The organism is Sphingobacterium sp. R2 (assembly GCF_040760075.1).
GTDB lineage: Bacteria > Bacteroidota > Bacteroidia > Sphingobacteriales > Sphingobacteriaceae > Sphingobacterium.
This window is the reverse complement of sequence record NZ_CP142884.1, coordinates 2,768,230-3,229,602: the sequence shown is the minus strand read 5'-3', so window position 1 is coordinate 3,229,602 and position 461,373 is coordinate 2,768,230. Positions and strand designations below refer to the sequence as shown.

Genomic DNA, 461,373 nt, shown 5'->3' with positions numbered 1-461,373 from the left:
GCCCCTTCTTCCTTAAACGCTTTAAGCCCCTGCAAATTGTCCCAGGCATTGTAATGTTTAAAAGTAACGGGAACAGAATTTTTCAACTCGACAAGATATTCTTCAATCGCGGCAGCAGAGCGCTCATCGACAACAAAAGTGATGGGAATGGACAATTCCTGAGCAAGCTTGACAACCTTTTCCAGCCAGTACTCAAAACCAAATTCGGCCTCACACATCGGCGGGGCAAAAACGATAATAGACTTGTTGGAGATAAAGGGTTTTTTAAAATGACATAACATTACATTCGCTGAAGTTCGATTTAAAATACTTTCCGTTTTCTCCCCGACAAACTTATCCATAAAATTGGCCGCACTCGGCCAGCCCAAAACAATACAGTTGGCAGAAACTTCCTTTGCAGACCTCGCCACGCCGCTGGCAATATTCAAGTCTATTGTTGCACTGATAGTAACACTTGTCTCACTTCCAGAGGCATAACGCACCATGTTATCCAGATTTTTCCGTGCCTTTGACATGTTCAATTGTGCCTGTTCGTTATCCTTCACAACCGAAACAATACTAACGGGATACGAACACTTCTTACTCTTAATGTAGGTTGAAAAATCAAGAATAGGCTCCATATTATCCATATTAGCGATCGATATGAGAATGTTTTCGTCTTTTTCCTTCACTATATCGGTATGTTCTTCATCCTGTTCTCCGTCCATCACCACTTTACGTGAAGCATTCCCCGTAACCACTGTTGCGACAATGCAGGTAACCAAAATCAACAAGATCGTTCCATTGAGTACGTTTTCATCAATAATTCCATTCTTATGGCCAACCATGATAACAGCCAATGTTGCCGCAGCATGTGCACTACTCAACCCAAATATTAGATTGCGCTGACCACGGCTATATTTAAAAACAATCTGTGTCAACCAGGCCGCCACATATTTCCCGACGATCGCCACAACCGTGAGCGTCCCCGCGATTATAAGCGCTTGTGGACCTTTCAGAATCACACTCACATCGACAATCATCCCTACCGATATCAAGAAAAAGGGAATGAAAATTGCATTTCCAATAAACTCAATCCGATTCATCAAAGCGGAAGAATGAGGAATCAGTTTGTTCAGTGCCAAACCTGCCACGAATGCTCCAATAATAGGTTCGAGGCCCGCAATTTCAGCTAAAAAAGCAGCAAAAAATACCACGGAAAGAACAAAAATATAATTGGAGGTCTTTTCACTCCCCAGACGTTCAAAAAACCATTTTGCAATGCGTGGAATAACACCAAACATGATAAACAGGAAGATAGCGAAGGAAATTGCCAGCGTTATCCAAAACTCATTTCCAATATTCCCCTGAGACACTCCCGTAATGACAGCGAGTATAATTAACACAGCCGTATCCGTCAGGATTGTTCCACCGATCGTAATGGCAACAGCTTCCATTTTCGAAATACCATAACTGTTTACAATGGGATAGGAAACCAATGTGTGGGTAGCGAACATACTCGAAATCAACAAACTTGGCAATACACCGTATCCGAGTAATAAGTGACAGACCGGATAACCAATGCTGATCGGAACAATGAATGTGAGGAAGCCAAAAAGCAGACTTTTGTTCTTGGTCTTTTTAAATTCATTCATATCTAACTCGAGCCCGGCGATAAACATGATATAGAGAAGACCTATTGTTGAAAATAATGTAATAGCCGAATTTTTTTCCAGCCAATTTAGTCCATGCGGGCCAATAATCACACCCGATATAATCAATCCTATAATACCCGGAACCTTAATCGGGCGTAGTACAATAGGTGATAATAGTATAATAAAAAGTACCAGAGAAAATATAAGTACAGGATTTTGTAAAGGCGCTTCGAAAGCGTGGGAAATATGCTCAAAAGTTTTATTCATAAGTGCTTGTATACTAACCGTAAAACATAACTACTTATTTTTCTATACAGCTCGAAAAATAGTTAACAACACTAAAAATACGATTTTTTTTAGAATGCGGTGTCTAAAAATAGTGCTACTTAAAAGAAATTGCCTTAATTGGATTAATCTTGGTAATTAACATAGAGGGAATGAACAATGAAATCATCCCAATAAATACAACGGCCAAATTGACTAAAATTACATCAGACCACTGCAGCTTAACAGCGACATAGGAGATGTAATAGGTTTTCTCGTCCAGCTTAAAAAAGTGGGTAAAGTCTTGTAAAAAGTAGAAGCCCAAACCGATCAGGTTACCAATTAACAATCCAAGACCGATCAGGTACAGCGCGCTATACATGAAGACCCGACGAATTCCAGCATTGTGATACCCTAGTGCCTTTAAAATACCGATCATCGATGTGCGCTCCAGAATGGTGATCAACAGCGCTGAAATCATATTAATGATAGCGACGACAGTCATCAATATAAAAATGATCTTGGTATTCATATCCAACAATTCCAGCCACTGAAAAATATCCGGCACCTGATCCTTAATATTGATGGCCTGCATATCAATGGGCAACAGTTCTTCCACCTTATTGGTTGTCTGTGCAAGCTGACTAAAATCTTTAATTCTAATCTCATAACCGCCCACTTCATGATCGTCGAGGTTACTTAGTTTGCGAATCACATGCAGCGATCCGATTACATAAACCTTATCTAACTCTTCAGAACCCGTATTAAAAATTCCTTTTATGACAAATTTACGTTTACGGATTGGATCCTGAACGAAATACATGATAAAGTCATCACCAACTTTCAGCAATAATCGATCTGCAAGATATTTGGATACCAAAATCTGATTATCGGCATCGTCTGATTTAAAGTCTATCATATTCCCTTCAATCAGCATACGCTGAAAGGGCTGTTGATTATACAATGAATCGATACCTTTAAGCACTACGCCTTCAACCTCATTATTTACATTAATAATCCCTGCCTTAGTCGCAAAAGAACTGATCGAACTCACTTCTGGAATAGCCAGTATTGACTTTTGAAGCTTTGGCGTAAGCGAAATGGCGGCATTCTCATATGACTTATTGAGGTCGTAACGTAGCACCAGTACATCTGCAAAAAAGCTTCTTTGCTTACTTATAATTTCGTCTTTGAATCCACGCAATACTGCAATAGAGATAATTATTGCTGCAATTGCAAGAGCAATAGCACCAATAGTTACCCGAACGATCAATTTTGAAAACGTTCTCTTGCCAGAAAATGCAATCCGATTTGCTAAAAAATAAGGAAAATTCAAGCTTTAAATATATTTATGTAACTTCGCAAAGTTATAAAAATTTGTTAGTCTCAAAACTGAAATGACAAATAATTAGGTGTTTTGTAGCAGGTCATTCCAGGACCCGTTAGGACACGTGCTTAAAGAGTTTAAAAAAAATATGATGCGTATTATTTTCATGGGTACTCCCGATTTTGCTGTCGCTTCACTGGAGGCACTTATTCAATCTGGCGAACAAGTCGTAGCTGTAGTAACGGTTCCGGACAAACCTGCTGGGCGGGGACAAAAAATACACGAGTCGGCCGTAAAAATATTTGCTAAGCAACATAACATTCCTGTTCTCCAGCCGGTCAAGCTGCGCGACGAATCTTTTTTAAACGAACTGAAGAGTTACCAAGCGGACCTACAGGTTGTAGTTGCTTTTCGCATGCTTCCTGAAGTTGTGTGGAATATGCCTAAATTTGGAACAATCAATGTTCATGCCTCTCTTCTACCACAATATAGAGGGGCAGCACCTATTAATCATGCGATTATAAATGGAGAGAAAGAATCCGGAGTAACCACCTTCTTACTGCAACACGAAATCGACACCGGCAATATTTTATTGGCAAAAAAAGTAACGATCAAAGACACCGATAATGCGGGCGATCTTCATGACAACCTCATGGTTGCTGGAGCAGAAACGCTTCTTCAAACTATCCAACAATTAAAAACAGGAACTTTACAGCCTAAGCCGCAAGAAGTCCTCGCAACGGACGAGCCTTTAAAACATGCGCCAAAAATTTTTAAAGAAGACTGTAAAATAAATTGGGATCAACCAACAGAAAAGGTCTACAACTTCATTCGTGGATTAAGCCCCTACCCCGCTGCGTTTACGCTGTTAAATGAAAAGGTATTGAAAATCTATGAGGCGAAAAAAGAAACGGTCAATACCCCAACTGTGCCAGGCACACTGGCCACCGATAAAAAAAGTTTCTTAAAGATTGCGACTCAAGATGGATACCTTATTATCTCTGACCTTCAGCTGGAAGGCAAAAAAAGAATGCATATCGTGGATTTTCTAAAAGGCTATCGATTTTAGCCTTTCTAGTCTCCACCATCATCGTATTGCAGCAGATCACCGGGCTGGCAGTCTAATGCTTTGCATATCGCTTCAAGGGTGTCTAATCGCAATGCCTTTGCTTTTTGGTTCTTAATGATTGAAAGATTAGACAATGTAATTCCGACTTTGTCACTCAATTGATTGAGTGACATCTTTTTCTCTTTCATTATTCTATCCAAGTGAATTAAGATTGGCATAATATAATTTTTATTCTTTAAAATTTATTAATGTCATTGGTAAAACAAAAACACGCACAGTTTTGTTTTATCATAAAATTATCATTTTAAAATAAATTTCGAAAAATTAGAATGGCAACATGAATCAACTATTGGACCGTTACATTGTAAATAACAAGAAAAAATTAAACCCTTTAGCACTTTAGCAGTCAAATAGTTGAATACGATTAGTGGTAAATATAAGAAAAAAAACATTAAAATGGAATAGTTTTTGATAGCTTTAAATTCCATTTCAAAAAACCTTAACTCATTAAATATGAGTGGTTAGTTAATCAATTTTCCATTAATAATTCAAAAAATTTTCGTATTTTCGCAAACATTTCTTAGAGAGGAGAATTAATAAAAATTAATGAGACAGCTCAAAATTACACAATCTATTACCAATCGTGAGTCACAGTCTTTGGACAAATACTTACACGAAATTGGTAAAGTAGACTTAATTACAGCAGAAGAAGAAGTTGAATTAGCACAACGCATCCGTGAAGGTGACCAAGTTGCCTTGGAAAAATTGACTAAAACCAACCTTCGTTTCGTCGTATCAGTAGCAAAACAATATCAAAATCAAGGTTTAACCTTAGGTGATTTAATCAACGAAGGTAACTTGGGCTTAATTAAAGCAGCTAAACGTTTTGACGAAACAAAGGGGTTTAAATTTATTTCTTATGCGGTTTGGTGGATTCGCCAATCTATTCTTCAGGCAATTGCTGAACAATCACGTATCGTACGTCTGCCATTGAATCAAGTAGGTTCACTGAGCAAAATCAGTAAGGCTTTCTCAAAACTAGAACAAGAATACGAACGAGAGCCGTCTCCAGAAGAATTAGCAGATATTCTTGAAACTACGGTAGACAAAGTTTCGGATACCCTAAGTAACTCTGGGCGTCACGTATCTATGGATGCTCCCTTTGTTCAAGGTGAAGAAAACACACTTTTGGACGTACTGGAAAACCATGATCCAGACACAGACAGTTCTTTGATCGATGAATCACTATCCGAAGAAATCAAACGATCATTGGCTACATTAACAGAAAGAGAACGTGAAATTATCGTACTTTTCTTTGGATTAGGTTCCAACCACCAACTGTCGCTTGAGGAAATCGGAGAGAAATTCAGTTTGACACGTGAACGCGTTCGTCAGATCAAAGACAAAGCCCTTCAACGTTTGAGACACACTTCAAGAAGCAAAATCTTAAAATCCTACTTGGGTTAATAAGAGATACTTATTAAAAATTTTGGCAATCCCAATCAGAAATGATTGGGATTTTTTATGTACCTCCTATTTTGAATCCGGCATCAAAATAAATTCAAAAAGTCGATCCTTTTTCAAATATTTTACTGCAACGTCCTGTACGGACTTTGGTGTCACCTTTTTCAAATTATCCAACCTGCGCGTATAACGCATAAGATCAAGATCATTTTGGTAAGAGCTGGATATGTAGTTCAACCAATAGCTATTTTCACGAAGATTTAACTCATTTTGTCGCTGTTGCTCTGCCAGAAATTTATCCAGATCACCTTTTTCGGGCCCTTGATCCTGAATCTTTTTGACCTCGTCCAATGCCGAGGCGATTAAGGCATCTGTCTTATCAACTGCCGAACCAAAGCCAATAGAAAAAGCATAGCGGGGTTTCGGTAGCTTACTGAAACTTGCCTGAGCCCCAACACCATAAACTCCACCTTCTTTTTCACGAAGTCGTTCAAGTAATTTGATCGTCAACACACTTTCTAGCGCTTCCATATTGACATTTTCAGTTTCTCCATAACTATAGTCTCCATAATACGCCAGTTGTGTGCTCGCCTTTTCTTCTTTGCCCTTATGGACAATTACGCGTTCGCCTTTGCTTGGCTCCACAATATTCAGATCTTTGTAACTTTCGCCTCTTTTTTGAATCGGTAGAGAAGCGAGATAAGTTTCTAAATAAGGCTTAATCTGATTCTCGTCAAACGAACCTACGATGGTAAACACAAAATCAGAGGCATCGGCAAAGCGTTCTTTATAGATCGCCAACGCACGGTCCCTATCGATTTTACTGATCATTTCGACCGTCGGATTTTGACGGCGGACATTATTACCGTACAATACTTCTTTCACTTTGTCGGAAAACACATTATTGGGGTTGCTTAATCTATTTTCCAAAGATCCTTTCGCTCTGGTCATTGTACTCTGGAAAATATCCTGATCTAAACGAGGTTCGGTAAAATAGCCATAAATCAATTCAAAAGCGTTTTTTAAACCTTCTTTATCTGTACGGCCTGAAATACCCTCATAACGTTCGGAGATGTATGGAGAGATGGAAACATCCTTTCCTGAAAGGTACTTTGTGAGCTCAATGTTGCTCATTTGTCCTACACCACTGGCATCAATTAAAGAGGATGCGTTGGAGGCCGAAAAATAATCCGCATCGCTGTAGAGTGAAGTTCCGCCCGGACTATACGCCATAATCTGGATCTCATCGTTTTTAAAATCCGTAGGCTTAAGGATCACTTTTACGCCATTACTTAGTGTCAATTCTTTTGCTTGAACGGCATCAATACTTTTAGACGATACCACCTCACCTTTTACAGGTTCTTTTGAGAGCAACGGAAGATCAGACATTTTATCATCATACGCTGCGACGGGGCTCTCTTCAACTGCTTTTACCCAGCCCATTACCGCAGCTTCAGTAGGTAAGGTTGCTTTATCTTTTTCGGGTGCCATCACCAATACATCGCGGTTCAGATCGGTATAATATTTTTTTACTAAGCCATTGACCTCAGACAATTTTAAGGTCGGTAGCAGCTGCTTCGTGAGGCGGTAGGCATCTTCATTGCTTAAAGCAGGTTCGCCATCGATAAAATAATTGAGATAACGATTGACATAGCTATCCGATTTCTTTTTATCACGTTCGATAAAAGACATCTCATTCCCTTTTTTCATATCTGCAATGGCACGGTTCAGCTCCGTCTGCGTGAAACCATACTTTTGGATGCGCTCAAATTCGGTTAACATAGCTTTAAATCCCGACTCGAGCTCTCCGGGCTTAGGCACAACCAACAATGAAAAGGTATTGAGGTTAGCGATAAAATCACTAATACTTCCACCGGCTTGCATAAATGGAGGATTTGGCTGTTGCATCAATTCGGAAAAACGACCAGCGATCATCTTGTTGAAAACACTTTTCAAAAGTTCGTTTCGGTAATCCCCTACCGTTTCAACTTTATCCTTTTCGCTTTTGATGAGAATCTGCGCCACGGTATACGGTAACTCTGGATCTGAAATTGCTAAGAACTGATTTTTGTTTAACAGGTCTACCCGGTATTTTTTACGCTCCAATGCTTTCTTGGGCATTTTCATATCGGCAAACAACACCTTCACCCGTTCTTCCATTTCTTTGGGATCAATGTCTCCGACGATAATTAAGGCTTGTAAATCGGGACGGTACCAGTCTTGGTGAAATTTGCGTATTTCCGAATACGGGAATGTTTTAAGTATTTCCTCGGTACCTATTGGTAAGCGTTTGGAGTAAAGTGAACCATTCAGCAACATTGGAAAATACTGATCTTGGAGCCGTTGTTGCACTCCTCTCCCTCCACGCTTCTCTTCCAAGATAACTCCGCGTTCTTTATCGATCTCCTCGCCATCCAATAATGCATCTTGGGCCCAGTCGCGCATGACTTGCAAACCATTTTTCAAAAGTTCAGGGTCATCAGAAGGAATCGGTAATTGGTAAACGGTCTGATCGAAGCTGGTGTAGGCATTCAGATCCGACCCAAAGCGAACCCCGGCCTTTTGCAGATAATTAACCAATTCATTTTTCGGAAAATGCTTGAGACCATTGAAATTCATGTGCTCCAAAAAATGGGCTAAGCCCAGCTGCTTTTCATTTTCCAGAATAGAGCCTGCTTTCATGCCCAAATACATCGTAACACGACCTTTTGGCTCGCCATTTTTACGAATAAAGTATGTAAATCCATTTTTGAGTTTACCTGTAACAACTTCATTGTCGAAGGGTAATTTCTGATTCAAAGTCAAACTATCTTGCGATAGAATCGCGCGCGCTTCCGCAGTTAACGTGGTTGGCATTGTTGCTTCCGCTACATAGAAGGTAGCTGGTAAGAGAAAAGCTAATGCTAATGGTTTAATGAATTTCATAGAAAAAATTTCTTTTTTTTCAGTTATTTTTATCAATTGTTTGCTATTAGGGTAAAACGGAACTGGAGATCAATGTTCCGATAAATCATAAAATATAGCTTACTACGATTGTTCTCCAACACCTTATTGCACAGTATGCCGCTGCCGCTTTTAGTGGATGTGGTTCACGCTGTAGAAACCGTTTTAAAAATACTGAATATCTTTCAAAAAGAACGACAGTTAATTGTAATTTTGCTGCAAATGGATTTTAAAAACTGGAACGTCATCAAAAAGGAATTCGAACAATTCTTAAAGTTCGAAAGAGGCTTAAGTGCAAATTCTATTGACGCTTACTTAAATGATGTATCCAAATTTCAGATTTATTGCGAAGACAATCAACTGGTTTTAAATACCATAGCAAGAAAAAATATTCAGGAATTTTTGGTTTGGCTGCAGCAATTCAATATTTCACCTTTCACGCAGTCGAGATTGATATCTGGACTCAAAACCTTTTTTAGCTTTTTGATGATTGAGCATGAATTCAGCAACAATCCGACAGACCTTATTCAAGCACCGCGATTGGCGCGCAAGCTGCCCAGTGTTTTGAGTATACAGGAGGTCGATCAGATGATTTCTGCAATTGATCTCTCTTCATCCGAAGGCCAACGAAATAAAACAATCATCGAAATCTTATACGGATGTGGCCTTCGTGTTTCGGAACTTACCACACTCAAACTATCCAATCTATTTTTAGATGTAGAATTTATAAAAGTCGAAGGGAAGGGAAACAAAGAGCGTCTCATACCAATTGGTCAACATGCCATTAAATACCTTCGCATCTACCTGGAAACCATCAGGCCGCATATCAAGATTAAACCGGGAAATGAAGATATTGTATTTCTCAATAGACGAGGAGCTGCATTATCCCGGGTCATGGTTTTTTTGATCATCAAAGAACTTGCCTTAAAAATAGGGTTACAGAAAAACATTAGCCCACATACCTTCCGCCATAGCTTTGCCTCTCATTTAGTGGAAGGCGGGGCCGATCTGCGGGCTGTACAGGACATGCTCGGACATGAAAGTATCACCACTACCGAAATATATACGCATATAGACAAGGAATACCTGCATTCTGTAATCACGCAATACCACCCGCGGTCATAACCAACCTGCTGTCAACTAGCATCATTTTTTGATCCGAAGTATGCACAAATGAATCATTAGCACTGAGTTAAAAAAAAACGAGGAGCGGGTGAAATTTATATGCAAAAAAACGGCGCTAATTATCGCTAAAAATTGCCTGCTAAAAGTTACAATTTTATCGTAAAGATATTTGTTAGATCTAGAAAATAATATATCTTTGCGGGACGTTCCCGTAGTTCAATGGATAGAATTTCAGATTCCGGTTCTGACGATGTGGGTTCGACCCCCGCCGGGAACACAAAAGGAGACATTTCAATGAGATGATCTCCTTTTTTTTACGCTACGAACTCCAGCTCCGTGTTGACGTGGGCACGCGAATATTTTTCAGCAATGTATACGAATCGGTTGGCCATTTCATGGCGAAAAAATAGCTAATATACCAATTAGATAGCAGATATCCAAATACCAATTTACCCCTAGGCACAGCCTTAGAACAATTGTTACCCAGTACTCGTTCAGTGCTTGTTCACTCGTCACTGAATCATCACTGAACAAGCACTGAACAAGCACTGAGCAATCACTGTAAAAACGGGCAAGTTGGTTACTAGCGGTTCTTCTTTTGGCACACCAAAAATTAGCAGCGGAAAATCTGTAGATAACGCAGCATTTGTAACAAAAAATTTTTAAAACAAAGCTATTGTCTATATACTCTTCTGCAACAACTTATGCTGTGAAGCAGTAAAAATATTTCGGAAGATGATATTGATCTCTTGGTCCACGGCAGCCCCCAAAATCCCTGCCTGAGGATAGAGTTTAACGGTATTCGTTAAAATGGAAGAGACAAAATCACGGCTTTGCGTGGCTATTTGCGCATAAATTGTGGCATTATCGATACCATTACTGAGGTTATCCCAAGAATGGTCAGCCAAATGCAAGATAGCATCCTTTCGTATGGTGTAATCCTGTTGAAGCTCATCGAGCATGCCGAAAGCAGCTTTACTCGCTGCCTGTTCCCAATTGGACGCTTTACTTTTTAACACAAACAGTTTTTCAATCAAATCCAGAAATCGCTTATACATCCCGATAAAATTGGCCAGCAAGGTCAACTCAGCAAAAGGCATAAAGGGATATTGATAGCGTAGATCACTGCGTGTGCTTTTCGCCGCATTGATTTCAAAACACTGTTTACCATCAACTAGGACGTCCTGCAGCGAAAAAGAGTGCGAGGCAGTCACCTCTAATCCGAACGTATCCCAGTCATAATGAACCAGCGCATGTTCTCTATCGACAAAAAATGATTTTACAAGTGGATTCCCTTTGTCATCCATTACGGGTTTCCCCCCTTCCTGAATCGTTGCATTCAACGTAAAATGGGTTAAATGTGGAGCCCCAGTAGCGTACTTCCAAAACCCTGTGAGTCGATAATGTTCACCATCGCGCGTTGCTGTGCCCGATGCCTGCCCGCTACCACCGAAACAAACCCGTTCCATTTTAAAGATTTGATCGCCTAGAACGCGATCAATAAAACCGACAAAAAGATTTGCTCCCGAACATAATGTCACTGTCCAGGCCAGTCCGCCGTCCCAATACGCTAAATCAGCCAATACATTCAGACCTTCTGGTACCGTTAAACCTAATCCACCCAGTTCAACGGGAATCCAGATTTTAAACCATTTTCTGCGATAGATTAGTTCCAACTGTTCATCCGACAAAGATTTCTGCTGAATACCTTTTGCCTGACTGTCTTTCAGAATGGCAATATCCGCACTATTGAGTTGCATATCTCTCTTCACGTATTATTTTCCTCCAATTTAAATATCCACTAAATGCCATCACAAATAAAAACAAAGTCAGTCCGGAATAGAGAAACAATCCTTTATGGATCAATAATGGAATGGCCATTAGATTGCTAATATTCAACAGTATCCAATTTTCTATTTTGCGTTTTGCCAACAACCACATTCCTGCCCAAGCGGTGCAGGAAACGGCGGAATCCCATAGTGGAACATCGGAGTCTGTTAAATGCACCAATCCAAAATAGAACAACAAAAAACCAGCGGTGCAGATAAAGCATACTATCCACCAATCTTTCTTTTCACAACGTGTGATCGGCGTAGCAGCGTCACTGCTATATTTCCAATACATCCAGCCGTAAATGCTCATGACTAAATAATACAGGTGCAGCAATATTTCAGCATACAGTTTTGCGTGAAATAATACATATACGGATATCAGTATACCTATAATGCCAAAAATATAATGGATTGATTTATTTTGCCGTGAAAACCAGACTTGCAAAATGCCGAAAGAAACACCTAGCCATTCTGCCACTGTGGCTTGTTGCATCTGTTTTATCAAAGCTTCGATCATGGATTCGGGAGTCATTCGAATTGTTTATTAGTGCGTGCGATCTTATAATAAACCTTCGGGGAGAAAACAGCTGTTTTTATTGAAATTAAATCCCTACGCCAGCATTACCTGGATCAGGTATATAAAAGCGATTGTACAAAGAGGAACAATCGCTTTTATTGGGTATAATCTCAGCCTAGAACGGCAGAAGCCGTTCGAAGCACCCCTCAAGTATATTGTTGGTCGGGCCTGATTAATCGATAGCGATTAATTTCAACGCTTTGTGTGTGCGTATACGTGTTTCTTTACAAAGCTGTGCGTCGTCGTTCAATGATTTCCCGTGTGATGGTATCATCTCACGTAACTTCTTCCTGTATTCATCTGATTTAGCACGTTCAGGGAAACATTTCTTCAGCAAGCTGATCATGATCGCGACAGAGGTAGAAGCGCCAGGAGAAGCACCCAATAACGCGGCAATAGAACCATCTGAACTAGAGACGACCTCTGTTCCAAATTCCAAAATCCCACCTCTCTTTTCATCTTTCTTGATCACCTGAACCCGTTGTCCCGCCTTCTCAATAACCCAGTCCTCCAATTTTGCTGTGGGCATAAATTGTTTCAATGACTCCAGTTTATCTTTCGGAGATTTCATGACTTCTGTGATCAAATACTTGGTCAAGGGCAAATTATCAAGTCCGGCAGATAGCATCGGACGGATATTCGACAACTTGATCGAAGCAGGTAGATCGAAATAAGAACCCTGTTTGAGGAATTTTGTGGAAAAACCCGCATAAGGACCAAATAACAAAGCTTGTTTGCCATCAATATAACGCGTATCTAAGTGCGGTACAGACATCGGTGGAGCGCCCACAGAAGCTTTGCCGTACACTTTGGCGTGATGTGCTTTAATAATCTCATCATTCACACAACGTAGCCATTGGCCTCCTACCGGAAAGCCACCATAGCCTTTTGCTTCTGGTATTCCGGATTTTTCCAACAACAGCAAGGAGTGTCCACCAGCACCAATAAATACAAATTTCGCTTTGATTTCTCTCTTTACTCCTGTTTTTAAATCTTTGACCTCCACTTCCCAACGACCATCATCTTCACGTTCAATGTCAATGACTTCATGGTTTAGCGAAATGGATATATTTTCTTTATTTGCAAGATTAGTGATCAAATCACGTGTCAATGAGCCAAAATTGACATCTGTACCAAGATCCATTTTCGTTGCAGCAATCTTTTCATTTTTATCACGCCCCTCCATCATCAATGGAATCCATGATTTCAGCAACTCAGCATCTTCAGTATACTCCATTCCCTTAAACAAGTTTTGGGTGGTTAACGTTTCCCATCTTGTTTTTAGAAATTTAGCATCTTTTTCACCAAAAACTGCACTTAGGTGTGGAATACTACGGATAAAATTTTCAGGTTGGGTAATGACGCCTTTATCAACGAGGTAGGACCAAAACTGCTTAGATACCTCAAATTGCTCAGCAATTTTCACTGCTTTATCAATCTTTACAGAACCATCTTTCTGTTCGGGTGTATAATTTAGCTCGCATAAGGCAGAGTGACCCGTGCCAGCATTATTCCAAGCGTCTGAACTTTCAGCAGCCACAACATCCAAACGCTCAAGAATTTCAATATTAACGTCTGGGCTTAATTCATTGATTAGAGTACCCAAAGTAGCACTCATAATACCGGCGCCGATTAGAACAACGTCAACTTCTTTATTTGATTTTTTGCTCATGTTTTTGTGATTGATGCAAATTTAATATAGTTTTTGATAAACGTCCAAGTCTTTTGTCAAAAAACTGTACTTTTTAGAGGCACTTATTCAAAAATACCATGGATTTATTAAAATTATATAAAGTGAGTAAACGCTTACTGCTAAACACGAAATCCGTTTGCTAGAAAAATAAAAAGCAACGCCTTTGTAAACATCCGCAGCTGGCATCATGTTCTGCTAATTTAAAACCTTATTTATCGAAAGATTTTGTGTTATAATATAGTTTTAACATTTTTGCAAAATGTCTATAGACGACAGCGATAAAAAATAAAAAAAAGAATCGTTGTGGCATAGCTAGATGGCGGCCGAAGGAATTGAGCACGTTTGGTATTGATCTCCATAATGAGTGAGATGAGCAACGCAGCAGGAAGTCGGGACGATGGCTCTATGTCGTATCGTAAATAATTAAAGATAAATAACTTATACAGATGAAAATACTCGAAGGAAAAATCGCTTTAATAACAGGAGCATCGAAAGGAATCGGAAGGAAAATTGCAGAAGTTTTTGCACAACATGGTGCTAACGTCGCTTTCACCTATCTTTCTTCTGTCGAAAAAGGACAGGCGTTAGAACAGGAGCTTCAGGCTTTCGGTACGAAAGTAATCGGCTATCGTTCTGATGCTTCAAAATTTGAAGAAGCAGAACAATTAGTCAACTCCATTGTTGCCGATTTCGGCGGACTGGATATTGTCGTAAACAATGCCGGTATCACAAAAGACGGCTTATTGATGCGTATGACTGAAGAAAATTGGGACGATGTCTTAAATGTCAATCTAAAATCGGTCTTTAACGTGACCAAGGCAGCTTCAAAAATTATGATGAAAAACCGCAAAGGTTCATTTATTAATATGTCTTCCGTAGTGGGTGTTCAGGGAAATGCTGGTCAGGCGAATTACGCTGCATCAAAAGCAGGTATTATCGGATTTACAAAATCTGTCGCAAAAGAATTAGGTTCGCGAAATATCCGTGCGAACGTGGTTGCTCCAGGTTTTATACGGACGGAAATGACGGATGTATTGGATCCGAAAGTTGTTGCCGGATGGGAAGCAGGAATTCCGTTGAAACGTGCTGGACAGCCGGAAGATGTTGCTAATGCCTGTCTTTACTTAGCATCAGATTTATCGGCATACGTAACCGGTCAGGTCCTTCCTGTTGACGGCGGTATGCTATAAAATTGAACAAGCTCAGATGCTTTTTTTAAAATTGGATCTGAGCTTGTTAGACGATTTGTAGGACATGCGTTTTCCTATAGTACACAATTGAATAAGTGCACTGCAGCTTAGTCCGAAGAATAATTACCTACACTGCTCATCGGCTATGCTATCATTCAATATCACTACGCTTTCGATAAAACTGAAACAATAAGACCTGTTAATGTTTCTAAATTTTAATTAATTTTGTCTATCAAATTTTTAAATGCTATGACGAATTGGAAGGATTTTTTTGAGATTAAAACCGAGGACGATTTTAATCAGCAGTGTTTAGAGATCTACCAATTCCAAAGCCAGCATTGTAAAATTTATCGGGACTATATCCGCATCCTGGGAAAGGATAAGGCCCCCATTGAACACTATACGCAGATTCCTTTCCTGCCCATTGAATTTTTCAAAACCCAGCAGGTTATCACCGAAGGAATGGAGGCTGAAATAGTCTTTTCCAGCTCCGGTACAACGGGAATGATTACTTCAAAACATTATGTAGCCGACCTCAATATCTATGAGCGTACCTTTCGTGGGATCTTCGAAGATTTCTACGGCCCTTTGAGCAATATTGCCGTACTCGCGCTTCTCCCATCCTACTTGGAGAGAAGTGGATCTTCTTTGATATATATGGTTGACGATCTTATGGAACAAAGTGACCAACCTGAAAGCAATTACTTTCTGTATAACCATCAAGAGCTATACAAAACCCTTGTACAGCTCAAAAATAAGGGGACGAAGACGATTCTCTTTGGAGTAACGTATGCGCTTCTCGATTTTATCGAACAATATGCCTTCGATTTTCCAGAATTAATCATTATGGAAACAGGAGGAATGAAAGGAAAGCGCAAGGAAATGGTCAAAGAAGAAATCCATCAGCTTCTTGAAAAAGCGTTTGGTGTGGTCGGAATTCACTCTGAATATGGAATGACGGAACTGCTATCTCAGGGCTATTCCTCTGGTCAAGGAATTTTTCAGCTACCAAAATGGATGAAAATACTGATCCGGGATACGAATGATCCACTGAGTTTGATTGATTCAAATAAATCTGGAGGAATTAATGTTATCGATCTAGCGAATCGTTATTCCTGTTCGTTTATCGCAACACAGGATCTAGGGAAAGTACATGCGAATGGATCCTTTGAAATATTGGGCCGCTTTGACCAAAGTGATATACGGGGTTGCAACTTGCTGGTTCAATAAGGATTTAAAAAAGAGTATAAGATAGCATTGTACCCGATTGCCGGTACTTAAATAAAAAAAATACTTGATCACGTTGTGCTCAAGTGTTTTTTTATTGCATTAAAATCAACCTTATTTCAGGCTTGGGTCCTCAAAAGTGTTACCCGATCGCATATCCCCAGAATCATATCCTTTTTTAAACCAGGCCATTCGCTGTGCAGATGTTCCATGGGTGAATGATTCGGGTACAGCATAACCCTGTGCTTCTGTTTGCAGCTTATCATCGCCGACCGCCTCAGCCGCTTTCATGCCATCCATAATATCGTTATAATCAATTTTTATATCGGTATACTCGTTGAGATAATGTGCCCATACGCCTGCATAAAAGTCCGCCTGTAGTTCGGTCATGACAGAGATTTTATTATTTTCCCGCTCACTAAGCTTAGCGCGTGCTGCATTGGTTTGGGGTAACAGTCCAACCAACTGCTGAATATGATGTCCAACCTCATGTGCTATCACATAAGCCATCGCGAATTCTCCTTTTGCGCCAAATTTATCTGACAACTCTTTACTAAAGCTTAAATCGAGGTAAATTTTTTGATCACCAGGACAATAGAATGGGCCATAAGACGCTTGTCCCATACCACAACCGTCTGTTTGCGTGCCACCATCGTAAAATACGAGTGTTGTTGGTGTATAGTTTTTCTGCATTTGTTCTTTAAATAGCTTTGTCCAGACATCTTCGGTGCTTTGGAGCACAGTCAATGAAAACTCTGTTAGCCTTTTTTCTTCAGGATTTAACTCACGCGGCTGCCCCGACTGTTCGGTCTGCGCCCCCATATTTTGGGCTTGTTGTAAGAGTTGCGTCGGATCTCCTCCCATCAGAAATCCTATGACTAAAACAATAATTCCCCCTATTCCTCCTAATGCTATTTTTCCACCCCCCGACATCCCCCTGCGGTCTTCAAAATTACCACTTTGTTTTCCACCTTGCCATTTCATAGTATTGCCAAATTATAGTTAATATTCGTTTCCAAAGCTGGACTAATACAAAATCAATACCAACATTCTAGATACAGAGGTTTTATTTTAAGAAAAAAATTGTAACGCATTTTGCAGGCCAACATTTTTTAGGTCCATAAATTCACCGCTATCGAAAGATGTTCATCATCCAAAGTAATGCATTAAAATAGCACTAGAGGCGGCAAAATTAGTAAAGTTGTGATATTGGTCATTGTGTGTCAGAACAAATTTGGCTAAGTTTGGACTTTCAAAAAATAGATATGAAGTTAGAAGAACAATTACAGGCGAGAGCTGGTGGAAAATGTGAATTAACGGGCAATGAATTGACATTAGTTGCCTATACACTACCTCCAGAAATAACGGCAAATTTGGACAATACCTTACTGATTTCAGAAAAATTAGTCAACCAGCTCAATAAAACAGAACAATTAAATCCCGAAGACTGGAAATTTCTTCCAAATGCGATGTGGTCTGAAAATGCGGCTGTACAAATTGTATGTTGGCGGATGTTAAGCCGTTTAAAAAATGAAGGCTGGGCATCGGAAGCATTGGATATTTTATATTTGGATGACGAAACGTTAGCTGAAGCTAAAAAAACCGGCGACCACGAAAATGACGGCTATGTTTCCTTTCATGAAGATAGCATTGGTCAAAGACTCTTTGAAGGTGACACGGTTGTATTAACAAAAACACTCGACGTAAAGGGCTCTTCTCTCAAAGCCACGTTAGGTACAGTTGTGAAGAATATCAGACTGGTAGCCAACAATATCGAGCAGATTGAAGGAAAGATTGAAGGTCAGACGATCGTTATTTTAACCAAATATCTCCGTAAGCAAAACTAAGTATCGCCACTTTCAAAAGCGAAAGGCTTAAAAAGAGTGGAGTAACCCGCTCTTTTTAAGCCTTCTTATTTTTTAACTATTTTCATCATCTGGGATAATTCCGCACAAACTCAAAGTGATAGTTTGGATGTTGTTTTAGGCTATCGATTAAATCTGATAAAAGTCGCTGCCCTTTTTTAGTCTGGTACATATTATCATGTGTCAACAGTACCACATTGTTTTTCGTATACGACGTTCCTTTACGAAGTAGATTCTTCATTTGGGTATATAATTGATTTACGGACAGGTCTGGCTTTCCCGTCACACCATTAATTTTCCATTCACAATCCCAACCAATGACCTTATAACCATTCTGATGTAGTAATTCGGCTGTCGACCCCCCTGTTTTTAAATCAACTTTCTTACGGTCTCCGATATACCAGATATTCCTTCCTGGCAATCGCACGATTTTATGCTCGAGCCCCAAGGATTGCTCAGCAAGTTCAAAATCCTCAAAAGCAGCCTGCGGATTGGAATAAAATACAGTATACTTGTCATGTGCGTGCCAAAAGCTATGGTTATAACAATCAACTAAAGGATTACGCTTGTAACGTTCGGTATAGCTGTGCAACTTCTTACTCATTTTATCATGATGACCGATCAGAAAAGTATTGATTTTAATACCTTTTGCAGTTGCAATGGAATCAAGATACTGACTTCCATTCAGAGGCCCATCGTCAAAAGTAAGATATATATAACGCGGAGAAACAGTATCGGTCAATAATACAGTTGTATCCTTGGCGCTTTTAAAGCGCTGACCTTCCTCTATTTTATTCAGGGTGTCTTTTTGTAAAGAATCTACGCTACTGACCGAGTCCTGCACTGTAACTAAACTATCTTTTACGGCCGGGATGGAATCATCCGGAGTACCACCATTTTTAACCTTGCTTTCCCCACCTTGATTACAGGCATATAACCCTAAACTAACAATCCCTACCCATACCGCACCGAAACGAATCCCTTTTCTCATTACAAAAATTAACTTACACATTGCTATTGTTTCACAAACCTATGGTAGACACGACATGCAGCTCCGATAGATTTATTGTAGCGCAAAAATAAGATAATTTTTACGAATCAAGGTATTCTGTTTTTTAATTTATTTAGGAGTAAAAAAAAGAAGAATCTATGGCCTTATAGATTCTTCTTTATACTTCAATTGAACGACGTACTCAATTAAACGATCGTATTTCAATGTAACGAATTAGTGCCTGTGCTTTCCAGGTCCATGCCCAATACCGCGTCCATGATGACCATGTCCTCTATCTTGTCGACGACCTTCGTTCCATGAATGTCCACGGCTTACCTTGCGGCGCTCGCTGGCAAATGAATACCCACCGCCGTGACGGCTGTCGCGAATTGCCACCTGTCTTCCGCGGTATCCCCCGTAACGACTTCTATACCGGTCGTGATGATGCCACGGTGTACGGTCATTAATAACCACCTTGTGCACTCGGTAAAAATCATAATGTCTATATCTTCTTGGAAGGTTAGCTCTCCTTACCCAGCCGCCATGGTCGTAATAAACATAACATCTCGCGGGCACATCGTAATACATATTATACTCTGGAATATAATAATATCTGGCATAATCATAACCAACTGGGCCCCAACTAGGCTGACTTCCGATGTTGACGCGAATACTGACTTGCGCCTGTGCAGCATTCACCATAAAAAGGCCTGCAATGACAGCAGCTGCATAAAGCAATTTTTTCATAAGTAACTCCTCCCTTAGTTTGTAATTTCTTCTTTACAATACGACAACAAACTGCATGCAAAAGATTAATATCAAAATGTTAATTTTTGTTAACTAATTGATAAAAAACTCATTATTAACACCTTGACTAACCTGATTATTCACAATAAAGTGAAAACATTATTGGATACTATGTTGTTCAAATAATAGATAATAGTTAATAGAAACTTTAACAACAGATATGATGAGCACATATAACGTAGGTATATTAGTTGGTAGCTTAAGAAAAAACTCTTTTAATAAAAAGATTGCGGAGTACATCGTTGATCAGGAGGAATCTAAATTTCGCTATAGCCTGATCGATATTAGCGATCTTCCTGTGTATAATCAGGATTTCGATGATGAAGGCACTCCGCCGGCTAGCTATACAAGATTTCGTCAAGAGGTTAATGCATTGGACGCTGTACTCTTTATCACGGCAGAATATAACCGTTCAGTTCCTGCTGTATTGAAAAATGCACTCGATGTGGGGTCAAGACCGTATGGTAAGAACAGTTGGGATGGCAAACCTGCTGCAATAATATCTTCTTCCATTGGTGCATTAGGCGGTTTTGGTGCCAATCATCATCTGCGGCAGTCGCTTGTATTCGTCAATCTTTTGACAATGCAACAACCCGAAGCATATATCGGTAATATTGAGTCCAGTATCGGATCTGACGGAAAAATTGAATCTGAAGAAACGAAGGATTTTCTAAATAGCTTCAAGGATGCATTTGAGCAATGGGCTGAGCAATCTATAACTACAAAAGGGCAGGATTAATTCCCGCCCTTTCTAAATTCTTGCCTCTCTTGGCACTATGACTCTACCGTGCTAGTCTTGCTCATCACTGATATTATAGTTCCAAGTGAGTAGTTTTTCCTGCAGAATACGGGATATTTTATTAAAGTAGCGCTTTTGCTTATACCCCATCACCCATTGCACACCTTGTACAGCATTGGTACAAAAAATCTCATCGGCCCTTTTCATAATCTCGGGGCTTATTTGGGCTTCAACGACTTCAATACCTTCATCTTGAGCCATGTCCATGACTACCCTACGCATAACTCCCTCGATACATCCTTCGGACAGTGCAGGGGTATAAAGTACTTTCTCATAAAAGACAAAAATATTGGATGTCAGTGATTCACATAAATAGCCCTCCTGATTTAGGATCAATACATCGTCAAACGCCATTTTCTTTTTATAAATACCGGCCAGAACATAAATCTGCGCATTTAAAGACTTGATTTTTGACAGATCGCTATATGGTTTCTTAAATTCATTGTACAAGCCGACGATCAGCCCCACCTTCTTATCCCGAAGATTGGGTTCTAGCCGTTGTACCTGCAAAACAAAACCGGGCTTATTAGTTGTCGGACTATACAGACCGCCACCTGATCGAAATACGATCAATCGGATACGAACCTGCTGCCCCAACATATTATTTTTACGGATTAATTCTTCAGACCGCGAACGAATAAAAAATTCGTCAAATAGATTTGCATCGTCCAGATGAATCAATTCCATGCCTTTCTGTAAACGTTCGACATGAAAATTTAGAAAACGGATATCACCATCCTTATAGAGCATGGTTTCGAACAACCCATCCCCGTAACGAAAACCTCTATTCTCAATGCTAAATATTTCCTGATTTTCCGGCACTACATTGCCATTGAAATTAATATAGTTTGTTGGCATCTTAATTTTGTTCTAAATTTTAACCATTTTCTACAGCCATTGAATTTGCTGCGTATCCGCGCCATTTTTCTAAAGCTAAACGAAAATCTTCAGGGTATGGTACTTCAAAGTACATTTTTTCTTTTGTGGTAGGATGAATGAATCCCAGTACTTGCGCATGCAGTGCTTGACGAGGCAGCAAAGAAAAACAGTTATCAACAAACTGCTTATACTTTGAAAACACGGTACCTTTTAAAATCTTGTCTCCGCCATACATAGCATCGTTAAATAGCGGATGCCCGATAGACTGCATATGCGTACGGATCTGATGTGTTCTTCCCGTTTCTAGCTGGCATTCGATTAAAGTGACATAACCTAAGCGCTCCAAAACTTTATAGTGTGTTACCGACCAACGCCCCTTCTCTTCACTATCATACATCGCCATGATGCGTCTGTCCTTAAGATGACGTCCAATATAACCTGTTATCGTTCCGTCTTCTTTTAAATCACCCCATACCATGGCGATATACTTGCGTGTAATGCTGTGGTCGAAAAACTGTTTCGCCAAAAAGGCCATGGACTTTTCATTTTTGGCGATAACCAATAACCCAGATGTATCTTTATCAATTCGGTGTACTAATCCCGGACGATCAGAATTTCCCGGTAGCTGTGGCAGCTGCTGAATATGATAGGTGAGCGCATTCACCAAAGTTCCTGTATAATTATTATATCCTGGATGTACAACCATTCCAGCCTCTTTGTTCACAATCAGAACGTCATCATCTTCATATTTGATATCCAAAGGAATATTTTCTGGATAGACTTCATTATCACGCGGGGGATCAGGCAACACCAATGTAATTACATCACTAGGTCTGACTTTATAGCTCGCCTTAATTTCCTTACCGTTGACCATGACAGAACCTGCTTCTATCGCATGCTGAATTTTACTCCGCGTAGCATTTTCCACTCTGTTCATCAGATATTTATCAATGCGGAGTAATGCCTGCCCCTTGTCCACCTCTATCCGTAGATGTTCAAATAATTCTTGTTCTTCCTGATCTTGCAATCCAATTTGTTCTGTCATCCTACAAAAATAAACCAAATGAAACAATTTTCGTTAAATTTGTTTTCATTTAATGTTATGTTGCCGTTCAAAATCCACAGTCCCGAAACTGAATTGCATCTCCCTGCTTGGGAGAAGAAGCATGTAAAAGTAACGCTTAAGCGGGATGACTTCATACATCCTTTTATTTCAGGGAATAAATGGCGTAAATTAAAATACAATCTAGCGGAAGCAATACGGCTTCAGAAGAATCATCTTGTTACATTTGGAGGTGCCTGGAGCAATCATCTTTTAGCTACAGCCTGCGCCGGAGCAAGCTTTAAGTTTAGAACAACCGCATTTGTCAGAGGGGAAGAAGGCGTCAACAACCCAGTTTTAGCCATGTGCCGACTGTTTGGCATGCAGCTTATTTACGTCGACCGCGAATCATACCGAAATAAAGAAAATTTATACGAGCGTTATTTTGGTCAGGATCCAACGACATTCTATATACATGAAGGCGGTTACGGTACGCTCGGAGCTAAAGGTTGCGCCGAACTGGTCGATGAACTCCAACAAGAATACCAGCATATTTTTACCGCTTGTGGTACCGGCACAACATTGGCGGGAATAGCCAACGCCATAGATAAACGGGATGCATTGACGCGTGTGCATGGTATACCTGTTTTAAAGAATGGAGGCTTTATTCAAGCGGAAGTCGATCAACTTTACCCCAACATAACTGCTCCTATTTTACATCTTAATTACCATTTTGGAGGCTATGCAAAAGCAACTGCCGACTTATTGTCTTTTGTTCAAAATTTTGTAACAACTACTGGGATACTGATTGAGCCTACATATACCGGCAAATTGCTCTATGCCGTGGATGATCTGATAAAAAATGATTACTTCACTCCAGCAGACAAAATACTTGTGGTGCATACCGGCGGATTAACAGGCATTCTTGGTATGTATGAACGTTTCAATTTTATTGATGTACATCAATAAATACACTTCCGTATCCCACAAAGACATTTGATTGACTTTTTTTTAACGATTATATTGTATGTTTGACCATCTTTTAAAGTAAGAAAGACTGTAAATAAAAGGAATAAAGATTAAATTAATAATATAACGATGAAAATATTAGCATTTGCAGGCACAAGCAATAAAAATTCTATCAATAAAATGTTCGTCACAAGTACGTCGAAATACTACAAAGAAGCAGAAGATACCATCGAATTGCTCGACCTAAACCATTTTGAAATGCCTATCTATTCTTACGATAGAGAAGCGGAGCTAGGCATTCCGCAATTGGCTTATGACTTTGCCGCAAAAATGGATGCGGCAGATTTTCTTTTGATTTCTTTGGCTGAACATAATGGTTCGTATACTTCAGCCTACAAAAATATTGTTGACTGGGTTTCGCGTATTCCCAATCGTAAATTATTCAACGGCAAACCTGTTTTCTTGTTAGCTACGGCACCAGGTCCAATGGGTGGTGCAACTGTATTGAACACTGCTGTCAACCGAATTACCTGGGATGGTGCGGATATATTAGATTCATTCTCTCTTCCTGAATTTCACAAAAATTTTGAAGAAGGTAAAGGGATTATAGATCCGACCTTAAGAAGTCAATTAGAGGCTAAAGTAAGAAAGACAAAACGTATTCTTGCGGAAAAATTAGCGATACAAGGTTGACAAAAGATTAACAAATAATCATTGTGAAAACCTCTTTTAATATGTAAATTGAAAACCTATTAAAAGAGGTTTTTTGATATGGCAAAAAAAATATTATTACTAGTAGGAGACTTTGTAGAAGATTACGAAGCGATGGTTCCATTTCAGGCAATGGGTTCCATAGGAATAACTGTAGATGCAATTGCACCAGACCGAAAAAGCGGTGATGTAGTGCCAACAGCAGTCCATGATTTTACGGGCGACCAGACCTATAAAGAATTGCGCGGACATAATTTCGCTATCAATACGGATTTCGATCAGGTAAATGTTGAAGATTATGATGGTTTATATATTGCTGGTGGCCGATCGGCAGAATATATACGCCTTAACAAACGTGTTTTGGAGATTACAAGACACTTCTTTGAACATAATAAACCTGTCGCGGCAATATGTCATGGTATTCAAGTGCTGACGGCAGCAAAGGTTCTTGAAGGACGTACGCTCACCGCCTATGTTGCTGTAGGTCCGGATATCGAATTGGCTGGTGGTACGTGGAAAAATATCCCTGCAGATCAAGCAGTCGTGGATGGAAATTTGGTCACTTCTCCCGCTTGGCCAGGACATCAGGCAATTTTGAAAGAGTTTTACAAATTATTAGGCATAACAATTACAATTTAAGTGTATTTTAATGAAGAAGAATAAAAGGTTATGGCTGCTGGCCATACCAATTTTGGTGCTGTTGGGATTTATTTTAAAAGATAGCTTCAATCAAAAAAGTATTGAAGATTTACCAGGGGGGTTTAAGGAAGTTGCGTTTGTCAGAAATGAACAAAATAAAGGTGGTATCATCCGTATCTATGCTGTGACCGTGGGTGACATTTTAAATGCAGATTATACAGGCTGTCTTGAGCTCATGCCTGTTAATGACTATGGAAGTATAACAACCGTGTACTTCTTCGATCGAACGGCTCCTTATCCAACAAGTCTATCGATCGATACACCGCATTTCGACACCACAAAATTCAAAGCAATTCAAATCTCAAAGAAATACGGAAAAAAGGACTAGACCTTGCCAAACGGAAAGAAATATCCCCGAAGTTTTTATAAACCTTCGGGGATATTTTTTGGAATAACTTAATAATTCGTTAACACAAAAAAGTTCGATTATACCCGATAGAGCTATAGTTTTGCTTTTTAAATTTACGTATATTTAGTTATGGCGAAGAAATTTATTCCTAGAGATGTTAGTTGGTTGAGCTTTAATGGAAGAGTGCTCCAGGAAGCTGCGGACGAAACGGTTCCTTTACCCCTAAGAATCAAATTTTTAGGTATATTTTCAAATAACCTTGATGAATTTTTCCGTGTACGTGTTGCAGGACTAAAGCGAGCTATAGACCTAAAAGACAAAAGTGCCAACCAGTCATTTTATGAAGACCCACAGCTCATTCTCGAAGAACTCAATATCAGGGTGATCAAACAGCAAAAGAAATTTGACAGTACCTGGAACCGTATCCAAAAAGATATGGCCAAACAACATGTCTATATTAAAACCAGCGAAGAACTGAATGTCGAACAGCAAAAATTTGTCAGTGACTATTATCAGGATGACGTCGAATCGAACGTTATCCCCTTAATATTAGATGACGTACGACCAATGCCCTATATTCGCGACAAGAGTCTTTATTTGGGTATTGCTATGGGGAAAAGGGAATGGCAATATGAAACGAAATTTGCTCTCATTGAGATTCCTACAAGTTCAAATGGGCGCTTCGTACAGTTACCGTCACCAAAGGATGAAAAGCACATTATACTTTTGGAGGATGTGATCAAGTTTAATCTGCCATTGATATTTTCCTATTTTGGTTTCGATGTATTCCATGCTCATGTCTTTAAAGTAACGAAAGACGCCGAATTTGACATTGATAACGACATCAATACAAGCCTTGTTGAGAAAATTAGCAAAGGGGTAAAAAATAGAAGAAAAGGCAAACCGACACGCTTTGTATTCGACCAAGAAATGAACACGAAGTTGGTGGAATTCTTGATCAAAAAACTTAACTTATCCAAAAAAGATAGTATTATTCCAGGGCAGAAAATACACAACTTTAAACACTTTATGGACTTTCCAAATGTATTTAAGTCCTACAATCAACCATTGGAGAGAACGTCTTTTCCGCATCCTAGTTTTCAAAATTACGAGCGTGTAACGGATACTGTACTAAAAAGGGATGTGCTACTCTCCTTTCCTTATCATGAGTTTAGACCGATTATTGATCTTCTCCGCGAGGCAGCGATGGATCCGGATGTGAAGACCATACAGATTACAGCATACCGCTTAGCTTCAAGTTCAAAAATTGCAAATGCCTTGATCAATGCCGCTCGCAATGGAAAAGAAGTCACGGTGATGCTCGAACTCCGTGCAAGATTTGATGAGGAAAATAACCTGGACTGGAAGGAAAAGCTCGAATTGGAGGGCATTAAAGTATTGACTGGTATCCCAAATAAAAAAGTACATGCAAAACTATGTGTTATAAAAAAACGTGCTGGCATGAAAACAATCCAATATGGTTTTGTCAGTACAGGAAATATCAATGAAAAAACAGCAAAATTATATGGAGACTATTGCCTGTTAACGAGTAACAGAGATGTGATTGCCGATATCAATAAGATTTTCAATTACCTTCGACGTCCTAAATCAAACCCCGCTGAAATTATCAAAAATTGTAAAAGCCTTTTGGTATGCCCAACGGATATGCGCAAAGAGCTGCTTCATTATATCGATCAAGAAATTGCAGAAGCCAAAGCTGGGCGAAAAGCTTACCTTATTGTGAAGGTAAATTCACTGAGCGACAAGGAAATGATTAAAAAGCTCTACGATGCGGCAACGGCTGGTGTTAAAATCGACCTTATTATTAGGGGAATCTACTGCGCAACAAACCAGAAGAATTTTAAACTGCAGATGAATGCCATTTCAATAGTAGACGAATATTTAGAACATGCACGTGTGATGTATTTTTATAACGCTGGCCGAGAGCAGCTATTTATTTCGTCAGCGGACTGGATGACACGAAACCTCGATCATCGTATTGAAGCAGCCGTAAAAATAACAAACAAAAAAATAAAGGAGGATTTAAAAGAAATGCTTCAAATTCAGCTTAATGATAATGTCAAGGCACGGATATTAAACAATTCGCTGAGCAATCATTATGTAGAGAATACCAAGGCGCCATGCCGGTCACAAATTGAAATATACAATTACCTGAGAAAGAAATTAGCTGATCATTAGGTGCATTTTCTATTTAAAAGACAATAGACGGAAATTGGCGGATGATTTAAATACGGACGAGAATCAACGTTTTATTATATTAATTCAAGCGCAAGTTGTATCTTCATTCCATGAAAATCAACTTGTGTCTTGCACTTGGTTTAAGCTTTTTAAGTTCATTTATCTGTGCACAGGAAAAAAGCATACCATCGGATTTTGTATATGTCACGGACATCATTCCTAAGATTAGCTTGGAAATGCGTTATTTCGGCAGTCACAACTTTACAGGAAGACCAATACGGGGTTATGCAAAGCCTGTTGCGATTTTAACTAAGCGGGCAGCCATCGCACTGCAGCAGGTGGAAAACCATTTAAATAAAAAAGGTTTGGGCTTGAAAATATTTGATGCCTACCGTCCGCAGCGCGCTGTTGACAACTTCAAGTCTTGGTCATTAAAAACTGACGACACCATTGCAAAAAAAGAGTTTTATCCACATCTCGATAAGAAGAATTTGTTCAGCCTAGGGTTTATCGCTTCCAAATCAGGCCATAGCCGTGGCAGTACAGTAGATCTTACGATCATTAGCCTGAAAGACAACAAAGAAATTGACATGGGCGGGCCGTTCGATTTTTTCGGAGCTGTGTCACACCATCAATATGCAAATCTGACGGCAACACAAAAAGAAAATAGAAAAATTCTAAAAGAAGCGATGGCTAAATTTGGGTTTAAAGCTTACGATAAAGAATGGTGGCACTATACGTTGCAAAATGAACCTTATCGTAAAACTTATTTTGATTTTATCGTGAAGTAAACATGACTGTAAAGGAAATACCATTCGAAAATAAGGGCTTTTATGTTTTTCATTTTAAAGGCAATAAATCAAAACCTGTCTTCAGTTCCGAGCAGCAGCACATCCTAAAAAAGGGTGAACTCTATTCGCTCTGTTTAATAAAAAGGGGCGAAACGTCTTTTATCATCAATAATGAGCGCATACAGGTAGCACAAAATCACTTATTGTTAACCAGTCCATCATCGAGAGTCAATAGCTCTTCTGTAGCCAAATCGTGGGACTGCGAAGTGTATTTGCTTTTCTTCACATTGGATTTCACCTTCAAATTGGACTTTCAGCAGGATTTTTTTGATGTAACCAAAAAATCGCTGGCTATCAACGATAGTTACATCTGGTCGCTATCCAGTCAAGATGCGACTAACCTGTCTAATTTATTTAAGCAGTTTATTCACTACGATCGGCAAGCGTCGAACTACCTATTCAAAAGTCAGATTGTAAAGTCTTTAACAGAAATATTATTTTGTGAAATTGCGCGATTAGGAAGTCAAAACCTACGAAATACATCTGCTATCCCTTCACGGAAACGAGAAATACTGGCAAATTTTTACTTGCTGCTCAAAAAGTCATTTCATAAAGAACACATGGTAAAATTTTATGCCGTGCAACTCGGTATCACGGCGAAGCAACTCTCGGTAATTACAAAGGAGCTTACAGGAAAATCAGCAATGGAACTTATTCAGAATGTCTTGGTGGAAGAAGCAAAGTCTTTACTCTGCCAAGGGCTTACGATGCGTGAAATTGCAATGAAATTACACTTCTCGGATCCGTCTTTTTTCGGCAAATTCTTTAAGCGAAATGTGGGTATCTCGCCTAAAGAATTTCGTCAGAACCTCTATTTAAACAAAGTCCATTAAATCAAAGATACTTGTAAACTGCTGATCTGCAGCCGAAGTATCCTGCAATTTGTCTTCGCCCCACGTCTGCCCCTTCAGCCATAAGGTTTGGCATCCAACAGCTTTAGCAGGGACCATATCCTTACTATACGAGTCGCCTACGACAACGATTTCTTGTGCAGGAAGTCCTAATTTGTCGACACCTAATGCATAAATTGCAGGATCAGGTTTGCGTACACCGACAACGGCAGATTCCACAACCGACTGAAAATAAGGTAAAATACCAAAATCGGCAAGCACAGATTTCAGATTGCCATAAAAGTTGGAAACCATCACAATCGGATATTTTTCATGCAGTGAATTTAGAAGCGGCTTCACCTGATCAACTGTATTCTTCGCGAGGGAATAGCCATCAAATGCTATTTTATCAGCTAATGTTTTATCTAGTTCGTACCCTGCAGCAATAAGGTATTCAAATTGTACATTGAGCTTTGCCTTCAATACCGCTAAAAAATCAAAGTCAGGCTTAATAATCGGTTGTAAAGCCATTTGACGTTCTGCGTAACTATAGGCTTCCTGAAAAGCGTTCAAATTTACAGGAACCTCGTATTTTTCATAACCCGACCAGATAACGGCTCCCCAATGACCACCATTTGTATCCAAGGTTCCACCATAATCAAAAATAATCCCCTTCATGTTAAACTTATTCATTTATTTCTTTTTTACTAAACTCATCCAGCCCAAGCCGATCATAATCCATACAATTTCTCTAATTCTCGTTACAACGCCCATAAAAATGCCGACTTTAGCAGGTAATCCTATACTCATGACAGCCATGGCTAAACCTCCCTCCCGAGTCCCCAATTGCATGGGAAAGAAAAACACAAGATTAGCAAATAATGATGAACCTGAGCTGATGATCATGGCATCAACAAAATCAATATTGATATCTAAGGCTAAACCGATGAAATAAATCTCAAAACAGCCCACTACCCGAGCTACAAACTCCCAGAAAAGAGCTTTGTAGAAACGGTCGCGCCGATTTTGAAAAAGATTTTTCACCTGCTGATCCACATCATTTAAGGTTTCATACTTCGTTTCTAACAAATGATTGACTTTTTTACCTACCAAAGGTAATTTAGACAATGCTTTCAAAAGCGAAACTGTAATTCCCTTCTTATAAAATTTTGTAAATAGCCAAGTACAAATAATTGCCATTACAAAAATCGCAGCACAGGCCGCGTTTACCATCGTACTGGCCGGTACAAACCAAAGGATAAGGAAAACAGAAGCTACCCAAAATAAAATATGGGACAAGATATGCATGACACCGTACAACAGTACCGAAGAACCAGCCTTCGAGCCTCCAACATATTTTTTGAGTTCAATAATACGATAGGGTTCTCCTCCTAAAGCAACAAATGGCGTAATATAATTTATTGCATAACCCGATATCGTCAGTTGTAACACTTTCCAAAAAGGCACATCCGTCTGAGGTAATTCGGGCTCTTCAATAATTGCCTTGAATGCCATGGCATTCATCCAGTAGAGTACTGCCCAACTGCCAAGTACAGGCAAAAACCACCATCCGATTTTTTCAAGGTTGTTCCAAATCTCATCAATGCCCATTGCCTGAATCATATAGGCAAGTGTACCTATACCAATCAGCATAAAGAGTACTTTATAGATCTTACTCCCCATAGGTTGGATCATTTGTTAATTTATCCACAAAATAACCACTTACTTTCTCCTGTCGGTTACACATATAGATTAATATTGGATTTAAGACAAACATATCAAAGAAAAAATAAATCCAAGGCTGACCAATAAACAACCAAACAAATAGGAAGATCACTCTGGTGTTGAACTGAACAATATTGGTATATTTCATCAATGGCTTATTCTGCGCTCTAAAATCTAACATCAACTGCTGTGGCAGTTCATCTTTATAGCGACTCTTCACAATACGCAATAGTTTTTGCAACTTCGGAGAAAGCTTTTCTTGGTTTCGCGTATAGCCCATATAGCCATTCAAGACAAATTTGCTAAAGAAATTCTTACGCCAAGACAAGGCTTCATAGTCCGCTTTTAAATCACGGGTATTGTCCAGCTCACTTCCGGCTTTACCTTTTATAAAATACAGGTGAACATTGCGGTAATAATCGGCCATTGCTGACTGAATCATATGCGATACACCGGCAAGCACACAAAAGACCCATAACCATTGTGACCATCCCTCATTGATACTGCGCAAGCAGATTGCTATATGAATGGAAGCAAACCAAAAATCGCCGGCAAAACCATCCAAGATGCGGCCAAAACGACTTTTGTTATCTGTCATTCTTGCCAGCTGCCCATCGGCACTGTCTAAAGAATTGGCAAAAACCAATAAAAGCATACCAATTACATTGATCCACAGTGCTGGGTAATAGAATAAAATACCCGCAGCAACGCCAAAGAAAATACTGATAATCGTCACTGCATTCGGCGTAACACCTATTTTAGCACATACTTTTGCGATGCGATAACCAATAGGTCGATAAAACCAGATGTCAATTCGCTCTTCTGTATCATTAGATTTTAAAGATTGTTCGAATGCACTCAAATTTGCGTCTTCGATTACATTAACTTGTTCTTTCTGCATTGTGGTTCTTTTCAGTAAATTTATGGTAAACCATTTGAGCAATAGCCTCAGCCGCCTCGGCCCGGCATGGTGCAAAACTTGGCCAGTCATTTAAATCTATAATATGGAAATCTCCATTGGCATCAATAATCACATCGCCGCCGTAGATATGTACATCAAGGACTTCAGCAGCACGATTAGCGACTTGTTTTAAATTGTCTAGGTCAAAAGGAAAATGTACCACCTCATCATTAATTTGCTCGTACAAATCATATTTATGATGATTGTGTTCATAGGGGTAGAAATAATAAAAGAACGCCGTTCCCCGTACAGCATAAAACTTCAATAAGTCTCCGGCAAGATGTTCAGAAATTACAGCTTCTTTAATTCCACGTAGCGCATATTCATTCAAGATATGTTGCGCTTCCTTGAGACTTGCGGCAAACGTAACGTCTTCTTTATGAATAGCATGAAAATCGCCACGCTTAATCCATACTCCCTTCCCTTTCAATTTCTCAAAAATAGATTGAATGTCTGCTACAGTAGATATCACAATGCTTTTGGGATAAGGAACTCCGCCTTCCAAAAGTTTAAGTGTCATATTCTTACGATAGCAATTTTCAATCCCAAAACCCGAATTCAAAACAGAGGTACCGTTGCTTTGAAGCGATTGCAACTTTTTGACTAAAGTCTTTGTTCTGCCCATCGTTAAGATATTGTCTTGCTTTATGGTTGACAAAGACAAAAATTCATCTTCATTACAAATTTCGACCGAAGTACCTTTTTCGTTCAGTTTTAAAATTACTTCATTGAATATAGCGGCGTCATTTCCCACATGATTGGGTGAAAAGCGATTTTTTCGAGTTACGCCTAAAATTGAAATCATATCGCTCATTTTTCTAACTAACTTCCTCACTCAAAAATTGTTCAGCGACTTCTCGATCTCTTAGATGATCAATGTCGACGACTTTTTCAAACACAAATGCTTCAACTTTCAAACTATTTTCCAGTAAAGCACGCTGAAAATTACGCATTCTCGAATTTCCAGCAGCAACGGAACTTAATGCACAATCCATGGCGGCCTTACGGAAACAATAAATTCCACCAGAAACATACCTCGTTTCGGGTGTTGACCTATCTAAGAAAGCTTCCACTTCAAGTTGTTGATTGGTATTGACATACAAAGGGCTCTCATCATCAATAAAAGGGGTAACAGCCATAAAAGCATCTGCATTTTTATGTTGATGAAAATCATCTAAGTAAGCATGAAATTCATGTGGCTTAAAAACCGTATCGGTTGTTGTAAGACAACAGGAAGCCCAATTAGGATTGTTTTTAACAAGCAAAGCAAAACTGTGTAAGGAACTTTCAGTATCTTCCTCGAGCAGCACAATAGGTAATGCAAAAGTCGTTTTTTCCAAAAACAATTTCAATTCCGGAGATTGTTTATTGATGATGACATGAACTTTTTGTGCTCCTTCTTTGGCAAATATGCGAATCAATCGTTCAATTAATGGAACTCCATGTAATGGTAGCAAGGGTTTCGGTAAATTGAATCCCTCCTTTCGCAATCGAGAACCTTCTCCCGCTGCTATAATAGCAAATTCCATCTCTTCTAATTGCAAAATAAAATCATTTATTAAAAAAAGCAAAACCCCCGTCATTCGCTCTGCGTTGATAAACACAAAAGCCTACAGAGGGTTATATCAAGTCTCCAACCGCATCAATGGTGTTGAAGAAAAAGGGGAAAAACTGTCTTTAACAATTGTTTCCCCCATCTTATTAAGGTCGCTTATTGAATGCTATCTACTAGCTCTTGGTAATAATCCAATCCCAAATGCGTGATTAAATCTTCACCCATAATGTGACGCAATGTATTTTGCAATTTCATTAATTGTTTGAAGATATCATGTTCTGGAGGTAAACCTGGGGCCGTTTGAGGCGATTTCAAGTAGAAGGACAACCACTCTTGAATACCTGACATACCTGCACGTTGAGCCAGATCGATAAAAAGTGCTAAATCCAACGCAACTGGAGCTGCTAAAATTGAATCACGGCACAAGAAATTGATCTTAATCTGCATTTTGTAACCCAACCAACCGAAGATATCGATGTTATCCCAAGATTCTTTATTATCACCATGCGGAGGATAATAATTGATGCGTACTTTGTGATAAAGGTCACCGTACAGTTCCGGATTCTTTTTTGCATCTAAAATTTCTTCCAATACCGATAATTTAGAGACCTCTTTTGTTTTGAAATTTTCCGGATCATCTAATACCAATCCATCACGGTTACCCAAGATATTGGTCGAAAACCAACCTTCAACACCTAAAGCTCTTGCTTGAAGCCCCGGTGCTACGATCGTTTTCATTAATGTTTGACCTGTCTTAAAATCTTTACCTGCAATAGCTACCCCGTTTTCGTGTGCTAGCTCAATGATTGCTGGCACATCACACGTTAAATTTGGTGCACCATTGACATAAGGAGCACCTTCTTTTAAAGCCGCATAACAGTAAATCATGCTTGGCGGAATGCGCTGATCGTCATTATCCAAAGCCTCTTCCAGTTTAGCTAAAGTTGAAAAAGCTTCGTTAGTTTCTATATAACGTTCTGTAGAGCCACACCATACCAATACGACGCGGTCCAATCCATTTTTCTCTTTAAATTCACGAATATCACGTTGTACGGCATCTGCCAATTCACGACGTGTTTTTTCAGATTTGATGTGTGTTCCATCTAAATTTTTAACAAAATTACGATCAAACACAGCCTTCATTGGTTGGATAGCCTCCAATTCAGCTTTAACAGCATCCAATTGACCTTGCTCCAATACCTGTGCTTTTGACGCAGCCTCGTATACGTTATCTTCATATACGTCCCATCCGCCAAAAACTACATCTTCCAATTTTGCTAAAGGGACGAAATCTTTGATTAATGGATTTCTGTTCTCAGTGCGTTTACCCAGACGAATTCTGCTCAGTTGAGAAACAGATCCGATTGGTTTTGAAAAACCTTTGTTTATAGATGCCACACCAGCGATCAATGTTGTAGCCACAGCACCTAATCCCGGAATAAGAATACCCAATTTCCCATTGGCATCTTTCACTTGTTGTCCCATATTAATTCTATATACTTAAATTGTTATTTAATTGATGTATTATGATAAAATAATTCTTAAAATTAGCTTAAAAAAACATAATTCATACCACTTGGCATTATATTTATAAAAATCGCGAAAAGTATCGATAATAATGCGACTTGAGACCTAAATAAATAACCTGAAAAACAATTACTATTCGTATTAAACTACACCATCTCACTGAGATTTAATGATTTTGGCTAAACCTGTCAATCGAAAAATAACCTCCTACTAATCCTACTCAATATATCAACATTCGAAAACTAATCCAAATTCAAAACAAAAAAAGTTTTTATTTCTAAAAAACTGGTCAATTTTTCCTTTTCTATTTCTCACAAATATGACAATAAAATTGGAAAATGGCGTTACTAGCACTACCTTTAGTTTTAAAATCTAATACCCGCAATAATTCTACAGCATTATTAGTAAACAATCTAGTGTAAAATAAGGTTACACCGAGTAAGTACCGAACAAATAATTATCTAAATGAAAAATACGATTTCGTACCTCACCTTAACGTTTTTATGTGCCAGCCACTTATATGCGCAAACAGCTGCCGACTCTGCTTACGTTAGAGATTTTTATGAAAAGACTGAAGTGACAATACCAATGAGAGATGGTAAAAAATTGTTTACTGCGATCTATAGTCCAAAAGATAAGTCGAAGAAATATCCAGTTTTGCTCAACAGAACGCCTTACACTGTTTCTCCCTATGGGCGAAATGAATATAAGAAAAGTCTAGGAAACTTTCCGGCAATGATGCGTGACGGCTATATTTTCGTCTATCAAGATGTGCGCGGTAAGTGGATGAGTGAAGGTGATTTTGAGGATATACGTCCGACTACATACAGCAAAGATAAAAAAGCAATCGATGAAAGTACAGACACCTACGATGCACTGGAATGGTTGCGCAAGAATCTTAAAAACTACAATGGTAACGCGGGGCTTTACGGGATCTCCTACCCGGGCTTCTATTCTACTGTAGGGCTTGTCAAAACACATCCAAGCTTAAAAGCAGTCTCCCCCCAGGCTCCGGTAACAGATTGGTATATCGGCGATGACTTCCATCATAACGGGGTTTTGTTTCTGCAGGATGCGTTTAGCTTTATGTCAACCTTTGGCGTCCCGCGCCCCAAGCCCATCACGCCAGATCAATTTAAAAGCAAAATCCAGATTGAAGAAGCGGATAAATACAACTTCTTTTTAGAAGCTGGAACAGCACGAGAACTTAAAGAAAAATATTTTGGGGATTCTGTTCAATTCTGGAATAACCTATTTAAACATCCCGATTATGACGATTTTTGGAAATCGCGTGTAATTACCAATGCTTTACAGGAAGTGAAACCAGCAGTGATGGTCGTCGGGGGCTTTTTCGATGCTGAAGATGCCTATGGAACATTTAAGACCTATCAATCGATTGAAGATAAAAGTAAAAAAAACAATTCGATTTTGGTTGCCGGGCCTTGGTATCATGGCGGTTGGGTACGATCAGAGGGAAACTTTCTGGGAGATATTCAATTTGATAAAAAAACCAGCATAACGTATCAGGACCAATTTGAGCAACCATTTTTCAAATTTTACCTGAAAGGTGAAGGGAATTTCACTCCTTCAGAAGCTACTATTTTTGTATCGGGCACCAACGAATGGAAACACTTTGAACAATGGCCTCCTAAAAATGTGGAGACAAAAAAACTCTACTTCCATCCTCAGGGAAAACTGGCATTTGACAAAGTGCAGCGTACAGATTCCTGGGATGAATATGTAACTGACCCCAATAAGCCCGTCCCACATCAGGGTGGATTAATTCAAAACCGAACGCGGGAATATATGGTCGACGACCAGCGCTTTGCAGCCAGCCGTCCTGACGTAATGGTATATCAAACAGAGCCATTGACTGAGGATATTACGATTGTTGGTCCCGTCAAAAACCATCTTAAAGTTTCCTCAACGGGTACCGATGCAGACTATGTCGTTAAACTGATTGATGTTTATCCGAATGATGCGCCGAGCTATCAAGGAAAAACAATGGCCGGATACCAAATGATGGTTCGCGGAGAAATTATGGCCGGAAAATATCGAAATGGTTTTGAAAAAGCAGAGGCACTAACGCCAGGAATGGTCGAAAAGGTGAATTTTGAAATGCCAGATGTGGCACATACGTTCAAAAAAGGACATCGAATAATGGTTCAGGTACAAAACTCCTGGTTTCCGCTAGCAGAACGAAATCCACAGGTATTCTTAGCGCCATATACCGCTACCAAAGCTGATTTTCAGAAAGCTACCCAACGGATCTTTCATGATGTGAATAATGCAACATATATTGAATTTGATATGCTTAAGGATTGATAGCTCTAAGTTAGACGACCTATCCGTAGCTCTTTAGCTACAAATATCAAAGGCAATTAAAAAAAAAATGAAATAAGATTTGCAGAGGTGTAACATTTACACTATCTTTGTATCATCATAATTTAGGTTTATAATTGGTTATTTAAGGTTTTCATTCTCCCCGTTTGAAAACCTTTTTTTATTACCTTTAAGGTCCATCAACCGTTTTTCAACAACGCTCATTACAAAACAAATTTACTGATTGCCTGTTCTCGAAGAATAGTGCTTAAATTAATTCTCAAAAAATGAGAGAAGTTCTTCAACAATACTGTATTTTTAGCGGATATATTGGGACTAAAGTACTCAGATGTATAAATAACAAATTTAAATAGTGGAAATATAATCGAAATATATGGCAGAACATGGGGATTTGCAAATCGCAATACTAATTGATGCGGACAATGTATCTTATCGAAAGATCGAAGAGATTTTGAATGAAGTCAAAAGATATGGAATTCCAACCATCAAACGCATCTACGGAGACTGGACCAATCCTTACGTTGAAAAATGGAAGGACAAACTTCTTACCCATGCTATTACTCCAATCCAACAATACAGTTATACACAAGGCAAAAATTCGACCGATTCGGCATTAATTATTGACGCGATGGATATTCTGCATTCGGACAGAGTGGACGGATTTTGTATCGTTTCAAGCGATAGTGATTTCACCCGTTTAGCCACACGTTTACGGGAGTCGGGTAAGCTTGTTATTGGTATTGGTGAAAAAAAGACTCCTAAGCCTTTCATCGCCTCTTGTGATAAATTCATTTACGTCGAAATATTTGAAAAAAATCAAAAGAAAGAAACGGTAGTAAAGAAAAAGCAGCAAACTCAGCCTAAACCAAATCCTGTTGAAAATGTAACGAGCATAGCAGTACTGGATGAGGAAACCCTAGAACTTTTGAAAGACACTGTGGATGATACAGCGGATGAAAATGGCTGGGCATTCCTGGGAGAGATTGGAAGTCTTTTTAATAAAAGGAAGCCTGACTTTGATGCGCGCAATTACGGATACGATAAGATGTCCCACCTTTTCAAAGCGTATAAAGAAGATTTTGAAATTGAGGAAAGGAACACGGACAAATCGCGTATCAAACACTATTATATCCGCAACATCATTAAGCGTCCTTTGTCCGCTGTAATCCCTACACCGCCGCTAGATAGTGAACCAAAAATAGTTTCGAACAGTACAACTACAACGGAACATACAGACAAACCAGCAAATCAAAACGGTAGAAAAAAAGGAAGGCCCGGGAGACGGCAGGATAAAGTACTTGCTGAAATAACGCCAAAAGAGATTGTGCAAAGCCCTGCGGCGCCGGAACAGAAAATAGAAGAGACTGCTCCAACATCAGGGGATTTGCCTAGCAGTATGCTATTCCCTTCGGAAGGCAATAAGATCACTGCGGATGATGTTAAAAAGACACAGATCCGGATCACAAAGGAATTTAAACCTTTGTTTCCAACCAAATCTCAAAAATTAAGGATTATGATCAATGCTGGTGAGTATGAATGTAATTTTACCTATCGGGGCAGAGGCTTTCACATACTTAAATTAGGAAAGGAAGCGGCAACCCAACTTGCACTCGCTGAGGGAATCCAAATACAAATTGTTAGACTGAACGAAGTGAGCTTTAGCCTTCAAAATAAATCTGTATAGGATTGCTGTTACTCCATCTGATTTTTTAGTCGATAAAACATAAGGTTTGTTTTATCGACTAATTAAAGTTTAGCGGTATTCTGCAAATGCAATATGATTTTCGACTGCTTTCGAATTGTTACCGCACTGGTATTAAACGGCTCAATTTTGGCTACTCTCAAAATAACTGATTAACGTCCGCCTGCAAATTCCATGGTAAAGTGGTAGTTCTCGTCAATAGCCACAGACTTACGGTCTACTTTTCGAAAGTCCCGCACTTCGTCCGTCCATAGAAACGGGTAAAACGAAAATACCTGATTACCATTTAGGGATTTCACATCGTCATTCCAGCCTTTCCATTTGAACGTTTCATAAAACTTTGCGACATCCCCTTTTAATGCCCAAAAGATAAAATCCGAATAGCCACATTCCAAGCTCTCCCATTCTAAAGTATCTTGCGCAAAATAGTAAACCTGTCCAATAGCATCGCCTAGAGCCCCTGCATTGATCGCAAAGTAGCCACCCAAAACGTCATCAGCAATGAGTAGAAAACCACCCTTTTCACCTTCCTTAACAAAACTTTTCCCTTTATTCCACTCCATAATTCCGCGGTTGAGCTTTGGCGAACCTGAACCTAAAATTCGTAGCCAGCCTCCATCGATTAAAATGCCACCAGTCTGGTGGATAATGGCTCCCATGGGAGATTTCGTGGTGATCTGTGCCCGCAAAAGTTCTTCATCAGCTCTCTTTGGATCGCGGGTAAGCACTTCATATGAATTTGTCGCTTCCTTCATCCAACGCTGCACGAGCTTCCATCCAGTATTACCTGTATCTATCAATTCTTTTAGACTTTTCATTTTTTGCTTTTTATTGCATGGTCAATCGCCCACCAACCGAATGGAACTTCCATGTCCTGATCAATTTTGCCGAAATTACCACAATTCTTTATCGCATCCAAATTGCACGAGCATAAGTACAAATACCAGAAAATATTTACTAAACCATCGCTATAAGTATTAGGAATCTTGCGTTTATTTTAATTAATTTTAGACTATGCAACATGAATTAGAAAAACTTAGATATCCTATCGGTCGCTTCGCCATACCAGATGCTATCGACAACACACTATTGAATGACTGGATTAAAACAATTACAGATTTTCCAACTAGATTAAAGTCCGAGGTCGGGGATCTAACGGACGATATGCTGGAGAAACGCTACCGCCCCGATGGGTGGACCATTCGTCAGGTTGTTCATCACTGTGCTGACAGCCATATGAACAGCTTCATCCGATTCAAATTGGCCTTGACAGAAGAAGACCCTACCATCAAATTATATGAAGAAAAATTGTGGGCCGACCTTCCAGATGCCAAGATAATTCCCATCGAAAGTTCGGTAAAATTGCTTGAAGGCCTACATGAACGTTGGGGGATTCTGCTCAAAAGCCTAACCAATGAACAGCTAGAAAGAGGATTTATTCATCCAGCCACCAAAAGGTTGATCTCTTTAAAGGTAAACATTGGTTTATATGCCTGGCATTGCAACCATCACCTCATGCACATTGCCAATGCCAAAAACTATTAATAGCGTTGGCTTTGTCGCAATGATCATTTCACTGATAAAAGATTATTGCAATAAAGCCAACGACAACATCACGCTTTATTAAAGTGACAATACCCATAAAAAGGCCATTAATCCTGCAATAGCAACCCCAATAAGGCCTGAAAGTAGAAACGACAGCAAATAATACCCTACGGTTCGTGTTTTCTTCTTCACAATATGAATAATACCCACCCCTAGCGTATAAACTGTTCCAAATCCACAAAAAACAATCGTGATCAAATCGATTAGAATGCCGCTGAAATCTATATTTGCTGATGATAACATGATGTTACTTATTATGTTTAACTAATTTATTAAATACGTTTTTCTTCCCTGTATGATAGCGATATTTGTCATTATTCCTTATCGAAATACTGTTCATATCCATCCCCCCTTACGTTTCATCCAGGCTTGATGAAACTGTACAAAATAGCTTTGATCGCGTCCCTGTAGCTGATAGCGCTCAGTATATAAATATTCGAATGCCGTCTCAGGTATTTCTATCACATTTCGGCTTAAGTCAAGATAAAACAGCCTCTCTCCCTTAAAAAGCAACAGGAGTTCGCCTGAGATAGCCATAGGCGCTGGATAGTGAAAAGGCGAACAGATATAATCATAAAGCTCACTACAAAACTTAAGCTTCGTATCGAAATAGCACATTCCCTGAGGGCAGTGTATGCGCATAAAATCCAAAAAGCAATGTTCGATTTTCTGATAGACATCGGCAGGTTCAAGTAACCACTCTCCGCGATGCGCATCATAAATCCCCTGTGTGTGGGAGCAGCGTACGACAAAAATATCTTTACGGTACTGCTGTATAGTATCTACTGCGACATTTTCTATCAGACTATCCTCCAGTCGGAATATCTCTTGTTCAAGCGAATAAATCTGCCATTTCTTCGTCTTGAGATAGGCGATACTTCGGTAGCCTTCTAACACCATAATCCGGTCGATTCCTTCATCCAAGGTATTACCATTGGGTTGAATGACAGTGATTTTTTGTTGTAGCTTATTGGGTTTAATCCAAAAATATCGATTTGCTAACGGCTGGAGGCTACCTTCCAAAAAAGTCCCCAAGTACTGACCGTCCATGAGATAATATTTCCTTTTTATCGTTCCTTTTTGTCGACTATAGAACAGCTTGTTATAGTCATACATAAAAGGTTCGGCCGCAGGATCTGAAATAATGAATTCTCCTTCAAGCGAAAGGAGAATGTTGCCCTCCCCTTCCCTCGCATTTAAAAAACCATATGCGATCCAGTCAAGCTCATCGTATAAGGCAGGTACACTCAGCTGTCTGCTATCAATATGTAGTACTCCGCGTTTTCCTGCCACTTCCACTTCTGCGTAGTTATTTCCGTTGATATACCTGGCATCAAAAGCATCGCTATATTGACAAGATATCAATTCTGCGCCGCTTGAATCGATATAGCCGAATCGTCCATTTGCTTCAACTACAGCGATACCCTCTTCATTGAATTCGAATATTTCATCATATATTGCCGGAATCAGGAGATTACCATTCGCATTTTTTAATCCTTTCTTTCCACCTGCTTCGAAAACCTCAGCTCCTTTGTCCCGCAAGAGCTCTTCCGACCATAATCCCAATCCGTAATCAATCCAATCGGTTTGAAGAGCATCCAAAAAAGAAGAATAGCCAGAAGTTTCCACCAGCGCGCCCAACGGATCTAAGGATTGTTCATCGACAGCTTGTTCATACAATAAGGCTTGCATGCTGATTTCATCGGCCCATGCTTTGGCCTGCAGGGTATCTTTCTCCGCGTTCATGCTAAATACATCCCGTCCATCGATCTGAAATGTATCGAAAGGCAATGCTTCCAAAAATTCAAACATTCGGTTCACAGGCTCATAATATTTTTTTTTATAATGCAATTGGTACCTATCGGCCAACAACGCATAAAAATAGCGAAGCTTCGCGATCCCATCTTTCTTATTTGCAAAAAGCTGGCTACCTTTGGACCGGATATTGGCCGATAATAAAGGCCGCATGAGGATGGGAATTTCGTAATTCCATTCGGCCAGATAAAAAGGGTATGTTTCTTTGGTCTTGAGATTTACATTATAAATATAAATGCGATGTGCCATGTGTTAATTTTTCTTTTTTTCGTCTCTGTCGCATTGATCTAAATCATCCTATGACTCGTGCAACTGTGGTAAAAATACTGCATTTATCAGTTTTTTCGATTAGCGGAAAACAGGGATTTTTTTTCGGTCTCTAAAAAAAATGTATCGAGATCGAATAATGAAAACTACATGTCAATCCATATGTTTATCATCAACGACAATCATTACTAAAAGAAACGACAATGAAATTAATACTAAAGATTATTGTTCTGCCCTGCGTGGCATTGCTTTTTAAAGACCAAACCTCCCTATCCACTGATGACCTTACGGTTTTCAAGCAACTCTATCCCATTACCGTTCTTCAGCCGGAAAGCAAAAATAGTTTTAAAAAATATGGGATCGAATTCTCCGGAGTATGTTATGCCTGTGATCTTGCAGAAATCAAAATCAGTAAAGAACAGTTTCATCTCGTCAACGTCTGTGATTCCAATGAAATCCACCAGATCAAGAATTTCACCTATACCAGCAGCGAGGGGGTCTTAATCCTAAAAACTCAGCACAATGAATTTATCTTCAAGCGAGTAGAGAAAGAACCTATTTTCGAATTGAAAATAAAGGGGGATGCTCTTTTGCTAAAGAACAAACGTATCGCAAAATACTACACACAGAAAGCGCTGATCGATCAGTTCGAAGTCCACGATTGCGGTGATTTTCAGGGCTAGCTAAACGTCACGCTACCTAACAGACGCTACCTTAAAATAACGTACTACAATAAATATGTCCCAAATCTTTGCATAAGATCTTGAAAGAACCCAACAGAAATAAAAGCAGGCAGTAGCTAATTTCTTTACCGCCTGCTCCGCTCGTTAAAACCTATACTTCAAAATAAAAACCCGATTCAGTAAGTTCTTTATATTTTATTCTGTCAAAACTGTAGATTTTCGCGGCCCTTGCACGCCGATCTTTTTGCTTATCGCTGTGGTCGATTAATAACCCCATGCTGAGTATTTTTTTTCGAAAATTCCCGCGGTCGATTGAGCGCTGCAGAACAGTTTCATACAAATTGTGCAAATCGGGCAAAGTAAACTGTTCGGGCAAAAGTTCAAAACCAATCGGCTGGTAACGTATTTTCCCCTTGAGTCTTTCGATGGCGGTATTCAATATCTGCATATGATCAAAGGCGAGATCTATATTTTCATCAATACCAAACCACTTGACCGCTTCAATATCTACACCTGCTTTCAACATATACGCTTCAGGCTTTACAAGTGCATAATAAGCAATGCTGATCACTCTTCCGCGCGGATCACGTGCTAAGTCTGAAAACGTATATAGCTGTTCAAGGAAAATATCTTGGAGACCGGCCTCCTCCCACAGCTTACGAAGGGCACAGTCTTCGGCTGTTTCTTCTTCCTGGATAAAACCGCCAGGAAATGCCCATTTTCCCAAGAAAGGTTCTATTGCCCGTTTGGTCAATAATACCTTGAGCTGATTTTTATCAAAGCCAAAGATGACACAATCCACCGTGACGGCCGGTCTGGCATATGCGTAGGTATATTGTTTTGTTGAACTTGCCATGTGCTACAAATTTACTTCTGTTGACAGTTTGAGCTGTATCCCGTATTTTTCTTTAAGTGAATCAAACTGCAGTAGCGTTTGCTCTTCGAATCCGGCAATCGGCGACATGCAGTCTATCAATAAAGTAATACGGGAGGTAATTGACCGATCATGTTCAAAATATTCCAAAATCTGCAGTGCCGAAGCCAATACGCAGTGGCTTGATGCCTCCCCTGCAATATAAATGGCATCGTATGCGCATATTGCTTCAAGAACAGCATGGTTTACGAATTTATTGTCATCGTATTCGGCTTTAATAATACCATACATCTCCGTGTACGGATCCTGTCCTTTGTAAACCAAGATCGGTTTTACCTTGCGCACCGCACTATGGAAATAGAGCATATTCGTAAATTGACTCTCAAGCTGCGCACCCCAGGTTCCCTCCAAACAGTGGTATGGCCAGATGCACAATTGTTTTTTACCTGCAGATTCCAGCTGCTGGAGATAATCGAGTGCTAAGGCTTTATGGCCATTGGCAAGGCGCCAGAGACCATCGCGGACATCCGCATAGCGAATGATGGTAAATGGCTCCGGATGATTTCCCGCCGCATCCACCCACCAGTCGGCATGGAAAATCTGCATCATCGAATGACAATCAAGACTGCACATCACTTGTGTAAGGGAACCCAAATTGCGGTACATCCAGTGTGTTAGGCGCTGAACATCTCCTTTAGACCCCTTGACGGCAAGGCTCCCAATAGATTCCATAAAGTCGTTCTGAACATCTATTGCCAAAAGCAGGGATCGTTTCGCGTCCAGGGCTGCCGGCTCGACCTTTTCCTCTTTTGCCAAGGCCAGCATTGCCGGTATTTTATCACTTTTGCCGCTGGCAATATCTTGCACATCGACAATCTGATCAAATGATGTTTTCATGCTATTCATTTTCTTTAAATCAATATTTATTGCGTTAAAACACTAGTCTTCTTCGCAATCTGCGCCAGTTGAGCGCATGCGCTAGTTTATTTAAGCAGTTAAAACTACCCCTTAAAAGTAGGTATGGCAGCAAATTTATGTGCAGATTGCGCAATACGCTTACGAATAACTTCGTCTATTACAAGGTCACCCGATGTACCTTTCAAAATAAACTCATCGATTTGCGCATAAGTCATTCCCAGTTCATCTTCATCCGTCTGTCCTTCCCAAAGGCCGGCAGACGGACTTTTATACTGAATAGATTCGGGTACGCCCAGGTATTTTGCCAAGGTATACACTTCCTGTTTGGTAACCATCGCCAAGGGATTCAGATCGTAGGCGCCGTCGCCCCATTTTGTAAAATAACCTACGGTAGCTTCGGCCATATTACCTGTGCCGATGACAAATCTGCTACCCAGCTGCGCAAATTGATACAAATAGGTCATTCGCACACGTGGACGGATATTGGCCAGACTCAAGGCTCTGTTTGCTGCTGTGGCTTCCGTTATAAACTCCTCGTGCTGGATCATCAGGGCGTCAACCGCGGGTTGAATATCATACACATGATAGGGAAAATCAAACTTCTGAATAAGCTCCATCGCATGCTGATGACTTTTACTAGTATTCATATCGCTGCCATACGGCATCATAACCAAGTGTACATCTACTTGTGCAATGCGGCATAAACAAGCCACAACACTGCAGTCGATACCACCGCTCATTCCCAATACAAGTCCTTTACGGCCGGCCGACTTCACTTGCTGAGCAATCCAAGATGCCATTAATTGTGCATACTTTGCTACGTTTTCATCCTGGATGAAAAACGGTTTTTTTACGCTATTTTCCATATACTCGAATTGTTTCGGTTTTTAATCTATTTCTTATTTCATCAAAGCTAGACGTGTGAATAAATTCACCATTTAAATAGAAGTCTTGCAGCATGTTTCTATTTTCTAATTCAGCTACAGTTTGTGGATTCAGGTCGTCTATTAAACGATACTCATCATTTTCGAACACGACAGCCACCATACCTTTTTGCGATTTTTTAAAGTTTCCAGTATCTGTAGCGGGGCGCTTCTGAATTGCTTTAAATTCTCCATTGACAATTTCGGCAGTTCCTTTTAAGGCAAAACCAAAAGTATCGCGTGTGACATATTGATAGGTGTAAGAGCCTATTCCCAATATGGCATTGGTGGAAGCAAACCCCTTATCAAGCAGACCTTGACAGATTTTATTGGCCCTATCCACCGTAATGGAATCGCCATACACCACGCCGATATGTGAATCCAGCTCCTTAAATCCCTTGCTGTTGGTCGTGCCCCCAAAAAGTTCATATAGACGTTCGACAATACCTTTCCGAACAGTACTGCTATCAGATTCTGCATCCCCACAGATAATTTTAACCGGATCGCCACTATCGGGACGGATGACGACTTTACCTTCTCTTGCCATAATAAGATTCTTCAACTGAGGCAAAACATGATCGACTACATGCCACAGGTCATAAGTGTCCGATACAATGGAGACATTTCCACTTGGGTATACATTCGTGATGAGATGCCGGAAAGCTTCCACTTCATTTGCGCCATAGGAACACATTACACTGTGCTCCGTAGATGGGGTATACATCATCACATCACTTTTTGCATGGTAGTAGGATTTCAGATACTCCCTGACAGAGAGTGTTGCCGAAACACCAAAGCTTAACAAATGCCCACCTGCTGTACGATAAGCTGTTTCGGGAGAACCCATACCGCGCATGGAAAAATCTCCGGCTTGCGTGAAAACTTTATTGACGTCGCCCGTTTTCTCCGCAAAGCCCATTAATACTCTTTTATATTGATCCGCTATGGTCGCCGCAGTCATCGGTGACCAGATATAAGCAGATAGCTGTGTCTCCAGATATCCTGGCAGCCAGAAAAAATCCGGATGCGTATTTTCAATCGTAAACATCGGCACACCGATAGGCACTAGACTACCTTCGGGCAAAGCTTTTACTTTGATTGGGAGATAACCCAATCGATGCAGATCGCGGACATGCTTTGATTCATGCATCGATGCGAACTTTGCGTTTGTATTTTCAAAAACAGCTGCTATTGCTTCCTCATACACAGCAACAACTTCTTCTTCCGGCTGTGCAAAAAAGTTCTCGTCAAATGAATTGGTGATTTCGGCTAGCGCCCCTTGAAGTCCAAAGAAAACAACATGATTGATACCATCTAGGCGTGACATGCGTGGAGTCCAGGTTTCGTATACCCATTGTGTATGATCCGGATATTGATCCCTATGACATAATTTGTAACCATCTGTCCAAAGGATTGGGTTTTTGTTCATCGATTTAAACATGGTGCTCATTTGTTAAGTTGATATAATTTATTTTAGGATGGACCGTATCCATCATTGAGTTGGTGGTAAAGACACAGGCTATCGGTGAATCATCATCCAGCAATGCGCCTTTAAAAATGCGAGGTTCACAATGTGTGACCAAAAGATAGACTGCACTGGCTCCCATTTCTTTCAAAATTTTCCCTGCCCAAAGAAAGGTTCCACCTGCAGAACACAAGTCATCGACAATAATGCATTTTGCGCCTGGAGGAATATCCCCAGCCTTGAGCTCCATCCCTTCAATTCGGCCTGTTTGAGGGTTTCGCTTCTTCTCAAAAATGCAGCTATTTTCATAGCCACTGTTGATATATCGTGCCGCGGCTCCCTTATCCGGAAAAACAATCCGATCTTGATCTGAAAAATCAAGTTTTTCCATTAATTGTGGCAACCAGTCCAGTGCCGGATAAATTCCCACACTGTTCGCCAGTAACTCCAACGTCACATTGGAATGTGGCTCGACAACAGATACCGTATCAAATTGTAAACTATTTATAAAGTCTGCCACATACTGTAAGGTAAACAAATCGCCTTCAATCTTACGATCCATACGGCTATAAGGCATATAACGAATCAGTAGACGGCAAGATTCGCAGGGAACCTCGTCCAATCGCTTTTTGACAAAAAGCAAGCGGATCAAATCGCCATCCCCTTGATAAGTAAATTCGATGAGATTGTTCTTTAAGATCAACTGATCAAAATCTTTCACTTTTGTCTCCCCATTTGGAAATTGCTCTGTGACTATCTGATGCTTATTTAATACAATCATAACTTCTAATTTTTCTGTATACTATTGAGTATTTTTTACTCAACAAATATGAAGATTAAATTTAACGCTTCAAAATATATTGAGTACTTTTTACTCATAAAAGCAAAAATAAAATGTATAATACTTTAAATCAGACAGATAATTTAAAAAAATCTATGTAACGATCATGTTCATCTAGTTTTCATAGAAATTAGCGGATTATAGGGATTGAAATTTTACGATAAAATAGGATCTTTGTCTATACCATATTCACGAAATTCTTTTCCAGCACGTTTGTAGGCTGAGGGAGACTTTGATTTATTTAAGCATAAAGCATGGAATTAGCCAATCTTATTAAACAAGATATTGAGTCAATTTTACAAATTGAATCTCAGGACATCAACCAATTGGTCGAAAACTATCGCGAAGACTTAATGGATGCGGATACCTATGACGCCATCGATGCGTACAATATGCTCTATTCGAATATTTATGAAATGTCAGAGGAAGAATACCTCGATGCTTTTCGTACATTGGGTGAAACCTATCCGAACTTTGGCAAGGCGGATGAAAATGACTGTGAAAAATCAATTGCTGAACTGGAACGTTTAAAACATGCGTTCAACGAACTGAAACTCCATACGAACGAAGGGAAGCATCTATTAGCCCTGCAATTAGCTGTTTTGGAACTGGACATTCAGGTGTACCAAAAGCTAACCTTATCACCAACGACCACCGAAATAGAGGCTGAAATCAATTTATTGGAAACAGAATCTTTCGGTCTGACGAATCAGATCAATCAGTTTTTAGAACAGTATCACGATTAATTAGGCGATCATTTTATCCTATTAGTCTGAGTGGTCAATAGCTGAAAGTGTGACTTCGTTTAACCTTTTTCCTATCATTTCTACCCATGGTACTTTTTTCTTTTCAAAACAGGATCTTGGTAGGGCAACAGACGTTGCCTCTCTCGTTGCGATCTTCAATAGCGCGCTTTTGATCACGGTACTCAGCTTATGATCACGGTACTCTTTTATCCATATTTCGGATCGGCGCTGCTTATTTTTGAAGCTGAATGGTACTTCCGCCATTTAATTTACTTTCTTCGGCTGCATCTATAAATGCGCATATTGCCAGGGTTTCCTTTTCGTCAACCGGACTTACACCCGTTTCGAAAAATGGAAGGATCTTATCCAACAATGGGCCGTATCCCATAAATTGTCCCAAATGGACAATCTGATCTTTCAAAAAAACCGTTCCCCCAAAATCATCCTTTCCCTCGCGAATGCCCCGAAGTGAGGCAATTCTTCCATCCGCCCACTCCCCAACATAAAACGAGGTACCTTGTTCCTGAATCGTTTTTACCGAGCGGCATCCCGGTCCCATCAATGCAAATAACATTTCGACCCCATGGATTCCATACCAATACAGATCCTTATGCGAAGGCTCCGTTACTGCCGGACAATAGACATCTGCGCCTATTACCTTAGTCCTATCTAATTCCTGAAGTCCGGTAATAAAACGCAAGGAGCTTGATGAAAAAACAGGGCAACCGTAGTTTTTTGCCGCTTGAAAAATTTGGAAAGCGTCCCTATAGGAATTCGCTATTGGTTTATCGATAAATAAAGGTTTTTTAGCTTTGATTACTTGAAGTGCCTGCTCCAGATGAAGATTTCCATCATTTGTCTCCAAAAACACATAGTCTACTTTTTTCAATAGTTCGGCAATACTTGATATAATCGAAACACCGAGCTGCTGCACTTCCGCTGTAATTTTCGGAATACGCTCGATACTTAATGGGATTGTTTTGCTTCCATAGGGATAAGCTGCAACAACCCTGTATTTTCCGTAGGGATGATTGCTAGCAGCCGTATTAATCGCTCTTGTAAAAGCAACAGCGTGTGTAATGTCTAACCCAATAATCCCTATCTTTTTTACGTTATCATGCCCAGAGAACACCTTATTATTCGCATTAACGACATAGGATAATCCAAATGCAAAGGAGGACATCAAGAATTTTTTTCTATTCATTTGATTCATTCAAAAGGGAAATAGCTGCATTGACTAAAACAGCTATTGATGTTTCGAAAGCCTTTTCATCCAGATTGAACTGTGGATTATGAAGACCATATTGTGTGGCAGAATCGTCATTATTTGTGCCTATCAACATAAACACGGCGGGATAACGATAAGAATAATAAGCAAAATCCTCGGCTGCCATCCAGATTTCGAGATCTTGTGGCACACTATTCCCCATCGTCTCCGCAATAATTGTTTTGACTTTTTGTGTTAACGCGGGATCATTATAAAGCGCGGGATAACCATGCCGGACTTCAACTTCTACCTTTGCACCAAGCGATACAGGAAGCGTTGCCGCTATTTCAGCAACCATTTCCAGCGCCTCCTTGCGCCACACCTCATCCATTGTACGAAATGTTCCGGCTAATTTAACTTCCTCGGGAATAACATTGGCAGCACCATCTCCAATAAAACGACCAAAGGTCAATACAGACGGTACATCAGGGTTGGCTTTCCGACTGACAACTTGCTGTAATGTGGTGAGTAACTGCGCGCCGATCATAATGGGATCAACAGCCCGATGTGGCTCCGCAGCATGGCCACCACGTCCCTTAATGGTGAAATAGAACTCGTCGCTCGAGGCCATAAATCGCCCGGAACGTAAACCGACTTTTCCTACAGAAACACGGGGACTTACATGTAAACCCAGCACAGCTTTAATCGTTCCACCAAAAGATTCCAGAATCCCGGATTCCAAAACCTGAATCGCTCCGCCAGGAATCTTTTCCTCAGCAGGCTGAAATAGCAAAACAATTTTACCGGAAAATTCCGTTTTATAATCATTTAATATGGACGCCGCCCCCAATAGATTAGCCGTATGAAAATCATGGCCACAAGCATGCATGACACCACTATTCTTCGATTTATATCCCACATCATTTTGCTCGTCTATCGGTAAAGCATCAATATCTGCTCGTAATACCACAATATCGTCACTCGCCGATTTTTGACCGGTCAGCACAGCCACAACTCCTGTTTGAGCGACAATCTCAAATGGTATACCCAATTCCCCGAGTTGTTGCTGAATATAGGCGCTTGTCTCGTATTCTTGAAAGGACAATTCAGGATGCTGATGGATATGTCGGCGTATTGCAACGATTTTCGGAAAAATGGTCTCTATCTTGGTATTTAATTCTTTCCGTATTGGCTCGATCATCTGGATAAGTTTTAAAAGTTTAACACTTCAACAAGTTAAGCTAAAAATAACGTACATAAAAATAGAGCACCAATACCGTTATAATTATCCACCATACCGTCGGATTTCGAAATCCACGGTAAGCGGCTTTATCCTGAACCGGTACCTGAAAAGAATCGCCGGTCAACACAAGATTTTTTAACCTTGCTTCTGAGACCGCAGGTGTCAACAAACTGACTACTGCGCAAGCAATCATACAAGTCCAGAATACAATACCTGTTCTATTAAAAAACGGCATTTCAGGTAAGGCGTATTCCAAAAGTAAAGAAAGGGGAATTGTCAGTAAACCTGCTGTCAAAGCACCCTGCGATGTCGTTCTTTTCCAAAAAACCCCCATTAAAAACATTGTTGCAATGCCTGGCGTGAAAAGACCGTATAGATTCATCAAATAAAGGAAAACTGGTTTATCCGAATAACTGATCAGTACAACCGCACTCATGATTCCGAGCACGATAATAGCGACTCCGGCGCGCTTACCAAAACGGACTGCTTCGTAGTCACTTGCATTTTTATTAATATACTGGCTATAGATATCAACGGTCAGAATGGTTGTACAGGAATTGATCGCTCCTGAAATATGGGACATGATGGCCGAAATTAACCCCGCCATCACCAAGCCAACCAAACCTTTGGGCAATAAGGTTTCCACGAGTGTCGCAAACAGTAAATCGGGCTGATCGAGATGCGGCAGGAATTTTGGCGCCACCAATGCCGGAATAGTAATAATCAAGGGAACCAAAAATTTAAGATAGTCACCAAAGATGACCCCCATGCGCCCATGCCATTCATTTTTTGCAGCCAATACGCGCTGCACAATAAATTGGTTCGTAGCGCAATAAAACACGCTGATACACAACAGTCCGCCTAAATACATCGTCCAGGGAAAGTCAGGATCAGATGCGGGATAAAACATTTTCCAATCCTTGGAGGATTCTACCACAGACTGAAACCCTCCTGCCGCATCAATGGTGGCAAAAGTTAATACTATTCCGCCCAGCACCAAAATGACAAGCTGTACCATCTCCGTCCATATCACCGCTTTTAAACCGCCTAAAACGGTATATAAACCGGTCAAAATTGCCATTCCAAAAATACTGTATAAAATAGGAATGTCGAATAAAGCGTGCAGCGACAGACCGCCCAAATAAAGAACGGCGCCAATCTCCACAAAAACATAGGTAAACAGGATCAAAATAGCGTACAACACGCGGGTAGCGTTGCCGTATCTTTTTTCGAGGTACTCAGGAATCGTATAGAAACCGTTTCGGATATAAAAAGGGAGAAATATCCATAACAATGCATTAAAACCGATTAGAATCGCTCCCCATTCCAGGGTGATCGCCACAAAACCGCGACTATAAGCAGCCCCCATAGCGCCAACGAGATGATGGCTGCTGATATTTGCGGCGATGATACTTCCGCCAATCATCCACCAGGGCAGCTTATCACCCGCAAGAAAATAATCCCGCTTCGAGGCGGAGTTTTTTTTCGAAGCGTATAAGCCCAATACCACTATACCAATAATATATACGGCAAAAATAACGACATCAATCCAATCCAGTTTCATCGGTCAATAATGTTTGAATTCCTAATTTAGTTTGTTCAATAAGTATTTCAAGACCGCCGCTGGCATAGGGGCTTTGCCACACAGCATAAATATCCTTATCATAAAGCTCCTTCGGTGCGAGATACCCCACATAGCCATTCGCGATATTGATAAAAACGATCGTATGATCTGGAAATTGGGCTCTCACTTCGATTTGATAACAGGAATAGGCTTCGTTGGCCTGCGCCACCAACACGGCATCCCCCATTTTCCAGATCCACACCGGAATAATAGCTTCCTGTTGATCGCCAATGGATTTACGGGTATTATATTTCCGCCAAAGGCGATCTTTCATAACACGATCCGTACAGCGTTCGTATTCATTCAAAATTGCTTCGGGACTAGGCAGTTTTTTGTAAGGCACTTTAACAGATAATACCCTTTGCTTAAAATCGATTGGAGCGGTCTGTTCCCGAAATCCCCAACAGGCCAGTGGAGCCCCCGAAATCAAGGATTCCTTAAAAACCCAGTTTTTATGACTATGCTGTTCCTGGGCCAGCGTCGCGAGAACAGCATAACCCAACTGCTTTCCGTTGGCTTCGACCAGTGCTGGATCCTTTACATACTGTCTCCGTGGAGCTAAATCACCTGATGCGCCCTGTAAAAAAAGACAAGGCACGGATAACGAACGCTCTACGGTATTTCGCATTTCGCCCACAAAATCAGGCGAGAGCAGATCATTCTCGTAAGCAAAGCTGGTTGGGTGGCATGCATAATTACAAATAACCGCTTTCAAGCTTTCAGTTTCATCATACAGCCGTCCGACCAACAAGGTTGTATCTGCTGCTTTCAATGGATTGTAACCAATCAAATAATGAGAATCTACTTCCAGATCGCGGTTGCTGGCCAAATCGCATACACCATAGTTCCAGGTTAAACTTCCCTTAAATAGCCCATTTTGTGCCATTTCAACACAAGATATCGCCTGTTGTTTGAGGAATTCAAGGTACGGCAAAATCAGTTCACCTCCAGGTTGCGCTGCATCTGTCGAACAGATACTAGGCCCCGCATGGGTATGCGATAGCGCAAAAATCAGCTGCGATTCAGCCAGATTGAAATGACTGAGCAATGCTAATCGTAAATTTTGTTCATCAGCTGCATTTTTCCACCAGCCTAAATCAGCGGTTAACAGAATTGCAGGCAAGCCATCGCAGGATTGCATATATAGACAATGCATCATCAAAGGCTGATGAACAGCCGTTGCCCGGTCAAATGCAGCCGCCCCCCAATTACGGGAATAGATGCCGATCGGTGGAGTAATATCACATTGGCTAAGTCCAAATCGTCCGTACAAACTACCCGTCGTTTCTTTCAAGAGGTCTTTCTGTTTCATACATTAAGGTCTAATCAAAGACAGTCCACCATCCATCACAATTGCGGCACCAGTCATATGTTTACAATTGTCCGAACAGATCCATAGCACCTGTTTAGCAACCTCTTCGGCTTCTATAATCTGACCAAGTGGCACCACAGCCTTTGCTTTCATTTGAAGTTCGGCGTTTGATGACCAGACCACTTTGCTCAACCCCGCATTGACATAACCTGGTGCAATCTCGTTGACACGAATTCCGTATGCTGCATATTCAAGAGCCATGGCTTGGCAAAGCATCCGCAGGCCCGCCTTAGAGACACTATAGGCCGGTAAATTTTGATGTACGGCATGTGCAGCCCAGCTACCCATAAAAATGATCGAGCCTGCGATCTCATTCTCCACAAATGACTTTGCACAAGCATTCGCCAGGAAGAATGAACCGTCGAGATTAACGGCCATTTCATTCTTCCATTCCTCGTTGCTTAACGTGCTGAAATCTTTAATAGTGACGCATGCGGCATTCGCGATACAGATGGATATTGCGCCCAACTCCTGCCTTATGCGTTTCACCCAGGCGTCCACCTGCCTGGCATCTGCAACATCGACCTGATCATAAAACAAACGTGCTCCAGCATCTTCCAACAAGGGCCACTGCGCTCTCGCCGCCTGTGGTTCAAACCGATCCGAGATGCATACAATTGCCTGCTGGGTCAAAAATGCTTCAGCCATAGCCCTTCCGATATCACCAAGTCCCCCACTGATCAATACGACTTTATTCTTATATTCCTCCATTATCGCTATTTTTAGACTACCAATCCCCTACACTACCGTCTTTATAGAAGGTTCGCTGCAATATTTCCTGTTGAAAAGGATGCTTCTTTACCTCTTCTTCATTGATTTCAATACCCAAACCGGCGCGCTTATTCGGCAGAACAATCCGCCCTTTCTCTTGAACTGTAAACCCTTCGGTAACCACGTCCTGGCGCCATTCAACGTCCTTATGCACACTTTCGCAAATAATATAGGATGGTGTTGCAAATCCCAGCTCAATGGAGGCGGCCGTACTCACAGGTCCCTGAGGGTTATGTGGCGCCATAGATACACGGTAAGCATCAGCCAAAGCTGCGATCTTACGCGCTTCAGAGAGACCGCCACAATGGGTAATATCAGGTTGGATCACACTCACTGCCCGCTTCTCGAGCATATCCCGAAATGCATGCAATCCGATCAAACGTTCGCCTGAAGCAATAGGTGTCGTCACTGCCCGTTGAATCAAGGCAATATCTTCCATGGTTTCTGGCCAACATGGCTCTTCAAAGAAATACAGGCCATAAGGCTCCAATGCTTTCGCAAATTGCATCCCCATACGTGGGCTTGGCCGAGCATGGCAATCCACCATAATATCAATATCGTCGCCAACAGCGTCACGCATGGCCTTCACGCAAGCTTCAGCATATTTAATTGGACGGAGACCTTCCAACGACATGGTCTCTGGGACAGCCATCGATTTAAAAGCGGTAAAACCCTCATCAACAGCTTTCAGCGCAAGATCACCAAACCGCTTGGCATCATCCGGAGCAGTCTCATAAAAATCCTCCATGCGACCTCCACCTAAATGACAATACAAACGGATATAATCACGCACACGGCCTCCCCACAACTCGTGACAAGGGACATTGTGAATTTTACCTAGGATATCCCATAAGGCGATGTCGATACCACTGATGGCCGTACCACGAACGATCCCGTTTCCATGCCAGAAGTGTTGTCTATACATCATCTGCCACAGGTATTCAATACGACGCGGATCTTCACCGATCAACAATTGAGAAATATCTTTGATTGCTCCCACCACACTTTGCGTATGCCATTCCAAGGTGGCTTCGCCCCAGCCCCAAAGTCCGGGCTGATCGGTAATAATTTTGACAAAAATCCAATTTCGCATGCGCGCATGGCACACAAAGGTTTCAATAGCGGTTATTTTCATAGTTAGGGTTTACAAACTTTTTATTACGCGTTCAGTTGCTTCTAAAGTCCGATCAATATCATCCTCCGTATGCGCAAAGGAGATACTGCCTTGTTTAATTGGTGCCGGGAAATTGAAAATCCCTTCTTTAATAAGCTTTTTACGATATTGGGTATCCAGTTCAAAGTTGTGGTTATCCAAAATATCATGAAAATTGACTGGCGCATGGTCCATAAAATATGTACAGAAGGCAGATCCTTGACGTGCGACATAAAATGGTACGCCTAATTTAGGAAATATTTCGTTATATCCCTGTTCCAAACGCGCACCAAGTGCTTCTACGTGCTCATAAACTCGATGTTCCGAGCTGCCTAATTTTTTCAATGTTGCAATTGCCGCCGCAGTCGTTAAAGGAAAAGCATTAAAAGTACCGGCAATCATCACCCGCTTTGACTTATCAGGATCTACAAAGTAATCCATATATTTTTTCTTGCCTGCAATAACACCCAATGGGTAGCCGTTTGCAACCGCCTTTCCGAAAGTTGAAAGATCCGGCTGAATACCACAGATCGACTGATAGCCCCCCAGCGCATGCCTAAATCCAGTTTTCACTTCATCAAAGATCAACAGAAATCCATGCTCGTCCGCCATCTTGCGTAAGCCTTCCAGGTAACCTTCCTTTGGCTTTACAATACCGATATTCTGAAGAATAGGCTCCAACAAAATACAGGCAACATCATATTTTTGAACCACATACAGCACACTTTCCAAATCGTTGTAGTTGACAATGTGTACTAAATCGCTGTGATTTTTGGGAACGCCAGCACTTAATGAATCGAATGGATATTCCCCCGGACTTTGATATGAGCCAACATCTGCACGTTGACTGATCACATTGCAGGCCACATCGTTATGCCAGCCATTGTAGCCCCCCTGCATAACAATCACATGATCACGCCCTGTTACCGCACGGGCAATACGGATCGCATGGTAAGTCGCTTCCGACCCTGTAGTTGTAATCTGAACGCTCTCCACCGAAGGAACAGACTGACAAAAAAGCTCCGCAAACTCACCTTCCAGTAACGTTGGCCCAGCCCCCATCAATACCTGCTGCTCCTGCAATGTCTGTAACACTGCGGCGTTCACATCAGGATCATTATGCCCCAAAAAGGATGCAGCAAATCCAGCCTGATAATCGATGTAGCTGTTCCCATCAATATCTTCGACCAAACTACCATTCCCTTTGACGAAGCAGATATTCGGATCTGACTTCCGATTTAACGATACCACTCCACCAGGTATCCATCTTGCATTCTCCCGCAGTATCGCGGCTGATTTTTCATTTTCTTGCATGCCTATTAAAAGTTTTGCTATTTGTTATTGTTATAATTGGACGATCACCGCCACACATGTTGCAGTCATCAATAATTTGTATTTAAATACACCTTACTTTATGTATACCAAATTACAATATTTTTGTATACATTTAAAATAAATTTTAAAATTTTTAAAAATGAACATTCTCATTGAAGGACTTCTTTTTCCAGAAGGCCCCGCTTTCGACCGGGAGGGTGGCCTATGGCTTGTGGAGAAAGAAGCAGGAAACTTGATCTATTACAAAGACAATCAGTACAGCAGAATAGCTGTGAATGGACATCCCAACGGAATTGTAATCGATAAAAACGGCATAATATGGTTTTGCGACTCACAACAAAACAGCATCCGTTGCTATGATCCCTTCGACAAAACCACGACGACAATAGTCACGGAAATCGCAGGAAAGCCATTAAAAATGCCCAACGACTTATGTTTTGATACCGAAGGGAACCTACTATTCTCCTGCCCGGGAAATGACCTGGAAGATGGCACAGGCTACATCTGCTGTCTACATAAACATGGTGCGCTTACGAAGATCCACACAGGCCTTTTTTACCCAAACGGATTGGCCTTTGCAGCAGACAACCGTACGCTTTTTGTCGCTGAAACAGGCACAAAATGGATCTGGAAAATGCACTGGAACAGCTTGACACAACAGGTAGAAAACATCGAAAAATTCATAGAAACAGGCGGCAGTATCGGCCCGGACGGCATAGCCCTCACGCAGGACAATTATCTTTTTGCAGCGATTTATGGATCGCAACATATCCTATCCATTGATACCAAAAACAAAACGACCGAGAAAATACCTACGCCGGGGAAGAATCCAACAAATTGCGCTTTAGACCCAAAAGGCATTCAGGGACTTATGATTACAGAAGCTGAAAAAGGACAATTGTTGCAGTGGGACAGCACAAAAAAGGGTCTATTGTAAACAATAGACCCATTATAAAAATCCAAAAAAATATTAAACCAGTTCCAAGGCTTCTTGCTCGCCCCGATCCAAATGATGAACCAAGGTGGTATAAGCTTTATTCCAGTCATCCGCTTTCAGCGCATCAACAATAGCTCGATGCTCCTTCTCCGTATCCAGATAATCTTCCATCTGCCCCATAATAGCCCCAAGCTTCATATGGAATAAGGGGATGTTACTATTCTTGTAAATAGCAATCAACCTTGAATTGCAAGTTCCCTCAATAATCCGCTCATGAAAACGAACATCCGCCTCGCAAGCCCCCCCATAATAACCTTTACTGACCATGTCAGAAAAATCGTTGCAGATCAGTTCCAAATCTTCGATAAGCTCTTTACTTTTCTTTGAAAACAGAATCTTTAATGCACCTATCTCCAACAGCTCACGCAGCTCACGAATATCCTTCACATCTTCGACCGTCATTTTCTTCACAAAACAGCCACCTTTTTCACCAAACTCAACCAGACTCTCCCCTGCTAAACGCATAAAAGCCTCACGAACAGCAACTCTACTCACCGCCATCTTATCCGCCCAAGCACTCTCCACCAATCTTGCCCCGCCAGCCAGCTGACTGGACAAAATTTTCTTACGTACTTCTAAATAAACTTTATAGGCAAGCGAATCCTCTTTCATATTGTATACAATTTTATGCAAAAATAAGAATACAAAATCATTAAAAAAATTTAAACAATGTATTCTTTAATTAATCTTTCCCTCTTGGGCTTCATACGGCCTTCCCGGCGACAAATAAATAGTTTCGGCTTTAGATTTCCAACTGGTGGTATGATTTCCTTTCAGGACATTTATATTAAAGCTACTATTTTTTAATGAACTTTTCATATTCCAGAAACCATCTTTCAAACCAACCACAACAACTTCATACTGTTGATCTCCCGGCACCACAAATTCAATGGGCTCATCAAGATATTGATTTGGTTTGGCCACCACCAGTAGACGATCAGCCACTCTTATGAGGTAATAATTCGCTTTTTCCTCCGAATACACCGGTAATTTTGAAGAGCCACTCTCTGTCATCTGAAAAACCGAAGCGTAACTGGCCTGATCACTTTCCTGCTTGGGTGAAACCATAATCCGTGTTCCTCTAGCCTCCGGCCAAGGAGACTTGACCTGATAAAGATCCCCAAAAACAAAAGCAGTCGAATCACCCGAATACAATTTCACTGCACACGCTTTTAACTGTGGCTTCAGCAAATCAACATAAGTAGAACCGGCTGCGTTTTTAAATTTACTAGTTAACACAAAACCTGTTTCACTTCGTACCGGCTTTTCAAGCGTATTGATCTGCCAATAGGGTTCGAATTTCTTATCATTGGTCTTAAGCTCATCCAATAAGACAATGACAGCAGGCACATCCTTTCTCTTCAAATTCAAAAACAGGAAACTTTTTGCATAGGATTTTACTTTAGCCGTATATGCCGCCGTTAGATCCATATTGAAATAGCTATAGCTCGGCCGAATGGGATCGTTACCAAATGCGGATGCCCTGATCTCTCCCGTATGGTACCAGGAATCATGTAACACCTCGTCAACCGTGCGCGGAAAACGCTGACTAAACCGAGTCCCACCATCATTTGTTTTGGTCCTGAATAAAAGCGGTTCCGCAGGATCACGCACCAACAGCATGCTGTGTGCAACCGAACGCTTATTAAAGTTAAAATCATAAGGGGAACCATACGAAAGATACAAACCAAGATCACCAACCTGAATACCATGATGATAAATCTGCAGTGCACCTGCATCGGCATGCTGATGATTGCCAAAATGATAACCGCCACCTTTAATTTCTGCAACCACATCGGAACTTCCGTTCTCTTCGCTCCAGCCTGTCCGGGCAACCATAGACCCTAAAATAGGTCCAAAATCTTTCGTCAACGGCATTTTCTCGCGATCAAAATCAGGCTTCAATTTTGGATCATCCAAGAGGAGAAACAAGATTGGATTGTCGGGCAAACCGCCCTGTTTGACAAACTCAGCCTTAATTACCGGATTGCCTGAATAGGCATAACAAAGCAGCATGGTCTGTGGATTTTTCCAATAAAAATCAGCACTGCTGTTGTACTTTACATTGAACATATCGCCGTCGCGTAACATTTTTCCATCAGGCGTGCGCATATACAGCCAATAATAGGGCATATTCTTGATATTATCGTCAAAAACCGGATAACCGAGCATGCGATAATACAACCAGGCTCCATGCATTTCCCACCCAAAACGATAGCCACCGTAATCAACACCTTGATTATGGCGCGGAGACTGATACTCAAATTTGCGCATGGGCACCAACTCTTCCAAAATAGAATACGAAGTATACTTGTAAGGTACCGGATCCTCGTCATATAAAGCAATACTCATTGCCAGCAGATCGCGCGACACCTGCGCCTCATTCCCATGCCCATTGATAATACTTTCGATACCAAAAAAGGGAGGCCAGCCAATTTCCATATCTTGCGCCAGACGCATCATATTTTTATGCAGACTGGTCTTAAGGTGCACATCCAATAATGCGTAGCACCAGTCATACACCAGTGCACCCGTATAAATTGCACGTCCCAACTCGCGTGTAATATCACCATAGGAAACATTCCCGAACTCCAACATCGTCAAGTATTGATCGGCCAGCCTGACCGCTTCCCTGCCTATTTTTTCGTCACCGGACATGAGGTAATAAAACGCTTTTGATTCAATAGCACGTTCGAGCTTTTCATCGTAAAACATTTCCTTATTCGAATCAAAAACAAATTGAACAGGTTGTTGCGCAAGTGTTTTCACTTTCCCCCAAGCTTCCAGATGCTCCGCTTCTTCCAACCGCCCTTTAACGACCGGCAAAGACTCGTTGTTAACCCATAGTCTCGGGTGACCTGCGGGCGGAACAATCTTTGGTTTATAGTTTTCTGCTGTAGCTGGTGCAACCGGAGGCACAAAGGCATTAATCGAAACAGCTTTCATCTTAAAATAAGCGGGCAATCGCATGCCCACCGTCTGCTTCCCTTTCTCAAAATAAAATTTACCAAGATCTTGCTTCGCACCTTTAAAACTATCAAATACAATCCTTTTGGTCGATCGTGCAGCGCGAACATCAATACTCGCATACAGCGTCATCATACCTGTTTTATCTGCAGCCTTAATTTTATCCAAATCGGTAACCTCACCTTCAGAAACCAAGGTATAGACACCTGCTGTCGGAACATCCACCTGCACCCGTAGGCGCTGTCCATTTCCTTTTATTGAAGTAACCTTTGCCTGTTGTCCATAGGAGGTTCCAAGGATCGCTATAAAAGCGACCCCCAGCATAGTACCTTTAACTTTTAGCCATATCCTTACACCCATATCCTTATTTTACTTGCAGCCTTTTTACACTGATCTTCATTTCTTTCGTGGTATTATTGACGCTATTTACATATACATAAGCATTGTATTTGCCATCAGCCGTTTGTACCCATATCCCGGATTCAGCTTTTAGATTAATCGCAAAATCTGGCGCATCAACAAACGATTTATCTTTCAAATCCACATCGTCCACAAATACACTGTATTGCAATCGTGCCAGTTGCTGGTCGCGCACCGTCCAAGCCTTCACAATTTTCGTTTTATTTGTCAACCCTACAGGTAAGGTGAAGCTCGGCAAATAGCCAGCATCCGTCGTGGGAGCAACCAAAGAATGTGCATAAGTCACCGTTGGCAATGCCCGGTACAAATAGACCAAATCAATCTTATCCGGGTTTGCTGCCGCTTCGGTAGCAGTATACCATTTTAGGTCGGCCACAGAAAAAAAGCAGGCCGCGCAGTCTTTTCCGATCAAGTCCAAAGCCATATCCATATTACGAATCGCATAAGCTTCGGTCTTCAACGCAATTTCCTGCCCATTACTGGACCTCGCCCTGAACGTAAAAGTGACCGATTTACCTTTTGCTGCTGCCGGTATTTTGTAGCTATAACGCAGCGTTGAAGCGGAGGTATCTTTTGTAAATTTCACCTCCATGCTATTCCCATTTACTGTAGCAGGGTCGCCAACAACAACACCCACATCTGCCCCCGTACTACTGGTGTAATACGATTTGTTTTCAAGTACAGTACCTTCATCGCCCGCAATACTGGCTTCTACAGAAATTGATGTAAGTTTCCCCTGATCCGGCAAAATCGCCGCAGCATAAGCAAAGTCCATGGTAGCCCCAACCACATTTGGTCCTAAAGAGCGCTTAATAATATCGTTTTGCAAACCATCTTTTGCTGTTGGAATTTCATAAGCCTCTTCTTTACAGGAACCGAACAACAAGAGCCCAAATCCGATGGACAACAGCCCTATTTTTAAATAATTTGTTTTCATCAGCTTACTTATTTTTGTACTGTCAAATAAACTTTATACGTCTTACGAACCTTTCTATTTCCAGACACGACAGTCCATTCACGTGGCGTATCCAAATTGGAAAAATCTTGTTTTCCTAAAATCTTAGGATCTAACACCGCATCGGTGACCAATGAAAATTGTGGGTATAGATTTTTCAAATCCGTACCAAAGAGCACCTCCACTTTTATGGTTTGCTCAACGGTATCCACCAACGCAGCTTTTGTACGTACCGTCTGAAAATCGGCGCCCAACAGTTCAAAACTACTGACATAACATTCCGACCTGGTCGTGATCAACAAACCATCCTCATCCATTGGATAATCATCCTTACAACCGGACAAGCTAACGAACAGCATACCGATTAAAAATAATGTATATTTCATTTTATTACAGTCAAGTGTTACCATATTATTTCCAAGGTATATTTTGTGTTAAATTCGGATTCCGCGAACGTTCTGTTTCCGGAATTTGATAGATATAACACTTTTGATAAGTCAATTCAGACTCATTGAAGAAAAAGCGTTCCCAATTATTTCCAAAACTATCCTGGAACCATTTTCCATCACCATAAGGTTTGCCAAACACTGTTTCCAGTTTACGCCATCTCCTCAAGTCAAATGCGCGCTGCCCTTCGCCAAACAACTCAACAATTCTTTCCTGCTCTATGGCATCGAAAAATGCATCACGAGACGAGGTTTTAGCTCCAGCAAGCGCAGGTAGGTTACCACGACGCCTAACCTTATTAACCAAATCAATTGCATCCGCCTGTGGACCACCAATCTCATTGGTTGCTTCAGCATACATCAGGTATACGTCAGCAATGCGCATCAAAGGCCAATTGTAATTTCCATCACTACGTGCCACACCACCATAATTGCGCACAAATTTACGCGATTGCAATCCCGAGAGATTTGTGGTATTATCGGTAAAGGAAGTTTTGTAGGAGACACCGTTAACCGTCACCGCAGCTCCCCAAGTTTTGTAGATAAAGGGAATATAACCTGTGGTCTCCGTAGGGCTCATACTCATAATCAATTCGTAATCCCACAACAAAGTCGCTTTCATGCGATAATCGCGGTTACGGTACGACTCAGGGTTCACCGCTGAATTTGCCGTAGTACGTGCTGCAGGATTTTTCACCGGATCTAGCTGAACCATCTTTGGCAAGAAATCTCCTGTAATGGTAGATTGGTAACGATCGGCCAATTCATAGCGCGGAATCGCCTGATTCTGTCCTAAAGACACCAATGGCCCCGTCCATACCCGCTGATATTCCTCACTTTGTTTTGTTCCCACACCGCCATGGGTAAGCACCATGACCATTTCCTCATCTTGGCTCAAGTTGCCGGTAGAAGGTATAAACATGTAGTAATAATTTGGGAGCACATCAGCCTTCCCCAATTCACCCCATTGACCTGGATCACCATTTCTAAACATTTTGATGCCAAAATCATTGATTACACGTTTAAAATCAGCAGCGGCCGCAGTATATGCCGTTTTAGCCTCTGTAGCAGATTGTACAAATCCATCCAATTCAGGCCATCCATTTTTCTTCCACGAACCCCAATACAATTGAAACTTACCACGAAAGGCCAATGCAGCAGGCTTACCGGCACGACCAATTGCAGACCCCTTGTTGGGCAATTTGTCCACCGCATAGTTCAAATCAGCCATAATAGAATCTTTCAGCTGTGCAATAGGCATTCTCCGCACCGTATCAGCCTCTGCGGGAGCTGGTGCCGATTTATAAAAATAAGGCACATCACCCCATAGGGAAATCAATCTAAAGTATGCAATGGCGCGCAACAACTTGGCCTCCGCCACGATAGTTTCCAGGGTTTGTTTTACAGCATCAGTTTTTGCTACGGGCAACAAACGCGCATTGGTATTTTCGATCACAAAGTTAGAACTGAATATAGATCCATACAATGCTCTATACATTGCCGATGCACCGGAGCCATAATTCATCGGACTATTGACCGTTAATGAAATAGGCGCCGCACCAGTATTGTACATTTTAAGGAAATCTCCATGTCCATCGAAATGATAGTCGCGATCAAAACAAGGCCTAAATATGGAATAGTTCGCCATTAACGCAGCAAGCGCGTCATTTTCGTCCACCCAGAACGTTTCGGAGCTTGGCGTTGTTGTTGGATTCTGATTCAACAAATCTTTGCGACATGCGGACAAACCAAGAAGCAGCAAAGAAGAAATAAACAATATGTTATATATCGATTTCATAAGTTCAAATATTATAAGTCAACATTCAGTCCAACCACAAAACTCTTCGTCATCGGATAAGCATCATTGGTATAGGTACTTTTCTCCGGATCTAAGCCTTTAAAGCTCGTCAATACCGCTAAATTATCGACCGAACCAAATACGCGTAACTTCTGGATGCCCAGCTTCATCAGTAATTCTTTCTTAAAAGTATAGCCAAGCTGCAGATTTTTCACCCTTAAATAAGACATGTTTTGCAGCCAAAATGTGCTCAAATACGCATTTGGACTCGTTGATCCTAATGTACTTGGAAGCAACTTAGGATAATCAGCATCGCGATTGTCCAGGCTCCACATATTATTCCACTGGTCCTCAGTAATAGCCTGATTTGCCGTTCCTAAAAAGTTCGAATTCGCTTTGTTCATCCAAAATTCCTTTCTTCCTGTGGCAGCCTGCAACAGGAAAGAAAAATCAAAACCTTTGTAGTCCACCGAACCTCTAAATCCGTAATTCACCTTTGGTCTACCCAGTTGATAAGCTGGATATGCCACACGGTCATTCGCATCCAATTTGCCATCACCATTGACATCTTTCAACAAAATATCTCCCGGGGAAGCGCCCTGAGGAACAGCATTATAGACATCCTGCCAAGACTGAGCAATGCCCAACGATTCGAAAGCATAGATAAAATTATAAGGCATATCAATAAATACCGAACCTCTTTGCAACTGCTCATTCCAGGACAGCAGCTTGTTCTTGTTATACCCAACATTAAAGTTCAGCATGTAACCCACATCGCCCTTTCGGTCATTCCAGGTAACATTTGCTTCCAGCCCTTTATTCATCATATCACCAATATTACGTCGGGGGGCAGTGAATAAACCCGTCAGATGCATGGATACATCCGAAGGCCTGTTCATACCGATCGTCTTTCTTTCGTAATAATCCAGCTCCGCAGTCAGTTTATTTTTAAAGAATCCAAGATCCAAACCCAAATTAAACACACGTGTCTTTTCCCAGGTAAGATCATAGTTGATCAGTTTCTTATTGATCAACCCTTTGACAACAGACCCTGTTCCTGTACTATTGTCAATCAAATAATAAGGACTAGAGACCAAAGATTGCTTCTGCTCATACAATCCGACACCACTATTATTCCCCAAAGAACCATAAGAAGCTCTAAATTTGGCCGAACTCATCCTGATCTTTTCCTTGAATGCCGACATAAATACCTCGTCTGAAATCCGCCAGCCCACTGCCGCTGATGGAAAAAAGCCATATTGATCACCCGGCAAGAAACGTGATGAACCATCTACCCGGAAGTTCCCTTCAAACATATACTTTCCGAAGGCCGTATAATTTAATCGTCCAATATAAGAACGCAAACCTTCTGCCGATGATGATCCCGACACATTTTGCACGTCTTCAGAAGCGCCATCAATTTCATGTAAACTAGGATGCAAACGATCTAAGCGACTACCTGCCAAAACACGATTGTTCCAATATTCTTCTGAATACACGGCCAAAGCAGAGAAATCATGGTTAGCGCCAAACTTATGATCGTAACTCAATTTGAAGTTCAGCTGGGTTTTGTAATTGTTTCGGTCTGTATTATATATCCCATCATTTGTCGGCACAAGATCCCGGATAGACAATCCCGTCCGGATGTTATATAATTTTGTCGGCATATCTGCCTTCCATTGAAAACGCGTATCATAATTTAGGGCATAATCCACTTTAGCCTCAAATCCTTTAAATGGCTTCCAGTTTAAATAACCATTCACCAAAGCCTGCTTTTGATTCAGGTGGTTTTGGTTGCGCGTCATGTAATCGGCATAAATATTATTGGCCTGCGGACTTTCATTGTAAGACATTGCACCGCCATAAAAACCGGTAATAGGATCATAAGGCAATATACCTGCTGGTGAGGTAAACAGATCCATCCCACTTGTCGAGTTGGCAGTCATACCGTCTTCGTAGTTATAACGGTAATCGGACCAGTTTCCGGAGAACCGCACTCCAGCACCGATGGTGTTGGTTACTTTGGTTTCGAAGTTAAATGCAGCATTATAACGTTTAAAATCATTATTGATCTGTATCCCCTTCTCATCCAGCATACCGACAGACAAATAGTAATTATTATTTTCAGTCCCCCCATTAATGGAAACATTATAATTCCCACTTTGACCATTGCGGAGAATAACATCCCACCAATCGATACTTGGATATAATCTCGGGTCGATCATACTTAAAGCCAACCATTCGTCGATGGTTCCATTCTTAAAATTGAATGCAGATGCGGCCGTATTATAGGCCTGTGCCCTTTGAGTAGCCGTCATTGCTTTTGCATAATTATTGACAAAATCAAAAGAGCGGGTAGGTTTCACCAGCGATTTGTTGGCACTAAAGGAAATAGCCGTCCTACTGTTTCTTTTACCAGACTTTGTCGTGATCAATACAACCCCATTAGCCGCTCTGGAACCGTATACAGCAGCGGAAGAAGCATCTTTCAGTACGGTCACACTTTCAATATCATTCACATTCACACGATTCATATTGACATCGGGCATTCCATCAACCACGATCAGCGGTCCAGCACTGTTGACCGTCCCCAATCCCCGAATCAAAAGATCCGCTGCATTATTTCCGGCCATTCCGGAGTTTTGACTTACGGCCAAACCAGGAATAACACCTTGCAATGCCTGCGAGGCATTGGAAAGACCCCGACTCGAGGTCGATTGATCAAAATTGACACTGGCCACAGCACCAGTCAAGTTGCCTTTTTTCTGCTTACCATACCCCACCACAACAACCTCATCCAATGCATTTTCGCTCGCATCAAGCACCAAAGCCTGCACATCTTTCCCCGACACCACTTTTGTATTAAAACCGATTAACCGAAATTGAATCTGATCGGAAACGGACCCCGTTAATTTAAAACGGCCTTCTTGATCCGTAACGGTAACAGTTGCATTTTTAAGGTTACGCACTTCTACACCGGACAGTGGCTGCCCTTTGGCGTCCAGCACCTGCCCGACAAGCTGCTGCTGAAATTTAGCTAAACCCGACGAAGGGTTTAAAACATCCGAGATCGGAATCTTTCCATTGTTAAGGGAAGAAGGTACATTTGCCAATGCAGCCATCGAAATAAAAGGTAGCCCCACCAAAAGGCAACTCCTGTTTATTACATCCCGGATTTTAATCTGCTTTAGTATCATGAATACTCAGGTTAAAGTGGTTAAATAAATGATTTATAAGCTCTTTAGTTTATTGGTATTTTTTCAGGAAACATAACGCTCGCCCCTAATATGGTCTAAATTGTATTTCCATCGCTATCATAGTGAATACAATAATATATATTTTTTGTATACAATTCAATATTTTTTTTACTTTTTTACAAAAATAGGCTGGCGAACAAGTTCGTGACAATTCCACAACACCGCTCTTTTAGCTGTGTAATTATAAACTAAATCGTATTTAGCCTAGGCTGATAAAATATTTTTGTATACAATTTTACTTATTTTTTGTATATTTATTTTTATTCAACTACATTTGACTAACCAAATAAATCAAAGGAATAACCGTAGATCCTATATGAAAAAACAAACCTATATTTGGCTTGTATCGCTGATCCCGCTACTATCCTCCTGTTCTTCCGAGACGGAAAGAGAAAGTAAGCCAATAAATAACATCCAACTGGAGCACAGCATACTATCGCTATCAAAAGAAGCTACAAAACTCCATGTGCCATGGGATTTACAATATGACCGGATCAACGATGCCATTCTGTTTTCTGAAATTGGAGGAAGTATACGAAAACTGGATACTAGAACAAAAGCTGTTACTTTAGTGGACAGCCTCACCGACGTTTACCACCAGCGCACGTTGGGACTATTGGGAATGGCACTGTATCAACCCGAACAGCAACAGGCCTATCTTTACCTTTCTTACACCAGCAAAAAGGACAGTCTCATTTTCTCCAACTTATACCGCTACGATTATAGTCCGGTAGGCAAGTTGTCAAACCCAAAATTGCTTTTACAGATTCCTGGAAACACCGGACACAACGGTTCGAGGGTTATTGTTTCGACAGACAAAAAAGTATATTGGGCTACAGGAGATGCCGCGAGTGATACCTTTGCGCAAGACAGCACCTCATTAAATGGCAAAATCTTACGCCTCAATCTCGACGGGAGCATCCCAAAAGACAATCCAATTGCAAACAGCTATGTCTATGCATGGGGATTTCGGAACATGCAGGGACTTACCCATGATGCAAAAGGCTTAATTTACACGTCCGAACATGGCGATGCCATCGAGGATGAAATCAACCTGATCCAACCCCTAAAAAATTATGGCTGGCCGCAGATCGAAGGTATGATTGATACGGAAAAGGAAAAAACTATTGCCAAAAACTCCCCAAGACAGGAGCCTATTAAATCGTGGACTCCGGTCGTTGCACCATCCGGTATGGCGTATTACAGTTCCAATGTTATCCCTGAATGGCAACATAGTCTATTGCTCGCGACTTTAAAAAATCAGTCTTTACGTATTCTAAAATTATCCGCCGATGGTCAACAGATCATCGATGAGAAGATCCTATTCAAAGATCAACTTGGCCGGCTAAGATCCGTATTGACCTTACCCAATGGAGACATTTACTTCTGTTCAAGCAATCGTGACTGGAATCCGCAAAAGGGATTTCCAAAACCCGATGACGATGTGATCTATCGTCTCCGTATTACCGATAAAGCCTCTGCACCAATGATTAAACCCCTTGCAGCCAACACGGCCAACTCCCCTGCCAAAAGTGGTCAGGCATTATACGAAGCCTATTGCGCATCTTGTCATAAAGCAGATGGAAAGGGACTTACAAATACCTTTCCCCCATTAGCCAATTCATCTCTTGTCAAAGGCGCCCCAGCACCGCTATTGCAGGTTATCCTCCATGGACTGAAAGACAAAACAATAAACAACGTCAAATACGAAAGTGCAATGCCATCTTTTTCATTCCTGAAAAATGAAGAGGTCATTGAAATCACCAATTATATCCGCACACACTTTGGCAATTCTGCCCCTAAAATCAACCAACAGCATTTAACCTCATTACGATAAATTTCATGGAAAATAACCTCGAGCCAAAACCCTCTTTATTGAAAAGTTGGCTATCCATCTTAGGTCCCGGCATCATTACCGCCGCCCTGGTTTTCGGGCCCAGCAAAATGACCATCACATCAAAAATGGGTGCAGACTATGGCTTCTCTCTATTATGGGTTGTCGTCGTCGCCATCTTTTTTATGATGGTTTTCACCAATATGGCGGCACGTATCGGTATCGCGAGAGACGAATCTTTACTTGTTTTAATTCGCCAGAAATTTGGTAAAACAACATCCATCATCATTGGCCTTGGAATCTTCCTCGTTGCAACCTGCTTTCAATCGGGAAATGCCACAGGTGTCTCTATTTCCGTTTCGGAAGCCACGGGGACAAACCCCAAAATATGGATCATCGTTTTTAATGTCATCGGTATCCTACTGTTGTTCTTCAAGTCTTTCTACGCGCTATTGGAAAAGCTTATGCTTGGACTTATCATCCTGATGTTATTTGCTTTTCTTTCTACAGCCATTATGATAAAGACACCCGCACAGGACTTTTTCTTAGGTTTTATTCCCAGCATACCACCTTCATCAGTAGGTTTGATCATCGCTTTTACGGCTTCTTGCTTTTCGATTGTGGGCGCATTTTATCAAAGTTATCTTGTTCAATCAAGAAGAAAATTATCGGCCAACAAACAGCGTACTGAACGACAGATAATCGGTAGCCGAATAGGTATTATTATTCTTGGCATCATGAGTGCAGCCGTTATGGTCTGTGCGGCAAATACGCTTCATCCCCAAGGGATCAAGTTAAATTCTGCCGCTGAGATGGGCCGTGCACTGGAACCGCTTTTGGGAACCTATGCTTCACACCTCTTTTTTATCGGTCTATTCGGTGCCTCCTTTTCCTCCTTGATCGGCAATGCCGTCTTAGGCGGATCCTTACTGGGCGACACCTTTGGCTTCGGCAACGATCTCAATCACCCTAAAGTGAAACTCTTTATTTCTTTGGTCATGATTTTTGGGTCTGCCATCGCGCTTATCTTCGGAAATCTTCCCTTGGAGCTTATTGTTTTTGCGCAAAGCATCACCATTTTTTTAGTCCCCTTTATTGGTATTATCCTCTTTCTGATCGCGAACGACAAAGAAATTATGGGCGCGCTCAGAAACAGCCCCTTAACGCGATTATGGGCTATCCTCGGACTTATATTACTCGTTTTTCTTGCTTTTAGTAATCTCTATAATTTAATCAAATAATTCAGACATGGACCATAACAATTTAGCGGAATTGGAACAGCAGCTGCTTGCACCATCATTAGATCTAATTGAAGATATAAAAAAGATACAAGGTGATATCCTTTTCCTAGGTATTGGCGGAAAAATGGGGCCAAGCATGGCAAAACTAGCCATGCGGGCCATTCAAGCTGCAGGAATAGACAAAAAGGTCATTGGTGTTTCGCGTTTTTCAACCAAGGAACTTCAACAGGAACTGGAGGATCTAGGCATAAAGACAATCGCCTGTGACCTATTGAATGAGAAAGAACTCAAAAAGATCCCGCAGGTTCCGAATGTCATTTACCTCGCAGGACATAAATTCGGCACCACGGGAAATGAAGATTTTACCTGGGCGATGAATACCTATCTTCCCGGAATGGTGGCTTCTCATTTTCAAGATTCCAACATTGTTGCTTTTTCTTCGGGTAACGTACTTCCATTTGTACCGATAAGCAATGGCGGCGTTTCTGAGGAAAAAACTCCGGAGCCTGTCGGCGAATACGCACAATCCTGTTTGGGGAGAGAGCGGATATTCGAGTATTTTTCGAAGAAAAACGGTACACCTACCCTGATCTACCGATTGAATTATGCGGTGGATTTTCGCTACGGTGTGCTCGTAGAAATTGCCAAATCGGTCAAAGGGCAGCTCCCAATAGATTTGACAACCGAAAACGTCAACGTCATCTGGCAGGGAGATGCCAACGAAATTGCCTTAAGATCATTACTGCACTGTCAGTCTCCAGCCAAAATACTGAATGTCACGGGACCTGAAATCCTTTCTACACGATGGATCGCAGAGCGGTTTGCCGAGCATTTCAACACCAGGCCGATATTTGTAAATGAACCCGCCGGAACCGCTTTACTCAACAATGCGTCCGAATGCCATCGTTTATTTGGCTATCCGAAAACAACCATACGCGAAGCGATAGACATTACTGCCAAATGGTTGACCCAAGGCGGCGAACTATGGAATAAGGACACGCATTTTCAAGAACGAAAAGGAAAATTCTAATGAAAACTTTAGACAACAAATTACAACAGTTGCTTTGGGAAGGAACGGTTATTCCGGCACATCCCCTTGCCTTAAATGAGGACCGCAGCATTGACGAGAAGCATCAACGGCTCCTGACGCAATATTACATAGCCAGTGGAGCCGGTGGAATCGCCGTAGCTGTACATTCAACCCAATTTGAAATCCGTGACCCCGAGATCAACCTTTTTGAAACCGTATTGAGATGGGCTAGCGAAGAAGTCGAGAAAGCGGCACTCCAACGACCATTTATCAAAATTGCGGGCATCTGCGGTGCCACAGAACAAGCGGTACAGGAGGCAACGACTGCACTTAAATACGGTTATGATATTGGACTTTTGAGTATGGGCGGCCTGCAGAGCTGGACTGAAAATGCCATATTAGATCGAGTCAGAGCAATAGCAGCCATTATTCCTGTCTTTGGATTCTATCTTCAACCCGCCGTTGGTGGCCGTATTTTCTCCTATTCCTTTTGGCAGCAGTTTGCCGAAATCGACAACGTTGTCGCTATCAAATGTGCGTCGTTCAACCGCTACCAAACATTAGACGTTATGCGTGCTATAGCCAACTCCTGCCGACGAGATCAAATTGCCATGTACACGGGCAATGATGACAATATTGTCAACGATCTGATGAGCGTGTATAATTTCCCCGTAGCGGGAGAAAACGTCGCCATAGAATTTAAAGGTGGACTATTAGGCCACTGGGCTGTTTGGACCGCAAAAGCTGTTGAACTCCTTCAGGAAATAAAAACATACAAACAGGACCCCAATAACCTCCATGCAAGTCATCTCCTGAGCAAAGCGATTGCTGTAACAGACAGCAATGCAGCTTTTTTTGACCCAGCAAATGCATTCCATGGCTGTATACCAGGCTTACATGAGGTGCTCCGCAGACAAGGCCTGATGAAAGGGACCTGGTGCCTAAACCCCAACGAAAATCTATCCATCGGACAGCAAGAAGAAATAGACCGTGTATATAAAGACTACCCAGACTTAAACGACGATGAATTTGTCAAGGAATTTTTAAAATCGAGATCCTAATAGGTTAATCTCTTCAAAAGGTCCCATTGCCCCAGGCTCGTCACGATTGCCAGAGCAATGGGCCTTTTCTTTTACCTGCTATTCTTATTTGACGAATCAATGACCAAGCAAGGAAAATAGTGGATAGAACGAAAGGTTTGCTTTTTATAACTTTGCGTCATGAAATTTTTGAAAATAGCATTAACCTCCAGCCTTCCGTGACAAGCCTGCTATTCAAGGCAGCGTGAACGTCCACAGCGACGGAAAATAAATAAAAATTTTATAAAGGATGGAAAAAAACACTACCCCACAACAGTCGCTTATACCGACGATACTTGCATTTGCACTTGTTCCGATTACTGGGCTTGCCACAGATATTTATCTTCCTTCAATGCCACAAATGGCGCAGGAACTTGGCTTAAATGAAAGCAAGATCCAATTGACGCTTTCGCTTTTTCTAATTAGTTATGGTGTCGCTCAATTCTTCACAGGAGCTTTGGTGGATGCCTGGGGAAGGTATCGCATAAACCTCATTTCACTTTTTCTTTTTATTATCAGTTTTTGGGTCACGGCACACACGCAGGATATCTGGGTTATCTACCTAATGCGGATTTTACAGGGAATTTTATCGGCATTTGTTGTCATCTCCAAAAGAGCCTATTTTGTGGATGTCTACGACGGTGAGCAGCGTAAGCACTACCTGAGTATCATGACCATCGTCTGGTCGATCGGACCGATTGTGGCACCATTTATCGGTGGTTATCTCCAAACACAATTTGGCTGGCGTTCTAACTTTATGGTCCTGGCCGCCTATAGTGCTGTACTCTTTGTACTTGAACTGATCTTTTCCAGCGAAACAATCAGACAGAAAAAGCCCCTTCACATCGATTATTTGATTAGCGAGTTTAAAATGATGCTAAAAAGCACCGATTTTACCTTCGGCATATTCATGTGCGGCATATCCTATGGCCTGGTCATGTTCTACAATCTCAGTGGCCCCTTCTTTATTGAGCATCAACTGGGATATAGCGCGATTACCACTGGCTACACCTCCCTTATTATGGGTTTAGCCTGGATGTGTGGTGGATTTATTGGAAAAGCATTGATCAAAAAGGCATTGATACCCAAACTGAGAATTGCAAACTTTATTCAAATATTGCTTATCATAGGCATGCTGATCGTTTCACTTTATAAAGCGAATTTATACACGCTGACGTTCTTTGCATTTGCGGTACACTGTACTGCCGGATTCGTTTTTAACAATTATTTCAGCTATTGTTTGGGAAGATTTCCATTGTCGGCCGGTATTGCCGGAGGGTTAGTAGGCGGAATAACCTACCTGCTCACATCTTCACTCAGTTACATCACGGTAAGCTTGGTAAACCCTTCTTCGCAGTTTCAGATTGGATTAGGTTATGGCATATTTTCCATATTGGGTTTGATCACTTTATATGTGATTAGTAAGCTCGTCAAGAGCAGCTAGTTGTTGATTGAGTCTTGCACACAAAAAACACAGCTCACCTGTAGTCGTTTGTCCACAAAAACGCACATACAAGATAAATTGTTTTTAACTTAGTATCAAAAACAACTATATTTGTATCATCATAATTTAGGTTTATAATTGGTTATTTAAGGTTTTCATTCTCCCCGTTTGAAAACCTTTTTTTTATCCTATTTTTTTAGTCTACCGGATAGCACTTGTTCTGGTCTTTTGTGCCGCACCCTAGCTATCAAAAATCAAAGTATCGAATGAAATACGTAGAATCAACCAAATGATGTTTTTGCTCCAATAAAATGGATGCCGTAAGGACCTTTCAACGTGCTATACAAGCTCGGAGATTACCAATTTTCCAATAAAATCGATATATTGTACCCCAAATCAATTTTAAGTGAGGGAGTCGATGACAATAAAAAAATATAGGAGCGTCTATATCTTTTGGTTTTGCACCATTTTATTTATTTTTCCAAACTGCAGCTATTGCCAGACCATCATACCTACAGGTACACCTTTTGTAAAACAATTCAAAAAAGACCAATACAAGGCTGGAAATCAAAACTGGTCCTTGGCAGTAGATAAAGATGGTCGTATCTATAGTGCAAATACTGAAGGTCTATTACAATTTGACGGACAGTATTGGCGTATCTTTCCGCTTCCAAATCATTCCACCGTCCGAAGTGTTTCGATCGGTAAAGATGGGAAGATTTATACCGGTGGCAGAGGAGAATTTGGTTATTGGACTGCTAAGCCTTTTGGAAACTTGACTTATCATAGTCTTTCGAAGCTTGTACGTGACAAGACCTATTTTCCAAACGAAGAAATCTGGAAAATCATTGTAGAAGACCAACGCGTATTTTTCCATACCTTTTCCAAATCATATATTTGGGAAAAAAATACGATAAGACAGTTAACGGCAGAAGGAGAACCTTTTTTATTTCCGCATCAGCTTAATGACCAGTTGTTTTTCGAACAACTACCAAGTGGTCTGCATGAATATAGACAGGGTAAATTGATTCCAATCAAAGGAAAAGACGTCTTAAGAGATAAAAATGTACTCGCCCTATTGCCTTTCGACACAAATACTTCGCTCATTGCCACCGCAAGAAATGGCCTTTATCTGATGAAAGCGGACGGAAGTATCGAACCTTGGTCTGTTCCTGCAAATCAGCTATTGAGCCAATCACAGGTAAATAATGGCATCTACCTCTATGATGGACAATATGCTTTTGGAACCATCCAGAACGGCGTTATCATCATCAACAAAAATGGCAAAGTCATTCAACACATCAATAAAAACAATGGTCTGCAAAACAATACGGTGCTCAGTATCGTAAAAGACAACCAAAAGAACATCTGGGTAGGGCTGGATAATGGTATCGATCGTATTGAAATCAATTCCCCTATTTCATTTTATACAGATTTTATTGGAAAAATTGGAACGGTCTATACATCTATTATCTATCAGGGAAAAATCTACCTGGGCACCAATAAAGGATTATTTTCCAGTGAATGGAAGGGATTGAACAATTACAATGCATTAAACTTTTCTCAGGTTCCAAATTCAAATGGCCAGGTTTGGACGTTAGCATTATTCGGTGATGAACTCATCTGTGGCCACAACGATGGGACCTTTAAGCTACTAGACGGCCGTCTGGAAAAGATTTCACAGATCACTGGCGGGTGGATTTTCAAACCTATATTTGGCACGAGAAATATCCTCCAAGGAAATTATACTGGTCTCTCAAAATTTACCTTCGATGGTATGCACTTACAATTTGTGCAGCAATTTGAGGGTATTAAGGAGCCCATTCGATTTTTAGCCCAAAAAGATACTCATTCCTTTTGGATTGGAGACTGGGGACAACTACAACTTATCGGATTTGACCCAAGTTTTCAACAGGCAAATATATTATTCTCATCCAAACAAGACAGTGTTGCCTCGAAGAGACAATTTAAAGGAGTTTATACGTTAGAAAATAATCTTGTATTCGCCACCGACAGCGGATTCCTCCAATTCGACAATATCGTAAAGCGATTCAGTTATGCAAATGAATTGAACGCCGCATTAGGTACCTATAGAAACTCCAATAAGATCATACCGATCAACACAAACAGTTATTGGTTGATTCAGAAGACTAAAATTGCTAAAGTAGATTTTGATAGCAAGGGTAAGTTACGCATTGACTCCAACCTATTAAGTCCACTACAGGACCGAATGATGAATAATTATGAAAACATCCTTCCTATTGAAAATCAATATTACCTCATCGGTCTAGATGATGGGTTTGCGATCTATCGACATACAGATAAATCACAAAAACATAGGTTGCCACTTCCGCAAATAGCGCAGCTCTTCAACTTGACCACCGGACAAGCTATCTTTCCAGATTCAACGTTTAAATTATCGTCTTCAGACAATAACCTGAGAATTAGCTTTTCGAGCCCCTATTACTCATCTTCACCACTCCAATATCAATATTATCTGGAGGGATACTCAGACAATTGGTCTGAATGGAGTGAGACGGCCTACCAGGATTTCACAAACCTGCCCTATGGAAAATTCCAAATTAAAATAAGAGCAAAAAATAATATGGGGATGGTTTCTGAAATCCAATCATACTCCTTTACCATTCAGCACCCTTGGTATCTATCCTGGTGGGCAAAGGCTTTGTACACGCTTGCCATTTTAATACTGCTATATTTTGCCTATATCTTTAATGTTCAACGTGAGCGTAGGCGTCAGTTTCAAATACGGCGAAAATGGCTCGAAGAAAAAAAGATTGCTTTGGAACGCGAAGCTGAAAAAAAGGAAAAGGACTGGATCAAACTGAAAAACCAGCAATTGGAAGACCAGCTTCAATTAAAAAACAAAGAATTGGCGAATGCAGCCCTCAATATCGTCTACAAAAATGAGATGTTGAACAACTTGCATGACGAACTTAAACAGCTTAAAGATGCGGATGGAAACAAATTGAGTTCGGATGAGCTGAAAAAAATCAATAAGCTCATAGATGATGCCCATAATGACGACCGTGACTGGCATATATTTGAAAGAAGTTTTAATGAATCGCATGAAAACTTCTTCAAGAAATTGAAGCAAGAATTTCCTGATCTAGTCCCCAATGATCTTAAGCTATGCGCCTATTTACGGCTCAATATGTCCAGTAAGGAAATCGCTTCGCTGCTCAACATTAGTACGCGCGGGGTCGAGATCAGACGCTATAGATTACGCAAAAAACTAGGACTTCCAACAGACAAGAACCTATCTGAATTCCTGTTAGAACGTTAAATTCCCCTTGCAAACACTACATCATTACCACACACACTCTTTAGTGTACAAAACACACTAAAGAGCGCATTATCTGCTCAAAAAAATTGATTTAAATAACTGACTATCAAAAATATAAGATACACATGAAATACATTTGAGCAGGCGGAATTTTCGTGTAGTAGTGATGTGCAAATGTTAAATTTTGGGAAAGTTGTACTACATCAACATATTTGCCTCAGGGAAATAACCAACTGTATTTTAAACAAACACCAAAAATTTACGATATGAGGAATCTATCCGCATTATTTTTGACTTCCATGGTCGTCTCTGTTGCCTATGGACAAACTTCTATACAAGGAGTGGTCAAAGATGGCTCAAGCATGATATCCATGCCTGGCGTAACCATTAGTATTAAAGGGAAAGCTGTATCTACGAAAACCGACGCAACGGGGAAATTTCAGATTAATGCCGCTCCTACCGATTCATTAGTCTTTAACTTTATTGGTTATCGCAAACAAACTGTATACATTGGCAATCAAACGCAACTCAATGTATTTTTAGAAAATGAGAATCAAGCATTGGAAGAGGTTGTGGTTATCGGTTACGGTACACAAAAGAAAGCCGATCTAACCGGATCGATCAGTTCATTGAAATCGTCGGATATCACCAAGCAACCGGCCATGTCTGCTATGCAATCCATACAAGGTAAAGCTGCCGGGATCAATATCATTGCCAACGAAGCTCCGGGATCGTCACCCAATGTAATTATCAGGGGCTTAGGAACGGCATTATCAGGACGGAATCCACTCTATATTGTCGACGGAATTGCACAAACAGATATTAACAATATCAACCCATCGGATATTGAATCTATGGATGTTTTGAAGGATGCATCCTCTGCATCTATTTACGGTCTTCGGGCTGCAAATGGTGTTATTATCGTGACCACGAAGAAAGGTAAAACGGGGACGACAAACATTAATTATGAAAGCTTTGCAGGCATAAAAAATGTCCTCAATCGTGTGAAAATGGCAAACGCTGATCAGTTTAGAACATTTGCCAATGAATACCTAACCTCGACCAATGGATCCTACCGTTTAGCAGAGAATCAAAAATATAATACAGATTGGTATGACGAATTATTACGTACAGGTTCTGTATTTAATAATGCCGTTAATATTTCTGGCGGAACTGAGAAAGTTGATTACTTCGTATCAGCAAACAATTATACCGAAAATGGTATTCTTGATGGCTCCAAATTTGTAAGAAATACCATACGCAATAACAACGTATATAAATTTTTAAACAATCGCCTAAAGTTCAGCCAAAATTTAAATCTTACATTAACAAACGCAACCCCCAAGCCCTATAGTGCTTTCACCACGGCTTATCGTCAGTCACCACTGGCTCCCGTGATGTTTGATAATGGCCGTTACGGTTTAGGTCGTGTAAATACAACAACTGGTGTTGCCGGTATTGAGGCAGCTCCTGGGCAAGCCATCGGAAACTTAAATTCCATTGGAAATCCAGTGTATGAGGTTTTACGTCAAAATGAAAGAACAAATACGCTCCGCCTACAGGGAAGTTTTGAGGGAGAATTCAAAATAACCGATTATCTGAAAATCAATTCGCGTATTGGCGGGAATAAATTTTATTCGAAACAACGGATTTTTAATAATGTAAAAGATCAATGGTTAAATGCAAATACGTTATTGAATGAATCTGATTTCATCAAATTAAAGGAAAACAATCCAAAAGCCCTTGACTACGTAGACAATAGTCTGAAATATGAAAACCTGGAACAATTCCGTTGGTCTATCGAGAATTTCTTGACCTTTAACAAGAGTTTTGACAAGCATCATATTGAGGCGGTTGTGGGGATGTCACGTGAGAAATACGACATTAACAGTATGAGCAGCCAAACGGGTTATAATGTGCCTGAACAAGAGCAATACTGGAATATTAATCTTGCAAAAGGAACAACCAATTATGGTATTGTTGCGCTGCAAACGTATTATACTCCAAGGGCCTTAGCTTCTTATTTCGGACGATTACAGTACAATTACGATAGCAAATATTATTTAACGGCAACATTGCGTAGAGATGGATCAAGTGTTTTCCGTAATACAGGAAAATACTGGGGTACCTTCCCATCAGTAGGCTTGGGCTGGACGGTAACCAACGAAAGCTTTATGAAAGATGCCAGCTGGATTAATTTATTGAAAGTGCGCGGAAACTGGGGTAAATTAGGTAACCAAGATATCCCGTTAAATGTATCCACAATTTTAACAAGCCCAGAAAGTTCAAATTACAACTATGTTTTCGGTCCTGAACAGAATATGGTCTATGGTAGTGCTTATGGTACTCCTGCCGTGAATCTAACATGGGAAGTAACTAGAGAAACAGGCGCTGGCGTAGACTTTGCGTTTCTAAACAATCAGCTTTCAGGATCCATTGACTACTATCATAAGCTGAATACCAATACTATTCTTGATGTAACACCAACTTACACCTCTCCTTCAGAGAAAAATTTCTATGCGCATGGTGCCAAAGTGTTAAATCAAGGAGTTGAAGTAGCTTTAAATTGGAACAAAAGCATTAATCCTGAATTCAGTTATACCGTCGGCGTCAATTATGCCTACAACAAAAACAAAGTAACAGAAGTGGTTCCTGCCTATGACCGTGCTACTGGAGGTAGTTTAAATAACGGGGAGATTACCAAACAGCTTCGCGTTGGACAACCGATCTATGGCTGGTGGATGTTTGAGGCAAATGGTGTCTTCCAAGACGCTGAAGATGTAAAAAATTACCCATCGTTTGGTGCTGCAAAACCTGGCTATCTGAAGTACAAGGATCAAAATGAAGATGGTGTCATTGATTCACGCGACAAGGTTTTCTTTGGATCATTTTTACCGACTTCAACATATGGTATCAATGTTGGTGTTAATTACAAAGCTATTGATTTTAATGTCTCCGGATATGGTGTTGCAGGCAATAAGGTTTACAATGGTTTAAATAGTGTTCGTTCCAATGCGGGTGAGAATATCGCGTTGTCAACTTTTGAAAATCGCTGGACTGGCGCAGGTTCAACCAATGAGCATCCTGGTGCAGAAAGAGCATATTGGGCTTCGAGTTATTTCCTTGAATCGGGCGCTTATTTCCGTATCAATAATATCACCGTAGGATACACTTTCAACAACTTATATAGCTCGAGATCTAAACTAAGATTATATGTTACTGCACAGAATCCATTTATGTTTACGAATTATAGTGGTTTCTCTCCTGAACTTGCGGGCGACGGTAGTCCAAATTTAACTTCTGGTATTGAGCTTTCGGCTTATCCAACGACACGTAATTTCTTATTTGGACTTAACATGCAATTTTAATCACCTTAGTTTTGAAGACAATGAAAATTAACAAACTTTATATAGCAATTCTTCTTAGTGGGGGCATTGCATTGCAAAGCTGCAAAGACAACAACTTCTTAGATGTACCTTCTAAAGAATATGTTGAAGCCGAAGACAGTGAAGAAATCTACACACCCGAGCAATTTGTCAATGGTGTATATGGAATGTTTACTGACTGGGATTATTCTTTCTCTTACATCGGTATCACGGACATGCTTTCCGATAATGCGGATAAAGGTAGTTCAGCTACAGATGCCGGTGGTGATAAACTAAGTTTAGACGAGTTGACTTATACTTCAACAACCGGTTCCTTTCTTTCCATGTGGACACGTTGGTATAAATCCATTGGGCGGGCTACGCAAGCTATTGCATACACAGAAAAATTTGGATTGACAGACGAAGCTTATAAAAACAGATTGATTGCCGAAGCCCGTTTTCTGCGTGCATTGAACTACTTCTATCTCGTGCGTGGATGGGGCGATGTTCCTATTCAAGAACGTGATTTAATAAAAAGAGAACCTGCAGCTGAAGTTTACGCTTATATTGAAGCTGATTTACAATTTGCTATCGACAATCTTCCACTCAAATCTGCTTATGCTGCAAAAGATTTAGGTAGAGCAACCAAAGGGGCTGCACAAGGATTAATGTCAAAAGTCTATTTGTATCAAAGCAAATGGCAACAAGCTGCTGATATGGCGAAAACTGTCATCACATCTGGAGGATACAGTCTCGAACCGGATTACGCAACAATTTGGCGTCTAGCTGGGGAAAATGGTCCCGAATCATTATTTGAATTTCAAGCAAGGGGTACCTCTATCGCACATGGTATCCAACAATATAGTCAAGTACAGGCACCTCGTGGAGGAGCCGTCAATTTAGGCTGGGGTTTTAATATCCCAAGCCAAAACTTATTGGATGCCTTCAATGCCGAAAAAGACAATATCCGTCGCGATGCAACGATTATTTTCAGGGGCGAAACCCTGTACGATGGCCGTCTAATTGACAATGGTGTAGAAAACCCCATGTATAATGAAAAAGCGTATTCGTCTGCAAATGGAGGTGCCGCTGATGGTGATAAGAACGTACGTTACCTCCGTCTAGGTGAAATTTATCTTATCCTGGCCGAAGCAGCTAATGAGGTTGGCAATAGCAGCGAAGCACTGAATGCATTGAATATGGTACGTACACGCGTAAAATTAGCCAATGTAACGACAACGGATCAAGCACAGCTCCGTCAGTTGATCTGGAAAGAAAGACGTCTTGAATTAGCTTTTGAGCATGACCGTTGGTTTGATTTAATTCGTACAAAACAGGGAAAAACTGCTATGGCAGCCAATGGAAAAACTTTCCAAGATAAAATGATGCTTTTCCCAATTCCGGAAAATCAACGTATCCAAACACCAGAAATGCCGCAAAATACCGGTTGGTAACTATATAAGTAAAATAACTCCGTTCAAACGACCTATGGTCGTTTGAACATTTTTTCAAGAATTAAACAACATATCCATGAGAAAACGAATAGCATATCCAGCACTTAGCGGTATAGCTTTGGCGCTTATTCTCAGCAGTTCGTGCCAAAATGCTACTAATAGCAGTCCAGACAGTCCCTCAAAGATTGATTCAACCGATGGAAGCAAAATCAATGAAGATTCGCTATTAACAACTATTCAGCAACATACATTTCAATATTTTTGGGAAGGTGCCGAACCTACTTCCGGTCTCGCCAGGGAACGCATCCATATGGATGGTGTTTACCCTCAAAATGACCGTAATGTCGTGACCATAGGTGGTAGTGGCTTCGGACTCATGGGTATGATTGTCGCGATGGAACGCGGGTTTATCAGCCAGGATCAAGGCGTTCAAAAGCTGGATCACATCATGGATTATCTAGGCAAAATCGAACGGTTTAAAGGAGCCTGGGCACACTGGTACGATGGAGAACTGGGGACAGCGAAACCCTTCAGTGAAAAAGATAATGGCGGTGACATTGTTGAAACTGCATTCTTAGCCCAAGGCCTAATCGCCATTCGGGAATATCTAAAAGATAAAGATGATTCTGCCCAACTAGTTGCCCAAAAAGCAGATAAACTATGGAAAGAAATCAATTGGAATCATTATACAAATGGGCAAAATGTTATCTATTGGCATTGGAGTCCTAAATTTAACTTTCAACAAAATCACCCTGTCAGAGGATACGACGAATGTCTTATTACTTATATTTTAGCAGCCTCCTCTCCCACTTACCCTATTGCACCCCAAGTGTATCATGAGGGTTGGGCAAGATCTGGTGCAATTAAAAGCTCCGCTAAAAAATATGACATTCCACTCGTACTGAAGCACAATGCCAAAGAAGGTGAAGTGGGGCCGCTATTCTGGGAACATTACTCCTATTTAGGATTGAGTCCCAAAGGATTAAAAGACCAATATGCAGATTATTGGGAAGCGACAAGCAACCATGCTAAGATAAATTTGGCTTATGCAGATCTAAACCCAAAAGGCTATAAAGGTTACGGTTCGGATAAAGGCTGGGGCTGGACGGCCAGCTATTCCATCAACGGCTACGATGCACATCACCCAGACAACGACCCTGGCGTGATCTCGCCGACAGCAGCTTTGTCATCCATGCCTTACACCCCACACGAAAGCATTCAGTTTGCACAATACCTAGACAAACAACTCGGCAATAAAGTCTGGGGTAAATATGGCTACTATGATGCCTACAGTGAAACGGCAAATTGGTACCCACAACGTTATCTAGCCATCGATCAGGGGCCTATTATTGTCATGATCGAAAACTATAGAACAGGTAAAATCTGGGAGCTATTTATGCAGGCCCCAGAAATTCAACAAGGACTAAAAAAACTCGGTTTTACAAGTCCTTATTTAAAATAGTGGTCTGTGGAATCATTTTCAATCCGTCACACGTTGAGAATGGTTCCTTCCACGAAAACAACAGGACATCCCATAAAAGAGGTTCAAGAGTCATCTTGAGCGCTTTACATAAACTTACCATGTAGCGAGGGAAGCAAAATCCATGCGCACAAAAAAATAATACGATGAAAAAAGTAGTAGGTACTTTCCTTCTTGCATTGCTCGCCTGGCATACCAGTCCAGCGCAATCCAATCAGAAAATGGACACGTTCATTGATCAGCTTATGGCTAAGATGACTGTCGACGAAAAGATTGGACAACTTAACTTGGTAACCGGTGGTGAAGCGACCACTGGAACCACAGTATCCACGGGTGTAGAAGCGAAAATTAAAAATGGTCAAATCGGCGGGATTTTCAGCATGAGTACACCAGCGAAAATCCGCAAAACACAGGAAATAGCTATCAAACAATCCCGGTTAAAAATACCCATCATTTTTGGGATGGATGTTATTCACGGGTATCGTACGGTGTTCCCAATTCCTTTAGGTCTTGCCGCCACCTGGGACATGAACTTGATTCAACAATCTGCACGTATAGCAGCCGAAGAAGCGACCGCCGATGGGATTAATTGGGCATTTTCGCCCATGGTAGATATCTCGCGCGATCCACGCTGGGGCCGTATTTCCGAAGGTGCGGGTGAAGATACCTATCTAAGCTCTCGGGTTGCTGAAGCCATCGTCCATGGCTTCCAAGGGGATAACCTGGCAGCACATAACACCATGATGGCCTGCGTCAAACATTTTGCCCTATATGGTGCAGCCGAAGGTGGTCGTGATTACAACAGCACGGATATGAGCCTCCACCGGATGTACAATGAATACTTGCCTCCTTACAAAGCAGCAATAGACGCCGGAGCTGGAAGTATCATGACGTCTTTTAACGATATCAATGGTGTCCCTGCTTCGGCAAACAAATGGTTAATGACAGATGTTTTACGCCAACAATGGGGCTTTAAAGGATTGGTTGTAACCGATTATACAGCGGTAAATGAATTAACTGCACATGGCCTAGGAGACCTCCAGCAGGTTTCTGCTTTAAGTCTTAATGCAGGTGTTGATATGGATATGGTGGGTGAAGGGTTTCTTACGACGCTAAAGAAATCTTTAGACGCTGGAAAAGTCAAAATCGTAGATATTGACAGGGCCTGCCGCTATGTTTTGGAAGCCAAGTATAAATTAGGATTATTTGATGATCCATACCGCTATTGTGATGAAAAACGGGCAAAAACAGTGATTGGATCTGAAGCCAATCATGCGAAAGCCAGAGAAATTGCGGCAAAATCATTTGTCTTATTGAAAAATGAAAACCAAGCGCTTCCATTGAAAAAAACAGGCACAGTCGCTGTTATTGGACCTTTAGCCAATTCAGGACCAAACATGCCGGGAACCTGGAGTGTCAGTGCTGAACTAGACAAAACAGCCTCGTTAGTTGAGGGCATGAAAGCTGTATTGGGCAACAAAGTAAATATCCTGACACACCTAGGCAGCAATCTGTTGGAAGACCCGAACTACCAAAAACATGCAACTATGTTCGGCCGTACAATCGCACGGGATTCCCGCAAAGAAGAGGAGATCATTGCAGAAGCCGTGCAAGTTGCCCAGCAGTCCGATGTAGTCGTCGCTGCGCTCGGCGAATCTTCGGAAATGTCTGGAGAAAGCTCCAGTCGCTCAGAACTCGATATTCCAAAAAATCAACAAAATCTGTTAAAAGCATTGTTGGCCACAGGTAAGCCAGTTGTCCTTGTGCTATTCACTGGCCGACCACTGACGCTCACGTGGGAAGATGCTCATGTTCCCGCGATATTAAATGTTTGGTTTGGTGGAACGGAAACAGGAAAAGCAGTAGCCGATGTTTTATTTGGGGATGTCGTTCCTTCAGGAAAAATTACGGCCACTTTCCCACGCAATGTTGGTCAGATTCCGATCTATTATGCACACAAAAATACCGGCAGACCTTATGGAAACTCGGGCGATTTTGAAAAATTCAAATCTAATTATCTCGATGTAAGTAATTCGCCACTTTACCCTTTTGGATATGGTCTAAGTTATACGACCTTTTCGTATAGTGACATTCGTCTTGACCGAAACACAATCGACGAAAAAGGTACGTTACAGGCGAGTATCGACATCACTAATACCGGAAACTATGATGCTGAGGAAACTGTACAGCTGTATATACAAGACGTCGTTGCATCAGTTACACGTCCCGTAAAAGAACTAAAAGGGTTTCAGAAGATATTCCTTAAAAAAGGCGAACAAAAAACGGTAAACTTTAAAATTAACGTAGATGATCTGAAATTTTTTGACAACAGCCTGAAATATATCGCAGAGCCAGGAAATTTCAAAGTGTACATTGGGCCCAACAGTCGCGATGTCAAAGAAAAAGAATTTGAACTGCTTTAAACTATTTTTCTAAATAAAAACAAAGCGGCACTTAATTAAATAAGTGCCGCTTTATTTTTCCGTGGCGATGGTCATTGGGTGCTAACAACTTCATCTTTAAAAGATCTTTTATTTTAAAGATCTCAAATAGGTTTTAATCAACGATATTCCATCATCATGCAGTATTGTGGTTCCCTTTTGAGGCATATGCATCTCTCCTAATGTAGACATTCTTCCAATCATCTTGGCCTGTTTCAACAAAATTCCAGTTTCATTCAAGGGGCTTTCGTAACGGAGATCCAGCATCGTCATATAAGCGGTACCTTTAGGATTATGACAATGGGCGCAATTAAGATCTAAATAAGCACGTGCCCGCATAGTTGTCGACCGAGTCACATCATCATAACTTGGCAGAGTTGTATAATCACCCAACGATGTCAAATCAAGCATACCTCTATCGCTCAAATATACCAATTGCTGGACGGGTTCTTTATTTACATGGACAATACGGTTCATATTTCTTATTTTTGGACCTATTGGAAGCACATGATTCCCTTGACGGTGGCATGCAAAACAATCCTCCCGGGAAGGAATGATATAATTTGTCTGTCTTTCAACACCTTTGCTGTCTAGAAACGAAACATGAACGGAAGCGCTGTCCATTAGTAGAAAAGCTTCATCTTGAGCCGCATTCCATTGATAGGTAGCCGCATTCCATTGCCCATCTTTATTGATGAGAAGCCTAGTCTCAAGCAGCAGTACTTTAGTCCCTTTAAGCACACTTGCTGCCGAATAGAAAAAAGTTTTGGCTATGATAGTACCATTGGGGAATTCAGGTAATCCATCGTCCGATGCAGTCATTTTTTTCCCTTTGGGAAGAAAGATTGCACGCTTTTTATCAGTATAGTCTGTGAATAAAGCAGATGCTAATTCATAGGAAATCCCTTGGTCGTTTGGCGTAAGATCAGCCAATTTACCTTTGAACAAATTGTAATCCGATAATTTGCTCCTAAATACAGTATTATCTTTAGCAGGTCTTCCCCGACCGATATTATTTACGACAATCAAAAGTACGGGTATTAATAAAACGCCCATCAAAATGATTATTTTCTTCATTTCGCTATATATTCTTCTCTCCCCCTCTAGTCCATCATTAAATCGGACGAAGATAAGATAAATAAGGGATTATGGTGAGTCATGAGGGATTATCGTTTTGATTTTTACAATCAGCTCAGAAAACGATAAAAATGCGCCATTTTTTAGCAAAAATAAATTGTCTCCACGCTAAATTGGGAAATAAAATGGCTATATTTAGCTGTCTTTTAACCAAAACTTCGAATCCATGGAAGATATGATTCTCTACAATCGGCTTCAGTTCGCATTTACTATTACATTTCATTATCTTTTCCCCCAATTGACCATGGGTTTATCGCTGATGATCGTATACTTTAAATGGAAATTTCTTCAGACTCAAAACGAAGATTACAACCATGCTTCAAAATTTTGGATGAAAATCTTTGCCCTTAATTTTACCATGGGCGTTGTCACCGGCATCCCGATGGAGTTTCAGTTTGGCACAAACTGGGCGAAGTTTTCGGAACTTACTGGTGGAATTATTGGACAGACCCTAGCTATGGAGGGCATGTTTTCCTTTTTCCTAGAATCTTCGTTTCTAGGAATGTTCCTTTTTGGAGAAAAGTTGCTCGGCCATAAGCTGCACTTTTTAGCTGGACTGATGGTCTTTATTGGATCTTGGGCCAGTGGTTTCCTGATTATCGCCACGCATTCCTGGATGCAGCATCCTGTTGGGTATGAGATTCTCGAAAATGGCAAATTTGTACTGAACAATTTTAGTGCATTATTCAGTAATCCATGGTTATGGCCATCTTATCTACATAATCAAGCCGCTTCATTGGTGACTAGCTCGTTTTTCGTTGCCTCTATTGGCGCATTTTATCTGCTCAGTGACAGGCATAGCAAATTTGGTAAGATATTCATTAAAAGTGGGGTCATCTTTGGTGCAATATCGTCGGTGATGCTTGCCTTTCCTACAGGAGATCTGGCCGCAAAAAATGTGGTAAAATACCAACCCGCTGCCTTTGCTGGCATGGAGGGAATTTTCAAAACAGAAAAAGGCGGTTCAGAGATTGTTCTGATCGGTCAACCGGACATGGAAAACAAAAAATTGGACAATAAGATAGCCGTACCGAATGTATTGAGCTTCCTGACCTACCAGCGTTGGGATGCAGAAATTAAAGGATTAAATGAATTTGACCAATCGTTACACCCAACGAACGTGCCTGGGCTTTATTATAGTTATCACATCATGGTAGGTTTGGGTACCATATTCATTGGCATTATGGTCCTAGGAGCGCTACTGCTTTGGCGGAACAGGTTGTATCAAACGAAATGGTTGTTGTGGATCATTATGTTTATGATTCCTTTCCCCTACATCGCGAATACTGCAGGCTGGTATACGGCGGAACTGGGACGACAACCTTGGCTAGTTTATAATCTCATGCGCATGGTAGACGGTGTATCCCCTACCGTATCTTCTGGAAATACATTATTTACCTTTCTCGGCTTCGTTGGTTTATACATTCTTTTGGGTTTGTTATTTCTGATGTTAGTCTTGAAGATCATTAGAAAAGGTCCTGAAACGACAGTTGCATCAACCTAATTAGCTATGGAAATATTCTGGTTTATCGTATTAACTTTTATGTTGGGAATTTATATCGTACTCGATGGGTACGATTTTGGGGCGGGAATTGTCCATCTATTCTTTGCTAAAACCGAACAGGAGAAAAAAGCTGTGACTAACGCGATTGGGCCGTTTTGGGATGCCAATGAAGTCTGGCTCATCGCTTCCGGCGGTGTCCTATTCTTTGCTTTCCCAACGCTTTATGCCTCCTCTTTCAGTGGATTTTACTTACCGCTCATGCTTGTATTATGGTTACTTATTTTTAGAGCGATAAGTCTTGAACTCAGGGGGCAGGTTCACCATCGGCTTTGGGAGGCTTTATGGGATAAAGCTTTTGGTCTAGCAAGCCTGTTGCTGGCACTTTTCTTTGGCGCTGCCCTAGGCAATGTCGTTCGCGGAGTAAACCTAGGTATGGTAGAAAATGGTGTATCGACCCAAGAGCCACATTATTTCTTCTTAGCACTTTGGAACCCGACATTTGACCCATTAGCCCAACATCAAGGCATTATAGACTGGTTCACCATCATATTAGGTTTAGTTGCCGTCGTTACATTAACAATCCACGGTGCAGGCTGGGTCATTCTGAAAACATCCAGCACACTAAATACTAGATTAAAGAATATTGTTTTTAAACTCAACTTTGTCTTGCTTATTCTTGTCCTACTATCGGCCTATGTATGGCATTATGTGAAACCCATCTCCTTAAACAATCTCCAAAATCATTATTGGCTGTGGATATTTCCTTTGATTGCTGCTGTTGGATTACTTGGACAATTTTGGATCAAGACCTTTAAGAAAGATGGTATTGGCTTCCTATTTTCATCCCTGTTTATACTGGGGAGCTTTGCCACGACCGTTGCTTCCATGTTCCCTATATTATTGCCTTCAACGAATGACGTAAATCCTTCCTTGACGATTCAAAATGCTGCAGCACATGAATATGGTCTTTCAGTTGGTTTAGGCTGGTTTATGTTTGCAGCAATTCTGGTGGTTGCTTATTTTATTATCCAATTTAGGGTCTTCAAAGGTAAGCTTGATGACGTCGGTTACGGTGACCACTAAGAGCGGCCTCTATTCGAGTCCCAACAACTTATGTTTCATCGCAAGCTGTACAAGTTCAATCATATTTTTAACTTTAAATTTAGTCAGGAGATTGCGCCGATGCGTTTCCACAGTAACTGGACTTAAAAATAACTGCTCGGCGATTTGGTTCGTGGTAAGTCCATTGGAGATCAACGTCAAAATCTCTTTTTCGCGCTGTGTAAGCCTAGGGAGACTGCTGATCGTAGAAATTGCACCACGATAAAGTTCTTTTGCCCGATCACAAATTGCTTCTTTGCCGTCCAGGCCGAGCTGTACACAGCCCAGAAATTCTTCGTTGCTAACATCCTTTAAGATATAGCCATTTCCGCCAGCCTGCATAAACTGAAAAATAAGATTACCATCGGCCAAATTGCTCAATGCAACAATAGGAATCATAGGAAACAGCTTCCTCACCTGAGTACAGACATCTACTCCATTTGTCTGCAACAGTTGCATATCCATAAGTAGGAGATCCGCCTTCGTGACCTTTAAAAATTCAATTAACGAAATTTCTTCCAAAAAGGGATATACAAGATACCCATCCTGATTATTGAGAAAAGAGGCAACACCTTCCAACAATAAAGGATGATCGTCTAACACTGCAATTATCTTCATGACTCAGCCTATTTAAACAGTTACACCAATTTCGATTTGAGTTCCAGATCCGAGCTTACTCTGAATATCAATTGATCCATTGATCCATTTCACTCTATTGACCATATTATTTAAACCCAATCCATAATTTAACACAGCGGAATCAAAGCCTTTGCCATTATCCTCAACGAGGATATGCAGTACTTCGTCCGATTTACTTACCTGAACGATAATTGCATCTGCGTTTGCATACTTTAATGCATTTGAAATGGCCTCTTGAACAATTCGATATATGGCCAATCCTTTTTGAAAATCCACATTCAATTCAGGTTCATAGTTTTCAAATTGGATCGAAACATGACTATTTTTCATTGCTATACACAATTGCTCCAATGCTGCTATCAATCCAAACTGACGCAACGATTCGGGCATTAGATTATGGGATATACGCCTTACTTCGCCTAAGATGTCGTTCAACTTCTGCGGCACTTCATCAGTCAAGAGTGTACCCTTTCCTACATCGCCGGCAATCTTAAATTTTAGACCTGTTAACATACCACCTATGCTGTCATGCAGATCTTGGGCTATACGCTGACGCTCCTGCTGCTCCCCCTTGAGCATAGATTCCGAAATTTGCAGCTGTTTTTCCTTTTCCAATTTGTCCAACACGATTTCGTGGTTGAGCTGAATCTGTGTATTGAGCTTCCGTTGTTTTCGATAGAAAAAAGCAACAAAAAGCACAATACAAAAAAGCAAAACGGCAATACCCAAAACGAGAAAAATCCGAAATTGGTTACGGTCCTTTTCTGCGCGTAAATTCAAAATTTCTTTTTCTTTTTCAACGGTCTTATATTTCGTCTCCATCTCATTCATTTTTTCCAGCAATTGGACCTGCTGTATGCTATCGGATAGTTTATTTGCCATATTGGACATCTTCAACGCATCCTGATAATTACCCATCAGCTCATTCACACCCGCCAGTTGACTGTACACAATTTTACTGTTGTAGAGATCTCGCGTTAATAATCCATTTTTCACGATTTCCTCCAACTGCAGTTTAGCATCAGCATACTTTTTCTGCAAGAGATACACATTAAATTTTCTGAACCGCATCATCTGAAATAATTTCCAATTGTTCATCTTCACCGACCAATCCAAGCCGATATCCAATAACCGTAACGCCTCATCCGTTTGCTGCTTTGTTGTAGCGTAAAGAGCCTCGTTGTAGTAGTAATTGGGCAGCTGAGTGGAATTTGGATACTTGTTTAATAGTTGTTTGACTTTATCCAACAGTACTCTTGCTTCTTTGGATTTCACCTGATAACAATAATTACTGACTGTATTGAGATAAGCCACCACAAGTGCAGCACTCGGCGGTTGCTGCTCGAGCTGTTTTATAGCCAATTGATGGTATTCGTCCGCTTTTGCAAGCTGGTTGGACGACATAAATGCCATGCCGATCATCGTATTTATACTACCTTCCATAATAGGATCGTGTGCTTTGGCGTATGGCAAACACTTCCCATTGAGGATATCCAGAAAATCAGCAAATCCTTTTTTAGGAAATCGAATTAAGCCCAGATTATACCAAGCTTTGGCCAAAAGCCCCTGCTGAAAAGGCTTTTGTGCATTTCCAAGGAGGTCTACACATCGTTGGGCTTCAACTCCTGCATTTTTACTATCTAGAAATTGCCCATAATAATAGCTTTTATAAAGTGCCCCCATCGCCTGTAAGCTCCGGAACGGTTTGGCTAACCGCTCCCCCTGTTGCATATGATCCCAAAATTCGGTCGTATCTCTAAATCTATAGTAATCTGCCAAATAAAAATGCTGCATTGCTTTCACACTGTCCCCCGAGCTCGATAGCAATAATTTTTCCGCATCAGATCGATATTTATTTTCATCCAATGGCAAAAAACTCTGTGCAGCTACAGCATGTACAGTAAAGTATACTATAAAAAATGCAATTATCTTCGTTAACTCTTTCAACTGAAACATCATTAATCCAATATCTTAATCATTTAAACAATTAAACTAAATGGGGCCTTTTCAGCCAATGGTTTCATAATATGTAATAAGAAAGTCTTATGGTGGTTAAAGACTTCTCTCTACCTCTAAATTTGCCGTCGATGAGGCTTCTTCAAAGTCGACAATAGAAAATATAGATCGGAAAACCGCGTAATCAAATGGCGGGTCCAAAAAACAAAGATATATCTCCGCGATGAATTGCTAAAGACATTCTTTTACTTTTTTGAAATTAATTTTCCAGATAGGGCTTGGCTAATCTATTTAAATATAGGCTAAAACATTTCTCGTTAATAAAAAAGCCTCTCGATAATTCGAGAGGCTTTTTTATTAACGATATTCGCTACTCTTTTTCGTAGCAATATCGATCAGCAAGTCCAGCTTACACTGGTAAGCCGAAGACAGCACATTTGGATTGTCGGACTCAAAAAGCGCAGATTTCATGATGGGCACACTAAAGGGCAATGTCCAGGCGCGGAGCGACTTCGCGATAGCATCCATTGCATTAATGCCCTGTAGTGCATGTACACCATCGGCCCAACAAACCAGTCCGATATGTTTATCCGTCAGGTAAGCCGGTTTATTTTTAGCACTGACTTCAAGCCAATCCAAACAGTTTTTCATGACACCGGGAATACTTCCATGATAAAGCGGAGACAACCAAAAATGTATATCTGCCTCAAGAAATAAGTTATTCATAATCTTGACCGCATTGGGTACCCGATTGAGGCTCAAATCAAATAAGGGTATTCCGCTATCAGCCAAATTAAAAATAGTATTTTCAACACCCCTTTGGTTCAGTTGGTCGGAAAAATAGTGTGACAATTTTCCCGATGTAGATTCTTGCCTTCTTTCCAAGGCGCCATTGAATAGTAATGCTTTCATTATACTTTCCCTTTTTTAAAAATAACTTTTGGCATACCAACCTCACCATACATCAACGTCTGGACAATAGGAATCAAACGTTCTGTCGCCAACATATAAAGTGACGCCGGAATATTAGGGCGGGCCCTTATGACAACTTTTTGCTGCTGAAAATGCGACAAATCCATCGCTTGCAAAGCCTGCATCCACAGGTCTATTTCCAAATCCTCCATCGCCTTAAAATCGTAATACGCTGCAACAGGATGAAGTTTTTCCGCCAGGGCCATATAGACCCAAGGCGGGATAATTGCGTCCACAGAACAGCTAATGGCAACCGCCTTATTTCGAAAAGCAGACCAGTCCACCGCCGCCAAAGCTTCTCTGAATTCTTTTTCTTTAACGATTGCTTCCTGATACAACAATGTTTTGATATCAAAACTTAGGATAGCAAGATTGGTCTTAAAATCAATTAGATCTAAAGCCAATATACCCGTGTTTTCAACTTTATTGATAAACATATCAAACCAAGCCTGCAATCACAGTATCGTATTTTTGTTCAACAACAGACCAATCCAAAAGCGACCAAAATGCATCCAAATAATCGGCTCTTTTATTTTGATATTTCAAATAATACGCATGCTCCCAAACATCGACCCCCAAAATAGGGAAACCTCTGCCGATCGATTGTGTATCCATCAGCGGATTATCCTGATTGGGAGTAGCTACGATAGCTAAGGCGCCGGAATGCTTTACATACAGCCAAGACCAGCCCGAACCAAACTGCCCAAGTCCAGCATTTTTGATCTGGGCTTTGAGCTCTTCCAAAGAACCAAAGGCAGCGTTTATCTCATCGGCTAACTTCCCTGTGGGTACCGTTTTTGGATTGGGCGATAAAATTTCCCAAAATAGCGTATGGTTAAAGTGACCGCCGCCGTTATTGCGTACTGCTGGGCTATATTTACTTACGCTTGTTAATATATCCAATAGATCGTCAGCTTCGCCTGCTGTTCCTTCCAATGCCTTATTTAGATTGTCAACATAAGCTTGATGATGCTTTTGATGATGAATCGTCATGGTCTCGCGATCAAAATATGGTTCAAGCGCCGTATAGGCATATTCTAACTGGGGTAATTGAAATTTGTGCATAGTTTTATTGTTTTTATGATAAGTCAAAACTAGAGAATCAAACTTAATAAAACAACCAAATAGTTGTTTTATTAAAGTCATAAAAATAAATCAAAAAGGATAAACCTATTTTTGAAACACATTTTAGGACAAAAAATAAAAACACTATCTTTGCTGATGTTATATAAAACAACTTTTTTATTGTCAAATGCAGAAGAATCCAGCTGATCGAATATTAATGTTATTAAAAATGCGCCGAGAAGGCACTGCAGCTTTGATTGCAACAGAGTTGGCTATAACAAAAGAAGGGGCCCGTAAACATTTATTGAATCTCGCGAATCAAAACCTGATTGTCTCCAATGCCCGGAGCGAAGGTATAGGCCGCCCTTCGACTTATTACAGTTTGTCACCACAGGGCATGGCAAGATTTCCAGATAGTCACGCCGACATTACAGTACAACTGTTGCAGTCGATTAAACAAGTGCTTGGCGAGAATGCTTTGGATCTACTTATTAGTGATCGGGAGTCCAAAGTATATCAAAAATATACTGAAGCGCTATCGGATATTGAATCCATCGAAAAAAAACTTGAAGTTATTGCCGCAAAAAGAACGGCGGAAGGTTATATGGCAGAATGGAAAAAAGAGGCTGACGATTATCTTCTCATTGAAAATCATTGTCCCATATGTGCAGCAGCAACCGAATGTCAGGGATTCTGCCGCTCCGAACTGAATAATTTTCAGCAACTCATCGGTCCGGCTTATCGTATCTGTAGAACAGAATACATCATCGAAAACGCCCCCCGCTGTACCTATCGTATTTCAAAAGCGAAATAAATCCAATTTCTAAGGCATTTCAGCATAAATTATTAATATACCAAAAAGTATTTTTTATATTTGCATTAAAAGAACAGGAATTACATGTCAAAAGCAGAACAGACACGGCAATTTATCATTGAGAAAACCGCGCCCATCTTTAATAAAAAAGGTTACTTTGCAACTTCACTCTCGGACATTACGACAGCGACAGGTTTAACAAAAGGAAGTATCTACGGTAATTTCAAGGACAAGGATGACCTAGCTACCCATGTCTATACCTATCAGAGCAGAAAAATTTCAGAAGCTGTTAATCAGCAGATTATGCAGCAAAAAACATCCTTAAAGAAGCTATTGTCTTTTTTTGATTTTTACAAAGATAATTTCAAAAACATCGCAGCTTCAGGAGGTTGTCCCATGATGAATGCGGCCGTGGAAGCCGATGATTCGCTATCTTTTTTAACCCCCAAAGTCAGACGTTCCTTTGACCTTTGGAGACAGCGGCTAATTCTAATTCTTGAAGAAGGAATTGCCAGCGGTGAATTTAAACAGCATATTTCTGCTGAAAATTATGCCATCACCTTTATGGCGATGGTCGAAGGCGGAATCTTGCTTTCCAAGATTTCCGGCCGAGGAAAAGATCTTGCCATTGTATTGGATAAAATGAAGGAAATGGTGGATCGGGAGATCAAGGCTTAATTTTTTTACAAAAACAAATACCAATTGGTATATTTATAAGTTTATATTAAAATAAAAAAGATGAAAAGAGTTGTAATAACTGGCATGGGAACAATTAACCCGCTGGGCGAAAACATAGACATATTTTGGGATAACATTTTGCGAGGCGAAAACCACACAACACTTATTAGCCGTTTTGATGCTTCGTTGTTTCGAACACAGATTGCAAGTGAAATTAAACACTTTCAACCTGAAAAATACTTAGATAGAAATGAGATTAAACGGAGTGATCTCTTTACGCAATATGCTTTATACAGTGCAGCGCAGGCAATGGAAGATTCGGGACTAGATCTCGATGCCATAGATCCATTTGATATCGGTGTCATCTGGGGTGTTGGTCAGGGCGGCATGGAAACTTTCGAGAAAGAAGTAGAAGGCTACGTGACAGGAGATTACAAACCACGATTCAGCCCTTTCTTTGTTCCTAGACTTATCGTCAATATGGCTTCAGGCATGATTTCAATGAAGTATGGTTTAAAAGGAATCAATTACACTACCGTATCGGCTTGCGCCACATCCAATACGGCCTTTATGGATGCTTTTAATTACATTAGGCTCGGCAAAGCCAAAGTCTTTATAAGCGGCGGTTCCGAAGCCCCCATTACCCCGGCTTCCGTTGGCGGTTTTTCTGCCATGAAAGCCATGTCGAGCCGGCATGATAGCCCCCAGACCGCAAGCAGACCATTTGACCGTGATCGCGACGGCTTTGTGATGGGAGAAGGTGCAGGTGCGCTTATCCTCGAAGAATACGAACATGCCAAGCAAAGAGGTGCAAAAATTTACGCAGAGCTTGTCGGAGCTTCAATGACCGCAGATGCTTACCATATGACCTCGCCCCATCCCGAAGGGGTAGCCGCAGCAAAAGCCATGACTCTGGCTTTGGAGGAGGCTAGAATTAATACCAGTGAGCTCGACTATTTAAATCTCCACGCGACTTCTACGCCAGTGGGAGATATCGCCGAACTTAAAGCCGTACAACGAGCTTTTGGAAATCTAAATAATCTATGGGTCAGTTCTACCAAATCAATGACAGGACATTTACTTGGTGCTGCGGGAGCTATTGAAGCAATCATTGCCATAAAATCTATCAACAATAATGTAATTCCGGCAACAATTAATATCGAAAATATCGATCCCGAGATTCCAGATGGGGTAAATATTGTGATCAATCAGCCTCTGGAAAAAACCGTAAATACAGCAATGAGCAATGCATTTGGGTTTGGAGGACACAATTCGAGTGTAGTTTTCAAAAAGATTTAATTTTTTTGAAATAATTCTTGACAAAGTGTATTAAACACACTATCTTTGTTCTATCATAATTTAGGTTTATAATTGGTTATTTAAGGTTTTCATTCTCCCCGTTTGAAAACCTTTTTTTATGCCTGTTCAATTTTTGTTATCAGCAAACTAGAATTTTTATTTTTAACCGATACGACAAAACTATTTGGCCCATTTATCCATTTACCAGATATAAATCCGTTGAGAAGCTTCAATAGTGTCTACTATTTACCCCCTTCTTCGAAGATCATTCGACGAATCTTCGGGTCTTATTCGTACTTAAGAGCAGATAAGAGCGTTTTCTGACAGCCATGCTACTGTCTTATCTCCGAGTATAACTCGGACTCACCACGGACTCATGTCGCTCTTACCACGGATACACCCAGACTCTGATACGATGAAGTATCGGAGGAGACACGAAACGATAGCGAAGCAGAGGTCTTGCGTCCATGCCATAATCAGAACATTCAAAATCCCGCCCCTATCATTGATGACTAAATGAAGCTTGTAGCCATCCCATTGTAGATTTTCCAACTTCGGCTATTCCTTTAAATACCCTCTGTTCGCCTTAATCCGCTTATTCTTGCAACTCCTGAACGGTGTCGAATCAAAAGAAATCATAAAAAAACAGCGGGATAACCGAAGTTACCCCGCTGCGTAAAAATAAACATGTGAAACTATTTTTTGCCATTATCTTTAGCCCACCATAACCGCTTACCCCAATTGTAATCGACTGTTCCAGCCGCTGCAGCTTTAACATTTTCTGCATTATACAAATATTCATTATTTGGATACGGTAAACGGAACGGCTGATCGGTGTGAGGTTCTTTAAACTTCTGAATTAGCGAAGGATAGTTTGTATTTGGAATACCCGTACGGCGATATAAGCTCCAAGCTTCATAATTCTCTTTAAATAAAGCCACCCACATATCCCAATAAACACGTTCTTTGGTATTGTTAAACTTACCCTCACCAGCCAAGTAATTTGCTACATCACTTGCTGCTACGTTATTATCTTCCATCGAAAGTGTAACGGCTTTTTCATACGCATCCTTCGCTGTGAGCGACCCTACATTATATCCTAATAAAGCTGCTTCCGCTAAAATATAGTAGGTTTCACAGGCTTTAAAGAAGGGTACTGCTCCGGCAGGATCATTAATATAATGTAGACCAATCCAAGAGATTGAGGTTGCTGGCGACGGATTGTCTTTTGAACCATTTATAAATCCTATATACTTACCTGCGTTATTCTTTTGTGCAATGGCTGCTATACGTGGATCTTTGGTCTCTAATAAATGATTGATAAAAATATCAAACATTCCCCAATTGTTAATACGACTACCGTAAATGCCGGATTCATACCAGGGTTCCATATAAGGTAAGGTGCCAGGGAAAAACATTTGGCAACTTTCTGCATTTGTTTCAATAACAGGATATTTCTCTTTATTACCGGCAATTTCCTCAATAGTCGATTTAGCTAATGCTGGCGCAACAGAAGAAATACGCATGGCCATCCGTAAGCGCAACGCGTTACAGAATTTTTGCCACCTTAGCATTTGCTCCTTTATATCCGCACTTCCACTATTGGTTTTTCCATAGATCACATCATAATCCCCCATTTCATCCGTCCCTATCCCTGCCGCCATTTCATCCGCAATTGATTTAAGGTCGGCCAATACTGCAGGGAAGATATCTTCCTGTTTATCATATTTGGCTTTCAAGATCGAGCCATCCTCGGGACGTCCTTGAAATGCTTCTGAGTATGGAATATCTCCCCAACCGTCCAATAAATACGACCACATATAATTATTCCATATTCTGGCAATGAGGCGGGTATTTTTATACCCTTCAGCATTTTTTTCCGTTTTTTTCAACAAATCAAGCATTTGGGTAATATTATAATAACAGGCTGCCCAACGATTTCCATACGTATTATTCGAAGGTGTTAACCCGCTTAAATCGTCCGGATATTGAATTTTAACAATATAGCCGGCAAAGGTACCATAGCCATCTACATCGCCACCGAATTGGTCTCCGGCATAGCGCATCACATTCACCAACATATTTTGAGGAGGAACATCGTGTAAAGCGTCCGGATCTGTATTTATTTTTTCAAAATTCTTGGTACATCCAGATACTAAAAGAGCGACTAGGATAGGTGTATATTTTAGTTTTTTTATTAAAGCATTCATATTCATATTTTTTTTTGGTTTTCGATTTTCAAGTTTCAAAATATCTTTAAAAATTAAAATGTAAAACCCAGTTTAAGACCTATACTTCTTGAATTTGGCACGCCTGCTTGTTCAAAACCAACTCCTCTTGAATCACTTGATACACCACCTCCTTCCGGATCCAAGCGCATCGTATTGCTTTTGTGCACCCATAAAAGCGCTAAATTTGTCCCGGTAACTGAAACACTTGCGCGTTTTATCCCTTTTATTCTGCTGTATAAAGTTTTTGGTAAATTATAGGATATATAAGCTTCTCTCAACTTTAAGAATGAACCATCAAAAACAAATGTTTCTGCAATGCTATTATTTTCATACCAGTCTTGTGCATTAGTTTCAATGGTGTTTTCTATCCATCCATTATTTCCGTCCGACATAGCAAAGCGTTCATTTTTCATTACATCTCTACCTGCCAAAATAGCACGTTCACGAATTCCATCTGCTGCGGTAATTGATGCTATCCCTGTATTATACCCATGCGCCATTGTTTGAGACCAAATATCGCCACCTTTTCGAAAATCAAGCATAAAGCCAAATCTAAAATCCTTGATGGTAAAATCATTTCGCATAGAAGCCAAGAAATCAGGTACCACGTTACCGATATCTTGAGCATCTAAAGAATTAGCAATTGTTCCTTCTTTTCCAATTTTAATTGCTCCTTTCATTGGTCCGTCTTCAACACGATCAAAACCAGATCCGACTAAAGTGCCCCATGGCTTTCCAACAGATGCCATATTGGAGATCCCCCAAGTCCAGCCAAGCCTATAATCTTTTAAATCCAATTGTGGATATAGTTCAACAACTAAATTATTGTCTTTAGAAAAATTAACTGTTGTTGTCCAATTCAAACCGTCACCACCTTTGAGGATATCGCCTCTTAATTGCAATTCAACGCCTTTGCTTTTAATTTCACCAGCGTTTAGGAATATCGAACTAAAACCCACCACATTGGATGTGGATACTTGAAGTAGTTGGTTTTTATTTGTTTTATTATAATAAGTAAAATCAAGATGTAAGCGATCTTTGAATAAGCCCAGCTCCGTTCCGATTTCGTATGAAGTAATTGCTTCGGGTTCTAAGCCCTCAATTGCATACGTCATGCTCTTATACATCTGCGCTAAATTATTATAGGAATCGGTCTGCGCATAGTAGTAATTTCCGTTTTGATACGGACGCGTTGCATTACCAACCTTAACTACATTTAAGCGCAATTTCCAGAAATTTAAATAATCACTTTTTAGCCCTTCAAAACTTGCTGTTGGCAGCCAGCTTAAACTCGCCGAAGGGTAAAAGAAGGATTTCGTCAAGGTTGAAGACCAATCATTCCGCGCTGTCAAATCCAGATATAATTCGTCACGCCAGCCTAAACTAGCCTGTGCATAAACAGAATTTGACCGGCCTTTCGAATGGTCCATAACGGTATAAGCATCTCCAATTTTATTGGTAATGGTATAAACCCCTAACACATTTAGCCCCTTAGCACCCAAGGTGTTGGTTTCATATTGATAATCCCGATAGTTGGCGCCTAAAATTCCCGTCAAACTTAAATCGCCAAATTGTTTATTAAAGTTTGCAATAAAATCGGCATTAAATTCAGAATTACTATTTTTTATTTGATTGAATTTACCGTTTTTATTGTCATAGTTAAAATAGGTGGTTTCAAATATATTCGTATTATAATAATCTAAGCCGACTCGACCTTCAAATTTTAAGAAATCAAAAGGTTGATAGTATAAAGATGTCTTTCCAAATACACGATTTATCTTCAAGGCATTTTGCGATTTATTCATCGTGAAGTAAGGATTCATATGGTACACGGAATTCCAATTGTAATAGGTATAGTTACCCTGCTCATCTACCTGATCCCAATTATTCTTCAGGTCTTGCATATCTACCTGGCGGCCGAACCAAATCAAGCCATTCATTGGATTGGCACCGTCGTAACCTTGCGTGACTAAGTTATTACTTTCAGTACGTGTGAAATTACTCATAATATCATATGAAACTTTATCACTGATTTTATAATTATTATTTATTTGTGCCGTATATTTCTTTTGATCGGTATTGGGCACTGTTCCGCGTTGATCACGAAAAGAAATGGAAGCTCTCGTGGATGAACGATCTGTTTTTGAAAGTAAAGAAACGTTGTGATTTTGGGAAAAACCTGTCTGAAAAAAATCCTTAACGTTATTTTTATGGGAAATCCAATCAGTAGCTTCGCGCACCCCATTATTGACAGGACTATTAAATTGAGGAACCTTTAATCCGATATCCAATCTTGCTCCCCAGGATTCATCTATATTGTCATTTGTACCAAAACTTCCTGTCCCATCAACATAACTAAATGATTTCTTCAATACATAATCCTGATACGACATGCCAGCGCCATTAATTTTATAACTGTATTCATCCCCTCTGGAACCTTGGCCATATAAATTTTGATATTTGGGTAAATTAGCTGCTCGATCAATGGAAAAATTTCCATCATAGGATATTTGTACTCCATTCTCCGCCCGCTTTCCCGATTTCGTTGTAATCATAATAACGCCTGTACCGGCACGCATACCATAAAGTGCAGCAGCTCCACCTTTCAGAATATTGATACTTTCGATATCATCCGGATTAATATCATTTAATCCCGAACCATAATCCACCCCAGAGTAGGTATTATCACCCGAACGTTGCGCATTATTTGTAATTGGCACTCCATCGACAACAATTAACGGCTGTTGATCTGCCTGCAGAGAAGAGTTTCCCCGAATGGAAATACGAGCTGAGGATCCTATTGCTCCACCAAATTGGTTTACTTGGACACCAGCAGCCTTACCCGCCAAAGCTCCTGTTAAACTGTTTGCTCCTGCGTCAGTCAAAACTGCAGCTTTCAATTCCTGAGTCGCATATCCTAACGATTTTTTTTCCCGGGTAATGCCCATCGCAGTTACCACAACTTCGTCCAAACTGCGCTCATCGGTCGTTAATGTAACCTGAATTGTACTCTGATTGGTTAAATTCACTTCTTTACGACCATAACCGATAGCCGAAACGCTTAAAGTCCCTGCCTGCTTGTAGTTAATCGTAAACTCGCCGTTTTGTCCTGTTTGTGTCGCTGTTCCGTCCTTGAGTGTCAGTGTAACTCCGGGTATTGGCTTTCCGTCTTGGTCGACCACCTTCCCCTTTAAAACTGTTTGCGCATATACCGCCGAGCTTACCAAAACGGTAGCGGCTAGCATAGCAATGCTTCTTCTGTTCATAAGTTTAGTTTCAGATGTTAGTTTTTAGTGTTTTTATAAAAACTAAGTTAGGGGTACTTAGTCTGCATTGATAACCGAATATTGATCATTATTACCCGATTTTTAACCCAAAGTGTTAAATAACTAACATGTTCGCAACAAAAAAAGCTCCGTACCACTTACATATCCCAAAAAAGACACTCCAAAAGGCATTAAATAGCTTTTTCCTTATATAAAACAACTAATAAAAGCACAGATTTACTAGAGCACATTAAAACACATTAATCTCACAAGCTATTTTTCAAAGAAAACAACAAAAAAAAATAAAAACTTTACTTCTTTGAAGATTTTTAAGAAAGAAAATAATATTTTTTTTTAAAAAACAATAGGTAGAGACGACTAATTGCTACCATCAAATTTGTAAACTACATGCGTTCCTTACGAAATAGATAGATCAATAAGAAGCTGAAAATCCCATTAAATAGAACTTTAGCATTTCAATTTAATGAGATTTTAGTACCGTTGGATTTTAATAGCTATCTAATCAAAGCGAGCAAATAGAAGAATATTTAATAGCTTAAATATCCTTCATCCTGTCTTTTCGACTAACATTAGATCATAGCATATAGCGTTTGTTTGTACTGCTGGACATACTCTTTTGGATTGCAGCCGACGATTTGTTTAAATACGCGATTAAAGTTGGTAATGCTATTGAAGCCACAGTTGTAGGCAATAAACGAAACACTGTCCAAGTGGTCTTCATTTAACTGGTTACACACTTCTTTGACCCTTATGCGATTAAGATAAGTGACAAATGTAACCCCACAATGCTTTTTAAAATAGCGACAAAAAGCTTGTGGCGTAAGATTGGCGTGATCAGCAACTTCTTCCAACGTCAGTTCATCTCTATAATGTTCTCTGATATAGTTGCAGATAAAATGAATGCGATTTGATCCATGCACTGTTTCAAAGCCTGCTTCCACACGCTCGTTACAAAGCGCATCGGCGCCCCTTGAAATATTTGCTAACGTTCTCAATAGATAAAAAAAATGCATCAACATGTCCATTTGATCCGCAGATTTCAACTGACAAACTCGTTGTGATATCTGGTCAAAATAAGGTTCGGGGACTTTAAATCCTCTGGAGTTACTACAGATAAATTGATGCAGCGATTCAAATTCGTCCAGGGAAAACAGGGATTTAAGCTTTCCGTTTGGATCGAAAAAAATGGAAACAGAGCGAGATTCATTTGAAAAACCTTCCTGAGAGACCGATTTAAACACATGCGGTTGGTTTGCACCCAAAAAGAAAATATCATTTTCCTTAAAGGGGTGTAAGGTATCTTCAACAATCAAAACTCCTTTGCCTTTTTTTATCCACATTAATTGAGCTTCTTGATGTCGATGAAAATGAGGGTAGAAATTTTCCAAAACATCTTCTTGAATAGTAAGGCTTTGGCCTCGCATGGTAGGAACATTAAATTGGAGCGTTTTCATAGGTATGTTTAGTTTATGTTACTGTTTAGTTAACATAAATATAGCAACTGCAAAGCAACAACAATCTATTTAGTTTGTTCTTAAAATTACAATACTAAAATATGTTTAGAATCCGACAATATTTAATAATCCTTAACAAATCTTCTAAAGAAAAGTATAATTGTTATTAAAAACGTTTTAATATTAAAAAAATGGGTTAAAATACAATTAGACTTTGATAAATTGTGATAATTAGAATTCCACAGAAACATAGAACTTTATTAAATTTCATTTTTGATTCTTTAAAGTGTATAAAAATGAATCTTATTCGTTTGTAACAATAGCAAAAATTGCACTATCAAAGATAAACCTCTTAAATAAATCGTTTTGAAGCGCTTAAATTTTACGATATTCGTATTCGACAATTTACATCTAAGGGGCAAGCCAATTGCAAATCACAAGTATTTCAAAAATCTATGGCTTTAACAAAATAAAAAGCATTACATTCTAAAATTTCCAAAATTTATGTTCAAAAAAGAAATATATCTTCACCGCCGAAATAAACTGTTATCATCCGTCAGTTCTGGCAAAATTCTTTTGTTAGGCAACATTGAAAACCCGATTAATTTTGAGCACAACACCTATCCTTTTCGTCAGGACAGCAGCTTTTTATATTATATAGGAATAAAAAGTCCAGGTTTGGCTGCTGTATTGGATATTGAAAAAAATGAGACTATCCTATTTGGGGACGAAATGACGATCGACGATATTGTGTGGATGGGCCAGCAGCAAACTTTAGCGGAAAAAGCAGAACTGTCGGGTATTCGTACAGTCCTCCCATTCAATCAACTCTTCGACTATCTTAACAAGAAAACGCCAGCAGGAATTCACTACCTTCCTCCTTATCAATCGCACAACAAATTATTACTTCAACAAATAACTGGCCGATCTGTCAGTCAGTTAGAACCTTCGGTCGCTTTAATTAAAGCCGTGGTTGCTCAACGTAGCATCAAATCGGAAGAAGAGATCGCTGAACTAGAAAAGGCGGTAGATATCGCTGTCGATATGCATCGCATAGCTATGCGAATGACAAAACCTGGTTGTTATGAATATCAGATCAGCAATGCTATGCAACATTTTGCGCAAGATCAAGGAGCCCCATTTTCCTATCCTCCGATAGTTACAAAACGAGGTGAAATTCTGCACAATCATATGCAATTTCACCAACTTGATGAAGGTAATATTCTCCTCAATGATTCCGGCGTTGAAACTGCTATGGGATATGCTTCTGATCTAACCAGAACCTTTCCTGTAGGAAAACGATTTACAGGTTTGCAAGAAGAAATTTATCAGATTGTTTTACATTCTTTTAAATCTGCTGAACAGCTGCTGACATCCGGAATACGTTTTAAAGAAATACATCTAAAAGCCTGTGAAGCACTTGTAGACGGACTTATCCAAACCGGATTTATGAAAGGCAACGCGCAAGATGCGGTCATGAATCACGCGCATGCGCTTTTCTTTCAATGTGGACTTGGCCATATGCTCGGTCTTGATGTGCATGATATGGAGGATCTTGGTGAACAATATGTAGGTTATACCGAAGCTGAGCCAAAAGAGACCAAGACTTTTGGAATCAAATCACTGCGGCTAGGTAAGAAATTGGAGGCTGGCAATGTGCTAACCGTTGAACCCGGCATCTATATTATCCCGGAATTAACGCAGCTTTGGGAACAGCAAAATTTACACAAAGACTTTATCAATTATGATTTCTTAAAAAAACATCTCGATTTCGGCGGGGTTCGTATTGAAGATAATTATCTTATTGAAACAGATGGATATCGCCGTTTGGGAAAATACCTTGAACGTGAATTACAGGAAATATATCAGCTTAAAGACAATCCAATTAATTAAAAAACAGATAACGGACATAGCAATGAACCCGAAAAGTGAACTTAGATCACTTTAGGGACAACGCTCAAATAGATAAACAAATGAACAGCATTAAACAGTCGATTTTTATTATTTTATTACTGATTTTTCAGGTTCCAGCTTCCATTTTTGCGCAGCGACTCTGGACAGATCAGGGTGATCAGTATTATGAATTTTCTGACAAGGGAATAGAAATGGTCAACCCTAAAAATGGGATGAGATCCATCTTTCTTTCACAGCAATCGCTTATTCCAAAAGGGGTAACTACAGCGCTTAAAGTTGAGAATTTTTCGATTTCCAAAAACAAGGAACTTATTTTACTGTATACCAATAGCAAGAGAGTCTGGCGCGAGAATACAAGAGGCGATTATTGGGTCTATAATAAAAAGTCCAGTCAATTACAGCAGCTCGGCATGCAATTCCCGGCTTCGCAACTGATGTTTGCGAAATTTAACCCACAAGCAGATAAAGTAGCTTACGTCAATAAAGCCGACCATAATATTTACGTGGAAGATCTTACGAATGGCCGCATCGTTTCCGTTACCAAAGATGGAACAGACCGTTTAATCAATGGTACTTTCGACTGGGTATACGAGGAAGAATTTGGCTGTAAAGATGGTTTCCGCTGGTCGCCGGACGGTGCTTCCATTGCTTATTGGAAGCTTGATGCCCGTAACATCCGTAATTTTCTGATGATCAACAATACGGATAGCCTCTACTCCTATACCATTCCAGTGGAGTATCCTAAAGTTGGACAATCGCCGAGTGCCTGTTCGATATGGACCTATGAAATTGCCACTGGAAAAAATACCATGCTGAATATCCCGGGAGATCCCAACCAGCACTATATCCCTCGCATGGAATGGTGTCTTGATAGCAAGCAGGTTATCCTAGAGCAGCTCAACAGAAAACAAAATGAGAGTAAAATCTATACCGTCGCTCTCTCCGATAATAAAGCGCAAAACATACACCAGGAGCAAAGCGACTCGTGGATTGATATCAAAGCTCGGTGGAACAACAACGATCCTTCGGGATGGGACTGGGTTCAAGGCGGCAAGGCCTTCATCTGGGTATCTGAAAAGGACGGCTGGCGCAAAATCTATCAGATTGATTTATCGGGCAACGAGAAGCTGGTGATGAAAGCGGACTATGATATGATCAATCTTGACTTTTTCGATCCGAAAAATGAAACGATTTATTTTACGGCCTCTCCAAGCAATGCGACACAAAAATATCTATATAGTGTTTCTACTAAGGGCGGCGTTCCAAAAAGACTGACACCAGCATCATTCGAAGGAACCTGCGAGTATGATATTTCAAAAAACGGTAAAATTGCCATCTTTAACTTTAGCAACCGGGCAACATTAAAACACAATGCCGTTATTGAGTTACCGACACATAAAGTGCTCGTAGATTTTGATTTTAAACGTGAAAAGAAAGTCAGCGATGGTATTGCCGAGTTTTTTAAAGTTAAAACAACCGACGGTATTGAGTTAGACGGCTGGATGGTAAAACCACTTGATTTCGATCCCAATAAAAAGTATCCTGTCGTCTTTATGGTGTACGGCGAACCAGCATCACAAACTGTATTAGACAATTTTGGTGCAGGTTATAACAGTCTTTATAAAGGAAACATGGCGCAGGATGGCTACATTTATATTTCTCTGGATAATCGCGGAACTCCCGCTCCTAAAGGCAGCTTGTGGCGAAAAAGCATCTACCGCAATATCGGACAGCTCAATATCCGCGACCAGGCTTTAGCAACACAAGAAATACTGAAATGGCCGTTTGTCGACAATTCACGTGTGGCCGTCTGGGGCTGGAGCGGTGGCGGATCAAGCACGCTTAACCTACTTGGCCAATATCCGCAAATCTATAAAACAGGCATAGCCATTGCAGCTGTAGCAAATCAGTTACTTTACGATAACGTATACCAAGAACGCTACATGGGCCTACCCCAGGAAAATCTTGCCGACTTTGAAAATGGCTCCCCGCTGAGATATGCAAAAAACATCAAAGGTAATTTACTCTATATTCATGGAACCGGAGATGACAATGTGCATTATCAAAATGCAGAAGTCCTGATCAATGAACTGATCAAAAATAACGTGCAGTTCCAGTTGATGTCTTACCCCAACCGCAGCCATTCGATCAGCGAGGGACAAGGTACACATGAGCATTTAAAAACATTATTTACAAACTATCTAAAATTGCATTGCCCTCCCGGAGGAAGATAGACTGAATAGCTAATATTTACAGATGAAAAGAATACTAGTATATGCATTGGGAACCTGCGGTCTACTGACCGCAGGTATACAGCAATCAGCGGCGCAGCTGATGAAAGAAAAAAATGAATTTACAAGAGCGGATTCACTGCGCGGATATCTGTCACCGCTGCGAACCTGCTACGATATCCAATATTATCATTTGGATGTGAAGGTAGATATAGACAATAAATTTATTTCGGGTTCAAACCTTTTCCGCTTCAAGGCCACGACTGATTTTAATCGCCTGCAATTTGATCTTTTTGCCAATCTCAACGTAGACAAAGTCGTATATAAGGGAAAAGAACTTCCCTTTACCAGAGAACACAATGCTGTCTTTGTCGAATTTCCAACGGCTATCAAAAAAGGAACACAGGAAGAATTTACAGTCTATTACGAAGGCCATCCTACAGAAGCTGTCAAAGCTCCCTGGGACGGCGGCTTCGACTGGAAAGAAGATAGCAATGGAAAGCCATGGGTGGCCACGGCCTGCCAGGGTATGGGCGCGAGTGTCTGGTGGCCAAACAAAGACCATCAATCCGATGAAGTGGATAGCATGCTGATTTCCATCGCTGTCCCAAAAGAGGTGATGAATGTATCCAATGGACGTTTGGTCAAGGTAGAAAAGATGAAGGATGGTTACACCAAATACCACTGGAAAGTTGCCAATCCCATCAACAACTATAATGTCGCCATCAACATCGGTGACTACGTTCATTTTAAGGAAAAATACAAAGGTGAAAAAGGGCCATTGGATATAGACTACTATATTTTGCGCGAAAACGATACGGCAGAAAAAAAAGCCCATCTTCAAAAAAACGCCAAACAGACCTTAGAAGCCTTTGAACATTGGTTTGGTCCATATCCATTCTATGAAGATGGCTATAAACTGGTGGAAACATACCATACTGGCATGGAACACCAAAGTGCCGTCGCCTACGGAAACCATTATCAGAATGGCTATCGTGGCAGAGATGCTTCAGAAACCGGTTGGGGAAATAAATGGGATTTTATTGTGGTTCACGAATCTGGTCATGAATGGTTTGGCAACAATATTACGTCTGCCGACTTGGCCGATATGTGGATCCATGAAAGCTTCACTAATTATTCCGAAGGCTTATTCATCGACTATTTCTATGGTAAGGAAGCCAGCCAAGCTTACGCCCATGGTATCCGGAGCGGGATCCAAAATGATAGCCCCATCCAGGGCCCTTACCATGTCAATAAAGAGGGATCTGGGGATATGTATCCCAAAGGCGGAGTTATGCTCAACATGATCCGTACGATGATCGACAATGATGAAAAGTGGCGGGATATCCTCCGGGGATTAAACAGCAAGTTTTATCACCAACAAGTCGATTATCATGATATTGTCAACTACGTGACCCAGCAGTCTGGATTAGACTTGTTAAAAGTATTTGAACAATATGTACAGCACACCGCCATCCCTATACTGGAAATCAAGCAAGATCCTTCAGGCAGAATATTAGGCCGCTGGATCAGCGAAGTCAAAGGCTTCCATATGCCCATACATATTGGCGTAAAAGGTCAAAAAAGAGAACTTATCCAGTTGGACCAACATTTCAGACCGATTAAAGTAGCCGGTTTAACGAAAGAGAATATCGATATTGATACGTTTAACTATTATGTAGGCGTATTGGTCGAATAAAAACAACTTCAACGTTACTAACATGAAATAAACACAGCGCCCCAGAAAGTTAGTTACTTTCCGGGGCGCTATATTTCTGAGCCACTCTTATCGCTTCATACCTCTTCCAAATTCGAATAAAACCTTTATGATTTCGCAGACATCTATAGCAATAAAAGCAAATTGAAGGTTCTTTCTGAACAATAAGATCAGACTCGTTCAGAAAAAACAGGAAATAGACCTGCATTAGCGGATTATTGTCCTGATGAAAGATCAATACTGATTCCAGGCAGGTGGATCTACGCCAAGAAGATGTTTTACAAAATAGTCCCTTCTTTTTCGTTCACCATAATCTCCCCCGGAAGAATGCCCCATTCCAGGAACCATGATAAAATCATGATTCTTACGCGCTTTGATCAACGCATCAACCAATTGGAAAGTGGATGAAGGATCCACATTATCATCAAGTTCTCCAACAATCAGCAAAAGATTTCCTTCCAGCTTAGCGGCATTTTCAATATTAGAGCTAGCCGCATATTCAGGACCTACAGGCCAGCCCATCCATTGTTCGTTCCACCATATTTTATCCATTCGGTTATCGTGACAACCACAGGAGGAAACGCCAACTTTGTAAAACTCGGGATGGAATAACAGCGCGCCAGTTGAACTTTGCCCCCCAGCAGATGTACCATAGATCCCTACCCTGCCGATATCCATGTATTTATATTGTTTTGACGCAGCCTGCATCCAGGCAATTCGATCCGGAAAGCCCGCATCTTTCAGATTTTTCCAACAGACATCATGGAAAGCCTTCGAACGATTTGAGGTCCCCATCCCGTCGATCTGCACCACAATAAAGCCCAATTCAGCGAGTTCGTACATCCCGCTCGGATTGCTGTAAAATGATTTTGGCACGAAAGAACTATGCGGTCCCGCATAAATGTATTCGATGACAGGATAGCTTTTAGCAGGATCAAAATTCGTCGGCCGAATAATAATCCCCCAGATATCCGTTGCGCCATCACGTCCCTTGGCTTTAAAAACTTCCGGTGCACGCCATCCTGCAGCTTCGAGCAGACTACTGTTTGTTTTCTCTAGTTCCATGATAAGACGGCCATTTTTGTCGCGCAATACTGAAATTGGTGGCTGATCGACCCGGGAATACGTATCCACAAACTGCGAATAGTCTTTATTGAAAAAAGCTTGATGATTTGCATTTTCTTCGGTCAGCAGTTTTAAGCCCTTTCCGTCTAAACCGATAGCATAATAGTGGACCAAATAGGGATCTTCTGCAGCATTCACTCCGCTGCCTTCGAAAATAACCGTTCGTCTTTCAGCATCAACATGCACAACTTTCCGAACAACCCAGTTTCCTTTCGTTATCTGGTTCTTTATTTTCCCAGTAATTCCATCATAGAGATACAGGTGGTTCCAACCATCACGTTCGGAGCTCCATACAATCTCCTTTCCATCGGCCAGATCCTCCCGGTATTTCTTACCGCTATAATCAATAAAGGTCTTATTCTGCTCCTGAATCAGAAAACTCGAGGTACCGCTATTTGCATCCATCTGCATAACGCCATAGACTTGATGCCCCCGTTTGTTATACTCGAAGGTAAATGCTCTGCTGTCATCGCGCCAGGAAAGATCCGAAAGGTAAAATTGATTTGGTATGAGCGCGGCATCAAACACCGACAGCCGATCTTTTTCAAGATCATATAAGATGGGTAGCTTTTGCGCCAGCTCATCTCCGGGCTTCACGTAATCGCGTGTCTGAATTTTAGGCTGCAGCTGATCTTTCGGAGAAGATTCAATAAGCGTCAGTTGCCTGATCTCTATTTTTTGAGTTTTTACTGTAGCCAGCTTACGGCTATCTGGTGCCCATTGAATATCATTGCTATAATAATTTGCCGTGTTGCCATCAAAGGTAATTTGTCGCGCCTCGTTTGTGTTTCCTTTTTTTGCCAGGAATACATTATTATTGCGGATAAATGCCACATGTTTTTTATCTGGAGATTCGACTTCCCTATAGGCATTTCCCTGCTCACGCTGCCCCCAATATCGCGTATTTCGATCTTTGTTTCCACTTGCAGCGCCTTGGCTCAATTGCGAGGAACGGCGGTTCCAGATCCACAGGTAGCCCGCGATATCGAGCGACACTTGATCCTCGTCCAGCAATTTTATCTGATCATTGGAAATAACACGATTTTCGATTTTCTTTCCCAATTTTTCATCCACTAACGAAAATACTTTCGTCAGATCAAACAGCTGTTCTTTTGTTTTTGCCTGGGGATTGACCAAAATATACTCTTTTCCCTGCAACGTATTTCGATCGTACCAAAAGAGATCCCCCTTATCATTCCAATAAAATTGGCCGGGCTGATTTTCAATTTTGTTGGTCAATTGTTTTTTTAGGTTTTGTGCACGTGTATAATCTGCCAAAGTTCCTTGACCAAACAGAAACTGTGCCGACAACAACAAAACCGCTGTACTAAGAAACTTCATGCTTTCTTCGCTTAGGATTGATTAAATAATAGATCGGGATACCCAATAGTGCAATGATAATGCCGGGCCAGGTATAGTTGGGTTTAAAAATAACCATCAACCCAATAAAGGCAAGTCCCATCAGAATGTAAAGAATGGGAAGAAAAGGATAGCCAAATGCTTTATAGGGTCTGTTCAAATCTGGACGTGTGATACGGAGACGAATAATACCCGCAATCGCGAGTACATAAAATATAACGACCACACAGGTAATCATGTCCAATAAATCACCATATTTTCCGCTTAAACACCATATTGACGCAGCAACACATTGTATCCAGAGTGCCCAGGCAGGTACCGCATGCGCATTGAGCTTACCCGCCCTTTTAAAAAACAAACCATCTTTGGCCATAGAATAATACACCCTCGCTCCTGCCAGGATAATCCCATTATTGCAACCAAATGTGCTGATCATGATCATAATGGCTATAATAGTAATCCCAAAAGGGCCAAAAACTTCTTGTGCGACACTCATGGCTACACGATCTTTTGGTGCATTGACCATAGCTTCCAAAGGCAAAATGCCGGTGTACATCAAATTAGTCAGGAGATAGATTACGGTAACCAGTAAAGTCCCTAATGCTAGACTCAACCCGATATTACGTTGTGGATTTTTAATTTCGCCAGCTACAGCGGAAGATGAGTGCCAGGAATCGCTGCTGAAGAGTGCACCGACCATAGCCGCAGAAAAAGCGCCCATTGCTGAAAATCCATCATAAGATGTGTACGTTCCATCCGTATTTAAACGGCGCATTGACCAAAGTGATATATTGTCCCAGTTCAAAGTCCAAACTTCATGTTTCAAAGCCAGGAATCCAAAGAGCAACAAGAGCAGCAGACTCCCGATCTTGATCAATGTGATGGATGTCTGTACGCGCTTTCCGCTATTTACGCCTCTTGAATTAATATAGGTTAATACAATAATGACGGCAATTGCCAGCAGTTGCGCTGCCGATACCCGATAATCTGACCATTCTAGCAGGTAAACATCTTCATCCATAGAAGGGAAGAGATAGGCTGTAAATTTAGCAAAAGCCACCCCCACAGCCGCTATAGTCGCAGTTTGTATAACGGCAAAAAATGTCCAGCCAAATACAAAACTCAACACTGGCCCATAAGCCTCCCGTAGGTAAATGTATTGTCCTCCTGCCTTTGGAAACATCGCACTCAATTCTCCATAGCTCAACGCTGCAGTCAAAGTCATAAAACCACAAATCAGCCATACGACCATCATCCAGCCTGCAGATCCCGTGTTGCGCGCAATATCCGCAGATACAATAAAAATCCCAGAACCGATCATACTTCCAACCACCAGCATAGTGGCATCCAGTAACCCGAGAGACTTTTGAAAAGTTTGTTTCGACTCACTCATAAAAACCTAGTTATTAAAATGATAAAACTTCCAGTTTGTCTCATAATCGGGGGTTAACTTCTCGCCCTTGATAATCGCTCTCAACATTTCCATCGGTAGATAATTTTCTTTGATCACACGGTCGTGGAATGCAGCAAATGACATTTTCCCTTGATCTACGACCTCCTCTTTGATACGCATCAATTGCAAGCCGCCTACGAGATAGGCCAGCTGATATAGAGGATCATAGGAACCTTCAAACGATCTCTTTACTTCACCGTGCGCATTAGCCGACTCAAATCCCACGCGGTTTACCAGATAATCGATGCATTGCTGCGGCGTCCACTCCCCTAAATGAAATTTAATACTAAAGGTTATTCTTGCACAGCGATGCATGCGCCAAAATAACATTCCGATTCGCTCCTCCGGAGTTTTTGCAAATCCCTTGCTATACAGCAGCAATTCCCAGTACAATGTCCATCCTTCCGTCCAAAATGGCGTGTTAAATGCCTCTTCGCGGTAAGGCTTGTAACGCCTATTCATAAAATATTGAAGATGATGACCAGGAATCAATTCATGTTGGACTGTGCCACGGGAGAAATAAGGATTATTGCCACGCATACTCATCAGTTTCGCCTGCTGATCCATCGTGTTTGTCGGATAGGATATGCTAATTTCCCGTCCGCCTGTAAAAAAGGGATTGACCCGCTGCCGTTCAGGTGTCATCATGATCATGCCCCAAGTCTCATCTGCCAGCTCAGGAATAGTCATGAGTTTATTTTGTTCAATAAATTGCTGTGCATCGTTATACAATCTCATGATGAGCTCCGGCTGTTGTCCAATGGGTACGTAGGAGTTTTTAACTTTTTCCTGTGCAGCCCGCCAGTCATTGCCAAACCCCATTTCACGGCTCGCTTTCAATAACTCGGCCTCACACCATTTAAACTCTTGATCAGCCAGTTTTAAAAGATCGGCAGCGGTGTAACTGATCATTTCTGCTTTGAGCCTTCGGTTTATCTCTTTTTCCCCAATAGGCCAACCAGCAATCTGACTACCGTCATCAAACACTTTCCAATCACTTTTTGCTGCCAATTTCTCCTTATAATCCGAGAGCTTGCTTTTCACTTGCTGATATATGGCGGGTACCCACCATGTAAATTCAGGGTCGTATCCATTATAAAAATCGAAGGTGCTGGTGATCCTTAAGTCCAGTGAATTTAATAAGGCAACCAGAAAGTTAACATCTGAATAAGGAATGTTGGTCTTTTCCTGAAGCGCAGCTATTGACCGATCGATTTCACCGGCAACCAGCGTCAGCTCTTTCGCGACATCTTCTCCTGCCAGACGCTTCCCCCTACGGCGTTCCTTTTCAAGTGCAAAAATTCGCTGTGCGAAAGGTAAATACACAGATAACCGGTTGTAATTCGACTCATCTTCTTTCAATGAAAGGAGATCACTTTTTAGTTTGCGCTTCAGTAAGATAAAATCGACCTGCCCCGATGTTTCGAGTTCTTCATAAGGGAACTTGTCCAGCTTGTTCAAATATTCGTTATCCAAACGCTGAAGACGTGCTAACTGTTCGGGCGAAGCGGCAGCCTGCTGATTACCCCAGCCTTTGGGCATAGGGCCATAAAAATAGTTTATCGCCTCAACATCATGCTTATATTGCACAATAAAAGGTTCTATAGGGGTTGTATGCTCGTATAATTTCATCTTCTGTGCATGCATGGAGATGGGAAATAGAAAGAGTAGTCCATAAAACAAAGTTTTGGAAGCTTTAAAAGAAAAAGAACGATTCATAATTCGGGCGTCGGTTTTATATCTCTATTTTATCGGTCAAAACGATCCGGCCTAAAACCAGCGATTTCAGCCTCTATTTTCTGTCCTGCCAATAAATCTGCAACAACTTTCCCATAGGCAGGGCCCAAGCTCAACCCCATCATACCACCCCCGCCGGCAACAAAGACATTATCAAGTTTTTTCAATCTTCCCAGATAGGGCAATCCATCAGGCGAGCAGGGTCTGTAACCATACCATATTTTTTCGCTTGGATAATCGACCTTCAATTCTGGATAATATTTTGGAATGGATTCTACAATTCCGCGGACACGATTTTCATAAATTTTGTCATTTGCTGGTCCCAATTCCATCGTACCGCTGAATCGGATCTGGCCATTCATGGGGGTTACAGCAACACGAGCCTCTAGTAGTAATGCCGCATGATTCAGTATATTATCTTTCTCGGGCTGATACATAAATGAGTACCCTTTTCCTGGCATAAGCGGTGTATTTAACTGCAATTTTGAAGTCAGTTGTGGCAAATAAGCACCACCAGTCAATACAAAAGCATCTGCTTGAAAACTTCCCTTATCACTGATTGCCTCTTTCACCTTACTTCCGGACGTAATAAATTTATGGACTTCAGTTTTTTCAAAAAAAGCTACGCCAGCCGCTTTCAAATATTCAATCAATTGCCGCATTAACTTTTGCGGATATAATTTTCCGTCACAACGATACAGTATAGCACCTAAAACATCCAGCTTCATATTTGGTTCTAAATCCTGGACAGCGTTCCCTTCCAGAATATCGACATCCAGTCCAAGATCCTGGGCACGATGGGCCAGTTCAATCTCTTCATGTTGCATTTCCTTGGATTTATACATCATCAGGATACCGTTCTGTTTCAATTCAAAATCAAACCCTTCTTCCTGTGCTAATTCATCATATAATCTGCTACTGTAGAGATTCAAATCACGTATTGCTGCCGCGTGCTGTTCTACGTGTGAGCGATTAGCATGTTTTAAAAACTTTAATCCCCAGTTTACCAACCGTGGATTTAGCGAAGGCCGTACATAAAAAGGGCTTTTACTATTAAACATCCACTTTATCCCTTGCGCTACAATACCGGGGGCAGCCAAAGGCGTGAAATGACTGGGGACAATCATGCCGGCATTGCCATAAGAACAGTTATCATCCAAGGTATTTTTTTCCAGGATTTTCACATCCCATCCGTCTCTCACCAGGTAATAGGCCGAAGCAAGTCCTGCAATTCCAGCGCCAATGACGACAACTGTACCTCTATTGTTTTCTTTCACGTTGCTATTGTCTTATTAATTTCTAAATCACCTCAACTATATTAAATCACCTGAAAACCGCCAAAATAAGGATCTTCATCATCCAAAAAAATGGTATTATAGCCCGTTATGCGTGCCCATCCTTCGATCGATGGGACAATAGCCGGCCGACCATCCACGGATGTCTCCGCTTCAATTTTACCGGTAAATTGCGAACCTATATAGCTTTCATGTATAAATTCGGTTCCTTTTTTGAGTTTTCCCTTTGCATACCACTGTGCCATACGGGCTGATGTGCCTGTACCACATGGTGAACGGTCCAATGCATTGTCGCCAACCAGTACCGCATTGCGTCCGGATGAATTTGAAAGCTTTGGATTGCCCGTCCATTGGATGTGTGTCAACCCATGGATATTGGCATCTTCGGGATGAATAAAAGAATATTTTTCGTTCAGCAGCTGCCGGATTATTTTTCCATAATGAATGAGCTGGCTGGCCGAATAAAAACTGATATCTTGAAAATTAGTCTGCGGATCAATAATACCGTAGAAGTTTCCACCGTAGGCCACATCGACGCTGATGTTGCCTAGATCCGGGCAATCGACCGTTAAGGCTTCAGCATATAAAAAGGATTTGACGTTCGTAAGCTTTACACTTTTCACCTTAGGTCCCTCTTGAACATAATCGATATGTACAAGTCCAGCCGGAGTTTCCAGCCTTAATTTTCCGGGAACTTTAGGTTGAACGAGCCCCTCCTCAATGGCAATCGTCACGGTGCCGATCGTTCCATGTCCACACATCGGCAGACAGCCGCTGGTCTCAATGTAAAGGACACCGATATCATTTTGCGGATCAAAGGGGGGATAAAGCATACTTCCGCTCATCATGTCGTGCCCTCTTGGCTCAAACATCAATCCCATACGGATCCAATCGTAGTCACGTATAAAATGTAATCTGCGCTCCATCATGGAATTTCCCGCTAATAACGGGGCTCCCCCGGCTACCAATCGCACGGGACAACCACAGGTATGCGAATCAATACAAAAAAAAGTTTTCTTCATTTCTGATTCCTTGTTGTTGATATGCTCATTCGTTTAAATTATGCTTTTGTCCATTGCTGATTGACCAAACGGTCAATTTGTAATGGATTTCCATCTTGCAATTCTTTAGGTAAAAATTCATTTGGCCAATTCTGAAAGCTAAAAGGTCGGAGGAAACGCTTTACGGCATCGGGTCCGACAGAAGTGAAACGCGCATCTGTGGTTGCTGGAAAAGGGCCACCATGCTGCATCGCATATTGTACTTCCACGCCCGTTGGCATACCCTGGAATAAAAGCCTTCCGCATCTATCCTGTGCCAACGCAAAAAGATGCTGACATTCGCCAATATCATGCGTCGATGCCGCGAAAGTGATGGTTATCTGCCCTGCAAGCTGCTCCATTACCTGTCTCATTTCGTTGAGATCCGCACAGGATATAATTAGCCCAAAAGGTCCAAAGACTTCATCCAATAACTTAGGATTAGCCAAAACTTCACTTGCGTCCGTTTCTAGAAGGATTGCCTGCGCAAATTCTTGCGCTGTATTATCCTGCCCTTCTTCCAATATACGAACACCATCGTATTGAATCATTTGCTCTTTTAAACGGTTGTAGCTATCCAAAATTCCTGCGTGCAGCATTTTACCAGTGGCGGTAGCTTGAAGTTCTTTTTTCAGCTCTGCTTTAAGTCGATTCAGCTGTTGGCTTGCGACACTTACCAAAACACCTGGATTGGTACAAAATTGACCAACACCTAAAAGTAATGAGGCAATATATTGCTTTGCAAATGCTTCAAGATTGTTAGCAAGGTAATCCGGTAAAAGAAAAACCGGATTTACGCTCCCCATTTCAGCAAATACCGGAATAGGATCGGTTCTTGACTGTCCAAGATCAAACAAGGCTTTACCGCCATGAAAAGAGCCTGTAAATGCGACCGCTTTCACACAGCTATGGCGAACCAACTGCTGCCCAGTATCAAAAGAATCCGACACCACATGATTAAAAACACCAGTTGGAACGCCCTGTTTTGAAACCGCACGATCAATAGCGTCAGCCATTAATTGCGAGGTTTTAAGATGAGCGGGATGCGCTTTTATGATAACCGAACAGCCTGCACCAATGGCACTTGCTGTATCCCCACCTGCCGTTGAAAAAGCAAAAGGAAAGTTGCTTGCGCCAAAGACGACAACGGGACCGAGTCCTTTGTTATATTTCCTTAAATCAAATTGGCCATTTGGATCCCGATCTATCCGAGCTTCACTGTATAAACCTGTGCGGACGGCATCGGCATACCTACGCCACTGATTGACAGTTCTCGCCTTTTCCCCTTGCAGCCTTGCCAAAGGAAGTGCCGTTTCCAGATGAGCTGTTTCAATCAATATTTCGCCCAATCCCTCAATCTCAGCGGCAATAGCATACATTAATTCCGCTCTTTCAGTGACATCAGTTTTCTGAAGAAACTGATATCCAGCCTCCGCCTGTTTTACGACGTAATCAATATCATTTTCCGTTCTATCCATTCCTTTTGTTGTTATTGTTAGTAGTATCTTCAAAAATCAATAAAAACCTTCCCTATATTTTCATCCTTATGACTTGAATATAAATAAGAAGGTTCTTTGTGTCTATTATTAACCGACCTAAAAAGGAAACTTTCTAAACCTTCTTCCAGAAAGTTCAGAAAAGCCCCTATAGTTGTGGTCTAGTTGCGATTGAATCTGCAATAATTTTCTTCACCCGTTGTTCTTCCTCACCGATCAATGGTAATCGAGGAGCGCGTGTATAGGGTGTTGAAATTCCTTCTGCCGTCGCCGCCAATTTAATATATTGGACCAATTTAGGATGGATATCCAATTCCAATAAAGGCATAAACCACCGGTATATTTCTACAGCTTTACTGTACTCGCCAGCTTTTACAAGATCGTACATGACGACGGTTTCTCTTGGAAATGCGTCGACCAGTCCAGCAACTAAACCATCAGCCCCTAACATCAAAGACTCGAGCCCTAATGTATCTACACCAGCCATAATCTTTAATCGATCTCCAAAACGATTTTTCAAACGCGTGATATTGGTCAAATCGCGTGTAGACTCTTTCACCGCCTGAATATTTGGTTCTAATAAGAGTTCTTCAAACATATCCAATGACACATAAGTACTATAGTCAACAGGGTTATTATAGATTAGAATTGGAAGTTTGGTGCTTTGTGCAACAGCACGGAAATAAGCAACGGCCTCTCTGTCATCTGCTCTATAGCGCATCGGTGGCAATAACATCAAGCCATCTGCGCCCAACTCTTCACTGGTCTGAGCTACTTTGATCGCAGCAGCGGTTGTATTTTCTGCAATATTTAGCAACACAGGTACACGTCCATCGACAAGTTTCAACGCATATGTCAATAAATCATATTTTTCTTCCGTACTTAAAACACTTGCCTCTCCCAACGATCCAGCGATAATTAGACCGTGAACACCTCCATCCAATTGTGCTTCAATGTTTTTACCAAACATATCAAAATCCAAATTTCCATTTTCATCAAATGGAGATAACATTGCAGGGTAAATTCCTTCCCATTTAAATTGTGCCATAGCGTATATTTTATTATTTCTTTATCACAAATCTATCTGAAATAAGATATACAGTCTTCTTATGAATTAATCAACACTGACCTAATATTGACCTTTTCCAGTAAAAATTATCCCTGACAAAGCTGAAGAAGGGCTTTTTAACTTAAATGGCGACATGGAATTCTTTTTAGCAGGAGATGTAACTATTTTAAGATACAATTCGGCATGAAAAACTCAAATGTAAGTTCAACATTTATAATAAAATTTACAAAAAATGGGCTATAAAAAGTATATTTTCAATTCATGGGGGACGCGATGGCTTTAACCAACAAAGGTTGCACTGTCTAACAGGCAACCTTTGTATCGTATATAATAATTAAAAATGGGTAACTAATCGCTGCTCTCCTTCTTATATGCGTAATAAAAAACTATTGGTAATATTGAAAAGGACAGTATCATACACATAATTAATCCGCCCACAATCATGATCGCTAGTGGCTTTTGAATTTCGGATCCCATTCCATTGGAAAGCGCCGCTGGCAATAATCCCATTGCACCCATTAAAGCGATCATTAAAATGGGTCGTATACGGCTCTTTACAGCTTCATAAATAGCAGGCTTTAAACTCATTTTATACAACAGATTTTCTTTCATAACTCCAATTAAAACAATACCGTCAATCGTCGCTACACCAAAAAGAATAATAAATCCAATGCCTGCCGAAATCCCAAAAGTTGTTCCGGTGCCCCACAAGGAAATAAATCCGCCAATAAATGCAAAGGCGAGGGTCAGCGATGATATCAGTGTATCTTTTACATTGCCGAAATTGGCATAAAGTAATAACAAAATTAAAATCAAAGAAATAGGAACGACATTCATCAACTGTTTGGTTGCCCGTTCTTTGCTTTCAAATTCACCAGCCCATATCACTTTATAGGATTTAGGCAACTGAATATCCTTATCTATCTGCTTTTTTGCATCGGCAATAGTACTTCCCAAGTCTCGTCCTTCAATGTTAAAACCAACGCCAATATAACGGGAATTACCTTCTCTATAAATAAAAGCCGGGCCGGTATGATAATCTATTGTTGCGATCTCGCGTAGTGGGACTTTCTGATCATTCATTGTCGGAATGATGATATTTCCGATCTTTTCTGGATTATCACGATATGATTTTTGGAAGCGTAGGCGAACATCAAAAATCCGCTCATTTTCGTAGAAATGTGTAACAGATTGCCCACCAATAGTCATTTCAATAACAGACTGTACATCTTTGGTTGAAACACCATATTTTGCCATCTTTGAATCATGCAATTGGATACGCAACTCAGGAAGGCCTATATTTTTAAAAACATTGACATCTGTGATGCCATCCACCTTTTTAAGTGACTCTGCAAATTTATTAGCTTTATTTTCTAAATCTTGTAAGTTTTCACCAAAAATTTTGATCACTAGTGGACTTTTTACTCCTGCTACATACTCCTCTACATTATCTTGAATCGGCTGGCTAAAACCAAAGTTGATTCCAGGAAAAGTCTGTAGGCTATCCCGCATTTGACCGATCAATTTCTCTTTTGACAGTTTACGTTTCCACTCACCCTGAGGTTTTAATTCAATATTGAATTCTATATTAAAAAAACCTGTTGGATCTGTTCCATCATTGGGGCGACCTGTCTGCGTCATAATAAACTCAATCTCATCAAACTGCTTCATCAATTTTGTTTTCATGGTTTTGGTTAATTTGACCGATTCTTCCAGATTGACACTGTTGGGTAGAGTTGCACGAACATAAATTGCTCCCTCATTCAATTTAGGAAGAAACTCAGAACCATAGTGGCTAAATCGAACAATACAAACTAACAACACACAGACAAAAATAGATAACGTCCATTTTGGATGATCAAAAGCTCTCTTAAAACCTTTAAAAATGGCATTACGACTAACTTTAGTGATCTTATTTTCATCCTCTTTGATATTTTTTTTCAGCAAGTATTTACACATGGCGGGTACATAGGTCAAACTCAGGATCAATGAACCCAACAAAGCATAACCGAGTGTAAAAGCCAATGGTGAGAACATCTTTCCTTCCACCTTTTGAAAAGAGAAGATGGGAGTCAACGCAACGATTAAAATCAACAGGGCAAAAAAGATATATCCGGCTACTGAACCTGCACTTTTTTTGATAATTCCTAACTTTGATATCTTATTAAAACGTGCTGTCCCAAGCCGATGTGCCTCTTTTTCCAGAGACACGAAAACAGTTTCTACAATGACCAGCGTACCTTCGAGCAGCAGTCCAAAGTCTAGGGCTCCCATGGAGATCAAATTTGCAGGCAGCCCCTGTATTTTCAATAAAATAATCGCAAATAGGAAGGCCAATGGAATAACAGATGCTACGATAAAAGTTGTCTTCCAGTTGTTTAAAAAGATAAAGACGATGATCGAAACGAGCAGGACCCCCTCTATCAGATTTTTAGAGACTGTATGTACGGTATTGTTCACCAATTTCGTACGATCTATGACGGGTTCAATCTTGACATTTTCGGGTAAAATACGTTCATTCAGTTCCGTTATTTTTTCTTTTAACTTTGTCACGACTGCAGATGGATTTTCTCCCCTAAGCATAATGACAATTCCTTGGACAAGATCATCTTCTTGATTGAGACCTACCTGACCGAGCCTAGGCTTGGCCCCTAATTCTACTTCTGCGACATGCTTCACTAGTATCGGTGTATTACCCACCACTTTAATTAAGATATTGCCTATATCATCGATTTTATCTAACAAACCGACACCTCGTACCACATAGGCCTGATTACCTTTTTGGATAACATCTCCGCCCACGTTGATATTTGACCGCGATACGGCCTCATATACATCCAACGGCGAAAGGTTATAATTGGCCAGCTCTGTTGGATTGATTTTTATTTCATAAATCTTTTCCTCGCCCCCAAAACTAACTACGTCTGCCACTCCAGGCACACCAACGAGTTCGCGTTCAATCACCCAATCCTGAATGGCAGAGACCTCTTTAATCGGAAGATTACTCTTCACCACATAGCGAAAAATTTCTCCTGTTGCGCCAGAGGGTGGTTCAATCGAACTTTCAGCACCTTCTGGCAATTCAATAGAACGCATTTTATTACCTGCATACTGCTGTGCGTAAAAGTCTGCTACACCATCTTCAAATTGAATTGTTACAACAGATAAACCAAATAGTGATATTGAGCGAACATCCGTTTTCTTTGGAATCGTATTCATTTCTTTGGTCACTGGCAGTGTGACGAACTTTTCTATTTCCTCAGCACTGCGTCCCGGCCATTGCGTGATAATCCTAACCCTTGTATTGGTCACATCGGGAAAAGCTTCAATGGGTGTATGTAAATAGGCATATATACCGCCAAATAACAATGCCATCGTAAAAAAAAGGACGACCAAGGAGTGTTTCAATGAGAATGAAACAATATTTTGTACAACTTTCTTCATCCTATTTATTTATCAATTCATCAAATACAATTAGCTCATTTTCAGTCACCACCTGATCCCCCTCAGCCATTCCTGTTTTGATGAAAGCATAGGTTTCATTCTCAGCAACAATGTCTACTGGCTTTACAGCTAAATCACAATCATTCTTGTAGAGAACTACAAAATTCTGATTGTTGTGAAGGATAATTGCATCTTTGGGTATTGCCAACATGTGCTCTTCTTGTCCAGACACGGCTTTTTCTACCAATACGTCTACACTCATCCCGGGCTTTAATCTCAAGTCTTTGTTCAACAATTTTATACGCGCTTTAACAACACGTTCATCGGGATCAAAAAAATTCGCTACTTGATCAATGTAACCTTCAAAAGATTCTCCTTTATAAGCTAATGTTGTGACCTTGACAGAAGCACCATTTTTTACAAAAGGCAGGTTATTTGCATAAATATTGACCGAAACCCATACTTCATTCAGTTTACTAACCGACAGTAACTCCGTATCATCACCAACTGTCATACCGGGGCTCACCTTTTTATCTACAATATAACCAGCTTTAGGCGCACGGATGTAAAACATACCGTTTTCTAATGACCCATTGAGCAGATTCATATTGGCCTTTACATTGCGAATTCCGATCTCTATGGCTTTCAGTTCACTTTCCATCTCTTCCAGTTCGCGTTGAGAAGCCATACCATCTTTCAGCAGGCTGTGCAGACTTTCCAATTTACGCTCCGTCAGGCGCTTACTATTTTCGAGTTCACGCAGCTCCTTTCCTAAATCATTGACTGATGTGCCTTTGAGCGACACGAGAACCTGTCCTTTCTCCACGTAATCACCCATTTTGAACGAGACAGACTGTACGATACCAGGTATCGGACTCTTCAGCGCTGCAAGTTCATCCTGATCGTATTGGATCACACCATTCAAAGCAATCTGTTCAGATACCGCCCTCTTCTTTATAGAATCAATTTTGATTTGGTTTTTGAAATCAGCACTAAGGCAGAAACCTTTGGTTGACAGGATAGCCTGCTCTTCATTCTTTGTTGACTGACATCCCCAAATTACACAGATGGACATCAAGGTCAATGGCATCAATAAGTTTCTTTTCATTAGACAATATCCTTTCCGATTAAATACATCAACTCTTCTTTATACTGTAGGTATTTGACCCTACGCTCCAATATCGATTCCTTATTTTCCATATAATTATTGATAAAGTCTATAAATTCAACAATGGTCAATCTTCGCTCTTGAAAATTTCGTACATAGCGCTCCAGCGCTACATCCAGATTATGATCAAACCCTGTGTTCATCGTTTTCAAACTCGCTTCAAGATTGGTCAAGCGCGCCGAAAGGAAATCAATTTCGCGTTCGATGTCGATACGAAATTGCTCGATTTCTACTTTATTTTTCTCAAGTTCCAGTTTAGCGATTTTGATATTGCCCTGATTTCGATTAAATAAAGGAAGATCCATAGCCACCCCCAACCCTACGAAATCACGCATAATATTTCCACCGCGGTCATAATTGATTGATACCTTCAAATCCGGAATACGTTCTGCCTTTTCTATTTTCAGCTGAGCATCGCTTTTCTTGAATTCGTTTTGGACGATTTTATAGTCGCTTCGATTATCAAGGGCCATCATTTTCCACTCCTGTTTTTTTCCCTGCAAAAAATGTGGCACGTCAATCGTATCTGCTATTGTGAGTGCAGCTCCCTTATTCCCGAGGTATTGTGCAACTGCATTCATTTTTTCAATTTTCTCCTGTTGAATTTCATTCAATTTGTTCCCAAACGCGATAGATTCACTTTGAATCCTGAGGTAGTCCATCTCACTTACATTACCTTCTCTCCATTGATTTTGATAGGATTGAGCCAATGTCTGAAAGATATTGACTTGATTACCATATAACTTTTCTTTCTCCTGCAAGATCTGTAATTCGAGACACTGACTCCGAAGATCATATTTCAGGTTCCGCAACAATTCTTGGAACTGAAGCTGCGCATTCTCTTTTTCAAGCAGCTGCAGTTGCACCCTTTTCTTTCGTTTACCAGCCATTTCAATGGTCTGTTCCAATTCGACCGACACCTGTTGATATTTACCGTAATTACCGACCAACGCTGGAAGCGATTCGCTGGAGGAATTTTTCCAAAGATTGAACTCAGAAATTGAGATCGTTGGATTGGGCCACAACTTTTGCTGAAGCACAGCTGCCTCGGCTTGTTGCATATGAAAACGTTGAGCCATTAAGTTCAGGTTATGGGCCAGGAAAATTTGTTCTATCTCCGATTTTTGTAAACGGTTTTCTCCGGCTTCCTGTGAAAATAGCTTACTATTCAGGCCTAGTAGTAGCAATAATGTAATCTGTAGTTTTCTCACCTAATTTTGAATTTCTACAAAACTAACTGGCGAGGATTACAGGTAACTTTAGGGGAAATTAAAGTTTGATTAGAAGAGATTAGAAAACGGTTAGAATTTAGGGAATAGTAGCGATACCGTTGTACCCAAATCGGTTGAATGGATATCAAAGTCAACCCCTTGATCCTTAAACACAATTTGCGCAAAAGAAAGACCTATACCGCTGCCCTTGACGTTACCTACATTAGAGCCACGATAAAAAGTCTGCTTTACAGACTCCAGTTCGGCTGCTGGAATGCCAATGCCGTGGTCTATAATCTGCAAAGACAATCTGCCATTTGCATTTGTCATTTGGACAAGTACTTCTTGCCCATTTGCATATTTGAGTGCATTCTCTATTAAATTGGAGATAGAAAGTGTGACAAGCATCTTATTTCCCCAAAAATTAAAATATTGCGGTTCATCGACCTTTACATCAATCTTTAAAGGCGCAGTGAACGATCGGGAAAGCTTAGGTACAAGATCCCAAACCACCTCATCGATCCGAAAAAGTTCTTGGGAACGTTTCACGGCCTGATCATCTGTGAGTAAAAGAAAATTACCTATAAGCTGATTAAGAAAATTGACATGGTCGGTAATAGTTTCAGCCAATTCACGATATTCTTCTTCGCTTCTCACTTTTGCCCCGAAAACCTCCATTGACCCTAGTATACCTGCCAGAGGCGTTCGAAATTCATGTGAAACATAACTTACAAAGTTCTTTCTAATAATCATGTTTTCACTAATCCGCCGCAGAAGAGCATTATAACTTTCAATAAGATCTTGCAGCTCATCCTTGGTGTTTATACCTGTCAAGGGCTCTTGGATAGTACTTAAATCCTTGTGCTGAATTTCCTGGATCACTTTACGAATGGGCAGATAGGCATACTTACTTAACCAAACTGACAACAGGGCAATACTGATCAATGCTACAAGAAATACAAGGACAAGTGTCATGAGCAAACGATTTAATTGATGATCAAAGTCAGCACTTGATTCTTTTACAAACACAAAGAAATCGCCTTGATTATCGGGATAATACAACCCAAAATAAAAGCTATCTTCTGTTTTTAAATAGATTGTTTTATCTTTTTTCAGCTGGCTTAATAAATCCTTAGTAATCAGACTATCGAACCGCATACCACCGTAACTTACTTTTCCTGCGGCATTGTAAACTGCTACCATAGCACGTTTGACCAAACTTTCATATTGATTTTTAGATTCCAAATGCTTTAATGGACTCTGTTCATCCGCTTCTAGGTAATAAATACCCGCAATCTTAGCATTTTTTTCCAGCGAGCTTACTAGATGTCGTTCAGATGAATTATAAAACATCCAGTAAATAACTACGGTTGCAAGTGCGAAAATGATGGTGAATACCAACGTCGAAAAAAGTGTAAGCCGAATCTTTAAATTCATAATCAGTCCGTTGTAAGCATGTACCCCACACCTTTCACTGTTTTGATAATGGAAGCCACATGACCAGTGTCGACCTTACCTCTTAGATAAGAAACATACACATCTACTACATTGGTATTATTATCAAAATCAATGCCCCAAACAGCCTGTAATATTGCTGTTCGCGAAAGAGTTTTATTGCGATTTTCAATCAGATACTTCAATAGCTTAAATTCTTTGGGAGATAGATCAACATTTTTACCATTCTTGAATACTTCGTAGCGTTCAAGATCGACCTTTAAGTCGCGGATCTCTATACGACTATCATTTTGTACATTTTTATAATTGTCCCTCCGTACCAACGCTTTAATACGGCTTACCAATTCCTTAAAAGAAAAGGGCTTAACAAGATAGTCGTCAGCTCCACTTTCTAAGGCCTCGACTTTATCTTCAATTTCTCCTAAAGCACTTAAAATCAATATAGGAATATGATTTTTTCGATACCTGATTGTCTTTGTAAACTGTATGCCATCTATTCCAGGCAACATAATATCAAGTACAATAATATCCAATGAATCGACATTGATCCATTCACGTGCCGCTTCCGCAGATTCAACCAAGATAACCTGGTTTCCCATTTCTTCTAAGCCTTTAACGACGAAGCTGCTAATGCGACGATCGTCTTCTACTAAAAGTATCTGCATAGTATACGCTGTTTAGTTTTATGTGGGATGATAAAAATCATGAATTCCTCTTAGAATCTTACAAGTATACAAATTTACAATTTAATCGTCCGATAATCCATAGCGCCCCTACTTCTTCAATCCTGTCCACTAAGTTTTAGGAGCATTCCCAATCAAAATTTGATCTATTCTGATATAAAATACTTCGCATCACCTAAATTGATTATACTTTAACAATATGTTGCTACCCATCAATGGAAGTTCCCACTATACTGGGATCAGAGGATGTTTACCCAATATTAACGGAGGCATGATGCCCCCACAGCTGCGGAAACTGAAAGAACGTGGAGTGGTAAAGCGTCACGTATATACAGAGGTACCAGGACGGGTTATGTATGAACTGACCGAACTTGATTATCAGCTCAGACCGATCATCGAGGAACGCGGGAAATGGGGGGAAGACAACGTGCCGTCACCAGCAATTGGCCAACGTGACGCTGGGCATGTTCTGCAGCATGAAACAACAGTCCTATCAATGTGGTGGGGATGCGCTTTCTTCCCAAAAAACGTTGCTCGGTCAATGTATTCGAATCGATTAAAGCTAGCATTTGTAAGGCTATTTTGACCTGTTCATGTAAGTTTTCGACAAGAGATGCGGGACTTGCATCGACATTTTCTTTGCCTTCTCTATGGAGGTAATCCAATTGTTCGTCCGTTAGGGGTTTGTTTTTAGCATAAGTAAACATGCGATCGATCACTCCAGTGATATGCTGTAAGTGAAAACCTATACTGGCATTCCCACAGGGCTTTATCCAAAGTTGTTGTGCAGACAGCTGACCAGTATAGGTTGAAACATCCTCTGCAACCTGCAAAAGTGTATGTGCAACAGGCTGCAACAGAGCGGGAATTCCAGCAATAGGTCCACGCATCCAAACTTCTAAATTTTCCATATAAATATCTAGATGTTGTTTTCAACTATTCATGTACCACCATGTATAAGTCGTGAAAATTTGTAAAAAAACAAAGCTTTGATAATGTAAAAATAATGACTTCTTCCAATTCGTTTAAAGAACATCAAATTATTTTAAAATAAATTTGCATAGTGTAGAAAATACACTTACATTTGTATCATCATAATTTAGGTTTATAATTGGTTATTTAAGGTTTTCATTCTCCCCGTTTGAAAACCTTTTTTTTGGGGGCTGAAGTATCGTAACAGTTCCTAATTCACCAGCACGTCAAAATAGGTCTAATTCTTCTCTCTACATCCAGACTTCCCACTTATTATTATTTTCACTCATTTAAATGTATTGATGACAGGTAAATCATAGGATAAGAACAAAGCTTTTATTAACGTAAAAGGGCAACGTTTAACATTGCCCTTCATTTCTATGTTCAATCTTCGATTCTTTACATCTTATAATACTGTTCCCAGCCTCTTGCAGGTGGAGGTCCAGCTAAGAGTGCATTGGCAAACTTATCATTGACAATTTCCTTTGTCTGTGTATTCAGTATCAATTTACTGTTTAATCGCTGTGCAATGACACCTAAACAGAACACTTGGCTCAAAGGACCTGCAATTTCAAAAGCCGAACGCGTCTTCTCTTCACCTTTACAACCCTTTAAGAAATTAGCAAAGTGGTTGGATGGTGATGTTGGCACTTCCGGTAAACGAGCCTGCATTTCTTTGCCTTTCGCTTCTGGAATAATCTGAAGCGTACTGCCGTGCGAACCACCTTTAAATATCAGATCTTTTCCGTAAATAATCTTTCCTGGATTTAATTTAGCGGGCTCTAATTTCCCTGTACTTGGCGGAGGAATATTAGGATCCAGTCCGGATACCCCATATCCTTCGGGTATAGGGGGCAAATTATCTAATCCATCATACCAATTAATATCTACTGCAGGCATTTTTTTCCTTTTTGGAAAATGAAATTTTAAGGTGGAAGACATCGGAAAAAAATACGAATTATACCCCTCTAGCTTTACCGCTGAGACTTCGGTTGGGAGTCCCAAATCTAAAAATTCATGTGCTGTATCCAATATATGAGCCCCCCAATCGCCCAAAGCGCCCATTCCGAAATCGTACCAACAACGCCATTGTCCATTGACAAAATCTTTATTATAATTGTGACCAATAGTCTGCATCTGCCAAAGATCCCAGTCTAGCGTTTCGGGTATCATCTCCGCGGCAGGAAAGCCCTTCATATTCACGTCCCAGCCATGCCATCTGCGCGGCATATTCATGTGCGCATCTATGCGCGTAACATCTCTAATAATGCCCGCATCTTTCCAAGCCTTAAACTGAAAATAATTTGCTTCGGAGTGTCCTTGGTTTCCCATTTGGGTAGCAAGTTTCGGATTTCTCCGAGCTTTATCTGCCATCAGCTCAACTTCAAGGAATGTTCTTGCCATTGGTTTTTCCACGTAAACGTGTTTACCCAAATCCAATGCAAGCATCGTTATCGCAAAATGAGAGAAATCAGGAGTTCCTATACTTACAGCATCGATCTGATTTCCCATTTTGTCAAACATCAGCCTAAAATCCTTAAATCGGGGCGCGTCAGGAAACATACCCAATATCTCCTGTGTATGTTTAGCGCCAAGATCCACGTCACATAATGCTACGATATTACAGAGTCCAGTTTTATAGAGTTCTTTAATGATTTCTGCTGCCCTATTGCCTAATCCAACGCAGGCAAGATTAACACGTTCATTCGGTTTGGCCAGATTGACTTTTCCTAAGACACTGTCGGACAACATAACAGCTCCTGCAGCAATAACGGAATGCTTAACAAAGCTTCTGCGCGATAAATAATGATTCATAAAGAGTAGTTAGTCTTAATTGGGTGTATTGATTTTTATACTGCGAAAGGAGACCCGATCTCCATGGTCCTGCAAAAGAATAAAGCCTTCCTGAGCTTCGCCAAAGTTCTCCCAGTCTTTATACTTGCTGATTTGAACCAAATCTTTAAACGCTTTGGAGCCCCGTTCATAAGATAGCATTTTGATGCCATTTAAATAATGTTCCACTTTATTATCTGCTGTAACAACAACTCTACCCCTATTCCATTCACCGATCGGTCTGCGTGCACGCTCATCACGATTGGATGTAATGAGGTCATATAGGGAGGCCAACGTCCGGTTTCCATCCCTACCCAATTTCGCATCAGGGTGCAAAGCATCATCAAGCACTTGGTATTCCAAGCCAATAGCCGATCCTTTTGATTTTTCTTTCAAGGTGACAAAATATTTCACACCACTATTTGCACCTGGACTAAGCTTAAATTCAAATGAAAGATCAAACACAGCATATTTATCTTTTGTGACAATATCTCCACCATTCGTTGATTCTCCACCGTCAGATTTTAGTACAGTCATTTGTCCGTCCTTGACTTCCCAGCCCCGTTCTGGAAACTTATCGCTATGTATGCTACGCCAACCTTTATTGGTTTTACCGTCAAATAAGAGTTTAACACCCTTTTTCTTTTCAGCATCCACCACTTCATTGGGCTTCAGATTGACGATATATACATCTTTAGGAAAACCTTTTGGTTTAAGATCAGTTGTTTTTATTTTTACATTCTTAAAATAAACTTTCTTTCCATCCAATTGCGCCGGAATACTATGCACCTGAAGTCCGATAAACCCCGTTCTATCAATAGTATCAACAACGTACGACACTGGTATATCATTGACCCAAGTACGCAGCTCATCGCCGATGGCCTCTATTCGGATATGATTAAATTGTTCTGCTTTATATGCTTTTTTTGCATTCTCATTTAAATCTAAAGGATAAATCCATCCGCGACGTGCTTCATCATATATTCCACCCGTCCACGCGCGCCCGGATGGGTCAATCTCCACTTGTCGTCCATATACACGCCCTCGTCCATCGTTGGCTTTTGGATCGAGATGGCTTCTAGTCTGGATACCTGAATTAGTTTCCTTCCCTTCAAGTTTAATATCAAGCTCCAATATGAAATCACCGTATTCTTTTTCAGTAATTAAAAAAGAATTGGGGGTACCCTTTGTCATTCGCCCAACAATAGCATCTCCCTCAATAGAATAGGGTGCTTTTCCTCCAACAGTTTTCCAGCCATTTAGCGTCTTTCCATCAAAAAGGTTTGTCCAACCTTTGTCATTACTCTTACCTGCCTGGGCATAGGCCAATACAACATTGCTGACCATAGCTGCCACTAAAACAGATTTAAATAGTGTGTTTCTTCTCATTTTATCATTTAATCTAGAGTCTATCGACCCGGTTTATTTATTCATCATTGGTTTGTAAATCATAACAAGTTTACCCCACATTTATCCTAATTTAGATATGGGCTATTCGTTTCAATTGAATTGAATTGGCAAAACAAGATATTAATTAATATAAGTGAAATGAACCAAATGATATGATTTATTTACGAAAACGTTTGAATCTATATAAAGAAAGCTTGTTCCATGCAAAAGTAAAAGTGTATAGGCTATATCTTTAGGTTAAAAGATGAAGTGTAAAAAAGCTTCTTAAATCGCACTTTTAGATTGTTCCTTTTGAGAGCTGATAACGAGTTTATTTAAAACGTTGACGTGTTCCTTTTGTGTCAATATGCAAAAATGAAGCTGATCAGCAAGCTGCGTTCGATATCGATTTCGTGTGCTGGAGGGCGAATTTGGTGATATGATAATCTTTAATATGCGTAAATGAAAACAATCGGTAAAATATTTGGATAATACGAAAATTATACACAACTTTAAAGCACAAGCACCTGATCTAAAACAGGCTACAAATTAGTAGAGGAAATTTTTTATTTTAAAACGATGATTTTATCTTACAATCGATGATGGATAAAATTCTAAATTAGTTTTTTTTGCAGAAAAACTTACTTAATGTACAAAAAGTAGCATACGAAATATGACAACCAACCTCATTAAGGTATATACAGTAGTTTCAAAAGAAGTAAGGGAAGATCCAGATTTGTTCACTAATCTCGAAGGTGTCTTCTCAACATATGAAAAAGCACAGGAATATATTGATCAGTTTTTTGGTAATGCTAAATATGGTTATCGCTCTATCATTACGACATATTTAGATCCTTTTCAAGAAGAAATCCAAAATAAAAATTCTTATTATAGCATTTCATCACAATTAATAGGTACGCATCTAGATGTTGAGATTTGTAAAACTTCTTTCGCGGTTGTTCTCTCGGAAGTTGAACGACTGCGCATCGATCCAGCAACCTCAGAAAAACCGCTTGAACTAAACCTGCATTGTTTTGCTGCTTCCGAAGGGAGTGCTATGGAAAAATTCGAAAAATTAGTGCATGACTATGCAAAAGAGCACAACCTTCAATTCAGAATTAATCCCTTCCGTGTTGCTGACTCGGAACAATGTTACTAGTCTTTAGTTGCCGCTAATTTTAACGGCGCATTCAGCGGATTTATTGTTTATCGGATCACTTAGATATTCGAGTGTAAAGCTTAGAAATGATGCAATTGAATGTGGCGGAATACGCTGCAAAATGAGGTGCGTTTTTGTCCTAAAATAACCCATTATTTCGGCTAATTGGATCAGATCTACATCGATAAGTTTCTTTAAATGTTGCTTGAGATTTACCAACATTATGTCAATTTATTCTTCAAGCAAAACTACTATTCATTAGACTAAAAAAGATATATTCAAATCTATTTCAATGCCATTTAATTTAGAAGTACTGACAACATAAATTGATATATTGCGGATAATCACTCAACAGCTGCGAATAATAATTGCCAAGAGATTCGACCGGTTTTACTGCTTATATTTATAAAAGGTATCTCAAAATGGGCACAGAACATAAAGAGCCGTTTTGCAGCAGATAGTCTTCGCCTATTTTTAACAGAGTTTATATGCTTATAAAAAAATAATGATCAAAATTCATTTTAACAGAGGGAAAATTATCATAAGTATGGCGCTTTGTTTTTTCGCTATAGTCGTTACGCTTTATGCATGGTTACATAAAGATTTAATGTTAAAATTGGCTTCGACGGTGTGGGCACTAGCAGCAGCAAGCGTATTTCACCTCAGAATACAACAAATGAACCGCTATCGAAAAGGGATAGCAGCACTCACGATAGGTCAAGACATGCTCGTAAACAACAGCGCATTAGTACCCCAACCAATTCCGTGGACGGACATCGATTGTTTTGTAACTGGTTTATATCGAACATCCTCTATATTTATAAAATTAAAAGAATCTTCCTTGCTACGAAAACAAAAAACAAACCGTGTTATAAATCTCTTAAGCTTTATCGATCGTAATCTTATTACAAAGCCAGCTCATCTATGGATCGACATGGATGTGATCAATATCCGGATTGAGGAACTTGTTCCACTGTTAAATCAAAAATTGAAACAGTAAATAGGAATTGTTCATATCTTAACAAAGGATAATTTCAAGATACCCTTTGTTAAGATGCTATTTACTGTATGACATACTGAACTTCGTGAGCTTCTGTGAGCTGAGGAACATCCAAACTACCGAGCATTTTATCTAAGACTGCATCAGGTAATGGATATTCTCGATCTCTATTCTGTGTTCGCCATACCTGATAGGGTTTTTCGATATACAATAATTTAACATAGGCTTTGTAGCCAACAAAAAGATCGATCAGCTGCTGACGCATTTGGGCAGTTATATTCGTGGCATTCCAGATAAAATCTTGTCCACAGCGCAAATATTTTTTTGCCTGTTCTTTTGCTTCTTGTATGACCCATCCATTTCTCCTTTTATCAGTGGGATCAATTCGATATTTGCGTCTGATATCATCCAGGCTAATAACGGGGATATCTGCATTCATTTTTTGAATATGATAGTCTTTACCCATCCCTGGCAGCCCTGAAAGCACGATTACTGTAGATTTAAACATATCAAAAGGAACATAATCGACGTAGTTGCCATTTCCATTAAAATAAGTAAATCGAGCATTGTCTGTTAAAAAGGGCCGAGGCCCATTCCAGCAGCCAACCTCCTTGCTATACAGTTCAAACATATCCAACGCATAAAGCAGTGTATCCAGATCGCGACAATATCTACCTTTGGCATCTGCTTCAGCCAATAGTTTGAGCTGACTCATATCTACAGCGAGCGAAGCCTCTAGGGCACTTTTCATTGGATCAACTTTTTCCATAAGCCATAATGGCAAACCATGGTAGCGTACCAAAGACACAATTTGCTCCCGTATGACGAAAGGAGTCTCCACATCACGAAACAAAATCTCCCGTGTGGTTTTCGCCCCTTTTTTAGCGTGATTTGGCGAACTGATACGGCCATCTGATCCGATGATGGTGGTGGATCTTTTTTCGACATCATGCAACAAGGCCGAAGCCCAGATCAACTCCTGTTTTTGCCGGTCCAGCTTTTGGTATTCAGGTAGCTCTTGAAGCTGCTGAAGAACCATTTGTGTATGAATTGCTACATTTCCTTCTGCATGATGCCAAGGATCCTGCTGTACCTTTCCCATATCCTTCACCCAAGAGAATGTATTCTCTAAGGTCGACCAGTCCTTATCTACTGCTATCGTCCATTCCATTATCATCCCTCCTTTCCCAAATCATTTTTGTTCTGCGCCATGATTTTGTCCAATGCTCATCAGTCTGCACATGTCCTTTTCTCACATATTTAAAGACGTTGTGGTGAAATTTCCCAACAGGATATGCGTCGACATTCCTACATACCACCCCTTCCATCGTACACATATGTCCCGTTTTAGCATCAACAGATCCGAACGCCGAGGGCTGTATGGCCAAGTTTTCGACTGAACGTTGAAGTTGCTGTTCTGACAGATCCTTTACATTTTCGAGTTTTAAAACAGGTACCATGGGCAAATCAAATAAACTAGCGTAAAATGTAACTTCTTCCCAAGAAAGCCATCGATCTTTAATTCGAGCAGCGAAAATATAGTAATAGTGCTCTAGTTTCCGATATTCGATTGAATGTACAGCATAAAGATTTTCACCAAAAAACTCCAAATCATCCAGATCATTTTTTAATCTGGCCCAATGTTCCCTTAGCTGAGCCGTCCATGGCGAAGTAGTTGGGGCTGCATGAGATCGCGCAAATACCCCCCTTTGTGAAAGACAGTTGTTTTCACCATCTAATTTTTCTGTATATAACAGTTGATGGAAGGATTGTATATCCGTCCAATAATGCTGATTAAAACGATCGTCGCTGCTTGTTCCCGGAGAAAAGGGAAAATGGTAGGTACGACCATATTTTGTTGAATCCATTTTTAAAATTTAAGTCCATACTAAAAAATTGAAGACGTAGGTATAGGGTAGTCAAATCGGATAAATCCTATTGATTACTTCCACCCTAAATATCGACAATGCATTACATGGCTTTACGTTTTAAAAATTGATAACATAAATGATCTACAGCTGCAAAATTATAAAATTTATTTTAAAAATATATGCGCAATGCTATCGATTCTAGAAATAAGCGTGTATATGCATACCAAAGAGAAATGTTATTCACCTGAAATTTATGAAAATTATTACATTTGCCACCACTTACATCACTCGCAATTTCGTTTAAACTGAATTGAGGACTTAATCAAATGAAAGATTTCCCACAACTAGAAACAGAACGACTTATTCTCAATGCAATTACTGCTTCTGATATTCCGCAGATTGTCGACTATCTTCAAGATAAAGTATATTCGGACTTTACATCAAATATTCCTTATCCATACCGAAAAGAAGATGCTGAATATTGGCTTAAATTAGCAGAAGAAGCATATATCACTCGTAAAGGTTTTACATTTGCTATCAGAAATAAAGACAAAAAACTGATTGGCGCGATCGGATTACACGATGAAGGCTCGGATAAGGCTGAACTGGGATACTGGATTGCTATTCCTTATTGGAATAAGGGTTATGTCACGGAAGCAGCAAAAGCAATCATTGACTTTGGATTTAATGAACTGCATTTTAACAAGATTTTTGCGACCTACTTTCCACATAACCCCGCTTCGGGAAAGGTCATGGAAAAAATAGGCATGGAAAAAGAAGCGCTATTGAAACAGCATCTAAAAAAAGATGGAAAATATTATGATATTCCATTATACTCTATTTTCAATACCGAAAAATAAAACAAGTATAAGTGAATAAAAAAATCAAGTTTCGCTCGGATTATATTTGATCAATCTGAATCACTATGACATGCCAGTTTTTTCCGTCAATCTGGAAAAAGATGGATTCCCAGGGGAAGGATGCTTAATAGGCCAAGTTACATACATACACCTCCGCATAGGGGTAATTCTATGCTATCCATCAGGCAGGAATTAAGACAAACTCGGTACAAAAACAGTAATTCGCTATTTACTTTTTACGCGCTACCTACGCTATTAATTCTGGTAATTCTGGTTCTTCGTAAAAGGATTCGTTCCATTTAGCCAATTGGCACATAATAGGAATTAAGGCTTTACCTTTCTCAGTTAAAGAATATTCGACGCGTGGTGGCAGTTCCTTATATTCTTCTCTAAGAATAACACCATCCTCTTCCAATTCTTTTAATGAGCTGGTCAGAACCTTGCGGGAAATGTTTTCTATCAACGCATCGAGCTGACCAAATCGGGCTTTCCGATCACGCAGTGTATAAATAATGACAGGTTTCCACCTCGTACCTAAAATTGCCATCGAGCGCTGCATCGCACAGGAACAGCTTTTAAATTCAGTCCTTTTCATTTGATGTTTTGAGAATAGTTACACAAAGGTAACTAGTTTATACTAATAATAGTTACAAATATACACTATTTAAAATATCTTTGTGGAGATTTACAATTTAAACAAGAAAAATGAGCATACAAACACTTTTTAATCCCTTTGAATATAAGAATTTAAAATTGAAAAACCGCTTTGTCATGGCACCAATGACGAGAGCATTCTCTTTGGACGGAATTCCCGATAGCGCCGTAGCTGGTTATTATGAGCGGCGTGCTGCTGGTGATGTCGGCTTAATCTTAACAGAGGGTACAGTAATTGAAAGACCTTCTTCAAAAAATTTAAAAGACATTCCCAATTTTTATGGTGATCAAGCTTTAAATGGCTGGAAGAATATTGTTGATGCTGTGCATAGCAAAGGCGGAAAAATAGCCCCTCAAATATGGCATGTCGGTTATACCCCAATGCAATGGACGCCGCCGGCAGCATTTGAGAGTCCGGATACGATGACATTGGCTGACATAGAAGCCACCATACAGGCATACGCTGCCGCAGCCAAGTCTGCGAAAGATCTCGGCTTTGATGCTTTTGAAATCCATGGTGCCCACGGTTATTTGATCGATCAGTTTTTTTGGGAAGGAATGAATCATCGAACTGACGAATTTGGAGGAAAAACGATTAAGGAGCGTTCTAAATTTGCTGTGGAAGTTGTTAAAGCCATGCGAAAAGCTGTAGGACCGGATTTTGTGATTATCCTGAGATTATCACAATGGAAACAACAGGACTATACGGCCAAGCTTGCTCCTACCCCTGGAGCAATGGAAGATTGGATCCTACCATTGACGGATGCCGGTGTCGACATTTTCCATGGAAGCCAACGCCGTTATTGGGAAGCAGAATTTGAAGGCAGTGATTTGAATTTCGCCGGCTGGCTTAAAAAGATCTCCGGACAACCCACAATCACAGTTGGATCTGTAGGCCTTGATAAAGACTTTGGCGACGTATTTAAAGACTCCGAATTCGAATCTTCACCTGCGTCGCTAGACGAATTGGTCCGTCGGTATGAACGGGGCGACTTTGACCTTGTCGCCGTGGGAAGGGCTCTCTTACAAGATCCAAATTGGGTAAAGAAAGTACAGGCCGAAAAATACAACGAACTGTCCACTTTTGAAGCGAAAAGTTTAGCGAGCCTGTCGTAAAATAGGAGCAATAACCGCTGCACTAAAATTATGTTACTCCGTTATATAAAACAGGGGCGAAAATTGATTTTTAATCATTATTTTGCCCCTATTTATTTAAAGTGATCATCCAGCAGCTGTCTCCATAAATGTATCCAAACACTTGATTCAATGAAAACAACTGATACCAAAATATATATCATAAGCGGATTAGGTGTAGACCAACGGGTATTTAGCAAGATAAACTTTGGTTCGCTTGACATCGAATATCTAGATTGGATTACGCCAAGCCCCCATGAATCACTGACCATTTATGCAAAAAGATTATCGTCAAAAATCACCGTAAGACTATCAAGAATGTAAAGTCCAACTTTATGATTAAGGGTGCGGGACATTTTATGACGGTCACGCATGCCAAGGAAATTGAAAAGCTTTTATGTGGAATGCTATTGTAGATCTCTACTTAGTGGTTATTTATTGAGATCACCTTATCTAAAAATTTGGGCATCTAAAATTCAAGTGGATTCAAATCGGAATCATTCATTCCATATACGGATAGCTATAAAGAAATATACTTGAAAGCAAGACAGTACAGCTATAAAAACTTGATAAAGCTTTTCCTTATTAAAACAATACTAGCCGAAAGACAGTTATTTTATAAAGGCATCGGCCCGCTATGAAGCTTATAACATACCGCTTTGTAACGCTAAGGGAAACGAGATCTGGAGGGGAAAGTTGAAGACAAAGGACAAGTAAGTATCACACATGGCTTACTATCAGATATGAACGGAAATATTTACCTAACTTCATCCATCGATTATAGCATAAAATATTTAAGTCCTGATGGAAAATTGCATAACTTAGTCCAGGACCGACGCATATTATGGCCTGATTCTATGGGGATCGGCGAAGATGGATATCTTTATTTTTCTTGCGCACAGCTTTTTAAAGATCCACAATGGAATAAGGGAATCGACGAGGTGGAATTGCCTTATTATATTTTTAAAATAAAACTACCTAACTCAAAAAATGAGTTTAATAACAGATAAAACAATTAAATACAACACGTTATAGAGTACTGCTGTTTACAGAACTGATATGCCATGCACCGTTAAATATAACGGTGCACGTGTTGCAGCTATCCATATTCTTACGAACTCTTCTCCCCATGAAGTTCAACGCCTCAAGCCCCATTATTGGTCATCAAAACGCTAGAATAGGCAAAAGCTACATCCCCAAAATTCAACCAGCTGCTAACAATAAAAATAACATGTAGCGAAAAACCGCTCAAAGGATATGTTCCGCCTAACAGAATCAACGAGCGCCTACTAAAAGAATAAAATTTTTAGTAATAATTTTTAAATACTAACATTATTAGTATATTTGATTATCAGTTTTAGACGACACTTTTATGGAACAAATCACAGGTTATGACAATAAGGAGTTGCACGTTGGTGACATCGTTCGCTTTCATACCCCCTATCCCGATGAAGATCCGAATACGATTTTCATTGTACTGTGGTCATACTATGATCCAGAAGGAAAATCATCGAGAGCTGAAGTCGTTAAATTCGAACAGCGTTCCAAACAGCATCCAGTCATTCAGAAATGGTTTATAAGGGATCTCGAGAGGGTACCCGAAGTAAGCCTGGAATTATTGAAACAGATTGAGCTATTTATGAAAAGTAAACTTGGCAACGCTATTATCAGCAAGCTAATTATCTAATAGATTTTACAAATCAGATTTAAAGAAATACATGGTAAACAAATTCAAAGAGAAAAGAACAGCAATATCGAACTCCATTTGGTCCGACTGGCGCGAGCAGCTTAGAGAAAGTGAATTAGTGGGCTTACAGCAAAGGCTTGAAAAACTTGAAAAAGAAATGCTGCTTGATTGGCTACAATGGAATAATCCAAAAGGAAACTATACCGATCGCAAATGCATTGAAAATGGAGTACAGCAGATCTCTAAAATGAAGGCTGTAGAATATATATACAAAGAAATCTTGCGTATCCATATGAAAAGAAAATATAAAGCTTTTTCGAACACCCATGCACAACTTATGTTCAACAACTAAAATTTGAAATTATGGAATCTTTTATCAAACAGATCATCGATCATCAGCTGCCAAAAATTCTAGCAATGGAATCGCATCGAAATGATTGGCGTTATCAGCTTTTAGGCTTAAAAGATAAGATGCTTTTCGATCAATTAAAGCTAATGACTCGACAAGAATTACTCGGTTGGCTTCAATGGTACGATAAGGCTGGAACTTTCTCCGATCATGACTGCATCCGGAGAGGTATACCTTTATTGACGAAGGTTCAGGCATTGACAGCAGCATACCAGCGAATTATGCGTGAACATGAGGGCTGGGATGGTTGTATGGGAACTGAATATATCCGTAATCGGATCCTTTAAAGAGAAAATAGTTTTAAAGAGATGATGCTTTGCTCGCTGTGATATATTCCGTCAATGTATTCAAGTTAGCAAGTGCCGATCCAATGGTATTATTAAAATAAACATACACCTCTTTTGCCTCTGCGATCCAACTATTGATATAGGTACTGTATTCCCTCAGTACACTGTCTGAATAGTTTCCCCGATAGTCACCATCCGGCCCATGGAGACGCATATAGATAATTTTAGTATCGGTATATTGAAGACGCATGCCACGAGTATCCTTATCATGGATAACAACATGCATTCCATATGATTTTAACAGAGTCAGAGTTTCTTCCCTATACCAAGAATCGTTTCTAAATTCTATGCATACCTTCCAGGCCTCACTTCTCTGATCCTGACTGATACAGTCCAATAGCACAGTAAGCTTTCCAATGGAAGTAAATTTACATGAGGGCGGTAATTGTATAAGCAGACATCCTTTCTTTTGACCGACACCATCAATAACGGATAGAAATCTAACTACATCCTGTGGATCAAACCTGAGTTCCTTTTCATGCGTAATTCCTTTCCATAATTTAAAAGTAAATCGAAAGCAGTCTGCTGTTTCTTCGGACCATCTTCTAACAGTTTCTTCAAGGGGAATTTTATAGAAAGAACTGTTCACCTCCAAAGAATTAAATAATAAGCTGTATACGGCAAGGCGGCTCTTTCCCTCTAAATGCTTGGGATAAAAACTTCTATTTTTATATGGCAAAAGGATACCACTTGTTCCAGAAAAATAAGATTGTTCCATATTGTTATAACAATCGAACTGTATACAATGGTTCATTTTTTTCCTCAAAAAAGATTCCCTTTTTTTAATAAAAAGTAATTGAATTGCATATAAAAAACAATTTAGTTAATTTTGAGTAACGAGATATATAACAGCCGCTCTTTTCAGGCATCTCTTTTTCCTGCTTATTACAAGATGATAAAACAAGCATACCATCTCAATGAAGAAAAAATCTTATCTAATTAGTTTCATGATTATGGCCGTTTTGAGCGGCTGTAATGAAAATAATCACAATAACACCAGTAGGACTTCAAATTCCCAATCTGGACAGCCCGAAGAAAGTCCAACATTTACCTTTGACAGTATCAAACAGCGCTATGCACTGGGAGAAGATTTGGTTTTAAAAATAAATCGTGAGAAGAAGCAGAAATTAGATACTGTGGTCTATTACATCAATAATAAACAGATTGGACAAGTAAGGGGCAATGCGTCATTCAAATATTCATTAAAACATGAAAAATTTGGGAAACAGATTATTAAAGCAGTAGTGTTTAGTGATGGAAAACAAGAAGAAAATACAATAAGCATAGATTTATTCGCTTCTGCTCCTCCTCGCTTGCTCCAGTATAGCATTGTAAATATTTATCCACATGATATTAAAGCTTATACGCAAGGCTTAGAGTTTTATGGTAATAACCTAATCGAAAGCACGGGAAATGGTATTGGACCAAGTGGAAATAAAGGTAAATCGAGTATTCGCATTACAAATCCTAAAACTGGTGCACCCATCAAGAAAATTGAATTGGATGATTCAATTTTTGGCGAAGGCGCCACTGTCCTGAATGGAAAATTATATCAATTGACCTATAAAAATAATACAGCCTATGTATACGATATAAACACCCTAGCCCTTGTTAGTAAACTGCCTTACTTTCAGCCAATGGAAGGTTGGGGCCTGACTTCTGACGGCAAAAACCTATACATGTCCAATGGTTCGGATTACATCTATATACTCAATCCACATGACTTATCAAAATCGGACTATATTCGTGCCGCGACGAACACAGCTATGGTCGATCAGATCAATGAAATGGAATGGGTAAATGGAAAAATATATGCAAATTTCTATATGGAAGATGTCATTGGACGGATCGACCCTAAAACAGGCACCGTAGAGGCATTGGTGGATCTTTCCAAATTACGTGAAAAAGTAACGCAACATGTCGATTTGGATGTACTCAATGGGATCGCCTACAATCGAAAATCGAATACCTTTTTCGTGACTGGCAAAAACTGGGATAAAATGTTTGAGGTTAAGCTGATCGAATAGCTTTATCTTAAATGAGAAAAAAAAAACATCACTATTGAATCATTTAACCTATAACTTCTCGCGCTAGGGCAACTCTTTCATTTTATTAAATCCTTCAGTTACCATCGGAACGAGTTGTGGGGCGAATAGCTGAGATAAAATGGGTGTTTCGCGGTTATCTTTAGGGCTAGTCCATTGTGCATATACATTAGCTAAAAAATCCAATCGCTGTACAGAGGATAATCCAGGCAACGTGTAGTAGATACTTTTTTCACCTTCTTTCCCTTCCATTTGCACATATCTCCCTCTTGTAATGTTCAGGTAATGCCGTCTTTCAAAATCACGTAAGAAAGATTCAGCTTCATGAGCAGTATCCCACTTCGGATCACGTGGACAACAGACGGATCCATAACTTTCCTTCCTATAAACTGTTAGCATATTTTTTGTAGATACGGGTTTAAAGAAATCAAATACCGGATTATCATCACCTGAACGACGAATACTATCAACCCTAACCACACCGTCCTGTCTATTAATATAATAATAAAAATTGGTCGTCGTTGGTTCTATACACATACCTTGTTTTGACGCCTGTTCAGCAATCCGATCATAAAATGCCCGATCTGGTACAATCAACACAAATTTTTGAAGATCGGGATAAAATTCATTTGCTTTTTTAAATAACTCCACTGGAATTCTAGCGTTCAAAAAGAAAATATAGGTAGAATCTGGAAGGATCTGCAAAGGAAGGTCTATTAAATAACTGTCGTTTTTTTTAACCACTAAATCATCGTCAATCATAACAACCTGACCATAGTTTTCACGATACCAATCTGGCTTTACGGTATCCACCAATGCAATAGGCGTTGATGGCTGCTGTGCTGTTATTTTACTCTTACAGGATGATGCCATCATTGATAAAATGATGAGCAAATACCACATATTTCTTTGTTTTATCATCGCAACATTAAGTTAAACATTTTACACTATTTCCCCCCTAATCGCTATCCAAATGCACCGCTACTTGTGTCTAGGGATCATGGTTCAAAGCGCGTGCCGTATTCAATTATTGGTTATTTATTGACATCATGATTGCCATCCAGCATGACCGGCTACTTTACTGAACAATAATTTAGCGTATCAATCTCATTTGGCAAATAACATATTTTTGAAATTAAACTTTCTTGACATTTTATATTCGCCGTGATTATTTTAAGATTCGTAGCCGTTTAAATAATCCTTACGAGTTATATGGCGATATCATGTTTTTTGTACAACTTTGAAACAGATAGATCTATCATTTCTCCTTAAAATGATCAAATTCCCAAAATCTATTTAACATTTTCATCAAAAATATTGAATCTATTAATATTTATACGAAATTTAACATAAAACACTTTGTTTCTTAGATAGAATTATAGAAATTAGAGGTATAAACCGAAGAAATTATGAATAATAGACCTTTAAACGGAATGACTATAGAAGAGCTGCATAACAATAGGAAAAACACCCTCGTCGTCACTTGGATGCTAACCATTATGCTATTTATCTTGTTGGGCACGGGGATATATACATCAATCACTAAAGGATTTAGTGCACTAATGGCTATTCCCTTTGCTTTATCCCCAATTGCAATACTCAATTTCAAAAGAATAAAAGAGATCAATGAAGAACTCAAAGTAAGAAAAGCACACTAAAATATTAAAAACAGTTTAGGTTATTTATCCTGTTTATATTCGCTTCGGGTACAGTTTATGGTCAGGAGATCAGTAAATAAAAGACACAGACAATAACGCAATCAGGAATACGCCCTAGCCGTCATCACTTCTTGGGACCGTTCTAGATCAATTCTTTTGGCTTTAAGTCGCGGAATACTTGACTGGCTATATGTCGTCCATTTTGCTTTTACCCGAAGGGAAAAAAGATATACAATCAAACATGCCTTTCCATGCTTACTTCCACTATAGAATATGTCATTGAAGAAATCAAAGAATCCAGTGACATCTTAATTACTCAACTCGTACACTTGACTTTTAACGTTGTCCAAGGAGGTGCCTCTATAGGTTTTATGGACGATTTGACGGTTGAACAGGCGAGCAGGTTCTGGTCCGAAGTCCTGGATAAGGTCAAACAGCAGAAAACTGTATTAATTGTGGCCAAAAATAGCGTGACAAATCAGCTCTTCGGAACAGTTCAATTGCAGATTGATCTTCCTACCAATCAGGCACATCGTGCAGATGTTGCCAAAATGCTGGTTCATTCTGATTTTCGGAGAATGGGTATTGCACAGAAATTGCTTCAGCGAATTGAAAAGATAGCCATTGCTCTAAATAAGACACTCATGGTGCTCGACACGGTAACTGATAGCGCCGCATATTTCATGTACCAAAAATGTGGCTGGACTATTGTCGGTGATATTCCAAATTACGCTCTTCTTCCCAATGGCTTGCCGTGTAGCACAACCTACTTTTACAAAAGCCTTAATAGTCCAGCAGAGAAAACAAGCAGCCCCCAAATTCATTGAATATTCATTTGGAGGCTGCGTTTAAAAAGATCTATCTAAATAGAAATGAGGCTACTCATTTTTGTACCACACCGGTCCTGGTTTCTCGCCCATTTCAAACACTAATGTCGCACCTGACATAATCTGTTCATGTGTAATATAACTTGTTTCAAGAGGTTTACCGTCAAGGGTAACAGCTTGTATATAAATTTTGGATTTGCTCACCTGATTAGCTTTTACAGTAAATTTCTTTCCATTGGACAGTTTTAATTCGGCTTTTTCAAACAAAGGTGTGCCGATCTCATATTTCCCACTGATAGGATCAACGGGGTAAAAACCCAACGAGCTGAATACATACCAAGCTGACATCTGTCCACAATCATCATTTCCACTCAATCCAGCAGGAGTATTTAAATAAAGTTTATTCATAACCTCTGCTGCATATTGCTGTGTTTTCCAAGGTCGTCCAACAGCATTAAATAAATAGAGTGCATGGTGACTTGGCTCGTTGCCATGTGCATATTGACCAATCATACCTGTACTAAAAATTGGTAGTTTGCTGGTATCCGAAGGATGAAATGTGAACATGCTGTCCAACTTCTGAGCGAAGCGTTCTTGCCCACCAACAAGCTTAATCAATCCAGGGATATCATGCTGCACCGACCAGAAATATTGCCAAGCATTACTCTCACAGATATGCGCACTATACTCTTCGGGATCAAATGGGGTGATAAATTTACCTCTACTATCCCGGGGCTGCATAAATGAAGTCGACGGATTATAAACATTTTTGTAGTTCTGCGCTCTAGAAAAAAATGTTCCCGCAATTTCTTTCTCTCCCATCTTATCTGCCATCATGGCGATACAATGATCATCGTATGCATATTCAAGTGTTCTCGATAGCGACCAGTTTTCAGCATTATATTCATCCTTTACATCATAGGGAACATAGCCCAATTTTTTATACAGACCTATTCCTCTATAATTGTCGATATTAGCTGTCGCAACACAGGCTTCTAATGCTTTTGCAGCATCAAAATCACCGATTCCTTTTAAATATGCATCTACAATGACAGGAATTGCATGATTCCCGATCATCATATCTGTTTCACTCCCGTAAATATTCCATACTGGCAATCGGCCATGTTGTTCATAAAAAGCGATGAACGATTTAATCATATCGTTTACACGATTAGGATCAATATAAGTAAATAAGGGATGTGAAGCTCTATAGGTATCCCAAAGGGAAAATGTACTGTAGTTGGTCCAGCCTTCAGTCTGATGTATTTTTCGGTCAGCACCCATATAAGCACCATCAACGTCACTAAAAATTGTCGGTGCAAGCATGGAATGATACAATGCTGTATAGAACTTAACCTGCTCCTCTTTGTCTTTGGTTTCGATGGCAACCCTACCCAATTCATTGTTCCAATTTTGCTCTGCCTCTTTCAAATAATAGTCAAAATCATCTTTAGGAACTTCCGCTTTCAAATTTTTGGAAGCACCTTCCATGCTTACGCCCGAAAGTGCAGTGCTAAGCGTTACCTGTTCACCTTCGGCAGTTTTAAAATCAAATCGGGCTTTATAGGCTGTACCGATTCGCGTTGCATTCTTCGCTGTGGTATCAGTACTTGATAATATGACCGTGCTATCAATATGAACAGCTGTAAAAGGTTTGGAAAAACGAGTTTCAAAATAGACACGTTGCCCTCTGGCCCAGCCTTCAGAAAATCGATAGCCACGAATAGTCACAGAATCTACCACTTCGATGCGCGAATCTGTAGTCGCATCCCAGTTCATTGCTTTCTTTAAATCTAAAAATACGGCAGATTCTGCCTTTGGAAAAGTATAGCGCTGAATACCACAACGTGCTGTTGCCGTCAGTTCTACATTGATATCATAATCAACCAGTTTTACCTGATAATATCCTGCATGTGCCTTTTCGTCTTTGTGGGAAAACTTCGAATGTATACCAAGCGGAGCTTCCGCTTCATGATAAGGCAATGTCACCGGCATGAAAGATATATCGTATAAGTCACCTGCCCCGGTACCACTTAAATGGGTATGGCTAAAGCCAGAAATTGTACTGTCGGGATAAAAGTATCCGGAAATACGGTCCCAGCCGGGCAGTCCATTATCCGGACTTAGCTGCACCATCCCAAAGGGGGATTGTGCGCCTGGATATGTATTTCCGGTAAAGTCCGTTCCGATAAAAGGATTTACATACGTTGCATAAGAACTTTCACTGGAGCTCTTTAGCGAAGCACAACCAATCAAAGATAATAGGCCTGCGCAGACCGCATAATTAATATAGTTCATTGTGTAGATCAGTTTTCAATTTAGTTTGCTTATTTATCTATCTCCAGTCACAATTAGAATATCCTTGCTATTGACTAAAGTCTGGTGACTGATTTTAAATCCACTGAATGGTTTTCCGTCGATCACAATCTTTTTGATATATTCACCAGTCCCCTCTTTTTGGCGTCTTATGGTTACTTTATTGGCATTTGGATAGTATTTTTTATCGAGCTGAATAGTTACTTTATCAAATACCGGGGTTACAACGGTATAATCTGGTCTACCCGGACAAAAAGGATAAATCCCGATCATGTTCATGAGTGCCCATGTGGACATCGTCCCCGTGTCATCATTACCTGGTATACCACCGGGGCTGTTGGTAAAATGTTTTTCCAGTATTTCTTTCACCAACTTTTGGGTGCGCCATTCTTCGCCTTTAATTTCTGAAAACACATGTGGATATAGCATATCCGGTTCATTTGTCACATCAAAATAACCCTTATCAAACGTTGCTTGAAGCCGATCTACAAATTTTTCCTTTCCACCCATCAATTTTACCAAACCAGGAATATCAAATGGAATTGCAAAACTGTAATTCCAGGCATTACCTTCATGGAACCCATGGTTGGGTTCAAAATTAGCACCCATCAATGGATTAAACGGACTTAAAAACTTGCCGGTGGGGAGGATAGGTCTGAAAGTCCCATACTCGGAAGAATAGTAATGTTTATACCCCTGCGCCCGCTTACCAAAAAGCTGCGCATCGTCGGTTTTCCCTAAAGAGGCAGCCAACTGCGCTAAATTCCAGTCCGCAACATAATATTCTATCGCATGCGATACGGAATTATCAAACGAATCGCGCAACGGTACATACCCATACTTCACATAATCCGCATTGTCAGGCCTAATTCTATTGGTTGAATCAGTTGTAGTGGCAGATTTCAAAAAGGCTTCATAAGCTGTATTGATATCAAAGTTCCGAATACCTTTCATCCATGCATCAACGATCACAGGAATTGCGGGATCGCCATCCATCGTATAGCTTTCTCGGCTATACAATTCCCATTTGGGCATCCAACCGTTTTCGTTATACATATCGATCATGGAACGTATCATACCCACCTGCTTATCGGGATAAACCAACGACATAAGCGGCTGTACATTTCTATAGGTATCCCATAGTGAAAACACTGTATAACGATTATGAGCTGCAACCAGAGTCTTCCGGCTCTCCATTGCGGGATATTCACCATTCACGTCCTGTAAAACATTGGGATGAATCATGGCATGGTATAGTGCTGTATAAAACACGGTTTTCTGATCTTCCGTTCCACCCTCTACCTGTATCTTGGACAAAGCATTATTCCATTGCAAAGAAGCCTGCTGATGTGTTTTCTCAAATCCCAAATCGGCCTGCTCGGCTTCTAGATTTTTACGGGCATTATCAACGCTCACAAACGACACGGCAAGCTGTACCTCTAAACTTTCATTTTCCTGAACATCAAAACTAAAAAATGCGCCAAGATCATCTCCAGCAAGCTGATCTGTATAGTCTGTAAAAATCTTATATTTTCCAGCATCTTTATTCCAGTCATTTTCCCATTTTTCTCCCGCACGCTGGAATTTCCAGTAACCTCTTTTTGCGGGCTTTTTATTGACACGCATGACGAAGAAAATTGGGTAAACAGCTTGATTATTACTGTAGCAGAAAGAGCCCAACAGCTTAGATCCTTCTATTTCAGTATCACTCACATAACGAACTGTCGCCCCCGTTTCATTTGTTAAACCTTCGCCCAAATTGAGCAGGATATTTGCCTGCCCTTTTGGAAAAGTAAATTTTGAAACTCCCACTCGTGCTGTGGCTGAAACTTCCGTCTTAATGTTATATTTCTTCAAAACGTTGCTGTAATATCCTGGATGGGCAACCTCTTGCGTATAGGTACTGCCATATTGATGGTAATCAACCTCCAGTTTTCCCGAGGTTGGCATCAACAACAAACTTCCCATATCTGGACATCCTACTCCACTTAAATTGACATGCGAGAAACCTGTAAAATAGCTGTTGCTATGTTCATAGGGAGTCGACCACCATCTTGCATCTTTATCAAATGCGTTAAGTGATGACCCCATTACATTAAAAGGGGAGACATTCATTAAACCGTTAGGAACCTGAGCTCCCGGATTGGTTGTTCCATAATTGCTGGTACCGATAAACGGATTGACATAGTCGGCAGGAAGCTTTTGGGCAGAAATATTCTCCCAAAGAAAGAATCCTAAAAATAAAAAATGAATAAATTTGATCATATAATCTTGATAGGCGGCTTTGCTAATCGCTTTTGTTGAAGCAAACATCATAGGCCGCGCATTTTAGCGTGTACCTACAATACTACAGATAATCAGAACGATTTACAAATCTTAATGACCGTTATATCGATGATTTTACGTTTGTTAATAGGTTTTAGCATAATTAAAAACATCAAGCCATGCTATCAATTTCAGTGAATAACAATAAAAACCTGAAGTGGGGAACTTCAGGCTTTTATCAACTAACCAATTATTAACCTAAATTATGAAACTACTAGTATAACGCTGGCTGGAGGAAGTTTGTTATAACAGTCCGGTCGGTTTAACCAAACTTTAACAAATCGGTGTCGTCATAATCTCTAATCCCCATCTGATAGGCCCCGACAGTAAACGGTATTTCATGTTGTGCAACCATAACGGGTGTTTACTTCATTCCGTCTGGTTCTTTAGCCAACCAACCATTTGCGTCATACATTTCAAGCTGCGACCGGACCCTTTTATTGGAGCACTCGGGTGTAATCAGATTCCAAAATTGATTTAAATTCCAAAAAGTATTCCAGAATGCATCATTGCTTAAAGTGCGATCCCCATTATGGGATAAAATTCGTATCACTTCGTATGAGGTTCTCCATTCTCCATTGACATCGCTGAATGTGTTTCGGCTTGCCAAAGCGAGATGCATATTGGTATATAACTTCCCTTTTTCTAGACAATCTGAGGATCGCCCTCATAACCAAAATCATGTTCCAAAAATTTCTTATTTCCGTTAAGTGCAAAAGCAACCCCATTACTTGAATCGTTTGAATTTTCCAATTGGCAAATTGCATGTCCTTGCCCTAAGGCAGACTGTCAACACATCAATATCAGACCAGTCGCAAAAGAAAGTTAACTACTTAGCAAAACGTTTAAAACCAAGAATTTAAGCATAAAATTACTGCAAAAAAACAAATATCAAATGAATAAAAATAAAATATATATACATACTATTAAAGAAATAAATTGAACTGAATTAATCAAATTCACACGAAACCTAGAAAATAAAAGATTGTAATTTACAGTTAGGGAAATAGGAAAATTTACGATTTATATAATTTCAACCCTATTGAACACCTTTCCTGATTGTGGGAGTCGGCAAGTTCCGTCAACAAAAAAGTTTCTACTGAGTCTGCGCCGGAAAACGAGGCGTCGAGGTAAGCACACAAATTAAGAAATCGCTGGACGTTATCATTTTAGGATTACACCTTTGTCAAAAACTAAGGCAAAGTAATAATAACTATTGGCTATTTGGCTCCAATAGGTTATATTTATACATTATTTGCTTTAAACCCTTAAAGATAATAGTATTATCTTTTGTATTATCATTATAAACAATATTCTACCCATTTGTGTAGAAACTTATTAGATTGTTGGATAGATATTTAATATTTTGAATAGGTTTAGATATTACTTTAACGATGGTTACAAAGTAAGAATAGGATGTAAAAAAGCCTTTTCCAGCGTATAGATTGAGAGTGTGCCCTTATTTTTGTAACTTGCACGCCAAGACAACATCGATTTTACGTGGTATTTCAAAAGCGATTACGGATCATCTTTGTAATTTACACTATGAAAATTAAGATTGAAGATTTTTTCAGGCCGATACAAGTTAAAGACGACTTTAGCAAAGATGATTATGAGATTGTCGAAGCCTTTATTAATTTCGCTAAATCCTTAAGCAGATTAACCTATCAAAGTATATATTTAATTGATTATTCAAAGAAAAGCTTTCTATTTGTTTCTGATAATCCGATCTTCTTGTGCGGAAGCACACCTACAGAAGTAATGCGGGACGGTTATTATCACTATGTAAATAATGTCCCTGAGAGCGATTTGCATTTACTTAAAAAAATCAACGATGTTGGTTTTGACTTCTTTGGAAATTTAGATGTCGAAGATCGTTTAAAATTCTCCATATCTTATGATTTCCATTTAAAGCAACCCGGTAATAAACCACTTTTAGTGAACCATAAACTAAAACCCCTACTCTTGGATAAGTTTTCCAATCCTTGGATCGCGCTATGCCTGGTTTCGATGTCCTCGCATGCAAACTCTGGAAATATTCGATTTAAATCTGATGAAGATGGGAAACAATTTGAATATGACCTCAATAAAGATGTATGGATAGAGACTCCGCGTATTAAATTGAAGCCACGTGAAAAGGATATTCTTCTCTTTTCGGCACAAGGGCTTACGATGGATCAAATAGCAGATCGGCTATATGTATCAATTGATACCGTAAAATTTCATAAAAAACAAATATTTTCAAAACTAAAAGTCAAAAGTATAACAGAAGCTACAGCATTGGCTATTGAATTATCTCTTTTTTGATGTTATTCAATATTTTTTGAACGTAACAGCATCCGGTTAGACATCTCAACAAATTTTTGGATATCCACATTATTTCCCACGCTAAGCTGGGAATACTTATTTTTCTCTATAAAAGCCTCCAGCCATTCCGATTTAATATAGATTGGTAAAGTTTCAGAATATAAGTATATAATAGGATCTCCAAGCTGATAAGATTCAATTTCCAGTTTACGAAGTGTGTTCACAACTTTCCGGTCACATTCGGCTATGACTAATCCGCTACCAAGGCAATGTGGCCCGTAAAAAGCATCAAAAAGCATCTTTTTTAAGATATTAATTCGGTTACCTACTATCTTACCAGAGATAACAAAACGACCGATATGCCAAAAATTAGTTACATGTGGAATTAATAAGCTTTCTGTTTCGATATCAAACAATTTCTGAATAGGTAAGCTTGTTTCCTTATCCCAAAATGTAATTCTAATACATGCATAAATACTGTTATGGAGCTTACTTCGAAGGACATAATAAATAGAACAATCAAAAAAAATCTGATCCTCCCCCATTAATGACTCAAAATCAAACTTATATGCCTCTTCAGAATAACTATCCAGTTTGTAATGCTCCCGGGTCGTTACTAAATAAAAATGAATAAGTTCAGGAAGTTCGCTTTTATTAAGCTTAGTAAAATAATAATTTTCAGACGTCCAGTTCATGCAAATGTTATTCGATATGCAATTATAAAAATAAATACTTTTCGTTTAAATTCCTACACCTAAAAATTTACTACAGAAAAGTCTAATGGAAAGAATATTTTCTTCAATTATAGTAAGTTCAACTCATCATTGACAAATAATAGGAATCCGGAAAGAATTTTACAGGTTTTATTGTTGCCAAGTTGAAAACGGTGTGACTAACCATCCCCGATAAGATGTACAAACCTAATGATAACTGTGGCGGGGGGGATATTAAGGCTATTTTACCATATTCTGCCAAAAACTCCTCAAACCATTTCGCATCAATATCTTTTGATCTTAAGCTATCCGCAATAAATTTACCGACATTTAATTCAAAAGTCTGATGTGCCTTTTCCAACGACTGCAGATTCAGGCCTTCGGGAGGAAGGACAGTTAAAAATCCCGCCCAACCTAAATTATAAGGATGTACTACTGGTATATTTTTCTTGGCCATATATTGGTCAAAAACAAAAGGTATATCAGAAGAAAAATCCAGCGCATTAATGGCAACCTTATGATTGAGATCGATTTCATGCAAGTTGTCCTGATTAATAAATTCAGGAAACACGGTTATATTGGCTTCTGGATTAATTGCATGTAAACGATCTCGTAAGACTATTGCTTTCTTGACACCAATATCCTTGTTTGTATAATTTTGACGGTTTAGGTTTGTCAATTCAACAACATCTCCATCGGCAATTGTCAAATTTTCGAAACCCATACGTAATAAGCATTCTGCGATATAACTTCCTATTCCACATCCCCCGATCAATACAGGAAAATCTTTGATACGTTGTTGATCCTCTTCTTTAATATGTATGTTATTCCGAATATACCTCAAATCCATAGCTAATATTTAATAATTTTGTATCACATAAAGATAGAATTATAATTTATAATATTTTTATTAAAGAAATTACTAAGTACTTTTTTAGATAGTCGCCTAGCAAATAGGTTCGATTTATTGTTATTTTCAAACTAAAATTACAGAGAATGAAAAGGAAAATACATATCTTTAATAGTATCAACCTATAAAAAATGGATAATACAAGAATATATCGCATGACATTTGCCGGCGTATATCCGCTTTATATACAAAAGGCCGAAAGAAAAGGACGCACCAAGGAGGACGTCGACGAAATTATATTTTGGCTAACCGGTTATAATCTTGTATCGATAAAGCAACTAATTGCGGATAAAACTGACTTTGAACACTTCTTTGAAAATGCACCATGTTTACACCCGAATTTATCGAAGATTAAGGGTGTCATCTGTGGCTATCGGATTGAAGAGATTGATGACCCGTTGGTCCAAAAAGTTCGCTATCTCGATAAATTAATTGATGAGTTAGCTAAAGGCAAACCCATGGAAAAAATTTTAAGAAAATAGTTTTTATCCCACTACCTTTGGAATATCATTTAGACACCACCTCTAAATGAGGCGATGAGTAATATTTAAACATCGCGTTGAGCTAAATTTTTATATAAATTGACAATGGAAAAGCAGGTAAATGCAGGTGAATTTGTAGATCGTTTTATGACAGGCAGTCTGAAGCATCTTCGCTATCAACAATCTCCGATCAAGATATTTCAGCTCAGTGAAATCGCTCCTTACATTAAGTTTCCTACCCCGCCAATTTTCTTAGGTTATAACCTCCTTGTTCATATAACTGAAGGGTATTTCAAACACCAGATCGGAGCCAAAGAATATGTCGTTCAGGCTCCGGCGATTCTTATCAGCAATTACGGAAATATTTCCACCATAAAGTCTGTCGATAAATCTGCGAAAGGACATTGCGTTTTAATAAACGACAATGCGATGACCTCCATTTTTCGGGAGCAGGAGATTTTGAATATCTTCAATATCTCACCCTTGCTTAACTTAACTTCCCAAGACAGCATTGATCTCCAAGAGCTTTTTAGATTGCTTTATAATGAACTGCTTTCGGAATTACCCTATAAAGAATTGTTTGAAAATCTATTAAAATCGGCAATTTTAAAAATCATCAAACTCTCTTCCTCCAATCAAGCGCTCAATCGGAGACAAGAAATTGCAATGATGTTCAAACAGCTTGTGCACAAAAACTTCAAAAAGCAAAAAAATATTGCATTCTACGCGGACAAGCTCGCAGTATCTACAAACTATCTTAATCGTTGCGTATTTTCGGTGTTCAAAAAATCTTCCAAAGAACTCATTCTTGAAGTGCTGATTATGCACAGTCAATTTCTATTGTTTGAATCCAACAAAAGCATTGCAGATATCTGTTATGAATTGGATTTTTCAGACCCCTCTTACTTCTCACGACTTTTCAAAAAGATCGTTGGCGTTTCTCCTACTTCTTATCGAAACAGAGCGACTTAAATTTCCAATATGCACGATTTGTCCTATCTTTTATACTGAAGTACACAAGCGAATCAAATTGATTGCAGTTAATTTTGTGTAAGTGATTGAAACAAAAGAGAAGTTTAGTTCAACAGACACTCTTTATTCTTTCTGTTTCGATCTGCATTGTTCCATCATTTAATTATATATTTTAAAGATGCTTAAGGTTCCAGCACACAACAATATAACCCAAGATTTCGATTTATTTATTGCGGATTTTAAAACTAGGCTATCAAGCTTATTCCATAAAGAATATGATTACAACTCGCTCAGTCTAACACGCGGGCTACCGCCTGATTTTTTAGCTGAGATCATGAAAATGCAACCCTTATCGGTTGCTATCCCCGAAAACCACGGTGGCCGAGGCCTTCATGTCAAAGAATGCTTGGGGGTACTTGCAGCCGCTTCTTATGAGTCACTATCTCTCTCCCTGATCTTCGGAATTAATATTGCTTTATTTTTGGAGCCTTTTGCTAAATATGGCAATACATTACTTCAGGAGAAGGTATTCCAGCAATTTCTGGAAAATCAAGCCATGGGAGGACTGATGATTACCGAACAAGCTTACGGCAGTGATGCACTCAATATGCGAACATCTTACGAACAAAAGGATGATAAGTATTTTATAAAGGGGGAAAAACATTGGCAGGGTCTTACTGGCGCGGCAGATTTTTGGCTCGTAACAGCACGTAAGAAAAATGAAAATGGAGAATTGGTGCGGGATATAGACTTTTTTGTAACGGAGAATGCTTCCGAAGAGCAAAAGATAGTAGTCACAAAAAAATACAATAGTCTTGGCCTATATGCAATCCCTTATGGGGTTAATAATATTGATATCAATGTTCCTACCGATCACAAACTAAACCCAGAGAGCACAGGTATTAAATTGATGCTGGATACCCTGCACCGCAGCAGACTTCAATTCCCTGGCATGGGCATGGGTTTTATCAAACGCATGTTGGACGAAGCGATGAGACATTGTTCAGAACGCCGTGTAGCAGGTATTAGTTTAAATGAATTAGACTCCGTTAAGTTTCAGTTGTCTCGCATACAGGCTGCATTTACATTGTGTTCCGCAATGTGTTCGTACAGCGTCTCCATTAGTTCCATCAATAATGATCTTTCCGCTCATGGTATAGATGCCAATAGTGTGAAAGCGTTTGTGACAGACTTAATGCACGAAGCCGCGCAAATATGTGTGCAATTATCAGGTGCAAATGGCTACAGATTGGATCATGTAGCAGGCCGAGGCCTCATTGACAGTAGACCTTTCCAAATCTTTGAAGGATCAAATGAGATGCTTTATTCGCAAGTGGCTGAAGCGATTGGCAAACTTATGCGTAAAACCAAAGAAAGCAACTTATTGTCTTTCTTAAAAAAATATAGCGGAACCGAGTTCGCTGCGCCATTTTTCTCATCAATCTTAAATTTTGATTTTCCGCTGCAGCCTAAGCAGCGTGAACTGGTTACCCTTGGAAAGATAATCGCCCGCGTCATTTGTTTTCAATATGTTCTACAAATTAACAATGCAGGTTTTAATGATAAGATGACAGAAATAACACGTCAGCATGTTAGCATGGACATTTATATGTTGGTAGGTCAATTATCAAATAATAATAATGCCGAACCATTGATGAACTATGACGAGAACACAGACTGGATGAAGTTCAATTCTTAATCAAGCGTTGTGTTAACAAAGTCAAACGTTTTTAGCATCGTGAAATATAATGCATAAAGCCATTTCCTAGGAAATGGCTTTATGCATTATATCGCTGAAATATCCCATTCCCATACGCTATGGTAATGCCCGATTGCTTCCGTATAGGCGATAAATTCACGATAAAAAGAATGTGAACCGATTGTGGCACTATCACCTATTACAATTAGTTTTTTCTTAGCTCTAGTCATCGCCACATTCATCCGGCGGACATCAGACAAAAAACCAATCTGCTGTTCGGCATTGCTTCGTGTCAAACTGATATAGATTATATCTTTCTCCTGGCCTTGAAAACTATCGATGGTCTGTATTTTAATCAAATCAGTAAAAGATTTCAGGCTATCCCTCCCCTCAAATATTTCCTGTAATAGCGAGACCTGTCTCCGATAAGGTGCGATCACGCCAATGCTCAAGCTCCCATCAATGCTTAACGAAGCTGTCCAAGCCCCAATATGTTCGTTCAGATGAGATGTCAGAAAATGGACTTCCCCGGAATTGAGGATTGCTCCATCGATCTCCGTTTCTTCAAATCCCGCTCCCGCTGTATCAATAAATAACACGGGCTCAGAATCTCCTGGTATGTTCCAATGTGAGACTGCACTATCCGCCCTCAATAAACCATCATACAACGCTACGGAAGGATATTGCATAATTTGTTCGTTCATTCGATACTGTATATCCAACAAAGAAACTAATTGCGGATTATGGTCTACCAATTTTTCGAACAATGTATGGCTCAGGCCATGACCAGCTATTTTACTTGATTTTACTGTGGGCGACAATTGATTGTGATCGCCAGCTAAAACAAGTCGATGTGCTTTTAATATCGGGATCCAGCAAGCAGGTTCCAGTGCTTGTGCAGCCTCATCTATAATGACTGTTTCATAGCTACGATTTCGAATAACCTCATGGTTTGATCCAACCAAAGTTGCAGTGATTACCTGCGATTTATCTAAAACATCAGCGCTGATAAAATCTTGAATCTGATCGACCTCCTTCCGGATTCGGTGAGCTTCATCAAACAATGCCTTTCTCTGCTCCCGCTCCGCCTTTCCAAAACTACGTTTATATTTTTGAGCCATCTCGGTATAGGCACGCACTTGCTTTTGAAGTATTTTAATATCCTTATTTGCAGGATGTCGATCAATTTTTGCATCGAGTGTCAGTTCCTGCAGATGCTCGGAAACTTTTACAGGGTTACCTATTCTTGTTACCGCGACTCCAACCGCATCTAATCGTTCGGTCAACAGATCAACTGCCGTGTTGCTCGGTGCAACAACCAACAGCTGCTTGCTGTCCTGTTTTAACAACGCCTTCACGGCCTGTATCAATGTTGTTGTCTTTCCAGTTCCCGGAGGGCCATGCAAAAGTGCCACTGTATTGGCTTTCAAGATTTGCTGAACAGCATTATTCTGACTGACATTCAAGTTGGGGTGGACAAAGAACTCTTCGTTGGATTCCATTGGAATTGATTCTTCTCCGATTAGCTTCCTCACGAAACCACCCTGCTTTGTATCTTTACTCAATTCCTTGCCTTTTTCAAGCGCATTGAACATCTCCCGATAAGAATACTCATCAAATAATAAATCAATACCAAGCTTCCCTCTCCTGCTCCATTCAGGCAGTTCATCCACACGGAATGAGATTCGCATCCCGTCCCTACTTACGGAGGATATCATCCCATCTATTCGGTCCCTTTCGGGATCGTGATTCGAGAATAGGGAAACTGGCATACCGAAGCGGAACTTGTGATCGACATCATAATGATTGGTTCTGTTTAAACTAACAGACAAGTAATCCCCTCTTCCCAGCTCAGTATCTATTAGCTGAATCGGAAACCAAGTAACCCCTTGCATCCGTCGTTCATTCAAGCCACTTTTCAATAACAAATTCTCATGCTGTAATCTATCAAATTGTTGTTCTTCACGTAATAAAGTGATAAGTTTGTCGAAATAATTCATACTTGGATATCCATATTGCCCCAGCGCAAAATAACTGTTTTTTCCGTTATTTGAATCATTTGTGTTTAATTCTCTGCGTCTTTGACCAAATTCTACAAAGCATATTTATATGCTCACCACAAATTCATATTTATTTGCTATAATTGAAAAACAAAGAATTTACGATCGAAACATTCACAAAAATAGCAATCAGATGAGCGCAATATTTCTACACGACAGCGAACAGCAATGGACAGACTTGGGCGAAGGCGTCATGCGCAAGATACTCGTTTTTAATGAGGAGCTCATGCTCATGAAAGTTCGATTTGAAAAAGGGGCCATCGGGGCACTTCATCAACATCCACATACGCAAATTTCTTATGTCAGTGCTGGAAAATTCAGCTATCATATTGATGGTGTTGATAGCATCTTGACGGCAGGAGATTCGTGTATCATTTATTCAAATCTGATTCATGGATGTGAATGTCTGGAGGAAGGAGAACTGATCGATTCGTTCAGTCCCTATCGTGAAGATTTTGTGCAATCGACATAACATATTCTAATCAAACGTTGAAGAAGCAATATTCATTTCGTTTCAACGTTAATGCAATAACATTAAAAAATATGATTTCACTTCTTTCAGCTAGTATCCGTGGTCTCCTTGTTAGTTTTTGCTTGGGCACTGGTTTTCTATGTCTTTCTCCAGCATTACAGGCGCAGGAGAAACCTCTTTTAATAGAGAAAATTAATCCGAAACTATATCTTTACACGACCTTTAATACCTTCGACGGCACCAAATATGCAGCTAATGCCGTGTACTTAATCACGAAAAAAGGTGTTATCCTTTTTGACACCCCATGGGATTCAACCCAATATCAGCCTTTATTGGATAGTATCAAACAGAAACATAATTTACCCGTCATTGCTGTTTATGCAACACATTGGCACGAAGACCGTGCAGGTGGTTTTGCCTATTACAATCACATTGGGATTCCCACCTACGCTACAAAAATGACGAATGATCTACTAAAGGCAAATCACAAAGCACAAGCCGCCCATCTTGTTGACCTCAATAAAACCTATAAAATCGGTGGTCAATCTTTTGTTCTGAACTTTTTCGGCCCCGGACACTCCATGGACAACGTTGTTGTCTGGTTTCCCCAATATAAGATCCTGGACGGTGGCTGTTTTATAAAAAGCGCTGAGGCTCGAGATCTAGGTTTTACGGCTGATGGAGACGTAAAATCCTGGAAACCGTCATTGGCGAGGTTGCTGACAAAATATCCCCAAATTAACATGGTGATTCCCGGACACGATGCCTGGAAAGATGAAGGTCAGATAAAACGAACAGAAGCGCTTCTAACAGCAAAAATAATATGTCTATAGGAGGAGCTTTACAAAAAGTTTTTCGCCGGGGCTAATTGGAACAGTTGATTGATAAGAAAGACCCCTTATTGGTAAAACTCACTTATTTTCAATAAGATAAAAATACGTAAAGTATTTTGTTGGACAGATTAAAATTGCTCATTAGCCTGCATTTAAGTAATCAAAAAAACGAAAGTGGATAACAGCGTAGAAAAAACAGCATAAAAGTAAAAAAAGGACTACGTTTATCTAAAAAAGTGCTATATTAGCGACACGAAATAAAAGCAGGGGCATTAGCTCATTTGGCTAGAGCGCTTCGCTGGCAGTGAAGAGGTGATCAGTTCGATCCTGATATGCTCCACAGAAAAGGGTACTTAATACAAGTACCCTTTTTTTATTCTTTATGCCACGTTTTAAGATACAGTCCTATTTGTATGAATTTACAGATTTTGAAATTTTCCAGGTTCCGTTTTCTTTAACAAGCGTAATCAGATCCGTTTTAGCGAAATCGTCGAATTGCATAGTAACTTTCGCGATTGCATAATCGGGTAATTCTTCCACGATCTGGGTTGTTGTTCTGCAGTTCAATTTGATCCCTTTTTGTTTTTTCAAAAACTCAATTATCTCAAGACGACTATGTTGCAAATCTTGTTTGCCACAAATTCTTTGGTTAAAATCAGCAGTAAAAAGATTATCCAAATTAGCTACCTGACCTTCGGTCATCGCACCAACATACTCGTCGATGGCCAAATCAGCAGTAATTAAATTGCGTTCTTCTGGTTTAACAGAAGCCATTGAGCAAGTAGAGATTGCCACCATTGCTGCTGCTACAAATGTTTTTACTAGAGTTTTCATATTTCTTTTTTAAATTTTATAATGTATTGGTATATTTTTTCCTATCGTATTGTCGCTTCCTATATAAATTTGTTGCGCACTTTTAAGTTATTTTCTGTTTCAAAGTTAAGACAACTCATCTATTGATATCATTACATTTAGATTAACCTTGTATTAAAGTGGGTGAATGATCTAATTTTCTAGGCGAGTGAAATTTTCAATCGGTTCTTTATATATCCAAAACGTGACAGAATGAATAAATTATTGGTTTGAATATTGTTATTCTGTCTTTTTCCTATTAGATTGCACGCTTTCATGACACATACTAATACACAATATCTTTTTGACTTTAGACTACCCCTGCTCTTGATTTTATTGCTGTGCAGCGAGAAATTTATATATGCTCAACGCCCTGCAAATGAAATAGAAGCCACCAAACATCTGGCTGATACAAGCAAACAACGTGACCTAATTGATATTGGCAAAGAAATATTAAATATCAGGCCGCCGCAAACGGTAAAAAGTACAGGAAAGAAAGTCTATTTTTCATTTTTGCCGTTTTCGACAAATGTTCCTGGCGGAGGGCATGCTTTAATTACAAGTACGACAGCAGGATTTTATCTGGGTGATCGTTCTAATACCTATATGTCTAAAATGACATTTACTCCATATACAAATTTTGGCAAAAGATTTGGCCTTCCAATCCGATCCTATGTTTGGTTAAAGGAGAATTCCTGGGTAATTGACGGAGATATACGTCTTTTAAAATACCCACACGAAACTTGGGGCATAGGTAAAGAGCACCAAGGTGACCAACAGATTAATTTAGATTACACCTATTTTCGCCTATACCAACACGCATTAAAAAGAATTCATGGAGGTCTTTTTATGGGAATTGGTTATGATCTGGATTATCGAATGAATATTAAGTCGACAAGCGATATCAAGCTTGAGGACTACACCTCCTACCCTTATGGAACAGATTTAAAAGATAATACCATGTCTTCAGGAGTGAGTTTCAATTTAATTTATGATACACGTGCCAATTCGATCAATACCTGGTCGGGGAACTATGCCAATTTACAGTTTCGAGTAAATCCAACATTTTTAGGTAGTGATCAAAATTGGAAATCACTATTTTTTGAAGTCAGAAGATACCATAGGCTTACCCAAAACCGAAATCGACAGAATATGATCGCGGTAAGGAGCTTTTTCTGGACTGTATTTAACAGCAAAGCTCCATATCTCGATCTTCCTAATTTAGGTTGGGATCCCTATAATAGTTCTGGAAGGGGGTTTCCTGTAAGTCGCTTTCGGGGTAAATCGCTTTACTATTTAGAGACGGAATATCGGCGTGATATTACGAGAGATGGCTTATTTGGATTTGTAGCATTTATGAATTTTACCACTTTAAACGGGCCAAAAAATACCATGTTTGAAGATTGGAATGTCGGTACCGGGGCTGGTGCGCGAATTAAGTTTAACAAAAATTCAGGCACCAACATCGGCATCGATTATGGAATTAGTAAGAACCACCGCAGCGTGAGACTTACCTTAGGAGAAGTATTCTAACCCCTAACTCAAGTGATAACTTTGGTTTTTGAACTCCATTGAAGTATAGTACTGGTATTTTTTATTGTTAAGCGGATAATCCCAACAACCCATGCGGTGATAGATTTCACCACCAAAGCCTGTTTTGAACCGATAAAGCCCATAAAGAGGATGTGAAGAATCTGCTTGTGGAGCGACGCCAAAGAAGTCATATTCTGTACACCCTTTTTCTTTCGCAAGCTGCATTGCACGCCATTGCAGAGCATATGTTGCCATATAATTACGATTCTCGGAAGCAGAGGCTCCATAAAGGTAAGTGCCACGATTTGCTGCAATCACCAAAAACATAGCTGCCAAGGACTGATTATCCACTTCTGCCACTAGAAGATACACATCAGCAGGCGATGATGTATCATTTGCCCTTGCAGAGAGAACAATCTTAAAATAATTGATATCATGTAAAAAAAAGTTATTTCGAAGTGCCGTTTGTCTATAAAGTTCATACCAAGTTTCTAGACTTTCCATTCCCAATGAACGCACGCGCACCCCTTTCCGTTCTGCTAAATTAATATTATATCTCGTCTTGGATTTCATATTTCCAAGTAGCATATCCTCTTCCTTTTTAAGATCCATAAAAATAGTATTGGAAGGAAGTATATCCGTATTTGCTTTATGAAAATTCCAGTTTTCTGTATTAAAGTTAAAACGCATCTCCTGAATACGTTTTTCGGGGACACCCAACCAGTTTCCATGAAGGTCATAACAATCATCCTCTTTAGCCCAATGAGACTCCCAAGATAGATCGTAGCGTATCATAATGCAATTTGGCGGCAGATGGGAACGCAAGCTCTCCGATAACTGTTCCAAAAAATAACCTTGATTTTCGTCCGATGGTTCAACCTCAGGCCCATAGGGTACATAGGCGATGCTATGCTCTTGATCTATGGCCTGTATAATAATCAATAAATCGCCGATAAAATACGTATCGTCGTCGACCCCAATATAGAGATCAGATTGTTTCGACTTAAAGTTAAACGCCTTCGAATGTATTCCCTGCATTTTTTTTACTGCAGACCAATAAGCAGTTTGTTGAATAATACCTGTTTTATAAAGCCCACTGATTTCTTTGTCATTAATGTCTGCTATCATGATATTTCTCCAATTTTAATAGGTGTTTTTTCAGATTCTTAAAAAAACCATCGATTTTTAAGCCCAAAAACGGCAAACATAACCAAAATTTTCGCCCAAATACTTACTCATTTGTCACTTTGTTGTTAATTTTGGGGAATACAAAGAAATAGCTATCTAAGATGGCTATTTCAAATATTTTACCGCTAGAATATCCTCATCTGAATTGTTATTTTGATCTAAAATTTAAGATATTTGTAGCTTAACAATTCAGCACACGATGGACAATAAAGCGATTTCCAAAATTTTCAAATTATGCAGCCAATTGATGGAATTGCACAATGAAAATCCTTTTCGAACAAAATCCATGGCGAGTGCATCTTTTAAGTTGGACAAGCTACCTTTCCGTATTGCTGAGGCCAATATCCAAGAATTGAGTGCGCAGCCCGGCATAGGAAAAAGCATCGCTGAAAAAGCAAAGGAAGTAGCTGCTACCGGAACATTTAAAGAGCTTCAAACCCTTATGGAAAATACGCCGTCCGGTATTGTTGACATGTTAAATATTAAAGGATTGGGTCCTAAGAAGATTCAAATAATCTGGAAGGAGCTAAAGATCGAAAGTATCGGAGAGCTACTTTATGCCTGTAACGAAAACCGTCTTGTTGAAGCGAAAGGATTTGGACTTAAAACCCAAGAAGACATCAAAAAATCCATAGAGTTTTCGATCTCCAACAAAGGATGGTTTCTATATGCAAAAGTGCTTCCGTGGGCAGAACGCTTTTTCACTGACCTTAAATCGCATTTTCCGGCTTCGCTATTGTCTTTTACGGGCGATTTCAGAAGAAAGTGCGAAATTTTAAGTACTGTAGATCTGTTGATTTCTGAGCATATCGATAGCGTAGAGAAATTTTTAGGAGCATATACCTTAATCGAAAAAACAGAAAACTCCATAGAATTAACCGACGATCTAGGATTTACTTTCAAAGTCTTCAGCAGTAATATCAATGATTTTTATCGTGATCTGATTCTTAGCACCGGATCTACCGCACACCTGGATCTCCTATATAATATACTTCCAGACCTCCCTTTACTTTCCAGTGAAGAAGCAATTTACCGCAACTTGGGTTTGGATTATATCGAGCCCCAACTACGTGAAGGATTGAATGAAATAGATCAGGCCCAAAATCACAGCCTACCAAAACTAATCGAATACAGAGACCTTAGAGGCACACTTCATAATCACTCTACGTATAGCGATGGTGTACATAGTCTCGAGCAGATGGCCCTGCATTGTAAAGGTGTGTTAGGACTCGAATATTTGGGAATCTGTGATCACTCGAAAACGGCAGTTTACGCTAACGGATTAACTATCGAAAGATTAGAAGAACAATGGAAGGAGATTGCTGCATTAAATGAAAAATTGGCACCATTCAAGATCTTCCGCGGGATTGAATCCGATATTCTAGGTGATGGTTCATTGGACTACCCTGATGAGATACTGGCAAAATTCGATTTTGTGGTTGCTTCCGTTCACTCCAATCTAAAAATGGATGAAGAAAAAGCAACCGCCAGGCTAATTAAAGCGATCGAAAATCCATACACAACAATATTAGGACATCCTACCGGAAGGCTATTGTTAAGTAGAGCGGGCTATCCATTAGATTTTAAAAAAATCATTGATGCCTGTGCTGCAAATGGAGTTGTGATTGAGATAAATGCCAATCCTTTACGCTTGGATCTTGACTGGAGATGGCACCGTTATGCCGTAGAAAAAGGAGTACTGCTATCTGTGAATCCGGATGCCCATCGTACAGAGGGGCTACAAGACATGCAGTATGGTGTTTTAGTCGCTCAAAAAGGCGGTCTTCAAGCAAACAACTGCCTGAATACGTACTCTTTAGACGACATTACAGCATATTTCTACAAGAAAAAACAGCACTAGTCTATGTCCAGTAAAACAAATGCCGTTCGCCTGCTGGACACCGCTGGAATACCTTATGAACTACGAGAATACGAAGTTGATGAGCAGGACGTCAGTGCCGAGCATGTTGCCAAAACCTTAGGTTTATCACTTGAAACATTATACAAGACTTTGGTTCTAAAAGGAAACAAAGACCCTTACATTGTGGCAGTCATCCCTGGCAATGCGCATCTTGATTTAAAAAAAATAGCAAAAGCTTCAGGCAATAAAAATTGTGAGATGCTTCTTATGAAAGATCTCTTATCGGTCACGGGCTATATTCGCGGAGGCTGCTCTCCCATTGGAATGAAAAAGCAATTTCCAACATTCATTGAAGAAGCCGCTCAACTAGAAAATCATATTTCAGTAAGCGCAGGAAAAAGAGGTCTTCAGATGGTATTAAATCCGCTGGATCTCGCTCGCATTGTTCATGCCCACTGGGCGGATCTGATTAGTTTATAATAGGCTTACTTTTTACGCCCGTATAATAGTATGCGTTTGAAAGAGTAAATAGCCGGAAATTTTGAAAAATGTTTATTGATTCGAGTTTTGAACTCATCAATAAACAGTACCTTCTTATCTTCTGCTAATCTTTCAAGATAGGGAATCAAAGCTGAGCCTGCAATGAAGCTGTAAAGCGTATCAGCGTCAGTAGCAATTAAAGGATACACACGGAGCGAAAGATCTAATTGATCCACGCCATTTTCAAACAGCAGCTTTGCGTAGGCATCAATATCCAATACTGACGATGACCTATTCCAATCATTTAGATACGTACAAAAAGGCTCCTCGTTCCCTAGTTCAAATAACATCTTATTTAAGATATTTTCTGGCTGATAAGGCATCTGCACTGCTAATTGTCCGCCAGCATTTAATTTGGAAATCAGTTGAGGGAAAAGATCCCGATGGTTTTCCAGCCATTGTAAGGCAGCATTGCTAAAAATAAGATCCCAGGTCCTTGGCTCATTAAGGAATTTTTCGACTGAACTTTGTCTAAATTTTAAACGTTCAGTTTCAAGTTGATGGCTTCCAGAAAGCATTTCTGCTGAAGAATCTATCCCAAGAAAATCTGCTTCAGCTAATTTTTCACTTAGAATAGCTGTTTGTTCGCCGGTACCGCAACCCAAATCTACGGCATGCAGTATGGTATCTCCAACGATAAGCTCGGCCAAATCATAAAATGGTTTAAAGCGAATTTCTTTAAATTGATTATAGTTGTCCGGATTCCAAGGCATATTGTTTTTTTATTATATTTATAGGGCAATACGATATTTTCTATTTAAACAAAGCGAGAATTTCAGCAACATCGACCTGACCAAAATAAGCCGTCAGATCGACGGATTGTAACAAAAGATCAATATCCTCCAATTCATGCTTTCTTCCAACCAATAAACTTTCAATTTCATGGATCGATTTCGATGCAAAAAAATCTCCAAAAATTTTAGCGCGTTCAATATATCCTTTATGTACATCCAGGTGTAATTCGATAAATCCCGCGGGAATCTTAATTGCTTTTTTAAAATTGTAATTTGGAGAAAAACCAAAATTCCAGTCCCATGTTTCGTATTTTTCTTTGATCAGCTTTTCAATATTTTCAATATCCAGAGGAGAAAACGTGCTAATTTTAGCTTGTGGGTTCTCCATTTTCATTTCCTCAATAAGCAATTCTTTAAAATGAGCAGTTGTAAAACCAGTAGGCAAATATCCAATTAAATTCGTTACGCGTGCGCGATTAGATTTTACAGCTTTATCGATAAATTTCAATGGATTGACTTTCAAAGCATCACTTAGCACCTGCATCTGTGAATCGATCAATATGGTGCCATGTTGAATCATTTTGCCATTTTTGGCCAATTTAGCATTTCCGCTAAATTTTTTCCCGTCGACCAACAGGTCATTTCTTCCTTCCAATTTTGCAGGTATATGCAATTGATTCAGTAGCGAAATAATTGGCTGGGTAAAGGTTGAAAAGTCCATAAAATCATGATTCTCCAATAAGGTGTGAAACGAAAAATTAAGATTTCCAGCATCATGATAAACAGCACCTCCACCTGACATTCGTCTAACAACCTTAATATTATTGTCATTAACGTAATCAAGATTTATTTCTGCAAGCGTATTTTGGAACTTACCTACTATAATTGAGGGAGCATTTATATAGATTAGAAAGATATCTTCTTTAGGATATTTACCCAATAAATATTCTTCGGAAGCGATGTTAAAATAAGCATCGTCAGACGGAGATTCTATAATTAGCATATTTTTCTTTTTTCAAAAATAAAAATAAATTAACCAAGGTTCTTCATCTCAAATCCATAATTATCTCAAATCTATCTAACAATACTCCCTCACGTTGCTCATACAACCAATTTATTTAAGTGATACTTTTTTGCTGATTGCCACCTTTTCCTCCAGTTTATTAATAATAAAACCTGAGAAATCCTCCTTTAATATTTCTTCCGCCTGACATAACGCACCTGGACTAAATACATTAATTTCCATAATACGATTACCAACCACATCTAGACCAACAAAACACATCCCATCCCGGATCAATTTGTCTTTTATTTTTTCGACCATCCCCAATAGTTCTGCTGAAATAACGGCACCTTGCGTCGTTGCTCCTTGATGAACATTACTCCGTATCTCATCGCCCTGTTGTACCCGATGAACAGCAGCAAATTTACCATTGATCAAAATAGGCTCTCCATTTAGCAAAAAGAATCTTATGTCGCCATGCGCAGCTTCCGGCAGGTATTCTTGACCAATTACATAACCATCTCGCGCAATAGCCTCTACGGTTTGTTTTAGATTTTGCTGATTATCTTTATTGATCAAAAACACATTTTTGCCACCCGAACCTTTTAAAGGTTTTAAAATTATTAGCCTGTTCTGTTGTTCAAAAAATCGTACCACGTCCGCATAATTTCGTGTTACAATAGTTTTAGGACGAATAGATTCATCGAACTCTTCTAAATACAACTTATTACTGGCTCTACCAAGGCTATCTGGATCGTTGATGACCAATACTCCTTTCGCTTTTAGGAAAGACGCAAATTGCAGTGCGGAAGCTGCCGCCCAAGGTCTGCTTACCATATCCAATACTGGATCAAATCTTAGCCAAACTACGTCCATCTCCTCCAACGACATTTTAGTTTTTTCCGTTTCTCGCAATACCTCCATGAAACGGTCAGCAGATGTCAGCATCTGATTAGGCATTACTTTTCGCACATGGGCAGCAATATATGCCGACTCGTAGTAGAAATCGGCCAGGCCAATATAATAAACTTCATGTCCCATTTGATGGGCCTTCAATGCCAAAAGAGTAGTCGTAAAACGCGCAGTTTCTTTGTGGGTTTGGTTGATCACGAATGCTATCTTCATATACAAAATTCGATTATTGAATCATTTGGAATATTCCGTTATTCTTTTTGAGATTTAACAAGGCATCCCTATAGGGAGCCATTAAGTATCTCGGGGTTAAGATTGGAGACTTCAAGACCCCTTTTAAAGTGAGCTCCTCGACAATTGGTATATAATCTTCACGGATTTTGCCCATAGTTAAAAGTGCAACTTCCCTTCCGCTTTTGATATAATTGGTCAATTCTATTAATCCACTCAAGTACAATGCATCTTTTGTAAGCCCACCACTTCTATAGACTCGCATTGTCATTTGGAAAGCAGTTTCGTGCAAAAATTGGTACTTGTCTACTAGAAGTGAGAACGTATCAATAAATGAATTGCCTTGCTGCATATGATGCACAGCAATAACTCTTCCAGCTAGGATACGCAATCTATTATTGGTCAGCCCTCCGACTAAATATTCGGCGAGCACAGCGAGACCTTCCTGAAGTTTTTCATAACCAGGAACTCCAAGTCTAAAAAGGCTGAAAGGTTGCTGTTTCCCATTATAGTAGGTGACAATGTGTGTTCCAACTTCATGCTGTATGAGTGCCTTTACCCTATTACGTGGTAAACTGTACTGCTTGCTTATGTTGAGCACACCTTGGTTGACCATCACACCGTAGATGTCATCGCGAAGTCTTACTGTCGTTCCAAAGTTTGGATCTTGGCTTTTCAAATAATCCAATTCCTCCTGAGCCAGCTTGGCGAATTCCTCAGCGTAAACAATGTCTTCGTCTTTTGTCCTCACTTCTCGATCAGTTGTGGTAATCGTTAGGATTGCTTGTGCTTTTTCCAATAATTTCTCATTAACTGTACCAAAAACTTGCATACTTCCGAGCAAGAACCCCTCTTTTCCACGCTCACTCAGCATTGTCATCATCTGGTCGAGCTCTTTTCGTTTATCACGAAATAAATAGGCCATGGAGGGATCAAATAAATCTTCTATATGCAAATTATAAAGATTCCTTTTAATAATATCTGGATCGATAGGCATGGGCCTATAGCGGAATACAGGTATTTTTCGATAATTCCCTTTCTTAAATTGTTGCCAAGCATCGTAAGAATTTGTCGGAGTAATCAACAGCAAAAAATCAAATCTTTGGCTCTCTCGAGCCAATTTCTGATCAATTTCCCATGCTAAAGGAAGCATCTTTTTTGGCTGGCTGATTTTAAATGCAGTAGGTTTCGATAATGTATGTATACGAATGAACTCAAAGAATGTTTTAGACAAGCTTCTAGATATGGCTTCACGGAAATGGCGCAGATCGATCGGTAAAATCTGCTGATCTACTCCTAATAGATACTTAGGTTTTACCTCAAGCCCCATGTAAAATATATTTGTGTTTAGATTATCCAATTGAATACTTGACGGTGACAGACTCTGCGTTGCATTCGTTTTTGATTCCGTCAGTATTTCTACTTTGGAAATCGACTCTTCAGTAGTCAGTTGCTTTACTAAATATTGAGCAATCGACTGCACGTTTTTACGGGCAATGTGGATTAAAATATCCTCTTCCTGCCCAGGATCTGATGCCCAGACTTCAATGATTAGACAAGCACCAAACTCCTCTACGAGTTTGTTTAGTATAGGTGCTATCCATTCAGAAACATTCATCCGCTCATCTCTTACTTTAAAATAAGCTGGTTCTGACTTGACCAACTCTGCAAGCATGGGATCTGGACTCAAAAACTGTCGGTATAAAAATAGATAAGGAACGATTTGATTGAATACCAATTTATTCTTAGACGGAATTTGTGCGTGAAAAACTTCCTTGTTTTTGATCATTTTTAAAATGCCAGCAAGTTGTTTCGCATTATCTTTCATAGGCAAAATAATTTTCCAGTGTTTCTATACTTTGCAAAAGAAGTTGCTTATATTCCTGTAGTTTTTGTGGAAAAACTTCCCCCGTCCACTCATCCATAAAATCTTTCCTAAATTCTATCGAAAAAATACAGCCTTTATCGCCAAACTTACTATTCAAGTACGCAGAAAGAAAACCACCTTTAAATTTCACATTCTCACGCACGTCGTAAACTTGCCCATCTTTTCCAGTTTGTAATACTTTTAATAACTGATCAGTCAATTCTCTCCATTTTTGGTGATTATGTTGCGTACCTAAATTGATTTGTGGATCGGTAGCAGTGTTCAAGATTGCTTCAGGTCCCTCGCGTCGCATGTTGTAGCTATGAATATCATAGATGACAAAATAACCATAACGATCAATAGTATGTTGAATATGCTGACATACATCTGCATACACACGGTCATAAATCGCATATAACTCATTTATCTGCCCCTGTGGCAATGCTGCTCGCCAAACACGCAAGCCCCAAGATTGCTCAGGTTTAACATAAATAGCATCTTCTCGCTTTCGGTTCAAGTCTAATTGAAACCTAGACGTTCCAGACACGAACCTATTGAAAGGTAACTCCGCCAAAATAGCCGTGTAAGGATCCTCCTCCCGTAATCGCTCCTCTTCAGAAATATTAAAATTGAGTAGTATATTATCGTCGACGTGATGACCATCATGTATTGCAAAAGCCCAAAATGGACTTTCGTTATTTTCAAATTGATAACGGTATGTTAGTGACATAGACTTTTTTTTGTAGTTTATGAAAACAAGGCCATATTGATTGATAGCCCCCTGTGTTAAATTAACAGCTATGGCCAAAAAAAAGTTTGAAAATAAAACGGATTACCGCTATAATCAGAAACCTTTCTCATTACTCAAGTAAGTGCATGTTAAAAATCGTTAAACGGCGGGTTCTATACAAAGTGTTGGCATCTTTCTTGAATAAAAAATAGTAGTTTCATAAAGTTAGGTTAATAATTTAGTTAGTTTATAAAAAACCTGTTAGTATCCCCACTAACAGGTTTTTTATTTCTAGAAGGAGATCTTATAGAAAATATGATTGCTTGTTGAATTCCGCTCTTAATTATTAAAAAATGTTAAAATTTGAAATAAAGGATATGAAATGGAAACATTTTTTGAAGATACTACGTTATATAAGTACTTTTCATAAATTTAGGTTAATAATTGGTTAGGAAAACTCCTGTTAGCTCCCAGCTTCAGGAGTTTCTATTTTATCCATTTATTGAAAATAATAAAAGACAGCACATATCACAGCGACCAGATTTATTAATTTACTTTCATTATGTCACATTTGAATGGCGAGTATCATCACATAAAGAAAACATTTTTTGGCACAGCCTTTGTACTGTTTTAAGCATTCATAAATTTAGGTTAATAATTGGTTAGTTAGAAACACTTGAAGTTCCCCGCTTCAAGTGTTTTTTTATAGTTGTACACTATATAATATAAAAAACCGTCGGCTTATATTCAGTTGGCCGTTTCCACCAATTGCTTCAGGGCAATTTCGTAGGCTCTTGACGAAACATGAGTCTTTTGCGGAGAAAATGCCTTGATTTTTTTGAGTGCTTCAAAAATCACTTTAGAAACATCCGAAAAAATTGCATCATCACTAATTTCGATATTGCGTTGCATTAAATAGGCAAATACTCTCGCCATGCCACAATTGGCAATAAAATCTGGTATAACTGCAACATGCTGGTCAGCAAACTCCATAACAGGTCCATAAAATATTTCCTGATCAGCAAATGGAACATTCGCACCGCAAGCAATTACCTCAAGTCCGTGATCAATCAGATGTTCAATCTGATCTTTCGAAACTAATCGCGAAGCGGCGGCGGGCACGAAAATATCTGTTTGTAAATTCCAAATCTGTTTTTGTATCTGATCAAAAGGGATCAAGTTTGCTGCATGAAGTTCATTACCTTTCCGTTCTAAAAACAAGCGAGTGATAGCTGCCTCATCAAAGCCTTCCGGATTGATCAATCCACCAGCACGATCGATTATTCCGACGACTTTAACCCCTAGTTTCGACAGATAAAATGCTGCTGCGGCAGCAACATTTCCCCAGCCCTGAATCACCGCACGTTTTCCAGCACAAAGCGATCCAAAAAGCTCGTAATAGTGGCGAATTGACTCTGACACGCCATAACCAGTGATCATATCTGCCACTTTGTACTTTCGTTTCAGATCTGGACTGTAGGAACTGTCCTCCAATACTTTGGAAACCCCATAGCGCAATTGTCCAATTTGGTGAATGCGATTGCTTTCATTCACCTTAAAGTGTCCATTCAAGATTCCTTCTTGTGGATGCCACAGTCCATATTCTTCCGTCAATGGAATGACATCATGAATTTCATCTATGTTCAGGTCCCCACCTGTCCCATAATAATTCTTCAATAGCGGTGTGACAACCTTAAACCAACGTTCTAATACTTCGTTTTTCCTTGGGTCGTGTGGGTCGAAATCAATGCCCGATTTTGCTCCACCAATTGCAGGGCCCGATACCGTAAACTTAACCTCCATTGTTTTGGCCAGAGATTCTACCTCATGCCTATCCAATCCAGCTCGCATCCTTGTTCCACCACCGGCAGCCCCCCCACGCAAAGAATTGATCACAATCCATCCTCTTGCATCCGTCTCGCTATCTTTCCATTCGAAAACAATTTCGGGGCTTTTATGCTCAAACGCCCGTAATAACTCTTTCATCTCTCCCATACTACTATAAATTTCCTCGACGTTCCTGTTCACGTTCTATCGCTTCAAAAAGGGCCTTGAAATTTCCTGCTCCAAAGCTTTGTGCCCCTTTTCGCTGGATGATCTCATAAAATAAAGTTGGCCTATCTTCTACAGGCTTCGTAAAAATCTGCAGCAAATACCCCTCTTCGTCACGATCGACCAGAATTCCAAGTTCTTGAATGATCCGTATTTCTTCATCAATTTTTCCAACTCGCTCGGGCAACATATCGTAATAGGCTTCGGGTGGGGCACCCAAAAACTCTACTCCTCTTGCTTTAAGTGCTTTCACCGTAGCAACGATATCTCTCGTTGCCAACGCAGCGTGCTGTACGCCTTCTCCCTCATAAAACTCAAGGTATTCTTCAATCTGCGACTTCTTTTTCCCTTCAGCAGGCTCGTTAATCGGGAACTTGACATAGCCATTTCCATTGCTCATCACTTTACTCATTAGCGCGGAATACTCGGTATTAATCTGCTTGTCATCGAAAGACAGGATGTTGACGAAACCCATGACATCCTGATACCATTTCACTGTTTGGTTCATCTTATTCCATCCGACATTACCAACACAATGGTCGACATAAAGCAGACCTGTCTCACTTGGATTGTAATCACTTTCCCATTTTTCATATCCCGGCATAAATGTACCGGAATAATTCCGCCGTTCGACAAATAGATGGACCGTTTCGCCATAGGTATAGATACCGGCAGTCCAAACTTCCCCATTTTCATCCTTCATAAGCTGTGGTTCCTGATATACCTTTGCTCCTCTTTTTGTTGTTTCTTCAAAAGATTTTCGGGCGTCATCTACCCAAAGCGCTAATATTTTAACGCCATCACCGTGTTTTTTAACATGCTCTGCGATGGGATGATCAGATTTCAGCGCAGTGGTGAGCACCAAACGTATTTTATTCTGTTTGAGCACATAGGATACCCGATCTCGAACTCCTGTTTCAGGTCCGGCATAAGCATCCGACTGGAAGCCAAAAGCGGTCTTGTAGTAATGCGCCGCTTGCTTCGCATTACCAACATAAAATTCAATATAATCGGTTCCATTGATAGGTAGAAAATCTTGCGCTTGGGCAATCTTTTCTGCAAATGTATTTGCCATAATTTATATAAAGGTTACTCTTCTTTTTATTAATCTAACTCATCCAAGACTTATAATAATCTGGATCTTCTATACTGAGCGCTTCTTCTGTCAGCATCAATGGTCGAAAAGGATCGATCATCACAGCCAGCTCTTCGGTTTTAACCTGTCCGATACTTTTTTCCACTGTCCCTGGATGAGGTCCATGCGGTATACCACCGGGATGCAGTGTAATCTGTCCTCTTTCAACCGACTTTCTGCTCATAAAATCACCATCGACGTAGTACAGCACTTCATCCGAATCTACATTGCTGTGATTATACGGTGCAGGAATCGAATTTGGATGATAATCATACAGCCGTGGACAAAAGCTACACAGTACAAAGTTGTCAGTCTCAAAGGTCTGGTGGACAGGTGGTGGCTGATGTAGTTTACCCGTTATCGGCATAAAATCATGGATCGAAAAGGCCCAGGGAAAATGATAGCCGTCCCAGCCAATAAAATCAAACGGATGACTTCCGTAGACATACGGATAAATCATCCCCTGTTTCTTGATTTTCACTTCGAAATCACCCAATTCATCAAAGGTTTCCAAATTTTGAGGTACCCGAATATCGCGTTCAAAAAAGGGAGCGTGCTCCATCAATTGACCAAATTCATTGCGATACCGTTTTGGTGTACGCACAGGAGAAAACGATTCAACGATAAACAACCGGTTATCTTTCTGCTCAAATTCCATTTGATAAATCGTTCCCCGGGGAATAACTAAATAATCACCATATTTAAATGGGATATTTCCATATCCAGTTTTTAATCTTCCGATCCCTTGATGAATAAAAACAATCTCATCTGCCTGACTATTTTTATAGAAGTAGTCATCCATGGACCGACGAGGAGCTGCCAAAGATATGTGCAGGTCCTGATTAACCAGCACGGGCGTTCGGCTTTCGAGATAATCATCTTTGGCCTGTACCTGAAATCCTTTTAAGCTGGTATGCTTAAGATGTTTATCCCGGGCGATCTTGGGTGATACATCGTAAGGCTCCCTGATTTGCTTGACCAATGTAGGCGGATGGCAATGATACACCAAAGAATAAAGACTGGAAAATCCATGGGTGGATACGACTTCCTCAGCATAAAGCGTATTATCGGGCTTTCTAAAAACAGTATGTCGCTGTATTGGAATTTGCCCTTGTTTTACATAAAATGGCATAATACTACGATTTAAACGGTTATAAAATTAATTGAATATCTAGGCACCAATAGAACTATTGGCAAGTGCATGAGAGAAGGTTAGTATTGTGCAAAAACGATATCAGCTATAATTGCTCTATTAAAAGCAATATAGGGCATGGAGAACGAAAAGCGATGTACGCCACGATTGATCATTTTTTTAGTTTATAATTCTTTAATAAAGTTAAGCATATTTTTCTATTTATAAGAGAAGAAATATTTTTTTCAAATCTTATACGATATATTTGTGTCAAATGCTCACAACATTAAATAACCAAATAGAACACACAATATATGAGAATTGTCACCTGCATTTGGGAAGGTAAGGAGGAATTGGGGATTGTCATAAACGACCGATGTTATCGTTGCTCAGCAATCGATCAAACCCTTCCAAAAAATATGTCTGATTTCCTAAAAGGTGAACAAAAAGCCATGGGTAAGCTACAGGAATTCGAGCGTGCTTTGGCCCGGGGAACGATCAAAAGATCTTATCATCCCTTACAGGACACACAGCTTATCGCTCCAGTACCTCATCCAGCCTCTTTTAGAGATGCCTACGCATTTCGTCAGCATGTGGAAACATCAAGAAGAAACCGCCGACTCGAAATGATCCCCGAATTTGATAAATTTCCTGTTTTCTATTTTTCGAATCATCAGGCAATCCAAGGTCCTGGGCCTATTCACTGCATGCCCTTACATTTATATCAACTTGATTTCGAACTTGAGATCGCTATCGTCATCAATAAAACAGGAATCAACATTCCTGCGGCCAAGGCAGATGAGTATATCGCCGGATTCATGATCATGAATGATTTTAGTGCAAGAAAACTACAGATGGAAGAGATGAAATTGAGTTTAGGACCAGCCAAAGGCAAAGATTTTGCGACAGCAATTGGACCTTGGTTAGTTACCAAAGATGAATTGGAGCCTTATAAAATTCAACCAGCCAAGGGGCATATTGGCAACTGTTATGATCTCGATATGACTTGTAAAGTAAACGGCCGACAGGTTTCAGCTGGTAATTTTGCGAGCATGCACTGGACTTTTGCAGAAATTATTGAGCGGGTTTCTTATGGTGTACAGATCTTCCCCGGTGATGTGATCGGTTCAGGTACTGTTGGGACAGGTTGCTTTCTCGAACTCAATGGCACTGCACGCATAGCGAATCCTAACCACGAAGATCAATGGCTTAACCTTGGCGATGAGATTGAATTGGAGATCACCGCACTCGGAAAACTTTCCAATTCTATTGCTTTACACCATTCATAAATCTAGCGAATATGAAGCCATCTTTCGAAACCATAACCTTTGAGTCTGTAGCGGACAAAGCCATCATCGATAATTTAATCAAATATGCTATTGCACCGCGTCCAATTTGTTTTGCGAGCACGATAGATCGCAATGGACAAGTCAACTTAAGTCCTTTTAGTTATTTCAACCTGATGTCGCATCAGCCGCCTATCTGCGTTTTTTCGCCACTGCGGCGGATGCGCGATGGCAGTACGAAGCATACATTGGATAATATACAGCAAGTTAAGGAAGTCGTCATCAATATTGTCAACTACGATATGGTGCAGCAGCAATCTCTTGCCAGCACCGAATATGGGAAGGAAATAAATGAATTCGATAAGTCGGGTTTTACTGCTGTCCCTTCTATGCAGGTTGCGCCACCACGGGTAGCCGAATCTCCAGTTCAGCTGGAATGTCGGGTTAGAGAAATTGTCGCTTTAAGCGATGAACCGGGGGCTGGTAATCTTGTTATTGCCGAGATCCTCTATATGCATATCCACAAACACTTATTGGGCAAAGACAATACCATTCAACAAAAAGATTTGGACCTTGTGGCAAGACTGGGTGGTGACTGGTACTGCCGCGTCACTGATGAAAATCTATTTATTGTACCAAAACCCCTCCGTAGTTTGGGAATTGGCATAGATCAACTTCCAGAAAAAATTAGATTTTCCACCGTATTGACCGGAAATCACCTGGGATTGTTGGCCAATGTTGAAACACTACCCACATTAAAAGATATACAGCCAGCAGATAAGTATTTAAACTACCTGAAGCTAAACTTTGAAGACAGCCCATCGAAATTTAGCCAGAAAGTTCATGAATATGCTGCACAGCTATTGGATGCAGGCCAGCTCGATAAAGCCTGGCAAATTTTATTAATGGGATAATTTAAGTAAGCGCAAAAAAATAGGACTTTCAAACTTTTGGATAGTCCTATTTTTTGGATCCTATTATATTGCTCCAAAGATTGAATTTAGACCTTTGGAAGAACTATTTTTCATTGATTATTTAAAAGAGCTTCCTCCTTTGCAACACGCAGTCCATCATCAATCAGTTTTTTCAAATGTGGATATAGCGTAACAAATTTTAAAAGTCTCACTTCTGCCAGATGAGCTAACTCCTCTGCATTATTCGCCCAGGCGATTTCAAATAACTCAACCAAACCTAACCAATGATCCGCATTTTCCGTTCCCAGGAGATTGAAGATATAAAGCCAAGCCTCTTGATCAAATCCTTTGTCTCGCAAATTCCTTATCGCAGCATGGAGATTCACGAGCTTTACATCTTCGGTTTCGTTAGTCATGGAAAATGAAGCCTGCCCCGGATGTTCTTCCAGGGTTTCATAGGCATCCTTATCGGCAGCACCCGCAAAGACGGAGATAATTTCAGTTCCTACAGCCATATCATATATCCCCCATTCAGGTCTAAAGTACACTTCTTTCCCATCGTTACGGTATACTTCACATGCCGTAAATGAAATCAAAACAATCTTGTCAAATTGTCGGACAATCCGTTGAACAGTTCCTACGACAGTAATCCCCGAAGCAAAGTTTAACACACACTGCTGGCCTTCAACTATACCGTATTGAATCAATGTTACTGCATCAAAATCTTCCAGATCTTGATCTGCACCTCTCAAATTTCCTACTGGAGAACCAAATCCTTCGCTATGGTAATCTTTACCGTGTCCTTCGAGTTGTTTACCCGCGAATGCCAAAGCGGTGGGTCCCTGTGTCTGAATATATGAAAGATTTTGATCTGTGTTGGCTAATTTAAACACTCCCGATACTTGCAGGCCAGAACTATATTGCACCGTACATACAGCACGGCAATCAATGGCTTTGTCAACGCTCAGTTTCCCTCCTACTCGAAATGCCATGGTATCAACAAATTTATCCAACACAATTTTTAGATGTTCAAAATCTGGTGTAACAAATAGCTGTGGCTGTGGTTTGGTAATATCATACGCATATTCAATCGCATTTAAACTATACGGCAACTTAGGCACATCTTCTTGCATGCAGCTTGCGCTTTCTCCAATGGATGACAGTAAGCCAGCTCCGTAAATTTTTGGGTTATGAAGATCTCCAATAAGTCCGTATTCCACAGTCCACCAATGCAGCCTACTCAACAACGCCATCTCCGAAGGTTCGCCCATATTATCTTGAATGATCTGCAAATTTTTCTCTGCTTCCTCCAACTCAACTTCCGTTGTTGTAGCGTGTTCCTTTAAAATAGATAGGTAACGAATAGCTTCGTAGAGTTCAAAATCTTTGCCCGAAGAAAGTGCTTTTGTCCCGACTTCTCCAAAATATTGAAGGTATGCAGCATAATCTGGCTCACCTATTATAGGTGCATGGCCAGAAGATTCGTGGATAATATCCGGCGCTGGTGTATATTCGATATGTTCCAATTGACGTATGTCTGCTGCAATAACCAGTACGCGATGCGCCTGAAATTCCATAAAAGCAGCTGGCGGAATAAAACCATCCACTGTCACAGCTCCCCAGCCAATTAACTTTAGACTATCGTTCATATCCTGCAGGTTTGGTATGGTCGCAATTGATAAACCTGCTTTCTTCAATCCAGGGATATAAGGGTAATACGCTACATCTTTCAAAAAAGAATAATTCTGACGCATGACATAACGCCACAAAGCCTGATCCAGGGCGGTATAACGTTCATATCCCTGAGCTACCACATAGCGTTTCAAATGTCTGGGTAATCGCTCCAAAACTATGTTATTGTATGTTTCCATCTATAATTGGTATGAAAATAAAGTTTGAGACTTCTATATGAAGTTAGAGATTATTTATGGTTTAAGAAAGCACTACAATGTCATTTTCTTGCTTTTCGCAAAATATTACAAAAGTATACCTTCATAAACCTTACTAAACAACTTTAAAATAAGTTCTTTTACCTAATTTAATTTTAAGCCCAGGGCTTAAATCAATCGACAATTCCGGATTGAGCAGTTTTATGGAGTCGATCTGAACTGCACCACCGATAATCAGTCTTCTGATCGCCGACTTTGTCGATCCTTTCAGGAAATGACACAGATCGACCAGTTTAGCTTTTTCACCAAGCTCCTCCCGCAATTTTTGACCCGATATCTCTTCAAAAGCTTTTTCCTCCAATTTCTTGCTCTGAAATTGCTTGACAAAAAAATCAGCTGCAGTCAAAGCCAACTCATCGCCATGGTACTGAGCAACAAGATTATGTGCTATAAGTTTCTTAATTTCCATAGGATTTTCGCCCAATTCTATACGGGTCTTTATTCCAAGTTTGGTTTCCTGATTGAAATCTGTTGTCAAGTCGATATATTCTGGAATTAAATGATCTGGAATTGACATGGTTTTACCAAACATATCATTTGGCTCATCCAAAAGACCGATCGTATTGTTTAATGATTTGCTCATTTTTTCTTTTCCGTCCAGCCCGCGCAACAGGGGCATACACAGCACTATTTGTGGATCCTGTCCAAAAGATTCCTGGAGCTGCCGGCCCATCGCGCAATTAAACAGTTGGTCCGTTCCCCCCATTTCGATATCACTATTGACATGTACAGAGTCAAAACCCTGCAATATCGGGTAAAGCAATTCATGCATGGCTATTGATTGGTTTTCATTAAAACGCTTATTAAAATCATGCCGCTGCATCAATTGAGCGACGGTAACTTTCGATACCAGCTGGATAACTTCTGTAAAATTTAGTTGATCCAACCAGTCTCCATTAAAAACAATTTTCGCTTTTGAAACATCAATAATTTTAGACAACTGCGCAATGTAAGTTGCCGCATTGTGCGCTATCGCATCCTGGCATAAAGGTTTACGAGCTTTATTTTTTCCTGTAGGATCGCCGATCCGAGCTGTAAAACTACCAACGAGGATCACGACTTCGTGTCCCAGCTGCTGAAACTGCCGTAGTTTCTTTAACACTACAGCATGCCCTAAATGAAGATCCGGCGCTGTTGGATCGAAACCAAGTTTTATGATCAAGGGTCGGTTCTTTTCTTCAGCCTCCTTCAACTTCGATGCAAGCCCCTCCTTCGGTAAAATAATTTCGATATTTTCTTCTAACTCTTTTAACATGGTGTTATATAAAATAAAAAAAGCCCGAACGTTATGTTCGGGCTTAGCTATAAATAATAATTTGAATTTCTTAATTTAATAGGCATAGGGGTCCCGAACGATTATCGGGCGATAATAATTAAAGAAAGATGGAAGACGTAATATGTTGTTCATTTTCTTCATTGCTTGACAAAGGTAGTGCTATATTTTTAAAATGCAAAAATAGTGCGACCTCCTACCCGATTCGACATACTTTTTCCAATTAGCCACCGGTATTTTTATCCATCAATTTTCCGGAGGCATTATAAACATACGTTTCGGTATTCCCTTTATCCCTTTTCTCCACTACCTTTTGCAAGAGCAATGAATTCTTAAAATACTCATGGTAAAAGCAGTTATTAAGGGTATATTTCCGCTCGACAAGATTATTATGCTGATATAAATCTATATAATCAATCTTAGCTTTCCGATAGGTATGTTTTAGTAATTGGCCTTGAGTATCAAATGACTTTGATTCCTGTATCTGCCCACTACAATTCAATTTGGCACTGTAAATTAAGCTATTGTCTAATCGATATCCAGCCCGGGTATGGTCAAAATCGTTTTCAATCGTATAATAATTATCAAAAAAGACCTTTGTTATTTTTTTTCCCTTATTTGCAACTCCGTAGAATACCGTTTTTTCCTGACTGATTTTCCCATTCTTAAAATTACGCTGCACACTAGAAGTATCCGTTATTATGTATTGGAAGTCTGGTAACGTGGCAGATTTTACATTCATTTGCTGCAATACACCGTGTCGCACCACAACGATACCTTGTTTTCCGTCCTTTTCAATCTTAAAATCACCCGCTACTATACCTTCCTGATTGATCGAAATAAATGCATTGGAAAGTCCCATGAATTGATTCTTCTGCAGAATATATTTACCTGGCTTTAACTTCGCTTCTTTACCTTTTTCAAATATCCGGATCGTATCCCTTGGATATTCTGATAAATGAAGCTGGTAACTATCTTTATCTAACCGAACATACTCTTGGGCAATTCCCAACTGAACAGCTAAACACAGGTATAATAATGTAATAAAACGTGATTTCGACATAATGTAATAAAATTGTTGCAAAAAAAGTAACACAATTATTACACCAAAATTAAAATGAGACTGTTTTTTAAAATATTTTTCTAAAGAAAATGTACTAAATGTCCCCCATTACATATCTATTAAAAGATTACGCGGACAAAAAAAGGAGAATTATCTACAGATAATTCTCCTTATAATCAAGCTCTATTAATGTTCGCACGGAAGGCGCGAACAGCATCCAGCATCTAAACAGACTCCAAATACTGGGCATAACAATAGCCCTCCTCATTATCTTTGGTTCTGACCAGCCACCATTGATCATTAGCTTTACTGATCAAAGTGATGATTTCTCCTTTAGCAGCTTTGCCTACGATAGGCTGATCTGTACCAGGACCTTTTCTAATATTCAAGTTGCTATTTTCCGTAATGACCTTCATCTGACTTCCTGGCACTTCTGTAGCCACATCTACATTCATTACCACATCTCCAGTTTGGAAATTAGGATCTATATTACCGTAGATTTCCCACAGCTTATTTTTCACATCTGCAGTAGGTGCAGTACCTCTAATCTGCAATACACCATCCATTTCGGCATAATTCAGGTCATTTACACCTGAAGATTGCGCCGTATCCAAAAGAACTTTATATTTTTCTTGCAATGACATAGTTTTGTTATTTTATTTTTTGACAACAATACCACTTAGATCCACTTTTTTGGGATTCAAGTTATCCAGTCCCTGTTTTAAAGTTATTATCTTTGGTTGCTCTAAGGTACCTGTAACAGCGATTACACCATCCTTTACACTTGCCTGCACGGTCGGAAAATCCTTCATAAACGTATTTACCGCAGCGCCCAGTACCGCGTCGTTATTGGCTACTTCAATTGGAGCTGGGGTAGATGACACCGGAGCGCTAACAATAATATTGTTTTGAATAGACTTAACGTCTTTATCTCCTGCTGTTTTAGCAATCGACTCCACCTGTTGTTTTTCTTCCTCCGAAGCGACGGTACCGCTTAAGATAACTTTTCCTTTTTCAACTTCGACGTCCACTGTTTTGCGGCCAGTAAGCGCATTTTCTATCTTTTCCTCCAGCTTATCGTCTGACAATCCCGATTTGCAGGACGTAAAAGAAAGTACAGCTGTCGTTGCCAATAGACAAAATGTTAATTTGCTAAATTTCATAAGACCAATTTTAATTTATAATTCCAACAATAATCCTAACAAACTCCCATCACAATTGTTTGTCCAATTATTTTTAAACTTAAATTCCCTTGCCGGATCGTAATTATATAATTAAATTTAGAAGCAGAGGGCTTCATGGTCATTTCATTCGGATTATTTTCTCCTCTAGGCTATAAAAACACTTTTAAAACACAGATACGAACATTGTAGATTCAATCGAACAACTATTAATTATGGGATTTTTGAATAATATTTTTGGTAGAAAAGAAAACAAAAAGGACGATGTGCAAGGTTTTTGGAACTGGTTTATAAAAAACGAACAGATATTTTTTCAAATTGTTAAAAGTGGAGAACAAATTGATCAGAATTTTTTCAGCAAGCTTTCACCGAAGATCGATGCGCTTCGCAAGGAACTGTATTTTTTGACTGGTATGTATGATGATGAAACAGCTGAACTTGTAGTCACTCCCGATGGGGTCATTAAAAATATTGCTTTCGTAGAACAGCTGATTGCTTCTGCTCCATCACTACCACGCTGGAAATTTACGGCACTAAAACCAGCTATTGCGGATATGGAAAAATTCAAAATCAAGATGTATGGATTCTCCTTTGACATCAAGGATATGTTTTTTTACCCTATTCAGCATAAATACCAGCCGGATGAAGTCGATATCGTTATCGTTCACCCCGATTATACGGAAGAAAACAAAGCTAATATTGCCCATGGAATAGAAATATTCCTTGATAATTACATTGGTGAACTCAATTCAATTATAGCTATAGACAATTTAAATGTGACCTCAACAGATCTCGCAGCTGAAGAGTTGATTCCGCTGATCAAATTAAAAGATTATTTGATCTGGCGAGAAAAAGAATTTGTGGAAAAGTACACTGATCTAAGACACAATACCGCCGATGACACCTATATTGCCTTTGAAGGTATATTAGAAAACGACCTACCTATCTTGGCTATTATTAACACAACGCTATTAGACTGGGATGGAAAAGTCTCCCACCCTTGGATCGTTACCCTCAAAATCAGCTATGATGGAACGGCAACCAATGGAATGCCAGATCAGGAAACTTATGATTTAATGGATAGGTTTGAGCGGGAATTAATGAACAACCTTGCTGCTGATATTGGCTTTCTTCATATTGGTCGGGAAACCGCTGATAATCTAAGGGAAATATACCTGGCCTGCAAAGAATTCCGAAAAACCTCCATGACCATTGATGAGTTAATCGAGCAGTATATGGAAAAACTTCAAATTGATTATAGTATCTACAAAGATAAATACTGGAAATCCTTCGAGCGATTCTATACTCAAATAGAGTAAAGTTCCTTGATCGAATCTAACAAAACCTGATAAGGGCTTCCAGAAACAACAAGAGCCTTTAACCAAGCAACAAACCCGATAACAAACAAATCCTTATTTTCTTTTTGATTCACCATGGCTTCGACTGCTGCACGAAAAGATTTCCCTTGAATGACTGCAGGATTTAAAAGATATTTTTCCACCAATTTAGCAAAATCAATAACTCTATTTTCATTGACACTCATCAAGTACTTTTTATACCTGCGGACAAAGCTCTTTAGCTTCGAAGTTGCCAAATCGATGTGATCGAATTGAATATGGATCAGAATCTCAAGCAGACTCTTCCGAATAGTCCATAACATCCCCATTTTCTTCTCATACCAGGCGTCTGTTCGAGTCAATTTTTGAAGCTCAGCTAAAGCAGTTTTATCACGGAATTGGGTTAAAAACATGACCAAACATAATTGCAGATCCGCGAGATCAAGTTCACTTGACTTTGGTGCGGCTTGTTTGACCCCTTCTCTCAACAGAGCAAGACCTTGCTCGCCATCGCCAAGGTAATGAAAATTCAATGCCTTCAACAATTGGCACCGCAGCCGAAACTGTGTTCGAAAAGCAGGACTTGCTTGCGACAAAACCACATCCATTCGTTCCAAATCACCCAGACTTTCCGTAAAAAAACCATTCCGCAAATTGAAGTTAGCGAGATAATACAAGATATGGAGATAGTAAAATAGCTGAAGGATTCCCTGCTCCTGATGCTTTAGCAGGAAATTACCTGCTGTTTTTAAGAAAGAACGCACCAGCGTATAATTTTGATGAATTGCAGCATACTCGTTTGCAATATACAAGAGTTGATAAAGTGATTTAAATGATAAAAGATCATCTAAGGAAATACTGTATTTGCTCAACGTATCCATAATCAACTTATTGAGATCAACTATTTTTGCCTTCAGATGAATTTGCTGTAATTCCGCGCGCAACAAAGCATAAGCTATCTGAAATTTCGCTTCCTGCTGTAATTTTCGTTGATTTTCAGCAAAACAATCGACAAGCAATTCCAAATTGACACTTGGATCCAAATAAGCATATTGTAATCTAGTATGCAATATCTCGTTCAACAAACTAAACTGTTCAAGAAGAAGCGCTTTATCTTCCGCTCGCTGAAGACATTTAAACCCAATCTTAATGAGCTGACTTTCCAGTAGAAAACGGCCCACAACAAGCAATCTCAATGCTTCATGCGCCTCGCTGTTGTCCCGCTCAAAAACCTTATTTGAAAGAAAAAACAACAGACTCTCATGAAGCCTCTTCCTCAAGGCATGGTAAGCATTACGATTTTTTGCAGGACCATATAATTTTTTTAATCTATTTATATCGTCAGTTTCTATAATTTCGAGCAACCTGATATTTTTCACGTCATTTCGCTTGTTTTTACGTTTCAAAAACGCCTTAAAATCCTTTTTATCGTCATCATTAAGCAGTAATAGTAAGCCTGATATTGCATCTGTCATAGCTCAAATATAGAATTAAATAAACACATAAAACAAAGTAATATCGTCAGTATTATTATAAAATTAAGTTTATAAATAATTAGATCCTATAGATATTTGAATCACAAAACAACAACAAATTAAAACTAAAACAAGAAAATTATGGAACCGCTAAAAAACATGATTGAAGAAAAAAAAGCTGAAAGAGATTCAAACAAAAGAAATCCATTTAAACCAACAGGCGCATTTATAGGTGCTTCATGGGCCGCATTATTGGTTGGAACCGTTGGCTATTGTATAGGATTATGGAATGCAACAATGGCATTGAATGAAAAAGGGTATTATTTTACCATTTTACTGTTTGCCCTGTTTGCTGTTATCTCCGTTCAAAAAAGTGTCAGAGATAATGCGGAAGGACTGGCTGTTACCGAATTATATTATGGTCTCAGCTGGTTTGCAACAATTGCTTCCGTTGTTCTATTAACTGTAGGCCTATGGAATGCAGAACTGCTTTTAAGTGAGAAAGGATTCTATGCGATGTCCTTCTCCTTGAGTATATTCTCTGCAATCGCAGTTCAAAAGAATACACGCGATGCAAAACTTATCGATGACCATGAAATAAAACTTTAGCGGGTGCCGATCCTGCGGCCTCTGCAATGCAAGTCGCAGGATCTTTCAATCCCCCTTTTGGACGAAAAAAATGGAAGAGCGTGTTATTTTAGCTTTTCCTTTTTTTTAGGCTGGTGGGTCGTAGGCTAATAGTATAGGCCGAGCAATCGGAAGGTAAACAAAAAATGTACTTCCAGTCCCAAAATCACTTTGAACATCAATTTCTCCCCCCATGCTTTCGATAAATTCTTTGCTTATGCTCAACCCCAAACCCGTTCCTTCTTTTGTACTTCCCGGGACACGGAAATAGCGATCAAAGATTTTTGTTAAATATTGCGCGGGAATACCTTGACCATGATCTTCAACAAGTAAAAGTACTCTTGCACCAATTCTTTTGGTAGAGATAGCGATCACTCCCCCCTCATGGGAATACCGAATTGCATTGGATAATAAATTCGTCAACACCCATGCGGCTTTTTCCGTATCGATAAAAACCATTGGCAACTCTTTTTCCAATTGCACGTCTATCCGAATTTGTTTTTGCTCAACCATCGACCTATTGGCTAAAAGTGCATAATCTACAATAGGTCCGATAGAGGCTGGGGCCAGCTTCATCTGAATCGTACCGCTCTCCACTTGTGCAATATCTAAAAGTTCTCCTGTAATCTTCAGGAGACGCGCTGTATCATCAGCTATCCCTTCGAGCAAGTTTTTTTGTTCTTCATTTAAATCTCCGACCCGCCTATTCGTTAACAATTGGATACCCATTCGTATTGAAGCGATAGGCGTTTTCAATTCATGGGAGACCGTTCCAATAAAATTTGTTTTTGCTACATCACGCTCCTTAAAACTGGTTACATTCTTCAACAAAATAAATTGTCCGATAAATTGGGAACTTTCCTCTCCTGTTGGAACAACATTGAGATCAATGACCTCTAACTCAAAATAGTTTTCTTTTCCAAAAGCAAATGCCTGCACCAAGCCCAGATGACCAGATTCCTGATGCAAGGAATTAATTTTGTCGAGGAGGTTTCTGATCAAATCATTAAATGATGCAATTTCCTCCAAATTCTTCCCCTCAAATTCAGCAAGCTTTAACCCCGAAATTAAACATGCAGGTTCATTTGCAAAGAGCACTCTTTTTTCCTCATCCACCCCTATAACCGCATCATGCATATTATTGATAAGTGCTTCAATTCTCTTTTTATGCTGCAAGATCTTACCCAATTTACTTTCCGTATATTCCTCGAGTTTTTGAGCCATTGTATTGAACGATTGCGCCACTTCTCCAAATTCATCCTTCCGCTTAAAATGAAGTCTCCTTTTATAGTTCCCGGCAGCAATCTGTTTAATACTATCGGTTAATTGTACAATTGGACCAGCAATGGCTAGGGGGAGATTGACAAGTAATACAAACGCAATCATAAAACAGATCGCACCTACAATGGAGATCGCCAAAAGAGCTTTTTCTGCTGTTGTATTGGCAACATTGTTTTTATATTCAATCGCCTGCATATTAAGATACATCAACTGGAATATATCTTTACGTAAATTGGCCACGATGGTTCCATTTTTCACTTCTCTTTTTAAACGCAAAAAGTGATGATTTACACGTTCAGTTACAGCCCGTTCCCCACGCTCGGTCACATTGCTTTTTTGGAGCATTAAATTATGTTCAAATAGCTGAACACTCTTCGCATTTGTACGAAAATCTTCGAAAGCCAACAGCATATTCCGGGAATAATGCAAGGTCTTATAGTTGTCGACTAAAATATTGTTTGTATCTTTTTTCAGCCGGTAAACGTAATACCCACTCACTATCGCAAGCAACAAGATCATGAAAAATAAAAAACCTACCCCAAATGTCAGCTTAGCTTTTAGTTTCATTGAATTTTATATTCTTCAATTTTTCGATATAAGGTAGCTATACCGATTTCTAACAATCGAGCAGCCTCCGCTTTATTTCCATTCGTATGTTTCAATACACGCTGTATATGCTGCCTTTCTATATTCGTCATCGAAAAGTTTGACGCCCCCCCCGCCCCTTCTCTATACTCACGTTCTCCAAAAGGAAGACTCTGAATATCCAGCACGCCGTCCTCACTTAAAATGACACTGCGCTCAATCACGTTTTTCAGTTCACGAATATTTCCCCGCCATACATTGTGTTCCAAGGCCTGCATAAATGCAGGGCTCATCTGCAAAGGTTTCAAATTGGATTTTACAGCAAAAATATCGGCGTAATATTGCGCCAGGGGCACAATATCTTGTACCCGCTCGCGAAGCGGAGGTAGTTCTATCGTAAAAACAGATAATCTGTAAAAAAGATCACTCCTAAAATGATCAGAAGCAAGTTCAGTTTCTAGATTTCTGTTGGTAGCAGCTATGATTCGTACATCCACTTTCGTTGGTTTGGAATCGCCTACTTTCAAAAACTCTCCGGTTTCCAAAACACGAAGAATTTTAGCCTGCAGCTCCAAAGCCATCTCCCCGATCTCATCCAGAAAAATTGTACCCAAATGTGCTTCTTCAAACAAGCCGCGCTGATCTTTCGTCGCTCCGGTAAAAGCACCGGATTTATGGCCAAACAATTCATTTTCCAGCAGATCTTTTGTAAATGCGGCGCAGTTAATAGCCACAAAATTACGGTCTCTCCTCGAACTGGCCTGATGAATTGCCTGTGCAAAAACCTCTTTGCCGGTACCAGTTTCTCCAGTTAGTAGAACCGTTGTATTTGTAATAGCAACTTTTTGCGCCATTCCGATGGCCGCTTGAATCACATGAGATTTTCCAATAATCTTATCGAAAGAAAGTCTATCTCCTAATCGTTTTTCTAACTGCTGTACCCTTCGAGCCAATGCAACCTTTTCGCAAGCTTTATAAAGCAATGGTATAATGCGATTGTTGTCATCCCCTTTGGTAATGTATTCAAAAGCGCCATTTTTTATTGCCATCACCCCATCAGGTATATTCCCGTAAGCCGTCAATAAGATAACTTCCACCATTGGATATCGCTCCTTAATCAATTTAGCAGTTTCCACCCCGTTACCGTCAGGCAGTTTAACATCGCAAAGCACAACATCTACATCATTGACTTCAAGTTTTTTCAATCCCGATTTAATATCCCCTGCCTCGATCACATCAAAACCTTCCAAGTTAATAATTTTGGACAGCAATTTCCGAAGTTTCTCTTCGTCGTCTATAAGGAGAATTCTATTCACAATATTCGTTTTTTCAAAATTACAATTTGTCTGAAGCAAATAGTAGAAAAATAAACAATTTGGCTATTCCTCAAAAGTTTAACGGATATCAAAATAAAAAAAACTATATTTGTACCTCCACAACAGAAATAAACTGCATGTAAGATTAAAATTCTTTAGAACGAAATACATTCCATGTATTGGCAATACCTACTTAAATGGTCTTTTTCTAACATTTAAAGAATTTCAACATGCTTTCATTACAACAACTTTCTTATATACATCCGAATAAAGATTTATTGTTTGAGAATATAAATCTTCATATAAACGCGCTAGAGAAAATTGCGTTGATCGGCCATAATGGCGTTGGCAAATCAACTTTATTGCGACTAATCGCCCGCGAACTATCCCCAGCGGATGGCAACATCCTTCTGAGTGCCAATACGTACTATGTTCCACAAGTTGTCGGACAATTTGAGGACAAGACCGTTGCCCAAGCGCTCGGAATCCACAAAAAATTAGATGCACTTCATGCCATATTAGCGGGTGATGCATCAGAAGAAAATTTCAACAGCCTTCAAGATGACTGGACGTTGGAGGAACGTTACAAAGAAGCTTTCGAACAATGGAACCTGCCCGACATCGCATTGACACAAAAAATGTCTTCTCTTAGTGGTGGACAAAAAACGAAAATTTTATTGGCCGGAATCCAGATTCATCCATCCGAAGTCATTTTGCTCGATGAACCGAGCAACCATTTGGATTTGGATAGCAAAAAGCTCTTATACAACTGGATTCAATCTACCCAAAGCACACTGATCATTGTAAGCCATGATAGAACCCTGCTTAATTTATTGGACGATATGGCCGAAATGACGCCCAAAGGTATTAAGCGATACGGAGGCAATTTCAGTTTTTACGAGGCCCAAAAAGAAAGCGAACACCATGCTCTGCAACAAGATATCCATCACAAGGAAAAGGCGATCAAAATTGCGAAGGAGAAAGAAAGAGAGACAATAGAACGTCAAAATAGATTAAATAACCGTGGTAAAAAAAAGCAGGAAAAAGCTGGTGTAGCGCGTATCATGATGAATACGCTACGCAATACTGCCGAAAAAAGCACCGCAAAAATAAAGAGTGTACATCAGGATAAAATTGGAGATATCAGATCTGATCTACAGGAACTTCGGGGCTCTCAATCGGCATTGGATGAAATTAAAATAGATCTAGGAAATAGCACTTTTCCGACAGGAAAAAGTATGGTCAAAGCAGAAAACATCAATTTTAGCTATGGCTCGCAGCAGCTTTGGGTAGATCATGTTGACTTTCAATTATTCAGTGGAGAACGCATCGCACTACAGGGCCAGAATGGGTCTGGTAAAACGACATTGGTCAAACTCATACTTAACCAACTGACACCTGAGAAAGGAAAAATTGAGCGACAATCATTTGACGCTATCTATTTAGATCAGACATATTCGATTATTTCGCCTAATTTAAGCGTTTACGAACAAGCTCAGCAATTCAATACTAATGCACTGCCTGAACATGATATCAAAATCAGGCCCAATCGCTTCCTATTTGGAAAGGAAGATTGGAATAAACCCTGTGCGCCACTTAGCGGCGGCGAAAAAATGCGCCTGATCCTATGCTGCCTCACTATTCAGCAACAGTCACCGGATTTAATTATTCTGGATGAACCGACAAACAATCTTGATCTTCAAAATATCCGTATACTGACGAGAGCCATTCAACTTTATAAGGGCACAATCCTCGTCATTTCTCATGATGAAGTTTTTCTTAACGAAATTCATGTAAATAAAGTTATCACACTCTAAGCACTGCACATACATAATCCTTCTATTTTACTGCTACAAAATAGAAGGATTATTGATGGCTAATCGCTATACGTTTCACTAAAACATTGTAGTTTTTGTAACAATCCCATATTCTTTATTTAAAATCTGCTAAATCGATAAATTAAATTAAAAAAAACAAATTTTTATCGATATATTCACGATGATTTTAAACATGAAACAATAACCATTAAATTAATTGAACCTTCTCATTTACATAGCAGCCTTAGGGCAAATGTATCGCACAGGCCTCTCAATTAATTACTTCATTTAATTATGTCAGATTATCAAATTAAAGAAAATCCCGAATTATTTGACGCCATCGTAGTTGGTTCCGGCGCAGGTGGTGGTATGGCAGGTTATATACTTGCACATGCGGGGCTTAAAGTATTGATGCTAGAAGCAGGTCCTTTTTACGATCCAGCAAAAGATTCGTTACAACTGCGTTGGCCTTGGGAATCTCCAAGAAGAGGTGCGGGCACAACAAGACCATTTGGGGATTTTGATGCAGCCTTCGGTGGCTGGCAAATCGAAGGTGAACCCTACAGCAAGGTAGCGGGAACTGAATTTGAATGGTTTAGAGCACGTATGCTGGGCGGCAGAACCAATCACTGGGGTCGAATTTCATTACGTATGGGACCCGATGATTTTAAACCCAAAGATGGAGTTACTGAAGAATGGCCTATCACTTATGAAGAAGTTAAGCCATTTTATGACCGTGTAGATCGAATGATCGGTATATATGGCACCGTGGAAGGTATTCATAATGAGCCGGACGGAATTTTCATGAAACCACCTAAGCCACGCTTAAACGAACTATATATTGCAAAAGGTGCAAAAAAAGCGGGGGTTCCAGTGATCCCGGGAAGAGGGGCTGTGCTGACTGAAGTCTCCAAAGACATCAAGGATCGGGGAGCCTGTTTCTATTGTGGTCAATGTGGTCGTGCATGTAAAGTATATGGAGACTTTTCATCATCCTCATGTCTTGTTATTCCTGCGATGAAAACGGGTAACCTAAAAGTAATAGACAATGCAATGGTAAGAGAGGTCATTACAAATGATGAAGGAATTGCCGTTGGTGTTTCTTATGTTAACACCAAGGATTTGCAGGAATATACCGTTAAGGGGAAAACCGTTATTTTGGGTGCTAGTGCTTGTGAAAGTGCGCGGATCATGTTAAACTCCAAATCAAAATCACATCCTGGCGGTGTTGGTAATAGCAGCGGTTTAGTTGGAAAATACCTCCACGATTCTACGGGAGCCAGCTTATCGGGCTTTTTACCACAACTACTTGATCGGAAGCGTTATAATGAAGATGGCGTTGGAAGTGTCCATATTTATTCACCATGGTGGGAAGATAACGCCAAATTGAACTTTCCTAGAGGTTACCACATCGAATACGGTGGTGGTTTGCATATGCCCTCTTATGGATTTTTAAATTGGGTGCCTAAAGTAAATGATATCGCCAAAAACTCGGATGGAAAAACAAAAGCCAAAGGCGGTTATGGCACTGCATTAAAAGAAGATTTCCGCAGCTATTATGGTGCAAATGTAGGCATGGCAGGACGAGGAACGGCATTAGCAAGAAAAGACAATTACTGTGAGATAGATCCCGATAAAGTTGACAAATTTGGGATTCCAGTGCTACGTTTCAACTATAAATGGGCAAATGAAGAAATAGCACAAGCGAAGCACATGCAAGAAACCTTTCAATCGATTATGCATGAAATGGGCGCTGTGATCACATCAAAAATTCCAGGAGCCGATACCTTATATGGACTGGAAGCTCCAGGAAAAATTATTCATGAAGGTGGAACCACAAGAATGGGTAACGATCCTAAAACTTCTGTATTGAACAAATGGGGCCAGGCGCACGATTGTAAAAATCTCTATGTGGTTGATGCCGGGCCATTTGTACAACAAGGGGATAAAAATCTAACCTGGACAATACTCGCTTTATCGATGCGAACAGCAGAATATATACTACAAGAAAAGAAAAAATTAAACGGTTAAAAGCATGAATAGAAGAGAATCTTTACGGGCATTAGGATTAATTGCAGCTGGATCTGGTCTTTTAACAGCAGCTTGCAATTCAAAAGATGCTAAAAATGCAGTAGCAGACAATAGCAAAAAATTACCTGGAGTCCAGGATTTTGAATACGAACGCACGGAACAATTATATGCCGAAAAGTTTTTTGACGAACATGAAATGGCTACAATCACTGTTTTGGCAGATATTATTATTCCTAAGGATAACATTTCAGGAAGTGCTTCGGAAGCGGGAGTGCCCGATTTCATCGAATTTATCGTAAAAGATTTGCCTGATAATAAAATCCCTATGCGTGGCGGACTTCGTTGGCTCGACCTCCAATCCAAAAAGCGTTACGGAACAGTATTTATCAAATGCAGTGCAAAAGATCAACTTGCATTGGTAGATGATATTGCCTACCCTGATTTGGCAAAACCGGAAATGAAACAAGGTGCCGCCTTCTTTTCATTGATGCGCAACCTGACTTCCTCAGGATTTTACACGAGTGAAATGGGTGTGAAAGATATCGGCTATGCAGGAAATAAACCTGGAGTCTGGAATGGTGTACCAGATGATGTGTTGAAAGAGCACGGTTTTGACCCGACTAAATTCTTTGGATAATAAAAAAATCCTTTCCGTTTTCGGAAAGGATTTTTTTATTTACCTCATTAAAATCTATTGTGCCGATGGTACCTCAGTAGCCTCCGGAGCCTTATCAATCAACTCCATAAATTGATCCAATTTAGGGGTGATAATAATCTGCGTTCTTCTATTCCGTTGCTTACCTAGAGCCGTTGTGTTATCTGCAATTGGATTATATTCTCCCCTACCGCCTGCAGTTAAGCGTTTAGGATCCACACCATATTTATTTTGTAAAGCCTGTACCACAGAAGAAGCCCGTAAGGTACTTAAATCCCAGTTATTCCGAATATTAGGTTTTGAAATCGGGTCGGTATCGGTATTACCTTCAATCAATACTTCGTAATCTCTATAATCCTGAATAATTTTTGCAATTTTACTCAATGTCTGATCTGCCCTATCGTTAATTTCATAACTGCCGGATTTGTAAAGCATATTATCAGCAAGTGAAATATAGACCACCCCTTTCAAGACCTGTACATCCACTTCCTGCAACTCCTCACGGCTAAGTGATCTGGTTAAATTGTTTGATAATACTAGGTTTAAAGAGTCGGATTTATTCTTCGTTTCTACGAGATGCTTAATGTATTTGTTTGAAGCGTTGATTTCGTCAACCAACTTTGAAATATTAATGTTTCCCTGTGAATTCTGATTAATACTATTATCTAACGACTTCTGCAAAGCAACGTAAGCAGATCGTAGATCAGCATTATTTTGTTTTTCGGTGGCTAGCTGATCCTCTAAACTCTTAATTCTAGTGCGACCTTCCGCTATTTGAAGCTGCCCGTCCTGATATTGCTTGTTTAACTGACTATGCTCTGTTTGTAATTTATTGTAGTCAGACTGCAAACCAGCATATTGCTTTTTGCTGACGCCGCATCCAATAACAAACAAACTGGCTGTCAATACTGACATTGGAAAAACTAAATTCTTCATGATATACTCTTTTTGTAGATGTTGAATTAATTCATAGAACAAGATACGCAATATTCTGGCCAAAACACCTTAGGGATGCCAAATTAACAACCTTTAACGTCTATTGAGCTAACTCTTTTAATTCGGTTGAACTAAATACCTGTGCACCTTTGAGGTAAGAATTGGCGCCTTTTAAATAGTTATAAATAATGGACTTGGCTTCCCCATTCGGTAATTTGTACAGATTTTTCACAAGGAAATTTTTATCTTCAAGGATATTATTGTTATAACCTAAAAAGGAAGGTGCATGTACCTGTACACTCCACCGTATAAACCGTGCCTCGATATGATTGGGATTTTCTCTTATCACTTCTTCCAAATAATTTTTACCCTCCTTAAACTGCCCAACTTTTTTAAATGGATTACCAATATGTTTCGCTAAAAGGATCTGATAAGCTGCCAAGTATACTTTGTCAGTAGGTGATTTGGACCCCTCCTTTAACACCTTTAAATTATGTTCACATAGATCCTCATCCTTTACAGCCACTGCATATTCCCTTCGAATTTTATCTATATTCACCTGTTGGCCAAGTCCAGCCTTCGATAGGAAAAATAGAACAATGATCATTACTATTCGTGTTATCATAATTATAAATTAGGTCGTTTAAACCATTTAATTTTCCCGCTTAAATTACTAAAAAAATCGAATCCAACTATTAATTTTAAATTATCGTAGCGCAATGCCAAAAATTCATGTCAACGCATCGCCACAACCAGCCTTAAAAAAGAGAAAAGTCTCCATTTCAATATGTTTTTAAAGCAATTTTGCGGCATGAAACTGATTTTAGCAACAAGCCCAGTCTGGTTAAAAGTGATTTTGTCGATTCTTTTTGGCGTTATACTAGGCTGCTTCTTAGGGGAGATTGTATTTAACTTATTACGAGCTTAAGCTCGTAATAAGTTAAATACCGTCCTCTACTTGACAATTCGTTGAATTCTATGCCTAGAGATAATCCGCTTATTGCAGCGCTATAGATCAGGCCAATAAGTTTCATTTTGCTTGCCAAAAGTCAAATTATTTTTACTATATTAGGTAGACCATTATAAATTTAAAAGGAGCTATGGAGACAAAAGCAGAATATCAGATTTGGGATACTATTGTGAATAGTGCAAAAACTAAATTCGATTATAAGCATATTCGTGCTATGTTTAAAAAAGAAGATGACGAAATAACCGATAAGTTTCTATTTCATATTATTGCAGGTTTTGCCTGCGGTGAAAATCATCAGACGATTTCGACTAATCTTTTCAATGAATTGCAAAACATTAATTTTGAATGTAATGAAGAACAGATCGATAGATTTATCGCTGATAAGCACGTGAAATTTAGTCCAGAAATATATGCCACCTATCTAGCATTCTCAATGCTGGAAGATGGTGAGAATATTGATAATATCACTGAAATCATAAACAATCTTCTGCAGTTAGATAAATAATTACCTTAAATTATCGTTTAATTTTGGCTAAAAACTTATATTTGTGAATTATTACACCTATAGTTATGCGCCAGTTTTTAACGTTGTTTTTAATATTTTCTATTTATACAAATAGTATCGCTCAAAACTTTGATTTTGGTAAAGTTTCTATTTCGGATTTCTCACGTATAGATTTGGATAGCAATGCCCATGCTATCGTTCTGAATGAGTTTGGCCAAAGCTCTGTTTTCGTGGATGATTATGATAATCGTATTAAACTGCTACATGAATACCATGTACTGATCCGCATCATAGATAAAGAAGGATTTAAAAAAGCTAATTTTGAAATTCCTTCTTATAAACGTGGAAATTATATACGTGACTACTTTGATGAATTAAAGGCTGTTACTTATAACTTAGAAAATGGTAGAATAGAGAGAACAGAGCTTGAAAATAAAAAAGTTTTCAAAGAAAATTATTCAGCACATCTGGACCTTAATAAATTCACACTTCCGAATATTAAAGAAGGATCTATTATTGAAGTGTCTTATCGAACGCTAGAGCAGGATTTATTTAATTTTAAAACATGGGAATTTCAAGATGATGTTCCTAAAATTCAAAGTCAATACATCGCTATCATACCTGCTTCTTTTACCTATAATGTAGCTTTACGTGGACCTTATAAACTTACCGATCAAAAAGGTGAAGTATTGCGAGAATATATTTTTCTAGATGGTTTACGAATGGATTGTTCAAAATTGACCTATAAAATGAACAACGTTCCGGCATTTATCGAAGAGGATTACATGACCTCCCCTACGAATTTTAAATCTGCAATTTATTATGAACTTGAATCGATTTTTTATCCGAGTACAGGCAGTAAGAAAACATTTAGCAAAACTTGGAAAGACGTAGATGTAGAACTGACGAATGAAAAGACTTTTGGCGGTCAATTAAAAAAAACAGACGTATTCAAATCCAGCTTAGCAACATTCATATCTCCTAATGACAGCAAACTTGAAAAAGCAAAAAAGGTATATAACTATATTAACAAACAAATAAAATGGAACAATCATTTAGGCAAATATGCGGAGACTGGCGTTGAAAAAGCACTTGAAAAACGAAATGGTAATATTGGGGATATTAATCTAGCATTAGTAACCGCTTTAATGGCTGCAGACCTAGAAGCATACCCTGTCATTCTCTCGACCCGCCGAAATGGTAACCCTAATGCACTTTTCCCTGTGTTATCTGACTTTGACTACGTCATCGCTTGCTTGGATATCGATGGTGTAAAATATACATTGGATGCCTCTAATGCTTATTTGCCTTTTGGAGAATTGCCCTTGCAATGTTTAAATGAACGGGGAAGAATCATCTACTCTAAAAAAAGCTCAAATTGGTTCCCACTTGTAGCGACGCAGTTTTCCGAAGTAAATTATGCCTTGGAAGGAACATTAGATGACCAATTAAAAATTAAGGGAAAATTAACCATAAGCAGTAGAGGCAACAAAGCATTCTTAAAGCGTCAACATATTGCTAAATTTAATTCTTTGGAAGAATATTGGGAAAAAATGGATGAAGAAATGCCCAACATCACTCTGATAAAGTCGAGTATTCAAAACCTTGAGGATATTGATCAAATCTTGATAGAAGAATTCGATGTCGTCGCGGATGTTTCCAAACAGATGGGACAAGATGAAATAGTTTTGGCTCCAACTATTATTGACAGGGTCGTCCACAACCCATTTAAAGCGCAGGAAAGAACTTACCCTGTCGATATGGGTTATAAATCCAAAACTCTGTATTCGATTAAATTAACAATTCCTGATCAATATGAGATTGTCGAAAAACCACAAAATGCTTCTTTAGTACTCCCAGAGTCAACTGCAAAATATAAATATGTCAGCCAAGTTGATGGTAACCAAATCGAAATCCTACAGAGCCTCACGTTCAACAAGCCCCTATTTTCAGTCGATGAATATTTTTCACTCAAAGAATTGTATTCCCGTATCATTCAACAACAAAAAGTAGATCTAAAATTAATTAGTAAAAAATGAAAATTCTATTCGTCAACTTACTATACATCCTGCTTCCGGTCCTTGCCAGTGGGCAAGAAAACTATGACGTTGCCAATATTCCAAGTACATTAAAAAGCCGTGCAGTAGCGACTGTACGCAATGATAAAACTGTGGTAGAAATAAAATCTCCCGAACAAGTCGTCACCACGACAACTTGCGCCATTACCGTGTACAATAAAAACGGAGACCGTTATGCAACGCTTCCGGTGTATTATGATAAATCCACTGAGATCAGAAGCATTAAGGGAGCAATCTATAACGAAATGGGCATATTGCAAAAGAAAATTTCAACGAAAGATTTTAAGGATATTAGTGCTGTTGACAACAGTACGATGTTTGCCGATTCCCGAGTAAAAATATATGTCCCCAACTACCACAGTTATCCCTATACCATCGAATATCAATACGAGGTCAGAAGCAAGCAAAACTTGATCATTCCATCTTGGACTCCGGAGGTCTCAAACAATGTGTCCATAGAAAAAAGCAGTTTCCAATTTATCGCACCAATTGGCACAGAATACAGAATAGAAACAAAGAATTATAATGGAACGGCAAAACAAGAAAAAAATGAGAAGACCGAAAGCAAGACGTGGAATGTGGAACAGATCGTGGCCAGAAAGGACGAGTCTTATAGTCCCAACTCCAGTCTTAAAAAAACGAATGTACTCATCGTTCCCAAAAATTTTATTTACTATGGGAGAGAAGGAAATTTCTCAGACTGGAAAGAATTCGGTAACTGGGTATCCAACAGTTTGCTAAATAAGAAACAAGATCTGACCGACGCCTCTAAACAAAAATTTATTGCATTGACCAAAAATGCCAGTTCAGACAAGGATAAAGCAAAAATTCTATATGATTACTTACAAAAAAACACACGCTATATCAGTATTCAGATAGGTATTGGCGGCTTAGAGCCATTTCCTGCCTCAGAAGTAGACCGTTTGGGCTATGGCGATTGTAAAGCGTTAGTCAACTACATGCGAAGTATGCTGTCGGCCGTCAATATCCCTTCCTACTATTGCATCGTTGAAGCTGGAAGAAGCAAAGAAAGTTTCAATAAAACCTTTGCAAATGCTCAAGACGGAAATCACGTCATATTATGCATTCCGTTTAAAAATGATACAACTTGGCTAGAATGTACAAGCCAGAACCTTCCATTTGGTTTTCTCAGCGATTTTACCGACGATAGAGATGTCGTTGCTTGCACTGAAAACGGTGGAGTTATTATGCACACTCCTAAATATGTTAATTCAACAAATCTTCAGCTTCGCTACGCCGATCTAAAACTTTCAGAAGATGGGAATATACAAGGTTCGCTAAACACCAAGTTCTACGGAACCCAATATGCAAACCATATGGATGTACTTTTGGCTAGCAATAATGACAAGAATAAACTTTTAACTGAATATTACAATATAGACAATATCAATTTCAATCGTATAAACTATATTGAACACAAAGAAGACAATCCATTTATTGAAGAGAACCTGGATATTTCCATTAAAAATTTTGCTGTAAAAAATGGCAATAAACTTTTGATCCAGCCTAATTTGTTCAACTTGCATTCCAATATTCCTGAAAGCAGAAATAGAACAGAAGATATTTTCATTGAAAGAGGGTTTACCGATATTGACAGCATTAGCATTATTCTTCCTGAAAATATACTTAAAACAGTAGTCCCTGAAAAGAAAATCATTGAAAAACCGTTTGGAAAATATGAGTTTAGATCAGAAATAAAAGGGAATAAACTCTTCACCTACAGAAAATTGGAGCTTTTTGAAGGCACCTATCCTGCTAGTAATTATGAGGAATTTTTTCAATTTCATAACGAAGTAAGCAGTAGTGATAGAGGCCGTTTTAACCTTAGCTTTCTCTAAACAAATGAAAATATTTACCAGAATATGAATGTGTGCACTCTGCCAGAGCACGGCAATAATTGTATATTAGCCAAATGACAGAATACGCAGCGATATTTGACATGGACGGTGTTATAAGTCACACCAATCCTTTCCACGCACAAGCCTTTAGAGCTTTTTTTAAAAACCACAATGTGCAACAAGCTACAGAAGAGGAATTTGAACAGCACATGTATGGTAAGCACAATAGTTATATTATGCAACATTTCTTTAAACGTCCAATTTCTCCTGAAGAACTGAGCACGCTTGAATTTGAAAAAGAGCAACTTTTTAGAGTAATTTACAAAGACCATGTAGCGCCTATAAAGGGGTTAATTGAGTTTTTGACAGCCTTAAAAGAGAAAGGTTTTAAGCTTGCTGTAGCGACATCTGCTCCGCGGGAAAATATGGATTTAATTCTAGACGAATTGAATATACGGCAATTATTTTCTTCCACACTAAGCAGCGAAGACGTGAAATTACATAAACCTCATCCTGAGGTTTACCTAAAATCGGCAGAAAATCTTCAAATTTCAACCGATTGCTGTATCGTTTTTGAAGATTCTTTTTCAGGCATTACTGCAGCTAAAAATGCTAATATGAAAGTTGTAGCTGTACTTTCAACGCATAAAAAAGAAGAATTACCAACAAGCAATATTTATATCAATAATTATACGGAATTATCAGTTGCGAATGTTGAAGCTATTTTAAAAATACAGTAGCCAGGACTTTACGGTACAATTCCCAGGTTGCTGTTGATGTATAAAAAAAGAGATTCCTTGAGGAATCTCTTTTTTTAGTATCGATAGTCCAGTTTGCCTAATGAATCATGGACAGCTAATGGCTAAGTAAAATTTTATTCAGCTATTAATCTCTTTTCAGACCGAACTTTTCTATTTTACTATAAAGATGACTACGTTGAATGTCCAAATCATCCGCTGTCTTGGAGACGTTCCAATTGTTTTTTTCCAACTTGTATTTTATAAATTCTTTCTCAGCATGATCCTTGTAATCTTGAAACGAATCAAAGGAGTCCATATCTAATCCATAATTTGCTGTACCTTTTTCATGGGCTACACCATTTATCGGTTCGCGCGAAGGATTGGCAAAGGCAATGACATCTTTGTCGGTAATAGACTTGTCGCTCAAAATAATTAAACGTTCAATCATATTTCTTAATTCGCGAATATTTCCCGTCCAAGGAAGGTGGCTTAACTCTTTCATGGCTGCTGTAGTGATATCCTTAACGGGAATTCCGTACTCCATACAGATCTCTTCGCAGAAGTTAGTAGATAATAAAGGAATATCATCAACGCGATCAACTAATGCAGGTACATGGATCAATATAACAGAAAGACGGTGATATAAGTCCATTCTGAAATTACCATCTTCAATTTCTTTCAATAAGTCCTTATTGGTCGCAGCAACCACACGTACATTGACATCAATTTCTTTATCGCCCCCCACCCGAGTAATTTTATGTTCCTGTAGCGCTCTTAATACTTTTGCCTGCGCCGAAAGGCTCATGTCACCAATCTCATCTAAAAACAATGTGCCGCCACTAGCTTGTTCAAATTTTCCAATACGTTGCTTAATAGCCGATGTGAAAGATCCTTTTTCGTGACCAAACAGCTCTGATTCAATTAATTCGGAAGGTATTGCCGCACAGTTCACTTCGATTAATGGGCCCTGCGCGCGATTTGATTTCTCATGTAACCAACGTGCAACCAATTCTTTTCCCGAACCATTCGCACCAGTAATCAATACGCGAGCTTCAGTTGGTGCAACACGGTCAATTGTTTCTTTAATACGTTTGATAGCCCCAGATTCACCTAATATATCTTTCGTTTTCGAACTGCTAACTTTTCGTTTCAGAACTTTCGTTTCGGTCACTAGGGAACTTTTATCCAATGCATTTCGAACCGTGATCAATAATCTATTTAGGTCCAATGGCTTTTCTAAAAAGTCAAATGCTCCCTTTTTCGCAGCTTCAACAGCGGTTTCAATCGTACCATGTCCGGAGATCATTATGAAGGGAATATCTGGACTGCTTTGGTGGGCATCTGCCAACACTTCCATCCCATCCATCGTGTTCATCTTGATATCACACAGAACAAGATCTATTTTTTCCTTTTTTAAAATATCTAAACCATCCCGGCCATTGTCGACATCTAAAATCGTATAATCTTCATATTCCAAGATATCACGCAACGAACTTCTGATGGCGCGCTCATCATCAATGATTAAAATCGTACTCATAAATAGAGAATTATGCTATTTTTTCAATTATGAAAATCAATATAAGTTTTTTTTGGCAATTAGCGAAAAAGAAGCAAACCTTGTAAGCCGGGTTCTGTAGACCACCGAAGTGGAATTTCTATCATTTATCTAGATTTGCCATCACTGACAAACTCAATCAACCTACCCATTACGAATTCCAATACATTGAAAGAAGACGAGCAGCCTTCGATTTTCGCAACCTATTTGGTCTTTCAACACACGAGGTTTACCGTAATGCATGTCACCATGCAAGACCGTAAGCTCTTACCTTACGTTTTCACCCTTACTCCGAAAAGCGGTATATTTTCTGTGGCACTTTCTGTCTACTATTTCCATAGCAGCCTTCCCGTTAGGAAGCGTGTCGCTCTATGTTGCCCGGACTTTCCTCTCCTCTCAAAAAGAGCAGCGATAGAACCAGTTTGCTTCTGCGCAAAAGTAGCTATTTTACTCGGATAAAACTGAAATTCTTTTCAATTTCGAAAACACCGGAAATTATTTAGCTTGTGCTGTAAATTCTACGCAGTCATATTGCGTAGATAAAAGAAAGTTTTCGTATTTTCAGTTAACCAAAAGAAATCGAACGTGGCACTTAATAAACTCGCGCTTATACGCTATAAAACTATTGATCAATGTCTCCGTTTGCGACATCGGAAATGGACGTTGGAAGATCTTATGGAAAAGGTATCCGATGCACTCTATGAATTTGAAGGAATCAAAAATGGGATAAGTAAACGCACCATACAAGGTGATATTCAACTCATGCGTAGTAATAAGCTCGGCTACAATGCGCCTATAGTCGTCTTGCAACGCAAATTCTACACCTATGAAGATCCCCACTATAGTATTAGCAATTCTCCTATTTCTGTCGGAGATATGCAAAAAATGAAGGAGGCTGTGGAGGTGTTGAAGCATGTGAGCGGCTTCTCGAGCTTTGATGAATTGAGCGATATTGTTGCACGGCTCGAAGATAGTATCCATACCAAAAAGGATAATGCGCCATCGATTATACAAATGGAAAATAATAATCTGCTAAAGGGACTTTCCTTTATCAATCCATTGCATCAAGCCATTCGAGAAAAAACCCCGCTACTCATAAGCTACCAGTCGTTCAAAGCAAAACAACAGCAAGATCTTGTCTTCTCCCCCTATCTTCTAAAAGAGTATCGTAATCGGTGGTTTCTAATTGGGCATCACAAAAAGAATGAAGGGTTGATGACGCTAGCACTTGATCGCATAAATTCTGTAGAAGAAATGGGTAAAAATTCATATCAAGAATATAACGGGGTAGATTTTGAACGCTATTTTTCGGATACCATTGGCGTTACTAAATCACACAAAGACCGCGGACATCGCGTAATATTACTTGTCAATGCAAAAAATGCGCCTTATGTGACAACAAAACCCATACATTCTTCCCAGCAAATTTTAGGTAAAAAGGAAGACGGATCGATTTTGATTCGCCTCGATGTTGTACTTAATTTTGAGCTGGAAAGAGAAATTTTAGGTTTTGGCGAATCCGTTAAGGTGCTCTCACCGAAAAGTCTTCAAACTCGAATAAAGCAGCGCTTGGGAGCTGCCATACAACGTTATACCCAAGAATCCGTAGATAGAATTTTGGATTAAAAAATGTATAGTATTTCAGTTGATTCTCCCACTTAGGCGATATTTCCAGAAGAGATGGAAACCATTGTCTCCTTCACAAAGGCTAAATATCTTGAGCAATGGCATAACCACTAGCCCAAGCCCATTGGAAGTTATAGCCGCCCAGCCATCCGGTAATATCTACAGTTTCTCCTCCGAAATAAAGGCCATTTACTTTTTTTGACATGAGTGTCTTAGGATGAAGTTCCGCTGTCGATACTCCCCCTCGCATAACCTCAGCTTTATCATAACCCTTATCTCCCGCAGGTTTTACCTTGAAGTGATGAATAGTATCAACAATCAATTTCGCCTCAGCCTTACTAAGGGAGGCAATTTTGGTATCCAATACTAGGAATTTTCCAAGAGCATCAACCAATTTCCTCGTGAAGTGATCGTTCAACAATTGGGAAACAAGTCTTTTTCCGCCGTATTGTCGCTCTTGTTTAATCAGATTATCTAAATTAAAATTAGGCAGTAGATCAATGCTAATCTCCTGTCCAGGCCTCCAATAACTTGATATCTGAAGAATTGCGGGTCCGCTTAATCCCCAGTGTGTAAAGAGAATATTCTCTTCAAAAGACATTCCGGCAACAGATACCTTTGAGAATACCGAATTTCCAGCTAAGGAACTATACCAATCGGCATCTTTTCCTGTTATGGTCAGCGGCACTAATGCAGGAGCTGTACCGACCACTTCCAAACCAAATTTTTTGGCTAGGCGTAAACCAAAGTCTGATGCGCCAAGCTTTTGAACCGGAAGCCCTCCGGAAGCAATGATAACTTTTGGGCTATGATAGTGGGATTCACCTGCTTCATTTTCTACTGTTACAACAAAACCATCGGCATCTCTTTCAACAGATTTCACCAATGTATTTAAGGCAATATCCTGATCCGTTTCATATAAAATTTTAGAAAACACAGCAACAATATCTTTTGCTTTATTGGTTATCGGAAACAGCTGCCCCAAGGTCTTCTCCTGCCCCACAATGCCATAGCTTTCAAAAAACACAACAGTATCCTCTACAGTCCATTGCTTGAACACGCTATGTAAAAAATCTGGATTTTCAGAAATGAAATTTGATGGGCTAGTACCCGTATTCGTATAATTACAGCGTCCACCTCCAGAAATCAATATCTTCGCACCAACTTTATCGTTTCGTTCAATAACTAAAGTCTTCTTTCCAATGAGCCCTGCTTGCGCAGCGCACATCAAACCACAGGCCCCAGCCCCAATAATGATAGCATCGTAGGTTATAGTCACAGTAACAGATCTAATAAGCAATCAATGTGTCGTCAACAGAAATCACCCTCCGCTCCAATTGACTCTGATATGCTATTTCAATAATTTTAATAACATCTCGGGCTTGTTCTGGCGATGCGATTAAGGATCTTTTCCCTAATATACTATCCGCAACGTTCTGATAAAAATCAGGATAGGAACCAATTTCAGAAGGAATCATTTCTTCAATGTCATTCCCCTTTTCAACGATATTGAGCTTGCCGTATAGACTTGGATCCTCTTGTCCCCAGGTTGGATCTTCATCAGGAAATTTACCATCGCGCAGTAAAGCTTCCTGTGGGTCGATACCATATTTTACAAAATTTCCGTTCATTCCAAAGACACGATACCGAGGTGTGGGTTCTTTTGCAAGCATAGACCCTTTCAACGATACCCGTAAGTTATCATAGTACAATAGGCAGTCGAAATTATCGATAGTCTTTGCGTGATCCCGTTGGATAGCTAAATCTGCAAAAACAGCATTTGGCTTTCCAAACAACTGTAAAGCCTGGTCGATGAGATGAGGCCCTAAGTCATAAAATACTCCAGAACCCGGCAAATTTTCCTCACGCCAAGCATTCGGTCGCAGGTAGTTTCGAAAACGATCAAAGCGAGATTCCAAATTTACAATCCGTCCCAATCTTCCACTTTTGATTACTTTTTCAACTGTACGATAGTCTGAGTTGAACCTTAAATTATGGTAGGGAGCCAAGATCAGATTGTACTGCTTTGCCAACGAAATCAACTCATCTGCCTGATCCACACTATTTGTAAACGGCTTTTCAACCACGACATGTTTTCCCGCTTCCAATGCACGTTTGGCAAAAGGATAATGCATTTCATTGGAGGTTGCAATCACGACTAAATCAATGGTTGGATCATCGAATATGTCATTTGCAGACAAAGCAATTTCCGCATGCGGATAGCGCTCCTTAAGCAAACTCTGCTGATCAGCTTTGCGTGCCGTCACCTTGATAAGATCCAGTTCCACAATCGAACGCATCACGGGGGCATGAAAAACTTGGCCTGAAATTCCAAAACCAATAAGTCCTACGCGAATTTTCTCCATCATATTACATTCTTTCGGGCACTTGGATACCCAATAAGTTCATTCCTTTTGCAATAACCTTCGCTGCGGAAGCAGATAAGTGCAACCTAAAGTTTTTAACATCATTATCTTCCGCTTTCAAGATGGTTTCCTCATGATAAAATTTATTGTAAATCTTGGCTACTTCATAAATATAATTTGCCAACTGGGCAGGGCTGAACTCTTGTGCGGAGGCTTCAATAGTCTCTGGAAATGCTCCAAGTTGCTGAATCAAATCACGTTCGTAAGAAGAGATCGTTGCCGGTACAGAAACCGCACTGTCAAAATTGAATTCAGCTTTACTTAAGACAGATTTGATACGTGCATGAGTATATTGAATAAACGGCCCAGTATGTCCTTGAAAATCGACGGACTCATTGGGATCAAATAAGAGACGTTTTTTGGGATCTACCTTCAATAGAAAATATTTAAGCGCCCCCATTCCAATCGTATCATAAAGAGCTGCTTTGGATGCTTCGTCCAATCCTTCCGTCTTTCCAAGTTCTTCAGTCCGTTCCTGCGCAGTTTTAAGCATTTCAGCCATCAAATCATCCGCATCAACAACTGTTCCTTCCCTTGATTTCATTTTGCCGGATGGAAGATCGACCATTCCATAAGACAAATGGAACAAACCTTCAGCCCAGGCTTTACCAAGTTTTTTTAAGATTAAGAACAATACCTTGAAATGATAATCTTGCTCGTTACCAACAACATAGATAGATTCACTCATTTTGAACTCATCATACTTTAGTTGAGCTGTCCCCAAATCTTGGGTGATATAAACAGAAGTACCGTCGCCACGAAGCACCAGCTTCTGATCCAATCCTTCATCTGTTAGATCAATCCAAACGGAGTTATCTTCTTTCTTGAAGAAAACGCCTTTATCCAAACCTTCTTGAATAATATCTTTACCTAACAAGTAAGTATTGGATTCATAATAATATTTGTCGAAATCGACGCCCAATTGTTTGTATGTCTTTTCAAATCCAGCATACACCCAGTTATTCATGGTTTTCCAAAGTGAGATTACCTCTTCATTGCCCGCCTCCCATTGTTGCAACATCGCTTGGGCTTGCTTCATCAACGGCGCATTTTTCTTTGCTTCATCTTCGGTTTGCCCTTCAGCCTTCAATGCCTCGATCTCCTTTTTATATTCTTTGTCAAACACGACGTAATATTTTCCGACGAGGTGGTCTCCCTTCATCCCTGTAGATTCAGGTGTCTCACCGGCACCAAATTTCTGCCAGGCCAACATCGATTTACAGATATGGATACCACGGTCATTTACCAAATTCGCTTTGATCACCTCATAACCATAGGCCTTCAGAATTTCGGCCACGGAGTATCCTAATAAATTATTCCGAATGTGGCCTAAATGCAGCGGTTTATTCGTATTGGGAGAAGAGTATTCCACCATCAGTTTTTTTCCATTTGCCGGAAATATGCCAAAGTCCTTCGACGAGATGGTCTGATTCAACAACGTGATCCAGTAAGCATCCGAAAGGACAATATTCAAAAACCCTTTGATCACATTGAAATCCGATATTTCAGCAATGTGCTGTTGCAAATAGGCTCCAATTTCTTTTCCAGTTTGCTCAGGAGAAGATTTCGAAAAGCGCGTTACGGGAAATGCTACGATCGTAATTTGTCCTTCAAACTCCTTTCGGGTAGCTTGTAAAGCAATTTGATTTTCTAAAATATCTGCATTGTAAAGCTCTTTTACTGCCTGTACAGTGACTTCAACAAGTCGCTTTTGAATAGAATTTGCCATTTAATGATTTTGTAATTTTTACAACTTCCTGATAGTGAATTGGAAATAAATAACATTCCTTATTTAGGTATTCACCATTAAAGTATATCTTTGCAAAAATAATAAAAAATGCAGAGCTATCAGGAATTTCTTGACTTAAGTGTTGGTTTTCCGCAAGACGGATTCGAAATCATCGACGACGAATTGTATTTCCACGATTTGAATTTAATGGAAATGATAGAAACGTACGGTACGCCGTTACGTTTTACCTATTTGCCTATCGTCAGCAAAAAAATTCAGCAAGCGAAAATCCTTTTTCAGACCGCAATTCTGAAACATAACTATCGCGGATCTTACAAATATTGCTATTGTACTAAATCATCCCATTTCAAGCACATCGTAGAAGAGGCGTTGAAAAATGATATTCACCTGGAAACTTCCTCTGCATTTGACATGCCGATGATCGATTCATTGGAAAGACAGGGTACGGTAACAAAAGACATTACAGTCATCTGTAATGGATTCAAAACGTATCAGTATAAACAGTATATTGTAGATATGATCCATGATGGATATACAAACATTATACCCGTACTAGATAATAAAGAAGAGTTTAACCTTTACGACGATGAAATCGAACTGGATGAACCTTGTGCGCTAGGAATCCGCGTTGCATCCGAAGAGCAACCAGACTCTCAATTCTATACATCTCGTTTGGGAATCCGTCAGGAAGACGTCATTGACTTCTATAACAACAAAATCGTTGACAATCCAAACTTTAAAGTCAAGTTACTTCACTTTTTCATCAATTCAGGTATCTCAGACACTCCCTACTACTGGAATGAACTGGAGAAATATGTGACGTTGTACTGTAAATTCAAGAAAGTAAACCCAGACTTAGATACATTGGATATCGGTGGGGGTATGCCGTTTAAGGATTCACTGGTGCACGACTTTGACTACGAATACATGGTCAATGAAATCGTGAACCGGATCAAACAAATCTGCGCGCACCACGAGGTAATGGAACCCGATATTATTACCGAATTTGGTAAATACACCGTCGCTGAAGCTTCAGGTATTCTATACAAAGTACTCGGCCGCAAGCAACAAAATGACCGTGAGCGCTGGTTTATGATTGATGGCTCATTTATTACGAATTTACCCGATGTATGGGCATTGAATCAAAAATACATCCTCTTGCCAATCAACAACTGGGATTCGGAATATGAACGTGTCAATCTAGGCGGTATTACCTGCGATGGTCAGGATTATTATAATCAGGAGGCACATATGAATTCGGTATTTATGCCAAAGACACGCAAGGTTCAATACCTGGGATTCTTTCATACAGGGGCCTATCAGGATGTATTAAGTGGATATGGAGGAATTCATCACTGCCTATTGCCTTCCCCTAAACATGTGCTCGTACGCCGCAATAGAGACGAAACATTCAACTACGAAGTGTTTGGTGAGGAACAAAACTCGAAGCAAGTCATGAAGTTATTGGGGTATCAATAAGATATTATAACCAGAATACCCGCTCTTTCAATTGCCGGATGATAAATACCGTGCAGAGAAAGCGTGTTTTTAAGCACAAAAAAACGGTCCCGGTCTTAGAAACGGGACCGTTTTTTTGTGCTTAATCACGCCAATTATAATCGAGATTAAATTTGAAAACCAAGTGCAGATACCCAGCCTCATTCATCAGCGTAAATCGCACCGATAAACTTCATACCAAGGCCTGAAATAATACGGACTTTGTCCGGACCTAATAGGGACTTGATAGGGGCCTCATTCGGATGAAAGCGTTTAAAGTACCTGTTAGCTTCGAATTAGATCAGCATAAAATACAAGGCACTTAGCTTGTTGGAGTTTTCTCTTTCCGAACTTGTTCACAACGGGAAATCCCGATTTCAGCAGGCGATTAAGGTCTTACAAAGCAAGCCCCTTAAAAAGAGGCTTTCAGTTTATTTATTTACTATTTTTATTTTAATATATCATAGAAATTACGGCATCAAAAACATTTATTTCGCCACCCAAGCTGTAAAGAAGTTAAGTACTTTTTCTTCATCATAGCCTTTTCCTTTTTCCAGACTACCACTTTCCTGTACATGCAATGTTTTTCCGTTTCTGTCTAAAACAATAAAAAATGGATAACCTAATTTATTTCCTTCAGGAGCATACTTCTGAAAAACAACCTCGTTTTTATTCTCCTTTGAATAATTAAGGTGATAATAGAGAAAGCGAGTCTTCAACAACTTGTCTACACTTGCCGTTTTGTGGATATAATCATTAAATTTCAAACACCAAACACACCAGTTTCCCCCAGCTTGGATAATAATATTTTTCTTTTCTTTCTTTGCCTGAACTAATAACTGATCAATATCATTTTGTGCATTAGCATCTGGACGGTAAGGCTTTGAAAGCTCCTCGGTCGCAGTAGCCTGTTGTGAGAACGCTTTAGACTGTAAAACTACCGTTCCAAAAAACACAACGGCTCCGCACAGAAATAATCTTATATTTCTCATCATAAATAAATTAAATAGTACTCTAAAATTACAAAATCATTTGCTTAAACCAAAACATAAGCAGCATACAATGGTTAAACATGATATAGCTATCGACCAAAAAAAACATCCACGATCACACAGCACATATTTTGATCGGATCGTTAAACATGGTAAGAAAGTGCAGATGCCAGCTAAAGTATACAAATTGGGGTAACCATCGAATACTTTTCATTGGCGAGGGAAAAAACACAGCTTTTTGACACGCCATACGGAACTGCTGGCAAAAAAGAAAAGCTAATGTTTGATTATAATCAAAACAATAAAAAACAAAACAAAACAAAAGCAAATATCATATCTTAACATAAATATGATGTAATTCCTTTTAAAATTTGATGAATATACTATAACTTAGTGTTGAGAATAGGGAAATGAACCAGCAACAAAGTTTACCATAACACTCCTAAACGAAAGAAAATGAAACATCAAGAATTCAATAGATCAAAACTGATAGAAAAAATAAGAGATACGAGTGCATGGGATGTTATCGTAATAGGTGGTGGAGCGAGCGGATTAGGTGTTGCATTAGATGCTTTAAGCCGTGGATTCAAAACCATTTTGCTGGAACAGGTTGATTTTGCAAAAGGTACTTCAAGCAAAGCGACCAAACTCGTTCATGGCGGTGTACGCTATTTGGCTCAAGGTGATATTAGTCTGGTTAAAGAAGCGCTTCACGAAAGAGGTCTACTTCAAAAAAACGCTCCTCATCTGGTGAAAAACCAATCATTTATCATACCCAACTACAATTGGTTCGATGGTCCATTCTATACTATTGGAATGAAAATATATGATCTTTTGGCCGGTAAATTAAGTTTGGGAAAATCCATCCATATCAATAAAGATGAAACACTTAGTCGGATAAGCACAGTTAGACCAAAAGGTTTATATGGTGGAGTGGTTTATCAGGACGGGCAATTTGACGACTCAAGACTTGCACTCAATGTAGCCCAAACCTGCATACAGATGGGTGGAGTTGCCCTAAATTATGTAAGAGTGAATAATCTCACTAAGGATAAGAACGGACGAATAAACGGTGTTATCGCCAATGACACCGAAACAGGTGAAGTTTTTACGATACAAGGTAAGGCGATAATCAATGCCACAGGCATATTTGTAGATGATATCTTAAAAATGGATAGACCGGAAGCCAAACAAATGGTACGTCCCAGCCAAGGAGTCCATCTCGTATTTGACAAATCCTTCCTCCCTGGCGACGACGCGATCATGATTCCAAAAACAGATGATGGACGTGTCCTTTTTCTAGTTCCCTGGCACAATCGGGTCATTGCAGGAACAACCGACACCCCGATTGATGAACATAGCCTTGAACCCGTAGCTTTGGAACAGGAAATCGATTTTATTTTGAAAACTGCGGGACGCTACTTAACGAAACAACCAACAAGAGCAGATGCATTGGCGGTATTCGCTGGACTTCGTCCATTGGCCGCCCCTACAGGCAACTCCAATAAGACCAAAGAGATTTCACGAAGCCACAAAGTTATTGTAAGCGACTCCAAATTACTGACTTTAACAGGTGGAAAGTGGACAACATTCCGTCGAATGGGGCAAGATACAATCGATAAAGCGATAAAAATTGGCTGTTTACCGCAAAAAGAAAGCCGGTCCGCCACACAAATGATTTATAGTGCCATTCCGACAGCAGATAGAAGCAATCATCTCTATATTTATGGTGCTGACCAAGAAGCTATCCGTGCATTAGCCCAGGAAAATCCTGAATGGAATGAGAAATTATTAGCGCACCTAGAATTTAAAAAAGCAGAGATTGTTTGGGCCGCACGCAATGAACTTGCCAGGACAGTAGAAGATGTGCTATCCCGTCGTGTACGCATACTCTTTCTAGATGCCAAAGCTGCCGTTGAAGCAGCTCCTGAGGTCGCTAGATTACTCGCACTGGAACTAGGTAAGGATGAAAATTGGCGAAATGATCAAATTGAAAACTTTCAAAAAGTTGCAAAAAATTACATCTTGAAGTAACACAAAAATAACCAACAATACTCAATTATGGAACAGCAATACATCTTGGCAATGGATCAAGGTACCACCAGCTCCAGAGCAATAATTTTTGATAAAGACAGAAATATAGTCTCCATTGCCCAGAAGGAATTTACACAGATATTCCCACAACCGGGATGGGTCGAACATGACCCACATGAAATCTGGTCAACGCAGGCAGGTGTCACAGCAGAAGCTACCACAAAGGCAGGATTAAATGGTAAAAATATTGCCGCTATTGGTATAACCAATCAACGCGAAACTGTAGTCGTCTGGAACAAAGAAACTGGAAAACCCATTTATAATGCCATCGTTTGGCAAGATAAACGCACAGCAGATTATTGCGACGAATTGCGCAAGTCCAAAAAGCATGAAATGATTCAGGAAAAAACGGGACTGATATTAGATCCGTATTTCTCTGCTACCAAAATCAAATGGATTCTGGACAATGTAGAGGGGGCGCGGGAAAAGGCACAAAACGGAGAATTAATTTGTGGAACGATCGACACCTGGCTCGTCTGGAACCTCACCCGCGGCGACGCGCACATCACTGACGTTACTAACGCATCCCGTACCTTACTGTTTAATATCCACAGCATGGAATGGGATGAGGAACTCCTTGAATTGTTTGACATCCCCGCGGCCATGCTTCCGCAAGTAAAAGAAAGCAGCGAAATATATGGAGAATCCCGGACGACCATTTTTGCACACAAAGTCAAAATAGCAGGAATTGCCGGCGATCAGCAAGCGGCACTTTTTGGACAGCAATGTATCGAGAAAGGAATGGTCAAAAATACATACGGAACAGGATGCTTTATGTTAATGAATATTGGCGATAAACCAATCCGATCAAAGAACAACCTATTAACAACCGTTGCATGGAAAATCAACGGAAGAACAGAATATGCATTAGAAGGCAGCATATTCATCGGCGGCGCACTGGTCCAATGGTTGCGCGACAATCTTAACATTATCCATAAGTCGGCCGACGTTGAACAACTGGCACTTACAGAAAAAGATAATGGTGGCGTCACCTTTATCCCAACATTTGCAGGTTTGGGAGCACCATACTGGAATGCCCGTGCACAAGGCACTTTATTTGGACTCACGCGCGCAACAACGAATGGCCATATTGCACGCGCTTCGCTCGAAGCAATCTCCCTTCAGACACGGGATGTACTACAGGCAATGGGGGCTGATAGTGGCATACCAATCAAAGAATTGCGTGTAGATGGTGGTGCGACTGGAAATGACCTACTCATGCAAATTCAGGCTAATATACTCAATTGCAACGTTGTGCGACCTAAAATTACAGAAACAACGGCTTTGGGCGCGGCATACTTAGCAGGACTAGCTGTAGGCTATTGGAAAGACCCGCAGGAAATATCGAAGTTTTGGGCGCAAGATCGTCTATTTGAACCCGAAACTGAACAAGAAGAGCAAACCAACAAAATCATTAAACTCTGGACAAAAGGAGTTAAAGCATTACAGTACTGGACCGAAAACTAATCCACAAGCATGAACCATTATTTAGCAGAATTTATCGGTACAACACTCCTATTACTTTTGGGGAACGGAGTTGTCGCCAACGTTATATTGAAAGGTACAAAAGGAGAAAATGGAGGATGGATTGTAATCACTACGGCATGGGCACTTGCAGTATACGTGGGGGTAGTATTTGCCGGACCCTATACCGGTGCGCACCTCAACCCTGCAGTAACAATTGCTGTCGCTCTGAATAATGGACTCTCATGGACGGAAGTACCTGGCTATATTCTTGCGCAAATTGCCGGCGGTTTCTGTGGCGCCATGTTAACCTACTTCATGCACAAAGATCACTTTGACGCTACTTCAGATGCCACGACCAAACTCGGTGTTTTTGCCACTATACCGAACATACGAAATACTTCAACAAACCTGGTGAGTGAAATCATCGGAACCTTTGTGTTAATTTTTGCGATTTTCTTCATTACAGGCCAAGAGATTACCATCAATGAAAAAACTGAGCCCATCGGGATGGGTTCCCTTGGTGCTATTCCTGTCGCTTTCGTCGTTTGGGCCATCGGTCTATCATTAGGAGGTACTACAGGCTATGCCATAAATCCTGCCCGTGATCTCGGTCCACGCCTATTTCATGCGCTTTGGCCAATTAAAGGTAAAGGCAGCTCGGACTGGTCCTATGCATGGATTCCTATCTTGGGGCCCATCATAGGCGCTATTTTAGCCTTTGCACTCTATATATGTATAAAGCCTGCCTAGTTAGCGTATTTTATAACAGCTAAAAGGGGATTCAATTTATGAATCCCCTTTTAGTTTTTTACCCGCGTTTAGGCTTTCGATGACCATATTCACGATCCCGCTCAAACGTATTCATATGACGTTCCTTCTTGCCAGGGTATACATCGTCTATTACAATTAAGATACCTTTTTCCTCCACCGTACCAAATTCATCATTACGTGCTATACCAAAAGATTTCATGGTTGGCGAAAGGTTCATATACGTATTGATGAGTGGTGGAATGTTCTCTCCCAATGCCCTTACACGACTGTTTAAAACTTTATATCCCTCCCTATAATCCAATCCATCAAAAATGCCGATAAAACGATCGTAATCGTTCTTGATTTCCAATGCAGGAAGGGGTAACACCAAGTTGTCGTGATCAGGGAAATAATAATCCATAAAGTAAAGTAGCATATCACGCGCATCTTTATTGTAATGCGGATACATCGTTACCTTACCGAAGAGATATTTTATTTCCGGATTAAGCATAACCAAAGCTCCTAAGCCGTCCCATAAGTTATCTAATGAAAAAATTCCTTTTCGATTATCTATGGCGGGTTGGTATTTAGGTTGAACAAAAGAGCGCCCCAATTCTATGGTGTAAGGCAAATACTCTTGTGCGAACAAATCAGAAAACTGAAAATAATGCGCTGTTGACAAATTGGGCACACCATTTACCTCTCCAGCGTCAGCACATTTAATGACACGATAACCAGCAACCACTTCCTCATCTTCGGGATTCCATGCGATCAACTGATCGTAACAATCTTCGCAGGTATCATTTTCATCAATATCAATTGAAAGTCCTGTACCTCCGCCTGCCCCACGAAAAGTCAACTCACGTAAACGCCCAATTTCCCGCATGACATTCGGCGAATTATGATAGTTGATTAAATATATCTCGTTATTTCCATTGTTGGTATATCGTAAGAAAACGTCTTTATTCAATTCGGTCTTCAATAATGCTCTATCAACTGGAGGTATAATTTCTTGCATAAATTCTATTTTTCTTGAGCCAATCCATAAACCCTTCTTTTCACTTCCTCAGCCCAAGTTTTTTCGTTTTTTGATTGATCAAACGCTGTATAAGGGATTCGTTCTCCTACTATAATATTAACGGTATGCCCACGTTGAGCAAACATTTCATCAGGTAAATATAACATTTCAATGTTTACCTTAAGACCTATTTTCTGTCTAAGCCTTGCAAAATTATAAAAAAACTTAGAGTTTTTACCGTCGATTAACACTGGAATGACATCTTTTTTATATTTTTTTGCCTTACTGATGAAACTTTTCTTCCATTCAAGATCCTCAATATGGCCATCTTTTTGTTTTCTGGAAACCAAACCAGCTGGAAATACCAATAGCGCGTCATCGGCACCATAAGCTTCTTCAATCGCTGTAATAGCCTGTTTTCCTTGCCCTCCGAGCTTGTTTACACCCACAAAGAGGGGTCTCAAATTGCCTATATTTAATAGAATATCATTCACTAAAAATTTGACGTCACGCCGGTGCTTACCAATAGCATGCATAAATGCGATACCGTCCAATCCGCCCAAAGGATGATTGGATGCAAAAATTACAGGATCCGATGCTGGAATATTTTCCGCACCGTACAAATTGACCTTTACATCCAGATCATTGATCAGAGCATCAACAAAATCCAATCCCTGAAGGTCTGCAAAGCGTGTCATAATATCATTTATCTCATCTTCATGAATTGTCCTTTTTAAATAATTCATTAAAAAAGACGGAATCCATTTAGCAAGCCCCGCGTTCTTTTTGTGAATAACTTCACGTATATCAATAAATTTTTTATTCTCGCTTGTGGTCATCAATCCTATTTTTCTGATTAGAAATTACATCTTTAGAAAGGCTTCTAACCAAGCCTTTCTCAATTCGCTGACAAAAATAATAACAGAACGGTAATAAAAGTACAATTTTAAACTTTAAAAATGTACTTATTTGCGATTATGCAATCTGTCCTTTTGCCTGAGTTTTTGAAGTGCTTCAGCAACTCAAACAATTAAGCAGAAATCTCATCTTCGAAAATTTCTTTTGACCTAGTTTTTTTATTAAGTTTGGATATGCTAATAAGTCAATTTCTTTCAAACGCAGATTTCAGCATTCAAAATGCTGATTCAATACAACAGGCGCTCGAAAAGCTCCAAGATATGCTTTGTAAAGAATTAATTGTTTTAAATGGTGACGAATATATTGGCTTGGTCAATGAAACCATTTTATTGGAAGCCGAAGACGAGGAAGCATTGCTTTCTTCCATCCCCATAAATACAGTTCCAATACCGTTAAAGTTTAATCAACATCCTTATGATGCCCTGGTGATGATGACTGTGTACAATAGTACAATTGTTCCTATTTTGGACCAGGACAACAAATATATTGGAGTCTGTACGCAGTTAGATGTCTTAAAAGCAATCAGTTTGATTCAATCACAGAATGAATCGGGCGCAATTATTGTCTTAGCCATCGGACTACATGATTTTTCATTGTCTCAAATTGCGCATCTCGTGGAAAGTGATAATTGCAGAATTCTCAATTGTGCTACCAAAATAAATTTGGACACCGATAATATTGAAGTTACACTAAAAATAGACAAATCAAATATTGGTGCTTTGCTCAATTCATTTTTGCGACACAACTACATAATTTTGGAAACTCACAATACGATAGCATCCTTCGATGACACTGCCGACCGCTATCAACAGCTCATGAATTACATCAACATATAATTAGAATTATTTTTTTCTCATCTTTGCCCCCATTAAAATTGAAAACAATATGAGAATCGCAATATATGGAAGAGAGTTTCAACCCTCTGTTATAACACATGTGAAACACTTGTTTGAATATCTTGTAGATAAAAATATTGAAATTTGGGTGTATGAACCATTCCATAAATTTCTCATCACACAGTTTGAATGTGATTTTAATTTCTTAACATACAATACGTACCAGGAAATTAAAGGTTGTATCCACATTATGCTGAGTTTGGGTGGGGATGGAACAATGTTGTCTGCCGTTTCACTAATAAAAGATTCTGGAATTCCAATCGCTGGAATGAATTTTGGTCGACTTGGTTTCCTAGCCTCAATCAATAAAAATGATTTTGAAGACTCTTTGGATGACATTCTTAACCAGCGTTATAGCATACAAAAGCGTGTATTGCTTTCTGTCGAATCCGAGCAGACAAATTTGTTCCAAGGTAATCACTACGCTCTGAACGATATTACGGTATTTCGTTACGATAGCTCGGCTATGATTACCGTAAACGCCCGCATCAATGGCGAATGGCTTAATTCATATTGGGCTGATGGACTAATTATCGCTACACCTACCGGTTCCACGGCATACTCGCTGAGTTGTGGCGGACCTATTATTATGCCCGAAAGTGGTAATTTCGTGATAACCCCTATTTCACCTCACAATCTTAATGTTAGACCGATTGTCATTTCCAATCAGTTTACCCTGGAGTTAGAAATAGAAAGCCGGAGCAACCAATACATTCTAAGCTGTGATTCGAAAAATGAATCTATTGATACATCCATAAAATTAACGATTAAACAGGCTCCATTTACGATTAATCTCATTAGACTTCCCCATGAGAGCTTTTTCAGCACATTGCGAGAGAAATTACTTTGGGGGATTGATGTCAGGAACTATTAAGCTATTACTAAATTCAAACTAGCTCAGGCTAGTTGAAAAAAAGCACCAAAACTTATTGCCCAAGATATTTCAATCAATCTTTATATATAATGTACTTCTGAATTTCCAATTAAAAATCGATATTTGGAAGAAGTAAAGGACGGTAGAATGATTAAGTTCCTATGAGAAATGCGCATGAAATCATTCATTCGATAAAAAGTTTAACAAACACTATTCATTGATAGGAATACAGAATACAAAGCATAGGTTTTAACACACCGAAACAGCATCACCGTTAAGGTGTTAATTTTATTGAAAACAGCAAAAATGAGTTTTTTAGATCAGATAGATAATATTAAGTTGCCACAGCATATCGCCATCATCATGGATGGAAATGGACGCTGGGCAAAACAGAAAGGAAAACTTCGTGTTTTTGGGCACCAAAATGGTGTAAAAGCAGTGAGAGAAGCTTTAGAAGGATGTGTAAAAGCCAATATTAAATTTCTGACACTTTACGCATTTTCTGCAGAAAACTGGAATAGACCTAAACTAGAAGTCATGGCGCTAATGGAGCTATTGGTTTCTTCACTCAAAAAAGAAATTAAAACTTTTCAGGAAAATGGCGTTCGCTTGAATGTCATTGGCGACATTAGCAAACTACCTTTACATGCACAAAAAAAGCTTCAAGAGACCATAGTAGCGACGAAAGAAAATAAACACTGTACGTTGACGTTAGCATTGAGCTACAGTTCCCGCCAAGAAATCCTAGATGCTACTCGAAATCTAGCACAACAAGTAAAAGATGGACTACTCACTATAGATGAAATTGACGATGAGTCATTTGCTTCAAACCTCTATACGCAAAACCTTCCAGACCCTGATCTGCTCATACGTACAAGTGGAGAATTGAGAATAAGCAACTTTCTACTTTGGCAAATTGCTTACTCAGAACTATGCTTCTTAGATAAGATGTGGCCTGAGTTTACTAAAGAGGATTTGTACAAATCAATAGTAGACTACCAACAGCGCGAAAGAAGGTTTGGAAAAACAAGTGAGCAGTTATAAATGATTTTATTAAATTTGTCCACTGATTTGAAGAAAACAAGCTGGTTAAATTTTCTTAATTAACAAAAATTAACAAACGATTGGTGTACTTTAGCGCCAATAATTTTAGATAAATGAAGCGTATACTACCCGTAATACTATTTTTTGGTCTCTCATCAATGCAGCTCGTCTACGGACAGGACAAAGGTGCTTTCAATTTAAATGACCCAGAAAAAATCAGCTATCTCAATCCCAAAAACTATGTAATTAGTGCAATTGATATAACTGGAACACAATTTTTAGATAAAAATGTATTAATTACCATATCTAAATTGTCGGTCGGTCAATATTTGGAAGTTCCAAGTGAGGCAACTGCAAAAGTAGTGAAGGATATGATGGCTCAAGGCCTCTTTGATGATGTCGAATTATGGGCAGATAAAATTGAAGGTGAAAATATATTTTTAACCATTCGTGTAGTAGAACGTCCCCGTTTAACTCGAATTGACATCAATGGCTTAAGTAAAAGTCAAACCGAAGAAGTACGCAAACGTTTAAATAGCAACACAGGTAAAATCGTCAATGAAAATTTGATGAATACTACACGTGCTACTATTCAGCGTTTTCTAAAAGAAAAAGCTTATTTATATCCGGAGATTACGTTAAAGACGGTAAAAGACTCTGCACAGGCTAATAATGAAATACTTATTGCCGATGTAGATAAAAAACATAAGGTTAGAGTCAAAAAAATGACTTTTACGGGAAATGAGCATTTTTCCCAAAAAGAGTTGAGAAAAATGGCCAAACCTATCAAACAAAAAATGTGGTACCGTATTTTTGGCCCAGGAAAATTCAAGGAAGAGAAATACAAAGAAGGTAAAGAAAACCTCATCAAAAAAATGGCTGACAAAGGATATCGTGATGCGACTATCCTTAAAGATACTGTTATTCGAGAGGGTGAGAAAAATGTGTTAGTTAATTTTGACATCTATGAAGGTCCTAAATATTATGTAGGTAATATTGTCTGGACAGGTAACGCAAAATATTCTGACACTTTACTTAACAAAATTTTAGGAATCAAACGTGGCGATGTCTTTTCAGAAGAAAAATTAACCGCAAAATTGATGGGGCCCACAAAAAATAGTGATGACATCTCTTCCATCTATATGAACGATGGATATCTTACTTTTTCGGTAGACCCTGAACAAACCCGTATTTACAACGACACCATCGATTTGAATTTACGCGTATATGAGGGGGCTCAATATACAATCAACAATGTTATTGTCAAAGGTAATGATGTTACCAATGACCGTGTTGTATTACGGTCAATTTACACAAAACCAGGTCAAAAGTTCTCAAAAGAACAAATTATGCGAAGTGTGCGTGAAATTGCGCAGCTGGGAAATTTTGATGAACAGAAAACCAACCCGGTACCCACCAATTTAAATTATGCAGAAGGTACAGTGGACATCGTGTATAACGTAACAGAAAAACCTTCGGATCAGGTCGAACTTTCTGGTGGTTATGGTGCAGGTCAGATTATCGGAACCTTAGGATTAACATTCAATAACTTCTCTACCAGCAATTTCTTTGACAAAAGTTCATGGAAACCCTTGCCACGTGGGGATGGGCAGAAATTGAGTGTCCGTGGGCAAACTTCGGGTAAACGCTATCAATCGTATAGCTTCTCGTTCTCAGAGCCGTGGCTAGGTGGAAAAAAACCAATTTATTTTGGCTTGAGTGCCTATACGTCGAGCTCATCTTATGGAGGATTTAACTATTATACTGGAGAACAAATTGTTAAAGATTCAGAGTTAAACCGGATCTGGATGACGGGTGTTACGGCTACTTTAGGTAAACGCTTGCAATGGCCAGACAACTGGTTCCAGGCAAATACTTCTTTGTCATTCCAGCGCTATAAGCTACAAAACTATGGAAATTATTTCCTGTTTGATAATGGTACAGCCTATAATATCAACTTGACACAAGAATTTAGCCGTAATTCGATCGATGCTCCTATCTATCCTACTTCGGGCTCTAATATCAAATTTTCTGTACAATTGACCCCTCCATATTCATTGTTCAATAACATTGACTATAAAAATGGTTCCGCGCAAGAACGCTACCGTTGGACTGAGTATCACAAATGGAAATTTGATTCGCAGTGGTATGCAAAAATTGTTGGTAAACTTGTTTTCAAAGCGCAAGCTCAATTTGGTTTCTTAGGTAAATATTCGAGCAAAACTGAAATATCAACGTTCGAGCGTTTTAAAGTCGGGGGCGATGGTATGCAAGGGTTTGATTACTTACAAGGTTCGGAAATTGTTGCACTACGTGGTTATGCAAATGGTGTAATCATTCCTGAAGGGACACAGAATGTGAATGTAGCGCGAAATTCAGGTAGCCCAATTTACACAAAATATCAAATGGAGTTGCGTCATCCGGTTATGTTAAATGACCAGGCAACTGTTTACGTCTTGGCATTTGCTGAAGCCGCAAATACCTGGAACAAGTTTACCGAATACAATCCATTTAAAGTTCGCCGCTCTGCAGGTGTAGGTGCCCGTATCTTCTTACCTATCTTTGGTATGTTGGGAATAGACTATGGACATGCATTCGACCCTATCCCTGGTTTGCCGAGCAGTACATGGAAACAAAACTTTACATTCAGTATCATGCAAAATATGGGCGGTTTCTAGTCCGTGTTGATTCCAAGCTATTTGGACATAAAGTTTAAAAAAAAGCTATCGCAAGAAATTGTAGATAGCTTTTTTGTTTAAAAACGTTTTCCTTAAAATCTTGCCTTACGTTAGCGCTAAAAAGAATACCTTGCCAACATTAGGAGAAGAATTATGGTAGACTGACCAACAAGTTAAATAGTGTTAAACCTGACAAATATCTATTAGATTGCTTCTTTTTTCTTATTTTTGAGCGTTAAATTTACGTAGAACGAATTTACCAAATTAAACTTTTGGAATTATCAAAAGTCATAAGGTAAATTAGTGTTAAACAATTAAACGTATAGTCTATAAAAACTTACAGGAAATATGAAAAAACTATTGTTAGTTATAGCTTTTGTAGTCGTTAGTGCTACAGCGACATTTGCTCAACAAATTGCATATGCTGATTCAGAATATATCTTAAAACATATTCCTGAATATACAACTGCGCAAAAGCAGCTGGATGATCTGTCTAAACAATGGCAAGAAGAAGTTGATCAGAAGTATGCGGAAATCGAAAAGCTCTATCAGGCATACCAGAAAGATCAAGTTTTACTCAATGAAGACATGCGCCGCCGTCGTGAGGATGAAATCGTAACAAGAGAAAAAGAAGTAAAAGACTATCAAAAACAAAAATTTGGATTTGAAGGCGACCTCTTTAAAAGAAGGGCACAGTTAATGAAGCCTATTCAAGATCGTGTAGCAAAAGCTATCCAAGAAGTTGCTACTGCACAGGGTGTAGATTTTATTATGGATAAAGGTAATGAGTCAACTTTTCTTTATGCTAATCCAAAATTGAATAAAAGTAATGATGTCATTACAAAATTAGGGTATAAACCGAATCCTAGTCTTGCAAACTAGGCTGGAGTTTATTATCATTGTGAACACAAATAATATTAATAGTAATTAATTAAAAAACTAAAAGATTGCCATAGTGATGGCTCATTAGATTAAAATGAAAAGCATGAAAAATTTATTAAAGGGTGCGGTTGCTTTAGTGGCAGTATTTTTCTCAACTCAATTTGCAAATGCGCAACAAAAGATTGGTCATATCAACTTTGCAGAAATAATTCAATCTACATCTGAATTTAAAGCAGCTGAAGGGCAATTGAAAACATTGAGTGATGGTAAAACCAAAGAAATTCAAGATATGGTTACCATTTATCAAACAAAACAAAAAGATGCAAACGATAAATTGCGTAATAGAAGTGAAGCAAATAAAGATACAGTTGATCCAGAAATCAACAAGATAGGTCAAGAATTGCAAGATATTCAAGCTCGTATTCAAACAGCTCAACAAGCTGCTCAGGAAGACTTAAATAAAAAAGAAGAAGAATTAATTGCTCCAATCCATAGAAAAGTTGGCGAAGCTGTAAATGCTGTTTCTAAAGAAAAAGGTATGGCTTATGTATTTGATATTTCAAGTACAAATATCCCTTACTTCCAAGGTGGAGAAGATTTAACTGCTGCTGTAAAAACTAAATTAGGTATTTCAGCAACGGCAGCTCCTGCTGCTGCTCCAGCAAGAAAATAAGTTAGTATATAACTTGATATATAAAAAAAGGATCATCTGTATGGATGATCCTTTTTTTATATAAACTCCATTTCAATAAATCAAACACAATTTTATTTGTAATAGATCGTACAATTCTTCCAAAAAAGCTTTCCCTTAAGTCTAAAGAATAAGATAAACTAAAAATCTCATACTTGATTTTCTTGCATTTACCAGCTAAATTTTGGATATTGCTCTAGAAAAACAAACATATCTACCCTAATGAAAACTTCGTGGTCCCAAAATTGTTCTTTAATAGACAAATGAAAGGTACCCAAGAATGCTTCTTCGTTAATTTGATTTTATTCGCATGAAAAAAAAAGTAATTGAGGATAATCCTAAAAAAGAAAGAAAGGTGACTTCCGGTCCTATTCGTGACAAGGAACGCACTAAGGCTCGAATGATCGCAGCTGTCGGAAAGGTAATTCAGAAAAAAGGATATCACGCGTTGAATGGTCCTAATATTGCTTTGGAATGTGGGCTGAACAAAGCATTAATATGGAATTATTTTGGTGGTCTTGATCAGCTAGTGGAGGCTTATATGGCGCAAAAAGACTTTTGGCAATTAGGAGACAAGGGAGTCTTAGAGCAAATGATCTCGAACCCGAGCTCCATCAATATCTCCTCGCTAGAAGAACTACTTCAATCTCAGTTTAACACCTTTTTAAAAGATAAAACGAAACAAAAAGTCATTCATTGGGGATTAGGCGAGAAGACAAAAGCGTTAAAAAACATCGCTGAAAAAAGAGAAATGCTTGGCGAAGAATTGTTTAAACACATAGACGCTAGGTTCGAAAATTCGGAAAACGACCTTCGAGCGACATTTGCTATTCTGGTGAGTTCCATTTACTATATGAGCCTACAGGCGAAATCTACGGGAAGTACTTTTTTTGGTATCGATATCAATACCGAAGCAGGAAAACAACGCATTGAAAAAACCATACGCAAAATTTTAGAGCAAACCTTCACTGATGTCCAGCGATAGACTAATCGAGTATATATAGAAAAAACGTCCAAAAAAATAATCATTTTTGGACGTTTTTTTATCAGCCTCCATAATACCTATTTAAAATTTCAATAAAATATTGCTATATCTCCATTTTTGATTTATTTTTACTATGTTAGCATAACAAAATAATATAGTATATTTGTTTATAACCAAGATTCAAACATATGATAGGTCAACTGATATTTGCAGTTTGTTTCGCTGTAGCATTATTCTTTTTTAGCAAAAATGCTCAAGAGATTTATCGGAACATCAAGCTGGGGCGTCCAGCGGATCGTTCGGATAAAGCGGCGGAGCGTTGGAAGATGATGCTGCTTGTTGCCTTTGGACAAAAAAAAATGTTTAAGCGAATTTTTCCTGCAGTCTTGCATTTATTCGTATACCTCGGTTTTGTTATCATCAACATTGAAATGTTGGAAATTATTATAGACGGACTATTCGGCACACATCGTATCTTTTCATTTTTAGGAAGCTTTTATAATTTTTTAATCGGAGCATTCGAATGGCTCGCGCTGAGCGTGCTGCTATCGTGTATCATTTTCTTAATCAGGAGAAATATCGCTAAAGTAGCTCGTCTAAATAGCCTGGAATTGAAAAATTGGCCCAAGACGGATGCAAATATTATTTTAATCACAGAGATTCTTTTAATGTCGGCTTTTTTACTCATGAACGCTTCTGATCTTAAATTGCAGCTCTATGGCTATGCACATTTTACCTCTGTAGGTTCGTTTCCAATAAGCCATTATCTTCTTCCCTACCTTCCAGCTTCAACAGATACATTATTTTTGATAGAACGGTTTTGCTGGTGGTTTCATATTCTAGGCGTACTCGCCTTCTTAAATTACCTACCCTATTCTAAACACCTACATATTATTCTGGCTTTTCCAAACACTTATTTTTCGAATCTGAATGCCAAAGGCAAGCTATCAAATATGCCTGCTGTCACCAATGAGGTAAAAGCGATGCTTGATCCTAGTTTCACTCCGCCTTCCACAGATGCAAATGCACGTTTTGGAGCCAAAGATGTACAGGATTTAACCTGGAAGAATTTATTGGATGCGTATACCTGTACGGAATGTGGACGTTGTACATCTTCTTGTCCTGCAAATATGACAGGAAAGCTGCTATCGCCACGAAAAATAATGATGGATACACGGGATCGACTAACCGAAGTAGGCGCCAATATTAAAACAAACGGGAGCTTTCAAGATGACGGGAAATCTTTAATTGATACGTATATCAGCCGGGAAGAATTATGGGCCTGTACGAGCTGTAATGCATGCGTAGAACAGTGCCCCGTCAATATTAATCCCCTTGAAATTATTATTGAACTTCGTCGCTTTGCTATTATGGAAGAATCACAAGCTCCTTCGAGTATTAATAATATGTTTGGAAATATTGAGAACAACGGCGCGCCGTGGAAATATGCACAAATGGATCGCGCTAATTGGACTCAACAAAAATAGTTTTATGATGGACAATGAATTAAAAGTTCCGACAGTCGCTGAACTGTTGGCTAAAGGAGAAACTCCGGATATACTATTTTGGGTTGGCTGTGCTGGCAGTTTTGATGAACGTGCACAAAAAATTACACGCGATATCTGCAAAATATTAGCACATGTTGGTTTAAAATATGCCATTTTAGGTACAGAAGAAACGTGTACCGGAGATCCGGCTAAAAGAAGTGGAAACGAATTTCTATTTCAAATGCAGGCCATGATGAACATCGAAGTACTAAATGGTTATGAAATTAAGAAAATAGTTACTGCCTGTCCCCACTGTTTCAATACATTGAAGAATGAATATCCGTCGCTAGGTGGAAACTATGAGGTCATTCATCATACACAATTGATCCAAAATCTGATCGATGATGGAAAGTTGAAACCAGCTGACAACAATGTATTCAAAGGAAAAAAAATAACCTACCATGACCCGTGCTACCTTGGCCGTGCAAATGAAGTGTATGAAGCACCAAGAAAGGTATTGGAAAGCCTAGATGCCCAGTTGATTGAACTAAAGCGCTGTAAGAGCAACGGGCTCTGTTGTGGAGCAGGGGGCGGTCAGATGTTTAAAGAACCAGAACCAGGTTTAAAAGACATTAATATAGAACGTATTGAAGAAGTCATTGATGCACGGCCTGATGTTCTTGCGGCAGCATGTCCTTTTTGTATGACGATGTTAAAAGATGGCGTAAAGATCAAAGAAAAAGAATCAGCGATTGAAGTGTTAGATATAGCAGAAATTACCGCGCGGGCAAACCACTTGTAAATATATTGCCATACAAATTAAAAGAGGCCCGATCATACGATCGGGCCTTTTGTGTAGGGAGAAGAATATCTCCTTTTCACGATTAAATTAGGGGAATCCCAAAGCCGGTTAAAATATAGGGGATTCCCCCGAATCGAAGATCAGCGCTGTATTTTTGCTGACCAAACGACTCTAACATCTAGCCATAACAAAGATACACCCAATCGGTCGATCAATTGTTGTTCATTTCGTTGAAAATGTTGTTCAAAACTTGCCATTTATAAAAAAAATGATCTGAATGATTAGCTATTCAACTTAGTATTGGATCTTAAAGCTCTTTAATCAGGTCATAATTTCTATAGGGCTATCTGAAACAAAATTCAATTAGGTCACATTTTTCGGATATTTTATAAGTAGGAACGGGCGTTATAAATGTGGGACAGCAACAGCATACTTACTTGCTGGATTAAGCAAAGTACTTTTATACAACTTTTAAAGATTTGTTTGAAAGTCTTTGAACTAAAAATGCCCGAATCAAATGATCGGGCATTTCTTTTAAAAATAGAATCAACGCGCCCCTACAATGATCTACAAGGAGCTACCTAGCATATAATTACCAAACGATTCAATTTAACTTTTTTTTCTAATAGGCTATTGGAAAAAAAAGATCTATTTTAGTAACGATTGTTGTCTAAACTTCATCTCTCTCAATCCACTTCTGTACCATTGGTGCCTCGTACTTTTGCATCTTTTCAATCAGCTCCTCAATCGTATCAGCAACCAATAGCATGGCTCTATTTTCCGATTTCAGAAGCCCCTCTTCTACCATGTGATCCACAAATTGAATTAAATGATTATAAAATCCATTAATATTTAACAAACCAACGGGTTTTTTATGTAAACCCAACTGCCCCCACGTTATCATTTCAAAAAGCTCTTCCAACGTACCAAAACCTCCTGGCAGAGCAATAACCCCATCCGCATAATCATTCATAATGCGTTTACGGTCGTGCATGGTATCTACAGTAATCAGTTTTGTTACTCCCGTATGTTCTCTTTCTTTCGAATTTAAAAAGTCAGGAATAACTCCGATTACCTCCCCCTCCTGAGCGAGAGCTCCATTCGCAACAGCACCCATTAAGCCAACGCGTCCACCACCATAAACTAAACGAATACCAGATTTAGCCAAAACCTGACCAACATGGGAAGCCTGTACTTCATAAATTGCCGAATTACCTAAACTGGAAGCACAAAAAACTACAATACTTTTAACTTTATTCATATACAAGTATAGCTAAAAAAACTAGTGGATCAACTTTATTTTTCATATGGTCATATACAAAATTAAAACACCCACATTCCACTCAACTTTGAAATTATGCCTCATGATGATCACCTGATTCGCAAAAATTATCGCCTATTTTAGAACAAAGAACTATAAATGTAAAAAAAACATTTAAAATAAGTAACACATTTAATATCTTTGATTTACCGTTCCTCTTACATAATTGCTAACCAGACAAGCTCATCAGATCTTGTTAAAAACACACGATAATTTCATTCGATATGATTTTAAAAAACAAATTTTTCCACAGCGTTCTTGCATGTTTATTTAGTTTGGCGCTTGACGCCCAAACAACACCCCGATTAAATTATTTCGATTTAAGAGAGGTAAGGTTGTTGCCTGGTTTTTTTAAACATGCCGAAGATCTGGATATTAATTATTTATTGGAAATGGATCCAGACCGACTGCTGGCTCCCTTTTTGCGTGAAGCCAGTTTACCATTGAAAAAAGAATCTTATACCAATTGGGAAAATACGGGATTAGATGGACATATCGGCGGGCATTATTTATCCGCTCTAGCATATATGTATGCTGCTACAGGAAATCGTCGTATCAAGGAACGCCTCGATTATATGCTCGACAACTTGAAACGATGTCAGGATGCAAACGGAAATGGGTATATTGGTGGTGTACCTGATGGTCAAGTTATTTGGACGGAAATTCAACAAGGCAAGATCAATGCAGGTAGCTTCAACCTGAATGGGAAATGGGTGCCGCTATACAATATACACAAAACCTATGCGGGTCTAAGGGATGCCTATGTTTTGACCGGAAATGAATCTGCTAAAACTATGCTTATTAAAATGACCGATTGGGCACTAAAGCTGGTTAGTCAGCTTTCAGAAGCCCAAATACAGGATATGCTAAGGAGTGAACATGGTGGCCTAAATGAAACCTTCGCAGATGTCGCTGCTATTACCCAAAATAGAGCTTATCTTGAACTTGCACGCAAGTTCAGCCATAAATCCATTCTCAATCCCCTTTTGCAACGTGAAGACCATTTAACAGGACTTCATGCGAATACACAGATTCCAAAAGTTCTGGGTTTCAAACGTATTGCTGACCTTTCTCATGACGAAAAATGGGCGGAAGCCGTTAGGTATTTTTGGGACAACGTTGTTGAACAGCGTTCCATTTCCATTGGTGGAAATAGCGTGAGTGAACATTTTAATCCGACAGATGATTTTTCAAAGATGATCCACAGCATTGAGGGCCCCGAAACCTGTAATACATACAATATGTTACGCCTCACAAAAATGCTATACCAAACTGATCCGCAGGGCAAATATCTCGACTTTTATGAACGCGCTCTTTACAATCATATTCTATCGACACAACACCCCGAACACGGTGGATTAGTATACTTCACACAGATCCGCCCTGGACATTATCGCGTTTATTCACAGACACAGACAAGTATGTGGTGCTGTGTTGGTTCAGGTATGGAAAATCACGCCAAATATGGTGAAATGATCTATGCCCATCGTAACAATGATTTATATGTCAATCTCTACATTCCTTCACACCTAGACTGGAAGGAGCAAAATATAGAAGTTATTCAAGAAACAAAATTTCCGACAGAAGCGAACACAAGCATACGAATCAATCCAAAAAAGCCGACTTCATTCAGTCTGTTTATTCGTAAACCGGGCTGGTTAAACACTAATCCGAAGGTTTCGATCAATGGTAAGCGCTACGAAAATTTCTATTTGACCAATGAGCATATACACATCAAACGAACATGGCGAAAAGGTGATATTGTTAGCGTAGAATTACCTATGGAGATACATACTGAACAATTGCCCGATAAAAGTAACTATTACAGTATTTTATATGGACCTATTGTTTTGGGAGCTCGCACAGGACAGGAAAACCTCAGCGGACTGCAGGCAGATGATAGCCGAATGGGACACATCGCATCAGGAAAACAAATCCCTTTACGTGATCTTCCAGTCCTTAAGGCTGAGCCTAATAATATTCCAGCTCTTATAAAACCTATAGCATCCAAACCTTTGCATTTTACACTCTCGGATCTCTATATCGGAAAACAAAGTCTTCAAATGGAACTCGAACCATTTTTTGGTATTCATGACTCTCGTTATATGATCTATTGGCCTCAAGCCACAGCGCAAGAATTACAGGAATTACAGGATAAAATGAGTAGAGACGAAATAGAAAGTTTGGCCCTTAATGCCAAAACGGTCGATAAAGTAGTTGCTGGTGAACAGCAACCAGAATCAGATCACTTTTTTCGCGAGGAAGGTAGCAATGCTGGAGCATTCGGCGATACGCGATGGCGAGAGACAAAAAGCTGGTTTAGTTATACGATGAAAATAACACCCGAGACTAAACTAGTAGCAATCAAATTGCTGGCAGATAGCTCACCTCGAATAACTGAAGTTATGATCAATGGTAAAACCATAAGTACATGGGAAGACAAGGATGAGAAAACAATTATTAAAACAATACAAATACCGCTTCCCCAAAATGCTATAGATAAGACGAAAATAGAACTGAAGATTAAAGCTGGGACAGCATCAACAAGTCACAAGATCTTAGAAGTCCGAACACTTCTCCCTGATTAAAGAAAGCTTCCTTTAATCAAGGGAGAAGTGCCAATTATTGGCTATTTGCCTATTAAAACAGCAGCACCTTGGGGCTGTAATGTCAATTTGATTGTTTTAGCATTAGCAAGTCGGATTTGTTTTTGTTCAGATGCCCGCGCTTTATTGTCTTCGATCAGTTGTACCTTATCTGTGGTCAACATGGGTAATGTTACCGAAATAGTTTTTTCCTTACCCCCTGCGTTGATGGCAGCTACATACCACGTATCCGCCTTCCTGCGGGCAAGTATAACGTATCTACCTGGATAACCATCGATAAAAGTAGTCTCATCCCAAAGTGTTGGAACCTGCTTCATAAAATCGATTACATGGGTTGGCATATCCTGTAAGTTATTCGGTGTCAAACCAAAATTTTGAACCGGATTTTGAAATAAAACAGCGGTTGCTATTTGGAAAGTTTCCGTTGTCTTGCGGATAGTACCACCATTATTTTCGCGGTTATGGCGTTTGTTTAACAAAACTGGCCCAAAGTCCATAGCAGCGACCGAGTTGCGAATAAAAGGATGCAATGTTGCGTTAAAAGCTTCCATATCATTTGCATGCTGTGTAAAAATTAAGTTTTCAGAAGCCAATACGGCTTCGCTACCCGCAAAATTCGGGTACATTCGCTCCCACCCTCTCGGTAAAGTACATCCGTGAAATATAACAGTTAATCCATAATCATTAGCATCAGAAAGAATATCCTCGTATAGCTTAAATGTTTCCTGTTTATCACCTCCAAAAAAGTCGACTTTAATGCCTTTAATACCGATTTGTTGCATCCATTGCATCTCCGCCTTACGCGCGATGGATGTATTCATTTTATTTTTAGGTGTTTGTGGTGCATCGTTCCAGTATCCATTTGAGTTGTACCACAAGCAAATACTGACCCCGCGCTCTTTTCCATAATCAACCAGTTGTTTAATTTTCGCGCGACCAATCTTTGTATCCCACCAATTGTCTATTAAAACAAATTCATAACCCATTGCGGATGAAAGGTCTATAAACTTCTTTTGGTCTTCAAAATTAATACTAGCGTCTTGCCATTCCAACCAGCTCCATGTTGCCCGTCCAAACTCGTATTGCTTCGAAGGCTTATACTGAGGCTCGACGACATCGAAAGGAATTGTGGTTTCGACAATAGGTTTTAAATTACTTCCAACAGTTAGTGTTCGCCAAGGTGTATAACCAGGTAATGAAATCGTTGGAGCCGCCCGTCCAATCCCATTATTCTCCCCATTTTCTGGAAAAGCTATCTTGTAAAGGCCATCTTTCGTACCCTCACTTAATTTAGATCCACAATACGCACTTGATACGCCAGTTTCTGAGACAAGTACCCATCCGCGATCTCCAACATGAAAGAGCGCTGGGAAAGTGAAGCCCATACCATATTTTGAAGCAAGTCCCAAATGCTGATCTGTTTGATACTCCTCTTCATAACTTGGCTTTGTCTTCATCCAACCGATCATCGGAGGAGCCTGAGCTGTCAAAAATGTCGTTGTAAATATTGGAAATTTAAATCCACTCTCTTCTTTTATCAAGGTGAAGTTGGCCGGTTCCCCCATCTGAGGAACATAGTATCTGAACGCAATATTGTTATTGCTTACTCTAAAAGTAACCTCTATCTGCTGCTTTGAAGGATTCTCTAAGCGGTAAATTAGCTCATTTGCCTGATAGGTGACTTGACTGCGCTTTATTTTTAATTCGTTGTAATTACTGGAGATTTCTGACCTCTTTTCTCCTATAGGACGCAGACTATCAATTAAATTAATCGTACTGCTTTGGAGTCCAAGCGGTGAAGCTTCCAACATAGTCTTTCCACTCAATTCAACTTCATAAAATAGATTGCCATTTCTAAGATTCAGTTTAACGGCAAGAGCGCCATCCGGACTAGATACCGATGTCTGTTGTGCTAAAGCAACGGTGCTGTTCAATGACACTACACACAATAAAATGCACCCCTTCAATGTTGATCGTCTAAAAAGATGCCTATAAATATTATTAAACATAGATTTATTAAATTTTAGGTCTGTTATTATGCTAAAGATAAGCTTTTTATTTATAAATGTATAAGAAACACTTATTATCTAATATATCCTTTTCATACAAACTAATGCCACTAAGACCAACAAATGATTGTTATGAATAGAAATTTTTTCATAACGGCTTTTTCTTATCCTATGGAAAGTTATAAAAAACAAAAAAGCATTATAATTGTAAAGAAGTAGTGACATTTATTTTTCAATCTTAAAACATGTTAACTTATGAATCTAATTATGAACGCGATAGCAATTGCCAGTGTAGCAACTGCTTCCTTAATACCCCCAATAGCTGAACTCCCCTCATTGCTCATTCAGAACCATCAAAGCGTTGCTTTTTTACAAGAAAGACAGACCTTAAAAGATGAGTACATCGGAACCGACTCGCTAGTACAGTACTTTAATCAAACAAGTGCAGAACTTGAAAGACAAGTTGCTGGACTAAGCGAAGCGCAACTTCAGTTTAAGCCCGCATCCGACAAATGGTCTATCAGTCAATGCCTTGAGCATATTATCCGTTCGGAACGGATAATATTTGAAATGGCGAAGAAGGGCCTGGATCAAGATCCCCAACCTGAAAGAAGAAATGAAATCAAATTGACAGATGAGAATCTTAAGAATGCCCTGACTGACCGGAGCCAAAAATATCAAGCGCCCAAGGAACTTCAGCCCGAAGGAATTTATAAAGATGTAAGAACTGCACTCACTGATTTCAATGCAACCCGACAACCCGTGCTTGATTATATTAAAAAGGCTGATGTAGAAGATCTCAGAAATCATGTCAGCGATTCTCCAACTGGTCCCATTGATGGTTACCAAGCTCTAATGTTTATTGCCGGACACTGTGCACGTCATACCAAACAGATCGTAGAAATAAAAGCAGATCCAAACTTTCCTAAAAAATAGAAAATGAAGAAACTGACTTATCAAATTAAGATTAATGCTGCTGTCTCACGCGTTTTTAAAACAATGCTTGATAAAGAAACGTATAAAAAGTGGACAAGTGCTTTCAATCCAAGCTCTGATTTCGAAGGCATATGGGAGGAGGGCGAAAAAATTAATTTCATCGGAATCAATGAGCATGGTGAGAAAGAAGGGATGATCGCTGAGATTGCACAATATATTCCCAATGCATTTGTATCGATCAGGCATTTGGGAATTTTGAATAAGGGCCAAGAAATATTATCGGGCCCCGCTGTCGAGGATTGGGCTGGCGCACTGGAAAACTATTCTTTTTTCGCCGTCGAAGGAAAAACCGAATTGAAAGTGGATGTAGATACGAACGACGACTTCATCGAATACTTTAATCAGGTTTGGCCGAATGCTTTACTCCGCTTGAAGAATCTGAGTGAAATGGAATAAAAAAATATTGCTAACTATCTCCTTTCTATTTTTGTCTCGTTTATTTTTGTTTCTTTACCCTAACGTCAAATATATTGTAATACCGCAACGTGCTGAAGTCTTTAAGACTCATAAAGTCATAGGTAAGAGGATAATTAAAAATATTTTCTGTTTGCTTCTTATATAGAAGCATATCAAGGAGTACAGTTTCGATAGCTTTTGCTCCTGTTGGATATTGAATAAAGCTCCTCTTACCGCCACCACGGTAGTATATCAGTAGCTTACTGCAATCAAGCACTTTAATATCGAATTCATCCAATGGTTTGTTGTCCAATATTTTATCTATGGCTGTATTTAAGCTTGCCCGTGTTGAATCCGTTTCTCCCATTAGAATCGTATGCGTGCCGTAAGTTACTGAGGAGAGTACGTAAGGAGAATAACCTGCCTCGGAAAAAACAGCTACTTCAGCTTCTGGATAAGCATCATGATATTCCATAAAATCGATAAATAGGGTGAGTTTATTGACGTTGCTTACCCGCAGTGTACTATTTGTTTTGTTAATTGTCGTTGAGTCGCCCCTTTTTACAAGCGACAATATTTTTTTTACATCTTTCGAGTTACCGAGATATCCTTGTATTTGGGCATAATCCTCAAACGTACTGGAACTGAATATTATGCTGCTCACCTGTTTCGATTTTTCGAACTTATCTGCATAACTAAGGACATTACTATAACTAGGTTCAAAAAATCCCAAATCGACAGAAGCGTCGTTGTGAGATAAAAAATGGAATTTTACTTTTTTTGCCTTAGATTCCATGCTTTCCAAACGGGGACCTTCTATCGTATCCTTTAGATGCCATATACCACCTAAGTAAACCTGCTCATCGATGTTGTCATCGGCAAAAAGTTCACTCATCGGTAACTGTACTTTCCGAATTTCGTATTTATCCTTTGGAAAAGTAGGTTCATTTTTCGTGGTATCTGTAGGTACCACTACAGGTGGTTCTACTTTAGGCTCGATAGGATCTTTGGTACAGCTAATCCATACAAGCAAGCTGATAAGAAGCAAAAAATTTCTTGTAAACATAATAAAGTTTTAATGGGCTAGTTCTACTATCGGTAATATATAAAACGATATGAATTTATTATCAATAAAATTAAATATAATAACCTAAGATAACACTTATTTTATACAAATCCAAATATGCCCAAACATTATTAAATTTCTGCCAAAATAACAACCTCTTAAATTTCGCATTTACGATAAAGTATTGTGATGTTGCTAGAACAGCTGAAAATTGAAATTGCAGAAGAGGTAACTGATTTTAGGCATAAAAAAAGCAGACAAACTCAATTTAAAGAGTTGTCTGCTAAAGTGCCCAGGAGCAGATTCGAACTGCCACGCCCATACGAGCGCCACCCCCTCAAGATGGTGCGTCTACCAATTTCGCCACCTGGGCTTATGTTCACCTTTGGTATCACAAAAATAAAGAATTTTCAGTCTTTTACAAGTCGAAAATACCTTTTTAAAGCATTATTTTACTAAATTCCTATTGATCAACGTTCTAATTACACCGTCAACAAGCCCAACTCTTGGTACGATGATTTGTTTTAGACGGCCATGCTTCATAATTGTCAGGAAAATTTCACTCGCAGGTATGATTACATCTGCACGATCTTCGTTTAAACCCAATAAAATTATACGCTCCTTTAAAGAAAATGACGATAAATGTTCATATACAGCCTTTAATTTGGCATAGGATAACGGCCTATCCAATTTTTCATTGGATAAGCGCGCAAGCTTATTAATATTACCACCCGTACCAATGCCAATCACCTGCTTATACATATGTGTATTGCTTCGCACCCATTCTTTCAATTCATCCCAGGTTTCGGCCTTGTCCTGATTATCGAGAATTCGTATTGTTCCTAGATTAAAAGACCTTGAGTTGACCAAAATGCCATTCGCGAACAACGACAATTCTGTACTACCACCGCCTACATCAATGTAAAGGTAAACTTTATCCTTTTCCATCTTATTATCCCAATGACTATTGTAAATAATCTCAGCTTCTTTTGCACCTTCTATAATATCGATGTTTATACCGTTTTTCTTTACCTCAGCAACAATATCAGCTCCATTCTTCGCATCACGCATAGCGGAAGTGGCACAGGCTATATAATCTTCCACATGATATACGTCCATCAGTTCACGAAATGCCTTCATTGTTTTTACCAAACTCTCTGCTTTCCGTGGCGATATTTCCTGATGAATAAAAGCATCATCCCCCAAACGAAGCGGAACACGTAGCAGTGTAGTTTTCTTAAAATTATACTGGTCTTTTTGTCCTATAATGTCAGCTATCAAAAGACGAACTGCATTGGAACCTATATCTATTGCGGCGTATCTCACTTTATATATAATTCATTAAATTATGCTAAAATAAACACAGTAATTAAAAACTATGTTATATGAATGTTAAGTTATCATTAATTTAACAAATAACAAACGATTATTGCAGGGAGTTTGATCAGACATGGCCATAAAAAAAGAGTATTCATTTACATGAATACTCCTTCTCAATTTCTTTAGCCTACTGCTTAGTGATGATGTTCTTCAACTTTACCACCGGCTAACGTATAGATTTCTGCCACTTTTTTCAAAGATTCTTCGGAAACATGAATGACATTTTTATTCGTATTGAGCTCCTCATGCGATAATCTTGTATTGATCTCTCCTTGTTTTTCAACCACAAGTGCTAAAAATGCTTTATCGTTGAATGCAGATGTACTGTCTGAACCTATTGACGCTGGGATCTGAAATGCAGGCACACCGCGCTGTGCGTCGCCAACATGCAATTCCTTCGCTAGATTGTCCAATTCTGGTAACACGGCTGCATATGCTTCTTTAATCTTAGCAGCCACATTTTTCACCTCAGCTGAAGTAGATTGTTTTACTGCTACATCGGCAAGATTTACCAGGTAGTTTCCATTTTCGCCAACGAATTTAATCATTGCAAATGCATCACCATCTGCTAACGAAGCATTCGCATATTGACGCTGTCTATCTTCAGCAGTTTGTCCACAAGATGCAAATAATGTACTTGCACAAGCCGCAACAATAAATAACTTATTAATCTTCATATCAATTTTGTTAACTATACAAAAGTAGATAAAATATATGTTCTCCGAAACCCTATCTTTAAAAAGAAAGCAAAATTACGCAACATTTCTTCCCGCATTCACAACGCCAAAGATTGTACGTGCTATTAATTTCGAATAATCGTCACGTTGTGCATCCGTCAGCTGATCCGAATTTAATGCACGAATAGCAAAATGCTGTATAACCAATAACGGCAGCACAATTCCTTCCCGCGCTAAAATAGACTCACGATCCACTGGATAATTCTCCATCAGTTGTGACGTTCCACTAAGTTTCAACAGATATTCTTTGGTGACCTGATATTCGTTGTACAGTGATTTCCAAAAATCACCATAAATAGGATCGTCTTTCATGTAAGCGGTAATGTCAAAATTGGATTTTGTCATCGACATCATACAGTTATCGATCAATGTCTGGAAAAATCCCGAAGAAACATATAATTGCTGCACATCCTTCCAAAGATTATTTTTTTCCGCCCATTGCAGTGCAGTTCCCACCCCATAAAATCCGGGGATATTTTGTTTCAGCTGGCTCCAAGAGGTCACAAAACTAATTGCGCGCAAATCTTCCAACCGCAACTCACGGCCCGAATTACGTTTAACAGGTCTACTTGAAATATTGATCGACGATAAAGCTTTTAATGGCGACATGGTCTCCAAGTACGGCAAAAATAATTCATTCGTGCGTAGATCCATAAACTTATGGTGACTTAGCTCAGCCAGTTTGTCAATGATTTCTTGTTGATGTTTCGTTAATGTGTCGCCCACACGTTGTTTCAAGTCAGAAATAATTCCGGCGTGCAACAATTGCTCAATATTAAAGCGCGCTGTATCTAAAGACCCGTACTGACTACTGATGGTTTGTCCCTGAATCGTCAACTGAATATGATCATTGGCGATTTCTTTTCCCATAGATGCATAAAAACGCTGTGTTTTTCCTCCACCCCGGGCTGGCGGGCCACCACGACCGTCAAAAAATACCAGATCGACTTCATACTCGCGTGATATTGCCGTGAGTTCGATTTTTGCACGATAGATAGACCAATTGGCCATCAGATACCCACCGTCTTTCGTGCTATCTGAATAACCCAACATGATTGTCTGCTTATTTCCTCTTCGTTTTAAATGTGCTTTATACTCCTTATTACTGTACAAGGTTTTCATTACATCTGCCGCCCTAGTCAAGTCATCAACAGTCTCGAACAAAGGCACAAAATCTATCGTCAAAGCCTCTTTTTTCCAACCTGACCATAAAAATAGTTGACGAAGTCCCAAGATATCACTGGCCTGTTGGCAATTACTAATAATAAAGCGTTGTGCTGCTCGCTCAGAACCTGAACGCTGGATATCTTTCAATAATTTGATCACTCCGGAAGTATCCTTCGTCAACGCATCCGCATCCTCTCCTACTGTTAAGTCAAGTTCTTTAAATTTTAATGCCTTTTGCTTATCGCTTTCATTCAGCGTTAGGTAATCCAATGGCATCCCGGTCTTCTCTTGGTTGTGCTGGATCAGATAATTGGTAGCCTCACGAAGTATGCGGCTATCTTGTCGGATATCCAATGTGGTGAAAAAACAACCGAAAGTCATCACTTTGCGGAGTAAATCATCAACAATCTCAACGAAAAGACCATTGTGGTATTGCACTAAAACATTTTTGATTGCTTTTAGATTAGTGATAATATTGTCGGTTTCGTCCACAGGATGATCAACTGGATTAAAGCTATTTTCGTAGAACAATGTTTGCAGATTTTCCATATATTCTTCAACCCCACGAAAGGTGATCCGCCGCCTAACGATACGAAAATCCCTGTAATAACATCTAAATAAAATAGTACGTAATAGGGCGGCAACTTTCTTGGTGCTCTCCACACTTACGTTTGGATTACCATCACGGTCACCTCCCGGCCAAAAGCCCAATTCGATCAATTGTTTTACTTCTTCTGTCTCTACATTTAGTTCATCATCAATGAACGACTGAATCTCCGAAGCGACCTTATAAAACACATTTTCCAAAAACCAAGCTAAACTGGCAGCCTCATCTACTGGAGTCGGCTTATTTTTGTTGATGAATGGCGTCTTACCCAATTGCTGCAGTAACAAGTGAATACTATGTATATCATTGGTTTTGATTGCATCAATTAGGTCGTTTATAATGCCTAATACTGGTCCGGGGTAAAACTGGGTAGGATGTGCAGTCAACACGAGACGTACAGAAAAATCCTTCAATTTAGAAACGATCTTACGTCGCATATCATCACTGCCTTCGGCATTCTTAATCAATGCTCCTAAAACGTTTTCATCATCGCCGCGGCCGACCATCTGAAATGAAGAATCTTCTATTGCGTCAAATAAGACGACCTGACGCTCTATATATTGAACAAATCGAAACAACAAATCGATACGTTGCTCTTCCGAAGAAAATTCCTCATGCTGATCGAAGAAACTTTTTATGATCTCATCAGGAGTTAAATGCTGATCGACACCCTTTTCACATTGCTTTGCAAAAAATGGCAATAAAGTTCCGGTATCTTTAACACGCTGAAACGGCAATGTTAAAAACAAACTTTTGAAAAGCTCAAAGCGTGTCAATACCTCGTCCTGAAAGACGGCTTCATTTTTACTTTGCTTCATATTTAAATCTTTGAAAGTGGTCAAGAGAGTTTAGGTGACTCTTGAAATTCTGTAATATCTCTGAAATTACCCTATGCCTCCAAATATAATAATATTATATTTAAACAAATAAAAAAATATAAATTGATCAAAAAAACAATTATATTATTATAAACATACTAACAAACACTTCTGATATTGCTATCCTTAGATCACCAGTAATACTAAAAATTAAGCTTCTTCCTCTGTTAGAGGGCTATAAATGAAATAGCGATTTACCGCGCTCATGGAGTAATATCGAAGAACAATTGTTTTTAATATGAAAAGCAATTTATCTAAGTTTGTACTATACATTATGAAACAGACACAAGAAATAAAAAGTTTTTTCTACAGCCAATATTTTGCTGATGGACTCCGAATCACTATTGGATGTATCGTGCCTGTCCTTATATTTGCTACTTTCGGACAGTTTACCAATGGAACAATCGTTTCCTTGGGCGCCCTTCTAGTGGGCCTTTCCGATACACCGGGAGCCCCCAGCCACAGAAGGAAAGGGATGATTGCGGGAGCAATTTTGACTACACTAACTTTTATTCTGACCAATGTAGTTAATCAAAATGTATATCTACTAGCAATATTTATCGGCATGGCCTGCTTTATATTCGCTATGTTTGCAGTATTCAATAGCAGAGCTGCCAATGTGGGCCTCATGTGTATTCTGATGATGTTGATTCATGTACAGATTCACTACCCCATCGCAGAAGCCATCAATTATTTAGGCTTTTATACATTAGGAGGATTATGGTATATCGCCATCAGTCTTTCCATTACCCAGGTTCGTCCTTACCGGTTGGCTGAACAGGAACTGTCCGAAACGATCCGTTATGTCGCAGATTACATCCGGTTGAAAGCTAATTTTTACGATGCCAAAATCGATAATGACAAAAATTACCTGAAGCTTATTGACAAACAAGTTGAAGTAAACCAGCATCAGGAAAACTTACGGGATGTATTGTTTCAAAGTAAACGATCGATTAAAGATACCACGAAAGTAGGACGCTACCTAACACTCGTTTTCAATGATATCGTCGACCTCTTTGAGCAAAGTATGGCAGCGCATTATGATTATAACGCCATCAGTGAGCGCTTTGGCCCCACGGGAATCTTAGAAGATTTCAAAAATGTGATCTTAAAATACACCAACGAGCTTGACAATTTAGCCTATCAGCTCAATACAAATACACAGCCTAAACCCTTATATGATTTCGACACAGATCTCAGCCGTCTTCATGCTAAGATCGATCAGCTGGATCGAAACCAACAGTACAGCACGTTCGCATTACGCAAAGTATTAATCAATTTGCGCGATCTCGTTCGTCGAATCAGAAATATATACGGCTACTCACATCTACAGCCGGATGATGTCAAACGCAAAGAAATTGATGATGCAAAACGTTTTGTCCAGAGCTCCCCAATCGATTTAAAAAAGTTTCGTGAAAACCTTACTTTAAAATCGACTATATTTCGACATGCCTGCCGGATGGCAATTGTCATGTCGATCACTTATTATGTGTTTGAAGTAACCAATATCACCAACAATGTGTACTGGATCCTGCTCACGATTATGGTGATCTTAAAGCCTGGCTTTGGACTCACAAAAGAGCGAAATATTCAACGGCTTATCGGAACCACAATAGGTGGGCTCATAGGAGCCTTTATACTCTTAACCATTCATGATCCCACTGTGCTATTCGTACTGTTGGTATTCTTTTTTCTAACGGCATACAGCTTGTTCCGAGTTAATTATGTTATTGCCGTACTTTTTATGACACCCTATGTATTGATTATGCTGAGCTTTGTCAGTGCCAATACCTTGGATGTCACAAAAGAAAGAATATTGGATACATTTATAGGTGGTATGATCGCGTTTCTATCCAGCTATGTTATTTTCCCAAATTGGGAAAGCATGCAAGTCAAGGAATCCATGCGTAAGCTACTTATCGCCAACTACAATTACATTGTTCAGGCATTGAAAGAAATTGCAGGTCAAGCACCTTCCGTCACCGATTATAAATTGACCCGCAAGGCTGTCTATGTAGAAACAGCCAATATGGGTTCTACATTCCAACGGATGCTGACGGAACCAAAAAAACGTCAAAAATATACGAAGGAAGTGAATAAATTCGTCATATTCAACCATATTTTGGCTTCTTTCTCGGTGACCTTAATGAACCATCTTGACGAAATGGACAATAATTATATCAATAAGGACCATGTTCGGGCAATCCGAAAAATCTTAAGTTCACTTGAACAATCCATTCAACTGCTACATTCTGAAGATAGTACCAAGGAATTCGTTCCTCTGATCATCGAGATTCCAAATGACCGATTTGCCCATACAAACACCAGTTCAGTAGATGGACAGCTCCTGAACGAGCAATTAGAGTTTTTAGGTAAAATTGCTCAAGATTTACATAAAATTGTTCAGGATCTCCACGCCAAAAGCACAGCAATGTCAGAAAATGATCTGCAAAAGGCTTTAAGCTGATTTATTCTATAAAATTATCGACATTTACATCATGAGTGATAGCATGACACAGTACGACCTGATTATAGTTGGCGGCGGGCCAATTGGCTTAGCTTGTGCCCTAGAAGCGAAAGAATCAAATTTAAATTATCTTATCCTTGAAAAAGGCTGTTTGGTTAATTCTCTTTATAATTATCCCCAGAATATGACTTTTTTCTCTTCCTCCGAAAGATTAGAAATTGGAGATATTCCTTTTGTAACAACCAATCCTAAGCCCAGACGGATGGAGGCTTTGGAGTATTACAGACGCATACAACAAAAGTTCAACCTAGATACACACCTCTTCGAAGAAGTACTTGACATCAAACAGCAAGGATCCGGTTTTTTGGTTACCAGCAATAAAAGGATGTATTTGAGCAAAAAAATCATTATTGCGACCGGCTTTTACGACATTCCGATGTTGCTCAATATTCCGGGCGAAGAACTTCCCAAAGTCAGGCACTATTATGATGACCCGCATTATTATAGCAGTCAAAAGGTAATTGTTGTTGGCGCTAGTAATTCATCTATTGATGCTGCGCTTGAAACTTTTCGAAAAGGAGCTCAAGTATCTTTGGTCATCCGTGGCAGCGCAATCAGTCATCGGGTAAAATACTGGGTAAGACCAGATATTGAAAATCGAATTGCTGCAGGGGAAATTGATGTCTATTATAATAGCTGCTTGACCGAAGTAACACCGACCTCCGCGTATATCCAAACCCCAAATGGTACTATCGAAATCGAAAATGACTTTGTGCTGGCTTTAACGGGCTATCGACCCAATTTTGATTTTTTGAAAAAGATCGGGATTGACATTCCCCTAGAAGCACCTTGTATTCCAAGTCATAATGAAGACACGATGGAAACAAATGTAGCGGGAATCTATCTAGCAGGCGTTGTTTGTGGTGGCTTAAATACCCACCTATGGTTTATTGAAAATTCACGAATACATGCCAAACAGATTATCGGACACATTCTTCAATCAACACTTACTTAGCCTGAAACCGTAAGCCATTTAAGAAGATTTTCATCATTTTCTTTTGTAAACTCAGGATATGATCGAATTCCTCTTTTGTGGGAAATAGCATATTTTTCATATCCTTCAGTATGCCCATACGCATACCGAACAGCGAGTATAAAAGAATTCTGGCCGTTTCATTGATATCTTCAACCTGTATTTCTCCAGCATCAATACCGATCTTCAGAATCTTCTCAATAATTTCAACTTCCCGAAGATAAGATTCTTTAAACACCTGCTCCAATTCGTCGGGGAGTTCTTTCACCATCTTCATGGTATATTCAAACAAATTATAATATTGATTGATAATTTTGACACGCATATCAATGGAGTACATCATGATTTCCTCGAAGTCGCCTCCCTTCCCTATCACGACCTCCAGATCTTCGATCATTTTATCAATTACATATTCGAAGACAGCAGAATATAAGCTATTTTTGTCTGGAAAATAGTAGTATAGCAATGCTTTTGAAAAATTGAGATCTTTGGCTATTTCCGACATCGTTGTCTTAGCCATTCCGAAGTGTGCAAAGCGCCTTGTCGCAGCTTCTAGAATTTTGATTCTTTTTACATCTGCATTACCCATTAAACTTATATTTTTTATCGTAAAATAAACGGTTTATACTATCTTTACCGATTATCATGCTAAAGATAGCTGATTTTTTTGAATTTCTGAAAATTAAAGTCAATATGGAGTTAAACGTTCAATCGAATATTTCTTTAAAACCTTTCAATACGTTTGGAATAGAGGAAAAGGCAAATTTTCTCATTGAAGTGAAGGATAATGAAACATTGACCGAAATTTTTAAAAACAACATTTTCAAAGACAATTTTTTTGTTCTGGGAGCTGGAAGCAATGTTTTGTTCACCAAAGCTTTCGAGGGATATATTATCCGCATGACAAGCAAGGGCATACAGTCAAAAACTGATGGCAACGATGTCTATGTAACAGCGCAAGCTGGAGAAATCTGGAACGACTTCGTCTGGTATTGCATTGAGCATAATTACGCTGGTGTTGAAAACATGGCGCTGATTCCTGGCACTGTAGGCGCCTCCCCCGTTCAAAATATAGGTGCATATGGGACAGAGTTAATGTATATCTTTCACGAATGCCAGGCTTTTGATACACATACAGGTAGGTTTGTACTATTCCAGAAGGAAGATTGCTATTTTTCCTATAGGGACAGTATCTTTAAAACAGCACATAAGGGCCGGTTTATTATCACTCAAGTAACCTATAAACTCAGCTTAACCCCTCATCTTAACACAAGTTATGGCGCAATAGAAGCAGAGCTTGATAAAGAAAATATAACCAATCCAACTATTGCCGATATTGCAACCGTTGTCTCCAAAATACGCGTGGAAAAGCTGCCCGACCCCAGTACCGTCGGAAATGCAGGAAGTTTTTTTAAAAATCCCATAGTAACTGAATCATTCTTCGCTACGCTCCAAAAAGAATACCCAACTATTCCGCACTATCCAATGCCCAATAATGAAACAAAATTAGCTGCAGGATGGTTAATCGAACAATGTGGTTGGAAAGGAAAGGAATATGGACAAGCAGGTGTATGGAAAAATCAGGCTCTTGTACTAATAAATAGACAAAGCGCTAGTGGACAGGAAATTTACCAGCTGTCGGAACATATTATAAGCGACGTAGCCAACAAATTTGGCGTTACGCTAGAGCGTGAGGTTAATTTGTTATAAAACCGTTAATTAATTCGCGTAAACTTTTCACAAGTAAAAAGTGACTCCAAAAACGCTCCATAGGGCTACAGAATCACTTTTAGCTAATTTTATTTACTTAAAGTTAGTCTTAAAACTGTCTTATCTGCCTTAAAATAACCTTAAAATTATATTAACAAATTCTATTTTACAATTTTTGGCGCATTATTTGCCTCATACTTTATGAACCTGATTTTATAAACTTACTGTTTTGTAAAAAGAACAGTTATAATTCATTAAGCTATGACTAAGAATGAATTTGACACCATGGTGATTGAGCAATCCGACTCATTAAAACTGTACGCCAGAAATTTTACCAGCGATTACGAAGATGCAAACGATCTCGTTCAGGATACAATTCTGAAAGCTGTAACCTATTTTAAAAATTTTAGAGAAGGTACAAATTTAAAAGGATGGCTGTATACCATCATGAAAAATACATTTATTAATAACTATAGACGTATTGTAAAAACAAACTCCTTTATCACAAAAGATGAAGATATTTCTAATGCAAACCTCCTCTCGTCTGCTTCCGCCAATCAAGGAGAAAGTAAATTTGTGATGCAGGACATTCATGAAGCATTATCAAATCTTTCCGAAGAGTATTACATCCCCTTTACACTTTACTTTGAAGGTTTTAAATATCATGAGATATCTGAACACCTGAATATCCCTATTGGAACAGTAAAGACACGAATACATGTTGCCAGAAAATTAATGAAAAAATCGCTATCGTCGTATAAAGTAGCCTAGTTTTTATATCTTCGCCAACTCAACATCACTAATGGCAGAGGAATTATTAGAATATAGCAAAAGTCAATTAGCTTTACGCAACGGTTGCGACAAACCGCAGATCTGGGTTGCCTACCGTGGCTACATTTATGATGTGGGCAAAAGTAGATTGTGGAAAAATGGAATGCATTACGAGCACTGGGCAGGGCAAGATCTAACTGAGGAGCTTCAAGACGCTCCTCATTCAGAAACTGTATTTTTAAAATTCCAAATTATTGGAAAATTAAAAGATAAATGATGATTATAAATTAAACTGAGATAGCGCTACAAAAGCGTTCAATCGCTTTTGTATGTCCTCTTGAGTGAGATTAACCAAGCGATCTGTTCCAAATTTCTCTACACAAAATGAAGCCAGTGCAGAACCGAAAATCAAGGCGTTCTTCATATTTGTAAAGTTTACGCTTTTTACTTTCGCCAGATATCCAATAAAACCTCCTGCAAAAGAATCACCTGCGCCAGTTGGATCAAACACATCTGCTAATGGAAGCGCCGGAGCAGAAAAGATCTGATTCTCACCGAACAAAAGTGCACCATGCTCACCCTTTTTAATAATTAAATAGCGCGGCCCCATTTCCAAAATAACTTTTGCTGCCTTAACAAGGGAATACTCGCCAGATAGTTGTCTGGCTTCTGAATCATTTATAGCTAAGACATCAACCATCAGAAGAACCTTTCTTAAGTCATCCATCGCAACATTCATCCAGTAGTTCATTGTATCGAGCACAACTAACTTTGGCTTATGTTTAAAGCGCGCCAAGGTGGTTAACTGTATTTGAGGGGTAAGGTTACCCAAGAGAAGATATTCACAATCCTGGTAGCTCTCTGGAATAATTGGATCAAATTCAGCCAATACATTTAAGTCTGTAGCTAAGGTATCGCGGCTATTCATATCATTATGATATCTGCCCGACCAATAAAAAGTTTTACCACCATTTATTACCTGAATGCCCGTTACATCTATACCCCGGTTCTTGATAAGATCAAGATAGTTGTTTCCAAAATCTTCTCCAACAACGCTGACCAACCTGATTTGATCACACAGATAGGATGCCGCCAGACTCGCGAATGTACCGGCACCACCTAGAATTTTGTCAGTTTTACCGAACGGCGTCTCGATAGTATCGAAAGCCACCGTACCAATAATTACTAAACTCATAGTTTTTTTATAAGCATGGTAAACAAAAAAAACCGGCATAAAGCCGGTTTAAATATTGCTCCTGAAGCTGGGCTCGAACCAGCGACCCTCTGATTAACAGTCAGATGCTCTAACCTGCTGAGCTATTCAGGAATTTAATTCCGAGAAATTTCTTTCCCACTGAGTGTACAAAAGTAGTACATTTTAATTTGTTATGCAAATAAAATTATTGCATTGCTGCTCCTGAAGCTGGGCTCGAACCAGCGACCCTCTGATTAACAGTCAGATGCTCTAACCGGCTGAGCTATTCAGGAATAAAAAATTGAATAATATAGATAACTCCGGTTATGTAAGTTACTAACTTGCTCCTGAAGCTGGGCTCGAACCAGCGACCCTCTGATTAACAGTCAGATGCTCTAACCTGCTGAGCTATTCAGGAGTATTTTTCAATTTTTCCGGAGACCCTATTGCGTTTCCGTGATGCAAGTATCGGAAGATTATTAGAATAGTACAAATTTTTTGATCACATTTTTTACAACTTCCTAAATTCCAATTAGAATAATTTATTTTTATTTTTCCACTCCCCTTTAAAAAACCCCTTTCCCGGTTATAAAACGAACTTTATAGTTCTTTTGCTGACTATGAATAGGGTATATCTATCAATATCAATACCCCCTAAAGCAGTACACCTTTCAAAATAAGCGTAGCCACACTAAAATAAATCAATAAGCCAGTAACATCAACTAAAGTCGATACAAAGGGTGCCGATGAGCTCGCAGGATCAGCTCCCAGCCGTTTCATCACAAAAGGCAACATAGACCCCATCAAAGATCCCCAGAGCACAACACCAACCAAAGACAGCGAAATAACTAATGCAACCAACACCCAATACTCACCATAGCTATGCGCAAAAGACTGCCAGGCCATAATCCGCACAAAACCTAATGTACCCAAAATAAGTCCCAGGAGCAAGCCCGATATAATCTCCCTACGCATCACCCGCCACCAGTCGCCTAGCGTAACTTCCCCCAAAGCCATCGCCTGGATAATCAATGTCGACGCCTGCGAACCACTATTGCCACCACTGGAAATAATAACCGGCATCAATGCAAATAACATAATCGCACTTGCCATTTGCTCTTCAAAATGTTCAATCACTGTCGCTGTCAAAAGTTGCCCAAGAAAAAGTACAATAAGCCAACCGGCTCTCTTCTTCACCAGGTTCTTAATCGATACATCCAAATAGGGCTCATCTAAGGCCTCGGTTCCCCCGATGCGCTGCATATCTTCGGTATACTCCTCGTTGGCAACCCAAAGAATATCATCAACAGTAACAATACCCAACATCACGCCATGTTCATCAACAACAGGCAAGGCCACCCTATTATTCATCCGGAAGATGTTGATTGCCTCCTCCTGCGGGTCATAAGCATTGAGCGATATTAAGCGATGATCGATCAATTCCCCAACCACTGTATCGGGCTCCGCCATCAATACATCTTTGATCCGTATATCATCAACGAGCTTACCCGCACCATCAATCACATACAATACATCTATCGTCTCTGAATCCCTTCCATACCGCCTGATATGACCCAGTATTCGCTCGATACTCCAATGCTCTTTTACGGTGATATAATCAGGCGTCATCAAGCGCCCCACACTATCTTCCGGATATCCCAGTAAAGCCAATGCTTCAACACGATCTTTGGGTGGTAAAAGTAAAATTAGATGCTTTATATCGTCCTTCATTTCAGAAAAAAAAGAAGTCCGATCATCAGGAGGCAATTCGTTAATTAAGGCACTAATTTTCGCTTTAGAAAGCTTCTTAAAAATCCTGTTCTGAGTAGGGAAATCCAGAATACGAAAAACGTTTACTGCGCGATTCAAATTTAATGATTCAATAAATAACGGACCATGTTCGGGCAACTCATCAATCAGCTCTTCTACTTCTGAAATATTTAATTCATTCAAAAATTCTTCCAGCCCAACAAGGTCTTCACTTGCTATTAATTGCTCTATTTGATTCACCTGCATTTCCAGTTCTTCCATATCTCCTATCGATTTAAAAAGCCTACATCTACACAAAATTTATATGTTACAAAAATCGCTTTTTTAAAGTAAATTCTGAATAAAAAAATAAATAATAAAAACCTGCTGTCTGTGGTTGCGATTAGCACAAACAACTCAAGCTATGTTCAATATCTAAATCAAAAAGAAGACATTTTGTCATTAATAAAATTTTGAAGAAAAACGATCTTGCCAACAATTTCCATTGGCTAGAGAGAAAAGATTATGATGAAATCTAACATCTTACTACTAATTCATTTTTTATTATGGAAGAAAACAGAAAGAATCCCGTCACCTCAAAAACATTCCCCAAAAAGCAACAATCCATAGTAGCTAAATTTCGACATAAAAAAAAGGCAAATTTTCCAGGTACACTCATGTAATCGCTAATTATTTAAGTATATTCGTCGTATGCTTTAACCTATTTCATATAGTGTTTTTTTTTATAAACGTTCACTATTCGCAGGCACCTGTAAAGAAAAAAAATAGCAGAAAAAAAAGCAAATTACAAAAATATAAAAACCTATCATTCAGAAATAAAAAAGAATTTAAATGAACTTAAATTTCATATAACAAACCTTAATAAAACTAAAAAAAATAGCAAACACAAAATAAACTAAGATTAATGAGATATAACAAAATAATTACCAGCACATTAATACTGTTATCATTAACAATATATTCACAACAAAGTTGTGCTCAATTTTTTGAAGATAGTCAAGCGCCACTAAGCCAAAAATGGTATCAGATTGAAACGAAGAATTTTCAACTTATTTTCCCAGAGGAAATGAAGAGCAAAGCCCCTACCCTAGCTGAATATGTTAACCGATCGCTACGTACAACTGCTAGAAATTACAAAGTAACACCGCGGAAAATTCCATTCATTATTCATAACACGAATCTACAAACGAATGGATTCGTACAATTGTCTCCTCGTAAATCTGAACTGTACAGCACCGCTGGAGCAGAGCCAGACAATCAGACATGGCTACCCAATTTGATCCTGCATGAGTCAAGACACGTAAGTCAATTTGACAAATTGACAGGTAAACTTCGCGCTCCATTTTTTGAACAATTAGCCCTAGCTTACTACGGACTGACCGTTCCTTCCTGGTATTTTGAAGGTGATGCAACCCTTACAGAAACCATATATTCGGAGGGCGGAAGAGGAAGATTACCCGCTTTTGAAATGCCCATTAAAGCGAACTTTCAATCTAATCACCACTACAGTTTCAATAAATATTTACTGGGATCCTATAAAGACATTGTTCCAAGTTACTACACAATCGGCTATCTGATGACCTCCACTTTAAAGTCAGAATTACCTTCGAATTATGAGGCCGACCTCTTTTCGGAGCTTAACAAAAGGCCGTTATACCCCTATAACATCAATCGCGTTTTAAAGAAAAAAATAGGTGGAAATAGTGCTTATTTATACCACAAAACAATAGCAAATTTAGAGACCATATGGAATAAGAAAACAAGCGACTATCAATACCAGAAATACAAAGAAATAGACAAGAAAAACGACAGCTATTACAACAGCAATTTATTACCAAAACACAAGAACGGTCTGATCTATTTCATTAAGCAGAACCCACAAAAGACCAACGCAATTTATACGTATGATGTGGCAACAAAAACAGAAAATAGGCGCGTTAAAACTGGCATACAGTTAACACCACATTTTGACGTAAACAGCAATTACATCGTATGGGACGAGCTCCATAAAGATCCGCGTTTCAACAAAAGAACATACAGCGTTATCAATGTCATGGATCTCAAAACAGGGAAAATTAACCAGCTCAGCAAACAGACAAGATATTATTCACCCATTTTAAGCCCAGTAGACGAAACCATTGCCTGCGTTGAGGTAGATTTATCCAACGACAGCTATCTGACGCTTATAAACCTTAAAAACAACAGTATCATCAAACGGATTAAAATAGGCAACGCCGAACAGCTGCAACACCCTGCTTTCAACCCCAAAGGCGATAAAATAATAGCAATACGATTATCCGAACCCGGAACCGCACTGTGTGAAATCGATCTGAAAAATGACAAAATCACCAACCTAACACCGTGGGGTAATCAACAATACGAAAGACCACAATACCTTTCAGGTATGAAAATCATCACAAAAGCAAACTTCAACGGTATCGATAATATTTACAGTATCGACCTCTTATCTGGAAAAAAACAGCTTTTGACAAAGGCACAATTTGGCGCATTCAATCCTTTTTACGATAAGAATACAAGGCAATTATTCTTTAACGACTACCAGTACGACGGCTACAAGATCGCCCAGACATCCGTCGATACCGCATTTGATATCGCTACCGAAACGGATTATTTTTCCCACTACTACACCACCGCATTGACCAAAGACAGTGTCAAAAACATTGCTTCAATCCCAGCAGATACCAGTCAGTATAACCAAATCGTCCCCTACAATGGTCTGGGCAGAACATTTAATTTTCATAGTCTTTCGCTAAGCAGTAGTAATTTTGAAAGCTTCGACAATTTTAAACCTGGAGTCTTCTGGTTATCAAACAATATCTTAAACACCACACAAATTGCGCTTGGGTATGAATATGACACCGATATTCGCAAAGGGCTATATTCAGCTGAACTAACTTACAACAAGTACTTCCCAAAATTCTCGCTTCGCTATGAAAACAGAGGGCAAATCGCAGCAGCAAGTATCCCGAATAAACCGGACAGTAGCATCCGTTTCGATTGGCGCGAGCATTATGTATCTTCACAAATCTCAATTCCACTCTCCTTTTACAGAAGAGACTACGTCTATTCTACTGGATTCAACCTGGCAACAGCCTACCTAAGGCGATATGATCTTAGTCGAACAGATGTCAAAAATTTTAATTACGAAACCGCATTTCCATTAACATACCAGCTTTATCTCAATCGCAACGCCCGAATGGCCAGGATGGATCTTTATCCAAGATGGGGACAAAATGTGAGTATCACCTATCGACATACCCCCTTTGAAAACCACGCAAAAGGTGAAATCCTATCAGCACGAACAATATTCTATCTTCCGGGGTTTAGGAACAATCACGGTTTTCAAATCCGATTGAGTGCTCAAACTGGATCGGGAATTTATCAATATATCAACGATATCCCTTTAGTGAGCGGGTTTAGCTATTACAAATATGAAAAAGTAAAAAATACCGTATTGGTCAACTACCGTTTTCCAATAGCTTATCCTGACCTTGGATTAGGATCAGTGGCTTATATTAAGCGCGTAAAAGGCGGTATGTTCGCCGACTATCAAAATATTCACAAACACCCTGATGTTTCACCAAAAAGCTTCGGCGCATACGTTTCACTTGACTTCAACGCCTTCAGATATCCGCTTCCAGACTTCGAATTCATCGTTAAGGGAACCTATATCAATGACAACTCAACAACGCAACGTATAGTTCCAACATTCAGTCTAAGCTACAGCTACTAAGGGTGGATCGCCCAATTAAAATTGAGTGCCAACGCATAATGATCTGACAAGGGCAACCCCTTTGCATTCGTGAATAGATTGTTTTCTATATTATAGTCCCGGGCGGCAAGACTGAGTTCACTGCTGCTCCTGTAAAGAATCTTATCAATAGATTCGCTCTGATTACATATAGACAACATATGCTGGGGTTTGAACGTGTGGCGGGCCTCTGGCACTAAGCCCCCATTTTCTAGTTCAACCCAGCTATCAACTAAAGCCGTTGAATCCATAAAATCATGCAGATTATCATCACAAAAGCTATAATGTGCATTAAAATCCCCCATCACAAGAATTGACCTACCGCCAGAATGTTCACCGATGTAATCGCGCAACTGATTGAGATTATCGCGACGTGCGCTTGAAGCTTTTCTGCTGTTTTGTGCATTTGCATGAACATTGTAGACGTCCAGCCAGACATCGGGCACAATCTCCACTTGAACAAAAGTAAAGCCCTTGGGTGTTAAAAAATCTGCACCCGTACGTTTCTTCCATGGAATACGGACAACATCAGTCATTGGAAAACGAGACAGTGTATTTAAACCATCACCAAAGGGCACACGACCCTTTGTTTTCGTGCGGAAGGGATGTAAATTTCCGCCTAAATATAAACTTCTATTGTAGTTAAAATCTTCCTGTACATTCACGATATCAAAAGGATTAATCTTCCTTCCAATTTCGGCAATACTCCTGCTTCTACCCGTTATCGCCGACGAAATAATCCCAGGCAATCCCGCGACATTATATGTCAGCACTGAAAAGAAACCGGAACTTATTTTTTCTCTATTCTTATTTTTGTCCATCGATATCTGCATATATAACCTTGTCTGATAAATTTAGCAATTACAATAAAAACTCACGAGTACTGTACAGTTAATTAACGGATAATTGATATAATCTGACATTACATCCATAGTTCAACACGAGCAATAGCGCTATCCTTAAAATACAAAAAGGGACAACGCAATGCTGTCCCTTTCCTGAAAGATTTAATTTATATTAATCTTCGAGTGCCTTTACGCCAGGAAGCACCTTTCCTTCCATGTATTCCAAAAGTGCACCACCGCCTGTACTGACATAACTTACATCTTCAGTCATACCGAATTTACTTACAGCAGCAGCGGAATCACCGCCACCTATTAAAGAAAAAGCTCCATTCTTCGTTGCTTCCACAACTGCATCAGCCACCGCTTTAGTACCTTTTGCGAAAGTATCAAATTCAAACACACCCATTGGACCGTTCCAAAGAACTGTTTTAGAATTTTTAATGATCGACGCAAAGTTTGCTGCAGAATCCTGACCAATATCCAAGCCTTGCAAATCTGCAGGAATTTGGTCATTTGGCCCATCATATACATTAGCATCGTTGGAAAATGCATCTGCTATCTGCGCATCAGTGGGAATAACTAGGTTTACACCTTTTTCTTTCGCCTTTTGAACAAGCTCATTTGCTAAATCAAGTTTATCCATCTCCACCAATGATTTGCCAATTTCGCCACCTCTAGCTTTAATAAATGTATAGGCCATACCTCCGCCTATCAGGAGATTATCAACTTTATCCAATAGCGCTTCGATCAATTGAATTTTATCTGAAACTTTCGCTCCACCCATAATAGCCGTAAAAGGTCTAACCGGATTATTCAACACCTTCTCCGCATTTCCGACCTCAGCTGCCATCAGATAACCACTATATTTAGCTCCTGGAAAAAATTGAGCAACAATAGCTGTCGAAGCATGAGCTCTGTGGGCTGTACCGAAAGCATCGTTCACATAGATATCACCTAATTTTGACAACTTCTCAGCAAATTCAACATATCCCTTTTCTTCTTCTTTATAGAAGCGTAGGTTCTCTAGCAACAAAACCTGACCAGCCTGCAAAGCCGCGGCTTTTTCTACTGCTTCTGTACCAATACAATCATTGGCAAACTGAACATCAGTGCCTAGAACCTGTGAAAGATGAGCAACAATATGTTTTAATGAATACTTATCAGTAGGACCATCTTTTGGCCTTCCTAAATGGGACATCAATATCACGCTTCCACCATCTTTCAAAATCTTCTTTATCGTTGGAGCCGCTCCCTGGATACGATTATCATCCGTAATATTGAAATTTTCATCCAAAGGCACGTTGAAATCCACACGTACCAAGGCTTTTTTACCTGCAAAATTTAAATCGTCTACTGTTTTCATTCTGTAACTTTATTGATTTGGGATTAGGTCGTTTTGTCAAACGAACAGCTAAATATAAAAAAAAGCATTTGCTTTCATTAGAAATAATTATTTATTCATTGCAATTCCTAACTTAGATTGAACTTATCAGCACGCAACGTAAGAACTACCCGCATCATTATAAATTGTAATTACCCACACCATACTACGGTTGAGCTTCCTTTACGAATCAATTACTAATGAATCTCAACGCTATAAGGCAATCTCGCCTGTACCCCCGTCTGTGCTGTAGCTTTTTTCATAACATCAAAATAGCGATAGTACTCGCCCATTTGCTCTTTGGCAAGCCAAACTTGAACTTTCTCTTTCGAATTATTCAATATTGAGGTAAAAGGATCTTCTTTCTCCGGATACTGGGACACTTTATAGTTACTCAATTTGGCCTTTTTAGCGGCAGCCTGAATTGCGGCATCCAAGTTACCCAGTCGGTCAACCAATTTATTGTTCACTCCCTGCGCGCCAGTCCAAACTCTTCCCTGTCCAATGCTATCCACATCAGCGATGGATAATTTGCGGCCATCTGCAACAACTTTAGTAAATGTACCATATACTTTATCCACTTCCCGCTGGATGATATCCCTTTCTTCTGCTGTCAACGGCCGATCGAAAGAAGTCATCAAATCAGCAAACCGACCCGTCTTTACACCATCATAATGCACTCCAATTTTATTGTTCATCAGATTTTGGAAATTAGGAATTACACCAAATACACCTATAGATCCTGTAATTGTAGTCGGTTCGGCAAATATCGAATCTGCTGCCGCCGAGATATAATACCCCCCTGATGCAGCTAAATCTCCCATCGATACGATTACAGGTTTCACTTTCTTGGTCAAAACAACCTCCCGCCAGATAATATCCGATGCTAGAGCAGATCCACCAGGAGAATTGACACGCAAAACAACAGCTTTAACAGCATCATCTTCTCTTAATTTCCGTAGTTCACGGGAAAATTTATCACCACCGATTTGACCCGGTCCTGTCCCCTCACCGTCAACAATTTCTCCAGCAGCATAAAGAACTGCGACTTCAGATCCACTCACATCGTCTTTTACCTTCTTATTATAATCCAATAGGGAAACGAACGATATGTCATCTTTTTCCGAAATTTTCAAACGTTTTCGCAAGTCCGATAGAAGTTCGTCTTTATATAGCTTGGCATCCGCAAGCTTATATTTTACCGCATCGTCCGCATCCCGAACTAGATAGTTATTTGCTATCGCCCGCAATGAATCCGAAGAAATTTTTCTGCTTGCTGCTATTTCATCAATAAAAGTAGTATATATACTTCCCAAATAAGAAGTTACCTGCAAACGGTTGGGCTCACTCATTTTATTCAAAAAGTAAGGTTCAACAGCACTCTTAAAGGTACCTACCTTGACAATTTGCATCTCTACACCAACCTTGTCCAGCAAGTCTTTATAAAACATCGTCGAACTTGCCAACCCTTTAAAATCGATTGTACCTTGTGGATTAACATATACCTTATCAGCGATGCTCGCCACATAATAAGCCTTTTGGTCGTAGCCGGCATTATAAGCAACAACAAATTTACCCGTCTTTTTAAAGGCCAAAAGTTCGTCCCTTACTTCCTTTAAACTTGCAAAGCCAACACCGACATGACTCGCATCTAAATAAATACCCTTAATATTTCCATCTGTAGCCGCATACTTGATCCTTGCCAAAATATCATCTAGTCCAATATTTTTGGTCGAATAACCGGGAAGATTGAGACTCCCCAACGGATTGGCTTCACTTCTTTCGGTAATATCATAATCAAAAGACAGGTATAAAACCGAATTGCTTTTAACAACAACTTCCTGATCAGAGGATGCCGAGCTGATAATCGCTCCAATAATTCCCATCAAGACAATAAACAACACAACAAAAGAGATTACAATCCCTGTAATTGTTGCCAGTACATATTTAAAAAATGATTTCATATTTTGTAATTATATCCGATTAATAACAAGCTCTACCAATCGAATGCGCTATTTTCCATTAAAGGTAATGCAATATTTTTTATTCACACAGTCTTTTATTTCATCTATATCATATTTTCTTCCCAACGTGAGCTAACTCGCTAACAGAAATTGCATAATCAGATGGAATTAACAGGCAAACTTCATCATTAAATCCCTCAAAAGCCTATTTTTGCAATATGAATAAGATATATATCCTATTGGGCACCAATCTAGGGGATCGCTTTCAGCAGCTTAATTTAGCGAGAAAGCAGCTCGAGAAACATGCTGGAGAGCTAATTGAAGCATCGTCAATTTATGAAACTGCTGCCTGGGGAGTTAGAGACCAACCTGCTTTTTTAAATCAGGTTATCTTGGTAGCTTCCGAATTACCACCCTTAGAATGCTTAAAACTAACACAGCATATCGAACAGGAATTAGGACGCGTACGTAAGGAAAAGTGGGGCGAAAGAGTTATTGACATCGACCTACTCTACTTCAACCAAGAAATCATCGACCTACCATCACTTCAGATTCCACACCCCTACATTGCCCAACGTAGGTTCACACTCGAACCCTTAGCGGAAATCGCCCCCGACTATGTTCACCCTGTTTACAAAAAAAATAATGTATATTTATTGGATAAATGCAAAGACGATTTACCTGTAAAGAAAACAAGCAACAATGAACCATCTCGACATTGAACTGATCAGCCTAAACATGTTCGACAATCAAGAATTAATTAAACAATTTGTATCCATGTACCTTATTCAAACACCTGTCGATCTCGATAAACTCCGTCAGGCACTTGCTGAAGGTAACCTGCAGAAAATTGGTGATGCCGCCCATCATATCAAACCGACAATGGACTATATAGGTGCTTTTCATCTGAAAGAAAAGTTGGAAGAATTGGAGAGCCAGGCAAAAAACAAGGAATCTTTAGAGATATTGCGGGCAACTTTCAGTATCATCGATATCGAGATGAAGGAACTCCTTTTTGAATTAGAACAATATGAAAAAACGATCTAAGCCAGATCGTTTTTTTTATTGAAATGCAATGCAGATAAAATGAAATACAAAATAAGAATAATAGGAAGAGCCATAAATTGACCAATCATAAAAAAGATCAAAGTCAAGATCAGAAATATAAACCGATATTTATTTGTTTTCCATTCCATGGAACTAAATTTCATCGAAAACAACCTAATTTCACTCACCAATAGATAACTTGTTAAAAAAACACTACCGATTAAAATTAACGGATTTAAAACAAATTGGGGATAGGTATCAGCAATATACGGAAGTGAGAGCACATAAAATGTATTCATTGGTGTATTGAGGCCGATGAAATCAGAAGTTTGGCGCTCATCCAAATTGAACTTGGCTAAACGCAAAGCCGAGAAGACTGTAATAATAAATCCCAAATAAGGATATAAAGAGCCATCAGGAAATACCTTTGACAATAAAGTAAACATGATTGTTCCAGGTAAAAAGCCAAAACTAACCATATCGGCCAACGAGTCAAGTTCCTTCCCAATCGACGATTTAACATGAAGCAGACGCGCTACCATTCCATCAAAAAAATCAAATATCCCCGACGCAAACACACAGATGGTAACAATTTTAATATTACCTTGTAAGGCCATTAACACAGCGATACACCCACTAAATAAATTTAGACAAGTCAGCAAATTGGGAATATGTTTTTTCATATACAGGATCTACATTATAAAAAAAGCCATCATTTTTTTCAAATGATGGCTAAAATATCAAAATTTGATGGAATTACCCATTCATACTGATCAAAAATTCTTCATTTGATTTAGTTCCACGCAATTGTCCTTGTAAAAATTCCATAGCCTCTGTAGAATTCATATCGGACAAATGGTTACGAAGTACCCAAATGCGTTGCAATGTTTCTTTGTCGGTCAACAAATCATCGCGACGCGTACTGGATGCCGTAATATCGATTGCCGGGAAGATACGTTTGTTTGCCAATTTACGATCCAGCTGTAGTTCCATATTACCCGTACCTTTGAATTCTTCAAAGATAACTTCATCCATTTTAGATCCTGTATCTGTCAATGCCGTAGCTAAAATAGTTAATGAACCACCGTTTTCGATATTCCGGGCAGCACCAAAGAAACGTTTTGGCTTATGTAAAGCGTTAGCGTCCACACCACCTGACAAAATTTTACCAGACGCAGGGGCAACTGTGTTATATGCACGAGCCAATCTCGTGATTGAGTCTAACAAAATAACGACATCGTGTCCGCACTCTACCATACGCTTTGCTTTCTCAAGCACGATATTCGCAATCTTAACATGGCGGTCAGCCGGTTCATCAAATGTAGAAGAGACAACTTCAGCACGAACACTTCTTGCCATATCGGTCACCTCCTCTGGGCGCTCATCGATTAATAAAATAATCAGATAAACTTCCGGATGATTTTTTGCTATAGCATTCGCAACCTCTTTCAACAAGTTTGTTTTACCCGTTTTCGGCTGCGCAACGATTAATCCACGTTGCCCCTTACCGATAGGCGTAAATAAATCCATGATACGCGTAGAATAATTTCCAACGCCCATATCCAAATTTAAACGCTCATCTGGGAACAATGGTGTCAAATAATCAAATGGTACACGATCACGTACCTCTGCAGGATTTTGTCCATTGATAGCCTCTACTCTGACCAAAGGAAAATATTTCTCCCCTTCTTTAGGTGGGCGGATACAGCCTCGTACCGTATCTCCCGTTTTCAAGCCAAATAATTTGATTTGAGATTGTGATACATAAATATCATCAGGGGATGTCAAATAATTGTAATCAGAAGAACGTAAGAAGCCATAACCATCGGGCATGATTTCCAATACCCCTTCATTAACAATTACATTATCGAAATCTGTACTTGAAGAAGTGTTTTCTGCTTTAGGAGTTTGAATGGTTTTCTCAGGTTGGGCGCCTTTATCTGCTGCTGTTGTGTCCGCAGCTGCAACGGTGGGTTCTTCATGCTCAGAAACTTCACGTTTCCTTACCGTTACAGGTTCCGCAGTTTTAATGGTCCGCACACGTTTACGTGTACGTTCAGCATGTTCCTGACTATCTTCCTCTACTTTTGATACTTTTTCAGCTGAAGCTGGAGCGGCTTCCTCTTCTGCGCCAGTATTACTAATTCTTTCGATTAATTCTTGTTTACGCAATTTATCAGCATCTGCGATACCGATCAACTTAGCAATCTCGCGCAATTCTGATACGAGTTTAGCGTTTAATTCGTTAATATCCATTAATGTGTTGTGTATGATTTTTGGATTTTCTTTTTGAGCTTTATTCTGAATTCTGATAACACTTAAGCGAGTTTCCAAGATTAAGTGAGATGAAGAACTTAATGATTTCTTTTAAATCCGAAGCGGATTAAATATTGAGAACCTTGACAAAGAAAAAAACAAATTTTGTTATTTCAAAATATTTCAAAAAAAATATTTACTATTGTAACTAGTAAAACGATTTAACAACATTTTTAGATTGAATTTATATTTTTTTTCATAAGTTCGTACCTTTCAAAATTTAAGTTTTTAGATCCCTTATATGGAACAGCAACAAACTAAAACTAATTACCCCGCGCTTTACACACTAATTATTGTGTTTTTCTTCTGGGGGTTCATTGCCGCAGGGAACAGTGTTTTTATACCATTCTGCAAAAATTACTTTCATTTAGATCAGTTTCAATCGCAGCTGATTGACTTTGCTTTTTATACAGCCTATTATATCGGCGCATTGCTACTGTTTATTTTCAGTTCAATTGGTGGAAAAGACCTGGTTGGAAAATGGGGATATAAAAAGAGTATCGTTTATGGTTTACTTTTCTCAGCTTTAGGTGCTGCAGCCATGATCGTTGCTGTCGAAGTGAACCTCTATGTTGGTATGTTGTTGGGCCTCTTCGTCGTTGCACTGGGTTTTTCATTACAACAGACCGCGGCAAATCCATTCGCAGTTTTGTTGGGTGACCCAAAAACCGGTGCGTCTCGGGTCAACCTCGGAGGTGGTATTAACTCTTTCGGCACAACAATAGGCCCGCTTGTTATCGGATTTTCGTTATTCGGAACATTTGAACCTATTTCAGACTCCGAAATTGCCAACCTTCCGTTAAATAAAGTAGTCTATCTCTATATAGGCGTTGGCCTGTTGTTTATTTTAGCTGCAGCGCTATTTAATTTCAGTAAAAAAGTTCCTGCTGGGATTAGCGACGAGCCAATGGAAAAAGCGAACAAAGCTTTACGTACATTGATTATTATGACTGTTTTGCTCTTCGGTATGTTCACACCCGTTTTCTTAAGCTATAAAAGTGATTTAGCCTTAGAAGTAGAGCAATTACACAAACAAGTTTCGAGTTTAACCGATCCCGTTCAGATCGATCAACTCAAATTACAGATTAAAGAACTTGCCAAACCTCTCGAAACACAGCGTATGCTTTGGTTAGCAGGCGCTTTGGTCGTTGTTATTGGTGGTTTGTTATTCTCTAATAAAAGTGCCCAAAAGAATCCAGAAGGTTGGGGTGCGATGAAATACCCTCAATTGGCTTTAGGTATGCTTGCTTTGTTTATCTATGTTGGTATCGAAGTAGCCATTGGTAGTAACCTTGGCGAATTATTAACCCTGAAAGAATTTGGTCACCTGCAATCATCACAAATTACACCTTATGTATCTATGTACTGGGGGAGTATGATGATCGGCCGATGGGCAGGCGCAATAACCGCGTTTAACTTAACTAAAACCACCAAAAATGGTTTGTTGGTCATAGTTCCACTCGTTGCCTTCTCTATTATTATTGGAGTTAATACACTCGCTGGATTTGAAATGTCACACCTCTATTATTATGTTGTGTGTATTATTCTTCAAATTGTAGCATTCTACCTAAGTAAAGAGAAACCTGCTCGCACATTAATTATTTTCGGATTATTCGGAATTATTGCCATGTTGGTTGGGTTGTTCTCATCGGGTACAATCGCTATCTATGCTTTCTTATCAGGAGGTCTTGCTTGTTCAATTATGTGGTCGTCCATTTTCAGTTTATCTATTGTTGGTTTGGGTAAATACACCGCTCAAGGCTCGGCATTCCTCGTTATGATGATTCTTGGGGGTGGTGTTCTTCCTCCGATCCAAGGAAAATTAGCAGATATTATCGGTATTCACAATTCATATATTCTACCATTGGTCGGATTCTGTTATGTTGTTTTCTTTGCGATCTTTGTGAAGGGAATATTAACAAAACAAGGAATCAACATTGACGAAATAGAGGCTGAAGGAGGACATTAATACCCCTCACTAATTGTAAATAGTACACTATTTAAACAATTTTATTACACAGCTCAAAAACAGGCTTAGCGATATTGTTAAGCCTGTTTTTTTATCTACTGACTTAATGACAAAAATTTATTTTTCGAAAAATCAACGGATAAATTATGATATTTAAAATTAAAAAATGTATTTTCGGGGAATTGATTAATGATTGATTACTCATTTTATAACGATTAAACACAATTAAAACTACTCAATAATGATAATCATTGCTGACGGGGGATCAACAAAAACAAACTGGTGTTTGTTAGACGATTCGAATAAAAAAATCTACTTCAATACAGAAGGATATAATCCTTATTTTGTTGATAGTGAATACATTGTAAACTCCCTAAAAAAAGGACTACCGCAAGATTTGCCTTTTGAAAAAATCTCGGAAGTAAACTATTATGGTGCCGGAGTCCACAACAAGGAAAAAGCACAAATCGTAGTTAATGCCTTGAAAGAAGTATTTACAACAGCCGAAGTTGAAGTAGGACATGATCTTCTTGCGGCAGCAAGAGCATTATTAGGAACTCAAGCCGGATTTGCTGCGATACTAGGAACAGGAACAAACTCCTGCCTTTATGATGGCAAAGAAATCACATTGAACATCGACTCCGGCGCTTATATTTTAGGTGATGAGGGTTCTGGTAGTTATATCGGTAAAAAATTACTAGCAGATTATGTTCGTAATTTAATGCCCAAAGATGTGAAGGAAGTATTCTATAATACGTATAAAATGACAAAAGACGAAATTATGGATGCGGTTTATACCAAGCCTATGCCTAATCGTTTCTGTGCTAGTTTTAGCAAATTTGTTTATGACAATAACGTCAATATCGAATATACGCGCAATATCGTCGATGAAGCTTTTGAAGCTTTTTTCAGAAACCTTGTCAGCAAATACCCGAATTATCAGAGCTATACCTTCAACTGTATAGGTTCAGTAGGCTATAATTTCAGAAATGTATTGGCTGAAAAAGCTGAACAATATGGAATGAAAGTAGGTAAAATCTTACGCTCTCCAATTGACGATTTGGTACAATTTCATATTGATAGAGCGACAGCTACTGCCAAATAAAAGAACACAATCTTTAACATAGTGAAAAGGTATCCAATTTGTATTGGATACCTTTTTTAGTATAGCATACTTCAGTTTCCAACTTCCCTAACGATCAAAATAGTTCATATCTGCTGAGTGCATTAATTTCCAATTAACTATTTAAACCTTTTTACAAGATATTTTAATGATTTAATAACGGTAATTTCATGGGTACAAAATAAATGTATCTTTCTTTTGTAAAAGAAGATAAGAGATTTATCGAATAAAATCAGTGTGGTTCAACTCAGGTTGAGTCATCATTCTAAACAGAGATAAATAAAAAATTATTGCAAATGAAAAGAAGCCTTGATATACTTGTAATCTCAGATTTACACTTAGGTACCTACGGCAGTAGAGCAAAAGAACTTTTACTTTACTTGGAGTCAGTATCTCCCAAAATATTGATATTGAACGGCGATATTGTAGACATTTGGCAATTTAAAAAAAGCTACTTTCCGCAAGAACATCTCAAAGTCATCAAAAAAATAATTGACATGAGCTCCTCAGGTACAGAAGTACATTACATCACGGGCAACCACGACGAAATGTTGCGCAAGTTTACAGACCTTAAATTAGGTAATATCAAGCTGAGCAATAAATTACTTCTCTCCCTCAATAACCAAAAAGTGTGGATCTTTCATGGGGATGTTTTTGACGCTTCCATCCATCATTCTAAATGGTTGGCAAAACTGGGTGGATGGGGTTATGATAAACTTATACAGCTTAATAACATTATTAATTACTGTCTTGACAAAATGGGTAAGGAAAAATTCTCCCTGTCAAAAAAAATTAAAAGCTCTGTTAAAAAGGCGGTAAAATATATATCGGATTTTGAACATACAGCAACCGAGTTAGCCATAGAAAAAAACTACGACTTTGTCATCTGTGGACACATACATCAACCTCAAATCAAAGAAGTCATTACCCGAAAAGGAACCTGTACGTATATGAATTCTGGTGATTGGATTGAAAACCTCAGTAGTTTAGAATATAAAAACGGTGAATGGAAACTGTTCTATTTTGAAGAAAACAAAGAACAAATCCTTAAAAACAAAATCATCGATATTCCCCTATTCAGTTTGGAAGATCTTAAAAAAATTGTCATATCCTCATAGATACAAAGGAATTAAACCTGAAAAGGTTGCATTATACAAAAAAGCCGAGTTAGCTCGGCTCTTTTGACTTTAAAGCTCAACTGTCGTACCGATTTCAGGTAATGATAGTGATATATCCGCATTTTGGAATTTATCCAACGCTTGTTGCTTATCGATAGTGATTGGCGGAAACGAATCATAATGAATTCCGATCACCCGGGCGCAGTTCACAAATTCAGCCGCTTTGACTGCATCATCCACGTCCATAGTGTAATGCCCTCCTATCGGTAAAAAGGCCCAATCGAGGTTCATTTCAGCCAACAATTTCATTTCCATGGTTAAAGCCGTGTCCCCTGCAAAATAAATTCGTTTGCCCTTTACATTGAAAACAAAACCTACTGGAAACCCTCCGTATCGACCGTCAGGTGTACTATTCGTATGTGCAGCATAGACCATTTTTACCGAACCAAATGGTAGCTGAACAGTTCCACCTAAGTTAAATTCGATGACTTTATCATCGGCAACTCCCTGTCTGCGGACCCAGTCTGCGGTTTCAACAATTGCTAAAACAGTAGCATTACTATTTTTTTGGATCGCAGCCATATCGGCTACGTGATCCTGGTGCCCGTGGCTTAAAAAGATATAATCTGGTTTAATCGAATCGACGTCGATTTCTTTTGCCAGCGGATTATAGGTGATAAATGGATCCATAAGTACCCTTATCCCGTCAAAATTAAACTCCACACAAGATTGTCCGTAATATGTCGCTTTCATGATGATCACCTTATTGATTAAATAATCCGCCCAGTCCTCCCAACATATCCTTGCTAGCTGCCTGCATTTCAGCCTGGCTGATATTCTCAGCTTGAACAATAGCCTTATTCAAAGCAACCACAAGTAATTCTTCCAATTCTTCCTTATCCGCGTTTGATAAAAATACAGGATCGATGATTACCTCTTTTATCTCTTTATTTGCTGTCGCCACCACACGGATTAATCCACCTTCCGCCTCACCGGAAACAGAAATTGAATCCAGTCTTTTCTTAATTTCCTCTGCCTTTTGTTGGGCCTCAAATAATTTGTCAAACATATTTTATAGCATTTATTTTATGCCAATTTACAAAAATATGTGCATACCTACTATCGCTAATTTACTTTCTACAGTACTCACCTCTTTTTCTGAAATTGGCTGTCCTTATAGATAGAAAGAACCTTCAGTTCGCTTTCATTGCTCTTGGTGTCTACGAAGTCGTGAAGGTTTTGTATTTTTGTGGTATGCAAAGCAATCAAGAAAAACTTGTCGCCCATATTTTGGACCAGCTGAACCTAAATTCAGCAGCTATTCCAGCGGAAACTTATAACAAATTACTTTCAGTGCAGCCTCAAATCGTGGATATCGATGATATGATCACCTATGTCAAAAGCATCGGCAATAAACTCGATGCTAGTGATAAAACCGATGAATTCATTGAAAAAATTGAAGATGAAACGAATATCCTCATCCATAAACTTAAGTTTATCTCGGCTACTGATAGGCCTAAAGTCTTGGTGGTAGATCAGATTGAACCTCTTGAAATTAACCATTCAGCTTATCTACATGAAGCCATAAAGATTGCAGGTGGTGTTCCAGTGACGACTGAAAGTGAAGCCGACAAAATCATTGTCATTGGCCATGGCGAACAAATGTTTACCCAGCTACCTAAATTGTTGAATACGCCATCGATAACTTCATCCAAAGCTATCGAGCTCGATCAGGTTTTTATGATGACCGATAAACAGTTTGCACAGATTCCAGGACACAATTATTTAAAGGAACTCGAATCATTAGCTGAAATTCTTCAGCCCAAATATTTTGTATACGGTCATGAAGGAAATGATTGGTTACAATTTCAACTAAACTGATAAATCTGAAGTATCGGCACAAAAAAACAGCTCCGATATTGTGAGAGCTGTTTTTCCATTGTTTTCATATTATAGTTATATCTTCTGCAATATTTTAGCTAAATCTTCTACGCAGGACATTGTATAATTTTTCAACGGTATTCGGTTTATCCGCCCACCTATTTTTAATCGCATAATTTGTTTGTAAAAACGCATCCGCCTCCGCATAGCTTGTAAATCTATTTAATAATTCTATTGCCTCGCTATATGCCAAGCTGTAGCCATTAAACAAATCTTTAATAAACAAAAGTTTATCATTTAAGCTTATACCTGTTTTAATATCTGTGAGTTTATCATTACTTCCAGATTGATTTACCTGATAGACTCGATTTTGCACTCCTGCTTGTTTCTGCTGAGAAATGATTTCATTTAAAGTTAATGGTCTAGCAGGAACTTCCTCAACTACAGTGTTGATTTCTTCCCGAATAAGAACTTCCTTGGGCTGTTCAATAATCACTTCTTTGGGTTCTTCAACCACTTCTTTAACAAAGACATTCACTTCTTCCATCGGTGAGGTTGCCTCCTTTTCGACCTGATAAGGTGGCTCAACTACCTGAGACCCTGTTATACTAGAATCTACAGATTCATCAGCAACAGGGATAGATTCCTCCGATTTCAATGGTCCGCTTTCGTAAGTTACCGATCTCTCGCGCTCTTCCACCAAATTCTCGTCTATTAAGGATTTAAGATCTTGAACCTGCTCCGTTTCCTGAACTACCTTTGCGGGCTGCTCAGCGACAAATTGCTGCGCCGCTGCTCTAATGGTAGAAGGCGGCGTAAAATAATCGTTGAATGCAATCTTCTTACTTTCCAATGCGGCTGAATTTAAAGTATGCTTCGATGGATCTTCACAAAGCACAGTTGTTGTCTTGAGTAACGTTATATAGGCTGCCGCAGCTTGTGCCTTAGCCTCCAATAGGACTAATTCATTCATTTCCGACAAGCCGTCTCGTTCTGACAAGGTCAGATACTGTCCATTTAAATCCTGTAATAAATCACCTATCTTATTAAAAATTTCCTCTTGAGTACCCATAATTATATTTGAAATCACCAATTAATCGTTTATCATACCTACACCCTCAACTAACCTAAAAGTGGAAAACTCAAACCTTTGATTTATAAATATTTGGATTTACATTCACTTTTTTGCTACCCAAATTTAATATTTAATTCTGATATTAGTAGCGTCAAAAACAGAATATAGTAGTAGGTTATTATACGAATATCACCTTATTTGTAGACCGTACGACAAAATTAAATTAATCAAATGCTTTTTTCCGAACATAATTTGGCTTTGCGCCCCGCTCAATATGGTAGCATTGAAATTATCTGTGGTTCCATGTTTTCAGGCAAAACAGAAGAATTGATTCGCAGACTAAAACGAGCGCAGTATGCACGTCTGAATGTTGAAATATTTAAACCATCCGTTGACAAGCGATACGACGAGAAATTAGTCGTTTCACACGATAGTAACAGCATACCATCAACCCCTGTCGATCATTCTTCCGCTATCCTACTCTTAAGTTCATCCACTAAAGTGGTCGGAATCGATGAGGCGCAATTCTTTGATGACGGTTTGACAGAGGTATGTGTCAAATTGGCAAACAGTGGTGTTAGAGTAATTGTGGCAGGACTGGATATGGATTATCAAGGAAAGCCATTTGGGCCAATACCACATCTTATGGCGGTAGCTGAACATGTGACAAAGGTGCACGCGGTGTGCATGCAATGCGGGGCTCCGGCAAATTATTCTTATCGCTTGACCAGTGAAACGGCAACGGTGCTTTTAGGTGAAAAAGAAGCCTACGAACCTCGGTGCAGACATTGTTATTTTAATTTGAGTAATTGATTCAAATAAGCATTCGATAAATATCTGCCAAAAAATATACAAATAAAGTTTGGCATAAAATTTGAAATATTCTCTACAAATAGAAGATTAACGCTTTAATGAGCGACAAAATACTTTTCATAATTTAGGTTTATAATTGGTTAGTTAGCAGCTCCTTGCCCATCAAGGAGCTGCACTTTTTTATGTCCTTATGTAATAGTTAGGGCTGAACGCTATAGTTTATCACCTTCCGTCCAATATTCCCAGTTTGGTCCATCCCTTCAACAATCACTTTATAATTTCCATTTCCGTCTGCATTATAAAATTGAATTGCAGCTTCCCCTGTTTCTGATATGGAGACTTTCGGATTCCAGTAAATAGTAGTTCTCAAATCATTTACAGCCTTTCTCTCTGGAGTATCATATTTAGGAACGTAGAATTTTCTTTCTTTGATGTAGCCCAAAGGATACATATCGATAACATTTGATTTCGGTAACATACTTTCAATCTCACTCAATGACATCCGTGGTTTCTTAGCTTCTACTTTCTTTGTATAGATGGAAACAACACCATTATTCTGATACATTCTGGAGACTGTGCCCAATTCATCGCGCAAGAAAATTTCGATACCTTCGATATCTGCAACATTGATACTATTCAAGCCCGGTTCATCAATAGCCATACCATTGAGAAAGAATTGGACAGGTGTACGCCCACCTGCATTGTAATCGCGGGAAACATAATATTTCAATGTCTGCGGATCATAAGTAATGCCCGTCAACACCGTTTGGAGACACATCGTCAACACATTACACCCTGTCAAACGATCGGGTTCAATACGATGCTCGGGCATCGATAATCCCGAAATAGAAGGAAAATCTTTATTTGTGATTACTTTTTTTACTACGGCTGTTACTTCGACTTCATCCAACAAGATGGATTTTCGGTATTCTTTTCGGCTATTGGCCAAATAAGGCGCAAAAGCCTGATCTATATTGGGTATAAAATAGCTCTTATATCCGTTGTTCTTATCAATCTCAGGATAAAAGCTCTGATCCATATTAATAACTAAACTTCTGTAATTGTCATTGGACCGGGCATTTACCGTCACTTTGGATGAATCTGGAAAGACCAGATCCTTAAATGTGAATCGTCCATTTTGATCCGTATAAACATCCTTTTTAATGTTACGGGAAGGTACCGATAAAAGTAAGCCTCCATTTGGAAAAGGGCGCCCTGTGTTCATCCGAAGCGTACCTGACAATTCTATACCTTGCTCAGGGAGAAAACTAATCTGCGGTAACTTCTCTGAAATAAGTGTTGGATAATCAAATCGACGATAACCCTGTGTCATTAATAACGCATCAAGCGCTTTGTCACGATTGGCATTTTTTTCATCGAAATAGGCATTTGGATTCTCCACATTTCCTTTCAGGTCAGAAGTTAGTAAAAAGTTACTCACGATAGAAAGGTCCGCCTGATCGTTATAGGGAACTTTAGATTCATCGATTACAGATACGGAGTAACTTCCTGGAAATTTCTGTCCGTTGTTGTCCACCGCAAGTTTAAGGTTCACTAATTCTTTGGCCTTATAACTCTGCTTATCACTTGTAACTTGGATATTTAAAAGTTTTTCGCTTTGAACAAATGCCAGACGCTCGCTGATAGGCTTTCCCTCCGGACTCAATAAAGTTACTTGTACAATACCGTTTGGTAAACGTTCTTTCGGAATATTAACCAACGCCGAGGAAGATTTTAGATTCACTTGAGCCCCAAAACAAAGGTGTCCATTGGACTGAACCAAAACATAATAAGATTGACTTTGGTTTTTTGAGAAATTTTCTTCACTGGTCACCACGGCGAACTCCGCATTCGTGGCATCCTGCTTCACAAAAACGACGTTTGCTTTGTCCGTCGCAACAGCCGGCAATTTATATGTGCGTTCTTGCCCGTTGTCAAACTTTATCACAGCTTGATACTTTTCTCCAGCAAGGGGTAACAGCGAAAAATAACCCATTCCAGTTCCAAAGTCCTCAATCTCTGCAACGGACTTGCCCTTTGAATCCAAAATATTGCCTTTAACCTTTAGCCCTTTTCCATCAGATCCAACGGCTTTAAATGCGACCTTTTTAGCTAGGCCTGCGATCAGATCACCTCCTTCAGGAAAGAACTGCACTTCGGCATCCCATAAGGCATTTTTGAGTAAGAAAGAACTAGACAGCGGCTTTTCATTTTTGTTTTCCTGAATACTAATTTTCAGTTGTCCCTTTTCTAAATTCGACTTTTCCTTCGCCGACAGATTTATAGTTACTTTCCCCAATCCGTCAGTCTCACCTTTACCCTTATCATACGTTTCCCACCCGGATACAAACTCCCAATTAATTTTTGAATTGATCATCGGTTTTCCCGTTCGATCGCGAAACTGTATAACAGCCTGCGTCTTATTGCCACCAATATTATTTTGAAATTCAATATTCGTAATCAATTTCTTATTAATTACGTCGCCAATGGGAATTACTTTATTAAAGAAGTAAGCATTATCGAAATTAGCCATCCATTTCGTATACCCTCTAAACCGATAATTGTCCTGAACCATAAATTGAGGATCAAGCACAATCTGCCCATTTCCTACCCCTTTATCCAATGGAATCCGAAGAGTCTGGATAAGGGAATCCCGGCTATTCAGCACCTCAACGTATGCTATTTTACTTGGCTCATATTCGGGCAAATTGCGGGATAAATAGGTGGAAAACCAAAGGGTGTCCCCTACAGCATAATATGGCTTATCGAAATGTAAATGTACCTTTTCAACCGGGTACACTTGAAAATATTTCTGAACTCGTTCTACGATCGTATTAATAGGCAGTGTAGGTGCGGTTTGCGCATACGTTGTCCCTATTCTTAATAGTCCTATCGATAAAGTCAATAGTTTTATGTGCTTCATGGAAAGTCTTAGAATAAAAAATGAATAGCTAAATATATTCAATTTTGAGCAAAGACCAACCGCATTGGGCTATTTTTAACATTTATTATCCCTATTCATCGGGTTAATCTCTACGCCCTAAAGATTATTTAAAGCAAGGGAGCCAATAGTCTGCAGATAGAATCGACACCTCGTTTCCAACGACTTCGCTGCATCCAACTTCGAATTGTAATCAGATCTGAAAATTCAATATCAGCCAAAAACTGTGCATTCAGACGGTCACAGAGTGCTTTATCCGAGATAATTCCTGAAATTTCGAAATTGATATAAAAACTCCTGATATCCAGGTTTGTCGTACCAATATAAGCCAGCTTTCCATCAATGCAGACCGTTTTAGCATGGAGAAACCCTTTTTTATAGAGGTAAACATTAACTCCTCTTTCCAGTAGCGGTTTGATAAATGAAAAAGAAGCGTGTTGGACGAAATACGAATCAGACTTGGCCGGCAACATCAAATCCACACGAACACCCGACGAAACAGCCAACATTAAAGCAGTTGTCAATTGATCGCTTGGAATAAAATATGGAGTACACAACTGTACATACTCTTTAGCTTCATTTATACCGGCAATAATTGCTTCCATATTGAATGGTGCTGGCGATCCGGGATCACTCGCTGTGAACCCTACTCCGCTGGCATCTTCATTGGTTAATGGAAATCGATTTAAATAACCCCGCCCGAGTTCAAAAGATTCCGCTTCTGTCTGATTCCAGCTATTCCAAAACTGTATCTGTAAGGTATTTACTGCTGCGCCGATTACCATCATCGCCGTATCCCGCCAGTAAATCTCATTCTTTCCGTTATTGATATATCGATCCGAAATATTGATCCCACCAACAAAGCCGATCTTGCCATCTATAACCACGATCTTACGGTGATTTCTGTAGTTACTATTTGCCAAAGAGCTAAAAGTAACAGGAAGAAAGGCTTGAAATTCAAAATTAGGTTTATTCCGTCGCAAATATTTAATTACATCGGGCGCACCAAAACTGTCTAATATTAGACGCACAGTGACACCATTTTTTGCTTTTTCTTCTAAAATATGCAAAATTTCACAGCCTATTTCATCCATTTCCCAAATGTAATATTCCATATGGATGGAATGCTCGGCTGCTTTAAGCCGGTCGATAAGGACAGGAAACTTTTCTTCCCCATTGATAAATAGCGTCACCTCGTTATTCAGGGAAAAGGTAGATATTTTTTGGTTTTTGAGGTATCGAAACACCATAGCTAAACTTCCGATACGCTCATTTAACGTATCAATATGTTCCTCCATAATTTCGGATTCCTTACGCCAAGCATCCAATAGCTTTTTAGACTGCTCACGGTATACCCGTTTCATTCTTTTGACCTTCTTAAATTTTTGTCCAAAGAAATAGTAACTAAGTAAACCAATGCCGGGCAAAAACACAATGACCATAATCCAGGCAATAGTCTTGGATGGATTACGGTTTTCGATCAAGATGGTCCCAATTACACCAATGTAAAGAATCAGTAAAGGGATCCAATAATATTGTAATATTATTTGTAAGATATGATGAAGTACCTCCATTTTGTATGTTAAGGGTTTGACCAAATATAATATTTAGTACCGACATATTGTTGTCGTTAAACACAGTTTATTGCACCCTCAACATGAATAAATGGACTTAAATAGGGAATATCTAAATTGGCACCACGAAGTACAAACCATATTCCCAACAAGAAATATAGAAAAGGTACCCACTTTGAAAATCCAATTTTGAAGGATTTGGAAAAATTTCCAAGAAAAGAAAAGAGAAACAACAACGGTATAGTTCCCAAACCAAAACATAACATAAAGAAAAAACTTTGGAGTGGACTATCCGCATTGATGGAAGACATGAGTGCCATGTAGACCATGCCACAGGGTAATAATCCATTCAACACACCAGCTATAAAGCTACCCCCTGGCTTATACAACCACTTAGACAACAACCGTACAATAGGCTGCACAGCTTTGGTCTGCCAGCTGGCAATCGTTTTGTTATGCTTACCGACTAGCTGAAACAAAGCAATTCCTATCAGTATAATGCCTGTGGCCCAGCTCAAGCTGCGCTGCCAACCTTGAATTTGTGCAAATGTCCCTATCGTACCGAGTAACAGCCCCAAACAACCATAGGTCAGTACCCTACCGGATTGATATAATATTTTATTTAGGAAAACTGTCCAACCCAACCCCTGTCTCCCTTCTATGGCAAAAATCAGTGGACCACACATTACCGCACAATGTATACTGCCAAACAATCCCATGAAAAAAGCAAAATAAGTATAGCTCATTTCCCTAAACTAAAATAAAATATGCTCTTCAAACAGAAAATCTTTACCCGCACTTTTCCAGTCAATATAGAGGTTCCACATTCCTTTATCGAACGTGGAGATTGGAAGGGTATAGAGATTACCTGTCGTCTGAAACGGTAATTCTCTATCCAATCGATTGTCAGAAGGCTTTCGAAAAACCAATTTCCCTTTGTTTTCTTTGGAGACAAAATGAATATACAAGGTGTCTTTCCTGATTTCGACAGTCGGAGATTCCTTCATAGTCAATACATTCTGCTTTTTATCGTACGCTTGGTCATAATTCAGTCCCTGTTCGTAGTAATCATCTTCCTCCAGACTATCCGAGTCATGGCTTACCATATAGACACCTGCTCCGACTATGCACAACATAAATACCGCCAAGGTTAAAAAAATTTTTGTACCCCAATTCATTGTTTTTCATTTTAATTCATACCGGGAGGCGCTATAAAAGTAGTTTTTAAACTTTCCACTTTCTTATCACCCGAATAGATCGCTAATTTTACATCACTTTTATAAGTCTCCACGTCTTTATTCGCGATAATGAGAAAAAAACTCATAGTTGCGTGCCCATCTTTATCTAATTTTTGGATAGGGTTAACCAGCTGAATCTTTAAACGAGGATCATCGCAGACCAGCTTGAAAGGCATTTCTTTGCCAGACTTATTGATCAATTCCAAAGAATACAAGTTGCTTATTGTCTTATCGTCACGAAGCTGGTAAGTACTTCCCTTTGCACGGAGTAACCTTCCATCCACCTGAGAACGATTGAACAATAGAAAACAAAAGACAGTCATTAGAGCGACCAGCACGATGGAGTAAGCTATCGTTCTCGTATTGTTTTTTTTCTTGAGCGTACCCTCGATCTCGCCCATTGGATAAAAGCCAATTAACTTTTTAGGCTTTCCGATTTTGTCCATGACAGCATCACAGGCGTCGATACATGCCGTACAACTTACGCATTCCAATTGCAAGCCTTTTCGAATATCGATTCCTGTAGGACATACATGGACACAGAGCTTGCAGTCCACACAATCACCCTGAGGTGTCATGACATCCTTTTGATATTTTCCTCTAGGTTCTCCACGTCTATGATCATAAGCAACGGTAATACTCTGATCATCCAAGAGTACTCCTTGCAATCGTCCGTATGGGCAGATTGCTATACATACAATTTCTCTAACATATGCAAAGACACCATAGAAAACTAATGTAAATATTGTGATTGAGATAAGACCACCAATATGTTGATCCAGCGGATCAGTGATAATCTTTAACAAAGCATCGACACCGATAATGTAAGATAGAAAGATATTGGAGATGAAAAACGATATGATCAAAAAAATGCTATGTTTCAACAATTTCTTAAACTGCTTTTGATCGGTATTCGGACCTGCATCCAATTTTTTTTGCTGTTGCCAATCACCTTCAATCCAATACTCGATCCTTCTAAATATCAATTCCATAAAAATGGTCTGAGGGCAAGTCCACCCACACCATACCCGTCCAAAGACAACAGTAAACAAAACCACACATACCATCACGATCAACATGCCAAATACGAATATGTAAAGATCTTGCGGATAGAAAAGATTTCCTAAGATGGAGAATTTCCGGTCAATAATGTTAAACATTAAAAACGGTTCGCCATTTATTTTGATAAAAGGAGCGACAAATAAGAACAGTAGCAGTGAATATCCAACCCACTGTCTCTTTTTGTAAAGTTGTCCCTGCGGTTTCTTGGCATAAATCCATTGTCTCTTTTTTGACTTAGATCGACCATTATTGGCATTATTCAATACTACTGTACTCATTGTCATTTCGATTTATTAGTCCGCTTTTTTTTCTGTTTCAGCTTGATCTGTTTTACCTTCTTCTGCTGATTTATCTCCACTTGCTGCCTGCCCACCACCATAGTTAACCTCTTCACCTTGCGGAGCTTTTGGATTAGCAGGGTTAGTATCCCTTAATGTGACAATATAACTCGCCACCTGGGCAATTTGAGCAGGGCTCAAAGTTTGTTCCCAAGGCACCATTCCTTTATCAGGAACGCCATATTTAATGGTTTTGAAGATATCTTTTATTTCACCACCATGTAACCAAAACTTATCGGTCAAGTTCGGTCCGATACCACCTTCACCGCTTCCACCGTGGCATGCCACGCAGTTTGCCGTAAAGATAGCTTTCCCATCGGCGGCCAATTCCGGCTGAAACTCCACGCTACTTTCATCTACGTTACTCGCTGAAGCTGTCAGATAAGCCTGACGTTCTTTCTCAGCAATGACCATTTCATGTTCATATTCCTGATCTTGGTTCATTCCTATACCAGAAACCTGATAAACGAATAAGTAAACAAGACCAAAAAAGATTGTTCCGTAAAAGAGGAAATTAAACCATATTGGAATCGGATTATCTAATTCGCGAATACCGTCATACTCATGGTCTATGACAATATCTTTCTCTTCTGAAATCGGTCTGATCCCCATGATCTTGTTCCATGACCTTTTCATCCAACCCTTGTTTGCTGCCTTCTTGAGTTTTTCCTCGTTGGCCAATTCAGGCATGGTAATCTTAATAATGGATTTCATCGCACGATTGACCATCAATGCCGAAGCGAGGAGAGCCAGCATCACAACGATCAATACGATAATTAAGATATCTGTGTATAAATTATCTGTACCAAATCCTATCGTAGATTGAACAACTTCTGCGGTAGCCGGTGCAGTATCCAATAATAAACTCATATATTATAGACTTTCAGGTGAATGATTCAGTTCCTTTTCTGTTTCGTCTTCTTCCAAAGGCAATTCCTTCATGTAAGTAACATAGTCTCTTTTCATGCGGAACAACATAATTGCTACTGAGATGAAGAAAATCAAGAAGATCCAAAGTGATGCGATTAAATAAAGCTCACTGCCGTTTAGATTTGTTATTTGCTTAAACATCGCTTTATTGATTTGCGTTAATAGTATTATCAGCTACCTTCGGCGCTGCTTTTATATCTGTTCCAAGTCGCTGCAAGTATGCAATTACGGCTACAATCTCACGATCAGCTAGCACATTCACTTGATTTTGTTTCAGATCATCAGCAATTTTTTGCGCTTGCTTAGTAAGATCCTGTTCAGCATGTTCAATTTCAGCATCGGTATATGGAATACCCAATTTGCGCAATGCTTTCATTTTATCCTGCAGAATAGAATTGTCCAATTTCTGATCGATCAGCCATGGATAAGTTGGCATGATACTTCCAGGAGAAGTAATTGTTGGATCCATCAAGTGGTCAAAGTGCCATTTGTTCGGATATTTCCCTCCGATCCGGTGCAGATCCGGTCCAGTCCGCTTCGAGCCCCATAAAAACGGTGTATCGTACACAAACTCACCAGCTTTACTGTATTCACCATATCGCGCTGTTTCTGACCTAAACGGACGGATCGTCTGTGTATGACAATTCACGCAGCCTTCTCTAACATACAGATCCCGTCCTTGCAATTCCAATGCTGTGTAAGGTTTCACACTAGCAATTGTGGGAACGTTCTTAGAAATTGTAAACGTCGGTACCATCTCGACCATACCTCCGATAAGGATGGCAATTAGCGCTAACACCATAAATAAAATTGGCTTGCGTTCAAGGCGACGGTGTTGAGACTGTTCGTTTACCTGAACCGGCAATAATGCAGGGGCTTCCGCTGGTTCATTGGCCAGAAGCTTTCCGCCTTTCATCGTTTTGATCAAGTTGAACGTCATCAAGAACACACCAGACAGATAAAGAGCCCCACCTAACGCACGCATCATGTGCATCGGCAGAATTTCTAATGTCGTCGCAAGGAAGTTCGGATATTTCAAAACGCCCTCTGGTGTGAATTCTTTCCACATCAAACCTTGCACTACAGCTGCCCAATACATTGGGATTGCATAGAACAAAATACCCAGTGTACCAATCCAGAAGTGAGTTGATGCCAGTTTTTTAGAGTAGAGTTCTGTTTTATAAATACGAGGGATCAACCAGTACAAAATTCCGAATGTCATAAATCCGTTCCATCCCAATGCCCCCACGTGTACGTGTGCTACAATCCAATCGGTAAAGTGAGCAATTGCATTAACTTGTTTCAAGGATAACATAGGCCCCTCGAAAGTTGCCATCCCATAACAGGTAAGTGCCACGACCATGAATTTTAACATAGGCTCTGTACGTACCTTATCCCAGGCACCACGTAAGGTCAACAAGCCATTGATCATACCGCCCCAACTCGGAGCAATCAACATAATGGAGAATACAACCCCTAAAGACTGTACCCAACCCGGTAGCGCCGTATAGAGCAAATGGTGAGGACCTGCCCAGATATAAATAAAGATTAAAGACCAAAAGTGAAGAATACTTAACTTGTAAGAGTAAACTGGACGGTTGGCCATCTTAGGAAGGAAATAATACATCATTCCCAAATAAGGAGTTGTCAAGAAAAAAGCAACTGCATTGTGACCATACCACCATTGTACCAGCGCATCCTGTACACCTTTGTACACATAGTAACTTTTCCAGCCCGCTACAGGCAATTGAATGGAGTTGACAATGTGCAAAACAGCGACCGTAACAAATGTGGCGATATAAAACCAAACTGCGACATACATATGACGTTCGCGTCGTTTGATAATAGTGCCGAACATATTGATACCAAATACAACCCAAATAAGGGTGATAGCGATATCAATAGGCCATTCCATTTCGGCATACTCATGGCTTGAAGTAAGACCGAGTGGGAGTGTGATAGCCGAGGCAACAATAATTAATTGCCAACCCCAAAAATGGAGCTTACTCAAAGCATCACTGAACATTCTTGCTTTAAGCACCCGCTGTAAGGAGTAATAAACTCCCATAAAAATACCATTCCCTACGAAAGCAAAAATCACCGCATTGGTATGTACAGGACGTACACGGCCAAATGTTGTAAATTGCAATCCAAAGTTCATCTGAGGCCAAACAAGCTGAGTCGCCACAAGCAATCCTATGGTCATACCAACTATCCCCCAAATAATGGTAGCGATTCCGAAATTTCTGACAATCTTATTGTCGTAATTAAATTGCTCTAACTGCATTACTTAAATTGTTGATTCTGCTTCAAAAGTAAGCAGCATTTTATGACAATCTAATGATGCACAATGCGTACAAAAGTGATGTGCATCACTTTTAGCTCAATCTCGGTTTTCCCTTTGTAAACACAATTTGCTACTGAATATAAATAAGTTATCAGAAATAAAATTTGGTGAATCGGCGTTCCTATAATTAATTGTGAAGTCAAAAGTGATCTCCATCACTTTTCTCAGTATCTTTCAATATAAGTTGACCTATTATTACAATCGAAAAGGTTGTCGTTACCTTACGACAATCCTCTGCCTTAGTTATGAAATAGCCGCTATCGATACAATTGCTCATTTGGCCTGAGATTGATCAAGATACTTCGATGAAGATGCATTATGCAACTGAGGTCGTTGCCAGTCGCGGAACAGCTACGGATAGACCAGCCTCAACATCTTTTAGCGGCAGCAGACAAATCGAAGTAAAAAAGCAATTATGAAATGTAAACGATTGTCCAATAGTAATGTTGCAGGATAGCGGCGGTTTCGGAGCAGCTGCCGATGGACCGGGCTCTCCGACGGTCCTGTGCTGCGATAACCGATAGGCGAAGGATAGGCAATAGCCTCTACATGGAAATACGGAATATGTATTAAAACGAAAGAAGCCCTTGACTGTTTCCAGCAAGGGCTTCCGTGTAAAAAAAGGCACCGACCTACTCTCCCACCTGTTACGGCAATACCATCGGCTCTGGCGGGCTTGACTGCTCTGTTCGGAATGGGAAGAGGTAGACACCGCCGATATAGGCACCTAAAAATCTTTATTGGCTGCTATGGTATGATCAGTTATGAGCATATCCATGCCAATTGACATATATACTGAAAGAGTCACGTTTCTGTACGTTTCAAAAATTAAAGAGGAAGACAACAGTGTCTGTCTGCTTGAGAAAGCTTCGGGCTATTAGTACCACTTGGCTTTGGTCTCTCAACCTTTACACCTATGGCCTATCAACGTAGTCATCTCCTACGACCCTATAAGGAAGTCTCATCTCGTGGCTAGTTTCGCACTTAGATGCTTTCAGCGCTTATCTATTCCAGACGTAGCTACCCTGCCGTACACCTGGCGGCATAACAGGTTCACCAGAGGTCTGTCCAACCCGGTCCTCTCGTACTAAGGTCAGATCCACTCAAACTTCCAACGCCCACAACAGATAGGGACCGAACTGTCTCGCGACGTTCTGAACCCAGCTCGCGTGCCACTTTAATGGGCGAACAGCCCAACCCTTGGGACCTTCTCCAGCCCCAGGATGTGACGAGCCGACATCGAGGTGCCAAACCTCCCCGTCGATATGAGCTCTTGGGGGAGATCAGCCTGTTATCCCCAGCGTACCTTTTATCCTTTGAGCGATGGCCCTTCCATACAGAACCACCGGATCACTATGTCCGTCTTTCGACCCTGTTCGACTTGTCGGTCTCACAGTCAAGCAAGCTTATGCCATTGCACTCCGCGTACGGTTACCAAGCGTACTGAGCTTACCTTTGAAAGCCTCCGTTACCTTTTTGGAGGCGACCACCCCAGTCAAACTACCCACCAAACAATGTCCTCGGCATTGCCGAGTTAGAAACCGGATACAGAAAGGGCGGTATTTCAAGGTTGATTCCATGACTCCTGGCGAAGCCACTTCAACATCTCCCGCCTATCCTACACATCCTGTACCCAATCTCAATGTTAAGCTATAGTGAAGGTGCATGGGGTCTTTCCGTCCCGTTGCGGGTAATCGGCGTCTTCACCGATACCACAATTTCACCGAGCTCATGGCTGAGACAGCGCCCAGATCGTTACACCATTCGTGCAGGTCGGAACTTACCCGACAAGGAATTTCGCTACCTTAGGACCGTTATAGTTACGGCCGCCGTTTACTGGGGCTTCGATTCAATGCTTCTCTTGCGATGACATCCCCTCTTAACCTTCCAGCACCGGGCAGGTGTCAGGCCTTATACTTCATCTTGCGATTTTGCAAAGCCATATGTTTTTGTTAAACAGTCGCCTGGGCCTTTTCACTGCGGCTGCTCTTTCGAGACAGCGCCCCTTCTCCCGAAGTTACAGGGCCATTTTGCCGAGTTCCTTAGCCATGACTCACTCGAGCACCTTAGGATTCTCTCCTCGACCACCTGTGTCGGTTTGCGGTACGGGTCTTCATAACCTGAAGCTTAGCGGGTTTTCTTGGAAGTCTGTTTACCTGCTCTATCAGCGCCACCGGAGCTTTGCTGTACTATTGGGTTTCAGCTAGAGTTGCGGATTTGCCTACAACCCCAATACCTACGCCTTTCAACGAACTATTCCGTCAGTTCGCGGCAGTGTCACTACTCCGTCACCACATCGCAGTTATGAAGAGTACTGGAATATTAACCAGTTGTCCATCGGCTTGCCCCTTTCGGGTGCGCCTTAGGTCCCGACTGACCCTGATCCGATTAACGTTGATCAGGAAACCTTGGTCTTTCGGTGGGCGGGTTTCTCACCCGCCTTATCGTTACTTATGCCTACATTTGCTTTTCCATAACCTCCACACAGCATTACCACTGTGCTTCTCCGGCGATGGAATGCTCCCCTACCAGATGTACATCTTTCAGTGCAAATCCATAGCTTCGGTACCGTTCTTGATGCCCGTTTATTATCCACGCCCGGCCGCTCGACTAGTGAGCTGTTACGCACTCTTTAAATGAATGGCTGCTTCCAAGCCAACATCCTAGCTGTCTGGGCAACCGGACCTCGTTAGTTCAACTTAGAACGAATTTGGGGACCTTAGCTGATGGTCTGGGTTCTTTCCCTCTCGGCCTTGGACCTTAGCACCCAAAGCCTCACTGCCGGCTATATTTGATAGCATTCGGAGTTCGTCTGGATTTGGTAGGATTTGACTCCCCCGCACCCAATCGGTAGCTCTACCTCTATCAAACTCTACGCCGACGCTGTTCCTAAAAACATTTCGGGGAGTACGAGCTATTTCCCAGTTTGATTGGCCTTTCACCCCTACCCTCAGGTCATCCGGAAACTTTTCAACGTTTATCGGTTCGGTCCTCCATTACATGTTACTGCAACTTCAACCTGCCCAAGGGTAGATCACAAGGTTTCGCGTCTACCTCATCTGACTATGCGCCCTATTAAGACTCGCTTTCGCTTCGGCTGCGTCCCTGAAGGACTTAACCTTGCCAGACAAGAGTAACTCGTAGGCTCATTATGCAAAAGGCACGCTGTCACAGAACTCGTCTGCTCCAACCGCTTGTAAGCACACGGTTTCAGGTTCTTTTCACTCCCCTGTTCGGGGTTCTTTTCACCTTTCCCTCACGGTACTGGTTCACTATCGGTCTCTCAGGAGTATTTAGCCTTACCAGATGGTGCTGGTGGATTCCCACAGGATTTCTCCGGTCCCGCGGTACTCAGGATACCACTATGTCAACATTCTTTACCTGTACGGGGCTCTCACCCTTGTCGCGCAGTTTCCCACCTGCTTCCAGTTCATAGCATTGTACAATCTCGTGGTCCTACAACCCCGTCTATGCCGTAACATAAACGGTTTGGGCTCTTTCCCGTTCGCTCGCCACTACTTGGGAAATCATTGTTATTTTCTTCTCCTACGCCTACTTAGATGTTTCAGTTCAGCGCGTTCGCGTTTTATACGGCTATTCTTCAAATAGCCAGGTTGCCCCATTCGGAAATCTACGGATCACGTCGCATTTGCCAATCCCCGCAGCTTATCGCAGCTTATCACGTCCTTCTTCGCCTCTGAGAGCCTAGGCATCCCCCGTGTGCCCTTATTTACTTTCTTCACCGGCATAGCCTTTTGCCACTATGCGGCTGCTTTTGATATATATACACCTATGCTACGTAAAGATTCGTTCGGCCTTGACCGAGGGTCTCCTCTCTACATCAGACACATACACGTATTGTCTCTATACTGTTGTCTTCTCTTGTAATTTTTTTTCTCTTTCAATATGTCAAAGAACTCTTTTTCCGGCTTTTTTTATGGAGCATCTGTCGATGTTCCTCCCGGAGATGTGGAGAATAACGGATTCGAACCGTTGACCCCCTGCGTGCAAGGCAGGTGCTCTAGCCAGCTGAGCTAATTCCCCTTTAATTTTCGTAGTCCCGAGCAGATTTGAACTGCTGACCCCTACATTATCAGTGTAGTGCTCTAACCAACTGAGCTACGGGACTAGCTATTTCCTGTTCATCTATCTCTCTCGGTCCTGCTCCCTTAGGGGCGGGCACTTTCTTCTGATGTTTTTCTTCTTTTGCAATCATATGTAACGTGACGAGTACCGATCCGCGATACTCTAGAAAGGAGGTATTCCAGCCGCACCTTCCGGTACGGCTACCTTGTTACGACTTAGCCCCAATTATCGGTTTTACCCTAACACGCTCCTTGCGGTAACATGCTTTAGGTACCCCCAACTTTCATGGCTTGACGGGCGGTGTGTACAAGGCCCGGGAACGTATTCACCGCGTCATTGCTGATACGCGATTACTAGCGAATCCAACTTCATGGGGTCGAGTTGCAGACCCCAATCCGAACTGTGAATGGCTTTTAGAGATTAGCATCATATTGCTATGTAGCTGCCCGCTGTACCATCCATTGTAGCACGTGTGTAGCCCCGGACGTAAGGGCCATGATGACTTGACGTCGTCCCCACCTTCCTCTCTGCTTGCGCAGGCAGTCTGTTTAGAGTCCCCACCACTACATGCTGGCAACTAAACATAGGGGTTGCGCTCGTTGCGGGACTTAACCCAACACCTCACGGCACGAGCTGACGACAGCCATGCAGCACCTAGTTTCGTGTCCCGAAGGACGGATGCGTCTCTGCATCCTTCACTAACTTTCAAGCCCGGGTAAGGTTCCTCGCGTATCATCGAATTAAACCACATGCTCCTCCGCTTGTGCGGGCCCCCGTCAATTCCTTTGAGTTTCACCCTTGCGGGCGTACTCCCCAGGTGGATAACTTAACGCTTTCGCTGGGACGCTGGCTGTCTATCGCCAACATCGAGTTATCATCGTTTAGGGCGTGGACTACCAGGGTATCTAATCCTGTTCGATCCCCACGCTTTCGTGCATCAGCGTCAATACCAGCTTAGTGAGCTGCCTTCGCAATCGGAGTTCTAAGACATATCTATGCATTTCACCGCTACTTGTCTTATTCCGCCCACTTCAAATGGATTCAAGCCCGTCAGTATCAAAGGCACTGCGATGGTTGAGCCACCGTATTTCACCCCTGACTTAACAGGCCGCCTACGCACCCTTTAAACCCAATAAATCCGGATAACGCTCGGATCCTCCGTATTACCGCGGCTGCTGGCACGGAGTTAGCCGATCCTTATTCTTCCAGTACATTCAGCTAGATACACGTATCTAGGTTTATTCCTGGACAAAAGCAGTTTACAACCCATAGGGCAGTCATCCTGCACGCGGCATGGCTGGTTCAGGCTTCCGCCCATTGACCAATATTCCTTACTGCTGCCTCCCGTAGGAGTCTGGTCCGTGTCTCAGTACCAGTGTGGGGGATTCTCCTCTCAGAGCCCCTAGACATCGTCGCCTTGGTAAGCCGTTACCCTACCAACTAGCTAATGTCACGCGAGCCCATCTCTATCCTATAAATATTTAATAATTTCTCGATGCCGGGAAATTATATTATGCGGTCTTAATCTCTCTTTCGAGAGGCTATCCCCCTGATAGAGGTAGGTTGCTCACGCGTTACGCACCCGTGCGCCACTCTCACCAGTGGTAGCAAGCTACCACCGGATCCCGTCCGACTTGCATGTATTAGGCCTGCCGCTAGCGTTCATCCTGAGCCAGGATCAAACTCTCCATTGTAAAATGAAGTTTTTGATTCCAACTATTTATAATAATCAGAATTCTTTTTTTATATCTCTGATCTTGGATCGAATTGAACGAATTACTTGAATTTGTTCATGACTTTCGTTTGTCTACTCGTCACGCTTACATGATTGTGTTTTCTTAAAGAACTTTGTCGCTTCAACTTCCGTATCTGCTATATTCCGATGGGCATTGCGCCCCTCTTTATCTTTTTTGTTTCCCCTCCGTTTCCGTTGGGACTGCAAAGGTAGAAATCTTTTTTTTGAACTTCCAAAAAATTTTTGAAGTTTTTTTTTCTTTTCGCTTTTTTCGATTTCCGCGTTTAAAATAAACCGGGCGGGATTTTAGATCCTGCCAGACTTCTCTTAAACCCTTCCTTTTTCAGGGTTCCTTCTCTCGAGGTAACCGTTCCTCCCTTGCGGAGTGGTGCAAAGATAGGAAGTTTGGGAACAAATTTCCAAGCCTTTTGTTCTTATTTATTTCATTTTGGACATAACTCGCTGGAAGGATGGGAGATTATTTTTTGGGAAGCAGTCTCCCGGAGCGGAATTTAAGGGGCACATGGCCGGTATCTTGCCCAGATTGCATGCAGCAGGCAGCGCCGTGCTAAATGGCCTGCCGAATGCGTAATATAGGACGGCCGATCGAAGGCATCAAAGAAGCTAGCATGTTATAGCTTAGTTTAGGGTTTACTTAGGGTTTAGTTAGGGTTTGTTTAGGTTTAGTATAGGTTGAACCCATACTAAACCTAACTTAACTAAGCTATAGGTAAACAAATTCTAGACTAAGTGGCAAGAAGGCAGTAACTATGTGTTTCGTAACATGCCTGCTACAGATTAACAATGCAAGCATATAAAAATGCTTATATATATATTTTTATGTAGATTTATCTTTTTAAAATAACCAACAAAGCGATGAGCAGAACTACCCTGAAAGATATAGCATTAGCACTCAATATTTCTGTCTCTACGGTTTCAAAAGCACTATCAGACAGTTATGAGATAAGTGAGGCCACTAAAAAGATCGTTCAGGAATACGCCAAAAAGCATAACTTCCAACCAAATAAGTTAGCAAGGAGTTTAAAAATAGGGAAGTCAAACACCATAGGAGTTATCGTTTCCAATATCAGCAATACATTCGTTTCTCAAATTCTGGACGGAATCCAAATAGCCTCTCAGCAAACGGTGTATGATGTTATTTTCATGCAAAGCCGGGAAGATGAACGTATAGAGAAAAATTGTATTGACGTCTTACGTATGCGTGGAATTGATGGCTTAATGATAGCTCCGGTATCCTCCGATTCAAATATAGAAGAACTAAAAGCACTGATAAAATCTCAGATACCAGTTGTTATCTTTGATCGTATCAACCACCAGCTTGATACCTTCAAAGTAGGTGTCAATAATTTTCAAGGCGCCTACAATGCCACGAAGCATCTGACCGAGCGGGGTAAAAAAAGTATATTGCATATTACGGGAAAGAATTTGGGTGTGGCAACCGAACGGCTAAATGGCTTTAAATCTGCTTTATCAGACGCGGGAATTCCTTTTGACAATAAGCACTATATTGAATGTAGTTTAAATCATACCAAAGATATAGACCAAACAATTAGAAAAGTTTTGCTTAAAGAATATATTGAAAACGAAAATATCGATGCTATTTTCGGTGCTACAGATGTTATTACAACCCGGACGCTGGGTATTTTGGCCGATCTTCAGATTCAAGTTCCTGCTGAGGTGGCTGTAATTGGCTTCTCAAATACACAAATTGCAGCATCTTTAAATCCGGCACTATCCACAGTTGTACAGCCGGCAATAGAAATCGGGGAACTAGCGACAAACAAATTAATCGCTACCATTAACCAAACGAGACCAATACATGAATTTGAAACGATTGAACTCCCCACACAGCTTATTATTCGCAAATCTTCCCTATAATCTTTGCCATTATCTTTTTTGTATACGTAGCAAAAAAAAGTCGGAAAATAAGAGGTAAACGCTCCTATTTTCCGACTGTCATTTCATCTGATCTTTATGTGAGTTATTGGCCTCATTCACCAATAATACCATATTCTAAACCCCGCAATTCAGCTAGCCCTCTCAGTCTTCCTATCGCAGAGTATCCTGGATTTGTCACCTTATTTAGGTCATCCAGCATCTGATGACCATGATCTGGCCTGAATGGAATAGCTATCGACCTCACTTGGTTTTCAGCAACCAATATCTTCATAATTTTATACATATTGACATCACCATCCAAATGGTCTGCTTCATAAAAACTCCCGATCGCATCCTTCTTCACATTACGTAAGTGAACGAAGTTTACACGCCCTTTAATTTTTTCTAGGATAGCGGGCAAATCGTTCGTCTGACTGGCACCCAACGATCCTGTGCAAAAACAAACACCATTAAATTGCTGCGGAACTGCATGCAGAAAGTAGTCAAAATCTTCGCCGCTACTGGCAATGCGGGGTAAACCTAAAATAGGATATGGTGGATCATCCGGATGGATAGTCATACATATACCGTTTTCCTCACAAGTTGATGCAATCCCCTGAAGGAAATAAATTAAATTACTGCGTAGGCCGTCTTTTCCAATATGTTTATAGGTATTAAGGCTGGCTTTTAATGCGTCCAATTCCACACTTTTTTCTCCGGGGATTCCCATTAAAACAACATTTGCCAATTCCTGCTTTTGTTGTTCAGAAATTTCATCATAACGTAAAGTCGCCTGTTTGACAACAGCTTCTGGATATGCTGACCTAGCTTCATCACGTTTTAATATAAATATATCAAAGAGAGCCAGATCAATCCAGTCAAAATATAAGGCTTTTGAACCATCGGCCATGGTTAAATCCAATTGAGTACGTGTCCAATCCAGCACGGGCATAAAGTTATAGCAAATCGTCTTGATACCGCATTTCGCCAGATTAACTAACGTCGTGTTATATTTTTGAAGATACTCATCCACCTTCGCCCCTTTTGTCTTAATCTCCTCATGTACCGTCACACTTTCCACCACAGACCAAGTAAGGCCAGCTTCTTCAATAATGCGTTTCCTTTCTTGAATATCCGCAAGTGGCCATACCTCACCGTGTGGAATGTGATGTAGGGCTGTCACAATACCAGTTGCTCCAGCCTGTTTGATATCCTGTAAAGATACGGGGTCATTTGGTCCATACCAACGCCATGTTTGTTCTAGTTTTCTCATCTTAAAACGTAATTATACACCGCACCATGCATTAAAACCGCCATCTACAAAAACGGTTTCGCCTGTCACAAAAGCTGATGCATCGCTCAATAAATAGATTAAAGTCCCTTTTAGCTCACGCGGGTCACCCAAGCGATTGTAGGGTGTTGCATTAAGGATACGTTTAGTACGATCGCTATGCGTACCGTCTGGATTGATCAATAAGTTTTTGTTTTGCTTGGTTAAGAATACTCCGGGCGCAATTGCATTGACACGAACCTGATCACCATAACGCTGCGCAAGTTCTGTTGCCATCCACTTTGTATAGCCATCGATTCCATGTTTTGCTACGGTATAGCCCAAAACACGGGTGAATGGACGACTAGCAGTTAGAGAAGATATATTAATAATGACACCCTTTCCGCTTTCTGCAATCACCCGGCCAATAATATGTGTAGGAATCATCGTACCATACAGGTTAAGCTCAATTGCTTTAATGGTATCCTGAATATTGCTGGAAAACAGGTCTTGATCAGCACCGATTGTTGCACCTGGAATATTACCTCCAACCGCGTTAACTAAAGCATCTATTCTCCCCCATTTTTGCAAAATTTCATCTTTCGCCCTGTTGACATCCTGCTCGTTCATGATGTCGACTTCCACAAATATAGCTTCACCCCCTAGAGACTCTACTTGCTGAACACGCTCTACACCGATCTGTCCATTACGTCCCAGGATTGCCACCTTGGCCTCTGCCTCGGCTAATGCCTCCACAAATGCCTCACCTAAAATTCCTGTACCGCCCGTAATTACAACTACCTTATCTTTTAATGAAAATGGATTATTATGCATAATTTTTTAATTCAAATTGGTATTTATCTCCAATTTTATTGATAATAACCTTAAATACAAAGAAAAGTAATTGATTTAATTACGATAACGTTTTAGTTACGTCACCCTATTTTTTCTTCTCCTTCTGTCATTTCATCATCAAAAAGAATCCGAACAGCAGGTGTATAGGTATCGTTATGCTGACCGGTTTTATTGGCCCAGAAAAAAGCACATAGGAAAATTAAAGCCAGCAAAACACTACAACCAATCAAAATATACATTATTTCCATAATAATTAGAGTTTACGGCGTTTGGCATACCATCTCGTCATGAGACTCGTAAAGGAGATGATCGTTACCGTACTGATTGGCATTAGAATCGCCGCAAATAATGGCGACATAATACCTTGCACGGCAAAGCTCAAACCAATTACATTATATAAAAGAGATATTCCAAAGCTCATATGTATTACTTTCACCGCATCTTTACTAAAAGCAAAGAAATCCGGCAGTTTTGAAAACGACTCGCCATCGAGTATCGCATCGCAGCCCGGTGAAAAGTTATTGATATCATCACTCACAGCGATGCCCAGATTGGCTTTACGCAGTGCCCCTGCATCGTTAAGTCCGTCACCAATCATGCAGACATGCTTTCCAACCTCCTGAAAATTTTGAATTGTCTCAAGCTTTTCCATGGGTGATTGATTAAAAAGCAAACTTGCATTGGAAGGAAAAATAAGCTGCAACGCATCCAAGCGTCTATCGTTATCACCTGAGATTAAATGGAGGTTATAATTTATTTTAAAATCTTCAATCAACGCCGAAAGACCATCCCGCCAGGATTGCTCCATAGTAAAGTATCCTCTTAGCTCGCCGCCTATGCGAACAAAAACCACCGACCCATCTGTTTTAATATGTCCAATATCAAGAAAACCTCCGCTACCGATTCTAACTTCATTGCCATTGACCTTGGCCTGCATTCCCTTTCCAGGAAATTCCTTAAATTTCTGTACTGCACTAATAGAAGAGACGTTGAGCCACTTGACAATTTCGCGGCTCAATGGATGGCTGGAATTTCTACAAACAGCATTCAGCACCTCTTTGTCGACTGCTGAAAGGCTACCTTCGAAATAAATTGAGGTTGCCTTGGGTGATGATATTGTACCTGTCTTATCGAACACTAAGGTATCAATCGTTGCCATTTGTTCAATGGCAGCGGTATTTTTTACATAGAATTTATTTCGATCAAATACACTTAAAGCCGCAGAAAGGGTAAATGGAGAGCTCAACGCCAACGCACATGGACATGCGATAATCAATACCGCCGTAAAAGCTCCCCAAGCCCTGCTTGCATCTCCACCAACAACCCAAAATAGTGCTGCCAATAGTGCAATAGCTAATAAAACAACAGTAAAATATTTACTTATAAAGTTGACAAAAGTCTGAAAATGCTTGTCATAATCTTTATAATTATCGTTATTCCACAATTTCGTCAAATACGATTGTGAAATAGGTTTAACGACTTCAAGTTCTATCGCTTCGCCGATCTGACGTCCGCCTGCATAGATAATTTCACCCAAGGTTTTGCTCATCGGGCTTGATTCTCCGGTCACAAAACTAAAATCGATTGCAGCATCCCCTTTTAAAAGCATGGCATCTGCTGGTATAATTTCATTGTTCCGAACTAAAATACGGTCACCGATATGCACATCGGCCAGTTGTACAGGTTTGTCACCAGACTCGGTCAATACGGTTACTGCAACAGGAAAATAACTACGATAATCCCGTTCAAACGAAATATGGTAATATGTCCGTTGTTGTACCCATTTTCCGATCAATATAAAGAATACAAGACTACAGAGTGTATCTGTAAAACCTGCGCCCGTCTGTGTTATCACTTCAAAAGCAGAACGCACAAATAGTACAAGAATCCCGAGTGCCAACGGCACATCCAGATTCAAACGTTTTTGTTTCAAGCTCAGGTAAGCCGATTTAAAATAGTCCGATGCACAATACAATAACACTGGAATACCAAAAGCGAGGTTGATGTAACCAAAGAAATTGGCATATTCTCTTTCAAAACTCCCCATTCCAAAATAATCGGGAAAGCTGAATAGCATTGAGTTTCCAAAACAGAAACCGGCAACAGCAATTTTTGCGACCAAAGGATTCAGATTGTTTCGATTCCCTTCCTTCACAACATCCTGCAAGGTGATTTTAGGATCATAACCGATATTGACCAGGAGATAAACAAGATCTTTCAATGGCAGCTCGTTGTGGTTGAATGTAATGCTCGCCTGTTTCTTCATAAAGTCCACGCGAGACTGCAGTACACTGGGATTAAGTTTATATAAATTTTCCAGCAACCAGATACAGGAGCTACAGTGAATAGCTGGAATATAAAAAGTGATGATGGTCATCTTATCATCTTTATAATCCACTAATTTACTGGCAATTTGTGGTTCATCCAGATAAGAAAAATCTTCGTGCTTCGATTTGTTCGACTTACCAGGGTGCTGATTATAGCGATAATATTGTTGCATGCCACTATCGTTCAACACCTGATATACAGTCTGACATCCCAGGCAGCAAAAGTCATGATGATCTAGCCGATAGCCCGTCTCTTCTATTTTATCACCGCAATGAAAACATTTTTCTGCCAGTTGTAGTTCTTCCTTGAGCTCCGCCATACCTTTGTTCTAAATTGCTTGACTAAATAATTGATTTTGTGTCCTTGAGCGCAATAATCGCTGGTCGAAAGCCATGCAGATATTTCTTAAAAAAGATCGACCGACAACAGTACACGCTATAAGGTCGCCCGTTATCACTACCAAACCGTCTGCTACGAGCTCGGATAATTCCTCTTTAATTTGTCTGTTTAACGGCTCCCCCTCCTGCAACTGCACTTTACCTTTGCACATCATATCTAATATATAACGTCTTACAATAAGGTCCTCCTCATTGAGTAAATGCCCCTTTACAACGGGCAACTCGCCTGCTTCAATGAGCTTATGATATTCCTCAACCGTCTTTACGTTTTGAGCAAATGCACCCCAGGCGTCGCTGATCGAAGAAACCCCAATACCGATGAGCAAGGGACTAAACCGATCGGCATAGCCCATAAAATTACGGTGCAACCTTTCCTGTTGAAAGGCAACAAATAACGCGTCTTCTTTTTTCGCAAAATGATCCATACCGACATCTTCATAACCATGTGCCAAAATCATTTTTTTCCCAAGATTATAGAGGGCTAATTTGGCAGCACCACTGGGCAAGTCAGCTTCGGTATAATGCCGTTGCCCAGGTTTTATCCATGGCACATGCGCATAGCTATAAAAGGAAATTCGATCGGGGCTTAGCTGCATTGCTTTTTGTATTGTATCTTCCACCGTATACTGTGTTTGTTTAGGCAATCCATAGATCAAATCGAAGTTAATGGAGTCAAATCCAATTTTTCGAGCATTCAACATAACCAATTCCACTTCTTCCAATGTTTGTTGTCTGTTAATCACAAACTGGACAAGAGGATCAAAATCCTGTATACCCAAACTTAGCCTGCGGAATCCCAAATCAAATAAAGTTTCTAAATGAGTGACTGTCGTGTTGGCAGGATGCGCTTCAAAGGAGAATGAACTGTTTGGGGCCACATCTGCATCTTTGAGAATACCTTCGATAAGCATCTTCAGATTATCCGGGTGAAAAAATGTCGGTGTCCCTCCTCCCAAATGTATCTCTGCCAGCATTGGCCTTTCACCATTAAATAGAGCGACATACATTTCCCATTCCTTCAAAAGCGATGCGATATAGGGCTCTTCAACACGATGATTTTTTGTGATACGGGTATTACACCCGCAATAGGTACATAGGCTTTCACAAAATGGAAGATGGATATATAAACTAATCCCCTTTTCTTTTGACTGCTGAAATGTCTGGTACACTTGGGCTGTCCAAGCTTCGCTAGAAAATGTTGTGTTATCCCAAAAAGGAACAGTCGGATAACTTGTATAGCGCGGTGCCGCTACGTTATATTTCCGCACCAATTCTTCCATTTTAACCTGCGTTGTCGTCATTTTATTTTAGTTTTTTAGCACAGTCGTCTAAACAACAACAGGCTTTTCCCACACATTTTTCTATCCCCCATAGGTTAAGATTCCGAACAGTTTGCTCAGCCAATCCTTTGGGACTCTGATCTTCAAAAGGGGCATTGGCAATCTGTATATTCAGATCTCCAGCCTTTGCCAGATCAATATGAGTAGTATCCTTACTTCTGGTCATAATCTTATTGATCCCTAATTCTTTTAAATTAAGTAGCATACTCTCGTCCAAAATATCGCTCACGGAAATCACTACCGCATCCTTTCCACGCGCGTAGTTCTGTGTTTCCGCATTTAATCCATTTGAAATCAAAGTCAAATCATGTTGTTTGGCATTCGCCAGTGCCCAAAACTCTTTTTCAAATGATCTTACATTATATACTACTACTTTCATCCTGATTCTACAATCACCAATTAAGGTTTATCCTAAGAACAAAAGTAAATCATCCATAAGCGCAAAACCATGATACAGTACCACACCTTAAAATGATCTTTATCACAATTCGCAAATGCCTCTGCCTATAGCAGCTGGCTATAAAACTTCATTCTGAGCAACAACTTGGTCTTTTAAAAAAAAGGCGTGTTCAGAAAAACTGAACACGCCTTTAACATATTATTTTAATCTCCGTTTCTTTACCTACTGTTTCACATCCCGAAGGTTCTTGATTGAATTGATATATATTTTACCTTTCTCTTTCGATATCAATTTTTCTTCTTTAAAATCTGAAAGCATGCGGGAAACTGTTTCATTTGCAGTGCCTGCGATTGATGCCAAACCATCCCTTGTCACATCAATTGAACACGAATTGACGGCATTCATATCGATACCACTTTTCTCAGCAACACTGAGTAGCGCATTGGCGACACGTTTACGGACAGAGTGATAAGCAAACCCGAGTAATTGCTCTTCCTTTTCACGTAAATCGACAGAAAGAAGCTTAATAAACTTACTGGCTATTGCTGGTTTTTTCCAAAGCAACTCCAAAAAACTATCTTTGGGGATCAGTACAATTTCGCTTGGTTCAACCGCTTCAGCATAGTCTTCGTAATTATCATTCAACAAGATAGAGGCATAACCAAAGTAATTCCCCGCAATAAAAATACCTGTAGACAGCTCTCTTCCATCTTTATATGACTTAAAGCTACGCACCTGACCAGATTTCACATAATAGACATATGTTGGCGAATCGTCTTTTTCATAAATAGATTGTTTTTTCTTTACTGTCTTTACACGTGAATTAACAATGAGCTCCTGCAGCAACAGGACTTGCTCTTCAGCGTTCAAACTAAAATCTCCCTCCTGAGGGATATCTGCCGCGAGCTGTTCATGTCTTTTGAGGCGCACATCTATAGCGTTCATCAATTCGACATCATCAAAAGGTTTCGTCAAATAATCGTCTGCCCCCATTTCCATCGCTTTACGCATATCTGCACGCTCCGCTTTTGCAGTTAGAAAAATGAATGGGATTTTAGCTGTACTTTCAATTTTACTTAGCATAAATAACACCCCATATCCATCCAGCTCGGGCATCATGATGTCGCAGAGAATCAAATCAGGAATATGCTTCGTCGCCAGGTCAACTCCAATACGGCCATTTTCGGCCGTAATGACATCATACCTACCTGTCAACTCCAATATTTCCGTAGTGCCCTCCCGGATGTCAATATTATCTTCGATAATTAGAATTGTCTTTTTACTTCTCATCTGCAATTAGTTATTCTATCTTCTTTATGTTTTAAACGTTTATGCCTCGTTTTATTACCAACTCCGCATTACCTAAAACTCACCCGGAATGAGGTTCCCTTATGCACTTCAGACTCAAATTCCATCTGACCTTCCATGAGTTCTATATACCTTTTTACGATATTCAGTCCCAATCCGGTTCCGGGGATGTTACCTGTGTTATGTGCTCGAAAAAATGGCTCAAACAAATGAACCTGATCCTCTTCGGGTATTCCAATACCGTTGTCCTTTACTGATATTAAGCAGCCTTCTTCGTCGATACAAGTTGTAAACTCAATTAATGTATCCTCTCCTGAATATTTGATCGCATTGGAAATGAGGTTGACCAAAGCATTTTTCAACAAATTAGAGTCTAAGGTAAATTGGCCTATTTCTCCGGTATGCTGATATACAATATGCTGATTTTTTTTACAGATCAACTGCATTTCCTCGGTGATTTCCTCAGCCAATTCGACCAAATTGATATATTGCTTATTTACCACAACAATACCAGTTTCGAGCTTTTCAAGGGAAAGAAAATCATTCAGAATACTGGTCAGCAATTGTACGGCCCCTTTAATCCTATTCGTATGTTTAATGATATTAACCTTATCATCCGGTCTTTCGGCATATTTTTCGATCAGAGAAGCCGACAGTTGAACGGAACTCAAAGGAGTTCGAAACTCGTGCGAAGCCATTGACACAAAACGAGATTTTAGCTGACTCAGTTCAATTTCTTTCTCCAGCGATTTAGAAACTTCTGCTTTGGCCTTTTCCAGTTCGGAAACTAAAGATATCAGATCACTCGTACGTTCGCTAACTTTATTCTCAAGTTCTACTGCATGCTGTCTAAGCATATCCTCCGCAGCTTTCTCACGGGTTAGGTCATGAATAAATCCAGTAAAGATATTTTTATCCTTCAACCAGACTTCACTGACAGCCAATCGGAATGGAAATGTTTCGCCACTCTTTTTAAGCCCCATCACTTCGCGCCCAATACCAATGATTTTTTTGTGGCCGGTAGTCTGATAGTTATGAATATAGGTATCATGATTACCGCGATCTGGCTCGGGCATCAGCATGGAGACATTGTGTCCAATCACCTCTTCTGACTGATAACCAAACAGTTCCAGAGCAGCAGGGTTAATGCTTTCTACATTCCCCCTGTTGTCTATGGTAATAATGCCATCAATTGCATGATCAATTATAGCAGCTAACAGCCTTCCGCTTTCCATGATTTTATATTACTTTACCAGTTTTTTGTATTTAATGCGGTGTGGTGTCACGTCACCGATACGTTTTTTCCGGTTTTCTTCATACTCGGTATAATTACCCTCAAAGAAATATACCTGTGAATCACCTTCAAAAGCGAGAATATGAGTACAAATACGATCCAGGAACCATCTATCGTGTGAAATCACTACCGCACACCCGCCAAAGTTCTCCAATCCTTCCTCTAAGGCCCGCAATGTATTCACATCGATATCATTTGTTGGCTCATCAAGCAAGAGTACATTGGATCCTTCTTTTAACGTGATCGCCAAATGTACACGATTCCTTTCCCCACCAGAAAGCACACCTACTTTCTTCTGCTGATCAGCACCATTAAAATTAAATTTCGAAACATAGGCTCTCGAGTTCACGGGGCGGTTGCCCAACATCATATTGTCACTGCCTCCTGTAATATTTTCCCAAACTGATTTTTCAGGGTCGAGGTCGTGGTGCATTTGGTCCACATAGCCCAATTTCACTGTTTCTCCCACCTTGAAAGAACCCGTATCGGGCGTTTCCTGTCCTGTAATGAGGCGGAACAAGGTAGTTTTACCGGCTCCATTTGGTCCAATAATCCCAACGATACCTGCGGGCGGCAACATAAAACTTAAATTTTCAAATAAAATACGATCACCATATGCTTTAGAGATATTCGTCGCCTCAATGACCGAGTTACCCAGACGTGGTCCTGGAGGAATAAACAATTCCAATTTTTCTTCACGTTCTTTGGTCTCTTCGGATGCTAATTTTTCATAGTTATGTAATCTAGCTTTTGATTTGGCATGACGAGCTTTTGGTGCCATACGCACCCATTCAAGCTCACGTTCGAGCGTCTTTTGCCGTTTGGTTTCTTGTTTTTCCTCCTGCGCCAGGCGTTTTGCTTTTTGATCTAGCCAAGAAGAATAATTTCCTTTCCAAGGAATTCCTTCGCCACGATCCAATTCAAGTATCCATCCGGCAACATTGTCCAAGAAATAGCGGTCGTGGGTAACGGCAATAACAGTTCCTTTATATTGTTTTAAGTGTTGTTCTAACCAATCAATTGATTCAGCATCCAAGTGGTTGGTCGGCTCGTCCAGTAACAGCACATCCGGTTCCTGCAACAATAAACGACATAATGCTACACGTCTACGTTCACCACCTGACAAATTGACAATCTTTGCATCGGGTTCAGGGCAACGTAAGGCATCCATAGCTCTTTCCAATTTCGAATCAATTTCCCAAGCGTTGGTGGCATCAATTTTATCCTGAAGTTCTCCTTGTCTTGTCAATAACCTGTCCATTTCATCCGCATTCTCATACACCTCTGGTAGGCCAAATTTCTCATTGATATCTTCATATTCTTGCAATATTGCCGTAATTTCAGCAACACCTTCCTGTACCACTTCAAGCACAGTTTTTTCCAGATCCAATTGCGGCTCTTGTGCCAAATAACCCACAGAATAGCCCGGGGAGAACACCACCTCGCCCTGATAAGATTTATCCAATCCAGCAATTATTTTCAATAGGGAAGATTTACCTGATCCGTTCAAACCAATCACGCCAATCTTGGCACCATAGAAAAAAGATAAATAGATATTTTTTAGCACTTGTTTTTGAGGCGGATAGATTTTGTTGACACCCGCCATCGAAAAAATGATCTTCTCGTCTGACATAAAATTTAAAAAAATTCGAAAACTCTTGTTATATTAACATACAAATGTAATCTTTTATACTGACATTTTGGACGTATCAAGGTCATGGCTTAATTGTTGATGACATTATTTAAAATAATTTTAAGGTTAAAATGCAGAATTTACTACATTTATATATCCTTAATATAAAACAGAAAGGTATTCAATGGAAGCAAAATTTTCACCGCGCGTAAAGGATGTCATATCGTACAGTAGAGAGGAAGCTTTGAGATTGCGTCACGATTATATAGGAACGGAGCATTTATTGCTCGGTTTAATTCGTGAAGGCGATGGAATGGCGATAAAAATCCTTAAAAACATAGGCATTGACACGACAGCACTACGTCAATCTGTGGAGGACGCAGTGAAGGGAGCATCAGTTTCACGCGCTCCTATTGGCAACATGCCATTAACAAAACAGGCTGAAAAAGTTTTGAAGATTACTTATTTGGAAGCTAAAATATTCAAATCGGATATCATCGGAACGGAGCACCTATTATTGGCTATCTTACGAGATGAAGATAATATCGCTTCTCAGATTTTACAACAATACAATGTGACTTACGACATCTTCAAATCTGAGGTGGAGCAAAATAGAACTACTATTAAGGATGAGGCACCGGGCTCACCTACAGGCGATGATGATTTCGCTGAAGATGATCAGTATATTCAACCGAAAAAGGTTTCGGATATCAAATCTAAAACTCCAGTTTTGGACAACTTTGGCCGCGACTTGACTAAAGCTGCAGAAGAAGGTAAACTAGATCCAATTGTAGGTCGCGAGAAAGAAATTGAGCGCGTTTCTCAAATTTTATCGCGACGCAAGAAGAATAATCCCCTATTGATCGGTGAACCCGGAGTAGGTAAATCGGCGATTGCCGAAGGTCTTGCGCTTCGGATCGTTCAACGAAAGGTATCACGTGTATTATTCAATAAGCGTGTCGTCACATTGGATCTTGCATCCTTGGTTGCTGGCACCAAATATCGTGGTCAATTTGAGGAGCGTATGAAAGCAGTCATGAACGAACTGGAAAAATCACCGGATGTCATTTTATTTATCGACGAGATTCACACCATAGTAGGTGCAGGTGGAGCTTCAGGATCGTTAGATGCTTCCAACATGTTCAAACCGGCTTTGGCAAGAGGCGAAATTCAGTGTATCGGTGCGACAACATTAGACGAATACCGTCAATACATTGAAAAAGATGGCGCTTTGGACCGTCGTTTCCAACGTGTGACGATTGAACCAGCTACACATGATGAAACTGTTGAGATTTTAAATCGTATCAAAGAGAAATATGAAGATCACCACAATGTGACTTATACTCCAGAAGCGATTGAAGCTTGTGTATCGTTGACAACACGCTATATAACAGATCGTTTCCTACCGGACAAAGCGATTGATGCATTGGATGAAGCTGGCTCTCGTGTGCATTTGAACAATATCCATGTACCACAATCTATTATCGACATTGAAAATAAAATTGAAGAGGTCAAATTAGAGAAAAACAAGGTTGTTCGGAGTCAAAAATACGAAGAGGCAGCGAAGTTGCGTGATACAGAAAAGAAATTGATCGAAGAGCTTGAGAAAGAGAAAATAGCTTGGGAAGAAGAAACAAAATCTAAACGTTATACTGTTTCAGAGGAAAATGTTGCTGAAGTAGTGGCGATGATGACCGGTATTCCTGTGCAACGTGTTAGTCAGTCTGACGGTCAGAAACTGTTGAATATGGCGGAGCTGATGAAGGGAAGAATTATTGGTCAGGATGATGCTGTAGGTAAATTGGTGAAAGCGATCCAACGTACACGTGCAGGCTTAAAAGATCCTAAAAAACCAATTGGTTCCTTCATCTTCTTAGGTCCTACTGGTGTTGGTAAGACAGAATTAGCTAAAGAATTAGCGCGCTTTATGTTCGATACAGAGGATGCGCTTATTCAAATCGACATGAGTGAATACATGGAGAAATTTGCGGTCTCCCGCTTAGTTGGAGCGCCTCCAGGATATGTTGGTTATGAAGAAGGTGGTCAATTGACTGAGAAAGTACGTCGTAAGCCTTATGCCGTTGTCTTATTGGATGAGATTGAGAAAGCGCATCCGGATGTATTCAATCTGTTGCTGCAGGTATTGGACGAAGGCCAATTGACTGACAGCTTAGGCCGCAAAGTGGACTTTCGAAACACTATTATTATTATGACTTCTAATATTGGTGCACGCCAATTGAAGGAATTTGGTCAAGGTGTGGGTTTCACTACTGCTGCAAAGTCACAACAGTCGGATGCACATTCTCGTGGAGTGATTGAAACAGCTCTGAAAAGAGCCTTTGCGCCAGAATTCTTGAACCGTATTGATGATGTGATTGTATTTAACTCATTGACAAAGGAAAATATCTTCAAAATCATCGATATTGAATTGAAGTCATTATTCAAGCGTATCGCAGATTTGGGTTATACCATCAATTTGACGGATGAGGCAAAAGATTTCATTGCGGATAAAGGTTATGACAGTAATTTTGGAGCACGTCCTTTAAAACGGGCAATACAAAAGTATTTGGAAGATCCAATTGCGGAAGAAATCCTAAAAGGAACTGTACAAACTGGTTCGGTGTTGACGGTGAGCATTAATCCTGAAACGAAAGATATTGAGGTATCTAGTTCAGATTCTAAGTCTTCAAAAGATACTGCCGAGAAGTAAGGTTTAGCGGTATCAAAAAATAATTTTATAAAAATGCACCTTTATGGTGCATTTTTTGTTATAAACAAAGTTGACGTTAAACTATCGAATCATTTTATCGTCCTATAATAAAAAAAATATCACAAATAACACGAGCAATATGAAAAGACTTTTATTAGCAGCTTTAATTGGAACCGCAGCCTTGGTTTCATTCTCTTCTTGTAAGAAGGAGTATATCACACAAGAGGTGAACGTTTTAGACGGCACAAGTTACGTATTTCCTGTAAAATCGGCGGATTGGGATAGAGAAGGCAATAATACGTATAGAAAAGACATTCAGATCTCAGATCTTGATAAACGTTATTATGAAGACGGTCACGTAAGTGTGGCCATCAATGTGGATGCTACACCTGATCGGTATGTTGCGATCCCTTCTGAATTAAAGGGCTACAAGTTTTCGTACAACTATTCGATCGGCGTAGTACGTATATACGCTAATGGTCTAACAAGTCCACCCGAAGACATGATTGTTAAGGTCGTTCTAACTGACGCTACTATCGGAAACTAGTAAAAATTATAAAAAATAGTAAACAGTGCCTCAATAGTTAAAACCTTTTTGAGGCATTTTTGTATTTTATGAACCCTTCAATAACAACTCCGCATGCTCCAGTGCAGCATCCGTTGGATTGGCTCCGCTGAGCATCTGCGCTATTTCAGCAACCCTACCCGCAGTGTTCAATCGAATAATGTTGGATATTGTCCGATTGGCTTTATCTTCTTTGTACACTTTATAATGGGCAGCACCTTTAGCGGCAATCTGGGGTAAATGTGAAATAGCAATGACCTGCATATTCTCCGCTAGACTTTCCATTACTTCACCCACACGCAACGCCACTTCACCAGAGATCCCGGTATCGATTTCATCAAAAATAATAGTCGGCAAGGCCGACGTTTTAGCAACTAATGATTTTATGGCTAACATCACCCGTGAAAGCTCACCACCAGAGGCCACTTTATGAATGAATTGCAATTCCTGCCCCTTATTGGCAGAGAACAAAAATTGGATTGCATCCATTCCGGATTCCCTCATCTCTCCTTCCTTTAAGGGCTCTAAATTAATTTGAAGACGTGCATTGGGCATTCCCACATTTGCTAAGGTAGCTTGCACTTCTTTTGCGATTAACGCCAACACTTTGCTCCTGCCTACTGATAGTTCCTTACCCTTTTTCTGAGCAATGTTCAACTTAACTACGACTTCTTTTTCCAGCCGCTCCAATTGCTCATCAGAAGAATTTATGGCCATCAACTTGGACTCAAGCTCATCCCTGAGCCGAATAAGCTCCTCAACGGAGTCCACATGATGTTTCTTCTGTAATGAATAGAGTAAGCTCAGGCGCTCGTTAATTTCCAACAAAGTACCCTCGTCAATTTGTGTCTCTTCTTCAAGCGCACTTAACTCTGCGGCAACGTCCTTGAGCTCAATCCATGTGCTCCTTAACCGCGCAGCCAAATCTGCTGTTTCAGGAAGAAATGAAGTGATACCATCTACTTGGCTCATAGCGTCCTTCAAACGGCTTAAAACAGCCATATCATCATTTTCCAATAGCTGCGATGCAGCAGTTAGCGCTCGCTTAATATCTTCTGCATTTTCCAATTGGCGCTGTTGTATTTCGAGCTGCCCCTGCTCATCGGACACCAATTGCGCTGCATCAAGTTCATCAAATTGGAACTGAAAATAATCTTGTTCTAATGCAGCCTTTTTTACTAGCTCCTTAAATTCTTCGAGTTCCTTTTTTGCTTTCTTATAAGCAAAGAAACTATCTCGATAATCTTGCTTTAATGCAAATGTGCCCGCGACACTGTCGACCACTAAAAATTGGAACTCTTCCGTATTGATCTGCAATGTTGCATGCTGAGAATGTACATCGATCAATTGTTCGCCCAATTGCTTGAGAATAGTTAGGGTAACAGGAGAATCATTAATAAATGCTCGGGATTTACCATCGGGAGCGATTTCTCTTCGAATAATGGTATGATCTGCATAATCTAGGTCATTTTCTTCGAAAAAATTGAGTAATCTGTAAGGACCTATTTTAAATTCTCCCTCAATCACACACTTCTTCGTTGGATCCAAAAAGTACTTTCCCTCTACTCTATTTCCTAAAATTAGCGACAGCGCTCCCATAATAATGGATTTACCAGCCCCAGTCTCCCCGGTAATCATATTCAAACCTTTATCGAACTGGATTTCCAATTCGTTTATAAGCGCATAATTTTTAATATGTAAGGTATCCAGCATATTTTAAAGGTCTTATTACAGTTTGGAGGAAATACCTTTCCTCTTCATTTTGCATGTTAACATGACTTTTTCTACAGGTAATTTACCTAAAAATCAGACGATTTCAATACATTTTATTAAAAACATAGCTCCTCTGATCTATTGACATATTCGCACGCAACATTTACAAACACTAAATACTAAAAATAATATCATTTTTCCAAATTTAAAACTACTTTTTTTAGTAAATCAATTCTATTTTTGACAAAAGAATGTCGACTTGGCGCTTTATTAACATGAATAAATTCCTATTTTTATGTCATGCAAGATTATAGTGCTACACTAAGAAAATACATGCCCGAGGAAGCAGCTCCAATCATATCCAAGTGGATTAATCACACCCACTGTTTATTTAAAATCTCTCGTTCTAGGAGTACGAAGCTAGGAGATTACCGCGCTCCGTATAGAGGAAGCCCGCACCGGATCTCGGTTAACCATGACTTAAACTCTTATTCATTCTTGATTACGACGATTCACGAATTTGCACATTTACAAACGTGGAATAAATACCAGCATCGTGTCAAGCCGCACGGTGCGGAATGGAAGAATAATTTTAAGGAACTGATGAGACCATTTCTTGAACTGAATATTTTCCCAACCGACGTCAGCCAGGCGATTCACCGCTATATGGAAAACCCGGCAGCATCGAGCTGCACGGACCTCCACCTGTTTCGTACCTTAAAGTTATATGACACCGTCAAAAGCAGCGCCCTCACGGTAGAATCCTTAGAGGATGGGCACTTCTTCAAATTAAAAAATGGGCGTTCGTTTCAGCGGATTGAAAAGATAAGGAAACGTTATAAATGCATGGAATTGACCAGCAAGCGTATGTACCTATTCCATCCAATTGCGGAGGTATTTCTGTTGGAACAATGATTTTTAACAAATACATTCAATATATTTTTATCTTTGCTAACTTAGGAAATAATTAAAGAGAGCTTTTATGTTACATTTACACTCGACTATAGCAATTGTCTTATTGCTAGCCCTGGTGATATCGATCGTGATCACCCTATCAAACTATCTAGGCAACAAACCGTACAACCGTAAAATTGCTTTATTGGGTTTCATCGCATCGCATATTCAATTAGTGGTGGGATTGATTTTATTCTTTTATTTAAAGTACCCTTCGATGATCTCTGGTGCTGTAATGAAAGATCCTTCGTTACGATTTAAAATCATTGAACACCCGTTGACCATGATTATTGCTATTGTATTGATCACCATTGGCTATTCTAAAGCGAAAAAGATTGAAAATGCAAAAAAAGCAAATCAAACCGTTTTGATTTTCTTCGTCATCGGTTTAATCTTGATGCTCGCTCGTATTCCTTGGTCGACTTGGTCACTTTTCGCTTAATAGCACGCGAGACACGATATAAAAAAAGCCTTCCAAAAAATTGGAAGGCTTTTTTTATATATGATCTTTGTATTTCACAATAGAACTGTGTTGCTAGCTTCTTGGATGGTCCGCTTTATACATCATAAAAAAAGCCTCAGTAAACTGAAGCTTTCAATATCTTTGCTGAGTAGTAATTAGTCACGGTTTTTTCCAAATCCCAAAATTCCGAACACGGTTTTGAAAGCGATAAGTGCGCCTACGATCATGGAGATGTTAGCTATTGCGGAAAACAAAAATGTTTGTTGCCCCATAGACGTACAAACATCCGGCACAAAACGGATAAATGTACCTATTAAACCTAAAGCGATCGCTACTACCAATGTTTTGTAGTAATGAGTTTGATTCGCATTATTATCAGTTGTCTTTGGACCTCTTGGTTGTACAGTTTCTGCCATTTCAATTTCGATTTTATTCGATACAAATGTACAAAATATTCTATGTTTGAAAAATAAATTTGAAAAAAGCAGCGATCATCAATTATTCAGTATATTTCTGTTCATATTTTTCTTTTTTTCGCCTGTAATCATGCGGATGCTCTTTCGTAATATGATATCCACAACAGTGGATGCAACCGTACGTATAGCGTTGCTTTGGTTTTCCTTCCCCACTGCCATATCGGTGCTTCCTTCGATTTTTCCCCCGTAGCCACTTCTTATAGCGCCATTTTAACCATTGTATAAAGAAGCCTGCTTCGCCCTTGCTATTAAAACGCACCTTACCGGTAGCGCGGCATTTGCGTCGCTCGATCAGGCTATTGATTTCGAAAGTAGTGAATACTTCGTCGATAAACTGCTTTTTGCTACTCATATTACTTACTCCTTTCTTACTTTAATTTCCTTTCATATCCATTTAAGTGCCACATGGCTACTCTATCACGTTTATCCTCAGGACAGAAGCTGATCATCCCTTTCTCTTCATGCAGCAGCACACCTGCTTGGCGGATAGCACTGTATACTTCTTCCTTGCCGCTCTGATAACAGATCGCTGCCGAAATCTGCTTGTCCTTTGGAATACATTCCCATCTTTTAATCGTAAACCCTTCCCAACGGCTCATTTCATCTACAAAGGCCCACAAAGGCATGTTTCTATAAATCCGCATTTTTCGGGCCCACATCTTGGCTTCTTTGAAATCCTGGTTCGCAACATAGGTCATTGTATCTCGGGGCTGCTGATTTTTGCCTGCATATTTAGCGCCGACATATACGAAGTCCCCGGGACAGGCTATGGACTGTACTTTGTTAAGGCTATAGGAATAAACCTCCAATGTTCCATCATTAAGCATGGCCTTCATGTTACTGGTATCCGCCCTGACCAAAAAGTCAGCACGGTTGGATGTAATTTTACCCTTTTTAGTACCAATAATCAACGGAGCATTGCTATAACGGCTATTGGCATCAACATACGCCTCTCCTTTTAGGTATATTACTGTTGAATCCCCTTTTCGGAGCGAATAGCTCAACTGGGATTGTGCATTCATCCGAACTCTGGTACCATCCTCCAGTTCAACGACACATTGCTGGCGTGGAGCCGTATAAATATTTAAACTTTTTAAAGTTGTCTCACCGCCTGCCATTGGTTTTCTCTGGATGTGCAACAACCCTTCCCCGGTACGGGTGACAGCCAGCTCACCCAGCTGTAATAGTGTACCAAAGGTATCCTGCTCTACTCTTATCCATGTGGAGTCAGCTGCCAACAGGAGACAGGAAGACTCTATTAAAGGTATCTCTGTGTCGTCTGCGGCGCCAAGACATTGCCCCTCCAGATGCAGCATAATATCCTCTTTTTTATGTGAATAAAATAAATATAACAACACACTCCCTGTAATTAGCAGCAAAGCTGCTGCATACCCAACTTTGCTGTACCGCTTTATTTTTTCTTTTCTTCGTATAGCTTCCCCCGTCGTTTTATTTCCCCGTAATCAGGTGTCCAGTCCTCAAGCGGATCCTTGGGCAGCTGACCTTCCAGCTGCCTGAGTAACTCTACGACCATTAAGTCGTATTCATCCTCTGTATAGTGCGATCTTTTCTCTTTTAGATCTGCCTCTTCTTCGGGGTTGATTATTTCCAGCAGCTGTTTTTTGATCAGCTCTTGAACTTTTATAATATCGCGTTCCATTTTCTTCAATTCTAATCTATATTCAATTAATACTAGAACTCGCTATAGATAAGTATAACTTATCTTTTCTTCAATTCTAATCTATATCCAATTGTAGTCCGGTATCATGATCCCTTTAGGAGCCGTCTGATCTTGGCAAGTGCCGTACTCAGCAGATTGCGCACTCGCTGTGGCTTTAGGTCATGACGGGTCTCCAGTTCCTTATTATCCATGCCGTGCACTTTGGCATCTATAAAAATTTTCTTTTCCATCGGTGTGAGCTGTTCCGCTTTGGACAGCACTGCTTCCAGCATTTCTTGATAGTGTAGATCAGCTTCAATGTCTTGGCTATGGGGTACGATCCGGAGCTCGTCAATCGCTATCTTCTGGTTTTTCTTTTCTTGCCGGAGCATTTTCAGGGCAATATTTCTTGCGATTGCCATCATCCAGGCAAAAGGATCTTTGCATATAGCGACTTTTTCGCGCTGCACAAATAATGTGGTCAATGTTTCTGAAACCACGTCTTTGACCAGTTCATCATCATTGTTAACAATGTTTCTGATACGATTCTTTAGCTGGCTACCATGTTTACCCATAATAAGCCGCAAACCCCGTTCGGGCTCTTTAACTAAAATTTCAAAAGGATCTTCCCCCATATCTCATCATTTAAGTATAACAAAGGCTTTATATAACCATCTAAATAAAAAAATAAACAATTAATAAACAGCTATTTAAAAAATAAAACCATTTATAGCAGGTACATATTGCTTACTTATGGTAGCTATATATAAACAGGAATGAAATAATTGAATTTGGTAAAACTAAGATACAAACACAAAACCGAATAAACAAATTTAAATATCTGATTTATAAATAGTTGTATTAAATATACGACCTGAAATTATACTGTTTAAAAAATGAAAACAAGAGCTTCACATATCACCGCTACCAGTATCCGTGTCTTTATGATACTCTTTTGGGCATACGTTGCGCTGGATAAGCTATGGGATCTGCCGGGCTTCCATCAGGCACTGAAACTGCAGCCTTTTCCCGGCTGGTGGGCAGGAATATTGTTCTGGTCCCTGCCACTGATGGAGCTGGGTATAGTGATACTGTTTTCTATTCATTCTTTCAGGAATACAAAACATCTATTTTTTTATCCTTTCGTGCTTTCTGCATTGCTGTTAACGGTCTTTACTGTCTACATCGGTCTTGGCGTCGCCGGTTTGTACGCCCAGAAGCCCTGCGGCTGTGCTTCGGTACTGAGCAGGCTCTCCTGGGGCGGACACTTTGTTGTCAACCTGCTGTTATTGCTGCTGTCCATATTGGGGTGGTACTTGACTGGCCCAACTGCCCCCATGGCTGGGTGTAAGCGATATAAAAAGCAGGTCATTTTATTTTTAGCCAGGCCTCAGGTGGTACGTATTCCGGTCTATACGGTCATGCTGGAGCGCGTCAAAAAATTTAAAATGCGGTTTGCTGTCTTCCCGGCCTGGCCGGTTAGAGCTATAAATTATGACACGTGAAGGCACAGCCCGTAAAAACAGATCCCGAGGCACAGGACAGACTGATGCACCTCGTTAAAGCAAAGTGTTGGTCAAAAAAAATTAACATAGAGTTTTTTGTGGGGGTAAACTTTTTTTGCTACTATAAAAAAGGCCTCGGTATGAAAGCAATATCCTTCATCAAAAATAATGCAATGGCTATGGTAGCCGGCGCTGCAATTATCGGGTTCAGTTCGTTTAAGTTGGCTCAAGCTGATACCTACTGGTTTGAAGTTGATGCCAGCGGCAATATCACCAATCACATATCAGGACCAAGTTCCTCTTGTCCTGACACCGACAAGCCGCAGGTATGCGCTATTGAGTTGGATCAAGACTACGTAGACTTACGTGGTACACAACCACAAGCTACTGTAAGTAATCTCAATCAGACACAAGTACAGAATCCTTCAGGGATTCCGTTTGAGCAAACGCGTAGCAGAGATATGGATTAACCATGCTATTGACTTGCTCTTCTAAGCAAAGACAGGGGATCAACAAATCGATCCCCTGTTTTTTTATCTTTCATTCTGTAGGTAATGCCCCAATAAAATCGCTTCATCCGGAATCGGAAAAGTAAATCGTTTATCCTTTTGTGGCAAAGTATAGATCTTTCCTTCCAATTCTCTAGCAAGGGATATATCCTGACTTTCAATAGCATTTAACCTGCGGATATCTGACCATCTTGTTCCTCTAAAGAGCAGTTCTTTCCTGCGTTCGGCTAATGTCACTATCAATAGATCTTCTCGATTATTGGGCAGCGAGGAAGCATCGAAACTTCCTTTTGTATAGCGTTTTGCCAATAAGGCAGTAAGCATGCCCTTTGCACCGATCAAGTCCCCTGTTCTCAGTGCACATTCTACCCAAATCAGATACAGTTCATCCCGAGCGATACCAGAGAAGAAGATCGTTGGCGCATTATAATACATCCCCTTATAACGGCATAACCCATCCTTATCAAAATAGAAAAACAGCTTTTTACGGAGATCGTTATCAGTATAAGATTGATAGAGCGATTTATTCACTTGTGCTCTTGTGGGACCTAGGATCTGAGCTGAAAAAACATTATGAAAAACCACCTCCTTGTTGAGGACATCAAAAGGCATTTCTTTCGTCGGATCCATATCATTGTAGTCCAACAGCGTGTTATCAATCTTCATTGCTTCATCCACAGCTTCCAAAGCCACTGAATAATTTCCCTGCAACAGATTGCATTTCGCTTTCAGTGAAAAAGCAGCCTGTTTATTAGGCCTCGTCGCCACTGAAGATGTTTCAGGTAGCAATACTATAGATTCTTCCACATCTTTCAGAATCTGCTTGTACGTCTCAGCAACAGTCTTTCTTGCTTCAGCAGGTTCGTTGATATCAGCCGTCAACCGAATTGGCAGACCATATTTATTTGTACCTGCATTCTCATCATAGGGCGGACAAAATACCTGCGCCAATTGATAGTAAGCCCAGGCCCTAAAGAATAGTGCTGCCCCTTTTAAATTTCGAAATGTTTCATCATTTGCAAAATCACCTTCTTCAAGTTTTTCCAAAACAAGGTTGGAGGTATAGATCTGCTGATAAGGTGTATTCCAGCATGAAGTTTTTTCACCCTCAAAAATTTCCTTCGCCCAGATATAAGTATTTCGCTCCTGTGCATAATATAAACTTCCCCAGCGGTCATCCGAAAGGAAGTAATCATCCGCTCCAACTTCACCGAGGTTGGCGACCGTATGCATGTTCATTGTTGTATTGTCCAACAATGCCTGCAAATCTTTGATCCGCTCGGGCACCACCAAACTTTTGTCAGGCTTAATATCGAGATAATCATGGTAGCAGCTGCTATTCACTAATAACAGCGACAGTATTATTATATATTTTAATTTCATTATGTGCTATTTAAAATTTACATTTAATCCAATTGAAAATGACCGAGAGGGTAAGATAGCCGCCAAAGGATATTCAGGATCGAGGTCTACCTTTGATTTTTTCCAGATAATAGCCAAATCATTCGCATACGCATATAGGCGTATGCTACCAATACCTTTAAGATTCAGCTTTTTAAAATCATAGGAAAGAGAAATATCCTTCAAGCGTATATGATCTGCGCGCTCCACCAAAATCTCTGCATTATTGTAATACTGATCTCTATTGCTCACTGTTTTGGTTGGTATTGAAGGTACATTTGTCCAAACCTCATCACCTGCTTTTTGCCAGCGGTCCGCAACATCACGATGCGCCAAACCACTGCTTACAAATGCCCCATAGTCAATAGAGCTTCGACGATAATAATAGTTACCTTTCCAAAGTATGTTGGCACTCAAGTTCCAAGCCTTCCAACTCAATGTATTGCGGACAGAACCATATATCGGCGGGACGCTAAGGCCATGATAGACCAAATCTTCGAGCTTCATTTTATTTATCACATCAGCATATTTATCAATAACAAGCTCACTATCTGTTTTTACCAGAGGGCTTCCCGTGTTACCATCCAATCCATACCAAGGTAAACTGTAGATACCATCCAAGGATCTACCTTCCACGGGTGGATTAAAATTTGTACCCGTCAAATAGGCATTTATGGGTGTTGTCTGCCCTGTTAGGTATTTAGTCACCTTGTTTTTATTCATATTCAGCAGGATATTCGTTTCCAATAGTCCTTTACCGATTGGATTCCGAAGATTTAACGTAAGATCTATACCCTTTCCATTGATATGCACATAGTTAACATAATAGTTACTATTCAGTACCATGGAGTTATACCCTGTAGTCGGATCCAGAGGTGGTGTCAAGGCCAGTACATCCTTGCTATTTTTACGATAGTATTCTAACGTTCCGCTAATCCTATTCGAACGTTGTCCAAGTTCCAAGGCCGCATTAAAAATTTCTACACGTTCCCAGCGTAACTGCGGATTGGGATAAGTCCGAATCTGTGCATTAGGCAATCCTGTTAGCAAGTCGGTATTGTACGAGGCAATTGGATAAGCTGAAGCCTGTTTATTGACATTTCCATTAACGCCATATGTCAGCCGCCATCGGATCAAGGGCAAGCGGAGATGCTGCAATATGGGTTCTTCATCCATACGCCACGAAAAACCTCCCGACCACAGCGGGGTACCTTTTTGATTAGATTTTACACCAAATAGGTTAGATGCATCCCATCGCACGCTTCCCGAAACATTATATCGACCTCGAAACGAATAATTTGCATTCGCAAAGTAAGACACATAACGATCCACCTGGTCCGAGACACCGTTTGCAGGCTCTGTGATCTGGGCTGTTCCCGAGGGATTGGTTTTATAGCGTGTCAAATAGTCCAATCTCCCCTGCGACACATATACGTCGTCGTCAAATCCATAAATCTCTTTGGTACTGCCGAGCCTCCGGACCTGGCGCAGTTCATGCCCTGCCAAAGCAACCAGGTCATGATCGCCCCAGTTCTTACTCATATTAACCTGTAGTCGAGCAGTGTGGCTAATATCTTCATCCCTATCTTCACGCAAAACACCTCCGTACGGAAACAGTTGCGTACCGTCAACCTGGGTAAAACGATTGGTGAGATTACGAACATAGTAGCTATCTGTTCTTCGGAGTAGCCTATCTTTGTTCTGATCATTGAGATATTGATAGTTTGCAATGACCGATAAAAAGCTGTTTAATCTGTAGGTCAGAATAGGATTGATACGAATCTGCATCTGATTTCCCCTGCGGTCATACTGATCCTTTTCCAATAAGGGTTTATAGCTCCAGTCCAGCCGACCACTAGCATTCCATTCATTGATATAATCCATATTGTAACCGTTGGGTATTATGGCGGGCTCGCCCTGATCATCTACCAGCTGCCCATAAGGCAGCCGCTGGATGGTACGATCATAATCCACCCCATTGTTTACATTGATTAATTTATTAAATGCCCAATTGAGCTTAAGTTCTATTTTACTGGTCAGATCGATACCAAGATTAGACAGCAATGTAATACGATCTGCTGTTACTCCGGTCGTGAATTTTCGACTTTTATCATAGCCTCCTGATAGGTAATAAAAATTTCGATCTCCACCACCTTTGATACTAAGATTATATTGATCATTGACCATCCTCCGAAAGAGATATTTTCCTACATCCTGCCTGATATCACGCTGTGACATCCTATCTAACTGCGCGGACAATTCATCAGGAGTAATCTGGTTTCGTTTCTGTTTGAACAACAAGAGTACCGCATCTGAAAGTAAAGGTTTCGCTGCATTTTTTTCTGCCGCATCATAGAAGCCATTATTGAAAAAAGATGTTTCAAGCGCAATGTATTGGCCTGATTCGAGAAAAGAAGGATTATATGTTAGATCAGGTTTGGCGAATACAGTGGTATTGAAGTTAAAATCAATTTGTGACTTATTTTTTCGTCCACCGTTCTTTGTCGTAATGACGATTACACCATTACCTGCCTGCGCGCCCCAGATACTTGCCGCAGCAGCATCCTTTAAGACACTGATATGCTCAACATCATTGGGATTTATCTGATCAATATATCCTCCATATGGAAATCCATCCAAGACGATCAGAGGTTCATTACCTGCGGTCAAAGAGCTTACACCACGGAGACGCAATGATAGCTTAGATTCCTTATCCGTACCACTGGATTGCCGTTTGTCAAAATAAAGTCCATTTGTCACTCCTTCCAATCTATCAATTAGATTTGCCCCTACCGATCTATTTAGCAGCTTTTTATCAATAAAATCAAAGGAACCCGTGGCCCTTTCTCTAGGGACGGTGTAATAACCTGTCGACAGCACATCTACCGTCCCCAGTTGATTTACAGCGGGCTTAAGAGCAATAAGTATTTCATTCTTATCACTTTCAGTAAACCACTGTATTTCAATTGCTTGAAACCCAATCTTTGAAAAGCGGATCATATAGATTCCTCGAGGTACAGTCACCTGAAACATGCCATCTTTGACGGATCTTGACTTGAAAGAAGAACTTAGCACATCAATGGTCACATCTTCGATGCCTGTGCTATCAGGCAGAGCAACGACACGCCCCTTTAAATATTGCCCCCAACAAACAGTTGAGAAGCAGCAGAGTATAATAATGAATAGATTTTTCATTTTCATTTAGTCTTTATAGGTTAGTTGCAGGATCTGCTTCTTGACTTGAGTAGGTTTACAGATCACCCCCTGTTGCTTTAGGCTAATGAAGAGTTCTTCCTTACTCAATGCTTTTCGTGGTAGCACGATTTCGATTGCCGCATCTCCTTGCCCTCCGTTATCAAATGGGCCTATTGCAGCATAAGCTTCATTAAGATAAGATTGCAGCAGACTAATACTTTTAAATACATGTCCCTTTTCGTATTTAATCGCCTGCTGAGCAGAACCTTTCTCCAGCATCCATCCATTAACAGAAATAACCTGTACGCTCGCATTGATGTCAAAAAATCGCTTTAGATCCTGCTGCATTACCGTATAGACAGAATTGTCGCTGTTGACAGTCTTATTTTCGTAGCAATACTTCCTGTACAGCGACGCGGGAATATCTTTACTCTCTACGCTCTCTAAAGGTCTACTATTAAGTTCAATATTGGCGGAAGACCGAAATGGATTGGATGCCCATTGATTATTGATCATGCCATAAGCAATCTTAAACAGATCTAATAAGCTTCGATTGACCACACGTAGGGAAGGCGTTCCTTTTTTGGAAAGCTTAAATAATGAAGGTGCACCATAGATGGAATCTAATAACAGCGAATACCCGATCAATAAATTTTGCTGCCGTCCATCGCCCTCATAAAGCAAAGACTGATCTTCCTCGAAATCCATCAATTCAAACTTTGTAGGCAGATCTATCCGATGGGTTTTGAGGTAACTGTTTATATTCTTTTCATTGGTATTTTCACTGCTTGTAATTGCGATTACTTTAAAATCACGGTCCAGCCAAATGTGATGAGGTACCGAGAGGTGCGGAAATAAGCTGTCAAACAATCGTGCGTTATAGACCTGAGGAAGTTCCGGAACTTTTAATGCGGGATTGTTCTTAGCGATCTTTTGAAGGCGAGCTTTCGCACTTTCTTGCGTTTCCTCGGCATTCAATAATATGATCTGAATATCAGCCTTGAACTTACGTTGCAATGAACCAAGATGAGGAAATGAGGCCAAGCATCCACCACACCAAGTAGTCCAAAAGTCGAGGATATAAAGCTGCTTATGACATTTATTATTTTGAGTCGAGATCTGTTCAATGGCCGCCTGAGGCAAAGTAGATCCTATTTGCAACGCTTGAAAAGGCCCATCGGCCCCGCTATCCTTGCGGGGCGTCTGAGCCGATAAACTAAACATATGAAACAAACAAACCAAAATAAACAGGGCTTGTTTGTTCTTCAATGCCTTGAAAGAAAAATTAGATGATTGGAAAACTATCCATAAGTGTATGCATGCCAAAACCATGCGATAAGTAAGTTCATAATTCACAAGGAATAAAAAGCATTTTAAAGCCCGCTGAACAACTGGATCTGTTGACCCAAGTAAAGTATTGACTCGAAACACAAAAGCCTTACAGGCCGGCTTAAAACACCTTAAAACAGATTGTTCATATTCTACTCCATAAGTCAATCTAGACTCTCCCCCTCCTGAAAAGCTTGCTTTTGTTGTGTGTGTCTTGTGCAATCGTTTAGTTGTCCTTGTGTATAACAAGGGCTTAGCAAGGGTGAACCTAGGGTCGCGCTATAGTCAAGCTTGTGTGTTTCTTGTGCCAAGCTATAGTCGACCATTTTTTGAGCAATTCCAGCAGAATTTTTACATTTCATCGGATTTTCATCGGGTCGGCATCGGGTTTTGATCGGTGCAACCCGATGAGATTCCGATGAAAACTCAAGACAGACTGCATGAAAGGCAGAAGCTTGGGCGAAGTTGGTTAGGCAAAAGACAGAAGAAGGTGATACCTCTTCCCCTCTTCGGCTGACCTTCGGCTCCGCTTCGGGACTTCTTCGGGACATATTCGAGACAGGCTCGGCACTTCTTTGGCTAGGCTTCGGCAGGGCTTCGAGTACGCTTCGACTCCTACCCGAAGCGCAGTCGAACAACAGTCGAAGCATTCCCGAAGAAGAGGCGACGTTGGTACGACGCAGTGTCGAAGGATCCTCGAACAAAACCCGAAGGCTACTCGAAGAACCAGCTGTTTTAATTTGATTTTGAGCGCTAATTTTACAGCGATTTTTTAGCAGGACCGAAGTATCTTTAAAGTACGTTTTTCCTTGTCGAATTTTCTTACGCAAATTTTGCGTAATTAGTACTATATCTGTGCTTAAGGAGTGCTTTATCCGTACTGGAGATATGCTGTTAAAATATAGCCTAAAAAGCACTACTAATTTAAAGACCAGAGGCCATAATTTTTTGGATTTAGTTTGTTTGGAGCAGGAGGAATCTTTCCTTATGGGCAGTTCTCTCCCACCCTTGTAAAAATTCGTCATTTTTAAAAGGTTTTTGATGGCTGTGACCTAAGGGATAGCGTTTCTTTTTGATGCTTACAAACGCATCGACTTGTTCCTAAGCCTAGCTTAGGTCACAAATAAAAAATGGTTAATGCTTGTAACCCAAGAGCGTTTAAAGTGGAATTTTTCTAGGTAAATAATAGGGTCGTCACGTTCTCCAAGATTAATGGAAGTCATCTTATGACTTAATCTGCCAAGCTACTCGGGGGCCGTGATTATGTTTTTGATAAGTTGTTTTTTGTTCATACTCATAAATTGATTTTATAATTTATGAGTCTCGTAGGTTTAGCGCACTATAGCGGGCCACTACCAACCGTACTGTCAGCTTCCGACGGCTTTGGAACGGTAACGATAGGGCCCACACGCTATAGCATATATCAAAGATATATAAAATATCGAAATGGGCATTAAACCTATCGCCTCGTCCAATTGAAATGTCGGAATTCACAGTCGAGACTCTTCTAGTCTAACACCTAAACTTAATAAAAAAATCAAGATTCAACACAAATATAATCAAACATTTAAGTAAATACAAATTTTTACTAATACATTTTATAAAAGACTGATGGACGATCTTACATAAATGAAGAAAGTCATATTAGTTAGCTCTATTTCGCTATATATAATAAACATTATACGTAAAATCAGGACACATTTAGGTATCAATACAAGGGATATTCAGAAGATACTCGAATTAGATCCTGACGGGAACATATTGGGAGCAATTGAAAGCAGCTCTAATTCAGCAAAGTACCATGATCAACATCTAAATAAACTAGCTTTAGCTTTCACAGATAAATCTTTTGAACTCGGATATAATATCACATATACATTAAATGACTTCTACCCGCCAACAGATTTTGAAGAAAAAATGGTTGAAAAAATCATTGTCAAAATTGATCCAAGGGAATTAGGACAGACGGGAACTCTTTATTTGTTGTTAGTGGAAGAAAGTGATACTTTTTTCGATGACTGGCATACCTCAAAAGAAATTGCGCAATATTGTGGCAGTAAAGCAGCGAAAAATTGGGAGGCAAAAGATTTTACCGCGATAATAGAACAGGGCATAAAAAAAGGTATCCTCATTAGAAAAAGTGAAGAGGAAGCGCTCTTTAAAAGACCTTAGGAAATCCGTATCTTTGGTATAGATTATGACCTCAAGAAAAACAAAAATCCAGAACACTACTTTTCCTGCCATCTCATTTGACAAGATTTTATTCTTTCATAAGGCCAGAACAGAAAGGGGAATCTCCGCTTTTGAGTGTTCATTTTTATTAGGCAAACATAATTTTTTCATAAGGGATGCTGAAAATCCCTTTAAATCCACCTTGATTGATGCAGAGGACAGCGTTCACCTCGGTAAAGTATTTTCTTTAAGAGATTATAATCCGAAAACAAGCCAGTTTGACCTGTACAAGCTTGAGGTGGAAGAACAGAAGATTAATAGAAAGGAATCAAAGTGGCTAATCGCCATCAAAAATGATGGCGCCCCGTCCGATCCTATTGAAATAATGGTGGAGGATAAGGAAGCCGAATTAGAGACCACCCTCTCGCTAAGCGCATATGAAAATGTGCAGTCTTTCTTTAGAGAACTAATTGCTAACGGCTATTTCGACTCGACCAGAACAGCATTGGAAATATTTAATACTTTCAGAAACCACGATGAATTTGGCTCTGAATTTCATCCAAGATATTTGATCCAAAATATCCGCTACTTCCTCAATAAAAAATCCGGAGAGCCCATTCTTGACAATAGCCGAACGAATTTGTTTTCGAGACGACTATTTTTCAAACCCTTAGATTTTGCTATAGAAAATAAAAGTGGGGCAATCTCCGAATCGTTCAGTAGCATTGGAATAAACACATTCAAGCAAGCTAGCGAATGGGTGAGTCACCTTGATTATAAACGCAACCGTGATAAGAATAACAAGCTTGTCCTATTTGAAGAATTATGTGGTACTTGCAGTACGAAACATGCTCTCTTAAAGCGATTAGCTGATGAGAATGGGAATCAAAACCTTAAACTCATACTCGGAATTTTCAACATGAATGGTAGGAATACTCCCGCTATAAAAGGTGTCTTGGATAAATATAACTTGAAATATGTTCCAGAAGCTCATAACTATCTTCGAACCAACAATTATATGTTGGACTTTACCGGAATTAGTGTTAATGAAACCAAATTTGAACTAGACCTGCTAGATGAAATAGAAATCGATCCAGATCAAATCACGGACTACAAAGTCCAATATCACAAGGACTTTCTATCTGGTTGGATCAAAGACAATAAGATCCCCTACACTTTGGACGAACTTTGGAAAATTCGGGAGGAATGTATACGCGCCATCACACTGGCGCAGCTTGAGCTGCACACCGAGCGATTACACCTCCGCCCTTTCAAGAGAGAGGATGGCGCCATGATGTATGCACTAAACGATGATACTGAAGTACTGCAATATACGGGCGATATACAGTTTGCGGATATATCGGCAGCAGAAGAATTTCTGTCAAACTATGACCAGTATGAGAAACATGGTGTTGGCCGTATGATCGTGACATTAAAAGAAACTGGCGAGATATTGGGCTGGTGTGGGCTTAAGTATCATACAGCGTCGGACGAATACGATATCGGCTATCGTTTTTTCAAAAAGTATTGGCATATGGGATTTGCTACCGAAAGCGCCAAAGTTGTCCTGGAGGACGGATTTACAAGGTTAAATATCAAACGAATCGTCGGCAGAGCCCGTGTAGAAAACATAGCTTCAATTCGTATATTTGACAAACTAGGCCTGAAATATGTAAAAAGTTTCATGGAGGATGGACACAGCTGGGTGCTGTATGCGGTGTACAAAGATTGACTTGCTAAAATTCATCCTCTGTACACCCAATATGGTCAAAAAATAAGAGGAGAATACGATCCTTTTTCCAAATACCTAACAGAGCGACTGAAATCAAACTAAAACATCTTTTCATGTACTTTAGGTACTTTATGTCAGGAATTCGATCTTTCCCGAGCATATAAAAACTCCACCTGGTCTTCAAAAGTGGAGTTAAATATTTTCAAAATATTAAGTAAGTACTAGCTACAGCTTTTCGATATCTTCAACAGAAAGCCCAGTTCCTTTAGCGATATCCACCACAGGAAGACCCATCTTCTTGAATTCTAAAGCAATAGCGATAGCTTTTTCACGTTCGCCTTCAACTTTCCCTTTTTCGATCCCTTGTTTTTCTGCTTTATCCAATAAGTATTCGCGAGTGCCCATGGTGTTGCTCCTTCCTAATTTTTCCTTTAATTCTTGTTCAAAGATAATCAAACTATCCTGATTATCAAAGCTTACATAGTAGGCTAAAAAGTCATACAAGCCCTGACGTGTCTGCTTATCCATCTCTCGTGCCATCATCTCCTCATACAGGTCATGTTTGATATCCTTAAGCTGAGCGTCCGTAATATTCTTGTGCAATATGGCCAGTAATGCTGTCAGTACAACAACAGAAAAGGGATTGGCATTCGCACGCAATGCCGACTCGTCCTGATCCAATATTTTGTAGCTGTTAAAATCATACCGCAACGTTGTTCCCATAAACTGTTGGATATATACCCTGGGACGGTAGCTCTTATTTCCATCCGCCAAAATCGCAATAGCCGTAACGGGTACCTTATATCGATCAGATATCCTATAAAAATATTGAAACATCCGTTTAGCAAGATCCCCATTACTCTTGCTGCTCTGCACTTCTATATGACACAATACAAACTGCTCGCCACCTTCTTTAAGAAACACTTTGACAAGTTTGTCCACATAACGCACACCTTTACCATTGGCTTCCGGCGGAAAGAGGCTTTCAAATTCCTTGTCCAGGTAATCGAAAGGCCGACTGAAATCAAAAACACCATCCGCTTCAGGAAACATAAATTGCAAAAAATGAACAAACGTCTGCTCTAAAACTGCTTTCCACAAGGGATCATCTATCCTCCTCGATGTTCTACCCATAACCTATATATCAATTGTTTAAACCTCTAACGTTAAAAGAGGGCATAACTTTAATGTACCTACCATTTTCTTGATACAAAGTTTTATAAATTCAGGAGTCGAATCTCGTAGGGTTGATTTCAATAGACGGTTGTAAAAGACCAGATCAACAAAAAACTCATCACCTTCTATTTGGCATCAGAGGGCATCTTTTCCTTTTTTGCGACAGCCAATACACTTTCCTTATCGTTGCTAAGCAGCAGACGTTCATATAAATTAATAAAAACCTGTCTTTCCAGCTGCCGTGATGTCCAGTTATTTTTGATGGTTTCAGCCATATAGAATTCTCGTTGTTCGTCCAAGTCAAGCCGCATCAACAACCTGTATTGTGTCCAGCTCAATTGCGAACGCAGTGCGTTCGCAATTGGAAAAACGCGATAAAACTGTCTAAACAACTCAATCTGCCTTCGCGAAAATCCACTACCAAATTCAGGTTCTAGCGCCTTGGCTAGATACTTTGTAAGATATTTTCCATAATCAGCCCTATCCTTTCCTTGCTGTTCTTCTTCAAAGATACGCTTGCCGATATGCCAGTACATCAACGTACGCTGATGGTCGACAGCACGAATGGCATTGTCTTTGGACTGGGAAGTATCCGATTTTAAGTCCGCTCCTTTCACAATCATCGATCGTAAAGACCAAACTCATTTATTTAAATACTCCAATGCTTTTTCCATCACCTCATCCTTACCTTCGCGAATCCCCTTTATACTCGGCTTGACAATTTCATCAATTTTAATACCGACACGCTGAGTTTCACGCTGATCAGGGTAATATACACCCAGTCCCGAAAGCATTGTCCTTTGATTACCTGGTAAATCAATGGAACTGACATTGCCATCAGCACCCGCTGTCTGTGATCCGAAAACCTTAACATGAGAAGCTGCCTGATAAGCCATCACATGATATTCCGCAGAACTCTGCGTATCCTCATTGACCAGAATAGCCACCTTACCTTGATAACAATCATTGGCATTCTCCCCAACTTGTAATGGGCTGCTCATTACAAAAGTTCCAGGATATTGAAGACTCGTACTGGTAAAACGAACGAAATCAGTAGGCTTGGTCAACAACAAGGGTGTAAGCTTGAACACTAAAAAATCACCGGGATAATTGCGGTCATCAATCACAATACCTTTTACCTTACTCCAGTTTACCCTATTATCTGTAATCATTTTACCACGCAATAAACTATGATTAATATATAGAATATTATTATCCAGCATCTTAAAAGCTACAGTATCTTTTGGCGCAGGTTTAATTTGGCTAGCAGACATCGCAACAATATTTACTGTAATAGGTTCGCCATCACGCACTATTTCACAGGGTACAAGCTCGCTATTGCTTGTCACAAGCTTTCTAGCAAGATCGCGGTTGGCCACAGCTTCATTCGGTGTGCTCATATAAGCCCATAGTGAATCTCTGATTTCTTCAATCTTTTTATGCTCCTTACTGATGAGCACATCTCCTATGCTAAGTTGATCTCCAGATTGCTCACTCTCAAAGACTTTAGTCACCACGGCTTTTCCCTCTATTATTCGGATCTCTATTGGCATACGGTACTTGCCATAATAATTTATCAGCCCTTTCGGCGTGCTCCAAAGTCCAGTATGTGCATCTTTAACCTGGGCTATTATCTTGAGAAGTGAAAGTCCATAAGAACGATCATCCCGACTAAGGATCATTTCGGGCACAGCTGCTTTTAAAACCGCTTCCCATTTCGGATCCGTCAGGTGTTTATAAGGAGAAAAATACTCGATCATATTCCAAAAGCGAAAAAGCGTCAATAAACGAAATCCTACGTCCGCTGAAAATACATTTTCGTATTTTTTTTCATTCTTAAAAAGGACATTGCCTATACCATTAGCAAAATCAAAATAATGATGCTGATCAAAACTACTATAACGAACACGTCTTAATTTATCCTTGAGACCATCATTAAATGGAAGCTCATCGATCCAGCTGTAATCTACCTCATGAACCACATTTTCAAGCTGTGGCTTGGCATAGTTGGCCGTGGCACCGAGACTGTCTAACAGCGCAGCATAATGTGCCTCAACAGATTTATTATCTTTTGCCATAATAACAGCATTTATAGACTTAAATAACTGTTGATCCCAATCATACTTCCCTTGCGCCACAGCGGGATGTCTATATTTCAGGAAACCCCATATTCTCCCCAGATCCACCAAGCGTCGATCAATCTTGGGCGTAGGATTAAAGTCAGATATCCCCGAACTTGCAGGTTCACTGATTCCTTTCGCAAATGGCACAAACATTCCCGCTTCCTTCGTAATATCCTTACCATCTACAGTGATGAGCACATCATCAACCCACATCTTACCCTCTCCAGAAAGAAAAAATGCAATGGATATCCCTTCCGTCTGGTTTGGAACCAATTTAGTTTTCAGCTTAATATTTTCCCAGTTTTTGGTCCCATTCATTTGGCGGTTAGCCATATTGTCGAAAAAGACTTTGGGATCGATCTGTAACATCATCGACACATAAGACCCCGCGATGATATTCTCACGTTTGATCATCGCAGACACTTCAATGGAATCGCCCTTTAAATTTGATGGTAACCACATCATAATTCCCCCGAAAGCGCTGTTCTTTTTTATACTTTCAATCCGGAGCGCCCCTTTTCCACGATAATATATATTTTGGTCTATACTACTTTTAAAAACCGTCGTATCGCCTATCTTGAACCATGGAGCAGTAATCGGTTGATCAAATGAAAAGTTAAAATTTTGTTGACTAAAGACAGGAGTGGCTACTGCTGTTAGAAAAACAATAAGGAAAATAAATAGGTTGTTAGATTTCATAATTGAAAATTTTCCTTAAATTAATCAATTAATGAATTGTTAACAAAACCTTTCTAACTTTTGCACGACACTATTTTTCTATTTTCCTTGCGACATTTTAAATTTTCAGTTCGTAATGTATTTTGCATCATGTTTTACCATAAAGGGGAAAAACATGATGCGCTCTTCGCTACCCGTTCAACATCTTTACAGCGAGTATATGTTTACATAGCCCCCTCTTTGCCTGATGATTAGTAAACCAATTGCAGGTACACTGGGACTTATCGCCCTGTATAATGACGGTATGCTGCACACCGGATCCATCCACTCTCGCCTCGGTATAATCCGTTGTATTCTTGACAAATTGTACACCTGCTGTCGCCACAAGTTTTTTCGCATTTTTTAACCGCGGATTCAAGGCTAAAATACGTTCCATCTTAAAAGGTAATCGTCTATAATAATGCTGATGGCTATGTAGATCATAACCCAGCAACCCGATGGAAGATAATGACGCCGAGAGCGTATCCATCGTATCGAAGTCGACATCATGCTCGATGGAAAGCATTGTTGGGTCGAATAGCTCGTTGGATTTAAGTAATCCGTTCACGGCGTGGACCCATTCATCAGGAACGGCCTTAACTATATTTTCCAACACATTACCTTCCCCCGAGAATCCGCGATAGCTATCCGGTGACAAAGCAAGAGTCAGTCTCATCTTACCAAAGTCGGCCACAAAAGCCGCGCTCTCACCTCCTTTTTCCTGATAAACAAGTAACCTGTCGGCATAGGTCACCAACCCCTCCAATAAACGCAATCGCTGAATGCCACCAATACGTACCGCACTGCCTGTACTTATGGGTGAAAATACAAATCGGTTAGCCCTTTTCGTCAAATAGAACTCCCCTTTCACATTCCCTTTGGGAATGCCCTGAAATAATTGGATCAGCTGAATTTTATTTAGTTCAAACTGAAGCTCCATACCCGCCAGATATAATTGAACGGAAGTCAGTCCTTTGATCCAGCGTGGTGGCAATGTTACTTTCTTCTCCGTCACTTTGGCCTTATCAGTACGAATAGAAACCTCGTTGCTTCCTACTCCCAACACCATCTTTTCGGTCTTCTTGACAGCGTTTAACGCATTAAGCATCGGTTCATTGAAATCTACATTGGTTGTACCACTGGTAATAAATTCGCCATCAATAGCATCTTCCAATAAATCTAAACGTGCATAAACACCGTTGCAGGAAGAAAAGCCCTCAAAACGAATCTGGTTAGTACCAGCTGAAACGATCGGATCTCGCAAACTTGGAGGTACGGGTCCAAAACTGGATCGCACTACTTTCGACAAGGTCAACAAACATTTGGAAGTGAGCAAAGGATCTGTCAAACTCCCCCAGAAGAAACAAGGTACATTGGCGACTTCCGCCAATTCGGACTGATGAGCTAATACCAATTGCTGAATACCCGATTGGTGGGTCAGTTGTGAATTTCTTGCATAGTGAATCGCTATATCTTGCTCTGCCATATTGTTATTTTCTTATTTTTTTCAAAATGGGTTGTAAACTCTTGTATATTTCCAGCTTCCCAAAAACCTCTTGCAGTTCAGCTGAAAAACTGTATTGTTCCTTATTCATCAAATCGTAATAGTATTCGACGAGCTTTTTAAAATTCGTGGGCATCTTTTCGGCAATATGATAATGAATAAAAGCGATCTCCAGCAACTGCAATAAAGCATTGTTATGCTTCGAAGATATATCGCGACATTGCTCCAGAACTTCCACGCATCGCCCAATCGGCCCATAGCCGTTACCGAGCATCAGTCCAAGTTGCACACCTAACTGCGCGGTGTCCAATCTATTTTCGTTAATTGCAGCCAAAATGACTTCAACCGCCATCGCACGCACTTCCTTCTCTTTATTGAAAAACGAGGTTGCCAGGTACAGATTAGACTGTTGATCAAAGCGGAAAAAATCGTACAACATTTCCTGCAGATAAGCTGCCGAAGATTTTCCGCCAATATCACTTTTACCATTCAATCCCACAGTTAAAAACATGGAAAGACTTTCCGTATTCTGCGGCATTAGGCTATGCATAAAAGGGACATCCGCCCTATACAAATAATAAGCCAACAGCGTATCATTGGCCCGACTAAAAATATCTTTATGATACAAAAAAGTCTCAGCTCCCTGTTTGTAAGACGGGAAAGGATAAGTCAGCTTATCACCATTGTATACCTTTTCCGATTTCTTGGTCGTGTAATTGTAACCGTTATAATAAGTTGGTTCTATTTTTAATTCGGGACGAAATGGTTCCGCAGCAAAGGGAATATCTGCCATAGGCTCTTTGGTAAATTCTTGAAAATGAGTATCGCGATGATGCGTGCGGGCCACAGTTGCCCACACACCAATCCAGTTCGCCTGATCGGAATCTTTGAAAGACAATAAATTCTTCAACCAAGACTGTTGCTGAAGTTTCATCGAATCCAGACCTAAGGCAAAACTGATCACATCTTGGAGTTGCTGTTCCCTAATTTGCTTTATCAGTACTTCGATACCCTCTAAATCTTCACGAACTGTACGGCTTAGCGCAATGGATAAGTCTAATAAATTAATTTTCACTTCTGCTTCCTGATAAGCCAAGATACGCTGCACGAGAATGTTGGGCGCAATCCAAAACGGCTTATGCGTCGGCAGACTCAGCAGCGGTAAGCGAATACCATCAATCCGATAGCGTTGCAGTAGCTCTAATTGGCTACCCATCAGATTCACCCATTTGGAGTAATTGTGGTAACGATCTTTATCCTTATATACTTCAGTCGGCTTATAATACATGTTTATAAAGGCGCCTGAGAAATGGTTGTACCAAGATGATTCACGATAAGATCCTGTTAGCTGCTTAATGTAAGGCTCGAGTTGTATTTGATAGTCCGGAGGAAAAACGGCAGTGTGTTGCACCCACGCATTCATTAGTATCTCCACCTGAATAGGATCCGAACCTCCGATAACCTCACCCACCATGAAAAACAATTCGTTCCAGGTCTTCGGGTATTCATAAGCTTCGCTTAGGCGACGAAATTCCATCGGCTGATAGACATATCGTTCGGCAGAATGACCGCTCAGCTCAGCCAAGATTTCAGCTTCTGAATAACCCTCTTTTTGAAAAAGATGCTTTAGGTCAACCGCTATTGTTCCCATCATTTGCGTTTGATATAATTGAAGCTTGTCAGATAACGCTTCCAGTGGCTCATGCTGATTTTTTAAGATAAACTTACTTGCCCTTTCCTGTAACTGTAGGTCCGAAATCATAAATAAATCTGCAGCCAATAAAACAAATCGCTCCCGCAACGCTGGCTTTTGCTTCAATAGCTTATCAAATTGAATCAAAAGGGTCTTCAGGCTTGACTTAACATCGCTCCGCATAAAGATACTTTCTGCCCAATCCAAAAACTCTTGTAAATGAAAATCCTTATCCGAGAGGAATGGCTTCAGATAATCAACTACAAAATTGATCACGGCGCTAGATTCAGCATGCAATAAGGGAAAGAATTTTTGCTGGTATGCGATGACTTTATCTTCAGAAAGCTTCATCCGTTCAATAAGCTTTCTGAAATAGCTTTTTAGATTAATATTCCAGTTTTTTGTTTGAGCTTCAAGCGCTCCGGTGATGACGAGTTCTGGATCAATTTTCCCATTGGCCAATAGTGTATCGAACACCTTATCCCATAAGAGTTCATTGACGGCATGATGATAATCATAATTCCAATAGGCATTTTGGATCCCTGTCTCGTACGCAAACACTAGTGGAATATCTCTTTGGATTGTCAATTCATCGGTTGTGAGTTGTTCAAAAAAACTTTTTGATTCATAATTATTAAAACCAGAAATGGAGCTTGCATAGAGCTCTGGCTCAAAATCGATATGTCCCATTTGTTCTAGTAAGCGAAGATTATCATACGTAATGCGTTGCCAATCATTTTTACGAACTAACTGCAATAAATAGCTGCCCAACCAATTGGGTTTGGCATAGCTTAGGATTTGCATCACGTCATGGCTCTTCGCTTGATTCAAAAGCTCATGAAAAATATCCCAGCTACCTGCATCTGAGCCGGAAAATGTGGCCAGAGCCAGCAACTTCACCGTTCGTTGCTGTGCCTTCGTACCTCGTATACCCCAGTTGTATTGGGCCTTATTTTTAAATTCAGGATCTTTGGAGAGGTCACTATAATCAACCCAGTAGCGCTTGGCAGCACGAATTTCTTTTTTTAAAACTTCTAGGTTGCCATTAGCGTATTCTTCCAAAAATGGAATGATATTTTCAATCCTTGCCTCTTTGATAAGCAATTTCAGCGCCTCTAACGCTTCTTCTTTCCGTCGGCTAGCAACCGAAAGCGGTCGAACAGCTGAGTCTTTTTCACCGCGATCGACTCCTACAGCACCATCTTCAGAATAGCCCTTTTTTATCTTCTCAGCAATTAGCTTTTCGGCATCCTTTAGACAGGCTTCTTCCGAGTCGAATGTTTTACTTTTACTTTGTCCAGCCGTTCCGTTTCGACCGTAGGTTACGGTATGTGTTGCCCCAGTTGTTTGAATTTCCCAAAATTTATCTGATGCGCCGTCGATATACTTTAAATGCTTTAACATTATTTCTAGCTATAATATCAATTAATTCCCTTTCTGCTTAAATATAACGAAAGCAGCATAAAAAAAAGTATATGGAAAGGTCAATGACTAGCTATTCATTTCATAGGGATTAAATAAATACATTTTTAAATAGCGAGAATTATATTAAAAAACGGCTATTTCTTCTAACAACTGCTGCCAGTCAAAACCAAATGGCATCGCTATCAACTTCCCCGCCGGTGTTAGAATATACTTGCTCGGATAACCCTGCACATTAAAATCTCGTTCCACTCGATTGTCCGACATGAGTACTGGTATCGTATAATTGTTTTTGGCAATAAAATTTTTCACTTTATCTTCTGTATCAATACACGCAATACTGACAAACCCAATTCTTTGCGACCTTTCTTTATCTATCTTGAGCTGCTCATAAAAATTATTAAGCTTTGGCATTTCTGCAACACATGGCCCGCACCAGGTACCCCAAAAATCCACCAAGGTCCATTTACCTTTCAAATCGTCCTTTGTTGTTTGACCATTCTGCAAGTTGCTCAAGATAAAATTGGGGGCATCGGGTAACTGCGAAACAACTTTTTGCATAAAAAATTCGCTAAACTTCTGATCTGAATAGTAATGTTGATAAAAATCACGTAAGCCCTTGTAGCTTGTTCCCTGCATGGTCAGAAACTCCCTAATGTATTTTTGTAAGGCTACATCTTTCTGTCCCGTCGAAGCCAGTTCGGTCAGATAATCTTCCGAATAGTTGTTTTTAGCCTTTAAAAAGTTCGTGTCGTAATAGGAATCATAGGCAATTTCAGCATCTTTTTTTGGAGAATATAAGGCAGCTTTTTCCAAATAAGCCAAGGCCTCTCTTCTATCATTTTTATGAATTAATTGGTAAGCAAAATAATAGGCGGTGGCAAGATGCGCTCGTGTTACATCTTTACGTTCAGTCTGATCGGTATTGTAAAGTGTTGTCAATTTTGTTATGATGTCGTTTAACATGTGCATACCGTATTGCGCGTCAATAGTGCTCACGCGTTTAAAGGCCATTAAAGCATACCGCCCCGCATTTCCATTGGTCCAATAATCAGCGTTCAGCCCCATCAGCTCATTAAATAGGTTCCGAGATTGTGGTAGATCGTTGACCAACTCTTCGATCCGTCGCCACAATACCATAGGATAGATGTATTGTTTTTCAACTTCAGAAAAGCCATTCAATAATAGTTCGATCTGTTCACCAGCAGATAGGTATTCCTTCGAACGCGCATACCCCTGGTATAAACTATTCTGTATCCAGTTATATTTCTTTTCCATGTCCAGCAAAGGAATTAAGGCCATAAATTTATCCTTCGATAGCTCGCCTCTATAAAGCAAATTGGAGAGATGATGTGTTCCCGCTAACAAATTTACTGGTGTATTTTTCAAAGTTGAGTTGTATTGCTTATCGTCTTTAATCTGCTGAAGTAGATTTAACTTTTTCTGCACAAAAAACCTATCATTAGGAAAAATAGCATCATATTTCTTGATGTACGCCATTGCTTTCACACTATCGATTGCGCCATCGGTCAATAATTTTTTGCTCACAAAACTGCTTGATAACAGCATTTCGGCATATCTTTCATCATAAGTATGCTGCATAACGGTGTCCAATTGCTGTATACTTGTTGTACTTAAGACAGGACGATTATCAAATGTATAAGTATGTCGTTGGGTTAGGCTGGTAAGTTTGCAGCCTTTCCTGTCAATCAGAAGCTCCCCTTCCAACTGTTGAGACGTATCTCTGAAGGCTAAATATACTTTCTGCTTATCGCTTTTTGTCATGCTATACCGTTTACTGTCGACCAATTGTGGCTCAACTTGGAGTCTTTTTAAAAAATCTTTGTTTATATAGGCATGATTTAGCTCTCGGCTTAACGCCGCCGCCACTCCAGTCATATTGTTAGCTACCATCGCTACGACGTCATCTGTTAGCTCCCAATGCTGGGCTTTCATCCCAATCTCCCTCTTGAGCGATGCCGTATCGACAATCGTCTCCTTTCCTTGAAAATTAAAATAAATAGGTTGTTGCAATTGCACCAAAATATCAGCTAATGCACTCGAATTTAAAACATTAAAATTGCTGTCTGGGCATAAACTGGAAAAGATAAATTGTCTGTCCGGACCTGTAAACATAATGGCTTTCGTGTTTATCTCCAGCGGGAAAACCTTCTTCGACACTGTCTTATTGGAAGACACTGTCACATAAGTTGATTTGGAATTTGCTAGCTTATTTCCGAGGAACAGCTCTTGTTTTATAAGATAACTTTCATTTTTTTGGCCGAAACACACAGCGTTCACCAAAACAAAAAATAACAATATACTCCTCATTGACAATAGTTTATATGGTTAACGTCAAAAATAGTAAATTTAACTGAACACTAGATTATTTAAGTGAAAAACACAAATGGTCTGACTTTCTTTGATTACTCCATTATCTTGTTGCCGTAAAACTAGCTGAGTACCATCTAGCAGTGTCGGTGTATCGGAAACTTTAAACATTTCCAAAAGAAAATTAAAATACCTAAAATTGCAGTCTTAATGCAAAGAAATCGAATAAAGCTTGTTGATCCCTGCCGACGTTCCAGACGATCTTGACACTAGGAGAATAAATTTAGCGTGGGTTACTGTAGACTTGTATAAAATAAAAAAATGAAAAAGATTATATTTTTTCTATTAATGATACCTTTTTGGGCAGCTGCTCAAGAGCAAAATATCCAAAACTTTATCGTCAAAGAGAATCTTTCAAAAAACGGAAAGTTAGCTGTTATTGCATTGGATTCCTTGGGAAATACCAACGAGACCATCAGTGGCAATTACTTATTTACGATCAATGGTTTCTCTCAGCCTTTACAGTTTCACGACGGTGTTGCTGTCCCAAATCAAAAGATTGAGTCATCAACATTCGTTTTCTTTAGCCATAAAAATCAGCAAACATCTAAAGGACGACTCTTTTACATCTACAAGAGTGATAGTGGTCTTTCTCCATTTGCCATCAGTGGATTGATGTTTTTGATTATTCCTGCTATTGTATTAGGAATCGCTTATATGTTTAAAAAAGTGATTATGACAGCCATTGCGCTGGCCATTGTTTTCTTTTTATTCAATCATTCCCAGGGGTTAGACTTAAGCAAAATTTTTGAATCCATTTTTTCAAGTCTCAAAAATCTTATCGGCTAGCGCCTAGACCTACCAAGATTCGTATCAATGAAAGCAAGTCAAAATAAATGAAGGCTGCTTTAAAACGGCATACCGATACCAAAATTATATTGAATAAAATTGTATCTGTCTGGTTTGTGGGTTTCATAGTACTGTGCCTTAAATTCTTTGGAATCAAAAAAGTGCTTAATAACCCATTGATCTGCACCTGAAAACTGGGGATCTTTAAGTTTAAGTCCTGCATCCAGACGGATCACAAAATATTCTGAATCGAAACGAAGTCCAAAACCGGTACCAATCGCGACCTGCCCAAGAAATTTATTGATTTTAAACTCTCCTCCAGGGTTCAATTCTTCATCTTTCTTCAGACGCCAAACATTCCCCATATCTACGAATGTCGCTCCGTTCATTTTGGCTCCCAAAAAATTATTGAGCAACCGGAAACGATACTCTGCGTTCGCTTCCAATTTAATTTCGCCGAGTTGATCCAGATTACGGAGATTTAAACGCAAGTCTTCACTTAAACTCTGACGGTTGTAAGCACCCGGTCCCAACGTACGTGCCTGCCATGCACGGATACCGTTCATTCCGCCACTATAGAAACTCTTCTCAAAAATCAGCAATTTGGAGTTGTTACCGTATGGAATCGCTATCCCTGGATTAAAACGAAAGACAAACTGTCTATTTCCTCCAAGATTTCGATATAAACGATAATCGAGTTCAGTTTTGGCATACTGGAGAAAAGGCACACCAAAGATCTTTTTCTCTCCGTCGGCATTCTTGGGCAATTTTGCCAAAGAACTAATAAGATCCAGAAAGTTCCCACTAATATCCAATGTCCCTCTGAAATATTGAAAATCTTCCCTGCTATTCAACTTTTTTCCATTCAAAACAAAGGTGTACTGGGTCCCCAAACCGAAATATTGGCGGTCGTTGCTCCGCACATACAGCTGATAGCCTTCTTGCACGAGCTTGTTCCGAAAATTGGAATCTAGGCGTCCATCCCGATACTCCAATACGATGGGTGTGAAGCTGTGGTATTTATTCTCCGTTTCATACCAGGAATAATTTAAGGACGTAATAAAATATCGGTTTGAATAGGTTTTATCCTGATCAAATAATTGCAATGTCATGGAATAGGTCGTTTTAGGCAAGCCAAATTTCCCTCCCGGATTTATACGAAAAGGGACCATCAAACGAGGAATAACTAAGTTGACTCCTGCCTGAAAATCGTTGTTAAAGATCTTACTGGAAAGCCCCCCTGCCAATCGCGGGTCAAATAAAACGCCATAGCGCAATTTAACTTCCAATTGCTCTGATCCTCCAAAAATATTACGTTGGGAAAAGGTATTTCCGATATTGAACCCACTCATGCCCGAACTAAAGGTATACTCACCTTCTATCTGGTTTCCCATGCGAGGTCTTGGAACGAAATCATAATGCACATTAAGCTTGTTGGAATCTTTCTTGACAAACTGTATTTTGACAGAACGAAATCCATTCATCTCATACAATCGGTCATAGGATTTATTTTCCTCTTGTAACGAATAATAATTCCCAGACCGCAAATACATATAACGCTCTAACGGTTTCCAACGAAAGCTATTCGTTTCATCGACAAACAGGAGTCGTTTCGCTGAATCTTGAATGCGACGCGGTGCCTTCTTCGACATTGCACCATAATTCCTTATGGTCATATAAACACTGTCAATCTGATACTTTTTATGTATCGTAGAATCCGACGGATTTTCGACATTGATTTTAAGGTCGATCAAATTACCCGCTATAGCCGAATCAATACCTGCACGCATATATTGCCGCAAATAATCATAATATCCGTTGTTCCGCATCGAAACATAAAGTTTCTCTCTTTCATCGATTAATTTTGCTGCATCATATTGCGTATTTGGCTTGACAGCAGTCTTTGGTAGCACCTCACGTTCAAAGATGTCTTTTATATCCGCTTCTTCAAAGGTACGATCTACACCTCTAATTTGATATGGAGCACCAGCATCAACCTTAAAGTCTATATGCGCGCGCTTCTTCGAAACGGCAATTTCGGGTGTTACTTTGGCTTTAAAATAACCTTTCGAAAACAAAAATCGCCGGATTTGATTAGCGGACAAATCGACCATTGCCGAATCTAATAAATGAGGTGGCTCACCGACATTCCGAATTTTCTTAGTTTTATAGCGGCCGTTTGTAGTATTGAACGTATTGTAAATAAAGAGATTTACCCTTGAATTAGGTCGTATTTGATTGGAAATATACGTTTCGGATGATTCTTTCAATGCAGGGTTGACACCAGAAATCTGTACTTTTGTAACCAAAGCCTGGTCATCGTCAAGGTATTTTGAAGACCGGCAGGATGCAAAAAGTGACATTAAAAAGGTTATACTTGCAAATCCGATAAAACGAGGGTAATTAATCATCAATAAAAATGTTGTCAAAAGCGCAAATCAGTCTAATAACGTCTCTGCAAAATAAAAAGTTTAGAAAACAGCACGGCCTTTTTATCGTGGAGGGTATAAAGTCCGTCATGGAATTTATTTCTTCTCGCTATCAGGTTGAGTCCATTTTCTATACGGGCGACGCCAGCACAAAAGTGGGTAAAATCTCGCATAATATAAAATGCCACGAACTGACGGAGACTGAATTTCAAAAGATTAGTGCGTTGAAATCGCCGCAGGGAATTCTCGCATTGGTCAAACTACCATCACAACAAACGATTGTATCGGACAACTTAAAAAATAAATTTAGTCTTGTGCTCGATGATGTGCAGGATCCGGGCAATTTAGGCACGATTATCCGCACTGCGGAGTGGTTTGGAATCGAACATATTATCTGTTCCATTGGAACTGTAGACGCCTACAACCCTAAAGTAGTACAGGCAACTATGGGCTCACTGGCCAGACTTCAGATCTATTATACTGATTTAGCGGAATTTATACAGTCAAGCAACTTGAAAGTGTATGGTGCACTACTGCATGGCCAATCCATTTATCAAACCCAATGGACCGATGAGGGTCTGATTGTCATGGGCAATGAGGGAAACGGTATTAGTGAAGAACTAACAGCATTGATCGATCAAGCCATTACTATTCCCCGCATAGGGCAGGCAGAGTCTTTAAATGTTGCTGTAGCAACAACGATCTTCTGTAGCGAAATTTCTAGACAAAAATTGGTTTAAAAATCCATTCATCGCTCCAAAAACTGTACATTTGTCCCATTCCCTTGAAGGATGGATAATCGCCAACTTCCATTGTCCTTTTTTGACTATGCACACACGATAAAATTCCACCATGCCAGCTGAACAGAAATCCATCTATACGTTACAATTTATTTTACTCTGCTTAAGCTCGCTCTTATTCTCTTCGAGTTTCAATATGATTATCCCCGAGCTTCCGAATTACCTGAGCAGCTTGGGCGGAGCAGAGTACAAAGGTTTAATCATTGCTTTGTTTACATTGACCGCAGGAATTTCGCGGCCTTTCAGTGGAAAATTGACCGACCGATGGGGGCGGGTGCCGGTCATGGCCATTGGATCCATCGTTTGTTTTATCTGTGGATTTCTCTACCCGATCTTGACGTCCGTCGCGGGTTTTTTATTCCTACGATTGATACACGGCTTTTCTACGGGTTTTAAACCGACTTCAACTTCGGCTTATGTGGCTGATTTAGTACCCCAAAAACGATGGGGTGAGGCATTGGGTATGCATGGACTTGCTTTTAGCATCGGTACAGCTGTTGGCCCAGCGATTGGTAGCGCAATCTTTGAAGCCTTTGGGATCAATATCATGTTTTACTGTTCATCTCTCATGGCACTTCTCTCGATTATTATCGTCATTAATATGAAGGAGACACTGGCAAAAAAACAGAAATTTAATCTTTCGATGCTCAAAATAAACCGCAAGGATATCATCGAATGGCGTGCCCTACCCGCTGGAATCGTCACCTTTTTATCCTATACGGCTTATGGAGTTATTCTAACCTTAATTCCTGACTGGAGTGAATATTTAGGAATTAAAAACAAAGGTCTATTTTTCCTGGCCTTTACGATTGCATCAGTACTGATACGTTTTGTATCCGGTAAAGTCTCGGACCGTTACGGAAGACCAAAAGTTATTGTTGTTGGATTAATCATTATTGCCATTGCACTTGTTGCTATCGGAATGGGCAATAGCTTCGTTGGAATGATGATCGGTGCAAGCATCTATGGTGCAGGCACGGGCATACTCTCACCTGCTGTCAATGCTTGGACAATTGACCTCAGCTTACCCGAGCATCGCGGCAAGGCCGTAGCAACCATGTATATCTCGCTCGAAGCGGGAATTGGCCTTGGCGCACTACTTGCTGGCCTATACTATAGCGATGTTATTCTACGGATTCCCGTCATTATGTATGGCAATGCATTGGTTCTACTGCTTGCACTGGCCTATATGCTGAGCTGGCAACGAAGGCACCAAGCCAACTAGCCTTTAAAGTTCCCGAAAATGCATGTGAGGCAAAAGTCATTTCCGCTATCATCAGTTTCACAATGGACAGCGTCAAAGACCAATAAATTGCATGGCACACAGGAGTGCCGGTAAGAACATCTCGGATCGAATACTTGCCGTTATATGCTAAACAATTGTATTGGATATAAAAGGTAATTTATCTAAGTTTGATTTATCATGGTAAGCAATTATTTAAAGCTCCAATACAAATTACTCGTTCGTCATATCAAAGCTACAGGACTACCTGTTCCGATCGCCTATCTCCTATTGTTTGGGTTATGCTATTTGAGTTATTATGCTTTGTTTCAATACCCTAATTTTGGCTATTACGCCCTGATACTGGGCAATTTTCAACTACTTTTTCTACTCACTGAAAAAAATAGAAACGATTTTCTCAAAAACATATTCAGCAGAAGAGATTTTTATAAAATCAGACTCTGGGAGAATGCCTTGGTCGTTATCCCTTCGTTTGTCATTCTTCTCCTTCATAGTCATTGGCCATATGCACTGTTTTTGATTGTATTAGCTGTACTTTTTTCATTTTTGACATTTAAGGCTTTTGGCAAGTCCATTCCGACACCATTCGCAAAAAAACCATTCGAATTTATTATCGGATTCCGTCGAAGTTACCTTCTTTTAATCGTTTTATATCTATTGGCTGGCATAGGTTTTTATGCTGCCAATCCCAATCTTGTCTTATTTTGTGTCGCGTGCATCGGGATCACTTGCGTTTTATTTTATCAGTTACCGGAGCCAATTTTTTACCTTTGGAATCAAAATAATACACCAAGTGGCTTTCTTATGCGAAAATTTCGTCGGGGAATTTTGCAATGCCTTCTATTTGCATTTCCTCTCCTCCTTATTTACGTCTTTTTCTTTCCCGCAGCGTTATTCAATGCCTGCATTGTGCTGGGAGGTATATTTTTTCTGCTTCCTTTTGCAATTACATTAAAATACGTCGCTTACCCAAGGGAAATCAATTTCCCGGAAGGCTTTGCATTAATACTTTGTTTTAGCTTTTATCCATTGATACTTGCGCTATTGCCTTTTTATTACATTAAAGCCATCAACAACCTTAAAAATCATTTATGATCGAGCTTACGAACCTCAGTAAATCTTTTGGACAACATCAGGTACTCCACGAGATCTCTTATACCTTTAGCGGTGGAAAGGTATATGGCATCGTTGGCGAAAATGGTGCAGGAAAAACAACCCTGTTTCGTTGTCTTGCAGGACTTGAAATACACTCAGGCACTATAACATCCGCTGTGCAACCGTTAAAGAATCATTTAGGCTACTTAACCTCGGACCCTTACTTCATGTCGAAGCTAACAGGTGAAGAGTATATCTATCTGCTGACAGATGCGCGTGGAAAGAAGATCAAAAATCTTAGTGAAAGAAATATTTTCGAATTGCCACTGAAGGAATATGCGAGCTCTTATTCCACAGGGATGAAAAAAAAACTTGCGCTGACGGCGACGTTGCTGCAGGACAATAATTACTATATCCTAGACGAACCTTTTAATGGCATCGATCTACAAAGCAGCATTATTCTTACGGAGATTATTCTCCGCCTAAAAGCAATGGGAAAGATCATATTGATTTCGTCCCATATCTTTTCCACCTTAAAAGATACCTGCGATGAAATCTTGGTACTCGAAGCTGGTAACATCAGTAAATCCGTCGAAAGAGATCAGTTTGGAGACTTTGAGGAGGAAATGAAAGAAAAAATACTGAAGAAAGATATCGATAAGCTTTGGCTATAACGACGAATCAGGTCATTCAACATGAATAAAAAAGCTATGGAAAAATACCTACCAATACTGGAAACCGAACGTTTAATTATCCGCCCGATACAGCTGGATGATGCTGCTTATTTTTTCGCAATGGATTCACAGCCGGAGGTGCATACTTTTCTGAAAAACGAACCTGTACAATCCATTGAAGAAATTAAAAAAGTGATCATCTATATTCAGCAACAATATGAGCAATACGGTATAGGTCGTCTAGGGGTCGTTGAGAAATCAAGCAACCAATGGATAGGCTGGACGGGATTTAAATATATGGACGAATTGGAAAATGGGCGGATTGGATTTCTAGATCTCGGTTATCGCTTCAGAACAGAATCCTGGGGCAAAGGCTATGCGACTGAAGCGGCGCTAGCCTGTATGCACTATTATCGAGAACAGCTCCCCCATTTTGATGTACATGCCATCACACATATCCAAAACAAGGGGTCGCGAAATGTGTTGGAGAAAAGCGGTTTTCAGGTAACAGAGCAATTTCATCTCGATATATGGAATATCCCCTGTTATTGGTATGATTTGGTACACGATACGTTATAAAACTAATTATATTAGTTTTAAAAGCTAATTTTTTTAACTTTTCATAGTTTCGCTGTGATAAAACAAAATGGTTTTGTATTTTTACGCGTTCGAATAAAATAATATTTCGAAGATTTCTGTATTGTACAATTTAATCTATTGCTGAGTAAATGAGTGACGAAACAAACTTCCCAAAGGAAGATAATCAAGACGACCTGGGATCAGGAAAAACAGAAAGCGGAAGTCAGACGATACCTTTATCGGGTCTCTACGAAAACTGGTTTTTGGACTATGCCTCCTATGTTATCTTGGACAGAGCCGTACCCCATATTAATGACGGTTTAAAACCCGTACAACGTCGTATCCTCCATTCCCTAAAGGAAATGGATGATGGGAGATATAATAAAGCTGCTAACGTCATCGGTAATACGATGAAATACCACCCTCATGGTGACGCTTCTATTGGCGATGCCATGGTACAATTGGGACAAAAAGACCTTTTGATCGACTGTCAGGGGAACTGGGGTTTCCCAATTACCGGCGATTCTGCTGCTGCTCCTCGTTACATCGAGGGAAGATTATCCAAATTTGCCAATGAGGTGGTTTTTAATCCCGAAACAACAGAGTGGCAATTGAGTTACGATGGCCGTAATCGCGAACCTGTTACCTTACCGGTAAAATTCCCACTTTTATTGGCTCAAGGAGCGGAAGGGATTGCAGTAGGACTGGCGACGAAAATCATGCCGCACAATTTCATTGAGCTTATTGACGGATCAATTCAGGTATTAAACGGTGAACGTCCAAATATATTTCCAGACTTTCCTACGGGTGGTATGGCCGACGTCTCCAATTATAATGAAGGTCAACGTGGCGGAAAAATCCGTGTACGGGCAAAGATTGAGGAACGCGACAAAAAGACGCTCGCCATTACAGAAATTCCCTTCGGAACCACCACCGGCGGTCTTATTGAAAGTGTTGTTACAGCCAACGATAAAGGGAAGATTAAGATTAAAAAAATAGAGGACAATACCGCAGGAAATGTTGAGATCATTGTGCATTTAGCGCCCGGAATATCTCCGGATGTAACGATCGATGCCCTGTATGCCTTTACAGCCTGTGAGGTCTCCATATCACCAAATACCTGTGTGATCAAGGATGAAAAACCTCATTTTATGAGTGTCAATGATATTCTCATCGAGAATACCATAAACACTAAAAACCTATTGAAAAGAGAATTGGAGATTCGTTTGAACGATCTTCAAGAGAAAATATTCTTCAGTAGTCTATTAAAAATATTTATCCAGGAAGGGATGTACAAACATCCGGATTACGAAAATGCAGGTGACTTCGATACCGTTGTGCAAGTTCTAAATCGCTTGTTTGAACCATTCTTTGATCAATTTTATCGTGAGATTCGCCCCGAAGATTACAAGAAATTGATCGATAAACCCATGAGCAGCATTACACGTTTCGATGTTAAAAAATCGGACGAAATGATGAAGACGCTGGAAAATGAGATCAAAGAAGTCAAACGGCATTTACGTCAACTGACAGAATATGCCATTGCATGGTTTGAAAAGTTACGTGAAAAATATAGTAAAGACCGTGAACGCAAAACCGAACTGCGCATATTCGACAAAGTTGAAGCTACCCAAGTTGCCTTGGCAAATACCAAACTATATGTCAATCGTGAAGAAGGATTTATTGGATCGGGCATGAAGAAAGACGAGTTTGTATGCGATTGTTCTGATATAGACGACATTATTGTATTCCGTGAGGACGGAAAATACGTTGTCAGTAAAATTCAGGACAAAGTATTTGTCGGAAAGGGAATTATCCACGTTGCTGTGTTCAAAAAAGGTGACGAACGGACCATCTATAACGCGATCTATAAAGAAGGTGAAACAGGTACCAGTTTTATCAAACGCTTCGCTGTGGTGGGCGTCACGCGGGATAAGGAATATGATGTATCCAAAGGTTCCAAAGGATCTAAAATCCTCTATTTCACAGCCAATCCGAACGGTGAAGCTGAAGTAGTCAACATACAGCTTAAACCGCACACCAAATTGCGCAAGTTAAATTTTGATATGGACTTTGCTGAAATAGCGATCAAAGGCCGTGCTTCGCAAGGAAATATCGTATCCAAATACCCTGTTAAAAAAATCAGCTTTAAAAGCTCCGGTGTATCCACATTGGCCGGACGAAAAATATGGTACGACGCCATTATGAAACGGCTAAATGCTGATGAACGCGGTCAGTATTTGGGTGAGTTCGATGGCGATGATAAAATATTAATAGTACTCTCGGACGGTAGCTACGAATTATCAAACTTTGATTTGAGCAACCACTTTGATGAGAAAATGATCCGCATCGAAAAATATTATCCAGACCACATCTATACTGTAATCCATCAAGATGGAAAAAGCGGAACCTATTTTGTCAAACGTTTTAAATTTGACGATCAGCCTATTGGAAAGCGCATTTCCTTTATCAATGAAGACGCAGGTTCGAAATTGATATTAATGAGTAATGCGACCGAACCCATCGTCAAATTGGATATTTTAAAAGGCAAATCCCAAACGGAAGAAACGCTTGATCAACCTTTGACTGAAATCATCGATGTAAAAGGAATAAAAGCGCAAGGAAATCGTCTGTCGTTTCATACCGTAAAATCAGTTGTCCTATTGACTGCTGATGAAGATTTAAGTCAAAAAGACAAAGTAACGGCGACTTCTGAAAATATTAGCACTACAGCGCAAACAACGGAAGCTGCTGTAGAAAAAACAGCTTCCACAACAGCTACTCCTCAGAAAGGGAATGAGCCCGCAGACGAAAATGATGATATCACCTTGGAAATAACCAATCCAAATGATATCCAAATCGACGATAAAGGACAGATGGAAATGTTCTAAATCATATACTGTACATAAAAAAGGCTCGAAGTTCAGTTCGAGCCTTTTCTATGCTTGTCAATTTTCTATCCATCAATTCGATTGTGCATTGGTGGCATATCTAAAACACCTACTATACACCTTTGTCGGCACTTTAAAAGTGACGAGACTTTGCTGTGGTCTTTTTATGCTTTAAATTCTTTAAAGAATTTTTGAAGTTTAGGCGCAATGACAACCGAACAGAAGGGATTTTCAGGATGGGTGTTGAAATAGTTGTGATGATAGTCCTCGGCAAGCCAAAATGTTGAAGTGGGCTCAACTGCAGTAACAATGGGATCTTCATATACGTCTTCATGGTCCAACTCACCAATGAAATTCTTTGCTAATATCTCCTGTTCTTCGTTATGATAAAATACAACTGATCGATACTGTGTACCCACATCATTACCCTGACGGTTTAATGTCGTTGGATTATGTGTTTTAAAGAAGATTTTCAACAGATCCTCATAATTAACCAATTCCTCATCATATTCAAGTTCAACAACCTCCACATGATCCGTAGTACCGGTACAAACCTGCTCATAAGTGGGGTTATCTATGTGTCCGCCCATATATCCCGGCAAAACTGATGTCACCCCTTCCGTGTTTTGGAAAATAACTTCTGTACACCAAAAACATCCTCCTCCAAATGTCGCTTTCATACTTTTTATATTATTGTATATTTTAATTTAATTATTCAAACAGCCTCAATGCCGGTGCTGCAATGTCCTCTCCTACTATCGCTGCTAAAAAGAATTTTACGCTATATGATTTCAGAAAATGAAGGTGTCATCACCAGCCACGCCTCATCTTAATAATAATGCTTCCCCTTGATGAGTAAATCTTGCTGTTCACTGTCGCAAACGGCATAGGAAAAACCTTGTTGTAAAGCATATGCACCATATTCACCGTTTTTATTGATGGCTAAGAATCCAACTTGGATTTCTTTGGCAATTCCAGGCTTTTTCTTCACGATACGCATAACAGCTTCCTTGCAGGCATCTTCAGGCGTATATCCCTGGCGCATCAATTCGACAACCAAAAAACTACCGACATTGCGTATAACTTCTTCCCCCACTCCGGTAGATGTGGCTCCGCCAACTTCATTATCGACATAGAGTCCAGCACCAATAATAGGACTATCTCCCACGCGTCCGTGCATCTTGAACGCCATGCCACTTGTGGTACAAGCACCAGAGATATTCCCGTTCGCATCCAATGCCAACATCCCGATCGTATCGTGGTTATATTGGTTTCCAGGCAAACGTTCCGCTGCAAAAGACTGGTTTTCGATATTGGCTACTGGCTTGTACTTCTTCTCCTTTAACCACTCTTTCCAGGCCTTTTCACCTTCTGGAGTCAATAGATTTTCTTCTTTAAAACCATTTTCCAAAGCAAATTGCAATGCCCCCTCACCAACAAGCATCACATGCGGTGTTTTTTCCATAACCAAGCGTGCGACAGATATTGGATGTCCAATTTTTTCCATTCCGGCAACAGCGCCACAATTTCCGTCCGAATCCATGATGCAGGCATCGAGTGTGACATGCCCATCGCGATCGGGATAGCCCCCCTTACCAACTGTCATATTTTTCAGGTCGGCTTCGGGCACACGGACGCCTTGTTCGACGGCATCTAATGCTTTCCCTCCCGTTGACAATATTTTCCAGGCGGCTTTATTTGCCGCAATGCCAAAATCCCACGTGGAAATAACGATAGGATATTTTTTCAAACTGCCCTTTGCTGCACTCGTGAATCCTTTTGCGTCAAATGCCGTCAAGGCCCCCATTGTCGTAGCAGCCATCAAACCTTGCTTAATAAAATTACGTCTTGAACTCATTTTCTTATTCATCTTTTATATAAAATCTTGGTTTAACCTTGCGGCAAAACAATTGCTTAAAGCTGATTTAGCCTCCCAAATACAACAAATTCCCCATGGACTGCATCTGACCGCATATGATTTCCTTGCATTATACTCCGTCCAAAATAGCCTCAACACACTTAATCGACTTTCGCCGCGGAAAAGGGTTTCGCATTTTAAAGACATCAAACCAATCTAGAAGCGATGACTTTACAATCAATAAGCAATATTACAAAATGGTTTTAGCAATTAGATGATTTTATTAAAATTAAACCCACTCATTCGTTTTTTAGCAACATATTATCAAAATCACTCAAAAATCGACAATAAAAATTGCCTTATATTACGAATTAATCCTATCTTTAAAAACAAACTAATTCGCATGAAAAACACCCTAAAATTCACTATTTTAGCTTATGCATCCCTTGTTGGCATTGGCAGCAGCGCTGCGCAGCAGCTCGATTCCACTACGTATTTCAAGGTCAAAGAGTTGCAAGAAAACGTAAAAAGTCAATTTGCTCCTGACAAAAGAACCAAAATCGTAGCCATTCAAAAAGCGGATGTCGTACAAAATCAATATGTGATTGAAACAACTGAGAAAGATGCTCAATTCGTTTTGGAACAAAAAGCAAAAGAAATAGCGGCTAATATTCAAGTACAGCTTCTTCCTGACGCCACCGTAGGCGAAAAAACTACTGGAGTGATCCGGCTATCTGTTGCGAATATGCGGACATTTCCAGATAATGCGGCGGAGTTAACGAGCCAGGTGTTATTAGGCACACAGGTGGATCTTCTGCAGAAAAAAAGTGGCGACTATCGTGTCCGCACACCCGACGGTTATATTGCATGGGTACCGGCCTCGTCCATTGAAGCGATGGACAAACTTGCATTGGACAATTGGCGGCAAGCAGAAAAAGTTATCTATACAGCAGAATTCGGCAAATCATATTCCGAACCAAATGAAAAGAGTCAGCGCGTTTCTGACCTGGTGTATGGTGACATCCTACAATTCAAAGGGCAGAAAGGTAATTTCTATCAGATCGCCTATCCCGATGGACGTTTGGGCTATATTAAAAAGTCAGAAAGCCTGAATCTAAAAGATTGGTTTGAAACACGCAATCCAACAGCAGAAAATATTATCGCCAGTGCGAAAAGCATGTTGGGTCTTCCCTATTTATGGGGTGGAACATCAGTAAAAGGTGTCGATTGCAGTGGTTTTACCAAAACAAGCTTCTTTATGAACGGCTTTGTGATACCGAGAGATGCATCGCAACAAGTACTCGCCGGAGAAAAAATTGATATTTTGGATGAAGAAGGTCATTTTGACCCTGAGAAAGCACTTAAAAACTTAAAACCGGCCGACTTATTGTTTTTTGCTGCAGGCAAAAATAACAATCCGAATGCTCGTGTCACACATGTAGCCCTTTATATAGGTAATGGCACTTTTATTCACGCAGCAGGTTTGGTTCGGATCAATAGTATGCTCAAGGACGCCACCAACTACGATGATTTCCAGACCCGTACTGTAGTTGCTGCACGCCGTTACCTCGGCACGAAGGATAGCGCTATACAAAAAATCGCTGAAAGCAATTATTACAACAACAAATAAGATAACGATGAGCAACCAATCTCAATGGATCAATAAAGATTTTGGAGCCTTTAAATTAAGATTCCGCCCGTACACACTGACGCTGAACCATGTCTTTACGGTCGCTTCTTTCAGCAGAAGCACAACACCCGTTGTATTGACCGAGCTAGAGTATGATGGGATCGTAGGTTATGGTGAGGCAAGTATGCCCCCTTATCTGGGCGAATCGCAAGAAAGTGTCCTATCGTTCCTCAATCAAATCGATCTGACAGGATTCAACTCTCCTTTTCAAACGGAGGATATTTTACATTATATCGATCAGATTGCGTTGAAAAATACAGCTGCAAAAGCCGCAATTGATATCGCCCTGCATGATGTTCTTGGAAAAATTATGAACCAACCTTATTATAAGATATGGGGACTAAATCCGGATCTTATTCCGCCGACATCGTATACAATAGGCATTGATTCCGAAGAAATGATACGCAAAAAAGTCGCCGAAGCTGATCAGTTTAAAATGTTAAAAGTAAAGCTTGGGCTGGATACTGATAAAATGATTATTGATACCATCCGGCAGGTAACAGACCGCCCGCTATGCGCGGACGTCAATCAAGGTTGGAAAACGCGCGAAGAAGCTTTGGAGATGGCGCACTGGCTTGCTGAAAGAAAAGTTTCTTTCTTGGAGCAGCCGATGCCCAAAGAGCAAATAGATGACAATGCCTGGTTAACCGAAAACAGCCCTATACCAACTATTGCCGACGAAGGATGTCAACGACTTGTAGACATTCCTGCATTAAAGGGCGTGTATTCAGGAATTAATATCAAATTGATGAAATGTACAGGTATGCGGGAGGCCAAACGTATGGCCGAGCTCGCCCGTTCGCTGGAAATGAAAGTGATGATCGGCTGTATGACCGAGACCTCCTGTGCCATCAGCGCCGCGGCACAACTTGCCCCCCTATCGGACTGGGCAGACTTAGACGGCGCATTATTGATTGGAAATGATGTTTACGACGGCATGACCGTTGTAGACGGCAACTGCATTCTTCCGGACCGTCCTGGGATTGGAATTGTAAAAAAATAAGACTATATTCAGTGCAATGTTTTTTCTTAAAGAAAATATTGCACTGATTGCTATCGCAGTTTGACCAACGCTCGAAAGCACCAAAATATTAAAAACTAAACTAATCAATTCAAACTTTTATGAAACAACATGTGCTCACAACGTTGTGTCTCATAGCCTGTAGTTCGATGCAGTCTTTATATGCACAACAGATCCAAATTGCCGGTAAAATTACGGACAGTAGTGGAAAACCAATTAGCGGAGTTACAATAACCGTAAAAAGCGCTGGCCAAGGGACTTCAACAAATGAAAACGGCCTGTTTACCTTAACCACAAACGCCAATGCGATATTAAGTATATCTGCTGTTGGTTATAGCCCACAAGAAATTCAGGTCAATGGACGCAAAACGATCAACATCACCTTAGCCAGTAATGAGCAAGCCCTGGATGAAGTTATGGTTGTGGCTTATGGTACTGCAAAAAAAAGTACCTATACGGGTTCCGCTGCTACTGTGAAAGCGAAAGATATCGATAATGTACCAGTCACTTCATTCGAAGGGGCTCTCAGTGGACGTGTTGCCGGACTTACGGTATCGACTCCCTCTGGCCAGGCTGGATCTACACCAAGTATTCGTATTCGGGGTATTGGCTCGATGAATGCCTCCAATGAACCGCTATATGTCATTGACGGAGTACCGGCCAATTCCGGATCCGGAGGACAGATGGGCGATTACATCTACACCTCAAATAATGTCATGGGCAATTTAAATCCCGATGATATTGAAACCATCACGGTATTAAAAGATGCGGCAGCATCCTCTTTGTATGGTTCAAGGGCAGCAAATGGGGTGATCTTAATTACGACAAAAAAGGGAAAAGCTGGCAAACCGACGGTAAATTTCAAGACATCCCTTGGCTTTACGCCAACTTGGGCGACAGACAACTACGAACCTGCCTCGCCACAGGACCAAGTGAATATGTTGTACCAGATCTTTTACGATTACCGCGCCTCAAACGGAAAAACTGAAGCGGAGGCCAATACCTATGCTTTAACGCAGCTGAATAATAAATTCAACAAACACGGTTATCGCTTCGAAACAAACGGTAATGGTCGATACGATAATGTAAACATCCTCGGAATGACCGATGGTATCGAAAATAGGGAAGGTAAATATTACGATTGGGACAAAGCACTGTTCCGTACCGGAATTTTTCAAGACAATAACCTTTCGCTTTCTGGCGGAACTGATGCAACAAAGTACTTCTCTTCCATCGGTTATACCACCGATAAAAGCAGGATTAGAGTCAATGATTTCGAACGTATATCTGGCCGTCTTAACCTCACACAAAAGATTGTAGACAACCTTGAATTTGGCACCAATATCAACATTGGACACAACAAGAAAAAAGGTTTTAATGACACCAGAAATACAGGCTCCAATTACTTCCTCCAATCCAGAAATCTTTTGTGGCCTTTGTATTGGCCGACAAACTATAAGACTGGAGAAGATTGGACCGATAGATACGGTAGTTATGCGTATAACGCCGATTATTATGATAAACAATGGGACAACAGTTCCAAAACAAACAAATTGGGTGTCATTAGCAATTTGACTTGGAGTATCCTCCCGAGCTTAATCGCCAAAACGGTATTCTCTTATGACTACACAGACATGAAAGACTACCTCTATTATAGTGCTAAACATTTCAATGGGGTTAGTGATGGTGGAGTTGTCAATCAGTTTAATACCAATATGCTGAAATTGGTGAGTTCAAACACGATCAATTACAGTAAGTCCTTCGATAAGCACAGCGTGAACTTACTAGCTGGATTTGAGGCCGAAAAAAATAAAACAGATTTTATGCGCACAACAGGAAGAGGTCTGGGCTCTGCGGAACTTCCTTACATCTCCTCTGCGGGTAAATTTGAGGCCAATGCGTATAGTTGGGGTTATAATCTGATGTCGTTTCTCGGAAGAGCAGAATACAACTATGACAATGCGTATTTTCTTGCCGCTTCCTACCGTCGCGATGGCTCTTCCAAATTGGGACCTAAAAACAGATGGGGCGATTTCTGGTCGATATCAGGTGCCTATAGTTTAAAAAATCTTCCATCGCTTAAAGAAAACGAAGCAATCAGCACACTCCGGCTTAAAGCATCCTACGGTGTGAATGGAACATTACCAACCGATAATTTTGGATGGAGAAGACTTATATCCTTCAACAACTTCAATTACAAAGGTCAGCCTGGTGGAAATTTGGTATCTAATCCGGACCCCGATATCACCTGGGAAACATCGTATACCACAAATGCTGGCCTAGAATTTGGCTTTCTGCAAAATAGGATCACAGGATCGGTAGAATACTTTAATAGAACTTCTAAAAACCTATTGCAGGACGTACCCACATCACAAACAACCGGATTTAGTACAGTATTGAGAAATGTAGGCCAAATCAACAATAGAGGCCTAGAAATTGACCTGACTGGCGATATCCTTAAAAAGGAAAATTTTAGATGGAGTGCCAATGTAAATGCTGCATTTGTTACTTCCAAAGTTCAAAAACTAAACGATAATCAGGATATCATCTGGTATGATCCGACAGGATCAGTGGGAAATGACACAAAAGGAAGTGGAGACGTGCGTGCGCAATTTATCTATCAACAAGGACAATCCACTTTAGCATTTTATGGCTACGAATGGGCTGGCGTAGATCAAAAAAATGGTAGAAACGTTTATTATACCAACAACAATAAAACAGGAGAGGATATTTTTGATTACAATGGACGTAAGGCGACCTATGATTTTGATCAGGCAAGCTATACGATTATTGGCAACGGTGTTCCAAAAGTCAGCGGTGGTCTAAATACAGATTTTGAGTATAAAAATTTCAATTTAGGCTTCAATTTCATTTATAAAATTGGTGGAAAACTTTATGATGGCGCATTCAAGGATGTCGCTGACGATGGTTATTACTGGGAACGAATTCGTTCTGAATACGCATTTGAGCACATGTGGACAGACAATAATACGGGAGGAACACTTCCAAAACTGGACGGTAATGACCTGACAGATCCGCAAAAATATAGTTCAAGGCAATTGCATGATGCGTCCTTCCTCAGATTAAAAAACATCAATTTTGGTTATAGACTACCTAAGAGCATATTGAACAAAATCGGATTTAGCAACGCACGAGTTTATTTTAATGGTACGAATCTGTTAACCGCATCCAAATACAAGATTGCAGACCCCGAAGTCGGTCAGTATGCGACGCGCGGATGGGAAACCCCTATTGGGAAGACCTATACATTTGGAATTGAACTCGGTTTTTAATACTTAATTTTTACATCATGAAAATAATTAAAATATCCATTATAGCAGCTGCTCTATTGACGTCATTCAGTAGTTGCAAAGATTTCTTAGATGTCGAACCTGGGAATTCAATCGATGCCAACACAGGCTTAAAAAGTGCAAGCGATGCCAGAAACCGAATCAATGGCCTAAGCCGGCTTATCGCCTCATCAAGTTATTACGGCCGAAATTTTGAACTGTATGGTGAGGTTAAAGGGGGAGATCTAACGGTGTACTCGCAAGGAAGAGGGTTAGATCAGTTATACTCCTTTAATCAAGATGCTGAAACCAACAACTTCTCTGGCTTCTGGTCTCAAATTTATTATTGTATCGCCCAGACAAATGATGTTTTAGAGAAAATCGAAAAAGTCGATGCAGCATCCAAAGCGCAATATGCCAATGCACAAGGACAATTACTGACGTTACGCGCCTTATTCTATTTTGACCTCGTCAGGTTATACGGTAAATCCTACACGCAGGAGAAAACAGCCAGCGGGGTGCCAATCGTCGTCAATTCATCTTCTTATAACAATAAACCGGGGCGTGCTACAGTAGATGAGGTGTATACACAAATTCTAAAGGATCTGAAGACAGGCCAAGAGCTACTCAGCACGAACAAAAAGCCCGATAACGGCTACATCAACTACTATGCAAACCTAGCTATCCAAAGTCGCGTATATCTGACCATGGCAGACTATGAAAATGCTTATCAGAAAGCGAACGAGATTATTGCGGACAATGTCTATAAATTGTATGAGAATGAAAAATGGGCGAGCTCTTGGACAACTATGTATGGCAGCGAATCGATCTATGAACTCGGCATCAACGAAGGTGAAGCAGACCTTGGCACAGCGAGTTTAGGCTATTATCTCATGCGGAGAACCGGAGGTCAGGGCGGCATGTTCTACGCCAGTGATTATTACCTTAACCGACTAAAGGAGGATGCCGGTGACATCCGTTGGGCCATTTTAGGTCGTGATGAAAGCTCAGCTACCCGTATGGGAGCGGTCTATAAAAATTTAGGCAGTGTCAATACCAATACGTCGCTCCCATTAAATTCTCTGGGTGATAAAGGAAACACCAATAACACAGCAGTCAATATCAAAGTCATCAGGCTGTCGGAGGTTTATCTTATTGCAGCTGAAGCAGCGTTAAAAAAACCAGCATCAGATCCGACAAAAGCGGCGGCTTTATTAAATGCCATTAGCAAACGTTCTCCTAATCGCCCTGCGTTCACTGCTGTATCGATCAGTGAGGAGGCCATCCTAAACGAAAAGAGTAAAGAACTGTTTGGCGAAGGACATCGTTATTGGGATATGATCCGTCTAAATAAAAAGATCACTTTCAATGATGACTTTCAGGGCTTAACGATCAAAACACGACCAAAGGAAATTGATCGAACGTTTGACAAAACGCTATTACCCATTCCTCAATCTGAAATAAACGCTAATCCTGCGTTAAAAGATGAACAAAATCCAGGATACTAATTTCTTAAACAAAAAAGGTCATTTTTAATGACCTTTTTTGTTTAACACACCACCAAGCAATTAGTACAGTCTATTTCTATGCTGTAGTTGATGGTGACTAACAGCAAGGTCTAAAAAATAGCCGTTAACAACGGCATAACGCATTTTTTGATCCGTCCCAATAAAAAAATTCGCTGAAGAATCGAGTTTAAGCGAACTTTCAAGTAGAAAACGATCGCTGGATACAATGTTCATTGGGAACTGATGCAGTTTACCCGCAGCGCCACAGCCTACCACATGGACTGCAGCAATACCCGCTCTCAAAAGATTCTGAATAAAACCGCTGTTCAATTGGTCCCAACGAAGCGACTTATCATATTTCTTGGCCGGAATGAATTTAAGGCCAGAAACATCAATATCCACATAACCATAAAAATCTGCCAAATCGCCAATGTCTACTATTGCTCCTTCCACATAATAGTCAGTCCCTATTGTCTTTTCCTGCTGTCGAATGGCAACATCAACAACGATTTGGTTCCCCTCCTGCTCAACCGTCAGATTCCGCAACACTACATCGTGAAGTTTTTCATCATTGAAGGGTATGCATTCGTAATCGGCAATCGCATATTGTGCAAATGATTGGTCAGCAATTTCCTCAAATGCTTTGAGCAATGCTACAAAATTAAATTTTCTCACCACCATTTTTTCGGTATCACCCGCAAAAGCTCCTGACTCAATCAAGATCGTCCTTGCCCCCCATTGTTGAAAATTATCGCCAAATCCCCGCGGAGTATGCTCATCGTCATACTTTGCTACCGCATTGGGTATAAATTCCTGAAGAATCTTATTTATACCGACAATCACCCGCATGGCGTCTCCCCGGGTTTCATTGATATTACGCGCATCATCATAGGCGGGTGCCAATAGGGAAATGGTCACCGGTGTGCTTGTTCCGGGAATATTATAATAATTGTTTTGGTTGTGAAGATTGAAGGCAAAATCAGGCTTTAACAACATGGCTTGCTTTTTTAATAAGGCGGCTTCCACGGTTGCTGTTGCTCTTGCATCTCTGTTCATATCCACATCCATTGCAGTTCTCCGTTGAAACCGTTCAGCGCCATCAGGATTTAGCATAGGAATAAAATACAAAGTCACTTTGGATTCTATATCATGCCTATAAGCATCAAAACCATCATCTTTACCCTTAAAAAAATTAAACAGATCAAACATTGCCATTGTTGCCGTAGGTTCATCGCCGTGCATTTGTGACCATAGCAGTATCTTGATTGGTCCTTTTCCGTACTGCAATCTAAATATCGAACGACCTTCCGTAGAAGCCCCAATTTCCGCAATAGCAAAACGTTCAGATTTCCCGATATTTTCTATTAGCGGTAAAATATCGGCATGCTTAAATCTTCTATGCATCAAAGCCTTTTCTCTATAAAAAGAAAAGGCTTTGATGAAATCTTCTTTTACTAATTTCATCTTAATCTTTTAGCGCTGGCTCCATTAAAGCAATCGTTCCTTGCGATGCATCTATACGGACTTTTGCTCCTACTGGCAAAATAAATTGCTCGGCAATATGTCCAATGACAGCTCCTGTATAAGCCGGTATTTTTAACGGTTTGATATAATCGTTGAATAATTGGTCAAGTGTTACGGATCCATATCCCCCAGATGGTTTACAATCGGTGCACTTGCCAAAAATAAACCCCTTGATTAGCCCCAGTATACCAGCATTTTTCAACTGGCAAAACATGCGATCAACACGTTCCATATCTTCGTCCACCTCTTCGATAAAAAGAATGGCATCTTTAAAGCTTGGCAGATAGGATGAACCACACAAGCCGGTCAGTACGGTCATATTTCCTCCCAGCAATATTCCCTCTACTGTACCTGGATGAATAGTCGTAATTCGGTCTTTGGTCTGTACAATGTTATCACCTTTCGATTTGGGATTCGCAAATATCGACGGCTTGTTGGCTACAAACTGCGCATTGAAAGCTTCTGCCAGCTTATTTGTCCAGGTGCTGATACCAACCGCACCGTGAAATGTCACCAGCCCCGTTTTGGCATGCAATGCCAAAAGTAAGGCTGTAATGTCCGAATATCCCAATAGAATTTTGGGATTATTGGCGATCAGCTTATAATCTAATCTATCCAAAAGACGGGATGTCCCCGAACCTCCCCGGATGCAGACAATCGCATTGACATGCTTATCTGAAAACATATCGTGTATATCTGCTATACGCTCCTGATCTGTACCCGCCAAATTACCGTATCGACTGCGTATATGCTTCCCCTCTTTGATTTTAAAGCCTAGCGTTGTAAATACTTCACCTGTAATGCGAATTGACTCCTCATCATCCAACACACCAGCCGGAGTTATTAACCCTATGGTATCGCCCAATTTTAGTTTCGTAGCAAGTAAAGCAGCTTGACCGAACAATTCATGTTGATCTTTCCCTGACTGTGTCATTCCTAACATAGGAATTGACAATCCACCTAAAGCGATCGACTTTATAAAGGCTCTTTTCTTCATTATGTTAAATACTATCGGTTGAACAACAGACGTTCTCCAGCTCCTTTTTCAATCAGTTGTCCACTCGAGAAAGCAAGTTTACCCGATACGAAAGTATGTTCGATTGTTGAGCTAAACGTATGTCCTTCAAAAGGCGACCACCCGCATTTTGAAAGGATATTAGCTTTCGATACGGTATACGGCTTGTTGAGGTCGACCAATACTAGGTCTGCCCAATATCCCTCACGAATGTAACCTCTATCTTCAATTTCGAACAATGTAGCCGTATTATGTGCAGACTTTTGCACCAATTGTTCCAGGGTCATTTTTCCGGCTTTGACCAGATCGAGCAAAGCTTGCAATGCGTGCTGCACAAGGGGACCTCCACTTGGCGCGGAAGCGTAGGGCTGAGATTTTTCCGCTAGGGTATGCGGAGCATGATCTGTCGCGATCACATCAATATAACCACCCAATACAGCTTTTAAAATCTGGTCGCGATCATTTGCGGTTTTAACCGCTGGATTCCATTTGATAAAATTACCTTTTGAGGCGTAATCCTGGTCCGAAAACCACAGGTGATGAATACACGCTTCAGCGGTTATTTTTTTATCTTTTAATGGAATATCATTCGTAAATAATGCAATTTCCTTGGCAGTTGATATATGAAGGATATGCAAACGCGTATGGTATTTTTTTGCCAGTTCGACAGCTTTTGAGGAGGATAAGTAACAGGCCTCTTCAGAACGAATAAGGGGATGCATCTCAATTTTCAGTCCATCCTCGCCATATTTTTCTTTAAATAAAGCCAGATTGGCCTTTATCGTCGCCTCATCTTCACAATGCGTAGCTACTAAAGTTGGAGCATTCGCAAAGATCCCTTCCAATGCTCTTTCATTATCCACCAACATATTTCCAGTAGAGGATCCCATAAAAACCTTTATGCCACACACATCCTTCGGATTCGTTTTGAGTACCTCCTCAAGATTATCATTGGCCGCTCCCATAAAGAAAGAATAATTTGCCAGCGCATTTTTCGCTGCAATATCATACTTATCTTGAAGTAATTGCTGCGTTAATGTGTTTGGAACCGTATTAGGCATTTCCATAAAGGAGGTGGTACCTCCGGCCACCGCTGCGCGGCTTTCATGCCATATATCCGCTTTATATGTTAATCCGGGTTCCCTGAAATGAACTTGATCATCAATGAGTCCAGGTAATAAATGTAGTCCCTCCGCATTGATTTCCTGATCAGCAGGATGGTTTATTTCCTGAGCAATCATTTCAATTCGACCATTGCTGATATATACGTCAGCAACCTCAACTTTACCTTCATTAACAAGTTGTGCAGATTTTATAAGAATAGATGACATGTTGATTTTTTACTTTGCTTTAGGTCAAAAGTAAAGATTTGTAACCGTGATATCAAATGATCTGGCGAAAGAGTTCGATGCCTGACGTAGGATGTCTTTGCCAAGGATTGGAAAAATAAGAAAGAGGCCTGAGCCTCTTTCTTTATTCTTTATCAAATTTGTATCCCACACCTTTTACTGTGGTTACATAATCGTCTCCTATCTTTTCGCGCAACTTGCGGATATGGACGTCAATCGTGCGATTGGTTACTACAACAGAATCTTCCCAGATACTCTTTAAGATCTGCTCACGTGTAAACACCTTATTTGGCTTTGATGCCAATAGATATAATAACTCAAACTCTTTCTTCGCGAGAACAATCTTTTGTTCACCTTTGTAGACCAAGAATGAATCCCTATCAATAACCAAGTCGGAAATTTCAATTTTATCCTGAACAGAGGCATCCGATTCTTCAGTGGCATTTCTCCTTAAGATAGCATTGATGCGACTCATTAAAGCACGGGGCTTAATTGGCTTAGCAATATAATCGTCTGCACCAACGTGAAATCCAGCAATCTCCGAATACTCTTCGCTTCTAGCCGTTAAAAACACCATGAATGTGCTTTTAAATTCAGGCATCGCGCGCATGATGCGACAAGCTTCAATACCATCCATTTTGGGCATCATCACATCCAAAATGATCAGGTCAGGATTTACCTGTTTGGCAACGTTGATCGCCTCTTCCCCATTTTGCGCTGTAGAGACCTGATAACCTTCACGATTTAAGTTGAATGCAATTAAATCCAAGATATCCTTTTCGTCATCAACAATTAAAATCTTTTGTTTCGAAGAACTCATTTGTCTTATTTTTTTTGCTAAATTATAAACAAAATGATAACAATCAGTTAACCCTATGTTACCAAATTATTAAGTAATATGCTATTTAACAATAACACAAGGATTACTTAATTGTTTTCTTCAAAAACGTCTCCAGCTCCTCTCCGCGTAGGTTTTTCGCTATAATAATACCGTTCGGATCTAAGATATAGGAAGTAGGTAAGGCTTTAACCCGGTAATCGATAACAACCGGCGAGCTCCAAGCTTTCAAATCAGATACATGTGTCCACGCCAACTTATCATCTTCGATAGCGCGCATCCATGAACCAGGATTGTCGTCAAATGAAACAGATAATATGTCAAAACCTTTACCATGATAGGCCTTATACAACCGAACAAGATTAGGGTTCTCTTGACGACAAGGCATACACCACGAAGCCCAAAAGTCAATCAACGTATATTTACCTTTAAAACTAGACAACTTCACCTCTTTATTGGTTGGTGTAAAGGATATCAGTTCAGGAGCAGGTTGCCCAATCGCCATTTTTTTTAGCTTTTGGGTTTCCTCTTTAAATTGGGTTACGTACCTATTCTCCGTAAATTCATCCTTTATTTTATCGGCATAAGCAATAATTTCACTTTCGGCAACTTCGGGATCTAAGGTGGAGATAGCATAAAATCCAGCCAAATCATTGTGTCTATTCGAAAAATCGACCGCTTTCTTCGTATATGTCCGTAGGACCTCTGCAAATTTGGCTTTATATTCTGCACGAATCTTTTCAATCTCGTCTGCTGTCGAATTTGAAGTTAGCTTTGCAAATACCGTTTGCAAGGAATCCTGCACATAATCGCGATAATTCCGTTCTTTGGCAAAGGGCTGTATTGTTTTTGACAATTCAGAACCTTCCACCTGGTAATCATTGACATCCTTATGAAGATCCGTATTAAAAGTAATGGTTTCCCCAGGGGAGGCGATCAAATCATAGCGATTTTTACCTACCCGCAAAGATAATAATCTGGACTGGCTAGCAGGTCTTACAAACTGAAATTTGTTATTGTCGCCAAAAAACATAGAATCGAGTTTTGTATCCCCTTCATATAACGAAATAACTTTGACATTGCCAGGATTTTCGACATTTCCTGCAATGGTAAACTGCTCCTTATTCTGGCAACTCATCATCAAACCAACTATTCCTACCGCAAAAAAAACTGCCTTTTTCATCCGTTTAATTTTATTTGTTAATACCAATGCTTAATAGCCTTATTTCACTGTCCCTAAGTTTATTTTAAGAAGTCTATTGCTCGCGCAATTGCCAGCTTTAATCCAGCAGGATTTTTGCCTCCAGCTGTCGCGAAGAAAGGCTGACCACCGCCCCCTCCTTGAATATCCTTAGCTAATTCTCGAACAATTGTACTTGCATTTAATCCTTTTTCTTTAGCCAATTCATCGGATAACACAACAGTCAAGCTTGGCTTACCATCAAACTCAGCACCTATAACTAAAAACAAGTTCGTAACCGTACCTTTTAACGCATAAGCCAACGTTTTCACAGCCTCAGCATTTGGAAGATCAACAATCGTCGACAAGAAATTAATTGGTCCGACCTGCTGGATCTTTGCTTCCAAATCAGACTTCAACGCTAACGATTTTTCCGTGATACTCTTCTCGACTTCTTTCTTTAAGGCACCATTCTCATCGATGATTTTACCGAGTGCAGATACAAAATCCTTTGGATTATTCATGAGCTCTTTCAGGTGATGAACCAATTCGAAATGCTCACGGATAACCGATGCTGAGCGCGTTCCAGTAATCGCTTCGATACGGCGGACACCAGCAGCCACAGCAGATTCGGAAACAATTTTAAAAAATCCGATCTGACCCGTTGCTTTGACATGTGTCCCCCCACATAGCTCTTTGGAATATTCATCTTCAAAAGTAATCACACGCACAAAATCACCATATTTTTCGCCAAATAGCGCTGTAACACCCGAATTGAGAGCCTGTTGGTACGGAACATTTCGTTCTTCCTTCAACGGTATATTTTCGCGAATCTTAGCATTGACAATATCCTCTACCTGCTTAATCTCCTCGTCGGTCATTTTCGCAAAATGAGAGATGTCAAAACGTAAAGTATCCGCGTTGACCAATGATCCCTTTTGGTTCACGTGATTTCCCAATACCTGTTTTAACGCTGCATGCAATAAATGGGTAGCCGAGTGATTGTTTTCGGTATCGGTTCTTTTGGCTTTATCAACCTGAGCTACAAATGTACCTTTCAATTCAAGTGGTAATTTGTTTGTGAAGTGAACAAATAGCCCATTTTCCTTTTTCGTATCTGTGATATAGATCTTCTCACCTGTCGATTCCGAAATCAATTCCCCAGAATCACCTACTTGTCCCCCACCCTCAGCATAAAATGGGCTAACTGAAAGCACCAATTGGTATTGCTCTTTATTTTTTGCTACAACTTTACGGTATTTAACAACCTCAGTAACGGCAGTTAATGTATCATACCCTACGAATTCAAATCCTTCATCTTCATTGACTTCAATCCAATCACCTGTATCAATCGCAGTGGCAGCGCGAGAACGATCTTTCTGAATTTGAAGTGCTCTGTTGAAACCTTCCATATCGACAGTTAGACCTTTTTCACGTGCTAACAATTCCGTTAAGTCGATCGGGAATCCGTACGTATCATAGAGTTCGAAAGCAAAATCCCCCTCAATGACAACATTATTCTCCACATAATTTTCAAATCGCTGCACGCCGGTGGATAAAGTTCTAAGGAACGAAACTTCCTCTTCTAAGATCACTTTCTGTACAAAATCCTGTTGTTGAATCAATTCATCGAATACACCTGCGAACTGAGCCGCCAATCCAGGAACAATTTCGTTAATAAAAGGAGTTTTAAAGCCTAAAAATGTATACGCATAACGTACTGCGCGGCGTAAAATACGGCGAATCACATAGCCTGCTTTATTGTTGGATGGCAGTTGGCCATCGGCAATTGCAAAACTTACTGCACGGATATGATCAGAAACTACGCGCATGGCAATATCTGCTTTTTCATCTATACCATATTTTATACCTGATTTTTCAGCAATAAAATCGATAGTAGGGGTAAATACGTCGGTATCATAATTGGAGGTCTTACCCTGTATGCATCGCACCAAACGCTCAAAGCCCATTCCCGTATCGACATGTTTAGCGGGGAGCGACTGAAGCGAGCCATCTTTCAATCGATTAAATTGCATGAATACGAGATTCCAGATCTCAATGACTTGAGGGTGGTCTGCATTCACCAAACTCTGTCCGGACGTTTGTTTGCGCTCTTCTGTGCTGCGCATATCAAAATGGATTTCGGAACAAGGCCCACAAGGTCCTGTCTCCCCCATTTCCCAAAAATTATCTTTCTTGTTCCCAAGAAGAATTCTATCTTCGCCAATCCATTCTTTCCAGAAATTGAAAGCTTCCATATCACGCTCCAAGCCTTCTTTGGCATCTCCTTCAAAAATAGTCACATACAGACGGTCTTTGTCTAACTTATAAACAACTGTCAATAGTTCCCAAGCCCAAGCGATCGCTTCTTTCTTAAAGTAATCACCGAAACTCCAGTTTCCTAACATCTCAAACAACGTATGGTGATAGGTGTCAATGCCGACTTCTTCCAAATCATTGTGCTTTCCAGAAACACGTAAACAGCGTTGAGTATCGGCAACGCGAGGAAATTTAACGGGTGCTTCACCCAGAAATAAATCTTTGAATTGATTCATTCCCGCATTGGTAAACATTAAAGTTGGGTCATTTTTTACAACTACCGGTGCTGAAGGGACTATTTGATGCCCTTTACTTTTAAAAAAGTCCAAAAAGGCCTGACGAATTTCTCTACTTGTCATTTAATTATATAAAAATATGTGCAAACTTACTCAAAATTGATAGGTTATGCAATGTAGAATTCCATATATTGACCTTGAAACGACCGTTTTCTCTTAACGACGAAAAGTGCGACTTTGACTTTTCAAACAAAAAATTCAGACGCTAACATTCAGCGAGTTAAGACATACCAATTTAATTGGTGACAGCAATCACAAATTGATATTAAATATAACATTCTAAAAGTGTTATTCGTTATTCATATTTGTGCAAAGCTTCTTCACTTTCACATGTAAAACGATAAAAACTATTTGACTTGAGGTCATCCACAATTACATTTGTTTTATTACATTTGATACTAAAATAGGGAATTGAATATACTTTCAAGCACATTCCCTAGTGCGAGATAAATAAGATTAGATTTTGTAGATTAAATTCCTTCTAATGAAAAAAAACATTCTACTACCGGTAGATTTTTCTGCTCATGCGATCAATGCTATTAACTATGCGGTGCACCTATGTCTGGAAAAGGGTTATGCCCTCCACCTTTATCACAATTACACCTCTGCTTCTGCGGTGTTCGAGGAAGAAAACAGCCCTAATGATGCAAATTCTCCCGTATTTAAAGCGGATATCCTTATCAAAAATCTGGCAGAATCAATAAAGCTACAACATCCCACACTTGAAATATCTACACAATGTGAGCGAGGAATGATTACAGAAACGCTACCTGAACTCGCTACTCCTGATCAGTTTGATTTTTTAGTTATGGGCACTAAGGGCATCACCAATGAGGACAGTAAGCTTATTGGCAGCACCACGTATGTCATTAGCAAAAAAGCCAAAATACCTGTATTGGCCATTCCAAACGAAGCACATTATACACCGATAGATACTGTCGGCTTACTGTCCAATTTTAAAGAAGAAGAGATCCATACAGTAAAAGATTTTGTCAATATTATCGGTAAAGATTTTGAGTTGAAACTTATGCATGTACACTACGATCACTCATCAGAAAATAGAATTGAGGATAAGCTTGAAGTATGGAAATATAAGATCAAAAAACATATCGGCGTCACCAATATTGCAATCGAAGTTGATTCAATTCAAGGCGATATTGAGGATCTAGATACAGTTCCAGAAGTCATTAACGAGATGATCCATAACGAAAAGATCAAAGTGCTATTAGTGACAAGATCGAGAAAATCATTCTTTGAACGTGTCTTTTCGCGTTCAGTCGCAAAAGCATTATTTAGCCATCCGTTAGTCCCCATGTTTTTCACAAAAGCATAATACCTTATAGCCATGTCTAAACTATTAATACCTGTCGATTATTCCGAAAATGCACGAGTTGCGGCATTTTATGCAGCACAAGTGGCTACCATGTCAAATCATGAGATCACACTCTTTCATTCGTTCACATCACACAGCAATAAGTTTGCAAATGCGAAGCATTTAGTAGACCCTACGGAGATGGAAGCTCATCAAAAAATGGAGAAGCTTGTAGCTGAACTTCTACAAGAATATCCTTCACTTAAAATTTCTACCTTATTTGACAACGGTATTTTGGCCGAAACACTGGAAAAACAAGAGATAAAAGAGACATACCAAACGATCATTATGGGTACAAAAGGAGTTACAGGACTCGAATCTGTTTTGATCGGAAGTAATACTTATGATGTTATTAAAGAGTCCAAAATCCCTGTTTTAGCTGTTCCAAAAAATGCGATAAAGCTCAAAAAGGATACCATTGGTTTGTTAACAAATTTCAAACCTGGCGAACTTGAAGTGCTCAAACAAGCTATTCCGTTATATGGCAAAGACTTCCATCTTCAACTGATTCACATTAATAAAAATGAACTGGAAATCAAAGTATTAGGAAAAAAACTAGAAAACTGGATCGAAGAGATTATTAGTGAAACTGGCATTGAAGACATTTCATACATTGTCAAATCGCCTAGTTATTTTGCGGGTTCTCGAGAGAATGTCGCTAACGGTATTCATACCATTATCAGGGACGAAGACATTGATGTTATTTTGATTACAAAAAGTAGGAAAACTTTTTTTCAAAACATTTTTACTGAAAATATTGTTAAGCATCTGGCTTTTGAAATTGAAGTGCCAAACTTCTTTGGGCGTGTAGAGTAACCAAATAATTTTTGGCAAATTTATTGCAAGGGTGTTCAGTGAGTTAATTTAACAACAGTATTATAGTAGATAATTTTACAAACACGCATTATGAAAATTAGCCTTAAAAAATCAGGATTACTTGTTGTGGCAGGAATTTTATCCACCGCATCCTTTGCGCAAAGCACAAAAGACGCATCAATTGAAGGCACAACACCATTAGGCTCGGCAACACAATATAGAACGTGGTCGATCGGTGTGGGAGCAGGTGTAACGAGCTTGCAAAATATCGCCAAGTTTAACAACGGTGGTTACGATAAATTGGATTGGAATTTGGGTTATAGTGCTTACATCAAGAAGCAGATCTCCCCATCCTTTGGATTAAAAGCTACTTATTTTGGTGGAAAAACATCAGGCTACGTTAATAGCGATAAACAGACAGGATTTGAAACTAAAACACCTTGGTCTGTAGCGTTGTCGGGCGAGTTTTTAGCAGCAAATACCAACTGGAGATTTTTCAACAGCTTTATTAAACCGTACGCATCCATTGGTGTTGGTGTAATGAACGCCGAGACCGCTGGAATCGCTAACGGGAACAGAGGAGAATATGGTGACTCGTATTCTAAGATTTATGTACCGGCAGATTTTGGTTTTAAATTCGCCGTAGCAAAAGGTATCAACTTTGAACTTGGTTACCAATTGAATTGGGCGAACCAACGTTTTGACAACAGAATGGGTACCGATAACCCAGTGGGTCAACAATACAAAAATGACTTATTCACTTATGCTCATGCAGGCCTAGAATTTGCATTGGGTAGTGGTAGCAAACCTGCTTTAAACAATTCTAACCCTGTCGCAACCCTTGTCAATGACTACACGGTTAAGTACGATGACTTAAAGGCACAAAATGATGCATTGAATGCTAAAAATCAAGCGTTACAAGGACAATTGGATGGTCTTAACAATGATCTTAAAGACGACGATGGCGATGGTGTTGCTAACAAATATGATAAGTGCCCAGGCACACCTTCAGGTGTTCAAGTGGACGGATCGGGTTGTCCAATTGTTGTTAAAAACGAAACCAAAGTCGTAGAGAAAGTTGTCGTTACAGAAGCAGATAAGAAAGTTGTCGCTGACGCGATCAAAAACTTGGAGTTTGATTTAGGTAAAGCAACTATTCGCTCCAGCTCTTATGCGACATTGAATAGAGTTGCCGCTTTATTAATCGAAAAGAATTTCAGCTTAAAGCTTGCCGGTCACACAGATAATACAGGCTCTCGCGAATTAAATATGCGTTTGTCTAAAGAACGTGCAGAAGCTGTAAAGGCGTATTTAGTATCGCAAGGTGCTAATGCTTCGCGTATAGAGGCCACTGGATATGGTCCTGATCAACCAATTGCAACGAATAAAAATGCAGCTGGTCGTCAACAAAACCGACGCGTTGAGTTCACCCTTTATTAATAACTAATATATCAGATAAATAAAAAGGTGTTTTTAAGTTAAAAACACCTTTTTATTTATCTGATTGTCATATTTCATCTACAAACCTCGAGCAAATTTAATTTTCCAATTATTATTTTTGCAGCGGTTTATACAAACACAAATTATATGAAACTAAAATTACAATTCGTACTCGCGCTTGCATCTGCGGGCTTATTCGCGAATAATGCAAATGCTCAAAATGTGAAAGCATCATCCATTGTAGGAACAACGCCATTTGGGCCAGCTTCACAATATAGAACATGGTCCATCGGTATTGGCGCCGGAGTGACAAATCAAACTAACATTGCTGGCTTTAACCGTGCAAACTATGAGGATTTAGCGTGGAATTTGGGCTATAGTGCCTACATTAAAAAGCAAATTTCTCCTTCTTTTGGTATCAAGGCGAGCTACTTTGGAGGTAAAACTGGTGGAGCGTTTAAAGATGGAACACAATCTTTTGAAGCTAAAACACCTTGGTCTGCGGCCTTGTCGGGAGAATTCCAAGCGGCCAACACCAACTGGAGATTTTTCAACAGCTTCATCAAGCCTTATGCATCGGTCGGTGTGGGTGTGATGAATAGCAAAACTACTTTAACAACCGGATCAACTTCGCAGGAAGCGGACGGCATTTCTAAAATATATGTACCATTGGATATGGGATTTAAATTTGCTGTAGCTAAAGGTATCAACTTTGAGCTAGGTTATCAATTAAACTGGGTTAACCAAAACTTTGACGGAATTCGAGGTGGTCAATATAAAAATGACTTGTTTACTTACATCCATGGTGGTTTAGAATTTGCATTGGGTAGCGGTAGCAAACCTGCTTTAAACAATTCAAATCCTGTCGCGACATTGGTCAACGACTACACCTTGAAATATGATGACCTTAAAGCACAAAATGATGCTTTAAATGCTAAAAACCAAGCGCTACAAAATCAATTGGATGGTTTGAACAGTGACTTGAAAGATGATGATGGCGACGGTGTTGCCAACAGATATGACAAATGCCCGGGTACTCCTTCAGGGGTACAGGTAGATGGATCTGGATGTCCAATTGTGGTGAAAAACGAAACTAGAGTTGTAGAAAAAGTTGTGGTAACAGAAGCTGACCGAAAAGTAGTCGCTGATGCCATTAAGAACTTGGAATTCGATTTGGGTAAATCGACAATACGTCCTACTTCATACGCTACCTTAAATAAAGTTGCAGAACTGTTAATCGAGAAAAACTTCAGTTTAAAACTAGCTGGACACACGGATAATACAGGTTCACGTGAATTGAACATGCGCCTATCAAAAGAACGCGCTGAATCGGTGAAAGCATATCTTGTATCTCAAGGCGCTAATGCATCACGCATTGAAGCGACAGGCTACGGTCCTGACCAACCTATCGCATCCAATAAAACTGCTGCTGGACGTCAACAAAACCGTCGCGTAGAATTTACACTTTATTAATTGGTATTCTTCGATATATAGCTAAAAGGCATCACTTCACGGTGATGCCTTTTTTATCACTCCTTTTCTTATCGAAATCTTATTCTTTGGTAAGGTAAACGTAAAACGCTTCCCTATTTAAAGTAAATAAACATTTGAGCAACAAAAAGATAACTTTCAAACAAACAACATAACACGTATTTTTAATAAAGCAAAATTTAAAAAATGCGTAGACTCCATGCTTTTGTGTTGGCTTTCTCTTCGTTGATCTTTTCCTCTTGTGAAAAGGATCCACCACTGAAGGAACCAGGATCAAATGAAACCATCAATCAGTGGACATTAGACCAAATGAAACGCTACTACTACTGGAATGATAAAATTAGATCAACCCAAGATTACCAACAAACTCCAGATTTATTTTTCAAAAATATCCTATACCCCGAAGATCATTTTTCCACTATCTTACAAACCCTAAATAGTGATTCGTATGGAAATACGCTAACAAATACTTTTGGCTTCGATATGGTTCAGTTACAAAATCAGTCTGGACCTATTCAATTAGTAACCCAAGTAGTTCCCTATAGTGAGGCAGACTTGGCAGGGCTTCAAAGAGGCGACAGTCTAACCCATATGAATAAGACATTAATGGATCAGATAAACTTCCAATCGCTATTAGACAAATCATTGCATTTACCGGCCATCCAAATAAAACGACATGACGGTAAAGTATTCAACCTTCCATCCTCTTATATCTCGCAGCCCGTTGTCTATACTTCAAAAGTCATTTCATCATCTTCCAAAGTCGGTTACATTTTTATAAGCCAATTTGATTTCGGTGGAGCCTATTCGCTATTAGAAGCAATACAAAACCTTAAATCAAAACAAATAGAGGAATTGATCGTCGATTTACGTTATAATCCAGGCGGTCAGGTTGCTTTTGCTGCATTTTGTGCTTTGCTAATGGCAGATATTAAAGAGAACTATATTTTTGCAAAATATCGGGGAAATAAAAATATAAAAACTATTGAAGATACCTTTGAAACAACCCTACTGAGACAGCCCGATGGTTATTCCTTTAAAGCGAGCGAAGTACTGAAACAAGGATTACATCTAAAAAAAATTTATATCCTGACCGGACCGAATACGGCTTCCGCATCCGAAATGTTGATTAATGGATTAAATCCATATGTACAAATTATTCAGGTTGGCACCAAAACATATGGTAAAGATATGGCGTCGGCAACAATTTCTACACCTGAAGAAATTCACGGTACCGAGCGTTCTTGGCATTTGATCCCAATGATATATAAAATCTACAATAATACGGGGCAAGGAGATTATGGCAATGGAATTACTCCGCAGAAAGTGACGGATGAGTTTGCCTTTTTACCTTTGGTTCCAATAGGCAATAGTAGAGATCCGCTCATACAGGAAGCATTGTCAACAATCAATAATAAAGATCTCAAAGCAAATAGTGCCGTCTCGGTAGGAGCAAAAACAAGCACTATCTCTTCCAAATATGTGAGCAGTAGTTACCATACCATACCTATTGAAGTTAACATACAAAACAAAACTGAAGAATAGTTTCGTCAGTGTGCACAAGAATTTAACGAAGAAATGATCTCACGGAGATCAGTTCCAGTCTGCCCGTTTTTGGCTAACTTACGAAGAGGGCGAGACAAAATTTCAGACCGAATAACCCGCTCCTTCGATTCATAGTCCCGCACTACTCCTTCCAATTTTTTCAATAATTCCCTATATTGCCTATACAACTCATTAAGATTCGCAAATTCTGCACGTAATTTATAAAGCACTTCCGAATCAATAACATGTTCTACATCTCCTTGGATTTCAAGGGAAATTGTCGTTAGTTTTCGATGTTTTAAATCGCTGATACCTTTCATGACAACTGTATTAAGCGTATTTTTTTAGATTATCACCGTTAATTGGATTCAATCCTTTTTATTTTTTTAACCAAATATTATCTAGGCTATAGCCAATACCTCCGATTTCTGAGACAGCATCCACATCTAACGGGACATCAGATTCTTTTTCAGGAAGATACACAACTGCTACATCTACATTAAAGTAAAAAAACAAATACACTTTTTGTCCATCTATAAGGACTGGCTTTGAATCTTTATCCAATACTTGAGCCTTTGCAACATAAAGAGGATCCACTGGTATAACGGTAAATTTTTCAGGGATTTTATCAGATATCAAATCGGTGATCAGGATCGGGGTTTCGTCATATTTAACCAAATCCATCCCCCAACTTTCATCAAAAAAAGGCTTACCCTGATAAACAGCAAGACGAATGGGTTCACCTTTTGGTGAAATCGTTGTGTTATAATTTAAAATCTTTACTTGCATCTTGCCCGGAATAGACTCAATATTATCACCCAAAGGATTCTCCCCTACAACGAGCGAAGGATCAATTGGACTTTTACTATGCACTCCAAAGGTATTTAAACCTAATTTTATTGGTAAACGCTGCTCCAATACAACTTGATCCTTGCTATTATACGCAACAACCAATGAAGAGTCGATATCTTTATTTCGTATAAAAATGAAATTAGCATTATTATCATTCGCGGTTTTTCCATCTACCGTAACTCGTTTTATATCCGCCGACACAGAACTATAGGTTTTAAAAGTAATGCGTGCAAGTTCCTCCTGCGCTTGAATCAACTCGCCCTTGTGACATGCATATAACATACATCCTGCCGAAAGGACAAAACAATAAAAAAATATAGTTTTTAACATATATAAAGAATAAGAAGTGAGCCATTTAGATGGCTCACTCAATAAATAGAAGCTATTAATAATTTTTTGGATCAAATTGGGTCCAGGTTGCTGTCCAAGGAGCAGTTGTTGGATGAAACGCACCACTATAAGTAGTCGTTCCATTACCATATGCTGGCGAAGTCGACAGTGGTCTTAGAAATACAGGGTTAAATAAAGACGCCGTTGGATAAAAAATATTGGCACCACCCGCTAACTTCAAATATGCGGCAGCATCTGTTGACACATTTGTTTGGTTTCCAGCCGGAGTAGCACCACTAAAGGCCGCAGAATATGCATGTACAACATTTCCTGTAAAAGTACCTGTGGCTCCATCTTGAAATGCTGCCCCTGTTGCATAGCCAGCAATAATTGAGTTTTGGATATCGTATTCAGACGCTCTTCTCCAGCGGTTACCAAATTTTAGTTTAGTTCCTGCTATAGTAGCATCTTTAATACCCAAGAATGTGAAATTTTTCAATACTGGGCGAGTTTTTGGTGTAGCTGCATATGGAGCTGTACCTTCATTATCCGATTCCAAACCATTTGAATCAGAACTACCACTAGAAGTACTGTTGGTAGAATTGGGATCCTTTAATGATAAAGCATATTGAATTGTCCCTGTGTAACCGTGATCGAAATCAAAGTCATCATCATCATTTGACAACGCCACTAAATATTTAGCATTTACAGTACCACCAAAAAATTCAAATCCATCATCTTTACCCCAAGATACCTGAATATTTTCCAATGTAGTCCCAGTACCAACGCCACCTAAAGTCAACCCATTAATCTCGTTATCAGCCGTTAAGTTATAACCAGCGAATTCAATACGTACATATTTTAAAGAACCCGAATTATCGGCAGCATTTGTTCCTCCATAAGACACATCTACACCAACAGGTTGCGGAATACCTTCGATTCTTTTTGTCGCAGCTTGATTTGTCGTTGCATTGCCTAATAATACAACTCCTCCAAAATCACCTGGATTACGGGAACCACCAGCATTAGGAGAAGTAAATACAATAGGTGCAGCAGCAGTACCATTAGCAATCAATTTAGCTGTTTTAGGTACAACTAATACCCCTTTGATATTGTGTGTTAATCCAGTAATTTGATCATTGTATGCTTTAGTTACTCCAGAAGTAATAAATGTCCCCGCTTGAATAGTTAAGGTAGCTCCTGGCCTAACAAAAGCCACACCGTCAATTTTCCATACTGTATCAGCTGAAAGAGTTGTTTTAGTAATAATGCCGGCAGCATCTGTTGGGATTGTTGCCTGAGGTTTGTTTGGCAAGCCAGCATTCAAATCTGAATTTGGTCCCACATTGTCCTTGTTACAAGAAGCTAATGCGATTGCGCATACGCTTGCTACTGTTAAGATTTTTTTCATTTTGCGTTAAATAATTACTAGTTTTGCCATCACAAGATCATTTTTTAGACTATGCATCCCTATGGGATAGCATTTCATAAGGCTGCATAGTTGTTTTCAATCACCCGTTTTTTGTTTCTCTATTTTTATCTTCCTGTTGCGTTATATGGACAAACCCGGAACTATATACATTATTAAGGAGTGATATGAAACTGCCTCGCGCAGTAGTTTTTTCTAAATTTCTACGATATCTTTGAAGCCTATTACAATTAAATAGCCCTCCACACTTATTTTCACCTTATTATTTAAAAGCTATAGATCACGGAAAGGTTAAACCTTCGCCCGTCTTTTTTACGATAAGTTATAATATCATCATCCGCCCTACTATATTTATTATCTCCTTTAACAAGGTCAAAGATCTTTTCTCCATTTTCGCCTTTGGATTCACTGTAAGCCGACTGATTTTGATAATACTGCGTCCATTCATCTAAAAGATTAGCAGCGTTAAATTTAATTTCCAGCTGTTGTCGCAGAAAACGCTTATACACCTGTAGATCAAGCTGCCTCGGTGCAAGTTCATACTCTACTCGATTCGGGTTGACGGATGCTGTATTCGTACGGTAGCCTCTATGATTGTAACTTGTTGTTATTCCAAAATCATCCCCCCAATAACCTACTCCCAAGTTTAACAACCAGGGCGACTGTCCCACTAATGGACGGTCCTGGTTTGGTGCTCTATTTTTTTGTCGTTCTGCTACGGTTACGTTATCAACAAGTTTATGCCTCCACTGACTCAATGCATTTACTTCTGATTTCAACAAAGTCCCGTTTGCATTTATAAAAGCTTTAGATAACCAATCTGCTTCACCGAGAAAACCTAGGTTTTTACGGATTTCAAATTCTATCCCCATGTTTTTAGCAGACTCCATATTATTAAAAACATATGCACTCCCCGGACTTACATCCTCATTTTCGATCAATTCTATTGGTTTATCCAAATATTTATAAAATCCTGTCAGGGATATAATTTCGCCCGGACTCGGATACCATTCCAACCGCATATCGACATTATCGATAAAAGTTGACTCTACATTATCCCCAGAAACGATAGCGTCTAATTCAAAATCATAGAAGCCAAAAAAGCCTGTTTCCCTAAAATCCGGCCGAATAGCCGTTTTGGAGTAACTTCCTCTCACATTAAAAGTATTACTGACACTATAAGTTGCATTGATTGACGGCAATAATTTCCAATTTTTTTCACGGATCATAAGTTTATACAGCAGTAATTTGTTGTTATCCTCATTGGGATCACCATTTTGTTTTCTAAACATTTCATCTTGACGATTTTGCAAATTGTAATATTCAGCACGCAGACCATAAACTAACCTCAGCTTATTCCAAAATTTCTGATCCAACATGAAGTATGCGGCATGTGAATTCATTGCACCATCGTAGACACTTCCCCCAATAGGTTCAGGATAATAATATGCCTGACCAATACCATTCCCAATATTTGCTGCAGACAACAATACATCATAAGGTATCTCTATTGCGGGCGCCCCTTTCGAGGGATCATCAGGAAGATAGGATCTTGTGAAAGGTAGTAGCCGAAAAACAGATAGATCGCGGTTTTTCTTCCATCCTTGATACCCGACTTTCATTAATGTACTGACGACTTTCCCTGCCCCGAACATTCGTGAAAATGCCATCGCCCAGTTATAATCATGTTCATTGATCTCCGTCCACATACGGGAATCGAACCCTGTTTCCGAATGATTGGACCAATTAGAAAGACTCAATAAATTGGGGCTTTGAAAGATATAATTTCCATCTATTATTGTTGTTAGTCCATAACGCAACTTGCGCTCATCCAAAATCTGCTGCTGAATTCTATTGTAAGCAAACATCCCCTCCGCTTTGATATCCCAAGGCAGCTGATACTCACCACTTAATTGGTGTTGCTGCAAAGACATTGTTTCAGGCAATTGATATTGATTTTTGGTCGGCGGGCTACTCAAATTTGTAAACGTCGCCCGGATGTTTTCACTATAATTATTGTTAAAGGTGCGTGCATACATATTTTTAAATGCAAGCTTAAAATCCTGTCCCTTTAATCCAAAATTTGCGACCAATCCGCTACTGCTATTAAAACGATACGAAGTCCCAGCTCCATTTTGGCCGATTGTATCACTTTCTATCATGTGCTGTTTTTCCCCATATCCATTAATGATACCAGACCCTCGAACATTATTAAAGGGTACGATATTCTGTTCATTCCGAATATTTGCAGAGGCGGAGAATCCGAACAATAATCCGTTTGAGATCGCATATCGTCTACCCAATGCAAATCGTAAATTTTGATTGGGACTGGCCTTGTAGCGATATAATTTCATGGCATCAGCGTTGACAACTTTAGATTGTTCGATGGCATCAATGTCATTATACTTCAACGTTGAACCAGGCATCAAAAATTCCTCGTTCAACTTTGGATCATTCAAGATATATCCAGGGGGAGCGTCTAGACGTCTTGCCTCGCCATTCCAAAACCAGGGCTGTATACCTTGAGGTTGCTTGGAAGAGGAGTGATTAAAACCAAAGAATTCGGATGTCTTACGCTCTCCGAGACGATAGAAGTCTTTTCCTGTCGTACGGGAATTTCCACCAATTCCATATTGAATCGACGTAAAATTCTTTTCTGGAATATCTAGTGTATTCACTGAAACCTGGCCACCAGAAAATTCTGCAGAGACATCCGGTGTTGCAGTCTTATTGACAACAACGGAGCTGACCATCTCTGTCGGAATAATATCAAAGGAAAAATCACGCCTATTCTGTGAAGTGCTTGGAATCACAACCCCATCCAGCATTGCTTGATTGTAACGATCAGACATTCCTCTTACAATTACATTTCTATTATTGACTGTTGTCAATCCTGTCACGCGTTTTAAAACTTGTCCAATATCATTGTCTGGTGTTCGGGCAATCTGCTCTGCAGAAATCCCATCGGTTACTGAAGCGGCATTTTTTTGTGCTGCATACAGTCCTGCCACAGAAGCCTTTTTGAACGGAACTGTCACTACAGCAGTTTCCAGAGCATTTACCTGCGCCTTCATCTCAATATTTAGTGCCGTACGCTGTCCTGATTCGACTTTCACCCCCTCGATACGTTGTGTACGGTAGGACAAATAACTTACTTCAAGGGTATATACACCTGTCGCCACTATGAAACCGTAACTACCATCTAGACTGGTTTGCGTAGATTTATTCATACCGACCAATTTAATACTGGCATTCGCCAATGGTTGTCCGCGGTCGTCAATTATTTTACCCGAAATACGTCCACTTTGTTGAATAGTTTTTTCGGTCAATGTAATGTATACTCCATTGTCAATGGCCGTCAGGTTTGTTTCCTTAAGAAGATAATGCATGACATCTCTGACACTGCTTTTTATAAAAATTTTAGAACTTACTTTTTTATTCGACAGATTATATTTTGCGGCGTCAAAAGCAATATGGATGTTTTGAGATTCTAGGCGTTCAAAAACTGCAGGAATGCTAGATTCATTAAAGGAGATGGAAATCTCTCTATTAAGTAGCTGTCCATGTACGACAGAAGCCAAGAGTATTTCGACAGAAACTATCGATAGAAGCAATCCTACCAGCGATGTCTTTATCATAAACTTAATATCGTTTTTCGTAACGTATTGGTTAAATTTCATAAATTTGTTTACGTATATAATATCTCTACAAGTTGTTGTATATGTTATTTACCCCTATTTAGGAGTCGTACCAATCGGAGCCGACGATGGCGGTCGTCGGCTCTTTTTGTCCACTATTTAGTAAATCAGCACTTTATTCCCCTCCTTTCTAGACTTATTGTGATGAATGGCTTTAATACTTTCTAAGGTCGCCGCCCATGATAACTGCCTCGATATAGGCATACTATAATGCTGTTGGGAAATTTGAATATCTGCAGCCTCAAGATCTTTACCATAGATATTTTTGATTGCTATAGCCATCTCAGCGAAAGTGCTTTGTTTAAGATATACACGTCCTTCGATCCAGCTATTTCGCGTCAAGAGATCAAAATTCCCCAGTTGGCTTTTATTACTATTTTTGGAATAACGAATCTGGTCTCCTCTTTCCAGTATCCCCAACAGGTTGCGGTTGGCCACGACCTCAACTTTGCCGGTAAATACCGACACAGATATATCGTCCAGTTCCGCATAGTTTTTAACGGTAAAGGAAGTACCTAAAACTTTAGTTTGTATGTCTCGAGCTTTTACAATAAAGGCTTTCGTAGCATCTTTTTTTACATCAAAAAAAGCTTCCCCCGCGAGGAGCTCTACCATGCGATCCTTTCGATCGAAAGAAACCGTATCCAATTTCAACTTCGTCCGTGCATTTAAAATTACCGTTGAGCCATCTGCAAGCTGCACTCTTTTCCGTTGCGCAATTCCCGTTTCAAAAACCCGATATCCTGTTTTAAGCATAGCCTGCTTTCTCAAAACTGTATGATCCCCCTTGACACCCCAAAATAAAACACCAAGACAAAGCAAGACACATGCGGCAGCAGCTACAGACCAATACAGCATTTTCCGAACAGGTACGTTTCTTCTGGAACTATTTCCAATCTGCCGATGAATTCTTTCCCACAATTGGCTCTCGTCAACTTTATAGTCGGGTACATCTTCTCCATCAAGTTCGGCATACCAACGATCAATCAGTGTACGCTCACTAGCGCTAGCCTTATTTTGGCGATATCTATCAATTAGCGATTCAAAAATTCTTCTTTTCACTTTTTATGCCTGCTGTTTATATCCAAGTCCGCAAAAAAGCCCCAAAGTACTTCAAGAAATAGTTAATGTTGTATGAAAGAATTGTTAAAGGATCAAAGTTCAGAAAATAGGAATGTGGCAAGGTGGGTAAGCTACTTAGCGAGCTCGTCTATCATAAAGACCAAAAGAATGCTAAAACTACCGTTTTGAACATGTTGATAGCCCAAAATAGCTTTCCGTAGTCGTTTGGATGCTTCCGTAAGATTATTTTTGACCGTTTGCTCAGACAGCCCCATACGCATGGCTATCTCTCGAATGGATAAATGCTCCCATTTTAATAGAAGCGCTTGCCGCATATTCTGTGGCATATTTTCCAGCTCTTCCTCCAACAACTTCTCAAGGGCTAAATACGTATTGAGATCCTCTGGATGTTGCTGCACATAGTCGAATATATGTTTACTCCAGTGCTCCAACAATCTGTCTTTGGCTTTATTGGAATTAAAGAAATCTATAATTTTATATTTGAGCATCCCTTTCAAATAGGCTGGGAGATTCATTTGGATGTCGATTGTATGCCGCCTTTCCCAAAACTGGACAAACAGCTCCTGTAGAATATCCTCCACATCCTGTCGGTCTAGGATCCGACGGGCAGCGTGCTGATAAAGATCTTTCCAGCAATAGCGATACAATTCCTCATAAGCAGAAGTATCGTTAAACTCTTTAATAGCTTGTAGCCAACGCTGATGTACAACTGGTCCTTGATTCATGCTAATACCAAAATTAAGGTTGAAATATTAAGTTTCTATTAATAAATGAATAAAGAAACTGTAGGTATATAAAATAGTTTCACATTCGAAATAATACTTTTCAAAGTGAGCTAAATCTATATAACAGCGCTCAATTTATTATCACCTGGTATAAAAGAATCAGATTCCCTTAAAAATCAATTATTTAAATTATTTGTTTATTCCAATATTATTCTTATCTTTGCAACGCCTTAGGCAATAGTGCCTATTGTATATAATATTTCATGAACCCATTTTTAGAACTGGGAATCCGTGAGGAAGTTGTTAATGCCATCTCAGAATTAGGTTTCGAAAAACCTTCTGAAATTCAGGAAAAAGCCATTCCTGTTTTATTGACTGGTAACGACGATTTTGTCGGATTAGCCCAAACTGGCACAGGAAAGACCGCGGCATTTGGTCTTCCATTATTAGAGCAATTAGACTTTTCTCAAAAACACCCTCAGGCATTAATCCTTTGCCCTACTCGGGAATTATGTTTACAAATCTCAAAAGATTTAGAAAAATTTGCTAAATACGTTAACAACGTACATGTTGTTGCTGTATATGGAGGTGCAAATATCTCAGACCAGCTGCGTCAAATTAGACGTGGAGTGCAAATTGTAGTAGCGACCCCAGGTCGTATGTTGGATATCATTGGCAGAAATGCGATTGATTTCTCAAATGTAAAATATGTTGTATTGGATGAAGCGGATGAGATGCTCAATATGGGCTTCAAAGAAGACATCAACAACATTTTGTCAGAAACTCCTGACGAGAAAAAAACTTGGTTATTTTCGGCAACGATGCCTTCTGAAGTGCGTCGTATCGCAAAGAATTATATGACCGACCCTGTTGAGCTTACTGTAGGTACAAAAAATACAGGTAATGCCAACATTGAACACCATTACTATTTGATCAAAGCAAAAGATAAATATGCGGCGTTCAAACGTATTGTAGACTCAAATCCTGATATCTTTGGTATCGTATTTTGTCGTACAAAAATCGAGACGCAAGATATTGCTGAAGCGTTGATCAAAGATGGATACAATGCAGATTCATTGCATGGTGATTTATCCCAACAACAACGTGATAAAGTAATGAAACGTTACCGTGACCGTAGTTTACAATTGTTGATCGCAACAGACGTAGCTGCTCGTGGTATTGATGTAAGTGATGTAACTCACGTTATCAACTTCTCTTTACCTGATGAAACAGAAAACTATACACACCGTTCAGGCCGTACAGCCCGTGCAGGTAAAACTGGTATTTCACTTTCTTTGGTAAACGTAAAAGAACTAAGCAAAATCCGTCATCTTGAAAAGATCATTGGTAAGCCTTTTGAGAAAAAGCAAGTCCCTCAAGGTGCTGAAGTTTGCGAAAAACAATTATTTTCGATCGTTAAAAAGATTGAAAATGTTGAAGTGAACGATGAACAAATCAGCCCATTCTTGCCAGCAATTATGGAAAATTTGGAATCTCTTTCCAAAGAAGATATCATCAAAAGATTTGCTTCTCTTGAGTTCAACCGTTTCTTGGATTATTACAAAAACGCCCCAGATTTAAATATCGAAGCGCGCGACGGTTCTCGTGAAGACCGCGGTGATAGACGTGATGGTCGCTCTCGTGAAGGTTCAAAAGGTTACACACGTTTATTCATGAACTTAGGCTCAGTAGATGAATTCTCTCGTGGAGACATGTTGGGCTTTATCTGTAACAATGCGAACATTTCAGGAAAATCTATTGGTAAAATTGATTTGAAGGGTGTATTTACATTCTTTGAAGTTCAAGATGCTGAGGTCGAGAAAGTATTCCAAGGATTCCAGAACGTAGATTACAACGGTCGTCAAGTACGTATTGAAGTATCTGGTGAAGGAAAAAGTGAAGGCCGTGGCGGAAGAAGCCGTGGCGGTGATCGCGGTGGAAGACGTGAAGGTGGATATCGTGGCGGTGATCGCGGTGGAAGACGAGAAGGTGGTTATGGTGGCGGCGAGCGCAGCGGAAGACGTGAAGGAGGATTCAGTGGCGAGAGGCGTGAGCGTAGCGGCAACAATGGCGGAGGCTTCCGTGATTTCTCTGGAAAACGCAAAGAATCAAAAAGTAAATACTAAGTAAACAGTATTTAAAATAAGAGTTTAGAGACTCTGGTATAAAAGCACATAGCTTGATATACCAGAGTCTTTTTTTTATACCACCTTCTCCGCTAACATACCCATTAATCCACGTATTGAATACGGATGTGTCTATAAAAAAACGTAAATTAGCTGTATTATAAGAACTGGATTTTCACTATGCCAACAGCAACGAGATTATTTGATTTAGCTTATCTACAATATGATATTGCACCAGACTTTCCGATGTTTTCATTTAAAAAAGATAACAAATGGGTAACACTGAGCAATGCTGAATTTATTGAGCAAGTTAACAAGACGTCAAAAGGTCTGATCGCACTCGGTGTACAAGCGGGAGAGAAAGTGGCTTTAATTAGTGAAAACCGTGTCGAATGGAATATACTTGACTTTGCTATCCAACAAATTGGCGCTGTTGTTGTCGCGATTTACCCCAATATTTCGACGTTAGATTATACCTACATTTTCAATCATGCCGAAATTAAAAACTGCATTGTCAGTTCAAAAGAACTCTATACAAAGATATTAACGATAAAAGACGATTGTCCTCAATTAAGTGCGATCTATAGCTTCGAAAAAGAAGATGATCTCAACCATTGGAAGGATTTCGTTGCAAGCGGGGAGATGATTACAGATGAAACGCTCAACCAGCTTCGTGATGGTATCAAACCCGATGCTCTGGCCTCCATCATTTACACCTCAGGCACAACAGGAAACCCAAAAGGTGTTATGCTGTCTCATAAAAATTTATTAGCAGATACATGCAGTAGCGAATATTCCTTTCCTGTTCAACGCGGTGACCGGGCGCTTTCCTTTCTTCCAGTCTGCCATGCCTATGAGCGCGTGTTCCAATACGTGTATATGTACAAAGGCTTGACCATCTTCTTTGCTCAATCTATGGATACAATAGGCGAAGACTTTAAATCTGTAAAGCCACATATTTTCTCTGCTGTTCCTCGCGTTTTGGAGAAAGTTTATGAAAAGATAATGGCAACGGGAGAACAGCTAACAGGGATTAAGCGAAAACTATTCTTCTGGTCCATAAACCTCGGCGAAAAATACACACTCGAGGGGCGATCATGGTGGTATGATCTTCAATTGAAAATTGCCCGTAAATTAGTTTTTTCGAAATGGCGTAAGGCTTTCGGTGGTGATATCAAGGGAATTGCTTCTGGAAGCGCTGCACTACAGCAAAGGCTAATTCGTCTATATATGGCTGCAGGAATTCCGATTTACGAAGGTTATGGTCTTACTGAAGCTGGACCATGTATCGCCGTAAACTGTTATAGAAGGGGTATGAAAATTGGGACAGTTGGCTTGCCATTAATTCATATCGAAATTAAGCTTGCGCCCGATGGAGAAATATTGACGAAAGGAGACAATAATATGATCGGTTATTATAAAAATCCAGAGGCAACAGCAGAAGCAATTAAAGATGGTTGGTTATACACAGGAGACATTGGCGAATGGGTAGATGGCAAATTCCTTAAAATCATAGATCGAAAGAAAGAGATGTTCAAGACATCGGGAGGAAAATATATTGTTCCTCAGCAGATTGAATCTAGGCTGGTAGAATCTCCATTTATCGAACAGGCAATGGTACTTGGAGAAGGCCGTAAGTTCCCCGCAGCTTTGATTTTTTCCAACTATGCAAATCTATTGGAATGGTCGAAAACAGCATTTCCGACCCTGTCAAATCTTTCTAGACGGGATTTTCTAAATAGCCCGGAACTGAAGCAGAAAATCGAGTCGGAACTAAACCGTATCAATAAAAATTTTGGAAACTGGGAACAGATCAAAAAATTCGCCATTATCCCCAATGAAATGACGATTGAGACCGGTGAATTGACCCCTACTTTAAAGATGAAAAGAAAAGTTATCCTACAAAAATACGAACGAGAGATCGAGCAAATTTATCAAATCTAGCTTACAAAAAAATCCTTTGTTAAAATACAAAGGATTTTTTATTATCAATAAAGTATGGTGCTACTTTTTAACAATCCGTTGGCGAATTGCTTCGTAGATCACAACAGCAGCAGAAACTGATACATTTAATGAACTGATTTCACCATACATTGGAATCTTGGCGAGATTGTCCGCAATTCGGATTAAGTCATTGGATACGCCGATATCCTCCGCCCCCATAATCACACAGGTTGGCGCCGTATAATCGACATCGTATATACTCGTCGTTGTCTTCTCTGTACTAGCGACTAACTGTACCCCCGAATCAATCAAAAATTTACCTACTTTTGAAAGGCTATCGTGGCGGCAAACAGGGATTTTATATAGTGCGCCCGCAGATGTTTTAATCGCGTCAGGATTAACTTCAGCAGACCCTTTTTTGGGAACAATGATCGCATGAACACCGGAACATTCAGCTGTCCGTGCGATAGCACCTAAATTACGAACGTCTGTTACTCCATCCAACATCAAAAGTAAAGGTGTTTCACCCTCTTCATAAATCTGCGGTAGAAGATCTTCAATATCATGATAGGTGATTGGTGAAATGACAGCGATCACACCTTGGTGGTTTTTACGCGTTATCCGATTTAACTTCTCGATCGGCACTTGTTGAAAAGCGATATTATGCTCTTTTAACAAAGCTTTTAATTCTAGAATCAAACTACCACTCAAACCACGTTGTATAAACAATGACTCGATCTCTTTACCGCTATCGATTGCTTCCATAACAGCACGGATACCGAATACCATCTGGTTTACTTCACGTCTTTCGCCGTGGTCGCGATCACGTCTCTGAAAATTTCCTTGCATAATAAAAACTAAATATTCTGCTCTTCATAGAAGAGATTGCAAATGTACAAAAATAAACAACAATGAAGGTCTCCGAATTAGCTTAGACCCAAGTTAAACTCCTTCCGCAACGTATCTAATAGTGGGTTTTTATTGACCATGGCTTGATACTTCTCTTGTGAGGTATAGGGTTTGCGCGAAATAGTATGCTCCATCATCACCCCCTTTAGATCCAACGAAAAATTCTGGAGCTTCACACGCAGATAATTCAGCACATCGACCTTTGCACTTTGCAACACATCCATCTGAACGCCATTTTCGACATCAATTTCGATCAATACACCATTAAGTCGGGGTTGCATGGCCGTCATCATGGTGTACATGTTGATCTTGTTTTCTGCTTTAAGCTGTTCAGCATAACTGTTCCAAACCGCAATAAATTGACCGTATGAAACATCGCGTTGTTCACTACCACGTATCAATTCTGGCTCATCCCCTTCTTTGGCAACCGTATTATTATCGTATATGGTATTCAAATTCGGCAAAGATGGAATGATTGCCGAAGCGGAAGCCCCCCACCCTCCTTTTTTCACTTTGGGAGGGACATTAGAAACAGGATCCTTTTTCGGTTCGGCCTTTGCGTCCGAAGCCTGATAATTTACAGGGGTAGCTTGTGGAGGTGGCGGCGCAACCTGTTTTTCAATAACAGGAACATTGCTTGATGAAATTATCGTTGGTGTAACGACAGCCGAAGCCCCTTGTTTTGGCTGTGCTGCTATTGGCTCAGGAAGTTTTTTTTTTACTTCCTCGCTGGCCGAAGACATCTGGACGGATCCAAGCTGGCTCAATTTGATCGCATGAGCTATATGGCAGGTCTTGAGAAGTGAAAGTTCGACCTGTAAACGTTGATTTTTACTCGTCTTATAGTTAATTTCACATTGATTGGAAATATTCAATGCTGATAACAAAAATCCCGGAGAAGCCTTTTGAGCTTGCTGCATATATTTTTGACGAATACTGTCACTAACTTCTAGCAATTTTAAAGTTGACGGTTCTTTGGCAACGAGCAAGTTTCTGAAATGCGATGACAGACCTGCAACGAAATGACTGCCATCAAATCCGTGGTTCAAAATTTCATTGAAAAGCAGTAAGGATTGTGCTGCGTCTTCGGTTAAAATAGCATCTGTTAACTTGAAATAATAGTCGTAATCTAAAATATTTAGATTATCAATGACAGCTTGGTAGGTGACATTTTTATTGGAGAAGCTGACGATCTGATCAAACATCGACAGCGCATCTCGAAGCCCACCGTCTGCCTTTTGTGCAATGATATGCAATCCATCCTGATCATAAGCGATACTTTCCCGATCTGCGATACTAGCCAAATGTTTAGCCATATCTTCCACTTTGATTCGGTTAAAATCGAAAATCTGACAACGCGAAAGTATCGTCGGTAAAATCTTATGTTTCTCTGTCGTTGCCAGAATAAATATTGCATAAGAAGGCGGTTCCTCGAGGGTCTTCAAAAATGCATTGAAAGCCGCCTGAGACAACATATGGACCTCATCTATGATATAGATTTTATATTTTCCTGCCTGTGGAGGTATCCGCACTTGCTCAATAAGATTACGGATATCATCGACCGAGTTATTCGATGCTGCATCCAGTTCATGAATACTAAATGAATTACCGTTTTGGAAAGATTTACAGCTGTCGCATTCGCCACATGGCTCAGTACCCTCTAAGATATTTTCACAATTTATTGTTTTAGCTAAAATGCGTGCACAGGTAGTTTTACCCACACCACGAGGACCACAAAACAAAAATGCCTGCGCCAACTGGTTGTTGTGTATCGCATTCTTTAAGGTACCCGTAATGTGTTGCTGACCTACAACCGAATCAAAGGTAATCGGGCGGTATTTACGTGCAGAAACAATAAAATTATCCATTGCACGAAGATACGAATTTTAATACTATTTTTCCACGTCACATTCCTTTGAGACTGTAGCAGATTGATTGAGGCTTTCGTTAAGTTTAAAAAAAACCAATTTATGAAGCATTTAAAACACCTATTCTACGCTTTTTTATGTAGTACACTTCTCTTTGTAGGCTGTAAAAAAGAAGACAGCTACGACGAACTCACAAGTCTAGCAGCAGATAAAATCCAACAAGCGGTTAAACTAACCGAAAATATTTCCTGCAGTGATTTAAAGGAATGCCGAGTTGACACGCTTTATTACACATATGTACCCGTACACCCGAGCTTTGAACAAGCCTATAATAAGTTAATTACCGAAGCTGCAGCGCTCAGAGAAAGGGCACAGAAAGTATATAAAGGACCTATTGTTTACGACACCAGTGTTTCGCCCAACTATCTTCCTCCTCATTTTGGAATACGGTGCATCGCCGGCAAACTGAAAGTCGCCTCAGCTAGAGATTTGGAACTATCAGAGATCAACCAACGACTGGCAGATCTGCTCCCCAAGCTACAGACCTTTTTTGATGACATTCCCTGCAACGACCCCAGTAAATGGCACATTGCCCCCTTTCGTAAAGACTGCGAGTTTATTTCCATATTGTATACCGACAAAGAGAACTTTGCTGAGTTTGGGAATATGGCAGAACAATATAACCATTTGGACAATGCCAAAAGAACGCTGGATAAAAGCTTAAATTGCAGTACGACAAATGACAAACCAGCTAAGGGTGTAATTTGTGAAAATAATAAACCTAAAGTTACCTACTAATCGCGTAATTTATCGAAAAGCTGAGTCTTTAAACTATAGCTTCTTCGCCCTTCCTTCGCTCTTCGTTCGCCCTTTGTTCGCCGTGCGTCCACTCTCGCTCCACTGATCCCCCACTCTTTCCCCACTATTTATGTGGGCCCGAGGTGGAGAATCAGTGGGCAGGCAGTGGGGGAACTCCGAAGATGGTACGAATCAGTCCCGAAAAACTAGCGAACAAAGTCTCCCTAACATGCACTGGCAAACGATTATGTCTTACACTGAAATAAGTTTACATTTACTATCAATTTGCGGTAGGCTAAAAATATTTTCTACAATTTTTTCGAAAAGCAATTACAATTTGTTAAATTTATATTACACTAATGTTATCAAATTGTTAAGAATTGAGATCAAGAAAAATATATTGGATGTTATTCACCATCATCGTATGGTTGACCTGCGCTTCACAACAGCTGTGGGCGCAACATCATGATTTCGATTTTTATGACGGAAAGGTATCCATTGATGTTCCGACTTCCTTTAACATTCCATTCAAAGACAGCTTGACGATAGCGCATGTACAAAAATTCTATCAAACAGCGGATCAGACAGATTATATACAACTTGTAAACAGTTTGCTTGAATACAAAGACGAGCACCATTTGAATGATTGGGTATACTATCAATTGATTCGCCGTACAGCACAACAGATTGCTCCGAAAGCTGAAAATTATACACGCTACACGTTGTACAAATGGTTTTTAATGTGTAAATCTGGATATGACGCCCGCTTGGCTGTTGGTAATAACCAAATCATATTTTTTATTCAGAACAAAGAAGATATTTCTGATATTCCATTTTTTGAAATTGACGGCAAGAAATATACCTGTCTAAATTTCCATGACTACGGAAAATTGTTTCAACGAGCTGACAACTACATTCCAGTCAACATAAAGATTCCGGAAGCTATCGAAGATTTCAGTTATAAGATCACAAAATTGCCTGATTTCGTGCCGGCAAACTATAAGGAAAAACAGATCGAGTTCAATTATGGCCATAAAGCCTACCATTTTAACATCAAGTTGAATGACGATATCAATGATCTTTTTAAAAACTATCCTGGTGTGGATTTTGAAACTTATTTCAATATTCCGTTAAGCAAAGAAACCTATCAATCACTTATTCCAGCGCTTAAGGATAATCTAAGTGGAAAGAGCCAACAGCAAGGAGTGGATTATTTAATGCGGTTTACCCGGTATGCCTTTTTGTATGAGAATGATGAGGAAAATTTTGGCGCTGAAAAACGCCTTTCGGCAGAACAAACCCTATTAAATAAATACAGTGATTGTGATGATCGTGTAGCCTTATTTTTTTATCTGGTGAAGGAAATCTACAATCTACCCATGATTACCCTGCTCTATCCCACTCATGTGACTATGGCCGTTCAATTTGAACACCCTATTGGTGACGCTATTTTGTACAATGGAAAATATTATTCGGTCTGTGAGCCTACACCACAAGCGCAAACACTCGATATAGGTCAACTGTCTGAGGAGCTTAAAAATCAGTCTTATCAGATTGTTTATCATTATGAACCCAGGTAATATTACTTTTTTAAATCGCAGTTCGAGATATTGGCTTTATAGTATATGTTTTAGCTAAAATCAATATTTTGCTGAAAAATAAATAATTCTTGACAGCGCTTTTGCGCTTTCTATAACTTACTTATAAAATCAAGCACATCAGCATATTTACCATCCGTCCGGTTTACGGCTATTGTCACGGTGTTTTCCACGCTTCCAGATCTTACTGTGATTACATAATCCATCCCGTCAACACAACGTGCACACTCTTGGATTTTAGCTTCCAATAAGTTGTAAGTTTCGACATATGACGACAGCTTTCTAAAAGTTTCTTCACTGGTTCTGTAGCTTTTATCCCTTGCCGTTTGAGGACTTCCATTAGTCCCTGCAGGATACTTTACCGCTGTCTTATTTTGATCTACACTGATATTTACAAACTCACCCCAGCCAGAAATTCCTTTTATTTCGACTTTCAGCCCTGTAGTTTCTGAATCCGTTTTATTTTCAGATTTCTTACAGCCCAAAAGGAGTAAAATACCCATTAAAATCAAATAGACCGTATTTTTCATAATTTAAGATTTATTTTATTTCTCTTTATAACGAATTAACGCATACATATGCTACAAAAAAATCCTGCTCAAGGCAGGATTTTTCTATTTGTTATTTTGAAACTAATTTTGTGTTACTCTCCCTGGAGTTGTGTAGTTTAATGACTGGGGATCATAATGAGCCCAACCTTTTGTCCAATCTTCTGTACCAAAAGCCCCTTTATAAGCCACCTTCTCAAAGAAACTTCCCGACACCTTAGCATTCGTGAATGCAGCGCCTGTTGCAGCATCAGAGCCTGTCGATAACGTGAAATCTGGAGTTGCTGGAGTTGAAGAAAAATCTTTTCCAAAATTATAAGGAGCTTTAAATAATGCTGGTGCAAATTTTGTATTATCAAATACATTATTCGCACGCAGTAATGTATTGACTGCTGCTAAATTTGTGGTTGAACTTACTTTTAAATCTGCATCTTTTGAACCGTACACCAAATTATTTGCAAATACCGCTGATCCAGTTAAGAAGTTATTCGAAGTTGTATTCGCTGTAACAACTTTTGTATCGTCAATGTACAATCCAGCGAATGGAAATCCTGAAATCACTGAATTCAATATGCTCAAAGAAGAATTACGACGAATTTGCGCGCCATGCTGATAATTCCCGATAGCCGATTCACCCGCTTTTTTTATAGGGCCTAAAATCGTTACGTTTGAAAAAACAGCAGAGGTTTTTGGAGTCTGGTCTGTACCTGTTGCATTGTTATCAGACTCAAATCCATTAGATCCCGATTGATCCGCTTGCGTGGTTGCTCGCTGCGCAAGAGCAAATTGGACATTTCCAGAATATCCAAAATCTGTATCGAAATCATCATCCCAAGTTGCAACTGCTAATAAGTGTTTCGCATTTACAGTACCTCCAAACCATTCAAAAGCATCATCTCCGGAACGATAAACCTGGATGTACTCTAATGTGGTGCCATTTCCAACACCTCCCATTGTCAATCCATTGATTTCATTATCGGCAGAATATTCAATTCCGCCAAACTCAATACGTACATATTTTAGCGTACCTGAGTTATCTGCAGCATCAGTTCCGCCATAGTAGATATAATTTTTAGCATCTTTTCCCTTAGGGCCTTCCAATCCACCTTCAATCATTACATCTGTACCTTGGTTCACAGGAGCTTTTCCTAATAGAATTACACCTCCCCAATCACCTCTAGTTCTTGCACCTGCTGGTAGAGCGGAAGTAAATACAATCGGTTTATCAACAGTACCTACCGCATTAATTTTGGAGCCTCTTGTAATCGTTAAAGTTCCCTTTGTTGCTTTATCTCCTTTTATGATTGTACCAGGCTGAATTGTCAATGTAGCTCCATTTGAAACGAAAACAAATCCTTTCAACAAATAAATCTTATCCGAAGTCCAAGTAGTATTGGCTGTAATTTCTCCGGTAACTTCCACAACATCTTTATCTGTTGGATTAGTTGGTGTTTCAGTATCATTACCATCATCTGTAATTTTGGTTTCCTTACAAGCTCCAGCGATTAACAATGCCGCTAATGATAAGAATAATAATCTTTTTTTCATTTTTTAAGTTTTAAAAATCTCAATACAAAAAAATACTTTACTTATGTCTTTAGATTTAAAGAAATATTAAATTTACATTACCAATTAAAAAGTATAATTAAATGATAAGGAATAATTTGCACCAGGTTTGTATTTAAACCAGGTTTCATTGCTGATATTTCGCACTTTATTATCAAAATATACATTGATAGAATTGTTCAGAATATCACTTGCATTTAATTTAAACTCACCTTTATTTTTTAACACTTTATAGCCAACTTGAAAATCCAATACGTTTCGAGGTGCTTCCCAGGCGCTCGCAAAAGTTTGTCCACCAGGTTGAATAATACGTTTACCTATACGGTTATAAAGGATATTAAGATTTAATTTGCTATCTAAAGCTGTATGTTGCAATCCTCCATTAATAACATAGGGCGACTGTCCGACCATTGGTCTCTTTTGTTCCAAATAAGGTTGATCGGTTGGGTTGGTAACTTCGGAATGGACGAACGCAAGATTCAGGTAAGCCGTTGTATTTCTAAAAAATGGTTGATCATTTACAAAATTCAGTTTTTTACGAACTTCCAATTCCGCACCATAAAGATTGGCTTTTGGAACATTTCCAAACCTTATATCAGGAGTAGAAGTAACATCATATCTCCGCGGCTCGATGGCATCTGTAAATTGCTTATAAAATGCTGAAATAGATAAAATTTCGCCAGCAGAAGGATAAATTTCATAACGTAAATCAGCATTGTTAATGGAAGCACGCTTCAAATCAGGGTTACCGGTAATCATTCCGAGCTGTTCGAAATCATAAAACTTAAATGAAGCTAATTCCCTTAGCTCTGGTCTTGCTAATGTACGATAGTAAGATGCTCTGACATTAGATTTTGGCGTAACACTATAGGTGAAGTTTACAGATGGAAGAAAATCCAGCTTCGTGTCGTTAACATCCTCCACCATTTTCATGTTATCTACATTCAAAGCGTCAATCTTAACGTTATAATTTTCAACTCTTAAACCGTAAACTACTCTAAATTTATCATTGAATTTTTGATCCAACATCGCGTATCCAAAAGAAGTTACAGAGCTCGCCTCATATTTATCTCCATTCATCATAATTTCTACATAGCGGAAATAATTATTATTTATATTTTGAGCGGAAAAAATTTGATCAGCAGGAGTCTGTAAAAATTTATTGATATCGTCAACATTGTCAAATGCATTTTCGTTGAATTGGAAACCAATAAATCTAGCATCAAAAGTGCGTTTTCTATAGTTTCCGCCTGCACCCACTTTCAGGGTGGATTGTTCTGTTAAAAAATTTATAGGTAAGATATAACTACCTTCTCCTGAATAAATATTCTCATTTAGTTTGGCAAACAATCTTGTATTTTGTTTACCTATGGTACCAAGGTTTGCTGTAAATGGAACGGAAGGATCATTGGCTGCAGACATTGGTCTAACATAATTAAGCTTAACCTGATTAGGCTGGTCATTCTTGATATTACTCCATGAGGCTGTCCATTTTATTTTATCATTCTTATCACTTAACACATGTTCACCATCAACAGTCGATTTGAATAGAGATTTCTCCAAGATATCATAAGCGGAAAATCTATTGTCAAAATTTGCCCCTAAATCAATACCCGTCCGACTTGTGTAGGTATTGTCATAATTCTTGTTATAGAGATTTTTCCAGGTGATTTTATTTTTACCAAATGTGTATCCGAAATTAGCTAATGCTCCTAAATTATTGGAAAATCTATATTGATTATCCGTAAAGTCATATTGATGCCATTCGCGTCTTACATTTGACAATACATTCTGTGAGTTTCTATAGGTTACAGAAAATAAAGCTCCAAATTTATTATTATTCTCAAATTGTTTCACCTTTCCTAATGAAAACTGATAATTTTGAGAGGGTAATGCTTTTTTATTTTCAATGGAAAGATCATTTGGCAAAGATTTCAGTGCAAGACGATTTTCTTTACCAGAGAGTCCCGCCTTAACTTGCTCTCTCGTATACATATTCGTTGCCAAATTACTTGAACCATCATCGAAACCTAAATAGTTTTGAAAATTCTTCTTGGTTTGTAAGAAGTCCTTGAATGTGGAAGCTGTATTATAGCCGTAACCTAAACCAAAGGATACAAAATTTTGATCCGGAATATCCTTCGTTGTGATTTGCACTGCACCACCGGCAAAATCTGCAGGTAGATCCGGTGTTGCAGTTTTTGAAATTGTAATTTTATCTATCAAATTAGATGGAACAATATCAAATGAAAATGCGCGACGATTGGCTTCCGTACTTGGCAATACCGAACCGTCCATCATGGAAACGTTATAACGGTCGCCTAACCCCCGAACCACAACAAATTTATTATCTTGAATAGTTGCCCCACTAACTCGACGTAATGCTTCAGATGTATTTTTATCGGGCGATCTTCTGATCTGTTCACTTGAAATACCATCAGAAATCAACGCACTATTTTTTTGTTGCGAATATAACGCACCGATAGATTCCTTTTTAAAAGATCCTGTAACCACAACTTGATCTAACACCTGCCCTTCTGAGTTATCAAGAACGATATCTAAATTGGTCAAATCATTCGCTTTAATCTCAACCTCTGTAACTTGCTTTGTCGAGTAACCCACATAAATGTATTCTACAGTATATTTACCTGCCGGTAAAGCCGGAATACTATATTTTCCGGATACATCTGAACTTCCCCCCCTTGACGTACCTAAAATACGAACAGTTACTCCGGTGATTGTTTCGCCAGTTTTACTATTGGTAATAGTTCCCATTAACTTCCCACTACTCTGTGCATAAACTGTTGTTGACGCAGCTACTGCTAGCGTTACGACAGCAGCGATTCTTTTAAGTTGTAATTGTGGTTCCAATTTATTTGCTTTTTGTTTCTGCAAATCTATTAGCAGAATATTAGGTTAACATTAACAACAAATTACCATTACATCAATCCGCTGTTAATTTAATGTTACCTAGCGTTGTTATTTTTCGATTTTCAGTACAAAAGAGCTTTTATAGCGAATTAGCATCCTATTTGAGCCTGTTATAGCGAAATGATATTAATGAAGTGTAAGTAAATTATTAAGCACTTCACTTATTAACACAATTGGTTCTTTTTATCCTTGGCATCGTTGTACAGCCCCTAGCGAGTCCACCTAAAGATCGATGATACAATAGGATAACCAATAGATCAGTAGCCTTTCCATCGAAAATACTAAGCTCGCTAATACGAATTGCTTTTTATATGCAATATAATTGCAATTATATTGCATATAAAAAGCAATTTATCTAAGTTTGAATATATTTCAATATCTGATTCCCATGAACACTCCAATCGTATCGACTACACAGTTATCATTCCAGTATCCAAATTCAGCGCCAATTGAATTTCCAGATATTTACATCGAAAAAGGGCAACATACATTATTGTTAGGCGATTCAGGCTCTGGAAAAACAACACTATTAAATATATTAGGCGGTTTGTCACGACCAGAAACAGGGCAGGTCAACATATATAGCCAAAATTTATCGTTGTTATCCAACAGCAAACTGGATCAATTTAGGTCCCAATATATTGGTTTCATATTTCAAGAGGCTCACCTCCTAAAAAATTTAACATTAGTTGAAAATATCAAATTGGCGCAATCTTTAGCCGGAAAAAAAGTAGATATAAGCGCTATTGAACTCATCCTAAAACAGCTGCAATTAGATCAAAAAAGTAATGCCTATCCAAACGAATTAAGTCGTGGACAATTGCAACGTGCCGCTATAGCGCGCAGCATTATCAATAAACCAGCCCTATTGATCGCGGATGAGCCGACAGCTGCATTGGATGATAACAATACCCATAGGGTATTAGAACTTCTATTATCAATAGCTGAAACTGCCGGATCGACCCTACTGATAACTACGCATGACAAGAGAATAAAGGATCAATTCTCTAAAATGTACCTTTTAAAATAATTTTTTACTTTATTTACGCGTCACCCTTTAGATATTAAAATTTGCTATGAACACGATACAATTGGTTTGGAAAAATTTAAGTAGACAGTTTGGCTCGGTCTTTCTAAGCATCTTGCTAACGGCATTTGGAATTTCGATCCTTGCCGTGCTATCAATTACCGGAGAGTCTTTTGAAAAGCAGCTTGACAATAACAGCAAAAATATTGATTTAGTCGTTGCCGCTAAAGGGAGTCCGCTGCAATTGATCCTATCGAGTGTTTATCACATCGACAATCCAACAGGTAACATCCCATTGGACGAACTGGACCCTTTACGTCAAAATCCGCTTGTGCAGCTAGCAGTTCCCTTATCGCTGGGCGATAACTTTAAAGGGCATCGCATCGTTGGAACCGATTCCTCTTTCCTAACTATCTATGAAACGTCTATTCGTGAAGGCCGCATTTGGAAAAATAATTTTGAAGTAGTCATTGGTGACCAGGTCGCAAAAAAACAGCAACTGAAAATCGGGGATCAAATCCATAGTTCACACGGCTTGAGCAAAGATGGCCATCATCATGATGAACATCCTTTTACTATTGTCGGCATTTTAAAGCACAATAACAATGTTACTGATAACCTGATATTAACCAACTTAGAAAGTGTCTGGGATGTCCATGGAATCGCACATGCACATGATCACGAAGAAACCCTACTACAAAAAGAACTGCGTGAACGCGAAGAAGACAGGGAGGAAACTGTCAAAGCACACCTCCATCATCATGGTGAAGATTTAGAAGAACAAACGAACCAGCCATTAGATACCAGCGGAAAAGATCATCACGACCACGATCACGGTCAGCAAAGTCAGCACGATGAGGAAGATATGTTTGTAAAATCTATTGGCGCGGATATGGTGAAGCAAAATGGATTAGAAATAACAGCAATTTTGATTAAATATCAATCTCCCGCAGCTATCGGCATATTACCTAAAATGATCGACCAACAAACGGATATGCAAGCTGCTTCTCCAGCGATGGAAAGTACGCGCTTGTTTTCACTCTTAGGAGTAGGAATGGATTCTTTAGCTATTCTTGCGTATGTGATCATGCTCATTGCGGGCCTGAGTGTATTTATTAATCTCTACAATGCGTTGAAACAACGTAAATATGATCTAGCCATTATGCGTACACTCGGAGCCTCTAAAGGAAAATTATTCAACATTGTTTTATTGGAAGGTCTGACAATAACAATCATTGGTGGATTGGTGGGACTTTTATTGGCACATTTGGCCTTATACTATATCAGCAACCAAACAAGCCAGAGTGCCGACTTTATCGAAGCTTTTAGGCTACATCCAAAAGAATTGGTATTTTTGTGTGTCGCTTGTCTAATTGGTGTGCTAGCAGCGTTAATTCCTGCTGTGAAAGCTTATCGGACAAGTATAGCCGGTACTTTGTCCAACAAATAACATAAATGACAATTGAACTAATGGTAAAAATAGGGGTATATGGCTGGTAAATCCCAGCATTGCACTAAAAAAACGGAATACGATATAGGTAATATTAACCGCGATGAAGCTAGTCGATTTATTCATCAAACGACACACATCGAATAGCTTCATCGCAACAAGAAAAAATTAAACAGATGAAAAAATTTATCACTGCACTCTTCTTCATATTCTTCGGCATCATAAAGTTACAGGCACAGATTGGCAGTAATCCGGATGTTCCCGACCATACGCCCATGATGAACAAAACGTGGGAAGCGATTGATAAAATGGCTTACAAAGTCACGTACAATGGCGCAAAGAAAGTGTATACTCCTTTCTATCCGAAAGAACTTAAAGCCCTTGAAAATAAAATAGTAGAACTGCCCGGCTATATGGTTCCGCTTCATAGTGGCCGTAATCATAAAAATTTTATGATGTCTGTATTGCCGGTTATGCAGTGTCAATTCTGTGGCTCTAATGGAATCCCTCCTATGGTCGAAGTAACATTAAAGGGCAATGCTATAAAATTCTCTGAAGATCCGATTAAATTAAAAGGGAAAATGATCTTTACGAAGGATCCGCTGAAGGGAAATGCGGAAATTCAGATTGTAGATGCTGAACCGATAAAATAAACTGACGTTTATTAATAAACATTAAATCGGCTTTGCTGATCTGTCACAGCCCATTTATAGGGCTAGGCTCGTCTTTTATTCCCCTACGACCTATTCAACAGGGAAATTTCCATACAAGCCGCTAAAGCAGCGGTTTCAGTCCTTAAACGCGCCTCTCCCAGGGATATGGGATGAAAACCCATTTGTATTGCCAACTCAATTTCTCCTTCAGAAAAATCTCCTTCCGGACCAATAAGGATAATATAGTGTTTGGCAGGCTCAAAAATCTGGTTTAAATACTTCTTTTCAGTATCCACACAATGTGCAATTGCTTTTTGTACACCATCATTTGGACTATTTTTCAAAAACTCTTTAAACGATACAGCAGCATTAAGTTTAGGAAGATAAGCCTTCAAAGATTGCTTCATCGCTGCAACAACAACCTTGTTTAAGCGATCTAATTTAACCTCTTTTCGCTCAGAATGCTCGCAAATAAGGGGTGTGATTTCCTGAATACCCACCTCCGTTGCCTTCTCTAAAAACCATTCGATACGATCAATATTCTTGGTTGGCCCTACTGCAATATGCAGATGGTAGCGAGGCTGTTGAAAGTGCTCCTCCACACTTAAAATAGTAAGAACTGTGCGTTTAGGATGTGGGTCAATAATTTGAGCTTCGTACAAACCTCCGCGACCATCTATAAGATGTAAACGATCTCCGGCATCCATACGAAGCACACGAATAGCGTGTTTACTTTCTTCCTCACTCAGGATAAAATTTTCTGATGAAGGATTTAAATCCGGTGTAAAAAATAATTGCATGTGCTACTCGCTACTATTTATTCTTCGGTATCATCCTCAGCAGACTCGACCAATTCCAATTTGACAAATTCGATATTCTGCTGCGCTTTTCGAATGATGGTGAATATGTACCCATACTCTTCTTTCCGCTCACCGACTTCCGGTATCTTATCGAAGATTTCGCTCACAAGACCAGACATCGTATCGTAATCCTGACTCTCAGGTAACTCTATCGGAAGAAACTCATTCACATCGTGAATACTGGCTCCGGCATCCACCATATACTCTGTTTCGGAAATACGCTCCACAACTGGTGTTTCTTCATCGTACTCATCCTGGATTTCACCCACCAACTCCTCTACGATATCTTCCAATGTAACCATACCAGCGGTTCCACCAAATTCATCCAATACGATCGCCAACTGAATCCGCTTCAGCTGAAATTCTGCCATCAAGTCATTGATCTTCTTCGTTTCAGGAATAAAATAGGGTTTACGCATAATATTTTTCATGACAACTTCTTTTCCTTTCGCTAAAAGCGGTAGAATATCTTTTGTATGAACAATACCCACGATTTGGTCAATATTATCATCATAGATTGGAAGACGGGAATACCCCTCTTCAGTCATCGTTTCGATCAGTTCAGAAGCATCAGCAGTTACTTCCACCGCCACAATCCGCGTACGCGGTACCATAATATTCTTAACGATACGTTCGTTAAAATCGAATACGTTTTTAATCAATTCGTGCTCAGAAATATCCAAAGCACCAGACTCTTTACCTTTATCTAAAAGATACTGTAATTCTTCCGACGAGTGGGCGGATTCTCCTTTGGTAACCTCAAATCCCAAAATCTTTAACAGGAAATTAGCAAACCCATTTAAAACCCAAATAATTGGTCGAAAGATAAAGTAGAAAAATTGCAGTGGAACCGCAATTTTCATCGTTGTTGCAACAGGTTTTTGAATCGCTATCGATTTAGGAGCAAGCTCTCCAAATACAATGTGTAATACAGTAATAATCGAAAAAGCCAATACATGTCCTGCATTGGTAGCAATCGAGCCAGTCAATTCAACACCGAAAAAACCCAATGCACCCTGCACAATTTGGGTCATTACAGCCTCGCCAACCCAGCCCAAAGCTAATGACGAGAGTGTAATACCCAATTGTGTAGCGGCCAAATAACCATCCAAATGTTCTGTTATACTCTTGGCTATGGTGGCAACTTTGCTACCTGTTTTCGCCTGAACTTCAATTTGGGAGACTCGGACCTTGACTATAGCAAATTCTGCGGCAACAAAAAAGCCGTTTGCAAGTACTAAAAACAATGTCCAAAATAAATCGAGCGCCATGCTGGGGGTTATTTATTAACAAATTCTGTTTTGTACAATTCGATAGCCTCAATCAAGATTCTTTGCGCTTCATCACGTCCCTTCACTCCCTCAACAACAACATGCTTCTTTTCAAGTGCTTTATAACTCTCAAAAAATTGTACAATTTCTTTCATTGTATGCGGAGGCAATTGATCAATATCTTTAATGTAATTAAAAATAGGATCATTTTTAGCTACCGCAATAATTTTATCATCTTGCTCGCCACCATCGACCATATTCATTACGCCAATAACCTGTGCCTCAACTAATGTCAATGGTAAAATATCCACTGAACAGATGACCAAAATATCCAACGGATCTTTGTCATCGCAATAAGTTTGTGGAATAAAACCATAATTGGCAGGATAAACGACAGAAGAACTCATCACTCTGTCCAAAAGCAACAAACCAGTTTCTTTGTCTAATTCATACTTTCCTTTGGATCCGTTTGTAATCTCAATGATAGCATTTACGGCATTTGGCACATTCTCACCTGGAGAAACCATGTGCCAAGGATTTTGTTTACTCATTTTTTATTTACTGTATATTTTGTTTGTTTCTTTTATCTTTAATACGTTTTTTCAATAACGTTATGGCAATTGGCAAAAATGCAATGACAATCATACCAACTATAACATATTCTACGTAATGTATAATACCCGGGAATTCGATACCTAGGAAATAACCTGAAAGCGTCAAAACTACCACCCAGATGGCAGCCCCCGAAACATTATATAGAACAAATTTCTTAAAATCTAATTTTACGACCCCGGCAAAGATAGGCGCAAAAGTACGAACTATTGGAACAAATCTTCCTATAATTAAAGCGGTTCCACCATATTTGTGGTAAAATTCCTCAGCCATGACTACATATTTTCGCTTAAAGATGAAACTATCTTTTCGCTTAAATAACATCGGCCCCGCCCGATAGCCAAACCAATATCCTGTAAAATTACCTAATACCCCAGCGGTAAACAATCCCAAACAAAGCGTGAATATATTTACGTCAATTTTATTCAGGGCACAGAATAATCCAGCAAGAAATAGTAAATAATCACCAGGTAGAAAAAATCCGAAAAATAGACCAGTCTCAGCAAATACAATGAGGATAACTAAATAAAACCCTCCTGAACTCAACAGTTCCTCTGGGTTCAATAATTGTTGAAATGACAACAAAAGTTCATGCATAACCTTTAGTAAAAATCAATGTTGCGTTCATAATTTAGAACAAATCCTACGCTTATTTCTGCACAATTTTGAAAAAACAAAGTACAAATATAGCATTCTTCTAAAAAACCAACGTAAATCAAGTGTAATATAATCTTTCCAATTATTGATTTTGAGCAGTTATACTCACGATAGACTCGCGGATAGTGGTCGCAATCTGATGGAGTTCATCCTCAGTTAAGCTCAATTTAGGTCCAGCAAAGTTTAAATCACTAATTTTATTGATAGGCACCAAATGTATATGTGCATGAGCTACCTCTAAGCCCACGACAGCTACACCGACTTTTACACATGGAATTACTTTTTTAATACCTTGAGCAACAATCTTAGCAAAGACCCAAAGCGCCATGTATTCGTCATCTTCGATATCGAAAATGTAATCTGTCTCTTTCTTGGGTATCACTAATACATGCCCTTTAGCTAATGGGCTGATATCCAAAAAAGCTAGAAAATCATTACTCTCAGCAACTTTGTAAGCTGGGATCTCCCCAGAAACGATTTTTGAAAAAATTGTCGACATATTATTCTAATCTTGGAATAAATCTTTTTAAAATACAATCAGCAAACAACAGACTTAACTCTACTAAGCCCCTGGTATGTCGGCGATTAAAAAATCTTATTACCGCTTTTTCACACCCTGTAATTCCACTGTTCAACAAATATAAACAAAAAAGGTCGCGATTGCTACATCACGACCTTCTTAATATAAAGTTAATTTGTAGATGTGCGGTTATGGCATACCGCACATAACCGACATATATTACCTTGAAATATCTACGATTTCGAATTCAATTTTACCCGCTGGTACTTCTATAACAGCTGTATCGCCTTTAGATTTACCCAACAAACCTTGGGCAATAGGAGATTTAACAGAAATCTTACCCGACTTCAGATCTGCCTCTGACTCTGCGACCAATTGATACGTCATCTCAGCACCATTCTTTTTGTTCTTTATTTTAACAATCGATAGGGCCAAAACTTTAGATGTATCCAATTTGGACTCATCAATTAAACGTGCCGTAGCCAATGTGTTCTCCAAATTGGCAATTTTAGCCTCATGAAGCCCCTGGGCCTCTTTAGCCGCATCATACTCTGCATTTTCAGACAAATCTCCCTTGTCTCTTGCCTCTGCAATAGCATTGGCAATTTTTGATCTTCCTTCCGTCTTCAGATAAGCCAATTCCTCTTTAAGCTTACGCAATCCTTCTTCCGTAAAATAAGTTACTTCTGCCATAATTTTATTTTTTTCTTATTTTATACTTTTTGAAAAAGAAACAAGACCATATTTCCCTCTTCGGGAAACATGGTCTTGTTTCGAATCTATACGAAGATAATAATTGTTTTTAACAAAACAAACTCTTACCCGCTAATTATAATCAAATCTCTTCTTCATCAACAAATTTATAGCCAAGTCCACGCACGGTCTGTAGATAATGTGGCTTGTCCGGATTTGTCTCGATCTTCTTTCGTAAACGAACCACATGCATATCCAATGTACGCGTGTTGACATTTGAGCTATACCCCCATACAACCTCCATTAATTCTTCACGTGTAATCTCTCGCCCTAAATTCTGTAGAAAATGAAGTAAAATGCGATTTTCCAAAATAGTCAACTCAACTTTCCTACCGTCACGTATCAAGGAATGAATATTTGGATGATGCTCCGTCTGACCAAACTTGTACACTTCGGGACTGTTTTTGGGTAAGAAAAATTTGACCTTGTTATCGATCATCGCGATAAGCACATCCATATTGAAAGGCTTACTGATGTAATCAGTCACTCCAAAACTGTAAGCTTCAATTTTGTCCACATCTTGAGATTTAGCTGTCATCATGATAATGATATTCTCAAACCCCGCTTTGCGCACATCTTCACAGATCTCGTTGCCTTCTTTTCCTGGAAGCATCCAGTCCAGTAAAACAACATCGGGCCTTTTTTCTAAAATCAAACTTTCCGCTTCATTCCCATTTCCGCTTTGAATGACCTGATAGCCTTCGGATTCCAATCGATGTTTTACCAAGAACCGTAAGTTCTCATCATCTTCAATAACAGCAACAGTGATGTCTTTATTCATAAGTAAATAATTTGTCTTTTAAATGTCTTACGGAATATCCAGTTTATAACGATAAGTTTTCATACTTTCTAAACATGGATATTTCATATTTAAATTTATTTTTTAAACTGGAAATACCAAGGTGAAGGTGGTTCCCTGTCCCAATTGGCTTTTTACTGTAATGTCACCGCCTATAAATTCAGTGATCTCTTTACAGAAAGCCAATCCCAAACCAATACTTCCTTGCTGATTATATTGACTTTTTATTCTATAAAACTTTTTGAAGATGTTGTTAAACTCCGCCTTCTCTATTCCTATTCCTTCATCCTTAAAAGTGATAACAAAATTCTTCTTATTTTGTTGTATCGCAATATCTAGTATTTTGTGCCCCGCCTTAGAATATTTATAGGCATTATCAATCATATTTTGAAACACACTGCTTAACAACACCGGGTCGGCAAGCATTGATGTCCTTACATCAATTTTTGTGCTAATCTTGAAATCTGAATATTTTATTCTTGACGAAGCTACTAGATTTTCCGTAAACATCTTCAAGTCAACTTCTTCTTTATTTAATTTTATCGTTTTATTTTCGATCTGGCTAAACGATAATAGCTTATTCATCAAGTTATTTAAACGATCTGCCTCCTGATCCAGTATATTTCCATACATTTTACGTTCTTCATCAGAGAGTACCTGCGCACTCTTGATGTTATTTCCAGCAATCTTAATCACACTCACTGGCGTCTTAAACTCGTGGGTCAGATTATTGATGAAATCGTACTGCAATTTAAAAAGTCTTCCGTTAATTTCTAAATTTCTATAAATTAAATATAGTATAGCAATTAAAATGATATAAATCAACGATACCCCGCCCAAGACGGGCCAAAAACTACGATTTATCTCTTTGGAAAGGAAGTTCTTGCTCGATCTAAAAAGTAACTTATAGTCGGCCAGTGCGCCTGGTAAAGGCATCTCTGTTGATATCTCGTCATTTTCAGGTGTGATAGGCGCGCCTACCAAAGGAACGATCTCCACTTTCTCATAAAGATTAGAATAGCTATTTTTAACCTCCAGATACATTGGATCAATCTGAAAATTAAACATATCCTGCTCGTAACCAACGGTATGATCCAAATTACCTTCCATAATTGACTTATAAACAATTAGATCGTTGACCCTCGGAATATTGAGATAGGTAATCTGACCAGGTCTTATGGTATAAAAAACCTTTAAGATATCTTTATCAGAAAGTTTGGCATTCGGTTGCAACTTGTCAATATATGTCGCCAACTTTACCCCAATATTATTAATCTCTTCAGAATGTAAACCCATTTGACCGCGATCTCGTATGGTATTTTTATGCAGCCCAGATCTGGAAACAGTAAAAAAAGTAATCGTTTTCGGTTGAATTCTGAGGTTGTTAACGATAAAGCCATAATTTAAATTATGATCATTATTGAATTGTAAATCAAAAAAACCAATCTCTCTGACAAATGGATAAGAACTTAATATGCTATAAGCGTATTTGCCAGCCTGAACAGAGTCCAAAAAACCTTGATAAAAAGAAACTTCAGGAATTCTATTTTGAAAAAAATCATTGAAAGGAACCAAGGTTTGGTCAAATATCTCTGATTTTCTATTCGTAAATTCATTTTTGATATGCGATTCTGTATAGCTACGCGAAAGAAATAAGGCAAATATATACAAGCCACTGATTACGATGAAAAACATCAACAATAATCCGTAGTTCTTTCGATAGCTATATTTCTCTGCTTTCATAATTGCCCGCCTTTAGTCCACAAGGTATTTCGCCAAAAATCGCTCCAACTCATTATAATAACCAAAGACATTCTCATCACGCTTAAAAGTTCTATCTTCATCCTCTTTCAGGATGTATTGCACAGGAATGTTATTATTCTTTAATTTTTGTACAAATTGATTTGCATCTGTGACCGAACTAAACCTATCCTTTCCACCTTGTACCAATAGTACCGGTATTTTAACTTTGTCGGAATGAAAGACCGGTGATATGTTTTTAAATAATTCAGCCTCCCGGATTGGATTCCCAACAATTTGATACATTTTCTGTACATAAGATTTAAAATAGGGCGGTATATCTCTGAAGTATGTGAACAGATTGGTATAACCGGAATAAGAAACGGCACATTTATAAAGATCAGAATTAAAACAAGCAGCGTGCAGCGCCGAATAACCTCCAAAACCTTTCCCTACGATAGCAACACGTTCGCGATCAGCAATCCCCTCCTTAATTAACCATTTCACCCCATCGGTAATATCGTCCTGAATCTTCCCCCCCATTCTTTAAATCCGGCAGTCCAAAACTTCTTACCAAAACCTGTGGATCCCCTATAGTTCATTTGAAAAACCAAATAGCCCCTATTCGCTAAAAATTGGGCTTCATTGTCGAACCCCCAAACTTCACGTCCGTTCGGCCCATCATGAGGAAGAACAACCATCGGCAGGTTTTTGCGATTGGAATGTATAGGGTAAGTTAAATAACCTGAGATCTGAATACCGTCTCTCGCAGTATAAGTGATATATTCATTTGGAGAGAGCTCCTTATCTTTTAAATCAGAATTGTTATCCGCTAACTTTGTCAACTTTTGTGTCGAAAAATCATAAAAGTAAATCCCACCAGGATTGACATCGGTATAGGTTTTAATGATGATCTTATTACCTGAACTGTCAGTACTCAATACCTGATATTCAAAGCCATCAATCTGCTTTGCTAACTGATTATACTTTTGTTTGGTTGTCTCATCAAAAAAATGTCTATGCTGTCTTGAGGTACTATAATTGACAAACAAAAGCTTATTCTGTTCAGTGAAATATCCCCCAGAGCTCACGTCAACATCCTTGTGGCTAAAAAGTTCACCTAATTCTTTTTGATTTACCAAATCATAGCTTATCAAAGCCATTTTATCGCGATCGACATTGGATAACGCATAGATGATAGCATTCGAATTATCCTTATAACCCAATGGTGTAAAACTACTTTCAACATCGCAGCGAATAATCTCCTTAAATGGTTCGTTATCGGAGCTTCGATATAGTACCGATTGTTGTACAGAATCGTTGGCTACAGCTACTCTTACCTGCCCATCATTAGATACCACCCAAGAACTCATATTTCCTGGGTTTTGCAAAATCAACTCCCGGGGTCTACCATCTAAATAAATCCGATAAAGATCAAAAAGTGAAGAATCTCGATCATTCATCCCCCCTATAAAACTATCACCTCCGGTAGTCATGGTATGGATCCATCGAAACCGACCACGGATCGGCTTGATCAATGGCCAAATTTTCTCTGTATTGATATCTACCGCATATAAACGTAAACTGTCCTGTGCGGATTGCTCTGTCAAAAAAGAAATTTTCGAGTTATCGTTCCATGCAAAAGATTTTACATTAATATCATTTTGATAAGTAAGCTGCTTCGAGCTATCCTGATGAATCAAATCTATCAAGTAAATATTTTTGCAATGATTGTCGAGACCGATATAGGCTATAAACCGACCATTTGGAGAAATCTTAAAGTTTGATTTTTCAGGCTTAGAAAAAAATTGATTTATTGGAATAGGCTCAACACTATGGTGTTGACACCCCAATATGATCATGGTAGAAAAAAGTAAACCTATCCAAAATTTCATCCTCATAATCCCAAATGCATCCTTATCATATATTCCAAATATTGCAATTAAATACCAATTTTCATTCAATGCAACCTTATTTTTACAAGATATACCAATTAAATGTAATATTCAAACTTCTCACTCTTCCTGTGCTGAGAATCTTTTTTATAGTAGAAAAATAGCGTATTTTTGTCTATGTTTTTATACAATGTCTCTGTCATAGCAGAAGAAACAATCCACGAGGAGGTTGTTTCATGGATTCAGGATAATATCGTGCAATCCCAAAAATTCGAAGTGCATTTTCTGGAAATGCTTCAGTCGCCACACGATGGGATGACCTACTGTATTCAGGTCGTACTCCCCACGGAAGAACATATCGGAGATTTTCAGCAAGTACATCTCATCCCATTGCAACAGCTTATCGCGGAAGGATATAAAGACAAAGTTTTCCTTTTCGATAGTACGATGAAATATTTAAAAAAATAAAGGAGCTCTTGAGAGCTCCTTTATTTTTTTTTGTTAATATCATTTATCACTTTAACCATGTTTATTCGCATTCCTTTCACGTATCTCTTGCTCCAATTCATAGCGTGGATCATAACTAATTTTTGGCGTTAAAAAATGAAGTAAAATTAAACGCGCATACCTAAAATTAAAGGGGGCAAAGATCAAAATAGTTACCGCCAGGCCCATCAGATAGAACCATGGAGATTCGCTGCTTGTTAAGATCGCTATAGCTACAGAAACAGTGACGATCTCGGCTACTGACATCGCATAGCTCACATACATTGCAGCATAAAAATAACCGGGTTCAACTTCGTACTTTACGCCACAATAGGGGCATACATCATTCATATGCTGCTTGCGCAAGCTGTATACCTTTCCTACAAATACATCACCAATATGACACTTCGGACATTTGGAGTGCATCATTGCATGGAATTTGGATGTCGGCATTAAAATCTATTTTAATTCGTTTAAAAACTTCTTTGTACCTGGATTCTTCTTGCGGTATTTTTTATACCATAGATATCCTAGCCCTGCAGCCGCCAGATAAGGGATGACCAAAAGAAATAAAATACCATCATTTAGCCCCCTTCCTTGCATATTTCCTTCCTTCGTGGAATTCTCAGCGTTCAATGTACACATCGCGCATTGCCCGTAAGAAACAGATGCAGCTGAGCAGCTTAAGGTAACTATCAGGAGTAAATATCTAAACCATTTCATAGCACAAAGATACTGAAATTTTAACCACTACCCTGCCAAAGATTCAAATTTATCCCAAAAGCCATCTTTCGGCAATGAAGCAACCAATTCCATCTTATCTTTCTTGATCGGATGCTTAAACGCTAATGAACGTGAATGTAAACAAATGCTCCCCAAAGAACTACCTCTTGGATATCCATACTTGTTATCACCAACAATAGGACAGCCCATAGCAGCAAGTTGGGCACGAATCTGATGGGTGCGACCGGTCAGTGGCTCTACGCGCAACAAATAAAATCCATTCAACTCGCCTACCACTGCATAGTCTAACTCGGCATAACTTCCTCCCTTGACCTCGCGTGGAAAAGCCTTGGTCACCCGGGTTTGTCTATTTCTGATCAGCCAATTAATAAGCTTCCCTTCGGTTTTACGTGGTCGCTGTCTGACTATTGCCAAATAAGTTTTGTTCACATCTCTATCCTGAAAAGACTTGTTCATCCGCTCAAGAGCCTTGCTCGTTTTGGCGAAAAGTATCATACCACTTACCGGCCTATCTAAACGATGAATAACACCAACAAAAGCTTCATTTGGTTTATCATATTTCTTCTTTAAATAAGCTTTCACCATATCTTCCATCGACATATCTCCCGTTTCATCAATCTGTACAATATCACCCGCCTTCTTATTTATCGCTATGAGATGATTGTCTTCGTAAATAACATCTTTGTCTATAATTTCAGTGTGATTCATTTTTTCAATTCTAAACGGGCTCCCCCAATATGATTAAAAAAAAGGCTCTACGCAATCGTACAGCCTTTTCATAGTTCTATCATTCAACTTACTTTGCTGTATCTGCTTTAAGCAGTTCAGCCTTTTTCGCATCTTCTTTCGCTTTCTTTTTGAAGAAACCGCGCAGTAAAAAATTATGCTGCAGCGCCTCCATATTTTCATCCAGCTTGGATGTACTCGAATTTAAGTTATTAATCGCTGATTTGATTTGATTTGCCGATTCAGGATCATTCAACAGAACGCCCACTGCATTATCTTTATCATTTAATCGGCCCGAAGCGTTGTTCAAATTATTGATCAATGCATTTGCTGTCTGAGAAACCCCTTGTAATTGTGCAGCAGATTGGCGTAAACTAGAGAAAATAGCGGTATCAGTCGTCAAATCATGAATCAGTCCCTTATTGCTATTTAGCGAATTTGTCAGGGTAACCAGATTTGCAGAAGCCTTATTTGCATTATTCATTGCAGCACTGATGGACAATAATGTCGCGCGTAAAGTATTTACCATGGAGGTATCGGTCAACATCGCACCCACCATTCCCTTACCATCAGCCAATCCCCTTGATATTTCGACGAAATCAGTGGTAATTTTTGCTAAGTTTTCATTATTAACCTGTAAAGTTTCCATCATTGCTTCCATATCGGCAGTCTTTGCAGAACGCAAAAAGTCACCGCTCTCTACTGTTGGAGCATTCTGGGAGCCACCAGAGATCACCACAATCTTATTACCGATTAATCCATCCGAGCCTAATTTTGTCACGGCGTCCTTGCGGATATATTCTGCAGATTTCTCCTCTATCGTCAATACGACCTCAACATCCTGTACACTTTTAAAGTGAATATTCTTAATGATCCCTACCTTAACTCCGGAAAACCACACATTACTTCCCACTTTCAATCCAGCGACGTCAGGAAATGATGTCGTAATCTCAATATTTTTGGTAAATTTCTTTTGTTGGCTGCCCAAAATAAAAATTCCTGCCAATAGAATTAATACGCCTAAAAAAACAAAAACGCCGACAATGATTGCTCTCTTATTTTCTGCCTTACTCATGTATATTATAGAATAAAATTATAATTATAAAACGCTTTTACACGTGCGTCATCTGTATCAAAAATTTCTTCAAAAGATCCCTGTCTTTCAAATTTACCATCTAACAACATCACAATACGATCGCCCACTTCTTTTGCACAAGCTAAATCGTGTGTGATAATAATCGATGCCGTTTTATATCTTTCCTGAACTTCATTAATCAATCCATTAATGTCCAAACAGGTGATTGGATCTAGTCCTGCTGTAGGCTCATCGTACATCATGATATCTGGTCTAAGAATCAATGTGCGTGCAATACCTATACGCTTACGCTGTCCACCAGAAAGCTCTGAAGGCATCTGATTAATAGCTTGGGATAACCCTACTCCATCCAGTACCTCCTCTACAGCATGATCGATTTCTGAGCGCGTCAAATTGCGCTTGTTACGAACCAAAGGAAACTCCAGATTTTCACGTACGGTCATACTATCATAAAGTGCACTATTCTGAAAAGAAAACCCTATTCTTAAACGCAGTTCACGCAATTCGCGATCATTTAGTTCTGTCACCGAATTACCAAGGACATTGATCGTACCTTCGTCTGGTTTTAATAGACCTGCTATTAATTTGATCAATACAGATTTACCAGTCCCAGAACGCCCCAGCACAACAAGATTTTCTTCTTTATATAAATCCAGATTGACTCCCCGTAAAACATGATTATCACCAAATGACTTGCTGATATTCCTGATTTCAATGACTGGCTTTGAATGGTCAATAGTTGTTTGAATCTTTTCCATAGCGCACTACCCGAAGAACGATAAAATTTGAACAATAATGATCTCCTCTATAAACACAAGGAACATAGAAGCCACAACGGCCGCATTCGCAGCTTTACCAACGCCTTCCGTACCCTTAGAAGAAAAATAACCACAATAACAACTTACAGCTCCGATGGTAAAACCAAATATAACTGCACGCAAAACCATAGCACCCAAATCTTTAAATGCTATCGTCTCAAATACTTGTGTAAAAAAGCTCAAAAAACTCAGGTCATCTTTACTCATCATACTGAGATAGCCCCCCAAAAGACCTATACCTGCTACATAAAAACAGAGTACAGGAATTCCAATCGTTGTAGCCAAAATTCTACTTACAATAAGATATTTATAGGGATTGGTTCCTGAGACTTCCATTGCATCGATTTGCTCTGTAACATTCATCGAACTTAATTCCGCGCCAATTTGGGATCCTACTTTTCCAGAAGCGATTAAAGCAGTGACTAATGGTGCCAATGCACGAACAATAGCGATTGATATCAGAGAAGGCAACATCGAAGTTGCGCCAAATTCCTCTAAAGAAGGACGTGATTGTTTTGTAAATACAAATCCCACAATAAATCCCGTTAAACTGATCAAAGGCAAAGATTTGTAGCCTATTTCATAGCACTGACGGACGATTTCTTTGAATTCATACGGGGGAGTTACTAATTCGCGCCAAAACCGTAGCAAAAAACGATGAATGTTTGCGAATTCTAGAAAAAAAGTCTGAAGTTTTTTAGCCATTTAAATGATGTCTATTTCAAATTAATGTGTCTTGAAACACGTTTTATGCTGAACAAACACGTAGCAATTCGAGCGGTAAAGGTAAATAAAAATATGTATCTAAAATTGTCGTTTATGTAAAAAGATCATCAATTTGACTTTCACGTAAAAATAATCAGATTTCCAATGTACCGATTAAACCATTTTATTCGTTATGCTGTCATAATAACAAAGACTACGGCATAGAGTTTTGTCACACTTTAAATTATTACAGAAATGAAAAATTTAGGCAACATAAAATATTGGGTACTGGGGTTCATTGGTATTGCTTCTTTCTCAAGCTGTGCGACCTCAATGGCCCAGCGTGGCGGATATACTAATTATGATCATTACAGCAATGCAGGAGTATCTTTCCAAATGTTCTATGATCAACTATCCCCTTACGGACAATGGGTCAATGATCCGAATTACGGTTATGTCTGGATTCCGGATGTCGGCCCAAACTTCCAGCCTTATGCTACCAATGGTTATTGGACAATGACAGACTATGGAAATACCTGGGTATCCAACTACGATTGGGGTTGGGCTCCATTTCACTATGGCCGTTGGAACTACAACGATCGTTATGGTTGGGGCTGGGTTCCTGACTATGAATGGGGGCCGGCATGGGTAAATTGGCGTCAAAGTAACGACTATTACGGTTGGGCACCCATGGGGCCAGGCATGAGCATGAATGTATCGGTTAATATCCCAATAAACTTCTGGACATTTGTGGGAGTTAACCACTTCATGAGCAGGGACATGGATAGGTATTATGTGAATCGCAGAAATTATAATAATATTTACAACAGAACCACAGTTATCAACAATACAACGATCATTAATAACAACTATTATGTTGGCGGTCCACGAAGAGCAGACATCGAGCGCTCAACAGGACGAAGCGTCACAGTCAATAGGATAGCAAATGCGGATAGACCCGGATCTGTTCGTAGTAGCAGCAATCGCAGTAATGAAATCAGTATGTACCGCCCGGCTGTAGATCGTAATACACGTTCATCTGCTCGTCCAACGAATGTAGTGGATGCCTCTACCCGAACACGGAATAACAATAGCGAAATATCAGATCGTACCAACCGCGTAATTAGCAATCGAGATAACATCGATTCAAGATCGGGAAGTCGTGAGTTATATATCGATAAAAGTGGTAATGCTTCTGTAAGATCCCGTAACGATGCCAACAGTACAGGCTCGAGCCGCAGCAGTTCAATTAATAACAGTAGAGGCGGAGACAACGGTACTCCAATTAGAAATACGAATGGTACACAACCTAATTCGCCTAACTATGATTTTAGAACGCGATCAGGTCGGCAATCGGATGCTCCAAACAACAATCACCCTACATCTACCAGTAGAGGGAGGCAAAACAATTCCAATGAGACCGTACCGCAACGCGTAGTTCAACCTGTAACAGCGCCACAACGGAACGGAAATTATGATGGCAGCCGCACACGTTCGAGCCAGCCAGTTTCTCAGCCGGTGCAAAGTCGAAATTCCGATAGCCGGACGCGTTCGAGCCAACCAGTGTCTCAACCAGCAGCTCAACCGTCTCAAAATCGAAGTTATGAAAACACCAGAAGCAGATCCAATATAGATAATTCATCGTCCGTATCGCGATCAAGAAATTCTGGAAGCTCAGTTGAGCGTAGCTCAGGACGTTCTTCACAGGGTTCTGAAAGATCAAGAACAAGATAGTGATGACCGAATAACATGCTAATTCATAAAAGGCGGATGAAATTACAAATTTCACCCGCCTTTTACTTACCTGTCTTTTTATAATTATTATGAACAATCCGCACAATTTCACGTTAATTAGTAAATTTACCGCTTCAAACAAAAAACAGATCGATAAGGATGGCTTCATTTACCTCTATATTAGATAATGACTTCTATAAATTCACAATGCAGCATGCTGTAGTGAAATTGTTTCCAAAGGCCAAGGCTCGTTATCATTTTATCAATCGGGGACATCACAAGTTTCCCGATGGTTTTGACGTCCTCTTAAAGCAAGCTGTTAATGAAATGGCTAATTTGAAGCTAACAAAAGCCGAAAAGACTTTTTTTGCCAGAACTTGTCCTTATATTGACCCAACCTATTTTGACTTTCTTCAAGGTTACCGCTACGATCCCGAAGAAGTCAAAATATTTCAGGATGGCCCCGATCTAGAGGTCATTATTGAAGGGTACTGGTATCGCACCATTCTCTGGGAAGTTCCCTTGATGTCTCTTATCTGTGAACTTTTTTATGAATCCCAGGGCTTACAACGTTTCTCGGACGCAGAAGTAATCGCAACAGCGAAAGATAAAATCGAAAAATATAAAAAGCTCCATATCACCATTGCTGATTTTGGCACACGAAGACGCCATTCGCATGAAGTACATGATTTGGTGGTGCGTACACTTAAGCAATATGGCGAAAAAACATTTATTGGCACCAGCAATGTCTATTTCGCAATGAAATATGAAACGAAGCCCATCGGTACCCATGCCCACGAATGGTTTATGTTTCATGCCGCTAAATATGGGTACAAAATGGCCAACCTCCTGGGGCTCGAACATTGGTCTGATGTCTATCGGGGCGACCTCGGAATAGCGCTGTCGGACACCTATACAACCGAAGTCTTCTTTCAGCAATTCGATAAAAAGTTAACCAAATTATTTGATGGAGTCCGACATGATAGTGGAGATCCTCTTGAATTTACAGATAAAGTTATTGCACACTATAATAAAAATGGTATCAACCCGCTTTCAAAGACCATTATATTTTCCGATGGCTTAGATTATGAAAAAGTCGAAAGAATTGCGAGCTACTGTGAGGGTAAAATCTTACATTCCTTTGGTGTTGGCACCAATTTCACGAATGATGTAGGACTTAAACCAATGAATATTGTCATCAAGATGACAGATGCTTTGCCAGAGGATGAACAATGGAGCCCCGTCATCAAATTATCTGACGAACCGATGAAACATACAGGAGATGAAGACTCCATTTATATTGCAAAGAAAGTATTAATGATTGATGATGACCATGCATAGAGACGTATACGGTGAAGCGCTTGATGATTACTTTGTACATCAAGAAGAAAAATTCCCCCTCATACTCCATACGAGCTATGGCGATAAAGACGAAATGCCGGTAGAGATTTTCTTTCGGGAACCTGATGATTTTCCAGAGCTAGAATTCATTGGTCTATCGTTATGTGATGGACATGTATTGGATGTGGGCGCCGGAGTAGGCAGCCATAGTCTATATTTACAAGAAAAGGGATTTCAAGTGGATGCATTGGAACAATCCCAAACCGCTTGCCATATCATGCAGCAACGCGGGGTACAACATATTATCTGTGAAGACTTTTATAAATTTAAAGGGCAGAAGTACGATACGCTTTTGCTGTTGATGAACGGAATCGGTATTGCTGGAGATGTGGAGGGCTTTCGAAAACTACTCACCCATAGTCAAGAACTGTTGACGGAAAATGGGCAGCTAATTTTTGATTCATCCGATATCAGTTATTTGTATAAAGATTACAACATCAAAAAGCCGACCCACTATTTTGGGGAAATTCAATACCAGTATGAATACAAAGGCACCCGAGGCGATCTCTTTAAATGGCTGTATTTAGATCAGGATTTATTGATTAAAATTTCGCACGAAATGGGCTGGGTGGTTCAAATTCTATATGAAGATGAAAATGATCAGTACCTTGTACGTATGGAACTAAAAAAATAGCCTGCTAAAGATAACAGGCTACTTTTATTTACTTCTGCGTCCTAATATAAATATCCCCTAGGGATGTTTTCAAAATCACGTCCTGTCCACCGCCATTCATTTTGCCTTTCACGGCATTGCCCATAGGGGTGGACTGGGGCTCTTCAGTGTTTTTTTCAAATTGGAATTCATCTGCGGCATAGATATTTCCCATTGCTGATTTTACATCCACATTTGCACCAAAATTCTTGGGAAAAGCAACATCTACAGCGCCCATTGCAGCGACAAGAGAAATAGGCCCTTTGACAGGTTGAACAAATTTGGCTGTTACATCTCCCTGGGCAACCTTCACATTGATTGGCCCCGTTACGTTCAATAAATTCACATTTCCCATCGTATTGGAAACTTCCACTTCAGCCCGCATATCTTTCAATTCGATCACTCCAGCATTGAACATCGCACCACGCCCCCCTTTTATCGTCAGCGGTAGATCCATGGGGATCTTGATTCGGATAGAATCTTCTAGGGGCATCCCAACCATGCTTATTTCGGTCACTCCACCTTCTGTTTTGATATTCATTCCGAGTCCCGAATTATCCGATAATCCAGAACCATTAACGACACGTAGGCCTTTGGCACGATCATTTTCTTCATTATCCTCAACCTTAGCGGTAATCAGCACATCCTTCCCCTTATACCCTTCGATATAAACATTATCTAACTTTAACAGGAGTTTACTTCCTAAATTAGGCACTTTAATTTCCTTCCAGTTCCTTTGCCTGCTACTACGGCCTAAGCTGGCGGAATTGAATGTAAAATTGTTACTATTACTTACAGCAACGCCTGAAATCACTCTAGCCTTTTTAGGAGGAAGAGGCGGCACAGCAGCTCCCTCCACACTTTCATTTACCTGGGCATGTAATGCACATGCAAAAATAAGCGTCAAACCAATCATCATTATCCTTAACTTTTTCATCTCAATATATTTTTTCTTCATTATTATTAACCAAGTCACCTGGTCTACGTTTTCGTAAGCGAGCCTACACGAGTAGACGTTCTTGAATCCATTTCTCTATTGATTCAACAATACCGCGTATGCCTGTTCCTTCACAAATTTTAGCGTAAATGGATCTTCCACAATTTCATTTAGTTTATCTTTTGTTGTCGCTTTCATCTTAGAATCATCTTGCTGAACCATCATTTGCATGAGCTCCATTTGCAATGTGGGATCATTTTGCACCACAAAGAAGTCCTGGACTTTCTGCTGACGCTCTTCTTGGCTTAGTCCACTTAATATCGTTTCGATTGCAGCTATACGCACATTACTGCTTTGATCCGATACAGCAGTCCTTTCCAATGCTCCTATACTATTCCGATCTAAACTACCTTCATCTTTCAGTGCCAAGACAGCACTTAGCCGTGCGCTTGCGGAACTCGAATCCTGAAGCATCTCAACGTAATCAATCTTTTCTTGCATTTTACCGAAACCAGTGTTCATCACGTTTGCTGGTGCCGACTGCTTTCTTCTAGTTTGCCTACCCGCTATCGCCATAGATGGATTCAATTTGGGGGAGTTATCGGTATCAGCGCTTACTACTATTGCATTGTCGGCCTTTTTATCGCTTTCATTTTCGCGAACAGCATCAGGATGTACAGCAACGATTCGTTTTTCTACTTCTATCCCATTATGCTGATCAAAAGCAATGAAAGTCGCTGTCCCTACCAACAAGACCGCTGCAGCAACACTAGCCCACTTCCAAAGAGGCTTAATCTTTCTTTCCTGAACGGGCGGCACTACTTGTGGCCTTATTTTATTCCACAAATCAGCCGAAGGTTCTCTCCGATCAAATGATTCTCGATTAGCGTTCACAAAATCTTTTAAATTATCCCGCATAATTATATCTTTCCTTCAGTTGTTCGTAAATTTTCTTTTTAGCGCGATGGTATTGGCTACGGACGGCAACTGCTGTCATTCCCAATGCTTCCGCGACTTCGTCATGGCTCATATTTTCAAACAGATAAAGATTAATGACCATCTTGGGCACCCCCGTCAGCTGGTCGATCGCCTGCTCCAAATCCGTTAAACGACATTCGCGCCATTCCTTTTCCAGCAATTCGTCATCGCCATTATCCTGAATTTCCAAATCATCCACCGGCGTAAAATACTGCTTATTTTTCCTCAACAACGAAATCGCCTTATTTACCCCCATCCTTCTTAGCCAAGCTTCCAAACTAAGAACATTATGCCATTTGTCTGATCTTGAAAAAAAGTCAACAAAAGTCTCCTGTAAAACATCCTCACTTTCCTCCTGATTGCCCAAAATCCGATAAATCGAGTTAAAAATCTTCTTTGCATACCGATGATAAAGCTGCGAAAACCCAGACTCATTGCCCGTTTGGCACATCGCTAATAGATCTTTATCACTAAGCTGATTTCGCACGTTTTAAAATTAATACTGTGAATTCTTATGTTTCTTCTAGGTAGTCGACGCCTATTTAAAAATGTTGCAATATAAATTTATTTTTTTCTAAAATATCGCGAAAAATCTCCAAAACGACATTATAGCGGATGCTGAAAATTGATAAGGGTGGCAATATCACGCGATACTCCATCAACAATACATGTGCTATCCCATTTCTCATTTGCAATAAGCAATTTTAAATCCTATTTTAGCGATGGTTAAAATTAATATAAAGTAATACATAGGGTATGTTGTTGCTTTTGATTAATCATTTTTTCAATGAAGGATGGTGTTGGTCCACCATCCTTTTTTTCTGATTCAATCACCTTCTTCTATATACTTTAAATCCCTGCTAAATCTTACCTCAGATCGGCTTTTCTTACTGCGCAAATTTGGGTCAGAAACAAACCCATCTAAAAATTATAGCAAATCGGAGAATTAAGTAAATCGTTTGAATCGAATGTTGTAATTTAGTTTCTTCATACAGCATATATATAAAATACAGAAACAACGGATTTAGACAACTGTTGATTAGATTTAGACTCACATGAAAACTATTTTTGCGATTGTAGGTAGTGCTAATACCCACTCATCCAACCATCATATTATAAGGCACCTTCAACAAGAAATTAATGGTGATAGCCATTTCACGCTATTTGATCGTTTGAAAGAACTACCGCCTTTTGATCCAGAAGAAAGCCGCTCCCATCCGCCTATTGAAATTATTGCATTACGTCAAATTATTCAAGAAGCAGATATTGTTTTGATCAGCAGTCCCGAATATATTTTCAGTGTCCCCAGTGGATTAAAAAATCTACTAGAGTGGTGCGCAGCAACCACAGTTTTCAACAATAAGCCCATAAGTATCATCACTGCCGCTGCACAAGGTGAACATGCACACGACGAATTACAACACATCATGCGCGGATTAGGCGCTCAAATTGATGAAAAAAGAAACCTGCTCATTAAAGGAGTAAGGGGCAAACTGGACCATTTGGGAGAAATCTGGGATGAACAACTCCGTACTGCGTTAAAGGAACTGGCAGCACAACTCGTTGATCGTAAAAATTAGCACGATCCATCAATTGAAGATTATTATCTTTACGACATGCAAGAACAAATTAATAATCCACTACACGGTAAAAGACTGGACACCATTATAGAATATTTAGTAGCGTACTATGGCTGGGAAGAACTCGGTCAACGCATAGCTATCCGATGTTTCAATGACAATCCGAGTGTCAAATCTTCGTTAACTTTTTTAAGAAAAACACCTTGGGCTAGGGAGAAGGTCGAGCAGCTTTATATAAAAACTATATTGAAGAAATAAGTTTTTTTTCCTATCTTATAGCGAATAATCTGATTATTAAGCATAACTTTGCCGCCATGAAAAAAATTGCCGACTACCGGAAGTTACTTAACGTAGATAAATCTGTGGATCTCAAAACCCTGAAATCTACTTACCGGACAATCATGAAAGAATGTCATCCAGATAAATTTGTCAATGATGAAGAAGGTCGTTTGGCTGCAGAGGAGAAAAGTGTTGCAATGATCGAAGCCTACCACTTTCTGGTAAGCATCTGTTCTGAAACATTAGAGCAACAATTGCCGATCTACACAGAAACAATTACCAATTCTGGTATTCAGGATATTGACTGGAAAGGACAAATATTGACTATCACTTTTCAAGACGGCAGCCAATATGAATATTTCGGTGTTCAGCGAAACGATTATATTAAATTTGTCAATGCAGATTCTTTAGGTCGATTTGCCCGTAGACACATCTTCCATTCTTACCCTTACCGTAATGTATTAAAGACTGCAACAGTATCTTAAAAACTGTTTTCATCTAGCTATACAAAGATAAACGCCCACTATCCGATGGATATTGGGCGTTTATATAAAATGTTAAATGTTTAAAAGCTATCTATAGAACAACACTGTCGACAAATAGTTTTATCATTTAATATAAAGTTCGAAGACTGCCTACCGTAAAATGCACCAGGCATTTGCGCCCACTAGCATCTTTTCATGCCGTATAATTGCCAAAAGGACCTGTTTACATCTCATAGCAAAGACAAAGCCTGCATTTAGATCTTTGATACAATATCTCAATCTCAAAAAAAGATTACAAATTGTGCTACTGCAAATTCAATCGCTTTTTTCTTATTTTACATTTTATTTTTGTTCAATAATTATTACTTTAGCGCTACCAAAATTATTCGAGATAAGGGCTCCTGAAAAAAAGGCTTTCCTCTTGAATTAATTCGGGATGTAGCGTAGCCCGGTATCGCGCCAGCATGGGGTGCTGGAGGTCGTCGGTTCAAATCCGGCCATCCCGACTTTTTATCCTTTACTTTTAATGAACATCGCCTTTGCGCTCAAATCGGATTGGAAGATTCAACAGCAGTAATACTTTTCAATCATATCATAAAAAAGTATTTAGCTGATTGGAGTTTTTCGCATTAGCTAAATACCTTATTCCATTAAACAAATAGGATGGATCCACCCTATTTGTCACGAACGGTTCCTTCAGCTTAATAGCCTGGATTCTGTTTCAAGTTTGGATTCACGGCAAGCTGCAAGTTCGGAATCGGATAAAGTAGGGTTTTTGGATCAGCGTCAGCCGCCTTTTCCTGCCAGGCCAGTAAATACTTACCAAAACGGATCAAATCTTGCCTTCTCCACCCTTCCCAATATAATTCGCGAGCGCGTTCATCCAACAGATTGTCAAGCGTCATTGCTGTAAGATTATCTACACCACGATTGAGTCGAATTCCATTAACTAAAGCAAGAGCTTCGGCAGCGGTTCCTGTACCTCCTCGGAGTATTGCCTCTGCTTGCATCAACAAGACATCCGCATAACGATACACGACCCAATCATTGTTCTTTTGTCCAGAGGATGCATAATCGTAAGCATATTTCATGGGACGGATGCCCGCAGTTTCCAGCGTATTACCTGAAGTGCGAATGGTTACTTCAGGCGTAAAAGAGAGTGGAGTATTCGAAGGATTTCTTGCCATTAAAGGTTTGTTCGTGCTCCAATTGTATTGCTGCCCAGCAAAAAAACCAACATTTTGGCGTTTAAATTCTTTTTTTCTATTAGACGTTGTATCCGCAGCATATTCATAATAAAGACCCCTACGCTCATCGTTTGTAGCGAATTTATCATAATAATCGGACAGTGTACACCAACCGTTCCAACCACTAGGATTCATGTTATAATGCGCGATGGTATTCCAAGTGCGTTCCACACTTCCACCCCGGTCTCCATTTTTATTGTACAAAGTAAAAATATTTTCTGTGGACTTTTCGTCGTTATCAGGTGCAAAATTGTCAAAATATTTGCCTTTTGCTGATACGCTGTATGGCCCTGTCGCAGTAATTTCCTTCGCCAAGGCTATTACTTTGTTCATATCGTCCGCATCAAAAGTCGGCTTCTGCCTATTCAAAAAAGCCCCCTTATTCAAGTAAATTTTCATCAACAATACTCTCGCTGCATTTTTATTTGCAACATACGCTCTTTTTAGTTCCCCTGCAGGCAAGGTTGTTATGATTTCATTAAGCTCTTTTATCATAAAATCCATCACATCTTGCGGTTGTAATACATCGGGTGCTATCTTAAAATCTTCTAAAGAAGCTCCTTGGCGGAAAGGTACCACACCATACAAATCTACGATGTCAAACATAGCAAGTGCACGAATGAACCTTGCCTCGGCGGCTTGTTGCGCATTTGGATTGCTCCGTAATACCTTTCCAGCATTAAAAACTGCTGTACTCAACCCCACAAAGGTATTATTGACATAGCCATTATCTGCATTCCAAGAATGAAGGTGAATGGCACGGTGCATTCCATTGTCGTCCCAGTCACCGCCGCGTGTTGGAGCCATCGCGGCATCAGTTGAGATTTCCTGCATTACCCAACGTTGCTCTTGTTGATAAGGGGTGTTCAATGAACTGTAAGCGGTGATTAACAAAGCCCCCGCTTCAATCAAGGCACCTTCCTCTGCCTCCCCTTTAAATTCTTCTTTCAGCTTGGTACACGAAAAAGTGCTCGTCACTACTGTACCGACTATTGCTAAATATAATAATGTTTTTAATTTCATCTTTGTCATCTGTCTAAATTTGTTTACATTCCTGATGAGCTATCAATATATTCATTTATACATGCACTTGAATAAATCTCGATAATTTCATCTTTTGATTTGTCACGATTCATCCGCCATCCATTTATAAGGAAAAATTGACTCCCAAAAGTATATTTCTGGCTGGCGGATATGGCAAGTATTCAATGCCTAATGAAGGAATTCCATTTACTGAGCCATCCGTATTCACCTCGGGATCAAATCCTGTATATTTCGTGATAATGAAAAGATTCTGTCCAGTCAGCGATACATTTAAATTCTTAAGCGCTCTGCCTATATTACCAACACGATAACTCAAAGTAAGATTAGCCATTTTCAAATAATCTCCTTTTTCCAGAAAACGCGTAGAAGGCGCTGCTGAATTTGAGATTGATTCCTTAATAGCAGTATTAAAAAATGTAGACCCAATATTTCGAGCAGACAAATTGCTTAAGCCCAGTGCTGTTGCTGCGGTATTGTTAAAAAGATAATGTCCTAGTGCACCATTCATATTGGCTGACAATGAGAATTGTTTATAGCTCACATTTGTAGAGATACCTAAAAGCGTTGTTGGATTTGGACTGTTTCGATAGAATTTATTGGAAGCGGGGTCATTGCCCGTACTGACACTTCCATCTTTCCCCAAGTACATGCTCGTTCCTGTCACGGGATCAATACCTTGAAAATCTGCTAAATACCACACGTTTAAAGGCTGTCCATTCGTCATGCGTTGCCCCAATACACCGGAGAATCCCTGTCCACGCAATGCTCCTGTCTCATAATCACCTTTAAGTCCACTTGCACTATTTTTTAGAAATGTTGCATTACCTGTTACATCCCAATTCCAGTTTTCACTTTTCAACAGTGTTCCTGTCAATGCAATTTCAACCCCTTTATTAAGAATCTCACCGTCTAAATTCACCCATATACGTCCGGCTGGACCATCCATTGCCAGTGTTTGTTCAAACAACGCATCGGTTGTTTTCTTGTGAAAATAATCGATCGAACCATATAAACGACCTTTCAACACGGAAAAATCAACTCCTGCGTTAAGCGTTGTCGATGTTTCCCATTTCAAGTCTTTATTTTGGAAATTTACTTGACCTGCACTTCCGCCATTACCAAAGGTAATCCGGTTTAATGAAGCTCCGGTAGGAAACTCCTGGTTACCGGTTTTCCCCCATCCCAAACGTAATTTTAGCTGATCGAAAATGTTCGTCGATTTCAAAAAATCTTCCTGCGCTAGGTTCCATGCAATCGCAATGGATGGAAAAGTAGCGTATTTATTGTTCTCGCCAAATTTGGTCGAACCATCTTTACGTACCGTTGCAGTCAATAAATAGCGATCCAAATAATTGACCCCACCACGCAAGAAAAACGATTGGAGCTGATTTGAGGGACTTCTATATGATGCAATGCCGCGTGTAGCGACCATCGAATTTTGAATGTAATCGAAGTAATCAAGTCCGATATATTTGAACCCACTACCATAAGAAAGATTATTATTAAAGTTAAAATCAAGGTATTCATAGCCGGCCACGGCATTAACATTCCAGTTTTCGTTAATTTGTTTGTTATAAGACATAATATGTGTCATCTGCAAATTGGTTTCACCATTATTGGAAATAAAGGCCTCTTCATCATTAACTTTTGAAGGATCGATCAAAACTGCACGATACATCCCCTGGCGATTGCCTAGCTGTCGCATCACACTATAGATAAAACGGTACTCCAAATCATCTGTGATTTTGTAATACGGAGCAATATTAATCACGGTCGTATTTGTCGTTGCCACATCTTTAAAAGCTTCAATACTTGTTAAAGGGTTTCGGGTTGACGGACTAACGTAAGTCAGGTTACCTTTATCATCATATAACGGCAGTGTTGGATTCCATTGTAAGGCCTGAGAGATCACATTTCCTTCTGAACCTACCATCGCATTGATTGGTGCATACCGATTATCCAACTGGGTCAAGAAAGCACTAAAATCTACACCCAACCGCTTATTCTCTAAGAAGCGAAAATTGCCCGTAAAGTTGGCCGTATATTTCTTCAGTTGTGATCCGCGAATAATACCGTTTTGGTTTAAATATCCACCCGAGAGACGATATTTTCCATGCTCAGTACCCCCTGCAATATCAGCATAATAATTTTGTGTAATCGCTTTTCGGGTAATTGCTCTGAAAGCATCTTCATTTCCTCCAAAGTCAGCATTCGCTACATCATTCGGTGTATAGTATTTTAAGGCCTCTCTAAATCGGGCCGCATCCAATACATCAGGATATTCCCGCATACTTGAGACACCCGCAGAAGCTCCGACAGAAACTTCAGGAGAGCCAACCTTTCCTTTCTTAGTGGTAATTAGTATCACCCCGTTTGCACCTCGTGAACCATAAATTGCCGTCGCGGAAGCATCCTTAAGGATATCCATGCTGGCGATGTCACCAGGATTCAAGTAACTAAGTGGATTTCCTCTATCGGAAGAAAAACCTCCTCTACCCTCAGGCAACGGCGAATTGCCGGACATGGGAACACCGTCGAGTACAAACAACGGATTGTTGCTTGCCCGGATCGATGAATTCCCTCGAATACGTACTGTTGTTGCCCCACCAGGTTGCCCCGTATTGTTAATCACCATCACACCAGGCGTCTTGCCCTGTATTAGTTGATCAGGACTGGTCATAACACCTTTATTAAAATTTTTGGCGCCAATAGTGACCATAGCCCCCGTTAGGTCTTTTTTACGGGCAGTACCATAACCGATTACAACGACTTCATCTAAGCCCTGACCCGCACTAGGTTCAAGCGCTACCGTGATATCGCTTCCCACAATGGGTACTTCTTTTAAAGTATATCCAATGAAAGATACTTCCAGCGTTTTAGCTTCACTGGCAATAGTCAATGTAAAGGAACCTTCCGTGTCTGTTGTGGTTGCTGCGGCACCTCCTTTTACCTTGATTGTAGCTCCTGCCAATGGACCTTGTGTTTCATCGACAACCTTCCCCTTCAAGACTTTCGTCTGGGCAAATGCAATAAAAGATACAAGCAGAAATGTAAGTGTCATTGCGCACTGTGCAAGTAGTTTATTTTTCATACGCTTTTTAATTAGTGGTTTAATTGATTCATATTGTGCATATATGATGCACAGCTCATATTAAGTGATTTAATGTTATTGATAGATTTTAAAGCTCATCGGAAATGAACATTTAATTGGCCAACTGTTGCATCGGCGAGTCTGTGAGGCAAAATCGTAGAAATAGTGGTTCGCGTAGGGACACAGGCTTTACCTGTCATAATTCTTGGGCACAACATACGTTTATATTTGGTTATTATCTTGATATAAAAATGCATAAATCTCAGCACCTCGTCCAATCACAGCGTCTCAAATTTATATCAAAGCGTATCAGTAAAATGCTTTATTGTGTTTTTAATTGACTATTTTTAGTTGAACGTAATCAATTTTGAAAAGAATAACCACCATATTAATTTTATACACCTTCTTAACATGTATCTATGGGCGGGCACAATCCATCTATTTTAAAAATTATCAAACCATCGATGGCCTCTCTAATAGTTCCGTCAAGTGTATTACACAGGATGTTCAAGGCTTTCTATGGCTCGGCACAAGAAATGGCCTCAATCGTTTCGATGGTAATCAATTTAAGATATTTAGACACAATGCTTCAGATTCGACAAGTATTGGAAGCTCCTCTATCTTGAGCATGCTCACCGACAGTAAAGGCGTCCTATGGGTGGGAACGACTCGCGGCACTTACTGCTACGATCCCATAAAAGAGAATTTCAAACCTTTTAAGCGTATTCCAATCGGCGAAGTAAATGCCCTACACGAATATGCGGGATTTATCTGGTTGCTTTCCAATGGCAAACTTTATCGTTATAATTCCGCGACAAAAGAAATTTCGGCATTTGACCATAACAACACTTCGCTGGTAGCAATCACCAGCAGTACGAGGGGTGGATTGTGGATCGCAGACGATAACAGTACGATACAAAGATATCAGCTTAGCACCAATAAATTTGTCCATGTCAATCTCAAAAAGATTGATCAACGAGCGCTAGCAAATACCAAAACCGTCTATGCAATCAACGATTCGCTGCTGATGATTGGGACAATCAATTCGGCCTATCTGTTTGATTTCAAAAATGGAACATTGAAAAACTTATTTTCAAACCATTACCCTGACAAAGTTATCCAGGCAAACTGCATTATTCAACAGACAGCATCCGTATATTGGATCGGAACAGAAACTGGAATATATACCTATGATATTTACACAGGACGGATCCACCACATTAAAAAAGATCTGCTCAACCCATTTGCGATATCGGACAATGCAGTCTTAAATTTCTATCGCGATCGGGAAGGCAATATTTGGTTTGGGACATATTTTGGTGGTTTTAACCAGTACAGCAACCAATTCAATAATTTCAAAAAGTATTTGTCCGGATTTGGAACATCCGACCTATCAGGCAATATCGTGCACGATATCACCAAAGATCGTCATGGAAATTTCTGGATAGGAACAGAAGATGGCGGTCTAAATAAAATAGATGGGCAAACAAACCAGATTCAGCACTTCGCTGCCAATGGCAAACAGGGAAGTATTACACATAATAACGTTCATGGGTTGGCCACCGTCGACGACGATCTTTGGGTAGGTTCTACGACTCATGGTATTGACATTCTGGACGTAAGAACAGGAAAATTAAAAAAGCATTACGACCGTATTGGTGAGGGACCATTACAAAGCAGCTTTGCCGTTTGCCTCTATAAGTCTCGAGACAACCACCTATTTGTAGGGACCGATCGCGCTTTATATGTCTACAATAAAGCGCGTGACCGTTTTGACCTTCTCCCCATTACTGCTTGGATACAAGGTATTTATGAAGACGAAGGGGGTATACTCTGGATCAACACCTATGGAAGTGGTGTCTATAGCTATAACCGCAGTTCGGGAAAAATTCAGCAGTTACGGTCTGAACAAGGCAAAAAAAATACACTCGTCAATAATTATGTCAATGGCCTATTTGAAGACAGCAAAAAAAACTTATGGTTTTGTACCGAAAGCGGCCTTTCAAAATACCGTCGTGATGGTCAATTTAAAAATTATCTGACCGAATCGGGATTACCTTCCAATCAAGTATTCAAGGTGCTGGAAGATGACAACAAAAGCATTTGGATATCTACCGGCGGTGGTCTGGTCAGATTGGATGAAGGGCTCCCCCGTAGGATCATTTATACGTCCAGAGATGGACTTCCAGCGGATCAATTTAATTATAATTCAGCTTTTAAGGATAATGACGGGACTTTATATTTCGGAACTATTAAAGGAATGGTAAGTTTCAACCCTACAAAATCCATTAAGAATAACTTTGTCCCCCCCATATTCATTAGTGGCATCCAAATCAACAACGCAAACATAGCTGTACGTGAAAATGGGATACTAAAAGAATCCATATCCACAGCAAAAGAAATCCAGCTGACCTACGATAGATCCAATATTAGCTTTAATATTGCAGCGTTAAGTTTTGTTTCACCAAAAAGTAATGCCTATCGGTATACTATGGAAGGTTACGATAAAGACTGGACCGATATTACAGGCAATCAAAAAATCTATTACAATAAACTTCCTCCGGGCACTTATACGTTTAAGTTCAAAGGTGCAAACAATAATAGGGTTTGGAATCCCGCGGAAAAAAAACTACGCATCGTTGTTTCGCCCCCCTGGTGGTTGTCTCGCTGGGCATATGTGCTCTATTTTCTAACTTTCGGAACAATTACCTTGCTCGGTTTACGCTATTATCTACTGCTTTTAAAGGCTAATAATGCGCAAAAGATGGATAGTTTCGAACGGAAAAAAGAGCAGGAAATATACGCGCTCAAGTTGGAGTTTTTTACCAACCTCGCTCATGAGATTCGTACCCCGCTCACCTTAATCAAAATGCCCCTGGAGAAAATAATAAATAATCAAAAATTCACCGATCAGGAAACGGCTCAGGACCTTGCTCTGATCGAAAAAAATACAACGCGATTAATTCGCCTCACCAATCAGTTACTGGATTTTAGAAAAGCAGAAACAAACAATATGAGCCTTATCTTTACAAAAACCGATATCAATACCCTTTTGGCCGAGGTATTTCACGATTTCAATTACCTCGCCAAAGACAAACATTTGCGTTACGACCTAAGTCTTCCACGTATCAGTCTTACAGCCTACGTAGATGAAGAGGCCCTTCGAAAAGTTTTTACAAACCTCATCCACAATGCAATAAAATATGCAGAGCACGAAGTCTACGTCAAACTGCTTCCATTCAATAGCGATGACATTATGTTCAATATTGAATTTCAAAATGATGGTCTGCTTATACCCTTTGAGAAGAAAGAAAAAATTTTTGAGCCCTTTTATCGACTAAACGAATCCGACAAAGATACCGGAACAGGAATTGGCCTGCCCCTTTCACGTTCTTTGGTCGAACTGCATCAAGGAACATTATCCGTTGTGCATCTGGAAGATAACCGCAACATATTCCTGCTATCAATCCCAATTTTTCAGGAACAATCCCTGGATATCCAGTCATTTCAGGAAGATTTTGAAGAGCATGTATTACATGATAGATCGGATGAACAGGAGGAAGAAAAGCCAGTGATTCTGCTCGTCGAGGATAATAAAGAAATATTAGCCTACCTCAATAAAGAGTTGAAAACCAGCTATACTATTCTACGGGCAGGGAATGGTGCCGAGGCCTTAGAAATATTAGATCAAGAGAATGTACAACTTGTACTAACAGATATTATGATGCCCATTATGGATGGTCTGGCGCTATGCAAACGCATTAAAACAGATATTTTGTATAGCCATATTCCCGTGATTTTTCTAACGGCAAAAAATGCGCTCGATTCAAAGATTCAAGGGTTAAAAAATGGTGCTGATGCTTACATCGAAAAACCCTTCTCGCTCGAATTCCTCATGGTACAAATACGTAATATCCTTAAAAACCGCAAAATTATCCAGAATTATTTGACCAATTATTCCGGATCCACCTTGATGGATATCAATGTATCGGCACCCGACAAAGATTTTATCAGCCAGCTCAATACTGTAATTTATGAAAATATTTCAGTGATAGACCTCAATGTGGATGGACTTGCCAAACTCATGCATATGAGCCGCCCAACCCTTTACCGTAAAATTAAAGGGCTATCCGACCTAACGCCCAATGAATTGATCAATATTTCACGATTAAAAAAAGCGGCAGAACTGCTTACCCAGAAAGAATACAACATTACCCAAGTATCAACGATGGTAGGTTACACCGTGCAATCCAATTTTTCCAGGGACTTCAATAAGCATTATGGCATGTCGCCGAGCAGCTATATTATTGAAAACAGTTAGTAATGCACACTTGTTCAGCAAATGATGGTGCATTTTTCAGCAATTGATACGCACAAGTTTTAGTAAATCGAACGAAATTATCCCGCTGTGTAAAAGCGAGTCGTGCTAACTAAAGCAAATTAGTATACTTAAGGGGATGATGAAAATCCAACTGCAAGAGCTGGGCCAAATGTGCAGAAAATCGTAGACGTAAGCTCTATTTACTACGTCTACGATAAAGCCCTTACCGTTTAGTCTTTGGAACAAAGAATGCCGCCAGCAACATAAATATGCCTGCCAACAACAAGCCGTAAATGGATTGGCTATGAAAAAAATATTTGATAATCATTCCGCCAAAAAAACCACACACAATCTGAGGCAACGTAATGAAGAAATTGAAAAGTCCCATATAAACTCCCATTTTACCAGCGGGCAAATGATCGCTTAAAATGGCATACGGCATTGCTAAAATACTTCCCCAAGCAATACCAATACCGATCATGGGAAGAATCAGCAGATTAGCATCTTTAATCAAAAACAATGAAATCAACGAAAGTCCGCCAATAGACAAGCCGAGCGCATGCGTTTTTCCACGTCCGAGCTGTTTGGCTATCCGCGGAATAAACAAAGCATATAGAGCCGATACCCCATTGTAAATACCAAAAAGCACGCCCACCCAATTGGCCGCCTCCATATAAAGATCCTGCCGATTCCCTTCCCGCAGGTAAAAAACCGAATCTGCAATCGCAGGAGTTGTATATACCCACATCATAAAAAGGGCAAACCAGGAAAAGAATTGAACCCAACCGAGTTTGCGCATGATCAATGGCATCTTACCAATATCGCTGACAATAGCGCGCAAACCAAGTATTGGCGCTGTCTCCTGTTCAACCACCAGGGTATCGGAAAATGACCGTAATTCCTGTGGCGTATATTCCTTCGTTTTAAACACCGACCACAACACCGTTAGAAGCAGTACAAAACCACCAAAGTAAAAAGAATATATCACATTGTTTGGCACCTGACCAGCTTCGGAAGTTCCCTGCACATGAAAATATTTTGTCAGTATAAAGGGAAGTAAGGATCCCAATACGGCTCCAATACCGATCAGAAAGGTTTGTACGGAGAATCCAAGACTACGTTGATTACCCGGTAGATTATCGCCAATTAAGGCTCTAAAGGGCTCCATTGTCACATTGATGGAAGCATCCATAAACATTAATAGTCCTGCTCCTATCCAAAGTGGTGCTAGCAATGTGGTAAATACTGCTGCATTCGGCATCAAAAACAGGGTTATGGTGGTCAGCAGTGCACCCACCAAAATATAAGGCCGACGACGCCCCAATTTATTCCAGGTTCGATCGCTATAATGCCCGATAATTGGCTGCACAATCATCCCCGTAATCGGAGCCGCAAGCCAAAACAGCGACAGGTGTTCAACATCAGCACCAAATGTCTGTAGAATACGGGAAGCATTGCCGTTTTGTAAGGCAAACCCCATTTGTATGCCCAAAAACCCAAAACTCATATTGATGACCTGGCTAATGCTTAATTCAGGTTTATTTCCCATAATAGGCTATCAAAATTTAAGACAAAATACAATTTAATTATCACTTAATCCCTATTTTCAGCAGCATAAGATTGGTTCTTACGCTGCTGAAAACAGGAGCTTACCGAACCTGAAACACCTGCTTTTTGCTTTGTGCAGCTAGAATGAAAGCTTCTGCCTCCGTCTGGATATGGGCCGCAGTGTCACTGTCATTTTCGATCGTAAATCCATCCGACCGTACCGCAATCAACAAGGTCGCACCGCGAAATAAGACACGGAATTTATACCCTTCCCACTCTTTAGGCAACATTGGATTTAAATACAGTTTTCCGTCCTTAATCCGCATTCCTGCAAAGCCCTCTACGATTGTCATCCAGGTACCCGCCATGGAAGTGATATGTAAACCGTCTTCGGTATCGTTATTATAATCATCCAGATCCAAACGAGAGGTCCGCAGATAGAATTCATAGGCTTTTTCTGGTTTATTCAACTTAGCAGCCAATATCGCATGGACGCAAGGAGAAAGCGAGCTTTCATGCACCGTAAACGGTTCATAGAATTCATAATGTCGCCTTAAGGCCTCAAGATCAAACTGGTCTTCGAGAAAGTAAAAGCCCTGCAGCACGTCGGCCTGCTTGATGTAACAGGAACGTAGAATCCTATCCCAGCTCCAACGCTGGTTGATCGGTCGTTGAGCCGGATCAAGTTCGGCCACAGGAATTAACTCTTTGTCGAGGAAACCATCCTGTTGGAGAAACACCCCGCGCTGCGCATCAAAAGGATAATACATGTTATCGATAATATGCTGCCATTTTCCCTGTTCTTCCGCTCCTATGGCTAACTTCGTTTTTAATGCGTCAGCAATGTCGGAGTTTAGCTGCGCCAGCTTGTTTAAACAGTCCAGTGTATATTCTAGGCACCAGGAAGCAATCCGATTGGTATACCAGTTGTTGTTTACGTTGTTTTCATACTCGTTTGGTCCCGTCACCCCCAACATGACATATTGCTGGCGCTCAGCGCTCCAATTAACGCGCTGTGCCCAGAATCGGCTTATTGCAACCAAGACTTCCAAGCCGTGCGACCAGATGTAATCCTGATCACCGGTGTAACGGACATAGTTATAGATCGCAAATGCAATGGCTCCATTGCGATGAATTTCCTCAAACGTAATTTCCCATTCATTATGGCATTCCTCACCATTAATCGTCACCATGGGATAAAGTGCAGCTCCATTGGTAAAGCCAAGTTTAGCGGCATTTTCGATGGCTTTATCCAATTGCTGATGACGATAAATCAACAAGTTACGCGCAATATTTGGAGATTGTGTTGCGAGGTAAAAAGGAATACAATAAGCTTCAGTATCCCAATAGGTGACACCCCCATATTTTTCACCTGTAAAACCTTTAGGACCAATATTGAGGCGCTCATCTTCGCCGGTATAAGTCTGGTTAAGCTGGAAAATATTGTAGCGTATTGCCTGCTGTGCTGCGACATCACCACTAATTTCAATATCACTTTCTGCCCAGATCGCTTGCCAAGTTGTTGCCTGTTTCTCCTTTAGTTGCTCATAGCTCAGTGCATTTAGCTGCTGTAAATTGACCGAAGCAGCCTCTTTTAGCTCTGCCGCCACATGGTTCTGTGATGTAACAATGGAAACTCGCTTTTCAACGCTACAAATTTGAGATTCGGTTAGCTCGGTCTTATAAATTTCTGCTATACAGCCTCGACTTGTCACCGTATCTTGCACTTCGACAACGGCTGTAGATCCTGTCACGGTAGTTGTAAGCAGGGCGTACACCTCAAAGCCAGTTTTCTTGGTACGCGCCGCCACAAAGGTATTTTCACCATCTCTTCCCTGCGCTGTGCTTTCCCAAAATTGCTCGTCGTAGTTACTGTCTCGATTGACAACTTCAGCATTTAAATGCGAGCGGACCTCCAAAGCAATCGGACCGGAAAGTGCCTGTATATTGTACTGTAATGAAGCTGTTTCCGAAGCAAACAGATGATACATCCGGCTTGCTTCTACCTTCAACTGTGCGCCATCAGGCATTTCCACGATAAAACTGCGGTATAAAACCCCATTTTGCATATCCAGGCGACGTTCAAAAGATTTGACCGCAACTTTGTTTAGGTCGAGAACCTGCCCATTTACTAGAATATTTAGGCCTATCCAATCGATGGAATTGATGACCTTGGCAAAATATTCGGGATACCCATTTTTCCACCAGCCCACGCGTGTTTTGTCAGGATAATAAATACCCGCTAGGTACGATCCCTGTAACGATTTCCCGCTGAATTCTTCTTCAAAATTAGCCCTCTGCCCCATCCGACCATTACCAATAGCGAAGATACTTTCCGAAAATTCATTATGTTCGGGACGAAAGGTGTCTTCGATAATTTGCCAAGGGTTATGTTTGATATATGTTTTCATCTTTATATTTTTTTCAATGCGCGACGGATACTCTGCCTCAATCATTCTGGTCTTCTTTGCCAATATGATCTACGCCTTGCTTCCATCACTTGAATTGCTCCTAAAATTTATCGACTAAGGCTCCTAAATCGGCTACCACTAAATCTGCTCCGTTAAGATGTTCAGCCTGCCCAATCCCTATCACCTGCATGCCGGCTGCCCTTGCCGCATCTATTCCGGCTTGAGCATCTTCCAGCACGAGACAGCATGCCGGTTCAATTCCCAAAGCCTCAGCTCCCTTCAGGAAAACTGCTGGATTAGGTTTAGACAGTTGAACCACATTTCCATCAATCAATGCGTCGAAATAGCTGATAATCCCCGTTTTTTCAAGGATGCCCATCGCGTTCTTGCTGGCTGACCCCAATGCAATCTTAATCCCCTTTTTCTGGAGTTTTTCTAATAGATCTAAACTACCTGAAAGCAAGTGGTCAGGGCTGAGTTGTTCAATCAGCTCCAAGTACCATTTGTTTTTAAGTGACAGCAAATCCGCTTTTTCAGCATCGGATATTTTCGCCCCCGCCCATTTTAAAATAAGCTCGAGGGATTCAATGCGACTGACCCCTTTCAGCTGTTCGTTGTCAACAAGAGAAAACGAATAACCCAAGCCTTCTGCCAATCTATGCCAGGCTTGAAAATGGTAGACCGCCGTATCCACCAACACACCGTCCAAATCAAATATTACGGCTTTTACAGTATTATAATTAATCATCGAAAAATGAATTCTATAGAATTTTAAATTGTGTTAAAACTTAAGCTCAAACACTTTAGTCTCGTAAGCGTCCAACTTCAAGCTATGGTCAACTGGATTGGTCTCTTGCTTTTGAATAATATCGAAATAGGACTTCACCTGGTTATTTCGTTCCCTAAAGCGATCGAGTTTAAGTTCCTTCGCGACATCATTGCAATTCATCACGACCATAACAGTTTGCTTTTCGTTGTAACGGAAATAAACATATACGCCATCTTCGGGCACATATTGCATCGTTTTACCGGTTTGTAATACAGCATGTTGTTTACGATAATTGGCTAGCGTTTGAATAAAAGCCCACATATCCTGCTCTGCTTTAGTCCTTCCCTCTACCGTAAACTTGTTCAGTTTATCACCCGCGAAACCACCCTGAAAGTCTTCCCGTAACAAGCCATCTGGATTGGAGAAATTCTTCATCAGAATTTCCGCCCCATAGTACAATTGTGGGATGCCCCTTGTTGTCATAAGCCAAGCCATTGCCGATTTATATTTCTGCACATTTTCACCGACAACGGAGAAAAAACGATCTTTATCGTGGTTATCCAAAAAAAGGACATTTTGCTCGGGATGTGGGTACAGAAAGTCTGAAGCGAGGGTTGAATACAATTTATTGGCTCCGGCGGTCCATTCTGTCTTTTGGTTGAGTGCATCACCTATGGCATAATTAAGCTGAAAATCCGTGACACCCATCAGCTTGGAATCGACCTCCTGGCCAACTCGTTTTCCACCCAGAAAATAGGCCTGGTTCCCCACACCATGTACCCATGTTTCACCAAAAAAGGTAAATTTTGGATACTCCTGCAGAATGCGATCTGTCCATTTGGCCATAAAATCAAGATCATTGTACGGATAGGTATCAATTCGGAATCCATCTATTGCCGCAGTCTCTATCCACCAGATATGGCTTTGGGTCAGATAATTTTGAACGTATGGGTTTTGTTCGTTCATATCGGGCATTGTGGGAACAAACCAGCCTTTGACCATTTTCTTTTTGTCATCTGCCGAGGCATAAGGATCAAAAACTGTCTGATCTTTGTATGATGTCTGCGTATAGGTAGGCCATTCATTGAGCCAGTCAGCCATCGGCTTGTCTTTTACCGTCCAATGATAACTTCCAATATGATTGGGCACCACATCAAAAATCAGTTTCATCTGACGTTTATGCAGCTGTTCACCCAATTGGACATAGGTATCGTTGCTACCAAAACGGGGATCAATATGATAGGTTTCGGTGTTGGCATAACCATGATATGAAGCCTGGGGCATGTCATTGGTCAACACAGGGGTCAACCACAATGATGTCACCCCAAGATCTTGTAGGTAATCCAGCTTTCCGATAATACCTTCCAGATCACCACCATGACGCAGATACATCGAGTCTCGGTTTAAACTCATATCCAACATGCCTTTCACCTGATCATTTCCTTTGTTTCCATTGGCAAAACGATCGGGCATAATCAGGTAGATCAAATCAGCACTGTTCACACCCTGTGCTTTTATTTTTTGATTTCTCTGCTTCAACTCATAACGATAGGTTAATTTTTTCTTTCCTTGGCTAAAGGTAAAAGTTGACCATCCTGGTTTGGCCGAAGCAGCCACCTTGACATCCAAAAAGAGGTAGTTGGGATTTTCTACGCGATTGACTTTGACAAGTTCTATCCCTTTATCCTCCACCTGTACCTCGCTTTTCCCTATCTGAGGTCCATAGACGACAAGCTGCAAAGTCGGATTTTCCATTCCTACCCACCAGTTTAAAGGTTCTACGCGTTGGATGGATTGCCCCATTAGGGGGCTCCATCCAAACACCGTTAGTGCCACGAATACTGTGGTAATCTTTTTATTTCGTTTAAACATCGTTTTTTATTTCTTCGTCAACGTATATGTATTTGCATTGAAATCCACGACAATATCATAGGTACCGGCATTGGCAACGGCGATATTTGCACCGCCAGCAGCCAAGGTGCCATTAGTCCCGCCAAAATTGGTTCCCCAATCGTGGTTTTTACGGAATTTGATCTCGCCTGCAGTCAAGCTCACTGTGAGCTTCCATACCTGATTGGCATTGTCGAATTTCATATCCGTATCGGCATCCCAGCCCTTAGGCGTGGCGCTACCAATAATGCCCCAGCTATGGTCTTTATAAGAAATCGTGTTAGCTGTTGTGTTTACTTCCAATTCGAGATTACCGGCACGTGGAGCCTTGATGTCTTGACCACCATTGTAAACGATCTTACCTGGCTCTGTTTCTCCATATGAATTGCTCCAATTTCGCTCAGGAGTCAGTTTAAAGGTCAATTTTTCTTCTGGAAAATTGATGATACCGGTATAGATCCCATTACTCGTCGGCGAAATCAACGATTCAGCATTGGCTTCAACCCAGTCCTCATAAGCCCCTATGGCATATAAATAACTTGTTGAAGCGAAGGGGATCGCCTTCAGACCAACTAAAGCCGAATACACCACCGTAATTTTAGCGTTGATACTTGACTTTATGCGCACGTCAAATTCAGAAGTGGTCCCTGTTGACACACCCAAAGCAAGTAAATAGCTATTCAGCTCATAACCCGTAAAACCTACGGTGCTCCGACCACTAGGAATAACCACTTCCTTTACAGTTTTAAAATTGTCACCTTTAAGCCCAAACTGAAGGACATTGGTCACTGCAGCCTGAAAACCAAAGTCAGGCTGAATCATATTGAGGTGCAGTACCGTATCCTCTGCGTTATCTTTTGACAAGGTTACATTCGTTTTATCGAGGCTTAAAGTCGCCGGCTTTATGTCCTCCCCGCTAGCCAATATAGCGCGCGTCTCATCTTTTTTACAACTTTGGAACGCCACTATAAATAGCAGCATGATTCCGATATAGTGTATAATTTTCATCTGTTTAATTTTTGTTTTCAATAGCTGATGAAAGCCCGGGTAACTGACCATTCGCCAATGCGTCGAACAATAGATATTGCCCGGTTTCATCTGTCAACAATTGTCTTATTACAGGTAAGGCTACATTGACCGGAAGAGACTCGTCGTTCTTCCTGTCTGATGCTGATTAATTATAGCCTGGATTCTGTACAAGATTGGAGTTCGCAATAATATCCGAAGCAGGAAGTGGGAACAGCGTCCTATACCCGGCAACTGCCTGACCTGCAAGCACACCACCTTTAAAAGGCCAGAGGTAATTATCACCCGTAAATTTGCCATAGCGGATTAAATCCGAACGTCTAAATCCTTCCCAGTATAATTCTTTCACACGCTCATTGAGAATGTCATCCAAAGAAAGATTCGTTAAGTTCCCACTGTTGTTTCCATAGGCACGTACACGCAGTTTATTGACATAGTCCAGCGCCTTGGCCAAGCTTCCGCCAGAGCCGCCACGCAATGTTGCCTCAGCATAGATCAAGTTCATCTCTGCCAGACGGATCAACGGGAAATCCACCGAAGCAACAAAACCTTCAGCTGCCGGAGGAGCAGTTTTTCCGTCCTTGTTCACATTCCGGAATTTAGTAACTGCCAACCCCTGCTTATAGACAGCGATATCTTCTATTTTTACGCTTGTATTTAAGTGAAACATTGCCCTTTTGTCCGTTGCTCCGGAGTAATCACCGAAAATGGTTGCGATATTGTCACGCGTCCGATTTCCCGCCCAACCGCCGCCCGGTACACCAAATGAAGTGGGATGCATGGTTGCATCAATAGCTGCATTGATCAGATAAGTTGTACCACCCTTGCTTTGTGTTTTGGTACCATCATAAGGCAGATAAAAAATAAATTCGGGGTTGTTCACATCATTATCTGCATAGAAAAGCTCGCGATAATTTGTCCCCAAACTATAGCCCGAGTTCAGTACTTTTTCTGCGAATGTAATTGCTTCGGTATATTTCTTATTTCCAGCACCCAAGTAAACTTCCGCATTGAGGTATAAACGAGCCAACAGCCCCCATGCCGCAACTTGATCTACACGGCCATATACATTCTGTTTGGCACCTTTTAGCTGGACCGCAACTTCCAACAGCTCTTTCTCTATATAAGCAAAAAGTTCAGCTCGTTTGATCTGTGGCGGCGATACTTTACCGACCGAAGTTTCTTCGGTTACAAAGGGTGGATTTCCGAATAGATCAAGTAGAACCCAATAGTTGTAAGCACGTAAGAATCTTGCTTCGGCACGATAATAAGCGATCTCTTTTTTGTCGGCATCTGAAATACCGCGTTCGGCCAATTTAGCATCCGTGCTCTCTCTTAAAAATTCATTGACAAGGGTAGCACTGTATACACAACGCGTGTAAAGACCCCGTAGCATGGGATTGCTATCGTCAAAATCGAGATAATCCAGCCCACTGATCCCAGGGTCATTGAGCCAAGCACAAGCGGCTTCATCGGTCGTAAGTTCCTGTGCGTTCCAAAAAAGGCGTAAAAAATCCGATGTACCGGCATCCAATCCTCCCAGATCAGAGTTATTCGGCCCCGATGTACTGGTTAAGGTCAATGATCCATATAATCTTGCGAAAGACGAGGTATAGCCTTTAAAATCTTTGTAGGCTACATCTGCTGTTACGTCGTTCGTCGGTTTCAGATCCAAATCCTTATGGCAGCTGCTCAGTGCTATAGCCAGCAAGCATACACCTATATATTTATTTAATTTTTTCATTGTTATATCGTTTAAAAACTCACATTTACACCCAATACATAAGTCCTTGGCCTCGGATAAAAGCGATCGTCTATACCGTTAAATATCTCTGGGTCAACACCTTTATACTTGGTAATCGTAAATACATTTTGTACAGTTGCAGAAATCGACATTGAAGCGTTACTATTCCGGATAAATTTTCCAAGGTTATAACTCAGGTTGACATTATCCATTTTCAAAAACGAAGCGTTCTTAATGTAGTAATCACTTCGGAGCTGTTTGAGCAGAAAATTGGTATTTAAAAAATCTACCGGCGCATTATTAATCACCAGAACGGCCTGATCGTTGATATTAGCTCCACTTCCCAAATTAGAGGAAACATTGTCGTATACATAATTGTCAAGATTTGCGCGCAATACCGTTGTTGCCGACCATTTTTTGTAGCTGTATGCCGCCGTAAAACCCAAAAGATATTTCGGTAACGGTGATTTATACAGATAGCGATCGTTATCGCTGATAACGCCATCTCCATTACGGTCAACATAGACACCTTCGACAGGATGCCCTTGTTCATCATATACCTGTTGGAAAACATTGAAACTGTTTGGCATGAAATTAACCTTATGCGCCTGGATATTTCCGCCTGTACCACCACGGATACCACCGGTCTCTACAATAAAGTTCGGATCATCACTCTGTGTCAGATTGGTTACTTTACTCTTATTATAAGTTAGGTTAAAACCGATGTCCAAGGTCGAATTATCCGTTTTTAGCGGGACGAAGTGTACATTAAACTCCAGCCCCTGGTTTTCCATGTTACCCACGTTGGTCAACAGGAAATTGCTAAAGTTAGAGCCTACAGGGACGGAAATCGTGCTGAGCAGGTCTTTGGTCTTTTTCGAATAATAATCCACGCTACCGTAGACCCGATTGTTGCTAAAGCCAAAATCAACTCCGGCATTATAGGTTGTTGTATTTTCCCAACGAATGTCTTTATCGTAGGCCACAGGTGAATTTAAATAGTAGTATTCATCACCAAAGCGATACATCGACTCGTTGCCGCTGATGGTATAATTAGGCAAATAAGAATAGTTGGCGATGCCATCTTGCTGCCCGGTTTTTCCATAACTTAGACGGAGCTTCAGTTCGGATACTGCAGCTATATCTTTTAAAAAGCCTTCGTTCTTTGCCCGCCAGGTAAATCCAACAGAAGGAAAATATCCCCAACGGTTATCTGGACTAAAACGGGAAGAACCATCCGACCGCAAGATTCCCGACAGAACATAGCGGTTGTCATAGGTATAAATCAGACGGCCATAATAAGAGATCAACAGATTTTCGGGCTTATCAAAAGGCCGAGTAGGTTCATTTAGGATCTTATCACCATCCGCATTTGTACGGTTAAAATTGTAAACCTTGCTACTATTTTTATAGTAGCCATAGCCTAATGTCGCGTCTATCGTACTTTTGATTGTAGGTAATTCCTTATCATACTTTAAATAAAACTCCAGCGTTTTATTGTTGATATCGGTTTTATATTGCGTTCTTTCACCACCCTCATTAAAATTACGTGCAGCGATCGCTGGGGTGAATGTATTGCCTTTGGAACGTGCCAAATCGTAGCCGACGTTTAGGTTGGCATGCAGCTCCGGCAGGAAATGAAAACTATAATCCACCTTTGCATTTCCGATACTTCTAAACACATCGCCATTATCTTTGCGTAAATCCAACAAGGCTAACGGGTTGCGAGGTGCATTGGGATTAGGCTTCCCCCCTTGAATCCACTCGTAGTACCCGCCAAAACTACTTTTATCCTCTACATACACAGGTTGGGTGGGATCGAACTGAATAGCTGTACCAATTGCATCCTGAGTAGCGAATTTAGATTTTGACCAGGTACCACGCACATTCACATCCAAGGAAAGGTGATTGTCGAGAAATTTTGGTGTTAAGGCCAACGCCGCAGTGGTCCGTTTTAAGTTATCATTTTTCAGCACCCCGTCTTGATTCATATAACCAGCAGAAATACGGTAAGGCATATTGCCAGCTCTGGAAGCAATGTTAACATTATTGTCCGTAGTAAAGGCATTGCCATAAATCACATCCTGCCAATCGGTATTTGCTGTTCCCAACAGCTTTTTCATCGCATCACTGCCATTGGTATTGACATAATCGCGGATTTGATCCGCGTTGAGCAGTTTTACTTTATTGGCCACAGTCGCCAAAGAATTCTGTGTCGAGAAGTTGATCTGTGTTCCTGAGCGGCTGCCTTTTTTGGTGGTGATTAAGATGACACCATTCGATGCACGCGAACCGTAAATTGCCGTTGCATTGGCATCTTTCAAGATGGTAAATGTCTCGATATCATTTGGATTAATCAAACTTAATGGATTCGCTACCCCAGATACAGAGCCACCAGCCAAAGGAATCCCATCCACGACGATCAATGGATCGTTACTGGCATTCAGTGAAGCGCCGGAACGGATCCGGATTGTACTTCCTGCGCCTGGCTGCCCCCCACTTGTTGTAATCTGTACGCCCGGAACTTTCCCCATAATGAGTTGCTCCGGCGAGGAGATCTGTCCTTTTTGAAAATCTTTTGCAGATACTGTGCTGATTGAACCCGTCAGGTCACTTTTCTTTTGTGTACCATAACCAATCACTACAACCTCTTCCAGTGCACTGGTATTGGATTTCAGGTAAAGGTTTAACGGATGCTGTCCATCGCCGACCTGGATCAAGGTATCCAGGGTCGCATATCCGACCATACTTACTTTCAGACGTAATTTCCCTGTTTGTAGTCTATCCAAGCTAAAATCCCCATTCGCATTGGTAGACAGTGATTTTTGAATATCCTCGAAGCGCAGTGTAGCACCGACCAAGGAACTCCCCTTCTGGTCCATTACTCGCCCTTTTAGCGTTGCCTGTTGCGCAAATGCCGAAGCACTTACACCGAGTAGCATGCTCAGAGCCCAAAATGGACGTGATAGCTGTTTGTTCATAAAATAACTGTTTATTTATTTAGTTTTGTTTTGCTTATCAATTGGTACTGCCCAGGTAGTAAACTCAATTTTGACTGGCCAGACCAATTGAGCTCTTTTCCTGTAAAATTATCGACCCACTGCCCCTGCAACGCTGCCGGCAAGGCAAAGTCCACACTTTCTACCCCAAAATTGCCAAGTACCCCTACTTGTTGTCCTTCCTTTTCGAGAACAAAATATTTAACGGCATCTTTCATAGCCGATGTGATAATTGTCCCGTTTTGGAAAATGCTATTTTTGGTTTTGAAACGTGTGAGTTTGGCGTAGGTCTCAAAGAGCTTTTTGCGATCATCTTGTTGTAGATAACTCCACAACAATGGTTTTTCGCCTGTGCGCCCATTTTCATCGATAGATACATCATAGCCGTATTCACCAAACTGCCAGATCATCTTAGGTCCGGGCGAAGCCAATAAAAAGACTGCAACCTGTTCCATACGTTTTAATGCCGTGCTGAGGTTCTTGATGTTATAACTACCTGATGAATTGCCATAATTCAGGCATTTGAACAGCAACCGCTGTTCGTCATGGCTTTCCATATAAGACACAAACGAGGGTTGTGTCATGCCGTGGCCCGAAGGGAATAATCTGCCTAAATCCGAGCCGTTGTTGGCATTCCAGCCCATCGCCGCCTCATTGAAGACCCCATTCATGTTGTTCCATAGCAACATCCCCGATTGCGCAAGTTCGGCCTCTTCCTGATCTCCGCCAAGATGTTCGAGAATAATATAACACGAGGGATCGATGCTGCGAATATGCTGCTGGTAGTGCTTCAAGATAGCCACACGTGACGCATCGTAAGCATTCCATGCACTTAAATCACTTTCTGAGGTACCCGAATTTTTCTGTGTAAACCCTTTAGACAAGTCAAATCGGAACCCATCAATCTTGTACTCCTGCATCCAATAGGTCAATACATCCTTAACAAAAGTCTGTGTGTAACTACTTTCGTGGTTAAAGTCAAAGCCAACATTGAACGGATGCTTGGCTACTGTATTGAACCAAGGACTATTGCTCGCAACGTTGCCCTGCTCAAAATAAAGCTGTACTAGCGGGGACTGACCAAAAGCATGATTAAAAACAACATCCAAAATCACGGCAATACCATTTTCGTGACAAGCGTCTATGTAGGCTTTCAAATCGTTTTTCAAGCCATAGTATTTATCCAAAGCGCGGTGGAAAGAAGGATTATAACCCCAGGTCGAATTCCCCTCCGATTCCTGTACAGGCATAATCTCGACCGCATTTACACCCAGCCTTTTTAAATAAGGCAAAGAATCTTTCAATGTGGTATATTGATGTTGTTTGACAAAATCACGGACCAAGAGTTCATAGATCACCAAATCACCTTGAGCAGGTCTGTTAAAAGCAGTTGTTTTCCAGGTATAAGCCTTTGTGGAAAGATCCAATACGCCGACAATACCATGCGCAGCTGCGGGATAAGCGGGTACAGCCGCCGCGGTCAGTCCGAGTACGGCATCGTTTTGCGGATCAAGAATCAGCTCAGCATAGGGATCAGCGATATTCAGTTGACCGTCCATCAAAAACTGATAAGTCTGTTTTTTAGAGAAATCCAGATTTGATACGGTAACCCACCAGGTTTTTCCATCCGGTGTTTGGCTCATCGCATAGGCCGGTAATGCTTTATAGTTGTTAAAATCGCCCAAGAGATACACACTCGTTTTTAATGGCGCCGTGAGTGCAAAACTGACCTCCCCTTTTTCCCTGTTTATCGTTGTTCCATTTGGATTGATGCCGATCGGGAGTGCAGCGATGGCAGGTTTTGACTCCACAAATAACCGGGCTTTACTGGAATATATTTTACCCCCAAATTCAAGACGTGCTTCAAGCTCGTGTAGGCCATTACTTTGTAGGCTGAGCGATTTTTCTAATGACAGTACCGCAGAAGATTCAGCAAGCAATAAGCCATTATCCCAGATACTGATTTTTCCGGACTGCGTTGCCTGTACTTTTAACTTCAGATTATCTCCAACAGTGTACATCTGCTCCAGGGTAATGGGATCTGTGGGTTGCAGCGTAGGCGAAACAAAACGAATGGCTTGCGTATTGCTCGTTACAAGAGGAAGAAATAGATCTGAATTATTTTTGTTGCGTTGGACCAGTGACCCATTACTATTGCGCACTAAAAGTGCCATCTGACCAAATTCTCCACCATTTGTCAGGTTAAAAAATTTGGAGGGGGTAAATGTGAATGAATATAAACCAGCAGAAACAAATTTAAGTTTATAGGCATTGTCATTCTTAGACCAATCTGTCGCGACATGTTGCCAGCTGCTCTCATTGACAGGAATCAATCCGGCGTGTAGGTACAGGTCTGTAGTGCTTCCCTTTAAAGCCGCATTTCCTTTCGAAAGATCAAATTGCAACGTGATTTCCTTATCCCAAAAGATAAATGGAGCAGAAAGATTCACCAAACCGGATCCCTGCTGTTCAACAACAGGAGGTTGTTCGACATCCACGATATCTTTCTTATTTGCACATGATGATGATAATAGGACAATCACCCAGAGATACCCTATTAAACGAGAGATATGCTTCCCCATCGATAATTAGCTTTACTTGGAATCTGACACTGGGAACGTTCCCGAAGTCAAGGCAAAAAGAAATCGTTTGTGGCGATTTGCTGGATTTCCCTATCCAATATTTTATACAAATTGATTATTTAAATACTTTCGGGAATGTTCCCGAAAGTATTCAAAGCTAAATAATGGGATTACAAAAAACAAATATTTTTTTTCTTATTTCAGGCTAGATTTTTGAAAAATAAGCTGGGAATCAAGGTAAACCGAATTAGCAAACTTACTATTTTCAGGGTCTTCCATCTTATCCAATAGGTATTTTGTTACTAATTGGCCCATTTCATAGGCTGGTTGTTTCACTACGCTCAGTGCCGGGTCAATCAGATCGGCGATATCCAAACAAGAAAAACAAATGATTTTAAGATCTTCAGGAATCCGAATTGCAAGCTGCTTGGCAACCCGTATACTCGAAATAGCAAGACGCTCTACCGAAGCAAATATGGCATCGGGTTTCTCCTGCTCGATCAAGTCGGCAATATCTTTCATATTCTGATCAGCATCATTCACCGTATCCAAAATAAGCGCTGGTCTGATCGGAATTCCCACTTCCTGCAGCGCCTTTTCGTAGCCATCTTTACGCACCTTACCGATGGAGACATTCGGATTGATTGCAAGATAAGCGATCCGTTTACAGGCATTATCGATCAGGTGTTTGGTTGCCAGGTAAGCCGAATCAAAGTCATTACCCGTAATGTAGCCCCCCTTCCAATCGTCATAAGCACGGTCAAAAAACATGACCGGTATTCCCCGTTCCGCCAAAAGTTGCAAATGCGAATGGTCTTTCCCCTCACCCGAAGCCGAAATAATAACGCCATCCACCCGTCCATTGGCCAGTGAACGTACGATTGAGGCTTCATTTTGCACCTGATGATCCGTCACATAAATCAAGGTATGATAACCCTTGGAGCGCGCCACAGCCTCAATTCCTTTGATGGCCTGCGAGAAAAATTTATTACCAAATTCGGGAATAATAATCGCAATGGTCAGACTTTTATTTGCCTTTAGACTACTCGCATAAACATTCGGCGAAAAACCGATTTCTTCGGCCATAGCCAAAATCCGAGCTTTTGTCGCTGGATTAATGTCCACGTTATCCCGAAATGCACGGGAAACGGTCGATTTTGATAAGCCGAGTTTTTTGGCCAAATCTATAATTGTTAATTGCGACATATCGAGATTACTTTTGCTGTTCGAATGTAATAATTGTTGGATACAAATAAAGCAATTATCTATCCAGAATAGCAAATTTTCTTTTTGTCCTCTCTCTTTTAAATCAGCGGCCATATTTTTTCTATCTCCCGATAAGAAAAGCGATCTAGTGATCAAATCGTGTAAATAATCATTTCAATAAGCTCGCTTTCATCCGCTTTCCGTTAACAGAAAAACGTGTTTTATATGGCCTTTTTTGTCTATAGCACTAATGTTGTCTTCGGGTTGTCTTCCTATTGTGTTCGTACCACCTTCGCCTGTGGAGAATCTGGTTACGGCTATCGATTGAAAGTTGACCAATTCCTGTTCCGGGTCTAGTCAATAGCGGGTCAATAGCAGTACCATATCTGTTTCGCATCCGAATAATGTACGAAGCAGATGCCAAACTTTCCGCACTATTTTATCAAAAAATTGGGATGAAGTACTTAGCAAATGTTGCGCCCGAGACGGAGTAATACAGGTCTACATTGTCTTCGAAATATTAATCCATCAACAAAACAGGCTTAGCAAAAAATGCTAAGCCTATTTACAATTAATCGCTCATTTTCTTTACTAGAATTTTCTAAAATCCCATTCCCCGCGATAAGGGCGACTGCGCATGAGATTAGCATAGTCATTGTCGAACTGTTCTTTTTGTGAATTCCATTTTAAATCCTTTTGAAGTTCATACGCAATATTGATGGCATTGCACACTGAGCTCGTCCGGTGACCTATTTCAACATCACAGATAGGCTTACTTCTTTTTTTGATCGCATCAACCCAGTCCTGATAGTGATTATCACTATAATACAAACGACGATCAGAAGATGTCAGCTTAAGATTTGCCAAATTTTCCGGGTTCGAACGGATAAATTCGCGGCTTACTTCAATCTTACCTTTTTCACCAATAAATTGGATCGCATTATGTACTCCCCACTGCACATGGTTTACACGAACGCCATTGGCATAGCTAAACGAGAGCCCGCTATTGCTGTTGGCCTCCTTGGGTGGATTAAACTGAACAGGGCCCGATTCATCCATGCCCAAGGCCCATTGTACGATGTCAAACATATGTGCTCCCCAATCGGTGATGTAACCGCCACCAAAATCACGGTAACCGCGCCACCAGGCCCATTTATCGTCTTCCAAAGGTGGGCTTAATATCGGATTATAACCCCGATATGGTGAAGGTCCTACCCACATATCCCAATCGAGATAATCGGGGGCTGGCATGGAGGGAAGGTCACATTGTTTGACCGGTTCGCCCACAGAAACATTGATTTCCTTTATTTTGCCGATATAGCCATTGAGAACCAGTTCTGCTGCCTGTCTAAAATTATAGGAAGAACGCTGCATGCTGCCCGTCTGAAATACACGTTTATATTTTCGGGTTGCATCGACCATGGCACGACCTTCGGCAATGGTCAATGCAAGGGGTTTCTCACAATAAATATCTTTGCCAGCTTTAGCCGCATCAACTGCAATCTGCGCATGCCAATGATCGGGTGTAGCAATGACAACAGCATCAATATCTTTCCGATCCAATAGTTCCCGATAATGATGATAGGCCTTGATCTCGGTCTGTGCTTTTGACAATTCCGTCTGTTTTTTCGTTGTCGCTGCAATAAATGCAGCTAATTTTTTTCGGTCTACATCGCAGGCAGCCAGACTTGCGATTTCCTTGCAGCGATTGAGGCCATTCATCAAGGTATAGGATTGTTTTCCGACACCAATAAATCCAAGATTGATTCGATCACTTGGCGCAAGAAATCCATTGCCTCCCACCACAACGCGCGGGACAATTGTAAAAGCCAAAGAGGATACAATTCCCTTGGCTATAAATTCTCTTCTTTTCATTCTTTATGAATAGTTTATTTTTCTGCTCGCTTTCGTCAGCACGTATTCGTTGCTTGGCGGCAAAATGGTTTATGCATGGATTTAAATCACAATTGACTGATTTCCATAATTGATTATTTTGGTCATTAAATTAATCAATAAGCACCTGAATTCAAATTAAATTACTGAAAGACAAAAGATTGTTACATTTCTATCATCTGTTTAAAAACACAAGTTGAAAACAAAAGGGCTGCCCAAAACGCAAAAAAAAGCCTGTCCGACCAAGTCGTACAGGCATATATTGTTAAGTAATTGAGTCTTATTGCGTACTGAATTTGGAGATACTCAGTTCTTTAAACTCCAGCTTTTTATCGCCCACGATACGCAGCTTGGTTATCGGCGTTTTTGGAAAAAATAAACCAGTCATTACCGTTAGCCCCCCGTCTGCAAAAAGTTCCACAGAGCTCACATCAACATACAAACTGAAAGAAAGTGCTCCCTTATTTAGCAGCCTTTGTGCCAAAGCTGTCATTGAGAAATCTCCATTAAAAGACACTTCACCGGACTTAGAACGATCAATATAATAGGAATTTTGGTCTTCACGATAACCAATAACCAATTCGTCACCAGATTCATTCGATAAGATGACTTTAAAAGCCTGCTGCTTCAAATCTTTAAGGTCCAAACGGTACGCTTGTGGGAGATATTGCTCGAACGAAACTTCCTTCGTTCCACCGCCATGGTATTTTTTTAGTGGACGAAATGCGGTTTCAATTTCTTTGGGAACAGTACTCGAAACGTAGAACGACTGTCCAACTTTTCCTAAAGATAAAACACGGGGTATGGTTGAGGAGGAACGCCATTTTGTGGTAGGAACCACATTGGCATATTGCCAGTTGCTCATCCAGCCAATCATCAGGTGCCTATCCCCTAGGTTACTCCAGGTTACGCCAGCATAGTTATCGGGTCCCCAATCCAACCACTTTATTTTAGTATCCGCTGTTCGGAACTGATGCCCATCAAAGTCACCCACAAAATATTGTGTCACCGAGCCACCGTTGGGTCCACCTGGATTGATGCTCACCAGCAAAACCCATTTTGTAGCTCCTTTGTAATCCATGGGGATAAGATCAGGGCATTCCCAGACACCGCCATGGGCCCCCACCTCTTTGCCAAACTCACTTTCCTTCTGCCATGTTTTCAAATCTTTGGAAGAATAGAAAGTAATACAATCTTTTGTAGCCAAGGTCATAATCCAACGCTGGCTATGCACATGCCACATCACCTTTGGATCTCTGAAATCCCATATGCCCGGGTTTGGCAATACCGGATTGCCTGTATACTTCGTCCAGGTAAGCCCCTTATCCAAACTATAAGCCAAACTTTGATTTTGATGCAATCCTGTTTTTCGGTCCTCTTCCTGATGATTGTGATGGGTAAAAATAGCGACCATAGCACCTTTTCCAAAACCTGCCGTGTTATCTTTATCGATTACAGCACTACCGGAGAAAATAGTCCCCAAACTATCGGGATACAATGCGATGTTCTGCTCGTCCCAATGGATTAAATCTTTACTGATCGCATGGCCCCAATGCATAGGCCCCCAAACGGGTTTTTCGGGATTATGCTGAAAAAAAAGATGATAATTACCGTCCAGATAAACCAGTCCATTGGGGTCGTTCATCCAGCCCTGCTGTGGGGTAAAATGGTAAAGTGGACGATACTTCTCTTCGGGATCTCCTTGTTTATGCTGTCCCGTCTGTGCCAGACTTGTACCAAAAACACCTAGCAGGAGCATTAAAACACTGTATTTCTTTAATTTTATCATTTTTCCTTTGTTTACATTTCTAATTAGGTTATTGTTCGCTTCAATAGGCAAATATCGTCTCAATTATTAGGAAGATTTTTCGATTTTCAACCCATTCACTTTTACTGTTCCTTGATCCGCGAAAATAGTCCAAGGGTTTTGATCCATTTTATAGATCCGGTTGGTAAAAGCAACACGATCATTCACATAGACGATACCAATCGATTTTTCAATAATAATTTTCACGTTAAAAATCCGGTTGGTCGGTACTGTAAGTGGCGTAAAATTGAGTTCTGTTTTGCTTCCGCTGCCATTGCGTGCCTCTTTGTTCATAAACAGTGCGGGCATATTCCAGCGATTGGATGAAGTCAGATCAAAAGCAATGCTATATACTTCGGTCGGATCATCACATGCGCCAAATGAAAAACCAAATTTGCTGGATTGGGAAGCATCAATCGTCATTGTCACTTTCACGGATGAAGTGTTCCGGTTAAATTGTGCATAACTTCTTCCGCCCGATTGCGCTGTCAAACTATAGGTTTTATTCGATTCGGAAACTTGACCAACATTGCTCAGTTTTTCAAAGGCGACTTCCTTATTGAATTTACTGTTTAGGGCTTCCGGAATTTTAGGATATAAACGTCCTGAAGCTCCCTGAACCAACTGGTGTGAAATTAAATTTCCAGCCCAGGGCAGTTCGTTGTTATTATTTACTGTTTGCCCGGTCGAACACCAGCCCGAAAGATAACGTGTTGTACCGTCGCTAGCCGTCTTGCCCGAATAAAGATAAAGTCCATCAAAGGTTTCATGATGACCTTCGGCATCCCGACAGATCGTCCAGGGGCCATCCGGAGAATCCGCAACACGATAAAATGTCTTGCGGTGTTCATCCCGGTTGATCCGCGAAAACAAGAGATACCATTTATTGCCCATTTTAAATAAATCCGGGCATTCCAATAGTTCTGCATCTGTTTCGATTCCATATTTCTCTACTGTACCTGTGGTCGCAACGAGCGGTTCAATCATAGACCAACTGCTTAAATCTGTCGACTGATAACGTGCCAGCATTCCTTTTCCGTCTTTTCGTGTCGTGACCAGCATGACGTAGGCATTGCGGCCTTCATCCCAATAAACCTGTGGATCACGAAAATTATTTCGATCATAGCCCGGGGCAGCCTGCAGCGCCATCGCTGGTTGCTTGGTCCAATTCATCAAATCAGTTGACGTAGCCAACATAATCTTTTCCGCAGGCGTAAAAATATTGTTATGCCCCGTATAGAAACAGTAATACAATGTTCCTTTTTTAATAAAACTTCCTGTTCCGATCCATTCATCCTGACTCCCTACAGCACCCGACGACAATACTTCGGTATACCCCTCAAATGTTCCGTAATCACTTGTCCGTGTGCTATAGATAGGATGCCTGTTGGCATTTTCATAGAGATAAAACAAGTAGAACTTGTTATCGTTGGCATTGTAGTACGGCATTGGATCGCCCACAAACCCCTGCTGGGGTCTGTAGAACCTTTGATAGGGTCCCACCTCCTGTCCCGTAATACAAGCCGTAGAGCTGTCCACAGGCAGTATTTCCATGGGCCTATCCAGCCCTGTCGAACTCTCGTCCCCATTCTTGCAACTTGTCAACAAGCTTAGCAAGAATACTGTCGGAAACAAATACATCTTTGGTCTCATGATTTAAATCTTTCTATTAATCCCTGATTAGCTATCATTTTTGTTTTTATAATAACTTGTTTTGTTTGTTCTCGATTACTCTTTGGGTAATGCCTTCAATTCGTCCCAATACATCCGTTGGGTAGGAAATGCCACGGGCTGCCCATTAGGATGCTCATGTGGCATTACCAGTATATTGTTAATGATAGCCTTTCTTCCAGCAGGAATCTGAAAAACCAATTCTTGCCACTCACCGACATGATCTTTCGAATAATTGGCACGCAACCAATCTTTATTCTGTTCGCCATCCGATTGAATTTCCAATTGCACATCACCAGCAACATCTTTCAATACCATCATCGAGAAACGCCCGTATTCTGCCGGATTGATCGTCACTTTATTTGCATTCCAGAGTGCTCCACCGTGCCAGCCTTCACCAGTTTTATTGTCCCGTACAAAAGACGCACAGAACGGTGTCGCATTAATTCCAGTGGTTTTCGGATTGGGATAAGGTGAATCTACTGTACTCACCCCTAACCCGTCGAAATGTGGAACGCTGGTTTCGCCATTATAAATCATAAGGATTTGTTTGGGTTCTGTACCCAATAGGGCAGTTACCGTGTATTGGAAAGTCTGCCCCATATACGCAAGGCTGTATTTTATTGGGGAACTTAAATCTACGGGCCCACTCTGATTGGGCGTTATGCTCGCTCCGGCTGTAAATTCTATCGCAGGTGATAGGTTCTTTAGGTCTGTCCCAAGGGGTAAGTAAATTTTTATGCTTTTATTTTTCTGATCAATGATCCCTGCTTTTTCTCCGATGCGGAATGCCGTTATTTCTGCTTTGATCTCTTTGACGGTTACTTGGTAGGTATTGAAAAGATTACCATTAAACACGCGGTAAGTAATCGGTGTTGTACCAGAAAATGAAAAGTTCTGAGCGATCCCTGAAGCTGGAGAAACCTTGGCATTATTGGGCAATTCAATTGTCGGAGCCACCGCCGAGAGATCTGTACCTTCAGGAACCATGACAAGGATGGTACCTTTTGCCTGATCTACTTTCCCAACGGTATTGCCGACCTTGAAAGAAAGTACATCTACATCTGTACTCAAATTGAGGGTACTATCGGCATCACGCTTGCAGGCAGCGAGAAGTCCGATAAACAGGATAGTAATCCCTAATTTTATATAATTGTTTAATGTGTTCATTGGAATAATTGATTATGCTGATCGTTCAACAATAAATGCCTGTTTAATAGCCTGGATTTTGTTTGTACAGATATTTACTTAATCTGATCTGTGCTTCGGGAATCGGCAGATATTCGTTCCTATCTGCTGTAAAATGTGCCGAAGAATAATAAGATCGACGTGACTTTTCTGCATCATAATAGGCATTCATGGCCTGGTCTGCAATTCCCCAACGTACCAAATCAAAGAATCTTCCATTTTCCATCGCGAGCTCCAAACGTCTTTCCCAACGTAAGGCCTTCCGGGCATTTTCTTCGTTCCACACAATATTATCTCCATTTTTGTACGTTTCGATCAGTGTTTTATCATTTGCATAGCCCGTAAGTGAGGTGCTATTTTTTGCGCGCGTACGCACTTTATTGATCAATGGCAGTGCTTCAGACGAACGATGCAGCTCGATAAGCGCCTCTGCCCGCATCAACAGCACATCGGCAAAGCGCAATACAATTCGATTCTTTGTATTCGCATAGAAGGGTACCATCGGGACGAAACAATCGCAGTCGGGATCCACATTTTCTTTTAACGAGGCATAAACAGCATACTCCGCAGGATTGCGATTCCAGCTTTCTTCGTATGTTCTTTTACTACTATACTTGTAGGGTAAACCCGGAATTGCAACTGTATGGAATAACCTCGGGTCGTACTTCTCAGCGCTATTAAAGCTATTCAATGCATTGTAATTATCCAGTGGTAGACCTTTACCCGTTGTACGAAACGCATTGACAAGGCTTTGACTCGGTTTATTGAAATCACAACAGCCTACGCCCATAGGTACAGATAGCACATCAGAAAAATTAACACGCCCAAATTTTGTCCCATCATCTTTTGAAAACTGAACTGAAAACAGGGCTTCTGTCCCATTTTCATATTTGCCCGGCAAGAAGTTAAATGCAAAGTCGGTTTCTAGCGTATGGTTCGACGAAAGCACAATATCCGTATTTTGAATAACCTTTTCTAAATCTCCCGCATCGATGCCCGTCACCATATTACGTTCGGCATTGTCCTGACGGTATCCCTTATACAGGTAAGCTTTAGCAAGATAAGCCGCAGCGGCGATACGATTGGCCCGACCGACCTCCGTTTGCACAGCAGGAAGGTGATCTACCGCATACTGAAAATCCGCTACAATCTTTTGCCATAGTGCATCGTTGCTTAGCGCTCTATTCGATACGGTTTCATAGCTGTCTACCGGTACATTTTCATCGATATAAGGCACATATTTGAAAAGGATCTTGAGCATAAAGTAAAAATGCCCCCGCAGAAAGCGTGCTTCACCCAGTTTTTCTTCCTTCCCATCGAAATTGTCCATTTCCTGTATGGTCTTAATTGTCGTATTCGCACGCGAAATCGCAACGTACAACTGAAACCATAATTTATCCAACTCCGCAAAATTGGTTGTAATGTTATTTGAGACCTCAAGAAAATGAAAGGTCTGGATATCCTGTGGTCCCGATCCGCCTTTATAAGCATCGTCCGAGCGAACCGTACCATAGGGCCATAAGCTAAAAGGGACATCATAATGATCGTTGCCCAAAGCAGCATAGGTCGCTGTCAATAATCGTTCTGGCTCTTTAACCTGATCGGAGCTCAGTACACCATTGGGTGTTTGATCCAAAAATTTGGTACATCCCGGAAGTAGTCCAGCAAGAACCATAAGTATCGCTATTTTGGTGGTTATTTTTTTCATCCGTATAAATTATTTATAAGTGTATAGCCTTATTTCTCCCTTTTTAAAATCCAATATTTACTCCAGCTGTCCAGGTCGTTGGAATTGGATACCCCCAACCTACATTTTCAGGATCTACACCTGTAAAATTCTTTGACTTAACGGTAAATAGGTTCTGACCGGTCACATAGATCCTTAGCCGGCTCATACGCAGGCGTGAGGCTGTTGCTGTTGGCAAGGTATAGCCCAGAGACAGATTCCGGAGTTTCATATAAGATCCATTCTCAATAAAGTAATTTGACAGGCGGCCCTCGTCATTGTTGTTTGTCGTTTGTAAGGCCGGAATCGTCGACGTTGGATTTTGTGGTGTCCATGCATTCAGCAACCGAAGGCCTTTATTGGAATTGACGTCATCCACGCTCCAGAAGTCTGTTTGCTTTTTCAGCCAGTTTTCGACATCTATCCCCTGTACCCCCTGAAAGTATGCCGATAGGTCAAACCCTTTATATTTCAGCACAATATTGAGACTATAGGAAAAATCAGGATGTGGACTACCGATCCAGGTACGGTCCATATCCGTAATCTGCTTGTCCGCATCATAGACGTTGACGTAACGTAAACGCCCTATCCCCTTACCGGTCTGATTGACGTGCGCATCCACTTCGTCCTGATTCTGAAAAATACCGTCGGTGACATAGCCATAGAATGATCCCAGCGGCCGGCCGATAATATTATCCCCCTGACGACCTCCATAGGAGTTTTCTACCGCTTCGGGCAAATGTGTCACCTTGTTTTTATAGGTAGAGAACACAGCCATCACATCATAATCCAGTCCAAACGATGTTTTATTGCGATATCCAGCCGATAGGTCCAAACCTTTATTTTCCATGGAGGCACCATTCGCCCAACGGTAACCGCCCTCTCCGACCACACCGATATAGGCTGGATTGATCAACATATCTTTGGTTGCTTTGACATACCAGTCAATCGAACCATATAGACTTTGATTAAACAATGAAAAGTCCAAGCCTATATTCGTCTGCGTTGTGGTTTCCCATTTCAGATCATTGTTTTCTGTTTGGATTTTGCGGTATCCCGATGGTAATTTCCCGGTTCCTGCGCCCGAGAGATCGTATGCTGTGCCATCCACGATGTTCCATGTGGGGTCAGCAACACCATATTCGGGAACGAACAACGCATAGGTAGCCAGATTACCTATCCCTTGATTACCTGTCTGCCCCCATCCAGCACGCAGCTTGAGGTCCGAAATATAGTTTTTTGTACTTGCCATAAAACGCTCGGACGAAATCCGCCACCCCGCTGTTACCGCCGGGAAAGTTGCAAAGCGGTTATTTTTACCGAAGCGGGAAGAGCCATCGTGCCGCACGGTGAAGGAAGCCAGATAGCGGTCATCATAGGAATAATTGGCCTTTCCAAAATAGGATAACAGCGAGAATCCCGTAGAGCCACCTCCTACTGCCGCAGTGCCCGTACTCACACCTGGCCACATATACTCAGGTGTCTCTATGGAAAAAGCGCCATCTCCGGCGGTATAGGCATTAAAATTGATATCATTCTGACGGTTCATTTCCATACCGCCAAGCACATCTAGGGTATGTTTATCAATCTCTTTCCGATATGTCGCCGTATTGGACCAAGTCCACTTCATTCCATGGGACTGTTCCATATTAACCCCACTCCGGCTGCTATTCATAAATCCCGAACGATAGGATACTTCCAAATTACGTTTGTAAAAATTACTATAGTCCAAACCGTAACTGGTGCGGACATGCAGACCTTTTATAAGCTGTAGATCGGCATAGGCATTTCCAAACAACCGCCAATAATTGTATTTATTGTTCCGATTGTCGTAAAGTACTCGCATGGGATTATGACGGTCGTTCATTCCTAACGCCGGTCCCCCCCAACCCATTCCATCTACTGTATGAACGGGGATAATGGGTAATGCTTTTAACGAAAGATCAAGCACATCGCCGGGTACCTGCACTTCACCGGTATTGTTTACCGTAAAATTCTCGCCCACCACCAGGCGTCCATCAAACAATTTATAATCGGCATTCATCCGGGCTGATATCCGCTGGAAATCCGTGTAACGGAGTGTCCCATTGTTGTGCAAATAACCTAAGGAGAAAAAGGAACTGGATTTTTCTGTACCGGAGCTTAATGTCGCATTGTAAGATTGTTGCAATCCCGGTTTTGAAACTTCCTTAAACCAATCGGTATCGGAAGCGTACATGGTATGTTCACGGTCGATATACTTGGAAACAAAAACAGTTTTGAGCTGAGGTACGCCATTTGCGTCGTTATTCCATTCAAACTGATAACCAATATTATTTCCGTTGGGGTTTCCGCCATTATTAATGGTGGCCTGCCACAAAGCACGACCATATTGTTGGGCATCCAGCACTTTCATACGGTTATTAAAATGGGTACTGGTGGCATAGGCGTCTACTGTAAGTTTAGGGGCACCTAGCTTTCCTTTTTTTGTTGTGATGACAATAACCCCATTCGCTGCGCGCGAGCCATAGATACTCGCCGAAGAAGCGTCCTTTAAAACCTGGATACTTTCGATATCATTCGAATTGAGTTCATGCATTCCTCCCTGTGTAGGGGTTCCATCGATGACATACAAGGGATCCTGACTACTGTTGATGGAACTGATTCCGCGCATACGCACTGTTGCCGCTCCGCTCGGACTACCATCCGAAGTTACTGTCATACCAGCTACCCTTCCTTGCAGCGCTTTCATCGGGTTATTTTCTGGAGCCTTCATCATCTCAGCAACATTAACAACACTCACTGCGCCCGTCAAATCCTTCTTACGTTCTGTTTGATATCCCGTAACGACCACTTCATCAAGCCCTTTTTCGGTAGGTGCAAGCTGAATATCGAGGAACTTTCTTCCTGCTACAGCAATCGTCTGGGAGGCATAGCCGACATAGCTTATTTCCAATGTACCCTGATTGCCCGAAGTCTGAAGGACAAATTCTCCCTTTTCATTTGTCTTGGTGGCTATTGTGGTTCCCTTCACCACTAAAGATGCCCCTACTATAGGTGCTGCTGTCCCACTATCCGTAATTCTTCCCCGGATTTCACTCTGTTGCGCAAATGCGACAACAGAAAAAAGTGCCAAAGACGGGAGCAGCATTGCTTTCTGTCTTGTAAACATAATTGGTTATAAGTAAATGGTTAATTATTTAGATTGATTATTTGATTATGATAGCTGGTAGACTGCTTCTTTAAGAAGCAGTCTACCTACTGTTGCTTCTCAGCTCCATTGAAGATCGGATGCAACCATTGGAATCGATTGATGACCGAATCGTTATACTCAGGACAAGCCCCCCGGCTCTGTGTCACAAATCCGCTTAAGGTCGCAGCAAATTCCAGTACTTCCTCCAGCTGAACACCATCCTGCATTTGAAACCTTTTGGTCAGGAAAGCCGCCAAAAAGGAATCACCACTTCCGATGGTATCTTCAACCTGAACTTTCAAAGCTGGAAAATGATAACTGATATTGTCCTTTTTATAATGATATACCGCTCCATCTGCACCATAGGTTACGATTGCCTCCTGAATTGCAAAACGCTCCATGATCAAGTCTACACGCTGTTGATCGGTATAGGCATCAGTCGCGCCATTCCAGTCGGAAATAACATGCAGTTCCTCGGCGTTCATTTTCACAAAATCAGCGTATCCCAACAGTTTATGTATTTTTTCCGGACCAAAATAAGGTGTCCGCAGGTTGACATCCATCACCCGGAAGCGGGCTTTTTCCAGCAATAATAGCAAGCTTTGAAAACTTACTTCATCCCGACAGGCCAGACTGCCATACACCAAAAAATCCACCGCCCCAACGGCGTCCAGGACAACATTGTCCACCGCTATTCTATCCCAAGCTACAGGATAAACGATATCGTAATGCACATCGCGTTTTGCATCGATCGAAACCTCTACTGTTGAAGTCGGTAACAAGTCATCGTACTGGAAGAAATCGGTCGGAATACCTAGGTCTTCACATACGTTGCGCAGCTCGTAACCATTATCGTCACGCCCTATGCGCGTTAGCATACGCGTCTTCACCCCCAACTTATTGAGGTGATAAGCCACATTCAAAGGCGCACCGCCTAATTTTTTACCTGTAGGAAGATTGTCCCAAAGAACCTCGCCAAAACAAATACCCTGTATTGATTTATCTCCGTTTTTCATATTTTCTCCTTTTTATACAAAGCTTCTGCCGAGCGCCAAAAGCCAGGTAACAAATTGATTATTATACTTCCCTTTAAATTCAATGTTGACAATAGATACACACAATATACTATCACATTGTCTTTGATTAAATAACTTTCGATAGACGTCAGTCGCTTCCTAGCTACTCCGACGTCTATTAGCGTAGTCCAGCTAAAGACTAATGTAAATTGATGGTATGCCCAAGATCTTCCAATGATTTCCCTTTTGTCTCCGGCATAAACTTGAGCACATAAACAAGCTGCAGCACCATAAATAGGGCAAAGATCAAGAAGGTACCGCCGCCGCCGAGCATTTCCGTCAAGGCCGGGAAACAAAAGGTGATAATCGCCGCCATCACCCAATGTGTCAAGCTACCAAATGTCTGCCCTTTGGCACGTACATCATTCGGAAAAATTTCCGAAATAAACACCCAAATCACCGCACCTTGCGAGAATGCGAAAAAGGCAATGAAACTCATCAGATAGATTGTGATCGCAAAACCCGTCGTTTGGTTGGTATAAAAAGCATGGGAAACGAGTGCCAATGAAACAATCAGCCCGATCGAGCCCACCAACATTAATTTTCTTCTGCCGACCTTATCGATGAAATTGATGGCCAGCAATGTAAATATAAAATTGACAACCCCTATACCAACTGTCGAAAGCAATGAACTTTGCGAGCCCAAACCAGCCATTTCAAATACACGCGGCGCATAATATATAATCGCGTTGATACCTGAAACTTGATTGAACAGCGCAAAACAAAAGGCCAATAAAATAGGTTTGGCATTTTCGCGAACGAAGAGTTTGCCCTCCCCTGTGGTATTGCTTTTGGACTCCTGAATTTTTGAAATTTCCAGCTCATAACCATCTGAATTAATTTTTTTCATAATCCGTGTTGCCTCGGCCAAATTCCCCCTGTGTAGGAGCAACCATCTCGGACTTTCAGGGATGAGAAAGATCAAACAAAAGAATAACAACGATGGAAAGCATTGCACCCCTAGCATCCAGCGCCAGGACTCTTCGCCAACCTGACCGATAAAATAATTGGACAAATAGGCTATCAAAATACCCAATACAACGTTGAACTGAAAAAGCCCTACCAACTTACCCCGCGATGCTGCCGGGGAGATTTCTGATATATAGATTGGTGCAGTTACCGAAGACACGCCAACACCTATCCCACCTAAAAAGCGAAATAAAATAAATATCGTCCAGTCATTCGCCAGTGCGCTACCAATCGCTGAAATAAAGTAAAGGGCTGCAACAGCAAATAAGGTATTTTTACGGCCCAATTTATCGGAAGGCAGTGCACCCAAAGCTGCACCGACAACTGTACCTATCAAGGCGATGGCCATTGTCAGTCCATGCTGAAACTCACTCAAATGCCAATGCTCCTGGACGGCCTTTTCTGCCCCCGAAATAACCGCTGTATCAAATCCAAATAAAAATCCGCCTAAAGCCACTACAAAGGACCAAGCTAATACCGTGTTTTTGTTCATGTGATGATCTATAATTGATTAATCCAAATTTAACACGTGCTTCATCTTAACTTAAATTTGGACTTTGCAAAAACATTTATTTATGTAACATTTTTTCAAAAATGATAAAACACTAAAAATCTAACACTTACATCCAATTTACTTTTCAAAACTTTCAATTTTTAAACATAAAATTTAGAAAATGATACATTTTTGAAGGCCCTTGTTTTGGTGTAAAATATACACTAACACTACTACTGTTGCCCCAAAAAATCTAAATAATGTATATTCGGATATTTAAGGGGAAAAAATCATGGGAAAATATTTCATTTTTAGTGGCATATTGACCTTGCTTCTTTTTTGTGGATGTCAACCAATGGTCCGGAAGAAAAAGCAGGTTATCGCTTTTTCGCAGTGTATCGGAAACGATGCCTGGCGACAAACGATGCTCGAGGAAATGAAAAGAGAACTTTCCTTCAATCCCGATATTGACTTTCTTTATCGCGACGCACATGGCGACAATAATGTGCAGATCAATCAAATTCGCGAACTAGTCAAACAGGATATCGATCTTCTGATTGTATCCCCAAATGAGGCCGAGCCACTCACACCAATTGTGGACTCTGTATTCCAACGCAACATACCTGTCATCGTAACGGACCGTAAGACGTCCTCCGGCCAATATAATGCTTATGTGGGCGCCGACAATCTCGCCATCGGGAAACTGGCCGGCCAATATAGCCGCACGATTTTACAAGGAAAGGGTTCGGTCGGATTAGTCACAGGGCTATCGGGCACCTCGGCTTCAATAGAGCGTGAAAAAGGCTTTATGCAGCAAATTGGAGATGCCACAGCGGTTCGGGTGAGCGGCGTCATTCACGGCGGCTGGGAGAAAAATAAAGCCTATCTGGAAATGCGTAAGCATATAAACGTCATGAGCCAGAGTGATATCATCTTTACATTCAATGATCAGATGGCCATGGGGGTAAAAAAAGCATTGGACGAAGCGGCGATCAAAAAGCACATTAAGATAATTGGTGTTGATGCTCTTCCTGGTCCCGGAAATGGCCTTGAACAGATCATACAGGGCAAAATGTTTGCCTCCATACTCTATCCCACTGGCGGGGCTGAAGCCATTCGAACGGCCTTGGCTATCATCAACCACCAAAACTACCGCCGCGAGAATATACTCGCAACCTCTGTCATCGATAAAACCAACGCGGAGTTGCTTGCCCTGCAGTCGGATAAAATAAAACAACAGCAGCTCGATATTGACAAAAGGCAGGAGTTCATTACGGAACAGAATAAGATTTACCAAAGCCAAAAGTCCGTTCTTAATGTATTGGTCGTTAGCTTGGTCCTGGCTGTTGTTTTTGGGGGAATTTCTATTATCGTGATCAGAAGCAACTGGGAAAAGAACAAACACCTGGAAATCCAGAATAGCGAGATTCTTGCACAACAAAAACAGATCGTCGAAATGAACAGTCAAATTCAGCAAGCGGCAGAAATCAAAAATAATTTCTTTACCAATATCTCGCATGAATTTAAAACTCCGTTGACCCTTATCATCGCGCCTATCGAGGACCTTGAATTACGAAAAGATCTTACCGAAGAGGTCAGAGAACAGTTGTCACGCATCAAACGGAATGCAAAAAAATTACAACGTTTGGTCAGCGACCTTATTGATATCCATCGTATCAGTAAATCGAAGATTAAGCTACATGCGGCCATCGTTTACATTGACCCATTTATTCAGCAGGTAATAGGTAGTTTCAAACCCTTATTTAAGAAAAACAGGATCTCCGTCAGTTATGTCAACAAAACAAGCTTGAAAGAGGTTTGGATGGACGAATACCTGATGGAACAGGTATTATCCAATTTATTGTCCAACGCGATCAAACATACAGCGGCAAGTGGCAGAATTGAAATTTTATTGGAAGAAAACAATTTCAAAGACTATTTCTATCTACGTGTATTGGATAATGGCCTAGGGATTGCCCCAAGTGATATTGAGCATATTTTTGATCCTTTTTATCAGGGCGCCAGTAGTCGTAATGGCTCCGGAATCGGCCTCGCCTACACCAAACAGATCATCGAACTGCATCATGGCCAAATTACTGTGAGTAGCAAACCCGGCCATGGATCGATATTCACCCTACGTATGCCAATTGGAAATAGTCACTACGAGCCTGCTGAACTGGCCGATTTCGACAAGCGAGAAAAACCGCTGTTTCAACAAGACGACATATTGGAGACAACAGGAAAGATGGTAGACAACAATCTTTCTTTTCGATCCAACAAGTCAAAAAGTATTATGGTCGTCGAAGACAATGATGAAATCAGAGATTATCTCCGCTCCCTATTAGAAAGGGATTACAATCTCTTTCTGGCAAAGGATGTGCAACAAGCCAATGGAATGTTGAAGACACATTTTCCAGATCTAGTCATTACGGATATTATGCTTCCTGATGGTAGCGGTCTGGATATTCTAAAAGACATCAAAGCATTTTATCAGACCGCACATATTCCCGTCATCTTACTGAGTGCACTCGCCAATGAGGATACAATGCTCGAAGGAAGTAAATTGATGGCCGATGACTACATTACTAAACCTTTCAATGCCGAATTACTGCGGACACGCATTTCAAACATCCTACAGTCACGCCATCAGCTTAAAGAAAAATATAGCAGCAATGTGGAACAGTTTGATAGCGCTCAAGCTGAGCAGGTCAATGATAACGATAGACGTTTTCTGAACAATTTTTCCGCGATTGTCGAATCCAAATTATCAGACCCGCGATTGAGTGTGGACGGTATTGCCAACGAGCTTAACCTCTCCCGCGTGCAGCTCTACCGCAAAGTCAAACAGTTACTTGACTGCAGTGTCAACGAATACATTATCGAACGAAGATTAAAGAAAGCCAAAAGCCTTATGGCTGAAGGACTAAACATCAATGAAATATTTAGCAGTGTCGGTTTTTCCTCAGCATCCTATTTCGCTTCGGCCTTTAAAAAGAAATATGGCCAGTCCCCAAGTACTTATAAAAAAGAACTTGACAAAAAATAGGCGATCAGCTGTGCCTACAAATTAAAACTGTCCTTTCCGCTTGAATAAGTAAAAACTGATCAATAGAAATATGACGAGCATCAGCATGTTGCTATAGTCTAGCCGTGCAAAGGAATCATTCTCGGATAAGATATTCCTTACCGCATTATAGGCCCCTGTATAAGGTATAAAATCCGAAAATCTTTTTTGCGCCACCAGCACTGAAAACACCAACATAAACATCCCTAACCCAATCGGGTAAATAAAACTTCGGAACAACAAACTCAAAGCCAGCTGGATCATCGCAATAGCTGATAGGGCGATAAAAAGCTTCAGAAAAGTATAAAAAATCACCTGTCTATAGTCATAATTCTGGAAACCAAGTACAGGGTAAATCTGACTTAGCAAATAGCCGTTGATCAGAAATGCAGCGTAAGCAAAGAGTATTGAAAACAGTAAGGTCAACAGAATAAAGACGGCTTTGGAAAAGAAAATATTCGATTTACTGATGGGTAGGGTAAAGAGTATTTTATAATTGTTATTCTTATACTCGACATCACAACAGGCATAGACGAATAAAGCAACAAGGATGGGATAGAGCAGGTAAAAAAACTGAAAAACATATCTGCCAAGCAGAAGTTTCCAAGGGTTAGGAACCGTCACTGCCCCTCCTGAATCTATAACATCATAAATAATATAACCGGCAATCGCAAAAACGAGCACCATAGGAACGATCAGTACCCCAAAAATCTCCCTATTGCGCAGGAGTTTGTACTTTTCCGACAAGAAAGCGGTATAGAATGTATTAGCCATTTACACGAGTGATAAGGTTTATAAAAATTTGTTCAAGATCAGCACTACGGGATTCCAATCCATAAATATCAATCTGCTTTTCGACCAAAGATTTGATCATAAGACCAAATTGCAGATCATCGCCGATAGTGACGGCAATGCTTTCTCCATCGGTTTTAACACCAGAAAACCCGTTATTTCGCAAAACCGAAGCTGTTGCTTCGGGACTGGCTGTACGTAGGTACACTTCTCGGTCAACCTGTCCCAGCAGCTCCTGTTTGGTTCCCTGGAAAATCATTTTCCCACCTTCAATGATACCAATGTGTGTCGTTATTTTTTCAAGCTCACTCAAAATATGACTCGAAAGAAAGATCGTTTTTCCCTGTTCGTTGAGATGACAAAACAAATTGCGCGTTTCGACAATTCCCTGTGGATCGAGACCATTTAATGGTTCGTCCAGGATAAGCAATTGCGGATCATGAAAAATCGCCATCGCTATTCCCAGCCGCTGTTTCATCCCCATGGACAGGGCACTGGCTTTTTTCTTCTTTTCCCGATGAAGATCTACCATTTCCAATACTTCATCAATGCGTTTGTTGCCTTTTTTGTGGATGATATCCAAGTACTTTAAATTTTCAAAAACGGTCAATTTCGTATAATAGCATGGGGCCTCAATCAAGTTTCCAACATTGGCATAAACACCTATGGGATGCGCCTTTAAACTATTTCCCTGAATAAAAATCGTATCTGCCTGATCCTCCAAAAGACCTAAAAGCAATTTGATTGTTGTGGATTTTCCCGCCCCATTTCGGCCGAGATATCCATAAATACTCCTGTCTGGGACTTGTAGGCTAATATTATCCAAGATTGTTTTTGCGCCTATTTTAAAGCTAAGTTGTTGTGTTAAGATACTTTCCATGCTGTTAGCGGTAAATTGGAGCTTTATTGATATCGATATAGAAAATGCCATCGATAAACTCGTGCCATTTTCTTTCTTCATCAATCCCCTGATTAATGACTGAACTAAAACGTTGTTTTAACATGCTATTGTTGGGCAACTGACGAAGATCCAAAAAGAAATAGGGTGATTTAGTGGCATGAAATACATTTTCCACGGCCAACTTACCCACTCTATCGACAACACGGCCAGTTTTATCATATCGTCCATAGGAAGTAAAATCTAGACTGTAAGCTTGATTCCCATATCTGTTTTTTATATAAGCACCGAGAGGAACATATTCCTTGTTGTACGGAGCAGAAAAACTATGGATATTGGCACACCAGACAATAATCTTTTTACCTGCATAGACGGAATCGATTTGATAGATTAGATTTTCTGCCATCAGGGAATCCCTAAAATGCATGCTCTGCATTGATCCTGATTTATAGCGCCAAGATTTGTCAAAGTTATTTTTCATATCTGACAGGTATCGACTATATATCAGCTGCTCCGCGTCTGGTTTACGCCCCCGGATCATACGGCTCAACCCGTCAAATTCTGCTAGAAATTGTTTCTTTTGATTCGCATCGAGATGCTTATTGGCAAAAGGTTCATAAGTTAGATACTCCAGCCTGTTGCTATTTTTTTTCAATAACGGATATTTGGTCGAATCTATCCCGTTTTTAAGCAGGAAATCTTCCAATAATTTTACGCGTATATTTGATAAGCCCCTGCCTGAAAATTGGATATCAAATCCGCCGAGGATCATTGGACGCTCTGTTGATTTTGTTTTTTTATAATACGTTAAGAGGGGCTGATTTTCCTGATTTTGCCACCAGAAGTCGAATAGTCCAGTACCACCGATCGTTTTTTCCTGCGACTTATCCATCAGGGTATCCATCTGTGCATTCATCATCCACATATCATACTGCCCTGCCTCATATAAAACAACATCATAATCCAGATGTTCGTGGAGATAACGAATGATCCTGGCTTTCGCTTTAAAAGTTTCGCCATCATTGTGCATCATTTCGCCCAACATCAGGATTCTATTGTTTTTTAGCATAGCATCAAAAAAACTTAAATCCGAAAAATTACTATCGGTCATTAAGATACTTTTGACGTCTTGTTTATGACGATTTACTTCGTTCAATACTATCGTAGCGTTGGCTACGGGCATATCATCATAAACAAGTTTATTAAACGATAAGATTAAGATAATCGTTACCGCAAGTGCGCATAGAACACTTCTCATTTATCTCAGTTTATATAATTCATAATTGATCTATCTACTGCGTATTACGCTAAAGTAGGACGTATTTTAATATATGATGATCATTTTTTCTTTTTCCATAAAAAATTACACAAAAAAAATTAGAAATATAACATGACAATAAAAAGGCGGTTAAGTGAGTATAACACTTAACCGCCTTGCTTGCTTGCTTCTAAAATATAGCTTTAGAATAAAACAATGTTACTCTGCTATTCCCCAATTTCGATTTGCTTTATCCCCCATCACAAACTCCAATGTGCCACCTTTCAGCAAATCGGCATGGGTCAGCTTTGGAACATTCAACT

Annotated in this window: 352 protein-coding genes, 9 tRNA genes, 3 rRNA genes, 1 other RNA gene, 3 pseudogenes and 1 riboswitch (2 of these 369 cut by a window edge); of the genes and pseudogenes, 144 read left to right on the top strand and 224 right to left on the bottom strand. The window is 40.0% G+C overall.

Going from position 1 to position 461,373, the window contains the following annotated elements; genetic code table 11:
- Positions 1–1,901, bottom strand: the 5' portion of a protein-coding gene (locus tag VXM68_RS13320) for a cation:proton antiporter (RefSeq protein ID WP_293955255.1). Its footprint begins 223 nt before the window's first position; the window shows 1,901 of its 2,124 coding nt (coding positions 1–1,901); it begins with the start codon at positions 1,899–1,901; its stop codon lies beyond the left edge, outside the window.
- Between the two features lie 115 nt (positions 1,902–2,016).
- On the bottom strand, positions 2,017–3,234 hold the full coding sequence (locus VXM68_RS13315; RefSeq protein WP_293955257.1) for an FtsX-like permease family protein: 1,218 nt from the start codon (positions 3,232–3,234) through the stop codon (positions 2,017–2,019).
- A gap of 142 nt (positions 3,235–3,376) precedes the next feature.
- Between VXM68_RS13315 and fmt the strand changes: the two genes are divergently transcribed.
- Complete coding sequence (gene fmt / locus VXM68_RS13310) at positions 3,377–4,294, top strand: methionyl-tRNA formyltransferase (RefSeq protein ID WP_294184764.1); 918 nt, start codon at positions 3,377–3,379, stop codon at positions 4,292–4,294.
- Between the two features lie 5 nt (positions 4,295–4,299).
- On the opposite strand, the gene VXM68_RS13305 is transcribed toward fmt, so the two are convergent.
- Complete coding sequence (locus VXM68_RS13305) at positions 4,300–4,512, bottom strand: helix-turn-helix transcriptional regulator (RefSeq protein ID WP_209575684.1); 213 nt, start codon at positions 4,510–4,512, stop codon at positions 4,300–4,302.
- 388 nt (positions 4,513–4,900) lie between these two features.
- Between VXM68_RS13305 and VXM68_RS13300 the strand changes: the two genes are divergently transcribed.
- Positions 4,901–5,761, top strand: coding sequence for an RNA polymerase sigma factor RpoD/SigA (locus tag VXM68_RS13300; RefSeq protein WP_209575686.1), 861 nt, complete (start codon positions 4,901–4,903; stop codon positions 5,759–5,761).
- A gap of 66 nt (positions 5,762–5,827) precedes the next feature.
- On the opposite strand, the gene VXM68_RS13295 is transcribed toward VXM68_RS13300, so the two are convergent.
- Complete coding sequence (locus tag VXM68_RS13295; protein WP_294184524.1) at positions 5,828–8,683, bottom strand: pitrilysin family protein; 2,856 nt, start codon at positions 8,681–8,683, stop codon at positions 5,828–5,830.
- A 240-nt stretch (positions 8,684–8,923) separates the two neighbouring features.
- Between VXM68_RS13295 and xerD the strand changes: the two genes are divergently transcribed.
- Together xerD and VXM68_RS13285 are read left to right on the top strand one after the other, a co-directional pair.
- Entirely contained in the window at positions 8,924–9,826 is a 903-nt protein-coding gene (xerD, locus tag VXM68_RS13290; protein ID WP_367211300.1) for a site-specific tyrosine recombinase XerD, read from the top strand.
- A gap of 205 nt (positions 9,827–10,031) precedes the next feature.
- Positions 10,032–10,103 (top strand) — tRNA-Arg (locus VXM68_RS13285).
- A gap of 403 nt (positions 10,104–10,506) precedes the next feature.
- Here VXM68_RS13285 and VXM68_RS13280 read toward each other — a convergent pair.
- From VXM68_RS13280 to VXM68_RS13270, 3 genes are all read right to left on the bottom strand, one after another.
- A complete protein-coding gene (locus tag VXM68_RS13280; RefSeq protein WP_367208969.1) occupies positions 10,507–11,598 on the bottom strand; it encodes an acyl-CoA dehydrogenase in 1,092 nt (363 codons plus the stop codon).
- Positions 11,573–12,151, bottom strand: a complete 579-nt coding sequence (pnuC, locus tag VXM68_RS13275) for a nicotinamide riboside transporter PnuC (protein WP_367208968.1) — start codon at positions 12,149–12,151, stop codon at positions 11,573–11,575. Before pnuC ends, VXM68_RS13280 begins: the two co-directional genes overlap by 26 nt.
- Positions 12,152–12,247: 96 nt before the next feature.
- A riboswitch (TPP riboswitch) is annotated at positions 12,248–12,392 on the bottom strand.
- Between the two features lie 15 nt (positions 12,393–12,407).
- Positions 12,408–13,907 carry a malate:quinone oxidoreductase gene (locus tag VXM68_RS13270; RefSeq protein WP_293955265.1) on the bottom strand — a complete coding sequence of 500 codons (1,500 nt, stop codon included), beginning with the start codon at positions 13,905–13,907 and terminating at the stop codon, positions 12,408–12,410.
- 467 nt (positions 13,908–14,374) lie between these two features.
- Between VXM68_RS13270 and fabG the strand changes: the two genes are divergently transcribed.
- Both fabG and VXM68_RS13260 read left to right on the top strand, forming a co-directional pair.
- Positions 14,375–15,118: a 3-oxoacyl-[acyl-carrier-protein] reductase gene (gene fabG / locus VXM68_RS13265; protein WP_293955267.1), complete on the top strand. Its 744-nt coding sequence runs from the start codon at positions 14,375–14,377 to the stop codon at positions 15,116–15,118.
- Positions 15,119–15,367: 249 nt separating this feature from the next.
- Entirely contained in the window at positions 15,368–16,348 is a 981-nt protein-coding gene (locus VXM68_RS13260) for an acyl transferase (RefSeq protein ID WP_293955269.1), read from the top strand.
- Between the two features lie 111 nt (positions 16,349–16,459).
- Here VXM68_RS13260 and VXM68_RS13255 read toward each other — a convergent pair whose 3' ends face one another.
- Positions 16,460–17,329, bottom strand: coding sequence for a neutral zinc metallopeptidase (locus VXM68_RS13255; RefSeq protein WP_293955270.1), 870 nt, complete (start codon positions 17,327–17,329; stop codon positions 16,460–16,462).
- A gap of 281 nt (positions 17,330–17,610) precedes the next feature.
- On the opposite strand from VXM68_RS13255, the gene VXM68_RS13250 reads away from it, so the two are divergent.
- A complete protein-coding gene (locus VXM68_RS13250; protein WP_293955272.1) occupies positions 17,611–18,192 on the top strand; it encodes an alkylphosphonate utilization protein in 582 nt (193 codons plus the stop codon).
- A gap of 85 nt (positions 18,193–18,277) precedes the next feature.
- On the opposite strand, the gene VXM68_RS13245 is transcribed toward VXM68_RS13250, so the two are convergent.
- Together VXM68_RS13245 and VXM68_RS13240 are read right to left on the bottom strand one after the other, a co-directional pair.
- Positions 18,278–19,201, bottom strand: a complete 924-nt coding sequence (locus VXM68_RS13245; RefSeq protein WP_294184530.1) for a polysaccharide deacetylase family protein — start codon at positions 19,199–19,201, stop codon at positions 18,278–18,280.
- Between the two features lie 234 nt (positions 19,202–19,435).
- A complete protein-coding gene (locus tag VXM68_RS13240) occupies positions 19,436–19,777 on the bottom strand; it encodes a hypothetical protein (RefSeq protein WP_367208967.1) in 342 nt (113 codons plus the stop codon).
- A gap of 391 nt (positions 19,778–20,168) precedes the next feature.
- Here VXM68_RS13240 and VXM68_RS13235 point away from each other — a divergent pair, with 391 nt between their 5' ends.
- Complete coding sequence (locus VXM68_RS13235; RefSeq protein ID WP_294349181.1) at positions 20,169–20,747, top strand: NADPH-dependent FMN reductase; 579 nt, start codon at positions 20,169–20,171, stop codon at positions 20,745–20,747.
- 51 nt (positions 20,748–20,798) lie between these two features.
- Here the strand turns inward: VXM68_RS13235 and VXM68_RS13230 are convergent, their stop codons facing one another.
- Together VXM68_RS13230 and VXM68_RS13225 are read right to left on the bottom strand one after the other, a co-directional pair.
- Positions 20,799–21,665, bottom strand: coding sequence for an aminotransferase class IV (locus VXM68_RS13230; RefSeq protein ID WP_293955280.1), 867 nt, complete (start codon positions 21,663–21,665; stop codon positions 20,799–20,801).
- 19 nt (positions 21,666–21,684) lie between these two features.
- The gene (locus tag VXM68_RS13225) at positions 21,685–22,731 is read right to left on the bottom strand and encodes an RluA family pseudouridine synthase (protein WP_293955282.1); all 1,047 of its coding nucleotides are present in this window, start codon (positions 22,729–22,731) and stop codon (positions 21,685–21,687) included.
- A gap of 18 nt (positions 22,732–22,749) precedes the next feature.
- Here VXM68_RS13225 and VXM68_RS13220 point away from each other — a divergent pair, with 18 nt between their 5' ends.
- From VXM68_RS13220 to VXM68_RS13190, 7 genes are all read left to right on the top strand, one after another.
- The gene (locus VXM68_RS13220) at positions 22,750–23,697 is read left to right on the top strand and encodes a 1-aminocyclopropane-1-carboxylate deaminase/D-cysteine desulfhydrase (RefSeq protein WP_293955284.1); all 948 of its coding nucleotides are present in this window, start codon (positions 22,750–22,752) and stop codon (positions 23,695–23,697) included.
- Between the two features lie 129 nt (positions 23,698–23,826).
- Entirely contained in the window at positions 23,827–24,390 is a 564-nt protein-coding gene (locus tag VXM68_RS13215) for an NADPH-dependent FMN reductase (RefSeq protein ID WP_293955286.1), read from the top strand.
- Positions 24,391–24,468: 78 nt separating this feature from the next.
- A complete protein-coding gene (locus tag VXM68_RS13210; protein ID WP_294349177.1) occupies positions 24,469–25,047 on the top strand; it encodes a DJ-1/PfpI family protein in 579 nt (192 codons plus the stop codon).
- Positions 25,048–25,057: 10 nt separating this feature from the next.
- The gene (locus VXM68_RS13205; RefSeq protein ID WP_293955290.1) at positions 25,058–25,435 is read left to right on the top strand and encodes a hypothetical protein; all 378 of its coding nucleotides are present in this window, start codon (positions 25,058–25,060) and stop codon (positions 25,433–25,435) included.
- Positions 25,436–25,585: 150 nt separating this feature from the next.
- Positions 25,586–27,655, top strand: coding sequence for a polyphosphate kinase 1 (ppk1, locus tag VXM68_RS13200; protein ID WP_293955292.1), 2,070 nt, complete (start codon positions 25,586–25,588; stop codon positions 27,653–27,655).
- A gap of 110 nt (positions 27,656–27,765) precedes the next feature.
- Positions 27,766–28,446 (top strand): M15 family metallopeptidase, encoded by a 681-nt coding sequence (locus VXM68_RS13195; protein ID WP_293955294.1) that lies wholly within the window; start codon positions 27,766–27,768, stop codon positions 28,444–28,446.
- A gap of 2 nt (positions 28,447–28,448) precedes the next feature.
- Entirely contained in the window at positions 28,449–29,339 is an 891-nt protein-coding gene (locus tag VXM68_RS13190) for a helix-turn-helix domain-containing protein (RefSeq protein WP_367208966.1), read from the top strand.
- On the opposite strand, the gene VXM68_RS13185 is transcribed toward VXM68_RS13190, so the two are convergent.
- From VXM68_RS13185 to VXM68_RS13160, 6 genes are all read right to left on the bottom strand, one after another.
- A complete protein-coding gene (locus VXM68_RS13185; protein WP_294184541.1) occupies positions 29,322–30,029 on the bottom strand; it encodes an HAD family hydrolase in 708 nt (235 codons plus the stop codon). The genes VXM68_RS13190 and VXM68_RS13185 overlap by 18 nt on opposite strands.
- Positions 30,030–31,019, bottom strand: coding sequence for a lysylphosphatidylglycerol synthase transmembrane domain-containing protein (locus VXM68_RS13180; protein ID WP_293955300.1), 990 nt, complete (start codon positions 31,017–31,019; stop codon positions 30,030–30,032).
- Entirely contained in the window at positions 31,009–31,962 is a 954-nt protein-coding gene (locus VXM68_RS13175; protein WP_294184544.1) for a CDP-alcohol phosphatidyltransferase family protein, read from the bottom strand. Before VXM68_RS13175 ends, VXM68_RS13180 begins: the two co-directional genes overlap by 11 nt.
- A complete protein-coding gene (locus tag VXM68_RS13170) occupies positions 31,943–32,827 on the bottom strand; it encodes a hypothetical protein (protein WP_293955303.1) in 885 nt (294 codons plus the stop codon). Before VXM68_RS13170 ends, VXM68_RS13175 begins: the two co-directional genes overlap by 20 nt.
- A gap of 13 nt (positions 32,828–32,840) precedes the next feature.
- On the bottom strand, positions 32,841–33,566 hold the full coding sequence (locus VXM68_RS13165) for an NTP transferase domain-containing protein (protein WP_294349164.1): 726 nt from the start codon (positions 33,564–33,566) through the stop codon (positions 32,841–32,843).
- A gap of 167 nt (positions 33,567–33,733) precedes the next feature.
- Entirely contained in the window at positions 33,734–35,062 is a 1,329-nt protein-coding gene (locus VXM68_RS13160; RefSeq protein ID WP_293955307.1) for an inositol-3-phosphate synthase, read from the bottom strand.
- A gap of 507 nt (positions 35,063–35,569) precedes the next feature.
- Here VXM68_RS13160 and VXM68_RS13155 point away from each other — a divergent pair.
- Both VXM68_RS13155 and VXM68_RS13150 read left to right on the top strand, forming a co-directional pair.
- Positions 35,570–37,429 (top strand): CocE/NonD family hydrolase, encoded by a 1,860-nt coding sequence (locus VXM68_RS13155; protein WP_293955309.1) that lies wholly within the window; start codon positions 35,570–35,572, stop codon positions 37,427–37,429.
- A gap of 391 nt (positions 37,430–37,820) precedes the next feature.
- Positions 37,821–39,131, top strand: a complete 1,311-nt coding sequence (locus tag VXM68_RS13150) for an NYN domain-containing protein (protein WP_294184547.1) — start codon at positions 37,821–37,823, stop codon at positions 39,129–39,131.
- Between the two features lie 170 nt (positions 39,132–39,301).
- Here the strand turns inward: VXM68_RS13150 and VXM68_RS13145 are convergent, their stop codons facing one another.
- The gene (locus VXM68_RS13145; RefSeq protein ID WP_367208965.1) at positions 39,302–39,967 is read right to left on the bottom strand and encodes a DUF2625 domain-containing protein; all 666 of its coding nucleotides are present in this window, start codon (positions 39,965–39,967) and stop codon (positions 39,302–39,304) included.
- 196 nt (positions 39,968–40,163) lie between these two features.
- Here VXM68_RS13145 and VXM68_RS13140 point away from each other — a divergent pair, with 196 nt between their 5' ends.
- Positions 40,164–40,694: a YfiT family bacillithiol transferase gene (locus VXM68_RS13140; RefSeq protein ID WP_294184552.1), complete on the top strand. Its 531-nt coding sequence runs from the start codon at positions 40,164–40,166 to the stop codon at positions 40,692–40,694.
- Positions 40,695–40,772: 78 nt separating this feature from the next.
- Here the strand turns inward: VXM68_RS13140 and VXM68_RS13135 are convergent, their stop codons facing one another.
- Entirely contained in the window at positions 40,773–40,997 is a 225-nt protein-coding gene (locus tag VXM68_RS13135) for a hypothetical protein (RefSeq protein ID WP_293955316.1), read from the bottom strand.
- A gap of 93 nt (positions 40,998–41,090) precedes the next feature.
- Positions 41,091–42,818: a WG repeat-containing protein gene (locus VXM68_RS13130; protein WP_367208964.1), complete on the bottom strand. Its 1,728-nt coding sequence runs from the start codon at positions 42,816–42,818 to the stop codon at positions 41,091–41,093.
- Between the two features lie 221 nt (positions 42,819–43,039).
- Between VXM68_RS13130 and VXM68_RS13125 the strand changes: the two genes are divergently transcribed.
- Complete coding sequence (locus VXM68_RS13125) at positions 43,040–43,519, top strand: hypothetical protein (RefSeq protein ID WP_293955320.1); 480 nt, start codon at positions 43,040–43,042, stop codon at positions 43,517–43,519.
- 151 nt (positions 43,520–43,670) lie between these two features.
- Here VXM68_RS13125 and VXM68_RS13120 read toward each other — a convergent pair whose 3' ends face one another.
- From VXM68_RS13120 to VXM68_RS13100, 5 genes are all read right to left on the bottom strand, one after another.
- Complete coding sequence (locus VXM68_RS13120; RefSeq protein WP_293955321.1) at positions 43,671–44,375, bottom strand: NUDIX domain-containing protein; 705 nt, start codon at positions 44,373–44,375, stop codon at positions 43,671–43,673.
- A gap of 3 nt (positions 44,376–44,378) precedes the next feature.
- Positions 44,379–45,290 (bottom strand): hypothetical protein, encoded by a 912-nt coding sequence (locus tag VXM68_RS13115; protein WP_367208963.1) that lies wholly within the window; start codon positions 45,288–45,290, stop codon positions 44,379–44,381.
- 104 nt (positions 45,291–45,394) lie between these two features.
- On the bottom strand, positions 45,395–46,177 hold the full coding sequence (gene nadE, locus VXM68_RS13110; RefSeq protein WP_367208962.1) for an NAD(+) synthase: 783 nt from the start codon (positions 46,175–46,177) through the stop codon (positions 45,395–45,397).
- Complete coding sequence (locus VXM68_RS13105) at positions 46,167–47,663, bottom strand: nicotinate phosphoribosyltransferase (protein WP_293955328.1); 1,497 nt, start codon at positions 47,661–47,663, stop codon at positions 46,167–46,169. The genes nadE and VXM68_RS13105 overlap by 11 nt, the downstream gene beginning before the upstream one ends.
- 4 nt (positions 47,664–47,667) lie before the next feature.
- Positions 47,668–48,480 carry a hypothetical protein gene (locus VXM68_RS13100; protein WP_293955330.1) on the bottom strand — a complete coding sequence of 271 codons (813 nt, stop codon included), beginning with the start codon at positions 48,478–48,480 and terminating at the stop codon, positions 47,668–47,670.
- A gap of 314 nt (positions 48,481–48,794) precedes the next feature.
- Here VXM68_RS13100 and VXM68_RS13095 point away from each other — a divergent pair, with 314 nt between their 5' ends.
- Positions 48,795–49,286 carry a hypothetical protein gene (locus VXM68_RS13095; RefSeq protein WP_293955332.1) on the top strand — a complete coding sequence of 164 codons (492 nt, stop codon included), beginning with the start codon at positions 48,795–48,797 and terminating at the stop codon, positions 49,284–49,286.
- A 21-nt stretch (positions 49,287–49,307) separates the two neighbouring features.
- On the opposite strand, the gene VXM68_RS13090 is transcribed toward VXM68_RS13095, so the two are convergent.
- The 8 genes from VXM68_RS13090 to VXM68_RS13055 are packed head-to-tail and all read right to left on the bottom strand — an operon-like array spanning position 49,308 to position 57,970.
- On the bottom strand, positions 49,308–49,550 hold the full coding sequence (locus tag VXM68_RS13090; RefSeq protein ID WP_312330653.1) for a hypothetical protein: 243 nt from the start codon (positions 49,548–49,550) through the stop codon (positions 49,308–49,310).
- Positions 49,519–50,490, bottom strand: a complete 972-nt coding sequence (locus VXM68_RS13085; protein ID WP_367208961.1) for a Gfo/Idh/MocA family oxidoreductase — start codon at positions 50,488–50,490, stop codon at positions 49,519–49,521. The genes VXM68_RS13090 and VXM68_RS13085 overlap by 32 nt, the downstream gene beginning before the upstream one ends.
- Positions 50,483–51,694 (bottom strand): M20 family metallopeptidase, encoded by a 1,212-nt coding sequence (locus tag VXM68_RS13080; RefSeq protein WP_293955338.1) that lies wholly within the window; start codon positions 51,692–51,694, stop codon positions 50,483–50,485. The genes VXM68_RS13085 and VXM68_RS13080 overlap by 8 nt, the downstream gene beginning before the upstream one ends.
- Positions 51,695–51,734: 40 nt before the next feature.
- Entirely contained in the window at positions 51,735–53,300 is a 1,566-nt protein-coding gene (locus tag VXM68_RS13075) for an SLC5 family protein (RefSeq protein ID WP_367208960.1), read from the bottom strand.
- Positions 53,281–54,672: a hypothetical protein gene (locus tag VXM68_RS13070; protein WP_367208959.1), complete on the bottom strand. Its 1,392-nt coding sequence runs from the start codon at positions 54,670–54,672 to the stop codon at positions 53,281–53,283. Before VXM68_RS13070 ends, VXM68_RS13075 begins: the two co-directional genes overlap by 20 nt.
- Before the next feature lie 3 nt (positions 54,673–54,675).
- Positions 54,676–55,443: an SDR family NAD(P)-dependent oxidoreductase gene (locus VXM68_RS13065; protein ID WP_293955344.1), complete on the bottom strand. Its 768-nt coding sequence runs from the start codon at positions 55,441–55,443 to the stop codon at positions 54,676–54,678.
- A 16-nt stretch (positions 55,444–55,459) separates the two neighbouring features.
- Positions 55,460–56,638, bottom strand: a complete 1,179-nt coding sequence (gene dgoD / locus VXM68_RS13060) for a galactonate dehydratase (protein WP_367208958.1) — start codon at positions 56,636–56,638, stop codon at positions 55,460–55,462.
- A gap of 9 nt (positions 56,639–56,647) precedes the next feature.
- Positions 56,648–57,970: an aspartate aminotransferase family protein gene (locus VXM68_RS13055; protein WP_075991900.1), complete on the bottom strand. Its 1,323-nt coding sequence runs from the start codon at positions 57,968–57,970 to the stop codon at positions 56,648–56,650.
- A gap of 160 nt (positions 57,971–58,130) precedes the next feature.
- On the opposite strand from VXM68_RS13055, the gene VXM68_RS13050 reads away from it, so the two are divergent.
- Entirely contained in the window at positions 58,131–58,928 is a 798-nt protein-coding gene (locus tag VXM68_RS13050) for an SMP-30/gluconolactonase/LRE family protein (RefSeq protein ID WP_367208957.1), read from the top strand.
- Between the two features lie 33 nt (positions 58,929–58,961).
- On the opposite strand, the gene VXM68_RS13045 is transcribed toward VXM68_RS13050, so the two are convergent.
- From VXM68_RS13045 to VXM68_RS13020, 6 genes are all read right to left on the bottom strand, one after another.
- Positions 58,962–59,600: a GntR family transcriptional regulator gene (locus VXM68_RS13045; protein WP_201670606.1), complete on the bottom strand. Its 639-nt coding sequence runs from the start codon at positions 59,598–59,600 to the stop codon at positions 58,962–58,964.
- 66 nt (positions 59,601–59,666) lie between these two features.
- The gene (locus VXM68_RS13040; protein WP_367208956.1) at positions 59,667–62,315 is read right to left on the bottom strand and encodes a hypothetical protein; all 2,649 of its coding nucleotides are present in this window, start codon (positions 62,313–62,315) and stop codon (positions 59,667–59,669) included.
- A 4-nt stretch (positions 62,316–62,319) separates the two neighbouring features.
- Positions 62,320–63,312 (bottom strand): DUF4466 family protein, encoded by a 993-nt coding sequence (locus VXM68_RS13035; protein WP_367208955.1) that lies wholly within the window; start codon positions 63,310–63,312, stop codon positions 62,320–62,322.
- A gap of 8 nt (positions 63,313–63,320) precedes the next feature.
- A complete protein-coding gene (locus VXM68_RS13030) occupies positions 63,321–63,716 on the bottom strand; it encodes a hypothetical protein (RefSeq protein WP_046676362.1) in 396 nt (131 codons plus the stop codon).
- 25 nt (positions 63,717–63,741) lie between these two features.
- Positions 63,742–65,574, bottom strand: coding sequence for a RagB/SusD family nutrient uptake outer membrane protein (locus VXM68_RS13025; protein ID WP_294184570.1), 1,833 nt, complete (start codon positions 65,572–65,574; stop codon positions 63,742–63,744).
- An 11-nt stretch (positions 65,575–65,585) separates the two neighbouring features.
- Positions 65,586–68,771 (bottom strand): SusC/RagA family TonB-linked outer membrane protein, encoded by a 3,186-nt coding sequence (locus tag VXM68_RS13020; protein WP_367208954.1) that lies wholly within the window; start codon positions 68,769–68,771, stop codon positions 65,586–65,588.
- Between the two features lie 376 nt (positions 68,772–69,147).
- Between VXM68_RS13020 and VXM68_RS13015 the strand changes: the two genes are divergently transcribed.
- The 10 genes from VXM68_RS13015 (at position 69,148) to bglX (ending at position 87,485) form a co-directional block, all read left to right on the top strand.
- Positions 69,148–70,668, top strand: a complete 1,521-nt coding sequence (locus VXM68_RS13015) for a PQQ-dependent sugar dehydrogenase (RefSeq protein WP_294184574.1) — start codon at positions 69,148–69,150, stop codon at positions 70,666–70,668.
- A gap of 5 nt (positions 70,669–70,673) precedes the next feature.
- Positions 70,674–71,906, top strand: coding sequence for an Nramp family divalent metal transporter (locus VXM68_RS13010; protein ID WP_120334769.1), 1,233 nt, complete (start codon positions 70,674–70,676; stop codon positions 71,904–71,906).
- A 7-nt stretch (positions 71,907–71,913) separates the two neighbouring features.
- Positions 71,914–72,936 carry an NAD-dependent epimerase/dehydratase family protein gene (locus VXM68_RS13005; protein WP_367208953.1) on the top strand — a complete coding sequence of 341 codons (1,023 nt, stop codon included), beginning with the start codon at positions 71,914–71,916 and terminating at the stop codon, positions 72,934–72,936.
- A complete protein-coding gene (locus VXM68_RS13000) occupies positions 72,936–73,997 on the top strand; it encodes a dihydrodipicolinate synthase family protein (protein WP_367208952.1) in 1,062 nt (353 codons plus the stop codon). The genes VXM68_RS13005 and VXM68_RS13000 overlap by 1 nt, the downstream gene beginning before the upstream one ends.
- 268 nt (positions 73,998–74,265) lie before the next feature.
- Complete coding sequence (locus tag VXM68_RS12995; protein WP_294184582.1) at positions 74,266–75,459, top strand: MFS transporter; 1,194 nt, start codon at positions 74,266–74,268, stop codon at positions 75,457–75,459.
- Between the two features lie 418 nt (positions 75,460–75,877).
- Positions 75,878–78,763, top strand: a complete 2,886-nt coding sequence (locus VXM68_RS12990) for a triple tyrosine motif-containing protein (protein WP_367208951.1) — start codon at positions 75,878–75,880, stop codon at positions 78,761–78,763.
- A 266-nt stretch (positions 78,764–79,029) separates the two neighbouring features.
- Positions 79,030–82,131 (top strand): SusC/RagA family TonB-linked outer membrane protein, encoded by a 3,102-nt coding sequence (locus tag VXM68_RS12985; RefSeq protein WP_367208950.1) that lies wholly within the window; start codon positions 79,030–79,032, stop codon positions 82,129–82,131.
- A 20-nt stretch (positions 82,132–82,151) separates the two neighbouring features.
- Positions 82,152–83,582 carry a RagB/SusD family nutrient uptake outer membrane protein gene (locus VXM68_RS12980; RefSeq protein WP_336834633.1) on the top strand — a complete coding sequence of 477 codons (1,431 nt, stop codon included), beginning with the start codon at positions 82,152–82,154 and terminating at the stop codon, positions 83,580–83,582.
- Positions 83,583–83,658: 76 nt separating this feature from the next.
- Positions 83,659–85,044 carry a glucoamylase family protein gene (locus VXM68_RS12975; RefSeq protein ID WP_343567184.1) on the top strand — a complete coding sequence of 462 codons (1,386 nt, stop codon included), beginning with the start codon at positions 83,659–83,661 and terminating at the stop codon, positions 85,042–85,044.
- 164 nt (positions 85,045–85,208) lie between these two features.
- The gene (bglX, locus tag VXM68_RS12970; RefSeq protein WP_367208949.1) at positions 85,209–87,485 is read left to right on the top strand and encodes a beta-glucosidase BglX; all 2,277 of its coding nucleotides are present in this window, start codon (positions 85,209–85,211) and stop codon (positions 87,483–87,485) included.
- Positions 87,486–87,593: 108 nt separating this feature from the next.
- Here the strand turns inward: bglX and VXM68_RS12965 are convergent, their stop codons facing one another.
- The gene (locus VXM68_RS12965; RefSeq protein WP_293955380.1) at positions 87,594–88,580 is read right to left on the bottom strand and encodes a hypothetical protein; all 987 of its coding nucleotides are present in this window, start codon (positions 88,578–88,580) and stop codon (positions 87,594–87,596) included.
- Between the two features lie 226 nt (positions 88,581–88,806).
- On the opposite strand from VXM68_RS12965, the gene VXM68_RS12960 reads away from it, so the two are divergent.
- Together VXM68_RS12960 and cydB are read left to right on the top strand one after the other, a co-directional pair.
- Positions 88,807–90,144, top strand: a complete 1,338-nt coding sequence (locus VXM68_RS12960) for a cytochrome ubiquinol oxidase subunit I (RefSeq protein ID WP_294184593.1) — start codon at positions 88,807–88,809, stop codon at positions 90,142–90,144.
- A 6-nt stretch (positions 90,145–90,150) separates the two neighbouring features.
- Entirely contained in the window at positions 90,151–91,227 is a 1,077-nt protein-coding gene (gene cydB, locus VXM68_RS12955) for a cytochrome d ubiquinol oxidase subunit II (protein WP_294184595.1), read from the top strand.
- 9 nt (positions 91,228–91,236) lie between these two features.
- On the opposite strand, the gene VXM68_RS12950 is transcribed toward cydB, so the two are convergent.
- From VXM68_RS12950 to VXM68_RS12930, 5 genes are all read right to left on the bottom strand, one after another.
- Positions 91,237–91,863 (bottom strand): LuxR C-terminal-related transcriptional regulator, encoded by a 627-nt coding sequence (locus VXM68_RS12950; protein WP_367208948.1) that lies wholly within the window; start codon positions 91,861–91,863, stop codon positions 91,237–91,239.
- Between the two features lie 12 nt (positions 91,864–91,875).
- Positions 91,876–93,843 carry a sensor histidine kinase gene (locus tag VXM68_RS12945; RefSeq protein ID WP_367208947.1) on the bottom strand — a complete coding sequence of 656 codons (1,968 nt, stop codon included), beginning with the start codon at positions 93,841–93,843 and terminating at the stop codon, positions 91,876–91,878.
- 354 nt (positions 93,844–94,197) lie between these two features.
- Positions 94,198–94,752 carry an NAD(P)H-dependent oxidoreductase gene (locus tag VXM68_RS12940; RefSeq protein WP_317667559.1) on the bottom strand — a complete coding sequence of 185 codons (555 nt, stop codon included), beginning with the start codon at positions 94,750–94,752 and terminating at the stop codon, positions 94,198–94,200.
- Positions 94,752–95,249 (bottom strand): DUF2480 family protein, encoded by a 498-nt coding sequence (locus VXM68_RS12935; RefSeq protein WP_317667560.1) that lies wholly within the window; start codon positions 95,247–95,249, stop codon positions 94,752–94,754. The genes VXM68_RS12940 and VXM68_RS12935 overlap by 1 nt, the downstream gene beginning before the upstream one ends.
- 1 nt (position 95,250) lies before the next feature.
- On the bottom strand, positions 95,251–95,877 hold the full coding sequence (locus VXM68_RS12930; RefSeq protein WP_336834643.1) for a superoxide dismutase: 627 nt from the start codon (positions 95,875–95,877) through the stop codon (positions 95,251–95,253).
- A gap of 187 nt (positions 95,878–96,064) precedes the next feature.
- On the opposite strand from VXM68_RS12930, the gene VXM68_RS12925 reads away from it, so the two are divergent.
- The 3 genes from VXM68_RS12925 (at position 96,065) to fabF (ending at position 98,668) form a co-directional block, all read left to right on the top strand.
- Complete coding sequence (locus VXM68_RS12925; RefSeq protein WP_367208945.1) at positions 96,065–96,691, top strand: helix-turn-helix transcriptional regulator; 627 nt, start codon at positions 96,065–96,067, stop codon at positions 96,689–96,691.
- Positions 96,692–96,775: 84 nt separating this feature from the next.
- Positions 96,776–97,369 carry a TetR/AcrR family transcriptional regulator gene (locus tag VXM68_RS12920; RefSeq protein ID WP_367208944.1) on the top strand — a complete coding sequence of 198 codons (594 nt, stop codon included), beginning with the start codon at positions 96,776–96,778 and terminating at the stop codon, positions 97,367–97,369.
- 60 nt (positions 97,370–97,429) lie between these two features.
- Positions 97,430–98,668, top strand: coding sequence for a beta-ketoacyl-ACP synthase II (gene fabF / locus VXM68_RS12915; protein ID WP_367208943.1), 1,239 nt, complete (start codon positions 97,430–97,432; stop codon positions 98,666–98,668).
- A 695-nt stretch (positions 98,669–99,363) separates the two neighbouring features.
- Here fabF and VXM68_RS12910 read toward each other — a convergent pair.
- The 3 genes from VXM68_RS12910 to VXM68_RS12900 form a co-directional block, all read right to left on the bottom strand.
- The gene (locus tag VXM68_RS12910) at positions 99,364–100,878 is read right to left on the bottom strand and encodes a SusD/RagB family nutrient-binding outer membrane lipoprotein (RefSeq protein ID WP_367208942.1); all 1,515 of its coding nucleotides are present in this window, start codon (positions 100,876–100,878) and stop codon (positions 99,364–99,366) included.
- Between the two features lie 53 nt (positions 100,879–100,931).
- Entirely contained in the window at positions 100,932–104,165 is a 3,234-nt protein-coding gene (locus tag VXM68_RS12905; protein WP_294349096.1) for a SusC/RagA family TonB-linked outer membrane protein, read from the bottom strand.
- Between the two features lie 590 nt (positions 104,166–104,755).
- Complete coding sequence (locus tag VXM68_RS12900) at positions 104,756–105,640, bottom strand: AraC family transcriptional regulator (protein WP_367208941.1); 885 nt, start codon at positions 105,638–105,640, stop codon at positions 104,756–104,758.
- A 504-nt stretch (positions 105,641–106,144) separates the two neighbouring features.
- Here VXM68_RS12900 and VXM68_RS12895 point away from each other — a divergent pair.
- The 3 genes from VXM68_RS12895 (at position 106,145) to VXM68_RS12885 (ending at position 111,484) form a co-directional block, all read left to right on the top strand.
- The gene (locus VXM68_RS12895; protein WP_294184618.1) at positions 106,145–107,533 is read left to right on the top strand and encodes an aminopeptidase P family protein; all 1,389 of its coding nucleotides are present in this window, start codon (positions 106,145–106,147) and stop codon (positions 107,531–107,533) included.
- Positions 107,534–107,613: 80 nt separating this feature from the next.
- Positions 107,614–109,788, top strand: a complete 2,175-nt coding sequence (locus VXM68_RS12890; RefSeq protein ID WP_367208940.1) for a DPP IV N-terminal domain-containing protein — start codon at positions 107,614–107,616, stop codon at positions 109,786–109,788.
- A 22-nt stretch (positions 109,789–109,810) separates the two neighbouring features.
- Positions 109,811–111,484, top strand: coding sequence for a M1 family metallopeptidase (locus VXM68_RS12885; RefSeq protein ID WP_367208939.1), 1,674 nt, complete (start codon positions 109,811–109,813; stop codon positions 111,482–111,484).
- A 252-nt stretch (positions 111,485–111,736) separates the two neighbouring features.
- Here VXM68_RS12885 and VXM68_RS12880 read toward each other — a convergent pair whose 3' ends face one another.
- The 12 genes from VXM68_RS12880 to VXM68_RS12825 all read right to left on the bottom strand — a co-directional run bounded on the left by VXM68_RS12880 (position 111,737) and on the right by VXM68_RS12825 (position 130,019).
- Positions 111,737–113,968, bottom strand: a complete 2,232-nt coding sequence (locus VXM68_RS12880; protein WP_367208938.1) for a DPP IV N-terminal domain-containing protein — start codon at positions 113,966–113,968, stop codon at positions 111,737–111,739.
- Positions 113,955–115,379 carry an APC family permease gene (locus VXM68_RS12875; protein WP_367208937.1) on the bottom strand — a complete coding sequence of 475 codons (1,425 nt, stop codon included), beginning with the start codon at positions 115,377–115,379 and terminating at the stop codon, positions 113,955–113,957. The genes VXM68_RS12880 and VXM68_RS12875 overlap by 14 nt, the downstream gene beginning before the upstream one ends.
- A gap of 6 nt (positions 115,380–115,385) precedes the next feature.
- Positions 115,386–117,158, bottom strand: a complete 1,773-nt coding sequence (locus VXM68_RS12870; RefSeq protein WP_367208936.1) for a DUF885 family protein — start codon at positions 117,156–117,158, stop codon at positions 115,386–115,388.
- 29 nt (positions 117,159–117,187) lie between these two features.
- Positions 117,188–118,453 (bottom strand): NAD(P)/FAD-dependent oxidoreductase, encoded by a 1,266-nt coding sequence (locus VXM68_RS12865; protein WP_367208935.1) that lies wholly within the window; start codon positions 118,451–118,453, stop codon positions 117,188–117,190.
- 41 nt (positions 118,454–118,494) lie between these two features.
- Positions 118,495–119,493, bottom strand: coding sequence for a 4-hydroxyproline epimerase (locus VXM68_RS12860; protein WP_367208934.1), 999 nt, complete (start codon positions 119,491–119,493; stop codon positions 118,495–118,497).
- Between the two features lie 38 nt (positions 119,494–119,531).
- A complete protein-coding gene (locus VXM68_RS12855) occupies positions 119,532–120,989 on the bottom strand; it encodes an aldehyde dehydrogenase (NADP(+)) (RefSeq protein ID WP_294184631.1) in 1,458 nt (485 codons plus the stop codon).
- A gap of 166 nt (positions 120,990–121,155) precedes the next feature.
- Positions 121,156–122,055 (bottom strand): dihydrodipicolinate synthase family protein, encoded by a 900-nt coding sequence (locus tag VXM68_RS12850; RefSeq protein ID WP_293955422.1) that lies wholly within the window; start codon positions 122,053–122,055, stop codon positions 121,156–121,158.
- A 369-nt stretch (positions 122,056–122,424) separates the two neighbouring features.
- Positions 122,425–125,520, bottom strand: coding sequence for an efflux RND transporter permease subunit (locus tag VXM68_RS12845; protein ID WP_367208933.1), 3,096 nt, complete (start codon positions 125,518–125,520; stop codon positions 122,425–122,427).
- Between the two features lies 1 nt (position 125,521).
- On the bottom strand, positions 125,522–126,628 hold the full coding sequence (locus VXM68_RS12840) for an efflux RND transporter periplasmic adaptor subunit (RefSeq protein WP_367208932.1): 1,107 nt from the start codon (positions 126,626–126,628) through the stop codon (positions 125,522–125,524).
- The gene (locus VXM68_RS12835; RefSeq protein WP_294184639.1) at positions 126,628–127,899 is read right to left on the bottom strand and encodes a TolC family protein; all 1,272 of its coding nucleotides are present in this window, start codon (positions 127,897–127,899) and stop codon (positions 126,628–126,630) included. Before VXM68_RS12835 ends, VXM68_RS12840 begins: the two co-directional genes overlap by 1 nt.
- Before the next feature lie 90 nt (positions 127,900–127,989).
- The gene (locus VXM68_RS12830) at positions 127,990–129,336 is read right to left on the bottom strand and encodes an ATP-binding protein (protein WP_367208931.1); all 1,347 of its coding nucleotides are present in this window, start codon (positions 129,334–129,336) and stop codon (positions 127,990–127,992) included.
- 2 nt (positions 129,337–129,338) lie between these two features.
- A complete protein-coding gene (locus tag VXM68_RS12825; protein ID WP_293955432.1) occupies positions 129,339–130,019 on the bottom strand; it encodes a response regulator transcription factor in 681 nt (226 codons plus the stop codon).
- A 217-nt stretch (positions 130,020–130,236) separates the two neighbouring features.
- Here VXM68_RS12825 and VXM68_RS12820 point away from each other — a divergent pair.
- Positions 130,237–130,410, top strand: a pseudogene (locus tag VXM68_RS12820) (winged helix-turn-helix transcriptional regulator); the annotation flags it as partial.
- 19 nt (positions 130,411–130,429) lie between these two features.
- On the opposite strand, the gene VXM68_RS12815 reads toward VXM68_RS12820, so the two are convergent.
- The 3 genes from VXM68_RS12815 to VXM68_RS12805 form a co-directional block, all read right to left on the bottom strand.
- Positions 130,430–130,948 (bottom strand): DinB family protein, encoded by a 519-nt coding sequence (locus tag VXM68_RS12815; protein WP_294349076.1) that lies wholly within the window; start codon positions 130,946–130,948, stop codon positions 130,430–130,432.
- Positions 130,949–131,408: 460 nt separating this feature from the next.
- Positions 131,409–132,824, bottom strand: a complete 1,416-nt coding sequence (locus VXM68_RS12810) for a Gfo/Idh/MocA family protein (protein ID WP_367208930.1) — start codon at positions 132,822–132,824, stop codon at positions 131,409–131,411.
- A 15-nt stretch (positions 132,825–132,839) separates the two neighbouring features.
- Positions 132,840–134,231: a DUF1080 domain-containing protein gene (locus VXM68_RS12805; protein WP_293955438.1), complete on the bottom strand. Its 1,392-nt coding sequence runs from the start codon at positions 134,229–134,231 to the stop codon at positions 132,840–132,842.
- 673 nt (positions 134,232–134,904) lie between these two features.
- Here VXM68_RS12805 and VXM68_RS12800 point away from each other — a divergent pair.
- Positions 134,905–135,390 carry a hypothetical protein gene (locus VXM68_RS12800; RefSeq protein ID WP_293955440.1) on the top strand — a complete coding sequence of 162 codons (486 nt, stop codon included), beginning with the start codon at positions 134,905–134,907 and terminating at the stop codon, positions 135,388–135,390.
- Between the two features lie 3 nt (positions 135,391–135,393).
- On the opposite strand, the gene VXM68_RS12795 is transcribed toward VXM68_RS12800, so the two are convergent.
- Positions 135,394–135,612, bottom strand: a complete 219-nt coding sequence (locus VXM68_RS12795) for a hypothetical protein (protein ID WP_367208929.1) — start codon at positions 135,610–135,612, stop codon at positions 135,394–135,396.
- 283 nt (positions 135,613–135,895) lie between these two features.
- Here VXM68_RS12795 and VXM68_RS12790 point away from each other — a divergent pair, with 283 nt between their 5' ends.
- On the top strand, positions 135,896–136,390 hold the full coding sequence (locus VXM68_RS12790) for a hypothetical protein (protein WP_367208927.1): 495 nt from the start codon (positions 135,896–135,898) through the stop codon (positions 136,388–136,390).
- 61 nt (positions 136,391–136,451) lie between these two features.
- On the opposite strand, the gene VXM68_RS12785 is transcribed toward VXM68_RS12790, so the two are convergent.
- Positions 136,452–137,561, bottom strand: a complete 1,110-nt coding sequence (locus VXM68_RS12785) for an AAA family ATPase (RefSeq protein WP_367208926.1) — start codon at positions 137,559–137,561, stop codon at positions 136,452–136,454.
- On the bottom strand, positions 137,536–138,258 hold the full coding sequence (locus VXM68_RS12780) for an RNA ligase family protein (RefSeq protein ID WP_367208925.1): 723 nt from the start codon (positions 138,256–138,258) through the stop codon (positions 137,536–137,538). Before VXM68_RS12780 ends, VXM68_RS12785 begins: the two co-directional genes overlap by 26 nt.
- A 329-nt stretch (positions 138,259–138,587) precedes the next feature.
- Here VXM68_RS12780 and VXM68_RS12775 point away from each other — a divergent pair, with 329 nt between their 5' ends.
- Entirely contained in the window at positions 138,588–139,121 is a 534-nt protein-coding gene (locus VXM68_RS12775) for a GNAT family N-acetyltransferase (protein WP_367208924.1), read from the top strand.
- Between the two features lie 247 nt (positions 139,122–139,368).
- On the opposite strand, the gene VXM68_RS12770 is transcribed toward VXM68_RS12775, so the two are convergent.
- The gene (locus VXM68_RS12770) at positions 139,369–139,716 is read right to left on the bottom strand and encodes a helix-turn-helix domain-containing protein (protein ID WP_293904149.1); all 348 of its coding nucleotides are present in this window, start codon (positions 139,714–139,716) and stop codon (positions 139,369–139,371) included.
- A gap of 110 nt (positions 139,717–139,826) precedes the next feature.
- Here VXM68_RS12770 and VXM68_RS12765 point away from each other — a divergent pair, with 110 nt between their 5' ends.
- The 5 genes from VXM68_RS12765 (at position 139,827) to VXM68_RS12745 (ending at position 143,292) form a co-directional block, all read left to right on the top strand.
- Positions 139,827–140,891, top strand: a complete 1,065-nt coding sequence (locus VXM68_RS12765) for an NADH:flavin oxidoreductase (protein ID WP_367208923.1) — start codon at positions 139,827–139,829, stop codon at positions 140,889–140,891.
- 761 nt (positions 140,892–141,652) lie between these two features.
- On the top strand, positions 141,653–141,919 hold the full coding sequence (locus tag VXM68_RS12760; protein WP_367208922.1) for a hypothetical protein: 267 nt from the start codon (positions 141,653–141,655) through the stop codon (positions 141,917–141,919).
- Positions 141,920–142,281: 362 nt separating this feature from the next.
- On the top strand, positions 142,282–142,596 hold the full coding sequence (locus tag VXM68_RS12755) for a hypothetical protein (RefSeq protein WP_367208921.1): 315 nt from the start codon (positions 142,282–142,284) through the stop codon (positions 142,594–142,596).
- 31 nt (positions 142,597–142,627) lie between these two features.
- Positions 142,628–142,948, top strand: coding sequence for a hypothetical protein (locus VXM68_RS12750; protein ID WP_293955454.1), 321 nt, complete (start codon positions 142,628–142,630; stop codon positions 142,946–142,948).
- A gap of 11 nt (positions 142,949–142,959) precedes the next feature.
- Positions 142,960–143,292 (top strand): hypothetical protein, encoded by a 333-nt coding sequence (locus VXM68_RS12745; RefSeq protein WP_367208920.1) that lies wholly within the window; start codon positions 142,960–142,962, stop codon positions 143,290–143,292.
- A 13-nt stretch (positions 143,293–143,305) separates the two neighbouring features.
- On the opposite strand, the gene VXM68_RS12740 is transcribed toward VXM68_RS12745, so the two are convergent.
- A complete protein-coding gene (locus VXM68_RS12740; RefSeq protein WP_312362762.1) occupies positions 143,306–144,070 on the bottom strand; it encodes a DUF72 domain-containing protein in 765 nt (254 codons plus the stop codon).
- Positions 144,071–144,269: 199 nt separating this feature from the next.
- Between VXM68_RS12740 and VXM68_RS12735 the strand changes: the two genes are divergently transcribed.
- On the top strand, positions 144,270–145,379 hold the full coding sequence (locus tag VXM68_RS12735) for a glutaminyl-peptide cyclotransferase (RefSeq protein WP_367208919.1): 1,110 nt from the start codon (positions 144,270–144,272) through the stop codon (positions 145,377–145,379).
- 63 nt (positions 145,380–145,442) lie between these two features.
- Here VXM68_RS12735 and VXM68_RS12730 read toward each other — a convergent pair whose 3' ends face one another.
- Positions 145,443–146,318 (bottom strand): hypothetical protein, encoded by an 876-nt coding sequence (locus tag VXM68_RS12730; RefSeq protein WP_367208918.1) that lies wholly within the window; start codon positions 146,316–146,318, stop codon positions 145,443–145,445.
- Between the two features lie 488 nt (positions 146,319–146,806).
- On the opposite strand from VXM68_RS12730, the gene VXM68_RS12725 reads away from it, so the two are divergent.
- Both VXM68_RS12725 and VXM68_RS12720 read left to right on the top strand, forming a co-directional pair.
- Positions 146,807–147,055, top strand: coding sequence for a redox-active disulfide protein 2 (locus VXM68_RS12725; RefSeq protein ID WP_293955459.1), 249 nt, complete (start codon positions 146,807–146,809; stop codon positions 147,053–147,055).
- A 251-nt stretch (positions 147,056–147,306) separates the two neighbouring features.
- Positions 147,307–147,882 carry an N-acetyltransferase gene (locus tag VXM68_RS12720; protein WP_293955460.1) on the top strand — a complete coding sequence of 192 codons (576 nt, stop codon included), beginning with the start codon at positions 147,307–147,309 and terminating at the stop codon, positions 147,880–147,882.
- Between the two features lie 51 nt (positions 147,883–147,933).
- On the opposite strand, the gene VXM68_RS12715 is transcribed toward VXM68_RS12720, so the two are convergent.
- From VXM68_RS12715 to VXM68_RS12705, 3 genes and pseudogenes are all read right to left on the bottom strand, one after another.
- The gene (locus VXM68_RS12715; protein WP_367208917.1) at positions 147,934–150,180 is read right to left on the bottom strand and encodes a GH92 family glycosyl hydrolase; all 2,247 of its coding nucleotides are present in this window, start codon (positions 150,178–150,180) and stop codon (positions 147,934–147,936) included.
- A 33-nt stretch (positions 150,181–150,213) separates the two neighbouring features.
- Positions 150,214–152,514 (bottom strand): GH92 family glycosyl hydrolase, encoded by a 2,301-nt coding sequence (locus VXM68_RS12710; RefSeq protein WP_367208916.1) that lies wholly within the window; start codon positions 152,512–152,514, stop codon positions 150,214–150,216.
- A gap of 373 nt (positions 152,515–152,887) precedes the next feature.
- Positions 152,888–153,157, bottom strand: a pseudogene (locus VXM68_RS12705) (glycoside hydrolase domain-containing protein); the annotation flags it as partial.
- 911 nt (positions 153,158–154,068) lie between these two features.
- Here VXM68_RS12705 and VXM68_RS12700 point away from each other — a divergent pair.
- Positions 154,069–154,830, top strand: a complete 762-nt coding sequence (locus VXM68_RS12700) for a response regulator transcription factor (RefSeq protein WP_367208915.1) — start codon at positions 154,069–154,071, stop codon at positions 154,828–154,830.
- Between the two features lie 2 nt (positions 154,831–154,832).
- On the opposite strand, the gene VXM68_RS12695 is transcribed toward VXM68_RS12700, so the two are convergent.
- Both VXM68_RS12695 and VXM68_RS12690 read right to left on the bottom strand, forming a co-directional pair.
- A complete protein-coding gene (locus tag VXM68_RS12695) occupies positions 154,833–155,525 on the bottom strand; it encodes a hypothetical protein (RefSeq protein ID WP_367208914.1) in 693 nt (230 codons plus the stop codon).
- A 118-nt stretch (positions 155,526–155,643) separates the two neighbouring features.
- Positions 155,644–156,393: a ThiF family adenylyltransferase gene (locus VXM68_RS12690; RefSeq protein WP_294184677.1), complete on the bottom strand. Its 750-nt coding sequence runs from the start codon at positions 156,391–156,393 to the stop codon at positions 155,644–155,646.
- 191 nt (positions 156,394–156,584) lie between these two features.
- Between VXM68_RS12690 and VXM68_RS12685 the strand changes: the two genes are divergently transcribed.
- The 3 genes from VXM68_RS12685 to VXM68_RS12675 all read left to right on the top strand — a co-directional run bounded on the left by VXM68_RS12685 (position 156,585) and on the right by VXM68_RS12675 (position 159,606).
- Entirely contained in the window at positions 156,585–156,935 is a 351-nt protein-coding gene (locus tag VXM68_RS12685) for a DUF2200 domain-containing protein (RefSeq protein ID WP_367208913.1), read from the top strand.
- Between the two features lie 105 nt (positions 156,936–157,040).
- Positions 157,041–157,907: an AraC family transcriptional regulator gene (locus VXM68_RS12680; RefSeq protein ID WP_293955468.1), complete on the top strand. Its 867-nt coding sequence runs from the start codon at positions 157,041–157,043 to the stop codon at positions 157,905–157,907.
- A gap of 178 nt (positions 157,908–158,085) precedes the next feature.
- On the top strand, positions 158,086–159,606 hold the full coding sequence (locus VXM68_RS12675) for an acyl-CoA dehydrogenase family protein (protein ID WP_293955469.1): 1,521 nt from the start codon (positions 158,086–158,088) through the stop codon (positions 159,604–159,606).
- 86 nt (positions 159,607–159,692) lie between these two features.
- Here the strand turns inward: VXM68_RS12675 and VXM68_RS12670 are convergent, their stop codons facing one another.
- Positions 159,693–161,606, bottom strand: a complete 1,914-nt coding sequence (locus VXM68_RS12670; RefSeq protein ID WP_367208912.1) for an AAA domain-containing protein — start codon at positions 161,604–161,606, stop codon at positions 159,693–159,695.
- 193 nt (positions 161,607–161,799) lie between these two features.
- Here VXM68_RS12670 and VXM68_RS12665 point away from each other — a divergent pair, with 193 nt between their 5' ends.
- The 3 genes from VXM68_RS12665 (at position 161,800) to VXM68_RS12655 (ending at position 163,311) form a co-directional block, all read left to right on the top strand.
- The gene (locus VXM68_RS12665) at positions 161,800–162,138 is read left to right on the top strand and encodes a cupin domain-containing protein (RefSeq protein WP_293955471.1); all 339 of its coding nucleotides are present in this window, start codon (positions 161,800–161,802) and stop codon (positions 162,136–162,138) included.
- A gap of 71 nt (positions 162,139–162,209) precedes the next feature.
- Positions 162,210–162,971: a BlaB/IND/MUS family subclass B1 metallo-beta-lactamase gene (gene bla, locus VXM68_RS12660; RefSeq protein ID WP_294184684.1), complete on the top strand. Its 762-nt coding sequence runs from the start codon at positions 162,210–162,212 to the stop codon at positions 162,969–162,971.
- 266 nt (positions 162,972–163,237) lie between these two features.
- A tRNA-Ala gene (locus tag VXM68_RS12655) sits at positions 163,238–163,311 on the top strand.
- Between the two features lie 65 nt (positions 163,312–163,376).
- On the opposite strand, the gene VXM68_RS12650 is transcribed toward VXM68_RS12655, so the two are convergent.
- Entirely contained in the window at positions 163,377–163,805 is a 429-nt protein-coding gene (locus VXM68_RS12650; RefSeq protein WP_367208911.1) for a nuclear transport factor 2 family protein, read from the bottom strand.
- A gap of 294 nt (positions 163,806–164,099) precedes the next feature.
- On the opposite strand from VXM68_RS12650, the gene VXM68_RS12645 reads away from it, so the two are divergent.
- Positions 164,100–165,356 (top strand): hypothetical protein, encoded by a 1,257-nt coding sequence (locus VXM68_RS12645; protein ID WP_293955474.1) that lies wholly within the window; start codon positions 164,100–164,102, stop codon positions 165,354–165,356.
- Positions 165,357–165,359: 3 nt separating this feature from the next.
- Here the strand turns inward: VXM68_RS12645 and VXM68_RS12640 are convergent, their stop codons facing one another.
- Complete coding sequence (locus VXM68_RS12640; RefSeq protein ID WP_367208910.1) at positions 165,360–166,484, bottom strand: lipid II:glycine glycyltransferase FemX; 1,125 nt, start codon at positions 166,482–166,484, stop codon at positions 165,360–165,362.
- Between the two features lie 259 nt (positions 166,485–166,743).
- Between VXM68_RS12640 and VXM68_RS12635 the strand changes: the two genes are divergently transcribed.
- Positions 166,744–168,405 carry a DNA polymerase/3'-5' exonuclease PolX gene (locus tag VXM68_RS12635; RefSeq protein WP_294349028.1) on the top strand — a complete coding sequence of 554 codons (1,662 nt, stop codon included), beginning with the start codon at positions 166,744–166,746 and terminating at the stop codon, positions 168,403–168,405.
- A gap of 3 nt (positions 168,406–168,408) precedes the next feature.
- Positions 168,409–168,885, top strand: a complete 477-nt coding sequence (gene ybaK / locus VXM68_RS12630; protein WP_367208909.1) for a Cys-tRNA(Pro) deacylase — start codon at positions 168,409–168,411, stop codon at positions 168,883–168,885.
- 5 nt (positions 168,886–168,890) lie between these two features.
- On the opposite strand, the gene VXM68_RS12625 is transcribed toward ybaK, so the two are convergent.
- The 8 genes from VXM68_RS12625 to VXM68_RS12590 form a co-directional block, all read right to left on the bottom strand.
- Positions 168,891–169,658, bottom strand: coding sequence for a methyltransferase domain-containing protein (locus VXM68_RS12625; RefSeq protein ID WP_367208908.1), 768 nt, complete (start codon positions 169,656–169,658; stop codon positions 168,891–168,893).
- 40 nt (positions 169,659–169,698) lie between these two features.
- Complete coding sequence (locus tag VXM68_RS12620; protein ID WP_367208907.1) at positions 169,699–170,682, bottom strand: lipoate--protein ligase; 984 nt, start codon at positions 170,680–170,682, stop codon at positions 169,699–169,701.
- Positions 170,683–170,793: 111 nt separating this feature from the next.
- Entirely contained in the window at positions 170,794–171,807 is a 1,014-nt protein-coding gene (locus VXM68_RS12615) for a glutathione synthase (RefSeq protein WP_294349019.1), read from the bottom strand.
- Positions 171,808–171,820: 13 nt separating this feature from the next.
- On the bottom strand, positions 171,821–173,653 hold the full coding sequence (locus VXM68_RS12610) for a flavohemoglobin expression-modulating QEGLA motif protein (protein WP_367208906.1): 1,833 nt from the start codon (positions 173,651–173,653) through the stop codon (positions 171,821–171,823).
- Positions 173,643–174,422 carry an N-formylglutamate amidohydrolase gene (locus tag VXM68_RS12605; protein WP_367208905.1) on the bottom strand — a complete coding sequence of 260 codons (780 nt, stop codon included), beginning with the start codon at positions 174,420–174,422 and terminating at the stop codon, positions 173,643–173,645. Before VXM68_RS12605 ends, VXM68_RS12610 begins: the two co-directional genes overlap by 11 nt.
- 747 nt (positions 174,423–175,169) lie before the next feature.
- Entirely contained in the window at positions 175,170–176,408 is a 1,239-nt protein-coding gene (locus VXM68_RS12600; RefSeq protein WP_367208904.1) for a Glu/Leu/Phe/Val dehydrogenase dimerization domain-containing protein, read from the bottom strand.
- 13 nt (positions 176,409–176,421) lie between these two features.
- Positions 176,422–177,549, bottom strand: a complete 1,128-nt coding sequence (hppD, locus tag VXM68_RS12595; RefSeq protein ID WP_367208903.1) for a 4-hydroxyphenylpyruvate dioxygenase — start codon at positions 177,547–177,549, stop codon at positions 176,422–176,424.
- Positions 177,550–177,583: 34 nt separating this feature from the next.
- Positions 177,584–178,741 carry a homogentisate 1,2-dioxygenase gene (locus VXM68_RS12590; RefSeq protein ID WP_367208902.1) on the bottom strand — a complete coding sequence of 386 codons (1,158 nt, stop codon included), beginning with the start codon at positions 178,739–178,741 and terminating at the stop codon, positions 177,584–177,586.
- Between the two features lie 314 nt (positions 178,742–179,055).
- Between VXM68_RS12590 and VXM68_RS12585 the strand changes: the two genes are divergently transcribed.
- Complete coding sequence (locus VXM68_RS12585; protein WP_367208901.1) at positions 179,056–180,030, top strand: fumarylacetoacetate hydrolase family protein; 975 nt, start codon at positions 179,056–179,058, stop codon at positions 180,028–180,030.
- Positions 180,031–180,041: 11 nt separating this feature from the next.
- Positions 180,042–180,941, top strand: a complete 900-nt coding sequence (locus tag VXM68_RS12580; protein WP_294184706.1) for a flavin reductase family protein — start codon at positions 180,042–180,044, stop codon at positions 180,939–180,941.
- A gap of 110 nt (positions 180,942–181,051) precedes the next feature.
- Here VXM68_RS12580 and VXM68_RS12575 read toward each other — a convergent pair whose 3' ends face one another.
- The 5 genes from VXM68_RS12575 to VXM68_RS12555 all read right to left on the bottom strand — a co-directional run bounded on the left by VXM68_RS12575 (position 181,052) and on the right by VXM68_RS12555 (position 186,389).
- Positions 181,052–182,812, bottom strand: a complete 1,761-nt coding sequence (locus VXM68_RS12575; RefSeq protein WP_367208900.1) for an aromatic amino acid hydroxylase — start codon at positions 182,810–182,812, stop codon at positions 181,052–181,054.
- A 133-nt stretch (positions 182,813–182,945) separates the two neighbouring features.
- Positions 182,946–184,145: a tyrosine--tRNA ligase gene (tyrS, locus tag VXM68_RS12570; protein WP_294184710.1), complete on the bottom strand. Its 1,200-nt coding sequence runs from the start codon at positions 184,143–184,145 to the stop codon at positions 182,946–182,948.
- 241 nt (positions 184,146–184,386) lie between these two features.
- On the bottom strand, positions 184,387–185,226 hold the full coding sequence (locus tag VXM68_RS12565) for a hypothetical protein (protein ID WP_293955490.1): 840 nt from the start codon (positions 185,224–185,226) through the stop codon (positions 184,387–184,389).
- A 224-nt stretch (positions 185,227–185,450) separates the two neighbouring features.
- Positions 185,451–185,870 carry an SH3 domain-containing protein gene (locus tag VXM68_RS12560; protein ID WP_294184713.1) on the bottom strand — a complete coding sequence of 140 codons (420 nt, stop codon included), beginning with the start codon at positions 185,868–185,870 and terminating at the stop codon, positions 185,451–185,453.
- A gap of 12 nt (positions 185,871–185,882) precedes the next feature.
- A complete protein-coding gene (locus tag VXM68_RS12555; protein ID WP_294184715.1) occupies positions 185,883–186,389 on the bottom strand; it encodes a BON domain-containing protein in 507 nt (168 codons plus the stop codon).
- Between the two features lie 233 nt (positions 186,390–186,622).
- Here VXM68_RS12555 and VXM68_RS12550 point away from each other — a divergent pair, with 233 nt between their 5' ends.
- Positions 186,623–187,726, top strand: a complete 1,104-nt coding sequence (locus VXM68_RS12550; protein ID WP_294184717.1) for a DUF695 domain-containing protein — start codon at positions 186,623–186,625, stop codon at positions 187,724–187,726.
- Here the strand turns inward: VXM68_RS12550 and VXM68_RS12545 are convergent.
- Positions 187,714–189,219 carry a hypothetical protein gene (locus VXM68_RS12545; RefSeq protein WP_367208899.1) on the bottom strand — a complete coding sequence of 502 codons (1,506 nt, stop codon included), beginning with the start codon at positions 189,217–189,219 and terminating at the stop codon, positions 187,714–187,716. The genes VXM68_RS12550 and VXM68_RS12545 overlap by 13 nt on opposite strands.
- Before the next feature lie 141 nt (positions 189,220–189,360).
- Between VXM68_RS12545 and yiaA the strand changes: the two genes are divergently transcribed.
- Entirely contained in the window at positions 189,361–189,828 is a 468-nt protein-coding gene (gene yiaA, locus VXM68_RS12540) for an inner membrane protein YiaA (RefSeq protein ID WP_367208898.1), read from the top strand.
- A 105-nt stretch (positions 189,829–189,933) separates the two neighbouring features.
- Here the strand turns inward: yiaA and VXM68_RS12535 are convergent, their stop codons facing one another.
- Together VXM68_RS12535 and VXM68_RS12530 are read right to left on the bottom strand one after the other, a co-directional pair.
- Entirely contained in the window at positions 189,934–191,694 is a 1,761-nt protein-coding gene (locus VXM68_RS12535) for an ATP-binding protein (protein WP_367208897.1), read from the bottom strand.
- Positions 191,691–193,031 carry a sigma-54 dependent transcriptional regulator gene (locus VXM68_RS12530; RefSeq protein ID WP_294184766.1) on the bottom strand — a complete coding sequence of 447 codons (1,341 nt, stop codon included), beginning with the start codon at positions 193,029–193,031 and terminating at the stop codon, positions 191,691–191,693. The genes VXM68_RS12535 and VXM68_RS12530 overlap by 4 nt, the downstream gene beginning before the upstream one ends.
- Before the next feature lie 227 nt (positions 193,032–193,258).
- On the opposite strand from VXM68_RS12530, the gene VXM68_RS12525 reads away from it, so the two are divergent.
- The 3 genes from VXM68_RS12525 to VXM68_RS12515 all read left to right on the top strand — a co-directional run bounded on the left by VXM68_RS12525 (position 193,259) and on the right by VXM68_RS12515 (position 197,513).
- Complete coding sequence (locus VXM68_RS12525) at positions 193,259–194,845, top strand: ABC-F family ATP-binding cassette domain-containing protein (RefSeq protein WP_367208896.1); 1,587 nt, start codon at positions 193,259–193,261, stop codon at positions 194,843–194,845.
- Between the two features lie 294 nt (positions 194,846–195,139).
- Positions 195,140–196,876, top strand: a complete 1,737-nt coding sequence (locus VXM68_RS12520; protein WP_294184723.1) for a GMC family oxidoreductase — start codon at positions 195,140–195,142, stop codon at positions 196,874–196,876.
- A gap of 4 nt (positions 196,877–196,880) precedes the next feature.
- Positions 196,881–197,513, top strand: a complete 633-nt coding sequence (locus VXM68_RS12515) for a gluconate 2-dehydrogenase subunit 3 family protein (protein WP_294184724.1) — start codon at positions 196,881–196,883, stop codon at positions 197,511–197,513.
- Between the two features lie 54 nt (positions 197,514–197,567).
- Here VXM68_RS12515 and VXM68_RS12510 read toward each other — a convergent pair whose 3' ends face one another.
- Positions 197,568–198,467: an OmpA family protein gene (locus tag VXM68_RS12510; RefSeq protein ID WP_294184725.1), complete on the bottom strand. Its 900-nt coding sequence runs from the start codon at positions 198,465–198,467 to the stop codon at positions 197,568–197,570.
- Positions 198,468–198,567: 100 nt separating this feature from the next.
- Positions 198,568–199,092: a hypothetical protein gene (locus VXM68_RS12505; protein WP_367208895.1), complete on the bottom strand. Its 525-nt coding sequence runs from the start codon at positions 199,090–199,092 to the stop codon at positions 198,568–198,570.
- Between the two features lie 475 nt (positions 199,093–199,567).
- Here VXM68_RS12505 and VXM68_RS12500 point away from each other — a divergent pair, with 475 nt between their 5' ends.
- The 4 genes from VXM68_RS12500 to VXM68_RS12485 all read left to right on the top strand — a co-directional run bounded on the left by VXM68_RS12500 (position 199,568) and on the right by VXM68_RS12485 (position 204,619).
- The gene (locus tag VXM68_RS12500) at positions 199,568–199,942 is read left to right on the top strand and encodes a hypothetical protein (protein WP_293955501.1); all 375 of its coding nucleotides are present in this window, start codon (positions 199,568–199,570) and stop codon (positions 199,940–199,942) included.
- 65 nt (positions 199,943–200,007) lie between these two features.
- On the top strand, positions 200,008–201,981 hold the full coding sequence (locus tag VXM68_RS12495; protein ID WP_367208894.1) for a transglutaminase domain-containing protein: 1,974 nt from the start codon (positions 200,008–200,010) through the stop codon (positions 201,979–201,981).
- Positions 201,978–203,879: a DUF3857 domain-containing protein gene (locus VXM68_RS12490; protein WP_294184728.1), complete on the top strand. Its 1,902-nt coding sequence runs from the start codon at positions 201,978–201,980 to the stop codon at positions 203,877–203,879. Before VXM68_RS12495 ends, VXM68_RS12490 begins: the two co-directional genes overlap by 4 nt.
- 74 nt (positions 203,880–203,953) lie before the next feature.
- Positions 203,954–204,619, top strand: coding sequence for an HAD family phosphatase (locus tag VXM68_RS12485; RefSeq protein ID WP_293955504.1), 666 nt, complete (start codon positions 203,954–203,956; stop codon positions 204,617–204,619).
- 145 nt (positions 204,620–204,764) lie between these two features.
- Here the strand turns inward: VXM68_RS12485 and VXM68_RS12480 are convergent, their stop codons facing one another.
- Both VXM68_RS12480 and rnpB read right to left on the bottom strand, forming a co-directional pair.
- Entirely contained in the window at positions 204,765–206,156 is a 1,392-nt protein-coding gene (locus tag VXM68_RS12480) for a sigma-54 dependent transcriptional regulator (protein WP_294184729.1), read from the bottom strand.
- Between the two features lie 67 nt (positions 206,157–206,223).
- Positions 206,224–206,602, bottom strand: an RNA gene (gene rnpB, locus VXM68_RS12475) — RNase P RNA component class A.
- A 157-nt stretch (positions 206,603–206,759) separates the two neighbouring features.
- Here rnpB and VXM68_RS12470 point away from each other — a divergent pair.
- Positions 206,760–207,800 carry a YafY family protein gene (locus tag VXM68_RS12470; RefSeq protein WP_294184730.1) on the top strand — a complete coding sequence of 347 codons (1,041 nt, stop codon included), beginning with the start codon at positions 206,760–206,762 and terminating at the stop codon, positions 207,798–207,800.
- 82 nt (positions 207,801–207,882) lie between these two features.
- Here VXM68_RS12470 and VXM68_RS12465 read toward each other — a convergent pair whose 3' ends face one another.
- Genes VXM68_RS12465 through argS form a run of 3 tightly spaced genes read right to left on the bottom strand, consistent with a single transcriptional unit; the run spans position 207,883 to position 211,955 of the window.
- The gene (locus tag VXM68_RS12465) at positions 207,883–209,073 is read right to left on the bottom strand and encodes an aminoacetone oxidase family FAD-binding enzyme (RefSeq protein WP_294350691.1); all 1,191 of its coding nucleotides are present in this window, start codon (positions 209,071–209,073) and stop codon (positions 207,883–207,885) included.
- A gap of 16 nt (positions 209,074–209,089) precedes the next feature.
- Positions 209,090–210,169 (bottom strand): oxidoreductase, encoded by a 1,080-nt coding sequence (locus tag VXM68_RS12460; protein WP_294184731.1) that lies wholly within the window; start codon positions 210,167–210,169, stop codon positions 209,090–209,092.
- Between the two features lies 1 nt (position 210,170).
- Positions 210,171–211,955, bottom strand: a complete 1,785-nt coding sequence (argS, locus tag VXM68_RS12455) for an arginine--tRNA ligase (protein WP_367208893.1) — start codon at positions 211,953–211,955, stop codon at positions 210,171–210,173.
- 108 nt (positions 211,956–212,063) lie between these two features.
- On the opposite strand from argS, the gene VXM68_RS12450 reads away from it, so the two are divergent.
- A complete protein-coding gene (locus VXM68_RS12450) occupies positions 212,064–213,455 on the top strand; it encodes an arginine decarboxylase (protein ID WP_121123983.1) in 1,392 nt (463 codons plus the stop codon).
- 506 nt (positions 213,456–213,961) lie between these two features.
- Here the strand turns inward: VXM68_RS12450 and VXM68_RS12445 are convergent.
- Positions 213,962–214,468: a thioredoxin family protein gene (locus VXM68_RS12445; protein WP_293955509.1), complete on the bottom strand. Its 507-nt coding sequence runs from the start codon at positions 214,466–214,468 to the stop codon at positions 213,962–213,964.
- Between the two features lie 453 nt (positions 214,469–214,921).
- On the opposite strand from VXM68_RS12445, the gene VXM68_RS12440 reads away from it, so the two are divergent.
- From VXM68_RS12440 to VXM68_RS12430, 3 genes are read left to right on the top strand one after another with little or no spacing between them, the layout of a single operon-like run.
- Positions 214,922–216,499: a glycerol-3-phosphate dehydrogenase/oxidase gene (locus VXM68_RS12440; protein ID WP_294184734.1), complete on the top strand. Its 1,578-nt coding sequence runs from the start codon at positions 214,922–214,924 to the stop codon at positions 216,497–216,499.
- A 27-nt stretch (positions 216,500–216,526) separates the two neighbouring features.
- The gene (gene glpK, locus VXM68_RS12435; protein ID WP_367208891.1) at positions 216,527–218,026 is read left to right on the top strand and encodes a glycerol kinase GlpK; all 1,500 of its coding nucleotides are present in this window, start codon (positions 216,527–216,529) and stop codon (positions 218,024–218,026) included.
- Positions 218,027–218,035: 9 nt separating this feature from the next.
- On the top strand, positions 218,036–218,776 hold the full coding sequence (locus VXM68_RS12430; protein ID WP_293955512.1) for an MIP/aquaporin family protein: 741 nt from the start codon (positions 218,036–218,038) through the stop codon (positions 218,774–218,776).
- A 58-nt stretch (positions 218,777–218,834) separates the two neighbouring features.
- Here VXM68_RS12430 and VXM68_RS12425 read toward each other — a convergent pair whose 3' ends face one another.
- On the bottom strand, positions 218,835–219,794 hold the full coding sequence (locus VXM68_RS12425) for a GNAT family N-acetyltransferase (protein WP_294184735.1): 960 nt from the start codon (positions 219,792–219,794) through the stop codon (positions 218,835–218,837).
- A gap of 5 nt (positions 219,795–219,799) precedes the next feature.
- A complete protein-coding gene (locus VXM68_RS12420) occupies positions 219,800–220,633 on the bottom strand; it encodes a 1-acyl-sn-glycerol-3-phosphate acyltransferase (protein WP_294184736.1) in 834 nt (277 codons plus the stop codon).
- Between the two features lie 252 nt (positions 220,634–220,885).
- Here VXM68_RS12420 and VXM68_RS12415 point away from each other — a divergent pair, with 252 nt between their 5' ends.
- The 9 genes from VXM68_RS12415 (at position 220,886) to VXM68_RS12375 (ending at position 231,051) form a co-directional block, all read left to right on the top strand.
- Complete coding sequence (locus VXM68_RS12415; protein ID WP_294184737.1) at positions 220,886–221,548, top strand: CBS domain-containing protein; 663 nt, start codon at positions 220,886–220,888, stop codon at positions 221,546–221,548.
- 49 nt (positions 221,549–221,597) lie between these two features.
- Positions 221,598–222,482 carry an NAD kinase gene (locus tag VXM68_RS12410; protein ID WP_293955516.1) on the top strand — a complete coding sequence of 295 codons (885 nt, stop codon included), beginning with the start codon at positions 221,598–221,600 and terminating at the stop codon, positions 222,480–222,482.
- Positions 222,483–222,788: 306 nt separating this feature from the next.
- Entirely contained in the window at positions 222,789–223,526 is a 738-nt protein-coding gene (locus VXM68_RS12405) for an isoprenyl transferase (protein ID WP_293955517.1), read from the top strand.
- Positions 223,527–223,639: 113 nt separating this feature from the next.
- Entirely contained in the window at positions 223,640–226,204 is a 2,565-nt protein-coding gene (gene bamA / locus VXM68_RS12400) for an outer membrane protein assembly factor BamA (RefSeq protein ID WP_209576016.1), read from the top strand.
- A 348-nt stretch (positions 226,205–226,552) separates the two neighbouring features.
- A complete protein-coding gene (locus tag VXM68_RS12395) occupies positions 226,553–227,086 on the top strand; it encodes an OmpH family outer membrane protein (protein ID WP_209576018.1) in 534 nt (177 codons plus the stop codon).
- 103 nt (positions 227,087–227,189) lie between these two features.
- Positions 227,190–227,759: an OmpH family outer membrane protein gene (locus VXM68_RS12390; RefSeq protein WP_293955519.1), complete on the top strand. Its 570-nt coding sequence runs from the start codon at positions 227,190–227,192 to the stop codon at positions 227,757–227,759.
- Between the two features lie 328 nt (positions 227,760–228,087).
- Positions 228,088–228,762, top strand: coding sequence for a TetR/AcrR family transcriptional regulator (locus VXM68_RS12385; protein ID WP_367208890.1), 675 nt, complete (start codon positions 228,088–228,090; stop codon positions 228,760–228,762).
- A 188-nt stretch (positions 228,763–228,950) separates the two neighbouring features.
- Positions 228,951–230,249, top strand: coding sequence for a (Fe-S)-binding protein (locus tag VXM68_RS12380; protein WP_294348981.1), 1,299 nt, complete (start codon positions 228,951–228,953; stop codon positions 230,247–230,249).
- 7 nt (positions 230,250–230,256) lie between these two features.
- Complete coding sequence (locus VXM68_RS12375; RefSeq protein WP_294350688.1) at positions 230,257–231,051, top strand: (Fe-S)-binding protein; 795 nt, start codon at positions 230,257–230,259, stop codon at positions 231,049–231,051.
- Between the two features lie 670 nt (positions 231,052–231,721).
- Here the strand turns inward: VXM68_RS12375 and VXM68_RS12370 are convergent.
- Positions 231,722–232,312, bottom strand: a complete 591-nt coding sequence (locus VXM68_RS12370) for a TIGR00730 family Rossman fold protein (RefSeq protein ID WP_293955522.1) — start codon at positions 232,310–232,312, stop codon at positions 231,722–231,724.
- A 284-nt stretch (positions 232,313–232,596) separates the two neighbouring features.
- On the opposite strand from VXM68_RS12370, the gene VXM68_RS12365 reads away from it, so the two are divergent.
- Entirely contained in the window at positions 232,597–234,960 is a 2,364-nt protein-coding gene (locus tag VXM68_RS12365) for a beta-L-arabinofuranosidase domain-containing protein (protein WP_367208889.1), read from the top strand.
- 41 nt (positions 234,961–235,001) lie between these two features.
- Here VXM68_RS12365 and VXM68_RS12360 read toward each other — a convergent pair whose 3' ends face one another.
- A complete protein-coding gene (locus tag VXM68_RS12360) occupies positions 235,002–236,987 on the bottom strand; it encodes a glycoside hydrolase family 97 catalytic domain-containing protein (RefSeq protein WP_367208888.1) in 1,986 nt (661 codons plus the stop codon).
- Between the two features lie 255 nt (positions 236,988–237,242).
- Here VXM68_RS12360 and VXM68_RS12355 point away from each other — a divergent pair, with 255 nt between their 5' ends.
- Positions 237,243–237,923 (top strand): DinB family protein, encoded by a 681-nt coding sequence (locus VXM68_RS12355; protein WP_293955525.1) that lies wholly within the window; start codon positions 237,243–237,245, stop codon positions 237,921–237,923.
- 3 nt (positions 237,924–237,926) lie between these two features.
- Positions 237,927–238,379, top strand: a complete 453-nt coding sequence (locus VXM68_RS12350) for an SRPBCC domain-containing protein (RefSeq protein WP_293955526.1) — start codon at positions 237,927–237,929, stop codon at positions 238,377–238,379.
- A 40-nt stretch (positions 238,380–238,419) separates the two neighbouring features.
- Here the strand turns inward: VXM68_RS12350 and VXM68_RS12345 are convergent, their stop codons facing one another.
- From VXM68_RS12345 to VXM68_RS12325, 5 genes are all read right to left on the bottom strand, one after another.
- Positions 238,420–239,445 carry a hypothetical protein gene (locus VXM68_RS12345; protein WP_293955527.1) on the bottom strand — a complete coding sequence of 342 codons (1,026 nt, stop codon included), beginning with the start codon at positions 239,443–239,445 and terminating at the stop codon, positions 238,420–238,422.
- A 289-nt stretch (positions 239,446–239,734) separates the two neighbouring features.
- Positions 239,735–239,818 (bottom strand) — tRNA-Leu (locus VXM68_RS12340).
- Positions 239,819–239,892: 74 nt separating this feature from the next.
- Positions 239,893–240,771: an exopolyphosphatase gene (locus VXM68_RS12335; protein ID WP_293955528.1), complete on the bottom strand. Its 879-nt coding sequence runs from the start codon at positions 240,769–240,771 to the stop codon at positions 239,893–239,895.
- Between the two features lie 188 nt (positions 240,772–240,959).
- Entirely contained in the window at positions 240,960–241,502 is a 543-nt protein-coding gene (locus VXM68_RS12330) for a hypothetical protein (RefSeq protein ID WP_294184744.1), read from the bottom strand.
- 75 nt (positions 241,503–241,577) lie between these two features.
- Positions 241,578–244,154 carry a phosphoenolpyruvate carboxylase gene (locus VXM68_RS12325; RefSeq protein ID WP_293955530.1) on the bottom strand — a complete coding sequence of 859 codons (2,577 nt, stop codon included), beginning with the start codon at positions 244,152–244,154 and terminating at the stop codon, positions 241,578–241,580.
- 334 nt (positions 244,155–244,488) lie between these two features.
- Here VXM68_RS12325 and VXM68_RS12320 point away from each other — a divergent pair, with 334 nt between their 5' ends.
- Both VXM68_RS12320 and VXM68_RS12315 read left to right on the top strand, forming a co-directional pair.
- On the top strand, positions 244,489–246,681 hold the full coding sequence (locus VXM68_RS12320) for an FUSC family membrane protein (RefSeq protein ID WP_293955531.1): 2,193 nt from the start codon (positions 244,489–244,491) through the stop codon (positions 246,679–246,681).
- Positions 246,682–246,712: 31 nt separating this feature from the next.
- Complete coding sequence (locus tag VXM68_RS12315) at positions 246,713–247,696, top strand: YpdA family putative bacillithiol disulfide reductase (RefSeq protein ID WP_293955532.1); 984 nt, start codon at positions 246,713–246,715, stop codon at positions 247,694–247,696.
- On the opposite strand, the gene VXM68_RS12310 is transcribed toward VXM68_RS12315, so the two are convergent.
- A complete protein-coding gene (locus VXM68_RS12310) occupies positions 247,689–248,303 on the bottom strand; it encodes a TetR/AcrR family transcriptional regulator (protein WP_294348972.1) in 615 nt (204 codons plus the stop codon). The genes VXM68_RS12315 and VXM68_RS12310 overlap by 8 nt on opposite strands.
- A 56-nt stretch (positions 248,304–248,359) precedes the next feature.
- Between VXM68_RS12310 and murB the strand changes: the two genes are divergently transcribed.
- The 3 genes from murB (at position 248,360) to VXM68_RS12295 (ending at position 250,472) form a co-directional block, all read left to right on the top strand.
- Positions 248,360–249,424 (top strand): UDP-N-acetylmuramate dehydrogenase, encoded by a 1,065-nt coding sequence (murB, locus tag VXM68_RS12305; protein ID WP_294348970.1) that lies wholly within the window; start codon positions 248,360–248,362, stop codon positions 249,422–249,424.
- Between the two features lie 261 nt (positions 249,425–249,685).
- Positions 249,686–250,195 carry an RNA polymerase sigma factor gene (locus VXM68_RS12300; RefSeq protein WP_367208887.1) on the top strand — a complete coding sequence of 170 codons (510 nt, stop codon included), beginning with the start codon at positions 249,686–249,688 and terminating at the stop codon, positions 250,193–250,195.
- A 31-nt stretch (positions 250,196–250,226) separates the two neighbouring features.
- Positions 250,227–250,472 (top strand): cytochrome b5 domain-containing protein, encoded by a 246-nt coding sequence (locus tag VXM68_RS12295; RefSeq protein ID WP_293955536.1) that lies wholly within the window; start codon positions 250,227–250,229, stop codon positions 250,470–250,472.
- A 3-nt stretch (positions 250,473–250,475) separates the two neighbouring features.
- On the opposite strand, the gene VXM68_RS12290 is transcribed toward VXM68_RS12295, so the two are convergent.
- The 5 genes from VXM68_RS12290 to mgtE form a co-directional block, all read right to left on the bottom strand.
- Complete coding sequence (locus tag VXM68_RS12290) at positions 250,476–251,390, bottom strand: PfkB family carbohydrate kinase (protein WP_367208886.1); 915 nt, start codon at positions 251,388–251,390, stop codon at positions 250,476–250,478.
- A 58-nt stretch (positions 251,391–251,448) separates the two neighbouring features.
- A tRNA-Asn gene (locus tag VXM68_RS12285) sits at positions 251,449–251,522 on the bottom strand.
- A gap of 87 nt (positions 251,523–251,609) precedes the next feature.
- A tRNA-Asn gene (locus VXM68_RS12280) sits at positions 251,610–251,683 on the bottom strand.
- Positions 251,684–251,734: 51 nt separating this feature from the next.
- A tRNA-Asn gene (locus tag VXM68_RS12275) sits at positions 251,735–251,808 on the bottom strand.
- A 236-nt stretch (positions 251,809–252,044) separates the two neighbouring features.
- A complete protein-coding gene (mgtE, locus tag VXM68_RS12270; protein WP_293955538.1) occupies positions 252,045–253,421 on the bottom strand; it encodes a magnesium transporter in 1,377 nt (458 codons plus the stop codon).
- Positions 253,422–254,064: 643 nt separating this feature from the next.
- Between mgtE and VXM68_RS12265 the strand changes: the two genes are divergently transcribed.
- A complete protein-coding gene (locus tag VXM68_RS12265; protein WP_367208885.1) occupies positions 254,065–256,914 on the top strand; it encodes a hypothetical protein in 2,850 nt (949 codons plus the stop codon).
- Here VXM68_RS12265 and VXM68_RS12260 read toward each other — a convergent pair.
- From VXM68_RS12260 to sppA, 3 genes are all read right to left on the bottom strand, one after another.
- Positions 256,911–257,753 (bottom strand): endonuclease/exonuclease/phosphatase family protein, encoded by an 843-nt coding sequence (locus VXM68_RS12260; RefSeq protein WP_312330719.1) that lies wholly within the window; start codon positions 257,751–257,753, stop codon positions 256,911–256,913. The genes VXM68_RS12265 and VXM68_RS12260 overlap by 4 nt on opposite strands.
- 196 nt (positions 257,754–257,949) lie before the next feature.
- A complete protein-coding gene (gene pgk, locus VXM68_RS12255; RefSeq protein ID WP_367208884.1) occupies positions 257,950–259,140 on the bottom strand; it encodes a phosphoglycerate kinase in 1,191 nt (396 codons plus the stop codon).
- 215 nt (positions 259,141–259,355) lie between these two features.
- Complete coding sequence (sppA, locus tag VXM68_RS12250) at positions 259,356–261,122, bottom strand: signal peptide peptidase SppA (protein ID WP_367208883.1); 1,767 nt, start codon at positions 261,120–261,122, stop codon at positions 259,356–259,358.
- Between the two features lie 218 nt (positions 261,123–261,340).
- Between sppA and folK the strand changes: the two genes are divergently transcribed.
- Together folK and VXM68_RS12240 are read left to right on the top strand one after the other, a co-directional pair.
- Positions 261,341–261,844: a 2-amino-4-hydroxy-6-hydroxymethyldihydropteridine diphosphokinase gene (gene folK, locus VXM68_RS12245; protein WP_293955543.1), complete on the top strand. Its 504-nt coding sequence runs from the start codon at positions 261,341–261,343 to the stop codon at positions 261,842–261,844.
- The gene (locus VXM68_RS12240; RefSeq protein WP_293955544.1) at positions 261,825–262,169 is read left to right on the top strand and encodes an Hpt domain-containing protein; all 345 of its coding nucleotides are present in this window, start codon (positions 261,825–261,827) and stop codon (positions 262,167–262,169) included. The genes folK and VXM68_RS12240 overlap by 20 nt, the downstream gene beginning before the upstream one ends.
- On the opposite strand, the gene VXM68_RS12235 is transcribed toward VXM68_RS12240, so the two are convergent.
- Entirely contained in the window at positions 262,166–262,852 is a 687-nt protein-coding gene (locus VXM68_RS12235) for a CDP-alcohol phosphatidyltransferase family protein (protein ID WP_293955545.1), read from the bottom strand. The two genes, VXM68_RS12240 and VXM68_RS12235, sit on opposite strands and share 4 nt — an antisense overlap.
- Positions 262,853–262,925: 73 nt before the next feature.
- Positions 262,926–264,425, bottom strand: a complete 1,500-nt coding sequence (rho, locus tag VXM68_RS12230; protein WP_293955546.1) for a transcription termination factor Rho — start codon at positions 264,423–264,425, stop codon at positions 262,926–262,928.
- 301 nt (positions 264,426–264,726) lie between these two features.
- Here rho and VXM68_RS12225 point away from each other — a divergent pair, with 301 nt between their 5' ends.
- From VXM68_RS12225 to VXM68_RS12215, 3 genes are all read left to right on the top strand, one after another.
- Positions 264,727–266,454, top strand: coding sequence for an MFS transporter (locus tag VXM68_RS12225; RefSeq protein ID WP_293955547.1), 1,728 nt, complete (start codon positions 264,727–264,729; stop codon positions 266,452–266,454).
- Between the two features lie 241 nt (positions 266,455–266,695).
- Entirely contained in the window at positions 266,696–267,559 is an 864-nt protein-coding gene (locus VXM68_RS12220) for an N-acetylglucosamine kinase (RefSeq protein WP_293955548.1), read from the top strand.
- 314 nt (positions 267,560–267,873) lie between these two features.
- Positions 267,874–268,695: a UDP-2,3-diacylglucosamine diphosphatase gene (locus tag VXM68_RS12215; protein WP_293955549.1), complete on the top strand. Its 822-nt coding sequence runs from the start codon at positions 267,874–267,876 to the stop codon at positions 268,693–268,695.
- A gap of 69 nt (positions 268,696–268,764) precedes the next feature.
- Here the strand turns inward: VXM68_RS12215 and VXM68_RS12210 are convergent, their stop codons facing one another.
- Both VXM68_RS12210 and VXM68_RS12205 read right to left on the bottom strand, forming a co-directional pair.
- Positions 268,765–269,448 carry a metal-dependent hydrolase gene (locus VXM68_RS12210; protein WP_367208882.1) on the bottom strand — a complete coding sequence of 228 codons (684 nt, stop codon included), beginning with the start codon at positions 269,446–269,448 and terminating at the stop codon, positions 268,765–268,767.
- Positions 269,449–269,458: 10 nt separating this feature from the next.
- On the bottom strand, positions 269,459–269,764 hold the full coding sequence (locus VXM68_RS12205; RefSeq protein ID WP_209582269.1) for a YbaB/EbfC family nucleoid-associated protein: 306 nt from the start codon (positions 269,762–269,764) through the stop codon (positions 269,459–269,461).
- A 185-nt stretch (positions 269,765–269,949) separates the two neighbouring features.
- Here VXM68_RS12205 and VXM68_RS12200 point away from each other — a divergent pair, with 185 nt between their 5' ends.
- Positions 269,950–270,576 (top strand): hypothetical protein, encoded by a 627-nt coding sequence (locus VXM68_RS12200; protein ID WP_367208881.1) that lies wholly within the window; start codon positions 269,950–269,952, stop codon positions 270,574–270,576.
- Positions 270,577–270,670: 94 nt separating this feature from the next.
- Here VXM68_RS12200 and VXM68_RS12195 read toward each other — a convergent pair whose 3' ends face one another.
- Entirely contained in the window at positions 270,671–271,648 is a 978-nt protein-coding gene (locus VXM68_RS12195; protein WP_367208880.1) for a hypothetical protein, read from the bottom strand.
- Between the two features lie 234 nt (positions 271,649–271,882).
- Between VXM68_RS12195 and VXM68_RS12190 the strand changes: the two genes are divergently transcribed.
- Complete coding sequence (locus VXM68_RS12190) at positions 271,883–272,464, top strand: thymidine kinase (RefSeq protein WP_293955553.1); 582 nt, start codon at positions 271,883–271,885, stop codon at positions 272,462–272,464.
- Between the two features lie 199 nt (positions 272,465–272,663).
- Here the strand turns inward: VXM68_RS12190 and VXM68_RS12185 are convergent, their stop codons facing one another.
- From VXM68_RS12185 to VXM68_RS12125, 13 genes are all read right to left on the bottom strand, one after another.
- Positions 272,664–275,387, bottom strand: a complete 2,724-nt coding sequence (locus tag VXM68_RS12185; RefSeq protein ID WP_367208879.1) for a carboxypeptidase regulatory-like domain-containing protein — start codon at positions 275,385–275,387, stop codon at positions 272,664–272,666.
- Between the two features lie 128 nt (positions 275,388–275,515).
- Positions 275,516–276,979, bottom strand: a complete 1,464-nt coding sequence (gene cls / locus VXM68_RS12180; protein ID WP_294348949.1) for a cardiolipin synthase — start codon at positions 276,977–276,979, stop codon at positions 275,516–275,518.
- A gap of 56 nt (positions 276,980–277,035) precedes the next feature.
- Entirely contained in the window at positions 277,036–277,725 is a 690-nt protein-coding gene (locus tag VXM68_RS12175) for a sulfite exporter TauE/SafE family protein (protein ID WP_293955556.1), read from the bottom strand.
- A 9-nt stretch (positions 277,726–277,734) separates the two neighbouring features.
- Positions 277,735–278,157 carry a FixH family protein gene (locus VXM68_RS12170; protein WP_293955557.1) on the bottom strand — a complete coding sequence of 141 codons (423 nt, stop codon included), beginning with the start codon at positions 278,155–278,157 and terminating at the stop codon, positions 277,735–277,737.
- An 11-nt stretch (positions 278,158–278,168) separates the two neighbouring features.
- Positions 278,169–279,557 (bottom strand): cytochrome c oxidase accessory protein CcoG, encoded by a 1,389-nt coding sequence (ccoG, locus tag VXM68_RS12165; RefSeq protein WP_367208878.1) that lies wholly within the window; start codon positions 279,555–279,557, stop codon positions 278,169–278,171.
- 15 nt (positions 279,558–279,572) lie between these two features.
- The gene (locus VXM68_RS12160; RefSeq protein WP_294184759.1) at positions 279,573–280,487 is read right to left on the bottom strand and encodes a cbb3-type cytochrome c oxidase N-terminal domain-containing protein; all 915 of its coding nucleotides are present in this window, start codon (positions 280,485–280,487) and stop codon (positions 279,573–279,575) included.
- Positions 280,488–280,490: 3 nt separating this feature from the next.
- Positions 280,491–280,688 (bottom strand): hypothetical protein, encoded by a 198-nt coding sequence (locus tag VXM68_RS12155; RefSeq protein WP_294184760.1) that lies wholly within the window; start codon positions 280,686–280,688, stop codon positions 280,491–280,493.
- Positions 280,689–280,692: 4 nt separating this feature from the next.
- Positions 280,693–282,834: a cytochrome-c oxidase, cbb3-type subunit I gene (gene ccoN, locus VXM68_RS12150; protein WP_293955560.1), complete on the bottom strand. Its 2,142-nt coding sequence runs from the start codon at positions 282,832–282,834 to the stop codon at positions 280,693–280,695.
- A gap of 679 nt (positions 282,835–283,513) precedes the next feature.
- Positions 283,514–283,625 (bottom strand): 5S ribosomal RNA (gene rrf, locus VXM68_RS12145).
- A 127-nt stretch (positions 283,626–283,752) separates the two neighbouring features.
- Positions 283,753–286,634 (bottom strand): 23S ribosomal RNA (locus VXM68_RS12140).
- A gap of 230 nt (positions 286,635–286,864) precedes the next feature.
- A tRNA-Ala gene (locus VXM68_RS12135) sits at positions 286,865–286,938 on the bottom strand.
- 11 nt (positions 286,939–286,949) lie between these two features.
- Positions 286,950–287,023, bottom strand: a tRNA-Ile gene (locus VXM68_RS12130).
- A gap of 123 nt (positions 287,024–287,146) precedes the next feature.
- Positions 287,147–288,674 (bottom strand): 16S ribosomal RNA (locus VXM68_RS12125).
- The 16S, 23S and 5S rRNA genes sit together here with 2 tRNA genes alongside, the layout of an rRNA operon.
- A gap of 917 nt (positions 288,675–289,591) precedes the next feature.
- Here VXM68_RS12125 and VXM68_RS12120 point away from each other — a divergent pair.
- Positions 289,592–290,614, top strand: a complete 1,023-nt coding sequence (locus VXM68_RS12120; RefSeq protein ID WP_293953650.1) for a LacI family DNA-binding transcriptional regulator — start codon at positions 289,592–289,594, stop codon at positions 290,612–290,614.
- Positions 290,615–290,726: 112 nt separating this feature from the next.
- Here VXM68_RS12120 and uxuA read toward each other — a convergent pair whose 3' ends face one another.
- The 9 genes from uxuA to ettA form a co-directional block, all read right to left on the bottom strand.
- Positions 290,727–291,887, bottom strand: coding sequence for a mannonate dehydratase (gene uxuA, locus VXM68_RS12115; protein ID WP_293953648.1), 1,161 nt, complete (start codon positions 291,885–291,887; stop codon positions 290,727–290,729).
- 12 nt (positions 291,888–291,899) lie between these two features.
- Positions 291,900–292,718, bottom strand: a complete 819-nt coding sequence (locus VXM68_RS12110; RefSeq protein ID WP_293953646.1) for an SDR family oxidoreductase — start codon at positions 292,716–292,718, stop codon at positions 291,900–291,902.
- A 101-nt stretch (positions 292,719–292,819) separates the two neighbouring features.
- Positions 292,820–292,987, bottom strand: a complete 168-nt coding sequence (ccoS, locus tag VXM68_RS12105; protein WP_293953644.1) for a cbb3-type cytochrome oxidase assembly protein CcoS — start codon at positions 292,985–292,987, stop codon at positions 292,820–292,822.
- Positions 292,988–292,992: 5 nt separating this feature from the next.
- Positions 292,993–295,386 (bottom strand): heavy metal translocating P-type ATPase, encoded by a 2,394-nt coding sequence (locus VXM68_RS12100; RefSeq protein WP_367208877.1) that lies wholly within the window; start codon positions 295,384–295,386, stop codon positions 292,993–292,995.
- 9 nt (positions 295,387–295,395) lie between these two features.
- Positions 295,396–296,766: an oxygen-independent coproporphyrinogen III oxidase gene (gene hemN / locus VXM68_RS12095; protein ID WP_367208876.1), complete on the bottom strand. Its 1,371-nt coding sequence runs from the start codon at positions 296,764–296,766 to the stop codon at positions 295,396–295,398.
- Between the two features lies 1 nt (position 296,767).
- A complete protein-coding gene (locus VXM68_RS12090) occupies positions 296,768–297,184 on the bottom strand; it encodes a lactate dehydrogenase (RefSeq protein ID WP_293953638.1) in 417 nt (138 codons plus the stop codon).
- Between the two features lie 243 nt (positions 297,185–297,427).
- Positions 297,428–298,495 carry a response regulator gene (locus VXM68_RS12085; RefSeq protein ID WP_293953637.1) on the bottom strand — a complete coding sequence of 356 codons (1,068 nt, stop codon included), beginning with the start codon at positions 298,493–298,495 and terminating at the stop codon, positions 297,428–297,430.
- Positions 298,496–298,563: 68 nt separating this feature from the next.
- Complete coding sequence (locus VXM68_RS12080) at positions 298,564–299,748, bottom strand: PAS domain S-box protein (protein WP_367208875.1); 1,185 nt, start codon at positions 299,746–299,748, stop codon at positions 298,564–298,566.
- A gap of 9 nt (positions 299,749–299,757) precedes the next feature.
- Positions 299,758–301,440, bottom strand: a complete 1,683-nt coding sequence (ettA, locus tag VXM68_RS12075; RefSeq protein ID WP_209579133.1) for an energy-dependent translational throttle protein EttA — start codon at positions 301,438–301,440, stop codon at positions 299,758–299,760.
- 184 nt (positions 301,441–301,624) lie between these two features.
- On the opposite strand from ettA, the gene VXM68_RS12070 reads away from it, so the two are divergent.
- Both VXM68_RS12070 and VXM68_RS12065 read left to right on the top strand, forming a co-directional pair.
- The gene (locus tag VXM68_RS12070; protein WP_367208874.1) at positions 301,625–304,150 is read left to right on the top strand and encodes an ATP-dependent Clp protease ATP-binding subunit; all 2,526 of its coding nucleotides are present in this window, start codon (positions 301,625–301,627) and stop codon (positions 304,148–304,150) included.
- Between the two features lie 139 nt (positions 304,151–304,289).
- Positions 304,290–304,697, top strand: coding sequence for a hypothetical protein (locus VXM68_RS12065; RefSeq protein WP_367208873.1), 408 nt, complete (start codon positions 304,290–304,292; stop codon positions 304,695–304,697).
- Between the two features lie 66 nt (positions 304,698–304,763).
- Here VXM68_RS12065 and recN read toward each other — a convergent pair whose 3' ends face one another.
- Entirely contained in the window at positions 304,764–306,428 is a 1,665-nt protein-coding gene (recN, locus tag VXM68_RS12060) for a DNA repair protein RecN (protein WP_367208872.1), read from the bottom strand.
- Between the two features lie 300 nt (positions 306,429–306,728).
- Here recN and VXM68_RS12055 point away from each other — a divergent pair, with 300 nt between their 5' ends.
- Both VXM68_RS12055 and VXM68_RS12050 read left to right on the top strand, forming a co-directional pair.
- Positions 306,729–307,343 (top strand): SprT-like domain-containing protein, encoded by a 615-nt coding sequence (locus VXM68_RS12055; RefSeq protein ID WP_293953626.1) that lies wholly within the window; start codon positions 306,729–306,731, stop codon positions 307,341–307,343.
- Positions 307,344–307,410: 67 nt separating this feature from the next.
- Positions 307,411–307,824, top strand: a complete 414-nt coding sequence (locus VXM68_RS12050) for a hypothetical protein (protein WP_293953624.1) — start codon at positions 307,411–307,413, stop codon at positions 307,822–307,824.
- Positions 307,825–308,000: 176 nt separating this feature from the next.
- Here the strand turns inward: VXM68_RS12050 and VXM68_RS12045 are convergent, their stop codons facing one another.
- The 5 genes from VXM68_RS12045 to VXM68_RS12025 form a co-directional block, all read right to left on the bottom strand.
- A complete protein-coding gene (locus tag VXM68_RS12045; RefSeq protein ID WP_209579127.1) occupies positions 308,001–308,261 on the bottom strand; it encodes a hypothetical protein in 261 nt (86 codons plus the stop codon).
- Between the two features lie 82 nt (positions 308,262–308,343).
- A complete protein-coding gene (locus VXM68_RS12040; protein ID WP_367208871.1) occupies positions 308,344–308,673 on the bottom strand; it encodes a hypothetical protein in 330 nt (109 codons plus the stop codon).
- A 16-nt stretch (positions 308,674–308,689) separates the two neighbouring features.
- On the bottom strand, positions 308,690–309,637 hold the full coding sequence (locus VXM68_RS12035) for a FecR domain-containing protein (RefSeq protein WP_367208870.1): 948 nt from the start codon (positions 309,635–309,637) through the stop codon (positions 308,690–308,692).
- Between the two features lie 95 nt (positions 309,638–309,732).
- On the bottom strand, positions 309,733–309,981 hold the full coding sequence (locus VXM68_RS12030) for a hypothetical protein (protein WP_367208869.1): 249 nt from the start codon (positions 309,979–309,981) through the stop codon (positions 309,733–309,735).
- A 104-nt stretch (positions 309,982–310,085) separates the two neighbouring features.
- Entirely contained in the window at positions 310,086–310,616 is a 531-nt protein-coding gene (locus tag VXM68_RS12025) for an RNA polymerase sigma factor (protein WP_367208868.1), read from the bottom strand.
- A 261-nt stretch (positions 310,617–310,877) separates the two neighbouring features.
- Here VXM68_RS12025 and VXM68_RS12020 point away from each other — a divergent pair, with 261 nt between their 5' ends.
- A complete protein-coding gene (locus tag VXM68_RS12020; RefSeq protein WP_367208867.1) occupies positions 310,878–311,486 on the top strand; it encodes a MauE/DoxX family redox-associated membrane protein in 609 nt (202 codons plus the stop codon).
- A 140-nt stretch (positions 311,487–311,626) separates the two neighbouring features.
- Positions 311,627–311,956 carry a hypothetical protein gene (locus VXM68_RS12015; protein WP_367208866.1) on the top strand — a complete coding sequence of 110 codons (330 nt, stop codon included), beginning with the start codon at positions 311,627–311,629 and terminating at the stop codon, positions 311,954–311,956.
- A gap of 63 nt (positions 311,957–312,019) precedes the next feature.
- Here the strand turns inward: VXM68_RS12015 and VXM68_RS12010 are convergent, their stop codons facing one another.
- The 4 genes from VXM68_RS12010 to VXM68_RS11995 all read right to left on the bottom strand — a co-directional run bounded on the left by VXM68_RS12010 (position 312,020) and on the right by VXM68_RS11995 (position 318,945).
- Entirely contained in the window at positions 312,020–313,378 is a 1,359-nt protein-coding gene (locus VXM68_RS12010; protein ID WP_367208865.1) for a RagB/SusD family nutrient uptake outer membrane protein, read from the bottom strand.
- Between the two features lie 6 nt (positions 313,379–313,384).
- Positions 313,385–316,591 carry a SusC/RagA family TonB-linked outer membrane protein gene (locus tag VXM68_RS12005; protein ID WP_367208864.1) on the bottom strand — a complete coding sequence of 1,069 codons (3,207 nt, stop codon included), beginning with the start codon at positions 316,589–316,591 and terminating at the stop codon, positions 313,385–313,387.
- Between the two features lie 6 nt (positions 316,592–316,597).
- Entirely contained in the window at positions 316,598–317,815 is a 1,218-nt protein-coding gene (locus VXM68_RS12000; protein ID WP_367208863.1) for a TlpA family protein disulfide reductase, read from the bottom strand.
- Between the two features lie 269 nt (positions 317,816–318,084).
- Positions 318,085–318,945: a hypothetical protein gene (locus tag VXM68_RS11995; RefSeq protein WP_367208862.1), complete on the bottom strand. Its 861-nt coding sequence runs from the start codon at positions 318,943–318,945 to the stop codon at positions 318,085–318,087.
- A 604-nt stretch (positions 318,946–319,549) separates the two neighbouring features.
- On the opposite strand from VXM68_RS11995, the gene VXM68_RS11990 reads away from it, so the two are divergent.
- Both VXM68_RS11990 and VXM68_RS11985 read left to right on the top strand, forming a co-directional pair.
- Positions 319,550–320,092, top strand: coding sequence for a hypothetical protein (locus tag VXM68_RS11990; RefSeq protein WP_367208861.1), 543 nt, complete (start codon positions 319,550–319,552; stop codon positions 320,090–320,092).
- Between the two features lie 25 nt (positions 320,093–320,117).
- The gene (locus VXM68_RS11985; RefSeq protein ID WP_367208860.1) at positions 320,118–321,824 is read left to right on the top strand and encodes a GNAT family N-acetyltransferase; all 1,707 of its coding nucleotides are present in this window, start codon (positions 320,118–320,120) and stop codon (positions 321,822–321,824) included.
- A 225-nt stretch (positions 321,825–322,049) separates the two neighbouring features.
- Here the strand turns inward: VXM68_RS11985 and VXM68_RS11980 are convergent, their stop codons facing one another.
- From VXM68_RS11980 to VXM68_RS11955, 6 genes are all read right to left on the bottom strand, one after another.
- Complete coding sequence (locus tag VXM68_RS11980; RefSeq protein WP_367208859.1) at positions 322,050–322,958, bottom strand: Rpn family recombination-promoting nuclease/putative transposase; 909 nt, start codon at positions 322,956–322,958, stop codon at positions 322,050–322,052.
- Positions 322,959–323,125: 167 nt separating this feature from the next.
- Positions 323,126–323,623: a DUF1016 N-terminal domain-containing protein gene (locus tag VXM68_RS11975; RefSeq protein ID WP_367208858.1), complete on the bottom strand. Its 498-nt coding sequence runs from the start codon at positions 323,621–323,623 to the stop codon at positions 323,126–323,128.
- Between the two features lie 18 nt (positions 323,624–323,641).
- Positions 323,642–325,822 (bottom strand): S41 family peptidase, encoded by a 2,181-nt coding sequence (locus VXM68_RS11970; RefSeq protein WP_367208857.1) that lies wholly within the window; start codon positions 325,820–325,822, stop codon positions 323,642–323,644.
- A gap of 169 nt (positions 325,823–325,991) precedes the next feature.
- Entirely contained in the window at positions 325,992–327,326 is a 1,335-nt protein-coding gene (locus VXM68_RS11965; protein WP_293953610.1) for an SWIM zinc finger family protein, read from the bottom strand.
- 4 nt (positions 327,327–327,330) lie between these two features.
- On the bottom strand, positions 327,331–330,441 hold the full coding sequence (locus tag VXM68_RS11960) for a DUF6493 family protein (protein WP_367208856.1): 3,111 nt from the start codon (positions 330,439–330,441) through the stop codon (positions 327,331–327,333).
- A gap of 144 nt (positions 330,442–330,585) precedes the next feature.
- Positions 330,586–332,790, bottom strand: a complete 2,205-nt coding sequence (locus tag VXM68_RS11955) for a TlpA family protein disulfide reductase (RefSeq protein ID WP_367208855.1) — start codon at positions 332,788–332,790, stop codon at positions 330,586–330,588.
- 321 nt (positions 332,791–333,111) lie between these two features.
- Here VXM68_RS11955 and VXM68_RS11950 point away from each other — a divergent pair, with 321 nt between their 5' ends.
- Positions 333,112–333,639 (top strand): hypothetical protein, encoded by a 528-nt coding sequence (locus VXM68_RS11950; RefSeq protein WP_293953604.1) that lies wholly within the window; start codon positions 333,112–333,114, stop codon positions 333,637–333,639.
- A 59-nt stretch (positions 333,640–333,698) separates the two neighbouring features.
- Here VXM68_RS11950 and VXM68_RS11945 read toward each other — a convergent pair whose 3' ends face one another.
- On the bottom strand, positions 333,699–336,002 hold the full coding sequence (locus VXM68_RS11945; protein ID WP_367208854.1) for a BamA/TamA family outer membrane protein: 2,304 nt from the start codon (positions 336,000–336,002) through the stop codon (positions 333,699–333,701).
- A 56-nt stretch (positions 336,003–336,058) separates the two neighbouring features.
- On the opposite strand from VXM68_RS11945, the gene VXM68_RS11940 reads away from it, so the two are divergent.
- The 6 genes from VXM68_RS11940 to VXM68_RS11915 all read left to right on the top strand — a co-directional run bounded on the left by VXM68_RS11940 (position 336,059) and on the right by VXM68_RS11915 (position 343,350).
- Entirely contained in the window at positions 336,059–336,808 is a 750-nt protein-coding gene (locus VXM68_RS11940; RefSeq protein WP_293953601.1) for an RNA methyltransferase, read from the top strand.
- 112 nt (positions 336,809–336,920) lie between these two features.
- A complete protein-coding gene (locus VXM68_RS11935) occupies positions 336,921–338,093 on the top strand; it encodes an MFS transporter (protein ID WP_293953599.1) in 1,173 nt (390 codons plus the stop codon).
- 198 nt (positions 338,094–338,291) lie between these two features.
- Complete coding sequence (locus VXM68_RS11930) at positions 338,292–339,206, top strand: hypothetical protein (RefSeq protein WP_367208853.1); 915 nt, start codon at positions 338,292–338,294, stop codon at positions 339,204–339,206.
- On the top strand, positions 339,203–339,880 hold the full coding sequence (locus VXM68_RS11925) for an ATP-binding cassette domain-containing protein (RefSeq protein ID WP_367208852.1): 678 nt from the start codon (positions 339,203–339,205) through the stop codon (positions 339,878–339,880). Before VXM68_RS11930 ends, VXM68_RS11925 begins: the two co-directional genes overlap by 4 nt.
- A gap of 36 nt (positions 339,881–339,916) precedes the next feature.
- Positions 339,917–340,459 carry a GNAT family N-acetyltransferase gene (locus VXM68_RS11920; protein WP_367208851.1) on the top strand — a complete coding sequence of 181 codons (543 nt, stop codon included), beginning with the start codon at positions 339,917–339,919 and terminating at the stop codon, positions 340,457–340,459.
- Between the two features lie 149 nt (positions 340,460–340,608).
- Positions 340,609–343,350, top strand: coding sequence for a DNA gyrase/topoisomerase IV subunit A (locus VXM68_RS11915; protein ID WP_367208850.1), 2,742 nt, complete (start codon positions 340,609–340,611; stop codon positions 343,348–343,350).
- 164 nt (positions 343,351–343,514) lie between these two features.
- Here VXM68_RS11915 and msrA read toward each other — a convergent pair whose 3' ends face one another.
- Both msrA and VXM68_RS11905 read right to left on the bottom strand, forming a co-directional pair.
- Positions 343,515–344,030 carry a peptide-methionine (S)-S-oxide reductase MsrA gene (msrA, locus tag VXM68_RS11910; protein ID WP_367208849.1) on the bottom strand — a complete coding sequence of 172 codons (516 nt, stop codon included), beginning with the start codon at positions 344,028–344,030 and terminating at the stop codon, positions 343,515–343,517.
- A 149-nt stretch (positions 344,031–344,179) separates the two neighbouring features.
- Positions 344,180–345,208: a N(4)-(beta-N-acetylglucosaminyl)-L-asparaginase gene (locus tag VXM68_RS11905; protein WP_293953655.1), complete on the bottom strand. Its 1,029-nt coding sequence runs from the start codon at positions 345,206–345,208 to the stop codon at positions 344,180–344,182.
- Positions 345,209–345,611: 403 nt separating this feature from the next.
- On the opposite strand from VXM68_RS11905, the gene VXM68_RS11900 reads away from it, so the two are divergent.
- The 4 genes from VXM68_RS11900 to VXM68_RS11885 all read left to right on the top strand — a co-directional run bounded on the left by VXM68_RS11900 (position 345,612) and on the right by VXM68_RS11885 (position 352,717).
- Positions 345,612–346,838 (top strand): NlpC/P60 family protein, encoded by a 1,227-nt coding sequence (locus tag VXM68_RS11900; RefSeq protein ID WP_293953588.1) that lies wholly within the window; start codon positions 345,612–345,614, stop codon positions 346,836–346,838.
- A gap of 7 nt (positions 346,839–346,845) precedes the next feature.
- The gene (locus VXM68_RS11895; RefSeq protein ID WP_293953586.1) at positions 346,846–347,901 is read left to right on the top strand and encodes a dipeptide epimerase; all 1,056 of its coding nucleotides are present in this window, start codon (positions 346,846–346,848) and stop codon (positions 347,899–347,901) included.
- 119 nt (positions 347,902–348,020) lie between these two features.
- Positions 348,021–351,212: a SusC/RagA family TonB-linked outer membrane protein gene (locus VXM68_RS11890; RefSeq protein ID WP_367208848.1), complete on the top strand. Its 3,192-nt coding sequence runs from the start codon at positions 348,021–348,023 to the stop codon at positions 351,210–351,212.
- 17 nt (positions 351,213–351,229) lie between these two features.
- Positions 351,230–352,717: a RagB/SusD family nutrient uptake outer membrane protein gene (locus tag VXM68_RS11885; RefSeq protein ID WP_367208847.1), complete on the top strand. Its 1,488-nt coding sequence runs from the start codon at positions 351,230–351,232 to the stop codon at positions 352,715–352,717.
- Between the two features lie 60 nt (positions 352,718–352,777).
- Here VXM68_RS11885 and VXM68_RS11880 read toward each other — a convergent pair whose 3' ends face one another.
- The 6 genes from VXM68_RS11880 to alaS form a co-directional block, all read right to left on the bottom strand.
- Positions 352,778–354,181, bottom strand: coding sequence for a M14 family zinc carboxypeptidase (locus tag VXM68_RS11880; protein ID WP_367208846.1), 1,404 nt, complete (start codon positions 354,179–354,181; stop codon positions 352,778–352,780).
- A 1-nt stretch (position 354,182) separates the two neighbouring features.
- Complete coding sequence (locus VXM68_RS11875; RefSeq protein WP_367208845.1) at positions 354,183–355,238, bottom strand: LD-carboxypeptidase; 1,056 nt, start codon at positions 355,236–355,238, stop codon at positions 354,183–354,185.
- Between the two features lie 11 nt (positions 355,239–355,249).
- On the bottom strand, positions 355,250–356,587 hold the full coding sequence (locus VXM68_RS11870; protein WP_293953576.1) for a dihydroorotase: 1,338 nt from the start codon (positions 356,585–356,587) through the stop codon (positions 355,250–355,252).
- 142 nt (positions 356,588–356,729) lie between these two features.
- A complete protein-coding gene (locus VXM68_RS11865) occupies positions 356,730–357,425 on the bottom strand; it encodes a response regulator transcription factor (RefSeq protein WP_209579101.1) in 696 nt (231 codons plus the stop codon).
- A 103-nt stretch (positions 357,426–357,528) separates the two neighbouring features.
- The gene (locus VXM68_RS11860; protein ID WP_293953574.1) at positions 357,529–358,626 is read right to left on the bottom strand and encodes a TlpA disulfide reductase family protein; all 1,098 of its coding nucleotides are present in this window, start codon (positions 358,624–358,626) and stop codon (positions 357,529–357,531) included.
- Between the two features lie 59 nt (positions 358,627–358,685).
- Complete coding sequence (gene alaS, locus VXM68_RS11855) at positions 358,686–361,301, bottom strand: alanine--tRNA ligase (protein ID WP_293953572.1); 2,616 nt, start codon at positions 361,299–361,301, stop codon at positions 358,686–358,688.
- Between the two features lie 421 nt (positions 361,302–361,722).
- Here alaS and VXM68_RS11850 point away from each other — a divergent pair, with 421 nt between their 5' ends.
- The 5 genes from VXM68_RS11850 (at position 361,723) to VXM68_RS11830 (ending at position 367,902) form a co-directional block, all read left to right on the top strand.
- Positions 361,723–362,571 (top strand): universal stress protein, encoded by an 849-nt coding sequence (locus VXM68_RS11850; protein ID WP_367208844.1) that lies wholly within the window; start codon positions 361,723–361,725, stop codon positions 362,569–362,571.
- 12 nt (positions 362,572–362,583) lie between these two features.
- A complete protein-coding gene (locus VXM68_RS11845; RefSeq protein ID WP_293953568.1) occupies positions 362,584–363,426 on the top strand; it encodes a universal stress protein in 843 nt (280 codons plus the stop codon).
- Positions 363,427–363,516: 90 nt separating this feature from the next.
- Positions 363,517–364,866 carry an OmpA family protein gene (locus VXM68_RS11840; RefSeq protein ID WP_293953566.1) on the top strand — a complete coding sequence of 450 codons (1,350 nt, stop codon included), beginning with the start codon at positions 363,517–363,519 and terminating at the stop codon, positions 364,864–364,866.
- A gap of 147 nt (positions 364,867–365,013) precedes the next feature.
- Entirely contained in the window at positions 365,014–366,339 is a 1,326-nt protein-coding gene (locus VXM68_RS11835) for an OmpA family protein (RefSeq protein ID WP_367208843.1), read from the top strand.
- A 204-nt stretch (positions 366,340–366,543) separates the two neighbouring features.
- Positions 366,544–367,902 carry a S41 family peptidase gene (locus VXM68_RS11830; protein WP_367208842.1) on the top strand — a complete coding sequence of 453 codons (1,359 nt, stop codon included), beginning with the start codon at positions 366,544–366,546 and terminating at the stop codon, positions 367,900–367,902.
- Between the two features lie 5 nt (positions 367,903–367,907).
- On the opposite strand, the gene VXM68_RS11825 is transcribed toward VXM68_RS11830, so the two are convergent.
- From VXM68_RS11825 to VXM68_RS11800, 6 genes are all read right to left on the bottom strand, one after another.
- Entirely contained in the window at positions 367,908–368,222 is a 315-nt protein-coding gene (locus tag VXM68_RS11825; RefSeq protein WP_120336544.1) for a hypothetical protein, read from the bottom strand.
- A 58-nt stretch (positions 368,223–368,280) separates the two neighbouring features.
- Positions 368,281–369,084, bottom strand: coding sequence for a hypothetical protein (locus VXM68_RS11820; protein WP_367208841.1), 804 nt, complete (start codon positions 369,082–369,084; stop codon positions 368,281–368,283).
- Between the two features lie 55 nt (positions 369,085–369,139).
- Positions 369,140–370,495 (bottom strand): hypothetical protein, encoded by a 1,356-nt coding sequence (locus VXM68_RS11815; protein WP_120336546.1) that lies wholly within the window; start codon positions 370,493–370,495, stop codon positions 369,140–369,142.
- A 284-nt stretch (positions 370,496–370,779) separates the two neighbouring features.
- The gene (locus tag VXM68_RS11810; RefSeq protein WP_367208840.1) at positions 370,780–374,151 is read right to left on the bottom strand and encodes a TonB-dependent receptor; all 3,372 of its coding nucleotides are present in this window, start codon (positions 374,149–374,151) and stop codon (positions 370,780–370,782) included.
- 159 nt (positions 374,152–374,310) lie between these two features.
- On the bottom strand, positions 374,311–375,273 hold the full coding sequence (locus tag VXM68_RS11805) for a FecR family protein (RefSeq protein ID WP_294350826.1): 963 nt from the start codon (positions 375,271–375,273) through the stop codon (positions 374,311–374,313).
- A 131-nt stretch (positions 375,274–375,404) separates the two neighbouring features.
- Positions 375,405–376,019: a sigma-70 family RNA polymerase sigma factor gene (locus VXM68_RS11800; protein WP_293953553.1), complete on the bottom strand. Its 615-nt coding sequence runs from the start codon at positions 376,017–376,019 to the stop codon at positions 375,405–375,407.
- A gap of 263 nt (positions 376,020–376,282) precedes the next feature.
- Here VXM68_RS11800 and VXM68_RS11795 point away from each other — a divergent pair, with 263 nt between their 5' ends.
- Both VXM68_RS11795 and VXM68_RS11790 read left to right on the top strand, forming a co-directional pair.
- A complete protein-coding gene (locus tag VXM68_RS11795) occupies positions 376,283–378,145 on the top strand; it encodes a DEAD/DEAH box helicase (RefSeq protein WP_293953551.1) in 1,863 nt (620 codons plus the stop codon).
- Between the two features lie 180 nt (positions 378,146–378,325).
- Positions 378,326–380,089 carry a long-chain fatty acid--CoA ligase gene (locus VXM68_RS11790; protein WP_294186748.1) on the top strand — a complete coding sequence of 588 codons (1,764 nt, stop codon included), beginning with the start codon at positions 378,326–378,328 and terminating at the stop codon, positions 380,087–380,089.
- 60 nt (positions 380,090–380,149) lie between these two features.
- Here the strand turns inward: VXM68_RS11790 and rlmB are convergent, their stop codons facing one another.
- Complete coding sequence (gene rlmB, locus VXM68_RS11785) at positions 380,150–380,938, bottom strand: 23S rRNA (guanosine(2251)-2'-O)-methyltransferase RlmB (RefSeq protein ID WP_294186751.1); 789 nt, start codon at positions 380,936–380,938, stop codon at positions 380,150–380,152.
- Between the two features lie 77 nt (positions 380,939–381,015).
- Positions 381,016–382,866, bottom strand: a complete 1,851-nt coding sequence (locus VXM68_RS11780) for a DNA polymerase III subunit gamma/tau (protein WP_367208839.1) — start codon at positions 382,864–382,866, stop codon at positions 381,016–381,018.
- Between the two features lie 102 nt (positions 382,867–382,968).
- On the opposite strand from VXM68_RS11780, the gene VXM68_RS11775 reads away from it, so the two are divergent.
- Positions 382,969–383,664 (top strand): hypothetical protein, encoded by a 696-nt coding sequence (locus tag VXM68_RS11775; RefSeq protein WP_367208838.1) that lies wholly within the window; start codon positions 382,969–382,971, stop codon positions 383,662–383,664.
- A 380-nt stretch (positions 383,665–384,044) separates the two neighbouring features.
- Positions 384,045–385,244 (top strand): hypothetical protein, encoded by a 1,200-nt coding sequence (locus VXM68_RS11770; protein ID WP_367208837.1) that lies wholly within the window; start codon positions 384,045–384,047, stop codon positions 385,242–385,244.
- Positions 385,245–385,354: 110 nt separating this feature from the next.
- Here the strand turns inward: VXM68_RS11770 and VXM68_RS11765 are convergent, their stop codons facing one another.
- The 3 genes from VXM68_RS11765 to VXM68_RS11755 all read right to left on the bottom strand — a co-directional run bounded on the left by VXM68_RS11765 (position 385,355) and on the right by VXM68_RS11755 (position 390,247).
- Positions 385,355–385,792, bottom strand: a complete 438-nt coding sequence (locus tag VXM68_RS11765) for a hypothetical protein (RefSeq protein ID WP_294350839.1) — start codon at positions 385,790–385,792, stop codon at positions 385,355–385,357.
- 102 nt (positions 385,793–385,894) lie between these two features.
- Positions 385,895–387,358, bottom strand: a complete 1,464-nt coding sequence (locus VXM68_RS11760; protein WP_294350841.1) for a hypothetical protein — start codon at positions 387,356–387,358, stop codon at positions 385,895–385,897.
- An 84-nt stretch (positions 387,359–387,442) separates the two neighbouring features.
- Positions 387,443–390,247 (bottom strand): TonB-dependent receptor, encoded by a 2,805-nt coding sequence (locus VXM68_RS11755; protein WP_367208836.1) that lies wholly within the window; start codon positions 390,245–390,247, stop codon positions 387,443–387,445.
- Positions 390,248–390,695: 448 nt separating this feature from the next.
- On the opposite strand from VXM68_RS11755, the gene VXM68_RS11750 reads away from it, so the two are divergent.
- The 3 genes from VXM68_RS11750 to VXM68_RS11740 all read left to right on the top strand — a co-directional run bounded on the left by VXM68_RS11750 (position 390,696) and on the right by VXM68_RS11740 (position 393,437).
- Complete coding sequence (locus tag VXM68_RS11750) at positions 390,696–391,337, top strand: ABC transporter ATP-binding protein (RefSeq protein WP_293886626.1); 642 nt, start codon at positions 390,696–390,698, stop codon at positions 391,335–391,337.
- 46 nt (positions 391,338–391,383) lie between these two features.
- Complete coding sequence (locus tag VXM68_RS11745; protein ID WP_367208835.1) at positions 391,384–392,784, top strand: ABC transporter permease; 1,401 nt, start codon at positions 391,384–391,386, stop codon at positions 392,782–392,784.
- A gap of 176 nt (positions 392,785–392,960) precedes the next feature.
- Positions 392,961–393,437, top strand: coding sequence for a hypothetical protein (locus VXM68_RS11740; RefSeq protein WP_293953529.1), 477 nt, complete (start codon positions 392,961–392,963; stop codon positions 393,435–393,437).
- A gap of 83 nt (positions 393,438–393,520) precedes the next feature.
- Here VXM68_RS11740 and VXM68_RS11735 read toward each other — a convergent pair whose 3' ends face one another.
- The 9 genes and pseudogenes from VXM68_RS11735 to VXM68_RS11695 all read right to left on the bottom strand — a co-directional run bounded on the left by VXM68_RS11735 (position 393,521) and on the right by VXM68_RS11695 (position 401,251).
- Positions 393,521–394,237 carry a 16S rRNA (uracil(1498)-N(3))-methyltransferase gene (locus tag VXM68_RS11735; protein WP_294350850.1) on the bottom strand — a complete coding sequence of 239 codons (717 nt, stop codon included), beginning with the start codon at positions 394,235–394,237 and terminating at the stop codon, positions 393,521–393,523.
- A 17-nt stretch (positions 394,238–394,254) separates the two neighbouring features.
- Entirely contained in the window at positions 394,255–395,568 is a 1,314-nt protein-coding gene (locus VXM68_RS11730) for a hemolysin family protein (protein WP_209579074.1), read from the bottom strand.
- Positions 395,569–395,576: 8 nt separating this feature from the next.
- Positions 395,577–396,119 (bottom strand): inorganic diphosphatase, encoded by a 543-nt coding sequence (locus VXM68_RS11725; RefSeq protein WP_209579073.1) that lies wholly within the window; start codon positions 396,117–396,119, stop codon positions 395,577–395,579.
- 7 nt (positions 396,120–396,126) lie between these two features.
- A complete protein-coding gene (locus VXM68_RS11720; protein WP_209579072.1) occupies positions 396,127–396,777 on the bottom strand; it encodes a VTT domain-containing protein in 651 nt (216 codons plus the stop codon).
- Positions 396,778–396,919: 142 nt separating this feature from the next.
- On the bottom strand, positions 396,920–397,336 hold the full coding sequence (locus VXM68_RS11715) for an HIT family protein (protein ID WP_209579071.1): 417 nt from the start codon (positions 397,334–397,336) through the stop codon (positions 396,920–396,922).
- Between the two features lie 240 nt (positions 397,337–397,576).
- Positions 397,577–398,050 (bottom strand): transcription elongation factor GreA, encoded by a 474-nt coding sequence (greA, locus tag VXM68_RS11710; protein ID WP_209579070.1) that lies wholly within the window; start codon positions 398,048–398,050, stop codon positions 397,577–397,579.
- A gap of 142 nt (positions 398,051–398,192) precedes the next feature.
- Positions 398,193–398,891: a response regulator transcription factor gene (locus VXM68_RS11705; RefSeq protein ID WP_046674214.1), complete on the bottom strand. Its 699-nt coding sequence runs from the start codon at positions 398,889–398,891 to the stop codon at positions 398,193–398,195.
- 102 nt (positions 398,892–398,993) lie between these two features.
- Entirely contained in the window at positions 398,994–400,652 is a 1,659-nt protein-coding gene (locus tag VXM68_RS11700) for a sensor histidine kinase KdpD (RefSeq protein WP_293953523.1), read from the bottom strand.
- A gap of 12 nt (positions 400,653–400,664) precedes the next feature.
- Positions 400,665–401,251 (bottom strand): annotated as a pseudogene (locus tag VXM68_RS11695) (alpha/beta hydrolase family protein).
- A gap of 1,470 nt (positions 401,252–402,721) precedes the next feature.
- On the opposite strand from VXM68_RS11695, the gene VXM68_RS11690 reads away from it, so the two are divergent.
- Complete coding sequence (locus VXM68_RS11690) at positions 402,722–403,012, top strand: DUF4286 family protein (protein WP_293953519.1); 291 nt, start codon at positions 402,722–402,724, stop codon at positions 403,010–403,012.
- Positions 403,013–403,063: 51 nt separating this feature from the next.
- Here the strand turns inward: VXM68_RS11690 and VXM68_RS11685 are convergent, their stop codons facing one another.
- The 6 genes from VXM68_RS11685 to VXM68_RS11660 form a co-directional block, all read right to left on the bottom strand.
- Entirely contained in the window at positions 403,064–403,483 is a 420-nt protein-coding gene (locus VXM68_RS11685) for a DUF983 domain-containing protein (RefSeq protein WP_293953517.1), read from the bottom strand.
- 6 nt (positions 403,484–403,489) lie between these two features.
- The gene (locus VXM68_RS11680) at positions 403,490–403,753 is read right to left on the bottom strand and encodes a hypothetical protein (protein WP_293953515.1); all 264 of its coding nucleotides are present in this window, start codon (positions 403,751–403,753) and stop codon (positions 403,490–403,492) included.
- A gap of 27 nt (positions 403,754–403,780) precedes the next feature.
- Positions 403,781–404,482, bottom strand: coding sequence for an RluA family pseudouridine synthase (locus tag VXM68_RS11675; RefSeq protein ID WP_294186783.1), 702 nt, complete (start codon positions 404,480–404,482; stop codon positions 403,781–403,783).
- Positions 404,483–404,570: 88 nt separating this feature from the next.
- A complete protein-coding gene (locus tag VXM68_RS11670; RefSeq protein WP_293953512.1) occupies positions 404,571–405,575 on the bottom strand; it encodes an MlaD family protein in 1,005 nt (334 codons plus the stop codon).
- Between the two features lie 5 nt (positions 405,576–405,580).
- The gene (locus VXM68_RS11665; RefSeq protein ID WP_294350870.1) at positions 405,581–406,354 is read right to left on the bottom strand and encodes an ABC transporter ATP-binding protein; all 774 of its coding nucleotides are present in this window, start codon (positions 406,352–406,354) and stop codon (positions 405,581–405,583) included.
- Between the two features lie 6 nt (positions 406,355–406,360).
- Positions 406,361–407,119, bottom strand: a complete 759-nt coding sequence (locus VXM68_RS11660) for an ABC transporter permease (RefSeq protein ID WP_209579062.1) — start codon at positions 407,117–407,119, stop codon at positions 406,361–406,363.
- Positions 407,120–407,374: 255 nt separating this feature from the next.
- Here VXM68_RS11660 and VXM68_RS11655 point away from each other — a divergent pair, with 255 nt between their 5' ends.
- The 3 genes from VXM68_RS11655 (at position 407,375) to VXM68_RS11645 (ending at position 410,888) form a co-directional block, all read left to right on the top strand.
- Positions 407,375–408,853: a DUF6600 domain-containing protein gene (locus tag VXM68_RS11655; RefSeq protein WP_367208832.1), complete on the top strand. Its 1,479-nt coding sequence runs from the start codon at positions 407,375–407,377 to the stop codon at positions 408,851–408,853.
- 159 nt (positions 408,854–409,012) lie between these two features.
- Positions 409,013–410,194 (top strand): nicotinate phosphoribosyltransferase, encoded by a 1,182-nt coding sequence (pncB, locus tag VXM68_RS11650; RefSeq protein WP_312362818.1) that lies wholly within the window; start codon positions 409,013–409,015, stop codon positions 410,192–410,194.
- Positions 410,187–410,888: a bifunctional 2-polyprenyl-6-hydroxyphenol methylase/3-demethylubiquinol 3-O-methyltransferase UbiG gene (locus tag VXM68_RS11645; protein ID WP_293953504.1), complete on the top strand. Its 702-nt coding sequence runs from the start codon at positions 410,187–410,189 to the stop codon at positions 410,886–410,888. The genes pncB and VXM68_RS11645 overlap by 8 nt, the downstream gene beginning before the upstream one ends.
- Before the next feature lie 28 nt (positions 410,889–410,916).
- Here VXM68_RS11645 and VXM68_RS11640 read toward each other — a convergent pair whose 3' ends face one another.
- The 3 genes from VXM68_RS11640 to VXM68_RS11630 form a co-directional block, all read right to left on the bottom strand.
- The gene (locus VXM68_RS11640; protein ID WP_367208831.1) at positions 410,917–411,843 is read right to left on the bottom strand and encodes a DUF4097 family beta strand repeat-containing protein; all 927 of its coding nucleotides are present in this window, start codon (positions 411,841–411,843) and stop codon (positions 410,917–410,919) included.
- Positions 411,844–411,939: 96 nt separating this feature from the next.
- Entirely contained in the window at positions 411,940–412,761 is an 822-nt protein-coding gene (locus tag VXM68_RS11635; RefSeq protein WP_294186797.1) for a hypothetical protein, read from the bottom strand.
- On the bottom strand, positions 412,751–413,308 hold the full coding sequence (locus VXM68_RS11630) for a sigma-70 family RNA polymerase sigma factor (protein WP_293953498.1): 558 nt from the start codon (positions 413,306–413,308) through the stop codon (positions 412,751–412,753). The genes VXM68_RS11635 and VXM68_RS11630 overlap by 11 nt, the downstream gene beginning before the upstream one ends.
- A 568-nt stretch (positions 413,309–413,876) precedes the next feature.
- On the opposite strand from VXM68_RS11630, the gene VXM68_RS11625 reads away from it, so the two are divergent.
- The 4 genes from VXM68_RS11625 (at position 413,877) to VXM68_RS11610 (ending at position 415,671) form a co-directional block, all read left to right on the top strand.
- Positions 413,877–414,401 carry an NADPH-dependent FMN reductase gene (locus VXM68_RS11625; protein WP_294186799.1) on the top strand — a complete coding sequence of 175 codons (525 nt, stop codon included), beginning with the start codon at positions 413,877–413,879 and terminating at the stop codon, positions 414,399–414,401.
- A 36-nt stretch (positions 414,402–414,437) separates the two neighbouring features.
- A complete protein-coding gene (locus VXM68_RS11620; protein WP_294186800.1) occupies positions 414,438–414,659 on the top strand; it encodes a VF530 family protein in 222 nt (73 codons plus the stop codon).
- 56 nt (positions 414,660–414,715) lie between these two features.
- On the top strand, positions 414,716–415,165 hold the full coding sequence (locus VXM68_RS11615) for a KTSC domain-containing protein (protein ID WP_293953493.1): 450 nt from the start codon (positions 414,716–414,718) through the stop codon (positions 415,163–415,165).
- Positions 415,166–415,597: 432 nt separating this feature from the next.
- A tRNA-Pro gene (locus tag VXM68_RS11610) sits at positions 415,598–415,671 on the top strand.
- Between the two features lie 195 nt (positions 415,672–415,866).
- Here the strand turns inward: VXM68_RS11610 and VXM68_RS11605 are convergent.
- Both VXM68_RS11605 and VXM68_RS11600 read right to left on the bottom strand, forming a co-directional pair.
- The gene (locus VXM68_RS11605) at positions 415,867–417,435 is read right to left on the bottom strand and encodes a RagB/SusD family nutrient uptake outer membrane protein (protein ID WP_294186803.1); all 1,569 of its coding nucleotides are present in this window, start codon (positions 417,433–417,435) and stop codon (positions 415,867–415,869) included.
- Between the two features lie 124 nt (positions 417,436–417,559).
- Positions 417,560–420,547, bottom strand: coding sequence for a SusC/RagA family TonB-linked outer membrane protein (locus VXM68_RS11600; RefSeq protein ID WP_367208827.1), 2,988 nt, complete (start codon positions 420,545–420,547; stop codon positions 417,560–417,562).
- Positions 420,548–420,914: 367 nt separating this feature from the next.
- Here VXM68_RS11600 and VXM68_RS11595 point away from each other — a divergent pair, with 367 nt between their 5' ends.
- On the top strand, positions 420,915–424,868 hold the full coding sequence (locus tag VXM68_RS11595; RefSeq protein WP_367208825.1) for a two-component regulator propeller domain-containing protein: 3,954 nt from the start codon (positions 420,915–420,917) through the stop codon (positions 424,866–424,868).
- A 223-nt stretch (positions 424,869–425,091) separates the two neighbouring features.
- On the opposite strand, the gene VXM68_RS11590 is transcribed toward VXM68_RS11595, so the two are convergent.
- The 17 genes from VXM68_RS11590 to VXM68_RS11510 all read right to left on the bottom strand — a co-directional run bounded on the left by VXM68_RS11590 (position 425,092) and on the right by VXM68_RS11510 (position 455,038).
- Positions 425,092–426,417, bottom strand: coding sequence for an MFS transporter (locus VXM68_RS11590; protein ID WP_367208824.1), 1,326 nt, complete (start codon positions 426,415–426,417; stop codon positions 425,092–425,094).
- A 100-nt stretch (positions 426,418–426,517) separates the two neighbouring features.
- Complete coding sequence (locus VXM68_RS11585) at positions 426,518–428,827, bottom strand: family 65 glycosyl hydrolase domain-containing protein (protein ID WP_367208823.1); 2,310 nt, start codon at positions 428,825–428,827, stop codon at positions 426,518–426,520.
- A gap of 100 nt (positions 428,828–428,927) precedes the next feature.
- Positions 428,928–429,575 carry a beta-phosphoglucomutase gene (gene pgmB, locus VXM68_RS11580; protein ID WP_293953481.1) on the bottom strand — a complete coding sequence of 216 codons (648 nt, stop codon included), beginning with the start codon at positions 429,573–429,575 and terminating at the stop codon, positions 428,928–428,930.
- A 33-nt stretch (positions 429,576–429,608) separates the two neighbouring features.
- Positions 429,609–431,468 (bottom strand): glycoside hydrolase family 13 protein, encoded by a 1,860-nt coding sequence (locus tag VXM68_RS11575; RefSeq protein WP_293953479.1) that lies wholly within the window; start codon positions 431,466–431,468, stop codon positions 429,609–429,611.
- Between the two features lie 6 nt (positions 431,469–431,474).
- Positions 431,475–432,494 (bottom strand): SusE domain-containing protein, encoded by a 1,020-nt coding sequence (locus VXM68_RS11570; protein WP_367208821.1) that lies wholly within the window; start codon positions 432,492–432,494, stop codon positions 431,475–431,477.
- 166 nt (positions 432,495–432,660) lie between these two features.
- Positions 432,661–434,256: a RagB/SusD family nutrient uptake outer membrane protein gene (locus VXM68_RS11565; protein WP_367208819.1), complete on the bottom strand. Its 1,596-nt coding sequence runs from the start codon at positions 434,254–434,256 to the stop codon at positions 432,661–432,663.
- Between the two features lie 11 nt (positions 434,257–434,267).
- Positions 434,268–437,237 (bottom strand): SusC/RagA family TonB-linked outer membrane protein, encoded by a 2,970-nt coding sequence (locus VXM68_RS11560; RefSeq protein WP_367208818.1) that lies wholly within the window; start codon positions 437,235–437,237, stop codon positions 434,268–434,270.
- 11 nt (positions 437,238–437,248) lie between these two features.
- Complete coding sequence (locus VXM68_RS11555; RefSeq protein ID WP_367208816.1) at positions 437,249–439,837, bottom strand: alpha-amylase family glycosyl hydrolase; 2,589 nt, start codon at positions 439,835–439,837, stop codon at positions 437,249–437,251.
- A gap of 195 nt (positions 439,838–440,032) precedes the next feature.
- Positions 440,033–441,043, bottom strand: a complete 1,011-nt coding sequence (locus VXM68_RS11550) for a LacI family DNA-binding transcriptional regulator (protein WP_293953470.1) — start codon at positions 441,041–441,043, stop codon at positions 440,033–440,035.
- A 591-nt stretch (positions 441,044–441,634) separates the two neighbouring features.
- Positions 441,635–442,918, bottom strand: coding sequence for a Gfo/Idh/MocA family protein (locus VXM68_RS11545; protein ID WP_367208815.1), 1,284 nt, complete (start codon positions 442,916–442,918; stop codon positions 441,635–441,637).
- A gap of 298 nt (positions 442,919–443,216) precedes the next feature.
- Positions 443,217–444,725: a glycoside hydrolase family 32 protein gene (locus VXM68_RS11540; protein WP_367208814.1), complete on the bottom strand. Its 1,509-nt coding sequence runs from the start codon at positions 444,723–444,725 to the stop codon at positions 443,217–443,219.
- A 66-nt stretch (positions 444,726–444,791) separates the two neighbouring features.
- Positions 444,792–446,396 carry a glycoside hydrolase domain-containing protein gene (locus VXM68_RS11535; RefSeq protein ID WP_367208813.1) on the bottom strand — a complete coding sequence of 535 codons (1,605 nt, stop codon included), beginning with the start codon at positions 446,394–446,396 and terminating at the stop codon, positions 444,792–444,794.
- Between the two features lie 75 nt (positions 446,397–446,471).
- The gene (locus tag VXM68_RS11530) at positions 446,472–447,584 is read right to left on the bottom strand and encodes a hypothetical protein (protein ID WP_367208812.1); all 1,113 of its coding nucleotides are present in this window, start codon (positions 447,582–447,584) and stop codon (positions 446,472–446,474) included.
- Between the two features lie 43 nt (positions 447,585–447,627).
- Entirely contained in the window at positions 447,628–449,310 is a 1,683-nt protein-coding gene (locus tag VXM68_RS11525; RefSeq protein ID WP_367208811.1) for a RagB/SusD family nutrient uptake outer membrane protein, read from the bottom strand.
- A gap of 43 nt (positions 449,311–449,353) precedes the next feature.
- Positions 449,354–452,479, bottom strand: a complete 3,126-nt coding sequence (locus tag VXM68_RS11520) for a SusC/RagA family TonB-linked outer membrane protein (RefSeq protein ID WP_367208810.1) — start codon at positions 452,477–452,479, stop codon at positions 449,354–449,356.
- Between the two features lie 86 nt (positions 452,480–452,565).
- Positions 452,566–453,516, bottom strand: coding sequence for a carbohydrate kinase (locus VXM68_RS11515; RefSeq protein ID WP_367208809.1), 951 nt, complete (start codon positions 453,514–453,516; stop codon positions 452,566–452,568).
- Positions 453,517–453,715: 199 nt separating this feature from the next.
- On the bottom strand, positions 453,716–455,038 hold the full coding sequence (locus VXM68_RS11510; protein WP_367208808.1) for a sugar porter family MFS transporter: 1,323 nt from the start codon (positions 455,036–455,038) through the stop codon (positions 453,716–453,718).
- A gap of 292 nt (positions 455,039–455,330) precedes the next feature.
- On the opposite strand from VXM68_RS11510, the gene VXM68_RS11505 reads away from it, so the two are divergent.
- A complete protein-coding gene (locus tag VXM68_RS11505) occupies positions 455,331–458,084 on the top strand; it encodes a substrate-binding domain-containing protein (protein ID WP_367208807.1) in 2,754 nt (917 codons plus the stop codon).
- Positions 458,085–458,105: 21 nt separating this feature from the next.
- Here VXM68_RS11505 and VXM68_RS11500 read toward each other — a convergent pair whose 3' ends face one another.
- From VXM68_RS11500 to VXM68_RS11485, 4 genes are all read right to left on the bottom strand, one after another.
- On the bottom strand, positions 458,106–458,876 hold the full coding sequence (locus VXM68_RS11500) for an ABC transporter permease (protein ID WP_367208806.1): 771 nt from the start codon (positions 458,874–458,876) through the stop codon (positions 458,106–458,108).
- A complete protein-coding gene (locus VXM68_RS11495; RefSeq protein ID WP_293953434.1) occupies positions 458,869–459,774 on the bottom strand; it encodes an ABC transporter ATP-binding protein in 906 nt (301 codons plus the stop codon). The genes VXM68_RS11500 and VXM68_RS11495 overlap by 8 nt, the downstream gene beginning before the upstream one ends.
- A gap of 4 nt (positions 459,775–459,778) precedes the next feature.
- Positions 459,779–461,050 (bottom strand): erythromycin esterase family protein, encoded by a 1,272-nt coding sequence (locus VXM68_RS11490; RefSeq protein WP_367208805.1) that lies wholly within the window; start codon positions 461,048–461,050, stop codon positions 459,779–459,781.
- A 219-nt stretch (positions 461,051–461,269) separates the two neighbouring features.
- On the bottom strand, positions 461,270–461,373 hold the 3' end of the coding sequence (locus tag VXM68_RS11485) for a GH92 family glycosyl hydrolase (RefSeq protein WP_367208804.1). Its footprint extends 2,158 nt past the window's final position; the window shows 104 of its 2,262 coding nt (coding positions 2,159–2,262); its start codon lies off the right edge, out of view; its stop codon occupies positions 461,270–461,272.

Bases quoted from the DNA above. Each gene is read 5' to 3' on its own strand.
- VXM68_RS12875 (WP_367208937.1), bottom strand. From the start codon at position 115,379: ATGAGTGAGTCGAAACAAACTTTTCAAAAGTCTCTCGGGTTACTGGAT.
- VXM68_RS13205 (WP_293955290.1), top strand. From the start codon at position 25,058: ATGAAGAAGAATAAAAGGTTATGGCTGCTGGCCATACCAATTTTGGTG.
- VXM68_RS12395 (WP_209576018.1), top strand. From the start codon at position 226,553: ATGAAAAAACTATTGTTAGTTATAGCTTTTGTAGTCGTTAGTGCTACA.
- VXM68_RS12905 (WP_294349096.1), bottom strand. From the start codon at position 104,165: ATGAACAGAAGAAGCATTGCTATGCTAGCCGCTACCGTTTTGGTAAGC.
- VXM68_RS12680 (WP_293955468.1), top strand. From the start codon at position 157,041: ATGGAAAAGCAGGTAAATGCAGGTGAATTTGTAGATCGTTTTATGACA.
- VXM68_RS12545 (WP_367208899.1), bottom strand. From the start codon at position 189,219: ATGACAGATGCAATATCAGGCTTACTATTACTGCTTAATGATGACGAT.
- VXM68_RS13230 (WP_293955280.1), bottom strand. From the start codon at position 21,665: ATGCCAACAAACTATATTAATTTCAATGGCAATGTAGTGCCGGAAAAT.
- VXM68_RS12370 (WP_293955522.1), bottom strand. From the start codon at position 232,312: ATGAATAAAGTTAAAAGTATTGTAGTTTTTTGTGCTTCCAGTTTAGGT.
- VXM68_RS11975 (WP_367208858.1), bottom strand. From the start codon at position 323,623: ATGATTGTGAAAGGAGCGGACTTAAAATCGGATACTTCCCAGTCCAAA.
- rlmB (WP_294186751.1), bottom strand. From the start codon at position 380,938: ATGCAAGGAAATTTTCAGAGACGTGATCGCGACCACGGCGAAAGACGT.
- VXM68_RS13250 (WP_293955272.1), top strand. From the start codon at position 17,611: ATGAAGTTAGAAGAACAATTACAGGCGAGAGCTGGTGGAAAATGTGAA.
- VXM68_RS11660 (WP_209579062.1), bottom strand. From the start codon at position 407,119: ATGGCTAAAAAACTTCAGACTTTTTTTCTAGAATTCGCAAACATTCAT.
- VXM68_RS11525 (WP_367208811.1), bottom strand. From the start codon at position 449,310: ATGAAAAAAATAACCACCAAAATAGCGATACTTATGGTTCTTGCTGGA.
- VXM68_RS13145 (WP_367208965.1), bottom strand. From the start codon at position 39,967: ATGAAAAGTCTAAAAGAATTGATAGATACAGGTAATACTGGATGGAAG.
- VXM68_RS11745 (WP_367208835.1), top strand. From the start codon at position 391,384: ATGAACACGATACAATTGGTTTGGAAAAATTTAAGTAGACAGTTTGGC.
- VXM68_RS11600 (WP_367208827.1), bottom strand. From the start codon at position 420,547: ATGAAAAATAAACTACTTGCACAGTGCGCAATGACACTTACATTTCTG.
- VXM68_RS12715 (WP_367208917.1), bottom strand. From the start codon at position 150,180: ATGAACTATATTAATTATGCGGTCTGCGCAGGCCTATTATCTTTGATT.
- VXM68_RS12775 (WP_367208924.1), top strand. From the start codon at position 138,588: ATGAAAGATTTCCCACAACTAGAAACAGAACGACTTATTCTCAATGCA.
- VXM68_RS11980 (WP_367208859.1), bottom strand. From the start codon at position 322,958: ATGGGTAGAACATCGAGGAGGATAGATGATCCCTTGTGGAAAGCAGTT.
- VXM68_RS11680 (WP_293953515.1), bottom strand. From the start codon at position 403,753: ATGAAATGGTTTAGATATTTACTCCTGATAGTTACCTTAAGCTGCTCA.
- VXM68_RS13080 (WP_293955338.1), bottom strand. From the start codon at position 51,694: ATGATCGAGCCAATACGGAAAGAATTAAATACCAAGATAGAGACCATT.
- VXM68_RS11750 (WP_293886626.1), top strand. From the start codon at position 390,696: ATGAACACTCCAATCGTATCGACTACACAGTTATCATTCCAGTATCCA.
- VXM68_RS13180 (WP_293955300.1), bottom strand. From the start codon at position 31,019: ATGGGGAGTAAGATCTATAAAGTACTCTTTATGCTGATTGGTATAGGT.
- VXM68_RS11585 (WP_367208823.1), bottom strand. From the start codon at position 428,827: ATGAAAACATATATCAAACATAACCCTTGGCAAATTATCGAAGACACC.
- VXM68_RS13150 (WP_294184547.1), top strand. From the start codon at position 37,821: ATGGCAGAACATGGGGATTTGCAAATCGCAATACTAATTGATGCGGAC.
- VXM68_RS12910 (WP_367208942.1), bottom strand. From the start codon at position 100,878: ATGAATGCTTTAATAAAAAAACTAAAATATACACCTATCCTAGTCGCT.
- VXM68_RS13050 (WP_367208957.1), top strand. From the start codon at position 58,131: ATGAACATTCTCATTGAAGGACTTCTTTTTCCAGAAGGCCCCGCTTTC.
- VXM68_RS13305 (WP_209575684.1), bottom strand. From the start codon at position 4,512: ATGCCAATCTTAATTCACTTGGATAGAATAATGAAAGAGAAAAAGATG.
- VXM68_RS13215 (WP_293955286.1), top strand. From the start codon at position 23,827: ATGAAAATATTAGCATTTGCAGGCACAAGCAATAAAAATTCTATCAAT.
- VXM68_RS11615 (WP_293953493.1), top strand. From the start codon at position 414,716: ATGAAAAAAATTGCCGACTACCGGAAGTTACTTAACGTAGATAAATCT.
- VXM68_RS12325 (WP_293955530.1), bottom strand. From the start codon at position 244,154: ATGAAGCAAAGTAAAAATGAAGCCGTCTTTCAGGACGAGGTATTGACA.
- VXM68_RS12405 (WP_293955517.1), top strand. From the start codon at position 222,789: ATGAGTTTTTTAGATCAGATAGATAATATTAAGTTGCCACAGCATATC.
- VXM68_RS12410 (WP_293955516.1), top strand. From the start codon at position 221,598: ATGAGAATCGCAATATATGGAAGAGAGTTTCAACCCTCTGTTATAACA.
- VXM68_RS11955 (WP_367208855.1), bottom strand. From the start codon at position 332,790: ATGAGGAGTATATTGTTATTTTTTGTTTTGGTGAACGCTGTGTGTTTC.
- VXM68_RS13125 (WP_293955320.1), top strand. From the start codon at position 43,040: ATGAAATTAATACTAAAGATTATTGTTCTGCCCTGCGTGGCATTGCTT.
- VXM68_RS13000 (WP_367208952.1), top strand. From the start codon at position 72,936: ATGAAAACTTTAGACAACAAATTACAACAGTTGCTTTGGGAAGGAACG.
- VXM68_RS11570 (WP_367208821.1), bottom strand. From the start codon at position 432,494: ATGAAAATTATACACTATATCGGAATCATGCTGCTATTTATAGTGGCG.
- VXM68_RS12065 (WP_367208873.1), top strand. From the start codon at position 304,290: ATGAAAAGACTTTTATTAGCAGCTTTAATTGGAACCGCAGCCTTGGTT.
- VXM68_RS12615 (WP_294349019.1), bottom strand. From the start codon at position 171,807: ATGAAGATAGCATTCGTGATCAACCAAACCCACAAAGAAACTGCGCGT.
- VXM68_RS11840 (WP_293953566.1), top strand. From the start codon at position 363,517: ATGAAAATTAGCCTTAAAAAATCAGGATTACTTGTTGTGGCAGGAATT.
- VXM68_RS12555 (WP_294184715.1), bottom strand. From the start codon at position 186,389: ATGAAATTTAGCAAATTAACATTTTGTCTATTGGCAACGACAGCTGTA.
- VXM68_RS12295 (WP_293955536.1), top strand. From the start codon at position 250,227: ATGGCAGAGGAATTATTAGAATATAGCAAAAGTCAATTAGCTTTACGC.
- VXM68_RS11655 (WP_367208832.1), top strand. From the start codon at position 407,375: ATGAAAAATTTAGGCAACATAAAATATTGGGTACTGGGGTTCATTGGT.
- VXM68_RS13175 (WP_294184544.1), bottom strand. From the start codon at position 31,962: ATGCAGAAAGAACAAGTTAATGTAATCGAAGACGCAAATTTGAGTGCA.
- VXM68_RS12670 (WP_367208912.1), bottom strand. From the start codon at position 161,606: ATGAATTATTTCGACAAACTTATCACTTTATTACGTGAAGAACAACAA.
- VXM68_RS13105 (WP_293955328.1), bottom strand. From the start codon at position 47,663: ATGAACAAAAACCCAATCCTTTGGACAGATGGTTACAAATTATGTCAT.
- nadE (WP_367208962.1), bottom strand. From the start codon at position 46,177: ATGGAAAATAGCGTAAAAAAACCGTTTTTCATCCAGGATGAAAACGTA.
- VXM68_RS12600 (WP_367208904.1), bottom strand. From the start codon at position 176,408: ATGAAAGAGTTATTACGGGCGTTTGAGCATAAAAGCCCCGAAATTGTT.
- cls (WP_294348949.1), bottom strand. From the start codon at position 276,979: ATGGAGGTACTTCATCATATCTTACAAATAATATTACAATATTATTGG.
- VXM68_RS13245 (WP_294184530.1), bottom strand. From the start codon at position 19,201: ATGAGAAAAGGGATTCGTTTCGGTGCGGTATGGGTAGGGATTGTTAGT.
- VXM68_RS13195 (WP_293955294.1), top strand. From the start codon at position 27,766: ATGAAAATCAACTTGTGTCTTGCACTTGGTTTAAGCTTTTTAAGTTCA.
- VXM68_RS12565 (WP_293955490.1), bottom strand. From the start codon at position 185,226: ATGTCGAAATCACGTTTTATTACATTATTATACCTGTGTTTAGCTGTT.
- VXM68_RS12590 (WP_367208902.1), bottom strand. From the start codon at position 178,741: ATGCCATTTTATGTAAAACAAGGGCAAATTCCAATACAGCGACATACT.
- VXM68_RS12200 (WP_367208881.1), top strand. From the start codon at position 269,950: ATGCAAAGCAATCAAGAAAAACTTGTCGCCCATATTTTGGACCAGCTG.
- VXM68_RS12365 (WP_367208889.1), top strand. From the start codon at position 232,597: ATGATTTTAAAAAACAAATTTTTCCACAGCGTTCTTGCATGTTTATTT.
- VXM68_RS11965 (WP_293953610.1), bottom strand. From the start codon at position 327,326: ATGGCAGAGCAAGATATAGCGATTCACTATGCAAGAAATTCACAACTG.
- VXM68_RS13005 (WP_367208953.1), top strand. From the start codon at position 71,914: ATGGACCATAACAATTTAGCGGAATTGGAACAGCAGCTGCTTGCACCA.
- VXM68_RS13055 (WP_075991900.1), bottom strand. From the start codon at position 57,970: ATGCAAGAAAATGAAAAATCAGCCGCGATACTGCGGGAGAATGCAAGA.
- VXM68_RS13160 (WP_293955307.1), bottom strand. From the start codon at position 35,062: ATGGGACAACAAGTGAAAGATGCCAATGGGAAATTGGGTATTCTTATT.
- VXM68_RS12700 (WP_367208915.1), top strand. From the start codon at position 154,069: ATGAAAATTAAGATTGAAGATTTTTTCAGGCCGATACAAGTTAAAGAC.
- VXM68_RS13100 (WP_293955330.1), bottom strand. From the start codon at position 48,480: ATGATTGTATTAAATAAGCATCAGATAGTCACAGAGCAATTTCCAAAT.
- cydB (WP_294184595.1), top strand. From the start codon at position 90,151: ATGGAAATATTCTGGTTTATCGTATTAACTTTTATGTTGGGAATTTAT.
- VXM68_RS12965 (WP_293955380.1), bottom strand. From the start codon at position 88,580: ATGAAGAAAATAATCATTTTGATGGGCGTTTTATTAATACCCGTACTT.
- VXM68_RS12420 (WP_294184736.1), bottom strand. From the start codon at position 220,633: ATGACCACAAGCGAGAATAAAAAATTTATTGATATACGTGAAGTTATT.
- VXM68_RS12645 (WP_293955474.1), top strand. From the start codon at position 164,100: ATGACACATACTAATACACAATATCTTTTTGACTTTAGACTACCCCTG.
- VXM68_RS12205 (WP_209582269.1), bottom strand. From the start codon at position 269,764: ATGTTTGACAAATTATTTGAGGCCCAACAAAAGGCAGAGGAAATTAAG.
- VXM68_RS11690 (WP_293953519.1), top strand. From the start codon at position 402,722: ATGTTTTTATACAATGTCTCTGTCATAGCAGAAGAAACAATCCACGAG.
- VXM68_RS13255 (WP_293955270.1), bottom strand. From the start codon at position 17,329: ATGAAATGGCAAGGTGGAAAACAAAGTGGTAATTTTGAAGACCGCAGG.
- VXM68_RS11735 (WP_294350850.1), bottom strand. From the start codon at position 394,237: ATGCAATTATTTTTTACACCGGATTTAAATCCTTCATCAGAAAATTTT.
- VXM68_RS13025 (WP_294184570.1), bottom strand. From the start codon at position 65,574: ATGAAATCGATATATAACATATTGTTTATTTCTTCTTTGCTGCTTCTT.
- VXM68_RS12960 (WP_294184593.1), top strand. From the start codon at position 88,807: ATGGAAGATATGATTCTCTACAATCGGCTTCAGTTCGCATTTACTATT.
- VXM68_RS12000 (WP_367208863.1), bottom strand. From the start codon at position 317,815: ATGTTTAGTTTATCGGCTCAGACGCCCCGCAAGGATAGCGGGGCCGAT.
- VXM68_RS11565 (WP_367208819.1), bottom strand. From the start codon at position 434,256: ATGAAAAAATTAAATAAATATATAGGTGTATGCTTGCTGGCTATAGCA.
- greA (WP_209579070.1), bottom strand. From the start codon at position 398,050: ATGGCAGAAGTAACTTATTTTACGGAAGAAGGATTGCGTAAGCTTAAA.
- msrA (WP_367208849.1), bottom strand. From the start codon at position 344,030: ATGAAAGCGACATTTGGAGGAGGATGTTTTTGGTGTACAGAAGTTATT.
- VXM68_RS13190 (WP_367208966.1), top strand. From the start codon at position 28,449: ATGACTGTAAAGGAAATACCATTCGAAAATAAGGGCTTTTATGTTTTT.
- VXM68_RS11765 (WP_294350839.1), bottom strand. From the start codon at position 385,792: ATGAAAAATACGGTCTATTTGATTTTAATGGGTATTTTACTCCTTTTG.
- VXM68_RS12930 (WP_336834643.1), bottom strand. From the start codon at position 95,877: ATGCACAAATTTCAATTACCCCAGTTAGAATATGCCTATACGGCGCTT.
- VXM68_RS12090 (WP_293953638.1), bottom strand. From the start codon at position 297,184: ATGAAAGTAGTAGTATATAATGTAAGATCATTTGAAAAAGAGTTTTGG.
- VXM68_RS12300 (WP_367208887.1), top strand. From the start codon at position 249,686: ATGACTAAGAATGAATTTGACACCATGGTGATTGAGCAATCCGACTCA.
- VXM68_RS12885 (WP_367208939.1), top strand. From the start codon at position 109,811: ATGAAAAGAATACTAGTATATGCATTGGGAACCTGCGGTCTACTGACC.
- VXM68_RS12500 (WP_293955501.1), top strand. From the start codon at position 199,568: ATGGAGACAAAAGCAGAATATCAGATTTGGGATACTATTGTGAATAGT.
- VXM68_RS12195 (WP_367208880.1), bottom strand. From the start codon at position 271,648: ATGGGTACTCAAGAGGAAATTTTTAATAAGATAGGTGATTTATTACAG.
- VXM68_RS13090 (WP_312330653.1), bottom strand. From the start codon at position 49,550: ATGGCGGAAGTACCATTCAGCTTCAAAAATAAGCAGCGCCGATCCGAA.
- ppk1 (WP_293955292.1), top strand. From the start codon at position 25,586: ATGGCGAAGAAATTTATTCCTAGAGATGTTAGTTGGTTGAGCTTTAAT.
- VXM68_RS11905 (WP_293953655.1), bottom strand. From the start codon at position 345,208: ATGAGTTCAAGACGTAATTTTATTAAGCAAGGTTTGATGGCTGCTACG.
- VXM68_RS12430 (WP_293955512.1), top strand. From the start codon at position 218,036: ATGAACCATTATTTAGCAGAATTTATCGGTACAACACTCCTATTACTT.
- VXM68_RS12810 (WP_367208930.1), bottom strand. From the start codon at position 132,824: ATGAATCATTATTTATCGCGCAGAAGCTTTGTTAAGCATTCCGTTATT.
- VXM68_RS12760 (WP_367208922.1), top strand. From the start codon at position 141,653: ATGAACGGAAATATTTACCTAACTTCATCCATCGATTATAGCATAAAA.
- VXM68_RS12860 (WP_367208934.1), bottom strand. From the start codon at position 119,493: ATGAAGAAAACTTTTTTTTGTATTGATTCGCATACCTGTGGTTGTCCC.
- VXM68_RS12215 (WP_293955549.1), top strand. From the start codon at position 267,874: ATGAAAAGAAGCCTTGATATACTTGTAATCTCAGATTTACACTTAGGT.
- VXM68_RS13270 (WP_293955265.1), bottom strand. From the start codon at position 13,907: ATGAGCAAAAAATCAAATAAAGAAGTTGACGTTGTTCTAATCGGCGCC.
- VXM68_RS12685 (WP_367208913.1), top strand. From the start codon at position 156,585: ATGGATAATACAAGAATATATCGCATGACATTTGCCGGCGTATATCCG.
- VXM68_RS11605 (WP_294186803.1), bottom strand. From the start codon at position 417,435: ATGAAATTAAAAACATTATTATATTTAGCAATAGTCGGTACAGTAGTG.
- VXM68_RS11970 (WP_367208857.1), bottom strand. From the start codon at position 325,822: ATGAAATCTAACAACCTATTTATTTTCCTTATTGTTTTTCTAACAGCA.
- VXM68_RS12870 (WP_367208936.1), bottom strand. From the start codon at position 117,158: ATGAATCGTTCTTTTTCTTTTAAAGCTTCCAAAACTTTGTTTTATGGA.
- VXM68_RS12805 (WP_293955438.1), bottom strand. From the start codon at position 134,231: ATGAGAAGAAACACACTATTTAAATCTGTTTTAGTGGCAGCTATGGTC.
- VXM68_RS11890 (WP_367208848.1), top strand. From the start codon at position 348,021: ATGAAACAACATGTGCTCACAACGTTGTGTCTCATAGCCTGTAGTTCG.
- VXM68_RS12055 (WP_293953626.1), top strand. From the start codon at position 306,729: ATGCAAGATTATAGTGCTACACTAAGAAAATACATGCCCGAGGAAGCA.
- VXM68_RS11885 (WP_367208847.1), top strand. From the start codon at position 351,230: ATGAAAATAATTAAAATATCCATTATAGCAGCTGCTCTATTGACGTCA.
- VXM68_RS11635 (WP_294186797.1), bottom strand. From the start codon at position 412,761: ATGCGGGATAATTTAAAAGATTTTGTGAACGCTAATCGAGAATCATTT.
- VXM68_RS11675 (WP_294186783.1), bottom strand. From the start codon at position 404,482: ATGAATCACACTGAAATTATAGACAAAGATGTTATTTACGAAGACAAT.
- VXM68_RS12770 (WP_293904149.1), bottom strand. From the start codon at position 139,716: ATGAAAAGGACTGAATTTAAAAGCTGTTCCTGTGCGATGCAGCGCTCG.
- VXM68_RS13300 (WP_209575686.1), top strand. From the start codon at position 4,901: ATGAGACAGCTCAAAATTACACAATCTATTACCAATCGTGAGTCACAG.
- VXM68_RS11990 (WP_367208861.1), top strand. From the start codon at position 319,550: ATGAAGAAAGTCATATTAGTTAGCTCTATTTCGCTATATATAATAAAC.
- VXM68_RS11500 (WP_367208806.1), bottom strand. From the start codon at position 458,876: ATGGCTAATACATTCTATACCGCTTTCTTGTCGGAAAAGTACAAACTC.
- VXM68_RS12890 (WP_367208940.1), top strand. From the start codon at position 107,614: ATGAACAGCATTAAACAGTCGATTTTTATTATTTTATTACTGATTTTT.
- VXM68_RS12375 (WP_294350688.1), top strand. From the start codon at position 230,257: ATGGACAATGAATTAAAAGTTCCGACAGTCGCTGAACTGTTGGCTAAA.
- VXM68_RS12945 (WP_367208947.1), bottom strand. From the start codon at position 93,843: ATGATGTTTCAGTTGAAAGAGTTAACGAAGATAATTGCATTTTTTATA.
- VXM68_RS12085 (WP_293953637.1), bottom strand. From the start codon at position 298,495: ATGAGAAGTAAAAAGACAATTCTAATTATCGAAGATAATATTGACATC.
- VXM68_RS11920 (WP_367208851.1), top strand. From the start codon at position 339,917: ATGGAAAAATACCTACCAATACTGGAAACCGAACGTTTAATTATCCGC.
- VXM68_RS12445 (WP_293955509.1), bottom strand. From the start codon at position 214,468: ATGATGAGAAATATAAGATTATTTCTGTGCGGAGCCGTTGTGTTTTTT.
- VXM68_RS11515 (WP_367208809.1), bottom strand. From the start codon at position 453,516: ATGAAAAACGGAGATAAATCAATACAGGGTATTTGTTTTGGCGAGGTT.
- VXM68_RS11705 (WP_046674214.1), bottom strand. From the start codon at position 398,891: ATGAATAAAGACATCACTGTTGCTGTTATTGAAGATGATGAGAACTTA.
- VXM68_RS12320 (WP_293955531.1), top strand. From the start codon at position 244,489: ATGAAACAGACACAAGAAATAAAAAGTTTTTTCTACAGCCAATATTTT.
- ybaK (WP_367208909.1), top strand. From the start codon at position 168,409: ATGTCCAGTAAAACAAATGCCGTTCGCCTGCTGGACACCGCTGGAATA.
- VXM68_RS11865 (WP_209579101.1), bottom strand. From the start codon at position 357,425: ATGAGTTCTTCGAAACAAAAGATTTTAATTGTTGATGACGAAAAGGAT.
- VXM68_RS12710 (WP_367208916.1), bottom strand. From the start codon at position 152,514: ATGATGTTTGCTTCAACAAAAGCGATTAGCAAAGCCGCCTATCAAGAT.
- VXM68_RS12675 (WP_293955469.1), top strand. From the start codon at position 158,086: ATGCTTAAGGTTCCAGCACACAACAATATAACCCAAGATTTCGATTTA.
- VXM68_RS12360 (WP_367208888.1), bottom strand. From the start codon at position 236,987: ATGTTTAATAATATTTATAGGCATCTTTTTAGACGATCAACATTGAAG.
- VXM68_RS12650 (WP_367208911.1), bottom strand. From the start codon at position 163,805: ATGAAAACTCTAGTAAAAACATTTGTAGCAGCAGCAATGGTGGCAATC.
- VXM68_RS12560 (WP_294184713.1), bottom strand. From the start codon at position 185,870: ATGTCATTGCAAGAAAAATATAAAGTTCTTTTGGATACGGCGCAATCT.
- VXM68_RS13170 (WP_293955303.1), bottom strand. From the start codon at position 32,827: ATGATTTCAATTTTAGGCGTAACTCGAAAAAATCGCTTTTCACCCAAT.
- bamA (WP_209576016.1), top strand. From the start codon at position 223,640: ATGAAGCGTATACTACCCGTAATACTATTTTTTGGTCTCTCATCAATG.
- VXM68_RS11775 (WP_367208838.1), top strand. From the start codon at position 382,969: ATGAAGCATTTAAAACACCTATTCTACGCTTTTTTATGTAGTACACTT.
- VXM68_RS11510 (WP_367208808.1), bottom strand. From the start codon at position 455,038: ATGAACAAAAACACGGTATTAGCTTGGTCCTTTGTAGTGGCTTTAGGC.
- VXM68_RS11795 (WP_293953551.1), top strand. From the start codon at position 376,283: ATGAACCCATTTTTAGAACTGGGAATCCGTGAGGAAGTTGTTAATGCC.
- VXM68_RS12925 (WP_367208945.1), top strand. From the start codon at position 96,065: ATGCAGAAGAATCCAGCTGATCGAATATTAATGTTATTAAAAATGCGC.
- VXM68_RS13130 (WP_367208964.1), bottom strand. From the start codon at position 42,818: ATGGCACATCGCATTTATATTTATAATGTAAATCTCAAGACCAAAGAA.
- VXM68_RS12450 (WP_121123983.1), top strand. From the start codon at position 212,064: ATGCAGAGCTATCAGGAATTTCTTGACTTAAGTGTTGGTTTTCCGCAA.
- VXM68_RS11725 (WP_209579073.1), bottom strand. From the start codon at position 396,119: ATGAGTAAACAAAATCCTTGGCACATGGTTTCTCCAGGTGAGAATGTG.
- VXM68_RS12735 (WP_367208919.1), top strand. From the start codon at position 144,270: ATGAAGAAAAAATCTTATCTAATTAGTTTCATGATTATGGCCGTTTTG.
- VXM68_RS12385 (WP_367208890.1), top strand. From the start codon at position 228,088: ATGAAAAAAAAAGTAATTGAGGATAATCCTAAAAAAGAAAGAAAGGTG.
- VXM68_RS11995 (WP_367208862.1), bottom strand. From the start codon at position 318,945: ATGACGAATTTTTACAAGGGTGGGAGAGAACTGCCCATAAGGAAAGAT.
- VXM68_RS12980 (WP_336834633.1), top strand. From the start codon at position 82,152: ATGAAAATTAACAAACTTTATATAGCAATTCTTCTTAGTGGGGGCATT.
- VXM68_RS12120 (WP_293953650.1), top strand. From the start codon at position 289,592: ATGAGCAGAACTACCCTGAAAGATATAGCATTAGCACTCAATATTTCT.
- VXM68_RS12625 (WP_367208908.1), bottom strand. From the start codon at position 169,658: ATGCCTTGGAATCCGGACAACTATAATCAATTTAAAGAAATTCGCTTT.
- VXM68_RS11555 (WP_367208816.1), bottom strand. From the start codon at position 439,837: ATGGGGAAGCATATCTCTCGTTTAATAGGGTATCTCTGGGTGATTGTC.
- VXM68_RS12350 (WP_293955526.1), top strand. From the start codon at position 237,927: ATGAAGAAACTGACTTATCAAATTAAGATTAATGCTGCTGTCTCACGC.
- VXM68_RS12635 (WP_294349028.1), top strand. From the start codon at position 166,744: ATGGACAATAAAGCGATTTCCAAAATTTTCAAATTATGCAGCCAATTG.
- VXM68_RS12520 (WP_294184723.1), top strand. From the start codon at position 195,140: ATGTCAGATTATCAAATTAAAGAAAATCCCGAATTATTTGACGCCATC.
- VXM68_RS11575 (WP_293953479.1), bottom strand. From the start codon at position 431,468: ATGTTTAAACGAAATAAAAAGATTACCACAGTATTCGTGGCACTAACG.
- VXM68_RS13210 (WP_294349177.1), top strand. From the start codon at position 24,469: ATGGCAAAAAAAATATTATTACTAGTAGGAGACTTTGTAGAAGATTAC.
- VXM68_RS12510 (WP_294184725.1), bottom strand. From the start codon at position 198,467: ATGAAGAATTTAGTTTTTCCAATGTCAGTATTGACAGCCAGTTTGTTT.
- VXM68_RS13075 (WP_367208960.1), bottom strand. From the start codon at position 53,300: ATGAAACTGGATTGGATTGATGTCGTTATTTTTGCCGTATATATTATT.
- VXM68_RS11550 (WP_293953470.1), bottom strand. From the start codon at position 441,043: ATGTCGCAATTAACAATTATAGATTTGGCCAAAAAACTCGGCTTATCA.
- VXM68_RS11825 (WP_120336544.1), bottom strand. From the start codon at position 368,222: ATGAAAGGTATCAGCGATTTAAAACATCGAAAACTAACGACAATTTCC.
- VXM68_RS11945 (WP_367208854.1), bottom strand. From the start codon at position 336,002: ATGTCACTTTTTGCATCCTGCCGGTCTTCAAAATACCTTGACGATGAC.
- VXM68_RS11665 (WP_294350870.1), bottom strand. From the start codon at position 406,354: ATGGAAAAGATTCAAACAACTATTGACCATTCAAAGCCAGTCATTGAA.
- VXM68_RS12040 (WP_367208871.1), bottom strand. From the start codon at position 308,673: ATGAGTAGCAAAAAGCAGTTTATCGACGAAGTATTCACTACTTTCGAA.
- VXM68_RS12240 (WP_293955544.1), top strand. From the start codon at position 261,825: ATGAACCATCTCGACATTGAACTGATCAGCCTAAACATGTTCGACAAT.
- VXM68_RS12480 (WP_294184729.1), bottom strand. From the start codon at position 206,156: ATGAGTACGATTTTAATCATTGATGATGAGCGCGCCATCAGAAGTTCG.
- VXM68_RS13135 (WP_293955316.1), bottom strand. From the start codon at position 40,997: ATGTTATCATCAGCAAATATAGATTTCAGCGGCATTCTAATCGATTTG.
- xerD (WP_367211300.1), top strand. From the start codon at position 8,924: ATGGATTTTAAAAACTGGAACGTCATCAAAAAGGAATTCGAACAATTC.
- VXM68_RS11985 (WP_367208860.1), top strand. From the start codon at position 320,118: ATGACCTCAAGAAAAACAAAAATCCAGAACACTACTTTTCCTGCCATC.
- VXM68_RS12690 (WP_294184677.1), bottom strand. From the start codon at position 156,393: ATGGATTTGAGGTATATTCGGAATAACATACATATTAAAGAAGAGGAT.
- VXM68_RS13235 (WP_294349181.1), top strand. From the start codon at position 20,169: ATGATGAGCACATATAACGTAGGTATATTAGTTGGTAGCTTAAGAAAA.
- mgtE (WP_293955538.1), bottom strand. From the start codon at position 253,421: ATGGAAGAACTGGAAATGCAGGTGAATCAAATAGAGCAATTAATAGCA.
- argS (WP_367208893.1), bottom strand. From the start codon at position 211,955: ATGGCAAATTCTATTCAAAAGCGACTTGTTGAAGTCACTGTACAGGCA.
- fabF (WP_367208943.1), top strand. From the start codon at position 97,430: ATGAAAAGAGTTGTAATAACTGGCATGGGAACAATTAACCCGCTGGGC.
- pgmB (WP_293953481.1), bottom strand. From the start codon at position 429,575: ATGATTAATTATAATACTGTAAAAGCCGTAATATTTGATTTGGACGGT.
- VXM68_RS13040 (WP_367208956.1), bottom strand. From the start codon at position 62,315: ATGGGTGTAAGGATATGGCTAAAAGTTAAAGGTACTATGCTGGGGGTC.
- VXM68_RS11495 (WP_293953434.1), bottom strand. From the start codon at position 459,774: ATGGAAAGTATCTTAACACAACAACTTAGCTTTAAAATAGGCGCAAAA.
- VXM68_RS11640 (WP_367208831.1), bottom strand. From the start codon at position 411,843: ATGAAAAAGTTAAGGATAATGATGATTGGTTTGACGCTTATTTTTGCA.
- VXM68_RS11820 (WP_367208841.1), bottom strand. From the start codon at position 369,084: ATGTTAAAAACTATATTTTTTTATTGTTTTGTCCTTTCGGCAGGATGT.
- VXM68_RS12795 (WP_367208929.1), bottom strand. From the start codon at position 135,612: ATGTTGGTAAATCTCAAGCAACATTTAAAGAAACTTATCGATGTAGAT.
- VXM68_RS11930 (WP_367208853.1), top strand. From the start codon at position 338,292: ATGGTAAGCAATTATTTAAAGCTCCAATACAAATTACTCGTTCGTCAT.
- pnuC (WP_367208968.1), bottom strand. From the start codon at position 12,151: ATGCAACAAGCCACAGTGGCAGAATGGCTAGGTGTTTCTTTCGGCATT.
- VXM68_RS12695 (WP_367208914.1), bottom strand. From the start codon at position 155,525: ATGAACTGGACGTCTGAAAATTATTATTTTACTAAGCTTAATAAAAGC.
- VXM68_RS13155 (WP_293955309.1), top strand. From the start codon at position 35,570: ATGAAAAATACGATTTCGTACCTCACCTTAACGTTTTTATGTGCCAGC.
- folK (WP_293955543.1), top strand. From the start codon at position 261,341: ATGAATAAGATATATATCCTATTGGGCACCAATCTAGGGGATCGCTTT.
- VXM68_RS12005 (WP_367208864.1), bottom strand. From the start codon at position 316,591: ATGAAAAATCTATTCATTATTATACTCTGCTGCTTCTCAACTGTTTGT.
- VXM68_RS11950 (WP_293953604.1), top strand. From the start codon at position 333,112: ATGAAAAAGATTATATTTTTTCTATTAATGATACCTTTTTGGGCAGCT.
- VXM68_RS13085 (WP_367208961.1), bottom strand. From the start codon at position 50,490: ATGAATAGAAAAAAATTCTTGATGTCCTCCTTTGCATTTGGATTATCC.
- VXM68_RS12260 (WP_312330719.1), bottom strand. From the start codon at position 257,753: ATGGACAAAAATAAGAATAGAGAAAAAATAAGTTCCGGTTTCTTTTCA.
- VXM68_RS12815 (WP_294349076.1), bottom strand. From the start codon at position 130,948: ATGGAAAATTTAGAAGTTTGGATGCGTGGACCTATTGCTGGAATTCCC.
- VXM68_RS12985 (WP_367208950.1), top strand. From the start codon at position 79,030: ATGAGGAATCTATCCGCATTATTTTTGACTTCCATGGTCGTCTCTGTT.
- VXM68_RS12110 (WP_293953646.1), bottom strand. From the start codon at position 292,718: ATGCATAATAATCCATTTTCATTAAAAGATAAGGTAGTTGTAATTACG.
- VXM68_RS13225 (WP_293955282.1), bottom strand. From the start codon at position 22,731: ATGACAGAACAAATTGGATTGCAAGATCAGGAAGAACAAGAATTATTT.
- VXM68_RS11915 (WP_367208850.1), top strand. From the start codon at position 340,609: ATGAGTGACGAAACAAACTTCCCAAAGGAAGATAATCAAGACGACCTG.
- VXM68_RS12840 (WP_367208932.1), bottom strand. From the start codon at position 126,628: ATGAAAAGAAACTTATTGATGCCATTGACCTTGATGTCCATCTGTGTA.
- VXM68_RS13260 (WP_293955269.1), top strand. From the start codon at position 15,368: ATGACGAATTGGAAGGATTTTTTTGAGATTAAAACCGAGGACGATTTT.
- VXM68_RS11925 (WP_367208852.1), top strand. From the start codon at position 339,203: ATGATCGAGCTTACGAACCTCAGTAAATCTTTTGGACAACATCAGGTA.
- VXM68_RS11490 (WP_367208805.1), bottom strand. From the start codon at position 461,050: ATGAGAAGTGTTCTATGCGCACTTGCGGTAACGATTATCTTAATCTTA.
- VXM68_RS13140 (WP_294184552.1), top strand. From the start codon at position 40,164: ATGCAACATGAATTAGAAAAACTTAGATATCCTATCGGTCGCTTCGCC.
- VXM68_RS11715 (WP_209579071.1), bottom strand. From the start codon at position 397,336: ATGTCGACAATTTTTTCAAAAATCGTTTCTGGGGAGATCCCAGCTTAC.
- VXM68_RS12170 (WP_293955557.1), bottom strand. From the start codon at position 278,157: ATGAATTGGGGTACAAAAATTTTTTTAACCTTGGCGGTATTTATGTTG.
- VXM68_RS12900 (WP_367208941.1), bottom strand. From the start codon at position 105,640: ATGAAAACGCTCCAATTTAATGTTCCTACCATGCGAGGCCAAAGCCTT.
- VXM68_RS12825 (WP_293955432.1), bottom strand. From the start codon at position 130,019: ATGCAGATACTTTTAGTAGAAGACGATCGTCGCATTAGCAGCTTCGTC.
- VXM68_RS13035 (WP_367208955.1), bottom strand. From the start codon at position 63,312: ATGAAAACAAATTATTTAAAAATAGGGCTGTTGTCCATCGGATTTGGG.
- VXM68_RS12380 (WP_294348981.1), top strand. From the start codon at position 228,951: ATGATAGGTCAACTGATATTTGCAGTTTGTTTCGCTGTAGCATTATTC.
- VXM68_RS12050 (WP_293953624.1), top strand. From the start codon at position 307,411: ATGTTACATTTACACTCGACTATAGCAATTGTCTTATTGCTAGCCCTG.
- VXM68_RS12950 (WP_367208948.1), bottom strand. From the start codon at position 91,863: ATGAAGATAATTGCAGTGTTAGACGATCATCCTTTATTGTTGGAAGGT.
- VXM68_RS12235 (WP_293955545.1), bottom strand. From the start codon at position 262,852: ATGAAAAAACATATTCCCAATTTGCTGACTTGTCTAAATTTATTTAGT.
- VXM68_RS11780 (WP_367208839.1), bottom strand. From the start codon at position 382,866: ATGGATAATTTTATTGTTTCTGCACGTAAATACCGCCCGATTACCTTT.
- VXM68_RS11800 (WP_293953553.1), bottom strand. From the start codon at position 376,019: ATGAATCAAGGACCAGTTGTACATCAGCGTTGGCTACAAGCTATTAAA.
- bla (WP_294184684.1), top strand. From the start codon at position 162,210: ATGATTTCACTTCTTTCAGCTAGTATCCGTGGTCTCCTTGTTAGTTTT.
- VXM68_RS11590 (WP_367208824.1), bottom strand. From the start codon at position 426,417: ATGGGAAATAAACCTGAATTAAGCATTAGCCAGGTCATCAATATGAGT.
- VXM68_RS13115 (WP_367208963.1), bottom strand. From the start codon at position 45,290: ATGAAAACATCATTTGATCAGATTGTCGATGTGCAAGATATTGCCAGC.
- VXM68_RS12355 (WP_293955525.1), top strand. From the start codon at position 237,243: ATGAATCTAATTATGAACGCGATAGCAATTGCCAGTGTAGCAACTGCT.
- VXM68_RS12845 (WP_367208933.1), bottom strand. From the start codon at position 125,520: ATGAAGAAAGTTGTACAAAATATTGTTTCATTCTCATTGAAACACTCC.
- VXM68_RS11895 (WP_293953586.1), top strand. From the start codon at position 346,846: ATGAGCAACCAATCTCAATGGATCAATAAAGATTTTGGAGCCTTTAAA.
- hemN (WP_367208876.1), bottom strand. From the start codon at position 296,766: ATGACGACAACGCAGGTTAAAATGGAAGAATTGGTGCGGAAATATAAC.
- VXM68_RS11720 (WP_209579072.1), bottom strand. From the start codon at position 396,777: ATGCATGAACTTTTGTTGTCATTTCAACAATTATTGAACCCAGAGGAA.
- bglX (WP_367208949.1), top strand. From the start codon at position 85,209: ATGAAAAAAGTAGTAGGTACTTTCCTTCTTGCATTGCTCGCCTGGCAT.
- VXM68_RS11810 (WP_367208840.1), bottom strand. From the start codon at position 374,151: ATGATAAAGACATCGCTGGTAGGATTGCTTCTATCGATAGTTTCTGTC.
- VXM68_RS12315 (WP_293955532.1), top strand. From the start codon at position 246,713: ATGAGTGATAGCATGACACAGTACGACCTGATTATAGTTGGCGGCGGG.
- VXM68_RS11860 (WP_293953574.1), bottom strand. From the start codon at position 358,626: ATGAAAAAGGCAGTTTTTTTTGCGGTAGGAATAGTTGGTTTGATGATG.
- VXM68_RS12720 (WP_293955460.1), top strand. From the start codon at position 147,307: ATGCTTACTTCCACTATAGAATATGTCATTGAAGAAATCAAAGAATCC.
- VXM68_RS11560 (WP_367208818.1), bottom strand. From the start codon at position 437,237: ATGAACAAACAGCTATCACGTCCATTTTGGGCTCTGAGCATGCTACTC.
- VXM68_RS12155 (WP_294184760.1), bottom strand. From the start codon at position 280,688: ATGTTTAAGCAAATAACAAATCTAAACGGCAGTGAGCTTTATTTAATC.
- VXM68_RS12755 (WP_367208921.1), top strand. From the start codon at position 142,282: ATGGAACAAATCACAGGTTATGACAATAAGGAGTTGCACGTTGGTGAC.
- VXM68_RS12730 (WP_367208918.1), bottom strand. From the start codon at position 146,318: ATGATAAAACAAAGAAATATGTGGTATTTGCTCATCATTTTATCAATG.
- VXM68_RS11835 (WP_367208843.1), top strand. From the start codon at position 365,014: ATGAAACTAAAATTACAATTCGTACTCGCGCTTGCATCTGCGGGCTTA.
- VXM68_RS12975 (WP_343567184.1), top strand. From the start codon at position 83,659: ATGAGAAAACGAATAGCATATCCAGCACTTAGCGGTATAGCTTTGGCG.
- VXM68_RS13015 (WP_294184574.1), top strand. From the start codon at position 69,148: ATGAAAAAACAAACCTATATTTGGCTTGTATCGCTGATCCCGCTACTA.
- VXM68_RS13185 (WP_294184541.1), bottom strand. From the start codon at position 30,029: ATGAATAAGTTTAACATGAAGGGGATTATTTTTGATTATGGTGGAACC.
- ccoN (WP_293955560.1), bottom strand. From the start codon at position 282,834: ATGCAGTTAGAGCAATTTAATTACGACAATAAGATTGTCAGAAATTTC.
- VXM68_RS11845 (WP_293953568.1), top strand. From the start codon at position 362,584: ATGTCTAAACTATTAATACCTGTCGATTATTCCGAAAATGCACGAGTT.
- VXM68_RS12790 (WP_367208927.1), top strand. From the start codon at position 135,896: ATGATCAAAATTCATTTTAACAGAGGGAAAATTATCATAAGTATGGCG.
- VXM68_RS12030 (WP_367208869.1), bottom strand. From the start codon at position 309,981: ATGGAACGCGATATTATAAAAGTTCAAGAGCTGATCAAAAAACAGCTG.
- fmt (WP_294184764.1), top strand. From the start codon at position 3,377: ATGCGTATTATTTTCATGGGTACTCCCGATTTTGCTGTCGCTTCACTG.
- VXM68_RS12765 (WP_367208923.1), top strand. From the start codon at position 139,827: ATGAGCATACAAACACTTTTTAATCCCTTTGAATATAAGAATTTAAAA.
- VXM68_RS12990 (WP_367208951.1), top strand. From the start codon at position 75,878: ATGACAATAAAAAAATATAGGAGCGTCTATATCTTTTGGTTTTGCACC.
- VXM68_RS12575 (WP_367208900.1), bottom strand. From the start codon at position 182,812: ATGGAAACATACAATAACATAGTTTTGGAGCGATTACCCAGACATTTG.
- VXM68_RS12830 (WP_367208931.1), bottom strand. From the start codon at position 129,336: ATGAATTTAAAGATTCGGCTTACACTTTTTTCGACGTTGGTATTCACC.
- yiaA (WP_367208898.1), top strand. From the start codon at position 189,361: ATGGAACCGCTAAAAAACATGATTGAAGAAAAAAAAGCTGAAAGAGAT.
- alaS (WP_293953572.1), bottom strand. From the start codon at position 361,301: ATGACAAGTAGAGAAATTCGTCAGGCCTTTTTGGACTTTTTTAAAAGT.
- VXM68_RS11870 (WP_293953576.1), bottom strand. From the start codon at position 356,587: ATGTCATCTATTCTTATAAAATCTGCACAACTTGTTAATGAAGGTAAA.
- VXM68_RS11960 (WP_367208856.1), bottom strand. From the start codon at position 330,441: ATGTTAAAGCATTTAAAGTATATCGACGGCGCATCAGATAAATTTTGG.
- VXM68_RS12495 (WP_367208894.1), top strand. From the start codon at position 200,008: ATGCGCCAGTTTTTAACGTTGTTTTTAATATTTTCTATTTATACAAAT.
- VXM68_RS12020 (WP_367208867.1), top strand. From the start codon at position 310,878: ATGAAAACAAGAGCTTCACATATCACCGCTACCAGTATCCGTGTCTTT.
- VXM68_RS12785 (WP_367208926.1), bottom strand. From the start codon at position 137,561: ATGGAATGGACGATAGCAGTAGATAAGGACTGGTCGACCTTAGAGAAT.
- VXM68_RS11545 (WP_367208815.1), bottom strand. From the start codon at position 442,918: ATGAAAAGAAGAGAATTTATAGCCAAGGGAATTGTATCCTCTTTGGCT.
- VXM68_RS12460 (WP_294184731.1), bottom strand. From the start codon at position 210,169: ATGATGGAGAAAATTCGCGTAGGACTTATTGGTTTTGGAATTTCAGGC.
- VXM68_RS12745 (WP_367208920.1), top strand. From the start codon at position 142,960: ATGGAATCTTTTATCAAACAGATCATCGATCATCAGCTGCCAAAAATT.
- dgoD (WP_367208958.1), bottom strand. From the start codon at position 56,638: ATGAAAATAACCGCTATTGAAACCTTTGTGTGCCATGCGCGCATGCGA.
- VXM68_RS12035 (WP_367208870.1), bottom strand. From the start codon at position 309,637: ATGCTGCATCTGGAGGGGCAATGTCTTGGCGCCGCAGACGACACAGAG.
- VXM68_RS12535 (WP_367208897.1), bottom strand. From the start codon at position 191,694: ATGAAACTAAAAGCTAAGCTGACATTTGGGGTAGGTTTTTTATTTTTC.
- VXM68_RS11850 (WP_367208844.1), top strand. From the start codon at position 361,723: ATGAAAAAAAACATTCTACTACCGGTAGATTTTTCTGCTCATGCGATC.
- VXM68_RS11760 (WP_294350841.1), bottom strand. From the start codon at position 387,358: ATGAAAAAAAGATTATTATTCTTATCATTAGCGGCATTGTTAATCGCT.
- VXM68_RS11625 (WP_294186799.1), top strand. From the start codon at position 413,877: ATGAAAACTATTTTTGCGATTGTAGGTAGTGCTAATACCCACTCATCC.
- VXM68_RS11620 (WP_294186800.1), top strand. From the start codon at position 414,438: ATGCAAGAACAAATTAATAATCCACTACACGGTAAAAGACTGGACACC.
- VXM68_RS11740 (WP_293953529.1), top strand. From the start codon at position 392,961: ATGAAAAAATTTATCACTGCACTCTTCTTCATATTCTTCGGCATCATA.
- VXM68_RS11645 (WP_293953504.1), top strand. From the start codon at position 410,187: ATGCATAGAGACGTATACGGTGAAGCGCTTGATGATTACTTTGTACAT.
- VXM68_RS12310 (WP_294348972.1), bottom strand. From the start codon at position 248,303: ATGGGTAATGCAGATGTAAAAAGAATCAAAATTCTAGAAGCTGCGACA.
- VXM68_RS12045 (WP_209579127.1), bottom strand. From the start codon at position 308,261: ATGGCAGAAACTGTACAACCAAGAGGTCCAAAGACAACTGATAATAAT.
- VXM68_RS13295 (WP_294184524.1), bottom strand. From the start codon at position 8,683: ATGAAATTCATTAAACCATTAGCATTAGCTTTTCTCTTACCAGCTACC.
- VXM68_RS12210 (WP_367208882.1), bottom strand. From the start codon at position 269,448: ATGAAAGCGACATATTACGGACAATCTTGTGTGGAGTTTAATTTTGAC.
- murB (WP_294348970.1), top strand. From the start codon at position 248,360: ATGCTAAAGATAGCTGATTTTTTTGAATTTCTGAAAATTAAAGTCAAT.
- VXM68_RS13120 (WP_293955321.1), bottom strand. From the start codon at position 44,375: ATGGCAAGTTCAACAAAACAATATACCTACGCATATGCCAGACCGGCC.
- VXM68_RS12880 (WP_367208938.1), bottom strand. From the start codon at position 113,968: ATGAAGTTTCTTAGTACAGCGGTTTTGTTGTTGTCGGCACAGTTTCTG.
- VXM68_RS13030 (WP_046676362.1), bottom strand. From the start codon at position 63,716: ATGAAATATACATTATTTTTAATCGGTATGCTGTTCGTTAGCTTGTCC.
- fabG (WP_293955267.1), top strand. From the start codon at position 14,375: ATGAAAATACTCGAAGGAAAAATCGCTTTAATAACAGGAGCATCGAAA.
- glpK (WP_367208891.1), top strand. From the start codon at position 216,527: ATGGAACAGCAATACATCTTGGCAATGGATCAAGGTACCACCAGCTCC.
- VXM68_RS12740 (WP_312362762.1), bottom strand. From the start codon at position 144,070: ATGGAACAATCTTATTTTTCTGGAACAAGTGGTATCCTTTTGCCATAT.
- VXM68_RS12665 (WP_293955471.1), top strand. From the start codon at position 161,800: ATGAGCGCAATATTTCTACACGACAGCGAACAGCAATGGACAGACTTG.
- VXM68_RS11880 (WP_367208846.1), bottom strand. From the start codon at position 354,181: ATGAAATTAGTAAAAGAAGATTTCATCAAAGCCTTTTCTTTTTATAGA.
- ccoS (WP_293953644.1), bottom strand. From the start codon at position 292,987: ATGGAAATAATGTATATTTTGATTGGTTGTAGTGTTTTGCTGGCTTTA.
- pgk (WP_367208884.1), bottom strand. From the start codon at position 259,140: ATGAAAACAGTAGACGATTTAAATTTTGCAGGTAAAAAAGCCTTGGTA.
- VXM68_RS12070 (WP_367208874.1), top strand. From the start codon at position 301,625: ATGGAAGCAAAATTTTCACCGCGCGTAAAGGATGTCATATCGTACAGT.
- VXM68_RS13010 (WP_120334769.1), top strand. From the start codon at position 70,674: ATGGAAAATAACCTCGAGCCAAAACCCTCTTTATTGAAAAGTTGGCTA.
- VXM68_RS13095 (WP_293955332.1), top strand. From the start codon at position 48,795: ATGGAATTAGCCAATCTTATTAAACAAGATATTGAGTCAATTTTACAA.
- VXM68_RS12620 (WP_367208907.1), bottom strand. From the start codon at position 170,682: ATGCTAATTATAGAATCTCCGTCTGACGATGCTTATTTTAACATCGCT.
- VXM68_RS12080 (WP_367208875.1), bottom strand. From the start codon at position 299,748: ATGGAAAGCGGAAGGCTGTTAGCTGCTATAATTGATCATGCAATTGAT.
- VXM68_RS12800 (WP_293955440.1), top strand. From the start codon at position 134,905: ATGACAACCAACCTCATTAAGGTATATACAGTAGTTTCAAAAGAAGTA.
- VXM68_RS12855 (WP_294184631.1), bottom strand. From the start codon at position 120,989: ATGGATAGAACGGAAAATGATATTGATTACGTCGTAAAACAGGCGGAG.
- VXM68_RS12935 (WP_317667560.1), bottom strand. From the start codon at position 95,249: ATGTTTATCAATAAAGTTGAAAACACGGGTATATTGGCTTTAGATCTA.
- VXM68_RS12940 (WP_317667559.1), bottom strand. From the start codon at position 94,752: ATGAAAGCATTACTATTCAATGGCGCCTTGGAAAGAAGGCAAGAATCT.
- VXM68_RS12515 (WP_294184724.1), top strand. From the start codon at position 196,881: ATGAATAGAAGAGAATCTTTACGGGCATTAGGATTAATTGCAGCTGGA.
- VXM68_RS11940 (WP_293953601.1), top strand. From the start codon at position 336,059: ATGTTGTCAAAAGCGCAAATCAGTCTAATAACGTCTCTGCAAAATAAA.
- VXM68_RS11830 (WP_367208842.1), top strand. From the start codon at position 366,544: ATGCGTAGACTCCATGCTTTTGTGTTGGCTTTCTCTTCGTTGATCTTT.
- VXM68_RS12440 (WP_294184734.1), top strand. From the start codon at position 214,922: ATGAAACATCAAGAATTCAATAGATCAAAACTGATAGAAAAAATAAGA.
- VXM68_RS12025 (WP_367208868.1), bottom strand. From the start codon at position 310,616: ATGGGGGAAGATCCTTTTGAAATTTTAGTTAAAGAGCCCGAACGGGGT.
- VXM68_RS11505 (WP_367208807.1), top strand. From the start codon at position 455,331: ATGGGAAAATATTTCATTTTTAGTGGCATATTGACCTTGCTTCTTTTT.
- VXM68_RS12550 (WP_294184717.1), top strand. From the start codon at position 186,623: ATGGGATTTTTGAATAATATTTTTGGTAGAAAAGAAAACAAAAAGGAC.
- VXM68_RS13020 (WP_367208954.1), bottom strand. From the start codon at position 68,771: ATGATACTAAAGCAGATTAAAATCCGGGATGTAATAAACAGGAGTTGC.
- recN (WP_367208872.1), bottom strand. From the start codon at position 306,428: ATGCTGGATACCTTACATATTAAAAATTATGCGCTTATAAACGAATTG.
- VXM68_RS11685 (WP_293953517.1), bottom strand. From the start codon at position 403,483: ATGCCGACATCCAAATTCCATGCAATGATGCACTCCAAATGTCCGAAG.
- VXM68_RS12610 (WP_367208906.1), bottom strand. From the start codon at position 173,653: ATGAAAGATAATGCGAAACAACTTGCTGGCATTTTAAAAATGATCAAA.
- tyrS (WP_294184710.1), bottom strand. From the start codon at position 184,145: ATGTTAAAAGAGTTAGAAGAAAATATCGAAATTATTTTACCGAAGGAG.
- VXM68_RS11900 (WP_293953588.1), top strand. From the start codon at position 345,612: ATGAAAAACACCCTAAAATTCACTATTTTAGCTTATGCATCCCTTGTT.
- VXM68_RS12850 (WP_293955422.1), bottom strand. From the start codon at position 122,055: ATGGCACAATTTAAATGGGAAGGAATTTACCCTGCAATGTTATCTCCA.
- VXM68_RS12585 (WP_367208901.1), top strand. From the start codon at position 179,056: ATGAGAATTGTCACCTGCATTTGGGAAGGTAAGGAGGAATTGGGGATT.
- VXM68_RS12345 (WP_293955527.1), bottom strand. From the start codon at position 239,445: ATGTTTACAAGAAATTTTTTGCTTCTTATCAGCTTGCTTGTATGGATT.
- VXM68_RS12920 (WP_367208944.1), top strand. From the start codon at position 96,776: ATGTCAAAAGCAGAACAGACACGGCAATTTATCATTGAGAAAACCGCG.
- ettA (WP_209579133.1), bottom strand. From the start codon at position 301,440: ATGTCAGACGAGAAGATCATTTTTTCGATGGCGGGTGTCAACAAAATC.
- VXM68_RS11535 (WP_367208813.1), bottom strand. From the start codon at position 446,396: ATGAGACCAAAGATGTATTTGTTTCCGACAGTATTCTTGCTAAGCTTG.
- ccoG (WP_367208878.1), bottom strand. From the start codon at position 279,557: ATGAGTACAGTAGTATTGAATAATGCCAATAATGGTCGATCTAAGTCA.
- VXM68_RS12330 (WP_294184744.1), bottom strand. From the start codon at position 241,502: ATGAAGATTAATAAGTTATTTATTGTTGCGGCTTGTGCAAGTACATTA.
- VXM68_RS12190 (WP_293955553.1), top strand. From the start codon at position 271,883: ATGCTTTTTTCCGAACATAATTTGGCTTTGCGCCCCGCTCAATATGGT.
- VXM68_RS12780 (WP_367208925.1), bottom strand. From the start codon at position 138,258: ATGGATTCAACAAAATATGGTCGTACCTACCATTTTCCCTTTTCTCCG.
- sppA (WP_367208883.1), bottom strand. From the start codon at position 261,122: ATGAAATCATTTTTTAAATATGTACTGGCAACAATTACAGGGATTGTA.
- VXM68_RS12505 (WP_367208895.1), bottom strand. From the start codon at position 199,092: ATGATAACACGAATAGTAATGATCATTGTTCTATTTTTCCTATCGAAG.
- rho (WP_293955546.1), bottom strand. From the start codon at position 264,425: ATGGATATTAACGAATTAAACGCTAAACTCGTATCAGAATTGCGCGAG.
- VXM68_RS13220 (WP_293955284.1), top strand. From the start codon at position 22,750: ATGAAACAATTTTCGTTAAATTTGTTTTCATTTAATGTTATGTTGCCG.
- VXM68_RS12490 (WP_294184728.1), top strand. From the start codon at position 201,978: ATGAAAATTCTATTCGTCAACTTACTATACATCCTGCTTCCGGTCCTT.
- VXM68_RS13070 (WP_367208959.1), bottom strand. From the start codon at position 54,672: ATGAAACAGAAAGACCTCTTGAAAGAAACGACGGGTAGTTTGTACGGA.
- VXM68_RS12605 (WP_367208905.1), bottom strand. From the start codon at position 174,422: ATGTCACTAACATACCGTTATCAATTTGAAAATAACGAAAGTCCATTT.
- VXM68_RS12895 (WP_294184618.1), top strand. From the start codon at position 106,145: ATGTTCAAAAAAGAAATATATCTTCACCGCCGAAATAAACTGTTATCA.
- VXM68_RS12580 (WP_294184706.1), top strand. From the start codon at position 180,042: ATGAAGCCATCTTTCGAAACCATAACCTTTGAGTCTGTAGCGGACAAA.
- VXM68_RS12015 (WP_367208866.1), top strand. From the start codon at position 311,627: ATGAAAGCAATATCCTTCATCAAAAATAATGCAATGGCTATGGTAGCC.
- VXM68_RS13045 (WP_201670606.1), bottom strand. From the start codon at position 59,600: ATGAAAGAGGATTCGCTTGCCTATAAAGTTTATTTAGAAGTACGTAAG.
- VXM68_RS12265 (WP_367208885.1), top strand. From the start codon at position 254,065: ATGAGATATAACAAAATAATTACCAGCACATTAATACTGTTATCATTA.
- VXM68_RS11875 (WP_367208845.1), bottom strand. From the start codon at position 355,238: ATGAAGAAAAGAGCCTTTATAAAGTCGATCGCTTTAGGTGGATTGTCA.
- VXM68_RS11540 (WP_367208814.1), bottom strand. From the start codon at position 444,725: ATGATAAAATTAAAGAAATACAGTGTTTTAATGCTCCTGCTAGGTGTT.
- VXM68_RS12750 (WP_293955454.1), top strand. From the start codon at position 142,628: ATGGTAAACAAATTCAAAGAGAAAAGAACAGCAATATCGAACTCCATT.
- VXM68_RS11730 (WP_209579074.1), bottom strand. From the start codon at position 395,568: ATGGCGCTCGATTTATTTTGGACATTGTTTTTAGTACTTGCAAACGGC.
- VXM68_RS12175 (WP_293955556.1), bottom strand. From the start codon at position 277,725: ATGAGCTATACTTATTTTGCTTTTTTCATGGGATTGTTTGGCAGTATA.
- VXM68_RS11935 (WP_293953599.1), top strand. From the start codon at position 336,921: ATGCCAGCTGAACAGAAATCCATCTATACGTTACAATTTATTTTACTC.
- VXM68_RS11790 (WP_294186748.1), top strand. From the start codon at position 378,326: ATGCCAACAGCAACGAGATTATTTGATTTAGCTTATCTACAATATGAT.
- VXM68_RS12290 (WP_367208886.1), bottom strand. From the start codon at position 251,390: ATGAGTTTAGTAATTATTGGTACGGTGGCTTTCGATACTATCGAGACG.
- pncB (WP_312362818.1), top strand. From the start codon at position 409,013: ATGGCTTCATTTACCTCTATATTAGATAATGACTTCTATAAATTCACA.
- VXM68_RS12525 (WP_367208896.1), top strand. From the start codon at position 193,259: ATGCTTTCATTACAACAACTTTCTTATATACATCCGAATAAAGATTTA.
- uxuA (WP_293953648.1), bottom strand. From the start codon at position 291,887: ATGAGAAAACTAGAACAAACATGGCGTTGGTATGGACCAAATGACCCC.
- VXM68_RS12725 (WP_293955459.1), top strand. From the start codon at position 146,807: ATGAATAATAGACCTTTAAACGGAATGACTATAGAAGAGCTGCATAAC.
- VXM68_RS11670 (WP_293953512.1), bottom strand. From the start codon at position 405,575: ATGAGTAAGGCAGAAAATAAGAGAGCAATCATTGTCGGCGTTTTTGTT.
- VXM68_RS12160 (WP_294184759.1), bottom strand. From the start codon at position 280,487: ATGAGTTTATTATTGGATACTGCACCGGCTACCGCAGAAGTTGTTCAA.
- VXM68_RS12185 (WP_367208879.1), bottom strand. From the start codon at position 275,387: ATGAAGCACATAAAACTATTGACTTTATCGATAGGACTATTAAGAATA.
- VXM68_RS12100 (WP_367208877.1), bottom strand. From the start codon at position 295,386: ATGGCGGAGCTCAAGGAAGAACTACAACTGGCAGAAAAATGTTTTCAT.
- hppD (WP_367208903.1), bottom strand. From the start codon at position 177,549: ATGGCAAATACATTTGCAGAAAAGATTGCCCAAGCGCAAGATTTTCTA.
- VXM68_RS13065 (WP_293955344.1), bottom strand. From the start codon at position 55,443: ATGGAGGAATATAAGAATAAAGTCGTATTGATCAGTGGGGGACTTGGT.
- VXM68_RS12425 (WP_294184735.1), bottom strand. From the start codon at position 219,794: ATGCAAGAAATTATACCTCCAGTTGATAGAGCATTATTGAAGACCGAA.
- VXM68_RS12640 (WP_367208910.1), bottom strand. From the start codon at position 166,484: ATGATAGCAGACATTAATGACAAAGAAATCAGTGGGCTTTATAAAACA.
- VXM68_RS12995 (WP_294184582.1), top strand. From the start codon at position 74,266: ATGGAAAAAAACACTACCCCACAACAGTCGCTTATACCGACGATACTT.
- VXM68_RS11530 (WP_367208812.1), bottom strand. From the start codon at position 447,584: ATGAACACATTAAACAATTATATAAAATTAGGGATTACTATCCTGTTT.
- VXM68_RS12220 (WP_293955548.1), top strand. From the start codon at position 266,696: ATGATAATCATTGCTGACGGGGGATCAACAAAAACAAACTGGTGTTTG.
- VXM68_RS12415 (WP_294184737.1), top strand. From the start codon at position 220,886: ATGCTAATAAGTCAATTTCTTTCAAACGCAGATTTCAGCATTCAAAAT.
- VXM68_RS11520 (WP_367208810.1), bottom strand. From the start codon at position 452,479: ATGTTTACAAGACAGAAAGCAATGCTGCTCCCGTCTTTGGCACTTTTT.
- VXM68_RS12225 (WP_293955547.1), top strand. From the start codon at position 264,727: ATGGAACAGCAACAAACTAAAACTAATTACCCCGCGCTTTACACACTA.
- VXM68_RS12390 (WP_293955519.1), top strand. From the start codon at position 227,190: ATGAAAAATTTATTAAAGGGTGCGGTTGCTTTAGTGGCAGTATTTTTC.
- VXM68_RS11815 (WP_120336546.1), bottom strand. From the start codon at position 370,495: ATGAAAAAAATCTTAACAGTAGCAAGCGTATGCGCAATCGCATTAGCT.
- VXM68_RS12485 (WP_293955504.1), top strand. From the start codon at position 203,954: ATGACAGAATACGCAGCGATATTTGACATGGACGGTGTTATAAGTCAC.
- VXM68_RS12010 (WP_367208865.1), bottom strand. From the start codon at position 313,378: ATGAAATTAAAATATATAATAATACTGTCGCTGTTATTAGTGAATAGC.
- VXM68_RS11700 (WP_293953523.1), bottom strand. From the start codon at position 400,652: ATGAAAGCAGAGAAATATAGCTATCGAAAGAACTACGGATTATTGTTG.